The organism is Thermoanaerobacterium sp. RBIITD, from assembly GCF_900205865.1.
Classification (GTDB): domain Bacteria; phylum Bacillota; class Thermoanaerobacteria; order Thermoanaerobacterales; family Thermoanaerobacteraceae; genus Thermoanaerobacterium.
The window spans coordinates 922,741-1,384,113 of sequence record NZ_LT906662.1 but is presented as its reverse complement, the minus strand read 5'-3'; the positions used below and the strand labels follow the sequence as shown (position 1 = coordinate 1,384,113).

At 32.8% G+C, this 461,373-nt stretch carries 387 protein-coding genes, 1 tRNA gene, 12 pseudogenes, 1 riboswitch and 1 other annotated feature (2 of these 402 cut by a window edge); of the genes and pseudogenes, 345 read left to right on the top strand and 55 right to left on the bottom strand.

The window, feature by feature from the left end; translation table 11 throughout:
- Both CPG45_RS06345 and CPG45_RS06340 read right to left on the bottom strand, forming a co-directional pair.
- Positions 1-195: the start of a threonine/serine exporter family protein gene (locus tag CPG45_RS06345; RefSeq protein WP_096231133.1), read on the bottom strand. It extends 222 nt beyond the left edge of the window; 195 of the gene's 417 nt are visible here — the first part of the coding sequence; it begins with the start codon at positions 193-195; its stop codon lies off the left edge, out of view.
- Positions 192-959: a threonine/serine exporter family protein gene (locus tag CPG45_RS06340; protein ID WP_096231132.1), complete on the bottom strand. Its 768-nt coding sequence runs from the start codon at positions 957-959 to the stop codon at positions 192-194. The genes CPG45_RS06345 and CPG45_RS06340 overlap by 4 nt, the downstream gene beginning before the upstream one ends.
- Positions 960-1,373: 414 nt before the next feature.
- On the opposite strand from CPG45_RS06340, the gene CPG45_RS06335 reads away from it, so the two are divergent.
- From CPG45_RS06335 to CPG45_RS06325, 3 genes are all read left to right on the top strand, one after another.
- Positions 1,374-2,756 (top strand): NAD(P)/FAD-dependent oxidoreductase, encoded by a 1,383-nt coding sequence (locus CPG45_RS06335; RefSeq protein WP_096231131.1) that lies wholly within the window; start codon positions 1,374-1,376, stop codon positions 2,754-2,756.
- Between the two features lie 15 nt (positions 2,757-2,771).
- A complete protein-coding gene (locus tag CPG45_RS06330; protein ID WP_096231130.1) occupies positions 2,772-4,058 on the top strand; it encodes an adenylosuccinate synthase in 1,287 nt (428 codons plus the stop codon).
- Between the two features lie 97 nt (positions 4,059-4,155).
- Positions 4,156-4,231: transfer RNA gene (locus CPG45_RS06325), tRNA-Thr, on the top strand.
- A gap of 173 nt (positions 4,232-4,404) precedes the next feature.
- Here CPG45_RS06325 and CPG45_RS17430 read toward each other — a convergent pair.
- Positions 4,405-4,644: a tyrosine-type recombinase/integrase gene (locus CPG45_RS17430; protein WP_231969035.1), complete on the bottom strand. Its 240-nt coding sequence runs from the start codon at positions 4,642-4,644 to the stop codon at positions 4,405-4,407.
- 1,022 nt (positions 4,645-5,666) lie between these two features.
- On the opposite strand from CPG45_RS17430, the gene CPG45_RS06310 reads away from it, so the two are divergent.
- The 9 genes and pseudogenes from CPG45_RS06310 to CPG45_RS06275 all read left to right on the top strand — a co-directional run bounded on the left by CPG45_RS06310 (position 5,667) and on the right by CPG45_RS06275 (position 14,737).
- Positions 5,667-7,661 carry a GGDEF domain-containing response regulator gene (locus CPG45_RS06310; RefSeq protein ID WP_096231128.1) on the top strand — a complete coding sequence of 665 codons (1,995 nt, stop codon included), beginning with the start codon at positions 5,667-5,669 and terminating at the stop codon, positions 7,659-7,661.
- A 71-nt stretch (positions 7,662-7,732) separates the two neighbouring features.
- Positions 7,733-8,530 carry a response regulator gene (locus CPG45_RS06305; protein WP_096231127.1) on the top strand — a complete coding sequence of 266 codons (798 nt, stop codon included), beginning with the start codon at positions 7,733-7,735 and terminating at the stop codon, positions 8,528-8,530.
- Between the two features lie 119 nt (positions 8,531-8,649).
- Positions 8,650-9,132 (top strand): metallophosphoesterase, encoded by a 483-nt coding sequence (locus CPG45_RS17425; RefSeq protein ID WP_350354081.1) that lies wholly within the window; start codon positions 8,650-8,652, stop codon positions 9,130-9,132.
- On the top strand, positions 9,098-9,325 hold the full coding sequence (locus tag CPG45_RS17420) for a hypothetical protein (protein ID WP_231969034.1): 228 nt from the start codon (positions 9,098-9,100) through the stop codon (positions 9,323-9,325). Before CPG45_RS17425 ends, CPG45_RS17420 begins: the two co-directional genes overlap by 35 nt.
- 51 nt (positions 9,326-9,376) lie before the next feature.
- Positions 9,377-10,105: a nitroreductase family protein gene (locus tag CPG45_RS06295; protein ID WP_096231126.1), complete on the top strand. Its 729-nt coding sequence runs from the start codon at positions 9,377-9,379 to the stop codon at positions 10,103-10,105.
- Between the two features lie 23 nt (positions 10,106-10,128).
- Positions 10,129-10,479 (top strand): alpha/beta fold hydrolase, encoded by a 351-nt coding sequence (locus tag CPG45_RS06290; protein WP_096231125.1) that lies wholly within the window; start codon positions 10,129-10,131, stop codon positions 10,477-10,479.
- Positions 10,480-10,497: 18 nt separating this feature from the next.
- A pseudogene (locus CPG45_RS06285) lies at positions 10,498-10,695 on the top strand (Rpn/YhgA-type helix-turn-helix domain-containing protein); the annotation flags it as partial.
- A gap of 314 nt (positions 10,696-11,009) precedes the next feature.
- A complete protein-coding gene (locus CPG45_RS06280; RefSeq protein WP_096233508.1) occupies positions 11,010-11,978 on the top strand; it encodes a phosphodiester glycosidase family protein in 969 nt (322 codons plus the stop codon).
- A gap of 476 nt (positions 11,979-12,454) precedes the next feature.
- A complete protein-coding gene (locus tag CPG45_RS06275) occupies positions 12,455-14,737 on the top strand; it encodes a penicillin-binding protein 2 (RefSeq protein WP_231969033.1) in 2,283 nt (760 codons plus the stop codon).
- A gap of 52 nt (positions 14,738-14,789) precedes the next feature.
- On the opposite strand, the gene CPG45_RS06270 is transcribed toward CPG45_RS06275, so the two are convergent.
- Positions 14,790-15,173, bottom strand: coding sequence for an SH3 domain-containing protein (locus tag CPG45_RS06270; RefSeq protein WP_096231123.1), 384 nt, complete (start codon positions 15,171-15,173; stop codon positions 14,790-14,792).
- A 456-nt stretch (positions 15,174-15,629) separates the two neighbouring features.
- Here CPG45_RS06270 and CPG45_RS17415 point away from each other — a divergent pair.
- Positions 15,630-15,802 (top strand): annotated as a pseudogene (locus CPG45_RS17415) (DUF4351 domain-containing protein); the annotation flags it as partial.
- 59 nt (positions 15,803-15,861) lie between these two features.
- On the opposite strand, the gene ytaF reads toward CPG45_RS17415, so the two are convergent.
- Positions 15,862-16,479: a sporulation membrane protein YtaF gene (ytaF, locus tag CPG45_RS06260; RefSeq protein ID WP_096231122.1), complete on the bottom strand. Its 618-nt coding sequence runs from the start codon at positions 16,477-16,479 to the stop codon at positions 15,862-15,864.
- Positions 16,480-16,680: 201 nt separating this feature from the next.
- Here ytaF and CPG45_RS06255 point away from each other — a divergent pair, with 201 nt between their 5' ends.
- Together CPG45_RS06255 and CPG45_RS06250 are read left to right on the top strand one after the other, a co-directional pair.
- On the top strand, positions 16,681-18,351 hold the full coding sequence (locus CPG45_RS06255; RefSeq protein WP_096231121.1) for a fibronectin type III domain-containing protein: 1,671 nt from the start codon (positions 16,681-16,683) through the stop codon (positions 18,349-18,351).
- Positions 18,352-18,483: 132 nt separating this feature from the next.
- Complete coding sequence (locus CPG45_RS06250; protein WP_096231120.1) at positions 18,484-19,926, top strand: M1 family metallopeptidase; 1,443 nt, start codon at positions 18,484-18,486, stop codon at positions 19,924-19,926.
- Here the strand turns inward: CPG45_RS06250 and CPG45_RS06245 are convergent.
- Together CPG45_RS06245 and CPG45_RS06240 are read right to left on the bottom strand one after the other, a co-directional pair.
- Positions 19,923-20,864, bottom strand: coding sequence for an ATP-binding protein (locus CPG45_RS06245; RefSeq protein WP_350354080.1), 942 nt, complete (start codon positions 20,862-20,864; stop codon positions 19,923-19,925). The genes CPG45_RS06250 and CPG45_RS06245 overlap by 4 nt on opposite strands.
- 31 nt (positions 20,865-20,895) lie before the next feature.
- Positions 20,896-21,867, bottom strand: a complete 972-nt coding sequence (locus CPG45_RS06240; RefSeq protein WP_096231118.1) for a DnaD domain protein — start codon at positions 21,865-21,867, stop codon at positions 20,896-20,898.
- 201 nt (positions 21,868-22,068) lie between these two features.
- Between CPG45_RS06240 and CPG45_RS06235 the strand changes: the two genes are divergently transcribed.
- The 11 genes from CPG45_RS06235 (at position 22,069) to rlmH (ending at position 32,628) form a co-directional block, all read left to right on the top strand.
- A complete protein-coding gene (locus CPG45_RS06235; RefSeq protein WP_096231117.1) occupies positions 22,069-23,355 on the top strand; it encodes a M23 family metallopeptidase in 1,287 nt (428 codons plus the stop codon).
- A gap of 152 nt (positions 23,356-23,507) precedes the next feature.
- Positions 23,508-24,320 (top strand): peptidase MA family metallohydrolase, encoded by an 813-nt coding sequence (locus tag CPG45_RS06230; RefSeq protein ID WP_096231116.1) that lies wholly within the window; start codon positions 23,508-23,510, stop codon positions 24,318-24,320.
- Positions 24,321-24,325: 5 nt separating this feature from the next.
- A complete protein-coding gene (locus tag CPG45_RS06225; RefSeq protein WP_096231115.1) occupies positions 24,326-25,021 on the top strand; it encodes a response regulator in 696 nt (231 codons plus the stop codon).
- On the top strand, positions 25,011-26,708 hold the full coding sequence (locus CPG45_RS06220) for an ATP-binding protein (RefSeq protein ID WP_096231114.1): 1,698 nt from the start codon (positions 25,011-25,013) through the stop codon (positions 26,706-26,708). The genes CPG45_RS06225 and CPG45_RS06220 overlap by 11 nt, the downstream gene beginning before the upstream one ends.
- Positions 26,709-26,879: 171 nt before the next feature.
- The gene (locus tag CPG45_RS06215) at positions 26,880-27,278 is read left to right on the top strand and encodes a hypothetical protein (RefSeq protein WP_096231113.1); all 399 of its coding nucleotides are present in this window, start codon (positions 26,880-26,882) and stop codon (positions 27,276-27,278) included.
- 14 nt (positions 27,279-27,292) lie between these two features.
- On the top strand, positions 27,293-28,543 hold the full coding sequence (gene yycH, locus CPG45_RS06210; RefSeq protein ID WP_096231112.1) for a two-component system activity regulator YycH: 1,251 nt from the start codon (positions 27,293-27,295) through the stop codon (positions 28,541-28,543).
- A 12-nt stretch (positions 28,544-28,555) separates the two neighbouring features.
- The gene (yycI, locus tag CPG45_RS06205) at positions 28,556-29,374 is read left to right on the top strand and encodes a two-component system regulatory protein YycI (RefSeq protein WP_096231111.1); all 819 of its coding nucleotides are present in this window, start codon (positions 28,556-28,558) and stop codon (positions 29,372-29,374) included.
- Positions 29,375-29,499: 125 nt separating this feature from the next.
- Complete coding sequence (gene murA, locus CPG45_RS06200) at positions 29,500-30,750, top strand: UDP-N-acetylglucosamine 1-carboxyvinyltransferase (protein WP_096231110.1); 1,251 nt, start codon at positions 29,500-29,502, stop codon at positions 30,748-30,750.
- Positions 30,751-30,836: 86 nt separating this feature from the next.
- Positions 30,837-31,955 (top strand): S1C family serine protease, encoded by a 1,119-nt coding sequence (locus tag CPG45_RS06195; RefSeq protein ID WP_096231109.1) that lies wholly within the window; start codon positions 30,837-30,839, stop codon positions 31,953-31,955.
- Positions 31,956-31,967: 12 nt separating this feature from the next.
- Entirely contained in the window at positions 31,968-32,135 is a 168-nt protein-coding gene (locus CPG45_RS06190; RefSeq protein WP_096231108.1) for a CxxH/CxxC protein, read from the top strand.
- A gap of 13 nt (positions 32,136-32,148) precedes the next feature.
- A complete protein-coding gene (gene rlmH / locus CPG45_RS06185) occupies positions 32,149-32,628 on the top strand; it encodes a 23S rRNA (pseudouridine(1915)-N(3))-methyltransferase RlmH (protein WP_096231107.1) in 480 nt (159 codons plus the stop codon).
- A 486-nt stretch (positions 32,629-33,114) separates the two neighbouring features.
- Here the strand turns inward: rlmH and CPG45_RS06180 are convergent, their stop codons facing one another.
- Complete coding sequence (locus CPG45_RS06180; protein ID WP_197702844.1) at positions 33,115-33,564, bottom strand: recombinase family protein; 450 nt, start codon at positions 33,562-33,564, stop codon at positions 33,115-33,117.
- 260 nt (positions 33,565-33,824) lie between these two features.
- On the opposite strand from CPG45_RS06180, the gene CPG45_RS16795 reads away from it, so the two are divergent.
- The 10 genes from CPG45_RS16795 to vapC all read left to right on the top strand — a co-directional run bounded on the left by CPG45_RS16795 (position 33,825) and on the right by vapC (position 42,965).
- Positions 33,825-33,977 carry an SMODS domain-containing nucleotidyltransferase gene (locus CPG45_RS16795; RefSeq protein WP_157732341.1) on the top strand — a complete coding sequence of 51 codons (153 nt, stop codon included), beginning with the start codon at positions 33,825-33,827 and terminating at the stop codon, positions 33,975-33,977.
- 445 nt (positions 33,978-34,422) lie between these two features.
- A complete protein-coding gene (locus CPG45_RS06175; RefSeq protein ID WP_096231106.1) occupies positions 34,423-35,694 on the top strand; it encodes an AAA family ATPase in 1,272 nt (423 codons plus the stop codon).
- Positions 35,678-36,367, top strand: a complete 690-nt coding sequence (locus CPG45_RS06170; RefSeq protein ID WP_157732340.1) for an RloB family protein — start codon at positions 35,678-35,680, stop codon at positions 36,365-36,367. The genes CPG45_RS06175 and CPG45_RS06170 overlap by 17 nt, the downstream gene beginning before the upstream one ends.
- Before the next feature lie 546 nt (positions 36,368-36,913).
- Entirely contained in the window at positions 36,914-37,588 is a 675-nt protein-coding gene (locus CPG45_RS06165) for a response regulator transcription factor (protein WP_096231104.1), read from the top strand.
- The gene (locus CPG45_RS06160) at positions 37,585-38,616 is read left to right on the top strand and encodes a sensor histidine kinase (protein WP_096231103.1); all 1,032 of its coding nucleotides are present in this window, start codon (positions 37,585-37,587) and stop codon (positions 38,614-38,616) included. Before CPG45_RS06165 ends, CPG45_RS06160 begins: the two co-directional genes overlap by 4 nt.
- 132 nt (positions 38,617-38,748) lie before the next feature.
- Positions 38,749-39,513, top strand: coding sequence for an ABC transporter ATP-binding protein (locus CPG45_RS06155; protein ID WP_096231102.1), 765 nt, complete (start codon positions 38,749-38,751; stop codon positions 39,511-39,513).
- Complete coding sequence (locus tag CPG45_RS06150; protein WP_096231101.1) at positions 39,500-41,362, top strand: FtsX-like permease family protein; 1,863 nt, start codon at positions 39,500-39,502, stop codon at positions 41,360-41,362. The genes CPG45_RS06155 and CPG45_RS06150 overlap by 14 nt, the downstream gene beginning before the upstream one ends.
- Positions 41,363-41,526: 164 nt before the next feature.
- Positions 41,527-42,243, top strand: a complete 717-nt coding sequence (locus CPG45_RS06145; protein ID WP_096231100.1) for a hypothetical protein — start codon at positions 41,527-41,529, stop codon at positions 42,241-42,243.
- Between the two features lie 127 nt (positions 42,244-42,370).
- Positions 42,371-42,580, top strand: coding sequence for a type II toxin-antitoxin system VapB family antitoxin (locus CPG45_RS06140; protein ID WP_013299077.1), 210 nt, complete (start codon positions 42,371-42,373; stop codon positions 42,578-42,580).
- Complete coding sequence (gene vapC, locus CPG45_RS06135) at positions 42,567-42,965, top strand: type II toxin-antitoxin system VapC family toxin (RefSeq protein ID WP_013299076.1); 399 nt, start codon at positions 42,567-42,569, stop codon at positions 42,963-42,965. The genes CPG45_RS06140 and vapC overlap by 14 nt, the downstream gene beginning before the upstream one ends.
- Before the next feature lie 30 nt (positions 42,966-42,995).
- On the opposite strand, the gene CPG45_RS06130 is transcribed toward vapC, so the two are convergent.
- Positions 42,996-44,063 (bottom strand): ERCC4 domain-containing protein, encoded by a 1,068-nt coding sequence (locus CPG45_RS06130; RefSeq protein WP_096231099.1) that lies wholly within the window; start codon positions 44,061-44,063, stop codon positions 42,996-42,998.
- A gap of 228 nt (positions 44,064-44,291) precedes the next feature.
- Between CPG45_RS06130 and CPG45_RS06125 the strand changes: the two genes are divergently transcribed.
- Entirely contained in the window at positions 44,292-44,867 is a 576-nt protein-coding gene (locus tag CPG45_RS06125; RefSeq protein ID WP_096231098.1) for a YqxI family protein, read from the top strand.
- A 20-nt stretch (positions 44,868-44,887) separates the two neighbouring features.
- Positions 44,888-45,253, top strand: coding sequence for a hypothetical protein (locus tag CPG45_RS06120; RefSeq protein ID WP_096231097.1), 366 nt, complete (start codon positions 44,888-44,890; stop codon positions 45,251-45,253).
- A 265-nt stretch (positions 45,254-45,518) separates the two neighbouring features.
- On the opposite strand, the gene CPG45_RS06115 is transcribed toward CPG45_RS06120, so the two are convergent.
- Positions 45,519-46,028, bottom strand: coding sequence for a hypothetical protein (locus tag CPG45_RS06115; protein ID WP_096231096.1), 510 nt, complete (start codon positions 46,026-46,028; stop codon positions 45,519-45,521).
- Between the two features lie 1,002 nt (positions 46,029-47,030).
- Here CPG45_RS06115 and CPG45_RS16790 point away from each other — a divergent pair.
- The 15 genes and pseudogenes from CPG45_RS16790 (at position 47,031) to CPG45_RS06055 (ending at position 56,340) form a co-directional block, all read left to right on the top strand.
- Entirely contained in the window at positions 47,031-47,180 is a 150-nt protein-coding gene (locus CPG45_RS16790) for a hypothetical protein (protein ID WP_157732339.1), read from the top strand.
- Between the two features lie 87 nt (positions 47,181-47,267).
- On the top strand, positions 47,268-47,834 hold the full coding sequence (locus CPG45_RS06110; RefSeq protein ID WP_096231095.1) for a VanZ family protein: 567 nt from the start codon (positions 47,268-47,270) through the stop codon (positions 47,832-47,834).
- A gap of 261 nt (positions 47,835-48,095) precedes the next feature.
- Positions 48,096-48,380 (top strand): hypothetical protein, encoded by a 285-nt coding sequence (locus CPG45_RS17410; protein WP_231969031.1) that lies wholly within the window; start codon positions 48,096-48,098, stop codon positions 48,378-48,380.
- A 14-nt stretch (positions 48,381-48,394) separates the two neighbouring features.
- Positions 48,395-48,856: a helix-turn-helix transcriptional regulator gene (locus CPG45_RS17405; protein ID WP_231969030.1), complete on the top strand. Its 462-nt coding sequence runs from the start codon at positions 48,395-48,397 to the stop codon at positions 48,854-48,856.
- 218 nt (positions 48,857-49,074) lie between these two features.
- Positions 49,075-49,869 (top strand): hypothetical protein, encoded by a 795-nt coding sequence (locus CPG45_RS06100; protein ID WP_096231094.1) that lies wholly within the window; start codon positions 49,075-49,077, stop codon positions 49,867-49,869.
- A 292-nt stretch (positions 49,870-50,161) separates the two neighbouring features.
- Positions 50,162-51,301, top strand: coding sequence for a hypothetical protein (locus CPG45_RS06095; RefSeq protein ID WP_096231093.1), 1,140 nt, complete (start codon positions 50,162-50,164; stop codon positions 51,299-51,301).
- Between the two features lie 493 nt (positions 51,302-51,794).
- On the top strand, positions 51,795-52,145 hold the full coding sequence (locus CPG45_RS06090; RefSeq protein ID WP_502695805.1) for a DUF6431 domain-containing protein: 351 nt from the start codon (positions 51,795-51,797) through the stop codon (positions 52,143-52,145).
- A 74-nt stretch (positions 52,146-52,219) separates the two neighbouring features.
- On the top strand, positions 52,220-53,023 hold the full coding sequence (locus CPG45_RS06085; RefSeq protein WP_013296615.1) for an ExeA family protein: 804 nt from the start codon (positions 52,220-52,222) through the stop codon (positions 53,021-53,023).
- A gap of 624 nt (positions 53,024-53,647) precedes the next feature.
- Positions 53,648-54,304: a hypothetical protein gene (locus CPG45_RS06080; protein ID WP_096231092.1), complete on the top strand. Its 657-nt coding sequence runs from the start codon at positions 53,648-53,650 to the stop codon at positions 54,302-54,304.
- 15 nt (positions 54,305-54,319) lie between these two features.
- A complete protein-coding gene (locus CPG45_RS17890) occupies positions 54,320-54,445 on the top strand; it encodes a hypothetical protein (protein ID WP_255405146.1) in 126 nt (41 codons plus the stop codon).
- Positions 54,446-54,451: 6 nt separating this feature from the next.
- A pseudogene (locus tag CPG45_RS18170) lies at positions 54,452-54,787 on the top strand (transposase); the annotation flags it as partial.
- Between the two features lie 248 nt (positions 54,788-55,035).
- Complete coding sequence (locus tag CPG45_RS06070; protein ID WP_231969028.1) at positions 55,036-55,395, top strand: hypothetical protein; 360 nt, start codon at positions 55,036-55,038, stop codon at positions 55,393-55,395.
- Positions 55,396-55,546: 151 nt separating this feature from the next.
- Positions 55,547-55,780, top strand: a complete 234-nt coding sequence (locus tag CPG45_RS06065; RefSeq protein ID WP_096233505.1) for a type II toxin-antitoxin system VapB family antitoxin — start codon at positions 55,547-55,549, stop codon at positions 55,778-55,780.
- Between the two features lie 37 nt (positions 55,781-55,817).
- A complete protein-coding gene (locus tag CPG45_RS06060) occupies positions 55,818-56,015 on the top strand; it encodes a DUF2281 domain-containing protein (RefSeq protein WP_096231090.1) in 198 nt (65 codons plus the stop codon).
- Positions 56,008-56,340: a type II toxin-antitoxin system PemK/MazF family toxin gene (locus CPG45_RS06055; RefSeq protein WP_096231089.1), complete on the top strand. Its 333-nt coding sequence runs from the start codon at positions 56,008-56,010 to the stop codon at positions 56,338-56,340. Before CPG45_RS06060 ends, CPG45_RS06055 begins: the two co-directional genes overlap by 8 nt.
- A gap of 100 nt (positions 56,341-56,440) precedes the next feature.
- Here CPG45_RS06055 and CPG45_RS06050 read toward each other — a convergent pair whose 3' ends face one another.
- Positions 56,441-56,914, bottom strand: coding sequence for a hypothetical protein (locus CPG45_RS06050; RefSeq protein WP_096231088.1), 474 nt, complete (start codon positions 56,912-56,914; stop codon positions 56,441-56,443).
- A gap of 232 nt (positions 56,915-57,146) precedes the next feature.
- Here CPG45_RS06050 and sigY (CPG45_RS06045) point away from each other — a divergent pair, with 232 nt between their 5' ends.
- The 6 genes from sigY (CPG45_RS06045) (at position 57,147) to CPG45_RS06020 (ending at position 60,365) form a co-directional block, all read left to right on the top strand.
- Positions 57,147-57,677 carry an RNA polymerase sigma factor SigY gene (gene sigY, locus CPG45_RS06045; RefSeq protein WP_096231087.1) on the top strand — a complete coding sequence of 177 codons (531 nt, stop codon included), beginning with the start codon at positions 57,147-57,149 and terminating at the stop codon, positions 57,675-57,677.
- Complete coding sequence (locus CPG45_RS06040) at positions 57,674-58,039, top strand: DUF5345 family protein (RefSeq protein ID WP_096231086.1); 366 nt, start codon at positions 57,674-57,676, stop codon at positions 58,037-58,039. Before sigY (CPG45_RS06045) ends, CPG45_RS06040 begins: the two co-directional genes overlap by 4 nt.
- A gap of 13 nt (positions 58,040-58,052) precedes the next feature.
- A complete protein-coding gene (locus CPG45_RS06035) occupies positions 58,053-58,388 on the top strand; it encodes a zinc ribbon domain-containing protein (RefSeq protein ID WP_096231085.1) in 336 nt (111 codons plus the stop codon).
- Positions 58,389-58,391: 3 nt separating this feature from the next.
- Complete coding sequence (locus tag CPG45_RS06030) at positions 58,392-58,598, top strand: PLDc N-terminal domain-containing protein (protein WP_096231084.1); 207 nt, start codon at positions 58,392-58,394, stop codon at positions 58,596-58,598.
- A gap of 107 nt (positions 58,599-58,705) precedes the next feature.
- Positions 58,706-59,626: an ABC transporter ATP-binding protein gene (locus CPG45_RS06025; protein WP_096231083.1), complete on the top strand. Its 921-nt coding sequence runs from the start codon at positions 58,706-58,708 to the stop codon at positions 59,624-59,626.
- Positions 59,613-60,365 carry an ABC transporter permease gene (locus tag CPG45_RS06020; RefSeq protein WP_096231082.1) on the top strand — a complete coding sequence of 251 codons (753 nt, stop codon included), beginning with the start codon at positions 59,613-59,615 and terminating at the stop codon, positions 60,363-60,365. Before CPG45_RS06025 ends, CPG45_RS06020 begins: the two co-directional genes overlap by 14 nt.
- A 1,265-nt stretch (positions 60,366-61,630) precedes the next feature.
- On the opposite strand, the gene CPG45_RS17400 is transcribed toward CPG45_RS06020, so the two are convergent.
- Complete coding sequence (locus CPG45_RS17400; RefSeq protein ID WP_231969027.1) at positions 61,631-62,206, bottom strand: hypothetical protein; 576 nt, start codon at positions 62,204-62,206, stop codon at positions 61,631-61,633.
- A gap of 756 nt (positions 62,207-62,962) precedes the next feature.
- On the opposite strand from CPG45_RS17400, the pseudogene CPG45_RS18165 reads away from it, so the two are divergent.
- Positions 62,963-63,406: pseudogene (locus CPG45_RS18165) on the top strand (DUF6557 family protein).
- Positions 63,407-63,433: 27 nt separating this feature from the next.
- On the opposite strand, the gene CPG45_RS05995 reads toward CPG45_RS18165, so the two are convergent.
- Positions 63,434-63,817, bottom strand: a complete 384-nt coding sequence (locus tag CPG45_RS05995) for a type II toxin-antitoxin system HicB family antitoxin (RefSeq protein WP_096231079.1) — start codon at positions 63,815-63,817, stop codon at positions 63,434-63,436.
- A 599-nt stretch (positions 63,818-64,416) separates the two neighbouring features.
- On the opposite strand from CPG45_RS05995, the gene CPG45_RS05985 reads away from it, so the two are divergent.
- Positions 64,417-65,088: a hypothetical protein gene (locus tag CPG45_RS05985; protein WP_096231077.1), complete on the top strand. Its 672-nt coding sequence runs from the start codon at positions 64,417-64,419 to the stop codon at positions 65,086-65,088.
- Between the two features lie 329 nt (positions 65,089-65,417).
- Here the strand turns inward: CPG45_RS05985 and CPG45_RS05980 are convergent, their stop codons facing one another.
- Positions 65,418-65,609, bottom strand: coding sequence for a hypothetical protein (locus CPG45_RS05980; RefSeq protein WP_231969026.1), 192 nt, complete (start codon positions 65,607-65,609; stop codon positions 65,418-65,420).
- Between the two features lie 797 nt (positions 65,610-66,406).
- On the opposite strand from CPG45_RS05980, the gene CPG45_RS05975 reads away from it, so the two are divergent.
- The 8 genes and pseudogenes from CPG45_RS05975 to CPG45_RS05945 all read left to right on the top strand — a co-directional run bounded on the left by CPG45_RS05975 (position 66,407) and on the right by CPG45_RS05945 (position 74,996).
- The gene (locus CPG45_RS05975) at positions 66,407-66,637 is read left to right on the top strand and encodes a PQQ-binding-like beta-propeller repeat protein (RefSeq protein ID WP_096231076.1); all 231 of its coding nucleotides are present in this window, start codon (positions 66,407-66,409) and stop codon (positions 66,635-66,637) included.
- A gap of 95 nt (positions 66,638-66,732) precedes the next feature.
- A complete protein-coding gene (locus tag CPG45_RS05970) occupies positions 66,733-67,623 on the top strand; it encodes a VanW family protein (protein WP_096231075.1) in 891 nt (296 codons plus the stop codon).
- A 302-nt stretch (positions 67,624-67,925) separates the two neighbouring features.
- On the top strand, positions 67,926-68,192 hold the full coding sequence (locus CPG45_RS05965; RefSeq protein WP_157732338.1) for a transposase: 267 nt from the start codon (positions 67,926-67,928) through the stop codon (positions 68,190-68,192).
- Positions 68,193-68,389: 197 nt separating this feature from the next.
- Positions 68,390-68,719: an ATP-binding cassette domain-containing protein gene (locus tag CPG45_RS18455; protein ID WP_231969025.1), complete on the top strand. Its 330-nt coding sequence runs from the start codon at positions 68,390-68,392 to the stop codon at positions 68,717-68,719.
- A complete protein-coding gene (locus tag CPG45_RS18450; protein WP_231969024.1) occupies positions 68,712-68,870 on the top strand; it encodes a P-loop NTPase family protein in 159 nt (52 codons plus the stop codon). Before CPG45_RS18455 ends, CPG45_RS18450 begins: the two co-directional genes overlap by 8 nt.
- A pseudogene (locus tag CPG45_RS05955) lies at positions 68,836-69,135 on the top strand (group II intron maturase-specific domain-containing protein); the annotation flags it as partial. The gene CPG45_RS18450 and the pseudogene CPG45_RS05955, both read left to right, overlap by 35 nt.
- A 174-nt stretch (positions 69,136-69,309) precedes the next feature.
- Positions 69,310-70,518, top strand: a complete 1,209-nt coding sequence (locus CPG45_RS05950; protein ID WP_096231073.1) for an MFS transporter — start codon at positions 69,310-69,312, stop codon at positions 70,516-70,518.
- Positions 70,519-70,709: 191 nt separating this feature from the next.
- On the top strand, positions 70,710-74,996 hold the full coding sequence (locus CPG45_RS05945; protein ID WP_096231072.1) for a 2-hydroxyacyl-CoA dehydratase: 4,287 nt from the start codon (positions 70,710-70,712) through the stop codon (positions 74,994-74,996).
- A 10-nt stretch (positions 74,997-75,006) separates the two neighbouring features.
- Here the strand turns inward: CPG45_RS05945 and CPG45_RS05940 are convergent.
- The 4 genes and pseudogenes from CPG45_RS05940 to sigY (CPG45_RS05925) all read right to left on the bottom strand — a co-directional run.
- A pseudogene (locus tag CPG45_RS05940) lies at positions 75,007-75,129 on the bottom strand (ATP-binding cassette domain-containing protein); the annotation flags it as partial.
- Between the two features lie 72 nt (positions 75,130-75,201).
- A complete protein-coding gene (locus tag CPG45_RS05935; RefSeq protein ID WP_096231071.1) occupies positions 75,202-75,537 on the bottom strand; it encodes a zinc ribbon domain-containing protein in 336 nt (111 codons plus the stop codon).
- Positions 75,537-75,917 carry a DUF5345 family protein gene (locus tag CPG45_RS05930; RefSeq protein ID WP_096231070.1) on the bottom strand — a complete coding sequence of 127 codons (381 nt, stop codon included), beginning with the start codon at positions 75,915-75,917 and terminating at the stop codon, positions 75,537-75,539. Before CPG45_RS05930 ends, CPG45_RS05935 begins: the two co-directional genes overlap by 1 nt.
- Entirely contained in the window at positions 75,914-76,444 is a 531-nt protein-coding gene (gene sigY / locus CPG45_RS05925; protein ID WP_096231069.1) for an RNA polymerase sigma factor SigY, read from the bottom strand. Before sigY (CPG45_RS05925) ends, CPG45_RS05930 begins: the two co-directional genes overlap by 4 nt.
- A gap of 289 nt (positions 76,445-76,733) precedes the next feature.
- On the opposite strand from sigY (CPG45_RS05925), the gene CPG45_RS05920 reads away from it, so the two are divergent.
- From CPG45_RS05920 to lepB, 6 genes are all read left to right on the top strand, one after another.
- Positions 76,734-77,555 carry a sigma-54-dependent transcriptional regulator family protein gene (locus tag CPG45_RS05920; protein ID WP_096231068.1) on the top strand — a complete coding sequence of 274 codons (822 nt, stop codon included), beginning with the start codon at positions 76,734-76,736 and terminating at the stop codon, positions 77,553-77,555.
- A 187-nt stretch (positions 77,556-77,742) separates the two neighbouring features.
- Entirely contained in the window at positions 77,743-78,444 is a 702-nt protein-coding gene (locus CPG45_RS05915; protein WP_096231067.1) for a hypothetical protein, read from the top strand.
- A gap of 1,091 nt (positions 78,445-79,535) precedes the next feature.
- Positions 79,536-81,134 carry an IS21 family transposase gene (gene istA / locus CPG45_RS05905; protein WP_096230064.1) on the top strand — a complete coding sequence of 533 codons (1,599 nt, stop codon included), beginning with the start codon at positions 79,536-79,538 and terminating at the stop codon, positions 81,132-81,134.
- Position 81,135: 1 nt separating this feature from the next.
- On the top strand, positions 81,136-81,906 hold the full coding sequence (gene istB, locus CPG45_RS05900; RefSeq protein ID WP_096230063.1) for an IS21-like element helper ATPase IstB: 771 nt from the start codon (positions 81,136-81,138) through the stop codon (positions 81,904-81,906).
- Positions 81,907-82,221: 315 nt separating this feature from the next.
- Positions 82,222-82,737 carry a GNAT family N-acetyltransferase gene (locus CPG45_RS05895; protein WP_096231065.1) on the top strand — a complete coding sequence of 172 codons (516 nt, stop codon included), beginning with the start codon at positions 82,222-82,224 and terminating at the stop codon, positions 82,735-82,737.
- 173 nt (positions 82,738-82,910) lie between these two features.
- Positions 82,911-83,543: a signal peptidase I gene (lepB, locus tag CPG45_RS05890; protein ID WP_096231064.1), complete on the top strand. Its 633-nt coding sequence runs from the start codon at positions 82,911-82,913 to the stop codon at positions 83,541-83,543.
- Positions 83,544-83,689: 146 nt separating this feature from the next.
- On the opposite strand, the gene CPG45_RS05885 is transcribed toward lepB, so the two are convergent.
- Positions 83,690-85,408 carry an IS1634 family transposase gene (locus CPG45_RS05885; protein ID WP_096230283.1) on the bottom strand — a complete coding sequence of 573 codons (1,719 nt, stop codon included), beginning with the start codon at positions 85,406-85,408 and terminating at the stop codon, positions 83,690-83,692.
- 345 nt (positions 85,409-85,753) lie between these two features.
- On the opposite strand from CPG45_RS05885, the gene CPG45_RS05880 reads away from it, so the two are divergent.
- Positions 85,754-85,924, top strand: a complete 171-nt coding sequence (locus CPG45_RS05880; RefSeq protein WP_096231063.1) for a zinc-ribbon domain-containing protein — start codon at positions 85,754-85,756, stop codon at positions 85,922-85,924.
- A gap of 195 nt (positions 85,925-86,119) precedes the next feature.
- On the opposite strand, the gene CPG45_RS05875 is transcribed toward CPG45_RS05880, so the two are convergent.
- Positions 86,120-87,724: an IS1182 family transposase gene (locus CPG45_RS05875; RefSeq protein WP_096230102.1), complete on the bottom strand. Its 1,605-nt coding sequence runs from the start codon at positions 87,722-87,724 to the stop codon at positions 86,120-86,122.
- 210 nt (positions 87,725-87,934) lie between these two features.
- On the opposite strand from CPG45_RS05875, the gene CPG45_RS05870 reads away from it, so the two are divergent.
- From CPG45_RS05870 to CPG45_RS05850, 5 genes are all read left to right on the top strand, one after another.
- A complete protein-coding gene (locus CPG45_RS05870; protein WP_096231062.1) occupies positions 87,935-88,957 on the top strand; it encodes a Wadjet anti-phage system protein JetD domain-containing protein in 1,023 nt (340 codons plus the stop codon).
- An 11-nt stretch (positions 88,958-88,968) separates the two neighbouring features.
- A complete protein-coding gene (locus tag CPG45_RS05865; protein ID WP_096231061.1) occupies positions 88,969-90,510 on the top strand; it encodes a hypothetical protein in 1,542 nt (513 codons plus the stop codon).
- Positions 90,511-90,534: 24 nt separating this feature from the next.
- Positions 90,535-91,278, top strand: a complete 744-nt coding sequence (locus tag CPG45_RS05860) for a DUF6063 family protein (protein ID WP_096231060.1) — start codon at positions 90,535-90,537, stop codon at positions 91,276-91,278.
- On the top strand, positions 91,262-95,662 hold the full coding sequence (locus CPG45_RS05855) for a coiled-coil domain-containing protein (RefSeq protein WP_096231059.1): 4,401 nt from the start codon (positions 91,262-91,264) through the stop codon (positions 95,660-95,662). The genes CPG45_RS05860 and CPG45_RS05855 overlap by 17 nt, the downstream gene beginning before the upstream one ends.
- Before the next feature lie 135 nt (positions 95,663-95,797).
- Complete coding sequence (locus CPG45_RS05850; RefSeq protein ID WP_096231058.1) at positions 95,798-97,054, top strand: MFS transporter; 1,257 nt, start codon at positions 95,798-95,800, stop codon at positions 97,052-97,054.
- A 163-nt stretch (positions 97,055-97,217) separates the two neighbouring features.
- On the opposite strand, the gene CPG45_RS05845 is transcribed toward CPG45_RS05850, so the two are convergent.
- On the bottom strand, positions 97,218-98,378 hold the full coding sequence (locus CPG45_RS05845) for an ABC transporter substrate-binding protein (protein ID WP_096231057.1): 1,161 nt from the start codon (positions 98,376-98,378) through the stop codon (positions 97,218-97,220).
- 21 nt (positions 98,379-98,399) lie between these two features.
- Positions 98,400-99,518, bottom strand: coding sequence for an alanine dehydrogenase (ald, locus tag CPG45_RS05840; protein WP_096231056.1), 1,119 nt, complete (start codon positions 99,516-99,518; stop codon positions 98,400-98,402).
- Between the two features lie 476 nt (positions 99,519-99,994).
- Between ald and CPG45_RS05835 the strand changes: the two genes are divergently transcribed.
- The 9 genes and pseudogenes from CPG45_RS05835 (at position 99,995) to CPG45_RS05795 (ending at position 106,421) form a co-directional block, all read left to right on the top strand.
- On the top strand, positions 99,995-100,516 hold the full coding sequence (locus tag CPG45_RS05835; RefSeq protein WP_231969023.1) for a hypothetical protein: 522 nt from the start codon (positions 99,995-99,997) through the stop codon (positions 100,514-100,516).
- A 64-nt stretch (positions 100,517-100,580) separates the two neighbouring features.
- Positions 100,581-101,024: a gamma-glutamylcyclotransferase family protein gene (locus CPG45_RS05830; protein ID WP_096231055.1), complete on the top strand. Its 444-nt coding sequence runs from the start codon at positions 100,581-100,583 to the stop codon at positions 101,022-101,024.
- 30 nt (positions 101,025-101,054) lie between these two features.
- Positions 101,055-101,168: pseudogene (locus tag CPG45_RS18155) on the top strand (YdcF family protein); the annotation flags it as partial.
- Between the two features lie 57 nt (positions 101,169-101,225).
- Positions 101,226-101,513, top strand: a complete 288-nt coding sequence (locus CPG45_RS05820; protein WP_096231054.1) for a DUF503 domain-containing protein — start codon at positions 101,226-101,228, stop codon at positions 101,511-101,513.
- Positions 101,514-101,892: 379 nt separating this feature from the next.
- Positions 101,893-103,533: a hydroxylamine reductase gene (gene hcp / locus CPG45_RS05815; protein ID WP_096231053.1), complete on the top strand. Its 1,641-nt coding sequence runs from the start codon at positions 101,893-101,895 to the stop codon at positions 103,531-103,533.
- Between the two features lie 238 nt (positions 103,534-103,771).
- Positions 103,772-103,942 (top strand): hypothetical protein, encoded by a 171-nt coding sequence (locus CPG45_RS05810; RefSeq protein ID WP_172856493.1) that lies wholly within the window; start codon positions 103,772-103,774, stop codon positions 103,940-103,942.
- A 112-nt stretch (positions 103,943-104,054) separates the two neighbouring features.
- On the top strand, positions 104,055-104,546 hold the full coding sequence (locus CPG45_RS05805) for a coiled-coil domain-containing protein (RefSeq protein WP_096231051.1): 492 nt from the start codon (positions 104,055-104,057) through the stop codon (positions 104,544-104,546).
- 92 nt (positions 104,547-104,638) lie between these two features.
- A complete protein-coding gene (locus CPG45_RS05800) occupies positions 104,639-105,457 on the top strand; it encodes a nucleoside phosphorylase (protein WP_096231050.1) in 819 nt (272 codons plus the stop codon).
- Positions 105,429-106,421, top strand: a complete 993-nt coding sequence (locus CPG45_RS05795) for an SPL family radical SAM protein (protein ID WP_096231049.1) — start codon at positions 105,429-105,431, stop codon at positions 106,419-106,421. The genes CPG45_RS05800 and CPG45_RS05795 overlap by 29 nt, the downstream gene beginning before the upstream one ends.
- A 340-nt stretch (positions 106,422-106,761) precedes the next feature.
- Here the strand turns inward: CPG45_RS05795 and pulA are convergent, their stop codons facing one another.
- On the bottom strand, positions 106,762-108,741 hold the full coding sequence (gene pulA / locus CPG45_RS05790; RefSeq protein ID WP_096231048.1) for a type I pullulanase: 1,980 nt from the start codon (positions 108,739-108,741) through the stop codon (positions 106,762-106,764).
- Positions 108,742-108,938: 197 nt separating this feature from the next.
- Between pulA and CPG45_RS05785 the strand changes: the two genes are divergently transcribed.
- From CPG45_RS05785 to CPG45_RS05775, 3 genes are all read left to right on the top strand, one after another.
- Positions 108,939-109,523, top strand: coding sequence for a glutaredoxin domain-containing protein (locus CPG45_RS05785; protein ID WP_096231047.1), 585 nt, complete (start codon positions 108,939-108,941; stop codon positions 109,521-109,523).
- A 31-nt stretch (positions 109,524-109,554) separates the two neighbouring features.
- A complete protein-coding gene (locus tag CPG45_RS05780; protein WP_096231046.1) occupies positions 109,555-109,836 on the top strand; it encodes a co-chaperone GroES in 282 nt (93 codons plus the stop codon).
- A 524-nt stretch (positions 109,837-110,360) separates the two neighbouring features.
- A complete protein-coding gene (locus tag CPG45_RS05775) occupies positions 110,361-110,975 on the top strand; it encodes a class I SAM-dependent methyltransferase (RefSeq protein ID WP_502695804.1) in 615 nt (204 codons plus the stop codon).
- 43 nt (positions 110,976-111,018) lie between these two features.
- Here CPG45_RS05775 and CPG45_RS05770 read toward each other — a convergent pair whose 3' ends face one another.
- Positions 111,019-111,558 carry a DUF4352 domain-containing protein gene (locus CPG45_RS05770; RefSeq protein WP_096231044.1) on the bottom strand — a complete coding sequence of 180 codons (540 nt, stop codon included), beginning with the start codon at positions 111,556-111,558 and terminating at the stop codon, positions 111,019-111,021.
- Positions 111,559-111,723: 165 nt separating this feature from the next.
- Between CPG45_RS05770 and sufC the strand changes: the two genes are divergently transcribed.
- From sufC to CPG45_RS05630, 28 genes and pseudogenes are all read left to right on the top strand, one after another.
- Complete coding sequence (gene sufC, locus CPG45_RS05765; protein ID WP_096231043.1) at positions 111,724-112,476, top strand: Fe-S cluster assembly ATPase SufC; 753 nt, start codon at positions 111,724-111,726, stop codon at positions 112,474-112,476.
- Between the two features lie 11 nt (positions 112,477-112,487).
- Entirely contained in the window at positions 112,488-113,891 is a 1,404-nt protein-coding gene (gene sufB / locus CPG45_RS05760; protein WP_096231042.1) for a Fe-S cluster assembly protein SufB, read from the top strand.
- Between the two features lie 127 nt (positions 113,892-114,018).
- Entirely contained in the window at positions 114,019-115,071 is a 1,053-nt protein-coding gene (gene sufD, locus CPG45_RS05755) for a Fe-S cluster assembly protein SufD (protein WP_350354079.1), read from the top strand.
- Entirely contained in the window at positions 115,068-116,294 is a 1,227-nt protein-coding gene (locus tag CPG45_RS05750; RefSeq protein WP_096231041.1) for a cysteine desulfurase, read from the top strand. The genes sufD and CPG45_RS05750 overlap by 4 nt, the downstream gene beginning before the upstream one ends.
- A complete protein-coding gene (gene sufU / locus CPG45_RS05745; RefSeq protein WP_096231040.1) occupies positions 116,291-116,704 on the top strand; it encodes a Fe-S cluster assembly sulfur transfer protein SufU in 414 nt (137 codons plus the stop codon). Before CPG45_RS05750 ends, sufU begins: the two co-directional genes overlap by 4 nt.
- A 269-nt stretch (positions 116,705-116,973) precedes the next feature.
- Positions 116,974-118,152, top strand: coding sequence for an ABC transporter substrate-binding protein (locus CPG45_RS05740; RefSeq protein ID WP_096231039.1), 1,179 nt, complete (start codon positions 116,974-116,976; stop codon positions 118,150-118,152).
- A 569-nt stretch (positions 118,153-118,721) separates the two neighbouring features.
- The gene (cas6, locus tag CPG45_RS05735; RefSeq protein ID WP_096231038.1) at positions 118,722-119,462 is read left to right on the top strand and encodes a CRISPR-associated endoribonuclease Cas6; all 741 of its coding nucleotides are present in this window, start codon (positions 118,722-118,724) and stop codon (positions 119,460-119,462) included.
- A 15-nt stretch (positions 119,463-119,477) separates the two neighbouring features.
- The gene (locus CPG45_RS05730) at positions 119,478-121,235 is read left to right on the top strand and encodes a TIGR02556 family CRISPR-associated protein (RefSeq protein WP_096231037.1); all 1,758 of its coding nucleotides are present in this window, start codon (positions 119,478-119,480) and stop codon (positions 121,233-121,235) included.
- Positions 121,236-122,213, top strand: a complete 978-nt coding sequence (gene cas7b, locus CPG45_RS05725) for a type I-B CRISPR-associated protein Cas7/Csh2 (RefSeq protein ID WP_096231036.1) — start codon at positions 121,236-121,238, stop codon at positions 122,211-122,213.
- A gap of 91 nt (positions 122,214-122,304) precedes the next feature.
- The gene (gene cas5b / locus CPG45_RS05720) at positions 122,305-123,021 is read left to right on the top strand and encodes a type I-B CRISPR-associated protein Cas5b (RefSeq protein ID WP_096231035.1); all 717 of its coding nucleotides are present in this window, start codon (positions 122,305-122,307) and stop codon (positions 123,019-123,021) included.
- Complete coding sequence (locus CPG45_RS05715) at positions 122,999-125,359, top strand: CRISPR-associated helicase/endonuclease Cas3 (RefSeq protein WP_096231034.1); 2,361 nt, start codon at positions 122,999-123,001, stop codon at positions 125,357-125,359. Before cas5b ends, CPG45_RS05715 begins: the two co-directional genes overlap by 23 nt.
- Before the next feature lie 430 nt (positions 125,360-125,789).
- The gene (gene cas4, locus CPG45_RS05710) at positions 125,790-126,287 is read left to right on the top strand and encodes a CRISPR-associated protein Cas4 (RefSeq protein WP_096231033.1); all 498 of its coding nucleotides are present in this window, start codon (positions 125,790-125,792) and stop codon (positions 126,285-126,287) included.
- A pseudogene (locus CPG45_RS05705) lies at positions 126,284-126,430 on the top strand (CRISPR-associated endonuclease Cas1); the annotation flags it as partial. The gene cas4 and the pseudogene CPG45_RS05705, both read left to right, overlap by 4 nt.
- 5 nt (positions 126,431-126,435) lie before the next feature.
- Positions 126,436-126,699, top strand: a complete 264-nt coding sequence (gene cas2, locus CPG45_RS05700; RefSeq protein ID WP_096231032.1) for a CRISPR-associated endonuclease Cas2 — start codon at positions 126,436-126,438, stop codon at positions 126,697-126,699.
- Positions 126,700-126,911: 212 nt separating this feature from the next.
- Positions 126,912-129,221: a type III-A CRISPR-associated protein Cas10/Csm1 gene (gene cas10, locus CPG45_RS05695; RefSeq protein ID WP_096231031.1), complete on the top strand. Its 2,310-nt coding sequence runs from the start codon at positions 126,912-126,914 to the stop codon at positions 129,219-129,221.
- A gap of 2 nt (positions 129,222-129,223) precedes the next feature.
- Positions 129,224-129,664, top strand: a complete 441-nt coding sequence (csm2, locus tag CPG45_RS05690; RefSeq protein ID WP_096231030.1) for a type III-A CRISPR-associated protein Csm2 — start codon at positions 129,224-129,226, stop codon at positions 129,662-129,664.
- A gap of 19 nt (positions 129,665-129,683) precedes the next feature.
- Positions 129,684-130,505: a type III-A CRISPR-associated RAMP protein Csm3 gene (gene csm3, locus CPG45_RS05685; RefSeq protein WP_096231029.1), complete on the top strand. Its 822-nt coding sequence runs from the start codon at positions 129,684-129,686 to the stop codon at positions 130,503-130,505.
- Between the two features lie 16 nt (positions 130,506-130,521).
- Entirely contained in the window at positions 130,522-131,484 is a 963-nt protein-coding gene (csm4, locus tag CPG45_RS05680) for a type III-A CRISPR-associated RAMP protein Csm4 (protein ID WP_096231028.1), read from the top strand.
- Between the two features lie 17 nt (positions 131,485-131,501).
- On the top strand, positions 131,502-132,626 hold the full coding sequence (csm5, locus tag CPG45_RS05675) for a type III-A CRISPR-associated RAMP protein Csm5 (protein ID WP_096231027.1): 1,125 nt from the start codon (positions 131,502-131,504) through the stop codon (positions 132,624-132,626).
- Entirely contained in the window at positions 132,614-133,273 is a 660-nt protein-coding gene (locus tag CPG45_RS05670; RefSeq protein ID WP_096231026.1) for a CRISPR-associated endoribonuclease Cas6, read from the top strand. Before csm5 ends, CPG45_RS05670 begins: the two co-directional genes overlap by 13 nt.
- Positions 133,274-133,301: 28 nt before the next feature.
- Positions 133,302-134,498 (top strand): TIGR02221 family CRISPR-associated protein, encoded by a 1,197-nt coding sequence (gene csx2 / locus CPG45_RS05665; protein ID WP_096231025.1) that lies wholly within the window; start codon positions 133,302-133,304, stop codon positions 134,496-134,498.
- A gap of 67 nt (positions 134,499-134,565) precedes the next feature.
- Positions 134,566-134,766 (top strand): hypothetical protein, encoded by a 201-nt coding sequence (locus CPG45_RS05660; protein WP_096231024.1) that lies wholly within the window; start codon positions 134,566-134,568, stop codon positions 134,764-134,766.
- A gap of 283 nt (positions 134,767-135,049) precedes the next feature.
- Entirely contained in the window at positions 135,050-135,451 is a 402-nt protein-coding gene (gene csx20, locus CPG45_RS05655) for a CRISPR-associated protein Csx20 (RefSeq protein ID WP_231969021.1), read from the top strand.
- Between the two features lie 11 nt (positions 135,452-135,462).
- Positions 135,463-137,079: a M20/M25/M40 family metallo-hydrolase gene (locus tag CPG45_RS05650; protein ID WP_096231023.1), complete on the top strand. Its 1,617-nt coding sequence runs from the start codon at positions 135,463-135,465 to the stop codon at positions 137,077-137,079.
- Between the two features lie 527 nt (positions 137,080-137,606).
- Positions 137,607-138,041, top strand: a complete 435-nt coding sequence (locus tag CPG45_RS05645; protein WP_172856491.1) for a MarR family winged helix-turn-helix transcriptional regulator — start codon at positions 137,607-137,609, stop codon at positions 138,039-138,041.
- Between the two features lie 116 nt (positions 138,042-138,157).
- Positions 138,158-140,383 (top strand): ABC transporter ATP-binding protein, encoded by a 2,226-nt coding sequence (locus tag CPG45_RS05640; RefSeq protein ID WP_096231022.1) that lies wholly within the window; start codon positions 138,158-138,160, stop codon positions 140,381-140,383.
- Positions 140,380-142,251 carry an ABC transporter ATP-binding protein gene (locus CPG45_RS05635; protein ID WP_096231021.1) on the top strand — a complete coding sequence of 624 codons (1,872 nt, stop codon included), beginning with the start codon at positions 140,380-140,382 and terminating at the stop codon, positions 142,249-142,251. Before CPG45_RS05640 ends, CPG45_RS05635 begins: the two co-directional genes overlap by 4 nt.
- Before the next feature lie 548 nt (positions 142,252-142,799).
- Positions 142,800-143,579 carry an MBL fold metallo-hydrolase gene (locus CPG45_RS05630; RefSeq protein WP_096231020.1) on the top strand — a complete coding sequence of 260 codons (780 nt, stop codon included), beginning with the start codon at positions 142,800-142,802 and terminating at the stop codon, positions 143,577-143,579.
- Between the two features lie 8 nt (positions 143,580-143,587).
- Here the strand turns inward: CPG45_RS05630 and CPG45_RS05625 are convergent, their stop codons facing one another.
- Positions 143,588-144,499, bottom strand: a complete 912-nt coding sequence (locus CPG45_RS05625) for a DUF4830 domain-containing protein (protein WP_096231019.1) — start codon at positions 144,497-144,499, stop codon at positions 143,588-143,590.
- 233 nt (positions 144,500-144,732) lie between these two features.
- Between CPG45_RS05625 and CPG45_RS05620 the strand changes: the two genes are divergently transcribed.
- The 10 genes from CPG45_RS05620 (at position 144,733) to CPG45_RS05575 (ending at position 162,551) form a co-directional block, all read left to right on the top strand.
- A complete protein-coding gene (locus tag CPG45_RS05620) occupies positions 144,733-145,173 on the top strand; it encodes an ACT domain-containing protein (protein WP_096231018.1) in 441 nt (146 codons plus the stop codon).
- Positions 145,174-145,365: 192 nt separating this feature from the next.
- Complete coding sequence (locus CPG45_RS05615) at positions 145,366-146,625, top strand: homoserine dehydrogenase (RefSeq protein WP_096231017.1); 1,260 nt, start codon at positions 145,366-145,368, stop codon at positions 146,623-146,625.
- Positions 146,625-147,680 carry a threonine synthase gene (gene thrC / locus CPG45_RS05610; RefSeq protein WP_096231016.1) on the top strand — a complete coding sequence of 352 codons (1,056 nt, stop codon included), beginning with the start codon at positions 146,625-146,627 and terminating at the stop codon, positions 147,678-147,680. The genes CPG45_RS05615 and thrC overlap by 1 nt, the downstream gene beginning before the upstream one ends.
- Entirely contained in the window at positions 147,673-148,578 is a 906-nt protein-coding gene (thrB, locus tag CPG45_RS05605) for a homoserine kinase (RefSeq protein ID WP_096231015.1), read from the top strand. The genes thrC and thrB overlap by 8 nt, the downstream gene beginning before the upstream one ends.
- 123 nt (positions 148,579-148,701) lie before the next feature.
- Positions 148,702-150,054 (top strand): S41 family peptidase, encoded by a 1,353-nt coding sequence (locus tag CPG45_RS05600; RefSeq protein WP_096231014.1) that lies wholly within the window; start codon positions 148,702-148,704, stop codon positions 150,052-150,054.
- A 69-nt stretch (positions 150,055-150,123) separates the two neighbouring features.
- Entirely contained in the window at positions 150,124-151,257 is a 1,134-nt protein-coding gene (locus CPG45_RS05595; protein WP_096231013.1) for a glycerate kinase, read from the top strand.
- 379 nt (positions 151,258-151,636) lie between these two features.
- Positions 151,637-156,385, top strand: a complete 4,749-nt coding sequence (locus CPG45_RS05590; protein ID WP_096231012.1) for a S8 family serine peptidase — start codon at positions 151,637-151,639, stop codon at positions 156,383-156,385.
- A gap of 320 nt (positions 156,386-156,705) precedes the next feature.
- The gene (locus tag CPG45_RS05585) at positions 156,706-157,797 is read left to right on the top strand and encodes a pyridoxal-phosphate-dependent aminotransferase family protein (protein WP_096231011.1); all 1,092 of its coding nucleotides are present in this window, start codon (positions 156,706-156,708) and stop codon (positions 157,795-157,797) included.
- 44 nt (positions 157,798-157,841) lie between these two features.
- Entirely contained in the window at positions 157,842-159,443 is a 1,602-nt protein-coding gene (serA, locus tag CPG45_RS05580; RefSeq protein WP_096231010.1) for a phosphoglycerate dehydrogenase, read from the top strand.
- Positions 159,444-159,624: 181 nt separating this feature from the next.
- A riboswitch (cyclic di-GMP riboswitch) is annotated at positions 159,625-159,707 on the top strand.
- Positions 159,708-159,953: 246 nt separating this feature from the next.
- The gene (locus CPG45_RS05575) at positions 159,954-162,551 is read left to right on the top strand and encodes an S-layer homology domain-containing protein (RefSeq protein WP_096231009.1); all 2,598 of its coding nucleotides are present in this window, start codon (positions 159,954-159,956) and stop codon (positions 162,549-162,551) included.
- Between the two features lie 52 nt (positions 162,552-162,603).
- Here the strand turns inward: CPG45_RS05575 and CPG45_RS05570 are convergent, their stop codons facing one another.
- Entirely contained in the window at positions 162,604-163,422 is an 819-nt protein-coding gene (locus CPG45_RS05570; RefSeq protein ID WP_096231008.1) for a histidinol-phosphatase, read from the bottom strand.
- A 389-nt stretch (positions 163,423-163,811) separates the two neighbouring features.
- Here CPG45_RS05570 and pyrG point away from each other — a divergent pair, with 389 nt between their 5' ends.
- Together pyrG and CPG45_RS05560 are read left to right on the top strand one after the other, a co-directional pair.
- On the top strand, positions 163,812-165,407 hold the full coding sequence (gene pyrG / locus CPG45_RS05565) for a CTP synthase (RefSeq protein ID WP_096231007.1): 1,596 nt from the start codon (positions 163,812-163,814) through the stop codon (positions 165,405-165,407).
- Positions 165,408-165,557: 150 nt separating this feature from the next.
- Complete coding sequence (locus CPG45_RS05560; RefSeq protein ID WP_096231006.1) at positions 165,558-166,598, top strand: acyltransferase; 1,041 nt, start codon at positions 165,558-165,560, stop codon at positions 166,596-166,598.
- A 37-nt stretch (positions 166,599-166,635) separates the two neighbouring features.
- On the opposite strand, the gene wsfD is transcribed toward CPG45_RS05560, so the two are convergent.
- On the bottom strand, positions 166,636-168,864 hold the full coding sequence (wsfD, locus tag CPG45_RS05555) for a glycan biosynthesis hexose transferase WsfD (RefSeq protein WP_096231005.1): 2,229 nt from the start codon (positions 168,862-168,864) through the stop codon (positions 166,636-166,638).
- Positions 168,865-168,921: 57 nt separating this feature from the next.
- Positions 168,922-169,785, bottom strand: coding sequence for a polysaccharide deacetylase family protein (locus CPG45_RS05550; RefSeq protein WP_096231004.1), 864 nt, complete (start codon positions 169,783-169,785; stop codon positions 168,922-168,924).
- A 114-nt stretch (positions 169,786-169,899) separates the two neighbouring features.
- Here CPG45_RS05550 and CPG45_RS05545 point away from each other — a divergent pair, with 114 nt between their 5' ends.
- From CPG45_RS05545 to CPG45_RS05500, 10 genes are all read left to right on the top strand, one after another.
- Entirely contained in the window at positions 169,900-171,438 is a 1,539-nt protein-coding gene (locus CPG45_RS05545) for a DUF4127 family protein (RefSeq protein ID WP_096231003.1), read from the top strand.
- 294 nt (positions 171,439-171,732) lie between these two features.
- Positions 171,733-174,132 (top strand): S-layer homology domain-containing protein, encoded by a 2,400-nt coding sequence (locus CPG45_RS05540; RefSeq protein ID WP_096231002.1) that lies wholly within the window; start codon positions 171,733-171,735, stop codon positions 174,130-174,132.
- Between the two features lie 510 nt (positions 174,133-174,642).
- Positions 174,643-178,167 (top strand): glycoside hydrolase family 10-like protein, encoded by a 3,525-nt coding sequence (locus tag CPG45_RS05535; protein ID WP_096231001.1) that lies wholly within the window; start codon positions 174,643-174,645, stop codon positions 178,165-178,167.
- 29 nt (positions 178,168-178,196) lie between these two features.
- A complete protein-coding gene (locus tag CPG45_RS05530; RefSeq protein ID WP_502695803.1) occupies positions 178,197-178,883 on the top strand; it encodes a response regulator transcription factor in 687 nt (228 codons plus the stop codon).
- Positions 178,880-180,253: a sensor histidine kinase gene (locus tag CPG45_RS05525; RefSeq protein WP_096230999.1), complete on the top strand. Its 1,374-nt coding sequence runs from the start codon at positions 178,880-178,882 to the stop codon at positions 180,251-180,253. Before CPG45_RS05530 ends, CPG45_RS05525 begins: the two co-directional genes overlap by 4 nt.
- A gap of 204 nt (positions 180,254-180,457) precedes the next feature.
- The gene (locus CPG45_RS05520) at positions 180,458-182,077 is read left to right on the top strand and encodes a putative hexosyltransferase (RefSeq protein WP_096230998.1); all 1,620 of its coding nucleotides are present in this window, start codon (positions 180,458-180,460) and stop codon (positions 182,075-182,077) included.
- A 167-nt stretch (positions 182,078-182,244) separates the two neighbouring features.
- Positions 182,245-184,407: a glycosyltransferase family 39 protein gene (locus tag CPG45_RS05515; protein ID WP_096230997.1), complete on the top strand. Its 2,163-nt coding sequence runs from the start codon at positions 182,245-182,247 to the stop codon at positions 184,405-184,407.
- Positions 184,408-184,649: 242 nt separating this feature from the next.
- Positions 184,650-185,933, top strand: coding sequence for a putative hexosyltransferase (locus CPG45_RS05510; protein WP_096230996.1), 1,284 nt, complete (start codon positions 184,650-184,652; stop codon positions 185,931-185,933).
- A gap of 109 nt (positions 185,934-186,042) precedes the next feature.
- The gene (locus tag CPG45_RS05505) at positions 186,043-187,017 is read left to right on the top strand and encodes a glycosyltransferase family 2 protein (RefSeq protein ID WP_096230995.1); all 975 of its coding nucleotides are present in this window, start codon (positions 186,043-186,045) and stop codon (positions 187,015-187,017) included.
- Positions 186,992-187,396, top strand: coding sequence for a GtrA family protein (locus tag CPG45_RS05500; RefSeq protein WP_096230994.1), 405 nt, complete (start codon positions 186,992-186,994; stop codon positions 187,394-187,396). The genes CPG45_RS05505 and CPG45_RS05500 overlap by 26 nt, the downstream gene beginning before the upstream one ends.
- A gap of 33 nt (positions 187,397-187,429) precedes the next feature.
- On the opposite strand, the gene CPG45_RS05495 is transcribed toward CPG45_RS05500, so the two are convergent.
- Positions 187,430-188,353 (bottom strand): hypothetical protein, encoded by a 924-nt coding sequence (locus tag CPG45_RS05495; protein WP_096230993.1) that lies wholly within the window; start codon positions 188,351-188,353, stop codon positions 187,430-187,432.
- A gap of 160 nt (positions 188,354-188,513) precedes the next feature.
- Between CPG45_RS05495 and CPG45_RS05490 the strand changes: the two genes are divergently transcribed.
- The 65 genes and pseudogenes from CPG45_RS05490 to CPG45_RS05180 all read left to right on the top strand — a co-directional run bounded on the left by CPG45_RS05490 (position 188,514) and on the right by CPG45_RS05180 (position 258,835).
- On the top strand, positions 188,514-189,338 hold the full coding sequence (locus CPG45_RS05490; RefSeq protein WP_096230992.1) for a DeoR/GlpR family DNA-binding transcription regulator: 825 nt from the start codon (positions 188,514-188,516) through the stop codon (positions 189,336-189,338).
- Positions 189,286-190,221, top strand: a complete 936-nt coding sequence (gene pfkB / locus CPG45_RS05485) for a 1-phosphofructokinase (RefSeq protein WP_096230991.1) — start codon at positions 189,286-189,288, stop codon at positions 190,219-190,221. The genes CPG45_RS05490 and pfkB overlap by 53 nt, the downstream gene beginning before the upstream one ends.
- A gap of 2 nt (positions 190,222-190,223) precedes the next feature.
- Complete coding sequence (locus tag CPG45_RS05480; protein WP_096230990.1) at positions 190,224-190,601, top strand: PTS sugar transporter subunit IIA; 378 nt, start codon at positions 190,224-190,226, stop codon at positions 190,599-190,601.
- Positions 190,577-190,951: pseudogene (locus CPG45_RS05475) on the top strand (fructose-specific PTS transporter subunit EIIC); the annotation flags it as partial. The gene CPG45_RS05480 and the pseudogene CPG45_RS05475, both read left to right, overlap by 25 nt.
- Positions 190,952-191,130: 179 nt before the next feature.
- A complete protein-coding gene (locus tag CPG45_RS05470; RefSeq protein ID WP_231969020.1) occupies positions 191,131-191,397 on the top strand; it encodes a DUF4258 domain-containing protein in 267 nt (88 codons plus the stop codon).
- Positions 191,390-191,623 carry a YgiT-type zinc finger protein gene (locus CPG45_RS05465; protein WP_096230989.1) on the top strand — a complete coding sequence of 78 codons (234 nt, stop codon included), beginning with the start codon at positions 191,390-191,392 and terminating at the stop codon, positions 191,621-191,623. Before CPG45_RS05470 ends, CPG45_RS05465 begins: the two co-directional genes overlap by 8 nt.
- Before the next feature lie 354 nt (positions 191,624-191,977).
- The gene (locus tag CPG45_RS05460) at positions 191,978-193,732 is read left to right on the top strand and encodes an ABC transporter ATP-binding protein (protein ID WP_096230988.1); all 1,755 of its coding nucleotides are present in this window, start codon (positions 191,978-191,980) and stop codon (positions 193,730-193,732) included.
- 30 nt (positions 193,733-193,762) lie between these two features.
- A complete protein-coding gene (locus CPG45_RS05455; protein WP_096230987.1) occupies positions 193,763-195,547 on the top strand; it encodes an ABC transporter ATP-binding protein in 1,785 nt (594 codons plus the stop codon).
- Between the two features lie 116 nt (positions 195,548-195,663).
- Complete coding sequence (locus CPG45_RS05450; protein ID WP_096230986.1) at positions 195,664-197,562, top strand: FAD-dependent oxidoreductase; 1,899 nt, start codon at positions 195,664-195,666, stop codon at positions 197,560-197,562.
- Between the two features lie 284 nt (positions 197,563-197,846).
- The gene (locus CPG45_RS05445) at positions 197,847-198,200 is read left to right on the top strand and encodes a response regulator (RefSeq protein ID WP_096230985.1); all 354 of its coding nucleotides are present in this window, start codon (positions 197,847-197,849) and stop codon (positions 198,198-198,200) included.
- Between the two features lie 72 nt (positions 198,201-198,272).
- Positions 198,273-199,124, top strand: a complete 852-nt coding sequence (locus CPG45_RS05440) for a class II fructose-1,6-bisphosphate aldolase (RefSeq protein ID WP_096230984.1) — start codon at positions 198,273-198,275, stop codon at positions 199,122-199,124.
- A gap of 70 nt (positions 199,125-199,194) precedes the next feature.
- Complete coding sequence (gene fsa / locus CPG45_RS05435; protein WP_096230983.1) at positions 199,195-199,842, top strand: fructose-6-phosphate aldolase; 648 nt, start codon at positions 199,195-199,197, stop codon at positions 199,840-199,842.
- Positions 199,843-200,177: 335 nt separating this feature from the next.
- Entirely contained in the window at positions 200,178-202,061 is a 1,884-nt protein-coding gene (rho, locus tag CPG45_RS05430) for a transcription termination factor Rho (protein WP_096230982.1), read from the top strand.
- 63 nt (positions 202,062-202,124) lie between these two features.
- Positions 202,125-202,334: a 50S ribosomal protein L31 gene (gene rpmE / locus CPG45_RS05425; RefSeq protein WP_096230981.1), complete on the top strand. Its 210-nt coding sequence runs from the start codon at positions 202,125-202,127 to the stop codon at positions 202,332-202,334.
- Between the two features lie 69 nt (positions 202,335-202,403).
- Positions 202,404-202,985, top strand: coding sequence for a thymidine kinase (locus CPG45_RS05420; RefSeq protein ID WP_096230980.1), 582 nt, complete (start codon positions 202,404-202,406; stop codon positions 202,983-202,985).
- A 93-nt stretch (positions 202,986-203,078) separates the two neighbouring features.
- Positions 203,079-204,002 carry a DUF1385 domain-containing protein gene (locus CPG45_RS05415; protein WP_096230979.1) on the top strand — a complete coding sequence of 308 codons (924 nt, stop codon included), beginning with the start codon at positions 203,079-203,081 and terminating at the stop codon, positions 204,000-204,002.
- A complete protein-coding gene (gene prmC / locus CPG45_RS05410) occupies positions 203,989-204,816 on the top strand; it encodes a peptide chain release factor N(5)-glutamine methyltransferase (protein WP_096230978.1) in 828 nt (275 codons plus the stop codon). The genes CPG45_RS05415 and prmC overlap by 14 nt, the downstream gene beginning before the upstream one ends.
- Before the next feature lie 17 nt (positions 204,817-204,833).
- Positions 204,834-205,394: a chromate transporter gene (locus CPG45_RS05405; protein ID WP_172856489.1), complete on the top strand. Its 561-nt coding sequence runs from the start codon at positions 204,834-204,836 to the stop codon at positions 205,392-205,394.
- Positions 205,391-205,909 carry a chromate transporter gene (locus tag CPG45_RS05400; RefSeq protein ID WP_197702842.1) on the top strand — a complete coding sequence of 173 codons (519 nt, stop codon included), beginning with the start codon at positions 205,391-205,393 and terminating at the stop codon, positions 205,907-205,909. Before CPG45_RS05405 ends, CPG45_RS05400 begins: the two co-directional genes overlap by 4 nt.
- Before the next feature lie 65 nt (positions 205,910-205,974).
- Entirely contained in the window at positions 205,975-207,036 is a 1,062-nt protein-coding gene (prfA, locus tag CPG45_RS05395; protein ID WP_096230977.1) for a peptide chain release factor 1, read from the top strand.
- A gap of 422 nt (positions 207,037-207,458) precedes the next feature.
- On the top strand, positions 207,459-208,178 hold the full coding sequence (locus CPG45_RS05390; protein WP_096230976.1) for a ZIP family metal transporter: 720 nt from the start codon (positions 207,459-207,461) through the stop codon (positions 208,176-208,178).
- Positions 208,179-208,242: 64 nt separating this feature from the next.
- Positions 208,243-209,298, top strand: coding sequence for an L-threonylcarbamoyladenylate synthase (locus tag CPG45_RS05385; protein ID WP_096230975.1), 1,056 nt, complete (start codon positions 208,243-208,245; stop codon positions 209,296-209,298).
- Between the two features lie 4 nt (positions 209,299-209,302).
- Entirely contained in the window at positions 209,303-209,743 is a 441-nt protein-coding gene (locus CPG45_RS17390; protein ID WP_231969019.1) for a low molecular weight protein arginine phosphatase, read from the top strand.
- 15 nt (positions 209,744-209,758) lie between these two features.
- Positions 209,759-210,205 (top strand): ribose 5-phosphate isomerase B, encoded by a 447-nt coding sequence (rpiB, locus tag CPG45_RS17385; RefSeq protein ID WP_231969018.1) that lies wholly within the window; start codon positions 209,759-209,761, stop codon positions 210,203-210,205.
- 17 nt (positions 210,206-210,222) lie between these two features.
- Positions 210,223-210,855: a uracil phosphoribosyltransferase gene (gene upp, locus CPG45_RS05375; RefSeq protein ID WP_096230974.1), complete on the top strand. Its 633-nt coding sequence runs from the start codon at positions 210,223-210,225 to the stop codon at positions 210,853-210,855.
- A 17-nt stretch (positions 210,856-210,872) separates the two neighbouring features.
- Positions 210,873-211,316, top strand: coding sequence for a deoxycytidylate deaminase (locus tag CPG45_RS05370; protein WP_096230973.1), 444 nt, complete (start codon positions 210,873-210,875; stop codon positions 211,314-211,316).
- A 71-nt stretch (positions 211,317-211,387) separates the two neighbouring features.
- Positions 211,388-212,425: a glycosyltransferase family 4 protein gene (locus CPG45_RS05365; RefSeq protein ID WP_096230972.1), complete on the top strand. Its 1,038-nt coding sequence runs from the start codon at positions 211,388-211,390 to the stop codon at positions 212,423-212,425.
- 15 nt (positions 212,426-212,440) lie between these two features.
- Positions 212,441-213,592, top strand: a complete 1,152-nt coding sequence (wecB, locus tag CPG45_RS05360) for a non-hydrolyzing UDP-N-acetylglucosamine 2-epimerase (protein ID WP_096230971.1) — start codon at positions 212,441-212,443, stop codon at positions 213,590-213,592.
- Between the two features lie 608 nt (positions 213,593-214,200).
- A complete protein-coding gene (locus tag CPG45_RS05355) occupies positions 214,201-214,953 on the top strand; it encodes a YwmB family TATA-box binding protein (RefSeq protein WP_096230970.1) in 753 nt (250 codons plus the stop codon).
- A gap of 14 nt (positions 214,954-214,967) precedes the next feature.
- Positions 214,968-216,215 (top strand): UDP-N-acetylglucosamine 1-carboxyvinyltransferase, encoded by a 1,248-nt coding sequence (gene murA, locus CPG45_RS05350; RefSeq protein WP_096230969.1) that lies wholly within the window; start codon positions 214,968-214,970, stop codon positions 216,213-216,215.
- Positions 216,216-216,443: 228 nt separating this feature from the next.
- On the top strand, positions 216,444-217,844 hold the full coding sequence (pepV, locus tag CPG45_RS05345) for a dipeptidase PepV (RefSeq protein ID WP_096230968.1): 1,401 nt from the start codon (positions 216,444-216,446) through the stop codon (positions 217,842-217,844).
- Between the two features lie 236 nt (positions 217,845-218,080).
- Complete coding sequence (locus CPG45_RS05340) at positions 218,081-219,778, top strand: PEP/pyruvate-binding domain-containing protein (protein WP_096230967.1); 1,698 nt, start codon at positions 218,081-218,083, stop codon at positions 219,776-219,778.
- A 218-nt stretch (positions 219,779-219,996) separates the two neighbouring features.
- Entirely contained in the window at positions 219,997-221,493 is a 1,497-nt protein-coding gene (gene scpC, locus CPG45_RS05335; RefSeq protein WP_096230966.1) for a succinyl-CoA:acetate CoA-transferase ScpC, read from the top strand.
- A 25-nt stretch (positions 221,494-221,518) separates the two neighbouring features.
- Positions 221,519-223,198: an acyl-CoA mutase large subunit family protein gene (locus tag CPG45_RS05330; RefSeq protein ID WP_096230965.1), complete on the top strand. Its 1,680-nt coding sequence runs from the start codon at positions 221,519-221,521 to the stop codon at positions 223,196-223,198.
- Positions 223,199-223,210: 12 nt separating this feature from the next.
- Positions 223,211-223,612, top strand: coding sequence for a coenzyme B12-dependent isobutyryl CoA mutase small subunit (icmB, locus tag CPG45_RS05325; RefSeq protein ID WP_172856487.1), 402 nt, complete (start codon positions 223,211-223,213; stop codon positions 223,610-223,612).
- A gap of 181 nt (positions 223,613-223,793) precedes the next feature.
- Entirely contained in the window at positions 223,794-224,738 is a 945-nt protein-coding gene (meaB, locus tag CPG45_RS05320; RefSeq protein ID WP_096230963.1) for a methylmalonyl Co-A mutase-associated GTPase MeaB, read from the top strand.
- A 2-nt stretch (positions 224,739-224,740) separates the two neighbouring features.
- Entirely contained in the window at positions 224,741-225,142 is a 402-nt protein-coding gene (gene mce, locus CPG45_RS05315; protein ID WP_096230962.1) for a methylmalonyl-CoA epimerase, read from the top strand.
- Positions 225,143-225,278: 136 nt separating this feature from the next.
- The gene (locus tag CPG45_RS05310) at positions 225,279-225,503 is read left to right on the top strand and encodes a DUF1659 domain-containing protein (RefSeq protein ID WP_096230961.1); all 225 of its coding nucleotides are present in this window, start codon (positions 225,279-225,281) and stop codon (positions 225,501-225,503) included.
- A gap of 37 nt (positions 225,504-225,540) precedes the next feature.
- Positions 225,541-225,759 (top strand): DUF2922 domain-containing protein, encoded by a 219-nt coding sequence (locus tag CPG45_RS05305; protein WP_096230960.1) that lies wholly within the window; start codon positions 225,541-225,543, stop codon positions 225,757-225,759.
- A 215-nt stretch (positions 225,760-225,974) separates the two neighbouring features.
- On the top strand, positions 225,975-226,118 hold the full coding sequence (locus tag CPG45_RS05300; RefSeq protein ID WP_096230959.1) for a YvrJ family protein: 144 nt from the start codon (positions 225,975-225,977) through the stop codon (positions 226,116-226,118).
- A 604-nt stretch (positions 226,119-226,722) separates the two neighbouring features.
- Entirely contained in the window at positions 226,723-231,972 is a 5,250-nt protein-coding gene (locus tag CPG45_RS05295; protein ID WP_096230958.1) for an IPT/TIG domain-containing protein, read from the top strand.
- 38 nt (positions 231,973-232,010) lie between these two features.
- Positions 232,011-234,542, top strand: coding sequence for an S-layer homology domain-containing protein (locus CPG45_RS05290; RefSeq protein ID WP_096230957.1), 2,532 nt, complete (start codon positions 232,011-232,013; stop codon positions 234,540-234,542).
- Between the two features lie 21 nt (positions 234,543-234,563).
- The gene (locus CPG45_RS05285; protein WP_096230956.1) at positions 234,564-236,027 is read left to right on the top strand and encodes an S-layer homology domain-containing protein; all 1,464 of its coding nucleotides are present in this window, start codon (positions 234,564-234,566) and stop codon (positions 236,025-236,027) included.
- Between the two features lie 103 nt (positions 236,028-236,130).
- Positions 236,131-237,192, top strand: coding sequence for a stage II sporulation protein D (gene spoIID / locus CPG45_RS05280; protein WP_096230955.1), 1,062 nt, complete (start codon positions 236,131-236,133; stop codon positions 237,190-237,192).
- A 108-nt stretch (positions 237,193-237,300) separates the two neighbouring features.
- Positions 237,301-238,119 (top strand): M23 family metallopeptidase, encoded by an 819-nt coding sequence (locus tag CPG45_RS05275; RefSeq protein WP_096230954.1) that lies wholly within the window; start codon positions 237,301-237,303, stop codon positions 238,117-238,119.
- A 128-nt stretch (positions 238,120-238,247) separates the two neighbouring features.
- Entirely contained in the window at positions 238,248-238,499 is a 252-nt protein-coding gene (spoIIID, locus tag CPG45_RS05270; protein ID WP_096230953.1) for a sporulation transcriptional regulator SpoIIID, read from the top strand.
- Between the two features lie 127 nt (positions 238,500-238,626).
- A complete protein-coding gene (locus tag CPG45_RS05265; protein ID WP_096230952.1) occupies positions 238,627-239,655 on the top strand; it encodes a rod shape-determining protein in 1,029 nt (342 codons plus the stop codon).
- 12 nt (positions 239,656-239,667) lie between these two features.
- A complete protein-coding gene (gene flgF / locus CPG45_RS05260; RefSeq protein WP_096230951.1) occupies positions 239,668-240,414 on the top strand; it encodes a flagellar basal-body rod protein FlgF in 747 nt (248 codons plus the stop codon).
- Positions 240,415-240,500: 86 nt separating this feature from the next.
- Positions 240,501-241,301, top strand: a complete 801-nt coding sequence (gene flgG, locus CPG45_RS05255) for a flagellar basal-body rod protein FlgG (protein WP_096230950.1) — start codon at positions 240,501-240,503, stop codon at positions 241,299-241,301.
- Between the two features lie 129 nt (positions 241,302-241,430).
- The gene (locus tag CPG45_RS05250) at positions 241,431-241,763 is read left to right on the top strand and encodes a rod-binding protein (RefSeq protein WP_096230949.1); all 333 of its coding nucleotides are present in this window, start codon (positions 241,431-241,433) and stop codon (positions 241,761-241,763) included.
- 151 nt (positions 241,764-241,914) lie between these two features.
- Positions 241,915-242,346 carry a 3-hydroxyacyl-ACP dehydratase FabZ gene (gene fabZ / locus CPG45_RS05245; protein WP_096233491.1) on the top strand — a complete coding sequence of 144 codons (432 nt, stop codon included), beginning with the start codon at positions 241,915-241,917 and terminating at the stop codon, positions 242,344-242,346.
- A gap of 90 nt (positions 242,347-242,436) precedes the next feature.
- Positions 242,437-243,993 carry a murein biosynthesis integral membrane protein MurJ gene (gene murJ, locus CPG45_RS05240; RefSeq protein WP_096230948.1) on the top strand — a complete coding sequence of 519 codons (1,557 nt, stop codon included), beginning with the start codon at positions 242,437-242,439 and terminating at the stop codon, positions 243,991-243,993.
- A gap of 16 nt (positions 243,994-244,009) precedes the next feature.
- The gene (locus CPG45_RS05235; RefSeq protein ID WP_096230947.1) at positions 244,010-245,128 is read left to right on the top strand and encodes a DUF362 domain-containing protein; all 1,119 of its coding nucleotides are present in this window, start codon (positions 244,010-244,012) and stop codon (positions 245,126-245,128) included.
- A 90-nt stretch (positions 245,129-245,218) separates the two neighbouring features.
- Positions 245,219-246,958 carry a GGDEF domain-containing protein gene (locus CPG45_RS05230; RefSeq protein WP_096230946.1) on the top strand — a complete coding sequence of 580 codons (1,740 nt, stop codon included), beginning with the start codon at positions 245,219-245,221 and terminating at the stop codon, positions 246,956-246,958.
- 77 nt (positions 246,959-247,035) lie between these two features.
- Positions 247,036-247,176 (top strand): hypothetical protein, encoded by a 141-nt coding sequence (locus CPG45_RS17000; protein ID WP_172856485.1) that lies wholly within the window; start codon positions 247,036-247,038, stop codon positions 247,174-247,176.
- Positions 247,177-247,194: 18 nt separating this feature from the next.
- The gene (gene pgeF / locus CPG45_RS05225) at positions 247,195-248,010 is read left to right on the top strand and encodes a peptidoglycan editing factor PgeF (protein ID WP_096230945.1); all 816 of its coding nucleotides are present in this window, start codon (positions 247,195-247,197) and stop codon (positions 248,008-248,010) included.
- A 123-nt stretch (positions 248,011-248,133) separates the two neighbouring features.
- Positions 248,134-248,841, top strand: a complete 708-nt coding sequence (locus CPG45_RS05220) for a FadR/GntR family transcriptional regulator (RefSeq protein WP_096230944.1) — start codon at positions 248,134-248,136, stop codon at positions 248,839-248,841.
- A gap of 230 nt (positions 248,842-249,071) precedes the next feature.
- Positions 249,072-250,664, top strand: coding sequence for an L-lactate permease (locus tag CPG45_RS05215; protein ID WP_096230943.1), 1,593 nt, complete (start codon positions 249,072-249,074; stop codon positions 250,662-250,664).
- 136 nt (positions 250,665-250,800) lie between these two features.
- Positions 250,801-251,598 (top strand): electron transfer flavoprotein subunit beta/FixA family protein, encoded by a 798-nt coding sequence (locus CPG45_RS05210; RefSeq protein WP_096230942.1) that lies wholly within the window; start codon positions 250,801-250,803, stop codon positions 251,596-251,598.
- Positions 251,599-251,625: 27 nt separating this feature from the next.
- Positions 251,626-252,639, top strand: coding sequence for an electron transfer flavoprotein subunit alpha/FixB family protein (locus CPG45_RS05205; RefSeq protein ID WP_096230941.1), 1,014 nt, complete (start codon positions 251,626-251,628; stop codon positions 252,637-252,639).
- The gene (locus CPG45_RS05200; RefSeq protein WP_013298139.1) at positions 252,632-254,044 is read left to right on the top strand and encodes an FAD-binding oxidoreductase; all 1,413 of its coding nucleotides are present in this window, start codon (positions 252,632-252,634) and stop codon (positions 254,042-254,044) included. The genes CPG45_RS05205 and CPG45_RS05200 overlap by 8 nt, the downstream gene beginning before the upstream one ends.
- Positions 254,045-254,067: 23 nt before the next feature.
- A complete protein-coding gene (gene larA / locus CPG45_RS05195) occupies positions 254,068-255,342 on the top strand; it encodes a nickel-dependent lactate racemase (RefSeq protein WP_096230940.1) in 1,275 nt (424 codons plus the stop codon).
- 264 nt (positions 255,343-255,606) lie between these two features.
- The gene (locus tag CPG45_RS05190) at positions 255,607-256,194 is read left to right on the top strand and encodes an HD-GYP domain-containing protein (RefSeq protein ID WP_096230939.1); all 588 of its coding nucleotides are present in this window, start codon (positions 255,607-255,609) and stop codon (positions 256,192-256,194) included.
- 12 nt (positions 256,195-256,206) lie between these two features.
- Positions 256,207-256,845 carry a response regulator transcription factor gene (locus tag CPG45_RS05185; RefSeq protein WP_096230938.1) on the top strand — a complete coding sequence of 213 codons (639 nt, stop codon included), beginning with the start codon at positions 256,207-256,209 and terminating at the stop codon, positions 256,843-256,845.
- Positions 256,846-256,858: 13 nt separating this feature from the next.
- Positions 256,859-258,835 (top strand): methyl-accepting chemotaxis protein, encoded by a 1,977-nt coding sequence (locus tag CPG45_RS05180; RefSeq protein WP_096230937.1) that lies wholly within the window; start codon positions 256,859-256,861, stop codon positions 258,833-258,835.
- Positions 258,836-259,039: 204 nt separating this feature from the next.
- Here the strand turns inward: CPG45_RS05180 and CPG45_RS05175 are convergent, their stop codons facing one another.
- Together CPG45_RS05175 and CPG45_RS05170 are read right to left on the bottom strand one after the other, a co-directional pair.
- Positions 259,040-260,116, bottom strand: a complete 1,077-nt coding sequence (locus tag CPG45_RS05175; RefSeq protein ID WP_096230936.1) for a glycosyltransferase — start codon at positions 260,114-260,116, stop codon at positions 259,040-259,042.
- A gap of 109 nt (positions 260,117-260,225) precedes the next feature.
- A complete protein-coding gene (locus CPG45_RS05170) occupies positions 260,226-261,446 on the bottom strand; it encodes a DNRLRE domain-containing protein (RefSeq protein ID WP_231969017.1) in 1,221 nt (406 codons plus the stop codon).
- A 298-nt stretch (positions 261,447-261,744) separates the two neighbouring features.
- Between CPG45_RS05170 and CPG45_RS05165 the strand changes: the two genes are divergently transcribed.
- The 4 genes from CPG45_RS05165 to CPG45_RS05150 all read left to right on the top strand — a co-directional run bounded on the left by CPG45_RS05165 (position 261,745) and on the right by CPG45_RS05150 (position 274,682).
- Positions 261,745-263,373: an S-layer homology domain-containing protein gene (locus CPG45_RS05165; protein ID WP_172856483.1), complete on the top strand. Its 1,629-nt coding sequence runs from the start codon at positions 261,745-261,747 to the stop codon at positions 263,371-263,373.
- A 195-nt stretch (positions 263,374-263,568) separates the two neighbouring features.
- On the top strand, positions 263,569-265,620 hold the full coding sequence (locus tag CPG45_RS05160) for a cohesin domain-containing protein (protein ID WP_096230933.1): 2,052 nt from the start codon (positions 263,569-263,571) through the stop codon (positions 265,618-265,620).
- 209 nt (positions 265,621-265,829) lie between these two features.
- Positions 265,830-270,233: a 5'-nucleotidase C-terminal domain-containing protein gene (locus CPG45_RS05155; RefSeq protein WP_157732337.1), complete on the top strand. Its 4,404-nt coding sequence runs from the start codon at positions 265,830-265,832 to the stop codon at positions 270,231-270,233.
- A gap of 90 nt (positions 270,234-270,323) precedes the next feature.
- The gene (locus tag CPG45_RS05150; protein WP_096230932.1) at positions 270,324-274,682 is read left to right on the top strand and encodes a phosphodiester glycosidase family protein; all 4,359 of its coding nucleotides are present in this window, start codon (positions 270,324-270,326) and stop codon (positions 274,680-274,682) included.
- Positions 274,683-274,733: 51 nt separating this feature from the next.
- Here CPG45_RS05150 and CPG45_RS17885 read toward each other — a convergent pair whose 3' ends face one another.
- Positions 274,734-274,856, bottom strand: coding sequence for a hypothetical protein (locus CPG45_RS17885; protein ID WP_255405143.1), 123 nt, complete (start codon positions 274,854-274,856; stop codon positions 274,734-274,736).
- Between the two features lie 577 nt (positions 274,857-275,433).
- On the opposite strand from CPG45_RS17885, the gene CPG45_RS05145 reads away from it, so the two are divergent.
- The 6 genes from CPG45_RS05145 to CPG45_RS05120 all read left to right on the top strand — a co-directional run bounded on the left by CPG45_RS05145 (position 275,434) and on the right by CPG45_RS05120 (position 282,362).
- Entirely contained in the window at positions 275,434-277,239 is a 1,806-nt protein-coding gene (locus tag CPG45_RS05145) for an ABC transporter permease (RefSeq protein ID WP_172856481.1), read from the top strand.
- 3 nt (positions 277,240-277,242) lie between these two features.
- Positions 277,243-277,896 (top strand): ABC transporter ATP-binding protein, encoded by a 654-nt coding sequence (locus CPG45_RS05140; RefSeq protein WP_157732336.1) that lies wholly within the window; start codon positions 277,243-277,245, stop codon positions 277,894-277,896.
- 287 nt (positions 277,897-278,183) lie between these two features.
- A complete protein-coding gene (locus tag CPG45_RS05135; protein ID WP_096230929.1) occupies positions 278,184-279,353 on the top strand; it encodes an iron-containing alcohol dehydrogenase in 1,170 nt (389 codons plus the stop codon).
- A gap of 153 nt (positions 279,354-279,506) precedes the next feature.
- A complete protein-coding gene (locus CPG45_RS05130) occupies positions 279,507-280,481 on the top strand; it encodes a phosphodiester glycosidase family protein (protein WP_231969016.1) in 975 nt (324 codons plus the stop codon).
- 14 nt (positions 280,482-280,495) lie between these two features.
- Positions 280,496-281,512, top strand: coding sequence for a hypothetical protein (locus tag CPG45_RS05125; protein WP_096230928.1), 1,017 nt, complete (start codon positions 280,496-280,498; stop codon positions 281,510-281,512).
- A gap of 115 nt (positions 281,513-281,627) precedes the next feature.
- A complete protein-coding gene (locus CPG45_RS05120; RefSeq protein WP_096230927.1) occupies positions 281,628-282,362 on the top strand; it encodes an SGNH/GDSL hydrolase family protein in 735 nt (244 codons plus the stop codon).
- Here the strand turns inward: CPG45_RS05120 and CPG45_RS05115 are convergent.
- Positions 282,359-283,246, bottom strand: coding sequence for a LysR family transcriptional regulator (locus CPG45_RS05115; protein ID WP_096230926.1), 888 nt, complete (start codon positions 283,244-283,246; stop codon positions 282,359-282,361). The two genes, CPG45_RS05120 and CPG45_RS05115, sit on opposite strands and share 4 nt — an antisense overlap.
- Before the next feature lie 199 nt (positions 283,247-283,445).
- On the opposite strand from CPG45_RS05115, the gene CPG45_RS05110 reads away from it, so the two are divergent.
- From CPG45_RS05110 to CPG45_RS05005, 22 genes are all read left to right on the top strand, one after another.
- Positions 283,446-285,257, top strand: a complete 1,812-nt coding sequence (locus CPG45_RS05110) for an oxidoreductase (RefSeq protein ID WP_096233487.1) — start codon at positions 283,446-283,448, stop codon at positions 285,255-285,257.
- A 24-nt stretch (positions 285,258-285,281) separates the two neighbouring features.
- Positions 285,282-285,872 carry an alpha/beta fold hydrolase gene (locus tag CPG45_RS05105; RefSeq protein ID WP_096230925.1) on the top strand — a complete coding sequence of 197 codons (591 nt, stop codon included), beginning with the start codon at positions 285,282-285,284 and terminating at the stop codon, positions 285,870-285,872.
- 305 nt (positions 285,873-286,177) lie between these two features.
- Entirely contained in the window at positions 286,178-288,406 is a 2,229-nt protein-coding gene (helD, locus tag CPG45_RS05100) for an RNA polymerase recycling motor HelD (RefSeq protein WP_096230924.1), read from the top strand.
- A gap of 253 nt (positions 288,407-288,659) precedes the next feature.
- Positions 288,660-289,190 (top strand): hypothetical protein, encoded by a 531-nt coding sequence (locus CPG45_RS05095; RefSeq protein WP_096230923.1) that lies wholly within the window; start codon positions 288,660-288,662, stop codon positions 289,188-289,190.
- 158 nt (positions 289,191-289,348) lie between these two features.
- Positions 289,349-289,969, top strand: coding sequence for a hypothetical protein (locus CPG45_RS05090; RefSeq protein ID WP_096230922.1), 621 nt, complete (start codon positions 289,349-289,351; stop codon positions 289,967-289,969).
- A 289-nt stretch (positions 289,970-290,258) separates the two neighbouring features.
- A complete protein-coding gene (gene xylA / locus CPG45_RS05085) occupies positions 290,259-291,578 on the top strand; it encodes a xylose isomerase (RefSeq protein ID WP_096230921.1) in 1,320 nt (439 codons plus the stop codon).
- Between the two features lie 120 nt (positions 291,579-291,698).
- Complete coding sequence (xylB, locus tag CPG45_RS05080; RefSeq protein ID WP_096230920.1) at positions 291,699-293,201, top strand: xylulokinase; 1,503 nt, start codon at positions 291,699-291,701, stop codon at positions 293,199-293,201.
- A gap of 134 nt (positions 293,202-293,335) precedes the next feature.
- Positions 293,336-295,450, top strand: a complete 2,115-nt coding sequence (locus CPG45_RS05075) for a beta-glucosidase (RefSeq protein ID WP_096233484.1) — start codon at positions 293,336-293,338, stop codon at positions 295,448-295,450.
- Between the two features lie 182 nt (positions 295,451-295,632).
- The gene (locus tag CPG45_RS05070) at positions 295,633-296,835 is read left to right on the top strand and encodes an ROK family transcriptional regulator (RefSeq protein ID WP_096230919.1); all 1,203 of its coding nucleotides are present in this window, start codon (positions 295,633-295,635) and stop codon (positions 296,833-296,835) included.
- A 178-nt stretch (positions 296,836-297,013) separates the two neighbouring features.
- Positions 297,014-298,630 (top strand): MBL fold metallo-hydrolase RNA specificity domain-containing protein, encoded by a 1,617-nt coding sequence (locus tag CPG45_RS05065; RefSeq protein ID WP_096230918.1) that lies wholly within the window; start codon positions 297,014-297,016, stop codon positions 298,628-298,630.
- Between the two features lie 200 nt (positions 298,631-298,830).
- On the top strand, positions 298,831-299,859 hold the full coding sequence (locus tag CPG45_RS05060) for a LacI family DNA-binding transcriptional regulator (protein WP_096230917.1): 1,029 nt from the start codon (positions 298,831-298,833) through the stop codon (positions 299,857-299,859).
- Between the two features lie 30 nt (positions 299,860-299,889).
- Complete coding sequence (locus CPG45_RS05055; RefSeq protein ID WP_096230916.1) at positions 299,890-300,510, top strand: bifunctional 4-hydroxy-2-oxoglutarate aldolase/2-dehydro-3-deoxy-phosphogluconate aldolase; 621 nt, start codon at positions 299,890-299,892, stop codon at positions 300,508-300,510.
- 21 nt (positions 300,511-300,531) lie between these two features.
- Positions 300,532-301,467, top strand: a complete 936-nt coding sequence (locus tag CPG45_RS05050) for a sugar kinase (protein WP_096230915.1) — start codon at positions 300,532-300,534, stop codon at positions 301,465-301,467.
- A gap of 231 nt (positions 301,468-301,698) precedes the next feature.
- Positions 301,699-303,813, top strand: coding sequence for a BglG family transcription antiterminator (locus CPG45_RS05045; RefSeq protein WP_096230914.1), 2,115 nt, complete (start codon positions 301,699-301,701; stop codon positions 303,811-303,813).
- A gap of 46 nt (positions 303,814-303,859) precedes the next feature.
- Positions 303,860-304,879, top strand: coding sequence for a 6-phosphofructokinase (locus tag CPG45_RS05040; protein ID WP_096230913.1), 1,020 nt, complete (start codon positions 303,860-303,862; stop codon positions 304,877-304,879).
- A gap of 306 nt (positions 304,880-305,185) precedes the next feature.
- Positions 305,186-305,476: a PTS sugar transporter subunit IIB gene (locus tag CPG45_RS05035; RefSeq protein WP_096230912.1), complete on the top strand. Its 291-nt coding sequence runs from the start codon at positions 305,186-305,188 to the stop codon at positions 305,474-305,476.
- A gap of 20 nt (positions 305,477-305,496) precedes the next feature.
- A complete protein-coding gene (locus CPG45_RS05030) occupies positions 305,497-306,777 on the top strand; it encodes a PTS sugar transporter subunit IIC (protein WP_096230911.1) in 1,281 nt (426 codons plus the stop codon).
- A gap of 19 nt (positions 306,778-306,796) precedes the next feature.
- Positions 306,797-307,189, top strand: coding sequence for a tetratricopeptide repeat protein (locus tag CPG45_RS05025; protein WP_172856479.1), 393 nt, complete (start codon positions 306,797-306,799; stop codon positions 307,187-307,189).
- A 331-nt stretch (positions 307,190-307,520) separates the two neighbouring features.
- Complete coding sequence (locus CPG45_RS05020) at positions 307,521-308,375, top strand: class II fructose-bisphosphate aldolase (RefSeq protein WP_096230910.1); 855 nt, start codon at positions 307,521-307,523, stop codon at positions 308,373-308,375.
- A gap of 245 nt (positions 308,376-308,620) precedes the next feature.
- Positions 308,621-309,889 carry a copper amine oxidase N-terminal domain-containing protein gene (locus CPG45_RS05015; RefSeq protein WP_096230909.1) on the top strand — a complete coding sequence of 423 codons (1,269 nt, stop codon included), beginning with the start codon at positions 308,621-308,623 and terminating at the stop codon, positions 309,887-309,889.
- Between the two features lie 48 nt (positions 309,890-309,937).
- Positions 309,938-311,011 carry a GNAT family N-acetyltransferase gene (locus tag CPG45_RS05010; protein ID WP_157732335.1) on the top strand — a complete coding sequence of 358 codons (1,074 nt, stop codon included), beginning with the start codon at positions 309,938-309,940 and terminating at the stop codon, positions 311,009-311,011.
- A gap of 227 nt (positions 311,012-311,238) precedes the next feature.
- Positions 311,239-312,387 (top strand): MFS transporter, encoded by a 1,149-nt coding sequence (locus CPG45_RS05005; protein WP_096230907.1) that lies wholly within the window; start codon positions 311,239-311,241, stop codon positions 312,385-312,387.
- A 104-nt stretch (positions 312,388-312,491) separates the two neighbouring features.
- Here CPG45_RS05005 and CPG45_RS05000 read toward each other — a convergent pair whose 3' ends face one another.
- From CPG45_RS05000 to nikR, 5 genes are read right to left on the bottom strand one after another with little or no spacing between them, the layout of a single operon-like run.
- Entirely contained in the window at positions 312,492-313,220 is a 729-nt protein-coding gene (locus CPG45_RS05000; protein WP_096230906.1) for an energy-coupling factor ABC transporter ATP-binding protein, read from the bottom strand.
- On the bottom strand, positions 313,211-314,041 hold the full coding sequence (gene cbiQ, locus CPG45_RS04995) for a cobalt ECF transporter T component CbiQ (RefSeq protein ID WP_096230905.1): 831 nt from the start codon (positions 314,039-314,041) through the stop codon (positions 313,211-313,213). The genes CPG45_RS05000 and cbiQ overlap by 10 nt, the downstream gene beginning before the upstream one ends.
- Positions 314,034-314,351: a PDGLE domain-containing protein gene (locus CPG45_RS04990; RefSeq protein ID WP_096230904.1), complete on the bottom strand. Its 318-nt coding sequence runs from the start codon at positions 314,349-314,351 to the stop codon at positions 314,034-314,036. The genes cbiQ and CPG45_RS04990 overlap by 8 nt, the downstream gene beginning before the upstream one ends.
- Positions 314,348-315,040, bottom strand: a complete 693-nt coding sequence (gene cbiM / locus CPG45_RS04985; protein ID WP_096230903.1) for a cobalt transporter CbiM — start codon at positions 315,038-315,040, stop codon at positions 314,348-314,350. Before cbiM ends, CPG45_RS04990 begins: the two co-directional genes overlap by 4 nt.
- A gap of 14 nt (positions 315,041-315,054) precedes the next feature.
- A complete protein-coding gene (nikR, locus tag CPG45_RS04980; protein ID WP_255405169.1) occupies positions 315,055-315,489 on the bottom strand; it encodes a nickel-responsive transcriptional regulator NikR in 435 nt (144 codons plus the stop codon).
- 379 nt (positions 315,490-315,868) lie between these two features.
- On the opposite strand from nikR, the gene CPG45_RS04975 reads away from it, so the two are divergent.
- The 10 genes from CPG45_RS04975 (at position 315,869) to CPG45_RS04930 (ending at position 326,567) form a co-directional block, all read left to right on the top strand.
- Positions 315,869-318,361, top strand: a complete 2,493-nt coding sequence (locus tag CPG45_RS04975; RefSeq protein ID WP_096230902.1) for an ASKHA domain-containing protein — start codon at positions 315,869-315,871, stop codon at positions 318,359-318,361.
- Positions 318,362-318,615: 254 nt separating this feature from the next.
- A complete protein-coding gene (locus CPG45_RS04970) occupies positions 318,616-321,552 on the top strand; it encodes a sigma 54-interacting transcriptional regulator (RefSeq protein WP_096230901.1) in 2,937 nt (978 codons plus the stop codon).
- Between the two features lie 53 nt (positions 321,553-321,605).
- On the top strand, positions 321,606-322,085 hold the full coding sequence (locus CPG45_RS04965; RefSeq protein ID WP_096230900.1) for a PTS sugar transporter subunit IIA: 480 nt from the start codon (positions 321,606-321,608) through the stop codon (positions 322,083-322,085).
- 21 nt (positions 322,086-322,106) lie between these two features.
- The gene (locus CPG45_RS04960; RefSeq protein WP_150200419.1) at positions 322,107-322,391 is read left to right on the top strand and encodes a PTS sugar transporter subunit IIB; all 285 of its coding nucleotides are present in this window, start codon (positions 322,107-322,109) and stop codon (positions 322,389-322,391) included.
- A gap of 10 nt (positions 322,392-322,401) precedes the next feature.
- A complete protein-coding gene (locus CPG45_RS04955; RefSeq protein ID WP_096230898.1) occupies positions 322,402-323,652 on the top strand; it encodes a PTS galactitol transporter subunit IIC in 1,251 nt (416 codons plus the stop codon).
- A gap of 204 nt (positions 323,653-323,856) precedes the next feature.
- Positions 323,857-324,708: a class II fructose-bisphosphate aldolase gene (locus CPG45_RS04950; RefSeq protein WP_094046400.1), complete on the top strand. Its 852-nt coding sequence runs from the start codon at positions 323,857-323,859 to the stop codon at positions 324,706-324,708.
- A gap of 12 nt (positions 324,709-324,720) precedes the next feature.
- Positions 324,721-325,407, top strand: coding sequence for a triose-phosphate isomerase (locus CPG45_RS04945; RefSeq protein ID WP_096230897.1), 687 nt, complete (start codon positions 324,721-324,723; stop codon positions 325,405-325,407).
- 25 nt (positions 325,408-325,432) lie between these two features.
- A complete protein-coding gene (locus tag CPG45_RS04940) occupies positions 325,433-325,954 on the top strand; it encodes a YjbQ family protein (RefSeq protein ID WP_096230896.1) in 522 nt (173 codons plus the stop codon).
- A 34-nt stretch (positions 325,955-325,988) separates the two neighbouring features.
- The gene (locus CPG45_RS18150; RefSeq protein WP_157732440.1) at positions 325,989-326,189 is read left to right on the top strand and encodes a YjbQ family protein; all 201 of its coding nucleotides are present in this window, start codon (positions 325,989-325,991) and stop codon (positions 326,187-326,189) included.
- Between the two features lie 96 nt (positions 326,190-326,285).
- Positions 326,286-326,567, top strand: coding sequence for a hypothetical protein (locus CPG45_RS04930; RefSeq protein WP_096230894.1), 282 nt, complete (start codon positions 326,286-326,288; stop codon positions 326,565-326,567).
- A gap of 34 nt (positions 326,568-326,601) precedes the next feature.
- Here CPG45_RS04930 and CPG45_RS04925 read toward each other — a convergent pair whose 3' ends face one another.
- The 4 genes from CPG45_RS04925 to CPG45_RS04910 all read right to left on the bottom strand — a co-directional run bounded on the left by CPG45_RS04925 (position 326,602) and on the right by CPG45_RS04910 (position 328,421).
- Positions 326,602-327,003, bottom strand: a complete 402-nt coding sequence (locus tag CPG45_RS04925) for a nucleotidyltransferase domain-containing protein (protein WP_096230893.1) — start codon at positions 327,001-327,003, stop codon at positions 326,602-326,604.
- Complete coding sequence (locus CPG45_RS04920; protein ID WP_096230892.1) at positions 326,963-327,394, bottom strand: HEPN domain-containing protein; 432 nt, start codon at positions 327,392-327,394, stop codon at positions 326,963-326,965. Before CPG45_RS04920 ends, CPG45_RS04925 begins: the two co-directional genes overlap by 41 nt.
- A gap of 314 nt (positions 327,395-327,708) precedes the next feature.
- The gene (locus CPG45_RS04915; RefSeq protein ID WP_096230891.1) at positions 327,709-327,879 is read right to left on the bottom strand and encodes an aldo/keto reductase; all 171 of its coding nucleotides are present in this window, start codon (positions 327,877-327,879) and stop codon (positions 327,709-327,711) included.
- A gap of 179 nt (positions 327,880-328,058) precedes the next feature.
- Positions 328,059-328,421, bottom strand: coding sequence for a GerAB/ArcD/ProY family transporter (locus CPG45_RS04910; RefSeq protein WP_231969076.1), 363 nt, complete (start codon positions 328,419-328,421; stop codon positions 328,059-328,061).
- A gap of 245 nt (positions 328,422-328,666) precedes the next feature.
- Here CPG45_RS04910 and CPG45_RS04905 point away from each other — a divergent pair, with 245 nt between their 5' ends.
- The 21 genes from CPG45_RS04905 to CPG45_RS04810 all read left to right on the top strand — a co-directional run bounded on the left by CPG45_RS04905 (position 328,667) and on the right by CPG45_RS04810 (position 354,822).
- Complete coding sequence (locus tag CPG45_RS04905) at positions 328,667-329,233, top strand: GNAT family N-acetyltransferase (protein ID WP_096230890.1); 567 nt, start codon at positions 328,667-328,669, stop codon at positions 329,231-329,233.
- 25 nt (positions 329,234-329,258) lie between these two features.
- Positions 329,259-329,669, top strand: coding sequence for a hypothetical protein (locus CPG45_RS04900; RefSeq protein WP_231969015.1), 411 nt, complete (start codon positions 329,259-329,261; stop codon positions 329,667-329,669).
- Between the two features lie 177 nt (positions 329,670-329,846).
- Positions 329,847-330,806: a DNA adenine methylase gene (locus CPG45_RS04895; RefSeq protein WP_096230889.1), complete on the top strand. Its 960-nt coding sequence runs from the start codon at positions 329,847-329,849 to the stop codon at positions 330,804-330,806.
- A gap of 19 nt (positions 330,807-330,825) precedes the next feature.
- Positions 330,826-331,749, top strand: a complete 924-nt coding sequence (locus tag CPG45_RS04890) for a type II restriction endonuclease (RefSeq protein WP_096230888.1) — start codon at positions 330,826-330,828, stop codon at positions 331,747-331,749.
- Complete coding sequence (locus tag CPG45_RS04885) at positions 331,737-332,534, top strand: TRM11 family SAM-dependent methyltransferase (protein ID WP_096230887.1); 798 nt, start codon at positions 331,737-331,739, stop codon at positions 332,532-332,534. Before CPG45_RS04890 ends, CPG45_RS04885 begins: the two co-directional genes overlap by 13 nt.
- 160 nt (positions 332,535-332,694) lie before the next feature.
- Complete coding sequence (locus CPG45_RS17380) at positions 332,695-333,138, top strand: nuclease-related domain-containing protein (RefSeq protein ID WP_231969014.1); 444 nt, start codon at positions 332,695-332,697, stop codon at positions 333,136-333,138.
- Between the two features lie 60 nt (positions 333,139-333,198).
- The gene (locus CPG45_RS17375; RefSeq protein WP_231969013.1) at positions 333,199-333,606 is read left to right on the top strand and encodes a hypothetical protein; all 408 of its coding nucleotides are present in this window, start codon (positions 333,199-333,201) and stop codon (positions 333,604-333,606) included.
- Between the two features lie 209 nt (positions 333,607-333,815).
- Complete coding sequence (locus tag CPG45_RS04875) at positions 333,816-334,169, top strand: hypothetical protein (RefSeq protein WP_094045773.1); 354 nt, start codon at positions 333,816-333,818, stop codon at positions 334,167-334,169.
- 270 nt (positions 334,170-334,439) lie between these two features.
- Positions 334,440-336,923, top strand: coding sequence for a HelD family protein (locus CPG45_RS04870; RefSeq protein WP_096230886.1), 2,484 nt, complete (start codon positions 334,440-334,442; stop codon positions 336,921-336,923).
- Positions 336,924-336,940: 17 nt separating this feature from the next.
- Positions 336,941-337,546 (top strand): DUF1819 family protein, encoded by a 606-nt coding sequence (locus tag CPG45_RS04865; RefSeq protein ID WP_157732334.1) that lies wholly within the window; start codon positions 336,941-336,943, stop codon positions 337,544-337,546.
- Positions 337,543-338,106 (top strand): DUF1788 domain-containing protein, encoded by a 564-nt coding sequence (locus CPG45_RS04860; protein WP_096230884.1) that lies wholly within the window; start codon positions 337,543-337,545, stop codon positions 338,104-338,106. Before CPG45_RS04865 ends, CPG45_RS04860 begins: the two co-directional genes overlap by 4 nt.
- A 12-nt stretch (positions 338,107-338,118) precedes the next feature.
- On the top strand, positions 338,119-341,640 hold the full coding sequence (brxC, locus tag CPG45_RS04855; RefSeq protein WP_096230883.1) for a BREX system P-loop protein BrxC: 3,522 nt from the start codon (positions 338,119-338,121) through the stop codon (positions 341,638-341,640).
- A gap of 30 nt (positions 341,641-341,670) precedes the next feature.
- Positions 341,671-345,204 (top strand): BREX-1 system adenine-specific DNA-methyltransferase PglX, encoded by a 3,534-nt coding sequence (pglX, locus tag CPG45_RS04850; RefSeq protein WP_096230882.1) that lies wholly within the window; start codon positions 341,671-341,673, stop codon positions 345,202-345,204.
- A gap of 70 nt (positions 345,205-345,274) precedes the next feature.
- Positions 345,275-347,818, top strand: a complete 2,544-nt coding sequence (pglZ, locus tag CPG45_RS04845; RefSeq protein WP_096230881.1) for a BREX-1 system phosphatase PglZ type A — start codon at positions 345,275-345,277, stop codon at positions 347,816-347,818.
- Between the two features lie 12 nt (positions 347,819-347,830).
- Complete coding sequence (brxL, locus tag CPG45_RS04840; RefSeq protein ID WP_197702840.1) at positions 347,831-349,855, top strand: protease Lon-related BREX system protein BrxL; 2,025 nt, start codon at positions 347,831-347,833, stop codon at positions 349,853-349,855.
- Between the two features lie 41 nt (positions 349,856-349,896).
- Positions 349,897-351,018, top strand: coding sequence for a DUF3578 domain-containing protein (locus CPG45_RS04835; RefSeq protein WP_096230879.1), 1,122 nt, complete (start codon positions 349,897-349,899; stop codon positions 351,016-351,018).
- Positions 351,005-351,724, top strand: coding sequence for a nuclease domain-containing protein (locus CPG45_RS04830; protein WP_231969012.1), 720 nt, complete (start codon positions 351,005-351,007; stop codon positions 351,722-351,724). The genes CPG45_RS04835 and CPG45_RS04830 overlap by 14 nt, the downstream gene beginning before the upstream one ends.
- A gap of 174 nt (positions 351,725-351,898) precedes the next feature.
- Entirely contained in the window at positions 351,899-352,783 is an 885-nt protein-coding gene (locus CPG45_RS04825) for an ABC transporter ATP-binding protein (RefSeq protein WP_096230877.1), read from the top strand.
- A gap of 3 nt (positions 352,784-352,786) precedes the next feature.
- A complete protein-coding gene (locus CPG45_RS04820) occupies positions 352,787-353,584 on the top strand; it encodes an ABC transporter permease subunit (RefSeq protein ID WP_096230876.1) in 798 nt (265 codons plus the stop codon).
- Between the two features lie 14 nt (positions 353,585-353,598).
- A complete protein-coding gene (locus tag CPG45_RS04815) occupies positions 353,599-354,399 on the top strand; it encodes an ABC transporter permease subunit (RefSeq protein WP_096230875.1) in 801 nt (266 codons plus the stop codon).
- A 60-nt stretch (positions 354,400-354,459) separates the two neighbouring features.
- Entirely contained in the window at positions 354,460-354,822 is a 363-nt protein-coding gene (locus tag CPG45_RS04810) for a hypothetical protein (protein WP_096230874.1), read from the top strand.
- A gap of 246 nt (positions 354,823-355,068) precedes the next feature.
- On the opposite strand, the gene CPG45_RS04805 is transcribed toward CPG45_RS04810, so the two are convergent.
- Positions 355,069-355,986, bottom strand: coding sequence for an aldo/keto reductase (locus CPG45_RS04805; RefSeq protein ID WP_096230873.1), 918 nt, complete (start codon positions 355,984-355,986; stop codon positions 355,069-355,071).
- A 154-nt stretch (positions 355,987-356,140) separates the two neighbouring features.
- Here CPG45_RS04805 and CPG45_RS04800 point away from each other — a divergent pair, with 154 nt between their 5' ends.
- Positions 356,141-356,920 (top strand): serine hydrolase, encoded by a 780-nt coding sequence (locus CPG45_RS04800; RefSeq protein ID WP_096230872.1) that lies wholly within the window; start codon positions 356,141-356,143, stop codon positions 356,918-356,920.
- A gap of 169 nt (positions 356,921-357,089) precedes the next feature.
- Here the strand turns inward: CPG45_RS04800 and CPG45_RS04795 are convergent, their stop codons facing one another.
- On the bottom strand, positions 357,090-359,186 hold the full coding sequence (locus CPG45_RS04795; RefSeq protein WP_096230871.1) for a heavy metal translocating P-type ATPase: 2,097 nt from the start codon (positions 359,184-359,186) through the stop codon (positions 357,090-357,092).
- Between the two features lie 21 nt (positions 359,187-359,207).
- The gene (locus CPG45_RS04790; RefSeq protein WP_096230870.1) at positions 359,208-359,573 is read right to left on the bottom strand and encodes an ArsR/SmtB family transcription factor; all 366 of its coding nucleotides are present in this window, start codon (positions 359,571-359,573) and stop codon (positions 359,208-359,210) included.
- Between the two features lie 227 nt (positions 359,574-359,800).
- On the opposite strand from CPG45_RS04790, the gene CPG45_RS04785 reads away from it, so the two are divergent.
- The 17 genes from CPG45_RS04785 to CPG45_RS04710 all read left to right on the top strand — a co-directional run bounded on the left by CPG45_RS04785 (position 359,801) and on the right by CPG45_RS04710 (position 376,763).
- Entirely contained in the window at positions 359,801-360,373 is a 573-nt protein-coding gene (locus CPG45_RS04785; protein WP_096230869.1) for a TetR/AcrR family transcriptional regulator, read from the top strand.
- Positions 360,374-360,470: 97 nt separating this feature from the next.
- Complete coding sequence (locus CPG45_RS04780) at positions 360,471-362,684, top strand: YhgE/Pip domain-containing protein (RefSeq protein ID WP_096230868.1); 2,214 nt, start codon at positions 360,471-360,473, stop codon at positions 362,682-362,684.
- 149 nt (positions 362,685-362,833) lie between these two features.
- Positions 362,834-363,148: a hypothetical protein gene (locus tag CPG45_RS04775; RefSeq protein ID WP_096230867.1), complete on the top strand. Its 315-nt coding sequence runs from the start codon at positions 362,834-362,836 to the stop codon at positions 363,146-363,148.
- A gap of 13 nt (positions 363,149-363,161) precedes the next feature.
- On the top strand, positions 363,162-364,205 hold the full coding sequence (locus CPG45_RS04770) for a V-type ATPase subunit (RefSeq protein WP_096230866.1): 1,044 nt from the start codon (positions 363,162-363,164) through the stop codon (positions 364,203-364,205).
- Between the two features lie 15 nt (positions 364,206-364,220).
- Positions 364,221-366,272, top strand: coding sequence for a V-type ATP synthase subunit I (locus tag CPG45_RS04765; RefSeq protein WP_096230865.1), 2,052 nt, complete (start codon positions 364,221-364,223; stop codon positions 366,270-366,272).
- Positions 366,273-366,305: 33 nt separating this feature from the next.
- The gene (locus tag CPG45_RS04760) at positions 366,306-366,716 is read left to right on the top strand and encodes an ATP synthase subunit C (RefSeq protein WP_096230864.1); all 411 of its coding nucleotides are present in this window, start codon (positions 366,306-366,308) and stop codon (positions 366,714-366,716) included.
- Positions 366,717-366,744: 28 nt separating this feature from the next.
- On the top strand, positions 366,745-367,053 hold the full coding sequence (locus CPG45_RS04755; RefSeq protein WP_096230863.1) for a V-type ATP synthase subunit F: 309 nt from the start codon (positions 366,745-366,747) through the stop codon (positions 367,051-367,053).
- Positions 367,054-367,062: 9 nt separating this feature from the next.
- Positions 367,063-367,689 (top strand): V-type ATP synthase subunit E, encoded by a 627-nt coding sequence (locus tag CPG45_RS04750; RefSeq protein WP_096230862.1) that lies wholly within the window; start codon positions 367,063-367,065, stop codon positions 367,687-367,689.
- 34 nt (positions 367,690-367,723) lie between these two features.
- Positions 367,724-369,529 carry a V-type ATP synthase subunit A gene (locus CPG45_RS04745; protein ID WP_231969011.1) on the top strand — a complete coding sequence of 602 codons (1,806 nt, stop codon included), beginning with the start codon at positions 367,724-367,726 and terminating at the stop codon, positions 369,527-369,529.
- Positions 369,501-370,904, top strand: coding sequence for a V-type ATP synthase subunit B (locus tag CPG45_RS04740; protein WP_096230861.1), 1,404 nt, complete (start codon positions 369,501-369,503; stop codon positions 370,902-370,904). Before CPG45_RS04745 ends, CPG45_RS04740 begins: the two co-directional genes overlap by 29 nt.
- A 131-nt stretch (positions 370,905-371,035) precedes the next feature.
- On the top strand, positions 371,036-371,662 hold the full coding sequence (locus tag CPG45_RS04735; RefSeq protein ID WP_096230860.1) for a V-type ATP synthase subunit D: 627 nt from the start codon (positions 371,036-371,038) through the stop codon (positions 371,660-371,662).
- A 189-nt stretch (positions 371,663-371,851) separates the two neighbouring features.
- A complete protein-coding gene (locus CPG45_RS04730) occupies positions 371,852-372,961 on the top strand; it encodes a sodium ion-translocating decarboxylase subunit beta (RefSeq protein WP_096233476.1) in 1,110 nt (369 codons plus the stop codon).
- 41 nt (positions 372,962-373,002) lie between these two features.
- Positions 373,003-373,116: an OadG-related small transporter subunit gene (locus CPG45_RS17880; RefSeq protein ID WP_255405139.1), complete on the top strand. Its 114-nt coding sequence runs from the start codon at positions 373,003-373,005 to the stop codon at positions 373,114-373,116.
- Between the two features lie 64 nt (positions 373,117-373,180).
- Complete coding sequence (locus CPG45_RS04725) at positions 373,181-374,323, top strand: DNA polymerase IV (protein WP_096230859.1); 1,143 nt, start codon at positions 373,181-373,183, stop codon at positions 374,321-374,323.
- Between the two features lie 15 nt (positions 374,324-374,338).
- Positions 374,339-375,706: an MATE family efflux transporter gene (locus CPG45_RS04720; RefSeq protein ID WP_096230858.1), complete on the top strand. Its 1,368-nt coding sequence runs from the start codon at positions 374,339-374,341 to the stop codon at positions 375,704-375,706.
- Between the two features lie 63 nt (positions 375,707-375,769).
- A complete protein-coding gene (locus CPG45_RS04715; protein WP_096230857.1) occupies positions 375,770-376,276 on the top strand; it encodes a DUF6106 family protein in 507 nt (168 codons plus the stop codon).
- Positions 376,277-376,292: 16 nt separating this feature from the next.
- Entirely contained in the window at positions 376,293-376,763 is a 471-nt protein-coding gene (locus tag CPG45_RS04710) for a tRNA (cytidine(34)-2'-O)-methyltransferase (protein WP_096230856.1), read from the top strand.
- Positions 376,764-376,827: 64 nt separating this feature from the next.
- Here the strand turns inward: CPG45_RS04710 and aroF are convergent, their stop codons facing one another.
- Positions 376,828-377,832 (bottom strand): 3-deoxy-7-phosphoheptulonate synthase, encoded by a 1,005-nt coding sequence (gene aroF, locus CPG45_RS04705; protein WP_096230855.1) that lies wholly within the window; start codon positions 377,830-377,832, stop codon positions 376,828-376,830.
- A gap of 48 nt (positions 377,833-377,880) precedes the next feature.
- Positions 377,881-378,112, bottom strand: a binding site (T-box leader).
- A 139-nt stretch (positions 378,113-378,251) separates the two neighbouring features.
- On the opposite strand from aroF, the gene CPG45_RS04700 reads away from it, so the two are divergent.
- The 4 genes from CPG45_RS04700 (at position 378,252) to CPG45_RS04685 (ending at position 382,997) form a co-directional block, all read left to right on the top strand.
- Positions 378,252-378,980, top strand: coding sequence for a fumarylacetoacetate hydrolase family protein (locus tag CPG45_RS04700; protein WP_096233474.1), 729 nt, complete (start codon positions 378,252-378,254; stop codon positions 378,978-378,980).
- An 11-nt stretch (positions 378,981-378,991) separates the two neighbouring features.
- On the top strand, positions 378,992-379,288 hold the full coding sequence (locus CPG45_RS04695) for a hypothetical protein (protein ID WP_096230854.1): 297 nt from the start codon (positions 378,992-378,994) through the stop codon (positions 379,286-379,288).
- 243 nt (positions 379,289-379,531) lie between these two features.
- Positions 379,532-380,794, top strand: coding sequence for a nickel-dependent malate racemase, LarAH6 family (larAH6, locus tag CPG45_RS04690; RefSeq protein ID WP_096230853.1), 1,263 nt, complete (start codon positions 379,532-379,534; stop codon positions 380,792-380,794).
- Between the two features lie 205 nt (positions 380,795-380,999).
- Positions 381,000-382,997: a methyl-accepting chemotaxis protein gene (locus CPG45_RS04685; RefSeq protein WP_096230852.1), complete on the top strand. Its 1,998-nt coding sequence runs from the start codon at positions 381,000-381,002 to the stop codon at positions 382,995-382,997.
- A gap of 92 nt (positions 382,998-383,089) precedes the next feature.
- On the opposite strand, the gene CPG45_RS04680 is transcribed toward CPG45_RS04685, so the two are convergent.
- Positions 383,090-384,451: a phenylacetate--CoA ligase family protein gene (locus CPG45_RS04680; protein ID WP_157732333.1), complete on the bottom strand. Its 1,362-nt coding sequence runs from the start codon at positions 384,449-384,451 to the stop codon at positions 383,090-383,092.
- A gap of 362 nt (positions 384,452-384,813) precedes the next feature.
- Between CPG45_RS04680 and CPG45_RS16780 the strand changes: the two genes are divergently transcribed.
- Positions 384,814-384,960 carry a hypothetical protein gene (locus CPG45_RS16780; protein ID WP_157732332.1) on the top strand — a complete coding sequence of 49 codons (147 nt, stop codon included), beginning with the start codon at positions 384,814-384,816 and terminating at the stop codon, positions 384,958-384,960.
- Between the two features lie 825 nt (positions 384,961-385,785).
- Here the strand turns inward: CPG45_RS16780 and CPG45_RS04670 are convergent.
- From CPG45_RS04670 to CPG45_RS04660, 3 genes are all read right to left on the bottom strand, one after another.
- Positions 385,786-386,646 carry a carbohydrate ABC transporter permease gene (locus CPG45_RS04670; RefSeq protein ID WP_231969010.1) on the bottom strand — a complete coding sequence of 287 codons (861 nt, stop codon included), beginning with the start codon at positions 386,644-386,646 and terminating at the stop codon, positions 385,786-385,788.
- Complete coding sequence (locus CPG45_RS04665) at positions 386,643-387,365, bottom strand: carbohydrate ABC transporter permease (RefSeq protein ID WP_502695802.1); 723 nt, start codon at positions 387,363-387,365, stop codon at positions 386,643-386,645. Before CPG45_RS04665 ends, CPG45_RS04670 begins: the two co-directional genes overlap by 4 nt.
- A 257-nt stretch (positions 387,366-387,622) precedes the next feature.
- Positions 387,623-388,936: an ABC transporter substrate-binding protein gene (locus CPG45_RS04660; RefSeq protein WP_096230849.1), complete on the bottom strand. Its 1,314-nt coding sequence runs from the start codon at positions 388,934-388,936 to the stop codon at positions 387,623-387,625.
- Between the two features lie 258 nt (positions 388,937-389,194).
- Between CPG45_RS04660 and CPG45_RS04655 the strand changes: the two genes are divergently transcribed.
- The 6 genes from CPG45_RS04655 to CPG45_RS04630 all read left to right on the top strand — a co-directional run bounded on the left by CPG45_RS04655 (position 389,195) and on the right by CPG45_RS04630 (position 397,864).
- Entirely contained in the window at positions 389,195-389,983 is a 789-nt protein-coding gene (locus CPG45_RS04655; RefSeq protein WP_231969009.1) for a response regulator transcription factor, read from the top strand.
- Positions 389,984-390,003: 20 nt separating this feature from the next.
- Positions 390,004-391,770 (top strand): sensor histidine kinase, encoded by a 1,767-nt coding sequence (locus CPG45_RS04650; RefSeq protein WP_096230848.1) that lies wholly within the window; start codon positions 390,004-390,006, stop codon positions 391,768-391,770.
- Positions 391,751-393,817: a glycoside hydrolase family 65 gene (locus CPG45_RS04645; protein ID WP_096230847.1), complete on the top strand. Its 2,067-nt coding sequence runs from the start codon at positions 391,751-391,753 to the stop codon at positions 393,815-393,817. Before CPG45_RS04650 ends, CPG45_RS04645 begins: the two co-directional genes overlap by 20 nt.
- A gap of 26 nt (positions 393,818-393,843) precedes the next feature.
- On the top strand, positions 393,844-394,716 hold the full coding sequence (locus CPG45_RS04640) for a glycoside hydrolase family 43 protein (protein WP_096230846.1): 873 nt from the start codon (positions 393,844-393,846) through the stop codon (positions 394,714-394,716).
- A gap of 193 nt (positions 394,717-394,909) precedes the next feature.
- The gene (locus CPG45_RS04635; protein WP_096230845.1) at positions 394,910-396,358 is read left to right on the top strand and encodes a tagaturonate reductase; all 1,449 of its coding nucleotides are present in this window, start codon (positions 394,910-394,912) and stop codon (positions 396,356-396,358) included.
- Positions 396,359-396,376: 18 nt separating this feature from the next.
- Positions 396,377-397,864, top strand: coding sequence for a UxaA family hydrolase (locus CPG45_RS04630; protein ID WP_096230844.1), 1,488 nt, complete (start codon positions 396,377-396,379; stop codon positions 397,862-397,864).
- A gap of 120 nt (positions 397,865-397,984) precedes the next feature.
- Here the strand turns inward: CPG45_RS04630 and CPG45_RS04625 are convergent, their stop codons facing one another.
- A complete protein-coding gene (locus CPG45_RS04625) occupies positions 397,985-398,818 on the bottom strand; it encodes an AraC family transcriptional regulator (RefSeq protein ID WP_096230843.1) in 834 nt (277 codons plus the stop codon).
- 145 nt (positions 398,819-398,963) lie between these two features.
- Between CPG45_RS04625 and CPG45_RS04620 the strand changes: the two genes are divergently transcribed.
- The 36 genes and pseudogenes from CPG45_RS04620 (at position 398,964) to CPG45_RS04455 (ending at position 447,855) form a co-directional block, all read left to right on the top strand.
- The gene (locus CPG45_RS04620; protein WP_096230842.1) at positions 398,964-400,355 is read left to right on the top strand and encodes a family 4 glycosyl hydrolase; all 1,392 of its coding nucleotides are present in this window, start codon (positions 398,964-398,966) and stop codon (positions 400,353-400,355) included.
- A 72-nt stretch (positions 400,356-400,427) separates the two neighbouring features.
- Positions 400,428-401,828 carry a glucuronate isomerase gene (gene uxaC, locus CPG45_RS04615; protein WP_096230841.1) on the top strand — a complete coding sequence of 467 codons (1,401 nt, stop codon included), beginning with the start codon at positions 400,428-400,430 and terminating at the stop codon, positions 401,826-401,828.
- A gap of 906 nt (positions 401,829-402,734) precedes the next feature.
- Entirely contained in the window at positions 402,735-403,496 is a 762-nt protein-coding gene (locus tag CPG45_RS04610) for a DeoR/GlpR family DNA-binding transcription regulator (RefSeq protein WP_096230840.1), read from the top strand.
- A 133-nt stretch (positions 403,497-403,629) separates the two neighbouring features.
- Positions 403,630-404,358 carry a class II aldolase/adducin family protein gene (locus CPG45_RS04605; RefSeq protein WP_096230839.1) on the top strand — a complete coding sequence of 243 codons (729 nt, stop codon included), beginning with the start codon at positions 403,630-403,632 and terminating at the stop codon, positions 404,356-404,358.
- A 221-nt stretch (positions 404,359-404,579) separates the two neighbouring features.
- Complete coding sequence (locus CPG45_RS04600; protein WP_096230838.1) at positions 404,580-404,906, top strand: L-rhamnose mutarotase; 327 nt, start codon at positions 404,580-404,582, stop codon at positions 404,904-404,906.
- 205 nt (positions 404,907-405,111) lie between these two features.
- On the top strand, positions 405,112-406,389 hold the full coding sequence (locus CPG45_RS04595; protein WP_096230837.1) for an L-rhamnose isomerase: 1,278 nt from the start codon (positions 405,112-405,114) through the stop codon (positions 406,387-406,389).
- 171 nt (positions 406,390-406,560) lie between these two features.
- Positions 406,561-407,991 carry a rhamnulokinase gene (locus tag CPG45_RS04590; protein ID WP_096230836.1) on the top strand — a complete coding sequence of 477 codons (1,431 nt, stop codon included), beginning with the start codon at positions 406,561-406,563 and terminating at the stop codon, positions 407,989-407,991.
- Positions 407,992-408,044: 53 nt separating this feature from the next.
- The gene (locus CPG45_RS04585) at positions 408,045-409,190 is read left to right on the top strand and encodes a 4Fe-4S dicluster-binding protein (protein WP_096230835.1); all 1,146 of its coding nucleotides are present in this window, start codon (positions 408,045-408,047) and stop codon (positions 409,188-409,190) included.
- Position 409,191: 1 nt separating this feature from the next.
- Positions 409,192-410,991, top strand: coding sequence for an FAD-binding protein (locus CPG45_RS04580; RefSeq protein WP_231969008.1), 1,800 nt, complete (start codon positions 409,192-409,194; stop codon positions 410,989-410,991).
- On the top strand, positions 410,992-412,080 hold the full coding sequence (locus CPG45_RS04575; protein ID WP_096230834.1) for a zinc-binding dehydrogenase: 1,089 nt from the start codon (positions 410,992-410,994) through the stop codon (positions 412,078-412,080).
- A gap of 25 nt (positions 412,081-412,105) precedes the next feature.
- Positions 412,106-413,317, top strand: coding sequence for a Gfo/Idh/MocA family protein (locus tag CPG45_RS04570; RefSeq protein WP_096230833.1), 1,212 nt, complete (start codon positions 412,106-412,108; stop codon positions 413,315-413,317).
- A gap of 76 nt (positions 413,318-413,393) precedes the next feature.
- The gene (locus CPG45_RS04565) at positions 413,394-414,464 is read left to right on the top strand and encodes a Gfo/Idh/MocA family protein (RefSeq protein ID WP_096230832.1); all 1,071 of its coding nucleotides are present in this window, start codon (positions 413,394-413,396) and stop codon (positions 414,462-414,464) included.
- A 46-nt stretch (positions 414,465-414,510) separates the two neighbouring features.
- The gene (locus tag CPG45_RS18445; protein WP_502695801.1) at positions 414,511-414,639 is read left to right on the top strand and encodes a hypothetical protein; all 129 of its coding nucleotides are present in this window, start codon (positions 414,511-414,513) and stop codon (positions 414,637-414,639) included.
- Positions 414,587-415,897, top strand: a complete 1,311-nt coding sequence (locus CPG45_RS04560; protein ID WP_502695800.1) for a family 4 glycosyl hydrolase — start codon at positions 414,587-414,589, stop codon at positions 415,895-415,897. Before CPG45_RS18445 ends, CPG45_RS04560 begins: the two co-directional genes overlap by 53 nt.
- Before the next feature lie 261 nt (positions 415,898-416,158).
- The gene (locus tag CPG45_RS04555) at positions 416,159-419,272 is read left to right on the top strand and encodes a glycosyl hydrolase (protein WP_096230831.1); all 3,114 of its coding nucleotides are present in this window, start codon (positions 416,159-416,161) and stop codon (positions 419,270-419,272) included.
- 15 nt (positions 419,273-419,287) lie between these two features.
- On the top strand, positions 419,288-420,010 hold the full coding sequence (locus CPG45_RS04550; protein WP_231969005.1) for an SGNH/GDSL hydrolase family protein: 723 nt from the start codon (positions 419,288-419,290) through the stop codon (positions 420,008-420,010).
- Positions 420,011-420,433: 423 nt separating this feature from the next.
- Positions 420,434-420,679, top strand: a pseudogene (locus CPG45_RS04545) (IS1380-like element ISTps2 family transposase); the annotation flags it as partial.
- A gap of 486 nt (positions 420,680-421,165) precedes the next feature.
- Positions 421,166-422,119, top strand: coding sequence for an ABC transporter permease (locus CPG45_RS04540; protein ID WP_096230830.1), 954 nt, complete (start codon positions 421,166-421,168; stop codon positions 422,117-422,119).
- Positions 422,120-422,173: 54 nt separating this feature from the next.
- Positions 422,174-423,052, top strand: coding sequence for a carbohydrate ABC transporter permease (locus tag CPG45_RS04535; RefSeq protein ID WP_096230829.1), 879 nt, complete (start codon positions 422,174-422,176; stop codon positions 423,050-423,052).
- Positions 423,053-423,302: 250 nt separating this feature from the next.
- Positions 423,303-424,868: an extracellular solute-binding protein gene (locus CPG45_RS04530; protein ID WP_096230828.1), complete on the top strand. Its 1,566-nt coding sequence runs from the start codon at positions 423,303-423,305 to the stop codon at positions 424,866-424,868.
- Positions 424,869-425,225: 357 nt separating this feature from the next.
- The gene (locus tag CPG45_RS04525) at positions 425,226-426,587 is read left to right on the top strand and encodes a family 4 glycosyl hydrolase (protein ID WP_096230827.1); all 1,362 of its coding nucleotides are present in this window, start codon (positions 425,226-425,228) and stop codon (positions 426,585-426,587) included.
- Positions 426,588-426,721: 134 nt separating this feature from the next.
- Positions 426,722-427,321, top strand: a pseudogene (locus CPG45_RS04520) (rhamnogalacturonan acetylesterase); the annotation flags it as partial.
- A gap of 21 nt (positions 427,322-427,342) precedes the next feature.
- The gene (locus CPG45_RS04515) at positions 427,343-429,856 is read left to right on the top strand and encodes a glycosyl hydrolase (RefSeq protein WP_096230825.1); all 2,514 of its coding nucleotides are present in this window, start codon (positions 427,343-427,345) and stop codon (positions 429,854-429,856) included.
- 252 nt (positions 429,857-430,108) lie between these two features.
- The gene (locus CPG45_RS04510; protein WP_172856477.1) at positions 430,109-432,004 is read left to right on the top strand and encodes a rhamnogalacturonan lyase; all 1,896 of its coding nucleotides are present in this window, start codon (positions 430,109-430,111) and stop codon (positions 432,002-432,004) included.
- An 88-nt stretch (positions 432,005-432,092) separates the two neighbouring features.
- Positions 432,093-434,690, top strand: coding sequence for an exo-rhamnogalacturonan lyase family protein (locus tag CPG45_RS04505; protein WP_096230824.1), 2,598 nt, complete (start codon positions 432,093-432,095; stop codon positions 434,688-434,690).
- A 34-nt stretch (positions 434,691-434,724) separates the two neighbouring features.
- On the top strand, positions 434,725-436,989 hold the full coding sequence (locus CPG45_RS04500) for a glycoside hydrolase family 95 protein (RefSeq protein ID WP_096230823.1): 2,265 nt from the start codon (positions 434,725-434,727) through the stop codon (positions 436,987-436,989).
- Positions 436,990-437,103: 114 nt separating this feature from the next.
- Complete coding sequence (locus CPG45_RS04495) at positions 437,104-439,164, top strand: beta-galactosidase (protein WP_096230822.1); 2,061 nt, start codon at positions 437,104-437,106, stop codon at positions 439,162-439,164.
- Between the two features lie 30 nt (positions 439,165-439,194).
- Positions 439,195-440,970 (top strand): glycoside hydrolase family 2 protein, encoded by a 1,776-nt coding sequence (locus CPG45_RS04490; RefSeq protein WP_096230821.1) that lies wholly within the window; start codon positions 439,195-439,197, stop codon positions 440,968-440,970.
- A gap of 25 nt (positions 440,971-440,995) precedes the next feature.
- Positions 440,996-441,796, top strand: coding sequence for a polysaccharide deacetylase family protein (locus CPG45_RS04485; RefSeq protein ID WP_096230820.1), 801 nt, complete (start codon positions 440,996-440,998; stop codon positions 441,794-441,796).
- A gap of 129 nt (positions 441,797-441,925) precedes the next feature.
- Positions 441,926-442,333, top strand: a complete 408-nt coding sequence (locus tag CPG45_RS17370) for an alpha/beta hydrolase family protein (protein ID WP_231969003.1) — start codon at positions 441,926-441,928, stop codon at positions 442,331-442,333.
- Positions 442,334-442,408: 75 nt separating this feature from the next.
- Positions 442,409-442,783 (top strand): dienelactone hydrolase family protein, encoded by a 375-nt coding sequence (locus CPG45_RS17365; RefSeq protein WP_231969001.1) that lies wholly within the window; start codon positions 442,409-442,411, stop codon positions 442,781-442,783.
- On the top strand, positions 442,776-444,287 hold the full coding sequence (gene arfA, locus CPG45_RS04475) for an arabinosylfuranosidase ArfA (protein WP_096230819.1): 1,512 nt from the start codon (positions 442,776-442,778) through the stop codon (positions 444,285-444,287). The genes CPG45_RS17365 and arfA overlap by 8 nt, the downstream gene beginning before the upstream one ends.
- A 1,377-nt stretch (positions 444,288-445,664) precedes the next feature.
- Complete coding sequence (locus CPG45_RS04465; RefSeq protein WP_096230818.1) at positions 445,665-446,060, top strand: NfeD family protein; 396 nt, start codon at positions 445,665-445,667, stop codon at positions 446,058-446,060.
- Complete coding sequence (locus CPG45_RS04460; protein ID WP_096230817.1) at positions 446,060-446,992, top strand: SPFH domain-containing protein; 933 nt, start codon at positions 446,060-446,062, stop codon at positions 446,990-446,992. Before CPG45_RS04465 ends, CPG45_RS04460 begins: the two co-directional genes overlap by 1 nt.
- Positions 446,993-447,079: 87 nt before the next feature.
- Positions 447,080-447,202 (top strand): annotated as a pseudogene (locus tag CPG45_RS18440) (Uma2 family endonuclease); the annotation flags it as partial.
- Positions 447,203-447,348: 146 nt separating this feature from the next.
- Positions 447,349-447,855: a flavin reductase family protein gene (locus CPG45_RS04455; protein WP_096230816.1), complete on the top strand. Its 507-nt coding sequence runs from the start codon at positions 447,349-447,351 to the stop codon at positions 447,853-447,855.
- 84 nt (positions 447,856-447,939) lie between these two features.
- Here the strand turns inward: CPG45_RS04455 and CPG45_RS04450 are convergent, their stop codons facing one another.
- Entirely contained in the window at positions 447,940-448,935 is a 996-nt protein-coding gene (locus CPG45_RS04450; RefSeq protein WP_096230815.1) for a sodium:calcium antiporter, read from the bottom strand.
- A gap of 260 nt (positions 448,936-449,195) precedes the next feature.
- On the opposite strand from CPG45_RS04450, the gene galT reads away from it, so the two are divergent.
- The 5 genes from galT (at position 449,196) to CPG45_RS04425 (ending at position 454,805) form a co-directional block, all read left to right on the top strand.
- Positions 449,196-450,161 carry a galactose-1-phosphate uridylyltransferase gene (gene galT / locus CPG45_RS04445; protein WP_096230814.1) on the top strand — a complete coding sequence of 322 codons (966 nt, stop codon included), beginning with the start codon at positions 449,196-449,198 and terminating at the stop codon, positions 450,159-450,161.
- Positions 450,162-450,187: 26 nt separating this feature from the next.
- Positions 450,188-451,768, top strand: a complete 1,581-nt coding sequence (locus CPG45_RS04440; RefSeq protein WP_172856475.1) for a hypothetical protein — start codon at positions 450,188-450,190, stop codon at positions 451,766-451,768.
- Entirely contained in the window at positions 451,761-452,927 is a 1,167-nt protein-coding gene (gene glgA, locus CPG45_RS04435; RefSeq protein ID WP_096230813.1) for a glycogen synthase, read from the top strand. The genes CPG45_RS04440 and glgA overlap by 8 nt, the downstream gene beginning before the upstream one ends.
- Before the next feature lie 172 nt (positions 452,928-453,099).
- Entirely contained in the window at positions 453,100-453,720 is a 621-nt protein-coding gene (locus tag CPG45_RS04430; protein WP_096230812.1) for a DedA family protein, read from the top strand.
- Positions 453,693-454,805, top strand: a complete 1,113-nt coding sequence (locus CPG45_RS04425) for a GNAT family N-acetyltransferase (protein WP_096230811.1) — start codon at positions 453,693-453,695, stop codon at positions 454,803-454,805. The genes CPG45_RS04430 and CPG45_RS04425 overlap by 28 nt, the downstream gene beginning before the upstream one ends.
- Positions 454,806-454,840: 35 nt before the next feature.
- Here the strand turns inward: CPG45_RS04425 and CPG45_RS04420 are convergent, their stop codons facing one another.
- Positions 454,841-455,575 carry a DUF881 domain-containing protein gene (locus tag CPG45_RS04420; protein ID WP_096230810.1) on the bottom strand — a complete coding sequence of 245 codons (735 nt, stop codon included), beginning with the start codon at positions 455,573-455,575 and terminating at the stop codon, positions 454,841-454,843.
- A gap of 415 nt (positions 455,576-455,990) precedes the next feature.
- Here CPG45_RS04420 and CPG45_RS04415 point away from each other — a divergent pair, with 415 nt between their 5' ends.
- From CPG45_RS04415 to CPG45_RS04400, 4 genes are all read left to right on the top strand, one after another.
- Positions 455,991-456,926, top strand: coding sequence for an L-lactate dehydrogenase (locus CPG45_RS04415; protein ID WP_096230809.1), 936 nt, complete (start codon positions 455,991-455,993; stop codon positions 456,924-456,926).
- Between the two features lie 114 nt (positions 456,927-457,040).
- Complete coding sequence (locus tag CPG45_RS04410; RefSeq protein ID WP_096230808.1) at positions 457,041-457,499, top strand: ferritin family protein; 459 nt, start codon at positions 457,041-457,043, stop codon at positions 457,497-457,499.
- 2 nt (positions 457,500-457,501) lie between these two features.
- On the top strand, positions 457,502-458,596 hold the full coding sequence (locus CPG45_RS04405; RefSeq protein ID WP_096230807.1) for an FAD-dependent oxidoreductase: 1,095 nt from the start codon (positions 457,502-457,504) through the stop codon (positions 458,594-458,596).
- Positions 458,597-458,627: 31 nt separating this feature from the next.
- A complete protein-coding gene (locus tag CPG45_RS04400) occupies positions 458,628-459,692 on the top strand; it encodes an NAD(P)/FAD-dependent oxidoreductase (RefSeq protein WP_502695814.1) in 1,065 nt (354 codons plus the stop codon).
- Between the two features lie 96 nt (positions 459,693-459,788).
- On the opposite strand, the gene CPG45_RS04395 is transcribed toward CPG45_RS04400, so the two are convergent.
- Together CPG45_RS04395 and CPG45_RS04390 are read right to left on the bottom strand one after the other, a co-directional pair.
- Positions 459,789-460,217, bottom strand: coding sequence for a PPC domain-containing DNA-binding protein (locus tag CPG45_RS04395; RefSeq protein ID WP_096230806.1), 429 nt, complete (start codon positions 460,215-460,217; stop codon positions 459,789-459,791).
- Between the two features lie 260 nt (positions 460,218-460,477).
- Positions 460,478-461,373, bottom strand: partial view of an IS110 family RNA-guided transposase gene (locus CPG45_RS04390; protein WP_096230805.1) — the 3' portion only. Its footprint extends 298 nt past the window's final position; the window shows 896 of its 1,194 coding nt (coding positions 299-1,194); the start codon falls outside the window, past its right edge; the stop codon is at positions 460,478-460,480.

The following is a 461,373-nucleotide window of genomic DNA, read 5'->3' as shown; positions in this document are numbered from 1 at the left end:
ACCCATGATCCCAATGAATAATGATGCAATAAATGTTGCGGCTATAACGGATGGATATATTTTTATGACCAAAAGATATCCAGCCCAACTTATGGCACCCGATATTCCAGATATTATTATTGAGTTTAATGGAACATTAAAAAGAAAGGCAAAGCCAGCTGTTGCAAAGAATCCGTACAAAATCTGCAATATCATAGTCTACCTCCTATAACAAACCAAATATTCAAAAGAGCTCCAACACCTGCAGCAATGCTGATAGCAGAAACTAATGCTTCAACACCTCTTGATACAGCTGATACAAGGTCGCCCCATATGGCATCTCTTACAGCGTTCGTTATGGCGACACCTGGTAAAAGTGTCATTATGGAGCCTATTATGATGCCATCAAGTGTACCCATATGAAAATGTGAAAATGTGATACCGAATATAGTTGCAAACCCACCGCCTAGGATATTTATTATAAATGTCGATAATCTCAGCCTTTCAAAATATGTGACAAATACTTGAAGAAGCATAGCAGTTATTAAAGTAGGCAAGAAGTCTCTTAAAGTGCTTCCGACAAGCATACCTGATGATGCAGCAGCAATTCCTGCGAAGAAAATCCTTAAGAAATAATTGTATTTCTTTCTTGATCTTATATTATTAAGCTCTTCTATATACTTACTTAAATTAAGCGTTTGAATATTTTCTCTACAAAATCTCCGTGATAGGTCATTTACAAGGGCAACTTTGTTCAAATCAATCCCTCTAAATTTAACTCTATTCACTGTTGTCTGAATCTTACCACCATTTTCGACAGAAGCAAATATTCCTGTTGGGGTTACAAAAGTTTCAACTCTCTCAACTTTATTTTCTAACATCCTTGTTATAGTATCCTCACTTCTATAGGTTTCTCCGCCATTTTCCAGTATAGTTTGACCTGCAAGCACTGCAAATTTCAATAGATCATCATAGTTCACTTTTGTTTACATTCCTTTCAAAACGATTAAAACTCAAATTATATTATATATCATTTGCATTTCCAAAAAAACAGCAATAATAATTTAAGCAAATTTTGAGGGTATAATAATACAAAGTAGATGGTGAAAAGAGTATCAGACTAGGTTCTTATGTTTTTTATTAATTAGATATAAATAACACAGGTTCTATAGTAAGACGGCCTTATTGAAATATTAAGTATTATATAAACATTAAATTCTTTTGCGATCATTAAAGTTGTAAAAATATCATCTGCAATATATATTGAGAAAAGACGAACTTTATTGTTTATTTATAATTAATTATTCGTAATTTTAGTTGATTAAATCATAAATATCTGTTAAGATACTGTAGGGGATGTTTGTGACCTTAAATAAATAAAAGGAGTGTTTTCCATGAAAGCATATGATGTTATAATTGTCGGCGGCGGTCCGGCAGGGCTTTTTACATCCCTAGAACTTATAAAAGAAAATAGCGGATTAAAAATATTAATGCTTGAAAAAGGAAGAGATATCCGCGGCAGGATATGCCCTATTAACCAATATGGTTCGAAGTGCATAAATTGTAAGCCATGTTCAATTACATGTGGAATCGGAGGTGCTGGTGCCTTTAGTGATGGAAAACTTACATTAACATCTGAATACGGCGGCGTCCTTGATGAATACCTGCCAAAGTCGGAATTAAATGAGCTTATAAATTATGTCGATAGTATATATGTAAAATTCGGCGGGACTAAGGAAGTACATGGTACTGATAAAGATAAGATAAGAGATATTGAAAGAAGAGCTGCAGCAGCCGATTTAAAGCTTATCCCAGCCATAATAAAGCACCTTGGCACGGAGAAGTGCTACGATATAATCAAGAATATGGAAGATTTTCTAAGGGATAAAATTGAAATTAAGACAAAAACACCAGTTTCAAAAATACTTACTGAAAATAATAAAGCATATGGTGTAGTAACAGAAGATGGCGAAGAATACAGAGGAGAATATATTGTTGTCGTGCCAGGCAGAGAAGGTGCAGGGTGGTTTAAGAAGGAATCCGACAGGCTGTCACTTGATACACAAAATAACGCTGTTGATGTCGGTGTAAGAGTTGAGATACCTGCAGTCGTTATGGAAGATATAACAAATGTCATATATGAATCAAAATTCATTTATCATTCAAAATCCTTTGATGATAAGGTAAGAACCTTCTGCATGAATCCATATGGAAAAGTTGTTGTTGAAAATAACGATGGCCTTAAAACAGTAAATGGGCACAGTTATAAAGATATAAAGACAGACAATACCAATTTTGCATTGCTTGTAAGTAAAGAATTTACAGAACCTTTTAAAGAACCTATAGCATATGGCAGATACATTGCATCACTTGCAAACATGCTTGGGGATGGTGTAATTGTGCAGAGGCTCGGTGACCTTTTATCAGGAAGAAGATCAACACCTGAAAGATTAAAGAGAGGACTTTTAGAGCCAACATTGAAAGATGCTACACCTGGAGATTTAAGCCTTGTATTGCCATACAGGTTTTTGCAATCAATAATCGAAATGCTACAGGCTCTTGATAAAGTTTCGCCTGGTGTATATTCTAAACATACACTTTTATATGGTGTTGAAGTTAAATTTTATTCATCAAGGGTAAAGCTTACAAACAACTTTGAAACACAGGTTGAAAATCTCTTTGCAGCAGGTGATGGTGCAGGTATCACAAGGGGTCTCGCTCAGGCATCTGTATCAGGCGTCGTTGTTGCAAGGGAAATATTGAAGAGGATAAAATAAGAAAGGGGTAAAGCTATGCCAACGCTTGTAATTGTAGGATCACAATGGGGCGATGAAGGTAAAGGAAAGATTACTGATTATTTAGCAGAGAAAGCCGAAGTCGTTGTAAGGTACCAAGGCGGAAATAATGCAGGACACACCGTAGAAAAAGATGGAACGCAGTATAAACTGCATCTTGTTCCATCTGGCATTTTGTATCCAGAAAAAATATGTATAATTGGAAATGGTGTTGTATTAGATCCTGGTTCACTTATCGATGAAATAAACACGTTAAAAGAGCAGGGCGTAAGTGTGGAAAACTTAAAAATAAGCGATAGAGCGCATATTGTATTGCCATATCATATAAAGCTCGATGAACTTGAGGAAGTTGCAAAAGGTAAAAATGATATAGGTACAACAAAAAGAGGTATAGGTCCTTGCTACATGGATAAATCAGAGAGAATCGGTATAAGAGTATGTGACCTCTTAAAACCTGAAGTTTTTAAGAATAAGCTTAAGCTAAATGTTGAGAAAAAGAATAAAATATTTAGAGAAGTTTATGATGCAGGAGAATTGAACTTTGAAGAAATTTATGAAAAATATTCACGCTATGCTTCTATAATAAAATCATATGTCGTTGATACTACATCGCTTTTATATGACCTTATAAAAGATGGGAAAAAAGTGCTTTTTGAAGGTGCACAAGGTACACTTCTTGATATTGACCTTGGGACATATCCATATGTAACGGCATCGCATCCAATATCAGGAGGTGTTACAGTTGGTGCAGGTGTTGGTCCAACGATGATAAATGATGTCATAGGTGTAGTTAAAGCATATACTACAAGAGTCGGGAAAGGACCTTTTCCAACAGAGCTCTTTGATGACTATGGCAACTTCTTAAGAGAAAAGGGACATGAATATGGAACGACAACAGGAAGGCCAAGAAGATGTGGTTGGCTTGATGCGGTAATACTTAGTTTTTCTGTAAAAGTATCTGGAATAAGGACATTTGCACTTACAAAACTTGATACATTGACAGGGCTTGATAAAATAAAAATTTGTACAGGATACAGATTCAATGGTGAGATTATAAAGGATTTCCCCGCAAGCTTAGAAGACCTTGCTATGTGCGAACCTATTTATGAAGAATTTGACGGTTGGAATGAAAATATCAGCAATATAAGAAAATTTCAAGATTTACCATTGAATGCGCAAAAGTATGTAAAAAGAATTGAAGAATTGACAGGTATTAATGCATCAATAATATCTGTAGGACCCGGAAGAGAAGAGACTATAGTAAGGGAGGAATTGATGAGTTAGTCCATCAATTTCCTCAAAAAATAGATAAAAAAAGTGTTGACATAATGGAGCTAACCCGGTATAATATATAACTGTCAGGGCGATAAGCCAATAAAGTGCTGGCGTGGCTCAATCGGCAGAGCAGCTGATTTGTAATCAGCGGGTTGTAGGTTCAAGTCCTATCGCCAGCTCCATACATAAAGCATATTAGAGGGTATCGATGAAATGTCGATATCCTTTTTGATTGCGAAATTAAAACAGCATTTTTGAGCCGCAAATACAAACCCTAATCTACAAATACTTTGGGGTCCTTTAAACTTCTCTTGCCATTCTTCCGGCTTAAACTTATCTTTACCTTTATCATAATTTAAGGTTTCCTTTGCTTTAAGCTTTTCCTCTGCTTGATTTTCTTATGTTCATTAATCATTATCTCTTTCGGTAGCGGTATGGTTCTTCTGCTTCTTGATGTTTTTGGCTCTTCTAGTTTCCATCCCTCATTTGTTCTTGACAATGTCCTTTTAACATGAATACAGCTATTTTTAAAGTCCACATCTCCCCATTTAAGGCCTAATGCTTTCCCAAGTCTCATATCTGATGTTAAAAGCACTTCAAATAGCACTCCTAATCTATTTGTAATGTCAATAGATTTTTGAAAATTTTTTAAATTTTAATTGATACTTGCTATTATCTATGCTAATATACTATTACAGATGTGATATTATGGATAATTACGGAAATGAAGCAGTTAGAGAGATATACAAATAGTGTATGTAAGATGATATAAAGAATACGAATTGCATAAATATTTGTGACGTATACAAAAAGGGCTTAAACTATTGCTAAAATTGTATATAACGTTACTATTTAAACTATTGCTTTTAAATTTCTAAATGTTGGACATCTATGATAAAAAATTTTTATAAAAGATCACGTAATTCGGATTTGGATAAACGGGAATTGGGGTGGATATGGATGAATAAGCGAGACTTATCTATAAAGAAAACAAAGGATGTATCAAATACAGAGTACTTTGGAGAACCTATTTATGCTTAACTGGATCTTGAAATATTTTATCATAGCTTATATCACTTATTGCAACATCTTACGCGTCATCTCATAAGCATTTTTTATTCCAGATAGTTTCAAATTGGTTATAAATAATTAGTAATTACATGAGCCTATAACTATTGTTGAAATATTTGTATGCATGGTGGTCTTCGCATCTTGCTGCATCAAAATGCTTAATTTCGGTAATAAATATGGCCTTTCTTCTTCAAATATCTCTGCGGGTGTCTTATTGTTTTTTAAAGGATTCTTTGTATTATTTAATTTTTTACTTACTTCATAAAGATAATTATTGGCTTCTTCCAATGAAACAAAGTGGTTTTTGCATTACTTATTGTCATAACTTTGTGATTATACGACGAACCGACTATATAGAGCAATATAGGGTTGTGAGCTTTTTGACAGAAAAATATCATAGAGGATAATATTATGACAGGAAAATTTTTATTGTGTTTTTATGTAAAAATAGTATAATAATATTTCGAGAGCGCACGAGCACTTCTAGAACGATAGAAATTACATTCTTGAAACTGCTAAAATAGAGTTAATTGGAGGCATTAACTGATGAATGCTGCTTTTCCAAAGAAAATCCTGATTGTAGAAGATAGCAAACTTAACGCACAAATAACAGCAGATATTTTAAGTAAATATGGATACAAAACAGAAATAGTCTTAACAGGAGAGAAAGCTGTAGAAAGGGTACGTAGTGATCAAAGTATAGATTTAATTCTTATGGACATAGAACTTGGAGGAACAATCGACGGGATAGATGCAGCGCGAATAATTCAGCAGCATAAAGATATTCCGGTTTTATTTTTGACTGCTAATACCAGTAAAGAAATAATGGAAAAAATCCGATCGGTTACAGGTTACGGCTATGTGCTCAAGGGTGTTGACGAATATGTACTTATATCTCAAATAGAAATGGTTTTTAAGTTCCACGAAGCGAAGATACGGTTAAAACAGAATGAGGCTTTGTTCCGCAGTATGTTTGAAAATCATGATGCAATAATGCTGCTTATTGACCAGCAATATGGACGCATTATCGATGCTAACAAAGCTGCCTGTCACTTCTACGGTTATTCCAGAGAGACCATGCTGCAGATGGATGTTGGTATTTCTACCATAAGTGGTGACCAAAAGTGTTTAGAAGCTTTAAGAAAGTGCTGCAGTTCATGCATTTGCATCCAACGATTGGCTAACGGAGAAGAGAGGTTGGCAGAGGTCTATTCATCTACTATAAATTGTCAAGGAAAAACACTATTGTATTTAATTATTTTTGATATTACCGAGCGATGGAAAGCTGAAAAAGAACTCAAATTTTACAAATACCTTTTTGAAAACTCATTGAACGAGATTTACATATTTCACCCAGAAACATTAAAATTCTTTGTAGTAAACCGCGGAGCAAAGGAGAATTTAGGCTACAGTGAGGAAGAGCTCAAAGAAATGACACCTCTTGACTTAAAACCAGAGTTTAATCTGCAAAGCTTTAAAGAACTTCTTGCTCCTCTGACTAAAGGAGAACAACAGCAAATTATCTTTAACACTGTACACCGCAGAAAAGATGGTTCTCTCTATCCAGCAGAGATTCACTTGGAATTTGTAGAATTTGGGAAAGAAAAAGTATATGCAGAACTTGTAATTGATATGACAGAGCGTAGAAAAATGGAAAAAGAACTGCAGGAAAAGAATGAGATTTTAAGCACTATAATGGAATCTGCAGGAGATGCTATCATCATGATTGACGATAAAGGAAACGTAACTTTTTGGAATCCTGCAGTGGAACGCATATTTGGCTATTCAAGAGAAGAAATAATAGGTAAAGACTTACACACATTTATGATACAAGACGAACGATTGTACGAAGCATATAAAGAGGCATTTAAAAAATTCCGAATGAGCGGCAAAGGGAATACTGTGGGTAGAACGATTGAATTAAAAGCAAGGCATAAAAATGGTCATGAAATTGATGTAGAACTTTCACTTTCTGCTGTTAGGATTAAAGATGCTTGGCATGCAGTGGGAATTGTTCGCGACATAAGCGAACGCAAAAGATTTGAGGAATTGCTTTACCGTCAATCTATTACAGATCACCTTACAAATATTTATAACCGGCGTTTTTTCATGCAGATGCTAGAGCAAGAAATAGAACGAACAAAACGAAATAGAAAGCCTTTTTCGCTTATTATGTTTGATTTAGATCACTTCAAGAGCGTAAATGACCGTTTCGGTCATGCTGCGGGGGATATGGTTCTTAAGAATGTTGCCGATACGGTAAAAGGAAGGATACGCAAGACAGATTGTTTTGCACGTTGGGGAGGAGAAGAGTTTATAATTCTATTGCCGGAAACTTTTATAAGCGATGCAGCTGATCTAGCTGAAGAGCTCAGAAAGCATGTTAGTATGATGAACCTACCAGAAGTGGGGTATGTGACTGCAAGCTTTGGTGTAACCAGTTACAGGTCATCAGACACCATTGATACCATTCTTTTACGAGCAGACAATACTCTGTATGAAGCAAAAGGTGCAGGAAGGAACTGTGTAAAAAGCAAGTAAAAATTGCTTACTAAAATTAACATATAAGGAGGATAGTAGAGAGGCTACAAATTAGTCTCAATAAAAGAGCTATGGAAGAAAGAAGAGACAGTAAAAGCATTTTAATAGTAGATGACACTGCATTAATACGACTTATGGTTAAAGATATATTAGGGGCAGAAGGTTATGATGTTGAAACAGCAGCTACTGCTGAAGAGGCAATATTAAAAATAAAAAGTAGTAAAAAGGAATTATTCGATTTGGTAATTGTAGATATTAATCTGCCGAATCAAAATGGCTTTGAATTTATACAGAAATTAAAATCACATTCAGAATACAAAAACATCCCTGTGATGATACTGAGTGGAGATGCTACGGCCTCTTCAATTACGCAAGCAATAGAGATTGGTGCAGTAGAATATCTCATTAAGCCATTTAAAGCAGTTGAACTTGTAAAACGTGTTGTAAAACTAATAGGGTACACTACAAAAAAAGATCGTTATCCAGAACTTAAAAAATTATTAAAGAGCGAAATAAACCGAGCCAAAAGGAGCAATGTAAATCTCTCTCTAGTTCTGGCACAATGCGAAGGAAAAATCAGTGCTGGAATTTCAAAAATTGCAGAACAAGTAAGGCATAAAATTCGTGATATAGACACAGTATTTGAAATTGACGATAGCAATTTAGCTTTAATTCTTCCTATAACAGGAGCTGCTGGTGTAGCTATTGTAATAAAAAAGATAAAAGATAAATTGCCTGGCAAGTGGTATTTTGGTGTAGCTACATATTCTGATAACGGCAAAGATGAGCAGGAGTTAATTAATTTTGCAAGAGAGGACTTAATGAAGAAAATATCAGATTTAAAACAAGAGACGATAGAAACAAAATAAAAATAAGTTATTAAGAACTAAAAGTGTTGACAATATATAGCGAGTTTTCTGATGCAAAGATTTAACCTTTAAAGCAAAAATATTATTACAAAGTCAGAGATGGTACAAACTGGAGTGATATACATACCTTCACAACGGAAGCAAAAGATACGAATTCATTTAAGTTTTTAATATTTGGTGATAGCCAGAGCGGAGTTGCAACAGATCCGCAATACGGTCCATGGAAAACAACAATCCAAAATTCATTTAAAGCAAATCCAGATGCAAAATTCTTTGTTAATGTTGGGGACCTAGTTGAAATTGGACAGATGTACGCACATTGGAACAATTGGTTTGATGCAGCAAAAGGTGTAATTGACACAATACCAGAAATGCCAGTGCAAGGTAATCACGAGACATATCAATCGAAAAATTATGATTCAGCTAAACCAAAAGATTTTGTGAATCAATTTGTAGTACCACAAAATGGGCCTGATAGTTTAAAAGGTCAGACATATTCATTTGACTATGGCAATGCACATATAGTAATGCTTGACAGCCAAGAAGATGAGGAAGAGCCTGTTGCAGGTGATATATTTAGAAGCACAGAAAGTATGGCTTGATAAAGATTTAAGTAGCACAAATAAGACATGGAAAATAGTTTTCTTCCACAAGACACCATATTACAATAAAGCGACAAGATCAAATGAACAGATAAAAGCAGCATTCCAACCTATATTTGACAAATATCATGTTGACATAGTTTTCAAATACAAACATGCTATGGAATTGATAGTCAGAAAAAGAGAAAACTGACTGCCAAAGTGTCAAACTTGATACTAACTAGAAAATAAAGGAGGTGCTTATATGACGCTTAAAGAAGCAATTAATGTAAGATGTTCAAACAGAAAGTATCTGAATACTCCAATTCCACAAAACAAAGTACAAAAAATGGAAGAATTAATAAATAGATATAATAAGGAAGCTGATTTGAATATGCAACTGATTTTGAATAATGGAAAAGCTTTTGCAGGACTAAAGAGGAGTTATGGAATGTTTTCTGGTGTAAATAATTATATTGCTGTTGTCGGTAAAACAGATGATTTTTCTAAAGAAAGAGCTGGATATTATGGAGAAAAATTAGTGTTAGAGGCTACCTGTCTTAATTTGGGAACCTGTTGGGTGGGAACGTGTTTTGATAAGAAGAGTTGCGTTTGTTTTGTAAATCAGGATGAGGAAATATATTGTTTAATTGTATTAGGACAGGTTGCAGATAAATTTTCGTTAAAAGAGAAGATAATATCAAAAGCTATGCATAGAAAAACAAAGTCGTTTAATGAAATAGTCGAAGCGGATACTACTGAATTACCTAATTGGTTTAAGAACGGTATTTATGCAGTTCAAAAAGCACCTTCTGCACTGAACCAGCAACCAGTTAAATTTATTTATCAATCAGGTACTGTGAGGGCACGGGTTTCTGATAAATCCCCTTACGGCCCTATTGATATGGGAATTGCAAAGTTACATTTTGAATTGGGTGCAGAGGGTGGCTATTGGGAATTTGGCAATAATGCAGAATATCACAGAACAGAATGAAAAGTTAACAGTGGAGAGAAAAAATGAAGAAAAAGCAATTAATGGTATTTCCATTTGCGGGAGGAAATGCAAATTATTATAAAAATTATTTTGATGATATTAAACAGTTTTTTGATGTTTTGTGCATAGAAGCAAGAGGTCATGGTAGCAGATCAAGAGGAGGTTTGCTGTATGAGTTTACAGAATATTCAAATGATTGCTTTTCACAGGTGTATTCTAAGATTTATGCAGACGAAATAGTATTGTTTGGACATAGTATGGGTGGTTATACCACATTTGATATCGCATTGAAAATGGTAATGTTTCTTCCAGAGATTAAAACCAATCTATTTATTTCAGGAATCAATCCACCCCAAGTTATTATTAATAATTAATAAATTTTATTTTTATTTATTGAAAAAGCTTTTATGGATGTGGTAAGAATGTTTAGAATTGAAGGATCGGAAACATATAAGATGATAATTGAAAAAGGAAAGAAGGAAAAAAGTATAAAGATTGCAAACAAACTATTAGAAGAAGGCATGGATATTGATAAGATAGCGAAGATTACAGAATTAATGAAGGAAGAAATAAAAAAATTGATAAATTAAAAAATAAGTAATGAGCATAACAATTTGTAAAAATCAAATGTTATGCCCGTTTTTCATTATATCTTCGTGAGTGAGAAATATTTTGTTTATTTGAAGTAATACCATACTCTTTCTAGTAATTTTCCATTATATGTATTTGAAAAATGTCAATCTGAAAGTGAAATAAAGCGTTTTATTGAAGATAATAATTAATATTGTTTTATTGAGAAGCATTATTGCGTGCTGTTTTGTAATCATGTATGTAAGCTAAAATTTAAAGTAAAAATGAGCCTCTTGTTGTATGAACGAAATAAAAGGGATGAGAATTATTGATTATGAGGATTTTGGCAAAAAAGGCAATTGTATATTTAGTTTTTGAATTCATATTAGCAATTATTGTTATTCCTGCGCTGATATTTTATGGACCATTCGCAAATATAAGAAATACTTTAGTTACATCTGCAATGACAACTTTTAGTCATAAATATATAGTAACATTATTCTTGCCCCAGAGTAAGATAGATGAAATTATGAAAAATTCGAATAATATTGCTACAGGAAGTAGCGATAAAAATATATTAAATTTCAAAAACATTCATAATAACACAATTGAAGTATATGACATATCAAGCAATAGATTTAAAGGTAAAGTAATATTAATACATGATCCAACAAGAATACAAGTTGGCATATCAAGTAAACTGCCTAAAGAAGGTGAGACAGTAAGTACGATTGCAAAAGATAACAACGCTGTAGCTGCTATTAATGCAGGCGGCTTTATCGGGTTTGTAAATGGAGCATGGACAGGCAGTGGTGGAACACCAGGTGGTATCATTATTCACAATGGGAAGATTTTATATAATAATGCATATAGCACAGATGGTAAAATAGATCTTGTAGGCTTTACCAATGATGGTAAACTGCTTGTTGGTAAATACACTTTAGATGAGCTAAAAAACGTTGCAATAAAAGAGGCTGTTAGTTTTAGACCTGCACTTATTATTAATGGAGAACCTATGATAAAAAAAGGTGATGGCGGGTGGGGTTCAACATCAAGAACAGCTATAGGACAGAGAAAAGATGGTACAGTAATATTCTTAGTTATTGATGGAACGTTTATTAGAGGTTTAACTGGTGCAACTTTAAAAGATGTTCAGAATATAATGCTAGATTATGGGGCAGTTAATGCCGCAAACCTTGATGGTGGTTCTTCAACAACACTTTATTATAAAGGAAAAGTAATAAATAATCCAATAAATCCTCTTGGTGAGAGAATGGTTCCAACAATCTTTTATGCAAAATAATATAAAAAATATTATATGATGAAGGGTATATTATAATAAATTTTTATCGTTAAAATTAAATTGTAATAATTCTTGCCATTATTTGTAGTATAGAATATAATATACATTGTGTAGTTGTAAAGTTTTAAAAAATATTATAAGAATATATTATTTTATTCTTATGTTTTTATATTAAATACAAATTAGGTATAGATTATTGCTAATATTTTTACGATTACATTGTAATTTTTATGTGAATAATAATATTATGTTTTAGTAAATTAAAGAAATTTATTTCAATGCTTAGGCGTATTAAAATATTAATAAAGTTGTTCTCTACAATGAGTTTATTAAATACGAATTAAGGTGATATATACTTCTTTTATTATTAAAATTTTGGAAGACTTATCTTTTAAGAATCTGATGAATCAACTATTCACAATTTCAATTATTAACAATAATGAACTTAAACATGTGCAAGTGTAATTGGTTTAATTTTGGAGGTGAATATTTTGGATGATGATACAAAAACAAGATTTCGCATTTTTGGATGGGCAATAGCCATAATGCTGATTTCTCTTATTGGTAGACTAGTATACTTGCAGCTTATAAAAGGGGATTACTATAAAGAGCAATCTCTGGGAAACACTATAAGATCCATTACGATTACAGCTCCTAGAGGTGATATAGTAGACAGAAATGGTGTAAAGCTTGCGACGAATAGGCCAAGCTATTCCATCGAATTGCTGCGAAGCGATGCAAAGAATGTCAATTTGAATGATGTCATATTAAGATTGTTAAATACCCTTAATAACAACGGAATTAAGTATAAAGATGATTTGCCTATATTTTTAGACAGCAACAATAAACCGTACTTCAATTTTCAGAATCCAGATGAGAACAATGTCGATCAATCAGTGTTAAATCAGAGAGAAAAACAGTGGAAGAAAAACAATAATATTCCACAAAATGCCACCGCCAGTGAAGCGTGGGAAATATTGATAAACAAATTTAAAATCTCAAAAAAATTAGCTCCTCAAGAAATAAGAGGCGTAATGGCAATTCAACAATTGATGCTTGAACAAGGATATTCCCAGTACAAGCCTGTTGAAATAGCGACAGATGCGAATCAGCAGACAGTTGCTCAGATAGAAGAAAATCATTTAGATCTGCCAGGTGTGATAATTGATGTCAAACCAATAAGGCTTTACCCATTTAAGACGCTACTGTCACAGACATTAGGATATATTGGACGTATGACTCAAGAAGAGTGGAAAAAGTACAGCAAGGAAGGTTATCAAATATCTGATCTAGTGGGACACTACGGTCTAGAAAGCTACCTTGAAAAATATTTAAGAGGAACTGATGGAAAGCAGCAAGTTGAAGTAGATAACTATGGAAGACTAATAAAAAAACTAGATGAAGTAAAGCCAAAACCAGGGGGCACTGTATATTTAACTATAGATGGAAAACTGCAGCAAGTAGCAGAGGAATCTCTTCAAAGGACTATGGAAAACATTCGAAAGACTAAGAAAGGTCCTCATGGGGAATACTTGCCGGCAAACATTGGCGCTGTTGTTGTCACTGATATAAATACCGGCGAAATATTAGCGCTTGCAAGTGTTCCTGGTTATGATCCAAATATATTTGCTTCAGGCAATCCCTCAAACATCATCGTAAATGAGCTATTTAGATCAAGAAATGCAACGATTGATCCAAGCCCAATCTTCAATTATGTAACACAAGGTGCTGCACCACCTGGTTCTACATTTAAGATGGTAACTGCATTGGCAGCTTTAGAATCTGGAGTCACGACAATAAATGAGAGATATGTAGACCCTGGAATATATGCTCCTACAGGACAGGAAAACTGGCTGTATGGAGAATATGGAATGACGCAGGGTGCTGTAAATGTGTCGGATGCAATACAATACTCAACGGATACCTACTTTTACGAGATGGGAAGAAGAATGGGTATTGACAAAATATATGAATACGCCCATATGTTAGGTCTTGATCAAAAGACAGGAATAGAGTTATATGAGACAACAGGAACAATATCCAGCAAGCAGTTCAAGAGAAACTATAATTTGTCAATACTAAAGTCCATGGTCAAGTCTGAATCAAATCCAGAAGGCAAAATAACTCAAGAACAGTATGATAAAATAGTCGGCTTGATTGATAAAGGTAATTTTAGCGACTATTCTACGTTTTTGGAGCTAAAAAAGATGGGTATAACCGATTCAAAGCTGCAGATGACCATATGGCAGTTGATGGATGCGACTAAATGGACTTTAGTAGATACGACGAATACATCTATAGGACAGGGAAGTAATCAATTTACGCCGATAGAAATTGCAAGTTATTTATCGACGCTATTAAACGGTGGAACAAGATATAGATTGCATTTGGTGGATAAGGTAGTTTCGCCTGACGGTAAAATAGTTGAAGAAAAGAAGCCAGAAGTGTTAGATAAGATCAGCATACCACAGGAGTATCTTGATGCTATAAAGTTAGGTATGAAGCGCGTTACAGAAGAAAACGGTACTGCAAGTGCTGCATTTACCAATTATCCAATACCTGTTGGTGGTAAGACCGGTACTGCTGAAGTAGGATCCCATGGCACAAAAGTTATGCAGAATTATGCATGGTATGTGGGCTTTGCGCCGTATGATAAGCCTCAGATTTTAGTTACAGCATTGATATATCAAGGTGGTTCTGGTGCATATACTGCATATGTTGCAAGAGATATAATGGATGCGTATTTTAAACTAAATTAAAATTGTATAATATATTTTATAAAAAAGATAGGATATGGAAATTTACATATGGTTAATCACCTATCATTTCTATATAATCTCCATCTACCCAGCCAGATAGAGACTTGTCCATATTTTCTACAGGATACCACAAAGTTCCGTTATTATCTTCTTCTGCAAAACTGGTGATATCAAGTATAGTATGATATGAATATGCTCCCTTTATAGGATAATTTGTTCCAGGTCCTGTCTTTACATTTAAACCTGATGGAGCAGTAACAATAGCCATACCAAACTGCATAGGCTCTACTATTTCATCTTTGGGATTTGTTATATTTATTTTATTGATATTTTTTGTGTTAGCATTATTAATTGTTTTTCCATAAGCTAATGGCATTACAAATATAGATGTTATTATCAACAGAGAAGCAAATAATAAATTAATCTTTTTTACCATAAATATCAACTCCTCTATAATGTTTTATTTTATTCCATATCTTATTTTTGATGTTATTATATGTCTTCATCTAACATTTGGGAAGTTCCTAAATTCGTTATATTTTTTATTAGTATTTGTGAAAATAGTTCCGTTTTTTGGCACATCAAAATTTTAACAGTTATAAAAATTTTATAATATATTCCCGCCGAGATCTATAATTCCATATTTTTAGTAAAATTTTGTTATCTATTTAATTTTATATACATTTTTTATAAAAATATAGAAAATCCTTTAAAAATTTATAATACTGGATCACACATGAAGGAAAGAAACCATTTGAGGTTGATATAATAAATCCTACGAAGTTTTGAAATATTGTTTTTTGCATTTATTTATTGCAATTTAAGAAATGAAAACAACCTGGCTTTTTGTTTACATATGATATAATAAATATAAGATGAAAAGAAATGGAAGTTGCCTCTGATGGACAAAAATAGAAGAAAAGAAGAAGGGAAAAATATTTAGAAAGATGTGTTGAAGCAATTAAAGACATCCCTGCAGATATAAACAAAAAGAAAGATATAGCATTCAAGGCAGAGATATTGTCAGGTATTGTATATAAAAGAGGAATTATTGAAAAAGCTTTTAAATAACTGTTTAAAGATTTAAAAGAAAATCTTAAAGACAGGGGGATTAATAAGTTCCTTTACATAATTTGTTTTAGACCTATTAATATAAGTAAAATACCCGCAATTATGGTTGCTTTTTTGTTTAGGTTCCATCTATTGAAGAAATCTGTAATATAGTTTCCTATCCAAAGTGCTAAAAAGCTTATTAAGGCTGAAAAAAGTCCGATAAAAAATGAATTAAGGCCTATCATGCCAGCACTAAACCCTCCACCAATATTGTTTATTGAAAGTGCTATACCGAGAAATGTCGCTTCCTTATAATCAATATCCTTAGAATTGTCAACATCTGCTTTTTCGGGTTTTCTAATTATCGCATATATGCTTTTATCTTCTTCACTATTATTTAGTTCTTCATTTGAATTATAGTTCTTTTTGAAATACGGTTCAAGCATTATCCATAATCCTATAGCGGTAAGTAATAACATACTTAATAAGGATGTGATATGTCTACTTAGGAAATTTGATATTATACTACCTGATAAGGCTGCAATAGTAGAAATAATAAAAGTAATGAGAGATATCCATAAATTTTTCATTATAGGAATTTTTATACCTCGTATACTATATGCTATCCTAACACTAATATTATCAAGATTGTTTGCGAGTGCTATAAAAATTGTATATAAGAAATGCATTTTAGGCTTCCCCCTTTGTGATACTTATTACGTACATTGACATTATATGATTGAAAAACAAATATGTGTTGCGTCCATGTTTTTTATATTTAACAATTACATAACATGCTTTTAACAATTTTTACATCTTCGTAACATTGATTTAACAAGAAAGTATTATTATGTACTTGTACATAAAAATTCAAAAGAGGTGTTTTGATTATGAAGAAGTTTTTATCGTTATTAGTTGCATTAGTTATGGCAGTATCTATTTTTGCAGCACCTACGGCTATATTTGCTGATACAAATACTCCAGGTGCGAAAGTTATGCCGGACCATATTACACTTACATGGACACAGGACCCTATGACAACACAAACAATTACATGGAGAACTGATACAACAGTTAATTCAGGAAAGGTTCAGTATGGAAAAGATTCAGCATTAAAAGATGCAAAGACAGTTGATGAAAAAGCACGAAAATTCACATCAGACCTCGGCGATATGAATATTCACTCAGTAACTTTAACAGAATTAGAACCTGGAACAAAATATTATTACAAAGTCGGAGATGGTACAAACTGGAGTGATATACATACTTTCACAACGGAAGCAAAAGATACAAATTCATTTAAGTTTTTAATATTTGGTGATAGCCAGAGCGGAGTTGCAACAGATCCGCAATACGGTCCATGGAAAACAACAATCCAAAATTCATTTAAAGCAAATCCAGATGCAAAATTCTTTGTTAATGTTGGGGACCTAGTTGAAATTGGACAGATGTACGCACATTGGAACAATTGGTTTGATGCAGCAAAAGGTGTAATTGACACAATACCAGAAATGCCAGTGCAAGGTAATCACGAGACATATCAATCGAAAAATTATGATTCAGCTAAACCAAAAGATTTTGTGAATCAATTTGTAGTACCACAAAATGGGCCTGATAGTTTAAAAGGTCAGACATATTCATTTGACTATGGCAATGCACATATAGTAATGCTTGACAGCCAAGAAGATGAGGAAGAGCCTGTTGCAGGTGATATATTAGAAGCACAGAAAGTATGGCTTGATAAAGATTTAAGTAGCACAAATAAGACATGGAAAATAGTTTTCTTCCACAAGACACCATATTACAATAAAGCGACAAGATCAAATGAACAGATAAAAGCAGCATTCCAACCTATATTTGACAAATATCATGTTGACATAGTTTTCAATGGACATGACCACGGTTACTCAAGGACATATCCAATTAATAATGATCAATATGTAAATAGTCCTGCAAAAGGAACAGTGTATGTAGTTACAGGAAGAAGCGGTAATAAATACTATCCAGACCTTTCACAGAAAGTATGGGATGCTTTCTTCTATGACCCGCAAGATCAGCCAAACTACATTGTTGCAGATGTCAATGGGAATACACTTACAATAAAGGCTGTAAAACAGGATGGAACACTTATTGACACATATTCAATAACAAAGAACTCTGATGGAACAGAGACAGATTCACCAAAAACAATTGTACCAACAAAATTCAATGCAACTATGCTGACTATATATGGCAATATGCTTCAACAGCCGATTATACCAGCAAATCCAAAACAGATAAATGGCAAATGGTATGTACCTGCAAGAGCATTTATGCAATACCTTGGCAGCAATGTAGACTGGAACGACAATGGTACAATAAATCTAACATATGGGAAAATAAAAGCAGACATTGCTATAAATAGCACTGCTGCAAAATTAAATGGCAAAGATTTGACAATATCAGATCAAATAGTATTAGATAAAGGTTTAACATGGATATCAGCAGATGATTTAAAGACATTATTTGGTTTCAGCTATAAATATGATTCAAATACAAACATGCTCATGTTCGTAAAATAATTTAATAATTATCCAAAAGGCACTATGTACATCATAGTGCTTTTTGCTTTTCCATATTTATTTAAATTTTGTTCTAATATTTGATTATTTGTACTAATATATAGTGAACAAAAATATGGAGGAGCTGGTGGTATGAGAAGTAAAAAATTTATATGGGCGGTAGTCTTGATTTTTATCATTGCTCTTTTGATCCACTTTGCACCGTTTGGAAAGAGCAACCTTACATCATACACAATGGATTTAAAATATGATGATGCAAATAAGATAATATCGGGTTCAGAAACGATAGATTTTTTAAATACTGATGATGTTCAATTAAGCGAAATATACCTCCATTTATACCCCAACGCTTTTAAAGAAAAGGATAAAGCGCCATTTACAAAGGAAGAGATAGGCTTAGCATATCCTGATGGATTTAAGCCAGGATATATAGAAATAAGCAATGTGTCATTTAATGGCAAAGTGCCAGCTACATACAGCATTGATGAAAATACCGGGCAGGTTATGAAAATACTTCTTCCAAAGAAGCTTAATAAAAATGGCAGAATAAAATTCACTATAAATTTCAAAGTACAACTGTCGCCATCGGCAGGAAGATTCGGCTACGGCAAAAATACTGTTCAGATAGCGAATTTTTACCCGATTGTATCAGTCTATGATAAAAATGGGTGGAACAATGATCCATATTATGCACTTGGGGACCCATTTTATAGTGATGTATCAAATTACAACGTAACACTGACAGTGCCAAAAAACATTGTAGTTGCATCAACAGGATTAATAAAATCAGATAGGCATAAAGGCAATAATGATGTAATGTCAATAAATGCATCAAATGTTAGGGATTTTGCTTTTGTGCTGAGTCCAAAATTCAAAGTGGCTGAAGAAGACGTTGATGGAATAAAAGTAATGTCATATTATTTTGACGAAGACGTAGGTACAAGGGCATTAAAATATGCAAAAGATGCAGTGAAGTTCTATAACAGCTACATCGGTAAATATCCATATAAGCAGTATAGTGTTGTAGAGTCAGACTTCTATATGGGTGGTATGGAATATCCGAATTTAGTTATGATTTCAAAGGATTTGTATTCTAAGAATAATATATTTAATTTGGAATATGTGATTGCACATGAAACGGCACATCAATGGTGGTACGGTGTTGTTGGAAATAATGAAGTGAAGGAGGCCTGGCTTGATGAAGGGCTGACAGAGTACATGACAATAATGTACATTGAAAAATACTATGGCAAAGCGACAGCAGATACAGTCTTTAAATCCATCATTTCAGGAGAATTCAATAAATATATTAAAACAAATAAAGATGATGCAATGGTAAAGACCCTTGGTCAGTTTAAAGATTGGAGAGATTATACGAATATTGTATATAATAAAGGCGCTATGATATTTAGTGAATTAAGGAGCTTAATTGGCGATGAGAAATTTAAAGAAGCTTTAGACAAATACTACAGCGAATATAAATATAAAAATGCCACTACGCAGAACCTTATAGACGTAGTGGATAGTGTAACAGGAAAGGACACAGGAGGATTTTTTGCTGAATGGCTAAACTAAATTATTATCTTTCTTTTTAGCCTTATGTCTTCTCCGTAAAAATTTAACATTTTGAAGTTGCCAAAAATCCTGGAACATAATCTTTCGGGATATATGTTAACTATCTCTGAAAGCGGAAGATTTGTTGATATTATAAATTTTTTATTCAAAAGCAATCTTGTGTTGACAATATTAAAGATCTCCTGGAGGCTGAAAGGTGTTATAGGTTCGGTTCCCAGGTCATCTATTATCAACAAGTCGCAATCCCTTAAAAGCTCTAAATATTCGAAATAGGAATTGCTGTCAGAATTCAATTTGTTGATTCTTAACCCCTCGATTAAATCAGGTGCTGTTCTGTATAAGACTACTTTGCCTTTGTCTAGGAGCTCTTTAGCGATGCAATTAGAGAGGAAAGTCTTGCCGAGGCCAGAATCGCCATAGAAAAAAAGACTTTCCCTTTCTGTATCAAAATTTTTTATAAAGTTTTTAGAACTTTCAACTATATTTTTTATATTTTCCCTTGGCGAAAGCTTGTCGCCTATTGCTTGATCTGAATAATAATAAAAATTAAAATTAGAAAAATTCTCTTTTTTCGTAATATTTTCTATACTTGACTGTCTGTAATAAATATTAATAAGCTTTTGCTCAAAACACCGGCATCTTTTGTTATTTACATATCCTGTATCTTTACAGATATTGCATTCAAATTTCTGTTCAAGATATGTTTCAGGGTAACCATTCGATTTAAGCAAATCGGCTTTTTTCTTTTTCAATATTGAAAGCTTACTTTTAAGCTCATATAAGAGCTTTTTAGATTCTTGCGGTTTTAGAAAAATAGATTTTGAAATTTCCACACCTATACTTTTTATTTCATTATCTATCTTTGATACCTCAGGCAATTTTCTATAAATTTCGTCACGCCTTAAAAGTGCTTCTTTTAATGATCGATCGCGCAACATCTCATATTCCCTTAATACTGCTTGAATTGAGTTATTCACCGATTTCACCTCTCGAATGTGCTAAAAGTCTCTTTTCAAGTTCATCTATATCATATGTCCTTTGCTGATATCCGTTGAAATAATTTTTAGGTACCTTATAGTTTGAAGACGTCTTTTTAGTATACTGCTTCTTTTTAGTCTTATCAAAATCATTAATTTTCCTTATGCCTTCGTTATACCAGTTAATCAATATCTGATTTATGTAAGGAAAGCTTGGCTCATTTATCTTAAGCACACATTCATTGCACGCCTTTATTATGACATCCAAATCGAAACCTAAGTCATCCATCCATCTATCCATCATAGCTTTGTGGGCTTCCATGATATCATCATCATTAAGGCCTAATGCACGAAGGATTTTTTTGTATTTAATCCATTTTTCACTTTCAGCTTTAAGGTATGCCTCAACATCAAGGGCATTTTTGAGTCCGGCATCGTGCCAAGCTATTGCGACCTTTTCCATATATTTTAGTGATGTCTTCTTTTTTGTGGCACAATAACTGATAAGCATTGTTATGAGCTCTAAAGAAAATCCGTATTCATCGACCCATCCTAAATATGTATCCATCTCATTTGGCGATAGGGGTCTACCTATCATCTGCTCTACAGTCTCAAACATCTGCCTTACTTCTGTATCATCAATCGACAATGTATGCTTTTCATCTATTTTGCCAATTAACGGAAGATATTCAATAAAGTACTCATTATCAGAATATTTAAGCCTTATAACACCAGACTTTTCCCAGAATTTTAGCGCTTTATCGATATCTAATTCAGACATAAAGAGCTTTTCAGCCATTTCTTCAATAGAGAAGTTTTGATTGTAGTATGAGTATTTCAACCCCAATAGATATACTTTTACATATTCTCCTGGTGCTTCAAGCATAAAATGATTAATAAAATAATTGCTAACAGGGGTGCTTCCCATATCGTCGAAATCATTAGAAAACTTACATATGCTCATGTACACCACCTCAAAAATAATTATAACATGATGTGTCATAACCTTCAACGTAAAAGAATATAATATAAATTACGACAAATTTTTAAATTTGTTTAGTATAATCTTGTATAAAAATTATAAAAAACACAAATAATATAAAAGCATTTTTGTTAGAAAAAACTTTAAGAAAATAAAACTATGCGCAAATGAAAGGAGAAGATAATGGATAACGAAGGCAAATCAAACCCTTTTAGTCATGGCTTTTTTAAAGCTTTAAAAATGATTAAAAGGTATTACTTATTTGTTGTCGCTTTAGCAATACTATTTGCCATAGCATTAAATTTTAATTACAATGACAAAAGTGCATACTTTTTTGACGATGGAAGTAAAGAAGCCGCTGAGACAAATGATCATTCAACATTCGATTATATAAAGAACATAAATTTGAATCCGTATATAAAAACATTTGAAAATTATGATAAAATAACAAATTATTTGCGCATTGAAAAACCATCGGTCATTACAGTTGACGGTAGATGCGTCGCTACTCTTAAGAATAAAAAAGATGCTTTAGATGCCCTCCAAATGATTTTGGACAAATACAAAAAAGGCTCATCTAAAGCATATTTTAAAAACGATGTAAGAATAGTAGAAAAAGATTTACCAATATTCAATATTGAAACAGTTGATGAAGCAGTAAAAGATTTAGAAAAACCATTAAAAGAACCTACAACATACACTGTAATGAATAAGGACAGCCTATGGTCGATTTCGAGAAAATATAAAATGAAAATAGATGACATATATAAGCTAAATCCTGGTCTTACAGAAAATATAATGCCGGGGCAAGTGATAATATTGTCTAAATCAGAACCTCAATTAACCATTGTAACAGAGAAAAAAATCGTATATATTGACGATATACCGTATGAAACCGTTACGCAAAAGGGCGATACAATGTATATAAACAGTTCTCGAAAGATAAAGAATGGTGAAAAAGGATATAAGCTTGTCACGGCAATTTTAGAATTTTACAACGGAGATGTAGCAAACAAAAAAGTAATCAATGAAGAAGTTATAGAAAAGCCTGTAGACGAGATCGTCGCGGTAGGAAGTAAAGTTCCACCAAGGACAAACGCAACAGGAACATTTGATTATCCAATAAGAGGTTACATCACGTCAAGGTATGGCCAAAGATGGGGAAAGCTCCATGCCGGTATAGATATAGCAGGATCAACGGGCGATCCAATCTATGCCGCTGATGGTGGTACTGTAATATTTTCAGGATGGGAGAGTGGATACGGTTATCTCGTAAAGATAGACCACGGCAATGGGTATGTGACATATTATGGCCACTCAAGTAAATTACTTGTTAATGCAGGTGATAAAGTGTATAAAGGGCAAAAAATTGCCCTTATAGGTTCCACTGGCCATACTACAGGACCACATCTTCACTTCGAGGTTAGAAAAAATGGGGTTCCTGTAAATCCCCTATTATATTTAAAATAGCATTTATGAGCCGAAAGGCTCTTTTTTTATCCTTAAAATTACTTTGCAATAAATAGTTTGATGGGTTATAATGTAATTGTATTACCTCATATATTTAAATATATACATAGGAAGTCAAAGGCTTTTCTTAATAATTTGTGAGGTGATACAAAATGAGAAATAGAAATATTGTAATAGTTATTTTTGCTTTGTTTATTTTGTCATTTATATTAAACGGCAGTCTCTTGTCAAAAGCATATCCTGTTTATAAAATTGTAGGAAGGGATAAGATTGAAAACAGCATTAAGGACTATAAAACAGCTGAAAGCAAGCATTTTATAATAAGATACACAGAAGCTGATAAAAAATATGTAGGACTTATTATTAATACTGCTGAAAAACATTATTATGATATATCAAAGGATTTGGGATACATGCCCAAAAACAAATCCACCATCATTGTGTACAAAAATCCTGATGAGATGAACAAAGATTTTTCATTGGCAAAAGGTGAAAATGCTATGGGGATATACTTAAACGGTGTGATAAGCATTGAATCACCGTCTATATGGATAACCCCTGACCAAGATTTAAATCGAGTATTCCAAAATGAGGGCCCAGTTGTTCATGAATTTACACATCTTATTGTTGACGATATTGCAAAGGGGAATTATCCAGTATGGTTTACAGAAGGCATTGCACTGCTGGAAGAATACAGGCAAGATGGTTATGAATGGGGCAAAGATTTAACCTATAGCGGTAGACCTTACACATATGAGGAACTTAAAGATGATTTTAATTCTCTTGATGAAATGTTAGCATATAAAAGAGCCTTTCAAGTGACGAAGGCGATTAGCGATAAATATGGTATGGAAACTATAAGGGAAATGCTTAAAGACCTTGGAAGTGGCATGAATATAGAAGATAGTTTTTATAAAGAAACAGATACGAAGCTAGATATTTTTGTCAACAATGTTAAGGAGTGAGGAAATTGAGTAACAGGATACTAATAATAGATGATGAGAAACCAATCGTAGAAATATTAAAATACAACCTAGAGAAAAATGGATTTATAACATTTGAAGCATATGATGGGGAGGAGGGTCTAAAATATGCACAGGAAAAAAATCCTGACCTTATCCTCCTCGATGTTATGCTACCTAAGATGGACGGATTTACGGTCTTACGAATTATAAGGCAGACTATGACAACGCCAATTTTGATGCTGACGGCGAAAGAAGAAGAGGTTGATAAAGTATTAGGCCTTGAGCTTGGTGCAGATGACTATATAACAAAACCCTTTTCTATGAGGGAATTGATAGCCAGAGTAAAGGCAAATCTTAGAAGAAGCAGCTTAAATGGCGACAGCATGTCAAATATGATCCATATAAACAACCTAAATATTGACTTATCAAAATACAAAGTTGATAAAGATGGAAAACCTATTGAACTTACATCAAGGGAATTTGACCTTTTAAAATTTCTCGTTACAAATAAAGGTTTAATATTTTCGAGGGAAATGCTTTTGGAAAAAGTATGGGGATATGAATATTTTGGTGATGTAAGAACAGTTGATGTTACTGTTAGGCGATTGAGAGAAAAAATAGAAGATGACCCTGCAAACCCAAAATATATTCACACTAAAAGAGGGGTTGGTTACTATTTTAGCGAAGAAAGTGAATTATAAAAGCATACAGTGGAAAATTATTCTTATATATGGACTTTTAATCCTTGTTGCAATGGAGATCATTTGGGTATACCTTTTCAAATCCTTAGAGAACTACCACATGAAAAATTTTGATAACTACATAGAAGCACAAGCAACCGGAATAGCATTTACATTAAAAGATAATATAAACTCAGAAAATAGTCTAAATAATATTATAAATATGTATCTTGGACCAAATTCAAACATAAAATACGTATATATTCTCGACAAAAGCGGTAATATACTTGCTAGTTCAACGGGTGAGAAGGGTAAAATGTTAACCCCTGCAGTAATAAAAGCACTTTCTGGTGACGAAAGCATCGAAACAGTTAACGACAACAATTCCAATGGCAAAATCAGGAGTGTCGCAACACCTGTTACAGATAGCGATGGAAAGATATCAGGTGTTGTTTACATAAGTGGATCTCTAAAAGGAATATATGATACACTTTCAGATGTCAATTTTATTCTTTTAGGTGCAACATTTATTGCTGTTATTATTACTGTAATCCTCGGATATATTTTAGCCAAGACTATAACAGATCCAATTAAAGAAGTTACAAAATACGCTCATGAAATGGCAGAGGGAAACTTCGATGTCCACATTAATATTAAATCCAATGATGAAATAGGCGAACTTGGAAACATGTTTAATCTTATGTCTAGAAGGCTTAAAACAACATTAAATGAAATGGAAAATGAAAAGAGCAAAGTCGAAGCTATAATAAGCTATATGACAGATGGTGTAATTGCTACAAATGATTCAAACCGCATAATACTATTCAATAAGGCAGCGGAAAAGATGATTGGCGAAAAATTGTCTATAAATGAGCCTATAGAGAAAATTGCACAGGGGCAGATAACAAATAGCGGAACTCTGATATACTGCAATGGTAGGATTTTAAAGTCATTTGCCACCCCCATAAAGGTAGACAAAAATATAGATGGAAATGTTTTTGTACTGCATGATATAACAGAGCAGCAGACCCTTGACAATATGAGAAAGGAATTTGTTGCGAATGTGTCACATGAATTGAGAACACCACTAACAACGATAAAGAGTTATACGGAGACACTTATAAATGACGATGTCGATGAAAAGTATAAATATAGGTTTCTCGATATAATTGACAAAGAAGTAGACAGGATGGCAAGGCTTGTAAAAGACCTGCTTTTCCTATCTAAAATGGATTCAAATGGAAAATTGAATTTAGAAGAAGTTAATCTTAATGAATTTATTGAAGATACTTTATCAAAATTAAGGATTGAAGCATGTAAGAAGAGCCAAACATTAACATTTTGCCTTGACGAGGAAAAAAGGAATGTCAAAATTGACAAAGATAAAATGGAGCAGGTTTTAATTAATATTGTAACAAATGCCATAAAGTATACAAATGAAGGTGGATATATAAGGGTTTTTACAAAATATGATGAGGATTTTGCATATATATCTGTTTCGGATAATGGTATTGGTATACCCAAAAAGGACCTTCCGAGGATTTTCGAAAGGTTTTATAGAGTTGACAAAGGTAGATCAAGAGAGCTTGGTGGGACAGGCCTTGGACTTGCAATTGCGAAGGAAATAGTCTCAGCACATAAAGGTGAGATAAAAATAGAAAGTGAGGTCGATAATGGTACAGTTGTAACAGTAAAACTTAAATACTAATAAATTCGTAATTATATTTTAATATTACTGTAACATTTCTGTAATAATAATATTCTATAATTTAACCATAATAACATATATGAACAATAGTATGGGGAATGTTATAGAAGACGCCATAAAAAATAGTTGGTTGTACTTTTATACAAATCAAAAGGCGAGGAGTGGGTACCTTTGAAAAAGGTTATAATCCTTAGTGTGGCCGTAATGTTATTTATGTCATTTTTCATGACATATGGCTTTGCAGCAGGCGACTTAATCACAGTGAAATCAAATATTAACAACGTAAGAACAAACAATAAATATTTTGTGATTTCTGGCAAGGGACAACCAGATACATATGTTGAGCTGATATTAAATGATAATTTGAATGATAAATGGGTTATCGGGGATTCAGGTTTATTCGCAAAATTAATTACATTAGTACTTGGTGATAACTATGTTACCTTAAAGGCTATGAAAGATGGTGAAGAGCAGATTGTAAAAGGACATATTATATTGCAGTATAAGGATGGTATTATACAGATAACGGTAAATACACTGGAAGATTTCTTTAATCTGCTTTTTAAGTAAGGCATGGTGTGTTTATGAAAGAGCGTATTAAAACATTTGCCTTAGTATTTCTTGTTTTAACGAGTTTTTATTTAAGCTATACATTGTGGACATCCTTTCCACAAAAAAGTGCTTTTATGACTAAGTCCACACTTTCGAGTGTGGATCTTTTTAATTTAATAAGGCCTTCATCGATAATAATTGACTCCGGCGGTACATATAAATACATCACATCAAAGGATGATACAACGACAATATGGACAAATGTCGTAAAATTAATAAAAGAAAATTTAGAATCTGGGAATCGAATCGATTTGAACGATGCAAAATATACAAATACAAGCCAAAACGCTATACATATCATAATGGGTGGAGGAATATCAAAGGACATATTTGTTAATGCGCTACATATCGATGATGAATCTTCATTAAAAAGGATTGATTCTGATACATATATCAAAGAGATAATAATCACTATTGGAAAAAATGCCGGACTTATATTTACGGATCATAATAAATACTTTAGGATAGCCTTAAAAGATCCACAGTACTTTAAAGGTTTAATAGATAAGGAGTTTAAGAATTCAATAGATTATAAAAAAAGTACTGCAGGCGATGTATATTATCCTGATATGTCAGCAACTAAGCATCTCATAATAAAGAAATACATAAATAAAGACGTAACATATGATAATTTGTACAGGAGCATTACAGAAAAAATTTTTGTCAACATATCTATTGTAAGAGAGATAAGAGAAAATAACGGCGCATACATATATACAGATGGTATAAAAGGTTTGAGGATTTATAAAAATAATCGTATCGAATATTACGATACAACATTATCTAAATTGGACCTTGATAGATTAGAGTCTTTAAATAAAGCATTATCATTTATAAAAGATGTAGGTGTACGTTTAGATAGAATATATCTTGCAGAAATGAAAGAAAATGGTCCGGAATATAATTTTTCATTTAATTATCTTGGAGATTATCCTGCGTATTTAGTAAAAGATGGTAAAGAAATACAACCGATAAATATAACAATTTTAAATGGAACTATAAAGTCGGCAACCGTAAATTACATAGATATGTATTATGCAGGAAATTATCAGATAGCAGCATACGACCCGAATAAAGCTATAAATTTGCATAAGATAAGTGATGTGCGTTCAATAAGACTTATATACATATTTGACGATGCTACGTTAACACCCGCTTGGGAAGTTAGATGTAAAGACAAAGACTATTTTATAAATGCTATAGAAGGGAAATTAATTAGTTGATGGTGTATTAATATGAATTGGTCAAGGGCGAAAACAATACTTATATTAATATTTACGATTTTGAATTTTATATTGTATACAGGAAATATGAAAATTGCTGCAACTAATAATACAGTACCTACAGCAAAGGAAATAAACGAGATGTACCGCATTTTAGATAATAACAATATAAAAATACAAACAAATGTTCCGAATAATTATAAGCCAATGCCTATGCTAAGAGTTAAACTTAAAAATTATGACAAGGATTTTATTATGAGTAATTTTATAAAAAACAGTAAATTCAATTCATATAATGGTGGTACTACATATAACATAGGAAATGAGACTATAGAGGTAAAAAACGGGTATTTTTATTATAAAATTGTCGATGATAAATTTAAAAACATGGACAAAGATACGGCATTTGACTACATAAAATCCTTTGTAAAAGAAAATAACTTAATCGAGAAATACTCTGTTGCAAATGCAACATATGATGGAAATAAATATACGGTAGAGTACACGGAGATTTATAATGGTTATAATGTCGATGTAAGCTATATGAAGGGCGTTATAAATAATGGCACATTTTCCTTCGAGTCTACATGGCTTATTCCTGTTGAAGAAGAGAAGGAAAAAAGAGAAATAATACATCCTGTTAATGCATTATTAAAACTTCTTGAGATAAATGAAGGCAGTAAAATTACCATTGTTAAAGAGGTTAAACCGGTATACTTTTTTAGCTGGAAAGATGCCGACATGGGTGAAGCGATACCTGCCTGGAGAATTACGACAGAGAGCTCTACTTACTATATAAATGCATATACAGGCAATATTGAACAGAGGTAAAAATTACCTCATTCAATGTTGCCTTATTTTGTGAAAAACACTTGTAAAATCCCTACAATTGTATTAAAGTATATATAGTGCATTCATATTGTATTTATACTTTTTCTTGAAGGGAAGGTTAAACTGTGGACAAGTTTATAATCAACGGGGGAATACCCTTGAAGGGAACAGTCACGATTAGTGGAGCAAAGAATTCGGCTGTTGCGATACTTCCCGCTGCTCTTTTAGCAGATACCCCAAGCACAATAGATAATTTGCCAGATATTAATGATATAGAATTACTTAAAGAAATGATAGAATATTTAGGTGGAAGAGTTGCTAAAAAAGAACATGAAGTAATGATTGATCCTGCAGGTATTAATTCATTTTGCCCGCCGCATGAACTAGCAAGTCAGATGAGGGCATCATATTATCTTATTGGAGCCCTTTTAAGCAGGTTTAAAGAAGCCGCGATTGCTATGCCTGGAGGCTGTAACATTGGAGTTAGGCCTATAGACCAGCATATCAAAGGATTTGAAGCACTTGGCGCAAAGACATCCATTGAACATGGTATTATTAAAGTAAAAGCTGATAAATTAATAGGGACTCATATTTATTTTGATGTTGTAAGTGTCGGTGCTACAATAAACTTAATGTTAGCAGCTTGTAAGGCAGAAGGGACTACAATTTTGGAAAATTGCGCAAAGGAGCCCCATGTTGTCGATGTTGCCAATTTTCTAAATGCTATGGGTGCCAATATCAAGGGTGCTGGCACAGACACAATTAAGATAATTGGAGTCAAGGAAATGCACGGTTGTAGGCATACTGTTATACCTGACCAGATTGAAGCCGGGACATACATGGTAGCAGCTGCAGCAACTGGCGGTGATGTAATTATAAAAGGTATCATCCCCAAACATCTTGAATCGATAATGGCAAAGATGTCAGAAATTGGTGTTATAATTGATGAATGTGAGGAAGATTTAAGGGTAAGAATAAATGGTAGGCCTAAAAGAGCTGATATAAAGACACAGCCGTATCCAGGCTTTCCGACTGACATGCAGCAACTTATTGCCGTACTTTTGGCACTTGCCGATGGAGTTAGCATAATTACTGAAAATGTGTATGAAGGTAGATTTAAGTACCTTGATGAATTAAAGAAGATGGGTGTAAAAGCTAAAGTGGAAGGAAGAACGGCCGTTATAGAGGGAGTTGAAATGATAACAGGCGCTACTTTATCGGCGACTGACTTAAGAGCTGGTGCTGCAATGGTTATTGCAGGACTTGCTGCACATGGTGTAACAGAAGTTACAAATGTACATTATATCGATAGAGGATATGAAGCAATAGAAAAAAAATTAAGTCAACTTGGTGCAGACATTAAAAGAGTTAGATAAGTCCATAAATGGGCTTATTTTTTTATGATATAATTAAATAAGAATAAATTGCTGTATAATACACAAGATATTTTAGAGGTGATATTATGCAGCATGATGATAATAGGATGAAAAAGCCGTCATATTTAGCGACTGTAATAATTATAGCAGTTATTACATCATTGATATTTACATACATAGCACCTAAGTTCCTTTGGGGCAAAATAATACCATTCCCATACACAGGTACGGGACCTTTGAGGAAAGAGGTTATAATACCTAAAGCAGAACCATCAACAATAGCTGAAGCAGTCGCAAAAAAAGATACGCCAGCAGTTGTAGGCATATCCTCAATAGAATTTGAAAGGCAGTATTATTTCTTAGAGAGAAAAGTAGAAGGTGTTGGATCTGGATTTATAGTCGATAAAAATGGTTATATACTTACAAATAACCATGTGGCAAGTCCCTCTGCCAAAAAGCTGACTATTTATTTAAGCGATGGGAGCACTTTACCTGGAAAAGTTCTGTGGTCTGATTCGACATTGGATTTATCTGTTATCAAGATAAATGCCAAAAATCTTCCGACGATACCTCTGGGGGATTCGGATACAAATATAGTCGGGCAAACAGTAATAGCTATAGGTAATCCCCTTGGATTGAGGTTTGAAAGGACTGTTACATCAGGCATAATAAGTGCTCTAAATAGAAGCCTTCCTATTGAGGAAGGCGGTAAGCAAAAGATAATGGAAGACCTCATCCAGACAGATGCTTCCATAAACCCTGGCAATAGTGGTGGACCGCTGGTAGATTCAAAGGGAAATGCAATCGGAATAAATACAGCAAAAGTAACAACAGCAGAAGGACTTGGTTTTGCAATACCAATAAACATAACAAAGCCAATTGTAAGGAAAGTAATAGCAACAGGGACATTTAAGGCACCTTACATCGGTGTTGTAGGATATGATAGAGAAATAGCAAGTTATATAAATGCGGATATTGTCATTGCAGAGGGAATATATGTGGCAGATATAGATCCTGCAGGACCCGCTTACAAGGCAGGTATCAAAAAGGGCTATATATTGTTGGAAGTTGACGGCAAGCCGGTTGATACGATGACAGCATTAAAGACTGTCATATATAGCAGAAATATCGGTGATAAAGTAAATGTCAAATACAGGACATTAACAGGTGATATAGGGACAACTACAGTAACACTTAGTAAATGAGGAGAAATACTTATGTTTGTTGTATGTGAAGAACATTTAGAAGAAGCTATTGAAGAATTTGTGGATGTATATGAACAGCCGCCAGATATATATAAGCTTGATGAAGTATCATTTACAGATTGGCTGGCACCTCATAAGTGCGACTTTTGCGAAGACATTCCAAAGTACCTTGTAGTGTGACGGAGGGAGAATTTTGAATATAAACATAATAGCAGTAGGAAAGATAAAGGAGAAGTTTATAGAAGATGGAATACGGGAATATGTAAAAAGATTGAAGCCATATTGCAATATAAACATAATTGAAGTAAACGATGAAAAGGCACCTGAAGGTTTAAGCGACAAAGAAAAACTTGATGTTATGCACAAAGAGGGTATCAAAATTGTGGATAAAATCAGGAAAGGAAGTTTCATAATATCCCTTTGTATAGAAGGCAGACAAATGGATTCGGTAGAATTTGCCCGCTATATAGAGGATGTCATGACAGAGGGCAATTCTAATATGACATTTGTAATAGGAGGATCCCTTGGATTAAACGACGATGTAAAATCTATGTCAAATTTAAAGCTGTCATTTTCAAAGATGACATTTCCGCATCAGCTTATGAGGCTTATATTGGTAGAGCAAATCTACAGAGCATTTAAGATAATGAAGGGTGAGCCGTATCATAAGTGACCTCAAACGATTTTTGCCTTTCCTCTTCCTTACCGAATTCCATTAAGTCTATCTCACTGAAGTTCCAGTAACTCCTGTATCGCAGTATTCTCCAGCTATATCAATTTTATGAAATTGGCAATATTTTTTATGTCATCGGACTATGTTTCGAGAGAGAAACCCTGTGCTTGTTCCTCGGTTGAAACACGTGTATAGATATATGCTCTTTTGATTTCCTTTTTCTTTAAATCATTCATGGCTGCATCCGTTTAGAATTATAGTTTATTAAGATATATTATATCACATCAAAAAACAAAAGGAACCTCACATTTTTGTGAAGCCCCTTCATTTAATGATGTATTTTGCAGAATATTTAATTTTACTCCAAAAAATTTAAGGGTATTACGCCTTTTAATTGGTTTCATATTCATGTGCTAAACGGTAGAAGGTGTTACGCTTTAAACCTAATAATTCCATAGCTTTAACTGCTGTGATTTCCTTATCCCTCTATCTTTTTATAGTTTTTTCAAAATCCTTCGGAATTTTTGTTTTTGGTCGCCCAAATTTTACTCCTCTTTGCTTTGCAACGTCTATTCCTTCACGCTGACGCTGCATTATATTTTCTCTTTCCATCTCATACATACTGGCAAATACTGTTGCCATCATTCTTCCAGATGGAGTTGTAGTATCAATTGGCTCTTTAAGACAAATAACCCCAACCCCCTTGGATTTGAATGTGTCCATAAGTTCAAGGAAATCTCTTGTATTTCTTGCAGAACGAGAGATACTTTCAATATATAATACATCGCCTTCTCTAATAAAAGAAAGCATTTCCTGAAGACATGGTCTATTGGTATCCTTTCTGCTTGTTTTATCTATGTACATTTTATCTACAATATCCTCAAAGTCTTCTTCTTTCTGATCTTTGCTACTTACCCTAATATAGCCAATTTTCATAATATTCATTACCTTCAGTATGATTCTATGAAAAGTATCATAAAACGTCAAGATGATTTTTGGGATGTTTAAATATTATAAAAGAAGGATTTAGGGATATAAGAACAATATGTCCTAAAAAGTGTACTTTTGGGGATAGATGCTGCATGGAAGAGTTAGTATATCAAATTCAAATAAAAAGTTGATAATAGAAGGATTTTGGTATGTTTTAGAGAATTTAAATATATAATAGTAATTTTGCCATATAGGAGGTATATATTATGAGTGTTTCACAGATTTTTCAGGATTTTTGTGATAACTTTAAAGCTGATAATAAAGATACAATTAGTAGTAGATATAAGGAAATAACAAAGAGGTTAAATAAAGATTTTTGGACTACAGATTCCGATACTTCACATAGTTTTAATCTATAGAAACTTCCAGTAATTTCTGTGTTGCCCACTCGAAGTGGAAATTATCCGTTTGGATACATCTTTAAAGCCATTACGCATTGGGTATTTAAAAGTTATCGTATCAATAAGCCCTTTTCTTGTCCTTATCAGGTGCAGCAGCCAGTCATTCATGTTCCATATTATTTTTGTATCTATAATTTATTTAACCACTCCTGCCTTATCTATAGTTTACTGTATTATGGCTTTATACCCATAAAGTCTTGTAGCTTAAGACTTTCCGCAGTTTTATTATAGCAAAAGCATCTTGTTTCATCAATGTTAAAAATGAGAAATACACGAATAATTTATTAAATACATGGGTATAAATTATTATAATAAAATAATTTATGAGAAATTTTCACATAATCTATGGATAATTCATAAGATATAGTGTATAATAACATTAAATTATGAGAAGGTGGAATATATGTTAGTACAATTTAATTTTAAAAATTTTAAATCATTTAAAAATGAAGCAACATTAGATATGACAGCAACATCCATCAAAGAACACCCCTATAATCTGATTGAAACAAAGTCAGGGGAGAAATATTTGAAGGTTGCAGCAATCTATGGTGCCAATGCAAGCGGAAAATCTAATGTCATTGAAGCCTTTTCCTTTATGCATTTTTTTGTTATCACCTCATTAGGATCGGAGAGCATAGAAAATAAGCATGATAGAAAGACTATTCCAGTAAGAGGGTTTGCTTTTGACAGTATTAGCAAGAATAAGCCTTCCGAATTTGAAGTGTTCTTTATCCATAATGATGTAGAATACCAATATGGCTTTTCGGTAGATAAAGAAAAAATCCACGAAGAATGGCTTTATTGCAAAAGAGCCAGTGGCAAAAAATATGAAACGTTGTTTGAACGGTCTGGAAACAAGGTCGAATGCGGAAAAAAGATGGATGAAGCAGAAAAATTCAAGGATTCGGTTGAGGATAAAACTCTGTTTTTGACTTTAACGGCGAAGACGAAAGTTAAAGTCTCCAAGACTGTATTTCAGTGGTTTTTGAATAACTCGGCGGTCGATTTTGGAAATATTACTTTTGAGAGATTAATTTCGAGGAGTATTTCTCCAGAGATTTTAGAGAATGAAGTCTATAAAAACAGTATTGAAAAATTCCTGGTTGCTATTGATACAGGCATTAGAGGAATCAGGGTAGAAAAAATCGGTAGAAATAAAAGTGAGGATGACCTGGAAGGATACAGGGTATTTTCGAGGCATAAAATCAAAAACAGCAACGAATATGTAGAAATTCCTTTTGATCAGGAGTCAAGCGGTACTCAAAAAATGTTCTGCCTGTTTGATTTCTTTTGGGATGTTATGAGAAACGGGGGCGTTTTGTTCATTGATGAACTGAATGCAAAACTACATCCCTATTTGGTCAGATATATTATTAAAATGTTTCACGATCCCTCCATCAATAAAAACAATGCACAGTTGGTGTATACTACCCACGATACATTCACTCTTACGAGGGATGTTTTTAGAAGAGATGAAATCTGGTTTGTAGAAAAGGATGAAGAAGGTGTTTCCGATTTGTATTCTCTGGTGGAATATAAGTTGGAGGATGACAGCAAAGTCAGGAATGATGCGACTTATTATAAGGACTACCTGTCTGGAAGGTATGGGGCTGTCCCTTTATTAAAGGAATTTGATATTTTGGGGGGTCAAACGAGTGGGGAGCGATCGTGAGGAACTGTTTAAGAAAAGAAGGCGTCATAGGAGGGAAAGAAAGGAAAATGCTAAAAAAAGGGCTCCTAATAGATACCTGATTGTTTGCGAGGGAAAGAAAACAGAACCGAATTATTTTGAAGGCATTAAAAGAAAAATCAATGAACAGTACAGCCAGAGTGTAAGGGTTGAAGAGCAAATAGAAATGGACATTGAGGGAACTGGCAGGAACACAAATGATTTGGTGAGCTTTACCGAATATATCATCAACAGGTCAGTAATGCCATACGGCCATGTCTGGGTCATTTTTGACAAGGACAGTTTTTCCGACGACCAGTTTAACAGTGCTATCGAACAAGCTCATAGCAAGGGCTATCAGACAGGGTGGTCAAATGAAGCCATAGAATTATGGTTTCTTTTGCATTTTGAATATTTGAATGCTGGTATAACCAGAGAGCAGTATTGTGAGAAGCTTACAAGGTACTTTAAGCAATTTGGCATAGGTAAGTATGAAAAGAATATGAAAGATATTTTTGAGTTGCTTACCCAATATGGAAATGTTGACCAAGCAATCAAATGGAGCGAAAAACTTCTCAAAATGCATGAGGAGATTGGAAACATGCATTCAAAAGCAAAGATGAAACCAGCAACTACTGTGTTTGAACTGGTAAGAGAATTAAGACAGTATTTTTGAGGGAGATTTATTTAAAAGCGGGATCTCCCTTTTTGCTGCTAATAATGCTTTTAATTATAAAATCTGATACTTATAATATCTTCATCTTATAAAAAAAGGAGTTGTATAGGATATGATAGAATAGTAAGAAAAACACATCGGTGCTTTCCAGGGGATTATCTTTGCGCAAGGTTTGGCGGAAACGACTTGGAACAGTTCGGCATGGAAGCGGCACGGATATTATACAACTATGGGCTTCTGCAAAAAGAACCCTATGAAATTCTCACAGGAGAGGCATAATTAAATCGAGAGTGTATACTCATAATTGCGTTTGAGGTAATGAGTGATACGGCGAGACGTACCATAAGTGATACAAATATAGGAACATTATTAGATTTTATTGTGCTATAATAATGTTGGTGTGATAATTGTATTATGCCAAGGCAAAAACATATGAGAAATTGCTCACGAGAAATAAATAAGCAATAGAATTATGTTTGGAAGTAGAGAACGAGGAATTGTTGCCGAGCCTAAATTAAATAAACCATAAAAAAGGTTGATGTAAATATGTATAAAATACTTATAATTGAGGATGATAAGGCGCTTTGTGACAATATAAAAAAGGCCATTTCAAATTGGGGCTATGATACGGTCTCTATAGAAAACTTTGATAATATATTGGGAGAATTTGCAAATCATAATCCTCATTTGGTGATTATAGATATAAACTTACCATATTACGATGGTTTTTATTGGTGTAAGAAAATAAGGGAAATATCTAAAGTGCCGATTATATTTTTGTCTTCCAGGGATAGCAATATGGATGTCATAATGGCAGTTAATATGGGGGGAGATGATTTTGTTACAAAACCATTTTCCATGGATGTATTACTGGCTAAAATACAAGCTGTCATTAGAAGAACTTATTCTTATGGGGAAAATGAAGGACTAATAATAGAATGTAATGGGGCTATTTTAAATATAAATGATGGAACACTGACATATGATGGTATGAGACTAGAATTGACTAAAAATGAATTTAAAATACTTCAATTACTTATGAGAAATAGAGGCAAAATAATATCAAGGGATAGGATTATGAGGGCACTTTGGGAAAGTGAGTATTTTATTAGTGAGAATACTTTAACGGTTAATGTAAATAGGCTAAGAAAAAAGCTAGAAGATGCGGGATTAGAAAATTTCATTGTAACTAAGAAGTCGCAGGGATATATGATACCATGAGCTTTTCAAGATACCTAAAAGATTTATTTTGGACAATTCTGTGTTTTCTAGCAATAATCTTGATTGTGAATTTGATTTTGATATCCAGTACAGCTTTGAATAAAACAATAGAAGATATTATTTATATGAATGTGCTCATATTTTCTATCTTCTTTGCATTTTTAATCGTAGGCTATATAAAATGGATAAATGCTTATAAAGACTTTAGAAATGCTCTACATAACAAAGAAAATATTGACGGATTTTTACCAAATGGCGAAAAATTAGAAGAAGTGCTTATAAGAGAAACAGTGAATTTAAAAAATGAAGAAAAATTAAAAGAAATAAAAGAATTGAAAGATAATTTGAATGAGATTAATGACTATGTTACAAAATGGATCCACGAAATAAAAATACCACTATCAGTATGTGAGCTTATAGCTGATGAAATTGAAGAAGAGGGTTTATCTGATATAGCGGGAGAGCTTAGACAGGAGCTAGAAAGGATAAATTTTCTTGTGAGTCAAGTGCTATATACCAGCAGGGCTTCAAGCTATTCAGAAGATTTTATAATCGAAGAGGTAAATCTTAATTCAATAGTTAAAAGTGTAATAAAAAACAATGTCAATTCTTTTATATCTAAGAAGATAGAATTGGAAATGCACGATTTGGATTTCAACGTTTTCACAGATAGCAAATGGATTTTCTACATAATAGAGCAGATAATCAATAACGCTTGTAAATATGTGGATGTACAAGGGAGAATCGAGATTTATGCAAAAGAAAATGATGAATGTACAAGGCTTTTCATAAGAGACAATGGAATGGGGATACCTTATAAAGATATAGGAAGAATTTTTGACAGGGGATTTACAGGAGATAATGGAAGAAAGACGAGCAAATCAACAGGTATGGGACTTTATATATGCAAAAAGATTGCAGATAAGTTGAACATAAAACTTGAAGTATCGTCTCAAGTCTCACAGTATACAGAATTTACGATAATTTTTTATAAAATGGCTGATTACTTCAATGTGACAAAAATGTAATATTAACATTAATTTTGTCACCATAAGCGATGGTACAGGTACAGTAAAAAATATAGAATATAAATGTATTTAATAATTGTTCTCTCCTTAATTGGGAGAGAATTTTTCTAATAGAATGTGGAGGGGTATAATATGGATGTTGTACTTGAGACAAAAAATTTAAGAAAAGAATATGGCTCAAAAGGAATGGTTTTTAGAGCTATAGACGATATCGATTTAGAAGTATATAAAGGAGAATTTTTAGGCATTATGGGTCCGTCCGGAGCGGGAAAGACTACGCTTTTGAATATGTTATCTACAATTGATAGACCTACTTCCGGAGAAATATATTATGAGGGAAAAAGTGTATTAAATATGAAAAATAAGGAGCTATCTATATTTAGGCGAAACAACATAGGGTTTATATTTCAAGACTTCAATCTATTGGACAGTATGTCTGTTGAGGACAATATAGCACTGCCGCTTGCTCTTTCAAAAGTAAATGCAAAAGAAATAAAAGAAAAAGTTGAGAAATTAAGCAGTTTCTTTGGGCTTTATGAGCAATTAAAAAAATATCCGTATCAATTGTCAGGAGGTCAGAAACAAAGAGCCGCAGCGGCTAGGGCACTTATTACATCACCTTCGATAGTTTTTGCAGATGAGCCTACTGGCGCGTTGGATTCAAAGTCTTCTCAAGAGCTTTTGCAATGCTTGTCAATGATGAATGAAAAATTCAGTACAACTATTATTATGGTTACTCATGATGCATTTGCAGCAAGTTACTGTAAGAGAATTTTATTTATTAAAGACGGGAAAATACATGCAAGAATAGACAAAGATTCATCCAGGAAAGAATTCTTTAAAAGGATAATAGATTTTCTCGGCACTATGGGAGGTGGCACAGATGAACTCTTTTAAAATGGCTATCATAAATTTCAAAAGAAATGTAAAGACTTACGGATTGTACCTTATGGCGATGACTTTTTCCGTAGGTGCTTATTATAATTTTTTATCGATGAGGTATAACCCTCAGTTTTTAGAATATAAAGATATATCAAGTTATATAGGAGGGGCGTCCGTGAGTGCCTCTACGCTTATGATGATGTTCTTGATATTTTTTATAGTGTATTCAAGCAATTTTTTCTTAAATCAGAGGAAACGGGAAATAGGCGTATATGCGTTTATGGGTATTGATAACTATAAGATAGCTTTTATTTTCGCTTCGGAAGGGCTGCTGATGGGAATATTATCTTTAGCTATCGGACTGATAATCGGAATACTATTTAGCAAATTGTTCATGATGGTGCTTGCAAAAGTAGCCATTTTAAATATAACAATTAAGTTTTTTATATCAATGAAAGCTATTGTTGAAACAATAATTGCTTATTCGATTATCTTGGCCGTTACATTTTTAAAAGGGTATTTTGATGTTATCAGAACTAACCTCATAGAATTGTTGAATTCACTAAAAAAAGAAGAAGAGCTGCCAAAAGTCAACTACTTTAAAGGGATAGCTTCAATAATTATAATCGGGATAGGGTATTACATCGCCCACAATTATTTGAAATTTGGCTTTGGAAAAGCACTGTTGGCAACAATACTTTTAATTACATGGGGTACATACTGGCTATTCGGTTCTTTTTTCTCTATGGTAATCAGGCATTATATAAATAGAAAGAGCTTTTTATATAAAGGTGTAAACATTGTAAGCTTTTCTAATATAGCATTTAGGATAAAAAATAATTATAGAACACTGGCGGCAGTAGCAATATTGATAACAACATGTATTACTTGTTTTGGAACTGTAAGCTCTGTTAAGTACTATGTAGAAAAGAATCACAAAATAGAAGTTCCCTATACTGTTTCTTATATTTCAGAAGACAAAGATATAATCGCAAAAGTTGATAAAATCATCAAGGATTCAGGACATGAAGTAAAACTTAAAGAGAAAGCGAATTTCTTATTTATACCTGATGATGAACTTGTAGTAGCAAGACTTACAGATTTAAAAACCATTTTATCAGACTTAAAAGTCCAAAATAGAGAAAATATATTATCAAAGTTTGATTTATCAGATGATGAGGCAGGTTATATAGAGAGACCTACTACAATGATGAGTATTTTAAAAAAAGAAGATAGTATTAAGTTAAATGGGAAAAACTACGATATAAAAGTAGATACCAAAGTCCCTCTTTTTGGGAATGGACTGCCATATCCATGCATTGTCGTCAATGATGAAGAGTATGATCAATTGAAATTACATTTTTATGAGCAGCAGTTTAATGGAATTATATTGGACAATCCGGATGAAACAAAAGGTTTAACTTATGAGCTTGCAGGAGTATTGCCGAGGGAGTCCAGGTTGTATACCTATTGGATGGCCGGCGCATCATTTTATAATTTTGCAGGGATTATTTATTTTGTAGGTTCCTTCTTATCTTTAGTATTTGTATTTGCAACCGGAAGCATAATCTATTTTAAGATTCTGAGTGAATCTTTTAGGGATAAAAATAAGTATGAGATATTAAAGAAATTGGGAACTACAGATTTTGAAATATACAGCTCAATTTCAAAGCAAGTAGGCATCTTCTTTATACTGCCATTGATAGTAGGAGTAATTCACAGCGCTGTTGCTATTTCAGTATTAAGTGATATGATGAAATATAGTTTAGTTGTGCCAACAGCAATAAGTGTATTAGTTTTTGCGCTGGTATATGGAATATTCTACGTATTTACAACAAGAAAGTTCATCGCAGAAATACAGTAGATGGAAGATGAAGATGCAATTTAAAACAGCCTTGTTATGAGGCTGTTTTTTCTTACTAAAACATGCATGATTTTACAAAAAATTAGTACTTTTGGATAGTTGACATATTTATGAAGTAAATATATTATGAAATTAATCTAAAACTTTGTGAGGGTAGATTTTAGATGAAAAAGATAATATATTTTTTGATATTTATTGCCTTGGCTCTATTGATTGTCATTGCCTATGATTTAGTTGATGTCAATTCTCAAAAAAATAGTACAGATGTCAATACTGAAAACACTTTGGCAAAGGAAGTTAAAACGGCAAATGAAAATAAGATAAAATTGAAAGACGTATATACGAATGTGCCGTATGATATTTCTCAAGTAAACATTTCAAGGACAGAGTCAGGTGGGTTTTCACGAGTAGAGGTTTTTGATAAAAATACTGGCAAGTTTATAGAGGCATATGGCGAAAAGGCAGAACCTGTATCTAAATCAGACATCTTAGATAAGTTAAATGATATTAGTAAAATTTCAAAGCTGACCATTTACAAAGAGCGAATTGACGGATCTGCAGTGACGAGACTCTATACAGTTTTAACTGTTTATTCTGACGGCTCTTTCAGGCAGATAGAAAGCATTGATAAAGCATACTGGGAAAAAGCAAGCGATGGCGATTGGAAGCTGGAAAATCCACATGCAAGTGCTATTTCAACGACAGGAAGCTTTCCTACAACAGAGATCGAGACAAGCGGAACTACGACTATTAAAATGAAAGCTACATTATTTACAGTTGGTTTATTAGACAGTTCAGCCCGCAGTGTATTGTCTATACCAGGCAGCACATATTATTTAAGAAAAATCGTAGAATTAGGCTATCGTTACAGCTTGTATTAGAAATTGATTGGTGATAATATGGGCAGTTGGCTTTATAATGTATTATGCTTAAGAACTATTCTTCAAAACTTTCACATTGACATAAAAGTATATGTGTATTATAATACACATACGGAGGTGTATTATTATGCGGACAAATATCATTATTGATGACGAACTTATTAAAGAAGCTTTGAAGATAACAGGGATAAAGACAAAGAAAGAAATTGTCAATATAGCGTTAAAAGAGTTAATAGAAAACCATAAAAGGAAGAATCTAATGGATTTAAAAGGAAAAATACAATTTGACGAAAACTATGATTATAAAAAGATGAGGGAAAATCATGATATTAGTTGATACATCAGTTTTGATAGCTTTTTTTAAAGGTATAAATAATAAGCAAGTAGAAAAATTAGAAGACGTAATAAAAAATGGTGTGCCGTTTGGTATAAATTTTTTTATATATCAGGAAGTTTTGCAAGGAGCAAAATCAGATAGAGAATTTAAATTATTGAAAGAATATTTAAGTACACAGAGGTTTTATGATTTAAAAAATGGTATGAAATCCTACGAAGCAGCAGCAAAACTTTATTTTGTTTGCAGAAAGAAAGGAATTACAATACGTAGTACCATTGACTTGCTTATAGCAGAGACTGCAATTGAAAATAATTTATACCTTCTACATGATGACAAAGATTTTTCTTATATTGCTGAAGTTGACAAAAACTTAAAAGAATATTGATAAGCTTACTTTAAGGTACATATAGACTTTTCACGGTGCTTTTGTCCAAGTGCTGCCTTTTCCCCTGCCTTGACTAATTATTAAACCATCTTTTTTAAGGTCATTCAGTACCTTTCTGATTGTAGAGTCTGGGGTATTAGCAAATCTATTTCTTAAATCGCTTATTGTAAAATCTCCATTAATATTTTCAAGAATTTCTTTTCTAATGTCATAATAAATTCCGCCTGTAAAATCATTCTTTGTTTGATATTTTGATATTTCTTCTGCAACTACATCAGGTATTGATTCGCTTTCGTTTGATATAATGGCTTGGAAAAACCTTAATGTCCATTCATTAGCCAACTTTCTGTTGCCAGCAAAGATAATTTGAAATTTTTGATGGAATACAAAAATCTCAGCTATCACTTTAGCCATATATGATGGCGTATAAATGCTTAATTTGTCAGGGTTTAAGTAATCTGAATAGTTGGCTTCAATGACAAGTGCCGAATGCTTATATTTTTCCAATTCACCCAGCTTCTGATGTAAAATTGGCAAATTGGCGATGTCGGCTTTAAAGTTTTCAAAACTTTTTCTTTCTACGACGGCCTCTATTTCATTATTGTAAAACAATGCGTAATCACCTGCTGGCAACTGTACTCTCTCAACAATGCAATTGGTAAATTTCCAGGGGTATTTTTCATTTGCATCAATCAATATGTGAAGATCATTGCTTCCTTTTGCAGTCAACTTGACACGAGGTTTGTGCTCCTTTAAGCCTTGCTGTGTTCTCCAAAATATCTGTTCATATTCCCCTTTTTTATTTTTATATTTCTTTTTCAGGAAGAGAAATTCACACCTTTTATTTACACCGCGGTCTAAGACCACAGATAGCCGCTTGCCATATCGATCAATTGATATAATTGGTACTTTCTCAATGACTTCATAATCATTGGATTGTTCATTGGTATCTTTAAGGCAAAATATCTGACTTCCCGCACCAGGCCATTTATTCTGCACAAACAATGATAAAAGTGTTGTATCGCCTTTTTTGATGCTAAGCCTGTATGGGAATTTATCGCTTTTTGTTGATTCAAGTACCCATAAAAGATCGCTCATAATGACCCTTTCCTAAATATGATTTTATTACACATTTATTTTATTATAATGAGAAGCTTATTACAACTTTTTTCATGCGACAAGTACCGTTTTAGTACTTTCGTATTAAAAAAATTAGTACTTTTGGTCAATTGACATATTTATGAAGTGGATATATTATGAAGCTAAGAGAATTACTGGTAGCATCTAACAGTTTATGTTAAAAGGAAGGGAGGGAGATGTTAATATATGATAAAACGGTTTTTAACTTTGAAAAAATTCGTTTCATTGTTTTTAGTTGTAGCACTTCTTTCAATTTCAACTTTGAGTTCAGTTTATGCTGCTAATCCAACGTTCAATGATACAAATTTAAAGAAATCAATTAATGACAACAGAGTATATACAACTATTGAAAATGATCCAATTGACAAACAAAAAGTCGAGAATGGATCAATGACTGCAAAATATGCACAAAAAAAGGACACAAGTGTAGAAGAAAGTGGCACTATTAAACCACAAGGTTTAAAAGGTAAAGCTTTAAAACTATCTGTAAAAAGAATTGCTGGAATGTTAAGATCAAGTGCAATAGATAAAATAGCTGAATGGATGGAAACTTATATTAATAAAGAAGCTGCAAAATATCTAAGAAAATATTCTATCAAGATTGCAAATAAATTGGATGAGCTTTCTACATGGGAAGATTTGGCACTTCAAGCGATTGAAGATCAAGTAACGGTTTTTTTGAATGGATTGGGTGTACCTTATAGCATTGCAAAAGGAATAGGGCTTGGTCTAAAATATATTATAGATTGGGGAGTTTTTTAATCTTTAGGAGGGATAACTTTATGGATAGCTTAGAACAGAGAGTACTGGAGTTAGAACAGAGAGTGCTGGAATTGGAATCACAAAACAGATTATTAACCGATGCATTGCTTCGCATAGCTTCTGAAAAAGGAGAACCACTTGCAAAAAATTTCAGCACATATGCTCTTCTCAATAAATATACAGCTTATGAAATACAAGAACTTGAGGGATTGTTAAAGTGGGCATTTAATAAAAGCACTGAAAATAATTTAAGTAAAGAAGAATTTATTGAAGAGTTTAATAGACGTTTACCTAAAAGAAAAAATGAACTAAACTTTCTCTTCGAATGCTATAGAAGAGAGAACATTCTACCATATTTATGTAATTTAGTTTTAGGAGATAATTAAAAAGCATTACACGAATTAAATAAATCACTCACAATAACAAATTGGCTATTGCTCTTGCTTTTTGTAGTTTTATCTATAAATACTTTTATAAATTGGAAAAGGTATAAAAGTGACAAGCAAAAAAACAAGTGAAAAAATTTTTTCTAGGCTATGATGACGCTTAAGCCTCAGATCTGTATACTGCTAATATGTGTATTTAAAAATAATGACTATATAGTTATATATTCCAAAATAGCCGGACATAAGAAAATATTCTTATATCCAGCTATTTTATAGGACTATTTTTTAAATCTTCTTCTGCCCGAGTTTCAATAACTTTTACAAGATTTTTGATTTCTTCATTATTTGGGAATCTAATATTAGCCGGAAATAATTTTTTTACATCTTTATTATAGTTTACTCCATCTTTAGGAAAGTCATGGCTGATAATTGAAATGCCTTTACTGCTTTTTTTAATTTTTAGAACTACAGGTAATGATACACCTTGCCCCCTTTCAAGATTAGTTCCTGTCTTTATATATTCTTCTTTAACTAACCAGATGTAAATTTTGTCTTTGTCTGTCCCTAAAAGCTCGAATGCACTATACATTTTTCCTTTATTTGGATAAGCAATGTCATTTGTTTTTGTATCCAGATAATTTAATATAATTTTTTTATCATTTTGAGTAATTTTTAAAGGATTAGTTGTTGTAATTTTTTGGCTCGAATTACATCCTGCAAAAACAATAATAATCGATAATATCGAAACGAATACTAAAAAAGTTCTTATTTTCATAAATAAAAACATCTCCCTCTATAATCTTTGATTTTCTTTTAATATCTCACTCATTCTCAGATTTTCATGATCTCCAAAGGAGCCCTCATGTATATTAATACTATTTATTCATTAATTTTACATGTGATAGGTGACCCAAATAAGCTTCTATTGTTTTTCCCATATTTTGGCCTATGGATTCCACTTAAGCTCATGTGGCATACCCTCCCATGTCTCACAGGATCTTTGTCCTTAATTCCTTCGTTCTGCCTTACATGAGGTGGATGTCAGTTATGCTCCCTTGCTGGGTCTTAAGCCCTTATGGTGAAATTACCAACCTGACAATTCCGGCTCTCTTTGTCAATCTTCGAATCTTTTAAATTGAGTTTTAAGACTTTATTTACTTTATTTTTGGCACCGCTTAATTATCCAAACCATCGCAGGAGCGAGGCTGTCAAGGGTCAGCTTTGTGAAGTGAAACGCAGCAAAGCTGAGACGTGGTTCTTGCCCTTGACTGACGAGAGACTGCGGTGTATCATCACCACTGCGGTGCAATTTATGCAGCATTCCTAATCTTCTCTGGTCTTTTTATGTCTCTTAACATCTTATTTCCGTTGTATTTTACTCCCTCTATAATCTTTTTATATTTGTGTGTGTTTGTACATTCTTGTTTGTCTCTTTTCTTTATTGATACAGTGTTTTTTTATGAGGATAAAGACTATTATTTTACAAGCTTTTTCACAAAAATTGCTTATTACACAACAATTTTATTATAATAATAAGGTCATTACAACTTTTTTCATACAATAAATACCGTTTTAGTACTTTCGTATTAAAAAATTAGTACTTTTGGTCAATTGACATAATTATGAAGTGGATATATTATGAAGTCAAGAGAATTACCGGTAAGTTCTCAGATGTAAGAATTGGATTGATGAGCTTTAAAAGATGTAAAAATACTAATGTACAATAGTAAAGATATTATTAAGAATAAAAATAATGTATAAGGAGAGAAGATGTACTATGATAAATATTTTTAATAATAAAAAGTTTGCTTCGGAGTTGATTTCAGTATTGATAGTATTAATATTATGCAGCCAAGTATTTGCATATGAAAAATCAATGGAATATGATTTTAACTCAGGTTCAAATGGCAATGCATATTTAAATTAATCAGTACGCCGGTTATGGAACTATGCACCAGGATTGACAAATAATACATTAAAGATTATTTAAGTTATATTCAGGAGATGGATTATTTTGGGGATAAATTTTCCGATAGGATTAAAAGTTATTTTGTTTATTTTTTTCATTCCTCTTATTATAAAAGAATTTAAGTCGACAAAAAATATTGTTATAGCCACATTTATGACAGGGTTTATTATATACGCAATTGAACTAATAAGTATAGTGTTTTTCCCGATCACATTTTATCCACCTATGCCCAATTATGTTCCAAATGTAAATATTGTTCCTATGAAAGATATAATAATTCTTATGAGATCACAACCAATTAATATAGTTATAAAAAATGTGGTTGGGAATATTATACTTTTTATTCTGTTTGGCTTTTTTGTACCGATAATATATAGAAATATGAATAAATTTAATTATACGTTATTAGTGGGTTTGTGTGTTTCAGTATTTATAGAAATTGCTCAATTTACTATTGATTATTTAACAAAGTATCCCAATCATACATCTGATGTTAATGATGTTATATTGAATATTATTGGATTAATATTGGGCTTTATAATTCAAAGAGGAATTAGAAAAGTATCTTTTATGGCGAACTATATTAATAATGTTGAGAATAAAATTGAATAATCAGATATGGTTTGCAATTAATCTTATTTCTAAAGGGCAGATATAAATCTGTCCCTTGTTTATTATTGATAAAAAATTAAAAAATTTATTAAAAACATTAAGAATTTATTAAGAAATGTTAAGTTTTGGTTACATTAAAAGGAATTTAAAAATTTTTATAGAAATATGATTTATAGAAAAAATACAAAAAATACAAAAATAAATTTGGCACATTTTAAAAGTTGTTAATATTTTAACTTTATTGTAATAAGGGAGATCGAGATGGAGTATGAAGTTATAAAATATGATACTCATAAACATTTGTTTGATGAAGCATGGAGAAGATGTACAAGAAGGGGACTTCATCAAGACGCAAAACCGTTTATGTTTGTATCAGATCTTTATATTTCCGATGAGAAAAAGTTGCTAATTAAAGCCTTTAGAAAAAGCATTCATGAAATATCTAAGATTAATGGCGAATTTAAAAGTTATACATGTCTATTGACAGACGAAAATGGCGTAATAATAGATTTGATTGTGCTAACAAAAGTAGTTTTTCTAATTTAAATATAGGTGTTCCATTGAAAGAAGAATTTACAGGAATAAATGCAGTATCGATTGTTTTAAATGAAAGAGAAATTGCATTTGTCAAAAAGAATGAACATTATCTTAAGTGCCTCAGAGAGATAGACTGCATAGCTGTACCTATCTTTGACAATAAAAGGCAATTGATAGGTGTAATCGATATTTCATGTATGAATGGACTTACTGATGAATGTGTGATTACGGCGTTTTTGATGGCAAAATATACAGAATACAATTTTATATTACTTAAAAAGGAAATGATAGAGGAAAAATTGGAAGAAGTAGAGCTAAAGATTTTGAAACTGACAGCGGAAGGAAAGACAGATGAAGAGATTGCAAAAATGATTAATAGATCAATAAGCAATGTAAAATATCACAAGAATAAGATCTTTGAAATATTAAACGTGAAAAATGTAAAAGACTGTATATATAAAGCGGCAAAGATGGACTTGATATAATATGCTTTAGTACTTTCGTACTAAAAAAATTAGTACTTTTGGTCAGTTGACACAATTTTGGAAGAAACATATAATGAAATCAAACATCGACTGGCAATTTTTTCAGAATAACTTAAAGCAGCAGAAGTGTCAGAGCGAATAAAAAATGGAGGTGGTATTTAAAACTTGAATTGCTACTTTAAATTAAAAAATGTATAGGTTGAGAAGGAGTGTATAATGTGAAAAAGAATCTAAGTGCTAAAAAATTAGTTGTAATGCTTCTTGTTGTTGCAATTCTTTCGGTTTCGACTTTTAGTTCTGTTTTTGCCGATAAAGTTGAGGAAAATTCTGGTGTGCAATTAGTTCCAAATGCCGATAAACAAACCAGTATAAGTGATGCACAAATGAAGAAAGAAATAAGTTTAAGAAATGAGAAATTGATCGAATACCTTAAAAGTCATTCGTCAAAGAATGTTAAATCATCATTAGAAAATTTTTTGAGTGAAAATAAACTTTCTAATATCAAAAATGTAGAAAAACCTTCGCTCATAAAAGTGGTTTATCTCGATAAGCAAAATAGCATATATTTTTATAATGATGGAACTGTTGCTTTGGAGACTTTAACGTCCGGACCGGTTCTCTCGTCTGCTCTTTATGATCAAACCAAAAATTCAACCCTAACATATGCTCCTAAATACAAATTTGCTTCAAATGACCGTTATTACTATGGAGCAGTATTAGGCAATTTACTGTTTCACGTTCATATTGAAGCAAATTTTGGTTATGATGGAAGTAAAGCTTGGTATGCTGGAGGTTTATGGGGTTATTATGAAAGAGGTACCCTTTCAGCCTGGCAAGTATCAAACTGGGAAACTGGTACTACAGTTATAAATAACGGAGAATACTGCAGAGCTTATGCAAGAGGTAATTTTCACTGGGGCATAGAGTATGAGGGGAATGGTTTGGTTGTACAAGATGAGTATGTTGATCTAAGAGTAAGTGTTACTCGAAACGGCGATGTCTGGAAGAACTGAGGTGAATGGGTTTGGATAAATTTTTCAAATGGTTGTTATCTATCATTTTGGTTGTATTAGTTTTAAATCTTTTGTTTTTGTCGTTTGTCTTTATCATCAATTGGAAATCTCCTTAACAAGGCAATTTAGTGGACATACAAATGATAGAAATCAGGTAAATTACTCAAATGTATCAACCTATGAATATTATGTACTGTGGAATTAGGATTAAAGAGTGTTTAATTCATACAAAGAAGAAGCAACATAAGCTTCTTCTTTGTATGAATTTTTTAGAAAGGAGTTTTTGTTCTTTATGAAAAAATTTTTTTTGATGGTCTTTGCACTTATATTTATTGCTACAGGTTGTTATATTGTAGACAATACTAAAGTCACAGAAAAAGAAAGCCCTAAAAGCGACATTGGAGAGATAAAAATACCTTTTTTGATATATACAAATGAGCCAGATAATAAACATTCGGCAATGTTAGCTTATTGGGATTTGAATAATTCTAAAGTAAATTTAACTGAAAAGACGGTCTATGTCTCAGAAGACCCCAATTTTGTCACACCTCTATTTTGGAATGGAGATGGCAGGATAGTATTGAGAAAGACTTCTTATCCAACAGATGAATATAAAGACAAAGTAGATTTTGTCAAAGGCAATGATGTGGGTATGGTATACGGCAAGGACATTGAAGCTAAAGAGAATTTGGATGACAATCCTGAACCAATTAAAAAAGTAAAAAACTATACATTATACTTACACAATGGCAGCGATGTAATCGAAAAGAATGTATCATTTCTGTATAAAACAAAGGATGACAAAGGCAATGACATTACAGTAGGTGAATATAATCATCTCTGCTTTATAGATTATGACAGCAAAACAGGTAATATAACATTTATCTTTGATTATCCATTTGAGACACATTCCAATATATATATTGCCAAGTGCAATGTAGACAACATTGACAAGATAAGCTGGGAGGAGGTAAGGCTTCCCGGTGGTGGCGTTGTTTATACACCTTGTCCGAATAACACAATGCTTGTAGGTTCTAAATACTATATCCAATGCTTTAAAACTTTGGGAGAAGTTGATCTTAAGACCAAAAAGGCAACTCTACTTGATGATGTTGCGAAAGAATGCCGAAGCATTGTAAAAGAAGGAAGCTTTAAGCCGGACTATTCTAAGGATATACTGCCTGTTGGAAAATACAAAGACGTATTGATTTTAAGCCTTCCTATAAGTACAGATACAAATGTAGAACCTTTAATATGCGCGTTTAAAAATAATAAGCTATTAGGTGCAATACATCTAAAAAGCGATGATACGTGGGATGTAATTGGTCCTGATAAGAAAGTTGTATCTAGAATTAATGTAAAAGATAAAAATCTGTACAAAGAATTTGGCGCAGATTTGATGTACTTTCCGGGAATTGAAAGTATAAATTAATTCATAAATACATGAAATATAAAGGGCAGATATTAATCTGTCCTTTGTTTATGTGCGCCCGGCATTGGCGATAACTTGGCGGTGAAAGTCCGCTGTGGGCGAGGTCACGGGAACTACTAGCCAAAAGCAAGGGTGTCCATCGTGAGGTGGAATCTGAAGGAAGCGGTAGGCAAAATCTCGGTCTGATGAACAAAAACCAGATAAGAGGCTGAATTGGGGCGGACGAGTTTGCAAAACAAAACGAAGTCCAACACTACCCGAACCCCATACAGTAAATTGTTATACAGCAAATTATTTCATTATAAAAAGCACCATAAAAAGCAAAATAATTTAACCTTATCCGTTATGTAAAATTAATTAATTTTCGTATTCATGTATAAGATTGGTTAATCTTGCCTACAATTATAGAAAAAAATAATGGGGCGGTAAAATAATTACCTCCCCAAGAAAGGTATCATAATGATAATTATAGCCTTTCCAGTTAAAAATATACATGAATATATCGAAAATGAATCAATCATATTTGTACATAGATACACCATCTGGATGTCCTAATTGCACTTACAACGGTAAATTGCACAGGCATGGTTATTACTGCAGGGGTGTCTTTATCGATAATAATTGCGTAGATATTACCATAGCAAGAGTCATTTGTCCTGTATGTCATAAGACACATGCTTTAATACCGGACTTTCTTGTGCCATATTTTATCTATCCTTTATCTGTTATTCTAACTTCTTTAAAAAAAGTATTTATCGATGGACATGGCACTACATATGTTGCTGATGAAATCATTAAAGAGTTAGCGAAGACGGTAAGCTCTTACAAACAATACATCCAGTAAACAAAATTGATAATTCTAAGATAAAAAGAAAAGAAATAGACTTTTCTTTGTAAATGAAGAAAGAAGGAAAAACAATGTTCAATGTATATTATGGATTAACATTTAATCCATTTTCTAAAGACTGTGATGTGAAATATCACTACAAATCACAGGATTATATACAAGCAATGAGCAGATTAGAATTTTTAAAAGATAAAAAAGGATTTGGGTTAATAACAGGAGATCCTGGATCTGGTAAGTCATATACACTAAAATGTTTTGTAACTTCTTTAAATCCTAATATGTACAAGGTTGTGTACATACCAATATCAACACTTACCGTTATGGATTTTTACAGGTATTTATCTGACGGTCTAGGATTAATACCGAAGCATAGAAAATGTGATATGTTTCGCCAGATACAGGATGTAATATTAAGTTATCATTCAAAGAACATAACTCCCGTTATCATCGTTGATGAGGCCCAGTTCATAAGCAACTCAATCCTTGATGATTTACGTATTATATTTAATTTTGACATGGACACAAAAAATTATGCATTACTTATATTGTCTGGACAAACACAATTAATTATACAGTTGAATAGACAAGCACATGAAGCATTAAGGCAGCGAATAGTTTTAAATTATTCATTTAAGGGTTTAAACAAAGATGAAACAAAAGAATATATAACATCCAGATTAAAATGTGCAGGATGCAATGAAACAATATTTACTGATGACGCAATTGAATTAATATATTCAAGCACAAATGGATATTTAAGAAAAATTAATTTACTTGCAGAAATGTCAATGATATTAGGAGCTAAAGAAAGTCAAAAAACTATAAATGGTGAGCTAGTATTTAGAGCTCAAAGTGATATAAATATTACAGAATAATTGGATATATGAGTGTATCTTCTTCTCCGGAGGGGATAGGGAAATGCAGGGGTGCAACCCGAGCACTTCGGAGAGGGTTGGTGCCATAAAACAACTTTCTCCCGGTTCAATCCGGGGGAGAAGGTACATTCAAGATGGCATTTACCCAAAAAGCGTAAAACCCAAAGATGAATATACTTAAAACTGTATGACTATGGTTTTAGAATAATATATTTTATGATTGTATAATGTGAATTTTTGAGTAAAAACAATGTTTAGTGATTGTTTAATCTTTATACTTTTTAGGATAAGTCAGCTTAATTAATCTTAATTTTTCAGGATGTGATATCTTGCTGTTTAACAACATATTTATGAATTGGATATATTATGAAATCAAGAGAATTACCGGTAAGTTCTCGAATGCAAAGATAAATTTATATAATTTATTAAGGATTTTAGGAGATGAGTGAAATTTCAGAAAATGATATAATTTTTTATAATAACATCAAATCTGATAAGAGTTTTTTTATCTAGAATGGTTTTACTAACATATATATATCAATTAGACAGGAGAATTACACAAACTATTTTAGTAAAAATGGAAGTTGTTAATTATGTTAAATCAAATTTTAAGTTTTAAAAAATTTGTTTCTATTTATATTAACTATGACATTTTTTACAATTTCAACATTAAATTTAGCTTTTGCTGCTGATCTTTATAAACAAGATGACAAAACAAATATTATTCAGAATCAATCTGTCAATATGAATATGAATTTTAATGATGTTATTAAAAAATATAATTTAAAAGAGGTAACAATTAGTGAAATACCTAAAAATATTAAACCACTTGAAATTAAAGATGCTGCTGAATTGGATAAAATTCTAAATCGATTTTCTACTTCTACAAATTTAAATAATGTAAAGCAAAGTAAATTAAATATTGATAGTATTTCTGGTAATAAACAATCTATGAATCTTGGAAGTGCCGTTTATTCTACTTATATTTTTTCTCCTTATGCATGGTTTAACATAAGAGTTAAATATGGTTATAAGTATAGTTCTTCGCTAAGAAAAAATATTTATACACAAGTTTATGGAGTATCTTCGGACTTAACAGGTTTTACCATGTGGATAGAATGGATTCCAGATTCTAATCTTTCTTATGGTTCTATTGTCAATAGTGGGTTAGGTTTAAAAGCTCATGTAGAAGGAACTGTTAATTATTATTTATTAGTAAATGGTGTCGTAAAATTGTACTCAAGACACGAAGTTCATGAGTATACTTTTACAAACCCTTAAAGGAGGGCTATATTAATGTCATCAACGAATATTGTGACTATTATATTTACTACAGTTAATTTAGCACTGATTGTAATAATATTATATTTTCTATATAAATTGTTCTCTTTTTTGCATGGTTGGTTTAAAAAAGGGAAATAATAAATTAGCGCTGGAAAAAGGAAGTCAGGGAAAACACGTAAAGGTAATAAAAAATTACGTTCAGTATTAGTTGAAGCCGCAAGAGCTGTTGCCCGCACAAAAGATACCTATTTATCGGCCCAATACCAGTGTATTGCTGCACGCAGGGGATCCAATCGAGCCGCTGTTGCCGTTGCACATAGCATTCTAACAATTATTTATTATATCTTAAAGCGAAAGCAGACTTACATTGAACTGGGTGCTAATTATTACGAAGAACGTAAAAAAAATACAATTGTAAAACAAACTATCAAAAAATTAGAAGCACTAGGGTTAAAGATCACCGTGGAAAGCATAGCATAAAAAACATTAAATAATTTTTAACCTAAACTCAGAGAAAGTTTTAAAAAACTACTTTATCTGGGGGTTTAGGTGGTTGTGTTTTTTTCTTTTTTACTGGTATTTATTTTCGGGATAGATAAAACAATAGGATCGTATATGAGTAGAAATTATTATGTACTTTCAGCTCCAGGTCATGCTGATGTTATAGGAACTATGTACTCAAGTCAAATACATATTTGGCCATAAAATAATATAGGCGGTGTATAATTATGGGTACCAGAAGGAAAAAAGTAATACTTAAAAAAATAGAAAATGACAATGAATCAGATAATATGCTAATGGGTGATTTTATACCTGATGAACAAGCACCAAAACCACTTAAAAAGGATAGAGTGAAATTTGAAAAATTATTGAAATTTATTAAAGAAAATTTTAATCAGATATCAAAAGAATTTTCCGAAGAAGAAAAAGAATTATTAAAAATGCATTGGGGTATAGACATGCCTTTAATGACATTTAGTGAGATAGCTGAAATAAAACATTTAGATGAAAATATTTTAAGGCCAAGAATAAAAGATTTAGAAAAGCGATTTTTTTCAAAAGCTAAAGAATATAAATTAATTTGGTAAGATATCACGTACATTGTTATGATTGTCAAAAATGATACAATAACAAGACAATTAAATATACAAATGTGCTAAGCTTACGAACCGTTCTTCAAAACTTTCATATTGATAAAAGTATATGTGAATTAAAATACACATACGGAGGTGTATGATGATGCGGACAAATATTGTTATAGATGATAAACTTATCGAAAAAGCCTTGAAAATAACTAGGATAAAAACTAAGAAAGAAATTGTCAATATAGCTTTAAAAGAATTAATAGAAAACCATAAAAGAAAGAACCTAATGGATTTAAAAGGGAAAATACAATTTGACGAAAATTATGATTATAAAAAGATGAGGGAAAATCATGATAATATTAATATAAGCTGTAGTTGTAAACATTGATAAGTAATTGTGGTATAATAATTTTGAGGTGAGATTAATGAATGTAAGTAAGAGCATTTTATTAAAATTAATTGATGAAATTTCAGAAAGTCAAATGCGAGAAGTAATAGATTTTATTTTATTTTTGAAAAACAAACAGGATAATCAGGAGTTCAAAGATTTATTGTCTTCCAGTGAGAGCAGTATAGGTTTTTGGGAAAATGATGTTGATGATGAGGTATGGAACAATGTTTAAACAAGGAGATATTTTACTAATTCCCATTCCATTCAGTAATTTGACTTCGAATAAAAAACGCCCTGTTCTTGTTTTATCCAATGATGATTATAACATTAAAACAGAAGATATAGTGGTTGCTGCTATTACTTCGAACGTGGCAGTAAAAGATTATATTTTTATGCTGACCAGTGACGACCTTGATGAAGGGGTCTTAAAAGTAGATTCTTGCATAAGGGTTGATAAAATATACACTTTATCCCAAAGTATTGTAATAAGCAGGTTTGGTGCAGTAAAGAAGCATATTATCAATGCGGTTAAGGAAAAACTTTATGAGTTAATATAAAACTATACTGAACGATTTGATGAGGTTGTAACATACTGATTTCTTCAAAAGAAAAAGCTTATATTTTTTGTAGCATTCATATTAACATAAGAACATATTTTTACTTTATTGTTTTTGTCCAAGTGCTGCCTTTTCCCCTGCCATGATTAATTATTAAACCTTCCTTTTTAAGGTCATTTAGTACCTTTCTAATTGTTGAGTCATTAGCACTACTAAATTTATTTCTTAAATCGCTTATTGTAAAATCTCCATTAATATTTTCAAGAATTTCTTTTCTAATGTCATAATAAATTCCGCCTGTAAAATCATTCTTCGTTTGATATTTTGATATTTCTTCTGCAACTACATCAGGTATTGATTCGCTTTCGTGTGATATAATGGCTTGGAAAAACCTTAATGTCCATTCATTAGATTGCTCGCTTGTATCTCTAAGACAAAATATCTGACTTCCTGCACCAGGCCATTTATTCTGTACAAACAATGATAAAAGTGTCGTATCGTCTTTTTTGATGCTAAGCCTGTATGGGAATTTATCACTTTTTGTTGATTCAAGTATCCATAAAAAATTACTCATAATGACCCTTTTTTTTGTCTATGTTACACTAATTTTTCACTTGACAAATGCACTTATTTTTATGAGGTAAAACATTTTTAATATTTGATGATAGCAATAATTAATATAATTTAAACAAGTTAATCATCAAAATATGTAAGTTGTAAATTTATAAAAACTTTTTGTGATAAAGTAAAATAAATGTGAACTTATTTGAAATTTATGCGTTATATTTATGAAAGGTGGGCATGTGATGGATGAGAGCAAACTTATAAATGATGCAAAAAGCGGCGATAAATATGCATTAAATCTGCTTATAACTGAGAATTATAATATTGTTTTCGGGTACTGTATCAAAATGACAGGAAATATATCACTTGCCCAGGACATAGCACAGGAGACTATGCTAAAAGCAGTATTAAATATTAATAAGTTTACACCGGATTTTAAATTTTCTTCGTGGTTAATAAGGATTGCCATCAATATTTACAAAGATTTTTTAAGAAAAAACAAAATAACTGAATCTATAGATGATATAGATATATTTTCCGAAAATAGTGTAGAAGATGATATTATAAATAAGGTCCACTATAAAGAAGTTATGAAAATATTGTTAAGCCTTCCATATGAAAAAAGGGCGGTATTTATATTGAAACACTATTATGGATATAAATACGAAGAAATTTCTAAAATAATGAATTGCCCAATTGGAACGGTACGTTCAAGGTTGCACTACTGCATTAAGTATATTATAGATGAGATGGAAAGAAGGAAATTGATATGAAGAAATGTCATAATGATATAGATCCTAAGCTTATAGATTCTTTTTATAATGAGTCAGATAATAAAAGCATTGATAATGATGCATTTAATAAGCTCAATAAAATTTCAGATATGTTTGATATTTTTAATGAGCCTGACGTAAAAATTAATGCATTTGAATTTATTCAAAAAGCTAATGAAATACGTAATAAAAAAAGAGATAGAAAAGAGCTTGTAATCTTCATACTTGCTTCAATTACGTTTATAGCATTTTTGATTCTAGCTGCATTTAAAGACTTTAAGTTAATAATCATTTGTCAAATTATAATTTATTTATCTTTGCCGTTGACTGTTGTGCCATTATTAAAATTCAGAGAGGAGTAGAGGGGGTTAAAAAATGAAGTATTTATTATTTATTCTATTATTTATATTACTTGTATTACAGGCAACATGGATATTTATAGATGCAAGGAAAAAAGGTGAAAAATATTATTGGCTCTGGGGTTTGTTTGGACTTTTAAATGTGCCATCATCATTAATAATCTATATTTTAGTGACGCGCTATGAAGTCTCGAAATGCCCAAAATGTGGTGCTTCAATAAAAAAAAGTTACAAATATTGTCCATATTGTGGCAATATGTTAAAAACTTCATTATGTCCGCATTGTGGCAGGGAGATTAAAGATGAATGGTTATATTGTCCCAACTGCTCAAAAAAATTGAAGGAGGAATAAATTATGTTTGATAATTTAAGTACATCTGAAATAATAAAGCTTTTTGCTCCGTTAATAATCATTCAATTAGGTCTCATGATTTTCTCAATATATCGTCTTACCAAGGATAAAGTCAGATTTTTGCCGAAATGGGCCTGGCTTATAATTATAGTGCTTGGAGAAATTTTAGGACCACTTATATTTCTCATCATCGGAAGGGAAAAAGAGTAGACTATTTATCTATCATATTATTCTGATTCCCAATGCAAATAGGTGAAGAATATTTGACCACAATGAATGTAGAAGTTATAAATTGATTAGAGAGGAATGTTTGTTATATGATTGAAGTAAATAATTTAACTAAAAGCTATGGAAATAACACAGTTTTGAAACAAATATCTTTCAAAATCGACAGAGGCTCAATTTATGGTTTTTTAGGAAAAAATGGTGCTGGTAAGACAACAACAATGAATATTCTTACAGGTCTTATTAGATATGATAGTGGTGACATATATATTGATGGCCTAAAATTCAGTGAAAATAAAAGAAGACTGTTAAAAAGAATCGGTTATCTGCCTGAAAATCCCGTGTTTTATAACTATATGAACTCAGAAGAATATTTAAGCTTCATAGGTGAATTAAGCAATATGAAAAGCAAAGATGAAAGTATTGAGACCATTCTTGAAAGTGTAAATCTAAAATATGCAAGAAAGAAGAAAATTGGGGAATATTCGAGGGGTATGAAGCAGAGACTTGGCATAGCTGTAGCATTGCTGAATGACCCTGAGATAATATTCCTCGATGAACCCACATCTGCACTTGATCCACAAGGCAGGCTTGATGTATTGGAAATAATAGCCGAATTAAAAAAACAAGGCAAAACAGTTTTCTTATCAACACACATATTAAATGATGTTGAAAGGGTATGTGATTATATAAGCATACTTGATAAAGGCGAAATTATCATATCCGAAAATCTAAATGAACTTAAAAAGAATTATATCCAGCCTATTTATGACATTGAATTTGAAAATCCATGTGGTAACTTTAGCAATAAATTCAATGAAATAAAATGGATTGATAGCATAAGAATAAATAAAAATACTGCAAGTATATACGTAAATGACATTTATGAAGCAAAGACAAAACTGATAAGAGAAATCGCAAAACTTGATAATCCAGTAATCTCGTATAAAATACGTGAAGCAAGTTTAGAAGATATATTTATAAGGTTGGTGAAGAAAAATGCCAGCATTTAATGCATATTTTAAGAAGGAAATAATTGAGTCAATAAGACAATACAGATACCTCATTCTTGCCATTGGTATAATACTTTTTGCAATTCTAGATCCTATAATGTTAAAGGTGTTACCAATTATGCTTAAGGATAAGATTCCAGGCGATATCAGTGCATTAATAAAAATAGACTTTAGAACTGCTATTCAAAACTATATAAAGGATTTAAGCCAAGTATCTTTTATAATTGTAATATTGACATTGATGGGGATATTAAGTGATGAGATATCATCACATAAATTACTTTTTCCATATTCAAAGGGTTTAAATCCTGCTGCAATGGTCACATCAAAGATATTGCATTATTCAATTGTATTGATAATATTCATATTTATGGGATTCTCCATTAACTATTATTATGCAGATACTTTATTTAAATATAACACAATACCTTTTAGTAAAATCATGTATTCTGCAACATTGATATCACTTTTTTATATCTATACAGTAATATTGCTGACATTTTTAAGCAGTCTTTTCAAGAAATCAATTGTTGCGGCTGTCGCATTATTGATTATAAATTTTGCGGCTTCAGCACTAATGAATATTGAAAAATTATCCGCATATATACCAAATAAGCTTATTGTATTAGCAAATACCTTTAGTACATCAGATATTATAAAACCACTAATATCTACTTTAATGTTAGGCTTAATGTTTTATATTATTTCTATAATTAGAATGAACAAAATTGAAATATAAAAAATCGAGGAAATGGTTTGGTATGCTGAGCAAAGTTCTGGCGTTAAAGCGAGTGCAAATGTCCAGTAAAGTTTAGCCAGCAGCTGATACTAAGCCTTAAGTAATGTATGGTAACATGAAGAGTATGACTTAAGGTATAAGTGATGATAAGCCGGAAGGTGTTGCAGTCCCGAAATAACTAATTTGGAAAGTTCGTGTTGTTGAATCAGCAGAAGATAGAATATTATTAATCGTGATGGCAAAAGTAATAATGTTTCCTCATGATCATAGGACTTGGTATGCTTTACAATATTAGCGTTTGAAAACTCTGGTGGTATTGTCAATCCTTTATGGGACTCGCTATTGTAAGTTTAGAACAAAAGTAAGTCGGATGGTTATGCGGGGAGTCGGATTACGGTATAGTACTGATGGAAAAGTTATAACGCCAATGAAGAGAAAGCTGTAAATGATATCATCGATCTTGAAAGAGAAAGCATCAGTATAGTGGAGGTGCAACAAAGATAGAATTGGAACTAAAAAGGATATTAGAAGTTGTGGCGAAAGATCTAAATCACAAATTACCTGTAGCTTAGCATTCATCTTCCTTACTTGTGATGGGGATGAATGCTTATGTATCCTTAAAGTATAGTTGCTTAGTGTATAATTTTAGTAGGCGGTAAAAATAGAAAAAGGGAAGAGTATAAAAAAAATACCTTTCCCTCCCATGAATCATTCACTACAATGTTTAATAGAAAATGACAAAGGCTAAAAAAGAGCATAAAAATTCTGTAGATGATTAATGGTAAAAAGTGATAAATATTTAAGTGCAAAAATTAAGCTGTGCGCTTTAAACAATCAAAAGATCTAGCTTTATCAGCAGCTACAGCAAGAGTTAATAAAGTAATGTGGCCAAAAGTATTTAAATTACTATAAATGAGAAAAATAATAGCAAATATTACCACTGAATAAATACACTTTACCTACGCTAATTTTAGTTGTTTAAAATCTTGTTAATAGATATATTGTTTTTAGCTTGTTCATAAATCCATTGAATACGCAGCTTTTGTACTTCTTTACGAGCTATTATTATTCCTAACCCAAATTTGTAATATTTATCGCTTGAAGCTTAAAATACAGGCATGTCAATGATATAAGGCATAACAATCTATCTATTGATTTTGTTGAGCGTACTTGATACGTATTTAATTCGAGATTATTCTTTGTCTATCTAAAAAATATCTCTATAGGCCATCTCTGATTATAATAATTTAGAATAGTCTCAGTATCTAATTCAGTATCAGTATAAATAAATGCATGTAGAGCTTTATGATTGTTAAATGCTTTTTCTTTAAGCATATTAGAACTACAGCATTATCTATTCCATTTAAGGCTCCTTCATAGCGATATACCCAGTACCTAGAACTATTCACTGTAACGAGGTGAACTTCGTTCTTCTCTATATATTGTGCAAAATCTTTTATTTGAACTCTGATGCCTATTGGATAGATAATCCGGTTAGTTTTTAGTGCTCCTATGAGATGGCATCCTCTTTTAAAATGAGCATTAATTACTTTTTCGTTTGTGAACCATGAATCACAAAGTCCATTTGCTGGCCCTTTAGGTGTTGGAAGCATAGATACCATTTCACGTATTCTTTCAACTTTGCTTTTACTACCTTTTTCATAGCGTTCAATGTAGTAAGGTAATGCTACTTTGCCACAGGATAACATCATAGTAAGAAGCCGATGTCCCCAAACTTGCTTTCCCTTTAAATGTGATTGATGAAATCCTGTTGCCTGAATAGAATGTTTAGCCTGTAACGAAGACTTAGTTTTTTCAACGATAGTATCATCAAAAATCATAAATATCGGATTCTATGAGTTTGGGATAATTCGAATATAATACGAATAACTTCCCGCCTTATAGCTCTCCAAGCATATTCTATATTCCAAACACCTTGGCTTAAGATTTTACCAAATATAGTTCTATAGCAATTAGCAAGACTTAAAGTAACAATGTCAGTAACAGTACCACTATAACCCTTTTTTATTAAATTTTTTGCACACAAATTTATTATGGCAATTTATGTAAGTGAATTTTCTTATCTATAGAAAAGAGAAAAGAGTTTATGCAAGCAATAAATTTTTTTGGCAAAAATAACTGGTTGTTTGCTGTTCTTATATTTATTATAAATCTCATTTTTTATAAAGCATTGCCTCAGACAGTTGCTATTCAATGGAGATTAGTGGAGAAGTTTCAAATGCAGTATCCAAATTATTATTTGTTTTTATAGTACCTATCATACAAATAATAGCTTTTAATATATATGAAAATTAGAACAAGAGGGAAAGTTGCAACTCTTTACAACGACTTATATGCTATATTTGTGAATCTACTTGCAATGATTGTTGATATAGTAGTTATCCTAATAAATTTAAAAGTCCTGTAAATAAGAAGTTGTATTAATATCATGCTTATTTTAGAAAATGTATCAAAAACCTACTATGGTTGTAATAAAAATGTTGTAGATTCATTAAAAACTGTGAATATGAGCCTATAGAAGAACCTGAAGAAGCCAAACATTGGTGTGGTTTTGCTATTGGATATGGGAGATTGTAATGAATATAAAAGAATTATTTTTCAAAACGCTGTGGCAAGACGTGGAAAAAGCCTTAATTAAATTGTATCCAGACCAGAAAGAAAATATTAAGACATACAAAAAGGTGTATAAGAATGTCAAATGCTGTAAACCTACTACTAACAGTGAGAAGACAACAATATGTATAGACTTAGTCAGTCAGGATAAAGAAACATGTTATGATGTATATGGCATAGAAAAAGATTAAAAATACGCATTGGAACTTTCATTATTTGAGGAATGGGCTGGATACGAAATATCTGATATAGTTACGATGAAAGATTCAGATATAACGGCACATATACTGTGGGTAATGAGATTTTTCGGGTATTCTAATAAGGAAATAAATAAGGCAAGAAAAATGCTGAATAAAAGAATTAATAACATTGAGAAGCATCCTGAAAGATTTATAAAAGGCTTATAAAGAAGGTATGCGCATAAAACCGCATACCTAAATGTATTTTCGATTTTCTTTAAGACCTTTGCTTAATAAATAAATTATATATTGGTTTAAACTAGTACCTTCTTCATCCGCTGCTCTAACTAATTCTCTATGCAAACTTTTTGGTGTTCTTAAAGTAATTCTTCCGTTGAATCTGTCTTCAGAAGAAAAAGGTTCAGGTATTTCCATGCTATTTTCATATCTTGTTTCAATCCATGATTTTTTTGCATCTTCGCCCATAGCAATTGCTTCTTCTAATGTCTGGCCATCGCTCATGCAACCAGGCAAATCAGGATAAGTGATAAAAAAACCACCGCCATCATCTTCTGACAATACTTCAATTTTAAACGGATATTTTAATGATAAATAATAATCTAAAGATTTACGTTTCATAACACTTCTCCTTTCAATAGCCTAAAATATTAAGCAATTTAATTACCTGTTTTATGTATGCGACCTTAATATAAGGTCTTTTATAAGGTATAGTTATGGTTAAATTATCAAGATGATATGTATAATGACTCGAATCTTTTGCAGGCTGTGTCCTGATAAAACCAATATCTAATAAAATCTTATTAATTTCCTCAAAACGCACTGTTTTAGGATTGTTTTTTATTTTCTCAATTAATTTTTCTCTCTTGGATACGAATTATCATCTTCGTACGTCTAATAATATTATATATAACATTATATATGCTATCAACAGTATAAAGTAAAATCTATAATGGTAAAAAGATAGAGTAAAGTTTTTACAATTTGTTCATGATTTTTTCACAAATAGAAGATATAATAATGATTGAGAGAGAAAGTCTCTCCCTGACCTCCCTTATTATTAATTGCAGCTCGAACCATCATATCGGGCTGCATTTTAATATGAATGAATATAATAAACTTCATGGTATGCGCATAATGACGCATTCATAAATATTAGTTTACTGTTTTGTTATTATCAGAAGATTGTACTAGGTTAAAAACAGTAAAGAGGTGAAACAATGGATAAAATCTATCTGGAACGCTATGAATATTTAGGTTATGCTCGCTATATCTGTACTTCCTGCAATCACTGTACTAGTAAAATGGGAATAAGCTATTGTAGTATAAAAATGCGAGGGTGCTGTTCATATTTTCCAAAATTTGAACTGATAGACATACATAGAATGGTCAAGTCAGCTGATGGTTTACAAGTGTTGAAGCGAATAGTTGATAATCCTGGAACAGTCATTTATAATTATTATTTACACGCAAAAGGATATTTTGACCAGGAAGGTTATTTAGAGTATTTAAAAAATGGTCCAGAAGATGATGGTATAAAAGATAAGACCATTTTCTTTAGAACCTGTCCATTTGTCAAGAGCGGATATGGGTGTACACTTCCACCTGTATATCGCAACTACGTCTGCAATTTTTATATTTGCGATGAGGTTATGAGCAATGTGGATAAAGAAGAGGTTATGCGGAAGTATATTGGAGAGCGTTCAAGGTATGCTAGATGGGCAGAATGGGAAAACATGTCACTGGAAAGAATATTATCTGAGCATCACCTTAATTTTCGATGTGATTTTAAAGAGACCATAAAACTTTTGCAGGAGATACCGCTGGATATTTATGAATTTCCTGCTTTGGAAGAGATAAATATAATAGGAATGAACGAAAAAGATGCGTAATATTGGCTTAAATATCTTAGGATTGTTCTTGACTTTCTTAATTAACTTTTCTTTCTTGGATACAAATTTGCCCATCCATGCTTATGATAATATTATATACGATATTATATGTGATGTTAATATTATGAAGTAAAACCTATAATGGTGAAAATATAGAATAAAGTTTTTACGATTTATTCATAATTTTTTTATAAATAAAAGATATAATAATGATTGAGAGATAAAACCTCTCCCTGACCTCCCATATTATAATAGCAACCCGAAGTATCATGTCGGACTGTATTTTATTATAAATGAAGGCATGCGCATAAAAAACGCATACCTAAATGTCAATTTGCTGTTTCATCATCAGCAGGTTGTATTTTGCCATAAACTAGATTAATGTTTTCTCTGATCTTACCTTCAATTTTATCAGCAACTTCTTTATTATCTTTCAAATACTGTTTACCATTTTCTCTTCCTTGCCCAAGCCTTATATCACCGCAGGAATACCATGTACCGCTTTTGTGAAGCCTCCCCATCTGGGGACTCAATAAGAAGTTAGCAAACGGGCTTAAATAAGTTCGTTTTTTTTATGCAAAAAATAAAAGAAATGTTGATATTAATGGGAAAAGACAAAACGAAACCAGCAAGAACATGAAGACTATTAAATTAAGGTATGCGCATACCGAATAAAAACAATTCTTATGTTAATAAATTGCTTTTAATTTTTGAATTATGAAATTTCATCAAATAAGAATGAATTTTTAAAAATAAAAGTAAAGAAATGCGATAATTATGCCGACATAATATAAAAACGGGAATATATACAAGCTGTCGTCATACTCATTTGATGGCTCTGATATAAAATCTTTAAATCCGGGTGTAAATTACTTTGCTGGAAATTTTGCAGGACGGAAAGTTTACACTTTAATCAACAGCAGTGGGAAAGTCACTGTTGAGATATCAGACAAAACGGTGTGATTTGACAATGCCTATGGGAATGTCAAGACACAGCAGACAATCTATACTATATGAATTTTTGGGGGATAGATTTAAAATATATCTCCTGAAATTCAGATATATCAGGCAACGAGAGTTGCCGAAAATACTCTTTATCTAAAAGGAGAAAAGATATTAATGAAATTAGTTAAAAAATTGCTTCCTGTATTTGTAACATTCGTCATGGTAATTAGTACAATGTTTTTTCGCCGTCTATAGCAAAGGCTGAAACAGGAAGCTAGTCTATGTTTCGCCACGGCTACAGCATACAGGACGTTCACCGTACGACACCAGCAATAATAACGGTTCTCTTAAGTGGAAGTATCAAACTGGATATGTGATATGTGGCTCACCACCCTCACCAACCATAGGTTACGATGGAACTATTTATGTTGGTTCTAATGATAATTATCTTTACGCTATAGGAAACAGCACGGAAAGCAATGCAGGAAGCAATACAGGAAATAGCACAAAAATTACAGCCTCAACAAAAACAGTTGTATTTAAAATTGTAAGTGATGTTATGGTTATAAATGGTGCATCCCCAAAAATGGATGTGCCAGCTTGATAATATTTTATAAACATAGAGTAAGAACGTTGCATTTTACAACGTTTTTTTATGTTAAAATTTTATATTTAAATTATTGAAAGGAAACTTTTGTCATGAAAAAGATAGTATTGGTTTTATCAGTATTTATTTTTTTGCTTGCACCTATTATAGGTAAAGCACAAATATTAAGTGTAGGTACAGTTACACCATCATCAGATCCCAAATTCTATAATAGCATTATCAATGCTACTAAAGCCTTAGAATACATGAATGGATATGTTATAAAGGCAGGACAAGTTTTTTCTTTCAATAATGTAGTAGGTAGAAGAACCACAGAAAGAGGTTTTGTAATTGGTCTATCAGGTTCAAGCTTAGGATACTATAAGGATCTAGGTGGTGGTGTTTGCGAAGCAAGCACTGCTGCTTATAGAGCAGCTGCGAGCTTAGGACTTCAGATAATAGAAAGACATCATCATAATGGACCTGTAGTCTATGCCCCCAATGGTGATGATGCCGCAGTTGACTGGCCTTATTGGGACTTGAAGTTTAGAAATACCTTAAATTATGATTTAACAATTAAGTCATATAAAGACAATAATGGCAATCTGATTGTAGACCTATGCAAAGAAGATTATCCTGACAGAAACTACAATGTTACTGTTTGTGTTAACGGAGAGCAAATGACTTTTGATGACTCAACTAAACCGTTTATAAGCCAAAATAGAGTGTTTGTTCCTTATCGTATTCTTGCAGAAAAACTAGGTGCTAAAGTAGACTGGGATGGAGCAACGAATACTGTAACTACAACGCTCAATAACATATCTGTGAAATTTACGATTGAAAGCAACACTTTTACAGTTAACAACCAGAGCTATACTTCAGATGTGGATCCGTTTATTTCTGACGATGGAACAACATATGTACCTGCAAGGTTTTTATTAACGGGACTTAATGTTAATTTAAATTTTGACAGTACAAAAGGACAGCTTTTGATAAATGATTAAGAGATTTGTTTTTCTCTTAATCATTTATTTTTTTCTTTATATTAATGCCCTTATTCCTTTGTTAATGTTATAATATAGTAGCAGTGAAACATAGATGCATTTCCCTTAATGAGGGACACTTTGGCAGCAGCAATACGTTCTTTCATTGCCTGATATTCTTTAGTAGTTATTTTTTCATTATCTGATACCTGTACAGGAGAAAATTGCTTTATCCACTTGATGTTAGTATATTAGTATATAAGTATCGACACAAAATAAGGTTTTATATAAACTAATAGATGAAGGAAGGATGCGTCCATAAGATGTCAAAGAGAAAGACATTTACAAATGTTTTTAAAGAAATGATAGTTGAACTATCATTATCATGGAAGCCGGTAAAAGAGAATTGCAGCGAATATAGCCTAAGCGAAACAGCAGTACGTAACTGGATTAAGAAAAAGAAACCTATGAATATTAAAAGGGAGTCTTTTACTCTTGAGGAATTAAATAGAATAAGAAAAGAAAATGCCAAGCTCAAGGAGAAAGTTGAGATATTAAAAAAAGCTATGGCTATATTCGCAAAGAAGTAAATCCTGATACCATATATGCAATAATAAAAGATAATGCTGATAAATACAATGTTGAAACCATGTGTAATATACTAGAATACCCAAGAAGCACCTATTATGATAAACAAAAAGAGAAACCTGAAAATAAAAGGTGTATTTGTCAAGTGAAAAATTTTAGTGCAACATAAACAATTGGGAGAAATGGCTCAGGAAAGACAATGCTTTTTAGAGCTATATGTGGTTTAATAAGACCTATTCAAGGTGATGTAATAGCATTTTGCAAGAAAATTGGCAAAGATGCCTCATTTCCAGAAAGCCTCGGCTTGATAATAGAAAACGTGGGATTCTGGAACCAATGGACGGGCTTTCAAAATTTAAAATTTTTAGCATCAATAAAAAATGTCATTGGTGATGAGGAGATTAAAAACGCTATAGAAAGAGTAGGGCTTAACACTGATGATAAAAGGCCGTACAAGAAATACTCCCTTCGTATGAAGCAGAGGCTTGGAATAGCGCAGGCTATAATGGAGAAGCCACAACTTGCTTGATGAACCCACAAATTCCCTCGATGAAGATGGTGTGAGCCTTGTAAGAAAGATATTGTTAGAAGAAAAAGAAAGAGGTGCAACTGTATTAATAGCAAGCCATATAAAGAAGATATTGAGAAATAACGAATATCAGTATGGAAAACAGAATTAAAAGATTAAATCAGATAGCCATGGGATAGATAAACTACTTCGGGATAGTAGACACCGGAGGCAAATCGAAATTCCTGGACCTATGGATTCGTAGAAGATTAAGGGCTTGCAAATGGAAACAATGGAAGAAAATCAAAACCAGGTATGACAATCTGATAAAACTAGATGCAAACAAAGAGAAAGCCTGGAAACACGCCAATACAAGAAAGGGTTATTGGAGAATCTCCAATAGTCCTATATTGGACAAAACTATTACAAAATTTTAACAGGTAAAGTTTAAACCGAGGTTGTATATTCAAAACTGTGTTTGGGGTAAATGTTGATACGGTGTGACACACCACAAATAACTTTTATGTAACATAAAATTAACATTTATTATATATATTCTGAAACAATAAATGATAAAATATAATTGTAAATGATTTAAGAGGGGGATAATTATGTCATCGAGGTTAAACTATGGCAAAGTTTTTAATCTTGGCCTTGGTTTCATGGTAGTATCAATGGTTTGGGCGGCATATAATGCATACATGCCTATATTTCTCGGCAATTTTACAAATAGCAATACATTAATTGGTACAGTTATGGTATGGGATAATATTGCTAATTTAATATTGCTACCTATATTTGGTTCGTTAAGCGACAATACACATACTAAAATTGGCCGCCGTATGCCATACATCGTTATCGGCATGCCATTAGCAGGTATCCTATATGCAATGTTACCTTTGCAAAATAGCCTTGTAGCATTATTGATTTTAGACCTAATATTTAATTTTGTAATAGCTACATACCGCACACCTATTGTTGCACTTATGCCTGATATAGTAGAAGAAGAACATAGAAGCAAAGCGAATGGAATAATTAATTTCATGGGTGGCCTTGGGGCATCGATAATATTTGTTGTTGGATCACAGCTTTATAAATTAAATAAAGCATATCCTTTCTTTTTAGTTTCAATATTATCATTAATAGTCCCGATAATTTTGATACTCTCAATAAAAGAACCAAAGACTTTCACAAAAAGTGAAAATGAGGAAAGGCAAAACACATTTAAATCGTTATTTTATGTTATGTCAAAGGAAGATAAATCACTGCTATTTACACTTTTATCAATATTTATGATGATTGGTGGCTTTGGTGCTGTTGAGACATTCTTTACTCGTTATGCGAAGATGGCCCTTGGTGTAAATGAAAGTGTATCATCGTTTAGCATGTTTTTCTACTCTGGTGCATTTATCTTAGCAGCAATACCTGCGGGATTTATCGCATCTAAAATAGGGAAAAAGAAGACAATGATGATAGGTTCATTTGGAATGGCAATATTATTTTTGCTGTTTATGAATGTAAGAGAATTCACTGTAATACAATATTTGATGCCTGTTGCCGGAATTTTCAATGCACTATTTAATATAAATTCATATCCGCTCGTCGTAGGTTATACGTCATCTGAAAAAATAGGAACATATACAGGACTTTATTATCTTTTCTCATCACTTGCGTCAATAGTTACACCACCGGTTTTTGGCGCTGTCATGGACTACATCGGATATAATTCGTTATATTTCGCAGCAGCAGTCTTCATTTTAATATCTTTTGTATTTATGTATTTTGTTAAAGAAAATAAAAATGTTTTGATGCCAGAATAAGTTATCATAGTTACAAAGCCCTATGTAAAATTTTATAGGGCTTTTTATTGTTTAAGCTATGACTATTTATTTTAATTCTTTTATATAACATATCGGTGTGGTAAAATTATATTAAGATATTTCACTATTATTTCATATCAAAAGAGTAGCATATTATACTATTTTAAATTGAAATTGAAGGAGAATTTAAAGTGGGCGGATGTACATACAGTTTAGGTATCGACGTAGGATCAACGACAGCAAAATTGGTTATTCTGAACGATAATGATGATATAATATTAAGCAAATATCAAAGGCATCTGTCAAACATAAAAGAAACAATCATGAACATAATAAAGGAAACATACAATAAATTTCATGATATTAAATTGACTGCTATGATAACAGGTTCTGCTGGAATGATGGTATCAGAATGGCTTAAAATACCCTTTATACAGGAGGTTATTGCAGGCACAAAAACAGTTGAGAAGTTTTTCCCAGAAGCAGATGTTGTTATAGAGCTGGGGGGCGAAGATGCTAAGATTACATATTTTGATGGTAATATTGAACAAAGGATGAACGGAAGCTGTGCAGGAGGTACAGGTGCTTTTATAGACCAAATGGCGACACTTTTAAAGACAGATGCACAGGGTTTAAACGAACTTGCTAAAAATTATAAGGTGATATACCCCATAGCAGCCCGCTGTGGTGTATTTGCAAAAACAGATATACAGCCACTTTTAAATGAAGGTACAGCAAAAGAAGACATTGCCGCATCTATATTTCAAGCTGTAGTCAATCAGACAATAAGTGGACTTGCATGCGGTAGACCAATAAGAGGCATTGTGGCATTTTTAGGTGGACCTTTATATTTTTTATCAGAATTAAGGAAAAGATTTATTGAAACATTGAAATTAACTGAAAAAGAAATTATTTTCCCTGAGAATTCACAATTGGCCGTTGCTATTGGAGCAGCACTTTCTTCGAGAAATGAGAATTCTTTATCATTGAGGGATCTTTATTATAGAGCACAAACATCACCTATTAATGTAAAAAACGATGTAGAAAGATTAAGGCCTTTATTTCTTGATGATAAAGAATTAAATGAATTTAAGAATAGGCATAAAGAAATTAACGTGGTTAGAAAAGATATCAATGATGCAAAAGGTGGCTGTTTTTTGGGCATTGACGCTGGCTCAACAACAACAAAATTGATATTAATCGATAATGATGGTGCAATACTTTATTCATATTATAGCAGTAATGAAGGCAATCCACTTAATTCTGTTATAAAAGCATTAAAAGATATTTACAAAAAATTGCCAAACAAAGCGTATATAGCTAATTCTGCTGTAACAGGCTATGGTGAAAGCCTTATTAAATCTGCATTGATGGTAGATATCGGTGAAATTGAAACGATCGCCCATTATAAAGCATCCGAATATTTTCTTCCTGGTGTAGACTTTATATTGGATATCGGTGGGCAGGATATGAAGTGTATAAAAATTAAAAATGGTGTGATTGATAGTATAATGCTGAATGAGGCATGCTCATCAGGCTGCGGCTCATTTATTGAGACATTTGCGTCGACACTGAATATGTCTGTTGAAGAATTTTCAAAAGCTGCATTAATTGCAAAGAGACCTGTTGATCTTGGTTCCCGCTGCACCGTATTTATGAATTCAAGGGTTAAGCAGGCTCAAAAAGAAGGTGCAACAATAGGGGATATTTCTGCAGGTTTATCATATTCAGTTATAAAAAATGCCCTGTATAAAGTAATAAAAATCAGGGATCCAAAAGAGCTCGGTGAGAAAATAATCGTTCAAGGCGGTACTTTTTTAAATGATGCAATACTTAGAAGCTTTGAACTAGTTACGGGAAGGCATGTTGTAAGACCACAAATTGCCGGTTTGATGGGAGCATTTGGGGCAGCTTTAATTGCAAAGGAGAGATATACAGAAGGCTCAAAAAGTTCTATTATATCTATGGACAAATTGGAAAACTTCCACACGGATATATCGAATAGAAGATGTAATAAATGTACAAACAGATGCCTTCTTACAATTAACCAATTTAATGATGGACGTGAGTATATATCAGGTAACCGCTGTGAAAGGGGTGCAGGAAAGGAAAAATGCCATAATGACATACCGAATCTTTATGACTACAAATACAAGAGGATTTTTAATTATAAGCCATTAGAAGCTGATAAGGCATATAGAGGGACAATAGGTATACCAAGGGTTTTAAATATGTATGAGAATTACCCACTTTGGTTTACATTTTTTACATACTTAGGTTTTAGGGTAATATTATCTGACAGGTCATCCAAAATGTTATATGAGTCCGGAATGGACACAATACCGTCAGAATCCGTATGTTATCCGGCAAAATTGGTACACGGGCATATTATGAATCTCATAAATAAAGGAATAAAGACTATATTTTACCCATGTATCCCAATTGAGCAAAATTTATTTAATGATGCAGATAATCATTATAACTGCCCGATTGTCACATCATATACTGAAGTCATTAAAAATAATATGGACATAATTGATGAAAAAGGTGTGAAATTTTTGAATCCATTTCTGGCCCTTGATAATAAAGAAAGACTTGCAAATAGGCTATACAGTGAATTGAAGGAATTTAAGATAACTAAAAGAGAGATAAGACATGCATTAGATAAAGCATTTGATGAAGATAAAAGAGTAAAAGATGATATGCACCGCAAAGGTGAAGAAGTCCTAAGATATTTAGCTGAAACCGGAAAGAGGGGAATAGTACTATCTGGCAGGCCATATCATATAGATCCGGAAATCAATCATGGGATACCAGAAATAATAACATCATTTGGTATTGCTGTTCTTACGGAAGATTCTATATCGCATCTTGGAAATGTCGAAAGACCTTTAAGAGTTGTTGACCAGTGGATGTATCATACAAGGCTTTATATTGCGGCAAGTTTTGTTGCAAAAAGAGAAAACCTCGATTTAGTACAGCTTAATTCATTTGGCTGTGGGCTTGATGCTGTTTCATCTGACCAAGTTCAGGAAATTTTAAGCCCCTATGGGAAAATATATACAATCTTGAAGATAGATGAAGGAACAAATGTAGGCTCTATAAAGATACGAATTCGTTCATTAATAGCTGCAATAAATGAAAGAAATAAAACTATAATAGATAATAAATCAAAAGCCTTTAAAAGAATTATCTTTACAGAGGAAATGCGTAAAAGGCATACGATACTTGCACCTCAAATGTCCCCGATACATTTCCAGTTTCTTGAGGAAGCTTTTAATGTATCAGGATATAACTTAGAAGTATTGCCTTCTATTGATAAAGCAGCCGTCGAAGAGGGGCTAAAATATGTCAATAATGATGCTTGTTATCCTTCTATAATCGTAGTGGGGCAGTTAATTGAAGCATTAAAGTCAGGGAAATATGACCTTGATAATACATCTGTAATGATTACACAAACAGGTGGTGGCTGTAGAGCAACAAACTATATTGGATTTTTGCGTAAGGCTTTGAGAGACGCAGGATTTGATAAAATACCGGTAATTTCACTGAATTTTGTAGGTATGGAGAAAAACCCGGGGTTTAAAATAAAAGGAGGACTTTTGAATAAAGCCTTTATTGGCTTGGTCTATGGCGATTTGCTGCTAAATGTTCTGCTTAGGGTAAGACCTTATGAGAAAATACCAGGTTCTTCAAATCATCTATATGAGAAATGGGTCAAAAAATGTATTGAATCTGTGCGATGCGGAAGCTTAAAACTTTTTAAAAAATATGTGAGGCAAATTGTTGAGGATTTTGATAACATCGAGATAAATAACATTATTAAGCCAAAAGTAGGTGTTGTAGGTGAAATACTTGTAAAATATCATCCTACAGCAAACAATAGTATTGTCGATGTATTAGAAAAAGAAGGGGTAGAAGTAACTGTTCCCGGTTTGATAGATTTTCTAATATTTATTTTAGACCATGCAAATGAAAAATATAAATATTTGTCAGGAAGCAGAACGAGACAAGTCCTTCAAAACGCTGGGATTTTAGGTTTAGAGTTTTACAGAAATGAAATGAAAAAGGCTTTGGCGAAAAGCAAAAGATTTAGTCCGCCAAAATCATTGAGCAAATTAAAAGATTATGCGTTACCTATCGTATCACTTGGCAATATAACTGGTGAGGGATGGTACTTGACAGCAGAGATGATAGAGCTTTTAGAAGAAGGAGTATCGAATATAGTATGTGTACAGCCTTTTGCATGTTTGCCAAATCATATAACAGGCAAAGGTGTGCTTAAAGCTATAAGGGAGCGATACAAAGATGCAAATATTACGGCTGTTGATTATGACCCCGGTGCAAGCGAAGTCAATCAGTTAAATAGGATAAAGTTAATGCTATCGGCAGCGTTTAAAAATATAAAGAATCAAGAAGATATAATGGAGGAAGTTGCCGCAACTGATATCAAAAAAGGGATATATATGGGGAAATAGAAAAGTTGATAAGACCTGTCATTATATTCATAGTAGTTGTTTTACCAGCACCATTCTTACCTAAAAAACCATAAACAGAGCCTGTATCAACATTAAAGCTTATTTGTTTTAAAACTTTGTTGTATAAGCCTATAAATGGAAAACAACATAAGTATTAACTGAATAATATTAAAATTTCAAATTTACTTAGATCAGTAAACATAAATTATTCCTCCTTCAATTTTTTTGAACAATTCGGGCAATATATCCAATTATCTTTGATCTCCATGCCACATTTTGTGCATATTGAGGGTTTTAAATTATTGCCACAGAATGGACAATAATTGTAATTGCTTTTTATTGATGAGCCACACTTTGTACATTTTGATTCGCCATGACGTGTCACTAAAAGATAGATTATCAATGATGATGGAATATTCAATAGCCCGAATAAGCCCCAAAGCCAGTAATATTTTTCACCTCTTTTTCGTGCATCTATGAAAATCCATGTTGCCTGTGATAAAAGCAATGTAAATAACAATAAAAGCCAGTAGTATTTCATTATCGCACCTCCGATTTATCTTGTTTGAATCTTAAAAACGGGATTATAAGCAAAGGTAATGTCAAATAAATCAGACTTTCTATGATGATAATCGTTTTTAAATTAAATAAAGCTAATGCCATCAATGAAGAGATAAAAGCAATTGCAGCTGACAAAAAGAGGATAAGCTCAATTTTATCTTTTCTTTTCCTGTGTATCATATTAGCCTTTTGAATAATCTCAAGCGCATTTATTTTTTCATCAGGCTCGATGAATATGTCAAGCTTATGTGATACTTTATTAAGTTTATTTATCGTATCATTATAATTGATTTTCTTATCCAATTCTCCATAAAAAGCATCTATATTTTCAGGATTTATATCATTTTTCTTTTTTTTCATATCATTTTCCTTCTCTCCATTTCAGTTAATATATATTTGATACAGTAATGAAGCCTTGATCTGACTGTGCCAATCGGACAATTCATTATTTTGGAAATTTCTTCATATTTATATCCATAATAGTGTTTCAATATAAATATTGCTCTTTTTTCATATGGCAAGCTTAATAATATTTCCATTACCTGTTTATAATCAATTTTATTAATAACATCATTTTCAAAATTATTTTTAGTAGGTAAATCTATATCATCAATAGAGTCTGTTAATTTGTTTTTCCTTAAAAAGTCTCTGTAAGTATTTATAGCAATTTTCACTAGCCATGAAGAAAATTTAAAATCTAGTTTAAATTTATTAATATTCAATACTGCCTTTAGCATTGTTTCTTGTGCGATATCTTGAGCAAGTGATGTGTTTCCGGTCATTTTTATACAATATCCGAGAACAATATTATAATTTTCGGTTATTAATACATTCAGTGCAGATTTGTTGCCGCACTTGGCATCATTTATAAGTTTGATTTCATCCATCGCCTGCCCACCTTTCATATATATAACGTATGAGACAGAAATAAGTTCATAATAATTTTAACATAATATAAAAAGATAGTTATTTGTTTGTTATACAAGGTTAAGCAATTACGTTATAATAGGCGGTGTCAAAGACTGTGCCTCAGTGATAACTATTGGTTTGTATAGCTGTGTAAGTAGAAAAATATATTTATTACAATAAAACATAGAAGGATTTTCTATATTTTTGTAGAAAATATATTATGAAATGATAGATAAATAACAAATTAATATTTGGAGAGTGATATTTATGAACAGTGAAACTGTTATCAAGAGAGGATGTGCAGAATTAACTATATTATATGGGGAATCATTGCTTATAAATATCAATCCAAATAAAAGAACTTTCGATAAAGTGCTTTGCAATGAGGAACTTACAAAGCGGCAGAAGGAAAATAGTTTTTTAATTTCAATGCTCGATAACCTCTTCAATAAAAACTTTAAATATAACTTATTGCTTAAAAAAGGATATTTCTTCATTTTGTGCGATAGAAATGGCTACATAATCAAGCTTATATATAATGATCAACTGAAAGATTATTTTAACAAATTGGATTTTACCGAAGGTAACAGTTTAAGACTTGAAGATTGCGGCACAAATGCGATTAGTGTAGCTATGGAATACAACAGCCAGGCAGAATTATATGGCAAAGACCATTACTGCGACTTATTTAAGGACTGGTATTGTACTGCAGTACCAATTGTTGATTATTATTATGAAAAGATAATAGCTTATCTCGATATGTCACGTATAAATATTCCAAACATTAAGCAACAAAGTATTATACTAAAAAATATAGTAAGCTATATTGAAGAATCTATATCTCATAGAAGTGAAGTGTTAAGAGCTATAGGATCGAAACTTGATAATACTGATAAATTAATTTTGTCATCATTAGCACGTAATAATGAAAGAAAATTAATAATTCCTGAAATTAATATATCAGAAAGGACATTAAAGAGACATTTAAACAAACTTAATATTTTATTTAAAGCGAGTAATGATTTAGGAATAGTCATAAATGCTATAAAAGCTGGTATTATAGACCTTGATGGGAATATATTATTATAGATATTACAAAATTTTTATAACTATTAAAGTTTTGTATGTCACTAAAAGTGCCATCGTTTTACTAATTTTACCAAAAATATGGCACTTTTTAGGAACTTCCCAAATGTTGGATTTGGGTTTATAATTATATCAAACAGATGAATGGCGCCATTCCTGTTAATTAAAATTTTAGGAGAGTGGTTTTTAAATGTTTAAAAAGGTATTAGCAGTCGTAATAAGCATGGTTTTGCTGTTTACAATGGGTACTCAAGTTTTTGCATCTAATAATGTGATTACAAATACAAAGGATACCATTACAGATAAGGCTAAAATAATGAATTCCTTAAAAGAACTTGAGAAAGATTATAATGTAACTTTTTTTGAGTCGGATACTTCTAATCTAAAAACCTTAAAATTTAAGGATGTGAATGAGCTAAAAAACTTTTTAGAAAGTATCAAAAATTCTCAGCACAACATGATTATGAATACAATTGATTTAACTACTAAGATAAAAAATACTAACAATTTATTTAATCACAAAAATTTATTAACTCCATTAGATGATACAATCTATAATGATTCATATACAATTACTTGGTGGTCTCCATATGCTGGAGGATTGATGGGTTTAGCGTCATGGGATAATGTAGCCTTTAATTATAAATATAAATTTGTTAATAGTTATCCACAATTTGTTGGTGTATATAATATAAACTCTTATTGTACAGGTCTGAATATAGCTAGTTGGTATCAAACCAATGCATCATATAATATTGGAAAAACAAATACTTATAATGATACTGCATTTATTAAAGTACAGGGCTACTATCTTCTTGGAGTTAAAATTGGAGTATATGACATCGGAGCAAAAGTTCGTGATGAATGGAATTGCTCTCTTAGAATACAATAGTTTATTTATGTAGTAAAGTTTTTAAAGAGAATTTATTAAAAATAATTCTCTTTAAAAACTTTTTTATATTTGTCAAGTGAAAACTCCAAATTTCAATTAAACTTTCCCCTACATTTGGCATAAAAAACCACTTACGGTTTTTTTTTATTTCCTCATAAAAATTTTTGACCATGACTTTTGCATTATCATATACTACTCTCTCATGTATTTTATTGCATGAGAGAAATTTTATCTTATGGTGTGGGGTTTTTCAACTGAATTACTGAAAATTTTGATTTAACATAAACATTTTTTATTGTGTTAATTGTTAAACATTAATAAGTTAGAACATTATATGATATAATATGATATAATGTAGTAAATTTAAATTTTTTTATAGGAGATGATTTTTTATGAAGGTTTTAAACACGAAATTATTTATTATTTCTACAATTATTGTATTTTTGACTATATTCTTTGATAAATTTTCGAATTATAATTACTTTACGCATACTATAGGATTACCTATAAAATTTCTAGTGTTTTATAATGATACTTTACCAGCAAACAATCTTTTTCTATTTTCACTTAATAATATAACGAAAATAAATTTTAGAATTGACTTATTTTTACTTTCTATATTAATTGTATACTTTATTTTAATTTCTCTTATAAAACTTTATTCAAAATTATTTAAGAATATAAAAACAAATTAATATATTTTTAATAACAAGAGTAATTTTAAAATATTACAGGAAATAGAGTGTATCAAATCACAAATCGAAAATTGGCCGGCATGTTTTCAATCAGCTCAGTAAGTTTTCTTACAAATTATAGCTTTTACGGTCGGGTTAAGATCCCGACCGTAAAACATATTAATATATTTTAATTCCATTTGCCTATATTTGAACTATAATTTATTCTAAGTTATCAAGACATTATAAAGATAGAAAAGAGTTCCCCTTATACCACCATCAAATGCGTGAATCCCGTATTTTAGCATACTTCACCCATTTGTCTATGTTACACTAAAAGTACCCCAGTATTTCAGTTGAAAAATCCCCCACTTTAAGATAAAATTTCTCTCATGTAATAAAATACATGAGGGAGTGATGGAGTTGATTTCTTTGAAAGACAAACAGGAAATAATATTATCATATATAAGAGATGGTAAATCTCAAAGACAGATATCTAGAGAAACTGGTATTGATAGAAAAGTTATTAGAAAATATATTAAAAAATATGAAGAAAAGAGAAGGGACTTGATAAATGAATGGAAAATAGATGTAAATACAGATATTCAAGAGATTATTGATGATATAGTTGAAAAACCTAAGTACAACATTGAAAACAGGCATAAGATAAAGTTAACTGAGGAAGTGATAAATCGCATAAAATTTTATCTTAGAGAAAATGAGCAAAAAAGGTATTTAGGACAGTCCAAACAACAAAAAAAGAAAATTGATATATATAATGCCTTAAGAGAAGAAGGCTATGACATAGGTTATACATCCGTTTGCCAAGCAATAAATAAGATATTAAATGAGCAAAAAGAAGCATATATAAAGGCGGAATATCAACTTGGAGATGTGTGTGAATTCGACTGGGGTGAAGTCAAATTATTTATAAAAAGCGAGTTAAAAACATTTCAGATGGCGGTATTTACAAGTGCCAAAGGCAATTACAGATTTGCAAAACTTTTTCCAAAACAAGATACTTCATGCTTTCAAGAAGCACATGTATCATTCTTTGAAGATATAAAAGGCGTTTATCATACTGTAGTATATGACAATGCAAAAGTTATGGTTAAAAAATTTGTAGGAAGGAGTGAAAAAGAACCAACAAAAGGACTTTTAAAACTATCAATATATTACTGCTTTAAATTTAGATTTTGCAATACATATCGAGGCAATGAAAAAGGACACGTTGAAAGAAGCGTAGAATTTATAAGAAGAAAGGCATTTTCTAATAAAGACTACTTTGACTCATTGGAAGAAGCTAATAACTATCTTTATGAAGTATGTAAAAAGCTGAATAATACAAAAAATCATTTAAAAGACAATAAGTCACCTGCAGAGATACTTGAAGAAGAGAGACCGTATTTGCTGCCGCAATTACCACCATTTGATGCAGCAAGATGTGAAGACTTGCGGGCAGATAAATATTCAACAATAGTTATAGACTCATGTCATTATTCTGTACCGGATGCTTATGTCGGTAAAATCATATTTACAAAAATATATTCGCATAAAATACTTTGCTATTATGACAATGTAAAAATTGCCGAACATGAGCGAATATACGGATTTAACGAATGGTCAATAAAAATAGAGCACTACTTGAATACACTAAAGAAAAAACCTGGGGCCCTGCCTTCAAGCACAGCGCTTAAACAGGCAGACCCAAGGTTGCAAAATATCTACCATACCTATTATACCACCAGGGAGAAAGAATTCATAGATCTCTTGCAATATGTAGGTATAGTAGGTATGCAAAAAATACTTGATGCTATTGAGAAATTGAGAAAAATAGATCCAATTGATATTACAACAGATAAAATAAAAATAATATGCGAAAGAAAGGTTGATGAATATATAGAAAAGACAAAAACAAATAATGAAATAGAAGATAAATCAAAAGAAATGCTGAAAGAATTCGGCAATTTAATACCTAAAGAGGCCGAAAATTTCAAAGAGGAGGCCGTCATTTAAAATGAATAAAAAAGAAATATCAAAAGAAATAGAACAATTTGCAACAAGCTTAAAACTACCAGGGATAAAGAAATATTTTAGAGAAGATACAAAAGATGCTGCAGCAAGAGATATAAGCTATGAAGAATACTTATACGGATTGCTCCAGAAAGAATATGATCTAAGACAGGAACATGCGAAAGAAAATCGTATAAGACTAGCTAATTTTCCATACAAAAAATATCTAGAAGACCTAAAAGTAGAGTATCTACCAGATGATGCGAATAGAAAATTAAAGATATTAAGTTCACTTGAATTTATTAAGAATGGACAAAATGTAATACTTGCAGGAAATCCAGGTACAGGCAAAACACATATAGCAATAGGACTAGGCATAAAAGCTTGTTTGGCAGGATATAGAGTACTATTCACAACAATTCCAACTTTAATAAATCAATTAAAAGAAAGTAGATCAGAAAGAACATTACACACTTTTGAAAACAAATTTGCGAAATACGATCTAGTAATAGCAGACGAACTTGGCTATATCTCTTTTGACAAAGAGGGATCTGAGCTTTTATTTACAAACTTATCATTAAGAGCAGGAAGAAAATCAACGATAATAACAACAAACTTATCATTTGAAAGGTGGGCTGAAATATTTCAAGATCCAGTGATGACAGCAGCGATGGTAGATAGACTAACACATAAAGCCTATTTAGTAAATATGAATGGAAATTCATATAGACTTAAAGAAACGGAGGAATGGATAAAGAGTCAGAATATTGCTTAATTTTTTACACACTAAGTGGAGGAAAATTCGATTGAAATTTGGCGCATCTTTCACTTGACAAATGCACCCATTTATAAATTACTTTATATAAGATATAAAAAAATATAAAATTGAAGTTAAAATGTTAATGTAATAGCGCAGATTTTAAATTCCTTATTGAAATAAGTATAAAATAATATTAAGATTTATTATGATAGAAATCTTAATTAATAGAAGAGAAAAGGATGGCCATGCAGAGAAGGGTCCATCTAAATACATTTGCTGCATTATTGCATAAGGAATTTGGCAAAGGCAATTTAACAAGGGGATGAAGTTATGAGAATAAGAGAAGCTAAAATAGATGATGTGTCTGGAGTAGCTAAGGTTCATGTTGGTTCTTGGAACACAACATATAAAGGAATTATACCAGATGAATTCTTGGAGAAAATGAGCTATGAAAAACGGAAAGTGTTATGGCAGAAAATATTAGGCGAAAGCGGGAACAAAGAATATGTATATGTTCTTGAAGATGAAAATGAAATTATCGGATTTGCTTCATGTGGTGCAGAAAGGTCAGGCGACGAGTTATATAAAGGGGAATTGTATGCAATTTACCTTTTAAAAGAGTATCAAAGAAATGGTTATGGAACCAAGCTTTTTAAGACCATTTTAAATAAAATTAATGAATTAGGCTATTCAACAATACTTTTATGGGTACTTGAAAAGAATCCGGCATGTCAATTTTATGAAACTATGGGGGGAAAAAAGGTAAAACAAAGAGTCGTAAATATAGGTGGACGTGACTTAAAAGAAATAGCATATGGATGGGATAACATTCAAATAATTATTTGAGGCGGTATGTTATGTTTGACATTATTCAGATCGATAATTATTAAAAAAAGTATTGGATTTTATAACCTACAATTGGAGCACGCTTAATATAAACATTAATAAATAAAGGAAAAATTATTATAAAAGACTGGAAAGGATGTAAAATTGAATTAGGAGTTAGGAGGATTTAAAATATGGGAAAACTTAAATTTACAAAAAGTGAAGAGAAGAAATCCTTTAAGAGAGAGACTTTTGAATGGATTTTGACATTATTTATTGCATTAGCTGTATCAATATTACTTAAAAGTACCGCTTTTGCTATGGTTCAGGTAAAGGGAAGTTCCATGGAAAATACTTTATTAAATGGACAAAAGCTATTTGAGATAAGATTAATATATAACTTCACAGAACCAAAAAGAGGAGATATTATTATTTTTAATAAGAAAGAAAAAAGTAATGGAATTGTATCAAATATAATTTTAGAATTAAAAGAAACATATAACAATATTATCGGGTTTCAGGATGATAATATTTTAATAAAGCGCGTGATAGGGGTTCAAGGTGATAAAATCGATATAAAGGATGGATATGTATATGTAAATGGCGTGAAGCAAAACGAGCACTATGTAAAAGGAAGGACATATCCAAATGATTTAACATTTCCATTGGTGGTGCCAAAGGGCAAAGTTTTTGTAATGGGAGATAACCGTGAAGTTAGCTTAGATAGCAGGATAATAGGATTTATCGATTATAAGCAAATAGAAGGGAAAGTATTATATAGGATATGGCCACTTGATAAGATTGGTTCAATTTACAGCAATAACTGATATGAAAATGAAATAAAAATATTGCATAAAATTTGCAAACGTGATATACCCTGACTTTTGCAGTAAAAAAGGACAAAAAATGCCCATAACCTCTTTAAAATAAAGGGTTTTGGGCTTTTTGCTTTTGTCAAAGATTCATGGTGAGATCAGAACTTTTTTGTCTGTGCTAAAGATTTTTTTATTTCCCCAAGACTCATAATTTTTTTTCTAAAATCAATGTTTAACTCTTTTCCAATATCTTCAAGAGCATTATTACAAAAATCAAATAAATAATAATTCTCTTTGATATGACTGCAGCATGCCTTACCAAGACTTTCAAGTATTTCTGTTACCGAATATTTGCCTTTCAATCTATATTCTAATATCCTTACAATTACAAGTGCTATAAAGCATATCAAAAAGTGAGCATCAATATGCTCTTTTAGCGACAAATAGACAGGTCTACTTTCAAAATCACTTTTCGTTACTTTGAAGGATTCTTCTATCTTCCAAAGCCCACGATACATGTCAATTATTTTTTCAGGCGTCTCTTTGTATTCACTGGTCACTATAGCATAATAGCCATCAAATTTTTCTTCTTCACGTAATTTTTCTTCGTCAAAAGCCAAATGCTGACGCACACTCTCGGATATTTCCCCTGTATCAGCATCAAAAACAAGATTCTTTACATATTTAGCTGCACCATATGATATAGATTTATTGTACTTCCCAGGATTTTTAATCATATCCATTGCTTTAGCTATTGAAGCTGCATGATCTATCTTGGCTTTAGCTGCATATTCAGGACTATAGAAAATAACTTGTTTCTCATCTACTACCTTTTTTATTTTTTTGCCATTCGTTGCAGTTACTTGAATTTCCCTAGGGTAAAGTCTTGATTTGATTTTAAAGCCATTACCCTTATTAATATATCCGCTTTCATCAAGAACATAATCCTGAAAATCTTTGTCTGCACTACGAATAGAATAACTTAATACATAGCCGTTCTTAGCTGATAGAATATACCAGATATTATCACCAGTAGTTAATCCTCTATCTGCTACAATAATTATTCTACCTAAAGAATATTCTCGTTGGATCCTGCTTAAAGCTGGAATCAAAGTAGTTTTATCAGGCACATTACCAGGAAAAAGCTTATATGTAATGGGGATACCATTGGTATCCATAAATAATCCCATCTGTACAATCGGATCCGGTCTGTGTTCTTTAGAAACTCCTTTTTTACGCAATTCATCCTGCTCATCAATTTCAAAATAATAGTTAGTAACATCATAGTAAACCAAATCTGTATTACGATCATACAAAGATTTAATGTGCTCATGAATCCAAAGTTGTAAAGCTTCACTATGCTTGTTGAAAAAAGTAAGACATCTATAAACATCATCCAAAGAAAAATCAAATTTCTCAAAGAATATATCTTTATTCTCATAAGTCTTTTTCTTTGAAGCAGGATACAATAAGCGTGAGAATACAAGAAGTTTCATGATAGCATTAGCATCATATTCTTCTTTTGAGTGACGTTGTCTGTTTTTTAGAAATTTATCTATTTCAAGCTCATGATAAATTTTACTAAAAGCTGCATAGCCAAAGTTTTTACGATTAACAGAGTTAGAAGGTATCAACTCATTTTTAGCAATAGTAAACGTAAGATGAGCATTTTCAGATAATCTTTGTTCCTCTAACTTTTTCGCTTCGTGAGTAAAAAATTCAATAGGATTCTCATACTTTTTTTCCAATTCATCAAGGTAACCAAGAGATTCAATGGTTACAGATCTTGTGGTTTTGGTATTTTTATCCCAATAATTATGAACAATAGATAAGTATGTACGGCCAGTTTTTTTATTTGTAGCTTTTCTAAGATACATAGTAGCATCGCTCCCCCTTTAATACTAATTATAACACAATAATCCAGAAAAATCCATATAAAAATGACAAAATTTTAAAATAAATTTACCCGAAATCATTAGTAAAATTAATGGTTTCGGGTTACGTTATATAAGAATTTGCTGCAAAACTAGGGAATTTACAGCAATAACTGATATGAAAATGAAATAAAAATATTGCATAAAATTTGCAAACGTGATATACTATATAAAGAAACAGTTTATACTTATTGGAAAATGATTTAATAATGTACAACATTTCCCCTTTTTAGGATGAAATGTGGAACTGTTTTAAATCTAATAATCTTAAAAAGGAGGAAAGTTGTGATGGCTGATAAGACATTAGTATGCAAAGACTGCAGCAAGGAATTTGTCTTTACAGAAGGCGAGCAGGCTTTCTACAAAGAAAAAGGCTTCCAAAATGAGCCACAGAGATGTCCTGAATGCAGGAAAGCAAGAAAACAGCAGTATAACAACAACAGAGGTTTCAGAAGATAATCCACTGATGGAAAAGGGGCTGTTGCAAAACTACTTTAAAGTAGTTTGCAATACCCCTTTTTAATGTAAAAAGGCTGTATAAAAATGAAAAAACAATCATGAAAATATATGTAATTCATCTGATTTTCTATGATTGTTGAGTTTTAGGCGCACTTAAATAAGCCTTGGGCTTTCTGTAATTTTTTTCTTCAAATCTCAGGCTATTTTTATTCCATGAAGGTGCTTTTCACATCTCTCATTCTGTATTTTTGCATGCAGTTTGTTTACATCGTAGGAAAAACATAACAGCATAAACTCCGTTTTTACACTGTTTTTCCCACGTGTTAAAAATCTATTAAATTGGTAATCATTTTTTAGAACTCCAAAAGCACCTTCTACCTGTATTGAACGATTAACTCTCAGGAGAATTCCCTCCTCAGATGTGATATTCTCATAAGATATTTGTCGCTTCTCTACAAATGTTTTTGATACTTGCATCTTTCGGTTGCCTCGTGCTTTTGTACATTTTGATTTATATGGACAATTGTTGCAGTCTTCACATTCGTATACAGTAATTTCTGAACGGTAGCCACTTGCTGAAGTCCTATAAATGATTCCAATTGGTCTAAGTTGTTTTCTATTGTGGCAGGTATATTCATCTTTATCTTTATCATAAACCATGTTTTCACGCTTACTAATATCATTTTTAAAACTTTTTTTCTTCCACTTTTCATATGTCTGCGGCTTTATGTAGTATTTTTGATTTTTTTCTTCCAAATACAGATAGTTTTCTTCACTCTCATATCCAGAGTCCGCTATGATATTTTGATATTTGTTTCCTAAATTTGATTCCATATCATTTAGAAATGGAATAAGGGTAGTGTTGTCAGACCTGTCCTGAAATATACCAACACCAGTGACATACTCACTTTCAACCCCAATCTGCACATTGTATCCTGGCTTTAATTGAGAGTTGTTCATGTGGTCATCTTTCATATGCATAAATGTTGCATCTGGATCAGTTTTAGAATAACTATTCCTTCCATCCAATAATTGATTGTGTGTATCATAGTTCTTTTGACGTTCGTAAAACTTCTCTAGCTCTTCATTAAATTTTTGGAGTTTTGACTTGCGTTTCCCTATACCATGAACAAATTCTATCTGCTCTTCTTCTTTTTTCTTTTTAAGATAGTCAATTATCTTTTCTATGTCATCCAATAAAGTTTCTTTAGTAACAGTAAAATTAGTCATATACGTAAGATTAATTGATTCTATGCAAGATTGTATTTTTGTAAACATCTTTGCTTGATTTTTATTAATAGCCTTTTTCCATACAAATGTATAGCGGTTAGCATTGGCTTCAATCTTTGTACCGTCTACGAAGAGATGCTCAAACTTTACTTCACCTATTTCATGGAGATGCTGTACCAACTGATAAAACAAATCTTCCATTGCATCGGCGAGATATTCCTTGCGGAATCTGGCAATAGTAGAGTGGTCAGGTGCTTTGCTTCCTTCAAGCAACCACATAAAATTAATATCCCTTTTGCATGCACTTTCTATCTTTCTGCTGGAATAAATGTTATTCATGTAAGCATAAGTTAATACCTTAAACAGGATTTTTGGCTCTACTGCAGGTTTTCTTCCAGTGAAAGAATATGCCTTGTACAACTTTTCGTAATTCAATCCCTCCAATATTTGGCTAAGCAGGCGAACCGAATCATCCTCTGGTATTAACATTTCACAATTTAATGGAAGAACTAATTGATAACATCCATTAAATTGTGTATAATTCTTATTGTATAATTTACTTTTTTGCATAACTTAATTATACAGTAATTGCAGGTTCTTTGGAACCTGTAATTTCTTTTTTGTGTATAAAAAGAGACTGATGCACTATGACCTATTCAGTCAGTTGTGCAACAGCCCCTTTTTTGTATTCAAAAGCTATTGAAGGTAAAAGCTGTATTGTATATTTATAATAGAAAGTGTAAAATAAAATAAGGAAATGTAAAATGGGGTTGGTTTTTCTTGAAAATCGAAGATATATTAAAGAACTACGACAATAAAAAAATACAGTTAAAATATATTCAAAAGTATTTTGATGATTATATATATTTTGTGAAATTGATGGAAAGTTCAGTAAAAAGCGGAATCTTGAAGCCAGTTAAGGCGTCAGGGTTAAATGGCAGAGTCCCACCATTATATAATACATACTGGATAGTAAAAGGTGGAATCGAGGATGAAGAAGAACTGAAAAAAATCCTCTTGACATTGCCACCTGTACTTGATAACACATACTATTTAAAAAATCTTGAACAATTTAAGAAAGATATTAAAGCTGTTAACATGTTGAGAGATTTTTTCCTAAATCCAGATAAAGTGGCTACTCTAAAATTTCCTTATTCTATGAATGAAAGGTCATTTCAAATATTCCACGATGAAAAATTTATTTCTAATAAAGGTGAAAAAATACTCAAACGGCTTGGATTGGACAGCAATAAGTTAAATTACTACAATACTCCTGAGCCTTTCTTCTATTATTATATTCCAACAGATGATGTTAACAATATACTTATTGTGGAAAACAAGGATACTTTCTATACATTAAAGCAGATTTTCAATGGTGAAAGGTGTAAAATTGGCAATAACATATATAATATGCTTATATATGGTGAAGGGAAGAAAATACTGAGCAGCATCAATTACCTTATGGAAATAGAAACTTGTAAAAATAAAAGAAATAATATATACTATTTTGGAGATATGGATTATGTAGGACTTGGCATTTTTATTGAACTGAATAAATCGCATAAGGATCTTAACATAAAACCGGATACATATCTTTATAAGTGCATGATTGATGAATGTGATGTAGCACCGGCATTAAAGACACATCAGGTAAAAATAGATATTGGAAATTTCATAAAGTTTTTCGATGATGCAACTAGGGAAAAAATAGTTTCAATTTTAGAAAGCGGCAGGTATGTACCACAAGAGGTTCTTTCATATATGTTTTTTCATAACAACACAAAGAAGGAAAGTACCATATAACGGAGGAAGATATGTTTAGCTTTTTGGAAGATTATGATGTAAGGATGGAGAATATTTCACCAATTGTTTTCCTATTTGAGAAGATTTACAATTCAAAGAAGTATGATAAATACGATACATTTTTGCTAACTTTTTCAACGATGCTATTTATTCTCAATGGGATGCTTTTAAATAAACCTACAGATATTGACAGTATATCAGGCTTTTTACAAGATATTGTTTTTGAAAATTACAAAGAAAAGCTTACAACAGATGAATCAAAGGAAATGGCCTATTATATTATGTTTGAACTTCTTCAAAATGGCGGTTTTAACTACGAATTCAAATATTTAAACCCAGATGATAAAAAGGAAAAGAAAATCATGGTTAAACTTATCGACCAAGACTATATAAAGTTTGGAGATAAGATGAGATATAAGCTTACATCGCAAGGCCTTGAACTTTTATTTATGACAAAAGAGGTATATAAAGAGCTGCGAATAACTATAAAGCAGCTTTACCTAAAGCAGCAGATAGAAAAGCATGTGTTTGATGATGCATTAAAGACCATAGATGATTTAAGCCTTTTTGTAAGAGAGATAAGAGAACAAATAAGTGAAGTGATACGGCGGATAAGGACAAATGTCTTAAATGTAGATTTCACTGAATATGAGAAGATACACTCAAAGATATTTGAGCAGTTTGATAGAGAAAAGGAAGAATTCAAGAATATAATGGAGATTGTTAAAAACGAAAGAGAAACGATAGAATTATCAGATCCTGACAAAATTAGCGATGAAGATTGGAAAGCATTAAGGTCTCTTAATATGATATCAGATAGGTTAAATGATATTATAAATGAACACAACAAGTTATTTATTGATAAACTCGATTTACAGGCAATATACAAAGATGCAATAAAGAATCAAATAGCTCAGGGCTTCAGAGTAAGGGTAAATTTTGAATCTGAAATCCTTGATGGCATTATAAAAAATAACTCTGACATTGATGATTGCAGAAGGATAGTCGCACCTATATTGAGTTTAAAGAGAAATAAATACTTTAACATAATGAAATGCACTGAAGAACAAGTGCAGAAAAAAAGTACAGTGCCTATTAAAAATGATATAATAGATGAAGTAGATGAAAATGCAATAGAAGACAAGAAGAAGAAAATGAAAAAGAGAATTGCAAATTACAAGGAATACCTAAGATGCATATTAAGTAACCTCAATTCAAAGGGAGAGACATCACTTCATATTGTATTGGACAGACTTGATGATGAAAAAAGGCATGATTATATAAATAGCTTTGATTTTTTTACATTTTTAATAATGCTGCACCAAGCAGGTGAAATTGATTTTGATGATATAATGAGAAATAAAAATGAGTCTGTTGGCGAGGTATCTGAGGAAGTTGATGTGGAATTTGTCATCATTTCGGTTTTGGAGGAAAACCCATCATATCAAAACTACAAATCAATTACGGTATATAGAGGGGATAAGGATATTAAGCTAAGCAATGGTGTTGTGATGAGTGATTTTATAATAAAAAGTGCAAGGTCTTTCAAGTAGTAATATATGTTTGAGGTGATATATTTGTACAATGTAGATATTGAAAATGTAAGGAATGCAGTAAAAATATTTTTTAAACTAATTGAAAAAGGTGAAATTAATAAAATAGATGACAGAGAATATATGGATATGATTGACCAGAGCGAGGTCAGTGATGTGTTAAATGTGATGGAAGAAGAGACCGGCACAATCATACTAAGGGGAAGTGATAGGATATATATCAGTGCAAAAACAGATAATAAAGTTTTTGGGTATAACAATGAAGAACTAAGGAATCTCCTTAAAGTTAGCGACAATTCTGAACTGTATCTATGCTATTTTATAATGCTTTGCATAATGTGCCTTTTTTATGCAGGTGAAGGTTATGATATGAAGTGCCGCGAATTTATAGAAATCGAAGAAATTCACCGATATGCCGATGATAAGATAAAGTCTCTTGAAGATTTTAATAAAACTGAAGAGGTTGAAGCGACATTGCAAATTAATTTTGGTACTGTCGTGCAGAAATGGAACAGTATGATCGTGTATGATGAGAGAAAGGTTAATGTTCAATCAACGAAAAACAGCAGAATGGCATTTATAAAGAAGGTATGTGCTTTTTTAAGGGACCAAGGCCTTGCTATAATAGAAGAAGACAAGGTTTTGAGGACAACTGAGAAAATGGACAGAATGGTTACATCATATTACACAGCTGATGATAGAAAACAGGAAATAATGGATTTCATAAATGGAATCAAAAAGGATGATTTAAATGCCGACAATAAATAGAATAAGAGTCGTCAATGTGGTTTATGACAAAGGTACAAAAACATATGCCAATGATCTTTTTGAATTAAATAATCAAAATACTCTTTTTAACCTCTCAAACGGCGGAGGCAAGACGGTACTTTTGCAGCTTATACTCCAATGCATTTTACCAAATTGTGACTTAGGAAATGAGAGAAAGTTTGAGCACTTCTTCGATGGAAGCCGGAGAACCTCATACATTTTGGTGGAATGGAGACTTGACAATATAAAAGATGATTATGTACTGACAGGCATATGTGCGACTAAAGGTAGCGGTGATGATGGTGATATAAAATATTATACATTCGTTCACCATTACAATCGTGAAAATCCTTATGACATTAAGAATATCCCTGTTGTCGGGCAAGACAGGTTGATATTAGATTATAATGAATTCAGGAAGCTTTTGGATCAAGTCAAGGATTACAAAATAAAGGTTTTTAGAAAAGATGAGAGAGCAAGATATCAAGATTATTTGTCATCATTTGGCATATATGCAGAGGAATGGGAGACAATAAGGACCATTAATTTAACAGAAGGCGGTATTGGAAAGTTCTTTGAAAAAAGCAAGACATCAAGAAAATTCATTGAAAATATTGTTGTACCATATGTTGAAGAAATAATATTTAAAGATAAAAATGACAGCGAGGACCTTTCGCGAATTTTTGATAAGTATTCTGAAAATCTAATACAAATCCCTTACTTTAAAAGTAGTATTGACCTTTATAATGATTTTTTAGATATGGGGAGAAATATTTTACAAGAGGTTAAAGGATATTCAGATTTACTTTTGATGCAGGATAGAATACTCTCTGATATTGTAAAATACAGGGATTTTACACGAAACGGCTACAATCATTATAATGATTTATATAAGGCTGTTAATGAAAAAATAGAAGAAATACAGGATAAATTAAAATTGCTCTCTTGCAGGAAAGACTCCTATTACCTTTTTGTTGATGAACAAAAGTTATATCAATTAAAAGAAGAGATAGATAAAATAAAGAGCGATATTACTTTATTAGAAGAAAAATTAAAAGAAAAGGAAGAAGAGAAAAAATATTATTATGGTGCCATTTTATTGTATGAAAAGAAGGATTATGCCAGAAAATTATCAGAAGCTGAGGTAAAATATGAAAGTATAACCAAAAGTAATGAGGAAATCCTTTATGACTTAAATAGATGTCTTTTTTCACTTCTTAAATTGTACATGGCATTGGTAAATGATATTGAAGGCAAAATTTTGTCAAATAAGGAAGTTATAGATAATAACAAAAATAAAATCAAAGAATTCGATGGATTGAAAATTCAAACAACTAAAGAACTGGATGATAAAAAGGTAAAACTGGGTGAGGTAAGGCAATTAATAAAATCATTTAAACAAAAGACAGAAATGATGGTAGATAAATATGGCTATAGAGAAATTGTATTAAACCTGTCAGTAACAATAGATAATTTATCAAATGACTTGAAGGAATTAAAGAAACGTTTTGATGAAAATAACAAAAAATTAGTAGACATAGAGAATCAGATAAATGACAGCGAGATAGAAAAAGAGAGGATTTTACAGAGGATAAACGAAGAAACTAGACTTCTTCAGGATAAAATAAGGGATATTGATTTATACAATGTTGATTATGAGGAAGTGTTAAAAAACTTAGTAAAATACGAGATTAGTACTAATAACATATTTGATGGTACTGCAGTGAGAGATTTAAGCATAAAGCAAAAAGAGTACGAACAAAAATTATGGGATAGCCAGAATGAATATCTAAAATTTAAGCAAAAAGCAATGCTTCTTTCAGAGGATTTTTACATACCTGATGCGGATATACTAAAGGTATATAATTTGCTAAAAGACAATAAATATGATGCAATAACGGGAAGTGAGTATTTATCACTTTTGCATGATGATGTTCTTAAGAAGAGGTATATATCTGGATGTCCGTTATTGCCATTTGGTATTGTCATGGATAGAGATGGGATTAAAAGGATGGAAGATGATGATATATTTAATGGCATAGAATTGAGCAGCATAGTTCCAATTATAGCAAGGGATAGTATAAGAGAAAATGACATCAAAGAATATGGTAAAGAGCTTGCCATCAGTGATGGAGTTTATTGTATAAACAACAAAGGCCTTAGATTTTACGTATCAAAAGCAGAATACGATGATTTAAAAGAAAATATAAACAATAAGACAGCTTTATTAGAAAATGAAATAAAGCTTATGAACCAAAGCACTGATGATATCAAAAGCTCTTTAAATGTGGTAAATAAGTTCCTGCAAAAATATAGTAAAGATTACTATGATAAGTTAATTTATGATAAAGAAATGATTGAGAATAAAGTTGAGGACTTAAAGGACAATTTATCACAAATAAAAACCCGTGTTATTAATTTAAAGGGAATAATTGATGTGATAAGGCGGGAAAACAACGAAATTGAAAAAAATATCGGCATTTATGAGAGAAATATCGATGAATTAAATGAATATATGAAGGAGAATAAATCAATAGAAGATGCTTATAAACAGGAAAATGAATGTGTAAGATTTATCGAGGATAACCAGGAAAAGCTTAATCAGATAGAGGAGAATCTGCAAAACATAAGAGAAGAAAATAATAAGATTATGTATGTGATTGAAGGTTTAAATCGCGATAAGGATAATACGTTGAAGAAGATAAATAGTATAAATATTCCGAATAACTTTAACAGTGAATATCCTTCAGTAAAAACAATTGAAGAATTGGAAGGAATAAAAAAGGGTATTGAGGAGAAATTAAGGGGCATCACGGGTGATACCGAGGAATTGCAAAAAAATATGGACATGTGCAAAACTGAAATTGCAAAACGAGAAAGGCAGTTAAAAAAGTTAAATCTTGATGAAGCAAAATTAGAAGGAATTAAACTGGTTTCAGATGAAACAATTTCATTAATTGATGATTTGATATCTGATTTCAATAATAAAATTGATGAAAAAAAACGCCAATATAATAAGCTTGACAAAGAGATAGGCAAGATAGAGCAGAGAATAGAGTTGAGAAGAGAAGATATAGTTAAAAAGTACGGTATAGAGCCCTTTCACGATTTTAAATCAGATGATGATAGCGTTGTAGAAAAAATAAGCTGTATGATGGAGGATTATAAAAGAAGAGAAAGTGAAAATAAGGCGAAGTTAGAAAAAGTAAGTGAAGGCATTGATTTATACAGAAAACAATGTGACAAAGCTAATGAATTTTTAGCTGTTAATATGATCGATATACCATCTATAAAAAGTGATATAGAAGAGCATATTGAAGAGGAATATGATAAGGTAGATGCTGAAAGCTTGTCAAATAAATTTATAGAGCTAAATAAACATTATAATGATATTAAGGATAATATAAACAAAAAGAGGAAGGCTGTTGATGATGCATATAAGCAATTGAATAATAAATTTGTTAATTGCACAGAAGATGCCATAAGTAAATTTATATCATCTATCAATATTAGCGATGGTAGAGATGAGAGATTATATTCATATGACAGTGTTAATGAGGTGTTTTCGGCAATTTTTGATTCTGTAGAAAGATTGAAAAAGGTATATGAACATGATTTGATAGAGGCTGATAAGCAAAAAGAGCAGCTGGTGGTATCATGTAAACAGCATGTTGACAGGGTTTTAAATGAAATTAATTCTATTGACACAAAGTCTAATATTAAATTTAATGGAACAAACAAAAACATGATACAAATAAGATTAGAAAGCAGTGGAGACGAATTAAATTTTGAGAGAATAAGAAGATACATTGAAACATGTATTGAAGACATAAAAAAGGAGCACGAAAAGTCCGGCGGTGACAGGAATGTGCTTTATCCAATGATAAAAAATATGATGTCGACTGTTAAGCTTCTATCTGTTGTAACTGATTTAGAGAAAAGTATTGTAAGGGTTTTTAAGCCGCAGAATAACCCAAATTTAAGCAGATATGAGAATTGGGAAGCTGTATTAAGTTTTTCTGGTGGTGAAAAATATACATGCTTTTTCGCTATGTATATATCAATGCTTTCTTATATAAGGAGCAAAAAATCATATGGGGAAAGCTCTTTGGTACTTTTGGCTGATAATCCTTTCGGAACTACCTCTGCTGAGTACCTTTTAGATGTGATATTTGCTTTAGCACAAAAATGCAGAACACAGCTTATCTGCTTTACTGGATTAAAAGAAACCGGCATATACAGTAAATTCAATACCATATATAGCCTAGTTTTAAGGAATACGATAGGCGGTAAACAGAGGATCAGATCCGAATTGATTAAGAGTGAAATGGAATCAGGATATGTAAGTTTTGAGCAACAAGTAAGCTTATTTAGCAATTTATGAGTTGTATGAGGTTCCATGTCCAAAAATTAAGCCATAGAGTACCTATCTTTATGGGGGCTATGGCTTTTTTATACGTAATTAGCTTTCAGAACCATATAAAATAAAGAGAAATTTAAATTTAATGGGGGGAAAGTGATGTATTTAAAAAGATTATTTAAGCCATATATGGGTCTTCCAAAGGAGATCTACATAATATTTATTTCAAAGGTTATAAATGCATTAGGATGCTTTGTAATGCCATTATTAACACTGATACTGACAGATAAGATAGGACTATCAAAGGAAGCTGCAGGCTTTTATATAAGCATATCTGGATTCATATTTTTACCAGCATCGATAATAGGAGGAAAGCTTGCAGACACGTATGGTAGAAAAATTGTCATTGCAGTTTTTGATGGTTTTGCGGCTATTTTATACATTATAACGGGATTTATAGGACCATCGATGACTATGGTATACCTTATAATGTTAGCAGAAGCCTGTATGACAGCAGCAAACCCAGCACATGATTCATTAGTTGCAGATATGACAACGCCAAAGAATAGAAAAAGTGCATATTCACTATTGTACATGGGATGGAATACAGGCTTTGCGGTAGGCCCAATTGTAGGTGGTCTGCTTTTTAAGAACCATCTCCCACTTGTTTTTATAGGTGATGCAGGAACGGCACTTGTAGCGTTATTCCTTATAATCTTTTTCGTTAAAGAGACTATACACAATACAGAAAAAGGTATCGAAGATAAAGAGAGAGTTCTTGAAAAGAGTGAAGAAGGCTCTATCATATCAGTTATCTTGAAAAGGCCTATACTTATTTATGTAGCATTAATCCTATTTGGATACAATTTCGTATATGCACAATGGTCTTTTATGCTGCCTATGCAAGTGATGGAAGCATATAAGGATGCAGGGGCGAAGTATTTCGGTATGATGTCAGGGCTAAATGGAATTGTCGTAATGTTTTTTACACCCTTAATCACAAAGCTTACTGAAGGTGCAAATGAATTAAAGCGAATGGTATATGGTGGTATTTTGTATACAATTGGATTCGGTATGTTAGGCTTTGTAGATATACTACCATTTTTCTTCTTATCCACGTTTATTTTTACACTTGGTGAGATAGTCTTGGCTATAAGTACATCGCCATTTATAGCGAACCGTACACCTGCCTCTCATAGGGGACGAATGAATGCAGTAATACCTATGATATTAGGCGCAGGCCATACGGTAGGCCCCTTAGTAATGGGAATTGCATTGAAATATATAGATATAAAGGCAGGATGGATGATACTTGGGGCATTTGTGTTTACCGCGACTTTAATGATGTATGGCTTAGAGAAACATGATGAAAGAAAGATAGTAAAATTTAAGGCTGTTGAGACAAAATTGGGGTGATAATGACACTCGAAATAACGACCTTATATAGATCGGAATTCCATACAATAGTGGTATAATATTTTCGATTAAAAAATGCTCACATAATGTGAGCATTTTTTGCGTAAATTCGATTTATCGAACTCTTTAATTACAAAGAGAATTTCGTCTTATCTTTAAAGCATTATGGATTTACTTTAGCTTTAAAGATTTGTTTGCCATCTTTGAATTCTACTATAACTGCGCTTTTTATAGGGTCGTGGTTTTTATCAAACTTTATGGGACCATTTATGCCGACAAAGTCTTTTAGATTTTCAAGTGCTTTAACTATGTCATCTGCCTTAGTTGAATTAGCATTTTTTATGGCAGCAGCTAAAATATTTGTAGCATCATATGCAAGAACTGCCCTTGAATCCGGCTCAACTCCATATTTATCCTTGTATTTTTTGACAAAGTCTTGTACTTTTGGATCATTATCGCTTGCTATAAAATGATTTGACATAAATGTGTTATTCATCGCTGATGAACCAGCTATCTTTACAAGGTCTGGTGAATCCCACCCATCTCCTCCTAAGATAGGTGAATTTATACCCATTTCTCTTGCTTGCTTTATAATTTTTCCAACTTCTGCATAATGTCCAGGAAGAAATAATATATCCGCGTTGACGCCCTTTATTTTTGTCAAGGTTGAGCGGAAATCATTGTCCCCTTGCACATATGCTTCCTTATCAAGAATTTTTCCGCCCAATTTTACGAAATTATCTTCGAATACTTTTGCCAAGCCTTTGGAAAAGTCGCTCTTGTCATCGATATAAATGACTGCTGTTTTAGCTTTTAATGTGTTATATGCAAAGTCTGCATTTACTTTACCTTGAAATGGATCTATAAAACAAGCTCTAAAAACGTATTTTCTGACTTTTCCTGTATTAGGATTTACTGTAACCTTGGGATTCGTCGCAGTTGTTGCAATCATAGGTATTTTACTGTCTGTTACTACATTTACCATACCAAGACTTGTAGGTGTTGCTGTTGTACCTATTATTGCAACTACCTTATCCTGGTTTATAAGCTTTGTCGCTACATTGGTAGATTCACCAACATCTGATTTATTGTCAACTGACACAATCTTAATTTTTTTACCAAGTACTCCTCCACTATTATTTATTTCATCAACTGCAAGATTAATTCCGTTCATCGATGAAGCACCGTATGCAGCCATGGTACCGGTTAGTTCAAAATTAGCCCCTATTTTGATTACATTATCAGATGATGCTGTTTTATTACAACCGGATAAAACCAATGACAGTAAAATCAAAATGGCAAATATGACTGAAATTCTCTTCATATAAATACCTCCCTAAATAATCTATGTTAATACTTCTGAAGGATCGAAATATTCGATTCCATGTGCATCGGCAACCGCCTTATATGTTACTTTGCCATAATAAACATTTAGTCCTCTTAAAAGTTCTTTGTTTTCAAGAAGCGCTTTTTTATAGCCTTTATTTGCGATTTGAAGTGCATATGGTATAGTCACATTTGTAAGTGCAAATGTCGATGTCCTTGGTACAGCACCAGGTATATTTGCAACGGAATAATGTACAACGCCGTATTTTACAAAATAAGGATTTTCATGTGTTGTAATTCTGTCAATAGTTTCAACAGAGCCACCTTGATCAATTGCTACATCGACAATTACGGCACCTTTTTTCATGTTTTTGACCATATCCTCTGTGACTAATTTAGGTGTTTTAGCACCAGGGATTAATACTGCACCAATCAGTAAATCTGCTTTTTTAGCATATTGTGCTATGTTATAGGGATTTGACATAAGTGTAGTTACTCTCCCTGAAAAAATATCGTCAAGGTATGCAAGCCTTGAAGCATTTACATCAAGAATCGTTACATGTGCACCAATACCTACGGCGGCTTTTGCTGCATTTGTTCCGACTGTACCGCCGCCTACTATTACGACCTCAGCAGGTTCAACACCCGGTACACCACTTAACACTACTCCAAGCCCTTCATTGATATTTTCCAAAAGATATGCACCGATTGTAACGGACATTCTACCCGCTACTTCACTCATAGGTATAAGTAATGGAAGAGATCCATCATCTTTTTGCACTGTTTCATATGCTATACCGATTATTTCTTTCTTTAACAAAGCATCCGTCAATTCCCTATCTGGTGCTAAGTGAAGATAAGTAAAGAGAACCTGACCTTTCTTGAAATAATCATATTCTGATGGTTGTGGTTCTTTTACTTTTATGATCATATCCGAGATGTCGAAGACTTCTTTTGCGGTATCAAGTATTTTTGCACCTGCGCTTAAATATTCTTCATCGCTTATACCGCTACCAACCCCAGCATTTTTCTCAATAAATACATCATGCCCATTGCTTACAAAAGCATGTACACCAGCAGGTGTAATAGCGACTCTTGATTCATCTGGTTTAATTTCCTTTGGAACTCCTATTTTCATTTTTACCCCTCCATAAAAATCAAATAATTTAAAAATAATTTAAAAAATAATTTTAAAAAATAATTTTAAAAAATAATAAGTTAACACCTCCTAAATAGAAAAAGCAGCTTCACCATACAAAGCTGCTTTGCTTTAAAAAAGGTGCTCTTACATAAGTATGTTTAAAGCACCTTTGCTTCATAATTTTTATTTACTTATAATAAATTATACTACTTGTATCCAATATGTCAATATAGAAAATTATTAAAGTTACAGCTAGTTACCTTCAATCTGTGTAGATGCGTAATTCAAGTCATATTTTTCGCAATAATTATTCACTTGTTCTATTATAGCGTTGTAGAAATTCTTGTAGATGTTATTTGGTTATAGTATAATATATAAAAATATATTGCAATTATGTGTCAACAAGGGCGTTGATCAGTTATAGCTGATTAACGTTTTTTTATTTAATACAAAGGAAAAAAGGGGTGGTTTAAATGCTATTTAAAAATAAAAAGTTATCAGAGTTATTGAATATTATAAATACAAATAATAATTTATCCAACAAAGATAAAAGCCACTATTTTAAAGGGGTAATGAAAGATATATTCACTTCAATAATGGAACTTAAGAAAAAGCTCGTTAAATATATTTTTGAAACACAAGTTGCTTCAAGCCGTATATTTTCGGTTTCAGAAGAATTATCTATTACTACGGAAGAGAATAATGCTTTTGCACAACAGTTATATGCTGAATCACAGGAGATATCTTCAAATAACTCAATTTGCTATGAAAATATAAAAAATACAATTGGAGAAATAAAAGAATTAATTGAAATGCTTGAAAATATTAGAAGTACTACAGGGCAAATGTACAATACAGGTATTGAATCCAAGAAAATTGTTGATGAAAGCTTTCGAGAGATTAGATTAGTTTTAGATAAAATAAATAAACATTTAATTGATAAAGACGGATTATGTATTGGCGTTATTGGTGCCGATTTGAATTTGAAAATATAGATAGAGTATAGGATCTCTTTATTTCCATTTGAAATTTATTATTATATAGGAAGGAGCTAGTTTTATGAAAAATTTATATTTAGCATATGGCAGCAATATGAATTTAAAACAAATGTCAAAAAGATGTCCAACAGCAAAGCTAATGGGTCCTGCGATTCTAAGAAATTGGAAACTTGTATTTAAAGGTAAAGATAAAGGTGCATTCGCTACAATTGAACCAGCGGAGAATAGCGAGGTTCCAGCTGTTCTTTGGGAAATAGGACCATTTGATGAAGACGCTTTAGATAAATATGAAGATTACCCCCACCTCTACCGAAAAGAAATTGTAGAGGCCATATATGAAGGTAAGCCAATAAGGGCAATGGTATATATAATGAACCCAGGAAATGATATAGGAAGACCAAGTAAAAGATATTATAATATTATAAAACAAGGTTATGAAGATGTAGGTTTCGATACTGAACTGCTTGAACAGATGTTAAAAAATCAATATAATTTTATATGCTGAGAAATAAGTATGAAATAAATAAGTAACTTAGCTAGCTTTTCGGGTATCTTTGTAAAGCAATATATGTATGATGAGATTTATGGTTATATGAGAGAAGCACCTGCATTATTGTATATGTATTTAAAAAATAAAATCAATTTTTGATATAGAGGATTTATTTGAGAATAATATGATTAATTCTAAAATTTTTAAGGTGATAAAATGGTTATAACATATTGCAAAATACATTTGTATGCAAATTGGGTACATTCACTTAAAGAAAAGAGGATGGTAGTAAGAAGCATAATAGATAAGATGAAGCACCGCTTCAATGCAGCTATTGCAGAGGTGGAAAATCAGGATGTGCATCAATCAATAGTAATTGGTTTGACATGCTGTGGAAGCGATTCAAAAATTACGGAAGCAATGATTCAAAAGATTATAGAATTCGTCGAAGGCAATACAGACGCATATATTGAAAAGATTGATACTGAAACAATAAATGTATAAATAGAAGAATAATAAGTGTGACAACTAATGGTGATGATAAATTTGCAAATTTGGAGAAATTAAACGTCAATAAAACGGTTCTGCATGATGCGCCAAATAAATCCTAAACTTGAGACGCCAAAAAATGAACTTATGCAGAAATATTGCTGTTTTCATCAATAAATAAAAAATTAAATGATACAATAGAACTGATTAATTTAAAAGATGCAGAAGCAAAAATGTAATATATGTTAAAAAATTAATTTCTATTGTTTTACTTGTGATATTTATCACAGAAATAATACAACCTATGCCTTATAATAATAAACGTGTTAAGAATTGATGCGGAAAGGGATGTAATATTATTGGCATCTCTAAAATAAAAAAGGAGGAAGAATTTATGGGAATGTTTTGTTTTCAGTGCCAGGAGGCAGCTAAAGGCACAGGTTGTACATTGAGAGGTGTTTGTGGTAAGACAGACGATACTGCAAGAATGCAGGACTTACTTATATATACATTAAAGGGAATTGCTATTTTAAATAAAGAGGCAAGAAAGCATGGTTTAAACAATGAAAACACAGATACATTTATTATTAATGGCTTATTCTCAACAATAACAAATGTAAACTTTGATAGAGAATATTTTGTAGGAAAGATTAAAGAAGGGATTAAACTTCGTGAAATAATTAAGAATCAGCTAAAAGATAATGGTGTTGATTTAAATAATTTACACGATGCGGCGGTATGGAATACAGATGAAGATGAATTTGACGCAAAGGCTGCATCAGTAGGTGTACTATCAACAAAAAATGAAGATATAAGGTCACTTCGTGAGCTTATAACATACGGATTAAAAGGTATGGCAGCATATGCATTCCATGCTGCAAACCTTGGTTTTAAAGATGCAAAGATATCTGTGTTTATTGAAAAAGCATTAGCAGCGACACTTGATGATAGCCTTGGTGCAAATGACTATGTCGCACTTGCAATGGAAGCAGGCAAATTCGGTGTTGATGTTATGGCACTACTTGACAAGGCAAATACATCGACATACGGAAATCCTGAGATAACAAAAGTTAATATCGGTGTAAGAAATAATCCAGGCATCTTAATTAGCGGACATGATTTAAAAGACCTTGAAGAATTATTAGAGCAGACAGAGGGAACCGGTGTTGATGTATATACACATGGAGAGATGTTACCAGCGCACTACTATCCAGCATTTAAGAAATACTCACACTTTGCGGGAAACTATGGTAATGCATGGTGGCTTCAGGATAAAGAATTCGAAAGCTTCAATGGCCCGATACTCATGACGACAAACTGCCTTGTACCGCCAAAGGATTCATACAAAGATAGACTTTACACGACTGGTGTTGTAGGATTTGAAGGCGTAAAGCACATTGATGCAGGTCCAGATGGAAAGAAGGACTTTACAGAGATAATAGAACACGCAAAGAGATGCAAGCCACCAATTGAGATTGAAAAAGGCGAGATTGTTGGTGGATTTGCACACAACCAAGTATTAGCACTTGCAGATAAAGTCGTTGATGCCGTAAAGACAGGTGCAATAAAGAGATTCTTCGTAATGGCAGGCTGTGATGGTAGGATGAAGTCAAGAGACTACTACACAGAATTTGCAAAAGCGCTTCCAAAGGACACGGTAATACTTACGGCCGGATGTGCAAAATACAAATACAATAAACTAAACCTCGGGGATATAAACGGCATACCGAGAATTCTTGATGCAGGTCAGTGCAACGACTCATACTCACTAGCAGTTATAGCTCTTAAGCTTAAAGAAGTATTCGGACTTGAAGATATAAATGAGCTTCCGATATCATTTAATATTGCATGGTATGAACAGAAAGCTGTAATAGTATTGTTGGCTCTTTTATACCTAGGCGTTAAAAATATACACTTAGGACCTACACTACCAGCATTCTTATCACCCAACGTAGCCAAAGTTTTAGTCGAAAACTTTGGTATCGGCGGCATAACAAACGTAGATGACGATATAAAGATGTTTATGGGAATTTAAGATAAATCCAACTTAAAGACGATTCTTGAGCTGAATGCAGAAAATTCTGTATTCAACCAAGAACCGTTTTTTTATGTTTTATAATATAGCTTTATCTAGCGATATTGTATTATAAATTATTATAGGTGAAGAGGATATAAAAAATTTACATGTTTCACTGTTGCACTGCCTATACTTTGGGGAAAATTAATAAAAAGTTTAATATCCCATATCCGATATGAGTTTTGAGACGAATGAGATGATTATATCAGTCCGGTTTATATACAATATATTAATGACATTAGGATTAGTTCCTATTTTAGGCATTATAATGCCATTTAGAACACAGTTTGTAATTGATATGATGATGCTTGGAATCATGACAAACATTATAAAGACAAGGATAGAAGTCGGGCTAATTAAAGCATAAACATTGGCAGAACACAATTAGTGCTATGCAGAACAAATGTTTTTATTTTTATTGATTATAATATTATTATATGTTACAATATGTGTAAGAGTGCAAGGGGAGGGGAAATATTTTGACAAATGAGGAATTTATGGTTCTCGTTTTAAAAAGATTCGACAACATAGATGAAAGACTTGATAAAATAGAAGAAAGATTAAGTAAAGTAGAAACAAGACTTGATAAAGTAGAAGAAAGACTAAGTAAAGTAGAAACAAGACTTGATAGAGTAGAAGAAAGACTAAGTAAGGTAGAAACAAGACTTGATAGAGTAGAAGAAAGATTAAGTAAGGTAGAAACAAGACTTGATAAAGTAGAAGAAAGATTAAGTAAAGTAGAAGTAAGACTTGATAAAGCTGAAGCAAGATTGGACAAATTAGAAAAACAGCATGATGATATAGATTATATTATAAAGCAGACATTTGATGAGGTGTCAAAACATACGAGTCAACTAAATAAATATGAAACAAATTTTAGAAAAATAAACAATAAATTTGATGTTTTAAATGATTATATCTTAGAAAGAAATGCTGATGTGAAAGAGCTTATGCATATGCATGGATTATAAAATAAAAGTGCTAAAGGCACTTTTTTTGTTTTAATAAATAATTCACTTTTATGGTATAATTGTAAAAAGCAATATAGAATAGAGGTGGAATTTTGGTATACATCGCTGTATCCCTATATGTTGAAGCAAAACCTATTATCGAATATTATGATTTAAAGAGAGATATAGACGATAGATATTATCAGATTTTTAAAAATGATGGGATAATCCTGATAATAACCGGTGTCGGCAAAATTGCCTGTGCGACTGCCACATCACATATGCTTTCAAAATATCTTCCTGATGATAATGACATTATAATAAATATCGGTATATGTGGTGCAAAAAATGATGTGGAAATTGGAACGGCATATCTAATTAATAAGATAAAAGACCATGGCACAGGTAAGGATTATTATACAGATATATTGGTAGAACATAAATTAAATGAGAGTTCAATCGAAACCTTTGATAGACCTGTTGAAAATATGAACAATTTATCAGAAGCTCTATGCGACATGGAGTCAAGTGGCTTTTATCTATCGTCGGCAAAATATATAGAGCAACACAGGATATTTTTAATCAAAATAGTTTCTGACAGGATAGGTGTTGATACTGTCGATAAAAATCTTGCCTTAAATATAGTTGCGAACAATATCAACAATATTGATATGTTTATAAAAACAGTTCAAAAATCATTTAAAAGAGAATCGGGGATATTTCAGAGAGATGAACTCGATTTATTTAATAAAATATCGGATAATCTTAAGCTTACCAAAAGTCAAAAGGAAATATTATATAAAGAATGTCTTCATTATAAAGTGAGGACAGGAAAAGATATTTTATTTTTGAACAATAAGGTTGTTAATACTGTTAATAATAAAAATGAAAGGGCGAAATACTTTGAAGAAATTCTCACATATTTACGTTGAAAGAGATATCTTAAAACATCCTATTACAGTGAAAATATTAAATGAGCTAAAAAATAGCGTTGTGATAGAAATCGATCGATATGGCGACGTATTCAACAGACCTAAGCAAAACTACATAATGCAGAAACAATCACTAAACCTTATACTTGCCAAAAAGAGATATGATTTTATTTACAAAGGATCTGAATTATGTGTGAATTTCGGCTATAATAATTTCTATCACACATCAAATATATTAAACTGCCTTTATTCATGCGATTACTGCTATCTACAAGGGATGTATCCATCTGCAAACATAGTTGTATTTGTAAATATTGAGGATTTCTTCTCTGAAGTCGACAAGTTGACAAGTGATAAAAAAATTTATTTAAGTATATCATATGAAACAGATTTATTGGCATTTGAGCCATTTATCGGATTTGGCAGAAGGTGGATAGAATATGCTGCAAATAATGACAATTTATTGATAGAAATACGCACAAAAAGCGCAAATATTGATATTTATAAAGATATGGAAGTACCTGATAATGTCATATTTGCATGGTCTATTTTGCCACAGCCAATTATTGAAAGATATGAAAAGCTTACACCATCGCTCGACATGAGAATAAGAAGCATCAAAAAAGCTATATCAAGGGGACTTAATGTTAGACTTTCTATTGAACCTATTATGTATATTGATGATTTTGAAAATATTTACGTTGATTTTATAAATAAAATATTTAAAGAATTATCGGCGGATAAAATAAAAGATGCAAATATAGGCGTATTCAGGATGATGAAGGAACAGGCAAAAAAGATAGAGAGAATAATGGAGTCATCACCGGTATTTTGCTATGATACAGAAGTAAAAGAAGGTGTATTTACGTATAAAAATGAAGAATATATGAAAAATTTTGTATATAGTGAAGTAATTAAATACATAGAAAAAGATAAAGTATTCATACAAAATTACTCGGAATAGTGATTAGGATCACAGAAATTATTTTATTTTAGGATAAAATATAATCAGGTAATGTGATATTAAAAAATTAGATCTAAATAAAACTGTTCATGACCTTATAAAAAGGATACTTATAAATAACAGAAAACACAGGCAAGAACTGCTAAAAAAAATAAAAAGAGAGCTGCATAGAGGAAAAACAGTTGAAGATGTTAAACTAAAATTAATATTTTGCTGTAAGAGATGAAAATGGCGATCACATTGTGACACAGGACATTACACCGATAAAAGCATTAGAAGGTAAAAAGCGCCTAATGTCATAAAAATATCCGGACAGAGAACCGTCCTCTGTCCGACTTTTTTAGTTAGGGCTGTAGAGTACCATACCGCATATTGGCGGTACCGAAACAGTATTATTTTCAATTTTCCAGTTTCCACTATCTATAGAAGTAGTACCAGCCTTCATATCATCTACGACGACATGCCAATTTCCTTCAGGTAAATTAATCTTTACATCATTTCTCAATGGATTATATATAACTATAATCTTATTAAAGCTATCATGACAAGGTCTACCATCTAAAGTAAACGCGATAGTTCCATCAGGACTTTCTATAAATGAAAGGTTTTGCCTTATATCTTCGGCATTTTTCATCCTAAATGCAGGATGCTTTCTTCTTAAAGATATAAGTCCTTTGTAGTATTCAAAAACATCATGATATTTTGCCTTTCTTGACCAGTCGATGGCATTAATATCATCACCTGCATTGTAGCTGTTGTGACAGCCTTTTTTAGTCCGTAGCATTTCTTCACCAGCATGTATAAAAGGTATTCCTTGTGATGTCAATACTATCATGTTGCAAAGCTTATCCATAGCAATGCGCGTATTTTCGTCATCATAATGGTTGCTTTTCTCTATTTTATCCCACAATGTGAGATTATCATGACATGACACATAGTTTATCGATTCAGAGGGATTCAATGTAAAATCTCCTATATTGTCATTGTACTTGATTCCGCCGACAATACCCTGCTTTATAACATTTATAAGTCCGCTCTGCCCTGTTGCAAAACCTTTTGAATCATCGTCTGGGAGCCCTTTTATACCATTTCTAATATTATCGTTAAATACAGAGACCTTAAGACCATGCTGTGCTCCCTTTACTATCTGTTTTGATACCGGTAGAGCTGATGGACCACCTGTCCATGGTTCACCATAAAGAAGTATTGATGGATCAATTAAGTGGATTTCCTTTTCGATTTCTCTCACTGTATCTATATCATGAAGTGCCAATAGGTCGAAGCGAAAACCGTCTATATGGTATTCTTCTACCCAGTACTTTAGAGAATCTATCATAAGTTTTCTCATCATAGGTCTTTCAGATGCTGTTTCATTGCCGCAGCCAGAACCATTTGAGTAGCTTCCATCAGGATTGTGGCGGTAAAAATACCCTGGCTCGATTTTGTCAAATATAGAATCACCAATTGTATGTGTGTGATTATAGACTACATCCATGATAACTCTAATTCCTGCTTTGTGAAGCGACATAACCATTTCTTTTACTTCTTTTATTCTTGATAAAGGGTCAGAAGGATCTTTTGAATAAGAGCCTTCAGGTACGAAGTAATGATAAGGGTCATACCCCCAGTTATAACCGCCTTTTATTTCATCGACACTTGCAAAATCTTGTATAGGTAAAATGTGCACATGTGTTATACCAAGCTCCTTCAGATGATCCAATCCGGTTTTTACATTATTGGGACCAACTGTACCGCCCTCTGTAAAAGCTAAATATTTTCCTTTATTGATAATACCAGAATCATTGTGCATAGAAAAATCTCTTACATGTATTTCATATATAATAGCGTCCGTAGGACTATTAAATGTCGGTTTTATATCATTTTCCCAATCTTTTGGATTTGTTTCTCTTAAATCAATAATAACACTTTTTGCACCATTTGCTGTTAATGCTTTTGCGTATGGATCAACAGATTCTACTTCATTTGAATTTCTTAAAATTTTGTAGGTATATTGGAGGCCTTTTAAATCGCCCGACAATTCTATATACCATGTTCCACCTGTTGATTTTTGCATTTCATATTCTTCAATATTATCCTTTTTGTACAATCTTAAATAAACTTTATCTGCTGTTGGTGCCCAGAGTCTAAATGCGCTTTTATCTTTTATATATGATACTCCCAAATCTGAGCCATTATAAACGGGGTAATGTTCATAATTATTAAGCATATTAACTTTCATTCCTTTCTTTATGATTAGACACATAATATGTGAAAGACTTTTATGTGCAATGAGTATAATGCTTTCACATTGCTCCTTCATAAATATTATATCCCTTATATATCATATAACATAACCGTTTGTACATGTGAATAACTAGTTGACATTTATATTTCGATTGAATATAATATTAACAGAAGGCCTAATACCACAGGGGGGTATTATATCTTTAACTACATTTAACACTATAACATATTATATTTAAATATATATCAATGAAAAAGAAAGGGTGATATGTGATGATTAATTTTATTAAAGACAAAGATGAATTTAGTAGCGCTAAAAAAATGCACGACTTTTTTATAGTTCTATTTTACACAAATAGCTCACAAAAAAGTCTTGAAGCACTCGATGAATTAAAAAAATTAAGCGATAAAAATCCAGATATACATGTATATGCAGTAAATGCTTCAAATGTAAGTGATATACACCGTGAATTAGGTATAAACGCAGTTCCAACCGTTGTAACATTTAAAAACGGTGAAGCACACCAGTTTATATATGGTCTTCAGACGGAAGAATATTATAAAAGACTATTAAATGATGCACCTATAAGGACATCTACTGAAAAAGGTATGATATCTCATAGAGTTACGGTATATTCATCACCGTCATGTCCATGGTGCAGTGCAACAAAAGCGTATTTGAGGCAACATAATATAAGATTTAGAGATGTCGATGTGACAAAAGACCAAAATGCCGCAGCAGAGCTCGTAAGGAGAAGTGGCCAAAGAGGTGTACCGCAGACAGATATAGATGGTACTATTGTCGTTGGTTTTGACAAACCAAAACTTAATAGGCTACTTGGTATTGCAGAAGAATAATGAAATAAATAAAATAGAAAGGAGAATATTTATGCAAAAAATACAGCCTGTAAACGGTCATGCACTGATTAAGCTAAATAATAATGATGAAAAGAAGGTAGGAGGTATAATTATTCCACGTACAGCACAGGAAAAGCTAAATGAAGGGATTGTAGAGGGCCTTGCAGCAAATTCTACAGATGAGATAAATGTCGGTGAAAGGGTAATATATAAGGAACTCTCTGGAACTAAAATAAAACAAGACGGTATTGAATATTTATTGATTCCTGTTGATGATATAATAGCAAAATATGTTGATGTTGATGAAATTTAAATAAGTTTTTTAAATTTCAATTTCTTCTTCAAGGGAGAAACAGTTTTTATTTTTAAATATCATCTACGGATAGTAAAAACTTGGAAATAAATATATTATTTTATGCGGAAAAATCGGGGTTAAGATAAAATCCCGATTTTTCAATGCTTTAACTTTAGCTCTCACATTTCGGTTAAATTAGTAAATGGATTGCCAATTGCGTATGGTATCATTCTTGATAAAAATAGATAAACATCCGTTTTTAAATTGATTAAGGTTGAAGGGTATTTAGATTATTGAGATTATCATCTGATAAATCAAATGCCACAATATTGTATCCTTTCTCAAGAAGTGCATTGCTTTGCGCCAGTAATTATAAAGACTGGTGTTCCTGCGATAAAATCATCCCTTATAGATATATTAGAGTATACCAAATTTTCACTTCGTATTTCTTTAGATTCATTATACTATACTATCGGTATATGGAAATATTTTATTTATATTAATTTTTTGATATTTATGATAAAATGAAATCGGTGATAAATATGAACAAAAACGACATTATAAAAAAACGATATAACAGAGTTGCAAAATATTATGATTTGATGGAAGGCCTAATGGAATCATCCGGCGGGAAAACATGGAGGAAGAAACTCTGGTCATTAGTGAAAGGTGATACAATCCTTGAAGCGGGTGTCGGAACGGGAAATAATATAGAAATGTATCCGGATGGAAAGAAAATTTTTGCTATAGATTTTGCATCGAAAATGGTAGAAATAGCGAAAGAAAAAGCGAAAAAATATGGAAAAGACGTTGATATAAGAATAATGGATATTGAGAATCTTGAATTCCCCGATAAAACTTTTGATGCTATCGTTACGAGCTGCGTATTCTGTTCTGTACCAGACCCAGTAAAAGGACTTTTAGAATTGAAGAGAGTATTAAAAGATGATGGAAGACTATACATGTTAGAACATGTGCGAAGTAAAAAGATAATAATAGGTACACTTATGGATTTACTAAATCCAATAACAGTTGCAGCATGGGGTGCCAACATAAATAGGGATACGGTAGAAAACCTGAGAAAGGCCGGTTTTAATATCTTTAAAGAAGAAAATTTGGCACTTGATATAATGAAGCTTTTTATAGTTGGGAAATAAACGTAAAAAAATTTCCCGGGTAATTTCCCGGGATTATTTCCTATTATTTGTCAAGCTTAAATATTGCCTGACCTGTGCCAAATGCATTGGGTTCAAATATGAATTCAAGTCCCTTGGCGTCTTTTGGGATCTCAAAGGCGACTTCACCACGCATCTTGCGTCCTGCCCCAACCTCTCCGTCAAGTTGTGCTTTTGTATCACCTATAGTTGAGTTGTAGTTATATCCATCACTATCAGCAAGTTTAAACATTAGCATAGAACTTACCGTCTGAGCTTTTGAATCAATATTTTCAATTGTTGCATCGACTATTGCATATACCTTTCCATCTTCAGGCTTTAAGAAATCTGATCCATTCGAGTATCTTACACCATTTACTGTGATATTGAGTTTATCCATTTTAACAGTATCACCGATTTTAAATATTTCCGGCTTTTTTGCCTCTTGTTTTGTTTGATTGCCTGTCTTTGTCTCGGAACTTTGATTTGTTGGCGTTGTCGTCTGTTTTTCCGGTATTGTCTCAGTACAGCCTGCAATTGTGATTAAAAGGAGCATGGCTAATAGTACTAAAATGATTTTTTTCATTTATATAACCTCCCACAAATTATTTATCATATAAATATTATCAAAAATAGTGGTCAACATATGTCAGTATTAAATATTTTATTTGATTTTTTTTCATAATAGAGTATAATAATAACATAGTAGTAATCCCATTAAAATAGTAGGAATTATAAAGGGAGTGAAGATATGAATGATATATTATTAGAAGTAAGAAATTTAAAAGCAGATGTTGACGATAAAGAAATATTGAAGGGTTTAAGTTTGACTATTAAAAAAGGTGAAATACATGCTATAATGGGGCCAAATGGCAGTGGCAAAAGTACCCTGTGCAATGTAATTATGGGAAATCCTCACTATAAGGTTACAGATGGTGAGATATTATTTGAAGGTGAAAACATAGTTGACCTAAAAGTAAATGAAAGAGCTAAAAAGGGTATATTCTTATCATTTCAGTCACCTGAAGAAGTACCTGGTATTACAGTAGATAATTTTATAAGGACATCAGTTAATGCAGTTACAGGTAAAAACATATCAGTGCTCCAATTTGGCAAGAAGATGAAAGAAAAGATGGATTTGCTTGAAATGAAACCGGAATATAGGACAAGGTATTTAAATGTCGGCTTTTCAGGCGGTGAAAAGAAGAAAAACGAGATACTGCAGATGGCAATGCTCAATCCAAAGCTTGTTATGCTTGATGAGATAGATTCCGGCCTTGATATAGATGCATTGAGAATTGTTGCAGAAACTGTTGCAAAGATAAAAACAGACGATATGTCAATACTTATAATTACACACTACAATAGGATACTTGACTATTTGGAACCTGATGTTATATCTGTTTTGGCGGACGGCAAGATAGTCAAAAATGGGGATAAAAATCTTGCAATAGAGCTTGAAAAGACAGGATATGAGAGCATTCTTGACACCGTTGATGATTAAGGGGTGATACAATGAAAAGAACTATTGTAAATGATATAGATTTTTCAAGGTACAATATTAAAAATGAAGTAAGGTATTCATACAAGACTGAAAAAGGATTATCAAAAAGAATCGTTGAGGAAATATCCGAGAGAAAAAATGAACCAGCATGGATGAGGGAATTTCGCTTAAAATCCCTTGAGATATATTTAAGTAAGCCGATGCCGATGTGGGGAGTTGACTTAAGGCAACTCGATATAGACTCAATTGTAGCATATATAAGTCCAGATACAAAGATGAAGAATTCCTGGGATGAAGTGCCAGATGATATAAGAAATACATTTGAAAGGCTTGGCATACCAGAAGCCGAGAAAAAAGCATTATCTGGTGTTGGTGCACAGTATGATTCAGAAGTAATATATCACAATATAAAGGACAGCCTTGCAAAACAAGGGGTAATCTTTGAAGATATGGAGACAGCTTTAAAAAAATATCCAGATATAATAAAGGAATATTTTATGACAAAGAATGTAACACCGAGAGATCATAAATTTGCAGCACTTCACGGTGCAATATGGAGCGGCGGTACATTTGTATATGTTCCGGAGAATGTCAAAGTAGAAGTGCCTCTTCAGGCGTATTTCAGGATGAATGCACCTGGAACAGGCCAGTTTGAGCACACGCTTATAATAGCTGATAAAGGCAGCGAAGTTCGCTTCATAGAAGGTTGTTCTGCACCACAATATGCTGTATCAAATTTGCATGCCGGATGTGTTGAGCTTTTTGTAAAAGAAGGCGCAAGGCTTATATATTCTACAATAGAAAATTGGAGCAAAAACACATACAATCTCAATACAAAAAGAGCGATTGTTGACAAAGATGGCATTATCGAGTGGATATCCGGTTCATTTGGGAGCCATAAGACTATGCTATACCCGTGCTCTGTTTTAAGAGGAAAAGGCGCAAAGTCTGAGTATACTGGCGTAACATTTGCTGCAAAGGGACAGCACCTCGATACAGGTTCAAAGATGATACATTTAGCTCCATATACATCATCGAAAGTTTTGGCAAAAAGTATATCAAAAGACGGTGGTATTACAAACTACAGAGGGCTCTTAAGAGTAGGACCAAATGCAGAAGGCGCAAAATCCTCTGTACAGTGTGAAGGACTAATGCTCGATGAAATTTCTAGATCCGATACGATGCCTATAATAGAAGTATCAAATGATAATGTCGACATAGGCCATGAGGCAAAAGTAGGTAGAATAAGTGATGAACAGATTTTCTACCTGATGACAAGGGGACTCAGCGAAGACGAGGCAAGGTCAATGATTGTAAGAGGTTTTGTTGAGCCTGTAGCGAAATCACTTCCACTTGAGTACGCTGTCGAGCTTAACCGCCTCATAAAATTAGAGCTTGAAGGTACTATTGGATAAAGGAGATGATACCATGATAAGAGCACTCGATTATAACACTATACAGGAATTGGTAAGAGGCGGCAAGAGCGAAGAAAAAGAGCTTAGAAAAAAGGGCTATGAAGAATTTTCAAAAGTGCCTATGCCAATGTGGAAGAGGGTTAAGCTTGATAATTTTCATCTACCATATTATAAAGAATACAAAGATACAGTTATAAAAAATAATGTTCAAGAAGGCCTATTAACAAATGCTGTAACAGATTCTTTGATGGATGACGATTTTTTCACATTGAATAATGCTCTTAAGCATAATTTCGGTGTCGATGAGAAATTTAAAAATATGGTTTTAGCCTTTTACAACACAGGTGTCAACATAAGAGCACTTCCAAATTCAAATATAAAAACTCCGGTTATTATAGATTTTGGCATGAAAGGCGAAAATGATACTATAATAGATTTAAACCTTATAATTGCAGAACATAATTCGAATATAACCGTTGTATTTGATTATAATTCTGATATGAAAGGCTTTCATAATGGACTAACTGCGGTTATCGCAAAAGATGGAGCAAATGTAAATATCGTAAAAGTTCAGAGGTTATATGACGAATCAGCAAATTTTGATAATAATATAGTTATAACAGGTAGAGATGCATCTATTAAATGGACACAGGTAGAATTAGGTTCTGCTGTGAGTGCACACGATGTGACAGCAGACTTAGAAGGTGTGTGTAGTTCCTTCTATCTGAATTCAATTTTTTTAGGTGCAGGGACACAGAATCACGATATGTCATACAGAGTTAATCATATAGCACAAAGGACAGAAAGCAATGTAGATGTAAAAGGTGCCCTCAAAGATATGGCGAAGGCTGTATTTAGAGGAAACCTTGACATGAAGCGGGGTTCTAAAAAATCAAAAGGAAATGAAAGCGAAGTAGTATTGCTACTTGATAAAACAGTTAAATCCGATGCTATACCTGCACTGTGGTGTACAGAAGATGATGTTCAAGCAAACCATGCTGCTAGTGCAGGCCAAATCGACGAGAACAAGCTATTTTACATTATGAGCAGAGGTTTAAGCATTGACGAAGCAAAGCTCCTCATGGTAGAGGCTAATTTCAATCCTGTCATAGATTCGATACCCGTTGAAGACATTAAAAAAATTGTGAAAGAATACACTGAAAGGAGGATTGCCGGTTGAGCCTAAATATAGATACGATAAGGGAAGATTTCCCGATATTAAAAACATCTCCATATGGTAAAAAATTAATATATTTTGATAATGCTGCTACAACGCAAAAACCGTTGCAGGTTATAAATGCAATAGAGGACTACTATAAAAAATACAATGCTAATGTATATCGCAGCCCCCACTATTTAAGTACATTATCGACAGAAGGCTATGAAAACGCAAGAGAGTATGTTAGGAGATTTATAAATGCTAAAACATCTGAGTCAATAGTATTTACGAGAAATACGACAGAGTCAATAAATTTTATTGCATATACATGGGGGATGAAGTATATAAATGAAGGAGATGTTATAGTCCTAACAGTGGCGGAGCACCACAGCAATGTCCTTCCATGGCAAATGGTAGCAGAGGCAAAAGGAGCAAGGCTAAAATACGTCCACCTCGATAAAAATTCAAGGCTCGATATGAATGAGTTTTATAGGATTATGTCAGAAAATGTCAAGCTTGTGGCTGTGCAACATGCATCAAATGTCCTTGGGATAATAAATCCCGTCGAAGAGATAACTGATGTAGCACATAAACATGGTGCAAAAGTTATAATAGATGGTGCACAGAGCATACCAAATATCAATGTTGACGTCGCTAAAATAGGATGTGATTTTTATGCATTTTCAGGTCATAAGATGATGGGGCCAATGGGAATAGGCGTGCTATATATTAAGGATGATTTATTCGATGATATACCGCCATTTTTAAGAGGTGGTGAAATGATAGATGAAGTTTACGAGGATCATTCAACATTTGCACCTGCACCACTTAAATTTGAAGCAGGTACGCCAAATGTAGAAGGTGCCTATGGATTAATAAAAGCGATCGAATATGTTGAAAAAATAGGCCTTTCAAATATTCACAATCATGAAAAAGAAATTACAGAATATGCTTTGGATAAGTTAAAAGAGATAGATTATGTGAAATTGTACGGCCCAATGAATGTAGAAAACAGGACTGGCATAATATCTTTCAATATTGAAAATGTGCATCCACACGATGTCGCAACAATATTGGATCAAGACGGTATAGCGGTAAGAAGCGGTCATCATTGCTGCCAGCCGCTTATGAGGTATTTCGGTGTTCCTGCAACAGTAAGAGCGAGTTTCTATGTCTATAATGACATAAGTGAAGTTGATGCACTAATCGATGGGCTGAGGAATGTTAGGAAGTGGTTTAAATGAGTGATCTTAATCAACTGTATTCAGAGATAATAATGGAACACTACGAAAACTCACCAAATAAAAGAGAAATGAAAAATCCTACAATAAAAGAGAGAGGTCATAATCCGCTTTGCGGTGATGATATAACATTACAGCTCAAAATGAAGGGTGATATAATAGAAGATGCATCATTTACAGGTCACGGCTGTGCCATAAGCCAGGCATCTACATCGATGATGATAGATTTGATAAAAGGAAAAGACAAAAAAGAAGCATTGAGGCTGACCAAAGAATTCATCGACATGATTCATAAAAAAGATGTAGATCTTGATGAACTTGGTGATGCACAAGTACTTCAAGGAGTGTCTGATTTCCCTGCGAGAGTCAAATGTGCACTTCTCGCATGGAAGACACTAGAAAAGATTATATGAAATTTTTAACCTTTCAAAAATTTTTTTATTGACAATTGAAAAAATTAATGTATAATTAAAACAAAAGTTGATTTTTTAGTTTAATATATTAAACAGGCAAAGACGCTTTAACATGTGTTAAGGCGTTTTTTTATTATCAATTTTTTTGTTACCAAATTGATGCGCATCAATTGATTTTCATTTAATATCTTTATTAATTCGTTGACATAGGTAAAAAATAGCATACATTGTATAAAAGCAATCGAATATTGTGAAAAAGGAGGTCAATTATGTCAAAATCAGTTAAATTTACATCAGTTATTATTGTATTAATGATTGTTGCTTTATTTTCAGGTTGTACAAAGAATAGTTCAACTTCTGCATCATCAGATACCATAAAAGTAGGAGCACTTTTTGAGCTGACAGGTGGTGTTGCAACATTTGGAACATCATCATATAATGGTGCGAAATTGTACATGGACGAAATAAATAAAAGCGGTGGTGTACTTGGTAAAAAAATAGATTTATTGAAGGCAGATAACAAATCACAATCTGATGAATCAATAAATCAGGCTACGAAACTTATACAGCAGGATAAAGTTATTGCAATCTTAGGACCTGTCACATCGACAAATGTAAAAGCAGCATCATCTGTTGCGATGCAAAACCATATACCGTTGATAACAGGTTCAGGTACTGCTGTAGATGTTACAGTTGATCCTAATACTAAAAAGGTTAAAAAAGAGATATTCAGGGCCTGCTTTATAGACCCATATCAAGGAAGTGTTATGGCACAGTTTGCAACAAAGAAACTAAATGCAAAAACCGCAGTTGTATATATTGATGACAAGAGTGACTACAGCAAAGGCCTTGCACAAAGCTTCAAAGAGCAGTTTGAAAAACTCGGCGGAAAAGTCATTGATACAGAAGCATATGTAGCAGGCGACCAAGACTTTAAGGCGACACTCACAAAGATAAAAGGCTTAAATCCCGATGTAATATTTGTACCCGGTTATTATCAAGAAACAGGCAAGATAACAAAACAGGCGAGAGATATGGGGATAACTGCAGCATTTCTTGGTGGTGACGGCTGGGATTCACCCGATCTTGTAAAAATAGCAGGAGAGAGCGCACTTAATAATGTATTCTTCAGTAATCACTTTATAAACACAGATCCTGATAAGACTGTTCAAGATTTTAAAAAGAAATATACAGAAGCATATGGTATAGAACCAGATGCATTAGCTGCACTTGCATATGATACAGCAGGCATGTTAGTGCAGGCAATAAAAGATGCGAATTCAGCAGAACCTGCGAAAATAATTGAAGCACTGTCAAAGCTTAAAGATTTCAAAGGTGTAACAGGTACAATAACAATAAATAGTGAGCATAATCCAGTTAAATCTGCTGTTATCATAGAATTAAAAGACGGTAAACAGAACTTTGTTGAAAAAGTAGCAGCACAGTAATATCATTTTATGCGGCCGTAAGCAATTAAAGGGGCTTGAATTATCAAGCCCCTTTTTGCATAATAGTTATAAGCTTCCTTGACAAATACTTCAAAATTAACAAGAATAACAAGTTAAATGGTGCAGTACTACTTCAAAATCCAACTTCATATTAACAGTATATTGGCGATTACGGGCGATTTAAAAACGCTCTTTATTTTTTGCTGACAGGGACTGATAATCGTGATTTTACATAATTGGATGGTATAATAATTCTAATTATAAAACGATAATGAATTTGCTTTTAAATAAAGTGAGAGCAACATTTTAGATATGAGGTTATCGACATTTTACTTGAGATGAACTTTAATATTGAAAGTACTTATATATTTAAGACAGATGAGGCAACAGAAGCAAATTGGATATCAAATAAAAAATATCCATTTACAATTTTTGAAAATTAAGAAGGAAAATGTCAATTAATGTTGAATTATACTGTATTGGCAAATAAAAAATTTTTAAGAAATATTTTATTAAGGACATATGATGGAAGGTCAATGTGTTAATATAAAAAATGCAGAGGTGTTAAAATGCGGGTTACGATAGAATTTACTGGTGAAAAAGATCTTTACCTGCCATTACAGTACAACCATATAGTACAAGGGTTTATTTACAATCAGATGACAGACAGTGATTTCAGCGAATTTTTGCATGACGAAGGATTCAAATATGAAAAGAGACGCTTTAAATTATTTACTTTTTCTCGGCTTGAGGGTGAATTCAGAATTTTAAAAAGAGAAAATAAGATAATAATAAAGCCTCCTTTTAAGCTAACTATCTCGTCACCAATAGATGAATTTATATTTGATATCTCAAAAAATATGTTCAAAAAAGATTACTGCATTTTTAATAATCAGAGATTTCAATTAAATTCACTAAACATTGTAAATCCACCTGTTTTCAAAGATAGAGCGAGGATAAAATTTTTATCGCCAGTTGTTATGTACTCGACAATTGAGGAAAAAGGGATTAAATATACGTATTATTATTCACCGTGGGACAAAAATTTTTCAATGCTGCTTTTAAATAACCTACTTAAAAAATATGAAATAATTTATGGGGAAAAGTTAATAGACCCGCATTTTAAGCTTTACCCCCTCGGGGATGAAGATAAGCGGTATCAAAAAGTCTTAAAGTATAAAAATACAGTCGTAAAAGGCTGGATGGGTATCTATGATATCGAGTGCAATTTAGACTTGCTAAAACTTGGTTATTATACAGGACTTGGTGCGAAAAATTCACAAGGGTTCGGCTGCTTTGAAATCCTATGAAGGGAGGTTATATGATTGATAAATGCGGTAAAAGAATTGGGCGAAATGATTATAAAAGCAGAAAATAAAAGTCTTTTGGATGTACTTATAGAGGATCCAAATTCAAATGGGACATATAACAACATAGTTACGATAAATTTCATAGTAGATAATGGAGATATTCAATTCGATGGTGTTAAAGTAGAGCAGTACGAAAGATCAAAATTAAGCAAATATCTATATACAAGCGCTGGCGGAAATGGACCAGGTTATATGCCCATAGCCAAAATAACAGAACCTAAGAAAACTTTTAATACAAAGATTGAAAGCTGGTTTAATATTCTGAATGACAAAAACGCAAAATTAAGCAATGATGATAGGGTATTTTTAGAAAAGGTGCAAAAGAATCTTGAAGATAATAGCAATAAAATTATAGAAGAAATTGAGAAGTTTAGAAAGGAGTATCCCAAAAAAGAAGGCCTCGTGCTGATGCTGAAATTTAAAGATAGTGGTGAATACAAATATATTGGAGATTATAAACTTTTTAGAGACCTTCTTCTTTTGATAGACAGTGAAAAATACAGGAAATTGTATGCGGAGGATAAGGTATGCTCTATATGCGGTGAAAAGCGAGATTTGGTATTTGGGAAAATTGACACATATAAATTTTATACGATAGATAAAAAAGGATATATTACAGGAGGTTTCAATGAAAAGGAATCATGGAAAAATTATCCAGTATGTCCTGAATGTAGGCTTGCCCTTGAAGAAGGCAAAAAATATGCAGAAACAAATCTTTCATTTAAGTTTTATGGATTAAAATATCAGCTGATACCAAGGTTCATAGTAGGCGAAGAGTATGTTAAAGATAATGTACTTGATGTATTTATAAATTCGAACAAATTAGTAACGTTAAAAAATAGTATAAAGAAAAGAGTTATAGCTGATGAAGATGAAATACTTGATTATCTAAAAGATGCTGATGACACATTGACGTTGAATTTCTTATTCATACAAAAATCAAATTCGGCAGAGAGAATACTACTTTTGATAGAGGATGTTTTCCCATCACATTTAAGAGAAATATTTGTAGCAAAAGAGGCAGTAGATAAAATATTTGGAGAAGGATTTACATTTAGAAATATACGCAATTTCCTTTCAAAATCAGATTCAAACAAAAGGAATAGCGACCTCGACGGATATTTTCTTGATATTACAGACAGGGTATTTAGAGGTAAGGCAATAGATTTTTCATTCTTGCTGAGATTTATTATGAAGAGGGTGAGGGAGGAATTCGCAAATGATAGGTACTACAAAAATGCAATTAAAGATGGCATGATGGCAGTGACTTTTCTTGAAAAGCTGGAATTAATCGAAATGGAGGTTAGCGAAATGGAAGAAAGAGTATTTGACGGCATATTTGAGAAATACGGTGAAGATTTTAAGACGCCCCTAAAAAGAGGATTAATTCTCCTTGGTGCATTAACAGAGCTCCTTTTACGGAAGCAGTACAAAGACAGAGAAGCGAAGCCATTTATGAAAAACTTAAAGGGACTTAAAATGACTGAAAAAGACATAAAAGGTCTTTTGCCAAAAGTCCAAAACAAGCTTGAAGAATATGATTCCTTTGACAAGGGTAAAAGACTTCTTGCAAAAGAAGCGTCAAATTATCTTTTGTTGGCAGGCGATGATTGGCATATGCCGGTTGATGAGATTAATTTTTATTTTGCCTGCGGCATAAATTTAACAGATGATTTTGTAAATATCATTTATAAAAAAGAGGAGGAAAAATAAATGAGTAATATTAATAATCGGTCAGAAGTTCTATTTCTATATGATGTAAGCTTTGCAAATCCAAACGGGGATCCTGTTGATGAAAATAAACCGAGGATAGATGAAGAGACAGGGCAAAACATTGTAACAGATGTTCGACTTAAAAGGACCATAAGGGATTATTTAATCAATTATAAAGATATGAAAGATAGAATTTTTGTAAAAGAAATAATAAAAGATGATGGGAAACAGAAAACAAGAGAAGAAAGAATAGAAGAAGAGAAGATTAATAATGTTAGCGATGTAGATAAACTTATTAAAAAATACATAGACTTAAGACTGTTTGGAGCAACAATCGGTTTAAAAGCTAAAAAAGCTAAAAAAGGAGAAGAAAATGAAGAAAAAGATCAAAAGGGCACTTCAATAACTTGGACAGGACCAGTTCAATTTAAATACGGCAGATCACTCCATAAAGTAAATATTACATATGTCAAAGGCTCAACTGTAATGCCTTCAGGGACTGGAAAAGATCAAGGTACATTTACTGAAAAATATCTGCTTCCATATTCATTGATCGCTTTTTATGGCATAATAAACGAAAATGCTGCAAAAAATCAAAATATACCACTTACTGAAGATGATGTAGGCCTTATGCTTGAAGCAATGTGGAACGGGACTAAAAACCTTATGTCAAATTCAAAAATGGGACACATGCCGAGGTTCTTACTTCAGATAATATATAAAGAAGGCAATTACCAGATGGGTGAGCTTGACAGGAGATTGAAATTTGTACACGACATAGAAGATGAGGAAATTAGGGACATAAAAGATGGTAAAATCGACATTACAGAATTGATAGATAGCCTTAAGGCACATAAGGATAAAATAAGAACTATCAGATACGCTGTGGATGACAGGGTAGTATTTACAATCAATAATAACGTATGTGTATTAGACGATGTATTAAAAGATTTTCCAGTAGAAGAGTTTAAATTCTAAAAAGGTTTTCTATTGCCATTCTGAGTGCACAGACCTTTTAGGAATACCCAAAATAATTCCTTAACCATTAAAGAAAGGAATGTATGTTAAAATGGATGCTTTGATATTTGATGTATTTGGGGACCTTGGCCATTTTAGAAAATTTTATACAACATCGTCCCCCCTTACATTCTCATTTCCACCGCCGCCGACAGTAAAAGGCATGATAGGTGCGATAGCTGGAATAGATAAAAAAGAATACTTAAATGTATTAAAATCTGGACCATGCAAAATAGGCATAAAAATAATGAATCCTGTAAAAAAGATTCGCATGGGTTTAAATTTAATAAATACAAAAGACAATGTTTGGATACCTATGAAGAGCGGAAAACACGAAGCAAGAACACAGGTAAAAACAGAATTCTTAAAAGACCCTATGTTCAGGATATATTTTATGCACGAAGATAGAAATCTATTTTACGATATAGTAGATAAGATAAAAAGCCATAATAATGTATATACATTATCACTTGGATTAAGTGAAATGATAGCAGATTATTGTTATGTGAATTTATGTAAAGTAAAAGAAATTGAAGATAGTAAAGTATATATAGAGTCAATATTGCCTGTTGACTTTATAGAAGATGATGAGATAGACTTTGAAAATGGCAAAAAATATTTCAAAGAGAAGATTCCTGTTGATATGAATGATGAACGTATTGTGTCGAGCTATCAAGATGTTATATATGAAGTTAATGGTAGGAGCATAAAATCCCATGTAAAGAAATGCTGGGAGGTAAATGATAATGAGCACATCATATTTTTCTGACCTTTATTCACATCCCGGCAAATACCTTGAGAATCATTTAACCGGGTGTTCAAAAATAATAAATGAATTTCAAAAAGAAAATGATATTGAGCTAATAAATAGAGATCTGATGTCAAATATAGTTTTAATAACAGCGCTATGTCATGACCTTGGCAAGTCAACAAATTATTTTCAAACGTATTTGCTAAATGAGAGCGAAAGAAAAAGATTGAGGGGTATGAAGGAGACTCATCACTCCTTGATATCTGCCGTAATATGTTATTTCATTGCAAAAAATGATGTTGAAAAATATGATCTAAAAGAAGATGAAAGAGCATTATTGCCATTCATCTCTTATGTTGTCGTAAAAAAGCATCATGGAAATCTTGACGATATAATGAATGAGGTGGTCCTTGAAGATGACGAGATTGACGTAATGAAAAAACAACTTGATAGCATAAATATGGATAAATTCAAGGTATTAAATGATAACCTGAATAAAATAGGTCTAAATGCTTATTTAAATAAAGAAGTAATATATCAATATATTGATAACATAAAAGATGAATTAAAGCATATAAAAAAATTATTAAGAAAGATTACAAAAAATAAAGATATATCAAAATATATATATTTAAACTATCTTTTTTCACTTCTCATTGATTCTGACAAAAGTGAAGTAGTAATAGGTGATAATATTGTAAGAAGAGACATTAATCTAAATAGCAATCTTGTTGATAACTATAAAAAACTACTTGCTTTTGATGAAAATATGATGAATACATTGAGAGAAGAAGCTTATAAAGAGGTCAATGACAGAGAAATAGACTTAAATAAAAGGATACTATCTATAAATCTGCCTACAGGACTTGGAAAGACCTTTACCACAATATCATTTGCATTAAAATTAAGAGAGAAATTATATAAAGAAAAAGGCATCAGATACCGTATTATATATTCACTGCCATTTTTGAGTATAATCGAGCAAAACGCTCAAGAATTTGAAAAGATATTAAAAGCTAACGGGGTTAAAATTGATTCAGATTTATTGCTAAAACATCATCATTTATCAGATGTGAAATATACAAAAGAAAATACAGAGTTTGAAACAGACCAGGTCAAAATAATGATAGAAGGCTGGAACTCGGAGATAATAGTAACAACATTTATTCAGTTCTTCTATACGATAATATCCAATAGTAACAAAACATTAAGAAAATTTCATAGGCTTGCTGATTCTATAATTGTATTAGATGAAGTACAATCAATACCGTCTCAATATTGGATGCTTATGAAAGAATTGTTATTAGCGATTACAAATGAGCTTAATTCATATGTGATTTTTGTTACGGCAACACAGCCGCTGATATTTAAAGAAGACGAGATATATCCTCTTATCGATAGGCAAAAGTATTTTGTGAAGATGGATAGAGTAAAGATATATCCTGTATTAAAATCTGAGATGACATTAAATGACTTATGCAACATGTTTGACCTTACTGATGGAAGAAGCTATTTATTTATATTAAACACTATAAAATCAGCACAGGAATTTTATGATATGGTAAAAGATAAAGTGCCTGATGAAGATATAGTATACATGTCAACACATGTACTGCCATATGAGAGACTCAAAAGAATAAAAAAGATTAAGGAAGGCAAGTGCAGCATTGCAGTAACAACACAGCTTGTTGAAGCGGGTGTTGATATTGACTTTGATGTAGTTATAAGGGATTTAGCACCTTTAGATTCCATAAATCAGTCGGCAGGAAGATGCAATAGAAATTGGGGCGGCAAAGGAGAGGTTTATGTAGTTTCATTGGCAGATGAGAAAGGAAATAGATATTCATCACACATTTATGATAAAGTACTTTTGAATATAACTAAAGAGATTTTATCAAAATATGAAACTATAGAAGAGAGTGAATTTCTCAATATAATTGAAAAATATTATAATGAGGTTTCAAATAGTATATCATCAGATAAAGCAAGAGATATATTAGATGCTATATACAAATTAAAATATGACTGTGAAGATGGTACACCATGCATATCGAAATTTGCCCTAATAGAAGATGGTTACTATAAAGTAGATGCATTTGTAGAAATAAATGAAGAAGCAAAGGAATTGTGGAGTAGGTATATAGAACTTAAAGAGATAAAAAATCTATTCGAGCGCAGAAATTTATTTGATAAGTTTAAAGCTGACTTTTACAAATATACTGTATCTATACCGTCAACAATAGAAAATATGCCAGCTGATGTAGAAGGATTTAAATATGTCAATTATGAATCGCTGAAGGATTACTATGATAAAGAGACGGGATTTATAACAAGGGGCATTATTAGTATATGGTAATAATAATTTGTCGTCGACCCTTAATAATGTAAAAAGTATAGGAGATCGACGATTAATTTTTTATTTTAGAGTGATGAAGAATCATTGATTTGACAGGAATGTATGTTATAATTAAATTAATAGCTTGATAGAAATATAGAAATAAGGGAATGTAAAGAGAGCATTTTATCGGATACTTAACGCTTTTTAGCCTGCCTATCAGGAATTGAAACAAAATTCTTTGAACGGATTCAAACTAAAATTATCCTGCTTTTTAGCCTGCCTATCAGGAATTGAAACATATAAATATTTTTGCATACCATTTCTATTTGTTCTTCTTTTTAGCCTGCCTATCAGGAATTGAAACGATGAAAATGGAGAATATTTTATGACTATAATTGTAGGTAGAAATACCCAATCATAATGCGTAATGAATAAAAAGGGTGATGATATGGATGTAGAAGTTACTGGTTCACTTATGCAAAGTTATAGTATCTGCAAAAGGCAAGTTTGGCTTATGGCACACCAAATAATTCCGGATCAAGAACATCCATATATAGAGATGGGACGCATAATAGATGACATTTCATACGATAGGGATAGGAAAAAACTTAATTTTGAAAATGTTGTTATAGACCTTGTTAGAAATGATAAAGATAATCTTCTTATCGGCGAAGTCAAGAAAAGTTCAAAAGCGGAAAAAAGTGCGAGGATGCAGTTGCTTTTTTATTTATATAAATTAAAGAAAAGCGGTATAGTAGCAAAAGGTCAGCTTTTCTTTCCAGAAGAAAGGAAAAAAGTTGATGTGGAGCTCACTGAAGATTACGAAAAAGAAATAGTTAAAGCGATAAATGAAATTACCGATATTATTCATAAAGAGAAAGCGCCGGATTTTGCAAAAATACCTTATTGCAAAAATTGTGGATATAGGGAGTTTTGTTTATCATGAAGAAATCTATATATATTTTTTCAGATGGTGAATTGCATAGAAAAGATAATACATTATTTTTTGAAGGAGAAAATGGAAGGAAGTTTATACCGGTTGAGAATACTTCCGAGATAATGATTTTTGGTGAAGTAAACCTTAATAAGATGAGATGTTTTTGATACTTGTGTATGATGTAAATGAAAAAAGAGTAAACAAAGTTTTAAAAACCTGCAGAAAGTATTTAAACTGGGTACAAAATTCGGTATTAGAAGGTGAAATTTCTGATGCTAATCTAAAAAAACTCAAATTAGAACTTTCAGGGATTATAAATACTGATGAAGATTCTATCATCTTATATCTTTTAAGGACAACAAAGTATTCAGAGCGTGAGATAATGGGCCTAGAAAAGGGTGGTGAAAATCTGTTTATATAATGAATATATAATGTAATAATATTTTTAAAAATAAGAAGGAAATTGGAATAATATGTCGAATTACTACATTATAAATAAGTGCAATAATCATGTTTTATTTAAAATGTTATTTTTAATAAGAAATTTATTTAGCATACCTAATGAGGAGTCATATCAAAAGGCTCTTTTTATTTAAAATTGTAATATAAAACTTAATAAAAGGGGGAAGCAGAATGTCAGAGAAAAATAACCTTCTCTCAGAAGAAGAATATATATTAGTTTTGTCTTCACTACTGCATGATATAGGCAAGTTTTGGCAAAGAACTAAGGATAAGGAAGTTTTAAAAACTTTAAAAGAAAACTATAGAGTTTTTTATTCTGAGGAAGGAGCTTATGCTCCGCGCCACCAAGAATGGAGTGCATATTTTTGTGAAAAACATAATCTTAAAAAGGAGCTTATGATAGTTAGGAATCATCATAAACCATCTAATAAATTGGAATATATAATAAGCACTGCAGATAGGTTGTCATCTGGTGAAAGGGAAAGACATGAAGAAAATGATGAAATAAAACAAATGGTATCTGTGTTTTCAAATATTTGCTTAGATAATAATAAAAAAATTGACGAATTCTATAAAAAGTTAGAGCCATTTTCAATGCTAACTTATCCATCTAAAGATATTGGGGAAAATATTGAATCAGGCTATAATGATTTATGGAATAAATTCGAAAAACAATTTGATGAATTAAAGACACTTGAAGATGATTGTGAATTAGAAAAACTATATAATTTATTAGAAGAGTATACATCAAATATTCCTTCGGCATTTTATTATTCAAAACCTGATATTTCATTATTTTCTCATTTAAAGACTACTGCTGCTTTAGCTATATCTATATACAGGCAGTTTCAGAATTTGTCGGATAATGACGTTATAAATACATGTAAAAAATTAACAAAAGAGAATATTAAAGATGCATTTTGTTTAGTAAAAGGTGATATTTCAGGTATACAGGATTTTGTATATGATACAGACATGGACGGTGCAATAAAAGCATTAAGAGGTAAGTCCTTTTACATATCCTATTTATTAAATGCATTTTCAAAGTACATTTTAAGGAAAGAAAGGCTTCCTTTGTGTAATTTATTGTATTCAGGCGGAGGGCATTTTTATTTAATTATGCCTGGTTATTTTATAAATAAAATCGAGTATTATCAGAGAGAATTTGATGAAATATTATATAAGGCGCATTCAGGCAGATTAGCGTTATTAATCGATACCGTTTCAGTAAGCTCGGGTGATTTTAAAAATTTCTCTAAGAAGTTTACTGAAGTATCAAATAAATTACAAGACAAAAAGAATAAAAAGTTTTATATGATTATTGAAAATGATGAGGGTGAGATATTTAAACCTATTGAGGAAGAAGGAAATTCTTGCCCGCATTGTGGAAGAATTATTAAAAATGATGAATGTGATTACTGTAATTCATTTAAGGAATTAGGCGAAAAAATAATACGGTATAAATTTCTTACGGAAATATGGGGAAAACCGTCTATTAAAAATGCAGTTATGAGCTGGGAAGATGTCTTTAATGAAATAGGGCTTGATGTTAAGTTTACTAATGGTGCCGAAAATGGACCATGCTATACTATAAATTCTGATATTAATTTCGATGTAAAGACTTGCGGTTCTTTAAAAGTACCGTCAAATATGGATATTAATGAAGGCAAAATAAAGAGTTTTGATGAGATTTCACAAAGTGCAAAGGGATTAAAACTATGGGGTGTTATAAGAGGTGATGTAGACAATTTAGGAAAGATTTTTGGAGTGGGTTTAGGCGATAATAACTCAATATCCAGAACATCGACTTTATCACAGGAATTATCGCAGTTCTTTGGAGTATCTCTTGAGAAAATAATAAAAATAAATAATAAAATAGATAATTGCTATGTAATTTATGCAGGGGGTGATGACTTTTTTATCGTAGGTAGGTGGGACAAACTTCCGTATTTGGCGCTACTTATAAAACAGGAATTCACAAGATATACTTGTAATAATCCTTCTATAACTATATCAATGTCATTTGCAATTGCGCCAGATAAAAAGTTCCCGCTTTTTAGAGTCGCAGATGCCGCTGGTGAATATTTAGATGATGCAAAAGAATATGAAAGAAATGGGATAAAGAAAGATGCATTTAGTTTTTCAGGAAGGGCTATAGGTTGGGAAGAATTCGATGAATTTGAAAGTTTAAAATCAATAATAGTTAATGCATTAGATAATCGAGTTTCAAGATCATTATTAGGATATATTTATGAAGTGTGTGATAATTGGAACTATTCGCAGGCTAAATCGCAGATATTTAAATCATGGAGGCTTATTTATAATTTATCAAGACTTAGAGAAAGACATAGGCATTCAGAAAAATTAATAAATGAACTTATATATAAAATTTTAGTAAAAGGCAATAAACTATATAAAAATACGTATTGGGCAGCAAGATGGGCAGAATTTGAGACAAGAGATAATAGAATGGGGGAATAGAAATGCCAAATTACAATAATAGGCCGAATAATAAACAATCTTATAAAGGACAAGAGAATGAAGCTGGTATTTATAACAAAATTAAAGATGATTTGCCTTTAGCATTGGATCCTGATAAAGATAAGGATGGAGAAAAATTAATTCATGTAACAGAAGAATTAGGTAAATGGTTTGCTGAAAAAGATAAAGTTACAATTTCGCAGATACGAAAAATTTATAGCTATACAAGAAAGTTAAATGTAGATAAAGACGATTGGAAGTTTAGGCTTAAAATATTAAAGGCATACTTAGCCTATAATGCTGGTAAATTTAGTGATTTTAAAAATTTTAAGGATGTATTTACTTTTGCTATTGATAAAGTAAATGATGAAAAAAAGTTAGAGAGATTTAAAAACTTTTTTGAAGCTGTTATAGCATATCATAAAGCATATGGTGGTAAATAAGTGAAAGGGGATAAATAATATGACAATTAAAGACATTAAGTTTATTGGGAAATATATTATAACTACAAATATAAAAGCAAAAACAGGTTTGCATGTTGGTACTGCAAATAGTGTTATGGAAATTGGTGGTGTTGATAATCCCGTTATAAAGGACCCATTAGGTATACCATATATTCCGGGCAGTTCCATTAAAGGTAAAATGAGGTCATTGATGGAGTTTGAAAAAGGATTGATTAATCCGGATAATTTAATTTATTCAAAAGAAAGCAAAAATGAAAAGGACGAAGTCATAAGATTACATATGTGCGATAATAAGGATTGTCTTGTATGCAATCTCTTTGGAAGAAACCATGGCAATCATAAGTTAGTAAATGACGAACCATTGAATTTATTTGAATCAATAGTTCCGACAAGGCTGATTGTAAGAGATGCTATGTTAGAAGAAGATAGCATTACAGAAGAGATGAAAAAGAACATGGACCTTGAGTGGACAGAAGTAAAATTTGAAAATAATCTTGATAGGATAACTTCTGCAGCAAATCCGAGACAGACTGAAAGAGTACCAGCAGGCGCAGTTTTTCAAGGAGAGTTTATTTTAAATGTCTATAATGTTGACGGAAAAGATGATGGTGTTACTTATTTAAAGGGATTGATAAATGCTATGAAATTGCTGGAGGATGACTACTTAGGCGGACAGGGCAGCCGCGGATATGGGAAAATTGCTTTTGAAAATATTGTTATTAAATACAGGAGTAAAGGCTACTATGAGGGTTCAGAAGGTGAAGTTGTATGGGGTAAAGGTGACAATATTGAAAACTTAGAGAAGTCTTTAAATTATTAAAGTGAGGCCTGATAAAATGGGTAATGACATAAAAACATACAAAGTTAAATTGCAATTCAGAGGACCTGTGCATTTTGGCAATAAAGAAAACACTTATAATAGCACTGACTTTATCCTTCATTCTGATACTATATTCAGTGGAATTATTAACTGTATTGGACTTCTTTATGGTAAAAAAATAGCAGATGAAGTAGTTGATATGTTTTTACGTAATATAATTCCATTTAAAATATCATCAGCTTTTTTGTACAAAGATGATGAATATTACATACCTAAACCTTTGGATTTTGATTTATATGATTTGTTTAATGATTATAAAGAATCAAAGAAAGTAAAGTATATACCACTGTCATTTTTGAAAAAACAAAATTATATAAAAGATCTTGATAAAGATGCTGTCTCATTATCTAAGGGTCATTTACTCATTAATGAGGCTAATGGGAAGTTATTTGAAATAATAGAAAGGCCGAGAGTATTAGTTGATAGAGTAACAGCTTCAAGTAATATATATTATGTGAGTGAATGTTATTTTAATCAGGGCACTGGATTGTGGTTTTATTTGGATATTATTGATAAAGGCTTAGAAAAAAGTGTTCTTACAGCTATAAAACTTCTAGGTGATGAGGGACTCGGAGGCGAAAGGACATACGGCTTAGGTTTATTTGAGCCAGATTTTATAGTTGATGATAATAGAGAATTTATAAATGCAAATAAATTTTTATCATTATCGCTTATATATCCAAAAGATGATGAAAAAATATCATCTAAGCTAAAATATTTTACAATTATAGAAAGAGGAGGTTATGCTTTTTCACTTTATACTACAGAATTAAAAAGAAAAAGAGTGAGAATGGTATCTGAAGGCAGTGTGTTTGATAAACAACCCTATGGGGCAGTTATAGACGTTGCACCAAATAATTTTGACAAACACAAGATTGTAAGGTACGGCATTGCTTATACATATCCTTTATATGATTGAAAGCAAGGTGAAACAACATGGAATATAAAAAATACAAATTAGAAGTTTTATCACCTTTAAGTATAGGTGATGGAAATGAACATAAAAGATTTGAATATATATTTGATCGCAGAGATAATGTTGTTAAAATCATAGATATAATAAAATTGTTAGAATCTAATGAAAAAAGTCCAATAATTGATAATATTATTTTGGCTTTTGAACAAATGCATTTTAATTGGAATGAACAATTAAGACAATACAGATTTAATATTAATGATTTTATACTGTATAAAGTTGAGTCAGATACTGTAAATATAAAAGGAGAAATTTTATCATATATAAAAACAGCAGGAAGGCCTTATATCCCCGGTACATCTATAAAAGGTGCAATAAGGTCTACACTTACAAAAGGGGCTTTTGATAAAATTGGTATGTCGTATAAAAAATCAATTGATTTTTTTAAAGATCAAAAAGAAAAAAATCCTAAAAAAAATTATTTGAAAAAAATTGACGATAGAGCAGAAGAAAAGGAATTTGGAAAGCCTAATAATTCACCATTTAGATTTTTAAAAATATCTGATAGTGATGCACTGCAATTTAGTGATATTAATGTATACGAAATAAAAGTATTAAATATCTGTAATGGCAAGTTAAAATGGCATATAAGGAATGGCAATGAGGAAGATTTTGAAAAGGCCAATTCTATATTTTTAGAAGCACTTAAACCAGGATCAATTGCTTTAGGAAATTTTGAATTAGATAAAAGATTATTTGATGATGATATAAAAACAGAAGGTAAGATTGTTAATACGGAGATTTTAAAAGATTTTACTAAAATAATAAGAGATACAGTCAATAATTATATTGATAGTGAAATAAATTTTTATGATAAATACGATCTTACGAAGATAGTCGAATTTTATAAAGGATTAAAATCTATCAAGTTAAAAGATAATGAATTTTTATTACAGATAGGATATGGAACAGGAAGTTTATCAAAAACTATCAACAATAATTTGGAAATAGATTATCTTAATAAATTGAAAATCATTGGTTTAAATATATCTGACATAAACTTGTATCCCAAAACACGGAAAATTATTTTTAAAAATGGAAGACCAGATTCGGTACCAGGGTGGATTAAGGTATGTTTAGATTAAGACTTGAATTTCAATTTAGAGAAAGAGCAGTTTATTTTGATAAAAATTATAAAGAAAATATATCAAATTTTTTTAGAAAAGCATTTAAATGTGATTATTTCGTTTTTTCTGATCTAATTCCTATCAGAAAAAAAGTTGCGGATGATGGATTTTGGGGTATTAATAAAGGCGCATTATATTTCAATACACCATTTATTAAAGATAAATTTTATGAAACTACTAAATTACCTGAAGAATCAATAATGCTTAAATATGGACAAATAAAAATTAATAAGGTTATTTTATTGAATTCTGTTGTATCTGTCAATGGATATGTTTTATCTCCAATTATGGCAACAAAAGATGATAAATATATAGAATATGAGAAGGAACCTGAGTTTTTTAACTATATTTTAAGAGAAAAATTAATCAAAAAGTATCAAAAAATATATGGAAATATGCCAGAGGATGACAGGTTTATATTTTTTTTTAGAGGTACACCTGAGAAAATTATCTCGGATGGGTTTGTGGCATATAGAGGACCTTACCAAATATATGGTTCAGATGAATTAATCAATTTAGCGTATAATGGAGGTCTTGGCGATTATAATGAATTGGGTTATGGGATGATTTCAAACGACCTCTATTTTTGGAAGAAAAATATTTAATAGATTAGAGTACAGGAAGGGAATTTTTATGAAAACAATATTGATATCATTTATAGGAAAAGGCCCTACAGATGAAAAGGCAAATGGTTATATTAAAACACAATATAAATTTGATGAAAGATACATAAGCGAGGAAACCGCCTTTTTTGGTTCTGCTCTTTTTAGATATTTAAGGTTAAAAGGACATGATATTGATAAATGGCTGATATTTGGAACAGGCCAATCATCATGGTCTGAAATAGTAGCATCAATAGATTATACCTTGCAAGAAAAAATTGAAGATTTATATTTGAAAGTTTATGAAGAGAGAGATGGAATTTCTGATGTGACATTGAACGAATGGCAGGAATGCCTCGGCAAATATATTAGAGGTATTTGCTTAGTAAAGGTTGATCCTTTAGATTATAAGATATATGCAAATAAGCTTTTAGAATTGCTGCCGGATGATGAGATTAAGATTGTATTTGATATGACACATGCATTTAGACACATGACTGCATTAATGGCATTTTCACTTATGTACGTTAGCTGCTTTAAAAATTTTAATGGGATAGATGTGTATTATGGTGCGTTTGAAATGGGTGATAAGTATATAAAACCAGCTGTAAAAATAGATTTTATAAATCAATTATTTTCACTTACGACATCTTACGAGGTTTATAGAAATTCTGGCTACTTTCCGCCATTACTCAAAAATATGGGTATAGATAATAGTGAAAAAACGTATTTTAAACTTGAGATGAATAGAAGTCCCAGAAAAGAGATTAATGATTTGATAAATAAAATTCAGTCACTTGAAGATAATGACGGCTATATAAAGAAAGCGGCTTTAAGTGTAGAAAAAGAATTTTATACAATGAATAATTTAAAATGTTTAGATCAAAGGATGTTAGAAAGAGCAAAATTTTTTTATGAAAAGAAACAGTATTTGATTGCTATGACTTTATTATATGAAGCAATATTAGATAAAGCAGCAAGGGTTTATAATATTAAGAGAAAATTAAATGAAGAAAGAAATGATTATAACTCCAGAGTAAAAAAAGAGACAAAAAATAAATTAAAAAATATTGATATTAAGCTTTTGGCTACATTTAATAACTTAGAATATGCAAGAAATAGTGCTGTTCACGGAGAACCACCAAATAGCACGCAAAATTTTCTTGAAGTTCAAGGCGATTTTGAGAGATTATTTTTTGATTCAATAAAAGTCTATGATATATTATAAATAATCAGAAATCAAACAGTCCTATTATTATACCGATAGTTATATTTTAAAAAGAAAGGCGATAAATATGAAATTTGGTATGAGAAAACCAAGTATTAAAAAGAGCATTGCTGCAAGAACAAGTTTAAAAAGATATATTCGTCATAATTTAGGATTTAAAGCACCAAGAGGATGGGGCTGGCTTACAAATCCGAAGAAAGCTGCATATAATAGGGTATATCGCAAAACTACGTTTAGCATTTTTGATATCTTTAGGCTTTTTAAATAAAGTAAGTATTTTTAATTTACTTAATTAAATGTTATTGACTAAAAGGTCTACATGGTATAATGATTTTAATGTATTTAGCGAAATTATAATTTTTTATATCTTTTTAACCTACATATAAGGGACAATAACAATAAGATGAGAATTGATAAATTCAATATTGTGAGTTAAAAAATATATTGTTATTTTTATAGCATGGGGATCTTTTTTTCTCTTAGAATGACATCTATGGATGTCTTCATATACAATAATGATTTAATACAAAACATGAAACGAGGTATCTATTGTGACAAAAAAGAAAATGCTATTGATTTTTTCACATCAATTGACAGATGGCCAAAAAGATGATGCAATAAAAAGCCTCGGAATAGGCGGATTTTTATATATGCCGGCTAATTTACAGCAAAAATGGTCGCAAGTACCATCTGAAACAATATCACTAAAGGATTATTTGAAAGATATATTTGATTGGATTTTATTAAATTCTGTTAAAGACGACTATGTATTAGTGCAAGGGGACTTCGGTGCCACTTATATCACGGTTGATTTTTGTTTATTAAATAGCCGCATACCTATATATGCAGCTGCAAAGAGGGATATTGCAGAGGAATACAATGATGATGGTAAAATAATTATAAAAAGAGCTTTTTCCCATGATAGGTTTAAAAAATATGAAAGGTATGTTTAAGAGGTGTACAGATGATAGATAAATCATTACTTATGAAAACAACACTTGACCTTGTTGCGGTTCCAAGTATTTCAGGCACACCAAGCGAAAACTTAGCAGCGCAGAAGATATATGATATTCTGATTGATATACCGTATTTTAAATCAAATCCTGATAATTTAAAGAAGATAGATTTAGTTGATGACCCATATGGAAGATGTTTTGTATCTGCACTTTTCAGAAGCAAATTTAATACTGATAAAACCATTATACTAACGGGACATTTCGATGTTGTAGGCATAGAGGAATACGGACATTTGAAGGAGTATGCATTTAATCCTGTTGAATACACGAAAAGAGTCAGTGAATTATATCTCGATGATGATGCAAAAGAGGATTTAGAATCGGGTGATTGGCTATTTGGCAGAGGCATTGCAGACATGAAATTTGGCCTCGCACTTTTGATAGAGCTTATAAGGGATATTTCACAAAGAGAAGATTTTAGAGGAAATATCTTATTTTTAGCTGTGCCAGGGGAAGAGAGCAATTCCGAAGGTATGCTTGCGGCAGTTACGCACCTTGTGGATCTACAAGATGATATGGGATTAAAATATGTAGGGCTATTTTTACCTGAGCCATATGATGATACCGATAAAAGATTAATATATACGGGGACCTGCGGCAAAATCATGCCTATGTTTTTCTTTGCGGGAAAAGAAACCCATGTTGGCGAACCCTTTAGTGGGTTAAATCCCATTTTGATTGCGTCAGAGTTAAATAAGCTTATGGAATTAGATACTGATTTTTGCGATGTTGTCGGGACAAATGTCGCACCGCCGCCTGCATGCCTTAAATTTACAGATTTAAAGGAGCTTTATTCAGTAACAACACCACTCTATGCTGCATCATATTACAATTTGATAACATTTAATACTACTATAGATGTACTTATGGAAAAGCTTAAAAGATTAAGTGAAGAAGCGTTTCGAAATGCACTTAATATAGTAAAGAAAAATAAAAGTACATATGAAAAATATACAGGCATCAATGTGAAGCATGATATTGCTCCATGTATTGTGACATATGAAGAGCTTTATAATGATGTTAAGAAGATCTATGGCGATAAATTTGATGATTATTTAAATCAGAAGGTAAAGTCTTGGCAGAATGATGGGCATGATCTGCAGACAATATCAATTAATATTATAAAAGAATTGTATGAAAAATATCCAAACAAAAAGCCTATGATCATAATATCCTTTGTACCACCGTATTATCCGCATAGATTTCCCGACGATGAATCGGATGCAGCAAGAAATGCCTTGAAAATAACAGATGATATCATTACATTTGCAGCAGAAAATCTAAATGAGTTTTTTAAAAAAGAGGATTATTTTACAGGGATATGTGATTTAAGCTATACGGGCATAAAAGAATCCAATATAAATGAGGTATTTAAGAATATGCCAGGTTATGGTATAACATATAAATTTCCACTGAATAGCTTAGAAAAGCTAAATGTCTACGGAATTGTTTTAGGACCATATAGTAAAGACATACATAAATATACAGAGCGGCTCAACATATCATATTCATTTGATATATTGCCTATAATATATGAATATGCGATAAATAGGATAATAATGTAACATGACCGGGGAGAGAATTAAATAACATTTTAAACAAATATTAAAATTCATACACATTATATTTTATATATTTTAAGATAATTGATATAATAAAATCGAAGTATGTTGTTTATCATTTAAGGTGATATTAATGCCGATTCCGCAAAATAAAATAAAGAGACATTTACATATAGAGATTTTCTTACATGGTCTGATGATAAAAAATATGAAATAATTGATAGTGTTCCGAACATGCTGGCTGTGCCGACATGTCAGCTTAAAACCTTTATTTAAAATAACCTTCTTTTTTCACATCATTATTATCACTTTTTTTATCACTGAGTATTAGCTTAATATCGCCAAAAATTATGTAACTATAAAATAAAAATAAATTATTTTTTGAGGTAAATATAATCATAGATGATTTTGTAAAATTTTCATAAACCCTATTGACATATAAAAAAAGGACGTTTATAATTGATTCGTATACGAAATATTTTAGTACAAAATATTCGCAAACGAAATAGTGCTGAAAGAAGGTGAAACAGGTGGATGAAATCAATAACAGAATTAGCGTAATAAAGACATTAAAAGAAATTATGAAATTGATACACAAAAATGTCCAAAATCAATTTAAAGAGCTTAATATAACAGGCCCGCAGGGAATGATAATAGGCATTTTGATTCACAAGGGTGATATGAAGATAAGTGATTTAAGTGAAAAGATCGGCCTTTCTAACAGCACTGTTTCCGGGATCATAGATAGACTTGAGAGACAAGGCATGGTTGAAAGGATGAGAAGCAGCGAGGACAGAAGAGTAGTCTATGTCAAGGTTACGGATGAATTTAAAAAGAATGCAGAGAAATATTTCTGTGAGATTGAAAAAAGATTTGATGTGATAATAAGTAAAGCGACAGAGGAAGAATTGGAAACTATACTTAAAGGACTTAATACGCTTAAAAAGTTACTTGACACTTATTAAAAGTATAAATTATGACATTAAAATTATTGATATCTACATTGAAAAATTAATAATTAGGCATATAATAAATTTATATTATTAATTCAAATAATAAATTGAAAGAGGTGGATGCGATAATGTTGAAATTGCGAAAATATTTTAAACCGTATATTTTTATAACAATTGTTGCTATAATTTTTATATTTATTCAAGCTATGAGTGACTTGGCACTGCCTGATTACATGTCAAACATAGTAAATCAAGGCATACAGCAAGGTGGTATAGTAAATGCTGTACCTGAGGCTGTAAGGCAGAGCCAGATGAATAAACTTATGCTATTTATGAGTAATAGCGATAAAGACAACATATTAAAAGATTATACTTTGATTGATAAAAACAGTCCTGATTATGATAAATATGTCAAGGATTATCCGGCACTAAAAAATGAACCAATTTATGTTTTAAAGAACATAGATAAATCAGAGATAGATAAGATAAATCCTATCATGGGGAAGGCCTTCTTAGCTGTTTCAGGCGTTAATAAAATGAAGGCAAATGCAAAAGGCGGATTTATTACATTTAATAACATGAAGATTCCTGCAAATGTCGATCTCTTTGCGATGTTTGCAAAACTTCCCGAGGAACAGAGGACAAAGATTACAGATGATATGGATAAAAAATTCACAGCACTTGGACCATCTATGATAACACAAGCTGCTGTTGGTGCAGTAAAGGCAGAATACAAAGCACTTGGTATGAATACTGATAAGATTCAAAGTGACTACATCCTAAAAACAGGTCTTATTATGCTTCTTATAACCCTTTTAAGTGCTGCATGTACAATAATGGTTGGCCTTTTAGCATCGAAGGTAGCAGCGGGGTTGTCGAGAGACTTGAGAAAGAAATTATTTACGAGAGTCGAGAGCTTTTCAAATACCGAATTCGATAAATTTTCGACAGCGTCCCTTATCACGAGGACTACAAATGATATTACACAGATTCAGATACTTATTGTAATTATGATAAGGATGGTATTCTACGCACCTATGATAGGCATTGGCGGTGTAATAAGAGCTATAGGCAAAAGTGCATCGATGTCTTGGATAATAGCTCTTGCAGTTTTGGTACTCTTAGGCATAATATTAGTCGTATTTTCAGTAGCGATGCCGAAGTTTAAGTTAATACAAAAACTTGTCGACAGGCTAAATCTTATTGCTCGTGAAAATCTGTCGGGTATGATGGTCATAAGGGCATTCAATACACAGGAATTTGAGGAAAATCGCTTTGATGAGGCAAACCGTGATATTACAAATACAAATCTATTTGTAAACAGAGTTATGGTGACTATGTTTCCTGCTATGATGCTTATAATGAATGGTGTTACACTCTTAATTGTCTGGGTTGGAGCACATCAGATTGCAAACTCCTCAATGCAGGTTGGAGATATGATGGCATTTATGCAGTATGCGATGCAGATTATTTTTGCCTTCTTAATGATGTCAATGATGTTTATTATGATACCAAGAGCATCTGTGTCAGCATCACGTATCGCCGAAGTAATAGAGACAGAGCCTACTATAGTAGATCCAGAAAAGCCAAAACAATTTGATAGCAAATTAAAAGGTGTTGTAGAATTTAAGAACGTATATTTCAGATATCACGGCGCAGAGGATGATGCACTAAAAAATATAAGCTTTAAAGCGGTGCCTGGTAAAACAACTGCCATAATCGGTTCAACTGGTTCAGGCAAAACGACACTCATAAGCCTTATTCCACGATTCTATGATGTTACAGAGGGGCAGGTATTAGTCGATGGTGTTGATGTAAGAGATGTAAAGCAATCAGAGTTAAGGCAGAAAATCGGTTATGTACCACAAAAAATCACACTATTTAAAGGTACTGTAAATTCAAATATTAAATTTGCTGATGAAAATGCTAAAGAATCAGATGTAAAAAAGGCTGCAGAGGTTGCGCAAGCTTTAGAATTTATAGAAAAGCTGCCAGATGGTTTTGATAGCGAGATATCCCAGGATGCCACAAATATATCTGGTGGCCAGAAGCAGAGGCTATCAATTGCCCGTGCACTTCTAAAGAAGCCTGAAATATACATTTTTGACGACAGCTTTTCTGCCCTTGATTTTAAGACAGACAGGGCATTGAGAAAAGCACTTAAAGAATACACAGGTAAAAGTACGGTTATCATAGTTGCACAGCGCATATCGACCATAATGAATGCTGATCAGATAATCGTGCTTAATGATGGTGAGATAGTCGGAATTGGAACACATGATGAGCTTATGGAGAATTGTGAGACATACAGGGAGATCGCATATTCACAGCTTTCAAAGGAGGAATTGGCATGAGCGATGTGAAAAAGCCACTCAGCAATAGGCGTCCTGGTGTGAGAGGCCATGGACCTATGGGACATGGACCGATGGTTGGCGGCGAAAAAGCCAAAAACTTCAAAGGTACTATGAAAAAACTTATAGATTATTTAAGTGCATATAGATTTTCTATAATAATAGTATTCATATTTGCAGCCTTGAGTGCAGTATTTACAATAGTAGGACCGAAGATATTGAGCAAAGCTGTGACAAAATTATTTGAAGGTGTCATGAATAAAGTAGCAGGTACTGGTGAAATTGATTTTAACTATATCGGAAGAATTATCATGATCCTAATAGGATTGTATGTGCTAAGTGCATTATTTGGATATATTCAAGGATGGATTATGACGAATGTTACCATGAAAGTGACGTATCGCTTTAGAAAGGACATTATGGAGAAAATCAACCGTATGCCACTAAAATATTTTGATGGAACAAATCACGGTGAGATATTGTCGCGTATTACAAATGATGTTGATACGATAAGCCAGACATTAAACCAGAGCTTAACGCAGATTATTACGTCTGTCACGATGATCGTTGGCGCCTTAGGAATGATGCTGAGTATAAGTATTACTATGACATTAGTGACATTCTTAATAATACCTCTTTCAATGGGTTTAATTATGTTTATTGTGAAATATTCGCAAAAGTATTTTAAGGAACAGCAGGATTATTTAGGACATGTAAACGGCCATGTTGAGGAGATGTACGGTGGACATACCGTAATGAAAGCTTTTAATTATGAAGAAAAAAGTATTGAAAAATTTGATAAATATAACAACAAATTGTATGATGTTGCGTGGATGTCACAATTTTTAACGGGATTAATGATGCCTATAATGAATACAGTCAGCAATTTAGGCTATGTCGCAGTTACAGTATTAGGTGGATGGCTTACAATTAAGGGGACAATACAAGTCGGTGATATTCAGGCATTTATCCAGTACGTACGCCTATTTACACAACCATTAGCACAGGTTGCAAATATTTCTAATATACTCCAGCAGACGGCAGCATGTGCAGAGCGTGTATTTGAATTCTTAGAAGAGGAAGAAGAATCGCCAGAGGTTGAAAGCCCAGTAAAACTTGAAAATGTAGAAGGTTATGTGGAATTTGAGCATGTACACTTCGGGTATAACCCAGATAAGACAATAATAAATGATTTTTCAGCATCTATAAAACCAGGCCAGAAAGTAGCTATAGTCGGACCAACCGGTGCGGGAAAGACAACAATTGTTAAACTTTTGATGCGCTTTTATGATGTGAACAAAGGCAGGATATTGATAGATGGACATGATATAAGAGAATTCACGAGAAGAGATTTAAGGTCTTTGTTTGGAATGGTTCTTCAGGATACATGGTTATACAATGATACGATTATGAATAATATAAGGTACGGAAAACTTGACGCGACAGATAAGGAAGTAATATGGGCTGCAAAAGCGGCTCATGTAGACCATTTTGTCCATATGCTTCCAGGTGGTTATAATATGATTTTGAATGAGGAGGCATCAAACGTATCGCAAGGTCAAAAACAGCTTATAACAATAGCGAGGGCGATACTGGCAGATCCAAAGATATTAATTCTTGATGAAGCGACGAGCTCTGTCGATACACGTACAGAAGTGCTTATACAAAAAGCTATGGATAATCTCATGAAAAACCGCACAAGTTTCATTATTGCACACCGCCTCTCAACAATAAGGGATGCAGATTTGATACTTGTCATGGACCATGGTGACATTGTTGAACAAGGTACACATAAAGATCTCCTTGCAAAAGGCGGTTTCTATGCGAGCCTCTATAATAGCCAGTTTGAAGACAATGAAATGGCAAGCTAAAAAAGGACAGTTGGACAGGAGAGAGTTTGTACCCAAATAAAATAGGACAGGGAAAGTTCCTTGTCCTAATTAAATTTAAATTAAGCAAAATGAGGTATATTGATAGTTGCATGACTTATCCACAGGTAAATGTGCATATGTGGATAAGTCGATGTTAAAACACAATAAATTTAAATATGCCATAATTAGACGAGTTTCGAGCATGTATATTGTATGAAAAAAGTTGCACACAGAGGTGCTGTTAATAAAATATCCCTCGATTTTATACTATTATATTCATAAACTGGGGGTAATTGTTATATAATCATGTATCAAAAATAATTTATTTATATTAATTCGCTGGGAAGTGAAAGCACTCCAACGAATCCATTAGTTCGCACAATATTTTAATAATTGCTGGTGATGATATGGTAAATAGTTGAATATTGTTATATAATATTTTATAAGAGGTTTTAAAAGATGGTTTGAGCTTATGTGATATCTACCATAAACTTATGGTAAGTTATAAAACTGCGAAAGGGGGTACCCGAAATTCGGGTATTTGACAAATGAAGTTTTGTTCATTGAGGTCTGGAAGCAGTGGCAATGCTACATATATTGGTTATAAAGATGTAAATATTCTAGTAGATGCTGGTTTAAGCGGCAGGACAATAGAAAAATGCCTTGAAAATATCAACGTGAATCCATCAGATCTAACAGCGATACTTATTACACATGAGCACAATGACCATATAAAGGGTGCAGGTATCTTATCGAGAAGGTACAACATTCCCATATATGCAAATGAAGCTACATGGTCCGCCATGGAAAATCTATTAGGTGAGATCGATTATAATAATAAATGTTATTTTAAAACAGGAGAAGTATTTAACATAGGTGATGTAAGAATAAGACCCTTTAAGAAATCCCATGATGCGGCAGAACCCGTAGGTTTTTCCTTTTTTTGCGGGAGAAATAAAGCAACAATTGCTACAGATTTAGGTTATATGAGCAAAGGCGTCGCAGCAAATATAATGGATTCTGACATTGTCCTTCTCGAGTCGAACCATGATTTGGACATGCTTATAAACGGATCGTATCCGTGGCCATTGAAGAAGAGGATACTATCTGATCATGGTCATTTGTCAAACAAAGCGGCAGGGGAGGCACTTAAAAAACTCATAGAGATGAAATCAATAGGTATAGTTTATCTCGGACATTTAAGCCAGAACAACAATAGACCTGAGATAGCATATGGAACAGTTACAGAAATGCTTAAAGAAAATGGAATTAATTATGAAGTAAATATGGCATTAAGATATACTGAAAGTGATGTTATTGAAATATAAAAGGGCCTTTATGGCCCTGTACCAATGCCGTATATTTTCCATGGTGAGTCTTTTGTCACTTTTGCAACTATTATGAAAAGAGCGTTTTTCCCATCTTTAAAACCTACTTCATTTTTAAACTTCATATCAACATTCACTAAAAATTCCTTGCTTTCAAATACATCCATATTTTTACCGGGAACCCAATTTGTATTCTCCTCGATTTTATTGACAACTGCAGATTTTGTGTTCATTTCTATGCTATAAGGGTCAAAAGAAGTGTTGTAAAGCGTGTTATTTTTTCTATTAATATAGAGCATATTGTGAAGCATATTAATCGACAATGTAGAATATATCGCTTTAGTATCACCTTTATTAATCCCATTAAAGAATGCATATATAAGTTCTTGTGGCGTTAGTTTATCAGCATCAGGTGATGACAAATCCTTCAAAAAGCCGTTGGCATTTACCCATTCTATCCAAGGCTTTTCTGTCAGGTCCTCAATATAATTCTTTTTCAGCGAAAGTGGTGTTGATGCATTGAATTCAAGCCATGCCCCGACAATGTTTTCACCGTCTCTTAAAATAACAGCATTTGTAGGGTATGAATGTTTACTGTTTTCGCCCTTTCCAGAAAGCTTTTCATTTAACCTGTATATAACTGCTTTGACATCTTTTCCTTTATATTTTTCTATATTATATCCTATATCCTTTGAAAGAAAATTGACTTCACTCCAGTATAATCCAATAGGCATGTCATTTGGTGAAATATGCCAGTCTGACGGAATGCTCACGTCAAAATATTGTGCTTTTTTTTCTGGACTAAAGCCATATTTCAAAAGAAATTTTGTATCATCCTTATATGCATCAAATGGGCCTTTAGCACAAGCAGATGATAAAATGGTGGTTATTATCACTAAAATCAATAAAAACTTTTTCAAACTTCATCTCCCCCTGCAACGTATTTAAGTATATTATATAACAAAACATGTCTAAAAAAGTTACATATTTATTAATTTTCTAAGGCATTTTTTCGGTTTTTAAAAAATTTTTTTTAGAAAACGTTGAAGTACCCTTGATTTTTTTAGCTTACTATGTTAAAATGTACACAATATATGGATATTTGTTCACCATACAAATACATATCTATTACTTTTGTGAAAGGGGAATAATATTGGGAGAAGATAGCAAGCTTTATATAATAAGGGAGGAGATACTTTCTGATGCACTTAAAAAAACACTTAAAGTAAAGGAACTTATCGAAACAGGTGAAGCAAAAACTGTCAATGATGCGGTAAAAAAAGTCGGCATGTCGAGAAGTGCTTTCTATAAGTACAGGGACTATATATTTCCATATTCTAAATTCAGCAAAGGAAAGATTATCACACTGTCCCTCTTATTAGAGCACATGCCAGGGATACTTTCATCGATCCTAGATATCATTGCATCGCTAAGAGGAAATGTAATAACTATAAACCAAAGTATGCCATCACTTGGTGTTGCCAGTGTGTCTATTTCCGTTGATACTCAATATATGGAGGTTAATATTGAGTCACTTATAAAGAAAATAGAAGCAGAACATGGGGTTAGAAAGATAGAGATATTAGGAGAATAATTTAACTTATGTCATTCAGAGCACAGCTTAAATCCGAGGCTGTGAGGGATACCCATGATTATATTTTACACCTATTTATGTACTTTTTTATTTTGAGTAAAGCGAATAATCCAAAAACAAAAAATGATTATGATTCAATTTGATAATTTCACAAAATATAGCAGTTTATAGGAGAAAGGAAGGATTTATAGCATGAAGATTGGTCTTATGGGGCTTGGTACTGTTGGTTCTGGCGTTGTACGCCTTATTGAACAAAATGGAGAAGCCATTGAAAAAAAGATTGGACAAAAAATAGAGATTAAAAAGATACTTGTAAAAGATCCTGAAAAAAAGAGGATGCCTCAGGTAGAGGGGAAAATCACGATAGTGCCTGAGGATATATTGGAAGATCCTGAGATAGATGTTGTTGTTGAAGTAATGGGCAAAGAGCATCCTGCCCTTGAATATATGAAAAGAGCGATTGAAAATGGGAAAAGTGTTGTAACAGCCAATAAAGAGGTAATTTCAAAACACGGTAAAGAACTCATAAAGCTTGCAAATGAAAGGAAAGTAAGCCTTCTTTATGAGGCGTCAGTTGGTGGCGGCATACCGATTATAAGGCCGCTTAAGCAGTGCCTTGCAGCAAATAAGATATACGAAATAAAGGGGATATTGAATGGCACGACAAATTATATCTTGACAGAGATGAAAGAAAGAGGCATGAGCTTTGAAGGTGTATTGAAGGAGGCACAGCAAAAGGGCTATGCAGAGCTTGATCCAACAGATGATGTTGATGGGTTTGACGCTGCAAGAAAGCTTGCAATACTTTGTACGCTTTCATTTAATAAATATGTCGTGCCGGATGATATTTATACAAAAGGTATAAGGACAATATCAAAAGAGGATATACAATATGCAGAAGAATTGGGATATACGATAAAGCTTATAGCCTTTGGCAGAATTGATGATGACGGAAAGCTAGAAGCATGGGTGCACCCGGTAATGATATCAAAAAGTAATCCGTTAAATGGCGTAAATGGTGTGTATAACGCGATATTAGTCGAAGGAAATGCTGTAGGAAGGCTCATGTTTTATGGGCAAGGTGCTGGCATGATGCCGACAGCAAGTGCCGTTGTTGCTGATGTCATCGATGTTGTAAATCACATACCGGGACAAAATGGATACGAAGACGCAAAGGTTCAAAACATTGTGGATACTGTATCTAAGTATTATATAAGGCTTACTGCACTTGATAAGCCGGGTGTCATGAGCAAAATAACAGGTGTCTTGGGCCAAGAAGGTATAAGCTTAATATCTGTTGTACAAAAAGAAGTAAGAGGTGAATATGCGGAGATAGTTTTAATAACGCACAACGCGGTGACAGGGAGCATATTCAATGCACTTAAAAAGATCGAAAAGTTAGAGGAGATAGATAAAGTAGCAAATGTCATAAAAGTTGAGGGGGAAGAATGATGGAGTGGGACGGTATCATAAAATCTTATAGGGAATATTTGCCAAAAATAGACGATGAAAATATTATAACATTAAAAGAAGGAAATACACCCTTAATAGAAGCAACTAACCTTGAGAGGAAGTTACCCGGTTTAAAGATATATTTAAAATATGAAGGATTAAACCCAACAGGCTCATTTAAAGACAGAGGTATGACTGTCGCAGTATCGATGGCAAAGCAGGAAGGATCACATGCCGTTGTTTGTGCATCGACAGGAAACACATCTGCATCTGCGGCAGCATATGCAGCAAAAGCGGGACTAAAATGCGTCGTCCTTATACCTGGTGGAAAGATTGCCTTAGGCAAATTAGCACAGGCAATAGCATATGGTGCAGAGGTAATCGCCATAAATGGCAATTTCGACGATGCACTGAGGCTGGTTAGAGAAATATCCAAGAAACATCCTATAACAGTCGTTAATTCAATAAATCCATATAGGCTCGAAGGACAAAAATCTTCTTCATTCGAGATATGCGATTTATTAAAAGAGGCACCAGATTATCTCGCGCTTCCTGTTGGAAATGCTGGCAATATTACGGCATATTGGATGGGATTTAAGGAATACCATAGAATAGGAAAGATTGATAAGCTTCCGAAGATGATAGGATTTCAGGCAGCGGGTGCCGCCCCTATCGTTGAAAATAGGATATTTGAACATCCTGAGACAATAGCAACGGCTATAAGGATAGGAAATCCAGCAAGCTGGCAAAAAGCAGTTGCTGCAAGAGATGAATCAGGCGGTCTTATTGACAAAGTTACTGATGAAGAAATATTGAATGCATATTCTCTTCTTGCAAAAAGTGAAGGCATTTTTGCAGAGCCTGCATCCTGTGCACCGATTGCAGGTATAATCAAAAAATACAATGAAGGGCTTTTTAAAGAAGGTGACACAGTTGTATGCATCCTTACAGGAAATGGCTTAAAAGATCCAGATACAGCTATAAAGCTTGGCGGAGGCAATGTTAAGACTGTTGATGCTGACTTAAAAGCATTAGAGGGTGTAATATATGGATAAATCTGTCCATGTGAGGGTACCGGCATCAACGGCAAATCTTGGTCCGGGCTTTGATTGCCTTGGTATCGCACTAAATCTGTACAATGATATATACATGGAGTTATCTGGTGATGGACTGATTATTGATGTTATAGGGGAAGGCGTTTTTAATATAGAGCGGAATGAAGAGAATCTAATTTATAAAGCGGCAAAGAAGGTTTTTGACAGATTGAATATAAATGTTGACGGATTGAGGATTACAACAGTCAATAGAATTCCTATGGGAAGCGGCCTCGGCAGCAGTGCTTCTGCAATAATTGGGGGGATGGTGGCAGCAAATATTTTATGCGGTAAACCCTTAAGACAAGATGAAATACTGGATATGGCGTCAATGATGGAAGGCCATGCGGATAATGTCGCACCTGCATTAAATGGTGGCTTTAATGTAGCGACATTTGACGGCAAAAAAGCCTATTACATTAAAAAAGATTTAAAAGATGATCTAAAATTTATTGCATTTTATCCAAATAGGGAATTGAAGACGTCAAAAGCCAGGGGTATACTTCCACCGATGATAGAATACAAAAATGGCGTATTTAATGTAGGAAGAGCTTCGTTATTGACTGCAGCATTTTTTACAGAAAATTATGATATGCTGAAATTTGCTTCACAGGATATGCTCCATCAGGTGTACCGCAAAGAATTTATACCTGAGATGTACTATGTAATAGAAGCAGCATTAAAAGGCGGTGCATACGCCGCATTTTTGAGTGGGGCAGGACCGACGATGATGGCGATTGTAAATGATGAAAAAGTCGAAGATGTCATGGAATCGGTTAAAAGTGTTTATGATGAAAGAAATTTGCCATTTCAAGTATATAATTTAAAATGTGATAATGTTGGTGCATGCATAGTGTAGGGGTTCATTCATTGAGCCCTTTTTATTATTTTTCTCATCTTTTATCCATGATTATTTACATTAATTATAAAACATATAACTGTGATATAATAAAATTAAATAATATTTTAAGGAGGTTTTTTCATGAAGAGATATATATCCTTTTTCCTTGCATTTATAATTACCATAAGCTTATTATTTGCAGCACCAGTCACTACATATGCAGGAACTGACAGCACAATAGATCAAGATTTAAGCGACATAGGCTCAATTATGCAGTTTATAAAGGATAATTATGTAGGCAATGTGACAAATGATGAAATGAGAGACGCAGCAATTAAAGGCATATTATCATCACTTGATAAATACAGTACATATTTTACAAAAGATGAGATGAGCGCATTTAATCAGTCAACATCAGGAGTATTCAGCGGAATAGGTATGGTTGTTGAACAAAGAGACAGCAATATCGTAGTTGTATCTACTGTAGATGGTTCGCCGGCACAGAAAGCTGGCATTAAAAGCGGTTATATCGTTGTATCTGTCGATGGCAAAGATGTTAAGGGCATGAATATAAATATTGTTACAAATCTCATAAAGGGTGATAAAGGTACAAAGGTCAAAATAAGCTTTTTTGTCGACGGACAGGTCAAAGAATATGAATTAACAAGGGATATAATTAAGATAAACCCTGTGTCATATAAGATAATAAATGGCATAGGATACATAGATATAAGTGAATTCAATGAAAACACAACAGAAAATGTGAAAAAAGCCCTCGATTATATAGATCAATATAACGTAAAAAAGATTGTTCTTGATTTAAGAGATAATCCTGGCGGATTCCTATCAGAGGCTATTAATGTGGCAAACTTTTTTGTACCAGCAGGATTGGTCCTAACAGTCGATGTTAAGGGTAATGACGATCAAAAATATTATTCATTCCTAAAAACACAAAAATATAAACTCGCTGTTTTGATAAATGGCGGTACAGCATCAGCAGCAGAAATATTGGCAGGAGCCATACAGGATACAAAGGCAGGTATATTGGTCGGTGAAAAATCATATGGCAAAGGAACTGTTCAGACGGTTATACCTTTTAAAGACGGTAGTGGAATGAAACTCACCATTGCAAAATATTTGCTGCCATCCGGAAGATGTATTGATGGTACAGGACTAAAACCAGATGTAGAAGTGAAAGATAATAGAGCCTTGCTTCCTGACTTAATATATACAAAGGATTTGAAGAAAGGCGATGCGGGAAGCGATGTAAAACTCCTTCAGGCATATCTGAATCTTTTAGGCTATTATAAAGGTGAACCAAATGGATACTTTGGAAACGACACATATGACGCATTGATGAGTTTTCAGCAAAAAGCCGGAATAAATGCATCAGGTGTATTTGACAAAAACACGAAAGATGCGGTTTCATATTTCTATAACTTGACACTAAAAAACGATGACCAGCTAAATAAAGCATTGGAGTTATTAAAATAAAAGGGCTGCAGTAATTGAGCTATGGTAAGTAGAATGCCTAGCACATAGGAAAGGAACGGTCGGTAATTTATGAAGATATTATTAGCGCCCGATTCCTTTAAAGGGAGTTTATCATCAAAAGATGTATGTAATGCTTTAAAGGAAGGGATAAAAAGGGCTATTGATGCAGAAATATTAGAAGTTCCTATAGCTGATGGCGGCGAAGGCACTGTAGAGGCGATGGTTGTCTCTGCCGGCGGCAGGATCATTGGCGTAGATGTAACAGGGCCACTTGGAGAAAGAGTTAGGGCATATTACGGGATTCTAAATGATGGAACAGCTGTCATTGAAATGGCTGCATCATCAGGTCTTTACCTTGTACCAGAGGATAAAAGGAATCCTCTTTTTACAACTACATATGGTGTTGGTGAGGTGATAAAAGCCGCCCTTGACAATGGATGCCGCAATTTCATAATAGGTGTGGGAGGAAGCTCAACAAATGATGGTGGTGCCGGAATGGCACAGGCACTTGGTGTTAAACTTCTCAGCAAAGATGGAAATAACATACAATATGGCGGAGGAAATCTTGACAAATTAGTTAGCATAGATTTAACCAACATTGATAAAAGAATTTATGAAAGCAAATTCACAGTCGCATCTGATGTGGATAATCCATTGTGCGGTGAAAGAGGTGCATCTTATGTGTATGGACCGCAAAAAGGTGCAACACCTGAAATGGTAGATCTGCTTGATAAGAATTTAAGGCACTATGCAGATATTGTGGAAAAAGCGATTGGCAAGGATATGTCAGAATACCCCGGTGCAGGTGCCGCAGGTGGACTTGGCTTCGGACTCATGGCATTTCTCAATGCAAACCTAAGGCCTGGCATAGAGATAGTAATGGAAGTTGCAAAAATGGAGGAGAAAATAAAATCATCAGATATTGTAATTACCGGCGAGGGTAATACAGATTACCAAACAGCCTTTGGAAAAGCACCGGCAGGTATAGCGAAACTTGCAAAGAAATATCAAAAACCTGTAATAATATTGTCAGGCGGGTTGGGACGCAACTATAAAGACCTCTATAAAATAGGCGTTACATCCTTATTCAGTATAGTCGATAGACCCATGACACTAAAAGATGCAATGATAAATACAGAAGAACTAATAAAAAATAGGATAGAGGATATAATGCGAACTTTAATAGTGTTTGTACAGAGTTGAAAGAAGAACCGTCCCTTTTTAATAAAGAATTAGGGGCGGCTTGTTTTTTATTGAATATCTTAATAAAACATGTATTTATAAAAAAGTTGTAATAATAAAAATATATTATAGTTAAAATTATTATGCAAATAATAGAAAAATCGAAAAAATAAAATTTTAATAATACCTATTGCATAATATTTGTTTATGTTATAGAATATAAATCATAAATAGGAAACAAATGGTTAATAAATATTAATATATTTAAATAAAACACTTCGAATATCAGCTTAAAAATCAAGTATAATTATACAGCTATCATGGCATATGCCTTGATATAGATTTTATTAGGAGGGAGGATAGTTTTTACAAATAATAAATATAAAAGGGGGTTAAGGTAATGAGAAAAAAACTTTTAGTGTTAATCCTAACATTTCTTATGGTATTTGGGACAATTGGCTCATATGCCAATGCCGAGATATTTAATACAAATCAAAATGCAATAAAATTTTTCTCAAATGATAAACAAGAGGTAACTAATTTTATCAATTCTCTAAATGGAATTAGGTTACCACAAAATGCAAAACAAAATGGTCCATTGACGAATGGCCTATTAACTACTTCACATTCATATAACTTAGTTATTCTATCCGATGGAACAGATTTGACAAGCCAATTAAATAAAATTGGTACATCCAAAAAGGTAGGCGACAATATATTCACATTGGATATTAATGAGAATAACCTATCAAAGTTATTGAATGTGACAGGCATCAAAGGCATATCGCTTGATAATATCTATAATGTTGATCCAAAAGAAAGAAATCCAATAAATTATGTAAATAAACTTCCGTTTAAACCAGATGTTGAATCAACAGAGGATGATACAAATGCGGATAAATTCTACCAAATGGGATATGACGGGAAAGGTGTAACAATTGCCATAATAGATACTGGCGTAGATCCTATCCATGAGATGCTTCAAAATGCAGATGGAGATATAAAGGTGATCGATTGGCAGGACTTCACTGGAGAGGGAGATGTTTCATTAAATATCGAGACAACAGTTCAATCAGTATATAGTGATGTCTATGGTAGCCCAGCAATTACAATAAAGCCAAATGTAGAAAATAAGGCATACAATGATATTTTAAATGCTTTAAAACTAACTACTATTAATACTGTTAATCAATCTGTATATGGTGAAGTATACAATGAAGTCTACAAAGAAGTATACATCCCAGATACAGGTACATATATTAAGATGCCTGACGTCATTCCTGACGGAGCAAAGGTTTATGTAGGAGAGCTCCATGAAAATATATTTCCTAATGAAATATATTTTGGATATAGACCTGGAGCTAATACAGGTTTTGATTTCAACCGAGATGGTGATAAGACTGACAATTATTATGTCTTAGGTATCGACATCGATGGAAATGGTTCACCCGATATAGTAGCTGTTGACACAAATCAAAACAACAACATTGCTGATGATACACCTCTTATACCATATAAAGATGGAATAGAAAAGCTTAATACACCCTTTGTAGCTTCATTTCCTAATGATCCAAATGTACCAGAAGGTGCGCCACCAGCAAAGATGAATTTTGTCTTAACAGGCATATTCAAAGGAGACAATGGTGTATACATTGCAAATTTAGGTTTTCCAGGTGGCTCACATGGTACACATGTTGCAGGCATATCTACCGGGAGTGGAAGCTTAAGAGGATTAGCTCCAGGTGCGAAGGTGATGGCATTAAAAGCACTTGGCACGAATGTCGGTGGTGCAACATCAGGCATTATGGCTGCTATGGAGTATGCAGCTAAGAATGGCGCAGACATAGTGAATATGAGCCTTGGCTCATCGCCAGATATAAATGATGGAACATCACCAGAATCACAGCTTGCAAATGAACTTTCAAAAAAATATCATATAATATTTTCTATATCAGCAGGTAATGAAGGACCTGGCATAAATTCAATTGGTGCACCTGGCGACAGCACAGAAGCAATTACCTCTGGCGCATATATTTCACACGATACATGGCTCGAATATGGATATAATGTTCCAGGTGATGGACTTTGGTATTTCTCATCTGTTGGTCCAAGAGAAGATGGTGGATTAAAGCCTACTATCATAACACCTGGTTCTGCTATATCAAGTGTACCGGAATGGGATGTGTGGGCAGGAGGCCAATACAGAGGACCATATGATCTATATCAGGGAACAAGTATGGCAGCACCACAGACATCTGGTTTATCAGCACTTCTATTATCAGCAGCCAGAAAAGATAAACTAATTGGACCTAATGACAGGTTAGATCCAGAACTTGTAAGTGAAGCCTTGATCAAGACGGCTAGACATATCGGCGATTATGCACCTGTCGAAGAAGGTGGCGGACTTCCCGATGTTGTTGCCGCATATGATTATATTAAGAATAAACTTGGTGCTACTAAGGACGACATAGAAGTTGCTACAGATTACAAGGAAAAAATCACAAACACAACAGGTGTATACGTAAGAAACGGCAATATACCTGATACTGTTAATGCATATATCAAAAACGATGGAAGCACTGATATTACCCTTAACATTTCAAATAGTATAGGGTATATATCATTAGATAAATCTACATTAAATATACCAGCGGGTCAGATTGGTAATGTAGTTTTATCAATAGATAAATCAAAATTACAGCCTGGATTAAATAGTGGTGTAATTACACTTGATGATCCAGCTACAAAGTTGATAGATGGTTCGATACCCGTTACAATTGTTGTTCCAACTAACCTTGATAAAGATTCATTGTATTTAAGCGATACAAAAGGAGAAGTACCTGTATCACATTATACAAGGCATTTCTATAGAGTACCTGACGGTGTAAAGAGTTTTAAGATCGATTTGACATCACTTGAAACAGAAAAAGGTGTTGGAAGGATCAGAGCAACACTATTTGATCCAAATGGCATAGAATATAATCCTAACGAAATATTATATACAACACCTGATACGCCAACTGTTACAAGATCGGTATATAATCCACTTCCAGGTGTTTGGGAAGTAAATGTATATGAAAGTTTTGCATCATCAGTCCCAGTTGCACAGTATGATTTGAAATTCATGCTGACAGGACTTGTTCCAAAACCTGATACTTGGAGTGAATCAGGTGAAGTAGGTACAAATCTTGAAAAGCAGTTTAGTCTTACAAATTTAACTGATGCAGATCAAGACGTGAAATATGTAGGAACAGGTCTGGTTGATTTAAATACACCGCCTAAAGTTACACATCCTGTGATAGATGTTAATAGTGATAGTGACACAGATCTTTTTGGACATGGATATATTGAGTTTTTTAAAGTAACAAAAGATAATCCTAATTTTGTCTATGAAGTATCTATTAGCGATGACAATCCTGCTGATGACCTTGACTTGTATCTATTTAAGTTAAATGACGATGATAAGTCGCTATCACAATATGCAATGGACGCAGATGGGGATTCTAATGAAAGTATAAAGCTTAAAGCCTTGCCAGCAGGAACATATATACTTGATGTAAATGCATTTGCAGTGCCATCTGGTAAAGCGACTGTAAATCTTTCAAAGAAAGCACTGTTTGCAAGTGATGCTGTTAAAGGGTCAGATATGACTGTAACTGGCAGCGAGACAATAAAGCAAAATGAAACAGGCAGTATGAATGCGAAGATGACAATACCTGAAACACCGTCAAATTATGCAGGATTAATTGTGGTAAACGACAAAGATGGTAATATGTTAACGAGGATAAACGTCAGTGTAAATGCATTACCAAAGAGTGTGACACTGAAGAATATAGTTTCAGATCATGAAAAAGTAGAATTAAATAAAGGTGATACAGTTCAGCTAAAAATTACTGCAAATTATTCTAATGGAACAACGACAGATATTACAAATGATGCGACATACGTTGTAAAAGATTCAAGTATTGCCTCTGTTGATAAAGGCCTAGTAAAAGGCTTAAGCAAAGGTGAAACAGTCCTTGACATAACATATGGCAGTGTTTCAACAACTGTCAATATAAAGGTAAATGAAGTATCACAACCAGGTGGAGGAGGCGGCGGTTCGACACTACCTTCAAGCGGCGGAAGTACAAACCCACCATCAAGTGGCACAGGGGAAATACCAACAACAGGTGATAATACCTCAACAGAAAGCAAAACCGTAAAAGTTCCTATTGACGGTGCTTCCGTTGAAACAGCTGCAAAAGATTTATCAATGACTTTTGCTGACGGCACATTCAATGGTGAAGTGACATTAAAAATAACACCATTAAAAGTAGAAGATATAAATAAGACCTCAAATATTAAATTAATAGGAAGTGCCTATGAAATAGATACAAATGGTGTACAACCAAGCAAGCCTGTAAAAGCAGTATTTAAGTATGATGACAAAAACTTAAATGGCATAGATGAGAGATTGATATCTGTATTTACTTATAAAGATGGAAGATGGGAATCTGTAGGTGGTACAGTTGATACTACAAATAATACAGTGACTGTAAATCTTACACATTTCTCAGAATACGCTTTGATGGCAAAAGATATTAATTTCTCTGATACTGCATCAAATTGGGCAAAGGATGATATTAAAGTACTTGCATCCCGTGACATAATATCAGGATATGAAGATAATACATTTAAGCCAGATAAAGCTGTTACAAGAGCAGAATTCATATCAATGCTTACTAGAGCTCTTGCCATAGATGGAAATAATGCAAATATACCATCTTTTAAAGATGTAAAATCCAGTGACTGGTATTATGGTGCAGTTGAAGCTGCAAAACAAGTCGGATTAACATCAGGTTATGAAGATGGGACATTTAGGCCAAATGCAGAAATATCAAGACAGGAAATGACCGCTATGATAGTTAATGCATTAAGAGCCAATAAAGTAGCTCAGTTCTTACCAACAGGAAATGCGGCAGAACTTAACAAGTTTAGAGACAATGGGAAAGTACAGGATTGGGCGAAGGACTCAATGGCAATAGGTGTTATAAATGGCCTTATCCAAGGTACTGATTCTGAAACATTGTCGCCTGATGGTACATCAACAAGGGCAATGGCGGCAGCAATGATTTTAAGGATGCTAAAACAGCTCGGAAGAATATAAATCATACTGATGGCATGGCCTTTGGGCCACAAATATCTGTAAAAGCGTAAGATGCGAAACATATTGCACTTTCAAGCTAAGCCTTATGTAATTCAAATTCATTACATAAGGCTTTTTTATCTATCTTTTTAATTTTTAGAAGCTCAATTTATTGAACCTGTTGAAAAAAAGAATTATACAAGGTAATATTTTTTGATATATAAGAAAATGATTATATTAATCATATTGTCTACTAATAGTAGACAAATGTATTTTCCTATTGCATTTTTCCCTTTAATAGTTTATCATATTAAATAAATATTTATGTAGGGTGTGAGAAAATGAATGGAAAAATTCTTATGACGCCAGGGCCAACGATGGTACCCAGCGATGTTTTAGATGTATGTCATCTTCAACCATTACACCATAGGACACCAGAGTTCTATGAACTTTTTTCATGTCTTAATTCAAATCTTAAAAAGATATTTAAAACAAATATGGAAGTCATGACGCTTACATCATCAGGTACAGGCGGCATGGAAGCAGTTATAGCAAATCTTTTTAAAAGAGGCGACAGAGTTCTAATTGCCAGTATAGGGCATTTTGGTGAGAGATTTTATGAAATAACAAAGACTTACGGACTCAATTCAGAAATCATTGATTTTGGATGGGGCAATGCAGTTGACCTAGAAAGATTAGAAGATACTCTTAAAAAAACAAGTTATAAGGCATTGCTCGTAACACAGAATGAGACATCAACAGGTGTTACAAACGATATTAAATCAATTTCAGAAGTCGCGAAAAAATATAATATACCAATTGTAGTAGATGCTGTAAGTTCGCTTGGGGGTATACCTCTCGAGATGGATGCATGGGGATTAGATGCTGTTGTGACATGTTCACAGAAATGCCTCATGTCACCGCCGGGATTAAGTTTTGTATCTTTAAGTGAAAGAGCATGGAAAATGGCAGAAGAATCAGATTTACCTAAGTTTTATTTTGACCTTAAAAAGGCGAGAAAAGGTGTTTTAAAGGATAAGCCTGATACGCCATATACACCAGCAGTTTCAACTATTATGGCTACTAAAAAAGCTACAGATCTATTGCTTAATATTGGCATGGAAGCTGTATACAAAAAACAAGCCTCAATCGGTCAAAGAGTGAGAAACTTTGTAAAAGAATTAAGTCTCGAACTTTTTCCTGATGAATCAATATCATCAGACCTTATAACAGCAATTAAGGTACCAGAAGAGTATGAAGCGGGCAAAATAATAAAATATATGTCAGATAATTATGGCATCCTTATAACTGGTGGACAGGCACATCTTAAAGGAAAAATAATTCGCATTGGACATATGGGATACGTAACGGAAGAAATGATTGATAAAACATTCGCAGCACTAAAGGATGCATTATCATCTTTTCAGATCTAAAAAGGTTCATATAATAATGAAATAAATCCAAAGGGGGATATATTGTGAAAGTAATAGTAACAGAAAGGATAGCGGATAGCGGCCTAGAATATCTAAAAGAGTATGTCGACGTCGACTTTAGATTAGACATACCGCGGGAAGAACTCCTTGATATTATAAAAGATTATGATGCTATTATTGTAAGAAGTGTTACAAAAGTCGATAAAGAGTTGATCACAAGAGGAAAAAACTTAAAAGTTATAGGAAGAGCTGGAAATGGTGTCGATAATATCGACCTCGATGTAGCAACAGAAAGAGGCATAATAGTAGTAAATACACCAGAAGGCAATATAATATCAGCGGCTGAGCATACAATAGGCCTTATGCTTTCAATTGCGAGAAATATACCGCAGGCATATAATGGAACAATAAATGGTGATTTTCGAAGAAATAAATTTAAAGGTGTCGAGCTTAGTGGAAAGACTGTTGGCATAATTGGCCTTGGAAGGATTGGCTCACTTGTCGCGACGAGGCTTGCAGCTTTTAACATGAAAGTTATCGCATATGACCCATATATTAGAGACAGCCGCTTTGAAAAATATGGTGCAACAAAGGTAACCTTTGATGAATTATTAAAGGAATCCGACTTTATTACGATCCATACACCAAAGACAGAAGAGACCATAGATATAATTGATGAAGAAGAATTTAAAAAGGTAAAAAGAGGCGTCAGGATAGTCAACTGTGCAAGAGGAGGCCTTATAAACGAAGATGCACTATATAATGCGCTAAAAGAAGGGATTGTCGCGGCAGCAGCACTAGACGTATTTAAAGTTGAACCATCATATGATAGGGAAAAGCAAGACTTTAATAATAAACTTTTAGAGCTTCCAAATGTAGTTGTAACGCCGCATCTTGGCGCATCCACAGTAGAGGCTCAAAATAATGTAGGTATTTCAGTTGCAAAAGAAGTAGTAACAGCATTAAACGGCAAACTTTACGGAAACATAGTGAATTTGCCTGATATAAAAGCAGATGAATTTGGTGAGTTAAAACCCTATATGAAACTATGTGAAGCAATGGGTGCACTGTATTATCAGATAAATGATATACCGATATCATCTGTAGAAATAATTTATAGAGGACATATATCGCAGCATAATACAGATGTTGTTACACTCCATGCATTAAAAGGCCTTTTAAAACCTGCCTTAAAGGAAGGCGTGAGCGTTGTAAATGCACGACTTAGAGCAAAGGAGATGGGTGTAGAAGTAATCGAAGGCAAGATAGACGAGATAAACCATTATTCAAGCCTTGTAATATTAAAAATTACCGATACAAAAGGTGGAATATCACAGTTTGCCGGCACAACATATGGTGATGAAATAAGGATAGTAGAATATTTAGGGCATAAAGTAAATTTCGAACCTACAGAATACATGCTTTTTGTGAGAAATAAAGATATTCCAGGTGTTATCGGACATATAGGAAATGTCCTTGGAGACTTTGGCATAAATATTTCTTCAATGCATGTAAGCCCGAATAAAAGCGATGGAACAGCATTAATGATTGTAAATACTGATAGAGAAATACCACACGAAGCAGTAGAATCCTTAAATAATCTAAATAGTATCTTAAGAGCAAAGGCTGTAAAAGGATTGATATAAAAAATTATATTGTCATTCTAAGTTAAAGCGAAGAATCTCTGACTATTAAGGAATACCACAATAAATATTTTATTTTCTATTAATGTTTTGTACTGTGAAATATTTTGTAAAATTTTATTAAAATCTTGCAGGAAAATTAAATTTAACGTCGAATATAGAAATATATAGAAAAATAGAAAAATATAGAAGAGGAATCGATGATATTTAACCTGTATCTGGGCACCTGGGTTAAATGAAGATAATGGTGCAACCGGCCGTAGTATATTTGTACTGCGGTTTTTTATATGCCTAAAGCGGGCAAAAGGGGTTTATATAGAGAAAGGGATAAGTTTATAAACTTATCCCTTAAATATTTTTGTAATTAGACTAATTTTTAAAATTTATTTGCCGATTTTAACAATAAAAGGAGGTGGTTGATAGAAATATTAGTTTTTTATGTTTGGAAGGGGGTAATATAAAATATTATATTTTAAAAGCATTAAAACAAAAGCTATAATTGGGGGAATAGATATGAACACTAAAACTCGTTTTTCAAAAATATTAGCATTGATAACTGCAGTATTAATGTTAATACCGAGTATTGCTGTTACTGGATTTGCCGATACAAATTCTACATCCGATGCAAAACAATTTACCGATGTCAAAGGACATTGGGCAGAAAATGATATAAATGATTGGGTAGCAAAGGGATTAGTTAGCGGATATGAAGACAATACATTTAAGCCAGATAATCCAGTCACAAGAGCAGAGTTTGTAACGTTTATAGATAGAAGCTTTAAATTGACACAAACAACCGATATAAGCTTTAAAGATGTAAAATTATCAGATTGGTTCTATGCAGACATACAAAAAGCCAAAGCTTCGAATCTTATAGATGGTTATAATGATAATACCGTAAGACCAAATAATCCCATAACAAGGGAGGAAGCTGCTGCGATAGTTGTAAGATTGCTGAAATTACAACCGTCAAGCCAAGATGTATTAAAAAGTTTTAAAGATTTATCGCAGATTTCCGATTGGAGTAGGAATTCAGTAAATGCAGCAGTAGCAAATGGATTATTAGCAGGTTATGGAGATAATACATTAGGACCAACAAAACAAATAACGAGAGCAGAAACAATAGTATTACTCAATAGGGCATTAATTGAACAATCAAAACAAACCTCGGCAGTATCATATGATAAAGCAGGTACATATGGCCCAGAAACAGGTACTAGTACAATCAATAGTGATGTTTTAATATCTGCACCAGATGTAATATTGCAAAATACAATCATTAATGGTAATTTATTAATTGACAAAGCAGTAGGTAATGGCAATGTTACATTAAAGAACGTCACTATAAACGGTACAGTCACTGTTAATGGCGGTGGAGAACACAGCATAGTATTTGATAATTGTATATTAGCAAAAGTAGTTGTAAGAAAAGAAGATGGAAAGGTAAGAGTTGTTGCACAAGGTTCAACAAAAGCTGATTCAGTAAGTTTACAATCAGGTGCAAAGCTTGAAGAAGATAATACAACTGATAAAGGATTCTCAAATGTAACAATAGAAGGGACATTGCCAGCAGGTACGGAGATAGTACTATCAGGAAACTTTGACAACGTAAAAGTTAATGTGCCAGGTGTATCTGTAAGTGTAGCGAGTGGAATAGTTAATAACATAACAGTAAGTGATACCGCAAAAGATGCAAAAATAGACATAGCAGAAGGTGCAAAAGTATCAATACTTGAGGCAAATGTAGCCGTATCTGTCACAGGGAAAGGTTCTATAGAGATAGCAAATATCAATGCGAATGGTGTAACAATAGAACAAAAACCGGCTAATACTAATATAGCAAGTGGCGTAACAGCAACAATTGGTGGACAAAATGTTACAGTACCAAGTACGGGGAGTACAGGAAGCACTGGCAGTGGTATCAGCGGTGGTAGTAATAATTTATCACAAAATCTTTTAGACTTTTTTGATGAAGGTTCACCGTACATTGGTGTTTTTGGATCAAATTATATAGAATTTTTTATAAATAAGCCTAAATTTAATGGAAGAATATATTCAATTGCAAAATTACCAAATAACACAAAACCTAGTATAGATGAATTAATAAAGCAAAGTTATGGTTATGATGTGATTGTAAAAGATAGAGCATCGGTTATTTCAAAGCGAAATTTAAACGCAAATACAAACTATAAAATATATTATCTTGTAGCAGATACTTATGGTAATCCACTTTCAACTATATTTGAACTTGATGCAAAGACTGCCCCAATAGAGATTAATAGCGATCTAAGCATATCAACAATGGGCTTATATAGTAATTTTAATGTAAATATAAATAATACTAAAAACGGCATAAAATATGATAATGTGAAAATCCAATATGACGTGTGGTCAAATTATAATTTACCAATAAGCACCAATGATATATCACTGCAATATAATGATAATGGTAAATGGTTCGATGTACCTATGTATGAAAGAACAACTTACAATGAGGTATACGGAACATTTGGCCCGACAGAAGGTTTTACAGTGAGTGACAACTACAACGAAACTACAAAATTTAGGGTACGGGTAAATAAAGTAAATCAATATTATGTATATATTGATTTATATGATAGTTCGAATTACAATTCTAAACTTATTGGAAGCTATTTTGGAGAGTTAGATGTACAACCAATGTCATTTAACTGCAACGGCTTTGATGATTTTGTCGCTGGTGAAGAAAATCAATTTAGTATAACAGCAAAAACCAATAATGTAACGGATGATGTTTATGCTTTATATAAAGCAACATTGACTGTTGCAGATACGACATATGGCACTACATATGATGATACGTATGGAGTACCTAATCAAGTTATATATTATAAAGTTGGTGATAGCTGGCAACCATTTACTACTGATTCCGGTGGTGTAGCATATTTTGGCCCAGCAAGTGGTTTTAATATTAACCAGATAGGCCTAAATGATGGAATTACGACAATCTTTAAAGCAACTATCGCTAATCCAGGAAACTACAAACTTCAACTTGAATTAGTGAATGCTGAAACAAAACAAACATTAAGTACACCGACCACAATTATGTTTACAGTAAAAACAAAACAATAATAATAAATGAAAAAAATCCGCTCAACAATTCGGGCGGATTTTTTACATAAATTTATATCTTATACGGTATCCTCTTTCTTTTATCGAAATAATGCAATGTATCAATCCCATAAGATTTTACATATTCATATGCATTGTCAAAGTCACGTGCGACATCCTCTGGTGTATGTGCATCTGAATTAACTACGATAGGAATATCATATTTTTTTATCATCGCCATGATTTCTCTTGACGGATAAATTTCGCCTACTGGCTTTCTCCAACCGGCAGTAGAAACCTCAAGTGCTATACCTGTCTTTGCAATCTCTGCAATATTTTTCTCTATTTTATCAAATACCATTGGTGTTGGCCTGTATCCAAATATCTTAACGAGGTCAATATGGCCGATAAAATCGAAAAGTCCGGTTTGTGCCATCTTTTCTATCATGCTAAAATATTCTAAGTATACAGAGTCCACATCACATGTCTTCCATACATCGAGGCAGTCATCAAGGTCGATGCCCCAGTCGCCAATCCAATGAATAGAACCTATAACATAATCCCAAGGATACGGCTTTAAAAAATCCTCAAGCTCTTTTTCTCTTCCGGGTATATAGTCTGCTTCAATACCAAGTTTGACAGGTAGTCCCATTGACTTCGCTTCACATATCAGTGAGACATATTCATTAATATCTTGCCCGCTGTATTCCTTGACCCATTTCCCTCTAAAACCGTCACTTCCAAATGCATCATATCCTTCATCAAATCTATATCCATGCTCTGAAATGCCTATTTCACTAAGTCCTTTATTTAAAGCATTATCGACAAATTTTTTTAGCCAATCAATTGAGTATGGGCCTCTTTCAATATGCACATGATAATCTGCTGCCATAAACTTTCCCCCTTTACTTTAATAAAATCATTATAATATTAAATACAAAATATTGCAACAAAGCGAACTAATGCATGTATAATAAAATTAAACTCCATGAAAGGAGGTGAGACAATGACCACTGGTTTTAAATTTGTCTATATATTATATCACATTATTTTATATAATCCCCCTTTACATTCTCTTAAAACTTATATATAATAAAAAAGTATTTATATTATTGGGGTGTTTTTAATGCGGCATTATCGAGGAAAATTAAAAAAAACATCAAAAAATTAAAGGGATAGAAGTCTCTATTTTTAAAATAGAGATTTTTTTAATGTTTAAACCCTTTAAAAAATAGTATTTCAAATACCGATATAAGAAAAAATAAAAAATGAGGTGAGATGATGGCAAAGTATATATTTGTAACAGGCGGTGTTGTATCATCACTTGGAAAGGGCATAACAGCAGCATCACTTGGAAGGCTTTTAAAAAGCCGCGGTATAAATGTAGCCGTTCAGAAATGTGACCCATATATAAACATAGATCCAGGTACAATGAGTCCATATCAGCATGGCGAAGTATTTGTAACAGAAGACGGTGCAGAGACAGACTTAGACCTCGGCCATTATGAGCGCTTTATAGACATAAATCTTTCAAAAAGCAGCAATATCACAACAGGTAAAGTATACTGGTCGGTAATATCAAAGGAAAGAAAAGGCGATTATCTTGGCGCGACAGTCCAGGTAATCCCACATATAACGAATGAGATAAAAGATCGTATACGCAGAGTTGGCAAAGAGAAAAATGTCGATGTTGTAATCGTCGAGATTGGCGGTACAGTAGGTGACATAGAAAGCCAGCCTTTCTTAGAAGCAATCAGGCAGATGGGTGTAGAAGAGGGCAGCGACAATGTCATGTTCATACATGTTACATTAGTTCCGCATCTTGGTAAAACTGGTGAACTCAAGACAAAGCCGACACAGCATAGTGTAAAAGAACTGAGGTCAATAGGCATTCAGCCCGACATGATAGTATGCAGGACAGAGCTCCCATTGACACAGGACATAAAAGAGAAGATTGGAATGTTCTGCAATGTAAAGCCAGATGCAGTCATAGAGAACCTCGATGTCGACTCAATATATGAAGTGCCATTAGAGCTTGACAAGCAAAAAGTTGACGAATATGTACTGAGAAGACTTCATCTTCCTATAGGTCAGCCAGATTTAAAGGAATGGAGAGCCTTTGTAGAGAGGGAAAAGCACCTTTCAAAAGAAGTTGAAATTGCCTTAGTTGGCAAATATGTGGAGCTTCATGATGCATATATAAGTGTTGTAGAATCATTAAGGCATGCAGGAATTTACCACGATGCAAATGTTAAGATTAGGTGGGTAAATGCAGAGGATGTAGATGACGACACAGTTGATGAACTGTTAAAAGGTGTAAAAGGTATATTAGTACCGGGTGGTTTCGGTGATAGAGGCGTAGAAGGAAAGATAAGAGCGGCACAATATGCGAGAGAGAACAAGATACCATACCTTGGACTATGCCTTGGTATGCAGTGTGCCGTCATAGAATTTGCGAGAAATGTAGCGGGATTAAAAGGGGCTCATTCGACGGAATTCAATGTTGCAACACCACATCCTGTAATAGATCTAATGCCGGAACAGCGTGAAATTGATGAAAAAGGTGGAACGATGAGGCTCGGTGTATATCCATGCAAGCTAAAAGAAGGCACAAAGGCATATGAAGCATATAATGATGAGCTTGTATATGAGCGCCATAGGCACAGATATGAATTCAACAATGAATATAGAGAGCTGCTTACATCAAAGGGAATGGTATTATCAGGATTATCGCCAGATGACAAATTGGTAGAAATAATAGAGATAAAAGATCATCCATTTTTTGTAGCTTCACAGTTTCATCCAGAATTCAAATCAAGGCCATTAAGGCCCCATCCGCTATTCCGCGATTTCATCGGTGCATCTTTATCTTTATAACAGTGCCATGTTACCATAGGGGTTCGATTTGTTAACCCCTTATGGCCTTAAATGTGGAGATACACTCCATATCACAGCAAATTATTGGCATTTTTATCTAAAAAGAACATTATAAAAAAATTCCTAAAATATAACGAAGAAGGTGACATAATGACAAAATCACGAATAAATGAGATAGATATACTAAAAGGAATTGCGATTATCTCGGTACTAATGATACACACAACAAGCAATGCAGTTGTAGTATTAAATAAAACATCTATATCGTATTTCATATTAGCGTCGATAAATAGATTGACACAGTTTGCCGTACCTGCATTCATATTCGCATCTGCCATGCTCCTCATGTACAATTATGGTGATAAACATGATTGGGGAGTATTTTATAAAAGGCGCTTTAAAAATGTCCTATTTCCATACATATCGTGGACTATAATATATGGTGCATACTTAATTGTACGCTATCATATGCCGCTTAAATCAATATTAACTGTAAAAAACCTATTACTTGGTGGTATGTTTTACCATATGTATTTTATAGTTATAATAGTCCAGCTGTATCTTTTATTTCCGATAATACTTTACATCTATAAATTTATAAATAAGAATTTTTATACAGTAGCTTCAGCTATAATACTATTCCAGATAGCAGACATATTGATTTTTAAATACCTCATATATAAGTATTTCCAAAATTCATCAGTGCTTTTTATAACATATATATCATACATAATAGCTGGTATGTATATCGGCGAAAATATTCCAAAGTGGAAAAAATATTACACTAAAGAAGGACTTATTACTTTATTCATTGCACTTATAACAGGTTATCTTTTCGTAGATATATCATTAAAAATATTTATTAATAAACCGGTAAATCTTAATCTATACAATATTTATTGGTATACATTTACTCTAACAGCATCATTATTCTTTATGGCATTATCAACGCAAATATCCAGATATCATAGACTAAGCAGCTTCTTAATAAATACAGGGAAGCTCTCATTCGGCATATACTTAATACATCCATTGATACTTGACATCCTCATGCACTTTTTAAAGACAGGAAAGCCATTGCTGTTTGACATTTATACAGGCGTAGCCTTTGTAATAATATTTATTGTGTCGTACTTTATAACAAAGATTTTAAAAAAGATACCATGGGGTGCAATTATTGTTGGTAAATAATATGACAATAAGTATGAGAAAAAAAGCCCGTAATATTCTATTTTACTATGAATGGATGGTTATAAGTACCATTCCCACTTATTATTTTGATGTCAGACGGTAAATAAATACAAGGCACAATACCTAAATTTTTATTAATTGCATCCTTATGGTACACGAATCCATCAGTATCAATAAATCTAACCATACTCGGTGATGTAGCGTATGGCATACTTAGCCAGTATCCTGTATATACATTATATATATCTTTTTTTCTTAAAGAAATATGGGACTTTATGATTTGTTCAATATCAACTGCATCTGGGAGCCATACTCTATCAGAAACAATTTGATAATATGCATTTTGATAATTTTGGATTAAATCTTCCGGTATATCACTCCAAAGATGAGGCCTAATACCTCCATCAGATTTATTTATGTCAACAGTAGAAACCAAAGATTTGTGAGTATAATTGACTAACAGCATTCTCTCACTTACCGAAAAAGATGATAAAAATCCATTGCTATTATTAAGCCAATCGCGCAAAATTGAAGTTTTCCAGTTATTAGAACCGAAAATTGCTCTTTCTGGATTTTGATTATTAGGATCAGCTATACTAAATTGCTTTTTAATTAATACATTATAAGAAATTAATTTTATATGATTTTTATCATTATAATATACTTGCCACAATATAGGAGAGTTATTATATTTCCCAAATTTTATAAAAGAATTAATTTTTATTGTATGTGAAGGTTTATTGTCGTTTATGTACCTTATACTTAATGGTACAAAAACTAAACACAATAATAAAACAATAGAAACTGATTTTATAATCATATTTCGAAATAATGAACGGCTCTTAATATATTTAATAAGTTTAGCTGCATTGTAAATTATGTAAGTTATTGAAATTGCAAAAATTATATCACTGTTAACATTATAATAAAATAAGTGCTTGTCAAGATCAGCTTCGCCGTCGCCTATTAATGGAACTACAAACTGCACGGCTGCTGTAATAGCATTAAATGCAACAAGACATGCTAATATAAAATACCTTTTATCGTGTAATTTATAAGTTCTTATGAGTTCATATATATTAAAAATTGAGAATAATATAAAATATATAAAAATAAAAATTAAATTACGCGGTGCATATTCTCTTTTTAGTGTACTCCATAAAGAATATCTTTTCTCAAATGTAAATCTCTCCTTAGTATCGCTAAATTGATAATTACCTAAATATGTAGGCCTAATAAAATAACTATTATTTGCAGTTATCTGCAATTTTTCATAAAATCTTTTTGGGTGTGTTAAATAATATTTTAATACATTAAAATAAGAAAATTTCTTATAAAATCCATTTATTAACTCATAGCTATCTTGTTTATATGGTAAATTTGCTTCATAATAAGTAGTATTTGCAATAACAGAAAACTTTGGATCAATTCCAATATCAATTAAGTCCTTTTTTGGATTATTAGAATTCTTTAAAATACCTTGTGTTATGGTCTGATATTGATTAATCATTCTTATTTCTTTCGGAATAGATTTATAACAATAAAAAGAAAAACCTAAAACAATTAAAAATGATGCTAAAATAAGTACTTTTTTTGACTTTTGTTTCGTAAAAAATAACATTGTAAGGATAAATAGAGACAAAAAGACACCTGAGGGAGCATTTGCTTCCTTCGACCCTATGAAAAACAAAGCTAATATAGTGATAGCTGATAAAGTAAAAATATTTATTTTATTTAAAGAGATTATAAAGATGGTTCCACCAAAAAATAAAAGAAGAAAAGACAATAGCGAAGCTTCACCAAAAAACGAATTATAATAAGAAATATATCCTACATCAGAAAAGATAAAGACAATTATCGCTGATAAAATAAAGAAATATTGTGGCAAAAGTCGCCGTAATCCATCAAATAATAGAAAAAGACCTGCAGAAGAAATCAATAGATATAATAATCCTAAAAAATGAATATCATATTTTTTTGTTCCTTCAAAATGGATTGATAGAACTTTTGATAATTTAACAACTGGTATTTGCGTTGAAAAATACTCAGGCTTTACAATCTTTTTAGTTTCATATTCAAAATACCTTTGAGAATTATAAAAATATGAGGAAGAATCTTTTATACCAACTATTCTATTTACACGCCAGAAATCACCATTATCTGCAAGACCGACATGTGGATTCCCAAAAAGAATATTAGAACAGATTAAAATGTAAATAATAATTAAAATGAATTCTGCTAAAATTAACCTTTTAGGATGTGACATTAGAAGTTGACCTCCCTTTAACTTTAAATTAACAATTAAATATATTTGAGATAAGCTTTAATGCATTCTTTTGTACTTCTCTATCTTCTTTACAATATCTTCACCGCTATCAGAATTACGTACTGTTATTCTTTTAACAGCATATGGATCATCCTTGTATCTATTGACACCTTCAATCATAGTAAATATAACCTTGTATCCTAAAGAAGCAGCAACATCTTTGCTTGTTTCGCTGCCAATACCATAAGGATATGCCAAAGCAGTGACATTCTTTCCGGTATTATCCTCTATGTCTTTTTTTGCCTTATATAAATCTTCTTTGATTCTATTTTTATACTCATTCATCGTTTCAAGCCTTCCATTTATATTGATTGGTCCTGACAGCATTGGGATATCTGCATTTTTGCTTTTTTTATACATATGTGAATTATACGTATGGCTTTCTATCTCAATAACACCGCTCGATGCCATTTCTTTTGCTTTTGCCCAATCAAAATGAAGATATGGTGTAACAACCTTATTTGTTTGTGAAGGGACATTTTTGACAATGACATTTATAATCCCCTTATATCCAATCTTTTTAAACAAAGGATAAGCGTATTCATAATTTCCAAGGTACCCATCATCAAATGTTATCATTATAGGTTTTTTTGGAAGCATTTTACCATATTTCATAAAATCATACAACTGCTCAACAGTTATAGTTTCATAACCGTGATTTTTAAGATACATCATCTGTCTTTCAAAGTTTTGTGGCGTTATAAGGACACCACTCTTCGAAGATGAAATATCACCATTAAATATATTGTGGTACATAAGGACAGGAACACCTTTCTTGAGGTTTTCTGCTCTTTCATATTTATAATAACCGAAAGTGGCAATAACCGCAATAATAAAGACTGCAATAAGAAATTTTTTCATCAATGTCACCTCGCAATAGCATTATATCATAACTTGTTGTAAAATAATATCATGGATATATATTAGAAAAAATATAGCAAAACAATATTTGCTTGAAGTAATAGGAGAACTAAAATGAAGAAAATTATTACATTCATCATAATATTTATCATAACCATCAATGTATATTGTAATAAAGTTTCATATAAGGACAATTTAAAATACGCATATAAAGAAAAAATTGTCTTTGTTCCCCTCGATACAAGACCAGTATCACTTCAAAATGTAGAAATACTCTCGAATGCAGGTGGGAAGGAGCTCTTGGTACCGCCGATGGATACACTTGATTACTATATGAAGAAGGGCAATCAAAATATGCTTTATGAATGGCTAAAAGTTATGGTAAAAAGACCTGATGTCTCTGCAGTCGTGATATCCACAAATCAGTTTTTATCTGGCGGGCTTATTGCTTCTCGGAATTATTTAAATAATATAAAATATAAAGAAGGAGTAGCAAGGTTAAAAAATATTATAGAAATGTCAGGCAACAAAAGAATTATTCTTATATCAATAATGCCACAGGCAGCACCTACACTGTATGAGCAGGACACAAAATACGTTCAAAATCAGACTAATATAGAATATTATAAAATGATGAAAAATGCCATATCAAATAGTGATGAAATTGAATTAAACAAATTAAAATCACGTATGCCATCAAACCTATTTAATTATATGTATGTCATTGCATCAGAAGGGCTTATAAATAATGAAATAGCATCAAGCTTAAAATCGAATGTAATCCTGACAATCGGCCTTGATGATACAACAATGAAAAGCATGCTTAATTATGCATACAATGACCTTAAAAATGGCATAAAGAAATATAAAAATATCTATATGCTTCATGGCGCAGATGAGATCAGCATGTTGGCAATAGCTAGGCTTATAAATGAAGAAAATAATTTTTCACCAGCATATAAAATAGCATTTGAGAAAAAAGAAGATGAAAACATGTATTTGCCTTACGAAGGCGGCACAATAAAAGAAATAACTGTGGAGAAGATAGACTACATTGGCGGAAAAGCATCTGATGATGCAAAAAATATTGTATATATACATTCACATATAGATAATAAAATAGGAATAAAAAGTGCTATAGATAAATATAAAAATAATGGACAAAATTTTGGGATAGCAGATGTAGCATATACAAATGGAGGTGATCAGAATCTCGTTCAAGATATCATAAGGAATAATCTCCTCAAAAATATTGATGCGTATTCCGGTTGGAATACTCCAAGCAATTCAATAGGTACCGTTATAGCTGAGCTTAGCATTAAGTCAAATATTGATAGAATAAAAGATAAAAAGATATCTATCGAGAGATATAAAGATTATTATGCATTTACTTTTATAAGATATGCTGATGACTATGTATACCAAAGGATAGTGCGAAATGAGATGCAGAATTGGGCTAAATCAAATGGAGAAAATCCTGATAACCTCAAAAATATAAATGAAGCCGATACAGTATTAAAGGAGAAGATGAGACAGTATCTTGATAAACTGGTAAAGGGATATGATGATAATGATATATTGAAGATAAATAGTATAGAAGTACAATACCCATGGAGAAGGATGTTCGAAGTAGAGGTAGAACCGAAATATTAAATTAAATTTTTAACAAAAAAATGTAATGATTTTATGGTATAATGTAGAAGGATATTTTTCAATTATGTCGTATATATTCATATGATGAGATAGATTAGCTAAAATGTATCACAATGTTAAATGAATATTACAGTTTTATTACAAATTGGTAACATTTATTGACTTCACGATTGACAGGATGATATAATAAACTCAGGTCGGTGGAAAGCCACCATACATAGTTAAAAGCTTTTTGGAAGGTACCACCTTTCAAAAGAAAAATATACATTATTATTAAGGAGGAGGATTTATTCCATGAAGAACCTTAAAAAGTTAATAGCAGTGGTTCTTACATTCACATTGGTGTTCAGTGCAATGGCAGTTGGCTTTGCAGGAACATTTTCAGATGTGAATAGTAGTGCACCGTATGCGAGTGCAGTTGATCGCCTACAATCGTTAGGCTTGGTATCAGGTATGCCAAATGGCACATACAATCCTGATGGTGCTGTTACAAGAGCACAGATGATAGCATTTGTAAATGCAGCAAAGGGTTTACAGGATGCTGCAAAAGTAGCAGCAGGCCCAACAAAATTCAGTGATGTTCCAGCAAATTATTGGGCATCAGGAGATATAAATATTGCTAATCCTGATGGATATCCAGATGGAACATTCAAACCAGACAACACAGTAACATATCCAGAAGCTCTTGCATTATTATTAAGAGCATTGGGTGTTACAGAGAATCTATCATGGCCATATGGTGTTATAGCAAAAGCTGCTGATATAGGTTTGACAGATGGTGTTACATTATCAGCAAATGCTACAATAAATCGTGGTCAAATGGCCGTTTTAGTTAACAATGCATTAGATTTGCCTTTGTATACTTATAATTCAGATGGTGTTCTTACTGAAAAAAAAGATAGTAATGGCAATGTAATAAAATTAATATCAAAAGTTGCTACACCAACTGAATATATCGTTTTAGCTACAGCTGACCAGACGAGCAATGTAGCTGCAGGAAATGTAAAATTACATGATGTTGCTGCAAATAAAGATGTAGTAAAGAGTGCTGGTAGTCTTGATTTTACAAAATATGTTGGTAAAGATGTGAATGTATATTACACAAGCAGTGGTGTTCCAGTATTAGTTGAAGAGAATACAAACAATGTAAAAGAATATAGTGATGCAACAATTAATACTACATCAGGTGAAGTATATGATGCAAGTACAACACCACCAACTGATACAAATGTATCTGTTAAGAGTTTACCAATACTTTACAATGGATATTTAACAAGTTTGACAGCATTAAGCAAAGTTAGCAGCTTGCCATCATCTTTTGATGTAAAACTTATTGATAATAATAATGATGGTAAATATGAATATGCAGTTGTTACAGGATATAATTATGATCCTATGTTTGTAACTGCAAATGTGACTGATAGTGCAAAATATCTGCCTACAGATAATGGCAACTATACATTGGTAAAAGATGACGGAACAGCATATCACTACACAGTTGTTGGTGATGCTGCAAAATTATCAGACATCAAGGCTAATGATGTTGTTTACTACGGTAAACAATACGATGCTGATGGAAATCAGGTAGGTATATACCTCAATGTTGTAAGAAAAACTGTTTCTGGTAAAGTTACAGCGACATATACCGACACTAATAATTATATAACAGTAGCTGGTAAAGATTATAAAAACTTAACTGGAAAAACATTCAGTGCTGGAGATGAAATTACATTTGCACTTGATAAAGATGGTAATGCATTCAGATATATTAGTGGTTCTATAACAACTTCGTCAAATTATGGTATAGTTCTTAACAGTGCGTTTGACACTTCAAAATTAATTGCAAAAATAGAACTTTTAACTGCTGATGGCAAAGATACAGTATATACATGGGATACATCTAATACTGCTGCAGTACAGGATGATATTACAAAAGGTACATTGGTGAAATTTGATATTAATTCTGATAAGACTGTAGTATCTAATGTTTATGATAGCAGTGTAGGTGATGTTATCTTTAGAACGTCATCATTTACATCAGGGAAGTATGATGCTACAAGCAATACACTCCAAGCAGCAGCAAATTCTAGCACATATTATTACTTAAATAGCAGCACAGTAGTATATGTAAAAGATGCAAATGGTAATTACTCAGTTGCTAAACTATCAGATGTTACATCAAGTGACAGCTATACAGTTAATGCAATTGCATATGACAATTACAATAATGTAAAAGCTATTGTATTTGATAATCCTGCTTTTGTATCATCTGATACAACAACAACGAATGTATTTGTAACAAAACAGTATACAGTTTCGACATCAAATGGTGATTTCAATAGAATTACAGGATATGTAAATGGACAGAGCCAGACATTTGATACTGTTAATGATTCCTATACAACAGTAGCTGGTTCAGTATATGCACTTAAAGTTGATAATGCTAGTGGTAAAGTAGTAAGTGTATCACCATTGACATCTACATCTGTTACATTCGGGAAAATTGATACAGTTAACATGACATTAGATGTAACTGGTGGTAATGGTCATTATCTACTTGCTCCTGGCTACCAGATTATAAAAGATAATGGTGATGGAACATATTCAGTTAAATATGCTTCCAACTTATCTAGTGGTACATCAATTATTATATACACTGATTCAACTGGAAAAGTAGTTGCAATAAAATATTAATTATGTCTATCAATCAAAGAGTCCTCCTCCTTTTGGGGGACTCTTTTTTTATGTTAAAATAAAGAAACTGTAACTATTTTAATGTTCCGCTTTTCTCTCTGAAGGCATATCTGCCTTTCTTTTTCATCCTGGCTTAATTAAATTAAAAACTCTACAGTCATGCTTTCTTTTTTTTAATCGCATTTATATGTTAATGTTTGGTTTTGTCTTAAACATCTTTTAATAGATATTTTTAAATTTAAGATAAAGGAAGAAAAGAAGAGCTAATGCTCTAAATTATTTAAAATAAATTAATGACAGTATTAATTGAATTGAATATTCAATCCTTAACTTGATGCAAGATTATGGGAATGGTCAATTTTCATAATCTTGCGTTTTTTGTCTTTTTTATTCTTTAATAAGATAAATATAAATACATGATCTTATGATATAATTAATATATGGGCTAAGTGGCATTCAGCTTGAAGTACAATTTAAATTACAGAATTAAAAAAAGGGATGTGATAACTATTGACTTATGCCAAAAAAACTTTATCACTAATACTTGCAGTAGCACTTCTTTTAAGCTTCAATATTAGCTACATATTTGCTGATACTGGAACTATGACTGGAACAACTGGTTCAAATACACCATCGGGTATAGAAGCAAATACTGTAGCAAATGATGTATATAACCTGCCTGAAAAATATTTTAAAGTTGATGAAATAGTTGTACCAATAGATGATGTAAATAAAGATAGGCAGGAAGGGTCAGTTATAGTCTATACACCGGCATATGGTAAATCCACAAATACAAACCAGTGGGGCATGGAGATAACAGTTGTAAATAATATCGTAACAAAAGTCACAAAACCGGATTACATAAATGCAAATAATTCAGACATACCGGAGAATGGCTCAGTTATATCAATACATATTGCAAACCCGATATGTGATAAACTTCTTGAAACGGTAAAAGAAGGTGACAAAATAGAGGTTGTCTTAGATAATTTTAATACTACGACGATGTGGAAAGTAAGTTATAATGCGATTGATCCTAAGACAGAATCAGACAACCCTTACGGATATTATTTTCCAGGTATGAGAGGGCCTGACCAGCTTATTGTTTATGATAGCTTATATGGTAAAAAAACAGGGACTAATGATTATGGCTATGAAGTTGTGGTAAGCAAAGATGGTAAAATTATATCTGTAGGTGGGAATAACTCTGATATACCAGATGGCGGTTTTGTTGTATCAGGCCATGGGAAAAGTGCGGAATGGCTTATAAAATATGCAACACTCGGGTCAAATGTCACGATAGACAAGGCTAATAAAGAGGTAATAATAGAGCATACACCTGTGTCATACATAGATGAAGCCGAGTATAGGCTCAATATGGTTGAAAACAATCTAATCGATGCAAAAAAAGAATTTAAGGATATTCCCTATAATGATATACAATCAATAATAGATAATGCGAAGATAAAGTTGAATAATGCGAAGAATTACATAAATAATGGATCATATAAAGATGCAGAAGTTGTTATAAAATCACTTGATGATGACATCAATAAAGCAACGTACATGTCTTTTGCATCAGAGAAAGTAGAGAGCCGCGCTGTCTGGATAAAGCCTAAAGAAAAAAGCCTCGAAGAAGTTGTAAAAAATCTCGACATGATGAAGAGCATAAACATAAATACTATATACCTCGATACATTCTGGTCTGGCTACACCATATATCCAACAGATAGTAAATATACAGAGCAAAATCCTGTATATGAAGGCTTTGATGTTCTTGACGCATATATAAAAGAAGCACATAAAAGGGGAATGGCTGTATATGCGTGGACAGAAAATTTCTTAATAGGGACTTCAGATGTCGGAAATGGTGGACCTATAAAAGAGAAAATGCCTGAATGGCTTTTGATAAGTCGCAAAGGCGATAATTACACGTTAGATAAATATGGCATTAAATATTACTTCTTGAATCCTATGATTCCCGATGCGAGGAATTTTCTGTCGGATTTGTATAAAGAGCTTGCAGCTAAATATGACATAGACGGCATCCAATTTGACTACATGAGATTTCCAAATTCAAATGATTATTCAAATGACTTTGGATATGATGACTATACAAGAGAATTATTCAAACAATACACAGGGGCAGATCCAAAATATCTGGATGTAAATGGTGATATGTGGCAGCTGTGGAATTACTTTAGGATGAATATAGTAAATACATTTGCTTACAGTGTCATATCAGAGCTTAGGACGATAAAACCGGGACTAAAAATAGCTGCAGATGTATGGCCGAATTACAGCACAGCAACATCAGATATTTTTCAGGATTCAAAAGATTGGACAGTAAAAAACTATATTGATACATTGAACCCAATGTCATACAATACGACGGTTTCACTTGTTGCTGCAGATTTGAAAAATACATTGGATTTTGCTAATGGTCATTCCGATGTTGTTCCAGGCATTGGTACATCTATTGGCACTGACAATGTGACACTTTTAAAGCAGATAGAGGCAATAAGGGATAATAGTGCAAGTGGCGTCGGACTCTTTGAATTTGAGTCTTTGTTCAAAAAGGGGTATGACGCTGCACTTAAATCCGGTGTTTTCAGTACACCAGCAGTAATCCCTGATAAAGATCCTGTTGTTGCAACTACTACTATACTTAATGATATTTTAACAAATATCGACGGGATATATGTTAAATTTGGTGGGATGACGCAAAACCAGGCATATTCGTATAAAAACTTGATTGGTGGTATAGCTAATACTGCAAAATCTTCTATGACAATTGAAAATGCGAAGAATATTGTAAACAGTATTGACAATGCCGTAAATACGATAAATAGCGACAAAAGTCTTAATGCGAATGTAGCATCTAAATTGACAAATGATTTGGGAAGATGCAAAAATATTCTCGGTAGTTTTTTAGCAAATGAGGAGTTTAGGTCAAATCATGTAATAGATGATATAAAAGTAGAAATACCATCAATAGATTTAAATAAGGGCAATATATTGCCTATAAAAGTAAAGGCATCATTTAGTGACAACAAACTTGACAATATTTATCTTGACCCGTCTCAATACGATATATCATCAGATAATACTGCTGTAGCAGAAGTTTCAAATGGTGCCTTAAAAATTAATGGCATCGGCAAAGCGAATATAAGAGTCAATATAAAGGGTAATCTGAATATTAAACCTGGAACAAATACAAAATTCAGTTTCTCTGTTGATACAAATTCATTAAATCAAACGGCTACAGCTTTAAATGGCAGGTTAAAAGCAGTAGATTCAGATGGTAGTGGTATATTATTAGATTGGAGCGGTAGTATTGTAAATTCGAATATAGCAGGATATATCGTTGTAAGAAATGATGAAGAGATAGCAAGGGTCAACAAAACGAATTATAAGGATATGACATATACACCGGGAGAATCTTACGATTACAAAATAGAAGCATTTGATGCATCAGGCAAAATATTAGACACAAGCAATGTGATAAATGTTAAAACGAAGCTTGATAAAGGTAAAAACAATTATATTTACTTAAGCGGCACTACCAGTGTATATGGAAATATCGCACTGTATAGAGTAGATGAGGCGAAATCATTGGACATAATAAAAAATGCAGGAAATGATTTAGCAATTAACTTAAGTGGTGACGAAAATTCTCTTTCAGAAGAAGTTGTTGTACCTGTTTCAGTCTTGAATGCAATAAAAACGGCTCAAAGAAACCTGATTATTGAAACAGGTGATGTAAAAATTGCGTTTTCAAAAGATTTACTAAATCTTAACGATACATATGGTGATGTATCGATTAAAATAATTGATAAAGGTGCAGCACAAAAGACAGGCAATCTTACGCCGGTTTCAGATATATACGATATAACAGTAACAAAAAATGGACAGGATGTAAATATTCCTATATCTGTTGCAATAAATTCAAAGGGCTCAACTGATCCAAGAAAAGTTGGTACGTATAAATACAATGAAGCAACGGGCAAATGGGAATATATAAATGCAATATAGATAATGGTAGGGTTATATAAAGTCTTGAGGTGATAAATTTGTCTAAAAGGATTTATCTTGTAGAAGATGAAAAGAGCCTTAATATTTTACTTGAAAAATATTTACAGCGTGAAGGTTATGAAGTGACTACTTTTTTAAACGGAAATTCTGCAATAGAAAGAATAAAGGACTTGCCTGACCTTTGGATTTTGGATATAATGCTGCCGGATATTGATGGGTATGAATTAATTAAAGCTATTAAGGAATACAATAAAAAGACGCCTGTTATATTTATGTCTGCAAGAAACGAGGAGCTTGACAGGGTAGTTGGGCTGGAACTTGGCAGCGATGATTATTTATCAAAGCCATTTTTACCGAGGGAACTTGTTATTAGAACTAATAAACTTATGGAAAGAATTTATGGAAATGAAAATGATGAGCCTGAAGACATGCTTAGTATTGGTGAATACAGGATAAGTAAAAGACAGAGGACGGTTTTCGAAGGAGATAATGAGATTCAGCTTACAAACAAGGAGTTTGAACTATTAAATTATCTTGTTAAAAACAAGAACATTTTAGTATCAAGGGAGCAGATTTTAAATAGCATTTGGGGTGAAAATTATTTTGGTTCAGACAGAGTAGTTGATGATACTATTAGAAGGCTTAGAAAAAAAGTTAATAAATTAAATATTGAAACCGTATATGGGTACGGTTATAAATTGGTGTTTAAATCATGAGGCGCTTTAAATTTAAATCATTAACAATGAGAATATGGGTAACTTTTACAGCTGTAATTTTAATTATAATATGCAGTATATCGATTTTATATTTATTCGCCTTTAGAAAAATTGATGAGAATGCAAAGATCCAAGATCTAAAAGTTGCTCATGAGATACTGCTAAAGAATAATAATTTTAATCAACCCGTTAACAACTTTGGTGAAATGAGAAACCTTAAAGGCAGCGATAATTTTATCATAAATATAGATAACAATAATAGAACTCTAATTATAGATATAGATAAAAAAGAGCCTCCGCCGTTGCCTTACTCACCCGGTTATAGCAATTTGGCAGTTAAAATGTGGATGGCCAGCTTCATAAAAGATGGCAATATTCATGAAAAGCAATTTAAGGAAGTTTACAATAATATAGAATTTTTCTTTATAATAAGCTCTATTAAATATGGCAATACAGGAAAATCGTATTTAATATCATATATGCCCAATATAGTAGATAATAGATTACTGTACATGGTAATTGTAATAGGAATTATATTTATAACTATTGGTTTTTTTGCGGCAAAGGTTGTTGCAAGCTATATTTCAAAACCTTTAAAAGAGCTTGAAGATTATACGATAAGAATAGCTCATAAAGACTGGAAGGAACCAATTAAAGTTAAGAGTGATGATGAAATAGGAAGGCTTGTAGAATCTATGAACCGAATGCAAAAAGAATTGAAACACGCAGATGAAGAAGAAAAAATGTTTTTGCAAAGTATATCTCACGATTTAAAAACTCCGGTTATGGTTATCATGAGCCATGCCGATGCAATCATCGATGGTGTATATATAGACTCTGTTGAAAAAACCGCCGAAATAATAAGGGACGAGGCTGCCAGATTAGAAAAGAAAATTAATCAGATGCTGTACTTAAATACACTTGATTATGTTCTGGAAAATAGCAATAAAAACGTTGATATAAATTTACATGATCTGCTCATTCATATAATAAACAGGTTTGAAATTATTAATAGCAGAATAGAATGGAATTTAGATATAGACGAAATTATAATCACCGGAGATATTGATAAAATACAAGTTTGTATTGAGAATATTCTAGATAATGCATTAAGATATGCAAGAGAAAAAATTTTTGTAACTTTAAAAAAAGAAGGACACTATGCAGTACTGGAAATATACAATGATGGGCCAAATATAGACAAAAAACATATAGACCATATCTTTGATAAACTTTATAAAGATAAAACTGGAAACTTTGGTTTAGGTCTTGCTATTTCCAAAAAAATTATAGATTTCTACAACGGAGAAATTAAGGCCGTAAATAGAGATAAAGGCGTAAGCTTTATAATAAAATATCCACTCAAATAATAGCAACCAGCATTACTGCTGATTGCTATTATTTTATGCTATCACATAAAATTCACATAATTATTTGATATTCATGCAACAAATGTAAGTTATAATTCTAATAAAACCACATGATGATGCCACAATGGTTTGTTTTCATTTAAGCAAATAAAATCTAGTTAAATTAAAAAGGTTTTAAGGACTTTAAAGAAAGGGTTGTTCAAAATGAGCATAAAAATTATGCATAAAAGACAAATATTTAAAGTTAGCATGCTTTTAATTCTGGGATTATCAGTTTTTATATGTATTTATGCACTATTGAATTATAATGATAGCACGGTATCAACCCCAAATAACATTGAACATCGTATGCCACCGATAAATGCTAGAAATCAAATATCCGGTGATGGAAATCAAATACATGGAAAGCGGTTCCCGGATGTAAACTCGCCACAGCATATGGCGCCACAAAATGGAAGGATATTCGGTATGAATATAAGTTCTGGTTTTAAATATGCACCACTACTTACTACATATTCAATAATATTTTTATTTTTATTTATTGCAGCATACTATCTTTTTATATATAAAAGTAAAAAAATTAACTTTGATAATGAAAAGATGTTAATACTTATTTTACTCTGCATAGGGCTGCTTTTGCGCATTTCTTTAGCAACATTAGTAGAAGGCCATCCCGTTGATATAAATATTTTTAGAAGCTGGGCAACATCTGCTGCAAATAACCTCTTTAAATTTTATTCAAACACAATGTCAAGCGATTATCCGCCATTGTATATCTATGTCCTGTTTCTTGTTGGCAAAATTGCAAGTATCCCGGCGCTTTCTCACTATTATACAATACTGTTAAAGCTGCCATCGATAGCAGCCGATATTGCTACATCATACCTTATTTACAAGCTGGCTAGAAGATATCTTTCACAGGAAATTAGTATTTTCATATCCGCATTTTATATTTTTAATCCGGCTGTTTTTATTAATTCAACTATCTGGGGGCAGGTAGATTCTTTCTTTACATTTTTTGTTGTATCGTCATTATTTTTTCTGTCAGAAGAAAAAATTATGCTATCTTCTGCCTTGTTTACAGCCGCAGTGCTTATGAAGCCACAAGGGATTATCTTTCTGCCTGTGCTTTTCTTTGAATTAATAAGGGAAAAAAGTTTCATGAGCTTTATAAAAGCAGCAGCTTCTGCATTAATTACATCTGCAGTTATTATACTACCATTTACTTCAAGCAAAGATGTATTATGGATTTTTAAACTGTTTTCAAGCACTGTGTCAGAATATCCTTACGCTTCAGTCAATGCATTTAACTTTTTCAGTTTGCTCGGAGCAAATTACTTAAAGGATAATTCTATACTCTTTGTATTCAGCTATCATATCTGGGGAATTATCTTTATAGCTATTATTACAGCATTTTCATGGTTTATTTATATTAAGGCAAACAGCAGCTTGTATGCTTTTGCAGCGGCACTTATTCAGATAGCAGGCGTATTCACTTTTTCAACCGGTATGCATGAGAGATATTTGTTTCCAGCTGCTGCCCTGACAATTATAACTTTTATATATCTTAGGGATAAAAGGTTGCTTCTTTTATTCTGCGGATTTAGCGCTGCTATTTACATCAACACCTATTATGTCCTCTTTGAAACCTTTAAAGGTATAAATTCAGTGATATATGACCCTGTACTTATACTTACTTCGCTTTTGAATATACTTTTGTTTGTTTACCTCACAAAGATTTTATTCGATATCGCTGTAAAAAAAAGGACATATACTTTAAATGTTAGCAATTTGCAATCACATAAAGTTCACACAATTATTTGATACTGATGCGATAATTGACAGTTATAATTCGAAATATGAAATTTTTGTTGTTTACTTAAAAATTACTAAAAAAATTAAATGAAGTATATTTTAAATGTAAAGCTAAAATAATCGTTACAATTATGGCACAAATAACAAATTTTCTTTCGTATAAGGAGGAAGCAAAAATGAAAAAAATAAAGATTTCAAAAGAAATGTTTGCATTATCACTAATTTTATTGTTGTCAGCAATTTTAAATTTTACAAATTTAAGCATAGAAGGATATGCAAATCAATATTATGCTGCTGGTGTAAAAAGCATGACTATGAGCTTAAAAAATTTCTTCTTTGTATCATTTGACCCCGCCGGATTTGTGTCAATTGACAAACCGCCTCTGGGCTTTTGGATTCAGGCAATCTCTGCTAAATTATTTGGCTTCAGCGGATGGAGTTTAATTTTTCCTCAAGCTCTTGCTGGAGTGATTTCAGTCGCGATAATGTACATCATTGTTAAAAGGTCTTTTGGAAGTGCAGCAGGACTCATAGCGGCTTTAAGCCTTGCAGTGACACCGGTTTTTGTTGCAGATAGCAGAAATAATACAATAGATAACTTGCTTGTTTTAACCTTGCTTCTAGCTTGCTTAGCTCTATCTATAGCTGCTGAAAAGGGAAAGTTAAAATACCTTATATTAAGTTTAGGTTTAGTTGGCATTGGTTTTAATATAAAAATGCTACAGGCGTACATGATAGTTCCGGCTTTATATATAACCTATCTTATCTCTTCTGCAATACCTATCAAAAAAAGAATATCGCATCTCATCATTGGTACGGTTATTCTTCTTTTAGTTTCACTTTCCTGGGCTATAGTTGTAGATTTGGTCCCTGCAGGAAGCAGACCTTATGTAGGAAGCAGTACAAATAATACAGTAATGGAGCTTATAGTAGGACACAACGGACTAGAGAGGCTCGGCATTGGAGGTACTGGTGCTCCAGGTGGTAGAAACCAGGGCAAGGGCTTTAATGGTCAGGGACAACCCGGAAACTTTAATGTTCAGGGACAAACTGTAAATAGTGATAATGCTACTTCTAGTGCAACAAAGACAGGACAATATGGGCAAGGTGTACCTGGAAGCTCTTTTAATGGAGACAGCCAAAGACCGGGAATTCCAGGAACTAACGGTCAGGATGGAATGACGCCAGGATTTGGCGGAAGAAACATGCAGCGACCTGGAGGCGGCATGGGAGGAACCTTTGGAGGCCGGGAAAAGGCAAGCATAATAAGGTTATTTTCTAACAACAGTTTATCAGATCAAATAATATGGTTATTCCCTCTTGCGATATTTGGCTTTGTATCAGAGATAATAAGGAAAAAACTTAAAAGACCTTTTAATAGCAAAGAAAAGTTATCATTAATATTATGGATTACGTGGCTGTTACCCGTGTTTATATATTTCAGCTTTACAACTGGCTTGTTCCACCCGTACTATTTAACCATGCTTGCACCACCAATTGCGGCTCTTTGTGGAATTGGAATTGTATCAATGTGGCAGCTTTATAAAGAAGGTGGATGGAAGTCATGGATTTTACCGGCTGCACTTATCACAGACGGGTTAATCCAGATGTTGATATTATCTTACTATTACAAAATATCAAGCGCCACTAAGGTTATAATGATAGCATTATCAGTTTTATGCTTTGTATCATCAGCTATACTTATTATTGTAAATTTAATAAAAAGTGAAAATACAAAGATAAAAAAGATATTAGTAAGTACTGCCATTGCGGGTCTTTTAATAGCTCCTACAGTTTGGTCGGCTACTACGATGTTTTATCCGATGTCCGGAACTTTTCCTTCTGCTGGATTAGGACTTGCGTCCAATAAAGGAATGATGGACTTTAATACTAATACTAATGATAACCGCAATACAAAATTGATAAAATTCTTAGAAAAAAATAAAGGAAATGCAAAATATCTACTTGTTGTTTCTTCAGCGCAGAGTGCCGAGGACATAATAATTAAGACTGGTGAACCTGTCATGGCTCTTGGAGGTTTTTCAGGCAGTGATAATATACTAAGCCTTAATCAATTTAAACAATTGGTTAAAAAAGGAGAAATAAGGTATGTAATGGTAGGCGGTATGGGAATAAGGTCAAGTAATGATATTATGAACTGGGTTAAAGAAAATGGTAAAGTTGTTTCTGAAAGTGAATGGAAAGATTCCAATTTGTTAGACAACCAGCAAGGCAGTGGAGAAAACAATATAAATTCAGGAAATCAAAATTTTGGTGGATTTGGTGATAGAAATTTTGAGCAGTTGTATGATTTGAAAGGAATTTATGATAATCTTTAAGATTATCATAAATACTTCTCATGTATAAATATATGCTTTGAAGGAGGAATAGTAAATGCCGGTTTTAGTATGTGTAGGAGAATTATAGCTAATAAATGAGGGAGATGTGATATTTAAAAAAGATTTTTATTAGTATTATTATTGGTTTTGCTTTGCTATTGCTTATAATGATAAAAATCAGAAATATATGTACAATATGGTATCAAATAATTAAAATATATGTTAAAATATGATAAGAGGGAATGATAGTTTTAAATGAAAGGAATATGAACGTGATTCAAGAAAATTTGAACATGAAGAAGGTTGCTATATTAATTATATCACTTTTTATAATTAGTAGAGGCATTATGCTTTTTGAAGGATATCTTGGAAAGAATTTGTTCAGTAGCTATGTTAACCCTTCTACATATGTTTATAATGATTATGGAACATGGCAGAGCAAAACCATGAAATTGCCGGACACTGTAAGGGATACTAAGTTTTTTAATATTGAGGATTTTAATAAATTTGATGCCGGATGGTATTTAAAAATAGTAGAAAAGGGTTATGACAAATACAAGATGAGTGAAAAGCATCCCGCTGCAAACTGGGTGTTTTTCCCGCTTTACCCGATGACAATAAAAGCGGTTCATATAGTACTGCCATTTTTGGATTATAGTATAATTGGAATATTATTATCAAATATATTTTTAATAATAGCTTTGGTCTATATGTATAAATTTTGTATTGAGATAAAGGGATTTTCCAGTGATGTTGGATTAAAAACTTTGTTTTTTATATTGATTTATCCCACATCATTATATTTCTCCATTATGTACACAGAAAGCTTGTTTTTACTTCTATCAATATTAAGTATTTATTATGTCTATAAGAAGAAATATTTTATAGCTTTAATATTTGCATCATTGTCAACAGTCACAAGAGTACCCGGGTTTATAAATGTGTTTTTAGTTCTTATGACAATGCTTTATCAGGAGAGAAAAAGATTTGATCACAAGTTAATAGGAAAGTTTATATTGTATGGCATTATATCAGGTATACCGCTTTTTATATATTTTTTGTATTTAAAAGGCCTAACAGGAGATTTCTTAGCTGCAGTACATGAACAATTTAATTGGGGCAGAGTAACGACAATACCACTTTTGGCATATTTTAAATTTTTAAAATATCCTTATTTTGGCGCATATGGTGGATGGGATAATGGTTTAATTTCATTTATAATGACAACGTCAGTGTTCGGAGGATATATAGGCATATTTATATATGAATTTATAAAGAGAAATATTGATTTTCAAGAAATTATATTTTTCATATACGGTCTTTTGCTGTTGCTTATGCCATATACTACGGCAGAATCTATGACAAGCATTGTAAGATATATGATGGTATCTATACCTGTATTTATATATCTCGGGAAAATGGCATCAAAGAGAAAATCTATAAATTATCTGTATACATGGTTATTTTTAGGACTAAATACCATTTATGTTATTGCTTTCATAAATAATTATTTCTTCGTAGTTTAATGGGAGAAGTAGATTTGTGAGACGTTTCAATGAATGTACAATACAATTGAAATGATGGATAAATTAATATTATTCCAATGATATAATGAATGAAGAAAGGAGACATGTTATGTCAGATAGTGTAAAATATTCTATAGTTGTACCGGCTTTCAATGAGGAATCACTAATCGAGGAGTCGTATAAGCGCCTTAAAAAAGTCATGGATTCGGCAGGTGAGACATATGAGCTTATATTTGTAAATGATGGTAGCCGAGACAGGACAGCGGAAATATTGATGAGAATATGTGAAAATGATAGCCATGTCAAATTAATCAGTTTTTCAAGGAATTTTGGCCACCAGATTGCTATAACCGCTGGCATGGATAATGCAAAAGGCGATGCTGTTGTCGTAATTGATGCTGATTTACAAGATCCGCCAGAGGTAATACTAAAGATGATTGAGAAGTGGAAGGAAGGCTATGATGTCGTATACGGCAAAAGAGCAAAGAGAAAGGGAGAATCCTTCTTTAAGCTATTTACTGCCAGAGTTTTCTACAGATTATTAAAAAACCTTACAAATATAGATATACCGGTTGATACAGGAGATTTCCGCCTTATTGACCGTAAAGTTTGTGATGTAATGAATTCAATTAATTCGATTAAAGAGAAAAATAGGTATATAAGAGGGCTTGTGAGCTGGGTAGGTTTTAAGCAGACTGGTGTAGAATATGTAAGAGACCCGAGACTATCTGGTGAAACTAAGTATACGCTAAAAAAGATGCTGAAGCTTGCGATGGACGGTATAACATCTTTTTCATATGTACCGCTTAAATTGCCAGTACAGCTTGGAGGATTCTTGACTGTCATAAGCTTACTGTACTTAGTAGCAGCACTTATATTAAAGCTCTTTGCCGTTAATACATCTATGTGGGGTGTAATGATTGCTGTAAATGTCTTACTTGGTGGTATTAACTTCATGATCCTTGGGGCATTTGGCGAGTACATCGGCAGAATTTATGACGAGGTAAGGGACAGACCCTTATATATAATTGCAAAGAAAGTAGGTTTTGATAAGGAAAATGGAACAAATAAGGAAAATAATTAAAAGCAAAAATGGCTTGGTGCAGTTTATTAAGTTTAATTTAGTAGGGGTTGTAAATACTTTAGTTGACTTCGCCGTCTTTACGCTCCTCACATTCTTAGGAGTTTATTACATGGTGGCACAAGTTATTTCATACAGCTGCGGTGTTGTAAATAGCTTTATTATGAATAAATACTGGACATTTGGCGTTAAATCAACACCACAGGGTCTTGAAGTGATAAAATTCATTATTGTAAATATTATATCGCTTGGAGTCTCCCTCGCAATACTTTACCCTTTAAAGCCCCATTTAGGTGTATTTTATGCCAAGATAATAGCTACCATATTTTCAATGATAGTAAACTTTATAGGCAACAAGCTATGGGTATTTAAAAGGGCTTAAAATTAAAATAATATTATGCGCCGCATTTAAACACTAAAATTTGTTCCTTGAAGCTTCTAGTAGTTTTTTCTCAAGCTCATCTATATTATATTTTCTTTGCGGATATGAGTTATAATAATTCTTTGGTGCTGCATTTGTTCTTGCAGCATCTTTTAATATGTCTTTATCTTTTATGTAGTTTTGTATTACCTTCTCTAGAAATCTTGAAGGGTATTTTATGTCCTTTCCTCTCATCTTTGATAAGCAAATCTTCATCTCATCATCTGTAAGATTGTATTTTTCCTGCAACGTTTTTTTATCGCAGTACTTTTTTGGCTTTTCAATTTCTGCATACATCATATCATTGATATGATTGATTGATTTATATATTTTATTATCTATCATATCATTCTGATCTGATATGATCTTATTGTTTTCAATTTTTGAAAGTGAGCCATTTATTAGTATTTCTGTATCTGCTGATCCACCCTCTTTTATAATATTTGAATTCGGTGCAAAATCTTTGTCGATATTTTCGACACTTGTATAATCAGCAGATGTCATATTTTGCCATGTGTCGAAATCAGTATTTCCCCTTATTTCGTCATATTTATACGTCACACCTTGAATATGAGGATTTTGTCTTATTGTGTAATATTTCTTAATGTGGAGCTTGTCTTCGTTATCGACAAAGCATACTAAAAGTCCTTCTTCAATTGCATTTTTCAAGCATTTGCTTATAATACCTGTCGAAAGGCCTGTACCATCGTCTATTCGGCCGCCTTTTCCATCATACCTTCCAAACTGTATTTCATTTATTGTAAGTTTTATTGGTTCATTGTTCCCACATCCTATAGTATGCTTTAAAATATACATTATGACCTTTAGTTGGGACCCGCTCATAGTTGAAAACTTTGTGAAGAATTCCATAGGAAACTTGATATAATCGAATTTCAAAAAATTAATACCGTTGAACATTTTTTTGTTCCTCCCTTTTAAATTTTTGAACTACATATAATATAGTAAAAAAGTGAAAATGTTATATATAAATAATTGACAAAAAAACATTTTCATTATATAATCATAAATGAGCAGAAATAATCAATAATTATCATCTGCTTTGAATGGATGTGATTGGATGTTTGGTGAAGAGCGCAGGATGAAGATTGCAGAGCTTTTAAGTAAAGATAAAAGCATGACGGTGTCTGAGCTAAGTGAAATTTTAGGCGTATCGGAATCTACTGTAAGAAGAGATCTTCGTATGCTGGAGATGGACGGTTTCATTCAGAGGACACACGGCGGTGCTATATTAAATACACACACACATTATGAGCCGTCTTTTGTGGAAAAAGAGGACTATGAGCTTTCGTCAAAGATGAAAATCGGCAAGATTGCTGCATCGATTATAGAAGAAGGTGACTCTATAATATTGGATGCTGGCACGACGACATTGATGATTGCGAAATCTTTACCAGACATACATCTTACTGTCGTGACGAACTCGCCAATAATTGCGATAGAGCTTTCAGGTTATCACAATATTGAGCTTATTGTAACAGGCGGCATAGAGAGGCTTAATACAAAGGCACTTGTAGGACCCATAGCGGAAATGGTAATCAGAAACTTCAAAGTGGATAAGGCTTTTATTGGTGCAAATGCGGTATCGTACGAAAATGGCCTTATGACTCCAGATCTTATAGAAGCGAATACAAAAAAGGCCATGATTGAGGTTTCAAATGAGGTATATGCTGTAGTCGATCATACTAAATTCGGCAAAAAATCTTTTGTAAAATTTGCGGATATTAAAGATATAACAGCGATTATAACAGATGATGAATTAGATTATGAGATAGTAAAGAAGTATGAGCAAGCAAATGTAGATATATTAAATTTAGGAAAGGATGTAGACGATGATAACGACAGTAACACTGAATCCGGCGATAGACAAGACATTGATAATTGATGAATTTAAAGTAGGTGCTGTAAATAGAGTATCAAGAGCTATGATTGATGCTGGTGGGAAAGGCATAAATGTCGCTAAAAACCTTAAAAACTTAGGGAATGATGTGGTGTGTCTTGGCTTTATGGGACCAAACGGCAAGTACATCGAAGATGTCCTCAATAAATTAGGCATTAAATCTGACTTTGTTCAAATCAAAAGCGATATAAGGATAAATATAAAGATAATCGATGAAAAATTTCACACGTATACAGATATAAATGAAGCTGGGCCTTACGTTTCAGATGATGAAGTTGAGAAGTTAATTTCGAGCATAAATGAGCATGTCGATTTCTCAAATGTGATTGTTTTGTCTGGTAGTTTACCACCAAGTGTCGACAAAAGGTTTTACGGATATGTTATTGAAAAAATCAAGAAAAAAGGCATAAAAGTTATACTGGATGCTGATGGAGATGCTTTGAAATACGGCATTGAGGCAAAACCTTACATGATAAAGCCTAACGTACATGAGCTTTCACAAATTGCAGGAAAAAAACTTGAAAGAAAAGATGAAATAATTGAAGAAGGCATGAAGATTATTGAAAATGGTGTTTCAATAGTTGCTGTATCAATGGGTGGCAAAGGCAGCCTTGTTTTGACAGACGAGAAGATATATTTTGTAAAGCCTATAAAAGTCGATGTGAAAGGTACAGTTGGCGCTGGCGATGCATATGTTGCAGGATTTGCCCATGGCATATACAATGGGCTTTCTATCGAAGAGACAATAAGATTTGCAGCTGCTGCATCTACGTCAGTTGTAATGAGGGAAGGCACAAAAGCTTGTACATTAAATGATGTATATGAATTAAAGGATAAAATTGAGATTGAAATAATTGAAAGGAGATAAATATGATAGAAAAAATACTTGATAAAGATATGATGATATTCGACCTTAAGTCAAAGGATAAGCTATCTGTTTTAAAGGAGCTGATAAATCTATTAGTGTCGAAGGGTATAGTTACAGATTCTGATAAATTTTTGGATGTTGTGTTAAAAAGAGAAGAAGAATATACGACAGGAATTGGCATGGGCATAGCTATTCCACATGGGAAAAGCAGCCTTGTAAAAAGAGCAGCATTAGTATTTGGAAAATCAAAGGAGGGGATAGACTACGATTCGATGGATGGAAAACCGGCACACCTGTTTTTCCTGATTGCGGCACCTGAGAATTCAGACAATCTACATCTAAAAATTTTGGCTAAGCAGCGGCAATGGCAGCGGGAATGACTCCACCGCTTGGACTTGCTCTTGCAACAGTATTGTTCAAAAACAGATTTACTAAGGAAGAAGTAGAAGCTGGCAAGGCTGCTTGGGTGCTTGGTGCATCATTTATTACAGAAGGAGCAATACCATTTGCAGCAGCTGATCCTTTTAGGGTAATACCATCAATTATGGTAGGCTCAGCTGTTACAGGTGCACTTTCAATGTTATTCCACATTGAACTTAGAGCACCCCACGGCGGGATATTCGTAATACCAATCGCTGTATCAAATCCGCTTTTGTACATCGTGGCAATACTTGTTGGCATGGTTGTGACAGCTTTGATGATAGGGCTTTTGAAAAAGAAAATATCTTGATATATCGCTCCGGTTATACGGAGCTTTATTTTTACCTTTAGCATATAATTTTTGTAGGCGGTAAAAAATAACAGAATATAGTGGATTGATGTGATATAATTTAATATAGGGTGATTTATAGATGAGTGATTTTGATATAAAAAATATTAAGAAGTTTATATTAAAAGGGTCAATGGTTATTGAGTGAACATGCTTTAGACAAACTACTTGAGCGAAACTTAAGGATTGTTGATGTTTTAACTTCTATATTAAATGGAGAAATCTTAGAGGATTATCCTGATGATCCAAGAGGCCATAGCTGTCTTATATTAGGAAAGAAAGATGATAAATATGTACATACGGTTTGCGGTTTTCAAAATAAGAGTTTGGTTATAATAACTTCGTATATTCCGGAACCACCAAAATGGATTAATGAAAGAACAAAAGGAGGTAAATATCATGAATGACAGGTGCTTTAAATGTGGTGGTAAATTGGAAAAGAAAGAGACGAGAATAGAAAAATGGGTAAATGATAAGCTTATTGTTATCGAGCATGTACCAGTATTGGAATGTGTAGAATGTGGTGAAAGGTATTTTGATGCAGATACATCACTAAAACTTGATGAGTATTTTTATGAGAAAAAGCCTGTAAAGACAATCGAAGTTCCAGTTTTTGAATACAAAGAAAGCTGATCATTTTAAGGATTTTTTTGCTAAAATTTGTTGCAATTGTTTTGTCCTGAATGGTATAATATCTGTAGTTTCTCTTTGAAAGGAAAGATTGTGATGATTAAGGGTGTTCTTAAATAAGCCATTAAACTGAAAATGGCGTGATAAGTATGGCATTTTAATTTGAAGCCGTAAATTTATGGTAATTTATTGGCTTTGTTTGCTGTACTTTAAATTGTTTAAGAACACAGTCCAACACGATCTTTGCCTTTATACGCAATAATTGCACATATAATTATTGTGTATCAAAGTTTGCTTAAAAAAGACTGTATAAGACTATGTTCTTGTACAGTCTTTATTTTCTTAGGGGGGATATTTTTGAGCAGAGTTTTAAAATATGTTTTAAGGTACAAGTGGCACGTTATAATACCAACTATTGCGATGATACTTGCAATTGCTCTTGATATGTTTAATCCATATCTTCAGGAGCTTATAACTGATAAAGTATTTATAGGCGGAAATAAAAGCTTATTATGGCCTATACTGTGGGGATTTATTGCAATTACGGTTTTAAGGGCTGTGCTTGGGTATGTGAAGGAGTATATATTTGATGTACTTTCAGCAAAGATAAGCATAGATATAAAGAAGGACCTTTTCGACCACATACAAAGTCTTCCTTTTAGTTACTTTGACAGCATGAATACAGGTGAGCTTATGTCGAGAATAGGTGAGGATGTTGACAATATATGGAGAAGCGTCTCATTTGGAATAAGGCTATTTATCGAAAACATGATTTATTTTGTTACAGCATCTGTAATCTTGTTCCTTATAAACTGGAAGCTGACATTTGTTTGCCTTGCTGGTATGCCACTAATTGGTTATCTTGCACTACAGTTTGAGAAAAAAATAGGCATATCCTATGGAAAACTCAGTGACCAAGGGGTGCTAATGAATACGGCGGCACAGGAAAATATAGCAGGTGTAAGGCTTGTAAAAGCTTTTGCAAGGGAAAAATATGAGATAATGAAGTTTTTAAATTTAAATAACGAGAATTTTGAGTTAAGCATGGAACAAAACAGAATAGTATCAAGGTATTTTCCGCCGATTGATTTTCTCACGAATCTCTCAATCGTTATATTAGTAGTATTAGGCGGAGTACTTGTAATACACTCTACATTGTCTATTGGAGAATTAGTAGCCTTTAGCGGTTATATATACATGCTGATATGGCCAATGAGAATGCTGGGATTTTTGACAAATTTAATAGCACAGTCAGATGCATCGGCAAAAAAGATTATGAAAATCATGGACGTGGTGCCAGAGATTAGAGATAGTGCGAATTCGGTAAGGCTAGATAATCTAAAAGGTGATATAGAGTTTAGAAATGTGTCATTTAGATACAATGACGAATTAGTGCTTAAAGATATTAATCTAAAGGTAGACGCAGGAAAGACAGTCGCAATAATGGGTACAACAGGATCAGGAAAATCATCTATCATCAATTTGATTGGAAGATACTATGACGTTTTAGACGGTGCAATATATATTGATGGACATGATGTAAGAGAGATAAACCTTGAAGATTTAAGAAGCCAAATGGCGGTTGTCCAGCAGGACACATTCTTATTTTCAGCCAGCATTGAAGAAAACATAAAGTTTGGAAAGCCTGATGCAACAATGGATGAAATCGTTGATGCATGTAAACTCGCATGTGTAGATGATTTCATAGAGGAACTTGATGATAAATACGATACAGTGATTGGCGAAAGGGGTATCGGATTATCAGGCGGTCAAAAGCAGAGGATATCAATTGCAAGGGCACTTATAAGGGATGCGAAAATACTGATACTCGATGATGCTACATCTGCACTTGATATGGATACCGAATACCGACTTTTGAAAAACCTAAATGAGAGGCACAAAGATGCAACGACATTCATAATTGCTCACAGAATATCGGCTGTGAAGAATTCAGATATGATAATCTACATGGAAGATGGACGAATTGTCGAAAGAGGTACACATGAGGAACTATTAGCGAAAAAAGGGAAATATTACGAAATATACTGTGAACAATTTAAAGATTTCTCTGATTTAGATGATGAATCATATGATATGTGCACTGTTGAATGATAGACATTTGATTTGAGGGAGGAGTAATAAATGGCGAAAAATACAGTAAAACAAGATGAAGATTTAAGACGGATGTCGAATATTGTCATCATCGAAAGGTTGTTTAGCTATCTAAAAAAATATAAATTAAAAGTATTTTTAGTAATATTGCTTTTAATCTTTGAGATGTTTGTCAATCTTATAAATCCGCTTCTTTTAAAGATAGCTATCGACAAAAATGTTAAAAACAATGATATAAAAGGACTTTTACTTATTGGTGCGTTTATGGTTTCGATAAATTTTCTTTCGATGCTGGCATCTAAGACAAGAATAGTCAAGATGGCTTCTGTGACGAATGATATATTGGTAAGGATAAGGCATGAACTTTACAGCCACATCCAAAAGCTTTCATTTTCTTTTTTCGACAGCAGGCCTGTTGGCAAGATTTTGGCGAGGGTAATTGGCGATGTCAATTCTCTTCAAGATTTATTTAACAATAGTGTAACGAATTTTATCCCACAGCTTTTAACAGTAATCTGTGTTGGATTGATGATGTTTTATTTAAATACTAAACTGGCACTAGCTTCAATAACGTTGCTGCCGATACTTGTTATAGGACTTTTTTCAATAGAAACATTTTCCAGGAGAAGATGGCAGAATTTTAGAAGGAAGCGTTCGACATTTAATGCCTATACACATGAAGACTTTTCAGGCATAAAAGTCGTTCAGGCATTTGCTAATGAAAAGAGGACATCTGATACCTTCTTTGGCTTGGTAAAAGATATGATGAATGGGTTTGTACATGCGGTAAAGCTTAACGACTTATTCTGGCCTATGGTGGATACATCGTATGGATTTGGCGTAGTTCTTTTATATTGGTACAGTTCAAAATTGATGAATGACGGCTTAACAATAGGTACAATTATTGCATTTACTATGTATATAGGTATGTTTTGGAGGCCTATTCTCGATATAAGCAATTTCTACAACAGCCTCATAATGTCCTTTGCATCTGCGGAAAGAATATTTGAGATAATGGACATTAAGCCTGATATCATAGATATCAATAATGCGGTTAAGATGCCGAAAATAAAAGGAACTGTGGAGTTTAAAAATGTGACTTTTGGTTATGAAGATGGGACAACTGTCTTAGATAATGTGAGCTTTAAAGTTAAGCCTGGTGAAACTGTAGCACTAGTTGGCCCTACAGGTGCAGGCAAAACAACGATTGTGAACCTTATTAGCCGCTTTTATGATTCTAAAAGTGGTGATGTTCTCATAGACGGGAGAAATGTTAAAAATGTTGAGTTAGAGTCATTGAGAAGCCAGATGGGTATAATGCTTCAAGACACATTTTTGTTTTCGGCGACTATTAAGGAGAATATAAGATATGGCAGACTTGATGCGACAGATGAGGAAGTCATCGCTGCGGCAAAAGCCGTAAATGCCCACGATTTTATTATGAAGATGGAAAAAGGCTATGATACGGAAGTAAATGAAAGGGGATCAAGGCTATCTGTCGGGCAGAGGCAGCTTATATCCTTTGCAAGGGCACTGCTTGCAAATCCTAGGATATTGATACTTGATGAAGCGACCTCAAATATTGATACACAGACAGAGAGGCTTGTACAAAGGGGCATAAGTAAATTGCTTAAGGGCAGAACCTCTTTTGTAATTGCTCACAGACTATCTACAACAAGGGACTGCGACAAGATAATGGTGGTTGAAGGTGGAAGAATTGTAGAGACAGGTACCCATAATGAACTTATGAGACTTAGAGGCCTTTATTATAATCTTTATATGTCGCAGTATAAATTCTTAAATGAAGGTGCATAGAGTGAAGAAATTTATATGCCAACTTTTATTTCATACTTTTATATTATCATGTAGAAAAAATGTCTCTTTTAATGTTATAATCAAAATATAAATAACATTCGTTTGAGGTGAGTTTTTTGCCAAAGAAGTATTTGATAATCGTGATATCATTGTTTATTATTTCTATAGCGATCATTACAGCAATTGGCGGCTATTTTTATACGCATAGAAATAAAAAACTGCCTACTTTAACGGAAGAAAAGCAAAAACTTCCAGCACCCCCAAAGCTCAATCTTCCAGATGACAAAGGTAAGTACGATGTAATAGTTGTAGGTGCTGAACCGGAGGGTGTTGCTGCGGCAAGGTTTGCTGCAAAAAACGATGCAAAAGTACTGATCATTGATAAACACGACGGACCTGGCGGGCTTATGACATACGGGATGCTAAATACTATTGATATGAGTAGAGACCCAAAAGGTACGCTTTTAACACAAGGGACATTTGAAGAATTCTTTAAAGGAATAGGTTCAAAGACTTCTTTTGATGTGAAGCGGGCAAAAGAGGTTTTTAGAAATCTTTTAGACATGCCTAATATTACGACATTATTTAATACAATCTTTGAAAAGCCCATAATGGAAGGAAACAAGATTATAGGCATAACAGTTAGAAAAGACGGGAAGGATATAAATTTCTATGGAAAGAGGATAATCGATGCAACTCAGGATGCCGATGTTGCAGCTGCATCAGGTGTTCCATATACAATAGGTGCGGAGGATATAGGGATAAAAAATAGAGTACAAGCATCAACACTTATCTTTAAATTGAAGGGAATTGATTGGAATCATTTAGTAAAAATTATAAAAGATGAAAAGAAGATACCTGCGACATTTATAGATGACACTTCTGCAAACGGCTTTGCTACTATTACTAAAAATTACAAGCCGTCAACACCTATGTTAAGGTTAAGAGGTCTTAACCTCGGAAAACAGGATGATGGAACTGTTTTAATTAACGCTCTTTTAATCTATGGTGTTGATGGTCTTAACCAAGAATCCATTAATAATGGAATAGAACTTGCAAAATCAGAGCTACCAAGAGTTGTAGACTTCCTTAAGGCAAAAGTTCCGGGATTTGAAAAAGCTTCGTTTGCCGGTACTGCAGATGAGCCTTATATAAGGGAGACGAGGCACATAAAAGGGTATTACACATTAGATATAAATGATGTGGTTTTTAATAGGGATTTTGATGACAGGATTGCATTAGGCTCATATCCTGTTGATGTACAGGCAACATCTCCAAATGATACAGGATTTGTTTATGGAAAGCCAATAGAATATGCTATATCATTTAGGTGCATCGTGCCGAAAAATGTTGATAACCTACTTGTAGTTGGAAGATCCGCATCATACAGCCATCTTGCTGCAGGTTCTGCAAGGACGATACCAATTGGTATGGCGGAGGGCGATGCGGCAGGTGTCGCTGCAGCATACTCAATCGCAAAAAACAAATCATATACCGAGATAATGAATAATATGGATGATATAAAGAAAATTCAATCGATACTTATAAGCCAAGGTGCATATCTTACACCATTTAAAGTGGAAAATAAGGTTGAGAAAAACTGGGCTTTCGATGGGCTTAAATTTGTGCTCCATTGGGGTCTTATTGTTCCTGGATATAATAATGATTATAGGCTTAATGAGAATGCATCAAGTATATCATTTTATTATATGACATCGAATATGATAAGAAATGCTATACCAGATAAGGCTCAAATTGTTGATGAAAACTATACAAATCTTCAGAGATTTATAGTTAATAAGCCTATAAATAAAGAAGAGGCATCTGAAATACTTTTGACATATGGAGGATTTAAAAATGATATATCAGCAAATGAGGGGAAATTGTTTGAACTTGCGCATAAAAAAGGACTAATATCTGACATGGCTTATAATAAAATGAAAAATAAAGAAAATGTCGAATGGGCTGATGCATATGATATGACATTGACGCTATATAATTTTCTAAAAAAATAATCCCTATTGGGGATTATTTTTTTAAGTTTATGTAAGATAGTTATATAAATTCGACAAATAACTTTATTCATAAATGTATAATAATTTAATATTTTTTTAATAAAAATAAAGGAATATTTAGATTTATGTGGAATATATATTATTGTGTGTAAATAAGAAAGAAGCGAATCGAAGCGATAAATTATTTGTAGTTTTATGCTAGGTATTATGTACAGTAGTAACATTCAAATAGGTTTTATATTTGCATAATATTATTTACTATATCGATGGGAGATTATGTTAAGATGGGGAGGATATTGGTAGTTGATGACAATAAAGGAATATGTGCATTATTAAAAGAACTTTTTTCAATGGAAGGGCATGATGTTGAAACATGTTCAGACATAGAAATGCTTTATGACAGACTTGCTTCATTTTCGCCGGACTTGGGGATATTTGATATCCATGTCGGAAGATGCGATATTTTAAAATTTACTGAGAAACTGAAACATAAATATTCCCATATGGTAACTATTTTCATGTCAGCGGATGAGCCTGATGAATCTTTCAATGGGCAACATTTCATCAAAAAGCCTTTTGATATTTTCAAGCTTAAGGATTACATAAATAAAATTTTAAACGACAAAATGATGGTGTAAAGGTACCGCAAGGTACCTTTTTTCTTGATTTATACAAGTTAATTGGTTAAAATATATTAAGGAGGTGTTATGATGTTAGTAACAGGTATAGAATTATTGAAAAAAGCACACGAGGAAGGATATGCAGTTGGTGCTTTTAATACAAGCAATCTTGAGATAACACAGGCCATCGTTGAGGCTGCAGAAGAAATGAAATCTCCTGCCATTATACAAGTTAGTGAAGGCGGTTTAAAATATGCCGGCATAGAGACCATTTCTGCAATCGTAAGAACTTTGGCTAATCGTGCATCAGTTCCCATCGCGTTACACTTAGACCATGGTACAGATTTTAATAACGTTATGAAGTGCTTAAGGAATGGCTGGACATCAGTTATGATGGATGCTTCCAAATTACCCCTTGAAAAGAACATAGAAGTAACAAAAAATGTAGTTAAAATTGCCCACGGCATGGGTGTCTCTGTAGAAGCTGAGATAGGCAAAATTGGCGGTACAGAAGACAATGTCACGGTTGACGAGAGAGAAGCTGCTATGACAGATCCTGATGAGGCATATAAGTTTGCTACCGAGACAGGCGTCGATTACCTTGCAATATCGATAGGCACTGCTCATGGGCCATACAAAGGTGAACCAAAACTTGACTTTGAAAGACTCAAGAAGATAAAGGGCATGCTAAATATGCCTATTGTTCTTCACGGGGCATCTGGAGTCCCAGAGGATGCAATAAGGACTGCTGTAAGCTTAGGCGTCAATAAAATCAATATCGATACAGATATAAGACAAGGCTTTGCTGCAAGATTAAGAGAGCTTTTACAAAATGACCACGAGGTATACGATCCGAGAAAGATATTAGGTCCATGTAAAGATGCAATGAAGGAAGTTGTTAAGAATAAGATGAGATTGTTTGGCTCAGCTGGTAAGGCTTAAGCTTTGAATACTATAAGGACATCTTTCGTCACTATGGGTTAATTAATAATAATTGAAAGGGGACGGTTGTATGAAGTTATTTATTGACACTGCGAATGTTGACGAAATTAGAGAAGCCAACGAACTTGGCGTAATATGTGGTGTTACAACAAATCCTTCACTTATAGCGAAAGAAGGTAGAGACTTCATAGAAGTTGTAAAAGAGATTACAACAATTGTCGATGGCCCCATTAGTGCAGAAGTTGTATCAGAAGACCATGATGGAATGGTAAAAGAAGCGGTTGAACTTGCAAAGATACATAAAAACATCGTAATAAAGATACCTATGACAGCGGAAGGATTAAAAGCTGTAAAGATTCTTTCAAGTAAAGGTATAAAGACAAATGTGACACTTATATTCTCAGCTACTCAGGCGCTTTTAGCAGCTCGTGCAGGTGCGACATATGTAAGCCCATTTGTTGGAAGGCTTGATGATATATCATCAGACGGTCTTGAGCTTGTGGCAGACATTGTTCAGATCTTTGACAATTACGGTATTGATACAGAAGTAATTGCTGCAAGTATAAGACATCCTATGCATGTGCTTGAAGCTGCAAAGGTCGGTGCACATATAGCAACAGTGCCATACAAAGTCATAATGCAGATGATAAAACATCCACTAACAGATATAGGTATTGAGCGGTTCCTAAAGGATTGGGAGACAGTACCGAAAAAGTAAAGTGGTTAATAAATTCAAGTCAGGGAATTTTTCTCTGACTTTTTTCTTTTATGCTGAATATTTTTATTTAATGTGTCGATAATATAAATAGTTGTTAAAATAATATTAAAATTATATAAATTATACTTGACTTTTTGATTAAGTATAATAAAATATAAATAGTGTATAACGTTTGAATGGCTCAAGAATACATCATGAATATAACATTTAAATTATCCATGTATTCGATGACCAATCTTAAACAAATTCTATTACTAAAATTATATAATATAATTTTTTAATAAAATCCCAAATTAAAATCATATTAAATAATTATACTTAGGAGGTGCCTTTTTTTGGATTTTAGTGAATTAGAAGGTAAATCCCTGATGGAACTAAGGGATATAGCTAAAAGCTATGGGATTAAAAGTATCACAAAGTACAGAAAGCAGCAGTTAAAGGAGCTCATTGTTGAGAAGTCAAAGCAGATCAATATTGACGAAAAAAATAATGAACTGATAGATGTAAAAGACGAAAATGCTGAAGTAGAGAAAGCAGAGGATGAAGCTATAAAGCCGGAAGAGATAAAAGATGACGACAACAATGCTAACGCAATGGTAGAGGATGAAGAGAAAGAAGACATAATTGAAGAGAAAAAAGAAGAAAAAGCCGAAGAAAAAAATGAACCGAAGAAAGATGATATAGTAGAAGCAAAAAAAGAAGAAAAAGTGGATGAAAATAAAGACGATAAAGAAGAAGAAAAACGCAGCATTAGAGAAATAAATATACCTGTTGAAGAACTTGAAAAATCTGATGCTGATTATGAAGAGCTTAGAAGAAGATTGAAGTCCCGCCTTGCAAACAAAGAAAATACCGCTGTAAGCATAAAAGAAGCAAAAGAAGACATTGATGAGGCATTAAAGGTAAAACACGAGAATGAAGCAGTAAAAGATGAAGAAAATGTCGAAGAAAGTGAAGCAGTAATTGAAGAAAATAACGATGAAAATGAAGTAAAAGAGCGGGAAAAAGAGACAAAAAAACCTCAGAGCATCTTTATTAAAGAAGGACTGCCACTTATAAGCGATGTTTCTGAGCCATTAAAAGAGCTTATTGAAACACAAGGTGATGTAGTTGCAGAAGGTGTCCTTGATATAATGCCGGACGGTTATGGATTTTTAAGGGTTGAAAATTTTATTCAAGGCAACAAAGATATATATATTTCGCAATCACAGATAAGGCGTTTTGGCCTAAAAGTTGGTGATAAAGTCAAAGGCATTACAAGGATTCCAAGGGAAGGGGAAAAATATTCTGCAATTCTTTATGTAGAATCAATAAACGGTGAAAACCCAGATCTTGCAAAGAAGAGAATTCCTTTTGATGAACTTACTCCTATTTTCCCAGATGAAAGATTAAAGCTTGAAACGATTCCAACCGAACTTGCCATGAGGCTTGTAGATATTATTGCACCAATAGGAAAAGGGCAAAGAGGTATGATAGTTGCTGCTCCAAAAGCAGGTAAAACAACATTACTTAAAAAAATCGCAAACAGCATTTCTATAAATCATCCTGAAGTACATTTAATCGTGCTTTTAATTGATGAAAGACCTGAAGAAGTAACAGATATGAAGAGGTCAATAAAAGGTGAAGTTGTCTACTCTACATTTGATGAACTTCCAGAACACCATACAAAAGTAGCTGAAATGGTATTGGAGTATGCAAAAAGGCTTGTCGAATATGGCAAGGATGTTGTAATCCTTATGGACAGTATAACGAGGCTTGCAAGGGCATATAACCTTGTTACGCCGCCATCCGGAAGGACTCTATCTGGTGGACTCGATCCGTCTGCACTACATCCACCAAAGAGATTTTTTGGCGCTGCAAGAAATATAGAAGAAGGCGGCAGCTTAACGATTCTTGCAACAGCATTGATTGAGACGGGAAGCCGTATGGATGACGTCATATTTGAAGAGTTCAAAGGTACAGGCAATATGGAGCTTCACCTTGACAGGAAACTTCAGGAAAGGCGCATATTCCCGGCCATTGATGTATACAAATCAGGGACAAGAAAAGAAGAGCTTTTATTATCACAAAAAGAGCTTGAGGCTATGTGGATGATTCGAAAAGCCATGAGCAGCGTTCAACCTGGTGAAGTAACCGAGATGCTCATAGAGAGGCTTATGAGGACAAGGACAAATGCTGAATTTATAGAGGCCATTAGATCGCAGCTTTATAAATCTTGATATTATTATATAGGTATGTTATAATCATTTAAGTGTAATTCCGGTTTGAAAGAGGTGAAGGCGATGAAAGAGGGAATACATCCAAAATATTACCATGATGCGGTTGTAAGATGTGCCTGTGGCAATACATTTATAACAGGTTCGACAAAAAAAGAACTTAGAGTAGAAATATGCTCAAAATGTCATCCGCTTTTTACAGGTCAGCAGAAGTTGATTGATAGTGGTGGAAGAGTAGAAAGATTTAAGAAAAAATACAACATTAATGCAAAATAACAGGTTGGTTAGAGTGTATTGCTCTAACCTTTTATTGTATTACAATAAATACTGAAGAGGTGGGTTTTAATGATATACGGGCCTACAGACCATGGGTATATAGAAGTTATAACAGGACCCATGTTCAGCGGTAAAAGTGAGGAGCTCATAAGAAGAATAAAAAGAGCAAAGATTGCAAAGCAGAAAGTACAGGTTTTTAAGCCTGCAATAGATGACAGGTATTCGATCGATAAAGTCGTATCACACAATGGCGATAATATGCATGCAATCGCGATTGTTAAGGCATCAGATATATTGAGGCATATTGAAAAAGATACAGACGTTTTTGCAATTGATGAGGTTCAGTTTTTAGACTATGAAATAGTAGATATAGTGAGGGAGATAGCGGATAGCGGCAAGAGAGTAATCTGTGCCGGACTTGATTTGGATTTTCGCGGTGAGCCATTTGGACCGACGCCTGATCTCATGGCGATCGCTGAGTTCGTAGATAAGCTTACTGCTATATGCATGAAATGCGGTAACCCTGCAACACGTACACAGAGGCTAATAAACGGAAAGCCAGCAAATTACGATGATCCAATAATCATGGTTGGTGCAAAGGAGTCCTATGAAGCAAGGTGCAGGAAGTGCCATGAAGTTCCACGTACATAGCATGAAAGATGATATGCTTTTAATTTGCGGCATATTGGCATGAATGCTAATGTGACAGGATAGATTTTAATTAGTGCATTTAGAGGTGATATGATGAAAAAGACAGATATTGGCGGCCAAGCAGTTATTGAAGGTGTAATGATGAGGGGACATAACAGTGTGGCTACAGCAATTAGAAAAGGCGATGAAATTATTGTAAAAAAAGATATGGCAAAGCCATTGACTAAAAAATATAAAATTCTTTCCATACCTTTTATAAGAGGGACTATTGCCCTAATTGATTCTCTTATTATAGGCATTAAAACACTTACATATTCTGCAGAGATGATAGAAGGTGAAGATGAAGAACCCTCTAAATTTGATTTATTTTTGAAAAAGATGTTTGGCGATAAGCTTGATGATATTGTTATGTTTTTTTCTGTTGCAGTATCTTTAGCGATATCAATAGTAGTATTTTTTATTGGTCCTACTTATATTGCAGGATTTATAAAGAAATACACAGAGAATACAATTTTAATAAATTTTGCAGAAGGTGTCATAAGGGTAGGCATTTTTCTTTTGTACCTTGTTTTAATATCACATATGAAGGATATCAGGAGGGTATTTGAATACCATGGGGCAGAGCATAAGACGATACATTGCTTTGAACATGAAGAAGCGCTTACAGTGGAGAATGCCCGCAAATACACGACATTGCATCCAAGGTGCGGCACTAATTTTTTATTTATAGTTATGATAGTTTCAATAATTGTATTTTCATTTCTTAAATGGCCGACACTTTATATTAGGATAATAAGTAGAGTACTTCTGCTTCCTGTTGTAGCCGGGATATCTTATGAAGTCATAAAAATCGCGGGCCACAGCGACAGCAAGATAATAGGTGCACTTATATATCCGGGATTGCTTATGCAGAAGCTTACAACAAAAGAACCTGATGACAGCCAATTGGAAGTTGCGATAGCATCACTTAAAAGTGTCCTTGAAGATGAGGGAGGAAAAGCTTTTGAAGATATCTGATGCTGTAAGATATGGCATGGAGTATTTAAATGGCAATATTAAGGAGCCCCGCTTAGAGGCGGAACTTCTGCTATCATATGTCCTAAATGTCGATAGGACATACATTATTGTAAATAGGGATAAAGAATTGAGCCCCGATGATATAAAACGATTTTTTGACCTTTTGGAAATGAGAAAAGAGAATATACCATACCAATATATTGTTGGAAAGAAGTATTTTATGGGACTTATATTTAATGTAAGCCCTTCTGTTTTAATACCGAGGAATGACACAGAGATTCTAGTTGAGGAAGTCTTAAAAAGGCTTAAAAATGGCGATGCAGTTCTTGACATCGGCACAGGAAGTGGTGCAATAGCAGTAAGCATAGCCAAATATAAGGATGTACAAGTCTTTGCAGTTGATATAAGCATCGATGCACTTAAAATAGCTCGCGAAAATGCAATTATGAATAATGTAGAGGACAAGGTCACATTCATAAGAAGTGATTTATATTCTTCACTTCCAAATAATGTAAAATTTGATGTTATCGTATCAAATCCACCCTATATAAGAAGCAATGAGATAAAGGATTTACAGGAAGAAGTCAAGAAGGAGCCGATAATTGCCTTAGACGGTGGGGAAGATGGCCTTGACTTTTATAGGAGAATAATAAAAGATTCGCATAATTATATGAAAAAAGATGCAATGATGGCATTTGAAGTAGGTTATGACCAGGCACAAGATGTGGAAAATCTCCTCAAAAATTATGGTTATTCGCATATTGAGATCATAAAGGATTTGCAGGGCATCGATAGAGTTTTGATAGGGAAATAAAACAAGGAGGTTTTATTTTGAGATTGTATATCGAGATGTTTATATCCTTTTTTAAGATTGGAGCATTTACACTTGGAGGTGGCTATGCAATGCTGCCGCTTATACAAAAAGAAGTTGTAGAGCGAAAGAAGTGGATAGACCGGGAGGAATTTATAGATATGATAGCTGTAGCGCAGTCAGCACCGGGCCCTATCGCTATTAATACTGCCGTTTTTGTAGGATATAAAATTGCTGGTGTGACTGGTGCAATATTTACAACTATTGGCTCTGCGCTGCCTTCATTCTTGATTATCCTTATTATAGCGTCATTTTTTGTTGGAGTACAGGGAAATCCCATTGTCGAGAGAATATTTAAAGGAATCAGACCTGCTGTTGTGGCATTAATTGCTGCACCTGTTTTAAATCTTGCGAAGGATGCAAAAGTAAATAAAAAAACGGTTATTATTCCTATAGTTGTGGCGATAGCCGTAGGCTTTTTGAAATTTAGCCCGATTTATGTAATTATAATTGCTGCGATTTGCGGTTTAGGCTTTTATATTTGGAATGAAAGACATAGTGAAAGGGCTGATAGAAATTGATATATTTAAAGCTATTATTTTCTTTTTTTAAGATTGGATTATTTAGCTTTGGCGGCGGATATGCCATGCTTCCTTTAATACAGCAGGAAGTCGTAAATGCAAATAATTGGCTTACAACTAAAGAATTTATAAATGTCGTCGCGATATCACAGGTTACACCTGGACCTGTAGCAATTAATACTGCTACATATGTGGGATATAAAGTTGCAGGCATTATAGGCTCAACATTTGCGACAGTAGGTGTTGTACTGCCGTCGGTAATAATTATTCTTACAATGTCTAAGTTTTTCTTTAAATTCAGAAATAATAAATATGTTGATGCTGCTTTTACCGGTTTAAGGCCTGCTGTTGTTGGACTTATAGCAGCTGCAGCAATATTAGTAGCATATGGTTCCTTTATAGACTATAAAAGCGTGATAATATTTTTAGCAGCATTTATTGCAACATCTAAATACAAAGTTGACCCAATATTGATGATAATATTAGCAGGTGTAATAGGGTTTTTGGTATATTAAAAGACGACATCCCCCTATTTTCAAAATATGCATAATATGATATAATCAACCTTTGAGGTGAGATGATGATAGATAAACTTAAGACTATCGAGGATAGGTATGTAGAATTAAGTCAGAAGATTGCTGACCCTGATGTAATGAAGAACATGGCTGAGTGGCAGAAGTTAGTTAAAGAACATGCGAGCCTAGAGGAGATTGTTCAAAAATATCGCGAATACAAAAAGGTTTTAGATGATATAAATTCCACAAAAGAAATCATAGAGCTTGATGACGACCTAAAAGATATGGCACAGGAAGAATTAAGAGGCCTTGAGGAAAAAGAAAATAATATATTAAATGAAATAAAGCTTCTTTTAATACCAAAAGATCCAAATGATGATAAAGACGTTATTATGGAGATAAGAGCAGGTGCCGGTGGGGAAGAAGCTGCTTTATTTGCGTATGATTTATTTAGAATGTATACGATGTATGCCGAGAAGAGACATTGGAAATATGAGGTGATGAGCTCTAATGCGACAGAGCTTGGAGGATTTAAAGAAGTAGTTTTGAATATTACCGGTAAAGGAGCATATAGTCGGCTAAAATATGAAAGCGGTGTACACCGAGTTCAGAGGATACCTACTACAGAGGCTGGTGGAAGGATTCATACATCAACGGCAACTGTTGCGGTTTTACCTGAAGTAGAAGATGTGGATATTGAGATAAACCCTAATGATATAAAGATTGATGTCTTTAGATCAGGTGGCCATGGCGGACAGAGTGTAAATACGACAGACTCTGCAGTGAGATTAACACATATTCCGACGGGAATTGTTATATCATGCCAGGATGAGAGGTCGCAGCTCCAAAACAGAGAGCGCGCTATGAAGATATTAAGAGCTAAACTCTATGAGATGGCACAAGAAGAAAAAGAAAAAGAAATTTCTGAAACAAGGAAGTCACAGGTCGGTACAGGAGACAGGAGTGAGAGGATAAGGACTTATAATTTTCCACAAGGAAGGGTGACAGACCACAGGATAGGACTTACACTATATAAATTGCAAATGGTTCTTGACGGGGATCTTGATGAAATAATTGATGCATTGGCGACAGAGGACCAGGCAGAAAAACTAGAAAACATAGAATAATAAAAGACTTTAAAGCCTTTTTTTAATGTAATTGATTGAACTTTATTTTAGTTACGTAATATGTTTTAAGATTGTGGCTTGATTATTCAAGCTCTTTTTTTTTAAATAATTTCAAAGTATATATAATAGTTGGTAGCGGCTGAATTATGATGAATTAAATCTTGCTATTTATGCAACTTATGTATTTTTTTAAATTGTTAAACATTTTTAACTTGACCACACATTAATCTTAATTTATAATTATAAGCAACACTTCAATAATTCACATTGTGAAAATTTTAAATTGCCCCCCAGCTGTCCTCATTGAGGACGCTATATTCTACCCGGATTGGACCTCCTACCAACCGGGTAGATTTTGTTTCACATTCTATCATATTAAAATCCCTTTACGAATAAATTTTAGTTAGATAAGGGGTGATTTTATGAGTAATTCAAATGTTATTATCATGGGGTTTATTATTGGGATAATCGGCACAGGTGCTGGCGGTGCTATTACATACCTTTATAGAAAGCCATCAAATAGATTTTTAAGCACTATTATGGGTTTTGCTGGTGGTCTTATGCTGTCTGTCGTAACTTTTGATTTGCTTCCACATGCATTTGAAATAGGTGGACTTAAAATTGGTATGCTGGGGCTTATAGCGGGTGTTCTTATTGTTGTATTTTTTGAAGATATTTTACCTGAGCAGGGGAAAAGAAATAATTATTTAAGAGAAGGAATAATAATGGGCTTTGCAATAGCGATACATAATTTCCCTGAAGGACTTGCCGTTGGGTCTGGTTTCATGTCATCAAGTTCACTTGGAATAAGCATAGCTCTTGTTATAGCATTGCATGACATACCAGAGGGTGTCGCTATGTCGACACCGCTTTCAATCGGTGGTGTTACGCCTTTTAAAAATATGATATATGCGATACTTGCAGGAATACCAACTGGTATTGGAACAGCTGCAGGTGTATATATGGGAGAAGTGTCCCCTTTTTTTATATCACTAAACCTTGCAATCGCAGGTGGTGCGATGCTTTATGTGACATGCGGTGAGATGATACCTGAAGCTCGCGACTTATATAGAGGCAGGATTTCTGTTCTTGGTATGATTGTAGGGATTATTAGTGGTATAATAATAACGGAAGTAGTATGAAAGTCTCGCCATTCAGAGGTAGCAAAGAATTTCAAAATGTTTATATTTGAAAGGAAGTTTACATATGACAAAGATTATAAAGCTTGATAGAGAAAATCCTGACGTGAATTTAATAGATGAAGCTGCGAAGATTCTCTTAGATGGCGGCTTAGTCGCATTTCCGACAGAAACCGTCTATGGCATAGGTGCCAATTCATTAAATCCTGATGCTGTTAAAAAGATTTTTATTGCAAAGGGGAGGCCGCAGGACAATCCCCTTATTCTTCATATAGCGAAATTTGAAGACTTGTATAGATATGTTAAAAGTGTACCAAAAAATGCAGTGATTATGATGGAAAATTTTTGGCCGGGTCCACTTACAATGATATTTGAAAAATCAGATATCGTGCCGTCTATTAATACAGCCGGCATGAATACAGTTGCAATCAGGATGCCATCAAATATTATTGCACATACTTTAATAGAAAGAGCGGGCATACCTGTGTCAGCCCCAAGTGCAAATTTATCTGGTAAGCCAAGTCCAACAGAAGCTTCTCATGTTATAAATGACTTAAATGGAAGAGTGGATATGATAATCGATGGCGGCAAATGTGATGTAGGAGTAGAATCGACTGTTGTAGATATGACGGGTGAGGTTCCTACGATATTAAGACCAGGTGGTATTACTAAAGAAATGATAATCAAGGCTATTGGTTCTGTAAAAGTTGACCCTATCGTTTATAAAAAACCACCAAATGGATTAAAGCCAAAGGCACCAGGCATGAAATACAAACATTATTCACCTGATGCAGAAGTATATATAGTAAAGGGAAATCTTCATGATGTTACAAAAAAGATACAAGAATTAACAGAATTTCAATTGAATAAAGGTAAAAAAGTTGGTATAATGGCAACAGAGCAAACATGCAAAAAGTATCAAAAAGGTGAAGTTATAGTCGTCGGCGATAGAGAAAGACCTGAGACAATAGCAAAAAATCTGTTTAACGTACTTAGGGAATTCGACAAAAAGGGTGTTGATGTCGTATATTCTGAAGGCTTCGGCTATGATGAGATTGGGCTTGCTATAATGAATAGACTTGAAAAAGCTGCAGGGTACAAAGAAATCATATTGAAGGAGTAAATCTATGAAAGTTTTATTCATATGCACAGGTAATACATGTAGAAGTAGCATGGCAGAAGGAATATTCAATGAAATTGTAAAAAAGAAGGGCTTAGAACATAAAGCGTCATCTGCAGGAACATTTGCAATTGACGGAAGCCCGGCTACAGACAAGGCAATAGAGGCTCTTAAAGAAGATTATGGTATAGATATATCACACCATACATCACGAAGCCTTAAAAGGGAATATTTGAAGGATGCTGATTTGGTATTAACAATGACGCTGAATCAAAGAAAAACACTTTTATCTATGTATCCAGAATTTGCTGATAAAATTTTTACAGTAAATGAATTTGCAGGGCTTGAAGGCGATATCGATGACCCTTTTGGATTAAGCAAAGATGTGTATAAAAAGACTGCGAAGGAATTGTACACGTCGATATCTCGTATAATTGAAAAATTATAAGAAAGGAGCTTATAAATGATTGCAATTGGTTCAGATCATGGTGGATATGACCTTAAAGAGTCTATTAAAAAATATTTTAATGAAAAAGGAATTGAATACAAGGATTTTGGAACATTTAGCAATGAATCTGTAGACTATCCAGACTTTGCTTTAAAAGTAGCTGAAGCAGTTGCTGGTGGTGAATGCGATAGAGGTATACTTTTGTGTGGGACAGGCGTTGGTATATCAATTGCCGCCAATAAAGTACCTGGCATTAGAGCAGCGCATGTATCTGATGTTTTTTCTGCAAGATATTCAAAAGAGCATAATAATGCAAATGTACTGTGCATGGGAGGTAGAGTAGTAGGGCCAGGACTTGCTATTATGATAGTCGATGAATGGTTAAATGCGAAATTTCAAGGTGGAAGACACCAAAAGAGGCTTGACAAGATTACAGACATTGAAAAGAAGTACTCAAAATAATTTTAGGAGGTTAATAAATGTATAATAATGTGCATGTTTTGGATCACCCACTGATACAACATAAAATAAGCCTTATTAGAGATGAGAATACTGGATCGAAAGAATTTAGGGAACTTGTTGAAGAAATCGCAATGCTTATGGCTTATGAAGTAACAAGGGACCTTCCACTCGAAGAAATAGAAGTTAAAACACCTATTGCTGTTGCAAAAACAAAGGTTATTTCCGGGAAAAAGCTTGGAATTGTGCCTATTTTAAGAGCAGGATTGGGAATGGTAGATGGAATGATGAGGCTTATTCCTGCCGCGAAAGTCGGCCATATAGGACTATACAGAGATCCGGAGACATTAAAACCTGTTGAATATTATTGTAAACTGCCTACAGATATTAGCGAAAGAGATCTGATAGTTGTTGATCCGATGCTGGCGACTGGTGGTTCTGCTTGCGCAGCAATACATTTTCTAAAAGAAAGAGGTGCACAAAGCATAAAGCTCGTCAACTTGATTGCGGCACCAGAAGGAATAGAAGCAGTTCATAAAGAGTATCCTGATGTGCCTATATTTGTTGCTTGTATTGATGAGAGGCTAAATGAACACGGATATATTGTGCCAGGCCTTGGTGATGCTGGTGACAGACTCTTTGGTACGAAATAAGAAGGGACTGCTTAAAAATGAGGCCCACATGGGATGAATATTTTATGCAAGTTGTAGATGTCGTAAAGACACGCTCTACATGTTTGAGAAGGCAAGTAGGCGCTGTTATAGTGAGGGATAGACATATTATTTCGACAGGGTATAATGGCGCACCATCCGGTCTTAAGCACTGTGTCGATGTCGGATGTATGAGGGAGAATCTTAGTATACCATCTGGTGAAAGGCATGAGCTATGCAGGGGTACCCATGCAGAACAGAATGCTATAATACAGGCAGCGCTTAATGGTGTCAGCACAAAGGGAGCTACAATCTATATAAGTGTAAGCCCATGCTCATTGTGTGCAAAGATGCTTATTAACGCTGGAATAAAAAGGGTTGTATATGAAGGGGAGTACCCTGATAAACTGTCATTACAGTTTCTCAACGAAGCCGCCATTGACATAGTAAAGATTGTAAGGTAAAATACAGTTGACAGAAGGGTGAAGTATGGCATATTATATAAGTATGTATAAACATTCAAGGGAGTGTTAAAATGGAAATATACATTTTGTCGTTTGCTGTGGCATTTTTCGTTGCACTAATAGCTACACCAGCGGCAAAGAAATTGGCTTATAAAATTGGAGCCATTGATATACCAAAAGATAAAAGGCGTGTTCACAAAAAGCCTGTGCCAAGGCTTGGTGGAGTAGCAATTTATCTTGGTACTATTTTAAGCATACTTTTATTTCTGCCGAAATCACATACGAATTTAGGTATTATTGCAGGCTGTACAATTATTGCAATACTTGGCGTATTTGACGATAAATATGAGCTTAAATCAAAAGTTAAACTATTAGGTCAACTTTTAGCGGCTTTAGTTGTTGTACTTAGTGGCGTTAAAATCGAATGGCTGACAAATCCATTTGGTGATGGAATGATAAATCTCGGGATTTTTGCAATCCCACTTAGTATATTTTGGGTAGTAGGTATTACAAATGCGATGAATCTTATTGATGGCCTTGACGGTCTTGCTGCAGGTATTGCCTCAATATCATCAGGTTCACTCTTTGTAGTATCACTATTAAACGGAAGATATGCAACGGCGATTATTACAGCTGCTGTAACAGGTGCTGCGCTTGGTTTCCTGCCGTACAATTTTAATCCGGCGAAGATATTTATGGGTGATACAGGTGCAATGTTCTTGGGATTTGTGTTATCTGCTGTTTCAATTCAAGGTGCTGTAAAATCTGCGGCAGCAATTGCTATAGCTGTACCTATATTGGCACTTGGCGTGCCGGTATTTGATACAACATTTGCTATAATCAGAAGAGTTATAAACAAAAAACCTATAATGGAGGCTGACAAAGGACATCTCCATCACAGATTATTAGCATTAGGACTTACTCAAAAGCAGGCTGTACTTGTAATGTACGGTGTAAGCTTATTCTTGGGGATAAGTGCGATCTTAATAACATATACCAGCGGTATAGAAGGACTCATAATTCTCATTGTTTCTGTTCTAGCTGTATTATGGGGCGCAGATAAAATGGGTTTATATGGACATAAGGCAAAGAATATGAATGCCAACTAATAAGGAGCTGAAAACATGCTAAAAGTTATGCCAATATTTGGTACAAGGCCCGAAGCAATAAAGATGGCACCACTTGTAAAAGAATTAGAAAGTGATAATGATATAAACACAATAGTGTGTGTTACAGCTCAGCACCGTGATATGCTTGATCAGGTGCTGAGGCTTTTTAATATAGCACCAGAGTATGACCTTGATATAATGAAGAAAAAGCAGTCTCTATCCGGTATTACATCATCAGTTTTAAAGGGATTAGACGATGTACTTGAAAGGGCAAAACCTGACCTTATTCTCGTTCACGGTGATACGACAACTACATTTGTTGCGGCTTTATCAGCCTTTTATAAAAAGATAAAAGTAGGTCATGTTGAAGCAGGTTTGAGGTCCCATGATAAATGGTTTCCATATCCGGAGGAGATAAATAGAAAGCTTACAGGAGTACTTACTGATTTGCATTTTGCACCGACTGCCACAGCAAAAGCTAATCTTTTAAAAGAAGGCGTAAATGAAAAAGATATTTTCGTGACTGGTAATACAGTTATAGATGCAATGAAGTACACAGTAAAAGATGGATATGTATTTAGGGATAATAAACTTAATGAAATTGATTATTCAAATAGACGTGTAATAGTTGTTACGGCACATAGAAGAGAAAATTGGGGAAAACCAATTGAGGACATATGCAATGCCTTAAGAAAGATTGCCTTTGATTATAAAGATACCTATATAATATATCCGGTTCATAAAAATCCTATTGTAAGAGATACCGTTTTTAGCATCCTCGACGGAATCGATAATGTCCTTCTCTTAGATCCTATTGATACAGATGAGATGCATAATCTTTTAAAAAGATGCTATATGGTTATGACAGATTCTGGCGGATTACAAGAAGAAGTACCCTCATTAGGAAAACCTGTGTTAGTATTGAGAGATGTGACAGAAAGGCCAGAGGCAGTTGATGCTGGTACAGTTAAAATAATTGGAACCGATTTTGATAGAGTATATGATGAAGCAAAGCTACTGCTTACAGACAAAAGCGAATATGATAAAATGGCGAATGCAGTGAATCCATATGGTGATGGAAATGCATCAAAGCGAATTTTAGCGGCAATAAAGTATTCATTTGGTATATCAAAAGATAAACCGGAGGAATATAAAGGTGGGGAATAAAACCCGCCTTTTTAATTTTGCATAAACTAAACCGAGATAATAATTACTTGTGAGCATTGGTATTTATCCTGTGGACGTTAAGCTAAATCATTTTAAACTAATATTGGCCCAAATTAAATGATTGATGATGATATTTTTGAAATCAAATCTATAAACGATTTAAATAGAGTTTTTTTTATCAATTATAGTTATAAAAAGATATATTTTTAAAGAAGGAACATTGTAATTTATGTCAAATACAGTGTAACAGTATTTCTTATGTCATTTTTAGTAATTTATTTGTGAGGCGATTTTATGGATGTATTTGAGACTTTGACAGATGTGTACATTATACTTTCAAATTAAAAAGAAAATTGAAAATGGGAAAACAAACCAGTTGAGATAATTCTCTCAGAAGCAGAGCTGCAGAACATTTTCAGAGTAAGCAGGATTACAGTAATTTATTTTTATTTATTTACTTTTTTATTAATGTTGTGAATAAAATAATTGGATATTGCTAATAATTATAATAGGTCGGGCGGAAGATACGGTGAATTTATTATCCCCCTTGTGAATTTACCGTAGTTTTACTGCCCCCTTTTTATTAAACAAACAATGGAGGAATATGAATGTTTAAAAAACTATCATTAGTCATCATTACTATTATAGTTGTATTCGCTTTATTAAATTCTCAGATGAATGCATTTTCAGCAAAAAATGATGATATTTTGCTTCTTCAAAATAGCTTTACAGAAACCGGCGCACATTATGAATATTCAAATATAAATGCTTGGGCAAAATCAAGCACAAAATTTACTATGATGAATGAAATGGCTAATACTTCGGCAAAGATTATTAAATCAATGGGAATTGATGATAAAAAGGTAAAAGTGTCAAAGCTTAACCAGGAAAATTTTAGGCAATATGATTCAGAATATGATGCAGGAAACAAAAAGGTATCAATTATAATTCAAAGTATTAAAAACGATGCTTCAAGTGAAACATATATATTAATCGATGAATATCTGTTACACAATAATATGAATGTTGCAGACGAGTTGTCGAAGATAAATAAAGCGTATTCAAGTTTAAGTTTAGAACCTAAAATTGCAACATGTTATGTTGGAACATTCCCGGGACAGTTGAATAAGGACAGAATTAGTAGTATAGTAAAAGAAGTAATGGGGAATATGGATGCGGCAAAAGTAGAAGGTTTGAATGATGAGAATTTATTTAGCATTTCTGCTCACACAAATAAAATTAAGGAATATATTGAGTTAGGAAGTGAAAAAATAAATTTGAACATATCATTAAGATACAGCAAGTATGACAATAAAACATATATCTGGGTTGCAACACCTATTATAGCAATAGAATATTAACTTAAGAAGGTGGTATCACGAAGATAATCGTTGAGAAAAGCCCAGCTTTAAAAGGGACAGTTAAAATCAGCGGGGCAAAAAATTCAGTATTACCTATAATTGCTGCATCATTGTTATCATCGGGTGAGGTATTTATTGATGATATTCCAGAATTGGAGGATGTCAATGTTATTATAGAACTTATAAAATACCTTGGTGCAGAATGTACTCTAAAAGACGGAAAACTAAGGATAATGGTTGATATCAAAGATGTTGAGGCACCATATGACCTTGTGAAAAAGATGAGGGCATCATTTCTTGTTATGGGGCCGATTCTTGCTAAACTTGGTCATGCAAGGATATCGATGCCGGGTGGATGTGCAATAGGTACAAGGCCTATAGACTTACATTTAAAGGGATTTCAAACACTTGGAGCAAATATTAATATTGGTCACGGATATGTTGAAGCGACAGCAAAAAAGCTTATTGGGAAAAAAGTTTATCTAGACTTTCCAAGCGTTGGTGCGACGGAAAATATCATGATGGCTGCGGTATTTGCCGATGGCGTGACGGCAATAGAAAACGCAGCTGAAGAACCGGAGATCGTAGACCTTGCGAATTTCCTGAATAAAATGGGTGCCAACATTAAAGGTGCTGGAACAGATACCATAAGAATCGAAGGTGTAAAAGAACTAAAAGGCACAGAACATACAGTAATACCGGATAGAATAGAAGCAGGGACGTATATGGTAGCTGCTGCAATGACAGGTGGAAATGTACTTATAGAAAATGTAATAATCGATCATATTAAGCCTGTTATAGCAAAACTCACAGAGTGTGGTGTTGTTATAACAGAAGAAGCCAATGGAATAAGGGTAAAAGGCAAAAAGAATTATAAGGCGGTTGACATAAAGACATTGCCATATCCAGGTTTTCCAACAGATATGCAGGCACAAATGATGGCTATGATGTCATGTGCAAAAGGAACTAGCGTAATTATAGAAACTGTTTTTGAAAATCGATTTATGCACGTCGATGAATTGAAGAGAATGGGAGCGAATATTAAAATAGAAGGAAGAAGCGCAGTAGTAACAGGCATTGATCATTTATCGGGTGCAGAGGTTAAAGCGACAGACTTGAGAGCTGGCGCAGCATTGGTTTTAGCTGGTCTTGTAGCTGACGGCAAGACAGTTATAAACGATGTTCACCATATTGATAGAGGATATGTAAAGATCGAAGATAGATTGAGTAAATTAGGTGCAATCATATATAGAGAAGAATAAGGTGTGCTTCAAGGTGCACCTTATGTTTTTATATCTACAAAATATGCACAATATAAAAAACATGTCAAGATATAAAAGACATATCATTACAACTTAAAAAATATACATAGATACAAAGTAAACATACTTAATCTAAATCTTTATAGATGGTAACTTCTTGCAAGTCGTTGTTAAAAGAGATTATAATTATTAATAAGAATTATATTAAAAGGTATAGGAGGCTTTTTTATGAAATTAGACCAGCATGTCGAAAGATTAAAAGACGATTTGGTAGAATCTGTAAGAGAAGTAGTAAGGATTAAAAGCACGCAGGGAGATCCAAAACCGGGAATGCCTTATGGAGAAGGTCCAGGAAGAGCACTTGAGACGGCACTTAAGATTGCAGAAAGGCTTGGCTTTAAAACAAAAAACGTTGACGGCTATGTCGGCTATGCTGAATATGGTGAAGGCGATGAACTAGTTGGCGTATTGGGACATCTCGATGTTGTGCCAGAAGGTGATGGTTGGAAGTACCCTCCATATGATGCGGAAATACATGATGGGAAGATATACGGGAGAGGAACAACAGATGATAAAGGACCGATCATTGCAGCATTGTATGGTTTAAAAGCAATTAAAGATGCGGGGCTGAAACTAAATAGGCGTGTTAGAATTTTATTCGGAACGAATGAAGAGACCGGTTCAAATGAAATTGAGTATTATTTAAAACATGAAGAAGCGCCTACAATAGGATTTACGCCAGATGCTAATTATCCAATAATATATGCTGAGAAGGGTATTACGATATTTAATGTTGTAAAAGATTTTAAGGTAAAATCAGGTGACATCGCGATAAAATACATAAGGGGTGGAAATAGGCCAAATATGGTGCCTGATTACTGCGAATGCGGCCTTGTCATAAATGATGAAAACAAAAAGAAAAGTATGATTGATGAAGTTAAAAGATTTCGTGATGTAACGGGGTTTGATTTAAAATGTGAAGAAAAGCAGGATATGCTTGTAATTAAGTCCATAGGTATATCAGCACATGGAAGTCTTCCGCACCTCGGCAAAAACGCTATAATGCAGCTTTTGCTATTCTTAAATGTTATTTATACTGCAGATGACGATGTAAAAGAATATATAGACTTTTTTGCACAAAATGTAGGCTTAGAGACAAACGGAAAGACTTTTGGAGTATATCTAAAAGATGATACAGGTGACCTTTCATTTAATGTTGGTACAATCGATATGAATGAGGAAATGGGCTCGATGGGATTAAATATAAGGTATCCTGTAACATTTAAATATGAGGATTTTATGAATCCGTTTAATGAAAAGATTAAAAAGCATGGCATAAGAGTAGAAAATATGAGGCATCAGCCGCCGCTTTATTTTCCACCTGATCATCCACTGATAGAAACATTATCAAAGGTATATGAGGAAATGACGGGGCAAAAGGCGGAGCTACTTGCAATTGGCGGTGGTACATATGCAAAGGAAATGAAGAACATGGTCGCGTTTGGACCAATTTTTCCAGGAAAGCCGGACCTTGACCACCAAGCGAATGAGTACATTGAGATAGATGACTTAATTCTTAATGCAAAGATTTATGCCCATGCTATATATGAATTAGCAAATAAGATATAATTAAGGGAGCGATAAGATCTATTTTTTATGTGTTATTCTGTGTGCAGTTTAAATTTCTACTATAAGTGTAAAATGTAATTTTCGAAAAATTTAACACTGGCCCATATGAATTATTAGAAAGAATATAAGATTTTAAAGGGACATTTGACGATGTCCTTTTAATTATGCTGCCGGATTATCTTGTTAATAAAATTATTAAATGCTATAATTTTTGGTGAAGTAAAGGCGGTGGTATGATGTCAGATATAATAAAATATCAATTATATGACCCTAAAAAAAATAAAAATAATAAAGAAAGAGTACTCGGTAGTGGATTCATAGGTGGTAAAGCGACAGGATTGTCATTTGCAGAAGATGTGCTTGAAAAATATAAAGACATTTTTAATGGTTTTGTAAAGATACCAGAAAGCATTTTTATTTCAACGGAATATTATGATTCATTTATAAGATATAATAATTTTGATATGATAGATGAGAATTTATCATATGATGAGATCTCATTGATGTTTAGGGAAGCAGAGTTTCCTGATGATATAAAGGCCACATTTATGAAAATACTTGACAAAATGGAATATCCATTAGCTATTCGGTCTTCATCATATTTAGAGGATAATATAAAATACTCCTTTGCAGGTAAATACCATACGACATTTATAGCGAATAAAGGCTCAAAAAGAGAAAGGCTTATAGAGCTTGAAAGAGCGATTAAAGAAGTCTATTTAAGCGTTTTTGGCCCAGATGCTTTAGAATACAGGAAAAAACACGCAAATGATGAGAAAGAGCAAATGGGGGTTATAATACAAAGACTTATCGGCGAGCAAAGGGGTATATATTTCTATCCTGAAATATCCGGTGTAGGGTTTTCGAAAAATTACAGACGGTGGACAGATAGGATAAAAGTAGATGATGGTGTCATAAGGGTAGTTTTTGGCCTTGGCACTAAATGTACTGGCAGAGGATATGCAAGGATATTTTCCCTTACAAATCTCAAGCTTCGCCCTGAAGGAAATAATCCTGAGGAGATAGAGAAGAATTCACAGGAGTCATTTGATGTTTTAAATCTTGTGACAGGTGATGTTGAATCATATAACATAAATGACGTGCCGCAATTTTTGAAATACCATACATGGATTAATGAGATTGTTGAGAAGTATTTACAAGATGATAGGGCTATTAAAGACGTTTTAACGATTGATACTAATGAAAAGAACAGCAAATATATATTTACATTTAAAAATTTCGCTAGGAAAAATAGAAATTTCTTCAATATTATAGAAAAGCTTTTTAATGTATTTGAAAAAGAGATGGGCTTAAGTGTTGATATAGAGTTCACATATAGTCCTAAAAATCAAGAATTTTATCTGCTTCAGGTAAGGCCTCTAAGCTCATATGAAGTTTTTAGAAAGGTCCATATACCTAAAAATATTGAAAAAAACTGTATCTTGCTAAAAGGTGACAGGATGCTGACAAATGGAGTATTAAAGAATATACCTTATATCCTTTACGTTGATCCATATATCTACAGTAGACAACGAGATAAGTTTGCAATCGCAAGGATTGTAGGACGGTTAAATAAGACGATCGGTGACAAATATATACTTATAGGTCCTGGTAGATGGGGTTCATCAAATCCAATTCTCGGTGTTCCCGTAATATACAATGATATATCAAATGCTGCAATGATTGTTGAAATTGGTATAAGCCAAGACAATTATACACCTGAGCTTTCATATGGCACCCATTTCTTTGCTGACCTTGATGCGGAGCATATATTGTATTTGCCAGTTTTTGATGGGTATGAAAATAATGTATTTAATTATGAATGGTTCCGCAAGGGTGTTTTCATTGATACAGGCGTTAAGATATTTGAAGGCCATTTTGATGCATATCTCGATGGGGAAAAAATGTTGGGTTATGTCGTGTCAAATGAATGAAATTAAAATAAATGCAATAAATTTTGATTAATAAAACATAAAAGTATATAATATAAAAGAACTGATAAAACAATAAATATAATGTAAGCCTTATTTATCTACTGTGGCAAAATGGCCTTTTGCTACATAAAGAGATAATGTGCGGCTTAAAGTGGCGATGTATATCCAATCTTTAAGCCGCATTTATTTTTTTAGTAACTAAAATAGGAGGAATTGTAATGGATTATAATGGAAGGCTTAGATGTGATAAAATTAGAAGTAAGATTATGACGGCAGATGAAGCAGCAAAACTTATTAAAGATGGAATGATCATAGGCACCAGCGGTTTTACTCCGTCAGGATATCCCAAGGCTGTTCCATTGGCACTTGCAAAAAGAGCTGAAAAGGAAGACTTTAAAATAACACTTTATACAGGTGCATCTGTCGGTGATGAATTAGATGGCGCATTATCACGGGCCGGTGTGATAAAAAAAAGAATTCCATATCAAACAAATAAAGATATAAGGAATAAAATAAATATCGGTGAAGTTGAGTATAATGATATGCATTTGAGTCATATGGCACAGCAAATGAGATGTGGTTTTCTTGGGAAAATCGATTATGCGATAGTCGAGGCCGTTGCAATAAATGAAGATGGTGGGATAGTGCCATCGACATCTGTAGGAAATTCTCCTACATTTGTAAGGATAGCTGATAAAGTCATTGTTGAATTAAATGTATCACAACCAATAGAGTTAGAAGGCATGCATGATATATATGAAGTTGAGGATCCGCCAAATAGGAAGCCAATACCATTGATAAATGTTGATGGTAGAATAGGCACTACATATATGCCATGTAATCCTGATAAGATTGCCGCAGTTGTCATAACAGATATTAAAGATACAGTGAGGCATCTTGCCCCTGTTGATGAGACATCCAAAAGAATATCGGGTTATCTCATAGATTTTTTAAGCAATGAAGTAAAGCATGGAAGGCTTCCGAAAAATCTTTTACCACTTCAATCAGGTGTCGGCAGTATCGCAAATGCTGTTCTTGATGGACTTATTGATTCACCATTTAGTAACCTCTCATTTTATTCAGAGGTTATACAGGATGCTGTATTTGATTTGATAGATGCTGGCAAGATGGACAAAGTGTCAGGCACATCTATTACACCATCTGAAGAAGGATTAAAAAGGTTTTATAAAAATATTGATAGATACAAAAGCAAAATAATATTGAGGCCGCAGGAGATTAGCAATAATCCAGGTATTGCCAGAAGGCTAGGTGTAATAGCAATAAATACTGCAATAGAAGTTGATATATACGGCAACGTAAATTCTACACATATAATGGGAACAAAGATGATGAATGGCATAGGCGGCTCTGGGGATTTTACACGCAATGGATATATAACTATATTCGCAACACCTTCTGAAGTGAAGAATGGCAATATTTCCTGTATAGTCCCAATGGTATCCCATGTAGATCATACGGAACACGATGTGATGGTAATAGTCACAGAACAAGGCCTAGCAGATTTAAGAGGATTAAGCCCAAAAGAGAGAGCAAAGCTAATAATTGAAAAATGTGTACATCCAGATTATAAGGATGCACTTATGGATTATTATGAAGGAGCAATAAGTAAACTTGGAAGTGTTCAAACGCCGCACATACTAAAAGAGGCCCTATCATGGCATATTAGATATATGGAAAAAGGCAGCATGAAATAATTTTTAATATATTGGAGGTATTTATATGCATAACAAAGAAGAAATAGACAAAATAAAAGCGGAAAAGGAAAATTGGACTAATAATATTGTAAAAAAAGTCACTGCAAAATTTCCTGAAAGAAGGGAGAAATTTACTACATCATCAGGCATTGAAGTAAAAAATATCTATACGCCAGAAGATATTGCTAAAAAAGATTACCTTGATGATCTTAGTTTTCCTGGTGAATATCCGTATACGCGCGGTGTACAGCCAACGATGTACAGAGGAAGATTCTGGACAATGAGGCAGTATGCTGGATTTGGTACAGCTGAAGAGTCTAATGAAAGGTATAAATACCTTTTAGAGCAAGGTCAGACAGGCTTAAGTATTGCATTTGACTTACCGACACAGATTGGCTATGACTCAGATCATCCGATGGCAGAAGGTGAAGTTGGGAAAGTTGGTGTTGCTATAGATTCTTTAAAGGATATGGAGATACTCTTTGATGGAATACCACTTGATAAAGTAAGCACATCTATGACGATTAATGCCCCTGCGGCAATACTTCTTGCAATGTATATAGTTGTTGCAGAAAAGCAAGGTGTGACACCTGACAAATTAAAAGGTACAATACAAAATGATATCTTAAAAGAGTATATCGCCCGCGGTACGTATATTTTCCCGACTGGTCCATCTATGAGGCTCATAACAAATATATTTGAATACTGTTCAAAGAATGTTCCAAAATGGAACACGATAAGCATAAGCGGCTACCATATAAGAGAAGCTGGTGCTACAGCAGTACAGGAAGTCGCATTTACACTGGCAGATGGAATAGCATATGTTGAAGCAGCAATAAAAGCAGGACTTGATGTCGATGAATTTGCACCAAGGCTATCTTTCTTCTTCAATGCTCACAATGATTTATTAGAGGAAGTTGCAAAATTCAGGGCGGCTAGGAGAATGTGGGCTAAGATAATGAAAGAGAGGTTTCATGCAAAAAGTCCAAAGTCATTGATGCTAAGGTTTCACACACAGACGGGAGGATCAACGCTAACAGCACAGCAGCCAGATAACAATATAGTAAGAGTAACGCTTCAGGCATTGGCAGCTGTTCTTGGAGGAACACAGTCGCTCCATACAAATAGCCGTGATGAGGCATTGGCATTACCATCAGAGGATTCTGTAAGGATAGCTTTAAGAACACAGCAGATTATAGCATATGAAAGCGGTGTATGCGATACACCAGATCCACTTGCAGGAAGCTATTTCATCGAATATTTAACAGATCAGATTGAGTCAAAAGCAATGGAATATATAAAAAAGATAGATGAGCTTGGTGGTGCTGCAAAAGCTATTGATAAAGGATTTATACAAAAAGAAATACAGAATAGTGCATATCAGTATCAAAAAGAAGTCGAAAGTGGTGACAGAGTGATTGTAGGGCTTAATAAATTCCAGATCGAAGAACCACCACACAAAGGATTATTAAAAGTTGATCCAAGAGTTGGTGAAATGCAAAAAGAGAAGATAAGAAAGGTTAAAGAATCAAGGGACAATGCAAAAGTTAAGGCGACACTCGATGAATTAAAGAAAGCTGCTCAAGGGGAAGAAAATCTAATGCCAAAGATAATCGATGCAGTAAGAGAATATGCAACACTTGGTGAAATTTGTGACGTATTGCGCTCCGTTTTTGGAGAATATCAACAACATATTATTTTATAAGGAGGACTGAAAATGGATAGACCAATTAGAGTACTTGTAGCAAAACCAGGTCTTGATGGCCATGATAGAGGTGCAAAAGTTATTGCGAGGGCACTAAGAGATGCTGGCATGGAAGTCATATATACGGGTTTGAGGCAGACACCAGAGCAGATAGTCGAAGCCGCCATTCAAGAAGATGTAGACGTATTGGCATTAAGTATATTATCAGGTGCGCACAATACGCTTTTTCCAAAGATAACGAGCCTTCTTAAAGAAAGAAGCGCAGATGATATTCTCGTAATTGGCGGCGGTGTAATACCTGACGAAGATATACCATTCCTTAAATCAAAAGGAATAGCGGAAGTATTTACGCCAGGCACACCTACAACAACAGTAATCGAATTTATAAAAAAGCATGTCAATAAGGCGGTATAGATTTTAGAGTATTCTAAATAACAATATTAAAGTTTATGTAACTTAAGGTTTGGTTTTAAAGCGATTTTTCGTAAACATAATAGGTTTGAATCCTATGTGAGCGGTGGTATTTATCCATAAAGCTTAATTTAAATTAAACTATAATTAGTAATTTAAAATAATACTTAGAAAAGAGGTTAAAATGGGAGATATCGATGTAGAAGGATTAATATTAAAAGGCGATAAAAGAGGTATTGCAAGAGCCATTAGCTGGGCAGAAAATGAAGACAAAAGAGCATATGACCTGATAAAAAAATTGTATTCTCATTCAGGTAAAGCCTATGTTGTAGGTATTACCGGTCCGCCCGGCGTTGGCAAAAGTACACTCACAGATAAACTCGTCAAACACCTTTTAAAAGAAAATAAGCGTATAGGCATAATTGCCGTAGACCCTACAAGCCCATTTACAGGTGGTGCAATACTGGGGGATAGGATAAGAATGCAAGAAATCTCCCTCGAGCCCAATGTCTATATTAGAAGCATGGGTACAAGAGGCCATCTTGGGGGACTTGCAAAAGCGACCCAAGCCTCTAAACATATATTAGACATAGCAGGAATGGACTATATCTTCATTGAGACTGTAGGTGTTGGACAATCTGAAGTTGATATTGTTAAAATGTCTGATACGACTGTTATGGTATTAGCACCTGGTATGGGCGACGATATACAGGCGATAAAGGCGGGTATTATGGAAATAGGTGAAATATTCGCAGTTAATAAAGCTGATAGAGATGGAGCGGATAGGACAGTTGTTGAGCTTAATATGACATTAGATCTTGATGAAAAATCCCAATGGAGACCACCAGTATTAAAAGTTATTGCACAGGAGGACATAGGTTGTGATGTTCTTCTTGAAAAGATAAAGGAGCACAGAAGATATTTAGAAGATAGCGGAGCATTAAAGTTGAGGAGACTTAAAAACTTAAAAGGGGAAATAATCGAGATTTTGACAAACAAGCTATTGTCTATAGTCAGCGAGAAAATAAATACAGATGAATTTAATCGAGAACTTAATAAAATTCTTGATAGAACAGTAGATCCATTTACCGTAGCCGAAAAATTATATAAAGATTTATTGGAGGAATAAAAATGATAAATAGAATAGATCATATTGGAATAGCAGTAAAAAGCATTGATGAAATGATTGATTTATATGAAAATACTTTAGGATTAAAAATAAAAGGTAGTGAAGTTATAGAAGAGCAGAAAGTTAAGACGGCTTTTATACCCGTTGGTGATAGCGAAATAGAGCTGCTTGAAGCGACATCACCGGATAGCGCAATAGCCAAATTCATTGAGAAAAAGGGCGAAGGAATACAGCATATAGCGGTAAGAGTTGATGATATTGAAAAAATCCTAGCAGATTTAAAAGTAAAGGGTGTAAGACTTATTGATGAGGTGCCGAGGTATGGTGCAGGCGGTGCAAGGATTGCCTTTGTACATCCTAAATGTACCCACGGCGTATTATTAGAACTGTGCCAAAGGGATTAGAAAAATGTAAGCTTATATAAAATTTGGTAATGCATAATAATACCAAAATAGGTACTATTATGCTATTTTTTTTATGGGTAAGATTTTTAAGTTTCTTATATATTATAAGTGTAATAAATAAAAAGGAGGTGTTAGGATGGCGGTTATATCAACACCAAAGGGCTCAAGGCTTCAGATAGCCTACATTACAGGTAAAGACGAAAGAGGTCTTGATGTCGTGAGTGCAAGAACATACAATAACATCAAAAGTGCCGCTGTTGACCAAGATGTAATGGATGTTGCAGCGATACTAAGCGGACTTCAATCAAATCCAGTTAAATCAGTAACCCGCATAAATCAAGTTGACTTAACACAAGCGTAAAGATATCCGTAAATTTTAATGAAAGGAGGTAATGCACATGGCAGTACAGCTTCAAATGAATTTTAAGAATAAAATAGGCAAGAATTTCAGAATTAATGTTGATAATGCGCTTGATACTCTTACAGATGATCAAGTGAAAAGTGCTATGCAGTCGATTCTCACAAAGAACATCTTTGATACAAGCGGCGGCGAGCTCGTTGAGATTGTGGGAGCAAATCTCGTATCGACAACAGAAAAAGAATTTGCAGTGAAATAAAATAGCGGGGTTATCCCCGCTATTTTGCACATGATGCGACTAAATGTCAACTTATCTTACGAGTATTTCTAATTAATATACTTAGGTTTACTCATTATCGTTTTACTTATCGGACATAATGATGATGCTTTTCAATATGTTTGCTTATGGTAACGTATCTAGTTGTGATGCTAAAGTTTTATGTTACGCATATAAAGAAGAGAGGAGGAACAAAAATGAATGAGGTATTTGCAGGCATAGCAAACCTTGGCTTTCCTATCGTAGTAAGTATATACTTGCTTGTTAGGGTTGAAGGCAAGCTTGATAGCTTGACAAATTCCATAAATGAGCTTGCCAAAGCAATAGCCAAAAAAGATTAAGCATCATGTTGTACTTATTTACGCAATAAAAACTTCCTTTTATTGATTTATTTCTTTTATATTTTATTCTTAAAAAATTATTTTATCTTAAGCGAAAGTTTTTCATTGCAATTTCGACATATATGATGATTGGAAATGCATTAAAAAAGCGAATTTTAAAATTTTATGTAGAAAAAAATTTAAAAATAATTGTAAATAGGACTAAAGTCCTATTTATTTTGAAAAATAATTGTATTATAATAAAAATTGTAAGAATGATTCCCCTTTTCCCCATAATTTAATTTATATTCTGCACCCCCAACCCAATTTGGTGTGCTGCTTTAAAAGCAGCGTTTTTTTTTTTGCTCATTTTGCTCAAGTTTAAGTAATGTTTTGTCGATATCAATAATGTAGAAGAATATCAAAATGTTTCATGTAGAACAAAATTGAATATATGGAAGAGTAAGACATTTAGTACGGTATAAAACTGAAATATTTTATAGATTTTAGTCATTAGTCTGAAATGTGCGGATGCAGTATAAAGCTAAACCTAAGATAAATAAACTTTTGAAATTTTATCCAGCATTATTGAGCTACTAAATATAAAAAACAAGGAGTGTACGAATTGAAAAGAATTTTGTCATTATTGCTGATTTTTGTCTTTATAGTGTCGTTTTTCCCGGGAAATATGTCAAAAGCATTTGCTGCAAATCCCCCTAATATTACATCTGTAAAATCATTAAGGTATGATGGCACAATGGCATCGCCGGCAAAAGGACCATATGATAGTGCTACAGACATAAAAATAGAAGGTAGTGGCTTTATGACCTTTGATAATGCAAATAACGTTGTTTCCCAGATTGACGCAGTTTATATTGATACAAAAACAGATAAAACAAAGCTTGAAATATTAAGCGTCAATGAAAACACGATATATGCGAAAGTACCTTCTTTATCTAATACGGGATTGATGTTAGATAAGCCATATATGATTATTGTCCAAAGAAACGATGGGCAAAGTGCTGCATTGCCAAATGGCTTTACATATTTGAATAATCCCAACATATCAAGTGCTGCACTTGATAACTACATAACACTTATAAAAGATAGCAATGGCAAAGTTGTAGACAGAAAAACACAGTCATATATAAGAATAGAAGGAAGCTATTTAAATGATATTGTTAATGCAAATATAAATGGTGAAATTGCTGATGTTGTCTCTCAAAGTGGATCTTTACTCATTACAAATATACCTTCAAACATAAGAATAGATCCAAATACTAACTATAATATTTTTGTAACAAATATTTACAATGGAAGGTCTGCATCAATCCCACCTATAAAATTATCAGCGGTAAGTCATGATATAACAAGTTTGTCTAAATATCAAGTAGTTGTTGGTGACACGATAACAATTTACGGTCACGGCTTTTCATCACTTGGCACAAATAAAAGAATTTATATAGGTTCAAATCTCGTAAATAGCAGCGATATAACAATAAATAATGATGGCACGGAGATGACTGTAAAAGTACCGGCACCAAAGGATACGACATTAGAATATCAGAATATTGATATCGTAGCAGAGAATGGTTCAACGGCAACGGTAGTTAATGCTTTAAAAATTATTCCTACGCCATCTGCTATTACGATCGACAATATTACACCAAATGCGGGCTCAATGACAGGCGGAACTAAAGTAATGATAGTAGGTGACAACCTAAGAGAGGACCTTGTAGTTAAGTTTGGAGGCATTCAAGGGAAAGATGTTAAAATGGTCAACCTTACAGGACTTTCTAGCAACAAAAAGGCCATAGAAGTTACGACACCACCATACAGCAAATCAGGCCCTGTCAATGTTGACATTGTTGACCCTGTGACGGGATATACAGTAACTAAAGAAAACGGCTATTTCTACCTCGCTGTCGAAGATACCCTTGTTGCAATAGATATGAATCCATACAGCGGATATGAAAATGGAAATACAGATGTAACAATATGGGGTTATAATTTTCAAAAAAAGGACGATCCATCATCATATACAAATAACCCTGATAAAACCGAGATAACCTACAGTAACGATAATTTTACATATATAGATCCTGTGACAGGTCAAAATATGACGGGAACTAGGGAGAGGAAGCTTTATGTAACATTTGGTGGCAATAAAGCTATAATTGAAGGTATTACTGTACCATCTGAGGGACAGGAATCTCTGAGGGTTTTATCACCAAGCATTACGCTTAATCCTCCTGGACAACCAATGCCTGTTGATGTAATTGTGACTGTTGAAACGACTATAAAAGATTTAAATGGAAATGTCGTTATGAAGTATTCTGAGCAAAGTTCACCATTAAAGAAGTTTACATACAATCCATTGCCGTCAAATCCAGTTATTTTAAGTATATCGCCAGATAGCGGCAGTAGAGCTGGTGGTGATACAGTTACTATCCAAGGATTTGATATAAGACCTGGTGTAAATGTCTTTTTTGGAGATAAATTAGCTACAATAAAGGACTTAACAATAGATGCTAACAATAGATCAATATTGACCGTTACAACACCAAAGAGCGATATATTAGGATATGTTGATGTAAAGATTGTAAATAAAGATGCTGATCAGAACCGTGGATTTACAACAAAGGCAAATGGATATTATTTTTACACAGCACCAACGATAACAGATGTTTTTACAAATTTTGGCTCAAAGTACGGAGGTAATCTTATTACGATAACAGGGACGGATTTTTATGTAGGCGAGACAGTACAAGATGGTGTCTATTCGCCCAAATACCCTGATGTAACTATAGGAAATATTAAGTTAAATATCATAAGTGTAGAAGATAACAGTGGAAATATTATAGATGGAAAGAAGCTCAATATTGGCACGAAAATAAAAGCAATTGTACCAGTTACAAATGATCCGTATCCTGTAGGTTGGCAGGACATGACTATATTAAATTACGATGGAAAAGATGGGACAGCTGGTGGAAGCACGACATTAAAAAATGCATTTGAAATAAAGGATACTCATAAAACACCGACTATTATTTCGGTCGATCCGAACAAGGGTCCAACAAAAGGCGGCACCCAGATAAAGATAACGGGAAGTAATTTTGAAAATGGCAGCATTGTTACAATTGACGGCGTACAGGCAAAAGTTACAAATGTTATGTCAGGCAATACTGTCATAAACGCTGTAACACCGCCGGGGACATTGGGAAAGAAGATTGTTCAGGTCGTAAATCCATCTGATGGCGGTACAGCTTCATTAACAGATGGTTTCGAGTACCTCCTTATCGAAACAAAACCACAGATAACGAAAGTTTCCCCTAACTACGGTGGCAAAGGGACACTTGTATATATCTTTGGAAGTGATTTTTCAAGGAAGATAGGTGACAGTGAGGGCGCAAAAGTGTACCTTGGTGACACTGTAATGGAAAATATATATGTTGTCGATGAAAATACGATAACAGCGGTTGTACCAGATATGCAATATGCTGGCCTATACGATATAAAAGTTGTAAATCCTGATACAGCTGTAGCATTATCGCCTCAGAAATTCCACTTCCTTGTGCCAGAATCGAATCCAATTGTTACATCAGTATACCCCGACCACGGCACTGTAAATGGTGGGACGGCCTTAACTATAAATGGCAATGACTTTAGAAGAGGTGCTGAAGTATATATAGGTGGAAAACTTGCCACGAATATCAATATAAGTTCAGATGGAAAGACCATAACTGCTATGACGCCGCCTGGTAACCCAGGAAAAGCATATGTTACAGTAATAAATTATGATGGTGGTAACTACACATATGGTTTGCATGATGGGGAAAGCGGGTTTACATATGTAGTGCCAAACAGCACACCTGTTATAACGAAGATAGACCCAAATAAAGGTTCCACATATGGTGGAGACATGGTTACTATAACGGGTCAGGATTTTAGGATATCAAAGAATGAAAATGGAGAAATATTAAAGGACAGCGATGGGAACCCCATAGGGCCCGAAGTATACTTTGGCAATGTCAAAGCACCAAAGGTCATATATGTTGATTATGGGACATTGAAGGTTGTGACACCGCCAAATGCACCAGGTCCTGTCAGAGTTTCTGTTGTAAACTATGACTCGGGTATTGGGTACATTGACAATGGCTATACATATGTTCAGTCAAAGCCTGTTATAAATAGCATTACACCGCCTAAGTCAAATGTAAATGGTACAACACATGTCATAGTTTTAGGCTCAGATTTTGCGATGCCACTATATGATGGCGATAAATTATTAAGGGCTGGTGCAGCAGTCTATATAGATGATAAAGAAGTAACAGATGTTACTGTGGTAGATAGCGGTGAAATAAAATTTATCGCGCCAATACAAGGCGACATAGGCAAAAAGACATTGAAGATCGTAAACCCTGATGGTGGGGTTGCGACAGCTGATATTGAATATGTTTCACCTGTATCAAATCCTGTAATATACGAAGTCGATCCGCCAAAAGGAAGTATAGACGGGGGAACAACAGTAACGATTTACGGCAATGACTTCAGGGATAAGGTAGAGGTGTATTTTGAAGGCATTGAAGCGACGGTCGTATCAAATACCGCCAATGCTATTGTTGTCAAAACACCTGCTGGGGATCCAAAAGAATTAAATATACCTATAGCTGTTACAGTTTATAATGTTGATGATGGTGCGAGTTCGACATTAGAAGGAGCTTTCACATATGTTAAGACAGGAACAAACCCAAAGATTACATCAGTCACTCCTAATACAGGTTCGACTAGAGGCGGAGAAACTGTCACTATAAAGGGAGATAATTTTAAAACAGGTTTAGCAGTATACTTTGGGGATACAAAAGCGCCAAATGCATATGTGCAAGACTACAAGACGATTATTGTTACGACACCACAGCATCAAGAAGGTAAAGTAGATGTAAGAGTCTTAAATCCTGACTTCTCGGATGCGGTCATGGCTGGAGGATTTACATTCGTCCAGACTGTACCTGAGAACCCAACGGGATTTTGGGCGGACGGCATATCAGGCAATGACCACACGATATACTTACACTGGACAAAGGTTAATGGTGCTAAATTATACGAGATATATGGTAAGAAAAGTAGTGATGATAATTACTCATTTATAGCCTCAACAGATAAGCTTGAATATTATGTTGATGGGTTAAGTCCAAATACAACATATAACTTTGAATTAAGGCCGATAAATGACCTTGGTAATAGCGGATATGCATATGACTCCGCAACAACAGATACATCATCGAATTCAAAATACGATACAGGTGTACCAGATGTCAATAATGATACATCGATAAATTTATCTGGTAATACCGCAATTGTCACACTTGGCAAAGATGCTTTAGATAATTACATTATAGATTTAACTGGATATAAATATAGCAATGTAAATAAATGGATTATTAATGTACCGAATTATTTTAAAAATGATTATACAAAGATTACATTGAGGACAAAAGAATTCGGCATGGAATTTACACCGGATGATTTGAACTTGTCATCAGATTATGACAGAATAACAATAGAAAGGCTTGGCGATAAAGCCATCGATGATTTAAATAAGAAATTACCAAAATATCAAAGTATTGTATCAGATATATATGATATTAAGTACGATGAAATTAATGACGACAAAATATCGGCTATAAATTATTTTAAAAAGAATATAAAAATTACTATGAATTATTATAACAACAGGTTTGAAAATTATGGTATAGTATCAATAAGAAACTTTGACGCTGGAATGATATATAACCCTTACATGGATACAGCGCTTCATTATGTTTCTGTGGATATAAACTACCCCGGTAGATATGCTCTTGTGAATACTAAGTAATATATATTTCTTTGCGTAATACGGGAGAGGAATGTAAAATGAAAAAACTTGTATCGATTATAATTACATTGATTTTAATTTTAAATATCGCTTATGGAGCGCAGGCTGGTATTCCAACATATCAAGGTACCAGCAGTGCCAATGCTACATATATAAACATGTCATACACGGATATCGATAAAAGTTTCGCAAAGCAGGATATTATGAGGATGACAGCATTGTCTGTTATTCGCGGCGGCGGCGACAGGAAATACTATCCTGCTAATAATGTTAAAAGGGAAGAAGCCCTTGCAATGATACTAAGGCTTATGGGCAGAGAAGGTGATATCCAAAAGGCTATTCCGACAGGCAATGGAAATCCTGGTCAAATAGCGGGCCAAGCTAATAACAATCCGCCAACATATATAGGCACAGGCACCAGCCAAATGGTGGACAGTTGGGCACAAGGTGTTATATCTGTTGCAACAAAGACTGGACTTATATCAAAGCAGGAGACATCACTCAATTTTACACAAAATGCGACAAGACAAGAAATTGCGAATTGGATTGCGAAAGGCATAAACTTGACACCTGTATATGGCAAGGATACACAGTTTGTCTATTCATACAAAGACAGTGACTTATTTGATAGTGGCAATATTCCATATATAGAGGCAACGATTGAGTCAGGTATAATGTCGGGTTACAATAATGGGAAATTCGGACCAAATGACAGTATCACAAGGGAACAGATGGCATCAGTATTAAGTAGAGCATTTAACAAAGCATATGCTATGATGGGATATACAAAAGGTGAAGGTTATATTGAGAATATAATAAAAGACAATGTAGGTGGTGGCACGAGAATTACATATATATTGAGGAACGGTAATGGACAGAGTGAAAACCTTGTTTCAGAGGATTCTTCATATGGTAAGTACGACTTTACAACACTAAAAAGCGGCATACAAGGGTTATCTGGTGCATTAACAATAGGTGACAATATAACATACTATTTAAATGGAAGTAATGTAGTTTTTGCTGAAACTAATTCAAGCCAATTAAGCATTATTAGCGGTACAATCGACAGCATATCTGGAAATACTTTTAGGCTTATTACAGATACTGGTAGTAGTTATGTGATAAATTATAATGCAAATACTACGGTTACTATGAATTCTGTAGAAGCATCTATAAACGACTTAAAATACGGCGAGTTTGCAACAGTTACAATGTACGGCAATGTTGCAACAAAAATAGATGTTGAATATACAGATTACAGCAAAGATGGGCAAGTTGAAACTGGTGATAGGCAAGACAGTGGAAGAATAGTTTCTGCTGATCTTAATGGTAATAGTGTAAATGTGACACTTGATAATGGCAAGGCATATACATTAAGCAGTGACATGCCAATAAATGGGGCAGGAGATACCCGAAGTGCTGATAGCTTAAAAGTTGGGGAGTATATAAAGCTGTATTTTAGCGATATAAAATCTAATACACCTGATAAAGTATTTGTAGAAGATGATTATAATAAATCAATCGATGTTATAAGAGGGGATATCGCAGGTGTATCAGGATTTAATCCAAAGATATTACTAAAAAATGTTGAAAGATATAAGCAAGGACAATGGGTGAGTCTCACTAATTACAATAAATACGGATTAGATGGCGCAACAATATATTATGATGGAGGAAAAATAACTAAGGATGATATAAATCAATATAAGGGGGCAAAAGCATATATTTCACTTGAAAATCATTATGGTAATGATACAGCATCTGTAGTAAGTATTCAAAGCGGATTCAATATGAGCTATGAAGGAAATATTGATTATAACAATGGAACAATGTCGATTATGCTTAATGATGGAAGAAAAGTAGGCATAAATGATGGGACGATTATTTTAAAAGATGGTCTTAAAGTTCCACCCGATATACTTGCAAGTGTCAAACAGGCATATATTTCCTTCTCAAGGAATGGCAATGCAAACTTTATATCAATATTAGACTCACAGGAATCACCTGAATACTATTATGCAAAAGCAATGATAAAAAGTGTTACAGCGGATTCTTTAACAATTGGCGATACATATTATTATGGATACTACAATGTATACGGGTATAAAACAATTAAAAATAACGAGTGGTCATTAAATAGTGGCGATGAAACATTCTTTATAGGTGGTACCACATACATTGTAGACAATACTGGAGATAATCCAGTACAAGTGCAATATGATGAATTTTTGAAACAGAAATACGGCATAAAAGATTATTATTCAGTATATGTCGTTGCAAATGGTAAAAATGCAATTGCGATTAATATAAGGCCATTAAGTGAATCAGATAGGGTTAGTGAGGCTGTTATTAATAGTATAAATGGTAACATGATAAGCATAGATAATGTCAAAGATTGGAACGGCTTAAATGACAAATGGGACCTAAATACTTCAATAGACACAATTGATGCAACTAAAGCCGTTATTGTTAAAAACAATAGAAGGATAACAATAGATGACCTAAGAAATGGTGACAATCTCTATATAATTAGGGACGGTGTAAATGGGATTATTATAGCTGTAAAGTAGTTTGCGAAGGGGAGAAACCAAATGAAGAAGACCTTAATTATTTTTGTAATATTAGTAACAATGTTTGTGCCTGTATATGTTTTTGCAAATGATGCTGGATATGAAGGCGGCATAGCAAATGAGAGTGATTATAAGGAAGTAGTTTTTTTAACTGGTAAGCCTATCGTATTTAAGGGTAAGATGACACCATCGCAATCGAGCAGGTCTGGCACTACAACTACTACATATAGGTATCAGCTGTCATCTGATGATGGTGGCAAGCTAACAAGGACATTAACATTTAAAACCATTGAGACACCAAAAGATGAGTACAACCAAGTTCAATCAACTACAACACTTGAGAGGTATTCTGAAACTATTACAGAAGGTAAAAATATATATAAACTTACATCATATGTTTTTAACGGCTCTGATATAAAGTCATTAAATCCTGGTGTAAACTACTTAGCAGGAAATTTTGCCGGTAGGAAGGTGTATAGTTTAAATAACAATAAAGGTACGATTACAGTTGAAATAACCGATAAGACAGTTGGATTCGACCACAATTATGGAAATGTCAAGACACAGAAAATAAGCTATCTTATAACAGGCAATACAAAGGTCAATGGAAATGATTCAACATGGAGCGGAAATGCAGATGTTTATGTATCCTTTACTGTAAACTCCGACCTAAAGTATATTTTGAATGACCCAAATTATATCAGCTTTAGAGGTGGATATCTTTTAAGCAAATCTGGTGAAGATATACTAAAATATTCATATGACCTACCAAAACTAGATGATAATGGAGCCGAAATAGGGAGAAATACAGGTTCTGATAGCACAAGCCTCAATGAGGTACCAAAAGAAAATAGGCTTGTTGTGCCAGATGTCAATGATATAAATGGTACATGGGGTCATGATGATATACTAAAACTAATGAGCATGGAGATATTTCCCAATACATCTAAATATTTCGGCCCAAAACTACCTATATTGAGATCTGATTTTACAGTAGCAGTCGCAAAAGCTATTAATTTAGAACCATATACTATACCAAACACGTCTGGATATTCAAGGAGTAAAGTTAAGGAAGTATCGCCATTTATAGATGTTCAAACAAGTGACGAAGATTATGGATATATAAAGGCAGCCAGCATGGCTGGATTAATATCTGGTACAGCTCCAAACCAATTCAGCCCAAATAAAATACTTACAAGGGCTGAAGCGGCAGTCATTTTTATAAGAGCTCTTGGATTAACAAATCTTGCACCAAAAGGGTATTTTAGCACGGGTTTTAATGATGACTATGCTATTCCGGCATGGGCAAAAAGGGACGTATATGTAGCACACGAGATTGGGCTTTTAGAAGGAGACGCAAATGGGGATTTTAATCCAAATGGCTCACTTACTCGTGAGGAGGCGGCATCTATGATATCCCGTATGATAGATTTTATGATGAAGGACCTCACAGTTGATTATGTAGAGAAGATACTTAATTATTAAAGACATATTAATATATCCCGTTACATATACTTTAATAACTGATAATTTAAGGGGACGAACTATTTTATTTAATGTCTCTAACTAATAACCGCAGGAGGATAAAATGAAGTATATATTGTACGGGGTGATAATAATATTTTTTGCCACAATCATAGTACCTGCAATAATCGTTATGGGATTTGGCCCTATACGCAGCAACACGATACCACATAGCGGCGCTAAGCTCGTTCAGGATGGAAAGGTAGTTGATGTAAAAACACCTGATGATTATAATACAATTAATGTCTTTATCACAGACCAAAATAAAGCCGTCAAGATGAACCTTGAGGATTATCTTGTCGGAGTTGTGGCGGCTGAAATGCCAGCAGAATTTGAATTAGAAGCATTAAAGGCACAAGCTATTGCTGCAAGGACATACGCATTATCAAAAGAGGTAGCTGCAGGTGGTAAAGGCTGCGACATCCATCCGGGCAGCGACATCTGTACTGACTATAAACATTGTCAGGCATGGATATCAGATGATGTGATGAAGGCAAGATGGGGAGATAAATATAGTGAATATCATGATAAGATAGTAAAATCCGTCAATGACACAAAGGGTCTTGTAATAGTATATCAGGATGCCTTGATAGAACCTGCCTACCATGCTATAAGCGGCGGTGAAACAGAGGATGCAAAAAATATCTGGAAGGAGAACCTTCCATATTTAAAGAGCGTAGCATCACCAGGTGAAGAATCGGCCCAGAAATTTAAGACGACTGTCACATTATCATCTGACGAATTCGTAAAGCGAATTAAAAGCAAGGCACCAAATGCAGTTATAAGCACAAAAAATCCATTAAGCTATATAAAAAACATAAATAGGACACAAGCAGGACATGTGCTATCATTAAAAATAGGTGGGATCGATTTTACCGGGAATGACATTCAAGATTTATTTCAGCTTAACTCAACAAATTTTGCATTTCAAATGCAAGGAAATAACGTAGTAATAAATGTAATAGGCTATGGCCATGGGGTTGGAATGAGCCAGTATGGTGCAAATGCCATGGCTAAAAGCGGCAAAAATTTTGAAGATATACTTAAGCATTATTACACAGGTATTGAAATAATGAAATTTGATGACCTTGTTAAGAAGACGAATTCTAATACAACGGGTAAATAAATATAAAGGCTTTAATAGCCTTTTTTTTGTTAATAGAACCTTGCAAATGGCTTCCTTTGGTATAAATTAATTTATATTGGTTAAAATACCAGAAGGAGGTGAATTTTCGTGAAGATAAATAGAGACAATTTAGCGAGATTTTTTGACAGAAAAGGTTTCTACATAGTCTTATTTTTGTGTATTGTTGTTGTAGCTGTTACAGCTGTATACGTTACGAACAATAATTTAAAAAAGATGGCAGATTTAAAAACGGCTCAAGAGGAATTAAATACATCAAGCAAAAGTAAAAGCACACAAGACTTGGTAACAGAATATCCAAAAACACCTGTTAATGTAGCTAATAATACAGCCACAAAAGAAGATAATAAAGTGAAAGTGGAAAACAGCATCACGACGAAAACTACAGATGCAAAAGCAAATCAAAGTGTTATGAAACCAGACACAAGTAAATTAAACCAAGGCAATGATTTAAAAGCGATGTCAAACAAAGTAGAGACTAATAATCCGGTTAAAAGTGACACAACATTTGCTCTGACGAAACCTGTAAATGGCGATGTAGTTATGGAATTTGCTGAAAATAAACTGACATATTCGAAGACTCTTGATGTATGGACAACACATAAAGGTGTTGACCTAAAAGCTTCGAAGGGCTCAGATGTATTAGCAGCAATGGATGGTGTTGTAAGCAAAGTATATAATGACAGTAAACTCGGTAATACTGTCGAGGTTAAGAATGGTTCATATGTTACACGCTATAGCAATCTCGATGACAACATAGCAGTAAAAGCTGGACAAACACTCAAAAAGGGACAGGCTATAGGAAAGGTTGGAGCATCAGCGAAATTTGAGATTGCAGAAGACCCCCATGTGCATTTTGAATTAATAAAAGATGGCGTATATATAGACCCCATGCAATATTTTAAATAAAATAAAATTCATTATAACAGGGAATAATCCCTGCTATTTTTTTGCCTTACTGCTTGTCATTCAATTCTATTGATACAATCCCCGCATATAAATATATTGATAGGTCTATACTTAAGGGGGTTTTGATATTGAAAGATTATATCGAAGAGAGGACTATTGAAATAGCAAAATACATTATAAAAAACAAATCAACTGTGAGGGAAGCCGCCAAGGTATTTGGCGTCAGTAAAAGTACAGTCCATAAAGATGTAACAGAAAGACTTGAAAATATAAACCCCGAACTATTTAAAGAGGTGAAAGAAGTACTGGAAAAGAACAAGGCAGAAAGGCACATAAGAGGCGGAAATGCGACTAAAAGAAAGTACAAATCTGCTAAATAAATTCATGATAAAAAAGAGGAATTATAAAAAATTTGTCGAATTAATTTATTAAACATTTAATTTTATATGTCGATTGAAATTATAGATGCCATTTTAATGTCGAAAAACATAAGAAGGGTGTGTTTAAATGTTCGCTCTGTCAAAAGATATAGGTATTGACCTCGGCACGGCATCTGTACTTGTCTATATGAAGGATAAGGGGATCGTTTTAAACGAGCCGTCTGTCGTAGCTATTGACAGGAATACAGGTAAAGTACTTGCGGTAGGAGATGAAGCAAAAAGGATGGTAGGCAGGACGCCGGGGGATATTATTGCGGTGAGGCCTATGAGGGCTGGTGTTATTTCGGATTATGATATTACAGAAAAGATGCTAAAATATTTTATATCAAAAGCCTGCGGTGGCGGTATTATTATGAGACCAAGGATAATGATTTGCATACCAAGTGAAGTTACACAAGTTCAAAAAAGGGCTGTAATAGATGCGGCTATCCAAGCAGGTGCAAGAAGGGCTTTTTTAATAGAAGAGCCAATTGCGGCAGCTATTGGAGCAGGGCTTGATATAGAAAAGCCATGCGGTAACATGGTAGTTGATATTGGTGGAGGCACCACTGATGTTGCTGTTATTTCCCTTGGTAACACAGTGGTGTCTACAAGTATTAAAGTTGCCGGAGATAATTTTGATGATGCAATAATAAGATACATAAGGCGAAAGTACAATATTATTATCGGTGAAAGAACAGCCGAAGAAATAAAGATAAAAATTGGTACAGCGTACATAAGGGATAAAGAAGAAGTGATGACAGTAAAGGGAAGAAGCTTGGTTTCAGGACTCCCTAAGAGCTTTGAGGTTAAATCTCAAGAGGCAAAAGAAGCACTTGAAGAACCATTGAAAGAAATCATCGAAGCCGTTCATAGTGTACTTGAGAGGACACCACCAGAGCTTGCTGCAGATATATGTGATCGTGGTATTGTTTTAACAGGCGGGGGTGCTTTACTGCACGGGCTTGACAAACTCCTTGAGGAGAAGATGGATATTCCTGTAACAATAGCAAATGACCCAATTTCGTGTGTTGTACTAGGGACAGGTAAGGCACTAAATTCACTATCTACTATGGAAGAAGCTAATACTGTTATAGACGCATTTAAAATCAAATGAGAAGGTGTTAAAATGCTTAGAGGACTTTATACTGCATCATCCGGTATGATTGCACAGCAGAAGATTATGGATGTCCTATCAAATAATCTTGCAAATGTCAACACAACAGGATATAAAAAGGACTCTGTTGTGACATCAGCTTTTCCGGGTTTTATGGTGACAAAAAGCGGCGGCGATAATGTACCATATGATGGCAATGTAGGTCGTATGAATTATGGCATACTTGTAGATACATTCAATACGAATTTTTCAGAAGGTGCTATTCAGGAAACAAAAGGAAAGCTTGATTTTGCAATTGATGGGACAGGCTTTTTTGAAATAAGTACACCACAAGGTATGAGATATACAAGAGACGGTTCTTTTACATTAAATAGCAATGGATACCTTGTGACAAAAGATGGATATAATGTTATGGGACAGAATGGTCCTATAAGGCTGACAGAAGGTGACATCTCTGTTGATAATTTTGGAAATATTACTTTAAATGGACAAAATGTTGATAGGCTAAATATTGTAGATTTTAATAATTACAATACATTGAGGAAAGAAGGCAACAATCTTTTCTTTAATGTTGGTGGACAAGCTATACCGTCTAACGCAACGATTAAGCAGGGATACTTAGAGGGCTCTAATGTCAATTCTGTTGACGAAATGGTGAATATGATAAATGTAATGAGAATATATGAAGCGAATCAAAAGATAGCATTGGCATTTGATGAAACCCTCGATAAGGCTGTAAATGAAGTCGGAAGAGTATAATTTCGACTCTACCATTCAAAGAGTAGCTAAAATCTCAGATATTTGAGGAATACCATATAATAATTTAACGAAGGGAATGATTTATAATGATGAGAGCATTGTGGTCAGCAGCATCAGGTATGAATGCACAGCAGCTTAACGTTGATGTAATCTCAAATAACCTTGCAAATGTAAATACTACATCATTTAAAAGAGATAGAGCAGAGTTCAAAGACCTTATATATCAGACACTTCAAACGGAAAATATAAATGCAGGGCAGGGAAGGCCCGTAAACATGCAAGTAGGTGTAGGTGTCAGGCCATCAGCGATTGTGAAAGACTTTGGTGAAGGAAGCTTGCAGCAGACAGACAATCCTTTAGATGTTGCACTCGATGGTGAAGGATTTTTTGCGGTTTTAGGGCCTGATGGCAATACATATTATACAAGGGATGGAAGCTTTAAGTTAAGTGTTGACCAAAATACTGCAATGCTTACAACAGCAGATGGATATCCAGTACTTGATGACGGCGGTAACCAGATTACATTTGATAATACACAAAAAGAGATAACTATTTCACCACTCGGAGTTATATCTGTAAAAAATCCCGATGGAACACAGCAAGACATCGCAACATTGGGAATTTATAACTTCCAGAATCCTCAAGGACTTATTGATAAAGGAAACAATCTATATCAGGCAACGGCAGCATCAGGTGCAGCTGGAACAAGGAATGATTTTCAAGGTAAAATGGGAAATGTATTGCAGGGATTCCTTGAGACATCAAATGTGCAGGTAGTTAAAGAGATGGTTGATATGATAGCTGCACAAAGGGCATATGAACTTAATTCAAAAGCAATTCAGGCATCTGATGAGATGCTGGGGATTGCTAATAATTTAAGAAGATAGTTCAAATGTTTTGTTATTCGGAAGGAGATAGTAAGCCGACATAAGGAATACTTAGGATTTGATTTGGGGCTATTACAAAATTTGTAAACAAGAGGTCATAAATTCAGTTTGAAAGGAATGTAATTATTGATGATAGTAAATCCAATAAATGATGTTAAAGATATGCAGCAGATATATTTGGGAAAAAATACTGGCGATTTTCAAAAGGCCATACAAGATGCTGTAAATGAAAAGGACAAGAATAAACTTAAAGAAGCGTGTAAAAACTTAGAAGCAGAGTTTGTGAAATTAATGCTTGATGAAATGAGAAAGACAGTACCAAAAGATCCTATAACGGGTAATGACTTTGCAACAGATGTTTTTACATCTATGATGTATGACAAATACGCAGAAGCAATATCGCAAAACTCAAATTTAGGCCTTGCAGATACAATGTACAAACAACTATCAAAGAATATTTAAATAAGGACATTTAAGTCCTTTTTTTATTTTGCATTGGAAGTGTAAATATTTTTTAATCTATAACTTTCCATATCCCATTGTCCAAATTTTTATATTTTCATTAATTATGATATAATCATAATCAAAAGCATAAATAGAGGTGACATTTGTGATAGAGAATAAAGAAATAAGGGAGTTCATACCGCACAGATATCCTTTTCTTCTGGTCGACAGGGTACTAGATGTAGAAGATAATAAAAAAGCTATAGGGATAAAAAATGTTACAGCGAATGAACCTTTTTTTGAAGGACACTTTCCAGGTAATCCAATAATGCCAGGGGTTTTAATTGTTGAAGCTATGGCACAGCTTGCTGGCATCATTGTTATGCATGGCGAAGAAAATAGGGAAAAACTGGGTTTATTTACAGGTATCAATAAGTGCAGGTTTAAAAAAGTTGTAAGGCCTGGTGACCAACTAAGACTTGAGGTTGAAATAATATCATCTAAAATGAACCTTGTAAAAGTAAAGGGAAAGGCAACTGTAGATGGTGATACAGTCGCGGAGGCTGATATCTCTTTTATGTTAATCGATAAAAATAATTAAAGTTAAGATGCAGTGGTCTGTTTTGCGTCAATAACGCTTTTCCTATAACACACCCTGACATGGATTTAACAGGATGAAGGAGTTTTATGAATGTCGATAGCGAAAAAAACCGCAAAAGCTGCAGGACTTGTCATGGCAATAACATTTATAAGCAAAATAACGGGTTTTTTACGGGAAGTTACATTAGGATCGAAATTTGGTACTACAAGGGACATTGATGCATACAATATGGCACAGAATATACCTATGGTGCTTTTTGCGGCAATTGCCGCTGCCATTGGTACAACAGTCATACCGCTTTTTTCTGATTATCTAACAAAGAGAGGCAAAGAAAAAGCCTTTGAGTTTATCAATAATCTCTTAAATGTCACACTTTTAGTTACATTAGCCTTTACAATTATTGGTATTTTAATATCGCCATTAATTGTAAAAATAATGGCACCTGGATTTAAAGGTGATGTATATTCAGAAACAATAAAGCTTACAAACATATTATTTCCAATTACAGTATTTGTAGCGGTATCAAACATTATAACAGGTGCACTGCAGTCCTTAGAGCATTTTGCTGTACCGGCTATGATAGGGATACCGTATAATTTCATAATAATCGGTACTGCAATATTGTTTGGATCAAGGTTTGGCATAACAGGTGTAGCAATAGCTACTGTTATTGCATCATTGCTACAGATATTTATACAGTTACCATTGTTGTACAAGCTCGGATTCAGGTATAAATTTATTATTGATTTAAAAGACGACAGTGTAAGACGCGTCATAATATTGGCAGTACCGGTTCTCATTGGAACTGGAATACAGGTCATAAATACATATGTTGACAGGATGATAGCATCATATCTTCCTACTGGCAGCATTGCGGCATTAAATTACGCCAATAAGCTTATTGGTTTTGATATATTTTCAATGGCTATAGCAATTGTAATATATCCAATGCTTTCAAAAAGCTTTGCTTCCAATAATATCGAAGAGTTTTTGAAGGGTATTAAATTATCAATTAAGGCTATCCTTTATATAATGATACCAGTAACTGTGGGTGCTATTATCCTTAGAGTGCCTATCATAAGGCTCTTGTTCGAAAGAGGCGCCTTTGATGAAAAATCGACTGAACTGACATCTATCGCCTTTATGTTTTACAGCATTGGCATGACGGCAAACGGTCTTAGAAATGTTTTAAGTAGGAGTTTCTATTCTTTAAAGGATACTAAGACGCCTATGTACAATGGAGCAATTGCGGTTTTAATAAATATTGCATTGAATTTGATACTTGTAAAATATTTGGCCCTTGGAGGTCTTGCACTTTCAACATCTGTTGCTGCAATTGCTACATCACTGATGCTTATGAATTCCTTAAGGAAAAAGGTAGGGAAAATAGGCGGATTAGACCTTACATTTACACTTATAAAAGCTTCAATAGGCTCATTAATTATGGGATTTGCAGTTTACTTTGGATATAATGTGATGACAAGTAAACTGCCATCAGGAAAGATTTATGATGTTGTTTCGCTTTTTGGTACTATATTAGTAGGCTCAGCAATTTATTTAATATTCGTTGTATTGACTGACAGGTCTATTGTAAGATATATAAAGAAAGGTGCAAATACAATTAGGGCGAAATTAGTTAGGGATTGATAAGGAGTGATATTTTATGAAATCAAAAGTCTATTTTTACAATATGCGTTCAACAAAACCATCTGGCAGTATATCATCAAAGGTAGCAAGACTATTTGATATTGCAGGATTTAGAAATATTTTTACTGAAGGTGACCTTGTTGCTATTAAAATGCATTTCGGAGAGAAAGGAAACAATGCCTTCATTAATCCGATTTTTGTAAGGCAGGTTGTTGATAAAGTTAAGGCAAATGGTGGGAAACCATTTTTAACAGATTCAAATACACTATATAAAGGAAGCCGTTCAAACGGAGTAGACCACTTAATAACAGCGATAGAAAACGGGTTTGCATATGCCGTTGTCAATGCGCCCCTTGTCATTGCAGATGGTATCTTTAGCAAAGATTCCGAAGAAGTCGAAATAAACAAGAAGCATTTTAAGACAGTAAAGATATCGTCAAATATTAATAATGCAAATTCCATGATTGTTCTGTCACATTTTAAATGTCATGAGATAGCGGGATTTGGTGGCGCCATAAAGAATCTTGCAATGGGATGTGCTCCAAGAGCAGGCAAACAACAGCAGCATTCTACAGTAAGCCCAAAAGTTGGGAAAAACTGTACAGCATGTCAGACTTGTATTAGAAACTGCCCAGAAGATGCAATTACATTAGTAGATGGTTCTGCATACATAGATCCGAGTAAATGCATCGGCTGTGGTGAATGTGTATCAATGTGCCAATACGATGTCATAAAACCTCAGTGGGGTACAAATATGGATGAATTTGTCGAAAGAATGACGGAATATGCATATGGTGCATATATAAATAAGAAAGGTAAGATTGCCTTTATGAATTTTATAATGAATGTCACGCCGCTATGCGATTGTACGCCATGGAGTGATGCACCGATAGTGCCTGATGTCGGGATACTCGCATCATTTGATCCTGTCGCAATAGATAAAGCAAGCTATGACCTCGTAAATAACCAGCCTGGTCACCTACATTCGGCCCTTCACGACGTTGGACGTGGAATGAATATCGGCGAAGATAAATTCACTGCTGTACATCCAGATACGAGAGGTGACATACAACTTAAATACGGTGAAGAGCTTGGTATGGGTGTAGCAGATTATGAGCTTGTCGAGTTGAAATAATGCGGGTTATTTACCCGCATTAAAAGTTTACACAATATTAATAATTCCTTAACTTTTTAGATATATAATAAAGTGTAGGGGGTGGTAGAATTGAATAGCGATGAACTAAAGATGATCATTGAGGGGAAAAAGATCACTACATTGTTTCAGCCTGTTGTATCATTGCAAAATGGGGAAATTATAGGTTATGAAGCATTATCAAGGGGATTTTTAGGAAATAGCTTATATAGTCCTGACGAACTTTTTAATACGGCAAAAAGAGAAAACATGGTTTTTGAACTCGAAAGGATTTGCCGTATTAATGCCATAGCAAATTTTAATGTTTTTGATACAGATAAACTTCTCTTCATAAATGTTGATCCCGATATACTAAAAGATGAGCATTTCATTAAAGGTAATACAAAAGATATATTAAAGTTTTTCAACGCAAATCCATCGAATGTGATATTTGAAGTAACCGAGAAGACCTGTGTAGAAGATTATAAAAGTTTTAAGAAGGTCATCGACAATTACAAAAGCCAAGGTTACAAAATAGCCATTGATGATGTCGGTACAGGTTATTCCGGACTATCAATGATAGCTGAGACGCGCCCATATTACATAAAAATTGATATAACACTCATAAAAAATATTGACAGGGATAATTTAAAAAGAGCAATAGTAAAGGCCTTAGTAGAATTTGCAAATACGACCGGCATGAAGCTTATCGCGGAGGGAATTGAAAATGTAGATGAACTGTCAACAGTTATTGAGCTTGGAGTCCATTTCGGTCAGGGATTTTTGCTTAAAAAACCTGGTGAGAGTTTATCTGATATAGATAATGACATAAAGGATATGATAATAAAATTCAATTCCTTAAATGAAAAGCTTAGATTTTCAACAAGTGCTGCTATAAGCATAGGTGAAATCGCGAGAAGAGATGTCGGTGTTTCGCCATTTGTATTTGGCAATGTGATTGAAAAGATATTTATGGAAAATCAAAATATTCAAGGGATACCAATGGTGGAAAACGGCAAGACAGTCGGATTAATAATGCGGAAGAAGTTTTTTTCACACATAGGTACACAGTACGGTTGGGCGATTTATATGAAAAGACCAGTATATAAGATAATGGATACAGACCCTCTGATAGTAGATTATAATACACCTATAAATGATGTCGCGAAGGCTGTCATATCACGTGATGAAGATAAACTATATGATTACATAATAGTCAACAAAAATAATAATTATTATGGTGTTGTACCTGTTATAACGCTATTAGAAAAGACAATGCAGTTGGAACTAAATATTGCGAAATATTCAAACCCACTAACAGGACTTCCGGGAAACCTCATAATCGAAGAAAATCTGAACAAAATACTTAAAGAAAATAAAGAATTTTCGCTTTTGTACTTTGACCTAAATAATTTTAAGGCATACAATGATGTATACGGCTTTGAAAATGGCGATAAGGTGATAAAATATACAGCAAACATCATTGAAAGGCACCTATATTTTTACAATGATAGCTTTTTAGGCCATATCGGTGGCGATGATTTTATTGCTATTGTAAAAACACTTGATGTCGAGAAACTTTGTAAAAATATAATACAAGAATTTGACCACAATATAGTAAGATTTTATAATGATGCGGATATAGAAAGAGGCTACATATGTACCCTTGATAGGTTTGATAATGAGACGTGCTTTCCTATCATGGGGATTTCTATTTCCGTTGTAAATAGTTTAAATAAAAATTTTAATAATATTGACGAGATAAGTGAATTTGCTTCGAAAATTAAAAAAGCATGTAAAAAATTTAAGAAAAGCCATTATATTATAGAATAGTTTTTTATTTTTCTATACTTTTTGTATACGATTATAGTATAATGTATATATATGGTTATAAAAAGGGAGAGGTCAAATTGTTAAAATATATTATAATTATACCTTTAGCAGGTGTATTAACTGTTGCATTGCTCTTTTTAATAATGCTGTCGATGATTAAACTATCTGATAAATATGTAGCAAATAAGAAGGAAGATAAGAATAAAAAAGCAAATTGATAATAAAGGGTGACTATAATGAATAAAGGTTTCAAAAGAAATGAAGTAAACGGCGTTGTATTTTATACAATACCTGCATTTGAAAAGACAGGATTAGTTAAGCACCTTTTCTCAACAAGGATAGGCGGTGTCAGCAATGGTGCGTATTCTTCTATGAATTTAAGCTTAACACGGTATAATGATAAAGAAGAAGTTTATGAAAACTTCAAGAGAATCTGTGATGCTGGCGGATTTGCATATGGTGATATGGTTTTTTCTGACCAAGTACATGGTGATAAAATAAGGAAGGTTACTAAAGATGATAAAGGTAAAAACTTCAGCGGCAGTGACATAAAAAATGCCGATGCACTTATGACAGATGAAAAGCAAATACCCCTTGTGACATTTTATGCAGACTGTACACCGTTATTTTTCTTAGATCCTGTGAAAGAGGTTGTTGCACTTGCACATGCTGGATGGAGAGGAACAGTAAAAGAAATCGGGCCCAAAACTGTTAAAGCAATGATCGATACATATGGTTCAAATAAAGAGGATATACTTGCAGGTATAGGCCCTGCTATCGGCGTATGTTGCTATGAAGTAGGTGACGATGTAGCAGAAGAAGTAAAGAAACTTGACATTAACCATGATAATGTACTTATTCCTAAGGGTAATGATAAATGGATGTTTAATCTCGAGATGACAAATTACCTCGAGCTTACTGGATGTGGTCTAAAGGATGAAAATATAACACTATCTGGGCTTTGTACCCACTGTAATAAAGAAGAGTTTTTTTCCTACAGAAGAGATAAGGGTAACACAGGCAGTATGGCTGCATTTATGGTATTAATTTAGTAAAATAATGCATGGACATTTTTAGTCCCTATACTTAAAAAAATGACCAAATATTGTCAAATAAATAACTATAGTTGTAAAACGAATTCGCGAGTAATATAATAAAGATAAGGAGTTAAGGAAATGGACTTTAAACCAGTTAAATCGGAGAGAGTTTTCGAAAACATCATTGAGCAGATCAAGGATAATATTTATAAAGGGAGCTTGTCAAAAGGAAGTAAATTGCCATCTGAAAGAGATTTGTCAAATATTTTATGCGCAAGTAGGGCATCGATAAGAGAGGCATTATCTGCACTAGAAATATTAGGTATCCTAGAGACAAAACCTGGTGGTGGAACATATATTGTAAATAATGTATCACATGCAATTATCGAAACAATGTCATTGGCATTGGCACTTGAAAATGATGAAACAGAATTTATTGAGCTCAGAAAGATTCTTGAAAGTGAAAGCGCATATATTGCATCACAAAAGCATGATGATGAATCGATATTGGAAATGAAGAAATATTTTGATATGATGGGCATAAAATTTGATGAAGAGCAAAACACTTATGCAGACAAGAATTTTCATAGAGCCTTGTGCAGAGCCACAAAAAATAGACTGCTATATGATATAGTTGAAGCAGTATCGATTGGTATAGATAACTATATTGTGAATTCACGAAGAAGACTCATGGAAGACCCTAAAAACTTAGAAATCCTTTATAACCAACATAAGAATATCTATGAAAGCATTAAAGAAGGCAAAGCAGATGATGCAAGAAGGTATGTAATAGAGCATATTAATTTTGTACAAGAAAAGCTTAAGGAATTGAAGTATGAAAAATAATTTTGGAAAGCTAAATGCTTTCTATATTAAATAAATAAACTGGTCAGACCATCATACAGTCTGATTATAAGGGGGCTGATAAATATCATTGTTAATTTGCTAATTATATTACGATGCTGAGTGAAATGGACAGACATAATTTGTTTATGGATAATTTACTTAAAGTAAACGATAACATTTAGGATTTTTTAAAGAGTTTGCCTAAATCCATGATTCAAGGAGGAAAAATTATGTGGAATCCAATCCAAGATCCATTATCATATGTCTTTTTATCAGCAATTGTTGCATTTATACCGCTTTTGTGGCTTTTAATAAGCCTCGGTTGGTTTAAAATGAAGGCGTATATTGCGGCACTAATATCATTGGCATTGGCGATTTTGCTGAGTATAACTACATGGGGTATGCCTGTAAAATTTGCTTCGCAATCTGTTTTAGAAGGTGTTGCAACGGGCTTATGGCCGATTGTGTGGGTAATTATTGCAGCAATATACACTTACAATGTAACAGTTGAGACAGGTAACATGAATATCATCAATGAAACATTGGCTAAAATATCTCCTGATAGAAGGATACAGGCATTAATTCTCGCATTTTCCTTTGGTGGTTTTTTAGAGGCTGCAGCAGGTTTTGGTACAGCTGTTGCAATACCAGCAAGTTTATTGGCAGGTATTGGTTTTGATCCGTTATTTGCTGCGGTCATATGTCTTATTGCAAATACTGTACCCGTTGCCTTTGGCGGTATTGGAATACCTATAATAACGCTTTCACAGGTAACAGGTATTGAAGAGAGCCTGCTTACAACGTATACGGCATATCAGCTCATACCGTTTATAATTATTTTACCCATAGTTCTTGTTATAATAATGACGAAATCCTTTAAATATTTGAAAGAGGTTTTAGGTGCCTGCATAGTCAGTGGAATATCATTTGCACTATTTCAAACAGCCGTTGCAGTATTCGTAGGACCGGAAGTTGCAGCAATTGTTGGTTCATTGGCATCACTTTTGTCTATTATCATCTATGTTAAGATAAAACCAGTGAAAAAAATCTGGCTTTTCCCTGATGAAAAAGCAAGTGGCGAAATAGCCTCGACAAATGCAGTAAATGAACATGATAAAAGAATAAGCGGTAAGAAGCAGCTTATCGCCTGGACACCATATATTGTTTTGTTTGTCCTTATAATGGCAGTAAATCTTATACCCGATCTTAAATTCTTAGGAGATGTAGCAACAAAAGTACAAATATATTTTGGACCAAATGGAAAACCATCATCATTTCAGTGGATAACGACACCTGGTACTATTATGTTTATATCCGCAATAATCGGCGGATTTGTCCAAGGAAGCAGCATAAAGGGACTTTTAAAGATATTTGGAAAAACGATAAAACAGTTATTACCTACAATAGTCGTCGTTTCATCAATTGTTGCGATGGCAAAAGTCATGGGCTATAGTGGGATGATATCTGTTATCGCAGTAGCCTTAGCTGACACGACAGGAAAAGTATATCCGTTTATTTCACCTTTGATTGGTGCACTTGGGACATTTATAACAGGCAGTGATACATCTTCAAATATCCTTTTTGGCGCATTGCAAAAGCAAACGGCATTGCAGATACATGCTAATGCTGCATGGATTGCCGCTGCAAATACTGTTGGTGCATCGGCAGGGAAGATGATATCACCTCAGAGCATAGCTGTTGCTGCATCTGCAACAGGTTTAGTGGGTAAAGAAGGGCGTATTCTCAATTCGACATTGTTGTATTGTTTGGGATATGCCATTTTGCTAGGTGTTTTGATATTTGCAGTAGGTAATATGCTTTAACAGAAATTTAACAATATTAATAAAATAAAGACTTGCAAAAACATAATACTTGATGTAAAATATAAATAAAGAAACTGGTCAGACCAGTTGAGCATGATTTAGTTAAGAGCTTAAAAATGTGGAGAGGAGTGTAAACATGAAAATAGTTGTACCAATTAAACAGGTGCCTGAAACAAGCAATGTAAAAATGAATCCCGAGACAGGGACAATGGTAAGAGAAGGCGTTGAGAGCATTATAAATCCGCTTGACTTGTACGCTATAGAGACAGCTATAAGGTTAAAAGAAAAGTTTGGAGGACAAGTAATCGTTATATCAATGGGGCCAGATAAAGCACTTGAGGCAATTAAAGAAGCAATTGCAATGGGATGCGACGATGGTATACTTCTATCAGACAGAAAATTCGCAGGATCAGATACTTGGGCAACATCATATGTTATTGCAAACGGCATTAAGCAGATAGGCGATTTTGACCTTGTGATTTGCGGTGAAAGGGCAACAGATGGAGATACTGCACAGGTAGGTCCCGGAATTGCATCTTTCTTAGACCTTCCATTATCAACATTTACAAGTGAAATATTATCACTAAATGATGAGAAAATCAAAGTTAGACGTCTTGTAGAAGGTGGCTATGAAGAGATAGAATTAGAACTTCCAGCAGCACTTACAGTTGTAAAAGAGATAAGCGATCCAAGACTTCCTACATTAAGAGGAAAACTTAAGGCAAAGAAGATGGAGATACCAGTATGGGGGCCAAAAAATATTAATGCAGATGAAGAAAACCTCGGCCTTAAAGGGTCACCTACAAGGGTTGTAAAAATATTTACACCTAAGGTTACAAGGGAAGGCGAAAAAATAGTTGTAAAAGACGAGAAAACGTTAAACGAAGCAGTGGACAAAATCATGGACTACCTTATTAAGAAAGAGTTTATTTAGAAAACTTGATGAAAGGGTGAATAATAAATGGGTGAAGTTTGGACATTAGCAGAATTTAGGCACGGGGAACTTAGCAGTGTATCATATGAGCTTTTAAATAGAGGCAAAAATCTTTCACAGAAATTAGATACGGCATTAGCATCAGTTATTTTGGGTTATGACATCAAAAAAGAGGATATTGATGAACTTATTGCAAGAGGTGCAGATAAAGTTTACGTGGTAGATGACAAAAACCTTGAAAATTTTCTTGTTGAATCATATGCAAATGTTTTGATAGCACTACTTGACGAATATAAGCCGGACATTTTTATAGCAGCAGCGACAACAACAGGAAGAACCTTGATGCCATATGTTGCAGTAAGGAAGAAGACAGGTCTTACAGCTGATTGTACGGTTTTAGACATTGAGGAAGGAACAGGAAATTTGCTTCAGACAAGGCCGGCTATTGGTGGTAATATCTTAGCAACAATAAAGACACCTAATACGAGGCCGCAAATGGCAACTGTAAGACCCCACTCAATGAAGCCGGCAATGCCCGACAAAAATCGCAACGGTGAGGTTATTTATAAAAAATACGATGAAAGCCTATTTAAAACAAGATCGAAATACTTGAGATTTATTAAAGATGAATCACAGCAAGTAACAGTACAGGATGCCAAGGTAATTGTTGCAGGCGGCAAAGGTGTAGGCAAGGAGGAAAATTTTGCAATAATTGATGAGCTTGCAGAACTTCTTGGCGGTGCTGTTGGCGCATCCCGTGATGTTGTTGATAGGGGTTGGAAGACATATCCGCATCAAATTGGTTTAAGCGGTAAAACGGTTTCACCAGCTTTGTATATTGCAGCAGGCATTTCAGGTGCTGTGCAGCATATAGCTGGTATGCAGACATCAGAAAATATTATCGCTATAAATAAAGATCCCGATGCACAGATATTTCATCTTGCAAACCTTGGAATAGTTGGAGACTTGAATGAAGTATTACCGCTTTTGATAGAGAGAATAAAGGAATACAAGGCAAAGGAGGCTTCAGCAAATGTATAATAAAGTGACACCTGAAATCGTAGATGAACTGATTGAGATAGTAGGCAATAAAAATGTTATTTACAATAACTTCGATGCTATGGAGGCATACTCACACGACGAAGTAGCGGAGAAATCCTATGCACATATGCCGGATGTTGTCGTAAAACCATCGTCGGCAGAAGAAATTTCAAAGATAATGAAGCTCGCGAATAAATACAAGATTCCAGTTACGCCGAGAGGTGCTGGCAGTGGTCTATCAGGTGGTGCAGTACCTGTTGAAGGCGGCATTGTTCTATCAGTCGAAAAGATGAACAAGATTCTTGAGATAGACAAAGATAATTTAATGGCAGTTGTAGAACCCGGTGTTGTTACTAATGAAATAAATAATGTAATTAAAGATGATGGACTTTTTTACGCTGGATATCCGATGAGTGTTGAGACATGCTATGTAGGCGGCAATGTTGCAGAAAATGCAGGCGGCGGAAGAGCTGTCAAATACGGCGTTACAGGAAGGTATATTTATGGACTTGAAGTTGTGACGCCAACAGGGGAGATTTTACACCTTGGTGGAAAACGTATGAAGGATGTTACAGGATATGACCTTATACATCTTATGGTAGGTTCTGAAGGAACACTTGGAATATTTACGAAGATATATATAAAATTAATGCCCCTTCCGCAGTCAAAGGTAGATTTATTGGTTCTTTTTAAAGATATAGATACGGCAATTAAGATAGTACCTAAAATAATGACATTTGGAAGAATTATACCGACATCAATCGAATTCATGGACGACCTTTCATTTAAGACTTCTTGTAAATACCTTAATGAAAAGATACCATTTGAAGAAGCAGGTGCTATGCTTCTCATTGAGCTTGACGGGAACAGCAAAGCAGAGCTCGAAGAACAGTATGAAGTAATAGGAAATCTTTGCATGGAAAATGGAGCAATTGAAGTATATATCGCAGATAATGCTACGACATCTGAGAGGATATGGAAGATTAGAAGAAATATTGCTGAAGCTTGGAAGCAGTATAGCCCTGACCAGAGCCTTGAAGACGTCGTCGTTCCAATATCAGAAATACCCAAATTTATGGAAAAGGTTAGGAAGATATCTGAAAAATATGATGTACCTATACCTTGTTACGGTCATGCTGGTGATGGCAATATTCATGCAACCCCTGTAAAAAATCCTAAATTCACAATGGAAGAATGGCTTGATATCTTGCACCACAAATTATTGCCAGAGCTCTACAAAGAAGTAATTAACTTAGGTGGCACAATAAGCGGTGAGCACGGTATTGGACACAAGAGAAGAGAGTTTATGTCTATGGCATTAGAGCCAGCACAAATCGAAGTTATGAGGGCTATTAAGAGAGCACTTGATCCAAATTATATATTGAACCCTGGTAAAGTTATATAAAATACTATTTTGGAGATGGTTCTATGGCAAATATAGAAATTCCTTATGGCAAAAGCAAATTAGCTATTGATTTACCAGATGAGAGAATCCAGGGTATACTAAGGTCAAAGGCTGGAAGCTATAAGGTAAATATGTCAGAAGAAGATATAGTTAAGAGGGCATTAGAGAATCCAATAGGAACAAAAAGGCTTCAAGACCTTGCGGAAGGTAAGAAAAACATTGTAATCATAACAAGCGACCACACAAGGCCTGTACCGAGCAAAATTACATTACCATTGCTTCTCGATGAAATAAGAAAGAAGAACAAAAGTGCTAATATAAAGATTTTAATTGCAACAGGATTTCACAGAGGAACGACATTGCAGGAAATGAAAGCAAAATTCGGTGAAGATCTCGTTGAAAATGAACAATTTGTAGTTCATGACTCGAGAAATAGTGAAGACATGGAATTGATAGGTACATTGCCATCAGGCGGTAAACTAGAAATAAATAAATTGGCAGTGGAAGCAGACTTGTTAGTTGCAGAAGGCTTTATAGAACCCCACTTTTTTGCGGGGTTCTCCGGTGGAAGAAAAAGTATCCTGCCCGGAATAGCCAGCGCTCAATGTATCTTGGCAAACCATTGCTCTGAATTTATCAAAAACCCGTATGCTAGAACAGGTGTTTTAGAAAATAACCCAATACACAGAGACATGCTCTATGCTGCTAAAAAAGCAAACCTTGCATTTATCTTAAATGTCGTTATAGATTCAAGTCACAAGATAGTAAATGCTTTTGCCGGACATAGTGAAAAGGCACACTTAAATGGGTGTGAATTTGTAAGCGAGATTGCAACGGTGAATGCAAAACCTGCAGACATTGTAATAACATCAAATGGCGGTTATCCACTTGATCAAAATATCTACCAGTCTGTAAAAGGTATGACGGCAGGTGAGGCTGCTTGTAAAGACGGCGGCGTGATAATCATTGCTGCCGAATGTGCTGATGGTCATGGAGGAGAAGGATTTTACAGATGGTTTAAAGAATCCAAAGACCCACAAGATGTGATGAATAAGATCCTTTCGAGAGGACGTGACGAGACGCTTCCGGATCAATGGGAAGCTCAGATATTAGCTAGAATTTTAATAAATCATAAGGTCATAATGGTGACAGATAGCAAAAATTATGAATATGTAAAAGACATGTTTATGACACCAGCAAAGGATTTATGTGAAGCGTTAAAAATTGCAGAAAGCATTGTTAACAATGATTCTAAGATAAATGTAATACCGGATGGAGTATCAGTTATTGTAAGGTAATAGAATAAGATGAAAATGTCTCTAATTTAAAGATTTATAGTATTTCGTAAAAAAATTGATTTTATATTTGTTCATACATCTATTATTTATTTTATATTAATAATATTATTATTAATTTTTTTTTTTTTTTTTTTTTTTTTTTTTTTTTTTTTTTTTTTTTTTTTTTTTTTTTTTTGAAAAATTTTAAAATCATCGAAATATTGACAACGATTAATCCCGATGTTATCATTTAATTGTAAATTTGTGTCGAAATGGGGAGGAAAAATGTCTAATTCTGAGGAAGAATTTATTAGTGAAAGGGAGCTTATATCAAGATTTTTAAAAAGTTTAAGGCGCTATAGGTATGAAACATATTTACATAGTCTTCGCGTTGCCAAAATTTCAGAAGGTATAGCCAAAGTTTTAGGCTTAGATCTTAAAAATCAGATATATATTTATAAGGGGGGACTTTTACATGATATAGGTAAAACAAAAATACCGAATTGTATACTGACAAAGCCATATAAATTGACAAAAGAAGAGTATGACATTATTAAGGTTCATCCGCAATATGGCGCTGAAATGTTGAAGATATTTCTCAATATGAGATATCTAATACCACCTGTTTTATATCACCACGAAAAACCTGATGGCTCAGGATATCCTTATGGCATTAAGAATATACCATTAAGTGCACAAATCATTTCTGTATCCGATTCTTTCGATGCAATGACAACAGAACGACCATACAATAAACTTAAAAGTGTTGATCAAGCATTAGATGAGTTAAAAAGCATGCCTGATAAATATAATATTATAATAGTAAATGCACTTGAAGATTATATAAATTATTATGTAAAACATAAATGTTGAGGAGTGTATAAGATGATAAATGTTATAATTTTGGGTTTATATCCATTAGAAAGAAAGGCATTGTCGATTTTGATAGAAAAAGAATCTGATATACATATAATAGATGATGTAAAAAATATCGAAGATGCAAACATGCTAAATAATATAATTCCTGATATAATACTTATAACTGTAAGCAAGTCATACAATTATTGCTTTAGACAAATACAATATATAGAAAATAAAAAGATAAAAAGCAAGATAATATTATTAACATCATATCTCGATGGCTTATATTTATACAATAAATACAATAAACTAAAAATAACCATAAATGGATATATATTTAAAAACATCGGACAGAATGAATTAATTAGAGCTATCAAAACAATATACAATAAAGGATTTTATATGCAAGATGAAGTAAAATTTAAAAAATTAGAAAAATACCTTGGTGATACAAATTTAACAAAAAGAGAGATGGAAATACTTTTCTACATATTTAATGGATATAAAAATAAACAAATTGCGGATATTTTATATATATCAGAAAATACTGTTAAAAATCATATTTATAATATTTATAAAAAACTTAACGCAAAAAATAAAGTTGAGGCGATTGATCGCATTTTAGATAGCAAAATTATATCCGATAAAGAAAATATTATATAAGGGGGATAAACAAATGAAAAGTATAAGGAATAAGATATTTTTACTTGTGTCCATATTAATAATAGTACCTTTATTAATAACAGGATTTTACTCAATAAATTCGGCACAAAAGATATTAAAGTATAGAATAGATATATCAAATCAAGCAGCACTTAACATACTTGACTATTATATAGACGCAGTAAAACAAAATGCGGAAATATCTTTTAACGATCTTGTAAATTCAAATGAAATAAAAAACTATTCACAAAGCAATGATACTAATAGTCTACTCAGCAAATTAAAGGATATTAAAGATAATAATCCTAATATATCAAATGCCTTTTTTACAATGGCAGATGGAAAAACCGTAATATATCCTGTTCAGAATACTAACAATATTGACTTTACAAAAAGGCCTTGGTACACAAATGCGTTAAAATCTAAAGGTAATATTGTCGTATCCGAACCCTACAAGGATGTATTAAGTGGACAGCCGGAAATAACTTTATCAAAAACAATTTTTGATGATAACAACAATGTTGTAGGTGTCGTCGGAATTGATTTAAACATATCAAAACTTTCTGACAACTTGAGTAAAATAAAAATCGGGTATAATGGGCATTTTATGTTAATGACAAAGGATGGCATTATTATTTCACACTCGGACAAAAAGATGTTATTTACACCAATTACAAAATATGATTTTGGGAAAAAACTTATATCTATCAATAATAGTACAATTGAATATACTTACAATAATCAAAAAACATTTACCAGTGTTAAGAAACTGGACAATTTCGGATGGATTGGAGCGGTTTCTACATCTATTGATGAACTTAATGTTGACACGAACAAAATTAGAAATGTAATCTTTCTTGTTATTTTGATATGTTTGATAGGTGGTCTATCATTATCACTCTTATTTATAACAAATATCACAAAGGGCATAAGAAAAGTGTCGGAAGCAATGGAATTAGCATCAAATGGTGAACTATCTTTGAGCACAAATATAAAATCAAATGATGAAGTTGGAACACTTTCAAAAAGTTTTAATAATATGGTAAATGGTATAAGATCCCTTATTTTAAATATAAGAAAAGTTTCGGATTCTATTAACCATGTATCGAATAATCTTGCTACATCCTCAGATCAGGTGTCACAGACAATGCAGGATGTATCCAAGGCAATAGAACAGATAGCAGAAGGCTCTTCAAATCAAGCACAAGATGCACAAAATAGTGCAAAATCAACATTAGAGTTGGGAAAACTTATAGATGCAGCTATGGGCGATTCAAATAACATTTTAGAAGAAATAAATAACATAAATATAATATCAAATTCAAGCAATGATATAATAAAAGATTTACTTGACAAAACACAGAAAAGTATTGATTCTAACAACAAGGTTAAAAAATCAACGCTATCTTTAAGAGATAAATCAAATGAAATAGGGAAAATAGTAGATACAATAAAACAAATAGCGGATCAGACGAATTTGCTGTCATTGAATGCAGCAATTGAAGCCGCAAGAGCTGGAGATGCTGGCAAAGGATTTGCCGTTGTTGCTGATGAAGTGAGAAAATTAGCAGACCAGTCTAGAGAGGCGGCAAAAAGCATATCATTGTTAATTGGAGAGATTCAAAGCGATATAAGTAACACTGTTGAGACGGTTGAAAGTGCCAACAATATAGTTGCTGAGCAGAGTGACTCTGTTAATAATACAAAAGAAATATTCGTGGGAATCATAGAAGCAGTAAAGTTTGTAACAGAAAGAATTGATAATCTTAATAAATCATTAAAGGATATAGAAAAGAATAAAAATGTGATAGTCGATTTAGTACAAGATATTGCAGCTGTATCTCAGGAAACAGCGGCATCGACAGAAGAAGTCTCGGCTTCTTCAGAAGAGCAAACAGCTATAATAGAAGAGCTATCTTCAACTGCTAATGAATTGAAAGATTATGCCAATACATTAATGGAGTCAATTAAAAAGTTTAAAATTGAGTAAGAGATAAGAAATTAATAGTTAATTATGTTAAAAAGATATGCGATAATTAAAATGTTGCATATCTTTTTTAATGAACCTTTTATTTTTTGTTTTATAAATAAAAAATAGACTAATAATATTATTGGCTTATTTTTACTTTGCGGTCTTCAAAATTGTAATCAAGATTTAAACTTCCATATTTGTATTACTTACAATACTTTAAAATTATTTTTCCAATAATCCTTCAAGTAATTTTTTATTTTGGATAACCATAGGATCATCAGGGATATACTTTCTTGCTTTTTCATTGTATTCATAGGATTTTTTGATATCACCGAGTTTATAATAGCATACACATAATTGAAGGTGCGGAAGCCATGTTGAGCATGCTGCATTAATAAAGCCTTGCCTCGGCTTTTCTACTTTTGTCGCAAGTTCATACCAGAAGATCGCCTGCTTTAACTTATTTTCATTTAGAAATCTGTATCCAAGCCTGCAGCAGAATTCAGGTCTTGGTGCATCATATTCAAATGATTTATATATGGAATCATTTCTCTTATCTACATCACCTATTGCGTCATAACAGTCAGCGAGTTTGCTGAGGGAATATAATATGTCCTCTATCCAGCCTCTCTTTGTATCGATAAATTTATTATAATATTCTATAGCTTCACTATACCTTTTATGGTCGCAAAGTTCATTTGCATAGTAAAACAAGTCTCTTGGTGAAAAATATTCACCTTTTTTTAGTCTCGCATCGTATATATCAATATTTCTATTTGGTGTGAAGTTAATCTTATTGTGTATTATATTAATATCGCTTTCGTATATATTTCCGTAAACTTCTAGATATTCGTGTACTGCACCAATCCATTTAAAATTTCTTGACCTTTTAACAAGGCGATTTCTTACGCTGTAAAATGAAGGATTGCCATTAACATCCTTTGTTAAAATATATTTCATTGTTACTGAATCAACTGATGTATCAAAATTATTTTTGAGCCTTATAAGTTTTTCTACATCGGACTTTCCCATATAATCATCTGCATCAAGCCATAATATATAATCTTTTGTAGCTTTACTAAAGGCGTAATTTCGTGCTGAACTAAAATTATCGATCCATTTGAAATCATAGATTTTATCGGTATATTTTTTTGCGATATCTTTTGTCATATCTATAGAACCAGTGTCGACAATTATTATTTCATCAATAGCATCAATTACTGATGAAAGTGATTTATCGAGGGTTTTTTCCTCATTTTTGACAATCATGCATAAGCTTATGGTGATTTTTTTTGTCATTTTTCTATACCCCCAATTTATGAAAAGAAAATATAAAAAGTTCAACTCCTAAAGCAAGAGAATATTTATTTAAAAGTTCGGTGGGGGAAAAGCCCCACCATTTATAAATTTAGTTTAATTTTATTATTGTTATTGAAGCATTAACTGTGCCACTAGCAAGTGTTGTGAGAACACCGATATTTCTCAATGTTAATACATCACCAGCAGTAACTGTCAGCATTGCTTGGCCTATCAGCTCCGCAGCATTAACTATTGAAGAATATTGTGTCGATGGTTGAACTGTACCATTTAACGTAAGAGCGATTGTGCTTATTAGCGCTATAGATGCTGTAAAGGTGTAGGTTATTTTATAAGTTCCACCTATTGTAAAGGTAATAGGTGCTGTTCCAGCTGTGTGAGTTATTCCGACTAATGGTCCATTACTGTCGAATGTTACGTCTCCCCCGATAGCTATTGTGTTTGCAGTAGTATTATAAACATACCCATAAGCAGCTAAACCAGCGCCAGTAGGACCAGTAGGTCCAGTAGGTCCTGTAGGACCGGTTACGCCAGTAGGACCTGTAGGTCCAGTTAAACCCGTAGGACCTATTGGTCCTGTTGACCCCGTAGGACCAGTAGCGCCAGTCGGACCCGTAGGGCCGGTTACACCAGTAGGACCAGTCGGACCAATCGGGCCAGTAGGTCCTGTTGCCCCAGTAGGACCAGTAGCGCCAGTCGGACCTGTTGGGCCGGTTACACCAGTCGGACCAGTCGGACCTGTAGGACCTGTAGGACATACGGGACATGGCTCATAAGTTACTTCGAGATATGGTTTATTAACATTATTGGTTGATTCATATCCAATAATAATGTCAACAACATTTTCGATTCCCTTTATAGTTATTCCAAAATTTAAACTTGGGGTAAGATTCCACTTAGCTACCAAATTTGTTATATCTATGCTTATATAACTGTTTATCATACTATCAGTCACAGTAAAAGTATATGGTGTTATAATCGTTGAAGGTGCTGTATTCCATGTTACAGTTAATTGACTGAAGTTACTTTGATTCTCATAGATAGTTATATTCTGTGGAGATAACACACTATCTGGTGTATCCTTTCTATTTACATAGAGAAATAGTTTTGCATCTGTTAAAACATTACCGGGTGGTATAACTCCTGATAAATTGAATTTAATAAGTGCCCTATAAGCATCCGGCATACCTCTATACCTTAAATATTCACCAGTGAATAATGATATAGAAGTTCCAAAATTTTGTGTTGCAAAATACTGTGAGATAGCAGCATCATCTGTAGGATTGATTTGTATTGTCGGCAAAATGATCACCTCATCATAAAATAATCAAAATAGAAAAATTTATTCAAGATAATATATAAAACTTTTAAATGAATAAATATATTCTACAAATAATATATGCATTACATATAAAAATGTTAATATCAATATATAAAATATGATATATGTTAGATGGAATTTATTAATTATAGCTCAAAAATATAGCTAATAATTTTACAAACATATAACAAAGACTTTATATTAATTTAACAATTATATATTAGAATAAAATTCAGCATATTTTTTTATTTAAATGAATTTTAACAATAAAAAGAAAGGGAGATTGTGGATGAGAAGATTTACAATATTATTAGGAATACTTTTAAGTATTTTAGTAATCATTCCAATTAATGCGATGGCAGATGATAATCCTAATTTTTCTGTTTTGGGTCCAACAAATGTTACAAGGGGCAATACATTTACAATAACAATCAGTGGAAGTAATATCAAAAATTTATATGGCTTTGAAACTGTCCTCAACTTTGATTCGGACAAGCTTGACATAGTTTCATATAAATCCGGATTATCAAATAGTTTTGAGCTGAATAAAACTGGCGATAATAAAATTACATATGCTAGTACAAAACTGGGTAATGCAGATATGGTAAATGGCAATCTTGATTTAGTAACATTTACATTTAAAGCAAAATCAAGTGGCACAGCAAAGATAAGCTTAAATACTGTAAAAATAGCGGACAAGGATGCAAAATCAAATATATATACAGTTAATAAGGATGTTAATATTGTTATATCTGAAAGTGGAACAGGCAATAGCTCAGGTCAGAAACCTACAGAACCTCAGCTGAGTGAATTAGGAAATGTAAGTGTACAAAATGGAAAGGCTACATTAACAGTAGATGTTAATAAGATTAATGATGCAATAAACTCAGATGCAAATACAATTAATATTGATTTAAGCACAATTAATAATGCATCTGAAAAATCAGTGTCAATTCCTGTAGACTCAATTAAAAACGCTATTGCGAAGGGAAAAGATTTAATAATAAAAACTGAAGATGCAAACATTAAACTCGATGCAAATGCATTAAATTTAAGCAGTGTATCTGGAAATTTAGAAATCTCGATTAAAAATGCTGGGAAAGAATCTTCATTAAATGGTATGTCACCTGTTTCAAATACTCTTGATATAAATGTTAAATCAGGAAATACTGATGTTAGTGTAAATAAGGGTGTTACAATAACAATTAAAGCGAATAGCATTAATGACTATCGTAAAGTAGGTATATATTATTACAATGAAAGTGCAGGAAAGTGGGAATATATAGGTGGTAAAGCAGATAAAGTCAATGGTACAGTTACTTTTAATGCGGCTCATTTTTCAAAGTATGCTGCATTTGAATACAATAAAGTTTTCAAAGATGTTTCAAATAGCCATTGGGCAAAGGATGTAATTGGGGTAATTGCAGCAAAGCATATTATAGAAGGTATAGATAACGAAAATTATGCACCGGATAGAAATATTACAAGAGCTCAGTTTGCATCAATGATGGTAAGAATGCTTGGCATAAATGAAGTGACATATAAAGGTGGCTTTGCCGATGTAAAAGGCGATGCATGGTATGCAAATGCTATACAGGCAGCATATGATAAAGGAATTATAGAAGGCGACGGCAAAAATATGAATCCAGATAAAAATATAACAAGAGAAGAAATGGCTGCAATAATAATGAGAGTATATGAAAAGATGAGCGGTTATAAAGAAGAAAATCTAAGTAAAACTTCTTTTAATGATGATAACATTATAAGTGATTGGGCAAAAATAGTCGTTGCAAATGCATCAAAAACAGGTTTGATGACTGGTGAATCTGGTAATCTATTTGCACCAAAGAGTAATGCGACAAGAGCAGAAGCCGCAGCCGTATTATATAGAATATTAGAGAAGACAAATAACATGTAAATAAAGAATGTATTTTAAGGCTTAATTTATTGATGCTTTTGCTATTATGGTATATTGAGACAAATTTACATAAATTTAACGTTATTTTAATACAAGCTTAACTTAAAATTGATAAAATATAAATGGTAGTATTAATAAAATTTACTAAATATGTAAACAGATACTACCATTAATAAATAAAAGGAGGAAGGGGACATGGCAAAGATAACAAAAAAATTGATGAGCATTTTTATCGTGGCAGCGATAGTACTTGGCTTAATAAATGCGCATATACCGACTGCAAATGCTCAAGAGACAGGCATGTGGGTAACTGGTGATTTTCATAACCATACATTTTTGACAGATGGAAGTTATAAAGAGATGGATGTGTTACAACATGCTTTTGATCAATATGGACTTGATTGGTTTGCAAATTCAGAACATGGAGGTAAATTTTCACGTGATGAAAATGGACAGACAATACCGGCTGAGTGGCGCTGGGTATCTCTAAAAGACAGATCATATCCAATAATAAGTGTAGCAAGGTCAGTATATTATCCAAACAAGCTTATAATTCAGGGCCTTGAGTGGAATGTTCCGACACATGAACATGCAAGTGTAGGAATAGTATCTAATGAACCAACATCAATAAGTGATTTTGAATACATGTTTGACCAAAAGGATACTGATACAAGCAGAAGTGTCTATGGAATGGAAAAGCATAATGTTACACATCTTGACGCGGTTGCTGCTGTAAAATGGCTTGAGGATAATTACAAGGATTCAAGCTATTTTATCATAAACCATCCTTCAAGAGCATTAAAATATACAATAGCAGATATAAGGGATTTTAATAATGCAGCACCAGATGTAGCAATTGGTATGGAAGGATTCCCTGGACATCAAAGAGCAAGTAATAGAGGCGAGTATGGCAGTACAGATCCACGGGCAACGACATATGGTGGAGCAGACTATATGATTGCAAAAGTTGGTGGATTATGGGATGCTCTTCTTGGCGAAGGTCGTCATTTTTGGATTTTTGTAAATTCAGATTTTCATTCAATTAGCAGTGATTTTTGGCCAGGAGAGTATTCAAAGACGTATACATATATACAAAATAAAGATTACAAATCATTAATTGTAGGTTTGCGTTCTGGCAATAGCTTCATTGTAAATGGCGATTTAATAAATGCACTTGATTTTAAAGCAAGCAATGGAAGCGAATATGTAGGAATGGGACAAACATTACAAGTAAATAAAGGTGGAAATGTTGAAGTAACAATTAGATTTAAAAGCCCTGAAAAAAATAATAACGGAGATCCTGTAAGCGTAGATCATGTTGATTTGATTGCAGGTGATGTGACAGGAAAGGTAGAGCCTGGCACAGCAGATTATAATAAAGACACAAATTCTACGACTAAAGTAATTGCGAGATTTGATAAAAGTCAATGGACACAAGATGCAGAAGGATATAATGTAATAAAATATACGCTAAATAATGTTAATAATAGCAAATATTTGAGATTAAGAGGTACTAATCTCGGATTAAATGTGCCGAATGAAACAGATGCGGATGGAAATCCTCTTGATGATAAATTAATGGGAGCGAATGATGCGACAAAAGCATACAAAGATTTATGGTTCTATTCAAATCCTGTATTTGTAAATGTAAATGATCAGAGTAACAATACACCATCAATGACAATAAATGGACCAGATAAAGTTAACAAGGGTGATGAATTTACAGTTTCAGTTGGCATAAAAGATGTTACAAAAACTGTTTATGCACAGGATATAACAATTCACTATGATCAAAATATGTTTGAATTTAATAGCCTTGATCAAACAAATAGCAATCTTGTATATATACCAGATACAAAACCTGGTGTGGTTAGAGTTTTACTTGCCAGCAAAGGACTTCAGAATGCCATAAATAGTGATACGCAATTGTTTAATTTAAAATTTACAGCAAAGACATTTGGCAGCGGAAATATCACAATAAGTGATGCGACACTTGCAGATGGTGATGGACATGAATTCCCCGCACAAACAGCTATTAAAGGTATAACAATAAGCGGTAATGCCTATGATTTAAATAATGATGGAAGTATAAGTGTTGGTGACCTTGGAATTGTAGCAAAATATTATGGACTTAATGACAAGAGTCCAAACTGGAATGAAGCGAAGGTTGCGGATGTTAATAATGATAACTCTGTAGGCCTTGAGGACTTAATAATAATTGCGAACAAGATATTAGAAAAGAAGTAATATTGATATAAAAGTTGATATAAAAGTGAAATTTGCAGTGTAATATTATACCCGGAGGGTTATATTCTTCTGGGTATTTATTTACATTAAATTAACACGTACGTTATGTTTAATAAAATGTGGTTTATTATTTATAGAAAATAATTTTATGGAGGTAAATCTGTATTTATATGAAAATAAAAAAATTTATTACAATAGGAGGAGAGAGTATGAAGGTAAGAAAAATTACTGCGTATGTCTTAGCAGCATTGATGTTTTTTAGCATGTTTACAGGCATTAATGTTGACAAGGCTTTTGCAGATGATAGTGTTATTACAATAGCACAGGCAAGAGCTGCTGCAGATGGTGTAACAGTTACGACAGAAGGTAAGGTATCCGCAGTTATTGATGGTAGCGCCTGGATACAGGATGGAAATGCAGGTATTCGCTTATATAATGGTAATATAACAAGTGTACAACCAGGTCAGGATATTCAAGTAACAGGTAAAGTTTCAAGCTATAAGAATGATAAGGAAATAACAGTAAGTAACTTTACATATTTACAAACAAATAAATTTCCCGCAGTTACACCTATTGAAGTTACATTAGATCAAATTTCACAGCATCAAGGACAGTTAATTAAGGTTAAGAATGCATGGATAACAGGAGATTATAATTCTGGTTCTGGTGGTGTTTATATTACAACTGATGGCACAAATAGTGCAATTGTATATGCACAAGCTGGTGCTTCATTAAAAACATATCTTCAAGGTCTAACAAAAGGTCAAAATAGTAAATATGATATTGTTGCAATAAGTTCATGTTTTAATGATAAATTAGAATTATTGCCAATAGATGAAAGCAGTATTACACCTTCACAACCAAGCCAGCAAAATTCTAAAACATTTGATTTTATAGAAGTAACAGATTTTCACGGAAATCTTCAGGCAGATGCAAAATTAAGCGATGGTACAGCTATAAAACAGCAAAGAGGCGCAGTGCTTGCAAAACAAATAAAGGATATAAAAACAGCTAACCCTAATACGGTTATATTATCAGGCGGTGATATGTTCCAGGGAACACCGCTTTCAAATGTACTTTATGGACAACCTGTTATAGATATGTTGAAAAGTATCGGCTTTGACGCGATGGCACTTGGAAACCATGAATATGATTGGGGCCTTGACAAAGTAATAGATACACAGAATGCTACACTTAAAAATTCATCAATACCAGTATTGGCAGCTAATGTATATGACAAAACAACTGGTAGTCCAGTAAGTTATACAAAACCATATGTAATGATTGAAAAAGATGGGGTCAAAATAGGCATTATCGGTATTGTTGACAATAAAGAATTTCCTAATATAATCCTACCAGCATTTGTAAAAGATGTAGATTTTAAAGACCCTGCACCTATAGTAAATAACCTCGCGCTTAAGTTAAGACAACAGGGTGCACAAATAGTCGTTGTTCTCGCACATATGGGAGCATTTACAAACAATGGTACAACAACGGGAAACCTCGTAGACTTTGCAAATCAAGTACATGGTGTTGATGCAATATTCGGTGGGCATACACATAGTAAAGTTACAACAAAAATAAACAACATTCCTGTTGGAATCGCGATGAGTTCTGGATATGGATTTATAGATTTGAAAATAACATTAAATCCTGATGGAACAGTTACAACAGGTGATATGACATGGAATGATGATTATAATCTATATAATACTGCGAACCCAGTTGTAGACCCTGATGTACAGGCAATTGTAGATAAAGCAAATCAGGAAGTTGGACAGAAATTTAGTGAAGTTATAGGAACAGCAGATGTTGACTTAACAAGAAATCAAAGTTCAAGTCCATATGGCGATTCAGCACTTGGTAATTGGACATCAGAAGTTGTTAAAGACGCAGTTTATGCTGATTTCGGTTTTGGAAATAATGGTGGATTAAGAATAGATGTTCCAAAAGGTGATATAACACTTGGGACAATGTATACCTTAATGCCATTTGACAATACGATAGTTACACTCAGCATGACAGGTTCACAGATTAAAACAGTTCTTGAACAGGCAGTACAGGATGGTGGAAAAGGCATACAGGTAGCAGGACTAAAATTTAAATATGATCCATCTAAACCATCAATGCAAAGAGTATTTGATATGAAAAAATCTGATGGTACTCCTATTGATATGAATACAAAATATCTTGTTGCGACAAATAACTTCATGGGTACAGGTGGAGATAAATTCGATGAATTTAAAGATCCAGCCGTAGCATCAAGTTATGTCGATACACAGAAGCTTGTAAGAGATGCTTTTGTTGAGGCAATAAAAGCAGCACATCATATTACAGCAAGCACGGATGGAAGAATAGCACCGGCTACGATGCCTGTATCAAACGGTACAACAGTGACCGTTCTTGCAACATCAGACTTACACGGAAACTTGGTACCTTGGGATTACAGCAGTGCAAAATCAGCAAATCAAGGTCTTGCAAAAGTAGCTACATATGTAAATCAGGTAAGGTCTCAAAATCCGAATGTAGTATTAGTTGATAATGGCGACACAATACAGGGAACCCCCCTCTCATACTACTACGATAAAATAGATACAACCACAGAATATCCAATGGCAAAAGCAATGGGTGCTATGAAATATGATACATGGACACTTGGAAACCACGAGTACAACTACGGCTTTGATGTATTAAATCGAGTTATAAAAGATATGCAGAAAGAAAATATACATGTATTATCAGCAAATACTTATAAAGATGATGGAACAAACTTTGTAGAGCCGTATTACATTAAGACAATTACAACACCACAAGGTGATGTTAAAGTAGGCATACTTGGTCTTACAACAAAGACAATACCGTCATGGGAAGACAAGGCACATTATGCAGGGCTGAACTTCAATGACCTTGTAGAAGAAGCAAACAAATGGGTACCGAAGGTAAGAGCCGCGGGTGCAGATATAGTAGTTGTTGCAATGCATTCAGGCGAAGAATCTGCATCAGATACAATACCAGAAAACCAGGTAAAGGCAGTAGCGACTGGCGTGAATGGTATTGACGCAATCATAGCAGGACATACACATGCGGTTATACAGCAGGATACCTACAAAAACCCAGCTGGACAAAATGTTATAGTAACCGAGCCAGGCAAATGGGGTCAATATGTATCGCAAATAGACTTCAATATCTCGAAAGATTCAAACGGTAAATGGGTAATAGACAATAAGACAAGTAAAGCCGTAAAAATGGATGATTCAATACAAGCAGATCCAACAATAATGCAGCTTGCAGAATCTTATCAAGATGCAACATTAAAATACATAGGGACAAAGATAGGTGTGGCATCTGGCGATTTTCTTGGAACAGATCAATTAACAAAAGAGACAGCTTTGATGGACCTTATAAACAAAGTTCAGAAATACTATGCAAAGACTGACCTTTCAATTGCAGCACCACTTAGCAGTTCAGCGCAGATACTAAAAGGCGATGTAACAATACAGGATATGATGAGAGTCTATGTATATGAAAACTACTTATATGGAATAAAGATGACAGGTAAGCAATTGAAGGATTGGATGGAATGGTCAGTAAGGTATTATCAGCAGGTAAAATCACCACAAGATCCAATAACAAAGGACAAGACATTGAATATACCAGATTATAATCTCGACCAGTTATATGGTGCATCATATACAATAGATTTAACACAGCCAGCAGGAAGCAGAATAAAAAATCTATCTGTTAATGGCAAACCTGTCAAAGACAGTGACGTATTTACCGTTGCTATTAATAACTACAGGTTTAATGGTGGCGGTGGATTCATGAAAGCAGCAGGAATAACAAATCCAGAAGTAGTCTTTGATTCAGCAAAAGCATATGGTGATGATGGACAGGTTAGAAATTTAATGACAAAGTACATTCAAGAAAAAGGCACAATAGATCCAACAGTTGACAACTACTGGACGATATCTGAAACTCCCGTATCTACTTCAGGCTTAAGCACTGTAATGACAGGGCCTACATCAGTAAATAAAGATAGTGATTTTACTGTTTCAGTCGCCTTAGCAGGCGTTTCACAGGCTGTATATGCACAGGATTTTACAATGAACTATGATGCAAATATGTTTGACTTTAATGGGCTCGATAATGTCAACGAAAATGTAGCACAGTACGTTTATGCAAAACCCGGAAGTATCCGCATATTCTTAGTAAGTAAAGGCGGAGGGAATGCAATTACAAAAGATTCACACTTGTTTGACCTTAAATTCAGAGCAAAATGGACAGCTGGCAATAGTGATATTTCGATAAGCAAAGCAGTTATGGCAGATGACGGCAAAAATGAATTTGAAGCTTTAGCCTCTAAAGTTACAGTCAATGTTTCAATGGGATATGACTTAAATAATGATGGAGAAATAAGTTTTGGCGATCTTGGTGTTATTGCTAAATATTATGGTTTAACTAAAGATAGTGCAAAATGGAATGAAGCACAAATTGCTGATTTAAATAATGATGGAACTATTGGTCTTGAGGACCTTGTGATTTTAGCAAGACAAATTCATAATCAAAATGTATCGGTAAACCAGATGTTAGCAGATTTCAAGAAAATTGCATAGATAATTATTGAAATAATAAAAAATAAATAATCGGGTATTGCTTAACTTAAAAAATTAAGTAATATCCGAAAATTATGGAGGGGAGCATTTGTGAAAAGAATAAACATAATTCATATTCGTAAATATATTGCAGCATTGATTACAGTTTTGATTATATTTTCATCTGCGACACCGATATTTGCTTCATTAATTGATGGATATAACGAGAAAGTTTTAACAAATGAGAATATTGCTATTGGAACAAATTATACTGAAATGGCATTAAGTAATAGAAACGGTTCAAATCAGCGTATAAATATTGTTACAGCAGATCTCAACAATTCAGGCGTTGATATAATAACTTCGAAACCTAAGGATTTAGGTGTAGCTCTTGAACCATTGTCACAGCAAATTAGAAGAGAAGAATTTAAGGGAAATAATGTTATAGCCGGTATAAATGCCGATATGTTTGATATGTACCTTGGCGATAGTATGGGAATGCAAATAAAAGATGGTTCAATTATTTCTGCACCTTTAAACACAAGTTATCCTATGTTTGGAATTGATAGTTCGAAAAATCCTTTTATAGATAAAGTTACATCTAACTCAATATTGACAGTAATAGATTCTGTATATGAAAGTGTATATGGTAAAGAAGCACCTTTAGATACGATAAATATTGATGGTATAAATAGAACAATTGATGCATATAGTAATGGAATTTTAATCATAACACCTCAGTATAAGGCGACAGGTCAGGCAGTAACAAGCAAAAAAGCAGCACTTACAGTTATTAAAGGAATTAAATCTCCCATAGTTCCCGGAAACATTTATGAAGGTATTGTAGAATCTGTCGGATACGGTATAAATAGTGTGGATATTCCACAAGATGGTATAGTACTTGCAAGTACAGGTTCTAAAGCAGATTGGGTCAAAGACCATATTAAAAGTGGCGATAAGATAAGATTTTCTATCGATATAAATAGAAATAACATAAAAGAAGCATTATCAGGTTACTTATTATTTGTTAAAAATGGGCATCCATTAAGTGTAGATGAGATGAAAGCCGAAGGAGCATCAGATGCATTAATAAATAGCATAAAACCAAGAACCGCAATAGGTATCACAAGTGATAAAAAAGTCATTGCAGTAACAGTTGATGGTGGCCAGCCATCATATGGTATAAGTGACGGTGTAACACTAACCCAGATGGCGCAAATAATGGCAAATTTAGGAGCAGTACAAGCATTAAGTCTTGATGGCGGCGGTTCTACCGAAATGATGGTTAAAAGATTTGGAGATAGTGATGTTAGTATTGTTAATAGGCCTTCTGATGGTAGTGAGAGGGCTATAACAAATGCACTTTTATTCGTAAGTAAGGCGCCTACAACTGGTATTGTAGGAAATATTAGAGTAGATAGCAATATTACAATATATAAAAATTCAAAATATCAATTTAAAGTAAAAGCTACAGACACTAATTCTAATCCTATAGACCTGTCGAATAGAAAAGTTATATGGACATCAGATAATAAAATTGGAAATATCGATTCTAACGGGTTATTTACTGCAGGCAATAGTAGTGCAGAAGGCATTGTTACAGCAACAATTGATAATGTCTCTGGCAGTGCGAATGTAAAAGTAATTGATAGTGTATATTCAATTAATTTAACAGATAGTGGTGTTGTCACGATAGATAATGGTAAAACGAGGCAATTCAATATAGTAGCGGCAACTGCTGATGGTACGCCTATTGTTATTGATAATAGTGCTGCTACATGGAGTGTAGACGGAAATATTGGCAGCATTGATGCAAATGGACTATTTACAGCAAGTAATTCACAAGGCGAAGGTTCTATTACGGCAACATTAGATGGTAAAAGTGTATCTGTAAAAGTAGTTGTAGGCCGAAAAGAAATGATGATTGATGATTTTGAACATAATGATAATGCGAGATATAAACCTATATCGGGATATGTCGGTGGTGAAGGTGAAATATCCGATGAAGAAGCAAAGAGCGGTAAATATAGCTATAAGATATCATATGACTATGATAAAAACTGGACGAGAAAGTATAATGGAACTATAAATTTTATTCCTTCATATGTTGATAAAAATGGCAATGATATAAAAAATAACTATATTACTAATATAAGACCTAAAAAATTCGGAATGTGGGTATATGGAGACGGGCATGCTCCATGGCTTCGAGTAATCCTTGTTGATGGAAATGGACAAAAGCGTACATATGATTTAGCGTCGCGAATTAACTGGACTGGATGGAAATACGTAGATGTTTCAATTCCACAAGATGTGCCACTTCCATTATCTTTATATTATGTCTATATGGTTGAGACAGATAAAAGTCTGCACTATAAGGGAACAGTGTATTTTGATGATATAAGATTTGTATATACTGACGATGAGGATTTACAAGGGCCGACATTTTCAAATCCATCACCATCAAATAATATAGTATACAGTAAAGATGTAGAATTATCAGTAAATATATCTGACGATAAATCAGGTGTCGATAAAAATAGTATTAATGCTAAACTTGATGGAAATATTGTTAATGTAAATTATGATGAAACGACTGGAAAAGCTGTATATTTTGCAAAAGACTTAAGTGAAGGGAAACATACTTTTGAAGTAGATGCTAAAGATTTAGCAGGAAATTATGCAAATCCTCCATTTACAAAGACATTTACGGTAAACTTACAACAAGATAATGAACCACCTATTATATCAAATATATTACCAATAAATGGAAGTATTGTAAATACTCCAACACCAAGGATATCAGTAAATATTAGAGATATTCAATCAGGCGTAGATGTAAAAGACATTGAAATAATATTAGATGGGAAAAAAGTAACACCATATTACGATGAATCATCAGGTATTGCATATATAATACCAGATCAATTATCGCCAGGACAGCATACTGTTATTGCAAGCGCATATGATAAAGCCGGAAATAAATCGGAAACATTGATAAAAGTAAAAGATGTCGCACAAGATATAGGTGCATCACTTTCATGGGATGGAGCAGCAAGAAAGCTGACAGTTGCTAAGGACGATATTAATTTAGTGTTGACAATAGATAGCAATATAGCTTTATTAAATGGAAATAGTATTGCATTGAAGATACCTGTAACGCTAATTGATAGTACGACGTATGCTCCATTAAGTATTTTAAAACAAGCTTTCTTCAAATATTTTAATGATGAATTAAATGAAAAATATCCTGATGGTTTAAAATCAACATTTACTGTTGAACCTATTGCAGTACCAAAAGATCCGAATAATTTCTCGTTTTCGGTGACATCTGATACACATGCGACAGACTATACAAATTATTTCTTTAATATGATTAATAATGATGGATCAAATTTTGTAATACAAAATGGGGATTTAGTTGATAATGATTTGCCTGAGCAATGGTCAAAAGCAAATGACCAGCTAAAATTAATAGATAAACCTATATTCTTCTCACCGGGAAATCATGAGGCATTTAAAGGAAATCTTAATAATTTTATAAATTATTATGGATTACCGACATATAGCTTCGAATATGGAAATTCATTATTTATATCATTAAATAGTGCATTAGGCCAAAGTATAAGTGCATCAGACCCTACTCAATTTGACTATTTAAAAAGAGTTCTTGAAAAAAACAATAAAAAGAATGTGTTTATATATACACATGTTCTTACAAGAGATAATTTTGGAACACAGCACCAAATGCTTAAATCAGATGCTGACGAATTAGAAAGTATTTTAAGCGATTATAAAAAATCAAATCCTGATAAAAATATTAATGTCATATTCGGACATATACATTCAGTACAAAGCTGGGACTTAAATGGAGTAACATATACTGTATCAGGTGATGAAGCTGGTAAACAATATGTAAAACCAGAAGATGGCGGAATATTAGCTTATACCAAGTTTAATGTAAGTGGCGACAAAGTATCACATGAGTTTATACCACTTGTAAAGAATGTATCTATCAAAGATAACTCACTTAAAGATGGTATTTTAGAACTCCCACTTGGTGCGACGAAAAAATTAAATTTAGTTGGAGATTTTTCGATTCTATATTCAGACTATATAATATCATTAAGTAATTTTAAGGATATATCAGCAAAGTGGAGTTCAGATAAACCTGACATAGTATCTGTATCAAGTGACGGAATAATAACAGCAAATAAACCTGGGACAGCTTATATTAATGTCGATGTTTCTGGAAAAAGTTACGCTATAAAAGTCGATGTACCAAAAGTAAAGGAAGATTTAAATGGGGATGGGAAAATATCAATAGGTGATATAGGAATACTGGCAAGGGATTATGGAAAAGACAGTAAAAGCCCGGATTGGGATAAAATAAATTTCGAAGATTTAAATAATGATGGCAGTATAGATATCGACGATCTTGTGACTGTAGCTAAACTTATTTTAAACTAGAATCAAAAACAATATTATAAAATAAGAACAGGTAATAGACCTGTTCTTATTTTATAATATGGGACAATTCTTCAACATTTTTATATTTTCTTTAAATAGTTTTTTACTTTCCGTAAAATGCGAAACATCTTTTTTGCCTACAATAATAATTAATCCTTTTTCATCATTGTCCATTGTAACATCCTTTATATATCACAAAGTTATAATAAAAATTTGTTAATTTTTTCAGGATATAGGAGGAAATACTTTTTAATTTTAATTGATTTCATCCGAATTGAAGATAAATATTTCTAGGATTTTTATAAGGATTTTAAAAGGTTCTATAGAATAATAATATGAAGATGATATATCAAATTTATTAATAAGAATATTCAAGAAATCTAAACTCTATAAAACTTTAATATAATATATCCCATGGATAAATTTAATATTATTTTAACAACAATTTAATATTTGTTTAACAATTGCGATATATTATTTAATTAGAAATTTAGAAAAAATATCAAAGTGAAACCATTAATGTAATAAATAACCAATACAGTTATTGGTGTTATTGCTTGCAATTTTTTAAAATTGTCATAAATTACAATGAAAATAGTAAGAGGCTAAAAAATAAAGGATTGTAAAAGCCTTAGATGCAAATAAAATTGCCTTTTATAGGAAAGTGACTGTAGATGTAAAACAGAAGTAAGTAATGAAGATGTCAAAGCTGAAAAAATAGCTGTAATTAATTAAAACGATGGAGGCAAATATGATCTTATATAGTTTAAAGAGTCTATATTACAATAAAAAAAAATATATAATATTAGGTATATTAAGTACTATTGCATTTGGTTTTGTATATTTTATACTTCAAGTTTTAGATTATGTATCTAAAAAAGGAAATAGTGAGGTAAAAGCAGATATCAATTTTAATGTATTAATGATCACTTTTATCGTGGTATTTGTATTCTTTGCAGTTATGATAATATCGGCAGTCTTACATATCTTTTATAAAATGAGAAAGAATGAAATGCATATATTGAAGACATTGGGAGCTAACAACAAAACAATCAGTAAGATTTTTATTGGAGAATTATCGTTATTAAGTTTAATAATAAGTATTACAAGTCTGATTTTAGGACTTATCATTACTCACGAATTTTTTAATTATTATGATGTTAATATTAATCAAGAAATAGGTGTAATGGCTGAATTTTTGTTATTAAGTTATTTAATATTCCTAATAATAGGTATTTTACAATTTAGAAAAGTTTTATTAGAACACATAATCAAGAAAAATGCAAAAATTAAAAGTAGCAATTATTTATCGAAAATAATAGTTGGAGCAGTTTTTATTGTAGTCTCATTTTTTATAAGCTATAATATAGCAAAGTTAGGATGTTTTATAATAGGTGCTGCTATTTTAGTAAACCCCGCTTTATATTTTATTTTAAATGTTTTAGAAACAATTTTTAAAAGCTCGGTACCGCCAATTTATGTTTCTATAAAACAAATAAAATTTAATTTTAAGAAGGCTTCATCCCTTATAAATAATGTATCAATCTCAATCGTATTAATAGTATTATTATTTACTATGTATAATTCTGTAAAAATGAGTGGAATAGAATATTCAAAAAAGAATATGAAATTCAATCAACTTATTCAGCTTAACACAATCGTTCCAGATAATAAGATAAATGAGAATAATGTTTATAAGGCTTTGTCATTTGATGCTGTATATACAAAAAATAATATGAAGTTATTAGCAACTGGGATAGATAATGATTATGTGAAATTTGAAAATCTCGATATAAAGAATGGATCACTTTCAAATCTATTTAACAATAATAACAATTTGGTATGTATAATTCCTGAACTTATGAAAATAAATAATGGAATAAAAATAGGTGATACTATAGAGCTTAAGATTTTAAAAAAGACTGTCAATGCTAAAGTTGTTGGTAGCATATATACATACAATATAAATCAGATATACATTAATAAAAATGTACTCAGCAAAAAAATACTCGGCGCTGAAGGAGTTAGTAATACATATTATGCTATTGGAAATATTGATAATATAACTAAAAAGCTAAATGAATTAGATATAAAATATGATGTAATAAGTAGAGATAGACTTATCGAAGAATATAAGAATGGAATTTTAAAAGGGACAGAAATGATTGATACTTTTTTATATATTTATTTAGTTATAAGCATATTTATGATTATTAATATGTTTCTAATGTCTTTAGAAGAGAGAAGTAGATATAATAATTCATTCAAGTTGATAGGCATGAGAAAACTAAGGATCATTTTGATGAATACTTTTGAGGGGATATTTATAATAATAGCTGGTAGCATATTAGGGTTAATATTTGGAACTATATTGACTAATGGATTGCCGTCATTTGTAGAAAGTTCATACGGAATAAGAATGCGCAACTTTATTCCATGGACATTATTATTTGATATTGTTGTATGTGCTCAAGCTGTTACTATAATTGCTACATTTATATTAAGTTTATTTTCAAATGGTGAAGTAGGAACGAAACTAATAGGGAGGGAGGAGTAATTGATGCTAATAAATGTAAAGAATGTAAGCCATTCATATGATATGATAAATTTTATAATAAAGGATTTTAATTTGACAATTGAAAAAGGAGAAATTATTGCAATAATAGGTGCTTCTGGCAGTGGGAAAAGCACTCTACTAAACATTATTGGTGGAATAATAGAACCTACCAAAGGAGAAGTTTTATATGATAATGTTAATATACATAAGTTGAATAAAAGAGATGCCGAGACTTTCAAATTATCAAAATTAGGATACATATTTCAAAATTATAATCTGATACCATTTTTAAATGTGTTAGATAATGTATTATTACCTGTTGTTTTATTGAAGAAAAGTGTCAAAGAGTATAAAGACGAAGCAATAAGATTGTTAAAAGAATTGCATTTAGAAAATAAGATAAAAAGCAATATATTGGAGTTATCTGGTGGCGAACAACAAAGAGTTGCAATTGCAAGGGCTTTGATTCTAAAACCGATGATTATATTAGCTGATGAACCAACAGGCAATCTTGACAAAGATAATACAATTAATTTTATGAACATGCTGACAAGGTTAGTTAATGAAAGAAAAATCAGTGTTCTGATTGTTACACATGATATGGATGTAGCAGAATATGCCACAAAAGTTATAGATTTAAATAAATATAATTTTTAAAATAAAAAATGTAAATTTAATATAACAATATTTTAACCCAATAACTATTTTTACCTTTTCCTTTATTCTACATCAGGTATCGAATCATTTTCATGTGCCATTATTGTTTGAAAGAATCTAAGTGTCCATTCATTAGCTATTTTTCTATTTCCTTAAGGCAAAATATTTAACTTCCCGCTGCCATTAAATGCTTGACACAAATTTTAAATAAATAACATTATTTAATTAATAAAAACAGTGCTATAATTATTTATGTAGGAAATATTTTCATAAAAGGATGTGTTTTTATGGAGAATTTTGATTTTGTATGCCCAACAAAAATTATTTTTGGTAAAGATACTGAGAATAGAGTCGGCGAAGAAGTTAAGAAATATTCAAACAAGATAATGCTTATATATGGCGGTGGCAGTATAAAAAGGACGGGACTTTACGATAAAGTTATAAATTCATTAAAAGAAAATCACATTGAATACATAGAACTATCTGGTGTTAAGCCTAATCCGAGGTTAAGCTTGGTTAATGAAGGTATCAAGATATGCCGTGAAAATAATATAGACTTTATATTAGCAGTTGGCGGTGGTAGTGTAATAGATACCGCAAAGGCTATAGCAGTTGGTGTACTTTATGATGGTGATGTATGGGATATATTTATAGGAAAAAGTGTGATAGAAAAGGCACTTCCAGTAGGTGTAATATTGACACTCGCGGCAACAGGAAGTGAAGCGAGCGACAGTGCTGTTATAACTAATGAAAATGGTTGGTACAAAAAAGGGATACATTCAGATTTAATAAGACCGCAATTTGCTATAATGAATCCAGAGCTTTTATATACATTACCGCCATATCAAACAGCAGCAGGCGCAGCCGATATTATGGCACATATCATGGAAAGGTATTTTACGAATGTGCGAAATGTAGACCTTACAGATAGACTTTGTGAAGCAACACTGAAGACTGTCATAAATAATGTACCCTTATTAATGGAAGATCCTAAAAACTATAATGCGCGAGCAGAAGTGATGTGGGCTGGTACAATTGCCCACAATGGCTTACTCGATACTGGAAGAGTCGGTGACTGGGCATCACATAAGATAGAGCACGAACTAAGCGCAATATACGATATCGCACATGGTGCAGGACTTGCAATAATATTTCCAGCATGGATGAAATATGTTTATAAGCACGATATTAATAGATTTGTACAGTTTGCAGTAAGGGTATGGAATGTTGATTTGTCATTTGAAGATTCAGAAGCTATTGCACTTGAAGGTATAAAAAGGCTTGAAAGCTTCTTTAAAAGCATAGGGCTTCCAACATCATTGAAAGATGCAGGAATAAATGCTGACAGGATAGAAGAGATGGCAGACAAATGTACAGTGAATGGCAAAGTGACTGTCGGTCAATTCGTAAAACTTAATAAAGATGATATAATCAACATATATAACATTGCAAAATAAAGTGATATATAAAAATATCCTGATATTGAGTAGAAAAACTCACTATCAGGATATATTTTTTGTGCATATTTATATTTTATTAATAAAAATTTAATATTTGTCATGTATAATATAAATATGTACAAAAGTATAAGAAAAATTGTGAGGTGCAAAATGGGAGAGAAGATTTCAATGAAGCGAATTATGCTTTATATAATATTTGAACTGATTTTAGCAATTATAGTTATGCCAGTATTAATATTTTATGGACCATTTACAAATATAAGAAATACTTTAGTTTCCACGGCAATGACGACATTTAGCCATAAATATCTTGCAACATTATTTTTGCCGCAAAGCAAGATAGATGAGATAATGAAAAATATGAATAACATTGGTTCTGGAAGTAGCAATAGCAGTTTATTAAATTTTAAAAACAATCATGACAGCACAATTGAAGTAAATGATATATCAAGCAACAAATTTAAAGGAAAGGTAGTTTTGATACATGACCCCACAAGGATACAGGTAGGTATGTCAAGCAAACTGCCTAAGGAAGGCGAAACTGTAAGTGAGATTGCAAAAAACAATGATGCTATAGCTGCTATAAATGCGGGTGGCTTTATCGGATTTGTAGATGGAAACTGGACAGGTAGTGGTGGAACACCAGGCGGAATCATTATACACAATGGAAAGCTTTTATATAACAATGCATATAGCAAAGATGGCAAAATAGATCTTATAGGTTTTACAAGCGATGGTAAACTTCTTGTTGGGAAATATACTTTAGACGAGATTAAAAATATGGGAATAAAAGAAGCCGTTAGTTTTAAACCGGCATTAATAGTAAATGGAAAGCCGATGATCCCTAAAAATAGTGACGGCGGTTGGGGTATTGCTCCAAGGACAGCTATAGGGCAGAGAAAAGATGGTACGGTAATATTCTTGGCTATCGATGGAAGGGCAATATCAAGTGTAGGTGCGACATTAAAGGATGTCCAAAATATAATGCTTGATTATGGAGCATACAATGCCGCAAATCTTGATGGTGGATCATCGACAACACTTTACTACAAAGGAAAGGTAATAAACAATCCATCAAATCCCCTTGGTGAAAGAACAGTCCCGACAATATTTTTTGCGAAATAAAATGTGGAGGTATTATGAGAATTTTAAAAAGAACATTTACTTGGATTATAATCCCATTGTTAATAGAGATGGGGATATTATACTATATTAATAATTTTTATTTATCGTCAACAAGCACTTTTCATATAAAAAAGATATATACAGAAAATGATACGTTGAAGAAGACAATTGAAGTGGATATACCGGAGGGTGCTCAAAGTGTAAAAGCATCATATGATGGAAGCTATGTATCTTATTTATTAAATCATCAAATTATTATTGTAGATACAAAGACACAAAATATAAAGAAAGTAGTTGCAGCAAGCAATTTTATTGATTATTATACATGGTTAAACGACAGAAACAGACTTGTCTATTTTTACAAAACATATAGTCAAGGCAGAGAAGCCATACAATTAGAAGCATATGACCTTGATATAAATAATAAAATAAAAATTGACAAGCTAATATATGCACCACGAAATAGTCATATTGACAATGTTACATTGTCGCCATTGACGAACATGATATATATAAATATTGTTGATAGAAACGGATATAGTTATCTCTATCGTGTCGACATAATGGGGCAAATAGCAAACTTGAAACTTCCGATTAAGAGAATAACGAGAATGTATGAAGTTCAAAGAAAAGATGTACTTTTTTATGAATCATCAAATGGCATTGTTAGAGTAATAAAAAATGGCAGTGGATATACATTTTTAGATGGTGGATATTCATTAATAGGTATTGACAATAAAGATAATATTTATGTCGGAAAACTTGAAAATGGTAAGGTCGTAGAAATATACTATGGTTCTATTGATACGAAGATGAAAAATTGGAATCATATAACACTAAATCATCCAATTGAGACGGATAAAATTATGATACTTCCGAAAAACAATGTTATTGCCGTTACTTTTAATGATATGGATTTGATTGATGTCAATACAGGTGATACTATAAATGGAAATGGTAAAATAATAGGTGTAAATGCAAATTATATAATGTATATGAATAACAATAAAATTATTTTGAAATTACAATAATGTCGATTTAATATCGGCATTTTTTTACCACTGTTAAAAAAATTTACAGAAAAATTGTTTAATATTTTCTATAATGTGCTATAATAAATTACAAAGCTATGAGGAGGTGCAATTCATGGAACTTCTCAATCTAAAAGACAGTTATAATTTTTTAGTATGTGGTGATTCAATATCAAAAGGTGTTGTATTTGATAAAAGCAAAAATAAATATGTACTATTGAAAGATTCATATACTAATTTGCTTGAAGGAAGCTTAAAAGGCACCATAGACAATGTAGCGAAATTCGGCAGCACCATTTTAAAAGGAATTGACAGACTGAAGAAGGAACTCATAAAAGTCAAACCTGATGTAGTACTTATTGAGTTTGGCGGAAATGATTGTGATTTTAACTGGGATAAGGTAGCGGAAAATCCTCATAGTGAGCATATGCCAAACACAGATTTTAATGTATTTAAAAATTCCCTTAATGAATTAATAGATTCTCTTAAAAAATCAAAGATTATTCCAGTACTTTTAACATTACCACCCATTGATGCAGATAGATATTTTAAATGGATCAGTAAAAACAATGTTGATATGGCAAAAAATATTCTAACATGGCTTGGAAGCGTTACGAAGATATACTGGTGGCAGGAAAAGTATAATTCTGCTATTTTGAGTATTGCCCGTAGCACAAGGACAAGAGTTATTGATATAAGAAGTGCGTTTCTTGAAAACCCTGATTATAGACAGCTCATTTGTGATGACGGCATACATCCAAATGAAGAAGGGCACAAAGTCATAGCAGAAAAGATAATGGATTATGTTAAAACACACTATAATTTTTTACTTAAAAACCCACAAATCTAAGGGCATATATTATTATAGAGAAAATCGACAAATTTTTTAAATAGCTCTGACAAGTATTTGTCTTTATGATAGATAATATTGAAATTTCTTAAAAACCTTACACCTTCTATCTTTACTTTTACAATCTTTCCGCTTTCTAATTCATCTTTTATAGCAAGCTTAGATATTACGGAAATACCGATATTGGCCTCAACGGCTTTTTTTATCGCCTCAATACTATTTAATTCAAGCTTTATGTTATAATTTGCATTATGTTCTTTCATGGTATTTTCAAATACCTCTCTTGTTCCACTTCCCCTTTCACGGATAATCATATTTTCTGATGCTATTTCTTCTACATTAACAATTGGATTTTTCGCCCAATGGTGATCTTTTGAACATATAAGATATAGTTCATCATTTAAGTAATGCCTAACAATGATATTACTTGAATGTATCGGGCCTTCAACGATTCCTAAATCTATATCATTATCCAATATCATTTTTACAATTTCAGATGTATTATCAATAAAATAAGGCAACTCAATATTTTCATAAACATTAATAAATTTACCAATTATAGTAGGGACCAGGTATGTACCTGCTGTTCTGCTGGCACCGATTCTAAGTCTTCCCATCTTCATATTTGAAATATTTTTTAATGTATTTTGTGTTTCATTTATAAGTACCAAGATTTTTTTACTATAATCTTTCAGTATTTCCCCTGCATATGTCAAAACAAGCTTTTTTCCGATTCTATCAAATAGCTTAATATTATATTCTTCTTCTAAATCAGATATAGATTGGCTAATAGCTGGTTGTGTCATATAAAGTTTTCTTGCTGCTTCTGACATGCTTCCACAGCCGCATACTGTTAAAAAAATATTTAATTCTCTTAAATTCATTTTTTCATCACCATAAGTAAAAACTTATATATTTTATAATATTATATTATTTTACTTATGCAAAAACAAGCCTTACAATAATGTGTGAGGCAATATTAATAAAAATACACCGTTGTCATTCTGAGCGAAGCGAAGAATCTCGGATTTTAGAGGATTACAGGTTTTTGAGTTTTAATAAATGAAAGGAATGATAGTTAAGATGCTATTCAGTGAAGGAAAAATAGGAAATATGAGATTAAAAAACAGATTTGTCATGCTGCCGACTGTCACAAATTTATCAAATGATGGTTTTGTTAGCGAAGGGGAGATAGGCTATTACGATAGACGGTCAAAAGATGTTGCTTTGGTGATAGTTGAAGCTTGTTATGTAAATAAATTTGGCAAGTTCTTTAAAAATCAGTTGGGCATAGACGAAGATGATAAGATAGAGGGGCTTAAAAAGCTTTCTGATGTACTTCATAGAAATGGAGCAAAGGCGGCAGTTCAGCTTGCTATGCACAATCCTAAGTATAAGCCGACTGATTTTACAAAGGAAGACATAAAAGGGTTTGTCAAGGACTTTGTAGATGCTGCTATTAGAGCAAAGAAAGCGGGATTTGACGCAGTAGAGCTTCATTTTGCCCATGGATGGTTTGTAAATCAATTTTTGTCTCCAAATGTAAATAAAAGAGATGATGAATATGGCAAAGACTTTGAAGGAAGAGCGAGATTTGCACTAGAGATATTAAAGAATGTAAAAGGCGAAGTGCCGGATATGGCTGTGATATGCCGTATAAATGGAAGCGACTACACGGATGGGGGATTTGACATAGAAGAGAGCATAGAACTTTCGAAGCTTTTAGAAGAGTACGGCTTAGATGCACTAAATATTTCATCAGGCGTAGGCTCAACGTCAGAGTACCACATATCGCCAATGGCCATAGATGATAGACCGCTCATTGAATTTACTAAGAAAATTAAAGACAACGTGTCTATTCCTGTTATAGCGGCTGACAAACTTGGTGTTGCAGATGACTGGGAGAGCATAGTAAGACAAGGCTATGCAGATTTTATAGGGATTGCAAGAGGATTAATTGGTGATCCTGACTGTGTTGTTAAATACATCGAAGGAAGAACTGATGAGATAAAATACTGCATCCATTGCAACCAAGCATGTATTGCGTATATACAAAAAGGACTTCCTGTATCATGCATGATGAACCCTACTGTAGGCAGGGAAAAAGAATTTGATGTAATTGCAGAAGATAAGCTTAATGTAGCTGTAATAGGCGGTGGACCTGCTGGTATGGCGGCTGCCAAATATCTTGCGAGAAAAGGTCATAACGTAGAATTATTTGAGAAAAACAATTACCTTGGTGGTCAATTGAATATTGCAAAAGTACCACCATATAAGGCTGAGATAGGAAAAGTAATTGACTACCTTGAGATGGATTTAAAGAAGTACGGCGTAAAAGTTAATTTAAATCATGAAGTGATACATGATAAATTAGAGAAGATGAATTATGACAAGGTGATTATCGCGACAGGCTCAATTCCAAAGAAATTGGATATTGAAATGGATATAGTACCATTAAGAGCTATAGACGTTTTAGATGGCAAAATACCGACGGGTGATAATGTTGCAATCATAGGTGGTGGTTTAACAGGGCTTGAAACTGCTGAATATCTTGCTACAGTGGGTAAAAGTATCACAATCATAGAATTACTTGATGATGTCGGGAAAGATATATATCCTATGATAAAGAAAATTCTTCTTGAAAGGCTTAAAAAATATGGCGTAAATATTATTACAGATGCAAAAGTAGATAAGATAAAAGGCAACAAGTTGGTGTACAATAGAGATAATACAATTGATATTGATGATGTAGTAATTGCAATTGGCAATATTTCTGACAATACATTTAAAGATATAGAAAATGGTGATAAATACTATTTCATTGGAGATTGTAAAAATGTTGCAACAGCAGTAGAGGCAATAAGGGATGGCGCAGAACTTTCACTTGTTATATAAAATTATTCAGAAAGGGTGATATTTATGGCAATAGATGATAAATATATTGACATTGACGGTGCTAAGATTCATTATCTAATAAGTGGTGATGGCGAAAAAGATACTGTTCTTCTATTGCACGGTAAGAAATTTACAGCAGATGATTGGAGAAACGCTGGGATAATTGATTATATTATTAATGAAGGTTATAAAGTACTTGCTGTCGAAGTGCCAGGCTATGGAAAGTCTGAAATGCTTGATATTCCTTATGAAGAGTTTATAAAAAAATTTGCTGATGATTTAAATCTTGATAAATTTCATATTGTTGGACCATCTTTCAGCGGTGAGATATCGATAAAATTTGCATTAAAATATCAGGATATGCTAAAATCTCTTGTTATTGTAGACAGTATAAATGTTGACAAATACAAAGAAAGGCTAAAAGAAATAAAAGTTAAGACACTCATAGTATGGGGCAATAAGGACGATGTTGCGCCGTACGAATTTGCAATGATGCTAAAACAAAATATACAAAATGCAAAACTGTATACATTCGATGTTCTAGGTCATACTTGCTACTTTGATAAACCTGATATATTTTCTAATGAATTGATTGAATTTTTAAATCAAACTTAAACGCAAATATGATTATGCATATACAAAATTAAACTAATAAATATGATAAAACCTGTTCTTGCATAAAGAACAGGTTAATTTTATTCATTAATATTCATAAACATTACATAAATTTTACTTACACTAAACAACATAATTTTATCACACAATCGGTTATTTGACAAGATAAAAGATGCAAATTTGAGAGAAAAGCAGCTAATTATAACTGTTTTTGATGGAAAACATGTGATATTGCATTAATACATTTGTAAATTAAAAGATATTGCGATAAAATGAATTTTACCGTCATGCAAGGAGGTAAAACAATGAGAGCATTAGAACATCCATCGTACAGCGAAGAAAAACAGAAGCTTCAAAAAACTATAGAGTGGATTGAAGGTGAGATAGCAAAAAGTGAAGAGGAAGGCAAGATATTAGAGAAAAAGATATCTGAAACTCGAAAGGAAGTGAAGTCAGCACTTGACGAAAGGATAGTTTTACAGAAGCAGCTTAAGATGAGCAATGAAAGAAAACTTAGAAGGTATAAAGAATCGAAGAGCAAACCGTACTTTGGGCGTGTCGACTTTAAGGAAGACGGTGATGATAAGATAAAAAAACTCTACATTGGCAAATACGGTTTAAGCGATGAAAAGCACGATGAACCTGTCGTCATCGATTGGCGATCTCCTATTGCAGATATTTATTACAGTGGTGAAGCTGGTGCAGTATCTTACAAATCACCTAGTGGCGAAATATCTGGCGAAATAAAGTTAAAGAGGAGGTACGAAATAGAAGAAGGTGAACTTCTCAATATTTTTGATGAGAAATTAAAAGAGATGATCTTGGATGACGAATTTTTAACGTCGTCTCTTGAGAAGAGTGCTGATAATAGACTTAAAGACATAGTTGCAACGATACAAAAAGAGCAAAATGATATTATAAGGGCATCATTAGATAAGGCTTTGATTATACAAGGTGTTGCAGGAAGTGGAAAGACGACAATTGCACTTCACCGGATGGCATATCTTATTTACCAAAATCAGAGAAATAAAGGAAGAGAAGATTATTACATGGTAATAGCTCCAAACAAACTTTTTCTTAATTACATATCTGATATTTTGCCGGATCTTGGCGCTGATGATGTCCTGCAGACGACATTTGAAGATTATGCATTAAAAATTACAGGGATAAAAGGAAAGCTAACAGTGGCAAATGATAAAATATCATATCTTTTAGGAGATGCGCCCATCGACGAAAAACGAAAGACTATGATGGTATCAAGATTCAAGGGAAGCTTGTTATTTAAATCAATTATCGATAACTATTTCAAACAGTTTTTATATAAGTACATTCCTGACTGTGATATAAATATTGATGGAAACATTATTTTTACATCAATAGAGCTTAAAAAGTTATTTATTGAAAATTTTGTCTACTTGCCATTACAGAAAAGGAAAGAGCAGTTTATATCGTATTTGAAGAATAGACTAAAGAAAAATAAGGAATTAATTGCAGACGGTATTGAAAGGGCGTATAGCGAAAAAATCAGATATGTTAAGGAAAATATTGATGACAATGAGTTAAGGCAGTCTAAGGTAATTGAACTGTATGATCTTAGAGATAGAGAAGTAGGAGATATACCAGCTAAAATCGACAAAGCGATTAATGATTATTCTGAAAAATGGACCCAATTAGATACAGTTAAAATTTACAGAGATATAATGAATTTTGAGACCATTAAGAAACTTTCGCATGGTAAAATCGAAGACGAAAAAATCTCGTATATATGTGATTATACAAAAGCGATGCTTGACAAAGACAAAATAGAAAACGAGGATTTAGCGCCGCTTTTGTACATACACAAGTATTTGTTTGGTTTAGATGATGCAGGCAAATTTACCCATATAGTCGTCGATGAAGCACAGGACTTTAGTGAATTTAAATTCTATTTAATAAAAGAAATCGTGAAGGGCGATTCTATAACGATAGTGGGAGATGTTGCACAAGGCATATACTCGTATAGAGGAATAAAATCATGGGATGACTTAAACAATCATGTGTTAAATGGCAAGGCGACGTATAAGATGCTTAAGAAAAGCTATAGAACGACTGTTGAAATAATGGAATACGCCAACAGTGTAATTGACAAAAGCAAGAATAAAAGTATAGTAAAAGCAGAGCCTATTATGAGGCACGGTGATGTACCAGAGATTGTTAGAATAAGAGACTATGACGAACTGATTCATGATATTTTAAATAATTTGCAGAATGATGAGCTTACGACAGCGATAATTTGTAAGACAGATGAAATGACGAAAAAGATATATGAAAGTTTAAAAAAGGATATAGATGACATTGCATTGATTAGCGATAAAACGGAAGTATATAAAGGCAGGAAAATCGTGATACCTTCGTATTTGTCTAAAGGATTGGAATTCGATACGGTGATGATTCCTGATGCAGATTCATACAATGATACAGAACTAGAGCTTAAATTGTTTTACGTTGCAATAACGAGACCACTTCACAAACTTAAATTATACTACATGGAATGATTTAAACGAAAAATACAAATTGATATATGTAAAATTAAGCACTACTACATCAAAATTAGTGCTTTTGTATAGCTGACTTATTTTTTAGTAAGCATATAGAGAAATAATAATACATTTTATCCTAATTTAGTATAAAAATGTTAATAAATTAGTACTTTTGGTCAATTGACATAATTTTTGGTAAACATATAATTAATTATAAGAAGGTTATCGATGACCTTTGACGATAAAATTTTTAAAAGGAGATGTTATGATGAAAAAGATCCTAGTATTACTTATTTTGTGCTTGACGTTAATTTTTCCTACGACCATTGGCTTTGCTGCGACTGATGTATATAAACAAACCAATGATGAAAATAAAGATAAGAACAATTTAATAAGTAATAGTTTGATAAAACCTGAAATTCAAATTGCGTATGTCACAGAACATAGAACGTCTACTTGGTTTGTAAATTACGACTTAATGATACGTCAACTTAATCTAAAAATTGGAAACTTAACTCATATTGTTAGTTATAGTTGGGATGAAACTTGGGAAGTAAATGCAGTGACAGGAGCGAAAATTAGATTAGTATCATCGACAACTCCCAAAATATATGATGGTTCTTATACTTTAAATGCAATGGCGGTTGTTGATGTTACAAAAGAGGAGATTGCACCAGATGGTTCTTACTATGAAACTGTTGTAAAAATATTATATACGGAACCAAATACAGGTATATCATATACAAACATTATAAGTCCGACAACTTATGCGACACAATTACCAAAACCAAGTACGTAATAAACTCATATATATGTTTCAAACGTGTAATTAGATTTTCAACAAGGGGTAGAATGAAATAGTTTTTTAATTTATAGCTACCCCTTTATTTTATTTATTTGTTTAAGTATATTCAAAGTAAAATTTAGAAATGTAAAATAATGGGAAGGTGCTATTTTATGAGAAAAACAATCTTTGTATTAATTTTATCAGTATTTTTATTTTCTACTCTTTTATCTTCGTGTACAAAGGAAGACTTAAATAAAGAATTAATTGGAGCAGTGAAAAAAGTTGAAATATTAGACAATAAGTATTCAAATTTTTATATAAACTGGGATGAATACATTAAAGAACTTAATAATATGTTTGTAGAAAACTATTTTATTGGAGAGCATTTAGCACGAGCATATATGCCACCGTATATTGTTTTATCTCAAGATTTAATAAATATTATTAAAGAAAAAGGACATGAACTATCAGATGATGAGCGAAGCAAAATAGTTAATTTGTCCAAAAAGTTTACTATAGATATAAGCACTCAGATATCTGATGTATACAGCATTGGAGACTATAAATATGTGTTTACAAAGACAAAAATAATGGCTAATTATAAATCAAGTTATCGCTATTTGTATTCAGTGAAGAAATATACTTTTACTAAAGACGGATATGGGTGGAAAATTGCAAAAGTTGACACTAAATATTTTAACAGCGAAATCGATATGACTAGATATAATTCTACAATTGACGGTCAAAAAATAGTTTATCCATTAGAGATCAACCCATTAAAAAATGATTAACATTTATAAAAAATCAATAAAAAAGAGTTAACCGTCTGAAAAATGCAGTTTTCAAGAGTACAATTATAAATTTTATAACAACCGCTCTTTTAGCATTAGGGCAGTTATTTTTTTATTCAAATCATAGCATTTTAAGATAGTGCTTGATATGGATTAACCATTACTACTATGTCATTTAAAATCTTTCTAAAAAATTTTTTTATTTTTAAGAAGGATTTTTTAATTTTGTGTAGAATATATAATATATAAGTTTGTTGGATAGACAAACAAATAAAAAGGAGGACATAAAATGAGCAAATATTTTGAGAAAGTATCAAAGATTAATTATGAAGGACCAAAATCGAATAATCCATATGCATTTAAATTTTACAATCCAGATGAAGTAATCGATGGCAAAACAATGGAGGAGCACCTTCGCTTTTCTATAGCCTACTGGCACACGTTTACAGCTGATGGAACAGACCAATTCGGAAAAGCAACAATGCAAAGGCCGTGGAATCATCTTACAGATCCTATGGACATAGCAAAAGCTAGAGTTGAAGCAGCATTTGAATTCTTTGAGAAGATAAATGCGCCTTTCTTCTGCTTCCATGACAGAGATATAGCTCCGGAAGGAGATACATTGAGAGAGACGAATAAAAACCTCGACGTTATCGTCGCTATGATAAAAGATTACCTAAAGACCAGCAAGACAAAAGTGTTGTGGGGAACAGCAAATCTCTTCTCAAATCCGAGATTTGTACATGGTGCATCAACATCGTGCAATGCTGACGTTTTTGCATACTCTGCAGCACAGGTTAAGAAAGCACTTGAAATTACAAAAGAGCTTGGAGGACAAAACTACGTATTCTGGGGTGGAAGAGAAGGATACGAGACACTCCTTAATACAGATATGGAGTTAGAGCTGGACAATTTTGCAAGATTCTTGCACATGGCTGTTGACTACGCAAAAGAAATCGGATTTGAAGGACAATTCTTGATTGAACCAAAGCCAAAGGAGCCTACAAAACACCAATACGACTTTGATGTAGCAAATGTTTTAGCATTCTTAAGAAAATACGATCTTGATAAATATTTCAAAGTAAATATCGAAGCTAACCATGCAACATTAGCAGCTCACGACTTCCAGCATGAACTCAGATATGCAAGGATAAATGGAGCATTAGGATCAATAGATGCAAATACAGGCGACATGCTTTTAGGATGGGATACGGACCAGTTTCCGACAGATATACGCATGACGACACTTGCAATGTATGAAGTCATAAAAATGGGTGGATTTGAAAAAGGCGGTCTCAACTTTGATGCAAAAGTCAGAAGAGCCTCATTTGAACCAGAAGATCTTTTCTTAGGACATATAGCAGGTATGGATGCTTTTGCAAAAGGCTTCAAAGTCGCTCATAAGTTAGTAAAAGACGGAGTATTTGATAAGTTTATTGAGGAAAGGTATGCAAGCTACAAAGAAGGCATCGGTGCTGAGATTGTAAGCGGCAAAGCAGACTTCAAGAGCTTAGAGAAATATGCATTAGAGCATAGCGAGATAGTCAACAAATCAGGCAGACAAGAATTGCTCGAATCGATCTTTAACCAGTATTTATTTACTGAATAAGTGAAGAGTGGTATGGGGACGTTATGTTTGCCACCTTCCAATTCATAAGAAATACAAAAGGGCAGATATTGCCTGCCCTATATTATAAAGATTAATAAAACGTTTTATGGAGGTAAATTTATGTATTTTCTTGGAATAGATTTAGGTACATCGTCAGTAAAGATAATACTTATGGATGATGGTGGAAAAGTTGTATCAAGTGTATCAAAGGAGTATCCTGTGTATTATCCGGAACCTGGGTGGGCAGAACAAAATCCAGAGGACTGGTGGAATGCGACAAAAGATGGCATAAAAGAGATTATTGCAAAAAGTGGTGTAAAAAGCGATGATATAAAAGGCGTCGGCTTAAGCGGCCAGATGCATGGACTTGTACTTCTGGATAAAGACGATAAAGTTCTAACGCCAGCAATACTATGGTGCGACCAGAGGACACAGGAGGAATGTGACTACATTACAGAGAAAATAGGGAAAGAAGGTCTTTTGAAGTATACAGGTAATAAGGCATTGACAGGCTTTACTGCTCCAAAGATCTTGTGGGTGAGAAAACACCTTAAAGATGTGTACAGCAGAATTGCCCACATCCTTTTACCAAAGGACTATATAAGATTTAAGCTTACAGGCGAATATGCCACAGAGGTTTCTGATGCATCAGGCACACTCCTATTTGATGTCAGCAATAGAAGATGGTCAAAGGATATGATAGACGCATTTGATATACCTGAAAATGCGCTTCCTAAGTGCTATGAATCGACTGATGTCACGGGACATGTGACAAAAGAAGCGGCGGATTTGACAGGACTTGAAGAAGGAACTATTGTTGTAGGAGGAGGTGGTGATCAGGCTAGCGGTGCTGTCGGTACAGGAACAGTGAAAAGCGGTATAGTTTCAGTTGCATTAGGCACATCTGGCGTCGTATTTGCATCACAGGATAAGTATGCAGCAGATGAAGAATTGAGGCTTCATTCATTCTGTCATGCAAACGGCAAGTGGCATGTGATGGGGGTAATGTTATCAGCAGCATCGTGCCTTAAATGGTGGGTAGACAATGTAAATAATTACAGCAGCAACAGTATGACATTTGATGGACTTCTTGAGGAAGCAGAAAAAGCACAGCCGGGAAGTGATGGACTCGTATTTTTGCCGTATCTAATGGGAGAGCGTACGCCATATAGCGATCCTTATGCAAAAGGAAGCTTTGTAGGATTAAGCATAACTCACAACAGAGGTCATATGACAAGGTCCATATTGGAAGGCGTTGCATTTGGATTAAGAGATTCTCTAGAGCTTATTAAAGCTTTAAATATACCGGTCAATGAAGTCAGAGTAAGCGGCGGCGGTGCTAAGAGCAAGCTTTGGAGGCAGATCCTTGCAGATATATTCAATGTAAGGATAGACATGATAAATGCTACAGAAGGACCATCATTTGGCGCTGCTATAATGGCATCTGTAGGTTATGGACTGTTTAAAGATGTTTTTGACGCCTGCAGCAAGCTTATAAAAGTAACAGACAGCGTATATCCGGTACAAGAAAATGTTGAAAAATACAATAAGCTATATCCGATTTACGTAAGCTTGTATTCAAAATTAAAAGGTACATTTGAAGAGATAGCGAAGTTAAATTGAAAAGGTATAAATTCTTCAAAAAAGAAGTTCACCTCATATGCGTAATATTGATACAAAATCTTTAGAGGTGAACTCTTAATTATATTATGGAAAAATGATATCGCCTTTAAAAATGAGAGGGGAACGTGAAAATTATGAAATGCACAAAGGAGTACCGTTTGTCTTACACAGAGAGGGCAAAAGAGATAGTGGAAAAGATGACTCTGGAAGAGAAAGTGCATCTTATGAGCGGCAAAGTGAGCCTTAAGGATTTGATAAATGATGAAGCAAATGGAAATCATTACAATTATGTGCCATATCCTGCAGGTGGAAATGAGAGGCTCGGAGTGCCTGAGATGAAGTTTTGCGATGGACCAAGAGGAGCAGTGCAGGGGAATAGCACATGTTTTCCTGTGTCGATGGCAAGAGGTGCGACATTCGATACAGATTTGGAGGAGCGCATAGGGAGGGCAATCGGAAGAGAGATTAGAGCACACGGCGGGAACCTCTTTGGCGGTGTGTGTATAAATTTGCCGTACAATCCCGGATGGGGGAGAAGTCAAGAGACTTATGGCGAGGAGTCCTTTCACATAGGACAAATGGGATCTGCACTTGTAAGAGGTGTACAGGAGGAGAATGTCATAGCATGCATAAAACATTTTGCTTTCAACAGCATGGAAAGGTCCAGATTCAAGGTGAATGTCACTGCAGACAAGCGGACTGAAAGAGAAGTATACCTTTCACATTTTAAAGACTGCATTGATGCAGGAGCTGCTTCTGTTATGAGTGCGTACAATCTCTATCAAGGCAAACACTGTGGCCACAGTGACTACCTTTTAAACAAAGTATTAAAAGAAGAGTGGGATTTTGATGGCTTTGTAATTAGCGACTTCTTCTTAGGTGTAAGAGACACAGTAGAAGCAGCAAATGGCGGAATGGACATAGAGATGTGTCACACATTGTACTTTGGAGATAAGCTAATCAAGGCAGTTAAGGAAGGGAAAGTAAGCGAAGACAGGATAAATGATGCAGCACTGAGGATTGTAAGGACTCTTTTGGCATTTACTGAAGTAGACGATAAAGAGTACAGCAAAGATGTCATAAGTTGCAAAGAGCATATAGATTTAGCTTTGGAAGCTGCTGAAAAATGCATGACACTTATGAAAAATGACGGCGTGCTTCCGTTTTCAAAGGATAAGTCAAAGCGTGTAGCTGTACTTGGAAAGCTCGGAAATCTAGGCAATATAGGTGATTACGGCTCCAGCAGAGTATACCCAAAATATGTTGTTACGCCATTAGAAGGGGTAAAGAAGCTTCTGCCTGATTCTGAAGTAGTCTTTTACGATGGCGATGACTTAGAGAAAGCAAAGGAGATAGCAAAGGCGTCGGATGCTGTGATATTTGTCGTTGGATATGGTCCACACGATGAAGGAGAATACTCAGATACGATAGCTGATGAGATCCTCGGAAAAGATGATCCTATGTTAAAGTCAGTAGAAGAGGCAGGAGGGCAGATAAGTGTAGGTTCTCAGACGGGATATGGCGGGGACAGAGTAAAGTCGCTGGGCCTTCACAAAGATGAAATAGAGCTTATAAAAGCTGTAGGACCTATAAACAAAAATTCTGCCGTCGTCTTGATTGGTGGTAATATGATAATGATAAATGAATGGAAAGACGATGTGTCCGCAATATTAATGGCATATTATCCTGGAATGGAAGGTGGGACCGCAATAGCTAAGACGCTTTTTGGCGATGTAAATCCAGGCGGGAAATTGCCATTTGTCGTCCCATACAGGGAAAGCGACCTTCCTCATGTAGATTGGGATACTAAAGAGCAGCACTATGGCTACTATCACGGATATGCTAAACTGGAAAAGGAAGGCATAGAGCCTCTGCTGCCTTACGGGTTTGGCCTTTCATATACGACATTTAGCTTTTCAAATGAAAAATTTAGTGTAGATGGAGATGAAGTTGTTGCATCGTGCGATGTTCAGAATACTGGCAGTATGAAAGGTGACGAAGTTGTACAGATGTACGTTGGATTTAAAAATTCATCTATAGATAGGCCTGTAAAACTTTTGAGAGGATTTAAACGTATTACGCTAAATCCAGGCGAGAAGATAAGAGTAGAAATCAGATGCCCAATCGAAAAGCTAAAGTGGTTTAACCCAGATACAAATGAATGGGAACTTGAACATATGGATTATGAAGTTTACATTGGCAACAGCAGCTCAAATAAGGATTTATTAATTGGGAAGGTAACATTATAAAAATTTTTAATGAAGATAAAAAGAATGTGCAGTTTCATAGGAAAATTTTCGTCAAATTGTTAAACTTTCTACTGCGATTTTCGATTATTATGTTAAGGCAAAATCATTGAGACAACACATTCTAATATGGTATAATATGAAATTAGGTTGTTGGTGAAAACGAAGTAATGTAAGGTGATTTGATGATAACAGGTGACCAGCTATTAATTAAGCAGATTAACAAATCTATTGTACTTAATACAATACGCAAAAAAGTTATAATATCTAGGGCTGATTTAGCTAATATAACAGGATTAAATAAATCAACAATATCATCTTTAGTCGATGAGCTTATAAAAGATGGTTTTGTAGAAGAAGAAGGGCCTGGTGAGTCAAAGGGCGGCAGAAAGCCTATAATGCTCATGATAAACAGCCTCGCTGGCTGTGTTGTCGGCATTGACCTTGATGTAAATTATATACTTGTGATCTTGACAGACATACTTGCCAATATATTGTGGCAGAAGCGTATAAATCTAAAGATTGGCGAGGAGAAAGAAGACATAATAAGCAAGATAATTGACCTTATAGAAGAGGCTATATCAAACTCGCCAAAGACTGTAAAAGGCATATTGGGAATAGGCATAGGCGTACCAGGGATTACGGACTATAAGAGAGGAATTGTGCTAAAAGCTCCAAATCTCAAGTGGGAAAATGTTGAGCTCAAAAAGATTATCGAAGAAAAGTTTCATCTAAATGTCTATATTGATAACGAAGCTAATACAGGCGCGATTGCTGAGAAATGGTTCGGTGTAGGTAAAAACGCCAGAAATTTTATTTATATAAGCGCTGGTATAGGGATTGGCACAGGAATAATTATTAATAATGAATTATACAGGGGATCTGTTGGCTTAGCAGGTGAGATGGGCCATATGACGATAGATATAAATGATCATCTATGCACTTGCGGCAATAGAGGGTGCTGGGAAAACTACGCATCTGAAAAAGCGCTGTTTAACTATATTAAGGAAAGATTAGAATCTGGCGAAAAAGATGATTATTTGAATATTAAAAATATAAATAGTTTAGATATAAATGACATTGTGGATATTGCTGAAAAGGGCAGCAGCCTTGCAAAAAGATCGATTGAGGAGATATCAAGAAATTTAAGCATAGGTATAGTAAATATTGTAAATACTTTCAACCCAGACTTAGTCATAGTAGGAAATACGTTATCTGGAATTGGCAATTCTTTGTTAAATACGATAAGGGAATATATAAATAGTAAATGTCTTGTATCAAGGTACTATGATGTTGCGGTTGAAATATCAAAATTGGGAATGTTGGATCGTGCTGTAGGCGCTGTGACGCTTGTAATATCAGAACTTTTTTCATATCCAGGATTATAATATATACGGGGCCTTATGCTTGTCATTGTCAAGCATAAGCTCCGTATTTTTTTGTATTTGACTAGATTAAATATTAAGATAAAAATTATGAAAAATATTGTATAATATAATTAAGACTATTATTAAAAAGATGAATATTTTTATCAATTTGAAGCTTTTTTACGAGAGGAGAGATACGATGAAGATTACATTTTTAGGTGCTGCAAAAGAAGTAACAGGTTCTTGCTATCTTGTAGAAACTGAAAGTACGAAATTTCTGGTAGATTGTGGTATGTTTCAAGGAAGCGAGATAGAAGATGAATTCAACTATCAGGAATTTGCATTTGATGTAGATGAAATCGACTTTATGCTTTTAACACACGCACATATAGATCATAGCGGAAGGATTCCGCTTCTATATAAACGAGGTTATAAAAAGAAGATTTATGCAACTAAAGGTACTGTAGATCTTTGCGAATACATGCTGCAGGACAGCGGACATATACAGCAGATAGAGAATGAGTGGAAAAACCGCAAGAGAAAAAGGGCAGGAAAGTCTTTGAGAATGCCATTATATACTGCAGATGAAGGAAAAGCATCAATGAAGCTTTTCTGCGGAATTGAATATAACAAAATATTCACTCCATCAAAGGATATAAAAGTCAGATTCAATGATGCCGGTCACATGCTCGGTTCTGCAATACTTGAAATATGGGTAAATGAAGACGGCAAAGAAACCAAATTGGTATTTTCAGGTGACCTCGGCAATCGCGATATACCGATTTTAAGAAATCCTACAAATATTGATGATGCTGATTATCTCATATGTGAGTCAACATATGGTGACAGACTTCACGAGGATGTAGGCGACAAAGCTAAAAAGCTGATGGAAATTATCATAAAGACAATAAAAAGAGGCGGCAATGTAATAATACCTTCATTTGCTGTAGGAAGAACACAAGAATTATTATATGAAATTCATAAAGATAGAGAACTATACAAAGATGAAATAGAGTTTATAAACAAAGTACCGGTATATGTAGATAGCCCACTTGCTACATCTGTCACTGGTGTTTTTAAAAGACATCTTGAGTATTTTGACGAAGAAGCTCAGGAATACATTAAAAAAGGTGATTATCCTCTTGACTTTCCAAATCTGCATTTTACACATTCAATGGAAGAGTCAAAGGCATTAAATGACATAAAAGAACCTGTAATAATTATTTCCGCCAGCGGAATGTGTGAGGCTGGACGAATTAAGCACCATTTAAAGCACAATTTATGGAGAAAAAACTGTACAATTTTATTTGTTGGATTTCAAGCAAAGGGTACTCTTGGAAGAAGGATTTTAGATGGTGAAAAGACAGTAAACATTTTTGGTGAAGAAATAACAGTTAAAGCAGATATAGAATATATAGAGAGCTTTTCAAATCATGCTGATCAAAAAGGTATAATGACATGGATCAGCAACTTTAAAAAGAAGCCTGAAAAAATATTTATAGTACATGGTGAAGATGAAGCACAGATAGTTCTATCAGATAAGATTAAATCAGAATTAAATATTGATACTATAATACCTTCCAAGTATGATACATTTGATTTTGATGCTCAAAAAATTAATATTGCTGAAATTTCAAACGAAGCTGTAGAAAATGAGCTCATAAATAAAATAGAGGAAATGAAGATTGAAAACGAAAAGGTACTATCAAAAATCCAGGATATATTAAAGCAAAATAAGGGTAACATCCATAATATTGATGGAGATTTAGCAGCTTTTAATGATGCCATGACGAGATTAAAAAGAAAATTAAATTAAAAATTATGAGATGACATAAAACCGGTTGTATATTTCAGCTGAATATATTGACTATGTGATAAATGCATTGGTAATATCAGTGCTTTTTATTATATAATATTTTTATAAAAAGAAGGATTTTTAAAATTTGTGTAGAATATAATTATTATATATACCGGTTTCGTAAACTGGTTTCTATAAATATATATGATGGTGGTCTAATGAGTGATGATAATTTTAAGATAACAATTGACGATGTAGCAAAAAAGGCAGGTGTTTCAAAGACAACAATATCCCGCTTTCTTAATGGACGATATGAATACATGTCAGATGCAACAAGGGAGAATATCGAGAAAGTCATTGAAGAGCTCAATTACAGGCCGAATAATTTAGCACGAAGCTTAAAATCTAATAAATCAAGGCTTATCGGTGTTCTTGTATCTGATATAAGTAACCATTTTTCATCTATTCTCGTTAAAGGAATAGGTGATGTATGCAAAGAAAATGGATATAATTTGATAATCGCCAGCACCGATAATGACCCATTAAAAGAAAGAGAATATATATTATCATTGCTTGACAACAGTGTTGATGGGCTGATTATCAATACTGCCGGAGGAAATGACGACTTCTTAATAAGATTATCAAAAAAAGGACTGCCAATCGTACTTGCTGATAGAAGCATTAAAAATACAGTATTTGACACTGTTGTTGTAAATAATTATGAAGTTACAACAGAGCTTATACTGCATCTTATTAGTAATGGATATAGCAAAATCGGCTTTTTTACGGGAAAAATAGGAAATATAAGTACACGAACAGAAAGAAAACAAGCTTTTATAGATGTGTGTAAAAAATATTTAAAGAAAGATGAATGTAATTTGATATTCGAAATAGATAATCATTTAAATTCAATTGAAGAAAAATTAAAAGCGATGATAAATAGCAATAAAGGTGCTAGGCCGGCTGTATTTGCAGTTAATGGGATGGTATTATTAAATGTGCTTCAGGTTATTAACAAGTTGAATTTAAAAATACCTGAGGATATTGCAGTGTGTGGATATGATGATTGGGGATGGGCATCTCTTATACCGCCGGGTATTACGACTATATCACAGCCTTCATATGAAGTGGGAGTTGAGTCAGCTAAAAGGCTTATGTCAAGGATAAATAAGAATATAGAGGATAAACCTCAAAAATTAATACTCAATGCTACTCTTGTAATCAGGGGATCAACAAAATCCTATTAAATATATATTAATTATGAAAGGAAGAAGATTATGAGTATCAAGGAAATAAAAGAAAAAACAAAAAAAGGGATATTTTCGGTTATAAGGTGTAAAGACTATGAATTAGGAATGAAGATGGCAGAAAAGGTAATAGAATGCGGTATAAACATAATAGAAATAACATATACCGTTGAAGGCGCTGGAAAATTAATAAAGGAGCTAAAAAAGAAATATCCTGATAAAATAATAGGCGCAGGTACTGTTTTAGAATTAAGCCAGGCAGAGGAAGCTATAAGAAATGGAGCAGATTTCGTTGTGACGCCGTGCATTGTTGAGGAAGTTGCATCGTACTGCAAGAAAAATGATGTATTTTTCTCAATGGCAGCTGCAACGACGACAGAGATGTTTAAAGCTTATAAAATGGGATCAGAAGTTATAAAGCTTTTCCCTGGGGAATTTGTAGATTCCAAGATAATAAAGTCTCTTAAAGGGCCATTTCCATTTCTTGAATTTATGCCGACAGGTGGTGTAAATGACGAGAATATTAATGAATGGTTTGAAAATGGCGCATATGCGGTTGGTGTTGGTGGATATTTGACAAAGGGAATAAATTTTGACAATCTGGACCTTTTAGAAGAAAGAGCAAAGAGGCTCGTAAATGCAGTAAAGTAAATTGGATAAGTAGGTGATATTTTGGCAGAAGTTTTATTAGTAGGAGAACCCATGGCATTATTTATAGCTGAGGAAGAAGGGACACTTGATAAAGTAAATAAGTTTACAAAGGCATTGGCAGGAGCAGAAGCTAATGTTGCAATAGGGTTGTCGAGACTTGGACACACTGTAAAGTATGTGTCAAAGCTTGGCAATGACCCTTTCGGGAAGTACATTTATGAAAAATTGTTGGAAGAAAAAATTGATGTTTCATCTATAAAGTTTACCGATGAATATCCAACAGGGTTCATGCTTAAATCGAAAACATCGCAAGGTGATCCGGATATATTTTACTTTAGAAAGGGTTCGGCGGCATCACACGTGACACCGAATGACATTGATTGTGATTTAGATGAGTTGAAGCATATACACATTACAGGCATAACAGCGGCCCTTTCAAAGGACACATTGGATACGGTATATAGAATGATTGAGATTGGAAAAGAAAACGGCATAAGGATATCATTTGACCCCAATATACGAAAGAGCCTTTGGCAAAGCGAAGATGAGATGGTGTCTACATTAAACGACATCGCATCTAAATGCGACATAGTTATGCCGGGCATAAAAGAAGGCCTTATTTTGACAGGATCGGAAAATCCAGACGATATAGCTGATTATTACTTAGGTAGAGGCGTAGAAACTGTCATAATCAAGATCGGCGATAAAGGAGCATATGTTAAGACAAAAGGTGAGAGCTTTACTGTGAACGGCTATAAAGTGGAAAGAATAGTTGATACGGTTGGTGCCGGAGATGGATTTGCAACAGGTGTAATAAGCGGACTATTAGAAGGGCTTACACTTAAAGATGCAGTAAAAAGGGGAAATGCAATAGGAGCAATAATAATCATGTCACCAGGTGACAACGATGGACTGCCGGATAGAGAAACTCTCGATAAGTTTATGAAAGAAGATTAAATATGAGCCTTCTCACGATAGATAAACTAAACCGCTAAGACATAATAAGTCGAGGCGGTATTTTTATGTTCAAAAATACGAAAGCGAAAGATTTTATAGAAAATAACAGGAAAAAATAAATTTAGTTCGGGGAAATATATTAGTAAGGCATTGGTTATAGTACAGTTTTGCCACATTTGCAGTGAAAAATGTTAAGCTTTTCAAATACAACAAATGATAATATAATTGGTAATGAAAGAGGTGATAATTATCATACTCAATGAAAGATGTACTAAAATATTGACAAAGCTTGTAAATACAAGCCTCCCCATAAAAATTAATGAACTGGCCAGTTCATTTAAAGTTAGCTCAAGGACTATAAGATACGACCTTGATACAATTGATGAATTCTTAAAGTACAATAATTTGCCACAATTAATAAGAAAGCCTAATGTAGGTGTGAAATTTTCTGAATCATTAGAAGACAAAGATAAGGTATTAGAACTTTTAGATAACGTTAGCATTTATCATTATGCACTATCACAGAAGGAAAGAGTAAACATTATATTAAGCAATCTAATTGGTCAGAAGGATTACACAACAATTAATACACTTGCAGATAATCTTATGGTATCTAGAAGCACTATTATAAATGACCTCGATAAAGTAAGGAAATGGCTTTCTGATCATGGACTTGAGCTAAAATCAGCACCAAAGTATGGGATCAAAGTCTTAGGGGACGAAAAGAAACTTAGAAAAGCTGCGATAGAGCTTCTTACAGAGACTATTGATATAGAGAAGGCACTTGATATAGTAAAAATGCCTATGTACACAAGAATCAATGTTGGCATGGATAATGAAATTAAAAAACTTTTTGAGAATATAGATTTATCATACATCGAAGAGTGTATTAAAACTGCAGAAAGTGAACTGGAGACAGTATTTTCAGATGCAGCCTTTACAGGGCTTGTAATACACATTGCAATTGCAATAAAAAGAATAGAGCTTGGAAGAGACATAGTAATGCCAACTGATGAGCTTAAATCGTTGGAGATGACAAAGGAATTCAGCGTTGCTTCAAATATAGCAAAGATGCTTGAAAAACATTTTAAGGTTAATATACCGATTGATGAAATTGGTTATATTACAGTGCATTTATTGGGGAGTAATGTTACAAATAAAAGAAAGATTAAAGAAGAAAATTGGCTTGAATTAGAGCTAATAACTGAAAAAATAATAAAAAATGTAGAAAATGAAATCAAATTAGATCTGTCAAAAGATAGGCAGCTTTTCGAAGGACTTATAGAGCATATTAGGCCAGCGATATACAGGCTTAAACATGGACTTGATTTAAAAAATCCTATACTTGATGAAATAAAGAGAAATTACAGTAAACTTTTTGAAATTGTAAAGCGGAGCTTAAAACCTCTAGAAGAGTATACTGATAATGTATTAAACGATGAAGAAATAGGATACATTGTGATGCACTTTGGCGCGGCAATTGAGAAGATTAAATCATTAAATATATCGAAGCCGGACATTTTGGTTGTATGCGGTACAGGAATAGGGACAGCAAAGATGTTGTCTTCAAGGCTTCAATCAGTCTTCGATGTAAATATAAAAGGAACCGCAGCATACCATCAGGTTGAAGATATATTAAAAGAAAAACATGTCGACTTAATTGTATCTACAGTACCCGTTGATATAAAAAATGTTAAAACAGTTATTGTAAATCCATTATTAACTGAAATGGATATTGAAAAACTAAAGGGATTTATTAAAAATGTAAAATCAAATGTGGCGAAACTTGATGATATAGTTAAAATAATCGAAAAACATTGTAATATTGCAGATAGACAAAAATTAATAGAGGACCTATCAGAATATTTAAATGTTGCAAATGTTGGTGAAGAGAGAGGAGTTGCTGAACCGTTGTTAAAAGACCTTTTGACAGAAAAAACTATTAAACTAAATATAGAAGCGAAAGATTGGGAAGACGCAGTGAGGATAGGTGGTGAGCTTTTAGAAAAGGATGATGCCATAGAGCATAGATATATAGACGCTATGATAAATTCTGTAAAAGAGATAGGGCCATATATTGTAATAGCACCAGGCATTGCGATGCCACATGCAAGGCCGGAAGCAGGAGTAAAAAAGATAGGTATGAGTTTGATCACTCTTAAGAATCCCGTAAATTTCGGCAACAAAGAAAACGATCCAGTAAAAATTGTCGTATGCCTATGTGCAATAGACCATTCATCACACTTAAAAGCATTATCGGAGCTGGTAGAATTAATTGGCGACGACAAAATGATTGAAAAAATAATTAAAGCTAAAAAAATTGAAGAAGTACTAACTGTGTTATAATCAATAAAAATTTTAATGAGGATTAAATCAAGGAGCGATTGTAGATATGGAACCTATTAAAAAAGTTGCTGTCATAACTAGTGGAGGAGATGCGCCAGGTATTAATTCTGCATTATTTGGGATGATCAGTAAAAATACCGACATTGAAATATGTGGATTTAATGGCGGATATGATGGCATATTAAATTCAGAACCAATTTATTTTAAAGATATTAATTTAAGACAAGCTAATGTAAGTGGCAATTATATTTTACAAACTTCAAGAAGTACTGCACCAAGAACTGAAGAAGGCAGGGCAAAGATAATTAAACGTCTTAAATCTCTTGGTATAAATACACTTATTGTATGTGGTGGAGATGGTTCTTTCAAAGCGGCCGAATTATTGACTGAGCAAGGAATGCCATGCTTAGGAATTCCATTGACTATTGATAATGATATATATGGAACAGAATGTACAATTGGCTATAATACAGCAATTAAAAGAGTTACAGATGTATTGTATAGTTTGCATCAGACAGCTCATAATATGCCCGGAAGAATTTTTATGGTAGAGGTTTTTGGGGGAAATTCAGGACACATTGCATTAGCCAGTGCACTAGCGGGTGGGGCAGACATTGCTATAATTCCCGAAATGACTAGACGGCCTGAAGATATTGTAAATAGGATCAATGAAATACTAAAAAGTAAAAATGATTATGTAATAATAGTTTGTTCAGAGTCTGTATATGATACCAGAGATTATATTCCTGGTGATCAAGGAATATCCTTGCAAATAGGCAAAAAAATAGAGGAACTTACAGGCATGAGGGTAAGACATTCAGTGTTAGGATATTTTCAACGAGGAGGAGATCCGGATCCAGCTGATTCATTGTTAGCATTACAAATGGGTAGTTTTGCAATAGAAAGTATCAAGAATGGAAAGTCAGGATATATGGTTGGATGGGATCGTGGCAGGTGCGTTTTGGTTCCGCTATTTAAGGTAGTATCAAATAGAAAAGAACTTGATAATAATTTGTTAAAAATAGCTTTAGAAAAAGGAATGATAATTGGAAAGAAAATTACGTAGCTTGAACTATTTATTTTAGATTGAATGGATTGGGCAGCAATTTTGATGATGAAATACTACTTGTAAAATCAATTTAAGAATTAAATGTTTACAGATTTATCACAATATTATTAAAGATATAGAGGAGAAGTGGAATTAATTAAACTGAAAAAAATTTAAAGAGCTAAAGGAAGTGTTAGTAGACTTATAAATGAAAAATAATATAATTATTTAAAATTAAGTAGAATTATTAATGCATTTTATTAAATTTTAAGATGCAAGATAAATTTATTGTCTTTAATGATAATTATACGAGGAGGTAAGAAAATGTTAAAGATACTAATGGTTTGTGGAGCAGGATTAGGAAGTAGCTTTGCTTGCCAAATGAGTGTCGAATCTGTATTAAAGGAGCTTAATGTTTCTGCAATATTAGATCATGCTGATATTTCTTCAGTTGGCGGTTCAAATGCAGATATCATTATTTCTGCAAAAAACTTTGAACCACAGGTAAAAAGATACAACACTGACGCTACCGTTATATTTTTAAACGGGCTAGTTGATAAAAGGGAAATAAAAGAGAAGCTGATTCCTGTTTTAAAAGAAAAAGGCGAATTATAAATTTAATAAGGGGGATAATCATGGTAATAGTAAATTTCATAATTAAAAACATTTTAACACAAGCATCTATTACAATTGCATTAATATCATTAATTGGGTTAATTCTACAAAAGAAAAAAGTAGGAGAAATTATATCTGGGACATTTAAAACATTGTTAGGCTTCTTAGTATTATCTGCCGGATCTGGGATAATAGTACAATCATTAATCTATTTTGGCAAAATATTTACAAAGGGATTTGGACTTCAAGGCATAGTGCCATCTATCGAAGCAATTAATGGGCAAGCAATGAATAATTTACATCTTGGAAATGAGATTGCTTTAACGTTTCTAGCAATATTCATTGTTAATATAATCATTGCAAGATTTACCAAATGGAAATATATATTCTTAACTGGGCAAGCTATACTGTGGATGGCTACGATGACTACTGTATTCGGAAAATTTGCTGGATTAAGCGGAGCACCATTAGTAATTGTCGGTGGAATAGTTGGAGGAATTTTTGCAGTAGCGATGCCAGCTATCGCTCAACCTATTGTTCGCAAAATAACTGGTAGCGATGATATTGCATTAGGACATTTTTGCACAATTGGATATATTTTTGCAGCCGGAGTGTCCAAACTGGTTGGTGATAAAACTAAGTCAACTGAAGATATCCAATTACCAAAAGGATTTGAATTCTTACAAGATACGTACCTTTCTGTTGGACTTGTTATGATACCTCTTTACATTGTAACAGCTTTATTTGCAGGAGCTAAATTTGGTTCTCAGCTTTCAGGAAATGTCAACTATGTTGTATATGCATTTTTACAAGGAGTTCAATTTATTGTAGGAGTTTATGTGTTATTAGCGGGTGTTAGACTTTTGTTAGCTGAAATTGTCCCAGCATTTAGAGGAATTGCATTAAAAGTTGTACCAGATGCTAAGCCTGCACTTGATTGCCCAGTATTATTCCCGTATGCACCAAATGCTGTAACGATTGGCTTTGTAGGAACGACAATAGGCAGTGTTATTGCAATGTTCGTTTTGCCTATGTTTGGGTTAGCAATGATATTACCAGGAATGCTAACAAACTTTTTCGCTGGTGGTACAGCAGGTGTCTTTGCTAATGCAGCTGGAGGTAGAAGAGGGGCTATAATTTCTACCATAGCTCATGGATTCTTTATAACATTGCTTCCAGCATTATTAGTGATAAGCTTTAATAAAATGGGCTTTATTAATGCAACAGCAACAGATGTAGATACTGTAACAGCAGCACTACTTTATGCATGGATTATTACTCCAATTCTTAAAGCATTATAGTATATAGAAGGGGATATTGATGTTTTTTAAGAAAAATAAGAAAAAAGAAACTTCATCAATGGCAAATGGAGAAGATACTAAAAAATTAGATAAAAAGGAATTAATAGATGAAGCAGAAAATTTAATCAATACTATCGATTCAGTGTCAGGTGATGAGAGGATTAAAGTATTAAACAGGATTGGAAGTTTGTATTTTGAAGCAGATAAAATAGATGATGCTATAAAGTACTATGAAATTAGCATTAGCGAAAATAAGTCTCTTGGCAAAGCATATACAGAATTAGTAAAGCTGTATAATATCAAACGAAAAGAAGCCATAAGCAAAAAAGATGATGAGAGCATGAAGCATTATATAGAGAAAATTGATAGTTTACTGCAACTATCGAAGGATGTAATTCGTGGAAGAGTTTAAGATTAAAAATATATAAAATCTAGTACAATGCAATATTTTCTGTAGTAGGGAAGATATGGATATGGCGGTGCAGAAGATGGTTTTGCTACCTCAAATAAACTGAGGTAGTACCTTCTTTTGCACACAAATGTCATTAAACTGATAAAAGTGTGCTAATAAATAACTGTGCAACGTTGAACAAAGCTTGGAGTAAATCTTCATATCTGGCTAAGCTTATCCTCAATTTGGAAAATATATAATTTACTAATGAATACATGATTAAAATTAATGATCTTATGTATTTATTAAGGATTTAATTAGAGATAGAAAAAATATTAAGGAGTTGTTTAATATGTATGTAACGCTAAAAGAAATTTTGAAAAATACTAGAAAATATAAGTTTGCAGTAGGTGCATTTAATATACATTGCCTGGAAATGGTTCCTGCGATGATAGAAGCTGCTAAAGCTAAAAATTCACCAATCATATTACAAGTATCGCCAACTACATGTAAATATATAGGTGCTTCGTTGCTAAGCAATCTAGTAAAATATTTAGCTAATAAAGCTGATATTAATGTCACACTGCATTTGGATCATGCAAAGGATTTTAATACAATTAAAGAAGCCGTTGATAATGGGTTTTCTTCAGTAATGATTGATGCTTCAGCACTGCCCTTAGAGGAAAACATTGAGAAGACGAAGGAAGTAGTGGAATATGCATCGAAACATGGTGTATCAGTGGAATCAGAATTAGGAACTATTGGAGGTACTGAAGAAGGGGTAGCTCTTAATGATGGAAAAATTATATATACACGTCCACAAGATGCAATAAAATTTATAGAAGCAACAGGTATAGATGCTTTAGCAATAGCTATTGGTACTTCACATGGACAGTATAAATCAAAAGCAAAGCTTAATTTCAATGTATTAAAAGAAATCTATGATGTAACAAATATTCCACTAGTACTTCATGGAGGAACTGGCGTTTCTAATGAGGATTTAAAAAAATGTATTTTAGGTGGAATATCTAAGGTTAATGTAGGAACTGAGCTAAATGTGGCATGGGTTACTGCAGCAAAGGAAAATTTCGGGAAGGCAAAAGTTAATGACTCCTGTAGAGATCTATTAATACCTTCAAATTATGCCGTTCAGAAGGTTATTGAAAATAAAATAGATGTATTAGGTAGTTCAAAGAGGACGGTTTAAGACCGTCCTTTAAAATTTTTTTGCGTAAAAAGAAGGATTTTTGATGAGGTGTGTAGAAATAAATAGCTGATATATGGAGGTTTTCATTCTTTAATATTGGATATTTTTAATACCACAATGAGGAAATCCTTACTTTAAAATAAAAAATTTAAAAGTGAAGTAAAAATTCATGTCTTGAAATTTGCTTAAAGAAAGGTTTTTGAGATTTGCATACATTTAAATATATATAGAAAAGGGGTGTAAAAATGAAAAAGATAATAGCAATAGTTTGCATTTGTTTTATTTTATTTAATATTTCTTCAGCCTTGGCAGAAACAAATTTCACAGCAATATTTACTATTGGGAAAAATGAATACAGCATAAATGGGCAAACTTATACAATGGATGTTGCGCCATATATAAAGGATGATAGAACATTTTTGCCGTTACGTTATATTGCTTATGCCGTTGGAGTAGAACCTCAAAATATAGTATATGATAATACTAATGGTACTATAACTTTGGTTAAAAATAATAAAACGATAAAATTGTATATAAATAGTAATATTTTAAATATAGATGGAAACACGGTCGATATGGATACAAAACCAGAAATTATAAATGATCGGGTAATGCTGCCTGTTTATTGGATTTCTAAAGCTTTAAATATTAATATAAACTGGGATCCATCAACTAATACTGTAATAATAGATGATAACAAAAGTGCTAGTAATAATAGCAGTGACAATAAAAGCAGCAGTACATATAACCCTTATACATTAGAAAATAATTCTATGACGGTTCCTTCAATATCTAATGACACTACGGTGAATAAAGTAAGCAAAGATTTTAATTGGCAGTATGATAATAAAACTTACAATTGGCAAGTAGGAATACCTTCTGAGCTTTTAGAGTGGGATAGAAAAATACCAGAAGAAATAAATAAGTTTTATAATAGTAATGGAGAAGAACAATCACTTCAGCTTTCATACATGCCTGATGAAATTAAAACTTTAGTTCTTTCTTGTTCAGAATTTGCAAATGGCAATTATACTCCTTGGGTTAGCGAAGAATCTAATTACACTTATAGTGGAAATCTTGCAAAATATTTATTACAGCAAGCGCAAACAGATAGGTATGATAGTTTTCATACTGCGGAATTTGTACAAAGCTTTGTAGAAAGTGCTATTCCCTATAAAATTACAGCAATCCCTCAACTCTCAGCACAAACTTTGGTTGATGGCGGAGATTGCAAAGACAAGTCAATTCTTTTAGCTTCTATCTTAAAGAATATGGGTTATAAAGTGGCTCTGCTTATGTTTTCTCCACTGCAGGGACAACAAGCCGGTCATATGGCAGTAGGAATAGCTTTTACTGATAGTGATATTCCGCATGATCTCAATTACAATTTAACATACTATGAATATGATGGAGCAAAATATTATTTTGCGGAAACTACAAGTCCCGGTTGGCTGATTGGCCAAATAAGCGATGAACAATTAGAGCAAAACGCTTATGTATATCCTGTTAATTAAACTAGAAATTTAACTATTTCCTTATTATATATGAAAGGATGGCAATACATGGAAGGTCCACGTACGATAAAATTTAATGAGCTAAACAGTGCTATTAATTTGTCTAACAGTGTTTTTAGGATAAATGCTGGTAGAAAGCCTACAATGCATTTAGAGTTTCCGCATCTTTTTAGTAAGGATAATGCAGGAAATATAATGGCTTTTTTTGATAATAATAACGTTGCCTCAATGATGGCAATGTATTACTATGATATGATTTATTATGGATGCAATTTAAAAATTTCATGTCTTGGCTCTGTTTGTACAGATCCGGAGTATAGAGGTAATGGTCTTGCGACAAAGCTTCTTAAAGCCTGCGAAGATAAGATGGACAATGATGACATTGATATATGCATAATATCCGGTGGCAGAGGCTTGTATGTAAATAACGGCTATAAGAAGATTGGCAAGGTGTATCACGTGACATTTAATAAAGAATGTGAATTTAATGATTCCGGATATGACATCAAAAAAATAGATGATATTAACGAAGATTCCGTTAGAATAATTCATAAAATATATGAGAATGAGCCAATAAGATTTGTAAGGCCATTGACGCAATTTGAAGATTTATTAAAAGCCGCTTCTTTTTCAAATGTTATAATGGGTGAACAAAGGATATATATTGCATATAAGAATGATATTCCCGTGTCATATATAATATATTCGAGACTTGATGACAAAAAGGGGCAGATGATTGAGTATGTGGGAAATATAGATGGAGTAATGTCTGCAATATCGTATATAATGAAAAATGATGATATTGATAAATTAGAATTTTGGTTTTTTAAAGATGATTTTAGACTTCTCAACATATCTGATGCAAAAGAAGAAAGTCTACCAGGGACTGTAAAAATTATCAATAAAGAAAGATTTTTAGAGAAAATGTCTTTATATCTTAAAGAAAATTTAAAAGATGATGATTATAATAATTTCCTTAATCTAGTAAAAAGTTATAAACAAAATCCCTCAGAATTTACTGAATTGATGTTTTGTGATACAGAAGATGTTAAAGAGAATGAACTTTTAAATAAAGTGCTTCCTCTCAATTTTGTTTGGACATACGGGCTTAATTATATATAAATTTTGTAAAGTGTCTTTCTGACCAATTGATTTAAATCTAAAATATAGCATATTGGCGTTTTGCACATAGCGCAGCTGAAGAGTCAAGGCTTAAACATAAAGTTATTGATATAGATAAATTTATGAAAATGTAAAAAAGCCATGGTTATATACCATGGTTTTTTCGTTGTATTCCTCTCTTTTATGCTATATAATTTATAAGGATGTCTTAATGTGGGAGGTTACTGATGCAAATATTTGTTATCATACTAAATTATCTTTTAATGATGCTTATTGGAATAATTGATAATATAAAGGGGCCGGTAATAGCACCTATAAAAATATTTTACCATATTGATTATACAGATATAGGCCTATTGCTTTTTATTGGGAATCTCGGCTTTATAATAGCATCATTTATCGGAGGGATATTTGTAAATAAATATGGCAGCAAAACTGCTCTCATGGGTGGTCTTGCAGCAATTATAGCTGGTATATTGGGATATTTTATATCGACTATTTTTCCCGTATTTATCACGTTCTTTTTTATCATGAATTTTGGCTTAGGAATGCTAGAGATAGGTATAAATGCGACCGCAGCAATTACATTTGTTGTAAATCAAGCACTTATGATGAATCTTCTGCATTTTTTTTATGGAGTAGGTGCGACAATTTCACCAAATGCTGTAGGAAGGCTTGTTCAATTGAAAATTCCATGGCAGAACATATACCTTATAGGTGCATTTATTACTATTATGTTATTAATCGTAGTGTTATTCACAAAGTTTCCTGGTGTGGCTAGGTATGTAAATAAAGATAAAGCGAACTATTTTGAAATATTGAAGAATAAATATGTAATCTTATTTTCTATTATGTTAGGATTTTATATTGCATCTGAGGTGGGAATTGGAAGCTGGGCTGTTACATACCTTAAGGGCGCATATGGTATGAGCAGCATTAGGAGTTCATTATATCTTTCATTGTTCTTTGCCACATTCACTATTGGCAGATTATTTGGAGGGTTTATAGTAGAAAAAATAGGATATATTAGGTGCATTTATATTTTCGCATTCATGGCACTAGCATCTGTTGCAGGAAGCATGATTAATCAAGACTTAGCATTTCTCTTGTCTATTGCAGGTTTGTTTTATTCAATAATATATCCTACGACAATAGCTTTAGCGATGAAGAAATTTAAAGAGAATACAGGTGTTGTAATAAGCGTTATTGTCACAATAAGCTCATCCATAAATATGTTAGCTAATTTTATTATTGGAAAACTTAGCGACCTATTTGGCGTTTTTATAGGTTTTTCATTTGTAGTTATTTTTATGGCTCTTGTCATTATAATGCTTAAAACATTGTCTATTTCGTATAGTAAGAGATATACTGAATAAAAGTTAATCAAAACAAATCATCCTGATACTATTGTATCAGGAGTTACTTAAAATAATAGCATGAAATTTGTATTTTTAAATATACTATTTGAGATCTCACTCTTTCATATAAGATTTACTTTTGACAGTAAATCAAGATTATCAAGTATTTCTAAAGGATTCCCAATAGCTTCGATGCTGTGTGATTCATTCATTATTATTACCCTATCTGCAAGGCTTCTTGCTAAATCTAAGTCATGTGTTGCGATGACCAATGTTGTACTACTCATATTAAGCTCAATTAGTTTATTTAAAAGCCACTTTCTTGACCTTGGGTCAAGTCCGTTTGTAGGTTCGTCGAGAAGCAAAACATCGGGATTCATGACAATGACAGATGCAAGTGCGACTTTTTTCTTTTCGCCGCCGCTCAATCTGTGTGGAGGTCTATCTTTTAATTTTGTTAAACCGAATGAATTTAATGTATCATTGACTAATTTTTGCACATCGTTTGGTTTTAAACCCATCTGTAGTGGTGCAAAAGCAACTTCATCAAATACATTAGTATTAAATAGCTGTACATCAGAATCCTGGAATACAAAACCTACTCTTCTTCTGAATTCATATTCATTATAGTTTTTCATATCCAAAATTGATTTACCAAATGCCAAAATTTCACCACTGTCTGGTGATAATAAATTGTCCATAAACTTAAGAAGTGTTGATTTACCAGAGCCGTTTGCACCTAGGATAAAAAGTTTTTCACCCTTATTTACAGCAAAATTTATATCTACAAGTGCGGGAATTGATTTTATATATGAATAATAGATGTTTTTTAATTCAAATACTATATCCAATGTATGCCTCCTTTTAAAAGTGACGCTAAAATTACAAATGCTATGTTGAAAATTATCCAAAGATAATCAAATGGCCCTATTTTAAATTTATTTATAGTTATGTATTCACCAATGTAACCACGAGAAGTCATCGCATTGTATACATCATTGCTTAAGGATTCAGACCTTATTAAGAGATTGCCTACTGACGATGCGACAAATTTCCTGCCGTTACTGCTGTTACTTTTTCCAATATTCCTGCTTTTTCTCGCTAAAAACATATTTGATGAAATTTCCAAAAGTAAAGTGATATACCTTAAAGCTATATCAAGTGTTGCAGTAAAGATTTTTGGAAATCTAAATACTCTCAGAGCTTTCAGTATTTCTACCCATTTTGTAGACAGTATCAATATGTATACAAAAGATAATGAAATAAAAGACCGCATTATGAAAATTATAGCGCTATATATGCCATCTCTTGTTATGTATATATTTCGGGTCAAAAATAAAAGCGGTTCACCAGGCTTTACAATATTGAAAAGGGATGGTATCAAAACAATACCTGAGAATATTATGGATATTGTCGATACTCTAAAAAGATACATTTTTAAGGGAATTCTTGATAATATAGCTAATAAAAGAGAGTAGACAAGCATTACCGCCATAAAAGATATAGATTTACCAAAGTTTACAATTATAATAAAAGCTATAGTTGTTATAAGCTTTATTCTTGGGTCAAGTGTTTGCATTACACCCTTTTTATCTGCAATTGTATCTGATAAAAACATATCTTCAAAAGTATTCTGTATACTTAAAACCGTTTTTTCTATAAAATTACTCATTTTTTCCCTCAGTTTTTCCCATTATTTTACTGAGTATAAAAAATATTATTAATATAGTCCCGATGCCGACGACTGCTGAAAAAATATATCCCACAGCAGACTGCAAAAAGTTATTGCTGAAGCCTGGTATGCTGTAATCTGGAAGAATTGCCTTGATAACTTCTGAAAAACGGCCCATACCCTCTGGGATATATCCTACCATATTTCTTATTTCATCAAGTCCCCATTCACCCCATGCAGTACCTGGAGCAATAAGCCCTATAGGTGTCAGCAGTATTATTATTGCTGCCGCTATATATAGCTTTTTCATTTAACATCACCTCTTAACCTATATGAAAGCCTATATAATAAGCTACCTTCACCGATTTTCATAAGATAAAATACAACAAATCCAGTTAAACCTGCCTCAACGAGCCCAGCTATTGTTATATGTGCAAACATTATTGCCGGTATCGATTGGCTTAATCCATATGGAAAATAAAGTGGTCGCTCATTTGATGCGTAAAATAGTATAGGCTGTATGCCCAGCTCTATTGCTGTTGCAAGTGCTGCTGCATTAATTCCGGCATAAGCTCCTATGGCAGAGGATATAACCTTGTTAGCTTTAAGCCTGAGCAAAAGCTTATAAATTCCATATCCTACAAATGGGGCTAAAAATGCCATATTAAAGCTATTTGCACCAAGTGCTAAAATTCCTCCATCACCAAAAAATAATGCCTGTATCAAAAGTGCAATTGTAAGTGAAATGCTTGCCCCCCATGGACCTAATGTAATAGCAAGAAGTGTTGCACCTATTGCGTGTGCTGTTGTACCACCTGGTATTGGCACATTGAACATCATTACAGTAAATGCAAATGCAGAACCTATTGCCATAGTCGGAATATCTTTCTTATCAAATGTTTTATTGACCTTTTTTGTAGCAGTTGCGAGAATTGGTACCATTGCCGCTCCCATGACGGCACATGTCTCGGGGCTAAGATATCCTTCTGGAATGTGCATAAATATTTTCCTCCTTATAAATTTTTTCCTGTAGTTGTCATTGTCAGCTTGCCGTGCTTTACGCCTTTTGTACTTATGATTTCATCCGCAATTTTTGATATATCGTTGGGAGTACCTATAACAACCATTACTTCGAGGCAGTTGTGCTCATCAAGATGTACATGCATGCTTGAGATAATATTTTTATGGTGCCCGTGCTGAATATCAATGAGTTTATCGCTTATTTCCCTTACTTCGTGACTATACACATATGTAATTGTACCGACAGTTTCGACATTGCCGGATTCCCATTGGTTTTCTACTATGTAATCTCGTATCAAGTCCCTTATGGCCTCAGATCTGTTTTTATAATTTTTTCTCTCAATTAGCTTGTCAAATTGTGTAAGAAGGTTTGCCTCCATCGAAACTCCAAAACGAGTAATTTCCTCCAGTTTGATTACCTCCTTAATTACCAAAGTGCTACTTTTATAAAAATAATAGCACTTTTCAGTGAAATAATCAATAAAGATTTCCAAGATTGCTCAAAAACTTTAAGAAAATAAAACATCACAAAATAATTCTTTGATTTGATAACGTTGAAAAACAAACATTTATAAATTATAATTTAATTCATAATAATATATCACATAAATAGAATGGTGATTTTTGAGCAGTAATTTAACGATGCTACAGATGAAGACAGTCATAGAAGCATTACAAAATGCTCATGTAAGAGATATTGTAACCTATAGGATGTGACAAAGGGACATGGTTCACGACACAAATTCAATCAACAATATTATAATAAATAGTATCAAGCCGAAATTACATTGACACTGGAGGCGCGAAATGAAAATCAAATCATATCCAATAAAGATAGATAAAGATTTAGTATTAAAATATCTTGGATACAAAGATGGGGATGTTCCTGAAGATATTATTTCTGAAGTAGAAGAATCCATTGAGGAATCTTATAAACTGATAGAACCCAAAATCTGCTATGAAGAATTTAATATAAAGTATGATGACAACAAAAAAGAAGTCATATTGCCTGATGGAAGTGTATTTAAAGGTGACTATGTGATAAGAAACTTAAAAGATGCGGATTACATTATTATGGCTGTTACAACGATTGGAGATGCTTTAGACAAGAAGATATCACAATCCTTCAGCGATGGTGACTACATGAAGGGTATGGTATATGATACAATTGCAAGTACGGCTCTTGAATATTTAAGTAAAAGTTTATGGCAAGACCTTATGAATGAGGCAATGAGCAGGGGGTTTGGAATTACACATCGTTTATGCCCGGGCGACAGCAGGTGGAATATAAAAGACCAAGCGATAATATTTAAGAATCTTGATGCATCATCAATCGGTGTGACTCTAAATGAAAGTTACATGATGAACCCAATAAAATCATCGTCAATAGTATATGGAATAGGCAAAAACGTCAAAACATCACTTGTTGACCACGACTGCGATGAATGTGATTTGATAGATTGTATTTATCGTCATAGGACAAAAAAGGCAAAACATAAGGTGAAAGTTAGTTTTGAAGGACAAAATAGAGAAATAACGGTAGATGACGGCACAAATTTATTTAAAACATTGACAGAGAATGGAATAAATATACAAAATGCCTGTGGTGGGCAACGTACATGTGGCAAATGCAAAGTAGTAGTTGATACAGATACTGATATAAGTGAAGCGGAAAGATATCATCTTAAAGACATTGATATAGAAGCGGGCATGAGATTAGCCTGCTTTGTAAAAGTTGATAGGGATTTAAATGTTATAGTACCTGATACAAACAATGGTGCAGTAATATTGACAGACGATGGTAGAAAACTTTCTTTAAAATTTTTAAAGCCTAGGATTAATAAGAAATTCTTAAATTTAGATAAACCATCGCTAAAAGACCAGAGAGGAGATTATGAAAGGGTTATTGATGCATTAGGACATAATGCAAAAATGCCCTTAAAACTTTTAAATAAACTTCCGGATATTTTAGAAAATTATAATTACAATGTTGTATTAGTTACCCGCGGTGAAGAGATAATCTCAATAGAAAAAGAGGATGCAATAGATAAAATATATGGTATAGCTATTGACATAGGTACAACGACAATTGCTGCATATTTATATGACCTTAAAACTGGAAAAAGGCTAGATGTGTATTCAGCTTTAAATCCTCAAAAAGTATTTGGCGCCGATGTAATATCAAGGATAAATTATACAATAACAGAAGAAGATGGGCTTTATAAAATTCATAAGGTAATAATAGATGAGATAAATAAACTTGTCGATAATTTTTGCAACAGAAACAATATATCAAGTGAAAATATATATGAAATAACATTGGCTGGAAATACGACAATGATTCACTTGGCATTAAATGAGCCTTCTAAAAATATTGCAAGTGCTCCATATATACCAGGGTTTACTTCAAAGATAGAAGTTAAGGCACGTGACCTTGGCGTTATTATAAATCACGAAGGTTATATAATTACACTTCCGATGGTTGCATCATATGTCGGAGCAGATACAGTTGCCGCAATACTATCAAGCCGCATGTATGAAAAAGATGAGATTAGCCTACTGCTTGATATTGGTACAAATGGCGAGATAGTCCTTGGGAATAAGGAAAAGCTTGTAGCGTGTTCGGCCGCGGCAGGCCCGGCATTTGAGGGTGCAGGCATTACATTTGGCATAGGCGGTGTTATAGGTGCGATTGATCATGTAGATCTGACAAAGAGACCAATATTTACTACAATAGGTAATGCAAAGCCAAAAGGAATATGTGGCTCCGGTGTTGTCGATGTTATAGCAGAGCTTGTAAAACATGGAATAATAGATGCGACAGGTAGAATAGTCGATAAAGAAGAAATTCCACAAGGGATTGATGAAGATTTGCTCGATAGAATTGTCGAGTACAATGGTGAAGCGGCATTTTTTCTTGACAATGAAAACGGCATATATGTGACACAGAAGGATGTAAGGCAGATACAGCTTGCAAAAGGTGCTATATTTGCCGGCATCAAGATTTTGATAAAAGAAATGGGCATAAATGTAGATGACATCAAAAAAGTTTACTTTGCAGGTGGATTCGGAAACTATATAAGCGTTGAAGGTGCTGCAACATTAGGCCTTATACCAAAAGAACTGAAAGATAGAGTAGAGCAGATAGGCAATGCTGCAGGAGCTGGTGCATCTATGGCGCTTCTCTCAGATGACGAGCTTAATACAGCATCATTGATCAAGAAGAAGGTAAAGTATATAGAGCTATCAAGTATGCCGGCATTCCAGGAGGAGTTCATGTACGCCATGTATTTCAAATGATGTTGTCAAGGGGCGGGGTTATTGACATTCATGTCATTCTGAGTAACGTGAAGAATTTTAGAAAGGAATACCTACCCTTTGTCATTCTTTAATTACGGTCCATTCAGGGAACTATCAAGTAGAATTTCGGTTAATGATTTTTGCCTATCAAGTATATATATATATTAATATGATATAATATTTATATAACATATACAAAACATACCACATAATATGGCACAAAATTTGCATGTATATTTATGGGGGATGGTATGATGGTGGATGAAATTGTAAAGGTTATTCAGAATGAAGATAAGAAAAATCCGCTTACAGATGAGAAAATAGCTTCAATATTAAAAATAAATAGAGAAGATGTTACTCAATATAGGCTTTTAAATGATATACCTGATTCAAGAGAGAGAAGAAAGCCCTATCTATATGAAGATGCTAAAAAGATTCTAAGTAAAAATAGAAATATATCTGATAGACAATTTACTAAGGAGTTAAATGATTTAGGATATGATATATCTCGCTTTGTAGCTTCTCAAATAAAAAAAGAGCTTTTAAACTCGGTAGATATTGTTAAGATACATGATGAGCCTGTTGATTGTGAAGATAGGAAAGAAGACAATGAAACAAGCAAAGAAAATGGATTATCATTTAAAGAAATCATAGGACATGATGGAAGTTTAAAGGCACAGATAAGTCAGGCAAAAGCCGCAATACTATATCCACCACATGGTCTTCATACATTGATACTCGGACCGTCTGGTGTTGGCAAAAGCCAGCTTGCTGAAGCTATGTATAATTTTGCGATAGAATCCGGCATGCTCAAAAGCGATAGCCCTTTTATTGTCTTTAATTGTGCAGACTATGCGGATAACCCTCAGCTTCTTATTGCACAGTTATTTGGATACAATAAAGGCTCTTTCACAGGTGCTGATACAACTAAGCCCGGGTTAGTAGAAAAAGCCGATGGAGGCGTACTATTTCTCGATGAAGTACACAGATTACCGAGCGAGGGACAGGAAATTTTATTTTATTTACTCGATAAGGGAAAATTCAGAAGGCTTGGTGAGACAGAAAACACAAGAGAAGCTAAGATAATGTTAATTGCCGCGACAACGGAAAATCCAGAATCATCCCTACTTCTTACATTTAGAAGAAGAATACCGATGGTTATAGAATTGCCCCCAATTAATGAAAGGCCATATTCTGAAAGGTATGACATAATAAATTTCTTCTTTACTAAAGAAGCCTTCAGAATTAATAGGTCTATAAGGATAAAGTCTGATGTAATAAGAGCATTAATGTTATACGATTGCCCTGGAAACATTGGGCAGATGAGGAGTGATATACAAGTTGCATGTGCAAGGGGATTTTTAAATACACTCGATAGTAAAACAGATACAATCAATATAAATTTATCAGATCTGCCGAACCATGTTAGAATGGGATTGCTTAAAGTCAGCAAAAGGGAACCGGATATAGAGAAATATGTTGATAAAGACATGGTAGTATACCCCAATAAAAGAAATAAGCTTCTTCCGAAAGAAGACAGATATATACTTCCCGATGAGATATATCAATTTATAGAAGACAGGTTTAATGAGCTTAAAGAACAAGGCCTTTCAAAGGATAATATATATAAGATAGTCGGCAATCAAGTAGAAACAGAATTAAAAAGATTTGCAAATAATGCAAAATCAAACATCTCAGTCTCTAAAAAAGAATTAAGGGAAATTGTCGGGGAAAAGATTTTGTATGCTGTAGAAGATGCATTTAATATTGCAAAACAAAATTATAAAAATGTTCAGGACAATCTTTTTTATTCCCTTGCAATACATTTAAGTGCAGCATATGAAAGACTAAAGAGCGGAAAGACAATTATAAATCCTCAGCTTGATAATGTAAAAAAAGAGTATGCAAAGGAATATACAGTTGCAAAACAAATGGTAGATAGAATCAATCAAGACCTTAATATAATGCTTACAGAAGATGAGGTTGGTTTTGTAGCAATGTATTTAAGAACATTTTCAACCGGCAGAGAAAAAAGTGAAGGAAGAGTGGCTGTTATAGTATTAACACATGGCCATGTAGCTTGTGGCATGGCAGATGTTGCAAATAAACTTTTGGGTGTCAATATAGCACATGGCATAGAGATGGCACTAGATGAAAGCCCAGAAGACGCACTCGAGCGGACTATAGAAGTTGTAAAAAAAGTCGATGAAGGTAAGGGTTGTGTAATACTTGTCGATATGGGATCACTTATAACTTTTGGCGAAATAATCACAAAAAGAACGGGGATACCGACAAGGACGATAGGAAGAGTTGACACAGTTATGGTTTTAGAAGCCGTAAGAAGAGCAATTATTCCGGATGCGACTATTGATGAGATAGCCGGTGAGCTTGACGAAAATAAAACATACGTTGGACATGTTGAGGGTGTAAAAGACTCAAATAAGCTTCCAAAAGCTATTGTGACGATTTGCATAACTGGTGAAGGAACGGCACTCAAGATTAAAAAGTATATAGAAGACAAAATACCTGGTATAAGAAATAGATTAAAAATAATTCCGATAGGCCTATTTAATGAAAATGAAATAGATGAGGAAATAAAGAAGATAAGAGGCAAAAATAATATTCAAGCATTTGTAGGAACAATTGATCCAAAAATTGATAGTGTATCATTTATACCAGTAGAAGAGATAATGAATGGAGAAGGGCTACAAAGACTCAAAAAAATAGCAGGTATGGATATAGAGCTTAAGAGTAGACTTAAAGATGTAATAACAGAAGATCTGATATTATGTGACATCGATGTCAGTGTGAAAAGTGATATAATCGATAATTTGGTTACTCTTCTTGAAGAAAAGGGTTATGTTGATGAAAGATTTATGCTAAGTGTATATAAAAGAGAGTCAATGGGAGCCACATGGATGAAAGGTGGTATAGCAATCCCACATGGTGATACAAAATATGTCACAAAACCTGCCATAGCAATCGCAAAACTAAAAGAGCCTATCTTCTGGGAAGGGGATTTAGAAACGGATTTAATATTTATGATTGCTTTGAAAGAAGATTCCAAAGATTATATGCTTGATTTATATAAAGTGCTGACAGATGAAAATATAGTAAAAGCATTGAGAGAAGCCAAAAATACGGCACAAATAAAAGAAATAATATTAAAAAATACAATACCGGCCAATTAATTGGCACGGTATTTGCATTATATAAGGGTGTAAACAATGAGGAGGTAGATTCTATGAAGATATCAGAGTTTTTCAACAAAGAATTAGTTGTTACAAATTTTGATGCCAAATGCAAAGAAGATGTTTTTGATGTACTGTACAAAAAATTGTACGAAAATGGATTTGTTAAAGAGAGCTATTTAGAAGCAATAAAAAAACGCGAAAAAAATTTTCCAACTGGTTTGCAGCTAAATAGATACAATGTTGCAATACCACATACAGATCCAGAGCATGTAATAAAACCTGCAATAGCCGTCGCAACGCTGAAAAACCCGGTTATATTTAAAAACATGGCAAATCCGTTGGAAGATGTGGAAGTTAGTTTAGTTTTCATGATAGCATTGAATGAGGCACATAGCCAAGTTGAAATGCTGCAGCAACTAATTCAATTAATTCAAAATGACGTTTTACTGGAGAAGATTATTAGAGAAGATGGAGGTGATGAAATTATTGAGATTATAAAAAATTGTACTTTGAATGATGAAACTGTTTAAAACATTGAAAGGAGAATGAATATGACAAGAAAAACTGTTATAGTGGCGTGTGGGACAGGAATTGCTACATCAACTGTTGTTGCAGAAAAAATAACCGAAGCATGTAAAAAAGAAAATCTCAATGTAAACATAATTCAGTGTAAGGTTACTGAAATCAAAGGATATGCAGAGAATGCAGATCTCATTGTAACAACAACCATTTTGAAGGATAGCTTTGGCAAAAAAAGCATCAATGCTCTTTCCTTAATTACAGGAATAGGAGAAGAAAAAGTACTAGAAGAGATTATAAATGAATTAAAAAAGTGAGGTGTATAGAATGAGCGTAATAAAATATTTGTTAGACCTTGGCGCTGTTGTAATGCTTCCAATAATAATCTTCATACTTGGTTTGATTTTAGGTGAAAAGCCTGGCAAAGCTTTTCGTGCAGCAATTACGATTGGAATAGGATTCATAGGAATAAATCTTGTAATAGGCTTGCTTGTCAATAATTTAGGCCCAGCAGCACAAGCAATGGTTAAAAACATGGGTGTAAAATTAAATGTCATAGATGTTGGTTGGCCGGCATCATCGGCAATTGCATTTGCATCAAAAGTAGGAGCTTTTGTAATTCCACTAGGGCTTGCTATTAATATAATAATGCTTGCAACAAGACTTACTAAAACTGTAAATGTAGACTTTTGGAACTACTGGCACTTTGCATTTACTGGTGCACTTGTGGCAGCTGCAACAGGAAATTTGACATTAGGATTAATAGCAGCAGCAATTAATGCAGCTATAGTATTAAAGCTTGCAGACTGGACAGCAAAAACAGTTCAGGATTTTTATGGATTACCGGGAATATCGTTGCCGCACGGTTTTTCAGCAGCTTATGTTCCGATAGCTATTCCATTAAATAAATTAATTGATAAGATACCGTACATTAATAAAATAGAAGCAGACCCTGATACAATTAATAAGAGATTTGGTATATTTGGAGAACCTGTTGTATTAGGATTAATTTTAGGCTTGATCTTAGGTATTTTAGCAAAATTCGACGCAAAGGCAACTCTTAATCTTGGTATGTCAATGGCAGGCGTAATGTTTTTGATGCCAAGGATGGTAAAGATACTTATGGAAGGACTTATACCAATTTCAGAAGCTGCTAAGTCCTTTATGCAAAAGAGATTTGCAGGTAAAGAATTTTATATTGGACTTGATTCAGCTGTTGCGGTTGGACATCCTGCGGCTATATCTACAGCTTTAATTTTAGTACCTATTACAATTTTGATTGCCATAATATTACCAGGAAATAGTGTTTTGCCATTTGGTGATTTAGCGACTATACCATTTATGGTAGCGATGATAGCACCTATTACAAAAGGAAATGTTTTTAGATCGGTATTAATCGGAGCAATAGTAATAGGCGTAGGGCTTTTGATTGCAACTGATGTTGCACCACTTCTCACACATGCTGCGGTAGATGCCGCGTTTAAATTCCCAAGTGGCGCTTCTCAAATATCAAGTATATGTGATGGTGCTAATCCATTGACATGGATAATTTTGAAAATTATGAAATTGTTTAGATAATAAATGGCTCAATGGAAGTTCCTTGATTTCCATTGAGCTTCAGTGATTATAATCACAATAGAAATAGTCAAAGTATCAAAAAATTAGCGATGCTTAAAAGCTTGAGCTATAAAAAGATTAATATTTAGGTAAAATTGTACCTTTTCATTGCCATAGATAATTTTTGAAAATATAATATATCTTTCTAATCAGGAGATGATTTTTTTGTTAGTATCATCAACAGAATTATTTAAGGTAGCAAGGGAAAATAATTTTGCTATACCAGCTCCAAATTTCGTGGATCAAAATTCTATTAAAGCTTATATTGAAGTTGCAGAAAAATTAAATTTACCAATTATTTTAGCTTATGCAGAAGCACATGAGGATTTTTTATCATTTGATGAAGCACTATATTTAGGGAAATACTATGGTGAAAAAGCTAAAATTCCAGCAGTATTACACTTTGATCATGGTACTAAGAAAGAATTGATAATCAGAGCTATAGATGAAGGATTTAACTCAGTTATGATAGATGCTTCTATGGATTCATTTGAAGATAATGTTAAAAAAACAAGAGAAATAGTTAAATATGCCCATTTAAGAGGGGTAGTTGTAGAAGCTGAAATTGGGCATGTCGGCAATAGCGAGAATTATAGAAACAATGACAATAGTGCCAGCGTTTATACTACTGTTGAGGAGGCAAAGAAATTTGTTGAACTTACAAATGTAGATTCTCTAGCAGTATCTATAGGAACTGCCCATGGACATTATAAAGGAAAACCAGCTATTGATTTTAATAGATTAAAAGAAATTAGAAATGCTGTAAATGTTCCTTTAGTACTTCACGGAGGTTCATCTTCAGGAGATGACAATCTCAAAAGGTGTGCTACTGAAGGAATAAGCAAGATAAATATCTATACTGATTTAGTAACTGCTGCATTTAACAAAGTAAAAAATACTAAATGCAATGATTATTATGAATTACTAAATGCACAAAAAGAAGGCATGAAAGAGTGCCTAGAACATTATTATGATGTATTTGAAACAAAAAAATTTAGACAAATTATAACTATATAAGGAGATGAGGGAATGAAAAAAATAAGAACACCGTTTTTTGTAGTTAATCCAAAGTCTTATTTGTATGGTGAAGAAAGTTTGCAATTAGCTCTTGCTGCAGACAAGCTTGCTGAAGAGTATGATGTAGATATGTTTTTTACTGCCCCCTTTGCAGATTTGGCTAATATCAAGTCACATACAAAAAATCTTAAAATCACGGCTCAACATATGGATTCATTAGTTCCAGGACGTGGAATGGGATATGTGTTACCTGAATCATTAAAAGCAGTTGGCGTGGATGCAGTATTTTTAAATCATGCTGAACATTCTTTAAAATTAACTGATTTAGTTAAGGCAATAAAAAGAGCAAAAGAATTAGAAATTATTACAATTGTTTGTGCAGATTCTATTGAAGAAGCTGTGGCTATTGCTACGTTAGGTCCTGATATACTATTATGTGAACCTACTGATTTAATTGGAACAGGAAAGACTAGTAGTTTTGACTATATAAACGAAACTACAAGTAAAATAAAAGAGATTAATAAAGACATTTTAGTTATGCAGGCTGCAGGAATAACTTCTGGTGAAGATGTTTACCAGACAATAATACATGGTGCCGATGGAACTGGAGCAACAAGTGGAATAATTAATGCTCCAAATAGAGTAAAGAGATTAGAAGAAATGATACAAGCAATTGTGAAAGCTAAAAATGAAAAATAACCTAAAAGAGATTGGAGGTCATAGTATGAATATTTATAAAGAACAAATTAATTTAACCTCACATGGAGGGACTCCAAGTTTTTTTAATATTACTCCTTCCGTAAAAGAAATAATTAAAAAAAGTAAAATTCAAAATGGTATCTGTGTTGTTATTTCTCCCCACACCACCTGTTCTGTATTCTTTGAAGAATTCGTTCATGATTATACTGAAAATGGTGATGAATACCTTCAAGCCGACTTAAATAATGTCCTTAAAAAAATCATTCCAGACCAAATTGCAGAAGGGCAATACAACTATCCTGGTGAAAAGCATTACGAAGCTGTTTTATCATGGCCAGATGCAGATGACTATCTCCCAAATGGTGATCGTTCTGCCCTCTTAAATTGTGACGCACACCTAAAAGCAACATTGATTGGCTCCAGCCAGGTATTCGAGGTTGATAATGGAAAATTGGGAGTCGGAACAACAGGTTATATTTATTTTGTAGATTTTGATCGTACAAGACCTCGCACTCGTAAATGTAAAATCATCGTATTAGGTGAATAATTCTTTACAATTTAAATATATAACATAGTATTGAATTGGTGATACTTTAGGTGCGGAATTTGTTTCGAGCGGAGATTGCAGAGCATTAATAAATACAGATGCTCAGATGAAAGCAACTCTTATTGGCTCCAGTAAAACATTTATTGTCCAAGATTCAGTGCTTCAAGTTGGTAAACTTGGTTATATTTACTTTGTTGTTTGGGACCAAAACAGAGAAAGAACCAGACATTGTTAGGTTCAAGTTTTAAGGGAATAGCTATATTTGATACAAAGACTATTGACTATTCTTATTATATTAAAAAATTAAGAATAGTTTATAAGAGGTGTCTATATGTTTAAATATATGGAGGCAGAGTTATTTTGCTTACATTGCAACAAAAACACAAATCACATTATTTTTTATAATAATGACGGAAAAATCATTAGAATCAAATGCCAACAATGTAAAACTGAAATAGAATTAAAAGATGATTTTATTGCAAAAAATAATGGGTTATTAGAAAAGTCTTTTAAGATAACAGAAGACTTGATAAGCGAATTAAATAAATTTTTATTTTCAATACCTATTAAAATTCTAAAATCGCCAAGTGATTTTATAAATAAAAAAAATTAAAAGAAGTATAGATTGCGGCTATTATAGCCGTTTTTTACTGTATTTCTCCAACATAACCTGAAAGAATATCTTTTTTTAGTTTATCCCATATTCCGTCATCATAAATTACAATACCCTTTTCAATTGCTTCAATAGAAATGGGGTTATTTTTAAGATATAGTTTTTTAAATTCCTCGGTGTTATAGCCTTTTGGTTCGATTGCATCAAAAACATGATCGTATAACAGTTTCATTCTTTCCTTATAATTAACAGGCATTTCATCAGATATTAATATTACGTCAATATCACTGCTATCGTTAAAATCTCCTCTGGCAACTGAACCGATTATAATTGCACACATAGGATGTAAAACATTACTAATAATTTCTGAGTATTTCTTACCTATATCTATAAGATTATTCCTTTTCTTTTCCCTTATTATCATTGCTGCATTCATTTATGTATTCCTCCACATAATTTAGAATATTTTGAGCATATTCCAATGATATTTTAGCATCATTTTCATCATAATATTCGTAAGGACTTCCTGATGGGTAAGCATCCGGGTATCGTGGTTGAATGTAATCTCTGTCAAGTTTTCTTGCCCACTTATTATATTCATCAGGTTTATTAATTCCAGCATTATCAAGGTCATTTGCTAATTTAACTAGTGAATGGCCTACTATAGAAATGCCAAACGCTCTTAAAAGTGCTTTAACGGCATATTCAGCGGCTTGTTGCGCTTTAAAACATGACCATGAATAATCACCATCTTTATAATCTCTATAAGCTGATTTAAAAGTGTGAATTGCTTGGTTAAACCATCTATTATATTCATCTATATCCATTCTATTCACCACCAATAAATACAATTTGCTATTTTAATATATTATACATTAGCATTTTTGAATATACAACCACAAGAAATTACTTTAAAGTTCTTTGGACATACATTGACATGAATTATTTGGCATTATACATGACTACAGTAAAATTAGATTAGTTCTTCTATTTCCAATATCATGTTTGTAAGGTTTTAAAAGAAATACTATAAACTGAATTAAAATGCAAATACAAATGCATGGGATGTAACGAAATGGATTCTCGCATTTTATTATCAAAATGGATTTACCATATAGTGTATGCCATACAAAACTATGAATTAGAGTAAATTTATAAACTTAGAAAAAGTTAATCGCTTCTTAATTTCATGATCAATTGCATCAGATACCAAATTGTTAGCTTTACTTTGCTCCATATTCATAACTAGTATTCCGCCAAACCCAATAATCGAAAGTTCCTCGCCAGTTTTTCCTAAAGTTCTTTTAATCATCAATATCACTCCTTGAGGCTATAATATAACATAAAAATAGCAAAATCAAGATGAATATGTAATTTATTCTAGTTAATTTCAAGATAGTGGTTGTTAAATGAATACACTAATTTACGATATTATTTGCGTTTTTTAACTAAATAAGTAATTAATAAAAGCAAAAAGAAATACAACTAAAATTAATTAATAAATCCTGGCAATAAAATACTAGCAACTTTTAAAGTGACACTTATGTTAAAAAGTAAAAAATAAGTTACTACAACCAATAACAATATAGCTATTACTTTAATAGGTGACATTGGATATATACTGCCAATGCTAAGCTCCAGATAATCTCTTGTGACTCTTGACGCCATATAAAAAAAATAAAACATATAGACTGCCGACAACATTTTCCCTATTGCTTTTCCAAAACTTAATTTCAGTATTTCTGTTAAATTTAACTTATATTTTTGATACAAAAAAATGTACAAGTATAAAAGTGGCAGTGCTGATGCCATTGCTAATAAGATTGCGATCCATGAATCCTGTTTTGCTGATATTCCATGAGCAAATAAAATAGTATTTCCTATTTCAAATAAAAAAATCGAGAATAAAAGTTATTTTTGCGTGACGCTTTTCATATGCTTACATCCTCACATTTCAATACTGACATTATTAGTTTTAAATGTTAATTACAAATTATTCGAAGATTTGTAAAGATATTTGCATGATAGAAATTTCTTGACATATGGAGTTTGAAAAAATAAAATTGTATTAATATTACATTTGACTGGGGGAGATATACATGTATTACAAGAAATTAATAGGAGAAAAGTGTTACTTATCGCCTATGAATGTCGATGACTACGAAAAGTACACAGAATGGGTAAACGACATGGAAGTTGCGGCTGGAATGTTATTCGCATCAAAAATGATCACTTCATCTAAAGAAAAAGAAGTTTTAGAAACATTATCGAGAGAATACAATTTTGCGATAGTAGACATTAAGACAGACGAGCTTATAGGCAATCTAGGCTTTCCTAAACTAGATTACATAAATAGAGTTGCTGAAGTAGGATTATTTATAGGCAATAAAGAATATTGGAGCAAGGGTTATGGTCAGGAGGCACTTAATCTAGCACTTGATTTTGGATTCAGCATTCTTAATATGCACAATATTTATTTAAGAGTTTATTCTTACAATAAACCGGCTATATCTTGCTACAAAAAAGTTGGCTTCAAAGAGGCAGGGAGGATAAGAGAAGCAAAAACAATAGCAGGAGAAAAATACGATGAGATAATAATGGACATATTGGAAGACGAATATGAATCAGTCTATATCAAAAAAATCGTAAGCGAAAAAAATTTTTAATACGTTAGAAAGTGTACCATCGTATGTGAAGCTCAAGGAAGAGGCAGAAAAATACAATAAAATAGGGCAATCAAAAAATGAAGTATCAAATTTTACTAAATCAAAAAACGAAAGCATAATATCAAGCGCCATAATTGATGCTATAAAAAGCAAGTACAAATTGAATGACGACGATATAAAAGTTTGCTTATCAAGGATGAAGGGAAAAGAGATTAAGTACCCTGCAAAATTTCTAAATAAAGTTGCAGAAAATTATGTAAAAGAAAAAGAATTGTTTTCACAAATAGAAAGCACGCAGAATAAAAAAACTAATTATGAAGTACCGCGGAACTATTTTAATTCATATTCTCAGAGGAACTATAACATAGACGAGCTAGAGAGGTACATTTTGACAGGCAGAGCTAGTAAAGACAAAATATTTCCGTCTTTTACGTGATAGTCTATTTGGTTTTATAAAAATATTTCTATAAGCAAGTGTAATTTGTTAACTTATGAGTTACTAACTTTAAAGTTAATAACTCACAAGTTAATTGATATTTTTTTGAATAAAATTTATTTGATGGTATAATTAAAAAAGAAAAATTGTGACTTAGTGGATGGATGGGATTTTATAATGAATGAGCAACTTGTAATAAATGGCATTGATAATAAGAAATGTGTTATGGTTAATGCAAAACCATTTTTAAAATGGGCTGGAGGCAAAACTCAACTTTTAAACGAGCTAAATAGTAGATTACCATTACCAATAATACAGAAACGTGAGATAGAAAGTTATATTGAACCTTTTGTAGGTGGAGGAGCCTTTTTCTTTTTTTTAAAAAATAATTATAACGTAAAAGAATCTTTTTTGATAGATTCAAATAAAGAGTTAATTGTGGGATATACAGCTGTACAAAATAATGTAGAAGATTTAATATTCGAATTGGAAAATATTGAACGCAAATATTTACAATTATCAGATGAAGAAAGAAAAAAATTTTATTACAATGTTAGAGAAGAGTATAACACTCAAAAAGATACATTTGATTATTTTATGTATAATTCTGATTGGATAAAAAGAGCTTCTTACTTGATTTTTTTAAATAAAACTTGCTTTAATGGCTTATATAGATTAAATAAAAATGGGAATTTTAATGTGCCTTTTGGCAAATATAATAAGCCTAAAATTTGTGATAAAGAAAATTTATATGAGGTCAGTAAAGCATTAATAGACACAGAAATAATATGTGCAGATTTCGAAGAGTCAAAAAAATATGTAAAAAAAGGTAGCCTTTTATATCTTGATCCACCGTATCGGCCTTTAAGTTCGACTTCAAATTTCACATCATACAATGAATCTGGATTTGATGATTGTGATCAAGTAAGATTATCTGAGTTTTTTAAAGAGATGGATAAAAAAGGAGCTTATTTAATATTAAGCAATTCAGATCCTAAAAACATTGATAAAGATGATGATTTTTTTGATAAGTTATATTCTGAGTTTATCATCGAAAGAGTTAGTGCAAAAAGATACATTAATAGCAAAGGTAATGGACGGGGAGCAATTAATGAGCTTATAATTAGGAATTTTTAATATTATTAGGGGGATTTATATGGATTCAATCTATTTTGATTTTTTAGGAATGAAAAATTTAGAAGATGTTATAGAAAAATTTCACAATACATTGGTTGACACAAATAGGAATTATAAATTTTTTGTGGATTGGGACAAAGTAAAAAGACACGTTGATAAGTATAAGATTGAGTTTAATATTTTAAACACATTAATTGGGAATAAGCAATTTGATGACGATTTAAGAAAAATTTTGTCAAATTATCCTCAAGTTCTTCCTACTATTCCAATTTTATTAGCAATACGAAAACAAAAGCTGACAGTTATTGATGATTTTATTGATAAGAATTTTAACATTGTTCATTATGATTTTAATAAAAAGACTTTGACAAACACAGATATTGACGATATTGTTGAGTTCTTTGAAAAAACTGGTTTAAAGAGATTTTTTCTTGAATTATCTTCAAAAAGTGTACAAGATTACGTGCTAGGTGTCGAAGTTGGTATGGATACCAATGCACGTAAAAACAGAAGTGGAGATGCTATGGAATTGATGTTAAAACCGATGATTGAGAAAATAGCATCTAAGGGAAAAAGTTCTTTTGATATATTATTTCAAAAAAAGTTTCAGTACTTAGACGATAATTATAACATATATGTAAATTCTTCAATTAAAAATAGAAAAGCTGATTTTATTATAATAAAAAATGGCAATAAAGTTATAAATATAGAAGTCAATTTTTATTCGGGGACTGGTTCAAAACCTCAAGAAATAGTTGATTCTTATATAGAAAGGCAAAATGAATTAAAAGAAAATGGCTTTGAATTCATCTGGATAACCGATGGAATTGGTTGGAGAGGACAAAAGAGTCAGTTGCATAAAGGCTTTGAAAAAGTTAATTATCTATTAAATCTTCACTTTGTACGCCAAGGGTTATTGGAGGAAATCTTATGGAGGATATAAATTTCAAGAAAGAAATAACAACTGTTTGGTCATTTCCGGAAAGAGGAGATTGGGCAACTCATAGCGGTAAATACAGAGGAAATTTTGCACCGCAAGTTCCAAGAAATATTATATTGCGCTATTCAAAAGAAAATGATGTTGTATTAGATCCCATGGTTGGAAGTGGTACTACTTTGGTAGAAGCAAAATTATTGAATAGGAGAGGAATTGGTTTTGATATTAATCCTGATGCAATCGATATTACAAAACGAAATTTGAATTTCGGTGCTAATTTTAGTGGTAAATATAAATTTGAACCTGTTGTAAAAATAGGTGATATTAGAAATCTTAAAGGAATCGATGACAACAGTATTGATTTAATTATAACGCATCCTCCATATCTAAATATTATAAAATATTCAAATGGTAATATAGATGGTGATTTATCAAATATTTCAGGAATAAAGAAATTTTTAAGTGAGTTAGAAAAGGGTGTTTTAGAGCTTTTTAGGGTTTTAAAGAATAATAGGTATTGTGCAATATTAATAGGTGACACTAGAAAAAGCGGACATTATGTTCCATTGGCTTTTTATGTAATGCAACTTTTTCTAAAAAATGGTTTTATATTGAAGGAAGATATTATAAAGGTACAACATAATTGCAAATCAACACCATATTGGAGAAGTCAAGTAGAAAAATACAATTTTTATTTAATAATGCATGAGCATTTATTTGTATTTAGAAAGCCTGAAGATGGTGAAGACTTAAGCAGAGTAAAGTACAGCATGTGGCAAGGAGGAATATAGTTCGTTTATTGCTTTATTATTACTTTAAAGTAATAGAAGGAAATTACAAATTTACATAGAATTATTAATAAATAGACAAAAATTAAACACTTCCTACAAGAATTTGCATTTTTATTATTGCATTTACTGCTTATAGAATTAAAAATAAAGGGGGAGTGACATGTTTGCCAGTTTTGTAGAACAAGATGAAGAAGTTAAGGAAATTTTTTATCAAAAGATTAAAGAAAAAATGGAAAAAGAAAAGCAGAAACATCTGGATAAAATTAGTGAAGGCTTTTTTGGATGGCTATTAGAACCTATTGCAGATATTGCATATACATGGAGACGCGATTCAGAGAAAGAGCAGGGGAATTCAGGCGAAAATTCAGTAAGCTGGGCTTTGCATTTCTGGCTTCCAAGTGATGCAGTAATAGTAAATGACCTTGTTTTAGAGCCTGTGCCTGATGATTTTATACAGATTGTTCATCTTGTACTTAATTCTAATGGGATATTTGTATTAGAGACAAAATCATGGGATGGTGTATTTTTAGGCTTAAAAAATAAGTGGAGAATGAGACAAGGCAATAAGTGGGTCGAAGTTAAAAGCCCTACTAAGCAAAATTAGAGACATATTAAATTATTTAAAAAATGGTTGGAAGAAAATTTACCTGAAATTTACGAGAAAGTGAAAGAAAATATATATCCTATTGTGGTGTTTAAACGAGCAAAATGGGTTAAAGCAGAAAACTGCAATATGCCAGTGGTTATAGGTGGTATGGAGGCAGTTGGTGAAATAAAAAAAATTAAAGGTGATAATATTTCGGAAGAACAAATTAATAAAATTATAGAAGCTATTAAAAAGGCAAAACCATTGGGCCATGAAGAGTGGAATAAAAAACATTCTAAAGAAAGAAATGATTATCAACTGTTTCAAGGTAAAAATTCAAATGGCAAAATGTATATAAGAATTAAAGATGCAAAAGAAGATGCTGAAAAAGTTGCTGCTGAATATAAAAATCAAAATTATGCAATAAGTGATATAAGGCAAGATAAAAAAGAAAAAGATGTATGGTTCTTTTATTATTCTAGATAATTATGCGTATTTTTAAGAAATTTTCAAAAACCAAAATTAAAAACTAAAGAGATAATGTGATTAATGTGGCTTAGGTATCTTTGCCACATTTTTTATTTTAAGCATTTTCTGACGCAACATGGAAAGCCATTGTGATAAGATTAATATGCAAATAAAATAATTGCAACCTAATGATTCTATTATAATCATATAAAGAAAGGGAGATCTATATGAAAAAAGCAGGCGGTATTATTTCATTGATAGCAGGGGTTATAAGCATATTTGCAGCTATAGCAACACTGCTTGTAGGTGGAGTTGGCTCAGCATTTCAAGCAGAAGGAGCAAATACGGTAATAGGACTTGGCTGGGGTGGAGTTGTATTCTCATTTCTAGTAGTAATATTTGGAGCAATAGCTATTGGGGCAAAGAGTAAAGCTGTAGGCATCCTATTAATCATCTCTTCAATTTTAGGTGCTATATTAGGTGGGACATTAGTTGCAATCTTTATGGTGCTTTCGCTTGTTGGAGGAATTCTGGTTTTGATTGGAAATAAAAAAGAATCAGAAGACAGTACAAAGTCATAAAAGTATTTAAAAAGCTTATAACTTTTATGCTAATAATATCTTTGCATTTTTATATAATATAAATTTTATCTCTCGCAGAAATATTAAAGCAACTTTATTTCTGCGAGTTCGCTTTTATAAACATGTGTTAAAATTAAAATTATTAGCAAAGAATGCAGGAAAATTTGAATGGATGGAGAATAGATAAATGTAGATACTTACTGATAAAAGTTGAACGGATGTGTTTTATGTATAAATTTTGTATGTAAGTGTAATAGGGGAGTGCAAGCGATGGCGTTGAATCTTGATTATTTAGATAGAGATGACGAACTCAGGTTTAAAGAGGAGAATAGTCATTTAAGCAAAGTCAAAAATGCTATAAAAGAAGAGGAAAAGAGACTAGGAGATGAACTTCAGAAAAAGGTAAAGGATAATGATTTAAAAAGTCCGCTATATCAAAAAATAGCTGATGAGGAAGTAAGTAATAGCTATCTACAGCTATTAAGCGATAACTTAATAAAACTAGACAAGCTTAAGTATTCTCCATACAGTGCACGAATGGATTTTCAGTATGATGGCGAAGATGAGATACAGAGAATTTACATAGGCGAAGTGCCTTACAATTTCGGTACAGATACTGAAGATCTAAACATATACGATTGGCGGTCTCCAATTGGGGATGTATATTATAAAGGCGGCATAGGACCATGTGAGGTTGTTGTAAAAGATAGAAATGGAAAGTTAAGGACGATAAAAGGCAAAAGTTATTTAAAGCGAAGCATAGTGATAGAAAAGGGGCAAATTACTAGGATTCAAGATCTAGAAGTTGTTGGTAAAAGCAAAGAAGACGAAAAGATAATTGCAGACAAAAACCTCATTGAACTTTTAAATAAAGGATCGGATACTAAATTAAAAAATATCATTGCATCTATACAAAAAGATCAAAATGACATTATAAGAGAAGACATTAGCAAAGTTGTTTTCATACAAGGATGTGCCGGAAGCGGGAAAAGCACTATCGCTTTGCACAGAATATCGTATCTAATATACAGCTATAACTTGAAAGGTGAGGATATATTAGTAATTGCTCCAAATAAATTATTTCTAAATTATATAAGCACTACATTGCCAGAGCTAGATGTGGAAAATGCACTGCAAGTCACATACAAGGACTTTGCAGAAAAAGTAATAGGAGAGAAAATACCAGTTGAGTATGATTTGAATAGAAGCAATGAAAAAGTCAATCAATATGAAGATGTCCTTAAAATAAAAGGAAGCCTTCAATTTAAAGAGATTATAAATACATATGCTGAAAGTTTATTGATAAAGGCGATACCAACTAGGGATTTATCAATATACGATAAGACATTGTATACATATAAAGATCTTCAAAATATGTTTATGGTACAATTTGGAGGTTATAAATTAAACGAAAGAATTGAAAGATTTAAAGAGTATTTAAAAAATCAGTTAAAAGACAAGAAAGAAGAAGTGGTTGGGAAGTATAAAGAAGAGCTTTTGAATCAATTAAATTTATTTAAAAAGCAAGCTGAAGGGTATAAAAGTATTGATGATGAAATATCAATGTTTGCAGATGAAATTGACAAAAACGTCAATAGGATGGAAAGACATTTTGACATAATAGTCGGTGAATATCTAAATAGCATAAAAGAATTTGATGCAATTGAACACTATTTAGAGTTGATTACTAATATCGAGCTATTGCAAAGGGCAAATGAAGGCAGGCTGGATGACAAAACATTAAAGAGAATAGTGGAATTTTCATCAAAAGGCTTTACAGAACAAGATGTTGCAGGGATACTTTATCTTTTCAGCTTATTAAATAATACAGATAGCTTCAAATACAAGCATATAGCGATTGATGAGAGTCAAGACTTAAGCCCGTTTGAAATATTTACGCTAAAGTTATTTTCTGACAATTTGTCATTTACGATAGTAGGTGACATAAATCAATCGATAGTGCCATTTAAACAGACATACAACATAAATACTGTTAAAAAAATATTTGATTACAGCAAAAACTTGAAAATATACAATATCAAAAGAAGCTATAGAAGTACTTATGAAATAGTTATGTTTGCCCGTGAGCTAATTAAGTGTAATGACGGTGCATCAGAATATTTGCCAGAGCCTTTAATGAGGAAGGGTGACAAGCCTCTTGTAATTGAGAAAGAAAATGATGAGGAGATTTATGATAGAATTATTGATATAATAAAAGAAAAATACCATGGTAAAGAGAATATAGCCATAATTTCAAAGACTGTTGATGGTTGTGAAAGACTTTACGAAAATTTAAAATCAAGGATGTCTGTCAATCTCATATCAGACGATATGAAGGAGTACAAAGGCGGAATATCAATAATTCCGGCATATTTAACAAAAGGCTTAGAGTTTGATATAGTGATTATTGCAGATGCTGATAAAGACACGTACTCTGATATATTGATGGACCGCAACTTGCTGTATGTGCAGATTACAAGGGCGCTTCACAATGTCTACATATTGAGCAAAGGAGAGCTTACTCCAATAATTGAAAAAATCGATTTTGACTTATACGATAGAGAGGAATCCGCACGCGACAAAAATATAAAGCTTAATACTATCAAAGAATTGATAATAGAGACAATTAAAGATAAATTTGGATCTGTGCCATATGAACTGGAGATAGCAGTAAAGAAAGAAAACGACAATGAAAAATTAAAGAGGATGTTGTCTAAAGTTGCTATATCTAAGGATATAAAAGAGATTATGTGATAGGTGGTGCACAATATTTGAAAGAATTAGATTACACAGCGCGTATGACAGGTGAGCCATACCTTTATTTTGAGACAAAAGTTGTTGCAAAGCTGATGCAGGATAAAGTTGAAAAAGAAAAAATGATAAACATGATAAAGGAAGAAAATTTATTCCAATATAAAACGAAAAAAAGCATTGATAAGATATTTAATGCTGTCTATAAGCGTCTTTGCGTACTTGACGAATATTTATTAAATATTGTTGCAAATTACAACAGTCAGGAAAGCAAAATTGTCGTTTTGTATGGCTTGATGAAAACAAACAGACTTTTTTTTGAGTTTATGAATGAAGTATTTAGAGAGAAAATCAATGAAAGATCATATAAGCTAAATAAATCGGATATTATGGCTTTTTTTGATAGCAAAAGAGAGCAAAGTGAAAAAGTTGCTAAGTGGCATGATTATACATTGAATAAGCTATCGCAGGTTTTTACAAAGACGCTTTTAGAAGCGGGACTTATCAATAATAAAGTTGAAAAGAGGATTGTAATTCCTTCAATCGATAAAGGATTAATAGATCATTTCATTGAGATAGGAGATGCAGCATATATAAAGGCGATGATGGGAGATATGATTATATGAGTGAGTTAGATAAAAGATTGCAAATGGTATATGAAAAAATAAAATCAAAAGAGATAATTTCAAGAAAAGGGTTAGGTAATGAAATACCTTACTATATATTTGATTACGATCCGCATGACGAGCTTAAGATAAGGAATTTTGTTAAATTGATTATGAAAAATTTTGGCTATGACGGATCAGAAATAAATCCAGTAGAAATTGACTTATATGAAGTATTTCTAGATATTCTTAAAGAAAAAAACATTTTCGACGTTATAGAGGAATATGAAAAAAGCATGGGAAAAGACAAAATGTTTAGAGCTTTAGAGTCTGTTTCAAAACCTGAAAATTTTATAAATGTAATAACAAAGCAAGCAGAAGGACACAATCTAATTTTGATTACAGGAGTTGGAAAGGTATGGCCCTTTATGAGGGCGCATATTATTCTGAATAATTTAAAAAATCATATTGACAAAACGGCTACAATACTGTTTTTCCCTGGCACTTTTAGTGGTACATCAGTTAAGCTCTTTTCTATATTTGAAGATAAAAATTATTATAGAGGGTTTAAAATATCATAAGGGGGACATGCAATGATTATAAAGGATTTGTTTGTAAAAGATATAGATAGAGATCTAAATGGAGTTATAAAAGCAGAGCAGACTGATGACATATATCAAGAGCTTGATGAATACGTCGTTACAGATGAATTATTAAAGCATTTTAATGACTTTTTTTCTGCTTACTGTAAATCATTAGATGGGCCGACTGATAAGATAGGTGTGTGGATTTCTGGCTTTTTTGGTTCTGGTAAATCACACCTTTTGAAGATTTTGGCATACATATTAAATAATCAAGACGTAAACGGTAGGAGACCAGTAAGTTTCTTTGATGATAAGATAAAAGATCCACTTCTTTTAAGCGAGATGAAAAGAGCTGCCAATTCTTCATGCGATGTAATACTTTTTGACATAGACTCAAAAGCAAAGACAGACAGCAAGGTAAAAGAAAGTGGACTAGTAGAGACATTTATGAGAGTATTCGATGAGATGCAAGGCTTTTACGGTTTTACACCGTGGATTGCTGAATTTGAGAGGAATCTTTATAAAGACAACAAGTACGATGAATTTAAGGAAGCATTTGAAGCAGTGTCAGGCAGAAAATGGGAGGATAGAAGAGATACTGCATACTTTGAAAGAGACAATATAGTAAAAGCCTTGACATTATCTACAGGCATGTCAAAAGAAGCAGCTGAATTGCTATTTGACAAGGCAGAGAGCAATTATTCAATTACGATAGACAAATTTGCAGACATTGTGAAAGAATACTGTGAATCTAGAGGAAATGACCACAGAGTACTGTTTTTTGTAGATGAAGTTGGTCAGTTTATCGGCGACAATTCAGATCTGATGTTAAACTTGCAGACGATAGTGGAGGATCTTGGCATAAAGTTGAGAGGAAAAGCATGGGTGGTAGTGACATCGCAGCAGGATATAGACAGATTTGTAAAAGAGACAAAAAATAAAGAGTACGATTTTTCAAAGATACAAGGGAGATTTGCTACAAGGATAAATCTTTCGAGTGCAAATACTGATGAGGTTATAAAGAAGAGAATATTGGAAAAAAGCGATGTTGCTAAAGATACATTGAGAAGCTTATACGCTGAAAAAAGCGCCGTACTTAAAAACATAATAAGCTTTTCATCAGCTACATCTGACATGACGTCATACAAAGATGAAAATGACTTTATAGAAGTATACCCATTTGTGCCGTACCAATTTAATTTGCTTCAGAATGTCTTTGAAGTCGTAAGAAGCCACGGCGCAGCAGGAAAACACATATCAGAAGGTGAAAGGTCACTTCTGGGCGCATTTAAAGAGGCAGCTTCTATGTTTAGAGGCAAAAATATTGGTATATTAATACCATTTTATGTATTTTACGATACAATTGAAGACCATCTTGATTCATCAGTAAAAAGGGCAGTCATACAGGCACAGAAGAATGAAAGCATAAAAGAGCAAGATGTGAAGCTATTGAAGCTTCTCTTCCTTTTAAAATATGTTGATAGAGTCAAGGCAAATGTGGAAAATCTCACGACGCTTATGATAGATGATATAGATGTAGACAAGATTTCATTGAGGTCCAGCATAGTCGAATCATTAGATCGTCTAAAGAGAGAAAATTACATCCAGCAAAATGGCGATGAATATATATTTTTAACTGATGTAGAACAGGATATTAATAGAGAGATAAAATCAGTAAATGTAGATGAAAGAGAAATAATCGATGAAGTAATGAAAATGATATTCGCAGATATATACGATAATAAGAGCTTCAAATACTCTTCATATAATGTCTTTAATATAATAAGGCAAGTTGACGGCTATAATTATGGCACAATGAAAGGTGATATAACGATAAAGATAGTTACACCTTACTTTGAAACACCAAAGACCGATTATGAGCTTTTACTCATGTCAAAAGACAGCAGCACAATGATATTAAAACTGCCAGATGACACAGATTGCTTTGACGAGGTGAAAGAGTATATACAGACAAAGAAATACATCAATGATAAGTTGAATAATGCGGCGGAAGAAATTAGAAAATTGATAAACATAAAACAGAGCGAAAATGATGGAAGGGAAAAGAGAATAAAAAATCAGCTAGCAAACTTGATAGCTGCTGCAGATGTGTACATTGAAGGTCAGAAGTTTGACATAAAAGTAAACAATCCCCGTGAAAAAATCGATAATGGGTTAAAAATATTGGTAGAAAATGTATATACAAGAATGAACTACATCAATGTTCATACGACCGGTGCTGATGATATAAAGAAGATAATAAAATCAAATGAGACAAAGCTGTCATTTACAGAAGAAGCCGACAATAAGCTGGCCATAAAAGAATTACAGAAATATTTAGAGGAACAGAGATTTATAAAAAGCAATTATTTGACAGTAAAAGACATAATTGATAGATACTCCAGCAAGCCGTACGGATGGAATCAACTAGACATCGCAGGCTTGATTGCAACTATGTTTAAGGGTGGCATGGTGAAGATCAGCTACAATAGTGAGTATATATCGATTGACAACAAAAATGTCGTAGACTATCTTACAAAAAATAGCGAGATAGACAAGACGGTAGTAGAGTATAGAGAAGCATTAGATGCAAAATTTTTAAAGAAAGTAAAAGATGTTGCAAACGTGATTTTTGGTCAGCTCGATTTGCCTGATGAAGAGGATAAACTTTATTCAGCAGTAAAGAATTTAGTCGATAAAAAGATTGAAATTATAAAAGGCTACATAGCACAATACAAGAATAGATATCCAGGTAAAAAGGAGCTGGACATTGCACTTGATTTATACAGTGAAATGCTGCACAAGAAGGATGAAAAGGAATTTTTTGATAAATTAATAGCTGAAGAAGATGATTTAATTGAAATAAATGAGGAACTGGAAAAAGTCATAAGCTTTTATGAACATCAAAAAGATATATTTGATAGCGGATTGGACTGCTTGAAAATGGTAGATAATAGCGAAAGCTACATTTCAAGCCAAGTGATAAGAGATAAATCCGTTGCATTGAGGAGAATAATTGAGAGTCCATCACCTTATGCGATGATAAAAGAAATACCTGAACTTGTAGATGAGATAGGAAAAGAGTACGAAAAAATCTTAAACGAGAGAAAAGAAATAGCAAAGAAGAAGATATTAGATGACAGAAAACGCGTAGAAGAAAATCTTCAAATTGAATGTTTATCAGATGATTTTAAGAAAAGACTGCTGTTGTACTTCGATGATTTTTTAAGCCAATTAGATAGGATTACACAGATTAAGGACGTGGAAGCATTAAAATCCATTTCTGATGAAAGATATAGAGGGTGTATCAAGGAAATTGATGCAGAGGTATATAAAGTACAAAATGAGAAAAATTATGCAAAAGACAATGACCAGCATGAAAAACCGAAACCTATAAGACAAGTAGAACTAAAAAATTACATAGGTAATCTTACGATTTTGGAAACAGAAGATGATGTTGATAGATTTTTAAATCAATTGAGAGAGAAACTTATAGAAAATCTAAAAGAAGGCAGGATACGCCTATTATGATGAATATCGACTTTTGATGGAGGTCTTCAGATGAATAAAAATGCTATAAAAAATTACGCGGTATGGGCAAGAAATCAATTGATAAATGACATAAAGTTTAAAGCATATTCTTACGAGATTACAAAAGACAGCATACAAGACGTGAAAAAGTTAAATGATGCAGTCTTATTAAATGGCAAGCTGTACAGCGACGACGTATATGATAAGCGCAATAAACTTATAGAGAGGATACAGGAAGTAGGAGATTTTGATCAAGTAATAGAAGAGATTGCATACACTTGGTTCAATAGATTTATAGCACTGAGATATATGGAGGTCAACGGATACCTGCCTACAGGTGTCCGTGTGCTTTCATCCAGTGAAGAAGGTAGATGGGAACCGGATATAGTGTACAATGCATTAACAGTCGACTTGCCAGTAGATAAGAAGAAAGTCTTAGAATACAAAGAGAAAAATAACATAGAGGAATTGTACAGGTACCTTCTTATAATACAGTGCAATGAGTTAAACCGTATACTTCCTTTTATGTTTGAGGAAATAAATGACTATACCGAGCTGCTTCTTCCTGACAATCTATTAAAGGAAGGCTCTGTCATTAGAAGGCTTGTAAGCGACATAGATGAAGCTGACTTTAAAGAAGGAGTAGAAATAATAGGTTGGCTTTATCAATTCTATGTATCAGAGAAGCATGAAAAAGTCGTTGGTATTAATAAAGGGACTATAAAAAGGGAGGACATCCCAGCTGCTACACAGCTATTTACACCAGAATGGATTGTTAAATATATGGTGGACAATTCTTTAGGTAAGCTATGGATTGAAGGCAAGAATGATAAAAACCTTAAAGACAAATTGACGTTTTACTTAAATAGATGTATTGATATTGATTCATCGGACAATAAAAATAATGATTTCAGCGGATTAAAACCTGAAAATATTAAGATATTAGATCCAGCTTGTGGCTCGGGGCATATATTGGTCTATGCTTTTGAAGTATTATATGATATATACTTAAATTACGGTTATATGAAGAGCGAAATACCAGCTCTTATAATAGAGAATAACCTTTATGGTCTTGATATAGATGACAGAGCTGCACAATTAGCTTCTTTTTCAGTAGTAATGAAAGCAAGAGAAAAAAACAGGCTATTTTTTAAATACATTGAAAAATATGGTTTAGAAGTGAATATTGTTTCTATAAAAGAGACAAATAGTCTAATCAGAACAGATGATGCTAAAAAAATATTACTGCAAGGTGTAAAAGACATAGAATATGCCGATAATCAGATTAACAATCTTTTAGATATATTTAATGATGCAAAACTGTATGGCTCAATCTTAGAAGTTAAAGATGTAGATTTTGATTTTTGGCAGGAAAGATTAGATTATATAAATTCAAATATAGGAAATATGATTGATTATGACTATAGCAAATTAGTTGAGTTAAGAAAAATATTACCAGATATAGTAAAACAGGCACATATAATGAGCATGAAGTACGATGTAGTTGTCACGAATCCACCATATATGGGAAAAGACAAAATGGAAGCTAAATTAAAGGATTATGTTATAAAGAATTACAAGGATTACAATAGTGATTTATTTTCTATTTTTATATATAAAAATTTAAAATATACTAAAGAAAATGGTTTTGCTGGATTTATGTCACCATTTGTGTGGATGTTTATTAAATCATATGAAAAGTTAAGAGAGTATTTAATAGACTTTAAGACTATAAGTAGTTTAATACAATTGGAATATGGAGCATTTGAAGAAGCCACTGTTCCAATTTGCACATATGTAATCAAGAATTGCAAAGATGAAAATTATAAAGGAGATTATATAAGGCTTTCAGATTTTAAAGGTGCTGATAATCAACCTATAAAAGTAATAGAAGCAATAGAAAATCCAAAAGTTCCTTATCGTTACAATGTTGATCAAAGCACTTTCAAATCTATACCCGGTTCACCTATTGCATACTGGGTAAGCGATAATATGAAAGAAGCGTTTGTAAAAGGAGAAAGGCTTGGAGACATTTGTAAGATATGTAAAGGCTTAGATACATGTAATAATGATGAATTTTTGAGGTGTTGGCATGAAGTCGACATAAATAAGATCGGTTTTGGATTTAAAAATCGCGATGAAGCTAAAGAGAGTGAACTTAAGTGGTTTCCATACAATAAAGGCGGATCATATAGGAAGTGGTATGGCAATAATGAATATGTAGTAAATTGGCATGATGATGGATATGAGATAAGAAATTATAGGGATAAAAATGGTAGATTACTTTCAAGACCACAGAATATGGATTATTATTTTAGAGAAGGTATTACATGGTCTGCTATATCAAGTAAAAAATTATCATTTCGACTTTTAAAAAATTCAATATATGGTGGGGGAGGCAGTGCATTATTTCCAGAAAATAATTTATTTTTAATCTTATCATTTTTGAATTCAAAATATGCGTTGCATATTTTGAAAATATTAAATCAAACATTAAATATATTAGTTGGAGATATAGAAAGATTACCCCTTTTAGATATGTCGAAAGAACTTAAAACTCAAATTGATAAATTAGTAAATCAAAATATCTCTATATCCAAGACAGACTGGGATTCATTTGAGACATCGTGGGACTTTGAAGAGCATCCATTCTTGAAATATAGAAATGGAGCTGATACGATTGAAGAGGCATATAATAATTGGGCAGATTTTGCAGAAAATCAGTTTAATACATTAAAAGCAAATGAAGAGGAGCTAAACCGTATATTCATTGATATATATGGTTTGCAGGATGAGCTTACGCCAGATGTGGATGATAATGATGTGACGGTGAGAAAAGCAGATCCGGTTAGGGATGTAAAAAGCTTTATATCATACGCTGTCGGTTGCATGTTTGGCAGGTATTCACTTGATAAGAAAGGACTTGTATACGCAGGGGGAGAATTTGACATTGATAAGTACAAGACTTATAAAGCAGATGAAGATGGCATAATTCCTATAACAGACAGTGAGTATTTCCATGATGACATCGTGTCAAAGTTTATAGATTTTGTGAAGACAGTTTTTGGACCTAATACGCTTTCTCAAAACTTGGAGTTTATAGCAAATGCGATAGGCAGGAATGATAACGAGACGGCAGCAGACGCTATAAGGCGGTATTTCTTAAATAGTTTTTACAAAGATCATACAAGTATATATCAAAAGAGGCCTATATACTGGCTTTTTACATCAGGCAAAGAGAAAGCCTTCAATGCTCTTATATACATTCATAGATATAATAAAGATACATTGGCAAAGATGAGGACAGATTACCTCCACATGCTTATAAACAAGGTTAGTTCTGAAATAAATAGATTAAATTCATTAATAGCAAGTGACATACCAAGAGATGAGAAGAGAAAGTATGAGAAGCTTTTGGATAAGCTAAATAAGCAACTTCAAGAGATGGGCAAATACGATGAATTGCTGCGGCACTATGCAGAAAGAGGTATCGAAATAGATCTTGATGATGGTGTAAAAATAAATTATACTAAGTTTGACGGCTTATTAGCCAATATACGATGATGATATTTTATTCTTTAAAAGGGCTTGCATTTTCAAGCCCTTTTAAATCAGAGAAGAGGGCAGGAATTTTATGAATCTGGAAGAATTACAAGACAGGATATTAAAAAAATTTGATGAGGCAAAGAAGGATTGCGATAGATCCATTGTTTTTTGGTACGATGAAGATGGCCAGTTTAGCGAGTTTATAGATAAGCTTGATTTAGGTGACATAAAGATATGGAGACTTATGCCTAATAATAACTTCGCGACAAAATACCTATTGGAGTCAATCGATAAAGAATCTGATTATTTGATATATGCTGATTTTAAGAGACCGGCCAATGAAGACAATTGGCTTTTGGACATAGAGCTTTATTCAGATCAATTTAGCACTGACAAGGTATCCCTCATAATGAGCGATTTAGGCATAAAGGATCTTTCATTAAAAGATATTGTGGGAAAAACCGTGAAGTTTTTCGACAATAATAAAATGGTAGATAGATTGAAGTCTTACAGTATAGAAGAATATAATGAAGATGATCTTGTATGTGGCATGATATCATCTCTATGTGATATGAAGATTTTAGACTTTGAGGGGTCTATCAAAAATCTGATTAAAGCTGGATTTGATGAAGAAAATAATCAGTATTATAAAAATTTGTCGGAGTTCTTCGATTTAGGATTATTTTGGAACAGAGTGAAAAAGGAGTTTGGATATATAGATGATAATCCAACTTTAAAAGGTCTATTTATGACAATCGCTATATCATCGTTGGCAAATGAGGTCTCATTTACTCTGCCAGAAAAGCTAAAGAAATATGTATCACAAAAGCCTTCAAGCTGTGCAGTATTTATAAACCATTGGATGAGTCACTACGATGATTACGAAATTCTTCAAAAATTGCTTATTGAGCTTGAAGAAGAGCTTGATTTAGATTCTATTGTAAAAAGGGTTGACATTGATACGTATATTACAGCAGAGACATTTAGCATATTTGATAGGTCACTTATTCGCAAGATAATAGATTCTCTCATAAATGGCGAAGAAAATTACGATGATTATTTGAAAGCAATAAACAAGAGAAAGGGCCTTTACTGGTATAGAAGGTACAGAAGTATTTACGAAGCTCTTTACTTTGCAATACAGATTTACATAGAAAAGAAAAAGCTGCAAAGGGGCTTTGGCGCTTTGGACGCCAAAGAAATGATAGAAAGATATACAAATGAGTACTACAAAATAGATTACTGCTACAGGAAGTTTATTTTGAATTACGATGATGTAGACAATCCTGACCTTTTTGTTGATCTCAAAGAAAATGTAGACAATATTTACGACAATTGGTATTTAAAAAGTATTACGCCATGCTGGAATGATTCAATGTTAAATGAATCAAGTGAATTTCTCATAGATGGTGTGCGCTTGCAAGAGAATTTTTATAAAGATGAAATTGCTAAAGTTCTTGCGAAAAATGATAGAGACAAGATCATCGTTATAATATCAGATGCCTTAAGGTACGATGTGGCTGTGGAGCTAAAAGAGCTTCTTAATATGGACACAAAGGGAAGCGCTGATATTTCATATATGCTTGGCGTTGTGCCGTCTATAACGAAGATGGGTATGTCAGCTCTTCTACCTCATAATATCATAGATATAAACGATGACGGCCTTGTATTTGTCGATGATATAGATTCTTCCAGCACAGAGAATAGAGATAAGATTTTGAAGATGAATTATAAAAATTCAGCTGCTATAAATTACGAAGACTTTATGGGCATGACCAGAGAGGAAGGAAGGCAGTTTATAAAATCAAATAGAGTCATATACATTTATCATAATGCGATTGATGCAATTGGCGATAAAGCAATAACTGAAAGCAAAGTATTTGTTGCATGTGATGAAGCATTGGAAGAGCTAAAAAAGGCTATAGAAAGGCTTAATAACTTAAGCGTTACAAATATAATCATAACTTCAGATCATGGATTTATATACAAGAGAAAAAAGATGGAGGAAAGTGATAAGATTGAAGTAGGAAGTGAGTGCAAGATCAACAAAAGATATGTATTGACCAATGAAAGATTTGACATACCAGGTGTATTTGCAATAAATGTGAGATTTTTAAAAGACAAGCCACAAGTTTTAGTGCCTAAAAACATTGGAATATTTAAGGCGGCTGGTTCTGGTATAAATTACGTCCATGGTGGTTCTAGCTTGCAAGAAGTAGTCATACCTCTTCTTCGCTACAAAAATTTGAAGATGTCAAAAGAGGAAGCGATAACAAAAGCAAATATTGTGCTTACGACACAAAACAAAAAGATAACAAATAATACATTTACTTTGACATTTTTCCAAGTTGATAGAGTTGATGATGAAGAGAAAGTGGTTCCAAATACATTTAAAATATACATGGAGGACTTAGATACTGGTGAAGTTATATCAAATGTCAATACGATTGTAGCAGATAAAAAATCGCAAAATTACGATGAGAGAGTCTTTAAGATAAGATTTACGCTAAAAAGCGGGAATTACGATAAAACAAAAAATTATTATCTGATTATAGAAGATGACAGCAAAGTTTTAGACAAGGTACCATTTAAGATAAATCTAGGTATAACAAATGATTTTGATTTGATATAGGGGTAATCGATTATGGATTTGGATGAAAAATTAAATGAATACTTTGCAGGAAGAGTAGTGAGAAAAGACCTTACAAAGTTAATCAAGGAAGGTGCCAATGTACCAACATATGTTTTAGAGTATTTGCTGGGGATGTACTGTGCAACAGATGACGAAGATGCCATAAGAGATGGACTTGATAAAGTAAAAAAGATATTGGCAGATAATTTTGTAAGGCCTGATGAAGCAGAAATGGTCAAGTCAAAGATAAAAGAACTGGGCGTTTACAATGTGATAGACAAAATAAATGTAAAGTTAAATGAAAAGAAGAATATTTATGAAGCAGAGTTTTCTAACCTTGGCCTTAGGAATATAAAAATAGATGACTACTTTGTAAAAAATTATGACAGGCTTTTATCAGGCGGTATATGGTGCATACTTCAGATGGAATACTTCTTTGATGAAAATGTTCGAAACGGCTCACCTTTCTTCATAAGGAGCCTTAAGCCGATACAAATGCCATCAATGGACATAGATGAGATATTTGAGGGAAGAAAGCATTTTACAAAAGATGAGTGGATGGATGTTATATTGCGATCTATAGGAATGGAGCCCACGAAGTTTTCCGAAATACAGAAATGGCATCTCATTGAAAGACTTGTACCGCTTGTTGAAAATAACTATAACCTTTGTGAGCTTGGGCCAAGAGGCACTGGCAAGTCTCATGTGTACAAGGAGATATCGCCTAATGCCATATTAGTTTCGGGAGGACACACAACTGTAGCAAATCTTTTCTACAATATGTCGACTAAATCTATTGGCCTCGTTGGGCTTTGGGATGTTGTTGCTTTCGATGAGGTGGCCGGCATTAATTTTAAAGATAAAGATGGCGTTCAAATTATGAAAGACTACATGGCGTCTGGCTCATTTGCCCGTGGCAAAGAAGAGAAAAGCGCAAATGCATCGATGGTTTTTGTGGGGAATATCAACGACAGTGTTGATTACCTTTTAAAGACTTCTCATCTATTTGCGCCGTTCCCTGATGCCATGAATAACGATTCGGCTTTTTTTGATAGAATTCATTTTTACTTGCCTGGTTGGGAGATACCAAAGATGAGGCCTGAGTTTTTTACGGATAGGTATGGATTTATAACTGATTATCTATCGGAATTTTTTAGGGAGATGAGGAAGAGGACTTTCGCTGATGCGATTGACAAATATTTTAAATTAGGAAATAACCTCAATCAAAGAGACGTAATAGCTGTCAAAAAAACTGTATCGGGTCTTTTAAAGATATTGTATCCTGATGAGAATTTTAATAAGGAAGATGTGGAAGAAGTGCTTAAGTATGCTCTTGTTGGAAGAAGAAGGGTAAAAGAGCAGCTTAAAAAAATTGGCGGTATGGAGTTTTATGATGTGCATTTTTCGTATATAGACAATGATACGCTAAAGGAAAATTTCGTGTCTGTTCCTGAGATAGGTGGAGGCAAACTTATACCAGAAGGTGCATACAAACCGGGACACGTCTATACTGTTGGACGAGGCGAATCTGGCATGTTAGGGGTCTTTAAGATAGAAGTTGAATCAATGGCTGGTTCTGGCAAGCTTGAAAAATCAGGAGCGTACAGCAGTAAATTAAAGGAAAGCATCAATATAGCTTTTAACTATTTTAGAGCTAATTCAAAGAGCATAAGCAGTGCTATAAATACAAAGACAATGGATTTTTACATGCACATACAAGACTTGCAAGGCATAGGATCAATAGATGATATGGCATTGCCTGCTTTTATAGCGTTATGTTCACAGTCCCTTTCAAAGCCTATACAAGAGCAAATGGTAGTTCTTGGCTCTATGAGCATAGGTGGGACGATAAAAAAAGTCTCTGATTTGGCTAATATGTTACAAGCCTGCTTTGATGCTGGTGCAAAAAAAGTATTGCTTCCGATGTCTTCTGCTGTTGATATACCATCTGTCCCTCCAGAGCTTTTTTCAAAGTTTCAGATATCATTTTATCAGGACCCGAAAGATGCCGTATTTAAGGCGCTTGGCGTATCATGATTGATTTGAATATACATGCATGTAGGAAGAAGTGATATAATATGCCTCTAAAACAACTTTTTGAAGAAGTGATGAATAATTACATAGTTGCAAAGACTTCGCAACCATTTAAAGGCAACAGAATGGGCGAAATTTTGCGGAATGAGATTCCAAATGCTATACAAAAATTTAGCTTTATAGGTGGAGATTTTATAGTAAAGGGATCATGCGGCCAAGGCAACTGGGCTGAGATCCCATGGGTCGCTATTATGCATAAAAGTGTTACAAAAACTACTATGGAAGGCGTATATATTGTTTATCTATTTTCATCAGATATGAAAAGGCTATATATCACATTAAATCAAGGCTGTACCAAATTAAAGGATGAATATGGGAAAGCTAAGGCAATTGAAAAAATGATGTCTATTGCGACTAGTATAAGGGATAAGTTAAATCCAAAAGGCTGGAAAACCGATGATAATATATCGATTGGCAATGAATTCTATGAAAAGGGAATGATTTTTTATAAATTATATGAAAAAGACAATATACCCAGCGATGAAGTATTAAAGTCTGATCTCAACGATTTAATAAATATTTACATAGATTATATTTTATCTACTAGAAATTCAAGAGAAGAGAGTATGCAAAAGGAAGATATGACAAACACTTTTAACATCAAAGAAGAAATTACAAACATTAAAAACTACATAAGAAGCCGTGGATTTTTATACGATGACAAACTTATTGAAAACTACTACCTGTCTTTGAAGACGAAGCCTTTTTTGATATTGGCAGGTATATCAGGGACAGGCAAAAGCAAGCTGGCAAGGCTTTTTGCTGAAGCCATCGGTGCGACTGCGGAAAATAGTCGTTTTAAGCTTGTGCCTGTTAGGCCTGACTGGTCTGACTCTACAGACTTATTGGGGTATAAGGATCTAAATGGCAGATTTCACCCGGGAGTTCTTACTACTTTTGTAAAAGATGCGATGGAAAATCCTCAAAAGCCGTATTTCTTTGTCTTAGATGAGATGAACCTTGCAAGAGTAGAGTACTACTTCAGCGATGTCTTGTCCATCATAGAATCGAGAAATAGAATAGATAAGAGCATTGTCACAGATAAACTCTTAAATAGAGAGCTTTTACCCCAGAAATGGCGAAAGATACTTTTTGACTTACAATAATAAGTACGACAAAACTGCGACGGTAGCTCAGAAGCCTGATAATGCTTTATCTCTGGAGAAAAAAGGATCAAATGTCAAATACAATTATATATTTGAAGCAAAGTATAGGATATGCTATGACAATGATTACTTAAAAAAGTATTTTACGCCTGGTCCTGAAGAGGATGATATAAATACGATGCACAGGTACAGAGATGCAATCGTGTATGAGAACAAGGATAATCAAAATTTTGAGAGGATGTTTTTTGGTGCATTTGTATTATTTCCTTATTCAAAAGAAGATGAATACAGAAATCATCAATTTTACAAAAGCATCGAGAAGGTAAGCGTAGGCGGACTTCCTTTTTTGCCAAATGCGACAAAACTTGTAGAAGACTTATTAGACGACGTAATAAATGATTCACCTGAAACTACATTTGAAAATACAATTTTTCAATCTGGAACATACGAGTATCTTGAGAAGATCAATTTTAACAGCAAAGAAGTTTTAGTTGGCTTTCTACACAGTAGGAAACAGCTTGAAATAAATCTTAGATATAAATTTTACCATATACCGTATTCAGAGATTAAATCATCTTTGCAGTATTTTAAATATGTTGCTATTATTCAAACAAAAGCGATGGGATTTAATGATGAAGCTGGTATACGGTACTATGGCAAAATTAAGAGATTTGAAGTGTTAAAAAGAAGTGAAATAAAGCGTTGATGAATTTAGGAAAAGGCCTAGTACGGTGATAAAAAGATTAGGTGGTTTGAGATGAAAATAAATATTTTAAAAAAATCAATAATCATCTCAATTGTATGCAAAACTTGTAATAAAATATTAATTTTTTTGCATTAATGGAAATTGACCATGTAGTCAAAATAGGAGGCATTGATTATGAATGTTATTGAAACAAACAAACTTACGAAATATTATGGTAAATCAAGAGGCATTATTGATGTAAGTTTTAATGTTGAAGAGGGAGAGATTTTTGGATTCATAGGTCCAAATGGTGCGGGAAAATCAACAACGATTAGAACTTTATTATCGCTTATTTATCCTACAAGCGGTAGTGCTAAAATATTCGGGAAAGACTGTATTAAATACGGACCTGAAATAAAGAAAGAAATAGGTTATTTGCCATCCGAAGTATTTTATTATGATAATATGAGAGTCATAGATCTTCTAAAGTATTCAGCAAGTTTCTACAAGAAAGACTGCAGCAAGAGAATGAGAGAGCTTGCCGAAATAATGGACCTTGACCTTTATAAGAAGATAGATGATTTGTCATTTGGCAACAGGAAAAAAGTAGGAATCGTTCAAGGACTTTTACATGAACCAAAGCTTATAATACTTGATGAACCAACAAGTGGGCTTGATCCACTAATGCAGCAGAGGTTTTTTAATTTATTACGGGATGAAAATAAGAAAGGTGCAACTGTTCTGTTTTCATCACATATATTAAGTGAAGTTCAAAGATTATGCAATCGCGTTGCGATTATAAAAGAGGGGAAAATCATTAGTCTTGAAAAGATAAGTACATTGAGAGAAAACAGCTATAAAAGAATTGTTGTAGAAACATCAGCTAATATAGGAAGCGAATACTTTAAAATAGATGGTGTAAGCAATATTGAAGTAAAAAACCATACTGTAAGCTTTTTATTCAAAGGCAATATAAATTTAGTCATGAAAAAAATAGCTGAAATAAAAATATCTGATATAATGATTGAAGAACCAAGTCTTGAGGAAATCTTTATGCACTATTATACAAAGGGGGAATAAGCTATGAATATGTTTTTACATGAATTGAAGGCATACAGAAAGTCAACAATCATATGGAGTGCCTCATTAGCAGCATTGGTAATACTTTTTCTTTCATTATATCCTTCCTTTGCTAGTAGTGCTTCCGATGTTAAGAAGATACTAGAAGGCTACCCTGAACCGGTTAGAAGAGCCTTTGGAGTTTCCATAGATGAAATTACTAAATTTATGAGTTTTTACTCATTTGTATTTGCTTATGTCGTGCTATGTGGTGCTATACAGGCGATGAATCTCGGTATTTCTACAATATCAAAGGAAGTACGAGGAAAGACAGCAGATTTCCTTTTATCAAAGCCAGTTACACGTAATCAAATCATGACATCTAAGCTTTTAGCAGTTTTGACAACTATACTTATAACAAATGTTGTATATTTGATTGCTGCATATGTAATGGCAACAGCAGTGGCGACAGAAGCATTTAGTGTGAAGACATTTTTTATGATCTCAATTACACTGTTCTTTATTCAGATTATATTTTTGTTATTGGGTGTCATTGTTTCGGTAATAGTACCAAAAATTAAATCGACAATCTCAATTTCTCTTGGGACTGTATTTGCTTTTTATACAATAGGGATATTTCAATCTACATTAAATGATAAAACAATGAAATATTTAACACCATTTAAATATTTTGACACCGAATATATCATCAAGAATGTGTCATATGAAATGTCTTTTGTTATTATATCAATTATAATTATAATTGCTTCTATTGTTGCAAGTTATATGATTTATTCAAAAAAAGATGTCCATGCAGTTTAGAGGAGGTTTATGTTATGAATATATATATTAGAGAGATGAAAGCTCATAGAAAATCTCTGATTTTTTGGTGTGTAGGCATTTTTTTACTTATAGCGGCGTCTATGGAGAAATATGCTGCAAGTTCTTTAGTATCAGGCCAATCAATGAATGACCTTATTTCTAAAATGCCGAAAGCGGTACAATCTATGTTTGGTGCAGGTACCTTTGATTTGTCGAAAGCGATTGGATATTATGGAGTAATATTTATTTATATTATATTAATGGCCACAATACATGCATCAATAATTGGTGCAAATATTATTTCAAAGGAAGAAGAGGATAAAACAGCAGAATTTTTGTTTTCAAAACCTGCTTCGAGAATGAAAATAATAACATCTAAGCTGCTTGCTGCTTTTACGAATATAATAGTATTCAATGTAGTTACATCACTATCTTCAATAGTATTTGTAAAGCATTTTAGCAAAGGTGAAGCAGTAACGGGTGATATTGCTAAATTAATGATCGGGATGTTTATATTACAATTAATATTTATGTCATTTGGAATGGGATTAGCAGCCGTAAGTAAAAATCCTAAAATAGCTTTACCAACTACAACTGGTGCTATGCTGGTAACTTATATTCTATCATTGGCTATTGATATAAATAGTAAACTTGATAACTTAAAGTATTTCACACCATTTAAATACTTTGATGCAAAAAATTTGTTATATGGAAAAGGATTTGAGCCTATTTATATTATATTGTCTGCTGTCATTATTGTTGTATTATTCGGTGTAACATATATATTTTATGAAAAAAGGGATTTAAAGATATAAATAGATATAGTGATTATAGCAAAACATAATAGGCTGCTTTATGTGTAGGAAGGGATATAAATGAATTGGGCTATTAGAAAACTTCAAGTGTACTTTGAGAATCCAGTTGAATATAGATTCCTTGCTACTGCATTTATTAATATACCAGATGAAGTAAAGAAAGATATTATGAACAGGCATGAAGAAATAACCTCAAAAATGATGCCGATAATAATGGATGGCATAGATTATTCCAATTTTCGCAAGGATATTGATGTTAATAAAGCTTTAAATTTCATCATCGCTGCTATTGAAGCAATAGGCAATAAATACTTGGAAATGTATAAACAAGACTTTGATGAAGCGATTTCAAATATGGATAAGATTATAGAGGATTTTAAAGAGTATATTGAAATGCTAAAATATGGTGTTTATGAAAGGTAATTTATCAAGGGGATGTGGGGCCGCAAATCCATCATTCTGAGTGATGCGAAGAATCTAAAAAGATATTAGCCACTCTCTATAATTACTTGATAATAATTGATAGACAATGGCTATTTTCATTTAAAAACCAGATGGTGTAAGATGCAGTAAGAAAAGTAAGAAGTTCACTTGACGATGGCAATTGCGGTGATATTGCACAATGCGAATGGGGACTAAGTATCTAAAAAGTCCTGAGTGTGCTTTTAGCTATGGAATCATGTTTCCTGCAGCTTTATATATTTCGTACCATTCTTGTCTTGTAAGTTCTACATCGGATGCTTTTAATATGTCCTTTAACCGATCTGATTTTGTTGTACCAACAATTACTTGTATTTTAGCCGGATGCCTTAATATCCATGCAACAGCAATTGCTGAATTTGACACACCTTTTGCCGCTGCTATTTCATCAATTTTTTTATTTAGCTCTGGGAATTTATCATTATTTAAGAAAACACCATCAAAAAAGCCATATTGGAAAGGTGACCATGCTTGAATTGTGATATTCTTAAGACGGCAATAATCCAATATACTTCCATCCCTGTCAGTTGAGCCATCGACTTTCGTATTTACGTGTATACCTTGGTCTATCATACCACTATGTTTGATACTCAATTGCAACTGGTTTATGATAAGTTTATGATTTAAATATTTGCTAAGCAATTCTATCTGCATAGGATTGTGGTTGCTAACACCGAAATATCTGACTTTACCGCTACTATGTAATATAGCAAATGCTTCAGCAACTTCTTCAGGCTCTACAAGTGCATCTGGACGATGTAAAAGCAATACGTCTATGTAATCGGTGTTAAGGCGTTTCAGGCTGCCATCGACAGCTTCTAAAATGTGCTCCTTAGAAAAATCATAATATCCCTTTCGAATACCGCATTTTGTTTGAAGATATATTTTTTCTCTGCTGATTCCTAATGTGTCAAAAGCTTTTGCGAATACTTCTTCGGCTCTGCCATTGCTGTAAATATCGGCGTGGTCAAAAAAGTTTATGCCACCATCAAAAGCAGTACTGATAAGATTAGCAACATCTTTTACCGGAAGATCTGCAATCCTCATACAACCAAGCGCAATCTCTGATGCATTAATCTCTCCATTGGCAATCTTTATATTCTTCATTAAAAAACCTCCTTAATAAATATTACTACCTAACTAGATTATACAATAACATTTATTAAAAACAAATTAATATCAATAATAAAATTGTACTGGATTTTTTCTAAAAATATGTTTATTATTAAATCGTATAAATATATGATAAGGAAGTGCTATTATGGGGCTTTATGAAAATATTCAAAATTTAATAAAAAGCACGTCAGGAAATGTGGGTGCTTCTATAAAAAATTTAAAAACAGGTGAAACCATAAATATAAATGAAAATTTAGTGTTTCCATCCGCAAGTACAATTAAAATTGTTATTATGGCAGAGATATTGAGAAAGGTTAAGGAAGGGTTTATAAGACTCAATGATAATATAATATTATCAAATTTCATGAAAACCGGTGGAAGCGGCATTTTACACGAATTAAATAGTGGACATAAATTTACAATAGAAGAGCTCATAACATTAATGATAATCATAAGCGACAATACAGCGACAAATATTCTTATTGATATAGCGGACATGAAAAACGTCAATAATATGGCGGTAAGTCTTGGAATGTCACATACAAAGCTTCAGAGAAAGATGATGGATTTCGAAGCTGCTAGATGCGGTAAAGAAAATTATACATGTGCAGCAGATATGACACATATATTAGAGCTTATCAATGATGGAAAAGTAATCAATAAAGAGTACAGCAATATGATGCTTGACATTTTAAAAAGGCAGCAAGATTTAGGCAGGCTTGATCTATATCTACCTGAGAATACAATTATAGCACATAAACCAGGTGAACTTGACTTTCTTGAACACGACGTAGGGATTGTGTATCTTAAGAATTGCACATACATAATAAGCGTGCTGACAAATAAAATGAAGACAAATTTAGAAGGCAGAAAGACAATAGGGAAAATATCTAAGATGGTATATGACGAATATATAAAATTATAATGATCTTCATTAATCATAATAAATAATCTTTATTGGCGTAAACAAAGCTTTTATTTTTAAAATTATCTGCTGTAATCTATAGAAGATCTCACATTGGAAAGTTTCAATATATGGAAGAAATAGGTAGTTTGAACTACCTATTCTTTTTATAGCTTTTAATTCTATTATTCTATTTTGCCCTAAGCACTCTTAGTGCATTAAATACCGCTAAAAGTGTGACACCAACGTCAGCAAATACTGCCTCCCACATGCTAGCAAGACCTATTGCGCCAAGTGTTAAAACTGCTAATTTTACTCCAAGTGATATGACTATATTTTCCCACACTATTTTGTGGGTTTTCTTTGCTATTTTTATAGCATCTACTAGTTTTATTGGTTCATCTGTCATTAAGACGACATCAGCGGCTTCAATTGCGGCATCTGAACCAAGGCCACCCATTGCGACACCTACATCTGCTCTAGTTAGAACAGGTGCATCATTAATACCGTCGCCTACAAATATGAGTTTTCCATTTGATGACTTTTCAGCAGATAGTTTTTCGAGGACTTCTACTTTTCCATCCGGCAGTAGGTCTGTATAAACAGCATCAAGACCTAGCTCATTGGATATCTTTTCACCGACTTCTTTTCTGTCACCAGTTAGCATAACAAGTTTATTAATGCCAATTTCCTTGAGTGCTTTTACAGCTTCTTTAGAATCCTTTTTGACCTCATCAGATATTACGATGTATCCAGCATATTTTTTATCTACAGCGATATACACTATGCTTCCATAACAATTTGCCTTGTCATATGATATATTTAGGCTGTCCATAAATCTCGAATTACCTGCAAGAATCTCTTTGTCGTCTATTTTGACCTTTATACCGCTGCCAGATATTTCACTATAATCTTTGATTTTATCTTTATCAATATCTTTTCCATAAGCTTTAACAATAGATGATGCTATAGGGTGGTTTGAATAATATTCTGCATATGCGGCATATCTTAATAGCTCATCTTTTTTTATAGAATCAATTGCGTGTATTTCTGTCACATTGAAAGTGCCTTTTGTCAATGTTCCTGTTTTGTCAAAAACTATTGTATCAACATCATTTAATGCTTCTAAATAATTGCCACCTTTTACAAGTATGCCGTTTTTTGATGCAGCACCAATGCCACCAAAAAAGCTCAATGGTATTGATATCATAAGCGCGCATGGACAAGAAATTACGAGGAATACTAAAGCTCTATAGATCCAATCTAAAAATCCTTCATGTAAAACGACAGGTGGTATAATTGCGATTGCCAATGCAGATAATGTTACAATTGGTGTATAATACCTTGCAAATTTCGTTATAAAATTCTCTGTAGGAGCTTTTTTGCTGTTGGCATTTTCAACTAAATCGAGAATTTTTGATACTGTAGATTCTTTAAATTCTTTTTCTACTTTAATAGTAAGAAGGCCATTTTTATTAATAAAACCACTTAATACTGATGATCCAATATTAACTTCTCTTGGGACAGATTCACCTGTCAATGATGAAGTATCTACAAATGATTTTCCGCCTATTACCACACCATCAAGAGGAATTTTTTCACCAGCTTTAACAACTATGATATCACCTATATTGATATCTTCCGGTGATACTCTTTTTATTTCATCGCCTAATTTTAAATTTGCATAATCAGGCCTTATATCCATCAAATCCTTTATGGACCTCTTAGAATGATCGACAGCATAATCTTGTAAAAGCATACCTATTTGATAAAAAAGCATGACTGCAACACCTTCAGAGTATCTTCCAATCGCAAATGCACCAATTGTTGATACGCTCATGAGAAAATGCTCATCAAATAATTGTCCTTTTAAGATTTTTTGAGTAGCAAAAAAGACTATTTCTCCACCTGAAATGATATAGCTTATAAAAAATAATGAAAACTTTATATATATGGGAAAATTAAATATAATCGGGATTATAAATAAAATTGCCGCCATACCATATTGGATTACTTTTTTTAATATTTTGCTTTTGTCATTGGTTACCGTTTTATTTTCATAATCAATGACATCAACATTAGGTTCTATATCTTTTACGATCTTTCTTATCTTATCACTTATTTTATTTAGTTTTTGTGCGTCTTCTATTTCAATTAAAAGTTTGTTATTTACTAAATCTATGACAGCATTATTTACATCATCTATTTTTTTAGCGCTATCTTCTATCTTTGCGGCACAACTTGCACAATCTAGACCTTCTAATATATAGATTTTTTTTTGGCTCATATTTACAACTCCCCCCCTAAATTATTCTTCTATATGATTGAATCCTTCACCAAAAATCTTTATGACATGGTCATCTGCTAATGAATAGTAAACAATTTTACCTTCTTTTCTGTATTTAACCAATTTACTCTGCTTTAAAACCCTAAGCTGATGTGATACTGCTGACTGATTCATACCAAGAAGTGCTGCAATATCACAGACGCACATTTCAGATTCAAATAGGGCACATAATATCTTTATCCTTGTTGTATCGCCAAATACTTTGAAAAGTTCTGCAAGGTCATATAATTTTGTTTCCTCAGGCATAATCTTTTTGACTTTATTTACGACATCTTCATGTATAACAGTTACCTCACATACATCATTATTAATTTTATTATCATTCATAAAAACACCTCATTAATTGAATATATGAATAATCGTTCATATATATTTTATGATTAATATTTAGTAATGTCAACAAACTATTTTAAATTAACATCTATTAAGAAAACGTCATAGCAATAATCTATAAAATGCATTATAATATTATTATGGAAATAAATATATTTTGCTATAATAATCTGTATAATATTAGAGGATAGTTCTTTAATAATGTAAAGGAAGCATTTGAGATGAATAAAACTAAGGAAAAAATATTTAATGCTGCAATTGATATATTTTCAAAAAAAGGTTTTTACAAGGCTACTATGGATGAAATAGCTGAAAAAGCAGGTGTTGCCAAAGGTACATTATATTATCACTTTAAAAGCAAAGATGAAATTTTAGAATTTTTGATAATGGAAGGTCTATCACTTTTAAGAAACCAAATAATCGATAATATAAATATATTAAAAAATTCTATAGAAAAATTAAGAGAAATAATTATAGTACAATCAAATTTTTTGTGCAAGTATAAAGACTTTGTACTAATACTGCTAAGTCAGCTGTGGGGTAAAGAAGAAATACAAAGTAGTTTCAGAGAGAAGATATATGATTATTTGAAGATAATCGAAGATATTATTGATGAGGGAATAAAGGAAAAGCTCATTGTGAAATGTGATAAAAAATTAGTTTCATCAGTATTTTTTGGGATGATCAGTTCGCTAGTTATTTTTCAACTCAGAAATAATGACATTATTGACCCGGAATATATAGCAGATAATGTAATAAAATACACGTTTAATGGAATCCATTATAGAGATTAATTTCTATAATGGATTTTTTCTTGACAATTATAAAACATGATACTATAATGAATTCAAACTGACCGGTCAGTATAATTAGTGAGGAGGTATTTAAAACATGGGTAAAGTAGTAGCAAATGAGATAAAAAGATTAATTCAAAATCGATTTATCAGGTTAGCTGTAATTGTCATTGTTTTTATGCCACTACTATATAGTTTTCTATATCTATATGCATTTTGGGATCCATATGGAAAACTAGACAAGCTTCCTATTGCCGTTGTAAATCAGGATAAAGATGTTATTTACAATGGCAAGAGTGCAAACTTTGGTGTTGATATAATAAAAGAATTAAAGAAAAGCAAAGATTTCAAATGGAGTTTTGTAAGTTATAGCAATGGTATAGATGGTTTGAAAGGTAATAAGTATTATTTTATGATAGTAATACCTGAAAACTTTACAAAAAATATATTAAGCGTTGACAGCAGCAATATTAAAAAAGCTCACATTCAGTATATAACAAATGATAAAAAGAATTTTCTTGCAACACAGCTTGGGAATAAGGCTATTGAAAATATAACACAAAAAATATCTAATACTATAAGAAAGGGATATATAGATACTGTTTTTACTAATATAAAGGATATGGGTAATGGTTTGAGATTGGCTTCAGATGCAGAGAATGAATTATCATTAGGTACTGAGAAAATTAATGATGGAATGAAAAAATTAAATAATGGTATTGAAAGTGCCTTAATCGGTTCAAATCAGCTAAGAGATGGCTTATATAATATAAAAAATGGAACACAAAATGCAGCTAATGGTGCTTCAAATCTATATAATGGTGCTGGCTTGTTATCAGAAAAACTCGATGAAGTTAGTAAGAGCAGTTATTTACTTACGAATGGAATTAGTGATTTGAATAAAGGATTAAACGGTGTAAACCAAGGGCTAAATACTATAAAACAAAGTATAGATAATTTAAAAAATGGTGTAGCGACTGTTTCTGAGGGATATAATCAAATTGGCGGGAAAATATCATCTTTTTCAAATAATGTTGTTACGATGGGCAATGGAATCAGTAGCATTACATCTGCATTAAATAATGCGCAAATAGCGATGAATGATTACGCTAAAAAACACCCTGATGCGATGAATGATACAGATTTCAAACAGGCAATTTTGGAAATATCACAATCGAATATTGGATTAAAACAAATAAGTACTAATTTAAACAATAATATGCCCGACATAACCAAACTAAACAATTCGCTTGCTGAATTAAATAAGGCAACAGGTGATATAAAAAATGGATTTGACAAACTTTCAAGCGGAATATCACAACTACAACTGGTTTCATCTCAGCTTAAAGATGGTGGTAATAATTTAAATGAGGGATTTTCACAATATTCCGGGGGAATTGCTTTAATTAATCAGAAAATGAAAGAAGTTTCCGGTGGACTTGGAGAATTAAATAGTGGATTAAAAAGTTTAGATGATGGTACACAGAAATTATATTATGGTGCTATTAAGCTCAACGATGGTTTAGCAACACTGAGCAATGGAGGAAATAATCTCAAAGACAATATGCAGAAATTAAATGATAGCCAGCAATTGTTGTCTAAAAAGCTCAATGATGCTTCAAATAAAATAGATTTAACAAGTATTAATGATAAAAAAAGTAATATGATAAATGAACCGATAGTACTCGATACGAGGAGATTAAATCCTGTTGCAAATTATGGAATTGGATTTGCACCATATTTTATCCCCTTGTCACTGTGGGTTGGTGCACTTATCTTATTTTTTCTCATTGATATATTTGATAGAAGAGGGTATGCAAAAGAAAGCAATGCTTCTATTATTATGGGTAAATTCATAAGTCTTTGCATCTTGGGTATTTTGCAATCAATTGTATCAAGCTTCGTGTTAATTGAGGTACTCAAGCTGCCAGTAAATAATCTATTTTATTATTATCTGATAAATGCATTAATGTCAGCAGTTTTTGTTGCTATAATCGGGTTTTTCGTTATGCTATTTGGAATGGCTGGAAAGTTTCTGGCTATCGTACTTCTGATGTTACAGCTGACATCATCAGGTGGTGTTTTTCCAATGGAACTTGTGCCGAGATTTTTCAATATAATTAACCCGTATTTCCCAATGACATATGGGACACAGGCATTGAGAGAAGCTATTTCCGGAACCAATTATAGCCTTATGTTAAATGACTTGCTTATATTAGCAGGGTTTGGAATTGTGTTCATGCTTTTATCAGTTTTACTCGCAGAAAAGGTTGGAGATTCAAATATAATAGATGAGAAATTAAGCTTATAAAATTCATTTTATGCATAAGAGATATTTGCTTACATTATTTATTTTTAAGCAAATGTCTCTTTTTAAATTTTATTTTATATTATTGCATAAAAGATGTATAATTAAATTAGTATGATAGTACCTTAAAAAATATTGAAGAAGGTGCGGATATGGAAGAGATATTAAACGAACTTGTTAATCTTGATTCTAAGATTACCGATATAAGCAGTAAGAGAGATAAAGATTTAAAGGATTTAGAGAATAAATTAAATGATGAACTCGAAGAAATAAAAAAGAGCATTAATACGGAAATCTTAAACGAATCAAAGTTAATTTATGAAAGTATAATTAAAGAAGGTAAAGATAGGGTAAAAGAAATCGAAGAAACAACAGAAAAAGAGATTGAAGACCTTGAGATGAAGTATAATAAAATCTATTATGATGCTTCACGTGATGTTTTTGCGCAATTATTTAATATGCGTTAAAGCGGTGATATAGATGGAAAATGTTACGAGGTTTGCTGCGGTTAATACAAAAATACGTTCATTGCAAGGTAAATTTTTAAAAGACAAAGATTATATAAACATGCTTGAAAAAAATTCTGTAAAAGATGTAGCAAATTATTTAAAAGATAATACATACTACGGTGAAATGTTACAAGATATCAATTTAGAAAATATCAGTAGAAGAGATCTTGAAAACATCTTGAGAAACTATCTAATAAAAAATGTAGAAAAGATTAGGCATTATTTTAATGGGAATTATAAAAAATTTATAAAATCATTGTACGTAAAATATGAAATAGAGGATTTAAAGAGCTTTGCAAGGCTTATATTTAATGGTACAGAATTGGACTCCTATGAAAAAACTTTTGTGTTTGTTGGAAAGTATAGTGATGTAGAACCTGAAAAAGTTTTCGCATCGAAGACAATCGGTGATTTAATAGGAGCCTTTGAAGGTTCCGAGTTTTACAAATATATAGAACCTATATTAAAGGGAAAGAGAAAAAGTTTATTTTATCTTGAGATGGCCCTCGACATGGCATATTACAGCATAATACAAAGGTACTGGAAGATGATATCAAAAAGTGACAGGCAAATCCTTGAAAAAATGGAAGGCATAATTGCGGACTTGTTTAATATCCAATGGATCTACCGTGGAATGAAGTTCTATAGTTTATCACCTGAGGAAATCCTCAATTATACGATTGATTTTGGAGATAAATTGACATATAACGAGAGAAAGGCACTATGTTATGCCAAAAGTCTTGATGAGTTTTTTGCACTTACGAAAGAATCAACACCATATTCGTTCCTCTTTAATAAAGAGATTATTGATTTATATATGGAGAGAAGAATCAATAGATATATATACTTCAAACTTAGAGCACTCGAAAGAACAGCGATGATGAATATTATACATGTAGTAGCATATATACTGTTTTTAGAATTCGAGATAAGAGATATAATATCTATCACAGAAAGTATCAGGTATAACATGCCATTTGATGAAGCAAAAAAATTCCTTATTAGGGAAATATGATAGGGGGGGTCGAAATTGGCAGTTGAAAAGATGAAAGTTTTTGGCATGATAGGTTCTATTAAAGATATGAATAAAGCTTTAAGATTAGCTCTTATTGATGGCAGCATCCATATGATAAATGCCCTAAGCTATTTAAATTCTAGTAATTTTATGATGCCTCCATCAGAAGAAAATGTGGAAGCATTAAAGGAAATGCCGTTTTTAAAACCTATCACGAAAAGAAGGGATTTTACAAATGACGAAAAGGTAATTAAAAAACTACTTGAGGTATTTGATTTAAAAGAGACTCTTAAACTCAAATATTTAGAAGAGGATTATGACTATGATAAATATATTGAAGAACTTAATATGATTTATAAACAGATTGAGTCAAAAGTCGATGAACTGGATAAGAAAAACAAGGAAATAGATAAACTTAAGGCTTATATGTCTAACCTTGAGCACCTTAAATATTTTAATATAGATATAAATATGCTGACGAATCTAAAGTATTTGTCATTTAAGCTTATAAGTTTGTCTAGGGAAAACTTTAAAAAACTTCAAAAAAACTACGATAATGTTCCAGCAATTGTAAAAAGGCTCGATGACCACGATGGCAATATCATATTATATGCTATAACGCCTAAGGTTCTGAATGAGACTGTTGAACGTATTTTTTCATCATTAAATTATACAGAACTGGAGCTTCCAAAGGATTATAGCGGTAATTCTATGCAGGTTATAAGTATTATAAACGATATTATAATTGCTAAGAAAAAAGAAATAGATGATATTATAGACTCTATAAAGGATATTAAAAGAGAATATCTAAAAACTGTTAAAGCAGCTTACACACGCTTATCCGTGGAAAAGAAAATCGAAGAGATGAAAACAGATATTGCATATGGCAATAACCTATTCTTCATGTTTGGATATGTTCCGGTAAATAGGATTGAAGGACTTAAAAAGATGCTTTATGATTCCATAGGTGGCGGCATATTGCTTATTGATGAGGACGCAAAAAATCTTATGCCCGCAATTACTCCACCAACACATCTAAAAAATAACTGGTTATTTAAGCCCTTTGAAACCCTAGTAAAGATGTATGGCGTGCCGACATACAATGAGAAAGATCCGACACCATTTTTTGCCATAACTTATATGCTCTTGTTTGGTGCGATGTTTGGAGACGTAGGACAGGGTTTAATCGGATTTCTTGGAGGTCTTTTACTAAACAAGAAGATGAAAAATTCAAATTTTGGAGGGATACTTGAAAGGCTCGGCCTTACATCGATGATCTTTGGTATACTATATGGTAGTGTCTTTGGCTCAGAAAAAATTATACCGGCACTATTATTAAGACCTATGTTAAATATTAATACGATGCTATTAAGTGCCGTCGTTCTTGGAATTATCCTCATTACAATAGGTTTTGTATATGGAATATACAATAGCAAGTTAAATAAAAATATTAAAGAAGGAATATTCGGCAGAAATGGGATAACAGGTCTAGTTTTCTATTGGGACTTACTCATAACGGCTTTATGTGTTGTAAATGGGACATATAAATATATTGAATTACAGGTTATTATAATGGTCGTATGTCTCATATTGATGCTATTTAAAGAACCTCTTTCAAATATCTTGATGAAGTCAAAAAAATTATACAATGAACCTGTTTCAGATTATTATGTCGAAGAGGGGTTTGGCGTAATAGAGACGATACTTTCAATGGTATCAAATACAATATCATTTATAAGGGTAGGAGCATTTGCACTTAATCACGTCGGTTTATATGTTGCTTTTGCTACAATGGCCAACATGATGAATACAAGGGCCGGAAGCATATTGATGCTTATAATCGGCAACGTAGTTATTATCGGATTAGAAGGACTTATAGTATTTATACAGGCATTGAGACTTGAATTTTATGAGCTTTTCAGCAAGTATTTTATAGGCGACGGCATAGAATATGAACCAGTTCATTTAAACTTTACTTACGAATACAGAAGGGCAAAAAGAGAAACAAGAAAACTAAAATTATCGAAACAGGCATATAGTTTGCTGAGTTTCATTCCTTTCACATAGCTTAAATATAAAAAATAAGAGGAGGAGATTTTGATGTTTAGTTTTGTCTATATAGCCGCATTTATCGTTCTTATTACTATTTGTGCTGGAATTTACATCTACAAGGGTGGAAAATTAATCAATGGCAGAAGGTTTTTCAAATTGAGTATTAGTTCATTTGCTGTCTTGATCGGCGCATTTTTAATAATGCTTGTGCCAGGTATTGCAAAAGCGGCAACACCAAATGACCAGAGCAAGGGTCTTGGTTATCTTGCGGCAGCTTTATCAACCGGACTTGCGACAATTGGCACCGGTTATGCAGTTGGTTCCGTTGGCTCATCTGCACTTGGCGCAGTATCAGAGGATCCAAAAATACTCGGAAAGACACTTATATTCGTAGGTCTTGCAGAAGGAATAGCAATATATGGTCTCATAGTATCTATCATGATATTTGGCAGATTGTAATTGTGACTTTGAAGGGAATGAAACAATTATGAAAGTTTATCTATTGAGTGATAATACTGATACATTGACAGGTATGAGGCTTGCAGGGATAGAAGGGATTGTCCTTCATGAAAGGGATGAAGTCTTAAAGGAACTTAAAAGGCTTATAAGTGATAAGAACATAGGTATTATTCTAATAACGGAACTGCTGTCTTCTAAAATCCAAGATGTAATAAAAGAAATAAGGCTTAAAAGAACTGTTCCAATTATTGTAGAAATACCAGATAGACATGGAAGTAGGATGCCGCAAGACTTTATAACACGCTATATAAGAGAGTCTATAGGGATAAAAATGTGAGGTGATATTATGCCGTCTATTCAGGATAAAGTAGCTCTTTTCAATAGAGTATTGTATGAAAATATTAATAAAGAATATGAAGAAAAAAAGAATGCGATATTAAAGAACTATGAAAATCAGAAAGCTGCTTTATTAGCAGAAAAAGAAAAAATAGAAAAACCTCTTAGAAATACATCTAAACAAAAGGCAGAGACAAAAAAGCAGCAGATGATATCTAAAGCCCAATATGAAAGGCATTATAAATTATTAAAAAAGAAAAAAGAGCTGGAGGAGAGGTTTTTTGCATATATTGTAGATTCTGCTCGTGAGTTTGTTAAAACAGAAGAGTATACAAAATTTTTATTTAACCTTATAAGTGACGCAATAAAAACACTTAACATTAATAATGAAGCACATTTCTATTTTACAAAAGATGATATAGAAAAACATGGGATCCAAATAGGTACAATATTGAATTCTAATTATGGTGGAAATTATTATATTGAAGAAGCAAAGATAGACATAATTGGTGGCTTTTATATTGAGACAACTGATATGGCAAAAAGGTTTGACGCAACGATTATGTCAATGATTGAAGAAAAGAGAAGTTTTATCGGCCAAAAGCTTAGTGAAAAGCTTGATAGCGTGCAGCTGTAATTAGATAATGCATGCTGAAAGGATTGATGTTAAAATGGGAATGCTTGAAGGCAAGATATTTTATATAAATGGACCAGTCATAAAAGCTAAAAATATGAGGGGCTTTAAAATGAGAGAAATGGTCCTAGTCGGTGAAAAAAAGCTTATTGGTGAAATTATATCACTTGATGGAGATATTGCTACAATACAGGTCTATGAAGAAACATCTGGATTAAAAGCCGGTGAAAGTGTCATATCAACAGGAAAACCCCTTTCAGTAAAGCTTGGTCCCGGAATTATAGGCAATATTTTTGATGGCATCGAAAGACCCCTTTCAAAGATTTTTGAGACATCAAAGGGGTTCATACCGGAAGGCATAGGGCTTATTTCACTTGATACAGAGAAAAAATGGAATGTTGAGGTTTTAATAAAAGAAGGTGATGCCTTAAAAGCAGGCGATATATATGCAAAGATAAAAGAGACTTCTTTAATTACACATATGCTCATGGTTCCACCTGGCATAGGTGGAAAAGTCACCTTCGCCGAAAAAAGCGGCACATACAATATTGAGCATGTAATAGCTATTTTAAAAGATAATGACAAAGAATATAAGCTAAAACTTTATCAGGAATGGCCTGTCAGGACTCCAAGGCCGATTGAGAGAAGGATACCTATAAATAAATTGCTTGTTACTGGGCAAAGGATAATTGACACATTTTTCCCGCTTGCCAAAGGCGGGACAGCAGCAATACCGGGTGGCTTTGGGACAGGTAAGACAATTACACAGCATCAGTTGGCAAGGTGGAGTGATGCAGATTTAATAATATACATTGGATGTGGTGAGCGTGGCAATGAGATGACAGAAGTTCTTGAGGACTTTCCGGAGCTTAAGGACCCTTCATCAGGCAATCCTTTAATGGATAGGACAATACTAATTGCAAATACTTCAAACATGCCTGTTGCGGCCCGTGAAGCATCTATTTATACAGGAATAACCATTGCGGAGTATTTCAGGGACATGGGGTACAGCATAGCAATGATGGCCGATTCAACTTCTCGTTGGGCAGAAGCTTTGAGGGAAATAGCCGGAAGGCTTGAGGAAATGCCCGCAGAAGAAGGATATCCTGCATACCTTGCTTCAAGGTTAGCACAATTTTATGAAAGAGCAGGCTATGTAAAGAATTTAAATGGTACAGAAGGATCTATAACAATAATTGGTGCTGTATCACCTGCCAGCGGTGATTTTTCGGAACCTGTTACACAAAACACCAAAAGAGTTGTAGGGACATTTTTAGCACTTGATAGGGAATTAGCCCATGCAAGGCATTTTCCAGCGATAAACTGGTTATCATCATACAGTGGATATGTATCGATGTTGAGAGACTGGTACACTGAAAATGTATCAGAGGATATGCTAAAATTAAGGGAAAAGATGCTTGGAATACTTCAAGAAGAAAATAAATTGATGGAGATAGTAAAATTAGTAGGCGAAGATGTGCTTCCTGACGGTGAAAGGCTAATACTTGATATTTCGAAAATAATCAAGGTGGGTTACTTACAGCAAAATGCATACAACAGCATGGATACCTATGTTTCACCACAAAAACAGTATAAGATGCTTAAAACCATAGATATTCTGTATGAGAGTGCATTAAAATGTGTCAAGAAGGGAATTCCATTATCAAAGGTTCACAATGAGAAAATATTCAATGAAGTCATTATGATGAAGTACAACGCAAGGGAAGACGATGATGAGTATTTTAGCAATATGAATAAGGAAATAGATGATTACTATAATTCCCTTGAAATGATGTATGAAGAAGGTGCAGAAAATGAAGATAAGGTATCTCAAGCTAAATGAAGTGAGGGGACCTCTTATAGTCATCGATGGTGTCAATGATGCTGCATATGACGAAATGGTGGAGCTTGATATAGAAGGTGAAGGGCGCAAAAGAGGCAAAGTTGTGCAAATAGATGGCGATAAGATAATTATTCAGGTTTTTGAAGGTACATCAGGTTTTTCCCTTGATAACTGTTCATTAAGTTTTGCTGGGAAACCCATGAGGATACAACTATCACGGGACATCCTCGGGAGAGTTTTCAATGGTATAGCAGAGCCTATCGATGGTGCAGGTGAGATTTATTCTGATGTTACATATGATATAAATGGAAGGCCGATGAATCCTGTTGCAAGGAAGTATCCAAGAAATTATATTGAAACTGGAATATCCGCAATAGACGGCTTATCGACGTTGATAAGAGGGCAGAAACTGCCGATTTTCTCTGGTGATGGACTGCCACACAATGAGCTTGCAGCGCAGATCGTTAGGCAAGCTCGTATTTCGGAAGAAAGTGGAAATTTTGTAATAGTCTTTGCGGCTATGGGAATAAAACATGACGAAGCGGATTTCTTTAGGAAGAACTTTGAGGAATCGGGTGTTCTTGAGAGAGTTGTTATGTACATGAATTTAGCAGATGACCCTGTTGTAGAGAGAATAATAACTCCAAGATGTGCACTTACGGCGGCGGAATATTTAGCATTTGAACTTGGTATGCACGTCCTTGTAATTATGACAGATATGACAAGTTACTGTGAGGCATTAAGAGAGATATCTTCCTCAAGGGAGGAAGTGCCATCGAGAAAGGGCTATCCAGGATATATGTATTCAGATCTTGCAAGCCTATACGAAAGGGCAGGAATGTTAAAGGAAGACATAAATGAGGGGAAATCTGGCAGTATAACGCAGATACCGATACTTACAATGCCAAATGATGATATAACACATCCTGTCCCAGACCTTACAGGCTATATAACAGAAGGTCAGATAGTATTAAGCAGGGATCTATTTCAAAAGGGAGTATATCCGCCTATCAATGTTCTTCCATCATTGTCAAGGCTCATGAAGGATGGAATAGGAAAGGACTACACTAGAGAAGACCATTCAGATGTTGCAAATCAGATATTTTCAGCTTATTCATATGTACAGGAAGTGAGAGCATTAGCACAGGTAATAGGTGAAGATGAGCTTTCAGAAATTGATAAGAAGTACATGGAATTCGGGCGGCAGTTTGAAGAAAATTTTGTAAGACAAGGCTTTGATGAAAATAGAAACATAATAGAAACCCTTGATATAATGTGGAAGCTTTTATCAATATTGCCTGAATCAGAGCTTAATAGAGTCAATCCAGATTTTATAAAGAAGTATTATAATGCATATACTACAATGTCTTTCTGATGTTAGGGAAGTTTTAATAAGAATGTCATAGATAAAGACGTGACACCATATAAGAATATCAGAGATTCTTCAAGCACTTAGAATGATATAAAAGGGAAAAACTCTCCTTTAGGAAAGGAATGTAATCTGATATGGAAGAAAACATAGCACCGACACGGTCAAATCTGATGGCTGCACAAAATGCACTGGAATTTTCCACGAAAGGGTTTGAGCTTCTAGATAAGAAGCGCAATGTCTTAATAAGAGAAATGATGTCCCTCATGGACGAAGCCAAGGAAATACAGTTAAAAGTCCATGTCGTCTTTAAAGAAGCGTATGAAGCACTTCAAATTGCCAATATTACGATGGGTATAACAAATGTATATGAAGTGGCAAAATCAATTCCAGATACAACCGATTTTACTATATTGACAAGAAGTGTTATGGGAGTTGAGATACCACAGATAAGATACAAAAAGGAAGATTTAGATCTGTATTACAGCTTTTACCATACAAATACAGCCCTTGATATAGCAGTTAAAAAATTTCAAGAGGTTAAGTATCTATTATATAGGCTTGCTGAAGTCGAAGACTCTTCATACAAACTTGCGATGGAGATAAAGAAGACTCAGAAAAGGGCAAATGCACTTAAGAATATACAGATACCTAAGTATAAAGGGATTGTAAAGACGATAAGCGAAGTGTTGGAAGAAAAAAACAGGGAAGACTTTTTTAGATTGAAGATTGTTAAAAGGAAATTAAGCGCGAAAAAAGGTTGATTATATAAATTTTTGTGTAGTATAATATTGTATATTAAGGGGAGTAGCTTACCAAAGATGGTTAAGCCGTTCGACAGCACGGATATAATCCCGGGCGGCTTTTTAAGTAGCAAGACCTTGATAGCTTTGTGCTATTTTGGTTTTGCTTATTTTTTTATGCAATTAACTAAAGAAAATGGGAGGTCTAATATGAATTATCTATATCAAGGAATAATAAATATCACGTGGCAAAATATCATAATGTATGTCATAGGCATCGCATTAATCTATTTAGCGATAAAAAAAGACTATGAGCCTATGCTTTTATTGCCAATAGGTTTTGGCACCATTCTTGCAAATTTGCCCCTTTCCTCCGTCATTGGCAAAGATGGCTTTCTTTCAATATTGTATAATGCCGGAATAAAAACTGAATTATTCCCGATACTCATATTTATAGCTGTTGGTGCTATGGTTGATTTTACACCACTTTTAGAGCAGCCCTTTATGATATTTTTTGGTGCTGCAGCACAATTCGGAATATTTATGACGATTATTATTGCTGAATGGGCGGGCTTCAGCTTAAAAGAAGCTGCATCAATCGGAATTATAGGTGCTGCCGACGGTCCAACCTCAATCTACGTATCAAACCTTTTTGCACCAAAATTATTAGGACCGATTTCTGTTGCGGCGTATTCTTACATGGCACTCGTACCTATAATACAGCCATTTGTTATAAGATTAATAACAACTCAAAATGAGCGAAGAATACGTATGAATCTAAACTTAAGTAAAGTCTCAAAAAAAGTACGAATTGCATTTCCAATTATTGTTACATTTGCATCAGGTATACTAGTTCCAATGAGTATTTCATTAATTGGACCATTGATGTTTGGCAATATCATAAGGGAAAGCGGCGTACTTGAGAGGCTTTCAAAAACAGCTCAGAATGAACTTGCAAATCTTGTCACATTATTGCTCGGTATAACAATAGGTGCTACAATGACGGCGGATAAATTTTTGACGCCAATGACATTGCTTATCTTTGCTATGGGATTACTTGCGTTTATATTTGATACAGCTGGCGGAGTTATATTCGCAAAAATACTCAATATATTTTTGAAGAAAAAAGTTAATCCGATGGTAGGTGCAGCAGGTATATCAGCATTTCCGATGTCAGCCCGTGTAATACAAAAGATGGCGCAAAAAGAGGATCCATCGAATTTCATACTAATGCAGTCAGTCGCGGCAAATGTGGCAGGACAATTAGGATCTGTTATTGCCGGTGGAATTGTTATAGCTATTGTAAGCTCAATGATATAGAATAGATTGATAAAAAAAAGATAACTAAAGGGGATGAAATTATGCTTCAAGCATTTAAACTAATGATATACGGCATGCCAATGACATTTATTACGCTTTTCATATTTTATATTGTAATAAAATTCATGATGAAATTTTTAGGAGAAGAGAAATAACCATTAAGGGGATTTTGGTTCTAATTATAAATATGCTATAATAAAAATTATGAGGGAATATATTATGAAACACCAAAAAATAATCCATGTTGACATGGATGCTTTTTTTGCCTCTGTAGAACAGCATGACAATCCAAAACTTAAAGGGAAGCCGGTAATAATTGGTGGGCTTTTTGGTAGAGGTGTTGTATCAACATGTTCATATGAAGCGAGAAAATATGGTGTTCATTCAGCTATGCCGATGTATATGGCAAAAAATCTTTGCCCGCAGGGAATATTTATGCCTGTTAGGTTTGAACGCTATAGGGAGGTTTCAAAAAACATTTTTAGTATTTTATATGAAGTAACAGATATCATTGAACCTCTATCGATCGATGAGGCGTACTTGGACGTTTCAAATATCGACAAAGATCCAGAAGATATTGCCAAGGAAATAAAAGAAAAAGTAAAAACAACCACTGGATTAACTATATCTGCGGGTGTTTCATACAATAAATTTTTAGCAAAGATAGCATCTGATTGGAATAAACCAGATGGTTTAATGGTTATAACGGAAGATATGATTCCAGATATATTGAGGCCGCTTCCTGTTTCTAAAGTATATGGGATAGGAGAAAAATCTGCAGAAAAGCTTAAAAAAATAGGCATTGAGAAAGTTGATGACTTATTAAAACTCAGCGAAGAAGAACTTAAGAATATATTCGGGAAATATGGCAAAGAGATATTTGAAAGAATCAGGGGTATTGATGAAAGGCCCGTCCAAGTCTATAGAGAGACGAAATCCATAGGTAAGGAAACGACGCTTAAAAAAGATACTAATGACATAAATCTTTTATTAAACTATATAAAGGAATTTTCAAAAACAATATCATCAGAACTGAAAGAAGAAAAATTGTATTGTAGAACAGTAACTGTGAAAATAAAAACGGCAAGCTTTATGACACATACAAGAAGTAAGACTTTAAATGAATATATTGATTCATTCAAAGATATATATAATGTCGCCTTTTTTATTTTAAAAGAAATGAAGCTTTATGAACCGATAAGACTAATTGGCTTATCTGTTTCAAACTTAAGCTTAAACAAGGTAAAACAATTATCACTCTTTGATGAAGATATAATGAAAAATATAAAAATAGATAAAATAGCAAGTGAAATTAATAAAAAATTAGGCGGATATTTCATAAAAAAAGGGAGCGAGATTTAATTGTGGGGGTTACAAATGGAAAGAGGCGAACATAGAGTAAGTTTGCAAAAAGAAGTACTAGAATTAGCATGGCCTTCCATCATAGAACAGATGCTTATAATGATGGTTGGTATGATATCAACAATATATGTAGGACATATAAGTACAGCTGCGATAGCAGCAGTAGGAATGATAAATTCACTTGTATTTTTCTTTCAGGCTATTTTTGCGGGGTTATCGACAGGTTCTACAGTAATAGTTGCAAGACTTATAGGAGAAGAGGATGACAAAGAAGCAAGACTTGCAGTTATGCAGTCACTTATAATGTGCATTTTTATATTTATATGCTTTACTGTATTTGGATATATTTTAGCAGTACCACTTATAAAGGCATTTTTTGGAACTGTATCAAAAGAAGTATTTGATTTAGGACTTTTATATTATAGGATTGTATTACTCGGTATGCCTTTTGTAATAATTGATATAGTCCTCGGTGGTGCATTAAGAGGTGCCGGCGATACAAGGACACCTATGTATATAACGGCAACAATAAATATAATAAGCCTTATTTTAAACAGCCTTTTGGTTTTTGGCGTACATTTTGGTGGCCATGTATATATACCGGCATATGGAGTAAAAGGATCGGCATTGGCTGTCACAATAGCGAGGGTAATAGGTGGTTTTATACAGCTTTATGTTCTTTACTTCGGCAAAAGGAAAATTAACCTCGACATAAGGGAAAAGATAAGACTTGATTTTGGTATGATGATGCGCATAATCAGAGTCGGAATACCCGCTTCATTAGAGCAGCTTATAATGCAAGGTGGCTTTCTTGTTATGCAAGTTATAGTATCTACAATGGGTACTGCATCGATTGCTGTATATCAGATAGGTATGAATGCAAATAGTCTCGCCTTTATGCCAATATTTGGGTTCCAATTAGCTGCAACAAGCCTTGTTGGCAGAAGCCTCGGTGCAAGAAGGATATTATTAGCCGAGACATATGGTAAGTTATCTAATAAGATAGCTGTAAAAGTAATAACTGTTATCGGTATCTTGATGTTTATATTTGCAAGGCAACTTGCTGCTTTATATTCATCAGATCCGGAAGTTATAAGGATGGGGTCTGTTGTAATCAGGATATTTGCCGCTATTGAGCCTATGCTGGCGATAATGAATGTATTATCAGGTATTTTAAGAGCTGCAGGAGACCTTTTGTATATAGTGCTGACAGCCTTTGTAGGTTTATGGTTATTTAGAGTAGCAATAGGATATACGCTTGGTAAGATATTTGCAATGGGTGTCTACGGAATTTGGATCGGTATATGCTTTGATTTTGTTGCTCGTTCTCTCATGTATTCATATAGATTTAAACAGGGTAAGTGGAAATATATGAAGGTTTAAAATGTTGTAAATGAATAACGTCGTGATATAATAATATTAAGCTATAAAAAGAGGTGGAATATTGTGGATATTTTTATTGAAAAGCTTGTTAAAAGGCAGAAGACATCTAAGGATACATGGACTGTAGTCGGATTAATTTTGGCTGCAATAATAGTTGTATTTTTTATAATACCTATGATTCCTATAGTTAAAAATTTTATATTATTTTTTATATTAGCAATACCTTTTTTTGCTTATTTTGTAATAAGATCGAGAAATATAGAATACGAATACGCATTTACAAATGGTGAATTAGATGTTGATAAGATAATTGCAGAAAGTAGAAGAAAAAAAATCTTAAGTATTGATTGCAAAGATTTTGAAATCGCAGCGAAATTAAATAGTGATGAATATACAAATGAGTACAAAAATATACCGAACAGGATTGAAGCAGTGAGCAGTATGAGTTCACCAGATGTATATTTTGCCGTATTTGAAAATAACGGCAAAAGAACTATACTGTTTTTTGAGCCCAATGATAGAATGATAGACGCAATGTGGCGGTATATACCAAGAAAGTTTTTCAAATAAACTGGGGGAATATAAAATGGCATTAAACATAGTATTAGTTGAACCTGAGATACCGCAGAATACAGGCAATATAGCTCGTACATGTGTCCTGACCGGCTCAAAACTACACTTAGTTAGACCACTTGGATTTTCACTGAGAGAAAAATATTTAAAAAGATCTGGACTTGATTATTGGCCATATCTTGATGTAAAAGTATATGATAACATAAAGGAGTTCCTTGAGGCGACAAAAGGCAGCAAGTATTATCTATCGACTACAAAGGGAAAACATTTTTATCACGAAGTAGTATATGAGGATAACTCATACATACTTTTCGGAAAGGAATCTGCTGGCCTTCCAGCATGGCTTAGAGAAGAATACGCGGATGACTGCATCAGGATACCTATGAATGAAGTAAAAGCAGATAGATCTCTAAACCTCTCTAATTCCGTAGCAATAGTGGTATATGAAGCACTTCGGCAGCTCAACTTCCCAAACATGTATTAAAAAAGAAAGTCCCAAATAAGGGACGGCTCAATCCAATATCAAATGAAATAACTGTTTCTCGATTTCATTTTAATGCTGTCAAAATCTTATTTACTTCTTTACATACCATATCAAATTCAACAGGTGTAAGTGATTGTGCACCATCTGATAGTGCTTCATTTGGATGTGGATGTACTTCTACAATAAGGCCGTCTGCTCCAACGGCAGCAGCAGCTCTTGATAAAGGCGCTATAAGGTCACGCCTTCCTGTTCCATGGCTCGGGTCTACTATGACAGGGAGATGTGAGAGATTCTTAACCGCTGCAACGGCATTTAGATCAAGTGTATTTCTCGTATATGTCTCAAAAGTGCGTATGCCTCTTTCACACAATATAATATTGGGATTTCCTTCTTTCATGATATATTCTGCTGCATTAAGCCATTCCTCTATTGTAGATGATAACCCGCGCTTTAAAAGAACGGGCATATTTGATTTGCCTATTTCCTTTAAAAGCTCGAAATTTTGCATGTTTCTTGAACCAACCTGCAATATATCAGCATACTGTGATACTTTTTCTATATGTGAACTACTTACTATTTCTGTAATGGTGACCATTCCCGTCTCATTGCCAACTTCATGCAAAATTTTTAGTCCTTCTTCTTCAAGGCCTTGAAATGAATATGGAGATGTTCTTGGCTTGTATGCGCCACCTCTTAATACTTTTGCACCCGATTTTTTGACAGCCTTTGCGGCTTCCAACATTTGTTCATAACTTTCTACGGCACAAGGACCTGCCATAATGACAAATTCTCCCCCGCCAACATATACATCCTTGATTTTTACAACTGTATTATCCGGTTTTGCAGATCTGCTTACAAGTTTATATGGTGATGATATTCTTACAACATCATATACGCCCGCCATTGTTGAAATAGGCTTATCCTCTAAGACTTCAACATTGCCTATGACTCCGATTATGGACCTCTCAGCACCATTTACTACATGTGTTGTCAAATTAAATTTTTTCACATATTCACAAACTCTTTCGATATCTTCATTTGTAGCAGTTTCCTTCATAATAATTACCATAAAATCAACCCCTTTACATATATTTTGTGATAAAAAAAATCTCTCATCCAAAAGGACGAGGGACTTCCCGCGGTACCACCTTTATTAACCTTAATCGGTTCACTTCAAGAGTACTAACATACTCCCTTCCTTTTAACGGTAGAAGCTTCCGGCATCACCTACTTAAATTTCAGCTTGCAACTCAAGAGGGAACTTCAATATGCTTAAAATATCCGGCTCACACCAACCCGGACTCGCTAAAATTCACGGCATATCTACTTTCCTCTGTCATAGTTTTTAACTAAATTATTGTAAATATAATATAATAAAAATCTCAATATGTCAATATAATTTTTCAATTTAACGCGATAAAATGATTTTTACATTAAATATATATTATGCTAAAATATCATTATAGAATTAGAAGGGAGTGTGTGATTGTGAGGATTGTAAGAGTAGACAACACTTTTAAAGAGTATGGTGTAATCGTTGGAGATAGCGTAGTTATGATTAATGGTCATAGAATACTAAATGTAGAACTTAAAGAAACAAAACTTTTATCGCCATGTGAAATAACGAAAGCTGTCTGTGTTGGCTTAAATTATGGCGACCATATCGAAGAAATGGGGGACAAGCGCCCAGATGAACCGACATTATTTATAAAGCCAGCAACGGCAGTTATTGGACCGAATGACTACATAATAAGACCGCAGATGTCAGAAAGAGTTGACTATGAAGGAGAACTTGCGGTTGTCATAAAAGACACTGCAAAAAATGTTCCCGAAAAAAGAGCATTAAACTATGTATTAGGATATACTATTGCAAATGATGTTACAGCAAGAGACTTGCAGTCAAAAGATGGACAGTGGACTAGAGCGAAATCCTTTGACACATTTTTACCTTTAGGACCATGGATTGAAACTGATTTAGATCCTTCAAACCTTGAAATAAAGACATATGTCAATGGCATATTAAAACAGCACAGCAATACAAAACACCTTATTTTCAGCGTTCCAAAGCTTATATCATTCATATCACATGTTATGACATTAAATCCAGGTGATGTAATACTTACTGGCACGCCATCTGGTGTCGGTCCATTAGATGCTGGTGATGAAGTCACTATAGAAATCGAAGGAATAGGAAAATTGACAAACAAAGTAAAGTAAAGAAGATTTTCATGAAGCTAATTTTTTGTGGTGGAGCAAATGAAGTAGGCGCCTTATGTTACCTTATAAAAATATATGGTAAAAATATTTTGCTTGACTGTGGTATAAGGATGTCCTCAAGTAAGGACAATCTTCTAGATTTTCAACTTAATAAGAGAAGGATGTTTTTATACCATGCCGTTTTGGAATCTGAACTAAGTAAAACAAAAGATGACGGTGCTATGGAAGTTAATCAGATGCTATCACTTATTGACGAATATTTTAGTTCCGAATCAAGGCTTATAAAAAAGGCGCGAGATTTGATGTAAGATAGTTCTTTTGTATTTTAATTTTTATTGCGAAAGAAAAATATTCTGATAAATTTAAAGAATTTGAAGATAGAACAGGCTGGAGAGCGAAGATTAATGATAATGTCAATACATCAGCTATAAATGATGTATTATATAAATTGATGCCGGATGTTCCAACATTAAACAAAATAAGTGACAGCTTTTATGATATGACAGGCTTTAAATTAAGATGAATTATATAGCAAGAAAGGATAGTAATATATGAAAGACGATAAATATAAAGATGTCTTACTTAAATATGGCAAAGAAACAGTATCTGTAAAACTCGATAAAGAGATGTGTAATGTCCTTTATCCAGAAGATTTACCAGGTGTCTATGATCCACAAAAAGAAGTTATTGATTCGATTGAAAATCCTATAGGTTCACCATCGCTTAAAGATATGGCAAAGGGTAAAAGGGATGTAGTAATACTTGCCAGCGACATAACACGTCCATCGCCGTCAAATATTATGGTACCGCCAATAGTTGATGAATTAAATAAAGCAGGAATACCTGATGAAAGTATAAAGGTCGTTTTTGGTTTAGGATACCACAGAAAACAAACAGAAGAAGAAAAAAAGAAGCTTGTTGGTGAAGATATATTAAAGAGGGTAAGATGTATTGACCATGATATAAATGATTGTGTATATGTAGGAACAACAAAAAGGGGAACGCCTGTTGAGGTATTTCGTGAAGTATATGATGCAGACTTTGTTATCGCAACAGGTAACCTCGAGCTACATTATAAAGCAGGCTATAGCGGTGGCTATAAAGCATTGTTACCAGGCGTATGCAGCAAAAACACAATTGAGAAAAATCATATCTTGATGTTTTCAAATGGTGCAATGCCAGGTAAAATCGATGGAAATCCAATGAGGGAAGACATTGAAGAAGGTGGCAAACTTGCAGGTGTTGATTTTATAGTTAATGCCGTTTTAAACAGCCATAAAGAAATAGTAAAGGTTGTTGCAGGTGATCCTGTTAGAGCACATAGAGAAGGTGCTAAATACATCGATAAAATGTATAAGAGGGTAATATCTGAAAAGGCGGATATAGTAATAGCCTCATGCGGAGGGTATCCAAAAGATATAAACCTCTATCAAGCACAAAAAGGCCTTGATAATGCCGCGTATTCTGTAAAAGACGGCGGAACGATCATTTTAGTTGCAGAATGCATTGAGGGGCTTGGTGAAAAACTTTTTTCAGATTGGATGGTTAATGCTTCATGCCCTGATGAACCATTAAAGTGGATTAAAGAGGAATTCAGGCTTGGAGCTCATAAAGCAGCTGTTATATGTGAGGTGCTAAAAAGAGCTGAAATATACCTTGTTTCATCGCTTGACCGAGATTTTACTGAAAAAATATTTTTTAAATATGCCAAAACTGTACAAGATGCACTTGATGAGGCACTGAAAAAACATGAAGATGGCGCAAAAATACTTGTCATACCATATGCAAATTCGACACTGCCATATGTAGAATAGATAGAAGTTAATGAAGTGCATCTTATATACTGCTGAGCATTTTATATTAGATACAATCCAACTAGTAAACAGGTGATTTAAAATCAAATATGATCATCTGTTTTTTTATCACATGATTATCTTTCTAAATTATATTAAAAGTGTTATAATATTGGTGCAAGCATTTGCATAATCAATAGTAAACAAATGAAGAGGAGAGTTAATTATGTTTTTAACGAAGAACCTTTTTTCAAAATTATTAACCTTTATATTAATAATAATAATTTTCCCTTTAACTATTGCAGGATATTTATCAACTGAAAAATCTAAAACCATACTTAAGAACAACATAATTTCTGCAAATAATGATATATTTAATCTTATAGACAACAATGTAAACATTTTTAAGTATAGTGCCGAATCACAGATAAATATTTTAGCTGCTTCTGATAATATAATAAATTATAACAAAGGAAATTTTGATCAAGATAAGAAAAATTTACAAACGTTTTTTCAAAATATAATAACAACAAACAAAAAAATATCTTTAATATATTTAGCAACACCAGATAAAAAATTGATTAGAACGCCGGATATACCAATTAGTGGAGATTATGATCCCACTAAGCAAAAATGGTTCACCGAAGCCATAAAAAATCCAGATAAAGTAATATGGTCGGGGCCATACAGTGATAATAATACAAACGCGGGTGTAATAACATTATCAAAAGCTGTAAGAAACCCACAGTTTGATATAGTAGGTGTTATTGCAATTGATATAAATTTTGATTCATTATCTACAATTATTTCAAACATAAAAATAGGAAAGACAGGTGAAGTATCTCTAATATCAGATAATGGGTATATAATAGCAAACAAAAATAATAAACTATTATATACTAATGTAAATAAATTAAGTTACGGTAAAAAATTATTGGCATTAAATGATAAAACAATTGATTATTTTGACAATGCTGTGCAAAAGTTTGCATCTATACATAAATTAAAAGACTTTGGATGGAAAGCTGTTATAAATATGAATACTTCGGAATTAAATGAAAATGTATCAAAAATAAAATACAGTATAATTCTGATAAGTATTGTATGTATTATTATTGGACTCCTATTTGCATCAATATTTACTAAAAGAATAACTTTAAATATTGAAAAGTTAAATAAAATAATGCGAAAGGCCTCATCAGGTGATTTAACAGAAATGTTATCAATCAAATCAAATGATGAGATAGGCTCTTTATCAAAAAGCTATAATATAATGATAAATGGAATAAAGTCACTTATAGATAATATAAGTAAAATATCATCATCTATAAATACTATATCAAAAAACCTCGAGAATTCTTCCGGACAAGTATCGCTGTCCATGCAGGATGTGTCAAAAGCTATCCAACAGATTGCAGAAGGAGCCTCGAGCCAGTCGAAAAATGCACAAAATAGTGCTGAATCCGCATCAAATCTTGGAAAACTTATAGACGGATCAATAGATGATGTAAAAGACATATTTGGTGAAATAAATAATGTAAATGAGATATCAAAATCAGGAATGGATATTATCAATGACCTGACAGATAAAACACGCCTTAGCATTGACTCTAATAACAATGTCAAAAGTTCTACTATATTGTTAAAGAAAAAGTCAAACCAGATTGGGGAAATAGTAGATACAATAAAACGCATGGCAGATCAAACAAACTTGCTGTCTTTAAATGCGGCAATAGAAGCTGCGAGAGCTGGTGAAAGTGGTAAAGGATTTGCCGTTGTAGCCGACGAAGTAAGAAAATTAGCATATCAATCATCAGATGCTGCAAAAAGAATAGCTTCATTGATTATAGAAATACAAAAAGATATAGAAGAAACTGTTAAGAAAGTTGAATACTCCAATATTATAGCAAATGAGCAAAGTAATTCAGTTTATAATACAAAAGAGATGTTTGAAAGCATAAAAGAAGCGGTGAGATTCGTAATGGAAAAGATTGATGGGCTTAATAAATCACTGAAAGGGATTGAGAAAAATAAAAATTCCATAGTCAATACGATACAAGATATAGCTGCAGTATCTCAGGAAACAGCCGCGTCCATTGAAGAGGTATCGGCAACATCAATAGAGCAAGCGGCAATTGTAGAGGGACTTGCAAAAATTGCAAATCAATTAAAAGAATATGCAGACATACTTATGGAATCTGTTAAAAAATTTAGAATAGAATAAATGACATAACCATTAAAGTACAGTATTGACAGTTAGCAGTTCAATGGGCGCATTTATGGGCTTTTTAATTCAGCCCGAGCTGAATAAATATGCTAAAAGTCCCTTACGACAAGTTTGCATTTTCCACTATGAGAGTCGATAGGAATTCTGTCGACTCTTTTTATTGTATATCTAATGCCCGTTAAGCTCTTTTTATTCAGGATTTTCCTGATGTTATCACTGAATTTATTTGATACAGTATCAAAATCCGCTCCATTGCTAATTTCAATGTCAACCTCAAAATCCTTATACGAATGCTGTATGAATTGATATTTTATGATTCCATCGATATTTATATCATCAATGATTAAGGGATGCAAAAAATCCTTCTTACCTTTGTCATTTATAAACCACATCATGTCTTCATTTCTCCCGGAAATCCCATTGATTTTTGTAAATGGCAGATATTCATTTGCATTCCTTTCTTTAGCCAATGCAATGTCAGTAAGCTTATATCTTATCAAAGGTTGAGTGAAATTATATAGAGATGTTAAATATATGCAATTACCATTTGCTTCTACATAATTTATATCATCGAATATATAAAATCCATCATATTTCTTCCTTCCGAGACCTATTATCAAAGATTCCGATGAACCATAAAGATCAAAAATATCGGTATTAAAGACGGACTCAAAATAATCTCTGAGTTCTTTTGTGAGGGGTTCTCCACATGATACAACACGGAATATATCAAAGGAAAGTCCGTTTTCCCTTATCATATCGCAGAGAATTTTTATTGCAGAAGGGTAACCAATAATAACCCTTGGCATAAAACTTACGACTTTGTCATACCACTCGTCGAGGGGAATATTTATATTTAAAAGCATAGGATTAAAACCAAAACCACTTATTCCACTACTAGCAGCCATCACACCTGCAAATCTGCCTTCTGTTGCTGCGATATACAAAACATTGAGATTTCTAAAACCTTCTATCAAAAACTTTTTTACGCCTATTTCAGATATTACATCACGTATGCGAATTTCTCCTTTACAAGCCCTAAATGCAGCAGCTAATACATATTCCCAAGCTTTTTTGTCGTAAACAAAAATAGTAGGTGTGCCAGTGCTTCCAGAGGAGTGAATGATAGTATATTTTCCGAGAAATTTCTTATTGCTTACATCGTCGTTTTTTATGAACTCTTCTATATTATGCTTACTAAGATTCTTATCAGTAACAATATCATCAAAGTTTTCTATGAAAATGCTTTTATCTATTGGTGGCAAATTTTCTATAGGAATATACGCAAGGTCACTTTTCTTAATGCCGTTATCATTATAGTAATTATGGTAAAATTTCGAATGTGTATAGGCATGTCTTAGAAGCTTTCTGAATTTCTTTTCCCTTATTTTTAGAATATCTTCATGTGAAAGGTCATAATTTTTATTAAGGATGAATGTATTATATATCATATTAATATATCCCATTATTATCACCATTTTTATTTAATCATATATATAATTATATTCATTACAGTGAATAATTGTCAATAAAAATTAAGCAGACGGTATTCAACCCTATTACGCTTGTTATTTTTTTGCTAACATTTCATCTTTATAACATACAAATAATATTCTACTATTATAAATATTTAAGTCAATATAATTTCTTCTCAAAGTCTGAATAAAGCCTATGGTGAAGCATAGAATGAGTATAATATTTAGAGTATTTCTATTACAGATTATATAAAAAGTTGTTATAAATAAGATAGAAAAAGGTAACGAGGCGAAGTGATTGAGGAATAAAGAATATAGATGTAATAAAAATTTATAATTTGACAATAACGATGGCAAGCAATAGCAATTCTGAAAAAATGATAGAACATATCAAAAGATATCAAGGTGTAGCAATAAAAAATCTAAATGAAGGAATATACTATATAAGAGAAGACATAAAAACACAGATAATAGTAATAGATTGAGTTACCAAGTAAAGTAAATAGATTTATAAGATTATTAAAAAGAAAATGAACATAAATGAAGAAATAAGAATGCTACTAAAAGATTATGCAGAGAACCAAAAAGATAAAGATATGAAATGCTAATGAATGTTATAGCAGAAACAAATGCTAAGCAGTTGATAGAGGTGATAAAATTGATTACAAGTTAATATTGTTGGTAATGCCAATAAGTGCGGATAAAAGAGGCATGTTAAGAAAAATAGCTATCGCCTATGGTTATGACATTATAAATGCCAATTTGAGGTTGCCGGAAAAATTGATAAATATACCATTTAGCGATAGATGTTTTTATGTTGAAGATTGACCCATGAGGCTATTAAAAAATATAAGTAGATACAGGAAATTATATCAACATAGACCGGAAATTATGCAAATGGTATTCTAACATATGCAGAACCTGCCCATCCGGAATACTGGAAATATAAAAAGGAAGACCTTGATTTCATTATAATTTCGGATATGTCAGAATCTCCGACTTAGGATGAATCCTACCAATGTCATTCTGACCCTAAAGGAATACATAAAAAAATAAAATTAACAGGAATAGTGAGGCATAAATGTGAAGATTGTCGACATTGAAACATTCTTGATAAAAGCAATCTGTATAAAAAAATAAGAAGATAGAATGGCTACTCGATATTTTATTAGCTATAGATGAAAAAATATAATATATTACCATTCTATCATTGATATATTATCTGTATTGATTGGATTAATCTTTTAACAGTTTTAATATTTGTTTATTGATATAACTGAATATTTTCTTCTTAATACTTAGGTTTTTCCTTAACTTTTTAGCCCAGTAGTTGCGATACCTTCCACAAAGTATTTCTGTGCTGAGAAGAATATAATAATACATGGGAGCATTGAAATTACAGTCATTGCCATTATTTGATTCCAATTGATTACAGATGTACCATCAATAGACATCCTAAGGCCAAGTGATACCGTATATTTTTCCACACCGTTAATATAAATTAATGTATTTAGGAAGTCATTCCAGGTCCATATAAACTGAAATATTGCCATGGATATTATCGCCGGTTTGCATAGTGGAGCTATTATATTTATAAGAGTTTGAAATGAGTTACATCCGTCTATTATAGCAGATTCTTCTAGCTCTTTGGGAAGACCTCTTAAAAATTGCACCATCATAAATACGAAAAATGGCGTTGACGCAAATAGAGCTGGAATGATAAAGGGCTTGTAACTGTTTAGCCATCCAAACCCATTAAACAGTATATATCTTGGAATAATTATGACTGATCCTGGCAGCATGAGGGTCGAAATCATCAGTGCGAATAAAATCTTTTTTAATGGGAAATTAAATCTTGCAAAGCCGTAGGCCACAACTGTTGATGATATTACAGTAAATATAACGGTAGGTATGACCATTATAAAGGTATTCAATATAAATTTACCAAAACCATACTGACCCGTTCCTTTCCAGCCATTAATGTAGGAGTCTGCCACCAGATGTGAAGGTATAAGGCTCAAAGACTTAAATATATCTTCATTTGGTTTGAATGAAGCTGCAACTATCCACAAAAGAGGATAAATCATAAATATGCCAAAAATAATTAAAAATATATAAGTTAATATCTTTAACATATATCCATTTTTATGGTGATTAATTTTAGATCTCATATGGACTTACCCCCATCTTCATAATATGTCCAAGCCGGTGAAGACTTGAATAGTATAGCTGTAATTAACAATATTAATAAAAATAGAATCCATGAAAGGGCTGAAGAATACCCCATTTTAAAATATTTAAATGCATTATCGTATATTAGCAGACTATAAACATAAGTTGAATTCATAGGGCCTCCGCCTGTTACTATATATGGTCCTGTAAATTCCTGGAATGCATTTATCGTTTGCATAACAACATTGAAGAATAAAACAGGGGAAATCATAGGGAGCGTTATTGAGAAGAATCTTCTGATCTTTGAAGCTCCGTCTATCAAGGCTGCCTCATACAATTCATTTGGTACCTGTTTGAGCCCTGCAAGGAAGATTACCATTGATGAACCAAACTCCCAAACGGCAAGAAGGCTTACGGTAAATAATGAAATATGTGGGTTACCAAGCCAATCAGGTCCAATAATATGAAAATAAGAAAGAAACTTATTTATGATACCTTCTTTCATAAATAAGGATCTCCATAATATTGATACAGCTACACTTCCGCCGAATATTGAAGGGAGATAATAAACAGTTCTAAAAACATTAATTCCTCTAATTTTTATATTTAATAAAATAGCTACTAATAAGGCAAAAGCCAATTTCAAAGGAACAGTCATGAAAACATATTTTATTGTGTTTAATAACGATGGCCAAAAAAGTTTGTCTTTTGTAAACATGTATATATAATTATTTAAACCATTAAATACAGGAGCTTTTGTAATACTGAAATTTGTGAATGAATAAGTAAATGTCATTATAAACGGATATAGAGTAAATAAAAGAAAACCTACGATCCATGGGCTTATATATAAGAGCCCTACAAAATCTTTTTTCTTATATCGCTTCATGTTATTAATCACCTCTTATAAAATTGTGAACCAAGGTGTTGGTCATTGCCAACACCTTGTGTAAATTACCTTAAATCTCACTTTGCTTACTTCTGATTTTTAAGTTCAGAAAGCTTTTGCTTATAACTGCTAATTAGTTTATCAGCTGCTTGTTCAGGAGTCAATTGTTTGTATGCGAGTTCTTGTACAATATCTGTGCTTATTTTTTCAATTTCCTGATTCTGGCTTATACTATTTTCAGGCATTGACATATTCTTTAATGCAAGAGTTGTACAATCGTTAAGAACAGGATCCAGTTTGTTTAGATCTGTTAATATTTTACGTGCATTTTCTGTTGCAGGAATTCCTCTTACGTCCTTCAATATTTTTATTGCTTCGGGATCATTGAAAAACCAATTCAAGAATTTAGAGGCTTCTTCTATATTCTTTGAGTTTTTGTTTATTGCAATTAATTGTGAAGGTCTAACTACAATACCAGTTTGTTTTGCGTTAGGTGCTACAGGAGGTAGAGTGATAGACAAATTCTTAATATTAGACTTGTTTATTGCATATATTGAAGCCCAATCCCAAAACGTACCTATTTGACCATTTATCCATAGTGTATTTTGTTCAGGCTTTCCTTGAAAAGGAGCGCTTTCTGCAAAGGGTTGAATACCACCTACTTTAAATAGATTATCAAAATATTTAAAACCATCAGTTAAGGTTTTCTTGTCAAATCCAAGTGTATAATCATCATTAATCCATTGATTACCAGTTTGCTGAATTACATACGATTTCAACATATAATAAATTACTGTAGCATCAGCATTTAAAAAGTATGCGTTCTTATCTTTTTGATGGACAGTTTTTGCTGCTTCAGCAAAGTTATCCCAGTTCCATACAGTTTTGTCGTCTATGCCATATTTATTAAAGAAATCCTTATTAACAAAAAGTGCTGAATTATTTATTCCAGTAGGTAGGCCAATAAGCTTATTATTGACATAGCAATAATTCTTTAAGAACTTCTCATCAAATGCTTTGGTGTTAATATTCTTCTGCTGACTTAAATCGGCGAAGAAATCACCTTGAGCCATAAGTTCTGGAACCCAAGGAACATCAATTTGCATTAAATCAGGAGCGGTTCCTCCACTTAACTGTGTAACTAATTTTTGCAGGTAACCATCATAACCACTGTATTCAGCATCTATCTTTACATTGGGATGCTCTTTAGTATAAAGATTTATTGCATCAAGTGTAGCTTTATGACGATCATTTCCGCCCCACCACATAAAACGCAGTGTAACCTTCTTAGAGCTGTTAGCTGCTTTTCCATTATTTAATGGTTTACTACAGCCAGCTAACAACGTTATAGTTAAAACTACAATAAGTATTAAAGAAATAAGCTTTTTATACTTCTTCATAGAAGTACCTCCTTAACTTTTAAAATTGTTGATTAATTTACCTAATAATAGATTACTATCAATTAATGAAATTAAAAAGACATAAAATTTTAGAAATAGTATCATTGATTGGTTTAAAATTTAAATGGTATCATATTTTATACAACAATATAAAAAATTGATACTAATTAGCATAGCTTAATTATTTTAACTTATTATTTAGTATGCTATAATTTAAATTGATAATGTATTCAGAAATAACTATAGCGAGATTAAATAATGGATAAGTTATTATTGGAGATGGAGGTGGTATTTATATATAAGCTTATTATTGTTGAAGACGAATACGAAATAAGGCTGGGCTTGGCAAATTACTTCCCGTGGAAAGACATCGGCTTTGAGGTGGTTGGACAATTTGAAAATGGCAAAGAATGCCTGAACTATATATCTAAGAATCATGTAGATACTGTTTTATGCGATATAAAAATGCCAGTTATGTCTGGCCTTGAACTTGCAAAAGTTATTTCTGAAAGCAATATTAATGTTAAAATGGTCATTATAAGTGGTTACACTGAGTTTGAATATGCAAGGCAGGCATTGAGATATGGTGTGAAGGACTATATAGTTAAACCAACAAAGTATAGCGAGATTGTAGAGGTTTTCAATAAAATTAAAAGGGAGCTTGACAGTGAGCAATATGATGAGATGAAAGCACAGTCTAAAAATGAAACTATCTATGAAAGTGGTGGCCAAGGTGATATAATATCAATCATTAAAAAATATATAAAAGAAAATTATAAAGATGCAACCTTGGAAGATGCTGCAAAAATAGTTTACATGAATCCTTATTATTTGAGTAAATTTTTTAAGCAAAAGACAGGTAAAAACTTTTCAGATTACCTCACAGAGGTTAAAATGAAAAAAGCAGCAGATTTTTTAAAAAACCCTTTATATAAAACATATGAGGTTAGTTCCATGGTGGGGTACAAAAACCCAAAAAACTTTACAAGGGCATTTAAAAAGTTTTATAGGAAATCGCCGAGAGAATATGTAATTTCAGAAAAGTAATTGGGAGGTGGGATAAGATTATGAAGAAAATCAGTCAGAAGTTTTTTTATAAAAATCTATTAATTTTATCAATCCCCCTTCTTGTCATCGTTATAATACTTGGATCGCTTTCAATCATCATTACAGAGCGGTATGTAAGCGAAGAAATAAATAAAAATAGTAATGAAACGTTAAAGCGGAATAGTGAGGACGTAGAGTTTTTATTAAATGAGATTAATCAAATTTATTTAACCTTTGGTACAAATAAAGATGTGACTATGTATTTAAAAAGAATCTTAAATACTTCTGAGTATTCCCTTGAGGATACATGGCGCCTTAATATGATTGAAAGCCTTCTTAATTCAACTTCGTTCTCAAAACCATATATTCAATCTATCTATCTTTATTTCAAGAACCCAAATAAAAACTTTTTAGCTTCTTCAGATGGGATTACATCACTTGATAGGTTTTATGACAAGAAATGGTTTGACAGTTTTTTAAATTCTCCAGATGACAAGCTGTCATGGGTAGAAGTTAGAGATTTGAAATTATACAACTTTAATGAAAAAGGAATAAGAGTTCTTAGCATATTTAAGAAAGTTAACGACCTTTACAATGGTAAAAGCGATGGAGTATTGGTGCTAAATATATACCTTGACTACATTGAAAGGTTTCTCAATGCTTCGACAATAATTCCCGAGCAAAAGGTACTTATTCTCGATGAAAATAACCGCTTAATATGCCAAAATAGCAGCGGCAATTTCCCAAGCATTGTGGATATCAATAAATATAAAGATAACAACATAATATCAGAATTAAAGTCAGCAGACTACAATATAAAATATATATCCATCGTACCGAGGGAATATCTTTATAGAGTTCCTATAATGCTATTGAAGATTACTTTATTATTGCTTGCCTTATCAATTTTATTTGTGATATTCCTCACGTACAATATTACCAAAAGGAATTATACCAATATAAGGAAAATTATCGACATTATAGACTCTGCAAAATCTACCAATGCTTTCCCGCCTTTACCGCCAGAGTATAAGGATGATTACAGCTATATAACATACAATATACTTACAAATTACATGGAACAAAATTATTTAAAATTGCAGCTGTCTGAGAAAAAATACAAGATGCAGGCCATGGAGCTTTTAGCTCTGCAGTCTCAGATTAGTCCACATTTTTTGTTTAATACTATGGAAACAATCTATTTAAAAACTTTGGCACTCACAGGGGGGCCTAATAATGTAACAAAAATGATAGAAAACTTGTCCCAGATTTTAAAGTATTTACTTAGCAATCCAAATGAGACTGTAACTTTAAAAGAGGAAATTGATAACACAAAATCCTATATTGATATACTAAAAGTACGTTATAGGGACAAGTTTGAAGTAATGTGGGACTATGATGAGAGCCTGCTGCCATGTAAGGTAATGAAGCTTATGCTTCAACACCTTATTGAAAATTCTATTTATCATGGCTTAAAGGAAAAGGAAGGGAGGGGAGTTATTAAAATCAGGATAAAACACAAGCGTGATGGTGAAATAAAAATCGCAGTTGTAGATAACGGCCTTGGAATAAGCAAGGAAAAACTGAGTCAGATAAGGGAGCAGCTTAAATCAGATTTTGATTTTCAAGAGCATATAGGCCTAATGAATACAAAAGAAAGGCTGAAGCTCTTATATGATGATAAATATAATATAATAATTAGAAGCAAATTTGGAATGGGGACTGCTGTTTATATAACCTTTCCATATAAATCAAAGGAGGTTTCTCATGACAATAAATCGATATGAATTAGTAAATAGGCACAATGTAGTTCTCAACAAAGTTGATATCCTATCTCCTCTATCGATAGGAAATGGGGAAATTGCATTTACTGCTGATATAACAGGTATGCAAACATTCTCTGATGAATATAAGGTAGTGCCCTTGTGTACCATGGTACAGTGGGGATTTCATACAATTCCTGCTAAGAATGAAGAGGGATTTTACACCATAAAGGATTTAAAGCTTAAATATTACAATACATACGGACGAAAAGTGGGATATGCGACATTGAGAGATAATCAGGAGGAAATATTTGATTGGCTCAGGGTTAATCCTCACAGGTTTCATTTAGGAAATATAGGGCTGAATATAACCCTTTCCAATGGTGACAAAGCCAAAATAGAGTGTATCGAGGAAATCAATCAAACATTGGACCTATGGAATGGTATTTTGACAAGTGAATTTAAGGTGGAAGGAATACCTGTGATTGTGAAAACTCTTTGCCATCCTGAAAAAGATATAATAGCAATTTCTGTGAAGTCAGATCTCATTAAAAAAGGTCGTCTTTCAGTGGATATTAAATTTCCATATGGCTCACCTGAGAAATCAGGAGCAGACTGGACCCACGATGAACTACATAATACAGATATTATAGACTATAGTGAAAATATCATGGACCTAATGAGGACACTTGACAGAGATTTTTATTTTGTGAGAATTGGATTTTCAGATGGAGTCAATGTAAAAAGGAAAGGCAAAAACTATTTTACGGTGAGTCAGTGTAAAAATGAAGACAGCTTTAATTTTTCATGCTTATTTTCTAAATCCAGGCCATATGGGCATATGCCTTTATTTGAAGAAAGTGAAAATCTCTGTAAGAAGCACTGGAGACGATTTTGGAATAACGGTGGTGCTATAGACTTTTCAAAATGTACTGACAATAGGGCTTTTGAACTGGAAAGAAGGGTTGTACTTTCACAATACCTTACAGCCATACAATGTTCTGGTTCCATGCCGCCTCAAGAGACTGGGCTTACATGCAACAGTTGGTATGGCAAATTTCACCTTGAGATGCATTTGTGGCATGTTGCACATTTTGCACTATGGGGAAGAACTTATTTACTTAGAAAGAGTATGTGGTGGTACAAATATATACTCCATGAGGCCAAAAATTTAGCAAAATCCCAAGGCTACAAAGGTGCCCGCTGGCCTAAGATGGTGGGGCCAAATGGTATTGATAGTCCTTCATCTATAGGCCCATTGCTTATATGGCAGCAGCCCCATCCAATTATGTATGGAGAACTTATTTACAGGGATAAGCCATGTCCTGAAACATTGGATATTTTTAAGGATATAGTATTTGAAACCGCAGACTTTCTTGCCTCATATACGATATATGATAAAGACAATGACAGATATGTACTTGGGCCTCCTTTAATTCCTGTACAGGAAAATCATGATCCTGATGTAGCCATTAACCCGACATTTGAGCTAGAGTACTTTTCATTTGCATTACAAATAGCAAATAACTGGAGATTACGCATGGGTCTTAGCATCAATCCAATATGGCAGCAGATCTCAGAGAAAATGGCTTCCCTCCCTGTTAAAGATGGAGTATATTTATCCCATGAAAGATGTTCGGATACATTTACTAAGTTTAATTTTGACCATCCTTCAATGCTTGGAGCTTTGGGAGTACTTCCCGGTCACAAAGTTGATAAAGGCATAATGAAAAATACATTGAATAAGGTATTAGACTCCTGGCAAATGGAAGAAATGTGGGGATGGGATTTTCCAATGATTGCTATGACAGCTGCCAGACTTGAAGAACCTGAAATAGCAGTAGATGTACTTCTTATGGAGTGTCCAAAAAACACTTATATGCCAAATGGTCACAACAGCCAGATTCCAAATGATGACTTGCCAGTATATTTACCTGGAAATGGTGGACTTCTGACAGCTGTTGCTATGATGGCCTCAGGCTGGGACGGCTGCCATGAAAAGAATGCTCCTGGATTTCCTAGGGATGGAAAGTGGAATGTTGAATGGGAAGGTTTAGAGCCTATGATGTAATTTGATTTAAATTGGAGGTATTACACATGATTAAACGAGAAGACATTTATATAAGAGATCCTTTTATTGTACCCATGAAGGAAGAAAAAAAATATTATTTGTTTGGGACAACTGATATTAATTGCTGGAACGATGAGAAAGCAACGGGTTTTGATTATTACACAACCACTGATCTTGAGAACTTTGAAGGACCATTTGTAGCATTTCGTCCGAGAAAAGATTTTGGATGGGATAGAAACTTTTGGGCTCCTGAAGTCCACAAATATAATGGAAGATATTACATGCTTGCAACTTTCATTGCAGATGGCAAAAATAGAGGTACGCAGATATTATCTTCTAATAAAATAACAGGGCCTTTCACTCCATGGAGTATGGGTCCTGTGACTCCAAAGGAATGGATGTGCCTTGATGGTACTCTATTTATAGATGAAAATGGGGAGCCTTGGATTATATTTTGCCATGAATGGGTACAGATATATGACGGAGAAATATGTGCAGCAAAATTAACAGGAGATTTAAAATCGGCCGCAAGCAAACCTGTAACGCTTTTTAAAGCCTCAGATGCTCATTGGGCAAAAAGCATAAAAGTCGTAGACGGTCATGATTGTTTTGTAACAGACGGGCCTTTTATATACAAATCATCAAATGGAAAACTTCTTATGATATGGTCGAGCTTTGTTGAAAACAATACTTATGCAATAGGAATTGCCCATTCCACAACAGGAAAAATTCTTGGCCCGTGGGTTAATGAAGAAACTCCTATATTTTCAAGGGACGGCGGCCACGGTATGCTGTTTAGAACTTTTGAAGGAGAACTCATGCTTACAATACACACACCCAATGAAAGGGGAAAGGAGAGGCCTATTTTCATCAAGGTGGATGAAAGGGAGATAGAGTAATTATTTTAAATTATAGAATGGCAATTTATACAGTGAAAAACCTTAAATAAATCTTTTCTATTACAAGTCAATATATGTATAAAAGCAACGCAGATAAGCAAGAAATGTACTGATAATTGTATTTAATTGCTTTATAATAAAAATTAAATGTATTGCACAACGAGAACAATATTTGTGATATGGAGGAATAAACATGAGATTAAATAAGAGTATTTACAAAAATTATAAAACGTATCCGGAAAAAATACTACAATTTGGTGAGGGCAATTTTTTAAGGGCTTTTGTAGATTGGCAGATCGATAAAATGAATAAAGAAGCAGGTTTTGACGGTAGCGTAGTAGTGATCCAACCAATTAAAACAGGTCGTGTGGATGTATTAAATAAACAAGATGGATTATATACATTATATTTGCAGGGCGTGAAGAATGGCAAACCAATAAAAGAGCATTCCATCATAAATAGTATAAGCAGGGGTATAGATCCTTATAAAAATTATGAAGAATTCATAAATCTTGCAGAAAATCCGCAAATCAGGTTCATTATTTCAAATACTACTGAAGCAGGTATTGAATTCGATGAAAATGACAAATTGGAAGATAAACCGCAAAATAGTTATCCGGGAAAACTTACTGCTTTTTTATATAAAAGATTTGTATTTTTTAATGGTGACAAAGAAAAGGGCTTAATAATAATGCCATGTGAACTAATAGACAGGAATGGCGACAAGCTTAAGGAAATAGTTCTAAAATATTCAAAATTATGGAATCTAAATAATGATTTTACTAATTGGATAAATACAGCGAATATTTTTACAAATACCTTAGTAGACAGGATTGTACCTGGATATCCAAAGGATACCATTAATGAAATTACGGAGGAACTTGGATATGAAGATAGCCTCGTTGATGTCGGTGAGTTATTTCATTTATGGGTAATAGAAGGACCTCAGTGGATAAAAAATGAATTTCCGGTTGACAAAGCCGGCCTTAATGTAAAATTTGTCAATGATGTAGAACCATACAGGACAAGAAAAGTGAGGATTTTGAATGGAGCACATACTGCTTTAGTTCCGGTTGCCTATCTATATGGTCTTAATACTGTAAAAGAAGCAGTTGAGCATGAAGTAATAGGTAAATTCGTAAAGGGAGTAATATATGATGAAATAATACCAACACTTGATTTACCAAAAGAAGAATTACTCCAGTTTGCCGATGACGTACTAGAAAGATTTAAAAATCCGTTTATAAAACATTATCTGATGAGTATTGCATTGAATTCAATGTCAAAATTTGAAACAAGGGATTTACCATCCCTTTTGGAATATATAAATAGAAAAAAAGAACTTCCAAAAAAATTAGTATTTTCACTTGCGGCATTAATTGAATTTTATAAAGGTAAAAGAAATGGTGAGAATATTAATTTAGCTGATAATCCAGATATACTATTCTTGTATAAAACATTATGGAGCAATTATGATGGAACCGAAGAAGGTTTAAAAAATATAGTTAGGTCTGTATTATCTTATGAAAAGAATTGGAAGATGGATCTTAATAAAATAGAGGGATTAACTGATGCTGTATCGGATGATTTAATAATGATTGAAAAAATAGGAATAAAAGATGCAGTTTTAAAAACTTTATAATACTAAGGGTGAAATCTTATGAAAAAATTTATTAAAATTGATGATAATGACAATGTTGTTGTTGCACTTCAGGATTTAGCAAAAAATGATTTTATAGAAGTTGACAACAAAAAAATAAAATTAATTGATGATGTTAATAGAGGGCATAAAATAGCAATTAAAAATATAAATACAAATGAAAAAATTATAAAATATGGTTTTCCAATAGGACATGCGATAAAAGTTATAAAAGAAGGCGAATGGGTTCATACACATAATATAAAAACAAACTTAAGTGGTATAAATGAATATAGATTTAATCAAAAGCTTATAAAAAACACCTTTGAAAATAAAAATCTAACTTTTAATGGCTATAAAAGGATAGATGGAAATGTCGGTATAAGAAATGAATTATGGATAGTTCCGACTGTTGGCTGTGTAAATGGAATAGCAGATAATATAATGAAAAAATTTAAATCAGAAATAGGTAAACTTCAAATAGATAATACAAATGTCTTAAAGCATAATTATGGTTGCTCACAGCTTGGCGATGACCATGCTAATACAAGGACAATATTATGTAATGTTGCAAAGCATCCAAATGCAGGTGGAGTATTGGTATTAGGACTTGGATGTGAAAACAATTATATAAGTGAATTTAAAAAATATCTTGGAAACTATGATGAGAAAAGAATAAAATTTTTAGTAATACAGGAAGTGAATGATGAGATAGATGAAGGTGTGTCATTATTAAAAGAACTATATGACAATATGAAAAATGACAAAAGAGAAGAAATACCATTATCTGAATTAAAGATAGGGCTTAAATGTGGTGGCTCTGATGGGTTTTCTGGAATAACAGCAAATAATCTCATCGGAAAGATATCAGACTTTATCATAGCTCAGGGGGGTACGACAGTTTTAACAGAAGTGCCTGAAATGTTTGGTGCTGAAACCATACTTATGGAAAGGGCTATAAACGAAGAAGTGTTTAAAAAAGAGGTCAATTTAATCAATGATTTTAAAGAATATTATATGAAGTTTAATCAACCTGTATATGAAAACCCTTCGCCTGGCAATAAAGCGGGTGGTATAACGACACTTGAAGATAAATCATTGGGATGCATTCAAAAAGCCGGTACTGAATCAGTAGTCGATGTACTAAAATATGGTGAAACATTAAAGAAACATGGTTTAAACCTCTTAAGCGCGCCGGGAAATGATATGGTTTCCACATCAGCATTAGCTGCATCAGGGTGTCAGATGGTATTATTTTCAACAGGTAGAGGTACACCTTTTGGGACATTTGTACCTACTGTAAAGATATCGACAAATACAGATCTATATAAATTAAAACCACATTGGATTGATTTTAATGCAGGTAGTATGATTGAAAATACTTCTATAGATATTCTAATAGAAAATCTAATTAAATTGATTATAAGTGTTGCAAGTGGGAAAAAAGTAAATAATGAAATAAATAATTTTAGAGAATTAGCCATATTTAAATCAGGCATTACATTATGATTTTATTCAATAATAGCTTTAAGTATTTTCAACCCAACTGCATTTGACATATGGTTAAGCATAGGTGACAAACAATATAAAGTTTAGAGGGGTACTAAAGTCAGATTAGCGCAAAATATATTATTTATATTTCTTTCTGTATTTTAAAGGAGATATGTGCATAATATTTTTAAAAACCCTGCTAAAATGTGTTCCGCTTTCAAAGCCGACTTTTTGAGCTATTTCTGTAATACTTTGATCTGATTCTTTTAAAAGAAGCTGTGCATGTTTAATTCTTATAGCATTTAAATATTCTATGAATGTAAAGCCTGTAACTTTTTTAAATATTCTACAAAAATAAAAAGGACTTATATTAAACATTTGTGAAATTTCTTTTAAGGAAAATGTTTTGTTGTAATTAGCATTTATAAACTGTACAGCTTCCGATATTTTTTTATGCATTATATTATGATAGCGTATATCTTTTACAGGAGAATTAAGAGCATATCTTGATAAAAATATTAATAATTCAATCAAATAAATTTTTGAGATACTTAAATAGCCTGATTCACGTTTTTTGTTTTCATCAAGCATTTTAAATAAAATACCTTCTACATATGATTGGCTGCTTAAATTAATCGAGATGATATTAATTTTTTTTTCAAAACAATAAAATAAGTCTATATCATTTATATTTTGCAGAAAACCATCAAGAAAGCTTTTCCTAAAATAAATTAAAATCCTGCTGTAGTTTGGTGTACCTGCATAAGCAGTTTTATGCAGGGCATAACTATTAATGAGAACAATATCACCTTCTTTAACATAATATACCCTATCATCAATAAAATAATATCTCTGCCCTGATAGCTGATAATATATTTCAAAATAATCATGAAAGTGCTGTGATGGCATATTTATAGATTTATGTTCTTTAAGGTATTCTATATCGAAATCTTTTTTAAGCCCTGAATCCATATTTTTCACCCTATATTTATACTAATCTACATCTATTATAAGTCAATAAATGTATAAAAGCAATGTAATTAAGCAAAAAATGTACTGATAATTGTCTTTATTTGCTTTATAATAAAAATAAATAATAATCTAGGAGTTGATTTGCATGAGATATGTTGATGATAAAGTAAAGGATTTAAATATAGCATATATAGGAGGTGGATCAAGAGGCTGGGCATGGAATCTGATGAGCGATTTAGCGCAGGAAGGAAGTATTTCAGGCACAGTAAAACTATATGACATAGATTATAAAGCAGCACATGATAATGAATTAATAGGCAATTCATTATCAGGACGTGAAGATGTTAAAGGGAAATGGAAGTATAAAGCATATGAATCTCTTAAAGAAGCACTGTCAGATGCTGATTTTGTAATAATATCTATTCTACCTGGAACATTCAAAGAAATGGAATCAGATGTACACATGCCTGAAAAATATGGGATTTACCAATCCGTTGGTGATACTGTAGGACCTGGTGGAATCGTAAGAGCTTTGAGGACTATACCTATGTTTGTAGATATAGCTAAGGCAATTAAGGAGTATTGTCCGAATGCATGGGTAATAAATTATACTAATCCAATGACACTTTGCGTAAGGACATTATATGAAGTATTTCCACAGATAAAAGCATTTGGATGCTGCCATGAAGTATTTGGAACACAAAAACTTTTATCAAAAGCTTTAATGGATATAAAAGGTATTGATGAGGTTCCAAGGAAAGATATAAAAATAAATGTTCTTGGAATAAATCATTTTACATGGATTGATAATGCCAGATATAAGGGTATAGATTTAATGCCTATATACAAAGAATTCGTGGATAAATACTATGAAAGTGGTTTTCAAGGAAATGAAAATGACAATTGGATGAATAATTCATTTGTTTCTGCTGAAAGAGTCAAATTTGACCTGTTCTTAAGATATGGTATAATTGCGGCAGCAGGTGATAGGCACCTTGCAGAGTTTGTACCAGGTTATTGGTATCTCAAAGACCCTGAGACTGTTAAAGAGTGGATGTTTGGTTTAACACCTGTAAGCTGGAGAATAGAAGATCTAAAACATAGGCTTGAAAGGAGTAAAAAGCTCGTATCAGGCGAAGAAAAATTTGAGCTAAAAGATACAGGTGAAGAAGGCGTCAAACAAATAAAAGCATTGCTGGGTCTTGAAGATTTAGTGACAAATGTCAATATGCCAAATTATGGTCAGATTGAAGGAATACCGTATGGTGCTGTTGTAGAAACAAATGCTTTATTTTCGAGTAATAGATTGAAACCTGTTTTAGCTGGAAGATTACCTGATGCTGTTAATAGCCTTGTCCTGAGGCAGGTTTATAATCAAGAGGCAACACTAAAAGCTGCTTTGAAGAAAGACTATGATATGGCTTTTGGTGCTTTTGTAAATGATCCCCTTGTTACAATATCTCTAAATGATGCCAAGGAGCTATTTAATAGTATGCTTGAGAATACAAAAGAATATCTTAATGGATGGAATTTATAAAAATTAGTTGTATAATGGAGTTAAATCCTTTCATTGGATTTTGATTACGAATTATGAAATGAGGTGTTAATATTGAATAAATTCATGAATGAAGACTTTTTATTATCAAATAGAGTAGCAAAAGACCTTTATGAAAATTATGCAAAGGATATGCCAATAATTGATTATCACTGCCACTTAAATCCAAAAGAAATATATGAAAATAAAAAATTCAAAAATATAACTGAAATATGGTTATATGGTGATCATTACAAATGGCGTTTAATGAGAGCGAATGGTATTGATGAAAAGTACATTACCGGTGATGGAAGTGATTATGATAAATTTATGGCATGGGCTAAAACTGTTCCAATGACAATCGGCAATCCACTATATGAGTGGACCCACTTAGAACTGCAAAGATATTTTGGAATTTACGAAATTTTAAATGAAAAAACAGCACCAGCTATTTGGGAAAAAACAAATGCCTTATTAAATAAAGAAGGTTTTGGAGCAAGAGATATAATAAAAAAATCAAATGTGGAGGTAATATGTACAACAGATGATCCAGTTGATAACCTTGAGTATCATATAAAACTAAAAAAATGCAAAGATTTTGATGTCAAGGTTATCCCTGCATTTAGACCTGATAAGGGAATTCAAATTGAAAAAGATACTTTTTTGCTATGGATTGATAAATTAAGCCATGTTTATGGAAAAACCATAAAAAATTATGATGACTTTTTAGAAGCTTTAGAATCCAGGGTAAATTATTTTCATGCTAATGGGTGTAGATTATCAGATCATGCATTAGACAACATAGTTTATAGGTGGACAACTAAGGATGAAGTATCTGTAATTTTTAATAAAGCAATACATAATGAAAAATTAAGTGAAGAGGAAATAGAAAAGTATAAAACATATACTCTGATTTTTTTAGGCAGACTTTATTCAAAATTGGGATGGGCAATGCAATTGCATATAAATGCATTAAGAAATAATAATTCAAAAATGTTTAAAGTGCTTGGCCCTGATACTGGTTACGATTCTATAAATGATAACAATATTGCATATCATGTATGTCAATATTTAAATACTTTAGAAATGGAAAATTCATTACCTAAAACAATAGTATATTCATTAAATCCAAATGATAATTATGTACTTGGAAGTATTATTGGGAGCTTTCAAGGGAGTGGAATACCTGGAAAGATGCAGTTGGGATCAGCTTGGTGGTTTAACGACAATAAAGATGGGATTTTGGAGCAGTTGAAAACAGTTGCCAATACTGGCTTATTAAGCCGCTTTGTTGGAATGTTAACAGATTCAAGAAGTTTTTTGTCATATACAAGGCATGAATATTTTAGAAGATTGCTTTGCAATTTAATTGGTGAATGGGTAGAAAATGGAGAAGTTCCATATGACATGGAGCTATTGGGAAAAATTGTCAAAGATATATGCTATTATAATGCCAAAGAATATTTTAAGTTTTAGCAATGTTATATTATTATTGTAAAAAGAGGTTTATTACAAAGCTATAATTAATTATTAATTTTCATGCAGAAATTTTTAAGTTTATGTAAAATATAAATATTATAATTAACTCTTGATAAAATCCAGTAAAACATAGATTTATGTTGTACTGGATTTGTTTATATAGGTAATTGTATAACTATCTTGTGATGAATGGTAGAAAATGAGCAGCATCTGCTAAGAAAAAATCAGATTTAAAGGTTTTGCGATTTCTTTGAATGATGAACCTAATTATAAAGGAACAGATTTTTACAAAGCAAATAAAACTTACTGCTAAATTTATTTCTGATAAATAACTAAAGTATTAGTATCAATGATATAAAGCATTGGAGGAGTTACGTCAATATAGTGAATTAGCATGTTTGGTCAGTATCCTGTAATAGTGGTTGATCCAAGATAAAGGTAATAGTTCATCAATATCAACAAATTTATCAAAGAGATCTAGTAGTTGTGGCTTAGTGTTTTTTACAAGTTGATTAAAACTAGCAAAAATTAAAAAATGAAATTTGCTTGTTCATGTAGGTAACCTCCATTAATGCCTGGAGATCCTCAAAAAAGATTAGCGAAAAGAGTGTTAATTCAGAAAACATATTGATGTAACTTTACAATTACATTAAAATAAAAGTAAATAAAATGTAATATAAACAAAAATCTTTATAAATAATTACGCATTAATTTTTTTAAAAGTCAAATAAATCTATAAGTAATTTAAATCGATTTTTAAGGTATTTAACTATATTGTTTTTTGTGTATTAATTTATATTGTTTTTTGATAGCTGTTGTTTTAAATTTTATATTTTTGCAGATGTTGTTTTTTGTTAAATCTTAGTCTATAATTGAATTAAAATAAATCTGGAGGAATATGATATGCTTGCTATAGAACGCAGAAAAAGGATTATGAGTTTATTACAGGAAAATCAAAGTGTTTTAGTTCCAGAGTTGAGCAAACTTTTTAAAGTAACGGAAGAAACAATAAGGAGAGATTTGGAAAAGCTTGAATCTGAAGGACTTTTAAAAAGGACCTATGGTGGGGCAGTAATAAACGAAAGCACAAGCGTGGATATACCCCTCAATATTAGGGAAATAACGAATATTGAAGGTAAACAGACAATAGGGCTTAAAGTAGCTGAAAATATTGAAGACGGTGATACGCTGTTGTTTGATTCAAGCTCTACCGTACTTCAAGTTGCAAAACAAATAAAATTTAAAAGGAAAATTACAGTTATAACAAATTCGGAAAAAGTGATATTTGAGCTTTCAAATGCAAAGGATTGTAAAGTAATATCAACAGGAGGAGTATTAAAAGCTAATTCCATGTCGTTAATTGGGCACTGGGCGGAAGATGCAATAAAAAATTTTTGTGTAGACAAGGCGATAATTTCATGTAAGGGTTTTGATATGGATAGAGGAATTACCGAGTCCAATGAAATGGAAGCAGAAATAAAGAAAGCAATGGCGAACGCAGCAGAAAAAGTATTTCTGTTGGTGGATCATACAAAATTTGATAAATCATCATTTGTAAAAATGTTGGATTTTAACAAAGTAGATTACTTGTTTACTGACAGAAAATTATCGCTTGAATGGGAAGAATTTTTGCAAAAACAAAATATTAGATTAATGTATTGCTAATTGTTCCACGCATTTTGTGGATTTTTTTTATTTTATATGCAAATTATTATTGACATTCTAGAAATACATTGCTAAAATAAAATAAAACGAAGAAAAACAAAAATAAAACAACAAATTAAAAGGGGGTCTATAAGTGTTTTCGGAATATGAGGTTAAAAAGCAAATTTGCGAAATAGGAAAGCGTATCTATATGAATGGATTTGTAGCAGCAAATGATGGTAATATTACGGTAAAGATAAATGACAACGAAATAATAGCTACACCAACGGGAGTTAGTAAAGGTTTTATGACGCCAGATATGTTGGTTAAAGTTAATATGAACGGAGAGGTTTTATCATCAACAGGAAAATATAAACCGTCATCAGAAATAAAAATGCATTTAAGAGTATACAAAGAAAGGCCAGATGTAAAATCTGTTGTTCATGCGCATCCACCATATGGAACAAGCTTTGCAATCGCGGGTATTCCACTTACAAAGCCGATAATGCCGGAAGCGGTCATTTCACTGGGTTGTGTACCGATAGCAGAATATGGAACACCTTCTACTAATGAAATACCAGATGCTATATCTAAATATCTGCAGAATTATGATGCGTTGCTTTTGGAAAATCATGGCGCATTGACATACGGAGCAGATTTAATAAGTGCATATTATAAAATGGAATCACTTGAGTTTTATGCAAAATTGACTTTCATTTCTACACTTCTTGGAGGTCCAAAGGAATTATCTGATAGTCAGGTAGCGCGTCTCTATGAAATAAGGCAAAAACTTGGTATACAGGGGAGACATCCTGGTGATTTATGTAATACATTGGAATGCAGTACTAATAAGAGAGTTACTGAATCGAGTAAAAAAAGATGATATTTCTGAGATTGTAAATAGCGAAATGGCTGCACACATTAAAAATGTTGTTTGCCAGTAGGTGTATCTGTGGAACTCAATTGATGTTGTGTACCTTGCAGGGTATATAGCAGACGCTTTATTTAAAGAAAAAACTACTGGTAATGTTGAAGATAAATTCGAAGATGGGAGGTTTGGCCTCTTGCATAAACGCATGAGGCGTTTAGGGAGGAGTGTTTTAAATGGTTAATAGCAATAAATTTGCTTGGACATGGACAGTAAAAGAAGAGTACTTAGATGAATATGTAAAAATGCACCTTAATCCATGGCCTGAAATATTAGAAGAACACCATAAGGCTGGAATAAGAAATTATTCAATTTTTCAAAATGGGAATCAATTTTTCTATTGTTTTGAATGTGATGATGTTAAGGCTGCATTTGATTATATTGCAAAAAGTGAAATATGCAATAAATGGAATGCTATTACATCAAAAATGGTGGAAGGATCTTTTGATTTTAGTGAAACAGAACCAATAAAACCTATGCGTGAAGTGTTTTATTTAAAATAATATATTTTTTAAAAACCTGCCAAGTCTTATTGATGGGATAATATTTTCTAGAAAAAATGGTTGTTTTAATTATATATTAAGAATTCAATAGGAAGAAACAATTTGGTATTAAAGTATAAACAGAGACAAATTTTATAAAAACTATAAAATTTCAAGATTATAATATTTATTAAAATATTACAATATTATCAAGGGGAAGATTTAAATGTATAGAGTAGATGAAGATAAAGTTTACAGTGCTTATGATCATGCAAAAGAAATGTATGCAGAATTCGGTGTTAATACTGATGAAATCTTAAAAGAGATGGATAAAATACACATCTCAATTCATTGTTGGCAGGGCGATGATGTAATTGGTTTTGAAGAAGGTGTTAATGGACTAACTGGAGGAGGAATAGTTGCGACAGGAAATTGGCCGGGTAGAGCGAGAAATGGTGCTGAACTAAGGGAAGATATTGAAATGGCTTTAAGTCTTATACCAGGCAAACATAGGGTAAATTTACATGCAATATATGCAGAAACTGATGGCGAATTTGTTGACAGAGATCAGATATCAATTGAACATTTTAAAAAATGGATAGATTGGGCAAAAGAGAAAGGAATTGGGCTTGATTTCAATCCAACATTTTTTTCACATCAAAAAGCGAATTCGGGTTATACTTTATCAAGTAAGGATGATAAGATTCGAAAATTTTGGATAAATCATGGTAAAAGAAGTCGTGAAATAGCAAATGCAATTGGCAAAGAGTTAAACAATCAATGTGTTAATAATATTTGGATCCCTGATGGTTCAAAAGATCTACCTGCTAATCGAATTGAGCATCGTAAGCTTCTTAAAGAATCTTTGGATGAGATATTTGCAGTAAAATATGAAAAGTCAAATATGTTAGATTCTGTTGAAAGCAAACTTTTTGGTATAGGATCCGAAAGTTATGTTGTTGGATCACATGAATTCTATCTTGGCTATGCTCTAAAGAATAATATAATGCTATGTCTTGATATGGGACATTTTCATCCTACAGAAAGCGTAGCCGATAAAATATCATCAATTTTGACATTTAGTGATAATCTTTTGATACATGTAAGTCGTGGAGTGCGCTGGGATAGTGATCATGTTGTTATATTAAATGACGAATTACTTTCATTAGCTAAAGAAATAAAAAGATGCAATGCATACGATAAAGTATATATTGCTCTTGATTTTTTTGATGCAAGTATTAATAGAATAGCAGCATGGGTTGTAGGAGCAAGGGCTACATTAAAAGCGATTTTAATATCTTTGCTGGAACCTACACATTTGCTTGTTGAACAAGAGAACAAAGGAAATTTAGGTAACAGGCTTGCATTGATGGAGGAATTTAAAGCATTGCCGTTTTATGCTGTATGGAATAAATACTGCATGGATAAAAATGTTCCGATTGGAACATCGTGGATAAACTTGGTAGATGAGTACGAAAATAAAGTTCTTAAACATAGGAATTAAATTATTGTTTAATTAAAGCAAACCATTTTTATAAATTTGAAAAAGTTGAAAAGCTTTTATCTTTTGTAGGTTGAAGAACTAAATTGTTTTTAAGTATTATTATTCTATTTAAATTATTATTTAAATAAATCAAGAAATAATTAAAAAACTTAGAGGATGGTATAGTTAATTATGAAAGATGAGGTATATAATTTATCTTTTGATTTTGGTGCTTCAAATGGACGCCTTATGTTGTCGAAATTTGATGGCGAAAAAATTACACTTGAAGAAGTTTATCGATTCCAAAATGAACCAGTTAGAATGGGACGAACACTTTATTGGGATTTTTTAAGACTTTTTCATGAATTAAAAAACGGATTAAAATTAATATCCAAAAGAAAAATTAAAATATCAAGTATTGGCATAGACACATGGGGCGTTGATTATGGGTTGCTTGATAAAAATGATCAATTGATATCAAACCCGGTTCATTACAGAGATCAAAGAACAAATGGAATAATAAAAGATGTTGAAAAGATATTGCCATTAGAAGAGATTTATAATGTTACTGGTATACAGTTTATGGAATTTAATACAATATTTCAATTGTATTGTGATTTAACAAGACGTCCAGAATTATTGAATAATGCGAGGACATTATTATTTATACCAGATTTATTTAATTTTTATCTTACACATGAGAAATATAACGAATATACTGTAGCTTCAACTTCTCAGATGTTAGATGCTGAAAAAAAAGATTGGGCGATCGATCTTATAAAAAAGTTAAATTTACCGGAAGGCATTTTTCAAAAAATATTAATGCCTGGGAATATAATAGGTTATTTAACAAAAGAAATTCGGGAAGAAACGGGACTATCTAATGTTCCAGTGATTTCTGTTGGAAGTCATGATACGGCTTCAGCAGTTGCAGGTACACCGCTTGAAAGCAGTACAAGTGCTTATTTGAGTTGCGGAACATGGTCGCTATTAGGTATTGAAAGCGATCATCCTTTAATAAATGAATATACAAAAAAATATAATTTTACAAATGAAGGCGGTGTGGAAGGATATATAAGATTATTGAAAAATATTAATGGATTATGGATAATTCAGCAATTAAAACAAAGTTGGAATTCAAATGGTATAAAAATAGGATTTTCAGAAATCAGCCAGATAGCATCTAAATCTAAGCACAAAGAATTTATAATAAATCCTGATGATAGATTATTTATGGCACCTGATAACATGGTTGAAGCTATAAAACAATATTGCATTCAGACAGGGCAGGGTTTACCACAAGACATGGGTGATATTGCAAGAGCTGCATACAATGGCATAGTAGAGCAATATAAAAATTGCGTAAATCATTTAGAAGAGATAACTGGTAAAAATATAGATACTATTCAAATGGTCGGCGGAGGAATTCAGGATAAGTTCTTATGCAAATTAACTGCGGACATTACAGGTAAGACAGTCGTAACTGGACCGATAGAAGCATCTGTTTATGGTAATAGCATAGTTCAACTTATAGGATTGGGATTTATAAAAGATTTAAAAGAGGGCAGAAAGATAATAAAGAATTCTATAGAACAAGAGAGGTATTCTACACCAATTGAATAGTATACAAATTTTTATTATTTTTAGTTATAAATCTTTATGAGGGGGAAATAAAAATGTTAAATTTATCTACGACTTATGCTAATTTAAAGCTTAAAACGCCTATAATTATAGGTTCTGCTGGTATAACTGGTTCTATTGAATTGTTGCAAAGAGCGGAAGAATGCGGAGCAGGTGCTGTAGTAACTAAAAGTTTATTTCAAAAGGAAATATCTAGAAAATCACCGACACCTCGATTTAAGATAGTAAAACATACTAATACATTTACGTTTTACACATATGAGCAGGCAAGTGAATTGAATCCACAAGAATATGCAGAATTTATTTTTAATGTAAAACAAAAATTGAGTATACCTGTTATAGCTAGTATTAATTGTTATACGGATGATGCATGGATTGAATATAGCAAATTAATGGAGAAAGCGGGAGCTGATGCAATAGAGCTTAATCTTTCATGCCCTCATGGAGTACACATTATGTCTGGTATGAACATTATTGAAGAAATGGTGCATACAACGCATATTGTTAAACATAACGTTAAGATACCTGTAATACCCAAAATGACACCGCAATCTGCAAATCCAGGATCCGATGCATTGAGGCTAGAACAGGCAGGAGCTGATGGGCTTGTTATGTTTAATAGATTTACAGGTCTTGATATAGATATAGAAAAAGAGATACCAATTTTACATGGTGGATATGCAGGACATGGTGGGCCGTGGGCCATTATGTATGGGTTAAGATGGATAAGTGCTGTATCGCCTAAATTAAAGTGTAGTATAAGTGCTAGTGGTGGCGTAATGAATGGTGAAGATGCTATTAAATACATATTATCTGGAGCATCTGCTGTTCAAATTGTTACAACAGTATTTTTAAATGGTTATGATGTAATAAAACAAATAAATAAATATTTAGAACAATATTTAGATAGGAAAGGATATAGCAACATTAGTGATTTTAAAGGCAAAGTTTGTGATAAAATTCTTGATATGGAATCGGTTGATAGAAGACATTGGGGAGCTGCAAGTATAAATAAGGACAAATGTATTGGTTGTGGAAAGTGTTTTAATGTTTGTATATATGATGCAATTAAAAGCGATGAAGAAAAATTTATGATAAAAGAAAATTGTGATGGGTGTGGATTATGCATTGAGGTTTGTCCTGTTAATGCAATTTCAATGGTTGAAAAGGAGAGAAATTAAAGTGATATATAAAGCTGACGTTTTGGTAATAGGTGGTGGTGGTGCAGGACTTAGAGCGGCAATTGCAGCTTATGAAAGAGCATATAATTCAAAGAAAAATATAAAAATAATTATTGCAGTTAAAGGAAGACTTGGAGCTTGTGGTACAACCGCATTAGCCTATTCCGATAGAATGGCTTTTCATGTAACACTTCCTACAACTAGTCCACGATTAAATGATAATTGGAAATACCACGCTAGAGACATTTATGAGATTGGCGGATTTGTTTCCGACTATGACTTGGCTGAAGTTTTAGCAAAAAATTCATCAGAAGCTTATTATTATTTAGAAAAATTAGGAGTACCATTTGTCAAAGAAAATGATATACCGTCTCAGTTTGTAACTGATGGTTCGATATATGCTCGGGCTTGTTTTACTGGGCCTGATACTGCAGTTCAAATAGAACAGGCTCTTATGAAAAGAATTAGTAAAATTAAAGAAATTGAAGTTTTAGAAAATGTAATGGTAAGTGACTTAATTGTAGCAAATAATAAAGTTTTTGGTGCAGTTGGGTTTATAGATGAACATGAAATAATTATTCTTGCAAAATCTGTAATATTAGCAACAGGTGGAGCAGGGGAGATTTATGGCAATAATGTTTATCCAATAAGGATGACCGGTGATGGATATGCAATGGCATTAAGGGCTGGTGCAGAGCTTGTTAATATGGAATTCATTCAAATTGGTTTAGCATCACCAAAAACAAAGATTGCGTGTTCTGGAAGTATAATGAGATGTATACCAAGGTTTATTAATGAAAATGGAGAAGAATTTTTAATTAACTATGGTATAACGTTTTATGATATATTTGAAAAAGGTTCAACATGGCCAATTAGTGCTGAACACAAAACTTGGAATATAGATGTTGCTGTTTTTAGGGAAATAATGAGGGGAAATAGAGTTTTTCTGGATTTTAAACAGAACCCTAGTGGATTTAAATTTGAATATTTAAGAGATGATTTAAAAAAGAAATATTATGATGAGATAAAGGAATTGACGAGTTGTAGATTAACTCCAATTGATAGATTACAAGAAATAAATCCGCAAACGATAAAGTGGTTTTCAGAAAGGGGAATAGATCTAAAAAAGGATCTATTGGAAATTAAACCATCTATTCAACATTTTCAAGGTGGAGTAAAAATAAGACAGAAAGCTCAAACAAATGTTGCAGGTTTATATGCATGTGGTGAATGTGCAGGGGGGCAACATGGAGCAAATAGACCAGGTGGGAATTCACTTTTGGATACTCAGGTTTTTGGCAAAATTGCAGGGGAAAATGCTTTTGAATTTTCTTTAAGTGTAGATTTAGACGAGGATGTTGGACTTCTTAAAGCACGTTATATATTTGAAAGTTATAAAGATTTTATTTCCCAAAGTGGAATAAAATTAGAAAAAGCAAAAGAAAAGCTTAGAAATATAATGGATTTATATGCAAGCGTAATAAGGTATCCTGATGGTTTACAAATAGCATTAGACATTATAAATGAATTAAAAGCAAAACAAATAAAACCAATTGAATATACAAGTCTTTTAGAGTTTAAAAATATGCTTCTGACTTCGGAATCTATTGTAAAAAGTTGTATATTACGTAAGGAAAGCCGTGGACCACATCTTATGTTTGAAAGATATGATGATTTATTGCCGAAGCCAAGAAATGAGAAATATAATTTTTATCACGTTTGCAAACTTGATAACAAAAAAAACGAAATTGAAGTAAATAGGATTGAACCTATAAAGCCGCAAGATTTGGAGGCGATATAGATGAAAGCACGTGCAATGGTTCTCGAAGAATTCAATAAACCTCTTGTTATGAGGGAATTTGAATTGAAATTACCAAAAGATGGTGAGCTTTTAGTTAAGATAGAAGCTGCTGGAGTATGTGGATCTGATGCACATATATTCAAAGGTAATGATCCAAGAGCGAAATTACCAATGATTGTTGGTCATGAAGGTGTTGGTCGGGTTGAAGCGATTTCAGGAAATTGGGAAGATATTTATGGTTATGAGCTAAAAGAAGGGGATTTAATAATTTGGGATAGAGGCGTAACTTGTGGTAAATGTTATTATTGTACAGTTAAAAAGGAACCATATTTGTGCCAAGACAGATGGACATATGGAATAAGTGTGGGATGCAATCAACCACCTTATTTGAGAGGATGCTATTCTGAATATATATATCTTGACCAAAATACCAAAGTGTTAAAGATAGAAAGTAATATTGAACCAGAAGTATTAGTGTCAGCATCATGTTCTGGAGCAACATGTGCACATGCATTTGACACTATTTCACCTGATATTGGTGATACTGTTTTAATCCAAGGTCCAGGACCTATTGGACTTTATGCGATATTGTTTGCTAAAGAATATGGAGCACAAAATATTGTTGTAATTGGTGGCACGAAAGAAAGATTAAATATGTGTAAGGAATTTGGTGCAACTATTGTGCTTGATAGAAAGTTAACTACATTAGAGCAAAGAAAAGAAATTATTATGGATATAACAAAAGGAAAGGGTGTAGATTTAGCAATTGAAGCGGTAGGTCATCCATCTGCAGTTAGCGAAGGAATTAAGTTAGTTAGAAATGGAGGAAATTATTTGTCGCTTGGTTTTGGCGATCCAAATGGCACAGTGACAATTGATTGTTATTATGATATAACAAGAAAAAATTTAAGATATCAAGGTATTTGGGTAAGTGATACAAAACATCTTTATATGGCAGCTAATTTAGTATTAAATAATAAGGAATTGTTTAAAAAAATGATAACAAATAAATATAAATTATCTGAAGCTACACAAGCTTTGATGGATATGGCAAATAGAAGTACAGTAAAGTCTGTATTGATACCTTAAAATCAATAGTGAGAGGATGAGCATTTTGAATTTAGCAGGAATAGGTTTAATAGGAATTAGTGGCTTTGGTAGTATTCATTTAAGATCAATAAGCTTATTAGAAGGGAAAAAGGTGAATTTAAAAGCTATTGCTGAAGTAAATTATGAGAAAAATAAAGATATAATAAATAAATTATCATTAAATGGAGTTAAATATTATAAAGATTATAGGCAAATGTTAAATGAAATGAAAGATTTGGATTTTGTAGTTATTTCTACACCTATTCATTTTCATGCTCAAATGGCAATAGACGCAATAAAACAAGGATTTAATGTGTTGTTAGAAAAACCACCTGCTGTTACAATTCAAGATATTGATGCAATAATTGAAGCAAAAAGAAATTACAATAAGATTTGCGCAGTTGATTTTCAAAATACTTCTGGTAAAGCTTTTAGAAAACTTATCGAATATATTAAATCAGGAAAGTTAGGAAAGATTAGAGCAATTATAGGCGTTGGCTGTTGGAAAAGAGATGATAGTTATTACCAAAGAAATAATTGGGCCGGTAAGCTAGTTGTTAATAATAATTATGTATTAGATGGGTCAATTAATAATCCGTTAGCTCATCTATTGAATAATGAATTAATTATAGCTGAGTCCTCAGAAAAAGGAGGTGGAGAACCCAAAGAGGTAATTTCAGAGCTGTATCATGGACACAGAATTGAAGGTGAGGATACAGCTTGTGTTAAGATAGTAACTACAAAAGGTATAGAAATATATTATTATTCGACACTATGTAATATGCAAGAAGAGACGCCATATATAATTATTGATGCTGAAGAAGCAAAGGTATATTGGAACTATGATAACAAATTGCTTATAAAATATTTTGATGGGAATGAAGAAGTATATGATGGTGGTAAAGAAGATTTATTTGTTAAGATATATGAAAATATGATAGAACATTTATTTGAAGGTAAAGAATTATATTGCCCAGTTGAAATTACGAGAAATTTTGTACTTGCATCTAATGGGGCTTTTGAGTCATCTAAAAAAATTTTTGATATTCCTAGTGAGTTTATCGAAGTTAACATAGAAAATGGGAAAAAATTTACTTATATCAAGAATATAAGAGAGATAATTAAATATGCAAGCGAAAACAAAAAACTATTTTCAGAAATGAATGTTAATTGGGGGAGAAAGACGGAAAAGGTTAGTATGAAAAATTATGAGAAATTTGATTTATTTAAAAAATGAGCATAGGCTAGATAATCAATATAACTTATAAATGTGTATTAAAATTGTAGCTTAAATCTAGGAAGAAGGAATACAAATGAGCAGAGAAAACGGTATGTACTATATGCCAAAAAGCAGGGCTCAAAAAGTCTGCAGTGAAGGAGATTTTGAATTTGCAGCAATTGGACTAGATCATGGGCACATATATGGAATGACAAAAGGACTAATAGAAGCAGGTGCTGAAGTAAAATGGGTATATGACAAAGACCCAGAGAAAGTTGAAAGATTCATAAAAGCATTTCCTACTGCCAAAAAGGCCAGAGAAGAAGATGAAATTCTGATGGATAACTCAGTTAAATTGGTAGCAAGTGCTGCAATACCATCAGAAAGATGCGCTATAGGCTTAAAAGCTATGGATGCTGGCAAAGACTACTTTGCAGACAAGCCGCCTATGACAACAAGAGAACAACTGGAGCAAGCTAAAGACAAAGTGAAAAAGACAAAGAGAAAATATGCTGTCTACTATGGTGAAAGACTTCACAATGAAGCATCTGTCTATGCAGGACAATTGGTAGAAAAAGGAGCAATAGGACGAGTAATACAAGTCATTGGCATGGGACCGCATAGAGAAGGAAAAGGAAGGCCAGATTGGTTTTACGAAAAAGACAAATTTGGAGGAATACTGTGCGACATAGGAAGCCATCAGATAGAGCAATTTTTGTTTTTCACAGGTGCAAAAGATGCAAAGGTCCAATCAGCAAAAGTAGCAAATTACAATCATAAACAGTACCCTACTTTTGAGGACTTTGGCGATGTGACACTAGTTGGCGATAATGGTGCAACAGGCTATTTCAGGTTAGATTGGTTCACTCCAGACGGGCTTGGCACATGGGGCGATGGAAGGTTATTTATATTAGGAACAGATGGATATATAGAGCTTAGAAAGTACATCGATGTTGCTAGAGAAAATACGACAGACCACGTGTACTTAGCAAATAAAGATGGCGAATATCATATGGATGTAAAGGGGAAAGTGGGATTTCCTTTCTTTGGTGAATTAATACTGGACTGCTTAAACAGGACGGAAAATGCCATGACGCAAGAGCACATATTTAAAGCTATAGAGCTAGCATTAGATGCACAGACTAGTGCAATTAAGGTTGAATAAATGTGGCTTGTAATATAACAAATAATAAATTTGGAGGTTGATTTTTATGGAATATATTGATTCTAAAGTAAAAGATTTAAATATTGCATATATTGGAGGTGGGTCAATGGGCATGGAGTTTGATGACCGATTTAGCAAAGGAGGAGAGCATTTCTGGTACGGTAAAGTTATATGACATTGATTATGATGCAGCCCATGACAATGAAATAATTGGTAATTCATTATCAAAACGTCAGGATGTTAAAGGTAAATGGTTATATAAAGCTTGCGAGACGTTAGAAGAATCACTAAAAGGTACTGATTTTGTCATAATATCTATTTTGCCTGGAACGTTTGACGAGATGGAATCTGATGTTCATACACCTGAAAAGTATGGCATTTATCAATCTGTAGGTGATACTGTAGGACCGGGAGGAATAGTTAGAGCTTTAAGGACAATTCCTATGTTTGTTGATATAGCTAATGCAATTAAGGAGTATTGCCCGGATGCATGGGTTATAAATTATACTAATCCTATGACACTTTGCGTCAGGACATTGTACGAAGTTTTCCCTCAAATTAAAGCATTTGGATGTTGCCATGAAGTTTTTGGAACCCAAAAACTATTATCACGAGTTTTACAGGACATAAAAGGTATTAATAACGTTTCGAGGGAAGATATAAAAATAAATGTTCTTGGAATAAATCATTTTACATGGATCGATAAAGCAAGATATAAAGGTATAGATTTAATGCCTGTGTATAAACAATTTGTAGATAAATACTATGAAAGTGGATTTATTAGTGATGTTAACAATAATTGGATGAATAATTCATTTGCGTCTGCAGAAAGAGTAAAATTTGATTTATTTTTAAGATATGGAATAATTGCTGCAGCAGGGGATAGACATCTGGCGGAATTTGTACCAGGGTATTGGTATTTGAAGGATCCAGAGACTGTTGGAGAGTGGATGTTTGGCTTAACTCCTGTAAGTTGGAGAAAAGAGGATTTGAAACGTAGACTTGAAAGAAGTAAAAAGCTTATATCGGGTGAAGAAAAATTTGAGTTAAAGGAAACTGGGGAAGAAGGTGTTAAACAAATTAAAGCTTTATTAGGTCTAGGTGATTTAGTAACAAATGTTAATATACCAAATTATGGCCAAATTGAGGGTATACCATATGGTTCGGTTGTAGAAACAAATGCTTTATTTTCAGGAAATAAGTTAAAGCCTATATTATCAGGGAAATTACCTAATAACGTAAATAGTCTTGTGTTGAGGCAGGTTTATAATCAAGAAACTATATTAAAGGCTGCTTTAAAGAAAGATTATAATTTAGCTTTTAGTGCTTTTGTAAATGATCCGCTAGTTACAATATCTCTTAAAGATGCGAAAAAATTATTTAAAGAAATGCTCGAGAATACAAAAGAATATCTTAATGGATGGAATATATGATTTTCTATCTGTAAATAGAATATAAATTTAAGTTAGATTTGGCAAGTAGCTCTTCAGTATTGATATGGCTGTATTTTAAGTTGAAATTTTTGCAATAGAAATCTAATATAATTAATAATTCACCGGCTTACTTGCTAAATCTAGATTTAAGTCAGAGTTAAAGAATGTTTACAATTGTTTAGTTCCTATAATATTTTTTAGTATTATTGTAAATTGTTGATGAAAGCATAACAATTTGTTTTATACGAGGTGCAAAAACAAATGGATATAAATTATAAGATCAAACCGTTTTGGTTTTGGAATGGCAATATGAAAGATAAACAAATTGTATCACAAATAAAAGAAATGAATGAGAAAGGCATTGGAGGTTTTTTTATTCATCCACGACAAGGATTGAATATTCCATATTTGTCAGATGAATGGTTTAAAAAAGTTTCGATTGCAGTTGAAACTGCTAAAAGATATAATATGGAGGTTTGGTTATACGACGAATATCCGTATCCAAGCGGTATAGCTGCTGGAGAAGTTATTGCCCGGAATCCTGAATATCAAGCGTTTATATTAGATTATAAGACTAAAGAAATATCTTTTGGTGAAGAAGTTAATATTGAACTTCCGTTATCAGATATTTTATTTGCAGGTGCGTATCAAATAAATGATGGCTTAGTAAATTGGAATTCTTTTATAGATTTAAGTGATCGTATTGGTATAATTTATAAAGACCACATTTATCAAGAAAGTGGACTTACGTATTATAATAAGAAAAGATATTTTACGGGCAACCCCATTAAAGTACTTAGATGGAAAGCACCATCTGGAAAGTGGAAATTATTTGTTTTTTACCAGTATCCACTTAAAGAATTTAAATTTTTTGGGACATTTATTGATCCATTGAATAAAGATGCTATAAAATTATTTATTCAATTGACTCATGAAAAATATAAAAAATTTCTTGGTCACGAGTTTGGCAAAACAATTAAAGGAATTTATACAGATGAAACTGCTCCGTTTGGAGGTAAAATACCGTGGTCCAAAAAAGTTGCGTCAATTTTTGAAAATAAATATGGGTACAATTTAATTGAAAATCTTCCCAAATTAATATCAAATGGTGTTTTTAATAATAATATAACAGAGATCAAATATCAATTTTGGGATGTTGTGGTAGATACATTTATTAATAGTTATGATAAGCAAATATTTGATTGGTGTCATAGAAATAATTTATTATATGTTGGCGAAAAGCCAATTTTAAGAAGTTCTCAATTACAATATATGGATATTCCTGGCGTTGATGCTGGGCATCAAAAAGCAGGCGATAATCCTATGATAATATCTGAAAATTATCGTGCAAATCCTAAGATTGCTTCTTCTGCTGCATATTTTTATAAAAAAGAAAGAGCATTGTGTGAATGCTTCCATAGTATTGGTTGGAGTATGACGATACAGGACATGAAATGGATCTATGATTGGCTTATAGAACAAGGAATAAATATGTTTGTTCCTCATGCTTACTATTACTCGGCAAATGGTCTAAAAAAACATGATGCACCACCTTCTGAATTTTTACAAATGCCTTGGTGGCAGAATCAAGATGTTCTTTCTGATTATGTTTTAAAACTGACGCAAATATTAAGTAAATTTAAAAGAAAAGTTGATATATTATTGCTTGATCCCATTCAAACACAGTGGATTTCTTTTACTGAAAAAAACATAAGAGAAAAGTATGCAAAAGATTTCTGTAGACTTCAAGAATATTTGTTAAAAGATCATATTGATTATTATGTAGTTGATCAATCTTTAATAAATGATTTTTATGCGTATGAAGGTAATATATGTTATAAAGATGAGAAGTATGAAATTATGATAATACCGCCAATTTCAAATATTGAAAAGCAAGCGTGGGAAAAGATAGAAGATTTAATTTTGAGCGGTTGTAAAATAATTTTTGTTGGTTGTATGCCGTTTCAAAATATTAATGGAATGGATATTACAAGTAAAATAAATACCCTCTTTAATATAGATGCATTGGGAATTGCTTATAAGTATCTAGATTCCCAAAATTTAACTACAATTAAGTTAAATTATGAATGTTATTTTGTAGGAAGTATAGAAGATATTTCAAACATAATTCATAAAATTTATAAAAATTATATTGAAATATTAGCGGAAAAAGATGAGTGTAAAATTTTAAGTACATTATACGAAGACAGTTCAAAAAAGTTATTATTTATAGTAAATCCTACAGCATATGAAGAAAAATGTATATTAAAACTTAATAAAAAGATAATTAATTTTAAAGAATTTAACATTAAGTCAATATTAGATATGGAGGATATAAACTTACATCTTGTTAATAATGGGAAAGAGGAAATAAGTTTTAATATTAAATTTTTGCCATATCAATCATATCTTTTGATGATAGAGGCAATAAGCAATGAAGAACAAAGTAAAAGAGATAATTTATTTGAGCAAAGAATAAATGTCGACTCTATATGGAAGATAGATTTAGATAGATTGAATCCATTTAGGATAGATGACTGGAAGTTAAAAGTGCAATCCATTGATGAATCAAACATTGTATTTGAAACAAAGAATTTCATACATGCTAAGCCGATAATAGATCAAATAGAAGAATCAAGAATTCCAGTATTAATAAAGACAAAAAGTTCATTTGGATGCGCTAAGGAATTACTGCTTTCACCGCTGCACATAATTTATGAGTCTTCATTTATTTCAAACATAAAAGATAATGAACTTTGGCTTGTCATAGAAGAAGAAAGTATAAAAGGGGATTGGTATATAGAGCTCAATGGTCATAAAATTACACCGGATGAATTCCAAGTTATGAAATTTTATATAGAGAATAATTTAGCATGTGAAATAAGCAGATATGTAAATATTGGAGAAAATGTTATTAAAGTTAATATATGTACTGACGAACCTTATGATGGACTTTTAACTCCAATTTATATCTTTGGAAAGATTGGTGTATATAAAATAGAAAATAAATGGCTTATTTCTCAATCTTCGAGCGAAGGATTTTTCAATAGAAATGTTGAAAATGGTATACCATTTTTTGCTGGAACAATAGCGTACAAAAAAGAGATAAATATTTCAGATTTACCAAATGGTATAAATTTTATACGTTTTTATTTAACTGAAAATGTAAATGATGCTATTAGTATGTATATAAATGACCATTTTATAGGGACAAGATGTTGGCAGCCTTATTTTTGGGATGTACCATCTGAATTGATAAAAGGGAATAAAATAGTATTAAGGCTTGATGTAAAGACTTCACTATTAGCTTTATTTGAAGGCGAATGTATAGATCCGAAAACACATAAGATATTGTCGGTTATTAAAGGCTTATAAATTGGAGGTTTTAACGTGTTTATAAGAGAAAAGATAATGCAAAAAAATAGAAATTGTCATCAATATCCTTCGCCTACAATAGTTTTTCTGGGTGATAGTATAACACATGGATGTTTTGAATTATATGAGGGCAAGGATAAAAACATTGAAGTAAATTTTGATTTTGAAGCAGTCTATCATTCTCAATTTAGAAAAATGATAAATAATTTTTTCCCTTATGCATCACTAAACATTATCAATTCAGGAATTAGCGGAGATACAGCGCAAAATGGCTGGTTAAGACTTGAACGAGATGTCTTAAAATTTAATCCTGATTTAGTTGTTATATGCTATGGGTTAAATGATAGTAATAGAGGAAAAGAAGGATTAGATGAATATATAGGGTCATTGTTTAATATATTTAGTGTTCTTAAGAAAAACAAAATTGAAGTTATTTTTATGACACCAAATATGAAAAATACATACATATCACCTATGCTAATAGGAGATAAAATTATTGAAATGGCAAAATTTAATATGGAGAGCCAAATGAGTGGTATATTTGATTTATACATTGAAAATGCAAAAGGTTTGTGTGAAAAGGAAAATATAGTTATTTGTGATGGTTATGATAAATGGAAAAAATTATATGGAATGGGTGTTGACACTACACGTTTACTGTCAAATTTAATCAATCATCCAACTCGTGAAATGCATAAATTATTTGCGTGGTTACTTTTTGAAATGATAATGCTTTAATAAAATTATGATAAGTATCAAGCTATAGAAATTATAAAATAAAAAATATAAAACAAAAAAGCACAAGAAAAATAAAATACAAGAAGGAATTTTATAAAACATGTCGAATATATTAAATATAAAAAATATAAAACAAAAATATAAAACAAAAAAACACAAGAAAAAATAAAATACAAGGAGGAATTTTATAAAACATGTCGAATATATTAAATATAAAAAATATAAAACAAGAATATAAAACAAAAAAGCACAAGAAAAAATAAAATACAAGAAGAAATTTTATAAAACATGTCGAATATATTAATAAATTTAAAAGATTTTGATTATGATTTATTAATTAAATTTATATTCGGTAAGTGAAATTGAAAGATGGCAAAATGTATGAATTTAACACTTAATTTTACAAAAGAAAAGAGGGTTTAACGAGTACATGCTGACTGTGGAGCATTTGATTATAATGAGATGTTGTACTTTGAATCAAAGGATATGAATATGTTATGAAAGCTAAAAACCATGCATGGATAAGATGCTTTATAGACTATGTAAATCAAAAGGTGCACTTTTATCCTTGGACTGAAATATGAAACCTTTAGTGTAAATAAAATACATGCAAAAATGTCTAAATGGGATAAACAACGCAAGATTGTAATTATACGCAAAAAACTGCCACTAATGGTACTTTGCCTAACAGAGGTAATACATAGAACACACCAGATAATAGAGATCGACATGTTAAGTAGACGGTTAGCTTTGTTATATCGTAGAAAAGGATGCTAACTGCAAAAACTACATAGTGTTTGGGATTTCAACGTAAATATACAGTATTAATATACAAAACTTATAACAAGACACCGATTTTTTACATTCGTAGAAATTTAATTTTTAATTTACTCGTCACTTGCCGAATTCAAGTTAAAAGATGTTAAAGAGAGAAAAAAATTTTTTGAAATTGTTATTTATGATTTTTCAATAAGAACTTTTTAAAAATATTTAACTATAACTTGCTTCCAGATTAAATTAACAACATAAATATATCAAAATATTTTGTTACTTTTTATTACTGTAAATGTCAACACAAAATTGAGCCATGTGATGAAATAATTTTGATGTTAACGACTGCAAAAAAGAATAATTTATATATAGGAGGAGCTATAAATGGTAGATAGTGCAATGAAGAAAGTATCAAAAAGCAAAGATAATAAAAAGAAAAGAATACTTAAGATATTAAAGAAAGATAAATGGATTTATATATTAGGAATACCTGGAATATTGTATTTTATAATATTTAGATACATACCAATGGGTGGTTTAATTATTGCATTTCAAGATTATAATCCATTTTTGGGCTTTACAGGTAGTAAATGGGTTGGACTAGAACAATTTAAAAACCTTTTTACTAATCCTATTTTTACAGAATTATTGAGAAATACTTTGCTGATATCTTTTTATAATATAATTTTTTGTTTTCCATTACCAATTATTTTAGCTATACTTATTAATGAAGTACGAGTTTCTAGCTATAAACGCGCAGTACAGACTGCCATATATGTGCCACATTTTATATCCATGGTTGTAGTAGCAAGTATAACTTATGTGCTATTAACAACAGATGGAGGTGCAATAAATAATATGCTAATCAATTTGACAGGACATAAAATAGCTTTTCTTTCTGATCCAAAATGGTTTAGGACTATTATAGTAAGTCAGAATATATGGAAGGAAACTGGCTGGGGAACAATAATATATTTGGCAACGTTAACAAGCATAAATCCGGAATTATATGAAGCAGCTATTGTTGATGGTGCAACAAGGTTTCAACGTATATGGTATATAACATTACCATCTCTAATAGGAACAATTGTTATCTTATTAATTTTGAGATTAGGGAGTGTTTTAGACACAGGATTTGAACAAATATATTTGATGATGAATTCTTTAAACCGCGAAGTAGCTGAAGTATTTGATACTTATGTATATTCAATGGGAGTTCTTCAAGGGTCTTTTAGTTATAGTACAGCAGTTGGGTTTTTTAAATCAATAGTAGGATTTATATTAATACAAGCTGCAAATTACTTTGCTAAAAAAGTCGGAGAGACGTCTTTATTCTAAAAACTAATATATATAGACTTATGTATAGACTAAAAATAAAAAGGAGTAATGTATATGTTTGCAAAAAAAGGATTAAGTAGTCATTTGTTTGATATTTTCAACTATGCATTTTTAGGATTAATTGCTATAACAACATTAGTACCTTTTATTTATGTATTAGCAGCTTCTTTTTCTACAGATGCTGAAATTGCTGTTAGATCATTCTATTTGATTCCGCATAAGTTTACTTTAGATGCATATAAATATGTATTTTCTTCATCGGTAGTTATACGAAGCTTATTTAATTCCGTTTATATTACAATAATAGGTACGTTAATAAATTTGTTTTTTACATTTACTTTGGCATATTTTTTATCAAAAAATGTTATAGGGAAAAATGTGATTATTAATGGTATAATATTTTGTATGATTTTTAGTGGTGGTATGATTCCTACATATCTATTGGTAAAATCCTTAGGAATGTTAAATACCTATTGGGCATTGTGGCTTCCTGGAGCTATCAGTCCTTTTAATCTTTTTATAGTAGTAAATTATTTTAAGCAGTTTCCTACAGAATTAGAAGAAGCAGCAAAAATAGATGGTTGCAATGATTTGCAAATATTAGGAAGGATTGTTTTACCACTATCTAAACCAATACTTGCTACATTTGCCTTATTTTATGGAGTAGGAAATTGGAATGCATTTTTTAATGCTCTTCTATATTTAAATGATTCAAATAAGTGGCCTATTCAAGTGACGTTGCAAAATATAGTCATGAATTCTTCTGGTATTATGTCTAATTATCAGTCATTAACAGACCCTAATTATGTACCGCCTGCAGCATCTATGAGAATGGCAGTTATAATTATTGCTACAGTGCCTATAATGTTAGTTTATCCATTTTTACAAAAATATTTTGTTAAAGGCATAATGATAGGTTCATTAAAAGGATAAGGTGGTATTTTATTTAACAAATGTTATCATGATGTTATAAAGTTATATTTGTAAAATGAATTAATGAAAATTAATTATATAATACTGATTTTCATAAGGATAAATCCATTTTTGTTAACCTTTATATTTTGAATATAAATAGATTAAGCAAAAGTGGTGAAATCCTTTGAAAATATATGCAAGATATCAATTGTATAAAACTACGATATTTTGCAGTAATTTAAAATAATTAAGAAAGGGGATTTTCAAAATGAAAAGTTTTAACAGAACTTCAAAAAAATTAATATCAATCTCATTGGTACTCCTATTGATAGTCTCAATGATAGCTGGCTGTGGAAATTCTAATAGCAGCAGTAGCAGTAGTAGCAGCAAAACTTCTAAAACTACAAATGCAGAGAAGCCTTTTACAATTTCAATAATGGCTTCAAGTTATTTTCCAGATCCTGCGCCAAGTGATAGTCCTGTACTAAAAGAGATGGAGAAATACACTAATACAAATGTAGAGATAAATTTCGTGCCAAACTCTTCGTATAATGATAAAGTTAATACTATATTAGCAAGTGGTGATTTACCAATGGTAACACTTGTATATCAAATAACACCAAGTATAGTCAACGCAGCTAAAGCAGGAGCTTTTTGGGAGGTTGGGCCATATTTAAAGGATTATCCTAATTTAAGCAAGGTAAATCCAACAATATTATGGAATACATCTATTGATGGTAAAATATACAGTATATATAGAGGTAGAGATTTAGGGAGAAATGGTATAATAATTAGAAAAGATTGGTTGGATAACCTTGGACTTCAGGAGCCCAAGACAATTGATGATTTTTATAACGTTCTCAAAGCTTTTACTTATAATGATCCTGACAAAGACGGTAAAAAAGATACCTATGGCATGATAGTAACAAAATATAGTGGACCATTTGATATTATACAAACTTGGCTTGGAGCACCTAATGGTTGGGGAGATGACGGAAGCGGAAAATTAGTGCCATCATTTTTTACAAACGAATATTTGAATGGTTTGCAATTTCTAAGAAAAATATTTAAAGAAGGCTTAATCAATCCGGATTTTGCTACTGTAGATCCTGGTAAATGGGATGATTTCTATGTAAACGGAAAAGCTGGAGTTAAAGTTGATGTTTTGGATGATGCAAGCCGGTTACAGACAAAATTTGATAATGCTGGTACAAAAGCTAATTGGGATGTATTGCAATCTGTGGAAGGTCCTAAAGGGCTAAGAACACTTGCTACTTCAGGCTATAATGGTGTGTTTTTAATATCAAAGAAGAGTGTGAAAACTGAAGATGATTTAAAAAAGGTTTTAGCTTTTTTTGATAAACTCGGAGATAAGAAGATGCAGGATTTATTAGGCTATGGAATCGAAGGAAGGCATTATAATTTAAAAGAAGGAGGAATTGACCCTATTACAAATTTACCTGCGTCTGTTGAGAGAGAATATCATGATTTAAATCAACTTTTAACATTTATTCCACCGGAAAATGCGACACCTAGATATGGTACACCAATTTATAAAAAACAAACAGAAACTATCCAGAAAAATGCAGATATAGCAGTTTCTAATCCTGCAGCTCCTTTCATTTCTCAATCAGCAACATATGCACAAGTAGGAACACAATTAGATAATATTATAAATGATGCAAGAATTAAGTTTATAAGTGGACAAATTGATGAAAAAGGCTTTCAGTCTGCTATAGAGTTATGGCGTAAGACTGGAGGAGATAAAGTTATTAAAGAAGTTAATGAATTATATAAAAAATATAAAGGTAATATGTCTTCTCTTACGAAATAATAGTTTATAATAATGCAATTCTCACACCTGTTAAAGATTTTATAAATTATTTACAGGTGTGAGGTATGCATTTTTTATTAAGGGGTAGCATAATTTATAGTTATTTATAAAATAAAATTAATCTTTTTGTATCCATGCTTGTATATTAACATATTTTATTAGCGAGATTTTGTAGTTGGGATTATAATAGTTAACAATTAATTTAAACATTAAAAAATTTTTTAATAGTATCAAAAATAGCATTAAAATATTTATTAAGTTTTATTATTTTAAGAATAAAAATATTAATAATAGAAATTTAACAGATATAATTTTATAAATATAAAAATCTAAAATTAAAATGAGAGGTGCTTATAAATGAGATTTGACGGTGATAAAGTTGATGAAATAAAAATAGCTTATATTGGAGGAGGCTCAAGAGGATGGGCATGGAGATTGATGTCAGACCTATCTTTAGAACAATCTCTTTCAGGGACTGTATATTTATATGATATAGATTATGAAGCAGCCAAAACAAATGAAACTATTGGTAATAATTTAAAAAGTCAGTGGTTTTATACAGCTGTAAATAATATAGAATCAGCATTAAAAGATGCTAACTTTGTTATTATTTCAATATTACCTGGTACTTTTAATGAAATGGCATCAGATGTCCATACTCCTGAAAAATATGGAATATATCAATCGGTTGGTGATACAACTGGTCCTGGAGGTTTATTTAGAGCATTAAGAACAATTCCAATATTCGTTGAATTTGCCAATAAAATAAAGGAATATTGTCCAGATGCATGGGTAATTAACTATACTAATCCAATGGCTTTGTGTGTCAGAACTCTTTATAATACATTTCCAAAAATTAAAGCATTTGGATGTTGTCATGAAGTGTTTTCTACACAAAATTTGATAGTAAAAGCTGCTAAGGAAATTGAAGATATTGAATGTTCAAGAGAAGATATAAAAACAAATGTGCTTGGAATTAATCACTTCACTTGGATAGATAAAGCTACTTATAAAGATATTGATTTAATTCCTATATATGAAAAATTTGTAGATAAATATTTTGATACAGGATATGAAGGGGAAGTAAGTTGGCAAAGTAGTTATACTAGTTCGGCTAATAAAGTAAAATTTGATTTATTTAAAAAATATAGAATTATAGCAGCAGCAGGCGATAGACATTTAACTGAATTTGTACCACAATTAGGTTATCTAGAAAATCCAGAAACAGTAAAAAAATGGAAATTTCATCTTACTCCAGTATCTTGGAGAATAAAAAATAGAGAAGAATTAATAAAGAAAAGTCAAAAGATGGCAAAAGGAGAAGAAAATTTTAAGATATCACCATCTGGTGAAGAAGGCGTTAAACAAATTAAGGCCCTTGTTGGTTTAGGAGATTTAATCACAAATGTCAATCTTCCAAATTATGGTCAAATTAAGGGAATAGAAAAAAATATAGTCGTTGAGACTAATGCATATTTTACAAAAGATAGAATTAGTCCAGTTATTTCCGGGGAATTACCTGATACAGTAAATATATTATTAGCACCACATATTATAAACCAGAAAATGATTATAGAAGCTACAATAAAAAAAGATAAGGATTTAGCTTTACATGCCTTATTAAATGATCCAATGGTTAGAAAATTAACTTATAATGATGCAAAAAAATTATTTGATGAAATGTTTGAGAATACTAAGGAGTATCTAAAGAATTGGTAATTAAAAGAATAAAAATGCTTTGTAAATTTGTATGCTATAAATGAGAATTTAAATAGATAAAATATATTTGCTTTCATTATTTAATAATTAGATAATTTAATTTATACTTCCAAGAAAAGGAGCCGTTTACAGGATGGGGACAGGTAATTCCATGTTTTTTTACTAGTAAAGTTGCTGTTGCTAATTATGCGTATTCTGGTAGGTCTACTAAGAGTTTCATAGAAGAAGGACGACTCGATTATATAATAAATAGAATAAAGGAAGGAGATTACCTTTTTATACAGTTTGGTCATAATGATCAAAAAGAAGATTCACGTCATACTGAACCTTATTCAACATATAAAGAAATGTTAAAAGTATATATAGATAAAGCTAGAGAAAGAAGAGCTATTTCTGTTCTAATTACACCCATGCATAGACGTTTTTTTGATGAAAATGGCAAAATTATTAACACTTTAAGGCAATATCCCGATGCCATGAGGCAACTAGCAAGTGAAGAAGATGCATTTTTAATAGACCTTAATGAGAAAAGTGAAAGGCTTTTTAATTATTATGGCCCTGATGGAACAAAAAAATTATTTATTTATGCATCTCCCGAAGAATATAGTGATTATCCTAATGGTATTGAAGATAATACACATTTTAGTGAATTTGGAGCATACGAGATAGCACGCTTAGTAATAGAAGAGATAAAAGATAAGATAGTGTCACTAAGGAGTTATATCAAGCTGTGAGGTGTGAAATAAAAAGGTGAAATGAATAATATTACAAATTTATCAAAAGATTTTCAAAATCCTTCTTATAAGTATAGTCTTGTACACTGGTGGATATGGTCAGGTTCAATGAGTGAGAAAAGAATTTGTAATGAACTTGACGAAGTACAGTCGTTGGGGATAAGGCAGGTACTTATAGGAGCTGGATATGGAGTTGTACCGACTTATCTAACATATGAATGGTTTAAAAAAATTCAGTTTGCAATTAATGAAGCAAAAAAAAGAGATTTACGGATTTGGATAGCAGATGAAGGTAGTTATCCTAGTGGTTTTGCTGGTGGGGAATTTACTAGAAAACATCGAGAGCTTTGCATGAAAGCACTGGTATTGGATGAAAAAATAAAAGTAAAAGAAGGTACAAAAATAATAAGAGCGCTTAAATCTAATACTATTGGTGTATTGGCTGTAGAAAATGAGACAAATCAGGTTATATTACTTGATACAGGAAATGGAAAATTAGATTGGATAGCACCAAAAGGATATTGGAAAGTTATGATAGTTAAATGGGAATATGTTACGTCACCTACTAGATATGTTCATCATCCAACTGGGGCTAAAGATACCACTTATTCTTTATGTGATTATCTTGATAAACGTGCTACTTGTCAATTTATTTATGATGTACATGAGAAATATAAAAAATATATAGGAGAAGAGTTTGGCAAAACAGTCCTAGGTTTTTTTGGAGATGAACCGGATTATAGCATTGAAGGTATACCATGGACGAATAGTATTTTTGATATATTTGAGAGAGAAAAGGGTTATGATATAAAGCCTTATATACCATATTTTTTTTCTCCAATTATTTCAGAAGATGTACGAAAGGCAAAAGCTGATTATTGGGACGTATGGTCATTATTGTTTCGTGAAAATTTTTTTAAGCCTCAAGTAGAATGGTGTGAAAAAAATAATCTTAAGTATATTGTACATCTAAACCATGAAGACATGCTTATGCAATTAATACAAAGTGAAGGGGATTTTTTTAGATGTATGCGATATGTGCAACTTCCAGCTGTAGATGTTATATGGCGTCAGATATGGATGGATAAAATTGCGGATTTTCCTAAATTAGCTTCTTCAGTTGCACATTTATATGAGAAAAATAGGGCATTTAGTGAAAGTTTTGCAGTATATGGTAATGGTCTTACTATTGAACAGGCAAAATGGGTAATAGATTATCAGGCCGTACGTGGCATTAACTATTTCTTAACAACAGAATTCGTGGATAAGGGAAAAGAAAATCCCCAATCAGTTAATTTTCCCGTTATTATAAAATATATAAATAGGATTTGTTATCTTTTGTCGTCAGGTAAACCTTCAGTACATATTGGAGTGTATTTTTCGACATTAAGTATGTGGCTTGAAGATAAAGAAGCATTAGAAGATGTGTTAGATATATCAAGGGAATTATTAGAACATCAGATGGACTTTGATTTTGTAGATGATGAGAGTATTTGTTTGGATTTAATATCAAAATATAGTTGTATTATTATACCGAAAATAAGTGCTATATCACAAAAAGTATATGGACATTTACGTGATTTTGCTTTAAAGGGCAAAAAAGTCATTTATTTAGGGGATAAACCACCTTTAATAGTAGAAAGAAATTTTCTTGATTCTTGCTATTATGCTGATATGACGTTCTTTTTATGGAAATCTACAACAGAAGAGTGTATCAATACTATAAAAAGATTACCATTTTTAGATGTTAAAATTAGTGATTATTATCCATCTATTAAGTACGTTCATAGACAATTAGAAAATATAGACTTTTATTTCTTTTTTAATGAAAAAGAAATAAAAATTTCAACAAATGTATTAGTTAAAGGTACTGGTAATGTACAGATATGGGATGCAGAAATAGGTGAAATAAAGGCTATCAGTTCTACAACAGTAGAAGATAAATATGTTAAAATACCTCTTATATTAGAACCTTTTGAATCAAAGTTTATAGTTATAGGGGAAAACCTCCCTATGGTAAAAGATAAAGAATTTCTTATTAATGATGGGCAAATAGTAATTGATTTATCGAATGATTTATGGTTTATAAAAATAGGCAATGATGAAATAGAAAATTATCTTATGAGCTGGCAACAATTTGGTTATCCTAATTATTCAGGTGCAGTTTATTATTACAAAGAGTTTAATCTGCCTGATAATATGCTTAAAACACGTAATAGGTATTTTCTTGAATGCGATCAAGTGATGTATTCTATTCGAGCTTGGCTGAATGAAAAAGAATTAGGTTCACGAGCGTGGAGACCTTACAGATGGGATATTACCGATTTATTAAAACCAGGTAAAAATTCAATAAGATTTGAAGTTAGAAATACGCCTGCATCAAAAATATTGGGTGATACTAAGGTGGCAGAAAAGTTAAAGAAAGAATCTAATAAAAACTTTTATCTAGCAATGACAATGAAATTTGATAGTGAAATGATTTCTTCAGGATTATTGGGGCCTGTAAGAATCATGGCATATATAAATGAAAATTAAGTTAAACAATAAATATTTGATAGGTATTTATGTTATATAACAGCATTATGAATCATTAATATATTCACAATTAAATATGAAGTAGAAGTTAAAACAAAACTAAATATATAAAACTACTTGTAAAGTTACATAAATGCAATACCAAAATATTTAGAAATGAGTTGAGCACATTGCTTTAATAAAATTTATAGATTAATTTAAGTACGACATAAATAATAAGACTACAAAATTAAATAAAGGGAGGGAAATAAAATGTTTAAGAGAACTTTTATGCTTACTATGATTATACTTGTTTTTGTACTTCCGACATTATCACTAGGAATGGTGAAACAGATTAATTCAAAGGAGGAAATCACAAATAATATGGTAGAAATGAAACGACAGATGGAATATCTAGATAGAGGGTTAATAGCTGTTAAAGTAGATAATGGAGTTTACTTAAGTTGGCGATTGTTAGGTACCGAACCTGATAATATTTCTTTTAATGTTTATCGCAATGGAAAAAAAGTTAATCATTCGCCTGTAATTGATAGTACTAATTATTTAGATCATAATGGTAGCTTAAATTCAATTTATTATGTTCGTGCTGTCGTCAATGGTAAAGAAATGAAACCTTCAGAGAAAGTAAAAGTGTTAGATAAAAACTATCTTTCAATTCCTCTTAAAAAACCAGCAGACGGAATTACGCCAGATGGTGTATCGTATACTTATAGCGCAAATGATGCTAGTGTTGGTGATTTAGATGGTGATGGTCAATATGAAATCATACTTAAATGGGATCCTTCAAATTCAAAAGATAATTCTCAAGATGGATATACAGGTGATGTATATCTTGATGCGTATAAGCTTAATGGAAAATTTATGTGGAGAATTGATTTAGGAAGGAATATACGTGCAGGTGCACATTATACTCAATTTCTAGTTTATGATTTTGACGGTGATGGAAGAGCTGAAATTGCTTGTAAAACCGCTGATGGAACTATTGATGGTACAGGTAATATAATTGGTGATCCTAATGCTGACTATCGTAATGAGAAGGGACGAATACTTTCGGGACCGGAATACCTTACCATATTTGATGGAAAGACAGGAAAGGCATTGGCAACTACAGATTATGATCCACCTAGAGGCAATGTTTCAGATTGGGGTGATAACTATGGAAATCGTGTAGATCGTTTTTTGGCAGCCGTTGCTTACCTTGATGGAAGAAGGCCGAGTTTGGTAATGGCACGTGGTTACTATACGAGGACGGTTCTTGTAGCATATAATTGGAGAGATGGTAAACTTACAAAATTATGGAGATTTGATAGCAATGATCCAGGGAATTCAAAATATGCAGGACAAGGTAATCATAATTTAAGCGTAGCAGATGTTGACAACGATGGAAAGGATGAAATTATCTATGGGTCGTGTGTGATTGATGATAATGGAAAAGGACTTTATAGTACAGGTTTAGGACATGGTGATGCTATGCATGTAGGTGATTTAGATCCAAGTAGACAAGGACTTGAGGTGTTTCAAGTTCATGAAGTACCATCAAATGATGGTATAGAATTACATGATGCTAAAACAGGTGAAATAATTTGGGGTTTACCTACAACCAAAGATACAGGACGAGGCTTATCAGCAGATATTGATCCTAGATATCAAGGAGAAGAGATGTGGGCAGCTGGCCCGTATGGTTTATATAATTGTAAAGGTCAAAAAATCAGTGATAATAAACCTTCATCAGTAAATTTTGCTGTATGGTGGGATGGAGATTTACTTCGTGAATTACTTGATTCAAATAGAATTGATAAATGGGATTATATTAATAATCAAACTATTAATTTATTTATTGCAGAAGATTGTACCTCAAACAATGGTACAAAAGCTACACCTTGTTTGCAAGCAGATATATTAGGTGACTGGAGAGAAGAAGTTATTTGGAAAACTGCGGATAGTAATGAACTTCGTATTTATACAACTACAAGTATTACTAATCATCGTATATACACGTTGATGCATGATCCAGTATATAGATTAGGGATTGCATGGCAAAATGTAGCGTATAACCAACCACCACATACAAGCTTTTATCTTGGTGAGGGCATGTCTACTCCACCAAAACCAGATATTTATTTAGTTTCTAATAGGGAGACTAAATAGGTGGGGAAAAACATTTTTAAATTATGCCACAGGAGTATATTACTCCTGTGGCTATAAATTAAAATATTATAACTTGGAGGCTAAATATATGAATGATGTAAAATTAAAGTGGTTAAATAAGCCTATAATTAATGAAATAGGCACAACTTGGTGTATTCCATGGGAAAAAGGTAAATTAAATGATTCTTCGAATATAATAATTACTGATAATAATGGCAATTTAATTCCAACGCAAAATTGGGTTCTTTCATATTGGTCTGATGGTTCTATTAAATGTACTGCTCATGCAGCTGTAGTTAGTAAAGAAGTTGGAGATGAGATATATGCGCATATAGCTATAAATGAATCACAAACTAAAAACTCTAATGTTATTAAAATATTTGATGAAAATCAATATATTGATATAGATACAGGAGCTATAAGGTGTAGAATTAATAAGTGCGGAAATAAAATTATTGAATTTATAAAAGCACAAGGTAAAGAAATATGTAGTGGGATAAAAAATATATGCATTACACAAAAGGAAAATAGTTTTTTAGGTTCAAAAACAATAGTTGAAGATGAGCTTGAAACAGAGATAATAAGTTCAGTGGTTGAGCAAAGTGGTCCAATACGGTGTGTAATAAAAATAAATGGTAGGCATTTGCGAAATACTCGGATGAAATTTGATAATTCAACTTTTAAACAAGGATGGCTACCTTTTGAAATAAGACTTTATTTTTATGCAGATTTAGCTACTATTAAAGTAGTTCATACATTTATTTATAATGGAAACCCAAATCAAGATTTTATAAAAGGGTTGGGTTTTGAGTTTATCAAAAAAATGAATTCACCTTTGTACAATAGATTTGTAAGATTTGGAGGGGATACAGGATTATTTTGCGAATCACCAAAAAATTTAATAGATATATTAAGGGTAGAAAAATACTATAAATTATTTCAAAAACAATTAAACGGTGAGATAATTGAATTTAATAAAAATGAAGATAAAGAGTATCTTGAAGATTTATATCACACACCGGAATGGAATGATTTTTTATTACAACAAGATTCTTCTGAACATTATGTCATAAAAAAAAGGACATCTTCTAACTGTGCATATATAAAAGCTGCGGAAGGAGAAAGATCATTAGGCTTTGCATATGTAGGTGATTCAAGTGGAGGTATTGGAATAAGTAAAAAAGATTTTTGGCAGAAGTATCCTTCTGCATTTGAAGTGAAAGATATTACTACCCAAGAAGCTACATTAAGAATGTGGTTATGGTCCCCTTTTGGAGAAGTTATGGATTTGAGGCATTATGATGCAAAGACGTATACTTCATCATCTTATGAAGGTTTTGATGAGATTAGAAGTACACCTTATGGTATAGCGAATACAAATGAATTTTACATTTACTGCTTTGATGCGATGCCAACAAGTGAGGAATTATTGGATTATGCTAAAAATGGGACTTATACTCACATATTTGTTAGCAATCCAGAGTATTATCATAAAACAGGAATATTTGGTGTATGGGGCATGGCTGATTTGAATAATTCAAAAAAAGCGAAAGTAGAAGAATTATTAGCAAAGATGGTAGAGTTTTACATCGAAGAGGTTGATAGAAGAAAATGGTATGGATTTTGGAATTATGGTGATATTATGCATAGCTATGATACGACAAGACACACATGGAAATATGATGTAGGTGGTTATGCATGGCAGAATACAGAACTTGTTCCTAATATGTGGCTATGGTATATGTTTTTAAGAACTGGACGTGCTGATATATTTAAATTAGCTGAAGCAATGACAAGACATACATCGGAAGTTGATATGTATCATTTGGGTGAATATAAAGGTTTAGGTTCAAGGCACAATGTAATCCATTGGGGATGTGGTTGTAAGGAAGCTCGAATAACTATGGCACATCTTCATAGATTTTATTATTATCTTACAGCTGATGAAAGAATTGGAGATATAATGGAAGAAGTTAAAGACATAGATCATACAGTTGTGAATATGGATCCTATGAGAACTTATTTTACAAATGATAAAGAACACAAAGTCCATATTAGAGTCGGACCCGATGTTATGGCATTCTGTTCAAACTGGTTTGTAAGATGGGAAAGATTTAAAGATGAAAAATATAAACAAAAAATAGTTAGTATAATAAATTTTTTAAAAAATAATCCTGCTGCTTTTATATCTGGGGGCGTATTTGATTATGATTGCGACAAAGTTGAACTGAAATCTATTGAATATACGGGTGGAGCGAATTTTGTTTTTTGCTTTGGAAATCCATTTGTCTGGTTAGAAATTGCTAAAGACTTTGGAGATAAGGAGTTTGAAAGATTACTTGTCGAACAAGGTTTGTTTTATACAGATTTTAAACTAAATAAAGATAAGATATTAACAAGTTGGGGAGTTCCTAATAATGGATTTAAACTAAACATATTTAATTTAGGAGTAGCAGCCATTGCGGCAAAGTTGGAAAATATACCTGAACTTGCTGAGATTGTTTGGGACAATCTATTAAACGTTGATAAAAACTTTTGGATAAAATTTCTTTTAAATAAAACAGAATATTTTTCTGCTATGACAATAAACACAAATGTAGAGATACCTTTTATTTCGACAAATACTGTTTCGACATGGTCTTTGAATGTTATATTAGCTTTAGAGTATATAGGAGATTTTCTATAAGTGAATAGAGGTCAATTAGAAAGGGTGGGAAAATTTGCAAGATGATTTAAAAATATCTTTTAATTCTCCTGCAATTGATTGGAACATAGCTATACCAATTGGTAATGGAAGATTAGGAGCGATGGTTTATGGAACTATAAAAAGGGAAATTGTACAACTTAATGAAGAAAGTATTTGGTCAGGAGGACCATTAGAAAGAATTAATAAAGATGCAAAAAAGTATTTATCTAAAATACGGGAGCTTATTTTAAATGGCCAAATTAAAAAGGCTGAAGAAATATCATTATTTGCGTTAACAGGAACTCCGCCAAGTCAAGGACATTATGAACCATTGGGTTTTCTGTATATAGATTCTAATATTGATGAAGATAGTGTAAAGAACTACAGACGTGAGCTGGATTTAAAAAATGCGATTGTGAAAGTCGAATATAAAGTAGGAAATGAAAAGTTCACAAGAGAATATTTTGCTTCGTATCCGGATGATGTAATTGTAATCAAATTAACATCGAGTAAGGCAAATAATCTTACATTTAAAATAAATCTCAGAAGAGAAAAAGATAAATACGTAGATAGAAGCGGACATATAGGAGACGATACTATTTATATTGAAAAGTCAAATGGCGGAAAAAATGGCTTGTCATTTTGCGGTATGGTTAAAGCGGTAGTAGAAGATGGAAAGGTTTATTCTATTGGTGAAACATTAATTGTGGTAAATGCGACTACTGTTTTTCTCTTAATTTCGTCAATGTCGACATATAGGGAAATTGACTACTTTGAGAAAACTTTAAAAACTCTTAAAAATGCAGCAAGAAAAGGATATAATAATCTTTTGCTAGATCACATTGAAGATTACAATAAACTCTTTAATAGGGTCTCATTTCAACTTGGAAATAAGGATGATAACGCAAATAAGATAGATATAGATATATCTGAAAGATTGCAGCGTTTAAAAGATGGTGAAATTGATTTAGGACTAATTGCATTGTATTTTCAGTTTGGCAGATATCTACTGATTTCGAGTAGTAGAAAGGGAAGTTTACCATCAAATTTGCAAGGTATATGGAATAAGGATATGATGCCGTCCTGGGATAGTAAATATACAATTAATATCAATACAGAAATGAATTATTGGCCTGCTGAGATATGTGATTTATCAGAATGTCATTTGCCATTGTTTGACTTGATCGAAAAGATGAGAAAAAGAGGAAGCAAAACAGCAAAGGAAATGTATGGCTGCAGAGGTTTTTGCGCACATCATAATACTGATATATGGGGCGACACAGCACCACAGGATGTTTACATGCCGGCAACTTATTGGCCAATGGGTGCTGCTTGGCTATGTCTTAATATATGGGATTACTATGAATATACAGGTGATATTGAATTTTTAAAATCTCATTATAATACTATGAAAGATGCAGCACTATTTTTATTAGATTATATGATCGAAGATAAAAATGGACATTTAGTTACGTGTCCATCTTTGTCACCAGAGAATAAGTATGTATTACAAGACGGAAATGTTTGCTGTTTGACTTATGCGCCAACAATGGATATTCAGATAATAAAAGCTCTATTTGAAAGGATAATAAAAACTGCTAAAATCCTGAATGAAGACTTCGATTTTATTAAAGAATTAGAAAAAGCAATGAGTAAATTGCCTCATATTCAAATAGGTAAATATGGACAAATTCAAGAATGGATAGAAGATTATGAGGAAGCAGAACCTGGGCATAGACATATTTCACATTTGTTTGGATTATATCCGGAAAGCCAAATTACAAAGGAGAAAGATCCTGTGCTTTTTGAGGCAGCTAAAAAGACTCTTGAAAGAAGACTTTCATTTGGTTCAGGCCATACAGGGTGGAGCAGAGCATGGATTATTTGCCTATATGCACGTTTGAATGATGGAGAGAAAGCATACCAAAATATTTTAGAATTACTTAAAAACTCTACTCTCCATAACTTGCTAGATAATCACCCACCATTTCAGATTGATGGGAATTTTGGTGCAATTGCTGGAATTGCCGAGATGTTATTACAATCTCATGATGATATATTAGAAATATTGCCTGCGTTGCCACTAGAGTGGGAAGATGGATGCATAAGTGGGTTGAAGGCTCGAGGTGGACATAAAGTTAGTATTGAATGGGAAAACAGAGTTTTAAAGGTTTTAACTATCGAACCAGGCTTTACTAATAAAGTTTATATTAGATATAAAAATAAAACAACCGATGTAAATTTTGATGGAATTGAAAAGGTGAAATTAGATAGCAATTTAAAAATTATTAAGCAGTAGAAAATAAAATGTATAGGTGAAATCATAGGTGATAAATTGAAGGTACGAATATTAAATGTGTTTAAAGTTTGTATATTAAAGTAAAAAAATTTATATTTTGAAGGAGGAAAATTTATGGGAGAGTATAAGCCAATAAGCGAAAAATATCCACACTTTCTTCATGGTGGAGATTATAATCCAGATCAGTGGTTAGAGTATCCTAAAATTTTAGATGAAGATATAAGATTGATGAAATTAGCCAATTGGAATGTGGTAAGCCTTGGTATATTCGCTTGGGCTGCTTTAGAACCAGAAGAAGGCAATTATCAATTTGAATGGCTGGATCGTATAATGGACAAGTTGTATGATAATGGAATATATGTCATACTTGCAACACCTAGTGCTGCACCTCCGGCATGGCTTGTGCAAAAGTATCCAGAAATAGCGAAGGTTGATTCAAATAGAGTAAGGCATCTCTTTGGAGGCAGGAAAAATTATTGCTTTACATCACCAATATACAGAGAAAAAGTAAGAAATATTAATAGAAAACTTGCAGAGAGATATAAAGACCACCCAGCATTAATAGCTTGGCACATATCAAATGAATACGGCAATGATTGTCATTGCGATTTATGTCAAGAAGCATTCAGAACTTGGCTTAAGAAAAAATACGATAACGATATAAAAAGATTAAATCATGAATGGTGGAGCTACTTTTGGAGCCATACATTTACAGATTGGTCCCAGATACAAACTCCATCACCACACGGTGAAACAACGATACATGGATTAAACTTAGATTACAAGAGATTTGTAACAGATCAGACGATAGATTTTTTTAAAAATGAGATTGCACCTTTAAAAGAGTTGACACCAAATATCCCTATAACGACTAATTTTATGGGGACTTTTCCGGGACTTAACTATTGGAAATTTGCAAAACATCTTGATGTCATATCATGGGACAGTTATCCAACTTGGCATGGAAACGAAGAGGATTGGGTAGTTGCATATAAAACAGCATTTGTCCACGACATCAATCGCTCCCTTAAAGGTGGACAGCCATTCATGCTGATGGAGAGCACACCAAGTGTTACAAATTGGCAACCTGTTTCAAAATTAAAAAGACCAGGAATGCATGTTTTATCATCAATACAGGCAGTTGCCCATGGAGCAGATACTGTTCAGTATTTTCAATGGAGAAAAAGCAGAGGAGGATTTGAAAAATTTCATGGCGCAGTAGTAGATCACTGTGGACATGAAAAAACAAGAGTATTTAAAGATGTTAAAGAAGTAGGCGAAATACTAAAAAGGTTAGATCCTATTATAGGTACATCTGTAAAGCCAGAGGTGGCCATAATTTACGATTGGGAGAATAGTTGGGCAATAGAAGATGCAAAAGGCCCAAGGCAAGAAAAAAAGGATTATCTTTTGACATGCCAATCGCACTATAGGCCATTTTGGAGTAAAGGTGTTCCGGTAGATGTAATTGACATGGAAAATGATTTTAATAGATACAAGCTATTAATAGCTCCAATGCTTTATATGTTAAAGGATGGTGTAGTTGAAAGAATAAAACAATTTGTAAAAAATGGTGGAACTTTTGTAACGACATATTGGAGTGGCATAGTAAACGAAAATGATCTTTGTTATTTGGGTGGTTTTCCTGGACCTCTGAAAGAGGTATTGGGGATTTGGAGCGAAGAAATAGATGGATTGCACGATAAAGATGAAAATTGTGTAGTTTTTAATGAAACTAATGAATTAGGCATTAAAGGTGAATATAAAGCAAAAGAGCTTTGCGAAATTATTCATCTTGAGGGAGCAAAAGATTTAGCCAAGTATAAAGAAGACTTTTATGCAGGTTATCCTGCAGTAACTGTCAATAACTATGGCAATGGGAAAGCATATTATATAGCATTTAGAAATAACGATGATTTTGTCGATGATTTTTATGGCAAAATAATTGAGTTCTTGAATATAAAAAGGTCGATAAACTGTGATTTACCAATTGGAGTTACTGTTCAAGAGAGAACAGATGGCAAAAGGAAATTTGTATTTTTGTTAAATTTCACACATGAGCAAAAAGTAGTAAATATAAAAGATATGAAATTTTCTGATTTGTTGTCAGGAGATATGATAAGCCAAAAAATAACATTGACACCATATGGGTTTAAAATACTTGAAAGATTATAATTTGCGACAATACATTAAGGAGGTATTGTTATGAACAATAATAAATTATCATCTGAACACATACACAATGAAGATTATGATGCTGATTACCAAATAGTGCCGGCCGATTGGAAGTCGATGATAAATACGGCTTCGAGAAAAACAGAAAAATTAGATGGTTTGTGGAATTTTGCAATAGATATATATGATTCTGGTATAAGAAATAAATTTTTTGAAGAGATTACAAAAGATGATTTGGGAAGAGATATACCAGTTGACTTTAATTTTGATGAATGGGAAAAAGTTAAAGTACCTTCAAATTGGAATATGGTGAAAAAAGAATATCTTTATTATGAAGGAACAACATGGTATACAAGAAAATTTACATTTTATAAAGGATCACCTGATGAGAGAGTTTTTTTAAAAATTGGAGCTGCTAACTATGAGTGTAGAATATGGTTAAATAAAAAATTAATAGCAAGACACATAGGTGGATATACTCCCTTTTTTGTAGAGATTACTGATTTTTTAGAAAAAGAAAATAGAATATTGATAATGGTAAACAATACAAGAGTTAAAAATGGTGTACCTGCTTTGAATACAGACTGGTTTAATTATGGAGGAATATATCGTTCAATTGAATTAATAAGGGTACCTAAAGATTATATTAAGGATTTTTATATTTATCTTATTCCAAATAGCAATTTTAACCGCATTCATGTTTCAGTAGAAATAGATGGCGAAAAAACAGATGATTGCAATTTAATAATTCCTGAGCTTGGTTTAGAAAAAGATATAAAGATAGATCCAATAACAAAAAAAGGAGAAATTGAATTTGAAGCATTCCCAATTCTTTGGTCACCGGAAAACCCTAAATTATATCAAGTGCAGTTAAAGTATAAGAATGATAAAATTAATGAAGAGATAGGTTTCAGAGAAATTAAAACTTTAGGTACTAAAATTCTATTAAATGGCAAAGAAATCTTTTTAAAAGGTGTTTCAGAACACGAAGAAAGTATTATAAATGGACGAGCTGTTTCTGAGGAAGAAATAATTGAAAATCTTAAATTAGTAAAAGAGTTAAATGGAAATTATTTTAGACTAGCACATTATCCTCATAGTGAAAAAGAGTCTAGATTAGCTGACAAACTAGGAATATTATTATGGGAAGAGATTCCAGTATATTGGGCAATAGACTTTTCTAATGAAGAAGCCTATGAAAATGCTTATAATCAACTAAGTGAGTTAATTATTAGAGATAGAAACAGAGCAAGCGTAATAATTTGGTCAGTCGGTAATGAAACTCCTAATACTGATGAAAGACTAAACTTTATGTGCAAATTAGCTAAAAGATGTAAAGAGCTTGATTCCAGTAGGCTTGTTTCAGCTGCATGTCTTGTAAATATAGAAGAGCTAAAAATAGATGACAAATTGACACAATTTTTAGATATAATAGGAATAAACGAATATTATGGCTGGTATGACAGAGATTTTAATAAATTAAAATTGATTTTTAACAATAGTAATCCTAAAAAGCCAGTTATAATTTCAGAAATGGGTGGTGATGCATTAGCAGGACATCATGGTACTGTAGATGAATTATTTACAGAAGAGTGTCAAGAGAATATATATATTCGCCAATTTGAGATAATTGATAAAATAGATTATATTAAAGGCGTATCTCCATGGATTTTGTTTGATTTTAGAACTCCTAGAAGATTAAATCAATTTCAAAGGGGATTTAATCTAAAAGGTTTATTAGCTATTGATAAGAAGTACAGAAAAAAAGCTTTTTATATAGTTCAACAATATTATATGAATAAATAGAAAATTAACAAAAGGAGAGAAAATAATGAAAGTAAAGTTTAATTATTATCCAGGTGGAAAGAGAAAGGCGTTGACAATGAGCTACGACGATGGACAAATCTTTGATAGGAAACTAATTGAAATATTTAATAAATACGGGATCAAAGGGACTTTTAATTTAAACTCTGGTAATTTTGATAGGGAACCTTTTATAAATAGTTCTGAAATAAAAGATTTATATAAAAATCATGAAGTTGCAGTTCATTCATTAAATCATCCATATTTAACTTTAATTCCTTTAGAAGATTTAGCAGAGCAAATATTAGAAGATAGAAAGAATCTCGAAACATTAGTAGGTTATCAGGTACGTGGCATGGCATACCCTTTTGGCGATTATAATGATATACTAATGAAAAGCCTTCCATCGTTTGGCATTGAATATTCTAGAACGACAATATCAACGAGAGGTTTTAAATTGCCTAATAATTTTTTAGAATGGCATCCAACATGTCACCACAATCAAGATTTAATAGAAAAGTGGAAAGAATTTAAAAATTCAAATGATAAAAGACAGATGTTATTGTTTTATGTGTGGGGACATAGCTATGAATTCAATAACCATAATAACTGGAATGCAATAGAAGAATTTTGCAAAATGGCATCTTCTGACGAGTCAGTGTGGTTTGCTACTAATATTGAAATAGTGGATTATATAAATGCTTTAAAGAACTTGAAGTTTAGTGTTGATCGTAAAATAATAACTAATCCATCATCAATTCCGGTATGGATTGATGTAGATGGTGAATCAGTAAAAATAAATTCTGGTGAAACTGTTTATTTTAAGTAAGATATTAATGTAACAATTATTTTTTTGAATATATAGTTTAAACTAAAAGACATAATATGAATTAATTTATACAATAATTAATATAGCAAAAATATTATATGAATTAATTATTGTGTATGAAGTTAATAAATGACTTATGAATATGTATATTACAATTATTTGATGGGTGGTAAAAAATTGACTTTAAGAGATGAATTTTGTCCTCTGTATTCTTTAGAAAAACTATATGACACATCTATACGTTCAATGGGTTTCGAGCTATATGATCTATCAGATTTTAATCAATGGAAAGCAGAACTTAGAAAGAAATTGATAGAACTTTTAGGTGGTTTTCCTGAACGGTCTCCTCTAGAGCCACAGGTAATAGAACTTAAGGAATTCGATAATTATACAAGGAAAAAAGTAGTATTCGAAAGCGCACTATATATCGATGTACCAGTTTATGTATTAATACCTAAGGATATAAATGGGAAGATACGTGGTGTAGTTGCATTATACGGACATGGTTATGGTAAAAATGATGTGGTTGGATTATAGGAAGATGGTAAAGAACGTTCTGTACCAGATGGCTATGAAGGTAATTTTGCTTTAGAAATTGTAAATCGAGATATAGTGGTTATAGTACCTGATCAAATAGGATTTGGTGAGCGACGTGAAATAGAGGATATACAACATGGATATGATACAAATTCATGTCGAAAATTAGCTTTTTGGGCTCAATTATTGGGTAAAACAGCTATTGGAATGCTAGTTTGTGATGTAATGAGATCAATAGATTATCTTAATGGTTTACCACAATTAATTAATGATAATATAGGATGTATAGGTATATCTAGTGGAGGAGCTACGGCCTTATTTGCAACAGCACTTGAAGAGCGAATTAAAGTTGCAGTTATTAGTGATTATTTGAATACATTTAAAGATTCTATTATATCTGTTCGATATTGTGAATGTAATTATATACTAGGAGGAGATATAAATGGATAAAAAAGCAAAAATGACTTTGGACAAAGATTTTAAAATCAGTAAAGTAGATGAACGAATTTACGGGTCTTTTATAGAGCATTTAGGACGTGCTGTTTATGATGGCATTTATGAACCTGGACATAAAGAAGCAGATGAGATGGGATTTCGAAAAGATGTACTAGAACTTGTTAAAGAATTAAAAGTTCCAATTGTACGTTATCCAGGGGGAAATTATGTTTCTGGTTATAATTGGGAAGATGGTATAGGACCAAAAGAAAGCAGACCTAAGCGTTTGGAATTAGCATGGAATTCATTAGAAACGAATCAGATAGGAATCAACGAATTTGCTGAATGGGCAAAAAAAGCTAATACAGATATTATTATGGCTGTTAATTTAGGAACTCGTGGAATTGATGCTGCTAGAAATATTGTAGAATATTGTAATATTAAAGAAGGTTCATATTGGAGTGATTTAAGAAAATCGCATGGTTATAAAGATCCACATAATATAAAATTATGGAATTTAGGTAATGAAATGGATGGACCATGGCAGATAGGCCATAAAACTGCAGAAGAATATGGACGTATTGCATGTGAAGCTGCAAAAGTAATGAAGGTTGTAGATCCTACTATAGAATTGGTTGCATGTGGTAGTTCAAATAGTAGTATGCCTACATTTGGACAATGGGAAGCAACGGTTCTTGAACATACTTATGACTATATAGATTATATTTCTTTGCATACTTATTATGGTAATGAAGAAAATGATATTGGAAATTTTTTAGCTAAATCACTAGATATGGATGCATTTATTAAGGCGGTTATATCAACAGCTGATTATGTAAAAGCAAAAAAGAGAAGTAAAAAAACAATTAATATTTCTTTTGATGAATGGAATGTATGGTATCATTCTAGAGAAAATGATAAAAAGGTAGAGCCTTGGACTGTAGCTCCACCTCTTTTAGAGGATATATATACATTTGAGGATGCTTTACTTGTAGGATGTATGCTTATAACCATATTAAAACATGCAGATCGTGTGAAGATAGCTTGCCTTGCTCAACTTGTTAATGTTATTGCACCGATAATGACAGAAAAGGGAGGAAAAGCATGGCGTCAAACAATCTATTATCCTTATTTGCATACTTCAATTTATGGTAGAGGTCATGTATTAAATTCTATTATTAATTCACCAATTTATAATAGTAAAGATTTTAGTGATGTCCCTGTTTTAGAGTCTACTGCAGTGGTTAATGAAGATAATGATGAACTTACAATATTTGCAGCAAATAGAGATCAAGAAGATTCATTGTTGTTAGAATGTGCAATTAAAGGTTTTGACAATTATAAAATAGTAGATCACATAGTACTTGAAAACAATGATATTAAAGCAACAAATACAAAAGAAAATCCTTTTAATGTTGTACCTCATAGCGCTAATGACGGCGTAATTGAAGATGGTTTAGTAAAATTTTTATTACCAAAATTATCATGGAATGTTATTCGTTTATCAAGAGAAAATTGATATTTATTATTATAGCCAAAAGAATAATATTAATGAATGTGATGATTTTGGCATAATGGAAATTATTAGCTTTAAAACGGAATTTTAAGAGATATAAATGCAGTGAAGAATTTTATTATTTATAATTACAGCAATTGTTTAACAGAAGGATTAGTAAACAAATTAAAAATGTTGAAAAGACAAATGTATGGAAGAGCAAATATAGAAATTTTATAAAAAAAATTAATCTTAAGTCAGTCATAATAATACATAATATTTCATTTTTATAAGTATAAATAATCTTTATTAAGGTTAATTGCTTTTCACCAAATTTACGGGAGAACCACTTTTCACTTGACAAATACAATCCGATTTTTACTGGAAATTATAGAGAAAAAATTGCATAATAATAGCATGCTTTTTATAATAGTTTTATCAAAAAATCAAAAAAAGGATGCTTAAGATGAATAAAAGTTATTTAAAACAATTTTGCAGATATAGTAGTAACAGATGCGCTATTTTATAAATCTAGCTGGATAAAAGAAATTCTTTCTAAAGGAATTGATGCGGTAGTAAGAGTAAAGGATAAATAGCTCCTAATTGTAAAAGATGTACTATCTTTATTTAAAAGTAGCGAGAGTGATAAAAAATGGACTACAAATCATGGAAGTAAAAAATATATAAAATTTAAAGATTGGAATAAAGACAATTTTGAAATGACAGATTCCAAAATAAAAGTAAAATTCTTAAAGTATATAGAAGAAATACATACTGAATATAAGGAATAACTTAAAGAAGGATGGATTATAACAATAAATAAATATATCTTAGCAAAAAATTATGGAAGATAATGCATAAAAGATGGGATATAGAAAACAATGCTTTTCATCAATTAAAGACAGAATGGCATTTAAACCATTGTTTTCTTCATAGTCCTACAGGCATAGAAACAGTTCAATGTTCATGATAATAACATTTAATCTAATGTAATTATATTTTTTTTAGATGCATACTAGGCTTTAGAAAGAAACGAATGTTACAAATAGACATTATTGAGGATATAAGAGACGAAAGACTAATTATAGAAGATAATGGGATAACCCATTAATTATAAAGACCTAATAAAAAATTAGAAATTAAATGCTAGAATTTCATGGAGTAAGGGGATTGCAACTAAAATTGTGACCTAATAATTAATTGGTTTTCCAATACTCTAAGTAAATTCAAAATGATACAATTCCAGTAAAAATATCTGTTATCTATTTATTCTAAATACTTTAATATTTTCATATACTGTGATATACTCATATTAAATTCATCTCATGTTAATTGCATACAAATCTGAAACAAAAGGGGGGTAAAAATACGGATAGTGTATTAATATTATGGATAACCATAATGGTTGCAGGAATTATTATTGATTTAATAACAAGCAATTTTATTTTCTTTAATTTTTCAATCGGTGCATTTTTAGCTATATGTGCATATTTACTGGATTTAGAATTAGTAATACAGATATCTATATTCCTTATTGTTGGAAGTTTATCGCTTATTTTAACTTATAAATATATAAGGAAGGCTTTTAAAAATATACCCAAAACATATCCATATGAAGATAACTATATTGGTAAAAAAATTAATATCAACAATAATATTGAAAAAGAGGGGCAGGTGTTTTTTAACGGGATATACTGGACGGTTCAGACTGAAACTCCTTTAAAGGAAGGTGACATTGCAGTTATCACTGGACTTTCAGGCAATAAATTAATTGTTAAGAGATTGGAGGAAGAATAATGTTTGTCGCACTGTTGATTTTATTACTATTAATTTTGATCGCTGTCATAGCATCATTAAAAGTTGTTCAGACAGGCTATGTATATGTTATTGAAAGGCTTGGACAATTTTACAAAGTATTGGAACCGGGCTGGCATTTTGTGATACCTTTTGTTGATTACGTGCGTGCAAAGGTATCGACAAAACAGCAAATCCTTGATATTGAACCACAAAATGTTATAACAAAAGATAATGTTAAAATTTCGGTTGATAATGTCATATTCTACAAAGTCATGAATGCGAGAGATGCTATATACAATATAGAAAATTACAGGGCTGGTATAATATATTCTACAATTACAAACATGAGAAATATTATTGGTGATATGACACTAGATGAAGTTTTATCAGGAAGGGATAAAATTAATGCTGTACTTTTGAAAGTAATAGACCAGCTGACAGATGCATATGGTATTAAAATACTTTCAGTTGAAATAAAGGATATAACACCGCCTGATGAGATAAGGCAAGCAATGGAAAAGCAGATGAAAGCAGAGAGAGATAAGCGTGCAGCTATCCTTCAGGCAGAAGGTGAAAAGCAAAGTGCTATAGCTATTGCGGAAGGTCAAAAGCAGGCAAAGATTCTTGAGGCTGAGGCAGAGAAAGAAGCAAACATAAGGCGTGCAGAAGGTTTAAAACAATCTCAGGTATTGGAGGCAGAAGGTAAAGCAAATGCTATCGAGGCAATAGCAGAAGCACAGGCGAGAGCAATAGAGTTAGTCAATAAAGCAATTATTGATTCTGGCACAAATGAAACTGTAATAGCATTGAAGCAGATAGATGCGCTGCAGGAAATGGCCAAGAATCCTGCAAATAAGCTTATAATACCTGATAAATTAGTTGATACACTTGGAAGCATCTCGGCAATAGCTGATTTAATTAAAAAACAATAAAAGATGTTGAAGCCCCTTATAGATTATAAGGGGTTTAATATTTCACATATTGAATAAATAAAAATATGATATAGTATATGAAGTAGAATTAATAAAAATAATTATTCTGAAAAAGATTATGAGAATTGGCCTGAAGATGAAAGAATTGAGCTTATTGATGGTCAGATTTATTTGATGGCTCCACCTTCAAAAATTCATCAAGAGATGTCAATGTAATTATCTAATATTTTATAAAATTTATATTATGTCAAAGTGGGAAATGTAAGATTTATACAGCATAAAAAATTAGGTTTTTAAAAACATTTTTGTTAAAATTAATACGTGAAAAAATTAAAATATTAATTGGAGGGATATTAATGGGTATTAAAGAAGTACCATATGATATGTACATAAAAGAGGTTAATCAAAAGCTTACTTCAAGTGGAATATTTTTGACAACTAAAGCAGATAAATTGAATACTATGATAATCGGCTGGGGAGGTATAACTTATTTTTGGGGTAAGCCAATATTTGTTGTTGCTGTGAGAGAATCTCGATTTACACACAATCAAATAGAAAAATCAGGTGAATTCACAGTTAACATTCCTTTAAATGAAGACTTAAGGAAAGCAATAGCTTTTTGCGGAACTAAATCGGGAAGGGACTATGATAAATTTAAGGAGTGCAACCTAACGGCTGTTCCTTCACAAAAGATTGAAACACCTGTAATAGGAGAATGTTCTTTACACTACGAATGCAAAGTCGTATATAAACAGGATATGATTAAGGAAAATCTTGATGCGAATATCGATAAAAAATGGTATCCTGACTATCATACTATGTATTTTGGCGAAATCGTAGCCTGCTATATAGCTGAGAATTAATGCCTATATAAAAGTGGCTTGATTTTATTGAATATATATTTTATTTTAAGTTTTAGGGCTTGATATATCAAGCCCATTTATATTTTATCCCAATAATGCAAATAAGAATACTCCATAAAAGACACCACCAAGCAAAAGTATAAAAGGACTTATATATTTTCTTCCAACTACAAAAACCAAGTCAATGTATGAAGAAAGCAGTGCCAATATTGTTGTAAGCAAAGTCAATCCAGATAAATTCCATGGTGTAAAAATCATTCCAATTGCAACAGGTACTGATGATTGAAATACCATTGCACCTGTTATGTTTCCAAGTGCAAGGGTGTCCTTTTTTTGCCCTATCCAAAGGATTGAATTAAGCTTTTCTGGTAGTTCTGTCGCAATAGGTGTAATTATGAGAGAAAGGATTGCCGGAGGTACACCAATTACGGCTGACAACTGCTCAGTATACTTGATAAAAACATGTGCACCGTATGCTATACCAAATAATGCGAAACAAAGCTGAATTACTATCAGTTGAAATGATACATTAAGTTTTAAATACTTTGAAAGATACAGTTCACCTACATTGTCACATGCTTCGTGTTTTGATGAAAATGTATGCGCAATATATAATGCATATGATAGGATAAGCAATGTAGCGACAACACTTTTTATGCTTACATATTTATTTATGAAAGATGTTACTATAGCTATTGAATATATAACGATGAAATATGAGATATCCCTGTAAAATCCACTTAATGAAGGATTCATTGCAAGATTTCTTTTTCTAAATAATGCGTATATTATGACAGATGCGCCTGTAACTAAAAACCCCAATGTCGATAGCATAAATGGCGCACCAACAATTGCACCAACACCTATCTCATCGGATGTTTGACCTTTATGAAATACAATTGCGATTATAGGTATGATGGTTTCTGGCATGGCGGTACCTACAGCTGCAAATATACTGCCAATTACACCCTGGCTAAGATGAAGCTTTTTTCCTAACCACTCAACTGCATTTGTGAAACAAATGCATGAGATTAATATTAATAATAAGCTCATTGAAACCATTATTACCAAAAAGGCCAAGATTAACAGCTCCTTTTTTATAAATAGCCATAATAAATTATAATTGAGCCTTCCTTTTTATATGACTAAAATTTTGATTGACATTTTTCTTAAAAAAGTATATTATATAGTTAGGAAATGCACTCGGTTGCACATAAATTAACTTACAATTTAGATATTTAAGCTTTAGCGTATTTTTTACCAACGGTATTTTTTTAACCGAAAGTGACAAACGCTTGCATTATAAGCTTTTGTAAGTTTAAAAGTAGGAGAGATCTTGTATGTCTGAAATAAGATATGATATTGTAACAGGAAAAGCTACAATTATATCAACAGAAAGAGGTAAAAGGCCCCATGACTTTAAAATAACTGATGTGGAAAGGGCAGGTGGTGTTTGCCCGTTTTGCCCGGGAAATGAGCATATGACACCGCCGACATTGATAGAGTTCAAAGATGAAAAAGGCATGTGGACTTTGAGAGGATTTAATAACAAATTTGCGGCATTTAGTAAAGATGCAAAGACAAACAATGACATCGATTTGTACAAAAACAAGGCTGGCTATGGTGTTGCAGAGATTATAGTAGAGACACCAAACCATGACAAAACATTAGGACAATTAGATTTGAAGGATGTTGAAAATATTATAAAGGCATTGATAGAAAGGTACGATGATATTGTAAAAGATGAAAATATTAAATATGTTCAGATGTTTAAAAATTTTGGTCTTCATGGTGGAGCCTCATTGGAGCATGGACACTGGCAGATAATTGCTGTACCATTTGTACCGGAAATAATCGAAAAAGAAATAGAAGGCACAGAAGATTACAAAAACAAAACGGGTACATGTCCATATTGTGATATGATCCGCGATGAGAAAAAGGTGAATACACGAGTAGTAGCAGAAAATGATAGATTTATAGTCATTTGTCCATATGCATCACAGTTTCCGTATGAGACATGGATTTTACCAAAGAATCATATGAGGAGCTTTAATAGCTTAGATGAAAATGATGTAAAGAGCATAGCAACACTGCTTCAACCTCTTATAAAGAAATACGAGGATATATTTAACTATCCACCATACAATGTTGTTGTTCATACATTGCCAGTTGGAGAAAGCCGTGATTATCATTGGCACATAGAAATACTGCCGAGGCTTACGACTGCAGCAGGTTTTGAGCTTGCAACAGGTGCATATATAAATCCGACACCACCAGAAGAAGCTGCATCTATCCTAAGACTATAATTTGAGCATTGAAAGGAATGATATATATGAAAAAGGGAGAGGAAGGGTTCGAAGGATTACCATCTAAACTTGGTGTGATTGTCAGAAATATTGATAATGAGAAGATTCGAGGATTTAGATGGTTTCAAGAAAAAGCTCTTAATATTGTAGACAAATGTCTTTATGATTATGCGATATTGTATATCGATGAATCAATTATTATCATTGCTGCATTTATAGATTTTATTGTAAAATCGTTGAATGCAGATGAAAGAAAGTCGCGCTATTATTTTCCTTTAATTATAAGAAAGAATATGTTAAGTAATGACTATTTAATCTCATATGAAGGTGATAATTTTACGGCATACATCTATGATGCGGTTGATGATATAGAATATATAAGATGTATGGATCGAATTTTGTTAGAGGGAAAAAATATAGATTTTGTGTCTGGTGCAAAGCTTGTGCCACATAGACTTTTGACATATGACATATATAATTCAGAAAGGCTTAACAATAAATCTAGCAACAGCCTTACGCTTTTGAAAAAAAATGAGATAATAAAGACTTTTAGAAGAATGGTACATGGTTTAAATCCAGACCTTGAGATGACGTACATGCTTAGGAAAAGCGGTTTTTCAAATGTGCAAGATATAAGGGGATATTTTCTATACGTTGATAGTGACAACAATATTTATACTATATCTATGATTGCGGAATATATAGATAATATTGCTGATATGTGGCAGTATACACAAGATTATTTAAAAGATTTTCTAGTAAAATACAAGGGGAATAAGATTGATTTAAGCTATATTTACGAAAATTGTAATGACTATCTTAAAGAAGTAAAAGAAATGTCATTGATGATTGCAAATATGCACATAAGGTTGTCGGCGGTTAAAGATAAAAATTTTGGCGTTGCAGAGCCGAAAGAATCAGATATAGATAACCTTTCAAATGAAATTATAACAAATCTTAATCTTCTTTTTAATTATATAAAATGTGGAATATATGATAGTGAAGTAAATGACATGGTTAAAAAGATTTCCACGAATAAGGAATTTTTATTGAAAAAAATCAGCAATATAAAACAATACATGCCGAATTTTGGAAAATATATAAGGTGCCACGGTGATTTACACCTAGAACAGATACTAAAGACAAATTATGGCTATGTCTTAATAGATTTTGAAGGGGAACCAACAAAATCAATTTGCGAAAGAAGCAAGCATTTGTCCCCATTAAAGGATGTAGCTGGTATGATAAGATCCTTTAATTACGCGGCATATTCGGCGTATTTTGAATACAAGGATAGCTTACCGAATAAAGGCTATGATATAAAGAATGTAGAAAATCTTTTATCTATATGGGCAGATGTTGTAACTAATATATTTATCGATAATTATATAAATACTATAAAGTCCGTTACACCGGATTTGATACCTGATGTGGAACATTTTGATGCTATAATAGCTCTGTATAAATTAGATAAGGCATTATTCGAAGCAATTTATGAGGTTAATAACAGACCTACATGGTTTAAGATACCTCTTAAAGGAATTATAGAATGTATAGAAGGTCTTAAAAATAAAAGAGTCGATGTGGAGGAGGCATATTATGGGTAAACTAAAAGTTACTTTATTTACAAATGAATATCCGCCTAATATATATGGTGGTGCTGGTGTTCATGTAGATTATTTGACAAGGGAACTTGCGAAACTTATGGATGTCGATGTAAGGTGTTTCGGTGATCAAAATGTTAGTGGTGATCATTTGTCTGTAAAAGGTTATAAAAATTGGGAGTTATTAAAAGAAGGTTCTGATAGTAGATATCAAAAGGCATTGGGACCATTATCAACAGACCTTGCAATGGTAAAAGATCCGATTACATCTAACATTGTTCACTGCCATACATGGTACACATTTATGGCAGGCTTTTTTGCAAAAATGCTTTACAATATTCCACTTGTGGTAACAATTCACAGCCTCGAGCCGTTGCGCCCTTGGAAAGAAGAGCAGCTTGGAAATGGGTATCATTTAAGTTCGTGGATGGAGAAGACGGGGATCGAAGCGGCAGATAAGATTATAGCGGTTTCAAATGGTTCAAAGGATGACATAATGAAATGCTATAATGTACCGGAAGAAAAGATTGAAGTTATTTATAATGGCATAGATTTAAACCAGTATCAGAAAACAGATAAGAATATAGCTAGAGCAAAATACGGTATTGATGATAGATACATTCTCTTTGTTGGAAGAATTTCGAGGCAAAAGGGCATAATACATCTCATTGATGCAGTAAAATATCTTCCTAAAGATGTCAAAGTTGTTTTATGTGCATCATCACCAGATACAGAAGAGATAAAGCTAGAGATGGAAGAGAAGGTAAAACTTTATCCAAATATTATTTGGATTAATAAGATGGTAACAAAGGAAGAAATTATAGAACTATACAGCAATGCAGAAGTTTTTGTATGCCCGTCTGTTTATGAACCATTCGGTATCATAAATCTCGAGGCAATGGCATGTAAGACACCGGTCGTGGCAAGTGCTACAGGTGGTATAAAAGAAGTAGTTGTCGATGGTGAGACTGGCTTTTTAGTTGAACCGGGTAATTCTTTAGAATTAGCTAATCACATAAATACGCTTCTCAATAATAAGGATTTAACTTTGATGTTTGGTGAAAATGGAAGAAAGCGCGTTGAAGAGATGTTTAGCTGGGAGTCAATAGCAAAGAAGACTTATGATATGTATCAAGATGTCGTTGACAAATATAGAATTTAACATTTTGCAAGGTTTGAATTATGTAAGGGCTTGATTTATCAAGCCCTTATTTACATTTTTAAATATTGCTGTCAATAACCCAGTCCAATTGACACTTAAATTTTTGTTTTTACTTTTAAATTTCTTTATAAAGCTGTATACTATAAATAGAATAGAAATATGGATGGTATATATGGATAATACAAATATATTATTTAGAGTGATAATTGATTATGGATATTTGGCTCTTTTTGTAGCATTGATAATAGAAGGTACAGGCATGCCAGGCCCAGTTGAAATACTGTTTTTTGCGGCAGGATATCTCATATCAAAGGGACAGATGAATTTTATATCTGTTGTACTTATAGCAGCATTTGGAAATGTTGTAGGCAATACAATAGCTTATATAATAGGGGCAAAAAGCGGCAGGCCATTTATAGAAAAATACGGACATATTTTAAAGATAACAGCAAAAGACTTGGAAGGTATGGACAAGTGGTTTTCAAAATATGGAGGCATGACGAATCTCATAAGCCGCCTTATTGGGCTACCTAGAACACCGGCGATATGGGCTTCTGGCATTACACACATGGATTTTAAGTCATTTTTTGTCTATTCGGCTATGGGGGACCTTTTGTGGTCAGCGTTTTGGACATATGTTTCATATCTTGCCTCATTGCAGCTCTTAAAAATAAATATAATAGGAAAAGAATATCCATGGTGGTGGTATTTTGCAATGTTGGGTGGATTTATCATATTTATGTATATCGTCTGGAGGTTGTTCTTATGGATGAAAGAAAAATACTTGACATAGAGATAAAGATTATTACAAATGTGAGGGCGTTACTTAGTATAGAGGATATTTGGCATGAGCTTGAGGAAAACTCAAAAATGTATCCTTTTAATACATTTGAATGGGTCATAAATTGGTGGAAATATTTTGGTTACGGGAAAAAGCTTTGGGTATTACTTATAATGGATGACTACAGGCCGATAGGCATAGCACCATTTATGATTACATTTGGTGAAATGGGACTACCTATAAGAAGGATAAAATTCATAGGTTCAAATAACAGCGATTACCTTGACTTTATAGTTAGATATGGATGTGAGGAGATATTTTATCAGTCCCTTATAAAATATCTCGAGCTAAAGATAAATCAATTTACAGTACTTGACCTTGAACATATCCCAGAAGATAGCAACATATATCCGTATATTATAGGCAGTAATCTATATTATGACTATGATGTGCAGGATGTTTGCCCATATATTGAGCTCCCAGACACATGGGATGAGTACTTAGCATCACTTGACGGTAAATTTAGGCGAAACATAAAATATGAGATTAAAAGATTTTTCAAACAATGTGATGCAAACTTTTTATGTGTTTCAGATGAAAATGATATTGATAATTCAATGGATAGGCTTATTGAATTACATCAGAAAAGATGGAGAAAGAGGCACATGCCTGGGGCATTTTATTCGAAGCGGCTGAGAAGTTTTCATAAAGATGTTGCATTTGATATGCTTGAGCGTGGAATATTAAGCTTATTTGAATTAAAAGATAAGGATAAGATTGTATCAAGCCTTTTAAGCTATCATATAGGGGGAAGAAGGTATTATTATATAAGCGGTTATGACCTTGACTACAGCAGGTTAAGCGTTGGATCTGTTACATTGGGGCTGTCTATTAAGCGCTCTATAGAGGTTGGCGATGAAATTTACGATTTTTTGCGTGGCGATGAGAGTTATAAAGCGAATTGGACGAAGCTAAAGAAAAGAAACATGCGTTTAGTTGCGTCATACCCATCTGTTGCTGGAAAATTTTATTTATATTACATCATAGCTCAAAACAAATTGATAAATAAGATAAAAAGCAGGTTCAGCGAGGACTGAACCTGCTTTTTATTGTATTAAGGTAAGAGGCAATTTTATTTTGTTGCTTTTGCATATTTTAGATTAATTGGATCTGCATATGCGGGAACTACAATATTATTTGATGTTTGTATATCAACTTTTATACCGTAGTATCTGAGTGTTTCTACAATACCACCTTTAAGATTTAATGATGCTTGTAATGTATCTGGGTTACCAATAGCTTTTATGACATATGGTGGTGTATATCTTGTAGAATTTATGTTTATTGCCGGGCCAACACATCTTATTTCAGATGTTGCTATAAGCCTTTGTTCGTTTATAGAAATAGCCTCAGCACCGCCTGCCCTTAATTCATTTACGACTTTTAATAGGTCTTCGTCATGAACAAGGAACATATTTGGATCTTCTCCATCTTTTGGCTGTATGTCGCTATCATTAACAGTGACAATGACACCGGGACCTATCATTTTTGTGAGACCTGCAAGCTCTTTATACTTATCTACATCCTGTGTTAAAGCATTTATTGTAGCGCCGTATTTTGAAGAAGAATTATTTAATGTATTTAATTTCTGATTTAATTCTGCTACTTGAGCTTGTAGTGAATTTTTTTCGTTTGTGATATTTTTTAGTTCATTTGTAAGTTCATCTACTTTTGCGCTATTATCTTTCGGTGATGCAGCAGCAATCTTGCTATCACCCTGTATTGTTTTAAATTGCATAGATATCATAAAGCCCATAACTAAGAAGACCAAAACCAAAGAAACAACCTGAAAAACTTTTCCCTTCATATCTTTTCATCCTCTCCAAGGGTAAATGTTAATATCTATATCAGGCTTATTTATTTTCATCTGTTATATATAATATAGCATGTTCAAAAATAAAATTTATTAAAAAAATATTAATATTGTATTACAAATTAGTAACGAATTCCTTTTCATTAAAAATTTTAATTTAAGTCCTTATGGTTGCTGTTTACTTGACAATCTATCCATTAATTTTTTTATTTCATCAATATCGCTCATATAACATATATTAAAATTATAAGGTTAAAATAACATTGAATGTTTAGGTTAATATTACTAAAATAAGTTGTTGTTAAAAATTTTTATATTGACAGGGAGAAAATGCAGTTAAACTTTAAAAGAATGATATGTTATAATATTATTATCTAGTAAAACTATTTATCAATAAGGAGGAATTACTATGAGTAAAATTGCTATTATCGGTTCTGGTTTTGTTGGTGCTACATCTGCATTTACACTGGCATTAAGCGGAACAGTGACAGATATTGTTTTAGTTGACCTTAATAAAGATAAGGCTATAGGCGATGCATGGGATATAAGTCATGGTGTACCATTGATAAAACCTGTAAATGTATATGCAGGTGATTACAAGGATGTCGAAGGTGCTGACGTAATAGTTGTAACTGCCGGAGCTAATCAAAAACCCGGCGAAACGAGACTTGACCTTGTCAAAAAGAATACATCTATTTTCAAAAGCATGATACCAGAACTTTTGAAATACAACGATAAAGCTATATACTTAATTGTCTCAAATCCAGTTGATATTCTAACATATGTAACATATAAGATAGCAAAGCTTCCATGGGGAAGAGTATTTGGATCAGGGACAGTACTTGATAGTTCGAGGTTTAGGTATCTTTTAAGCAAACATTGCAACATAGATCCGAGGAATATACACGGAAGGATAATAGGTGAACATGGTGATACAGAATTTGCTGCATGGAGCATTACAAATATAGCTGGTACACCTATTGATGAATATTGCAATCTATGTGGTAAGGCTTGCGAGTCCAATTTCAGAGAAGAAATTGTCGATGATGTGGTTAATTCCGCATATAGAATAATTGAAAAGAAAGGCGCTACATATTATGCAGTAGCACTTGCGGTAAGAAGGATAGTAGAAGCTATCTTAAGGGATGAAAATTCGATATTGACAGTTTCATCACCTTTAAATGGCCAATATGATGTTAAAGATGTATCCTTAAGCTTACCATCAATCGTTGGTAAAAATGGCGTTGCGAGGATACTTGATCTGCCGTTGGCTGATGAGGAAGTTGAAAAATTTAGACATTCTGCAAATGTCATGGCAGATGTAATAAAACAGCTTGATATATGACAACTCTTTGTTATGTAAAAGAAACGGTTTAATCTTCATGTGATGAGGAAGACCGCTTCTTTTTTTATGAATATAAAATTGCAAAGTGGAAAACTTATATAAAGGTGATGTAAAATGCAAAAGATAACACCACAAGAAATGATATTAAGCGCATTTATAAGTGCAAAACAGTCGGAAAATAATATACATAAAAAAGCAAAGGAATATGGGAAAAATATAGCTGATAATCAGGTTCAGGCTGTATTAAAACAGATAGAGATAATGGCATTAAATCATGTTGACAAAATTGTTACAGCGCAAAAAACGACGCATATCGATTCGCTGACAAAAAAGAATATGTCGCAGGACATACTTGATGCACTGCAGGATTTAGTAAAGGAACTTATTAACCAGCAATCATTTTATAATGAGAATCTTATAAAAATAACAAACCCATACATAAGACAAATTTTTACCGAGATGAGGGATGAGGAAATGAGGTTTATATCGATACTACAGCAAAATATTGAGTCTTTAGAATCGAAGCCGACAGAGCCAAATAGTGTAATCTACACGAAACCAAAGGGGTATTAATCATGAAAGTTGCGATAATAGGTGCGGGTTCATCTGGTCTTACAGCTGCAATTAGACTTGAAGCTTACGGCATAAAACCTGATATATTTGAGAGAAAATCAAGAGTTGGCGATGTCTTCAATCACGTCGCCGGGCTCTTAAATATTATCTATAGACCCATAAAAGATCCGTTAGATTATATAAAAAACAATTTTGATATAAATATTGTACCACTAAACGTAATTAATAAAGTAGTTATGCATGGACCAACTGTAACACGTACAATAAACAGCAGAAGAATTGGATACTATGTTATAAAAGGACAGGATGTCGCTTCTGCAGAAAATCAGCTTTATGAAAAATTAAAGACAAATATAAATTTCAATGTCCATGCAGATTATAAAAAGCTAAAAAGCGAGTATGACTATGTTCTAATTGCGACCGGAAATCAGCAAATACCAAAAGAAGTTGGGTGCTGGCAAAATTTCGTTGAGACAAGGCTAAAAATAGCTGAAGTAATAGGTAAATTTGATCCTACTTCATTGATAATGTGGTTAAATACTGCCTATTGTAAAAGCGGATATGTATATTTAGCACCGTTTGATGATAAAAGAGCAGTACTTGTGCTAATAGTGCCCTATGTTACAAGAGAGGAAGTTGCAAAGTATTGGAATAATTTTTTAAGAATAGAAAAAATTAATATGGATATTGTAAATATATACGATTATGAGCATATTTCAGGCAATTGTTTTCCACATAGATTTGAAAATTTGTATTTTATAGGCAATGCTGGTGGAGCAATAGAGCCTTTTTTAGGATTCGGACAGTTTGCATCAATAATGAGTGGGGCATTAGCTGCTAAAAGCATAGCAACGGGCAGTGATTTTGAGAAAGAGATGCTTCAGTTGTCTAATCAAAATATTAATATGTTGGAGCTTAGAAAAGCCATTGATACTATGGACAATGATAAATATGACAGATTGATAAAGATTCTGTCGGCGCCTTTAATTAAACAATTGGTGTACGATACGAATTTTAATGTGATTAAACACTCTTCAATCTTTACAAAATATGCAGCAAATGAAATATTCTATAAACCATTCAAAAAATTGGAATAAAACGAAAAGTGCTATTTCTTCAGGAAAGGAAATGAAGCATATGAGGGTGGCAATAATGGGAGCAGGACTGGCCGGGCTTGCATGTGCACATGAGCTTGAAAGGCTTGGTATACCTTGTGTTATATTTGAGAGGAAGAACATGACAGGGACAATACAAAACAATATTGGGGCATTTTTTCAGATTGAAGATAGACCGATTAAAGACCCATTTAATTATTTAAGGTGCATGTACGGCATTTCATTAGAACCTGTGAGAAGGATGAGCACTGTTATAATGCACTCTCCCAAATATCAAGCAACAGTAAGAGGTAATCTCGGATATTTTATTTTAAGAAGTCAGGACGTTAATTCATTAGAAAATCAATTAGTTAGATCTGTGACTTCAAAGATAAATTATAATGTAAATCCCGACTATAGAGAGCTTGCAAATGATTATGACTTTGTAGTTGTAGCAACAGGAAATAGCAGTATTATCGAGCAGCTTTCTGAGTGGAAAACAACTATAACGACTTGGGTAAAAGGTGCGACGGTACTTGGCGATTTTGACCCGTATACAGCTGTATTGTGGTTTAATACAGACTATGCTAGGTCTGGATATGGATATCTTATGCCATTCGACCAACATAGAGCAACACTTGCTCTTATAACGACATATGCACAGCATGGTGAACTCGATGATTTATGGAATCTATTTTTACACAATGAAGGACTAAATTATGAAATTATTGAGACATTTGAGCTGGATGTCGATACAGGCATCGCAAAAGAGCATAAGGTAAATAATATATACTTTGTTGGAAATGCAGCAGGTTTTATTGACCCGCTTCTAGGACTCGGAGCGTTTCATGCAATAGAAAGTGGCATCTTTGCAGCAAGGTCGATTGCAATGGGTAAGGACTATGAGAAGATGGTTAAAAAAATTGTAAAAAAAGTTGAGATCCTTACAAACTATAGAACATTTATAGATAAACTTCAAAACAAGGACTATGATAGATTTATAAGACTGCTTGGTTTGCCTATTATAAGAAATGTCATCTATGGGTCAAATATAAATGTAATAAAATACGCACACCCAATTATTCGGATATTAAAATAGATTATTAAGTGATAGTAAAAAGAAATGGTTGCTGATACAAATTTAAAAGGCACCACAAAGGATGCCTTTTAATTAAGTTATTTAAATTTATCCGTATTATAGATTCCAAAGCTGTAATCCTGTAAATTCGTCATCAATTCTTTCAAGCTTATTTTCACCGTAATCGACGACAACAAACTCTGCTGCAAATATCTTTGTTCCCTCCATGAGGTGACCACCATGCACATTTCCATTTTTATCAGCGAGTGCAATATGTACATGTGGAAATGGCTTTCCATCTTTTATTGAAATATTGCCTATTGCACTTAATATCTCCATGTGTTCATTTTTTTCGATGAATTTGTATTCCCTTGTGGCTTGATCAAAGAAGCCAAATCTTGCTTTTTTAACTGCACCTATAAGCCTTATTTCACCCGAGCGTATATTTTCATTTATAATGAGTTTATTAATCTCTTGCAACAAATCATTATCATACTGAAACCGACCCATCAATCTTCTTTTCACATCGATATTTATGTATCCCATAATTACACTCCTTAATAATTATTTAAATTTTTCATAAATTTTCACCCTATAACAATTATACCACAATAATATTTATATAAACTAATAAATTCACCATAAATTTTACATTGCATATTATATTAACAAATGGTGAAAGACCAACTATAAAAAGTCAATAGAAAAAAATAAAAAAATTTTGCCAAGAGGGTGAATAAAAATGCATGACAAATAAACCTGGTAATACCAAGTTAAAAGTAAATATATGTAATTAGTATGATTTACTAACAATCATTTTTAGGAAGTTTTACTTCATAAGCACAGTTGTTTTTTAAAATAGCACAAATAGTATAGCAAAGCTTGCGTGCTACAGCTCCAATAGCTGTAAGGTGATGTTTGCCTTCTGAACGTTTCTTTTGGTAAAAAGCCTTAAAAACAGGGTCACAATTAGAAGCAACTAATGCAGCACTAAAAAGAGCTTTCCTAAGATAAGGAGAACCTCGCTTACTCATTTTGTTATTTGTACTGTTATATTCTCCTGATTGTGATATAGAAGCATCAATACCGGCATAAGCTACAAGCTTTGATGGATTTTTAAACCTTGAAATATCTCCTATTTCTCCTAAAATTGTTGCAGCTGTTACATTGCCAATGCCAGGTATTGTAGTAATAGGAGAATTGATTTTATCAAGTAAAACTGATATCTGCTCTTCAACATCTGTGACCTGTTTTTCGATAAAATTAATTTGCTCAATTAATAATCTTAATTGCAGAGAAAAACTATCCAAACAAAACTTAATACCAAAAGATTTTTTAGCAGCAGAAGAAATTTCATTGATTTTATCCATAGCAAATTTTTTCATAGTAATTTCAGACAAAACCTGCTGCAATTGTTCAGAAGAAATATTTTCAAAATCATCCGGCGTATTAAAGTGGAGTAAGATTTCCTTAGACGTTTGTCCAAAGATATTAGAAAAGATAGATTGATATTCGGGGAAAACTTGATCTAAAACACAAACGGTCTTACGCTTAAGGTCACCTATAGAATTGATGAGGTAATTTCTAAAACGAGAAAGATTGCGAAGAGAGATAGTATCTTCGTTGGCTAAAGAAGTTTCTAAGAAATCACCGTAGCGAATAAGATCTGCAATTAGTATAGAATCGATGATGTCGGTTTTGC

Bases quoted from the DNA above. Each gene is read 5' to 3' on its own strand.
- CPG45_RS06245 (WP_350354080.1), bottom strand. From the start codon at position 20,864: ATGTTGCGCGATCGATCATTAAAAGAAGCACTTTTAAGGCGTGACGAA.
- CPG45_RS05075 (WP_096233484.1), top strand. From the start codon at position 293,336: ATGAAATGCACAAAGGAGTACCGTTTGTCTTACACAGAGAGGGCAAAA.
- csx2 (WP_096231025.1), top strand. From the start codon at position 133,302: ATGAAAACAATATTGATATCATTTATAGGAAAAGGCCCTACAGATGAA.
- CPG45_RS04685 (WP_096230852.1), top strand. From the start codon at position 381,000: ATGTTTTTAACGAAGAACCTTTTTTCAAAATTATTAACCTTTATATTA.
- ald (WP_096231056.1), bottom strand. From the start codon at position 99,518: ATGAAAATAGGAGTTCCAAAGGAAATTAAACCAGATGAATCAAGAGTC.
- CPG45_RS05285 (WP_096230956.1), top strand. From the start codon at position 234,564: ATGAAGAAGACCTTAATTATTTTTGTAATATTAGTAACAATGTTTGTG.
- murJ (WP_096230948.1), top strand. From the start codon at position 242,437: ATGTCGATAGCGAAAAAAACCGCAAAAGCTGCAGGACTTGTCATGGCA.
- CPG45_RS06145 (WP_096231100.1), top strand. From the start codon at position 41,527: ATGAAAAAGATAATATATTTTTTGATATTTATTGCCTTGGCTCTATTG.
- CPG45_RS05595 (WP_096231013.1), top strand. From the start codon at position 150,124: ATGAAGATATTATTAGCGCCCGATTCCTTTAAAGGGAGTTTATCATCA.
- CPG45_RS04930 (WP_096230894.1), top strand. From the start codon at position 326,286: ATGTTTAAATATATGGAGGCAGAGTTATTTTGCTTACATTGCAACAAA.
- glgA (WP_096230813.1), top strand. From the start codon at position 451,761: ATGGGTAAACTAAAAGTTACTTTATTTACAAATGAATATCCGCCTAAT.
- sigY (WP_096231087.1), top strand. From the start codon at position 57,147: ATGGATGAGAGCAAACTTATAAATGATGCAAAAAGCGGCGATAAATAT.
- CPG45_RS04750 (WP_096230862.1), top strand. From the start codon at position 367,063: ATGCCGTCTATTCAGGATAAAGTAGCTCTTTTCAATAGAGTATTGTAT.
- sufD (WP_350354079.1), top strand. From the start codon at position 114,019: ATGTGGAAGAGGGTTAAGCTTGATAATTTTCATCTACCATATTATAAA.
- CPG45_RS06305 (WP_096231127.1), top strand. From the start codon at position 7,733: ATGGAAGAAAGAAGAGACAGTAAAAGCATTTTAATAGTAGATGACACT.
- CPG45_RS04790 (WP_096230870.1), bottom strand. From the start codon at position 359,573: ATGAATGATAATAAAATTAATAATGATGTATGTGAGGTAACTGTTATA.
- CPG45_RS04510 (WP_172856477.1), top strand. From the start codon at position 430,109: ATGTTTAAGAGAACTTTTATGCTTACTATGATTATACTTGTTTTTGTA.
- CPG45_RS05515 (WP_096230997.1), top strand. From the start codon at position 182,245: ATGAAAAAAATAAAGATTTCAAAAGAAATGTTTGCATTATCACTAATT.
- CPG45_RS05650 (WP_096231023.1), top strand. From the start codon at position 135,463: ATGATAGATAAATCATTACTTATGAAAACAACACTTGACCTTGTTGCG.
- cbiQ (WP_096230905.1), bottom strand. From the start codon at position 314,041: ATGAGTAATTTTATAGAAAAAACGGTTTTAAGTATACAGAATACTTTT.
- CPG45_RS05115 (WP_096230926.1), bottom strand. From the start codon at position 283,246: ATGAATTTAAGAGAATTAAATATTTTTTTAACAGTATGCGGCTGTGGA.
- CPG45_RS04495 (WP_096230822.1), top strand. From the start codon at position 437,104: ATGGGAGAGTATAAGCCAATAAGCGAAAAATATCCACACTTTCTTCAT.
- CPG45_RS04525 (WP_096230827.1), top strand. From the start codon at position 425,226: ATGAGATTTGACGGTGATAAAGTTGATGAAATAAAAATAGCTTATATT.
- CPG45_RS05175 (WP_096230936.1), bottom strand. From the start codon at position 260,116: ATGACAAAAAAAATCACCATAAGCTTATGCATGATTGTCAAAAATGAG.
- CPG45_RS04670 (WP_231969010.1), bottom strand. From the start codon at position 386,646: ATGAGATCTAAAATTAATCACCATAAAAATGGATATATGTTAAAGATA.
- CPG45_RS18455 (WP_231969025.1), top strand. From the start codon at position 68,390: ATGCTTTTTAGAGCTATATGTGGTTTAATAAGACCTATTCAAGGTGAT.
- CPG45_RS05010 (WP_157732335.1), top strand. From the start codon at position 309,938: ATGGAAGGTCCACGTACGATAAAATTTAATGAGCTAAACAGTGCTATT.
- CPG45_RS05155 (WP_157732337.1), top strand. From the start codon at position 265,830: ATGAAGGTAAGAAAAATTACTGCGTATGTCTTAGCAGCATTGATGTTT.
- wecB (WP_096230971.1), top strand. From the start codon at position 212,441: ATGCTAAAAGTTATGCCAATATTTGGTACAAGGCCCGAAGCAATAAAG.
- CPG45_RS04680 (WP_157732333.1), bottom strand. From the start codon at position 384,451: ATGATATATAATACATTCATCCTTAATAAAAATTATGACCTTTCACAT.
- CPG45_RS05035 (WP_096230912.1), top strand. From the start codon at position 305,186: ATGTTAAAGATACTAATGGTTTGTGGAGCAGGATTAGGAAGTAGCTTT.
- CPG45_RS06335 (WP_096231131.1), top strand. From the start codon at position 1,374: ATGAAAGCATATGATGTTATAATTGTCGGCGGCGGTCCGGCAGGGCTT.
- CPG45_RS04745 (WP_231969011.1), top strand. From the start codon at position 367,724: ATGGGAATGCTTGAAGGCAAGATATTTTATATAAATGGACCAGTCATA.
- CPG45_RS04955 (WP_096230898.1), top strand. From the start codon at position 322,402: ATGAGCGTAATAAAATATTTGTTAGACCTTGGCGCTGTTGTAATGCTT.
- CPG45_RS04870 (WP_096230886.1), top strand. From the start codon at position 334,440: ATGGCGTTGAATCTTGATTATTTAGATAGAGATGACGAACTCAGGTTT.
- CPG45_RS05930 (WP_096231070.1), bottom strand. From the start codon at position 75,917: ATGAAAAAAAAGAAAAATGATATAAATCCTGAAAATATAGATGCTTTT.
- CPG45_RS05090 (WP_096230922.1), top strand. From the start codon at position 289,349: ATGAGAAAAACAATCTTTGTATTAATTTTATCAGTATTTTTATTTTCT.
- CPG45_RS05520 (WP_096230998.1), top strand. From the start codon at position 180,458: ATGAGCATAAAAATTATGCATAAAAGACAAATATTTAAAGTTAGCATG.
- wsfD (WP_096231005.1), bottom strand. From the start codon at position 168,864: ATGTCACATCCTAAAAGGTTAATTTTAGCAGAATTCATTTTAATTATT.
- CPG45_RS05480 (WP_096230990.1), top strand. From the start codon at position 190,224: ATGATAGAAAAAATACTTGATAAAGATATGATGATATTCGACCTTAAG.
- CPG45_RS05880 (WP_096231063.1), top strand. From the start codon at position 85,754: ATGGCTGATAAGACATTAGTATGCAAAGACTGCAGCAAGGAATTTGTC.
- CPG45_RS04755 (WP_096230863.1), top strand. From the start codon at position 366,745: ATGAAAGTTTATCTATTGAGTGATAATACTGATACATTGACAGGTATG.
- CPG45_RS05495 (WP_096230993.1), bottom strand. From the start codon at position 188,353: ATGTTCAACGGTATTAATTTTTTGAAATTCGATTATATCAAGTTTCCT.
- CPG45_RS05025 (WP_172856479.1), top strand. From the start codon at position 306,797: ATGTTTTTTAAGAAAAATAAGAAAAAAGAAACTTCATCAATGGCAAAT.
- xylA (WP_096230921.1), top strand. From the start codon at position 290,259: ATGAGCAAATATTTTGAGAAAGTATCAAAGATTAATTATGAAGGACCA.
- CPG45_RS05640 (WP_096231022.1), top strand. From the start codon at position 138,158: ATGTTGAAATTGCGAAAATATTTTAAACCGTATATTTTTATAACAATT.
- CPG45_RS06235 (WP_096231117.1), top strand. From the start codon at position 22,069: ATGGATAACGAAGGCAAATCAAACCCTTTTAGTCATGGCTTTTTTAAA.
- CPG45_RS05220 (WP_096230944.1), top strand. From the start codon at position 248,134: ATGGACTTTAAACCAGTTAAATCGGAGAGAGTTTTCGAAAACATCATT.
- cas4 (WP_096231033.1), top strand. From the start codon at position 125,790: ATGGATGTAGAAGTTACTGGTTCACTTATGCAAAGTTATAGTATCTGC.
- CPG45_RS05415 (WP_096230979.1), top strand. From the start codon at position 203,079: ATGAAAAAGACAGATATTGGCGGCCAAGCAGTTATTGAAGGTGTAATG.
- CPG45_RS05885 (WP_096230283.1), bottom strand. From the start codon at position 85,408: ATGTATCTTAGAAAAGCTACAAATAAAAAAACTGGCCGTACATACTTA.
- csm5 (WP_096231027.1), top strand. From the start codon at position 131,502: ATGGAATATAAAAAATACAAATTAGAAGTTTTATCACCTTTAAGTATA.
- hcp (WP_096231053.1), top strand. From the start codon at position 101,893: ATGGGAATGTTTTGTTTTCAGTGCCAGGAGGCAGCTAAAGGCACAGGT.
- CPG45_RS06165 (WP_096231104.1), top strand. From the start codon at position 36,914: ATGTATAAAATACTTATAATTGAGGATGATAAGGCGCTTTGTGACAAT.
- CPG45_RS04780 (WP_096230868.1), top strand. From the start codon at position 360,471: ATGGGTAAAGTAGTAGCAAATGAGATAAAAAGATTAATTCAAAATCGA.
- CPG45_RS06175 (WP_096231106.1), top strand. From the start codon at position 34,423: ATGTTAGTACAATTTAATTTTAAAAATTTTAAATCATTTAAAAATGAA.
- CPG45_RS05445 (WP_096230985.1), top strand. From the start codon at position 197,847: ATGGGGAGGATATTGGTAGTTGATGACAATAAAGGAATATGTGCATTA.
- CPG45_RS04565 (WP_096230832.1), top strand. From the start codon at position 413,394: ATGAGCAGAGAAAACGGTATGTACTATATGCCAAAAAGCAGGGCTCAA.
- CPG45_RS05525 (WP_096230999.1), top strand. From the start codon at position 178,880: ATGAGGCGCTTTAAATTTAAATCATTAACAATGAGAATATGGGTAACT.
- CPG45_RS05635 (WP_096231021.1), top strand. From the start codon at position 140,380: ATGAGCGATGTGAAAAAGCCACTCAGCAATAGGCGTCCTGGTGTGAGA.
- CPG45_RS05205 (WP_096230941.1), top strand. From the start codon at position 251,626: ATGGGTGAAGTTTGGACATTAGCAGAATTTAGGCACGGGGAACTTAGC.
- CPG45_RS05310 (WP_096230961.1), top strand. From the start codon at position 225,279: ATGGCGGTTATATCAACACCAAAGGGCTCAAGGCTTCAGATAGCCTAC.
- CPG45_RS04535 (WP_096230829.1), top strand. From the start codon at position 422,174: ATGTTTGCAAAAAAAGGATTAAGTAGTCATTTGTTTGATATTTTCAAC.
- cas7b (WP_096231036.1), top strand. From the start codon at position 121,236: ATGAGTAATATTAATAATCGGTCAGAAGTTCTATTTCTATATGATGTA.
- CPG45_RS05560 (WP_096231006.1), top strand. From the start codon at position 165,558: ATGACAAAATCACGAATAAATGAGATAGATATACTAAAAGGAATTGCG.
- CPG45_RS05965 (WP_157732338.1), top strand. From the start codon at position 67,926: ATGTCAAAGAGAAAGACATTTACAAATGTTTTTAAAGAAATGATAGTT.
- lepB (WP_096231064.1), top strand. From the start codon at position 82,911: ATGGGAAAACTTAAATTTACAAAAAGTGAAGAGAAGAAATCCTTTAAG.
- CPG45_RS06240 (WP_096231118.1), bottom strand. From the start codon at position 21,867: ATGAGCATATGTAAGTTTTCTAATGATTTCGACGATATGGGAAGCACC.
- CPG45_RS06060 (WP_096231090.1), top strand. From the start codon at position 55,818: ATGAATGTAAGTAAGAGCATTTTATTAAAATTAATTGATGAAATTTCA.
- CPG45_RS05110 (WP_096233487.1), top strand. From the start codon at position 283,446: ATGCTATTCAGTGAAGGAAAAATAGGAAATATGAGATTAAAAAACAGA.
- CPG45_RS06310 (WP_096231128.1), top strand. From the start codon at position 5,667: ATGAATGCTGCTTTTCCAAAGAAAATCCTGATTGTAGAAGATAGCAAA.
- csm3 (WP_096231029.1), top strand. From the start codon at position 129,684: ATGACAATTAAAGACATTAAGTTTATTGGGAAATATATTATAACTACA.
- CPG45_RS05845 (WP_096231057.1), bottom strand. From the start codon at position 98,378: ATGAAGAGAATTTCAGTCATATTTGCCATTTTGATTTTACTGTCATTG.
- CPG45_RS05030 (WP_096230911.1), top strand. From the start codon at position 305,497: ATGGTAATAGTAAATTTCATAATTAAAAACATTTTAACACAAGCATCT.
- CPG45_RS05540 (WP_096231002.1), top strand. From the start codon at position 171,733: ATGAAGAACCTTAAAAAGTTAATAGCAGTGGTTCTTACATTCACATTG.
- CPG45_RS04800 (WP_096230872.1), top strand. From the start codon at position 356,141: ATGGGGCTTTATGAAAATATTCAAAATTTAATAAAAAGCACGTCAGGA.
- CPG45_RS04740 (WP_096230861.1), top strand. From the start codon at position 369,501: ATGAAGATAAGGTATCTCAAGCTAAATGAAGTGAGGGGACCTCTTATA.
- CPG45_RS04825 (WP_096230877.1), top strand. From the start codon at position 351,899: ATGAATGTTATTGAAACAAACAAACTTACGAAATATTATGGTAAATCA.
- CPG45_RS06090 (WP_502695805.1), top strand. From the start codon at position 51,795: ATGAATATATCGAAAATGAATCAATCATATTTGTACATAGATACACCA.
- CPG45_RS05895 (WP_096231065.1), top strand. From the start codon at position 82,222: ATGAGAATAAGAGAAGCTAAAATAGATGATGTGTCTGGAGTAGCTAAG.
- CPG45_RS04970 (WP_096230901.1), top strand. From the start codon at position 318,616: ATGGTGGATGAAATTGTAAAGGTTATTCAGAATGAAGATAAGAAAAAT.
- mce (WP_096230962.1), top strand. From the start codon at position 224,741: ATGATAAATAGAATAGATCATATTGGAATAGCAGTAAAAAGCATTGAT.
- CPG45_RS16795 (WP_157732341.1), top strand. From the start codon at position 33,825: ATGAGTGTTTCACAGATTTTTCAGGATTTTTGTGATAACTTTAAAGCT.
- CPG45_RS05830 (WP_096231055.1), top strand. From the start codon at position 100,581: ATGAAAAATTTATATTTAGCATATGGCAGCAATATGAATTTAAAACAA.
- CPG45_RS06250 (WP_096231120.1), top strand. From the start codon at position 18,484: ATGAGAAGTAAAAAATTTATATGGGCGGTAGTCTTGATTTTTATCATT.
- CPG45_RS05105 (WP_096230925.1), top strand. From the start codon at position 285,282: ATGGCAATAGATGATAAATATATTGACATTGACGGTGCTAAGATTCAT.
- CPG45_RS05500 (WP_096230994.1), top strand. From the start codon at position 186,992: ATGGAACAAATAAGGAAAATAATTAAAAGCAAAAATGGCTTGGTGCAG.
- CPG45_RS05290 (WP_096230957.1), top strand. From the start codon at position 232,011: ATGAAAAAACTTGTATCGATTATAATTACATTGATTTTAATTTTAAAT.
- CPG45_RS05005 (WP_096230907.1), top strand. From the start codon at position 311,239: ATGCAAATATTTGTTATCATACTAAATTATCTTTTAATGATGCTTATT.
- CPG45_RS06115 (WP_096231096.1), bottom strand. From the start codon at position 46,028: ATGAAAATAAGAACTTTTTTAGTATTCGTTTCGATATTATCGATTATT.
- CPG45_RS17880 (WP_255405139.1), top strand. From the start codon at position 373,003: ATGCTTCAAGCATTTAAACTAATGATATACGGCATGCCAATGACATTT.
- CPG45_RS05505 (WP_096230995.1), top strand. From the start codon at position 186,043: ATGTCAGATAGTGTAAAATATTCTATAGTTGTACCGGCTTTCAATGAG.
- CPG45_RS05865 (WP_096231061.1), top strand. From the start codon at position 88,969: ATGTTTAGCTTTTTGGAAGATTATGATGTAAGGATGGAGAATATTTCA.
- CPG45_RS04530 (WP_096230828.1), top strand. From the start codon at position 423,303: ATGAAAAGTTTTAACAGAACTTCAAAAAAATTAATATCAATCTCATTG.
- CPG45_RS06160 (WP_096231103.1), top strand. From the start codon at position 37,585: ATGAGCTTTTCAAGATACCTAAAAGATTTATTTTGGACAATTCTGTGT.
- CPG45_RS16790 (WP_157732339.1), top strand. From the start codon at position 47,031: ATGATAAATATTTTTAATAATAAAAAGTTTGCTTCGGAGTTGATTTCA.
- CPG45_RS05305 (WP_096230960.1), top strand. From the start codon at position 225,541: ATGGCAGTACAGCTTCAAATGAATTTTAAGAATAAAATAGGCAAGAAT.
- CPG45_RS05630 (WP_096231020.1), top strand. From the start codon at position 142,800: ATGAAGTTTTGTTCATTGAGGTCTGGAAGCAGTGGCAATGCTACATAT.
- CPG45_RS04555 (WP_096230831.1), top strand. From the start codon at position 416,159: ATGGATATAAATTATAAGATCAAACCGTTTTGGTTTTGGAATGGCAAT.
- CPG45_RS05835 (WP_231969023.1), top strand. From the start codon at position 99,995: ATGCTATTTAAAAATAAAAAGTTATCAGAGTTATTGAATATTATAAAT.
- flgG (WP_096230950.1), top strand. From the start codon at position 240,501: ATGATGAGAGCATTGTGGTCAGCAGCATCAGGTATGAATGCACAGCAG.
- CPG45_RS05855 (WP_096231059.1), top strand. From the start codon at position 91,262: ATGCCGACAATAAATAGAATAAGAGTCGTCAATGTGGTTTATGACAAA.
- CPG45_RS06290 (WP_096231125.1), top strand. From the start codon at position 10,129: ATGAAGAAAAAGCAATTAATGGTATTTCCATTTGCGGGAGGAAATGCA.
- CPG45_RS05455 (WP_096230987.1), top strand. From the start codon at position 193,763: ATGGCGAAAAATACAGTAAAACAAGATGAAGATTTAAGACGGATGTCG.
- CPG45_RS17380 (WP_231969014.1), top strand. From the start codon at position 332,695: ATGTTTGCCAGTTTTGTAGAACAAGATGAAGAAGTTAAGGAAATTTTT.
- CPG45_RS04730 (WP_096233476.1), top strand. From the start codon at position 371,852: ATGAATTATCTATATCAAGGAATAATAAATATCACGTGGCAAAATATC.
- CPG45_RS05770 (WP_096231044.1), bottom strand. From the start codon at position 111,558: ATGAAAAAAATCATTTTAGTACTATTAGCCATGCTCCTTTTAATCACA.
- CPG45_RS04610 (WP_096230840.1), top strand. From the start codon at position 402,735: ATGCTTGCTATAGAACGCAGAAAAAGGATTATGAGTTTATTACAGGAA.
- csm2 (WP_096231030.1), top strand. From the start codon at position 129,224: ATGCCAAATTACAATAATAGGCCGAATAATAAACAATCTTATAAAGGA.
- CPG45_RS05095 (WP_096230923.1), top strand. From the start codon at position 288,660: ATGAAAAAGATCCTAGTATTACTTATTTTGTGCTTGACGTTAATTTTT.
- CPG45_RS04710 (WP_096230856.1), top strand. From the start codon at position 376,293: ATGGCATTAAACATAGTATTAGTTGAACCTGAGATACCGCAGAATACA.
- fsa (WP_096230983.1), top strand. From the start codon at position 199,195: ATGAAGTTATTTATTGACACTGCGAATGTTGACGAAATTAGAGAAGCC.
- CPG45_RS04645 (WP_096230847.1), top strand. From the start codon at position 391,751: ATGACAATAAATCGATATGAATTAGTAAATAGGCACAATGTAGTTCTC.
- CPG45_RS06150 (WP_096231101.1), top strand. From the start codon at position 39,500: ATGAACTCTTTTAAAATGGCTATCATAAATTTCAAAAGAAATGTAAAG.
- CPG45_RS04925 (WP_096230893.1), bottom strand. From the start codon at position 327,003: ATGAATGCAGCAATGATAATAAGGGAAAAGAAAAGGAATAATCTTATA.
- CPG45_RS05065 (WP_096230918.1), top strand. From the start codon at position 297,014: ATGAAGATTACATTTTTAGGTGCTGCAAAAGAAGTAACAGGTTCTTGC.
- CPG45_RS06130 (WP_096231099.1), bottom strand. From the start codon at position 44,063: ATGAGCGATCTTTTATGGGTACTTGAATCAACAAAAAGCGATAAATTC.
- CPG45_RS05440 (WP_096230984.1), top strand. From the start codon at position 198,273: ATGTTAGTAACAGGTATAGAATTATTGAAAAAAGCACACGAGGAAGGA.
- CPG45_RS05340 (WP_096230967.1), top strand. From the start codon at position 218,081: ATGTCAGATATAATAAAATATCAATTATATGACCCTAAAAAAAATAAA.
- CPG45_RS05780 (WP_096231046.1), top strand. From the start codon at position 109,555: ATGCAAAAAATACAGCCTGTAAACGGTCATGCACTGATTAAGCTAAAT.
- CPG45_RS05465 (WP_096230989.1), top strand. From the start codon at position 191,390: ATGAATGACAGGTGCTTTAAATGTGGTGGTAAATTGGAAAAGAAAGAG.
- CPG45_RS05935 (WP_096231071.1), bottom strand. From the start codon at position 75,537: ATGAAATACTACTGGCTTTTATTGTTATTTACATTGCTTTTATCACAG.
- CPG45_RS06180 (WP_197702844.1), bottom strand. From the start codon at position 33,564: ATGAAAATTGGCTATATTAGGGTAAGTAGCAAAGATCAGAAAGAAGAA.
- pfkB (WP_096230991.1), top strand. From the start codon at position 189,286: ATGATAACGACAGTAACACTGAATCCGGCGATAGACAAGACATTGATA.
- CPG45_RS04405 (WP_096230807.1), top strand. From the start codon at position 457,502: ATGAAAGTTGCGATAATAGGTGCGGGTTCATCTGGTCTTACAGCTGCA.
- CPG45_RS05300 (WP_096230959.1), top strand. From the start codon at position 225,975: ATGAATGAGGTATTTGCAGGCATAGCAAACCTTGGCTTTCCTATCGTA.
- CPG45_RS05190 (WP_096230939.1), top strand. From the start codon at position 255,607: ATGTCTAATTCTGAGGAAGAATTTATTAGTGAAAGGGAGCTTATATCA.
- CPG45_RS04490 (WP_096230821.1), top strand. From the start codon at position 439,195: ATGAACAATAATAAATTATCATCTGAACACATACACAATGAAGATTAT.
- CPG45_RS06120 (WP_096231097.1), top strand. From the start codon at position 44,888: ATGGATAGCTTAGAACAGAGAGTACTGGAGTTAGAACAGAGAGTGCTG.
- CPG45_RS05355 (WP_096230970.1), top strand. From the start codon at position 214,201: ATGTTTAAAAAACTATCATTAGTCATCATTACTATTATAGTTGTATTC.
- CPG45_RS04635 (WP_096230845.1), top strand. From the start codon at position 394,910: ATGAGATTAAATAAGAGTATTTACAAAAATTATAAAACGTATCCGGAA.
- CPG45_RS06035 (WP_096231085.1), top strand. From the start codon at position 58,053: ATGAAGTATTTATTATTTATTCTATTATTTATATTACTTGTATTACAG.
- CPG45_RS04695 (WP_096230854.1), top strand. From the start codon at position 378,992: ATGAAGCTAATTTTTTGTGGTGGAGCAAATGAAGTAGGCGCCTTATGT.
- rpmE (WP_096230981.1), top strand. From the start codon at position 202,125: ATGAAAGAGGGAATACATCCAAAATATTACCATGATGCGGTTGTAAGA.
- CPG45_RS05660 (WP_096231024.1), top strand. From the start codon at position 134,566: ATGAAATTTGGTATGAGAAAACCAAGTATTAAAAAGAGCATTGCTGCA.
- CPG45_RS04915 (WP_096230891.1), bottom strand. From the start codon at position 327,879: ATGATTAAAAGAACTTTAGGAAAAACTGGCGAGGAACTTTCGATTATT.
- CPG45_RS04640 (WP_096230846.1), top strand. From the start codon at position 393,844: ATGATTAAACGAGAAGACATTTATATAAGAGATCCTTTTATTGTACCC.
- CPG45_RS04395 (WP_096230806.1), bottom strand. From the start codon at position 460,217: ATGGGATACATAAATATCGATGTGAAAAGAAGATTGATGGGTCGGTTT.
- CPG45_RS04805 (WP_096230873.1), bottom strand. From the start codon at position 355,986: ATGAAGAATATAAAGATTGCCAATGGAGAGATTAATGCATCAGAGATT.
- CPG45_RS05510 (WP_096230996.1), top strand. From the start codon at position 184,650: ATGATAGTTTTAAATGAAAGGAATATGAACGTGATTCAAGAAAATTTG.
- CPG45_RS04515 (WP_096230825.1), top strand. From the start codon at position 427,343: ATGAATAATATTACAAATTTATCAAAAGATTTTCAAAATCCTTCTTAT.
- CPG45_RS04940 (WP_096230896.1), top strand. From the start codon at position 325,433: ATGAATATTTATAAAGAACAAATTAATTTAACCTCACATGGAGGGACT.
- CPG45_RS05820 (WP_096231054.1), top strand. From the start codon at position 101,226: ATGGTTATAACATATTGCAAAATACATTTGTATGCAAATTGGGTACAT.
- sufC (WP_096231043.1), top strand. From the start codon at position 111,724: ATGAATGATATATTATTAGAAGTAAGAAATTTAAAAGCAGATGTTGAC.
- aroF (WP_096230855.1), bottom strand. From the start codon at position 377,832: ATGGTAATTATTATGAAGGAAACTGCTACAAATGAAGATATCGAAAGA.
- CPG45_RS04965 (WP_096230900.1), top strand. From the start codon at position 321,606: ATGAAGATATCAGAGTTTTTCAACAAAGAATTAGTTGTTACAAATTTT.
- CPG45_RS05200 (WP_013298139.1), top strand. From the start codon at position 252,632: ATGTATAATAAAGTGACACCTGAAATCGTAGATGAACTGATTGAGATA.
- CPG45_RS04415 (WP_096230809.1), top strand. From the start codon at position 455,991: ATGAGTAAAATTGCTATTATCGGTTCTGGTTTTGTTGGTGCTACATCT.
- cas10 (WP_096231031.1), top strand. From the start codon at position 126,912: ATGTCAGAGAAAAATAACCTTCTCTCAGAAGAAGAATATATATTAGTT.
- CPG45_RS06330 (WP_096231130.1), top strand. From the start codon at position 2,772: ATGCCAACGCTTGTAATTGTAGGATCACAATGGGGCGATGAAGGTAAA.
- CPG45_RS05040 (WP_096230913.1), top strand. From the start codon at position 303,860: ATGGAACCTATTAAAAAAGTTGCTGTCATAACTAGTGGAGGAGATGCG.
- CPG45_RS05740 (WP_096231039.1), top strand. From the start codon at position 116,974: ATGTCAAAATCAGTTAAATTTACATCAGTTATTATTGTATTAATGATT.
- CPG45_RS06195 (WP_096231109.1), top strand. From the start codon at position 30,837: ATGCAGCATGATGATAATAGGATGAAAAAGCCGTCATATTTAGCGACT.
- pyrG (WP_096231007.1), top strand. From the start codon at position 163,812: ATGGCAAAGTATATATTTGTAACAGGCGGTGTTGTATCATCACTTGGA.
- CPG45_RS05575 (WP_096231009.1), top strand. From the start codon at position 159,954: ATGAACACTAAAACTCGTTTTTCAAAAATATTAGCATTGATAACTGCA.
- CPG45_RS04885 (WP_096230887.1), top strand. From the start codon at position 331,737: ATGGAGGATATAAATTTCAAGAAAGAAATAACAACTGTTTGGTCATTT.
- CPG45_RS05145 (WP_172856481.1), top strand. From the start codon at position 275,434: ATGATCTTATATAGTTTAAAGAGTCTATATTACAATAAAAAAAAATAT.
- CPG45_RS06085 (WP_013296615.1), top strand. From the start codon at position 52,220: ATGTTCAATGTATATTATGGATTAACATTTAATCCATTTTCTAAAGAC.
- CPG45_RS05875 (WP_096230102.1), bottom strand. From the start codon at position 87,724: ATGCAAAAAAGTAAATTATACAATAAGAATTATACACAATTTAATGGA.
- CPG45_RS04410 (WP_096230808.1), top strand. From the start codon at position 457,041: ATGCAAAAGATAACACCACAAGAAATGATATTAAGCGCATTTATAAGT.
- larA (WP_096230940.1), top strand. From the start codon at position 254,068: ATGGCAAATATAGAAATTCCTTATGGCAAAAGCAAATTAGCTATTGAT.
- CPG45_RS05590 (WP_096231012.1), top strand. From the start codon at position 151,637: ATGAGAAAAAAACTTTTAGTGTTAATCCTAACATTTCTTATGGTATTT.
- CPG45_RS04590 (WP_096230836.1), top strand. From the start codon at position 406,561: ATGAAAGATGAGGTATATAATTTATCTTTTGATTTTGGTGCTTCAAAT.
- CPG45_RS04810 (WP_096230874.1), top strand. From the start codon at position 354,460: ATGAATTGGGCTATTAGAAAACTTCAAGTGTACTTTGAGAATCCAGTT.
- CPG45_RS04735 (WP_096230860.1), top strand. From the start codon at position 371,036: ATGGAAGAAAACATAGCACCGACACGGTCAAATCTGATGGCTGCACAA.
- CPG45_RS04795 (WP_096230871.1), bottom strand. From the start codon at position 359,186: ATGAGCCAAAAAAAAATCTATATATTAGAAGGTCTAGATTGTGCAAGT.
- CPG45_RS04560 (WP_502695800.1), top strand. From the start codon at position 414,587: ATGACCGATTTAGCAAAGGAGGAGAGCATTTCTGGTACGGTAAAGTTA.
- CPG45_RS18445 (WP_502695801.1), top strand. From the start codon at position 414,511: ATGGAATATATTGATTCTAAAGTAAAAGATTTAAATATTGCATATATT.
- CPG45_RS06270 (WP_096231123.1), bottom strand. From the start codon at position 15,173: ATGGTAAAAAAGATTAATTTATTATTTGCTTCTCTGTTGATAATAACA.
- CPG45_RS04595 (WP_096230837.1), top strand. From the start codon at position 405,112: ATGTATAGAGTAGATGAAGATAAAGTTTACAGTGCTTATGATCATGCA.
- CPG45_RS04505 (WP_096230824.1), top strand. From the start codon at position 432,093: ATGAATGATGTAAAATTAAAGTGGTTAAATAAGCCTATAATTAATGAA.
- CPG45_RS05140 (WP_157732336.1), top strand. From the start codon at position 277,243: ATGCTAATAAATGTAAAGAATGTAAGCCATTCATATGATATGATAAAT.
- CPG45_RS04720 (WP_096230858.1), top strand. From the start codon at position 374,339: ATGGAAAGAGGCGAACATAGAGTAAGTTTGCAAAAAGAAGTACTAGAA.
- CPG45_RS04875 (WP_094045773.1), top strand. From the start codon at position 333,816: ATGAAAAAAGCAGGCGGTATTATTTCATTGATAGCAGGGGTTATAAGC.
- CPG45_RS05775 (WP_502695804.1), top strand. From the start codon at position 110,361: ATGAACAAAAACGACATTATAAAAAAACGATATAACAGAGTTGCAAAA.
- CPG45_RS04460 (WP_096230817.1), top strand. From the start codon at position 446,060: ATGTTTGTCGCACTGTTGATTTTATTACTATTAATTTTGATCGCTGTC.
- CPG45_RS06295 (WP_096231126.1), top strand. From the start codon at position 9,377: ATGACGCTTAAAGAAGCAATTAATGTAAGATGTTCAAACAGAAAGTAT.
- CPG45_RS04420 (WP_096230810.1), bottom strand. From the start codon at position 455,575: ATGAAGGGAAAAGTTTTTCAGGTTGTTTCTTTGGTTTTGGTCTTCTTA.
- CPG45_RS05385 (WP_096230975.1), top strand. From the start codon at position 208,243: ATGACAAAGATTATAAAGCTTGATAGAGAAAATCCTGACGTGAATTTA.
- cbiM (WP_096230903.1), bottom strand. From the start codon at position 315,040: ATGCACATTCCAGAAGGATATCTTAGCCCCGAGACATGTGCCGTCATG.
- scpC (WP_096230966.1), top strand. From the start codon at position 219,997: ATGGATTATAATGGAAGGCTTAGATGTGATAAAATTAGAAGTAAGATT.
- CPG45_RS04600 (WP_096230838.1), top strand. From the start codon at position 404,580: ATGGTTAATAGCAATAAATTTGCTTGGACATGGACAGTAAAAGAAGAG.
- CPG45_RS05490 (WP_096230992.1), top strand. From the start codon at position 188,514: ATGTTTGGTGAAGAGCGCAGGATGAAGATTGCAGAGCTTTTAAGTAAA.
- CPG45_RS06050 (WP_096231088.1), bottom strand. From the start codon at position 56,914: ATGAGTAATTTTTTATGGATACTTGAATCAACAAAAAGTGATAAATTC.
- CPG45_RS17400 (WP_231969027.1), bottom strand. From the start codon at position 62,206: ATGATTTTTGATGATACTATCGTTGAAAAAACTAAGTCTTCGTTACAG.
- CPG45_RS04400 (WP_502695814.1), top strand. From the start codon at position 458,628: ATGAAGCATATGAGGGTGGCAATAATGGGAGCAGGACTGGCCGGGCTT.
- CPG45_RS04585 (WP_096230835.1), top strand. From the start codon at position 408,045: ATGTTAAATTTATCTACGACTTATGCTAATTTAAAGCTTAAAACGCCT.
- CPG45_RS04975 (WP_096230902.1), top strand. From the start codon at position 315,869: ATGAAAATCAAATCATATCCAATAAAGATAGATAAAGATTTAGTATTA.
- CPG45_RS05045 (WP_096230914.1), top strand. From the start codon at position 301,699: ATGAAAGAGGTGATAATTATCATACTCAATGAAAGATGTACTAAAATA.
- CPG45_RS04440 (WP_172856475.1), top strand. From the start codon at position 450,188: ATGAAAAAGGGAGAGGAAGGGTTCGAAGGATTACCATCTAAACTTGGT.
- CPG45_RS05600 (WP_096231014.1), top strand. From the start codon at position 148,702: ATGAAGAGATATATATCCTTTTTCCTTGCATTTATAATTACCATAAGC.
- CPG45_RS06230 (WP_096231116.1), top strand. From the start codon at position 23,508: ATGAGAAATAGAAATATTGTAATAGTTATTTTTGCTTTGTTTATTTTG.
- CPG45_RS05985 (WP_096231077.1), top strand. From the start codon at position 64,417: ATGGATAAAATCTATCTGGAACGCTATGAATATTTAGGTTATGCTCGC.
- CPG45_RS17390 (WP_231969019.1), top strand. From the start codon at position 209,303: ATGAAAGTTTTATTCATATGCACAGGTAATACATGTAGAAGTAGCATG.
- CPG45_RS04650 (WP_096230848.1), top strand. From the start codon at position 390,004: ATGAAGAAAATCAGTCAGAAGTTTTTTTATAAAAATCTATTAATTTTA.
- CPG45_RS05215 (WP_096230943.1), top strand. From the start codon at position 249,072: ATGTGGAATCCAATCCAAGATCCATTATCATATGTCTTTTTATCAGCA.
- CPG45_RS05015 (WP_096230909.1), top strand. From the start codon at position 308,621: ATGAAAAAGATAATAGCAATAGTTTGCATTTGTTTTATTTTATTTAAT.
- CPG45_RS05585 (WP_096231011.1), top strand. From the start codon at position 156,706: ATGAATGGAAAAATTCTTATGACGCCAGGGCCAACGATGGTACCCAGC.
- CPG45_RS06065 (WP_096233505.1), top strand. From the start codon at position 55,547: ATGCGGACAAATATTGTTATAGATGATAAACTTATCGAAAAAGCCTTG.
- CPG45_RS06055 (WP_096231089.1), top strand. From the start codon at position 56,008: ATGTTTAAACAAGGAGATATTTTACTAATTCCCATTCCATTCAGTAAT.
- upp (WP_096230974.1), top strand. From the start codon at position 210,223: ATGTATAATAATGTGCATGTTTTGGATCACCCACTGATACAACATAAA.
- CPG45_RS05235 (WP_096230947.1), top strand. From the start codon at position 244,010: ATGAAATCAAAAGTCTATTTTTACAATATGCGTTCAACAAAACCATCT.
- CPG45_RS05265 (WP_096230952.1), top strand. From the start codon at position 238,627: ATGTTCGCTCTGTCAAAAGATATAGGTATTGACCTCGGCACGGCATCT.
- istA (WP_096230064.1), top strand. From the start codon at position 79,536: ATGGAGTTGATTTCTTTGAAAGACAAACAGGAAATAATATTATCATAT.
- CPG45_RS06095 (WP_096231093.1), top strand. From the start codon at position 50,162: ATGAAAAAATTTTTTTTGATGGTCTTTGCACTTATATTTATTGCTACA.
- CPG45_RS04660 (WP_096230849.1), bottom strand. From the start codon at position 388,936: ATGAAGAAGTATAAAAAGCTTATTTCTTTAATACTTATTGTAGTTTTA.
- thrC (WP_096231016.1), top strand. From the start codon at position 146,625: ATGGAGTGGGACGGTATCATAAAATCTTATAGGGAATATTTGCCAAAA.
- CPG45_RS04430 (WP_096230812.1), top strand. From the start codon at position 453,100: ATGGATAATACAAATATATTATTTAGAGTGATAATTGATTATGGATAT.
- CPG45_RS06030 (WP_096231084.1), top strand. From the start codon at position 58,392: ATGTTTGATAATTTAAGTACATCTGAAATAATAAAGCTTTTTGCTCCG.
- CPG45_RS04425 (WP_096230811.1), top strand. From the start codon at position 453,693: ATGGATGAAAGAAAAATACTTGACATAGAGATAAAGATTATTACAAAT.
- cas5b (WP_096231035.1), top strand. From the start codon at position 122,305: ATGGATGCTTTGATATTTGATGTATTTGGGGACCTTGGCCATTTTAGA.
- CPG45_RS04625 (WP_096230843.1), bottom strand. From the start codon at position 398,818: ATGGATTCAGGGCTTAAAAAAGATTTCGATATAGAATACCTTAAAGAA.
- arfA (WP_096230819.1), top strand. From the start codon at position 442,776: ATGGATAAAAAAGCAAAAATGACTTTGGACAAAGATTTTAAAATCAGT.
- CPG45_RS06025 (WP_096231083.1), top strand. From the start codon at position 58,706: ATGATTGAAGTAAATAATTTAACTAAAAGCTATGGAAATAACACAGTT.
- CPG45_RS05550 (WP_096231004.1), bottom strand. From the start codon at position 169,785: ATGAAAAAATTTCTTATTGCAGTCTTTATTATTGCGGTTATTGCCACT.
- CPG45_RS05020 (WP_096230910.1), top strand. From the start codon at position 307,521: ATGTATGTAACGCTAAAAGAAATTTTGAAAAATACTAGAAAATATAAG.
- flgF (WP_096230951.1), top strand. From the start codon at position 239,668: ATGCTTAGAGGACTTTATACTGCATCATCCGGTATGATTGCACAGCAG.
- CPG45_RS06020 (WP_096231082.1), top strand. From the start codon at position 59,613: ATGCCAGCATTTAATGCATATTTTAAGAAGGAAATAATTGAGTCAATA.
- CPG45_RS04465 (WP_096230818.1), top strand. From the start codon at position 445,665: ATGGTTGCAGGAATTATTATTGATTTAATAACAAGCAATTTTATTTTC.
- rpiB (WP_231969018.1), top strand. From the start codon at position 209,759: ATGATTGCAATTGGTTCAGATCATGGTGGATATGACCTTAAAGAGTCT.
- CPG45_RS05570 (WP_096231008.1), bottom strand. From the start codon at position 163,422: ATGGCAGCAGATTATCATGTGCATATTGAAAGAGGCCCATACTCAATT.
- CPG45_RS04620 (WP_096230842.1), top strand. From the start codon at position 398,964: ATGAGATATGTTGATGATAAAGTAAAGGATTTAAATATAGCATATATA.
- CPG45_RS05545 (WP_096231003.1), top strand. From the start codon at position 169,900: ATGAAGAAAATTATTACATTCATCATAATATTTATCATAACCATCAAT.
- CPG45_RS05915 (WP_096231067.1), top strand. From the start codon at position 77,743: ATGTTTAAAAAGGTATTAGCAGTCGTAATAAGCATGGTTTTGCTGTTT.
- CPG45_RS04785 (WP_096230869.1), top strand. From the start codon at position 359,801: ATGAATAAAACTAAGGAAAAAATATTTAATGCTGCAATTGATATATTT.
- istB (WP_096230063.1), top strand. From the start codon at position 81,136: ATGAATAAAAAAGAAATATCAAAAGAAATAGAACAATTTGCAACAAGC.
- galT (WP_096230814.1), top strand. From the start codon at position 449,196: ATGTCTGAAATAAGATATGATATTGTAACAGGAAAAGCTACAATTATA.
- CPG45_RS05130 (WP_231969016.1), top strand. From the start codon at position 279,507: ATGGGAGAGAAGATTTCAATGAAGCGAATTATGCTTTATATAATATTT.
- CPG45_RS04990 (WP_096230904.1), bottom strand. From the start codon at position 314,351: ATGAAAAAGCTATATATAGCGGCAGCAATAATAATACTGCTGACACCT.
- CPG45_RS05125 (WP_096230928.1), top strand. From the start codon at position 280,496: ATGAGAATTTTAAAAAGAACATTTACTTGGATTATAATCCCATTGTTA.
- brxC (WP_096230883.1), top strand. From the start codon at position 338,119: ATGATTATAAAGGATTTGTTTGTAAAAGATATAGATAGAGATCTAAAT.
- pgeF (WP_096230945.1), top strand. From the start codon at position 247,195: ATGAATAAAGGTTTCAAAAGAAATGAAGTAAACGGCGTTGTATTTTAT.
- CPG45_RS04890 (WP_096230888.1), top strand. From the start codon at position 330,826: ATGGATTCAATCTATTTTGATTTTTTAGGAATGAAAAATTTAGAAGAT.
- CPG45_RS04835 (WP_096230879.1), top strand. From the start codon at position 349,897: ATGCCTCTAAAACAACTTTTTGAAGAAGTGATGAATAATTACATAGTT.
- CPG45_RS06040 (WP_096231086.1), top strand. From the start codon at position 57,674: ATGAAGAAATGTCATAATGATATAGATCCTAAGCTTATAGATTCTTTT.
- csm4 (WP_096231028.1), top strand. From the start codon at position 130,522: ATGGGTAATGACATAAAAACATACAAAGTTAAATTGCAATTCAGAGGA.
- CPG45_RS05950 (WP_096231073.1), top strand. From the start codon at position 69,310: ATGTCATCGAGGTTAAACTATGGCAAAGTTTTTAATCTTGGCCTTGGT.
- yycI (WP_096231111.1), top strand. From the start codon at position 28,556: ATGAATTGGTCAAGGGCGAAAACAATACTTATATTAATATTTACGATT.
- xylB (WP_096230920.1), top strand. From the start codon at position 291,699: ATGTATTTTCTTGGAATAGATTTAGGTACATCGTCAGTAAAGATAATA.
- CPG45_RS06280 (WP_096233508.1), top strand. From the start codon at position 11,010: ATGAGGATTTTGGCAAAAAAGGCAATTGTATATTTAGTTTTTGAATTC.
- CPG45_RS04960 (WP_150200419.1), top strand. From the start codon at position 322,107: ATGACAAGAAAAACTGTTATAGTGGCGTGTGGGACAGGAATTGCTACA.
- CPG45_RS04485 (WP_096230820.1), top strand. From the start codon at position 440,996: ATGAAAGTAAAGTTTAATTATTATCCAGGTGGAAAGAGAAAGGCGTTG.
- CPG45_RS04760 (WP_096230864.1), top strand. From the start codon at position 366,306: ATGTTTAGTTTTGTCTATATAGCCGCATTTATCGTTCTTATTACTATT.
- CPG45_RS06190 (WP_096231108.1), top strand. From the start codon at position 31,968: ATGTTTGTTGTATGTGAAGAACATTTAGAAGAAGCTATTGAAGAATTT.
- CPG45_RS05420 (WP_096230980.1), top strand. From the start codon at position 202,404: ATGATATACGGGCCTACAGACCATGGGTATATAGAAGTTATAACAGGA.
- CPG45_RS05920 (WP_096231068.1), top strand. From the start codon at position 76,734: ATGAACAGTGAAACTGTTATCAAGAGAGGATGTGCAGAATTAACTATA.
- CPG45_RS04575 (WP_096230834.1), top strand. From the start codon at position 410,992: ATGAAAGCACGTGCAATGGTTCTCGAAGAATTCAATAAACCTCTTGTT.
- CPG45_RS17410 (WP_231969031.1), top strand. From the start codon at position 48,096: ATGGAGTATGAAGTTATAAAATATGATACTCATAAACATTTGTTTGAT.
- CPG45_RS06070 (WP_231969028.1), top strand. From the start codon at position 55,036: ATGGGTACCAGAAGGAAAAAAGTAATACTTAAAAAAATAGAAAATGAC.
- CPG45_RS05980 (WP_231969026.1), bottom strand. From the start codon at position 65,609: ATGGGGAGGCTTCACAAAAGCGGTACATGGTATTCCTGCGGTGATATA.
- CPG45_RS04920 (WP_096230892.1), bottom strand. From the start codon at position 327,394: ATGGATATAGATGAATATAATAGATGGTTTAACCAAGCAATTCACACT.
- vapC (WP_013299076.1), top strand. From the start codon at position 42,567: ATGATATTAGTTGATACATCAGTTTTGATAGCTTTTTTTAAAGGTATA.
- CPG45_RS05390 (WP_096230976.1), top strand. From the start codon at position 207,459: ATGAGTAATTCAAATGTTATTATCATGGGGTTTATTATTGGGATAATC.
- pulA (WP_096231048.1), bottom strand. From the start codon at position 108,741: ATGAAGGAGCAATGTGAAAGCATTATACTCATTGCACATAAAAGTCTT.
- CPG45_RS05970 (WP_096231075.1), top strand. From the start codon at position 66,733: ATGAAAAAGATAGTATTGGTTTTATCAGTATTTATTTTTTTGCTTGCA.
- CPG45_RS05785 (WP_096231047.1), top strand. From the start codon at position 108,939: ATGATTAATTTTATTAAAGACAAAGATGAATTTAGTAGCGCTAAAAAA.
- CPG45_RS17370 (WP_231969003.1), top strand. From the start codon at position 441,926: ATGACTTATGAATATGTATATTACAATTATTTGATGGGTGGTAAAAAA.
- CPG45_RS04775 (WP_096230867.1), top strand. From the start codon at position 362,834: ATGGAAGAGATATTAAACGAACTTGTTAATCTTGATTCTAAGATTACC.
- cas2 (WP_096231032.1), top strand. From the start codon at position 126,436: ATGTTTTTGATACTTGTGTATGATGTAAATGAAAAAAGAGTAAACAAA.
- sufU (WP_096231040.1), top strand. From the start codon at position 116,291: ATGAGTGATCTTAATCAACTGTATTCAGAGATAATAATGGAACACTAC.
- CPG45_RS05180 (WP_096230937.1), top strand. From the start codon at position 256,859: ATGAAAAGTATAAGGAATAAGATATTTTTACTTGTGTCCATATTAATA.
- CPG45_RS04455 (WP_096230816.1), top strand. From the start codon at position 447,349: ATGGGTATTAAAGAAGTACCATATGATATGTACATAAAAGAGGTTAAT.
- CPG45_RS04665 (WP_502695802.1), bottom strand. From the start codon at position 387,365: ATGTTTACAAAAGACAAACTTTTTTGGCCATCGTTATTAAACACAATA.
- CPG45_RS05160 (WP_096230933.1), top strand. From the start codon at position 263,569: ATGGCAAAGATAACAAAAAAATTGATGAGCATTTTTATCGTGGCAGCG.
- icmB (WP_172856487.1), top strand. From the start codon at position 223,211: ATGGATAGACCAATTAGAGTACTTGTAGCAAAACCAGGTCTTGATGGC.
- CPG45_RS04860 (WP_096230884.1), top strand. From the start codon at position 337,543: ATGAGTGAGTTAGATAAAAGATTGCAAATGGTATATGAAAAAATAAAA.
- CPG45_RS04655 (WP_231969009.1), top strand. From the start codon at position 389,195: ATGGATAAGTTATTATTGGAGATGGAGGTGGTATTTATATATAAGCTT.
- CPG45_RS04905 (WP_096230890.1), top strand. From the start codon at position 328,667: ATGTATTACAAGAAATTAATAGGAGAAAAGTGTTACTTATCGCCTATG.
- CPG45_RS05670 (WP_096231026.1), top strand. From the start codon at position 132,614: ATGTTTAGATTAAGACTTGAATTTCAATTTAGAGAAAGAGCAGTTTAT.
- CPG45_RS05995 (WP_096231079.1), bottom strand. From the start codon at position 63,817: ATGAAACGTAAATCTTTAGATTATTATTTATCATTAAAATATCCGTTT.
- CPG45_RS05165 (WP_172856483.1), top strand. From the start codon at position 261,745: ATGAGAAGATTTACAATATTATTAGGAATACTTTTAAGTATTTTAGTA.
- CPG45_RS04630 (WP_096230844.1), top strand. From the start codon at position 396,377: ATGAAAAAATTTATTAAAATTGATGATAATGACAATGTTGTTGTTGCA.
- CPG45_RS04895 (WP_096230889.1), top strand. From the start codon at position 329,847: ATGAATGAGCAACTTGTAATAAATGGCATTGATAATAAGAAATGTGTT.
- helD (WP_096230924.1), top strand. From the start codon at position 286,178: ATGAGAGCATTAGAACATCCATCGTACAGCGAAGAAAAACAGAAGCTT.
- CPG45_RS05615 (WP_096231017.1), top strand. From the start codon at position 145,366: ATGAAGATTGGTCTTATGGGGCTTGGTACTGTTGGTTCTGGCGTTGTA.
- CPG45_RS04540 (WP_096230830.1), top strand. From the start codon at position 421,166: ATGGTAGATAGTGCAATGAAGAAAGTATCAAAAAGCAAAGATAATAAA.
- meaB (WP_096230963.1), top strand. From the start codon at position 223,794: ATGGGAGATATCGATGTAGAAGGATTAATATTAAAAGGCGATAAAAGA.
- CPG45_RS05250 (WP_096230949.1), top strand. From the start codon at position 241,431: ATGATAGTAAATCCAATAAATGATGTTAAAGATATGCAGCAGATATAT.
- pepV (WP_096230968.1), top strand. From the start codon at position 216,444: ATGAAATTAGACCAGCATGTCGAAAGATTAAAAGACGATTTGGTAGAA.
- CPG45_RS05055 (WP_096230916.1), top strand. From the start codon at position 299,890: ATGAGTATCAAGGAAATAAAAGAAAAAACAAAAAAAGGGATATTTTCG.
- pglZ (WP_096230881.1), top strand. From the start codon at position 345,275: ATGAATCTGGAAGAATTACAAGACAGGATATTAAAAAAATTTGATGAG.
- CPG45_RS06125 (WP_096231098.1), top strand. From the start codon at position 44,292: ATGATAAAACGGTTTTTAACTTTGAAAAAATTCGTTTCATTGTTTTTA.
- cas6 (WP_096231038.1), top strand. From the start codon at position 118,722: ATGCGGGTTACGATAGAATTTACTGGTGAAAAAGATCTTTACCTGCCA.
- larAH6 (WP_096230853.1), top strand. From the start codon at position 379,532: ATGAAAGACGATAAATATAAAGATGTCTTACTTAAATATGGCAAAGAA.
- pglX (WP_096230882.1), top strand. From the start codon at position 341,671: ATGAATAAAAATGCTATAAAAAATTACGCGGTATGGGCAAGAAATCAA.
- CPG45_RS04945 (WP_096230897.1), top strand. From the start codon at position 324,721: ATGAAAAAAATAAGAACACCGTTTTTTGTAGTTAATCCAAAGTCTTAT.
- CPG45_RS17890 (WP_255405146.1), top strand. From the start codon at position 54,320: ATGTCATCAACGAATATTGTGACTATTATATTTACTACAGTTAATTTA.
- CPG45_RS04820 (WP_096230876.1), top strand. From the start codon at position 352,787: ATGAATATGTTTTTACATGAATTGAAGGCATACAGAAAGTCAACAATC.
- CPG45_RS05715 (WP_096231034.1), top strand. From the start codon at position 122,999: ATGAGCACATCATATTTTTCTGACCTTTATTCACATCCCGGCAAATAC.
- CPG45_RS06155 (WP_096231102.1), top strand. From the start codon at position 38,749: ATGGATGTTGTACTTGAGACAAAAAATTTAAGAAAAGAATATGGCTCA.
- CPG45_RS06140 (WP_013299077.1), top strand. From the start codon at position 42,371: ATGCGGACAAATATCATTATTGATGACGAACTTATTAAAGAAGCTTTG.
- CPG45_RS05330 (WP_096230965.1), top strand. From the start codon at position 221,519: ATGCATAACAAAGAAGAAATAGACAAAATAAAAGCGGAAAAGGAAAAT.
- thrB (WP_096231015.1), top strand. From the start codon at position 147,673: ATGGATAAATCTGTCCATGTGAGGGTACCGGCATCAACGGCAAATCTT.
- sufB (WP_096231042.1), top strand. From the start codon at position 112,488: ATGAAAAGAACTATTGTAAATGATATAGATTTTTCAAGGTACAATATT.
- CPG45_RS17885 (WP_255405143.1), bottom strand. From the start codon at position 274,856: ATGGACAATGATGAAAAAGGATTAATTATTATTGTAGGCAAAAAAGAT.
- CPG45_RS05185 (WP_096230938.1), top strand. From the start codon at position 256,207: ATGATAAATGTTATAATTTTGGGTTTATATCCATTAGAAAGAAAGGCA.
- CPG45_RS04725 (WP_096230859.1), top strand. From the start codon at position 373,181: ATGAAACACCAAAAAATAATCCATGTTGACATGGATGCTTTTTTTGCC.
- ytaF (WP_096231122.1), bottom strand. From the start codon at position 16,479: ATGCATTTCTTATATACAATTTTTATAGCACTCGCAAACAATCTTGAT.
- CPG45_RS05120 (WP_096230927.1), top strand. From the start codon at position 281,628: ATGGAACTTCTCAATCTAAAAGACAGTTATAATTTTTTAGTATGTGGT.
- CPG45_RS05060 (WP_096230917.1), top strand. From the start codon at position 298,831: ATGAGTGATGATAATTTTAAGATAACAATTGACGATGTAGCAAAAAAG.
- prfA (WP_096230977.1), top strand. From the start codon at position 205,975: ATGATAGATAAACTTAAGACTATCGAGGATAGGTATGTAGAATTAAGT.
- CPG45_RS04770 (WP_096230866.1), top strand. From the start codon at position 363,162: ATGGAAAATGTTACGAGGTTTGCTGCGGTTAATACAAAAATACGTTCA.
- CPG45_RS05850 (WP_096231058.1), top strand. From the start codon at position 95,798: ATGTATTTAAAAAGATTATTTAAGCCATATATGGGTCTTCCAAAGGAG.
- CPG45_RS05370 (WP_096230973.1), top strand. From the start codon at position 210,873: ATGAGGCCCACATGGGATGAATATTTTATGCAAGTTGTAGATGTCGTA.
- CPG45_RS05810 (WP_172856493.1), top strand. From the start codon at position 103,772: ATGATTATATCAGTCCGGTTTATATACAATATATTAATGACATTAGGA.
- CPG45_RS05210 (WP_096230942.1), top strand. From the start codon at position 250,801: ATGAAAATAGTTGTACCAATTAAACAGGTGCCTGAAACAAGCAATGTA.
- CPG45_RS05135 (WP_096230929.1), top strand. From the start codon at position 278,184: ATGGAGAATTTTGATTTTGTATGCCCAACAAAAATTATTTTTGGTAAA.
- CPG45_RS04815 (WP_096230875.1), top strand. From the start codon at position 353,599: ATGAATATATATATTAGAGAGATGAAAGCTCATAGAAAATCTCTGATT.
- yycH (WP_096231112.1), top strand. From the start codon at position 27,293: ATGAAAGAGCGTATTAAAACATTTGCCTTAGTATTTCTTGTTTTAACG.
- sigY (WP_096231069.1), bottom strand. From the start codon at position 76,444: ATGGATGAAATCAAACTTATAAATGATGCCAAGTGCGGCAACAAATCT.
- spoIID (WP_096230955.1), top strand. From the start codon at position 236,131: ATGAAGTATATATTGTACGGGGTGATAATAATATTTTTTGCCACAATC.
- CPG45_RS05070 (WP_096230919.1), top strand. From the start codon at position 295,633: ATGATAACAGGTGACCAGCTATTAATTAAGCAGATTAACAAATCTATT.
- brxL (WP_197702840.1), top strand. From the start codon at position 347,831: ATGGATTTGGATGAAAAATTAAATGAATACTTTGCAGGAAGAGTAGTG.
- CPG45_RS06255 (WP_096231121.1), top strand. From the start codon at position 16,681: ATGAAGAAGTTTTTATCGTTATTAGTTGCATTAGTTATGGCAGTATCT.
- CPG45_RS05365 (WP_096230972.1), top strand. From the start codon at position 211,388: ATGGAAATATACATTTTGTCGTTTGCTGTGGCATTTTTCGTTGCACTA.